The sequence below is a fragment of the Roseateles sp. Mitsp63 genome (genome assembly GCF_059491535.1).
The window spans coordinates 3375704-3837076 of record NZ_CP168509.1; the positions used below are offsets into that span (position 1 = coordinate 3375704).

At 70.0% G+C, this 461373-nt stretch carries 362 protein-coding genes and 1 pseudogene (1 of these 363 running past the window's edge); 177 read left to right on the forward strand and 186 right to left on the reverse strand.

Annotated elements, in window-relative coordinates; translation table 11 throughout:
• The first annotated feature begins 69 nt into the window (after positions 1–69).
• The gene (locus tag ACEN96_RS14980) at positions 70–993 is read left to right on the forward strand and encodes a LysR family transcriptional regulator (RefSeq protein WP_495583887.1); all 924 of its coding nucleotides are present in this window, start codon (positions 70–72) and stop codon (positions 991–993) included.
• Between the two features lie 41 nt (positions 994–1034).
• Positions 1035–1649 carry an HD domain-containing protein gene (locus ACEN96_RS14985; protein ID WP_495583888.1) on the forward strand — a complete coding sequence of 205 codons (615 nt, stop codon included), beginning with the start codon at positions 1035–1037 and terminating at the stop codon, positions 1647–1649.
• A 19-nt stretch (positions 1650–1668) separates the two neighbouring features.
• On the opposite strand, the gene ACEN96_RS14990 is transcribed toward ACEN96_RS14985, so the two are convergent.
• Positions 1669–2844 (reverse strand): ROK family protein, encoded by a 1176-nt coding sequence (locus ACEN96_RS14990; RefSeq protein ID WP_495583889.1) that lies wholly within the window; start codon positions 2842–2844, stop codon positions 1669–1671.
• A 146-nt stretch (positions 2845–2990) separates the two neighbouring features.
• Here ACEN96_RS14990 and ACEN96_RS14995 point away from each other — a divergent pair, with 146 nt between their 5' ends.
• The 8 genes from ACEN96_RS14995 (at position 2991) to ACEN96_RS15030 (ending at position 12739) form a co-directional block, all read left to right on the forward strand.
• Positions 2991–5657: a TonB-dependent receptor gene (locus tag ACEN96_RS14995; RefSeq protein ID WP_495583890.1), complete on the forward strand. Its 2667-nt coding sequence runs from the start codon at positions 2991–2993 to the stop codon at positions 5655–5657.
• Positions 5658–5671: 14 nt separating this feature from the next.
• A complete protein-coding gene (locus tag ACEN96_RS15000; protein ID WP_495583891.1) occupies positions 5672–6508 on the forward strand; it encodes a DUF1868 domain-containing protein in 837 nt (278 codons plus the stop codon).
• A 5-nt stretch (positions 6509–6513) separates the two neighbouring features.
• On the forward strand, positions 6514–7779 hold the full coding sequence (locus ACEN96_RS15005; RefSeq protein WP_495583892.1) for an extracellular solute-binding protein: 1266 nt from the start codon (positions 6514–6516) through the stop codon (positions 7777–7779).
• The gene (locus ACEN96_RS15010) at positions 7779–8852 is read left to right on the forward strand and encodes an ABC transporter ATP-binding protein (RefSeq protein WP_495583893.1); all 1074 of its coding nucleotides are present in this window, start codon (positions 7779–7781) and stop codon (positions 8850–8852) included. Before ACEN96_RS15005 ends, ACEN96_RS15010 begins: the two co-directional genes overlap by 1 nt.
• Positions 8849–9724, forward strand: a complete 876-nt coding sequence (locus ACEN96_RS15015; RefSeq protein ID WP_495583894.1) for an ABC transporter permease — start codon at positions 8849–8851, stop codon at positions 9722–9724. The genes ACEN96_RS15010 and ACEN96_RS15015 overlap by 4 nt, the downstream gene beginning before the upstream one ends.
• Positions 9721–10611, forward strand: coding sequence for an ABC transporter permease (locus ACEN96_RS15020; protein ID WP_495583895.1), 891 nt, complete (start codon positions 9721–9723; stop codon positions 10609–10611). The genes ACEN96_RS15015 and ACEN96_RS15020 overlap by 4 nt, the downstream gene beginning before the upstream one ends.
• Positions 10612–10681: 70 nt before the next feature.
• Positions 10682–11551: a glycerophosphodiester phosphodiesterase family protein gene (locus ACEN96_RS15025; RefSeq protein ID WP_495583896.1), complete on the forward strand. Its 870-nt coding sequence runs from the start codon at positions 10682–10684 to the stop codon at positions 11549–11551.
• 99 nt (positions 11552–11650) lie between these two features.
• Entirely contained in the window at positions 11651–12739 is a 1089-nt protein-coding gene (locus ACEN96_RS15030; protein WP_495583897.1) for a DUF4126 family protein, read from the forward strand.
• On the opposite strand, the gene ACEN96_RS15035 is transcribed toward ACEN96_RS15030, so the two are convergent.
• From ACEN96_RS15035 to ACEN96_RS15070, 8 genes are all read right to left on the reverse strand, one after another.
• The gene (locus ACEN96_RS15035) at positions 12688–13830 is read right to left on the reverse strand and encodes a sterol desaturase family protein (RefSeq protein ID WP_495583898.1); all 1143 of its coding nucleotides are present in this window, start codon (positions 13828–13830) and stop codon (positions 12688–12690) included. The genes ACEN96_RS15030 and ACEN96_RS15035 overlap by 52 nt on opposite strands.
• Positions 13831–13839: 9 nt before the next feature.
• Positions 13840–14694 (reverse strand): MipA/OmpV family protein, encoded by an 855-nt coding sequence (locus ACEN96_RS15040; RefSeq protein ID WP_495583899.1) that lies wholly within the window; start codon positions 14692–14694, stop codon positions 13840–13842.
• An 88-nt stretch (positions 14695–14782) separates the two neighbouring features.
• A complete protein-coding gene (locus tag ACEN96_RS15045) occupies positions 14783–17350 on the reverse strand; it encodes a beta-L-arabinofuranosidase domain-containing protein (protein WP_495583900.1) in 2568 nt (855 codons plus the stop codon).
• On the reverse strand, positions 17350–18882 hold the full coding sequence (locus tag ACEN96_RS15050; RefSeq protein ID WP_495583901.1) for a glycoside hydrolase family 43 protein: 1533 nt from the start codon (positions 18880–18882) through the stop codon (positions 17350–17352). Before ACEN96_RS15050 ends, ACEN96_RS15045 begins: the two co-directional genes overlap by 1 nt.
• Positions 18883–18884: 2 nt before the next feature.
• On the reverse strand, positions 18885–20438 hold the full coding sequence (locus ACEN96_RS15055; RefSeq protein WP_495583902.1) for an alpha-N-arabinofuranosidase: 1554 nt from the start codon (positions 20436–20438) through the stop codon (positions 18885–18887).
• Between the two features lie 95 nt (positions 20439–20533).
• On the reverse strand, positions 20534–22282 hold the full coding sequence (locus ACEN96_RS15060) for an IlvD/Edd family dehydratase (protein WP_495583903.1): 1749 nt from the start codon (positions 22280–22282) through the stop codon (positions 20534–20536).
• A gap of 95 nt (positions 22283–22377) precedes the next feature.
• Positions 22378–23361, reverse strand: a complete 984-nt coding sequence (locus ACEN96_RS15065) for a glycoside hydrolase family 43 protein (RefSeq protein WP_495583904.1) — start codon at positions 23359–23361, stop codon at positions 22378–22380.
• A gap of 4 nt (positions 23362–23365) precedes the next feature.
• The gene (locus ACEN96_RS15070) at positions 23366–25978 is read right to left on the reverse strand and encodes a TonB-dependent receptor (protein WP_495583905.1); all 2613 of its coding nucleotides are present in this window, start codon (positions 25976–25978) and stop codon (positions 23366–23368) included.
• Between the two features lie 477 nt (positions 25979–26455).
• Here ACEN96_RS15070 and ACEN96_RS15075 point away from each other — a divergent pair, with 477 nt between their 5' ends.
• The 3 genes from ACEN96_RS15075 to ACEN96_RS15085 all read left to right on the forward strand — a co-directional run bounded on the left by ACEN96_RS15075 (position 26456) and on the right by ACEN96_RS15085 (position 30501).
• On the forward strand, positions 26456–27088 hold the full coding sequence (locus ACEN96_RS15075; RefSeq protein ID WP_495583906.1) for a response regulator: 633 nt from the start codon (positions 26456–26458) through the stop codon (positions 27086–27088).
• Between the two features lie 4 nt (positions 27089–27092).
• The gene (locus ACEN96_RS15080) at positions 27093–29210 is read left to right on the forward strand and encodes an ATP-binding response regulator (RefSeq protein WP_495583907.1); all 2118 of its coding nucleotides are present in this window, start codon (positions 27093–27095) and stop codon (positions 29208–29210) included.
• Between the two features lie 91 nt (positions 29211–29301).
• Entirely contained in the window at positions 29302–30501 is a 1200-nt protein-coding gene (locus tag ACEN96_RS15085) for an MFS transporter (RefSeq protein ID WP_495583908.1), read from the forward strand.
• Positions 30502–30775: 274 nt separating this feature from the next.
• On the opposite strand, the gene ACEN96_RS15090 is transcribed toward ACEN96_RS15085, so the two are convergent.
• Together ACEN96_RS15090 and ACEN96_RS15095 are read right to left on the reverse strand one after the other, a co-directional pair.
• Entirely contained in the window at positions 30776–32314 is a 1539-nt protein-coding gene (locus ACEN96_RS15090; protein WP_495583909.1) for an HD domain-containing phosphohydrolase, read from the reverse strand.
• 67 nt (positions 32315–32381) lie between these two features.
• Complete coding sequence (locus ACEN96_RS15095) at positions 32382–33161, reverse strand: alpha/beta hydrolase (protein WP_495583910.1); 780 nt, start codon at positions 33159–33161, stop codon at positions 32382–32384.
• A 438-nt stretch (positions 33162–33599) separates the two neighbouring features.
• Between ACEN96_RS15095 and ACEN96_RS15100 the strand changes: the two genes are divergently transcribed.
• The 5 genes and pseudogenes from ACEN96_RS15100 to ACEN96_RS15120 form a co-directional block, all read left to right on the forward strand.
• A complete protein-coding gene (locus ACEN96_RS15100) occupies positions 33600–34241 on the forward strand; it encodes a choice-of-anchor J domain-containing protein (RefSeq protein WP_495583911.1) in 642 nt (213 codons plus the stop codon).
• Positions 34242–34290: 49 nt separating this feature from the next.
• Positions 34291–34734 carry a post-PEP-CTERM-1 domain-containing protein gene (locus tag ACEN96_RS15105; protein ID WP_495583912.1) on the forward strand — a complete coding sequence of 148 codons (444 nt, stop codon included), beginning with the start codon at positions 34291–34293 and terminating at the stop codon, positions 34732–34734.
• A 3-nt stretch (positions 34735–34737) separates the two neighbouring features.
• A complete protein-coding gene (locus ACEN96_RS15110) occupies positions 34738–36222 on the forward strand; it encodes a PA domain-containing protein (protein WP_495583913.1) in 1485 nt (494 codons plus the stop codon).
• A gap of 231 nt (positions 36223–36453) precedes the next feature.
• Positions 36454–36636 (forward strand): hypothetical protein, encoded by a 183-nt coding sequence (locus ACEN96_RS15115; protein ID WP_495588695.1) that lies wholly within the window; start codon positions 36454–36456, stop codon positions 36634–36636.
• Positions 36606–37016: pseudogene (locus ACEN96_RS15120) on the forward strand (ABC transporter permease subunit); the annotation flags it as partial. The gene ACEN96_RS15115 and the pseudogene ACEN96_RS15120, both read left to right, overlap by 31 nt.
• On the opposite strand, the gene ACEN96_RS15125 reads toward ACEN96_RS15120, so the two are convergent.
• Genes ACEN96_RS15125 through ACEN96_RS15155 form a run of 7 tightly spaced genes read right to left on the reverse strand, consistent with a single transcriptional unit; the run spans position 36967 to position 47231 of the window.
• Entirely contained in the window at positions 36967–37794 is an 828-nt protein-coding gene (locus tag ACEN96_RS15125) for an HpcH/HpaI aldolase family protein (protein WP_495583914.1), read from the reverse strand. The pseudogene ACEN96_RS15120 and the gene ACEN96_RS15125 sit on opposite strands and share 50 nt — an antisense overlap.
• Positions 37778–39004, reverse strand: a complete 1227-nt coding sequence (locus ACEN96_RS15130) for a type III PLP-dependent enzyme (protein WP_495583915.1) — start codon at positions 39002–39004, stop codon at positions 37778–37780. Before ACEN96_RS15130 ends, ACEN96_RS15125 begins: the two co-directional genes overlap by 17 nt.
• 15 nt (positions 39005–39019) lie before the next feature.
• The gene (locus tag ACEN96_RS15135; RefSeq protein WP_495583916.1) at positions 39020–40831 is read right to left on the reverse strand and encodes an IucA/IucC family protein; all 1812 of its coding nucleotides are present in this window, start codon (positions 40829–40831) and stop codon (positions 39020–39022) included.
• On the reverse strand, positions 40798–42036 hold the full coding sequence (locus ACEN96_RS15140) for an MFS transporter (RefSeq protein WP_495583917.1): 1239 nt from the start codon (positions 42034–42036) through the stop codon (positions 40798–40800). Before ACEN96_RS15140 ends, ACEN96_RS15135 begins: the two co-directional genes overlap by 34 nt.
• Complete coding sequence (locus ACEN96_RS15145) at positions 42033–43847, reverse strand: IucA/IucC family protein (RefSeq protein ID WP_495583918.1); 1815 nt, start codon at positions 43845–43847, stop codon at positions 42033–42035. The genes ACEN96_RS15140 and ACEN96_RS15145 overlap by 4 nt, the downstream gene beginning before the upstream one ends.
• Positions 43844–45049, reverse strand: a complete 1206-nt coding sequence (locus ACEN96_RS15150; RefSeq protein ID WP_495583919.1) for an ATP-grasp domain-containing protein — start codon at positions 45047–45049, stop codon at positions 43844–43846. Before ACEN96_RS15150 ends, ACEN96_RS15145 begins: the two co-directional genes overlap by 4 nt.
• 40 nt (positions 45050–45089) lie before the next feature.
• Positions 45090–47231 carry a TonB-dependent receptor family protein gene (locus tag ACEN96_RS15155; RefSeq protein ID WP_495583920.1) on the reverse strand — a complete coding sequence of 714 codons (2142 nt, stop codon included), beginning with the start codon at positions 47229–47231 and terminating at the stop codon, positions 45090–45092.
• 246 nt (positions 47232–47477) lie between these two features.
• Between ACEN96_RS15155 and ACEN96_RS15160 the strand changes: the two genes are divergently transcribed.
• Together ACEN96_RS15160 and ACEN96_RS15165 are read left to right on the forward strand one after the other, a co-directional pair.
• Positions 47478–50405 (forward strand): diguanylate cyclase, encoded by a 2928-nt coding sequence (locus tag ACEN96_RS15160; RefSeq protein ID WP_495583921.1) that lies wholly within the window; start codon positions 47478–47480, stop codon positions 50403–50405.
• A 183-nt stretch (positions 50406–50588) separates the two neighbouring features.
• Positions 50589–52814 carry a LamG-like jellyroll fold domain-containing protein gene (locus ACEN96_RS15165; protein WP_495583922.1) on the forward strand — a complete coding sequence of 742 codons (2226 nt, stop codon included), beginning with the start codon at positions 50589–50591 and terminating at the stop codon, positions 52812–52814.
• Here the strand turns inward: ACEN96_RS15165 and pdxR are convergent.
• Positions 52805–54241 (reverse strand): MocR-like pyridoxine biosynthesis transcription factor PdxR, encoded by a 1437-nt coding sequence (gene pdxR / locus ACEN96_RS15170; protein WP_495583923.1) that lies wholly within the window; start codon positions 54239–54241, stop codon positions 52805–52807. The two genes, ACEN96_RS15165 and pdxR, sit on opposite strands and share 10 nt — an antisense overlap.
• Positions 54242–54306: 65 nt before the next feature.
• Between pdxR and ACEN96_RS15175 the strand changes: the two genes are divergently transcribed.
• Complete coding sequence (locus ACEN96_RS15175) at positions 54307–55299, forward strand: hypothetical protein (protein WP_495583924.1); 993 nt, start codon at positions 54307–54309, stop codon at positions 55297–55299.
• A gap of 33 nt (positions 55300–55332) precedes the next feature.
• Here ACEN96_RS15175 and ACEN96_RS15180 read toward each other — a convergent pair whose 3' ends face one another.
• Together ACEN96_RS15180 and ACEN96_RS15185 are read right to left on the reverse strand one after the other, a co-directional pair.
• Complete coding sequence (locus ACEN96_RS15180) at positions 55333–56124, reverse strand: NPP1 family protein (RefSeq protein WP_495583925.1); 792 nt, start codon at positions 56122–56124, stop codon at positions 55333–55335.
• Positions 56125–56138: 14 nt separating this feature from the next.
• Positions 56139–58112, reverse strand: a complete 1974-nt coding sequence (locus ACEN96_RS15185) for a phosphatase PAP2 family protein (RefSeq protein WP_495583926.1) — start codon at positions 58110–58112, stop codon at positions 56139–56141.
• A gap of 192 nt (positions 58113–58304) precedes the next feature.
• Between ACEN96_RS15185 and ACEN96_RS15190 the strand changes: the two genes are divergently transcribed.
• Positions 58305–59339, forward strand: coding sequence for an expansin EXLX1 family cellulose-binding protein (locus ACEN96_RS15190; protein ID WP_495583927.1), 1035 nt, complete (start codon positions 58305–58307; stop codon positions 59337–59339).
• A 45-nt stretch (positions 59340–59384) separates the two neighbouring features.
• Here ACEN96_RS15190 and ACEN96_RS15195 read toward each other — a convergent pair whose 3' ends face one another.
• The gene (locus tag ACEN96_RS15195; RefSeq protein WP_495583928.1) at positions 59385–60929 is read right to left on the reverse strand and encodes a methyl-accepting chemotaxis protein; all 1545 of its coding nucleotides are present in this window, start codon (positions 60927–60929) and stop codon (positions 59385–59387) included.
• A 216-nt stretch (positions 60930–61145) separates the two neighbouring features.
• Between ACEN96_RS15195 and ACEN96_RS15200 the strand changes: the two genes are divergently transcribed.
• On the forward strand, positions 61146–64112 hold the full coding sequence (locus ACEN96_RS15200; RefSeq protein ID WP_495583929.1) for a ligand-binding sensor domain-containing diguanylate cyclase: 2967 nt from the start codon (positions 61146–61148) through the stop codon (positions 64110–64112).
• On the opposite strand, the gene ACEN96_RS15205 is transcribed toward ACEN96_RS15200, so the two are convergent.
• From ACEN96_RS15205 to yqhD, 3 genes are all read right to left on the reverse strand, one after another.
• A complete protein-coding gene (locus ACEN96_RS15205) occupies positions 64109–64888 on the reverse strand; it encodes a polysaccharide deacetylase family protein (protein WP_495583930.1) in 780 nt (259 codons plus the stop codon). The genes ACEN96_RS15200 and ACEN96_RS15205 overlap by 4 nt on opposite strands.
• Before the next feature lie 51 nt (positions 64889–64939).
• A complete protein-coding gene (locus ACEN96_RS15210) occupies positions 64940–65845 on the reverse strand; it encodes an AraC family transcriptional regulator (RefSeq protein WP_495583931.1) in 906 nt (301 codons plus the stop codon).
• Between the two features lie 73 nt (positions 65846–65918).
• Positions 65919–67082 (reverse strand): alcohol dehydrogenase, encoded by a 1164-nt coding sequence (gene yqhD, locus ACEN96_RS15215; RefSeq protein ID WP_495583932.1) that lies wholly within the window; start codon positions 67080–67082, stop codon positions 65919–65921.
• Between the two features lie 253 nt (positions 67083–67335).
• Between yqhD and ACEN96_RS15220 the strand changes: the two genes are divergently transcribed.
• Entirely contained in the window at positions 67336–68736 is a 1401-nt protein-coding gene (locus tag ACEN96_RS15220) for a peptide MFS transporter (RefSeq protein ID WP_495583933.1), read from the forward strand.
• 283 nt (positions 68737–69019) lie between these two features.
• Here ACEN96_RS15220 and ACEN96_RS15225 read toward each other — a convergent pair whose 3' ends face one another.
• Entirely contained in the window at positions 69020–70039 is a 1020-nt protein-coding gene (locus tag ACEN96_RS15225) for a hypothetical protein (protein WP_495583934.1), read from the reverse strand.
• Positions 70040–70836: 797 nt separating this feature from the next.
• Between ACEN96_RS15225 and ACEN96_RS15230 the strand changes: the two genes are divergently transcribed.
• A complete protein-coding gene (locus ACEN96_RS15230) occupies positions 70837–72435 on the forward strand; it encodes a methyl-accepting chemotaxis protein (RefSeq protein WP_495583935.1) in 1599 nt (532 codons plus the stop codon).
• Positions 72436–72473: 38 nt separating this feature from the next.
• On the opposite strand, the gene ACEN96_RS15235 is transcribed toward ACEN96_RS15230, so the two are convergent.
• The 7 genes from ACEN96_RS15235 to ACEN96_RS15265 all read right to left on the reverse strand — a co-directional run bounded on the left by ACEN96_RS15235 (position 72474) and on the right by ACEN96_RS15265 (position 86710).
• Entirely contained in the window at positions 72474–74186 is a 1713-nt protein-coding gene (locus ACEN96_RS15235) for a jacalin-like lectin (RefSeq protein ID WP_495583936.1), read from the reverse strand.
• 131 nt (positions 74187–74317) lie between these two features.
• A complete protein-coding gene (locus ACEN96_RS15240) occupies positions 74318–75265 on the reverse strand; it encodes a hypothetical protein (RefSeq protein ID WP_495583937.1) in 948 nt (315 codons plus the stop codon).
• Positions 75266–75267: 2 nt separating this feature from the next.
• Positions 75268–77523, reverse strand: a complete 2256-nt coding sequence (locus ACEN96_RS15245; protein ID WP_495583938.1) for a glycoside hydrolase family 3 C-terminal domain-containing protein — start codon at positions 77521–77523, stop codon at positions 75268–75270.
• Positions 77524–77538: 15 nt separating this feature from the next.
• On the reverse strand, positions 77539–80421 hold the full coding sequence (gene galA, locus ACEN96_RS15250; protein ID WP_495583939.1) for a beta-galactosidase GalA: 2883 nt from the start codon (positions 80419–80421) through the stop codon (positions 77539–77541).
• A gap of 15 nt (positions 80422–80436) precedes the next feature.
• A complete protein-coding gene (locus ACEN96_RS15255) occupies positions 80437–83070 on the reverse strand; it encodes a glycoside hydrolase family 2 protein (RefSeq protein WP_495583940.1) in 2634 nt (877 codons plus the stop codon).
• A gap of 14 nt (positions 83071–83084) precedes the next feature.
• On the reverse strand, positions 83085–85130 hold the full coding sequence (locus tag ACEN96_RS15260) for a beta-galactosidase (protein WP_495583941.1): 2046 nt from the start codon (positions 85128–85130) through the stop codon (positions 83085–83087).
• A gap of 74 nt (positions 85131–85204) precedes the next feature.
• Positions 85205–86710 carry a tryptophan halogenase family protein gene (locus tag ACEN96_RS15265; protein WP_495583942.1) on the reverse strand — a complete coding sequence of 502 codons (1506 nt, stop codon included), beginning with the start codon at positions 86708–86710 and terminating at the stop codon, positions 85205–85207.
• Positions 86711–86865: 155 nt separating this feature from the next.
• On the opposite strand from ACEN96_RS15265, the gene ACEN96_RS15270 reads away from it, so the two are divergent.
• Positions 86866–87567 carry a FadR/GntR family transcriptional regulator gene (locus tag ACEN96_RS15270; RefSeq protein WP_495583943.1) on the forward strand — a complete coding sequence of 234 codons (702 nt, stop codon included), beginning with the start codon at positions 86866–86868 and terminating at the stop codon, positions 87565–87567.
• A 14-nt stretch (positions 87568–87581) separates the two neighbouring features.
• Here the strand turns inward: ACEN96_RS15270 and ACEN96_RS15275 are convergent, their stop codons facing one another.
• From ACEN96_RS15275 to ACEN96_RS15285, 3 genes are all read right to left on the reverse strand, one after another.
• On the reverse strand, positions 87582–89276 hold the full coding sequence (locus ACEN96_RS15275; protein ID WP_495583944.1) for an alpha-L-fucosidase: 1695 nt from the start codon (positions 89274–89276) through the stop codon (positions 87582–87584).
• A 100-nt stretch (positions 89277–89376) separates the two neighbouring features.
• A complete protein-coding gene (locus ACEN96_RS15280) occupies positions 89377–90915 on the reverse strand; it encodes an alpha-N-arabinofuranosidase (protein ID WP_495583945.1) in 1539 nt (512 codons plus the stop codon).
• Between the two features lie 38 nt (positions 90916–90953).
• The gene (locus ACEN96_RS15285) at positions 90954–94070 is read right to left on the reverse strand and encodes a TonB-dependent receptor (RefSeq protein ID WP_495583946.1); all 3117 of its coding nucleotides are present in this window, start codon (positions 94068–94070) and stop codon (positions 90954–90956) included.
• Between the two features lie 362 nt (positions 94071–94432).
• Here ACEN96_RS15285 and ACEN96_RS15290 point away from each other — a divergent pair, with 362 nt between their 5' ends.
• Positions 94433–95158 carry a FadR/GntR family transcriptional regulator gene (locus ACEN96_RS15290; protein WP_495583947.1) on the forward strand — a complete coding sequence of 242 codons (726 nt, stop codon included), beginning with the start codon at positions 94433–94435 and terminating at the stop codon, positions 95156–95158.
• A 28-nt stretch (positions 95159–95186) separates the two neighbouring features.
• Here the strand turns inward: ACEN96_RS15290 and ACEN96_RS15295 are convergent, their stop codons facing one another.
• The 13 genes from ACEN96_RS15295 to ACEN96_RS15355 form a co-directional block, all read right to left on the reverse strand.
• Complete coding sequence (locus ACEN96_RS15295; RefSeq protein WP_495583948.1) at positions 95187–96737, reverse strand: UxaA family hydrolase; 1551 nt, start codon at positions 96735–96737, stop codon at positions 95187–95189.
• Positions 96727–97056 (reverse strand): L-rhamnose mutarotase, encoded by a 330-nt coding sequence (locus ACEN96_RS15300; protein ID WP_495583949.1) that lies wholly within the window; start codon positions 97054–97056, stop codon positions 96727–96729. Before ACEN96_RS15300 ends, ACEN96_RS15295 begins: the two co-directional genes overlap by 11 nt.
• Positions 97057–97070: 14 nt before the next feature.
• Positions 97071–98264, reverse strand: a complete 1194-nt coding sequence (locus tag ACEN96_RS15305; protein ID WP_495583950.1) for a mannitol dehydrogenase family protein — start codon at positions 98262–98264, stop codon at positions 97071–97073.
• Complete coding sequence (locus ACEN96_RS15310; RefSeq protein WP_495583951.1) at positions 98258–99268, reverse strand: zinc-binding alcohol dehydrogenase family protein; 1011 nt, start codon at positions 99266–99268, stop codon at positions 98258–98260. Before ACEN96_RS15310 ends, ACEN96_RS15305 begins: the two co-directional genes overlap by 7 nt.
• Entirely contained in the window at positions 99262–100107 is an 846-nt protein-coding gene (locus ACEN96_RS15315; protein WP_495583952.1) for an amidohydrolase family protein, read from the reverse strand. Before ACEN96_RS15315 ends, ACEN96_RS15310 begins: the two co-directional genes overlap by 7 nt.
• Positions 100104–101123 carry an aldo/keto reductase gene (locus ACEN96_RS15320; RefSeq protein ID WP_495583953.1) on the reverse strand — a complete coding sequence of 340 codons (1020 nt, stop codon included), beginning with the start codon at positions 101121–101123 and terminating at the stop codon, positions 100104–100106. Before ACEN96_RS15320 ends, ACEN96_RS15315 begins: the two co-directional genes overlap by 4 nt.
• A gap of 57 nt (positions 101124–101180) precedes the next feature.
• On the reverse strand, positions 101181–102122 hold the full coding sequence (locus ACEN96_RS15325) for an ABC transporter substrate-binding protein (RefSeq protein WP_495588616.1): 942 nt from the start codon (positions 102120–102122) through the stop codon (positions 101181–101183).
• Between the two features lie 62 nt (positions 102123–102184).
• Positions 102185–103168 carry an ABC transporter permease gene (locus tag ACEN96_RS15330; RefSeq protein ID WP_495583954.1) on the reverse strand — a complete coding sequence of 328 codons (984 nt, stop codon included), beginning with the start codon at positions 103166–103168 and terminating at the stop codon, positions 102185–102187.
• Positions 103165–104748, reverse strand: coding sequence for a sugar ABC transporter ATP-binding protein (locus ACEN96_RS15335; protein ID WP_495583955.1), 1584 nt, complete (start codon positions 104746–104748; stop codon positions 103165–103167). The genes ACEN96_RS15330 and ACEN96_RS15335 overlap by 4 nt, the downstream gene beginning before the upstream one ends.
• A gap of 15 nt (positions 104749–104763) precedes the next feature.
• A complete protein-coding gene (gene galA, locus ACEN96_RS15340; protein ID WP_495583956.1) occupies positions 104764–107634 on the reverse strand; it encodes a beta-galactosidase GalA in 2871 nt (956 codons plus the stop codon).
• Between the two features lie 134 nt (positions 107635–107768).
• Positions 107769–109046 carry an L-fuconate dehydratase gene (locus ACEN96_RS15345; RefSeq protein ID WP_495583957.1) on the reverse strand — a complete coding sequence of 426 codons (1278 nt, stop codon included), beginning with the start codon at positions 109044–109046 and terminating at the stop codon, positions 107769–107771.
• A gap of 20 nt (positions 109047–109066) precedes the next feature.
• A complete protein-coding gene (locus ACEN96_RS15350) occupies positions 109067–109921 on the reverse strand; it encodes an ureidoglycolate lyase (RefSeq protein WP_495583958.1) in 855 nt (284 codons plus the stop codon).
• A gap of 49 nt (positions 109922–109970) precedes the next feature.
• Positions 109971–110759, reverse strand: coding sequence for an SDR family oxidoreductase (locus tag ACEN96_RS15355; protein ID WP_495588617.1), 789 nt, complete (start codon positions 110757–110759; stop codon positions 109971–109973).
• A gap of 215 nt (positions 110760–110974) precedes the next feature.
• Here ACEN96_RS15355 and ACEN96_RS15360 point away from each other — a divergent pair, with 215 nt between their 5' ends.
• Together ACEN96_RS15360 and ACEN96_RS15365 are read left to right on the forward strand one after the other, a co-directional pair.
• On the forward strand, positions 110975–111898 hold the full coding sequence (locus ACEN96_RS15360; RefSeq protein ID WP_495583959.1) for an alpha/beta hydrolase: 924 nt from the start codon (positions 110975–110977) through the stop codon (positions 111896–111898).
• Positions 111895–114069, forward strand: a complete 2175-nt coding sequence (locus ACEN96_RS15365) for a glycoside hydrolase family 2 TIM barrel-domain containing protein (protein ID WP_495583960.1) — start codon at positions 111895–111897, stop codon at positions 114067–114069. The genes ACEN96_RS15360 and ACEN96_RS15365 overlap by 4 nt, the downstream gene beginning before the upstream one ends.
• Here the strand turns inward: ACEN96_RS15365 and ACEN96_RS15370 are convergent.
• From ACEN96_RS15370 to ACEN96_RS15380, 3 genes are all read right to left on the reverse strand, one after another.
• Positions 114018–114479, reverse strand: coding sequence for a winged helix-turn-helix domain-containing protein (locus tag ACEN96_RS15370; RefSeq protein WP_495583961.1), 462 nt, complete (start codon positions 114477–114479; stop codon positions 114018–114020). The two genes, ACEN96_RS15365 and ACEN96_RS15370, sit on opposite strands and share 52 nt — an antisense overlap.
• Before the next feature lie 142 nt (positions 114480–114621).
• Positions 114622–115764, reverse strand: a complete 1143-nt coding sequence (locus tag ACEN96_RS15375; protein ID WP_495583962.1) for an ABC transporter substrate-binding protein — start codon at positions 115762–115764, stop codon at positions 114622–114624.
• Between the two features lie 28 nt (positions 115765–115792).
• A complete protein-coding gene (locus tag ACEN96_RS15380) occupies positions 115793–116155 on the reverse strand; it encodes a hypothetical protein (RefSeq protein WP_495588618.1) in 363 nt (120 codons plus the stop codon).
• A 740-nt stretch (positions 116156–116895) separates the two neighbouring features.
• Here ACEN96_RS15380 and ACEN96_RS15385 point away from each other — a divergent pair.
• Complete coding sequence (locus tag ACEN96_RS15385) at positions 116896–119871, forward strand: ligand-binding sensor domain-containing diguanylate cyclase (RefSeq protein WP_495583963.1); 2976 nt, start codon at positions 116896–116898, stop codon at positions 119869–119871.
• Here ACEN96_RS15385 and ACEN96_RS15390 read toward each other — a convergent pair.
• The 6 genes from ACEN96_RS15390 to ACEN96_RS15415 form a co-directional block, all read right to left on the reverse strand.
• The gene (locus ACEN96_RS15390; RefSeq protein WP_495583964.1) at positions 119814–122981 is read right to left on the reverse strand and encodes a sensor histidine kinase; all 3168 of its coding nucleotides are present in this window, start codon (positions 122979–122981) and stop codon (positions 119814–119816) included. The genes ACEN96_RS15385 and ACEN96_RS15390 overlap by 58 nt on opposite strands.
• Positions 122965–123606, reverse strand: coding sequence for a response regulator (locus tag ACEN96_RS15395; protein ID WP_495588619.1), 642 nt, complete (start codon positions 123604–123606; stop codon positions 122965–122967). Before ACEN96_RS15395 ends, ACEN96_RS15390 begins: the two co-directional genes overlap by 17 nt.
• 161 nt (positions 123607–123767) lie before the next feature.
• Positions 123768–125582, reverse strand: a complete 1815-nt coding sequence (locus tag ACEN96_RS15400; RefSeq protein ID WP_495583965.1) for a response regulator — start codon at positions 125580–125582, stop codon at positions 123768–123770.
• The gene (locus tag ACEN96_RS15405; RefSeq protein WP_495583966.1) at positions 125579–128722 is read right to left on the reverse strand and encodes a sensor histidine kinase; all 3144 of its coding nucleotides are present in this window, start codon (positions 128720–128722) and stop codon (positions 125579–125581) included. Before ACEN96_RS15405 ends, ACEN96_RS15400 begins: the two co-directional genes overlap by 4 nt.
• 102 nt (positions 128723–128824) lie before the next feature.
• Positions 128825–129946 carry an SLC13 family permease gene (locus tag ACEN96_RS15410; protein ID WP_495583967.1) on the reverse strand — a complete coding sequence of 374 codons (1122 nt, stop codon included), beginning with the start codon at positions 129944–129946 and terminating at the stop codon, positions 128825–128827.
• A gap of 72 nt (positions 129947–130018) precedes the next feature.
• Positions 130019–130264, reverse strand: coding sequence for a hypothetical protein (locus ACEN96_RS15415; protein ID WP_495583968.1), 246 nt, complete (start codon positions 130262–130264; stop codon positions 130019–130021).
• A gap of 186 nt (positions 130265–130450) precedes the next feature.
• Here ACEN96_RS15415 and ACEN96_RS15420 point away from each other — a divergent pair, with 186 nt between their 5' ends.
• From ACEN96_RS15420 to ACEN96_RS15430, 3 genes are read left to right on the forward strand one after another with little or no spacing between them, the layout of a single operon-like run.
• Entirely contained in the window at positions 130451–131908 is a 1458-nt protein-coding gene (locus ACEN96_RS15420) for a sensor histidine kinase (protein ID WP_495583969.1), read from the forward strand.
• On the forward strand, positions 131893–133266 hold the full coding sequence (locus ACEN96_RS15425) for a sigma-54-dependent transcriptional regulator (protein WP_495583970.1): 1374 nt from the start codon (positions 131893–131895) through the stop codon (positions 133264–133266). Before ACEN96_RS15420 ends, ACEN96_RS15425 begins: the two co-directional genes overlap by 16 nt.
• Positions 133267–133313: 47 nt before the next feature.
• Positions 133314–134114, forward strand: a complete 801-nt coding sequence (locus tag ACEN96_RS15430; RefSeq protein ID WP_495583971.1) for a substrate-binding periplasmic protein — start codon at positions 133314–133316, stop codon at positions 134112–134114.
• A gap of 40 nt (positions 134115–134154) precedes the next feature.
• On the opposite strand, the gene ACEN96_RS15435 is transcribed toward ACEN96_RS15430, so the two are convergent.
• The 8 genes from ACEN96_RS15435 to ACEN96_RS15470 form a co-directional block, all read right to left on the reverse strand.
• Positions 134155–136575: a LamG-like jellyroll fold domain-containing protein gene (locus tag ACEN96_RS15435; protein ID WP_495583972.1), complete on the reverse strand. Its 2421-nt coding sequence runs from the start codon at positions 136573–136575 to the stop codon at positions 134155–134157.
• Positions 136576–136646: 71 nt separating this feature from the next.
• Entirely contained in the window at positions 136647–137864 is a 1218-nt protein-coding gene (locus ACEN96_RS15440; RefSeq protein WP_495583973.1) for a glycoside hydrolase family 27 protein, read from the reverse strand.
• A 42-nt stretch (positions 137865–137906) separates the two neighbouring features.
• On the reverse strand, positions 137907–139859 hold the full coding sequence (locus ACEN96_RS15445; RefSeq protein ID WP_495583974.1) for a sialate O-acetylesterase: 1953 nt from the start codon (positions 139857–139859) through the stop codon (positions 137907–137909).
• Entirely contained in the window at positions 139856–142822 is a 2967-nt protein-coding gene (locus tag ACEN96_RS15450) for a glycoside hydrolase family 31 protein (protein WP_495583975.1), read from the reverse strand. The genes ACEN96_RS15445 and ACEN96_RS15450 overlap by 4 nt, the downstream gene beginning before the upstream one ends.
• A gap of 44 nt (positions 142823–142866) precedes the next feature.
• The gene (locus ACEN96_RS15455) at positions 142867–144801 is read right to left on the reverse strand and encodes a glycoside hydrolase family 97 protein (RefSeq protein WP_495583976.1); all 1935 of its coding nucleotides are present in this window, start codon (positions 144799–144801) and stop codon (positions 142867–142869) included.
• 37 nt (positions 144802–144838) lie between these two features.
• Positions 144839–147379, reverse strand: a complete 2541-nt coding sequence (locus tag ACEN96_RS15460; RefSeq protein WP_495583977.1) for a WD40/YVTN/BNR-like repeat-containing protein — start codon at positions 147377–147379, stop codon at positions 144839–144841.
• 214 nt (positions 147380–147593) lie between these two features.
• On the reverse strand, positions 147594–148730 hold the full coding sequence (locus ACEN96_RS15465) for a LacI family DNA-binding transcriptional regulator (protein ID WP_495583978.1): 1137 nt from the start codon (positions 148728–148730) through the stop codon (positions 147594–147596).
• 47 nt (positions 148731–148777) lie between these two features.
• On the reverse strand, positions 148778–149824 hold the full coding sequence (locus ACEN96_RS15470; RefSeq protein WP_495583979.1) for a LacI family DNA-binding transcriptional regulator: 1047 nt from the start codon (positions 149822–149824) through the stop codon (positions 148778–148780).
• A gap of 238 nt (positions 149825–150062) precedes the next feature.
• Here ACEN96_RS15470 and ACEN96_RS15475 point away from each other — a divergent pair, with 238 nt between their 5' ends.
• From ACEN96_RS15475 to ACEN96_RS15505, 7 genes are all read left to right on the forward strand, one after another.
• Positions 150063–151319 carry an ABC transporter substrate-binding protein gene (locus tag ACEN96_RS15475; protein WP_495583980.1) on the forward strand — a complete coding sequence of 419 codons (1257 nt, stop codon included), beginning with the start codon at positions 150063–150065 and terminating at the stop codon, positions 151317–151319.
• 23 nt (positions 151320–151342) lie between these two features.
• Positions 151343–152281 carry a carbohydrate ABC transporter permease gene (locus ACEN96_RS15480; RefSeq protein ID WP_495583981.1) on the forward strand — a complete coding sequence of 313 codons (939 nt, stop codon included), beginning with the start codon at positions 151343–151345 and terminating at the stop codon, positions 152279–152281.
• A gap of 19 nt (positions 152282–152300) precedes the next feature.
• Positions 152301–153200 carry a carbohydrate ABC transporter permease gene (locus ACEN96_RS15485; RefSeq protein ID WP_495583982.1) on the forward strand — a complete coding sequence of 300 codons (900 nt, stop codon included), beginning with the start codon at positions 152301–152303 and terminating at the stop codon, positions 153198–153200.
• Positions 153201–153288: 88 nt separating this feature from the next.
• Positions 153289–154668, forward strand: coding sequence for a GH1 family beta-glucosidase (locus ACEN96_RS15490; RefSeq protein WP_495583983.1), 1380 nt, complete (start codon positions 153289–153291; stop codon positions 154666–154668).
• Positions 154661–155734: an ABC transporter ATP-binding protein gene (locus tag ACEN96_RS15495; protein WP_495583984.1), complete on the forward strand. Its 1074-nt coding sequence runs from the start codon at positions 154661–154663 to the stop codon at positions 155732–155734. Before ACEN96_RS15490 ends, ACEN96_RS15495 begins: the two co-directional genes overlap by 8 nt.
• A gap of 113 nt (positions 155735–155847) precedes the next feature.
• On the forward strand, positions 155848–158580 hold the full coding sequence (locus ACEN96_RS15500) for a TonB-dependent receptor (RefSeq protein WP_495583985.1): 2733 nt from the start codon (positions 155848–155850) through the stop codon (positions 158578–158580).
• Between the two features lie 26 nt (positions 158581–158606).
• On the forward strand, positions 158607–159329 hold the full coding sequence (locus ACEN96_RS15505; protein ID WP_495583986.1) for a family 16 glycosylhydrolase: 723 nt from the start codon (positions 158607–158609) through the stop codon (positions 159327–159329).
• Here ACEN96_RS15505 and ACEN96_RS15510 read toward each other — a convergent pair.
• Positions 159316–162321 (reverse strand): sensor histidine kinase, encoded by a 3006-nt coding sequence (locus tag ACEN96_RS15510; RefSeq protein WP_495583987.1) that lies wholly within the window; start codon positions 162319–162321, stop codon positions 159316–159318. The genes ACEN96_RS15505 and ACEN96_RS15510 overlap by 14 nt on opposite strands.
• A 125-nt stretch (positions 162322–162446) precedes the next feature.
• On the opposite strand from ACEN96_RS15510, the gene ACEN96_RS15515 reads away from it, so the two are divergent.
• Positions 162447–163220, forward strand: coding sequence for a DUF72 domain-containing protein (locus tag ACEN96_RS15515; RefSeq protein ID WP_495583988.1), 774 nt, complete (start codon positions 162447–162449; stop codon positions 163218–163220).
• A 12-nt stretch (positions 163221–163232) separates the two neighbouring features.
• Here ACEN96_RS15515 and ACEN96_RS15520 read toward each other — a convergent pair whose 3' ends face one another.
• Together ACEN96_RS15520 and ACEN96_RS15525 are read right to left on the reverse strand one after the other, a co-directional pair.
• Positions 163233–163868: a hypothetical protein gene (locus ACEN96_RS15520; RefSeq protein WP_495583989.1), complete on the reverse strand. Its 636-nt coding sequence runs from the start codon at positions 163866–163868 to the stop codon at positions 163233–163235.
• Positions 163865–164476 (reverse strand): hypothetical protein, encoded by a 612-nt coding sequence (locus ACEN96_RS15525; RefSeq protein ID WP_495583990.1) that lies wholly within the window; start codon positions 164474–164476, stop codon positions 163865–163867. Before ACEN96_RS15525 ends, ACEN96_RS15520 begins: the two co-directional genes overlap by 4 nt.
• Before the next feature lie 222 nt (positions 164477–164698).
• On the opposite strand from ACEN96_RS15525, the gene ACEN96_RS15530 reads away from it, so the two are divergent.
• Positions 164699–166000 carry a right-handed parallel beta-helix repeat-containing protein gene (locus tag ACEN96_RS15530; protein ID WP_495583991.1) on the forward strand — a complete coding sequence of 434 codons (1302 nt, stop codon included), beginning with the start codon at positions 164699–164701 and terminating at the stop codon, positions 165998–166000.
• Positions 166001–166003: 3 nt separating this feature from the next.
• On the opposite strand, the gene ACEN96_RS15535 is transcribed toward ACEN96_RS15530, so the two are convergent.
• The 3 genes from ACEN96_RS15535 to ACEN96_RS15545 are packed head-to-tail and all read right to left on the reverse strand — an operon-like array spanning position 166004 to position 168326.
• Positions 166004–167008 (reverse strand): alpha/beta hydrolase, encoded by a 1005-nt coding sequence (locus ACEN96_RS15535; protein WP_495583992.1) that lies wholly within the window; start codon positions 167006–167008, stop codon positions 166004–166006.
• A gap of 11 nt (positions 167009–167019) precedes the next feature.
• Positions 167020–167811: a hypothetical protein gene (locus ACEN96_RS15540; RefSeq protein ID WP_495583993.1), complete on the reverse strand. Its 792-nt coding sequence runs from the start codon at positions 167809–167811 to the stop codon at positions 167020–167022.
• A gap of 17 nt (positions 167812–167828) precedes the next feature.
• Positions 167829–168326: an RNA polymerase sigma factor gene (locus tag ACEN96_RS15545; RefSeq protein WP_495583994.1), complete on the reverse strand. Its 498-nt coding sequence runs from the start codon at positions 168324–168326 to the stop codon at positions 167829–167831.
• Positions 168327–168397: 71 nt separating this feature from the next.
• On the opposite strand from ACEN96_RS15545, the gene ACEN96_RS15550 reads away from it, so the two are divergent.
• From ACEN96_RS15550 to ACEN96_RS15570, 5 genes are all read left to right on the forward strand, one after another.
• Positions 168398–169801: a S8 family serine peptidase gene (locus ACEN96_RS15550; protein WP_495583995.1), complete on the forward strand. Its 1404-nt coding sequence runs from the start codon at positions 168398–168400 to the stop codon at positions 169799–169801.
• A gap of 103 nt (positions 169802–169904) precedes the next feature.
• Positions 169905–170576: a hypothetical protein gene (locus ACEN96_RS15555; RefSeq protein ID WP_495583996.1), complete on the forward strand. Its 672-nt coding sequence runs from the start codon at positions 169905–169907 to the stop codon at positions 170574–170576.
• 198 nt (positions 170577–170774) lie between these two features.
• Positions 170775–172253 (forward strand): CapA family protein, encoded by a 1479-nt coding sequence (locus ACEN96_RS15560; RefSeq protein WP_495583997.1) that lies wholly within the window; start codon positions 170775–170777, stop codon positions 172251–172253.
• Between the two features lie 33 nt (positions 172254–172286).
• Positions 172287–172943, forward strand: coding sequence for a response regulator (locus ACEN96_RS15565; protein WP_495583998.1), 657 nt, complete (start codon positions 172287–172289; stop codon positions 172941–172943).
• A 74-nt stretch (positions 172944–173017) separates the two neighbouring features.
• A complete protein-coding gene (locus tag ACEN96_RS15570) occupies positions 173018–174901 on the forward strand; it encodes a sensor histidine kinase (RefSeq protein WP_495583999.1) in 1884 nt (627 codons plus the stop codon).
• Positions 174902–174906: 5 nt separating this feature from the next.
• Here the strand turns inward: ACEN96_RS15570 and ACEN96_RS15575 are convergent, their stop codons facing one another.
• Positions 174907–175788 (reverse strand): AraC family transcriptional regulator, encoded by an 882-nt coding sequence (locus ACEN96_RS15575; protein WP_495584000.1) that lies wholly within the window; start codon positions 175786–175788, stop codon positions 174907–174909.
• A 209-nt stretch (positions 175789–175997) separates the two neighbouring features.
• On the opposite strand from ACEN96_RS15575, the gene ACEN96_RS15580 reads away from it, so the two are divergent.
• From ACEN96_RS15580 to ACEN96_RS15605, 6 genes are all read left to right on the forward strand, one after another.
• Positions 175998–176765, forward strand: coding sequence for a nuclear transport factor 2 family protein (locus ACEN96_RS15580; RefSeq protein WP_495584001.1), 768 nt, complete (start codon positions 175998–176000; stop codon positions 176763–176765).
• A gap of 19 nt (positions 176766–176784) precedes the next feature.
• Positions 176785–177150 carry an antibiotic biosynthesis monooxygenase family protein gene (locus ACEN96_RS15585; protein WP_495584002.1) on the forward strand — a complete coding sequence of 122 codons (366 nt, stop codon included), beginning with the start codon at positions 176785–176787 and terminating at the stop codon, positions 177148–177150.
• The gene (locus ACEN96_RS15590) at positions 177151–179496 is read left to right on the forward strand and encodes a LamG-like jellyroll fold domain-containing protein (RefSeq protein WP_495584003.1); all 2346 of its coding nucleotides are present in this window, start codon (positions 177151–177153) and stop codon (positions 179494–179496) included.
• A gap of 68 nt (positions 179497–179564) precedes the next feature.
• Positions 179565–180122, forward strand: a complete 558-nt coding sequence (locus ACEN96_RS15595) for an ester cyclase (RefSeq protein WP_495584004.1) — start codon at positions 179565–179567, stop codon at positions 180120–180122.
• A gap of 261 nt (positions 180123–180383) precedes the next feature.
• Positions 180384–182909 carry a glycoside hydrolase family 31 protein gene (locus tag ACEN96_RS15600; protein WP_495584005.1) on the forward strand — a complete coding sequence of 842 codons (2526 nt, stop codon included), beginning with the start codon at positions 180384–180386 and terminating at the stop codon, positions 182907–182909.
• Between the two features lie 360 nt (positions 182910–183269).
• On the forward strand, positions 183270–184472 hold the full coding sequence (locus ACEN96_RS15605) for a hypothetical protein (RefSeq protein ID WP_495584006.1): 1203 nt from the start codon (positions 183270–183272) through the stop codon (positions 184470–184472).
• A gap of 91 nt (positions 184473–184563) precedes the next feature.
• Here ACEN96_RS15605 and ACEN96_RS15610 read toward each other — a convergent pair whose 3' ends face one another.
• From ACEN96_RS15610 to ACEN96_RS15620, 3 genes are all read right to left on the reverse strand, one after another.
• Entirely contained in the window at positions 184564–185085 is a 522-nt protein-coding gene (locus ACEN96_RS15610; protein ID WP_495584007.1) for a hypothetical protein, read from the reverse strand.
• 159 nt (positions 185086–185244) lie between these two features.
• The gene (locus ACEN96_RS15615; protein WP_495584008.1) at positions 185245–187881 is read right to left on the reverse strand and encodes a calcium-binding protein; all 2637 of its coding nucleotides are present in this window, start codon (positions 187879–187881) and stop codon (positions 185245–185247) included.
• Positions 187878–188213 (reverse strand): hypothetical protein, encoded by a 336-nt coding sequence (locus ACEN96_RS15620; protein WP_495584009.1) that lies wholly within the window; start codon positions 188211–188213, stop codon positions 187878–187880. Before ACEN96_RS15620 ends, ACEN96_RS15615 begins: the two co-directional genes overlap by 4 nt.
• A 490-nt stretch (positions 188214–188703) precedes the next feature.
• On the opposite strand from ACEN96_RS15620, the gene ACEN96_RS15625 reads away from it, so the two are divergent.
• The 6 genes from ACEN96_RS15625 (at position 188704) to ACEN96_RS15650 (ending at position 195474) form a co-directional block, all read left to right on the forward strand.
• Complete coding sequence (locus tag ACEN96_RS15625; protein ID WP_495584010.1) at positions 188704–188916, forward strand: hypothetical protein; 213 nt, start codon at positions 188704–188706, stop codon at positions 188914–188916.
• A complete protein-coding gene (locus tag ACEN96_RS15630) occupies positions 188903–189574 on the forward strand; it encodes an HAD domain-containing protein (protein WP_495584011.1) in 672 nt (223 codons plus the stop codon). Before ACEN96_RS15625 ends, ACEN96_RS15630 begins: the two co-directional genes overlap by 14 nt.
• Positions 189575–189637: 63 nt before the next feature.
• The gene (locus tag ACEN96_RS15635; RefSeq protein WP_495584012.1) at positions 189638–191476 is read left to right on the forward strand and encodes a hypothetical protein; all 1839 of its coding nucleotides are present in this window, start codon (positions 189638–189640) and stop codon (positions 191474–191476) included.
• Positions 191473–193050 carry an argonaute/piwi family protein gene (locus ACEN96_RS15640; protein ID WP_495584013.1) on the forward strand — a complete coding sequence of 526 codons (1578 nt, stop codon included), beginning with the start codon at positions 191473–191475 and terminating at the stop codon, positions 193048–193050. Before ACEN96_RS15635 ends, ACEN96_RS15640 begins: the two co-directional genes overlap by 4 nt.
• Positions 193051–193074: 24 nt before the next feature.
• Entirely contained in the window at positions 193075–193521 is a 447-nt protein-coding gene (locus tag ACEN96_RS15645; RefSeq protein WP_495584014.1) for a hypothetical protein, read from the forward strand.
• A 75-nt stretch (positions 193522–193596) separates the two neighbouring features.
• Positions 193597–195474 (forward strand): protein kinase domain-containing protein, encoded by a 1878-nt coding sequence (locus ACEN96_RS15650; protein ID WP_495584015.1) that lies wholly within the window; start codon positions 193597–193599, stop codon positions 195472–195474.
• Positions 195475–195636: 162 nt separating this feature from the next.
• On the opposite strand, the gene ACEN96_RS15655 is transcribed toward ACEN96_RS15650, so the two are convergent.
• From ACEN96_RS15655 to ACEN96_RS15665, 3 genes are read right to left on the reverse strand one after another with little or no spacing between them, the layout of a single operon-like run.
• Positions 195637–196842: a phospholipase D-like domain-containing protein gene (locus tag ACEN96_RS15655; protein WP_495584016.1), complete on the reverse strand. Its 1206-nt coding sequence runs from the start codon at positions 196840–196842 to the stop codon at positions 195637–195639.
• Between the two features lie 35 nt (positions 196843–196877).
• Entirely contained in the window at positions 196878–197537 is a 660-nt protein-coding gene (locus ACEN96_RS15660; RefSeq protein ID WP_495584017.1) for a hypothetical protein, read from the reverse strand.
• Between the two features lie 8 nt (positions 197538–197545).
• Positions 197546–198427 (reverse strand): hypothetical protein, encoded by an 882-nt coding sequence (locus ACEN96_RS15665; RefSeq protein WP_495584018.1) that lies wholly within the window; start codon positions 198425–198427, stop codon positions 197546–197548.
• 239 nt (positions 198428–198666) lie between these two features.
• Between ACEN96_RS15665 and ACEN96_RS15670 the strand changes: the two genes are divergently transcribed.
• The 4 genes from ACEN96_RS15670 (at position 198667) to ACEN96_RS15685 (ending at position 202785) form a co-directional block, all read left to right on the forward strand.
• A complete protein-coding gene (locus ACEN96_RS15670; RefSeq protein ID WP_495584019.1) occupies positions 198667–200337 on the forward strand; it encodes a hypothetical protein in 1671 nt (556 codons plus the stop codon).
• Positions 200334–201278, forward strand: a complete 945-nt coding sequence (locus tag ACEN96_RS15675) for a DUF2726 domain-containing protein (protein WP_495584020.1) — start codon at positions 200334–200336, stop codon at positions 201276–201278. The genes ACEN96_RS15670 and ACEN96_RS15675 overlap by 4 nt, the downstream gene beginning before the upstream one ends.
• Before the next feature lie 69 nt (positions 201279–201347).
• Positions 201348–202226, forward strand: coding sequence for an SMODS domain-containing nucleotidyltransferase (locus tag ACEN96_RS15680; RefSeq protein WP_495584021.1), 879 nt, complete (start codon positions 201348–201350; stop codon positions 202224–202226).
• Positions 202204–202785 (forward strand): SLATT domain-containing protein, encoded by a 582-nt coding sequence (locus ACEN96_RS15685; protein ID WP_495584022.1) that lies wholly within the window; start codon positions 202204–202206, stop codon positions 202783–202785. The genes ACEN96_RS15680 and ACEN96_RS15685 overlap by 23 nt, the downstream gene beginning before the upstream one ends.
• Before the next feature lie 12 nt (positions 202786–202797).
• Here ACEN96_RS15685 and ACEN96_RS15690 read toward each other — a convergent pair whose 3' ends face one another.
• Positions 202798–203205: a hypothetical protein gene (locus ACEN96_RS15690; RefSeq protein ID WP_495584023.1), complete on the reverse strand. Its 408-nt coding sequence runs from the start codon at positions 203203–203205 to the stop codon at positions 202798–202800.
• A 589-nt stretch (positions 203206–203794) separates the two neighbouring features.
• Between ACEN96_RS15690 and ACEN96_RS15695 the strand changes: the two genes are divergently transcribed.
• The gene (locus ACEN96_RS15695) at positions 203795–204811 is read left to right on the forward strand and encodes a hypothetical protein (RefSeq protein WP_495584024.1); all 1017 of its coding nucleotides are present in this window, start codon (positions 203795–203797) and stop codon (positions 204809–204811) included.
• Positions 204812–204834: 23 nt separating this feature from the next.
• Here the strand turns inward: ACEN96_RS15695 and ACEN96_RS15700 are convergent, their stop codons facing one another.
• On the reverse strand, positions 204835–205179 hold the full coding sequence (locus ACEN96_RS15700; protein WP_495584025.1) for a hypothetical protein: 345 nt from the start codon (positions 205177–205179) through the stop codon (positions 204835–204837).
• 133 nt (positions 205180–205312) lie between these two features.
• On the opposite strand from ACEN96_RS15700, the gene ACEN96_RS15705 reads away from it, so the two are divergent.
• The 13 genes from ACEN96_RS15705 to ACEN96_RS15765 all read left to right on the forward strand — a co-directional run bounded on the left by ACEN96_RS15705 (position 205313) and on the right by ACEN96_RS15765 (position 220485).
• Positions 205313–205801, forward strand: a complete 489-nt coding sequence (locus ACEN96_RS15705; protein WP_495584026.1) for a hypothetical protein — start codon at positions 205313–205315, stop codon at positions 205799–205801.
• A 732-nt stretch (positions 205802–206533) separates the two neighbouring features.
• Positions 206534–207139, forward strand: a complete 606-nt coding sequence (locus ACEN96_RS15710; RefSeq protein WP_495584027.1) for a LexA family protein — start codon at positions 206534–206536, stop codon at positions 207137–207139.
• A gap of 301 nt (positions 207140–207440) precedes the next feature.
• Complete coding sequence (locus ACEN96_RS15715) at positions 207441–207989, forward strand: hypothetical protein (protein WP_495584028.1); 549 nt, start codon at positions 207441–207443, stop codon at positions 207987–207989.
• Positions 207976–210168, forward strand: a complete 2193-nt coding sequence (locus ACEN96_RS15720; protein WP_495584029.1) for a hypothetical protein — start codon at positions 207976–207978, stop codon at positions 210166–210168. Before ACEN96_RS15715 ends, ACEN96_RS15720 begins: the two co-directional genes overlap by 14 nt.
• Entirely contained in the window at positions 210165–211142 is a 978-nt protein-coding gene (locus ACEN96_RS15725) for an AAA family ATPase (protein WP_495584030.1), read from the forward strand. Before ACEN96_RS15720 ends, ACEN96_RS15725 begins: the two co-directional genes overlap by 4 nt.
• Positions 211143–211642: 500 nt before the next feature.
• Positions 211643–212257, forward strand: a complete 615-nt coding sequence (locus ACEN96_RS15730; protein ID WP_495584031.1) for a hypothetical protein — start codon at positions 211643–211645, stop codon at positions 212255–212257.
• A gap of 287 nt (positions 212258–212544) precedes the next feature.
• Positions 212545–213993 (forward strand): IS1182 family transposase, encoded by a 1449-nt coding sequence (locus ACEN96_RS15735; protein WP_495588560.1) that lies wholly within the window; start codon positions 212545–212547, stop codon positions 213991–213993.
• 508 nt (positions 213994–214501) lie between these two features.
• Entirely contained in the window at positions 214502–216226 is a 1725-nt protein-coding gene (locus ACEN96_RS15740) for a glycosyltransferase family 39 protein (RefSeq protein ID WP_495584032.1), read from the forward strand.
• Positions 216223–216594 (forward strand): EamA family transporter, encoded by a 372-nt coding sequence (locus ACEN96_RS15745; RefSeq protein WP_495584033.1) that lies wholly within the window; start codon positions 216223–216225, stop codon positions 216592–216594. Before ACEN96_RS15740 ends, ACEN96_RS15745 begins: the two co-directional genes overlap by 4 nt.
• A gap of 7 nt (positions 216595–216601) precedes the next feature.
• Positions 216602–217594: a glycosyltransferase gene (locus ACEN96_RS15750; protein WP_495584034.1), complete on the forward strand. Its 993-nt coding sequence runs from the start codon at positions 216602–216604 to the stop codon at positions 217592–217594.
• Positions 217591–218502, forward strand: coding sequence for a formyltransferase (locus ACEN96_RS15755; protein ID WP_495584035.1), 912 nt, complete (start codon positions 217591–217593; stop codon positions 218500–218502). Before ACEN96_RS15750 ends, ACEN96_RS15755 begins: the two co-directional genes overlap by 4 nt.
• Entirely contained in the window at positions 218499–219551 is a 1053-nt protein-coding gene (locus tag ACEN96_RS15760; protein ID WP_495584036.1) for a bifunctional UDP-4-keto-pentose/UDP-xylose synthase, read from the forward strand. The genes ACEN96_RS15755 and ACEN96_RS15760 overlap by 4 nt, the downstream gene beginning before the upstream one ends.
• 16 nt (positions 219552–219567) lie before the next feature.
• On the forward strand, positions 219568–220485 hold the full coding sequence (locus tag ACEN96_RS15765; RefSeq protein ID WP_495584037.1) for a polysaccharide deacetylase family protein: 918 nt from the start codon (positions 219568–219570) through the stop codon (positions 220483–220485).
• A gap of 241 nt (positions 220486–220726) precedes the next feature.
• Here ACEN96_RS15765 and ACEN96_RS15770 read toward each other — a convergent pair whose 3' ends face one another.
• Positions 220727–221476: a TetR/AcrR family transcriptional regulator gene (locus ACEN96_RS15770; protein ID WP_495584038.1), complete on the reverse strand. Its 750-nt coding sequence runs from the start codon at positions 221474–221476 to the stop codon at positions 220727–220729.
• Between the two features lie 192 nt (positions 221477–221668).
• Here ACEN96_RS15770 and ACEN96_RS15775 point away from each other — a divergent pair, with 192 nt between their 5' ends.
• Complete coding sequence (locus ACEN96_RS15775) at positions 221669–224968, forward strand: di-heme oxidoredictase family protein (protein ID WP_495584039.1); 3300 nt, start codon at positions 221669–221671, stop codon at positions 224966–224968.
• Positions 224969–225133: 165 nt separating this feature from the next.
• Here ACEN96_RS15775 and ACEN96_RS15780 read toward each other — a convergent pair whose 3' ends face one another.
• The 4 genes from ACEN96_RS15780 to ACEN96_RS15795 form a co-directional block, all read right to left on the reverse strand.
• Positions 225134–225949, reverse strand: a complete 816-nt coding sequence (locus tag ACEN96_RS15780; RefSeq protein ID WP_495584040.1) for a hypothetical protein — start codon at positions 225947–225949, stop codon at positions 225134–225136.
• A 32-nt stretch (positions 225950–225981) separates the two neighbouring features.
• On the reverse strand, positions 225982–226263 hold the full coding sequence (locus tag ACEN96_RS15785; RefSeq protein WP_495584041.1) for a hypothetical protein: 282 nt from the start codon (positions 226261–226263) through the stop codon (positions 225982–225984).
• A gap of 14 nt (positions 226264–226277) precedes the next feature.
• Positions 226278–226634 carry a peptidoglycan-binding domain-containing protein gene (locus tag ACEN96_RS15790; RefSeq protein WP_495584042.1) on the reverse strand — a complete coding sequence of 119 codons (357 nt, stop codon included), beginning with the start codon at positions 226632–226634 and terminating at the stop codon, positions 226278–226280.
• A gap of 82 nt (positions 226635–226716) precedes the next feature.
• The gene (locus ACEN96_RS15795) at positions 226717–228216 is read right to left on the reverse strand and encodes a hypothetical protein (protein ID WP_495584043.1); all 1500 of its coding nucleotides are present in this window, start codon (positions 228214–228216) and stop codon (positions 226717–226719) included.
• A 227-nt stretch (positions 228217–228443) separates the two neighbouring features.
• Between ACEN96_RS15795 and ACEN96_RS15800 the strand changes: the two genes are divergently transcribed.
• Positions 228444–229310 (forward strand): hypothetical protein, encoded by an 867-nt coding sequence (locus ACEN96_RS15800; protein WP_495584044.1) that lies wholly within the window; start codon positions 228444–228446, stop codon positions 229308–229310.
• Between the two features lie 26 nt (positions 229311–229336).
• Here ACEN96_RS15800 and ACEN96_RS15805 read toward each other — a convergent pair whose 3' ends face one another.
• Together ACEN96_RS15805 and norR are read right to left on the reverse strand one after the other, a co-directional pair.
• Positions 229337–230467 (reverse strand): PAS domain-containing sensor histidine kinase, encoded by a 1131-nt coding sequence (locus tag ACEN96_RS15805; RefSeq protein ID WP_495584045.1) that lies wholly within the window; start codon positions 230465–230467, stop codon positions 229337–229339.
• A gap of 112 nt (positions 230468–230579) precedes the next feature.
• Complete coding sequence (gene norR / locus ACEN96_RS15810) at positions 230580–232154, reverse strand: nitric oxide reductase transcriptional regulator NorR (RefSeq protein ID WP_495588620.1); 1575 nt, start codon at positions 232152–232154, stop codon at positions 230580–230582.
• Positions 232155–232315: 161 nt separating this feature from the next.
• On the opposite strand from norR, the gene hmpA reads away from it, so the two are divergent.
• Together hmpA and ACEN96_RS15820 are read left to right on the forward strand one after the other, a co-directional pair.
• The gene (gene hmpA, locus ACEN96_RS15815; protein WP_495584046.1) at positions 232316–233503 is read left to right on the forward strand and encodes an NO-inducible flavohemoprotein; all 1188 of its coding nucleotides are present in this window, start codon (positions 232316–232318) and stop codon (positions 233501–233503) included.
• A gap of 144 nt (positions 233504–233647) precedes the next feature.
• On the forward strand, positions 233648–234481 hold the full coding sequence (locus ACEN96_RS15820; RefSeq protein WP_495584047.1) for an enoyl-CoA hydratase-related protein: 834 nt from the start codon (positions 233648–233650) through the stop codon (positions 234479–234481).
• A 23-nt stretch (positions 234482–234504) separates the two neighbouring features.
• Here ACEN96_RS15820 and ACEN96_RS15825 read toward each other — a convergent pair whose 3' ends face one another.
• Genes ACEN96_RS15825 through ACEN96_RS15835 form a run of 3 tightly spaced genes read right to left on the reverse strand, consistent with a single transcriptional unit; the run spans position 234505 to position 243351 of the window.
• The gene (locus ACEN96_RS15825) at positions 234505–235134 is read right to left on the reverse strand and encodes a DUF4304 domain-containing protein (protein WP_495584048.1); all 630 of its coding nucleotides are present in this window, start codon (positions 235132–235134) and stop codon (positions 234505–234507) included.
• Between the two features lie 6 nt (positions 235135–235140).
• Positions 235141–238551: an RHS repeat domain-containing protein gene (locus tag ACEN96_RS15830; protein ID WP_495584049.1), complete on the reverse strand. Its 3411-nt coding sequence runs from the start codon at positions 238549–238551 to the stop codon at positions 235141–235143.
• Between the two features lie 42 nt (positions 238552–238593).
• On the reverse strand, positions 238594–243351 hold the full coding sequence (locus tag ACEN96_RS15835; protein ID WP_495584050.1) for an FG-GAP-like repeat-containing protein: 4758 nt from the start codon (positions 243349–243351) through the stop codon (positions 238594–238596).
• 577 nt (positions 243352–243928) lie between these two features.
• Between ACEN96_RS15835 and ACEN96_RS15840 the strand changes: the two genes are divergently transcribed.
• The 11 genes from ACEN96_RS15840 to ACEN96_RS15890 are packed head-to-tail and all read left to right on the forward strand — an operon-like array spanning position 243929 to position 253742.
• The gene (locus ACEN96_RS15840; protein WP_495584051.1) at positions 243929–244603 is read left to right on the forward strand and encodes a hypothetical protein; all 675 of its coding nucleotides are present in this window, start codon (positions 243929–243931) and stop codon (positions 244601–244603) included.
• A 10-nt stretch (positions 244604–244613) separates the two neighbouring features.
• Complete coding sequence (locus ACEN96_RS15845; protein WP_495584052.1) at positions 244614–245216, forward strand: hypothetical protein; 603 nt, start codon at positions 244614–244616, stop codon at positions 245214–245216.
• A 13-nt stretch (positions 245217–245229) separates the two neighbouring features.
• Entirely contained in the window at positions 245230–247575 is a 2346-nt protein-coding gene (locus ACEN96_RS15850) for a secretin GspD/PilQ domain-containing protein (RefSeq protein ID WP_495584053.1), read from the forward strand.
• 2 nt (positions 247576–247577) lie between these two features.
• The gene (locus ACEN96_RS15855) at positions 247578–248105 is read left to right on the forward strand and encodes a type II secretion system protein (RefSeq protein ID WP_495584054.1); all 528 of its coding nucleotides are present in this window, start codon (positions 247578–247580) and stop codon (positions 248103–248105) included.
• Positions 248106–248113: 8 nt separating this feature from the next.
• On the forward strand, positions 248114–248521 hold the full coding sequence (locus ACEN96_RS15860) for a type IV pilin protein (RefSeq protein ID WP_495584055.1): 408 nt from the start codon (positions 248114–248116) through the stop codon (positions 248519–248521).
• On the forward strand, positions 248508–248996 hold the full coding sequence (locus tag ACEN96_RS15865) for a type II secretion system protein (RefSeq protein WP_495584056.1): 489 nt from the start codon (positions 248508–248510) through the stop codon (positions 248994–248996). Before ACEN96_RS15860 ends, ACEN96_RS15865 begins: the two co-directional genes overlap by 14 nt.
• 14 nt (positions 248997–249010) lie before the next feature.
• Positions 249011–249487, forward strand: a complete 477-nt coding sequence (gene gspG, locus ACEN96_RS15870) for a type II secretion system major pseudopilin GspG (protein ID WP_495584057.1) — start codon at positions 249011–249013, stop codon at positions 249485–249487.
• A gap of 45 nt (positions 249488–249532) precedes the next feature.
• A complete protein-coding gene (locus tag ACEN96_RS15875) occupies positions 249533–250771 on the forward strand; it encodes a type II secretion system F family protein (RefSeq protein WP_495584058.1) in 1239 nt (412 codons plus the stop codon).
• 40 nt (positions 250772–250811) lie between these two features.
• Positions 250812–252434 carry a GspE/PulE family protein gene (locus ACEN96_RS15880; RefSeq protein ID WP_495584059.1) on the forward strand — a complete coding sequence of 541 codons (1623 nt, stop codon included), beginning with the start codon at positions 250812–250814 and terminating at the stop codon, positions 252432–252434.
• Positions 252435–252480: 46 nt separating this feature from the next.
• Positions 252481–253224, forward strand: coding sequence for a hypothetical protein (locus ACEN96_RS15885; RefSeq protein WP_495584060.1), 744 nt, complete (start codon positions 252481–252483; stop codon positions 253222–253224).
• Positions 253221–253742, forward strand: coding sequence for a hypothetical protein (locus tag ACEN96_RS15890; protein ID WP_495584061.1), 522 nt, complete (start codon positions 253221–253223; stop codon positions 253740–253742). Before ACEN96_RS15885 ends, ACEN96_RS15890 begins: the two co-directional genes overlap by 4 nt.
• Before the next feature lie 64 nt (positions 253743–253806).
• Here the strand turns inward: ACEN96_RS15890 and ACEN96_RS15895 are convergent, their stop codons facing one another.
• Complete coding sequence (locus tag ACEN96_RS15895; protein WP_495584062.1) at positions 253807–254082, reverse strand: HU family DNA-binding protein; 276 nt, start codon at positions 254080–254082, stop codon at positions 253807–253809.
• 215 nt (positions 254083–254297) lie between these two features.
• Positions 254298–254753: a CBS domain-containing protein gene (locus ACEN96_RS15900; RefSeq protein WP_495584063.1), complete on the reverse strand. Its 456-nt coding sequence runs from the start codon at positions 254751–254753 to the stop codon at positions 254298–254300.
• 88 nt (positions 254754–254841) lie between these two features.
• Between ACEN96_RS15900 and ACEN96_RS15905 the strand changes: the two genes are divergently transcribed.
• The 3 genes from ACEN96_RS15905 to ACEN96_RS15915 are packed head-to-tail and all read left to right on the forward strand — an operon-like array spanning position 254842 to position 257399.
• A complete protein-coding gene (locus ACEN96_RS15905; RefSeq protein WP_495584064.1) occupies positions 254842–256155 on the forward strand; it encodes an O-acetylhomoserine aminocarboxypropyltransferase in 1314 nt (437 codons plus the stop codon).
• A 5-nt stretch (positions 256156–256160) separates the two neighbouring features.
• Complete coding sequence (locus ACEN96_RS15910; RefSeq protein WP_495588621.1) at positions 256161–256985, forward strand: alpha/beta fold hydrolase; 825 nt, start codon at positions 256161–256163, stop codon at positions 256983–256985.
• Positions 256986–257039: 54 nt separating this feature from the next.
• Complete coding sequence (locus ACEN96_RS15915; RefSeq protein ID WP_495584065.1) at positions 257040–257399, forward strand: Mpo1-like protein; 360 nt, start codon at positions 257040–257042, stop codon at positions 257397–257399.
• A gap of 39 nt (positions 257400–257438) precedes the next feature.
• On the opposite strand, the gene ACEN96_RS15920 is transcribed toward ACEN96_RS15915, so the two are convergent.
• The 4 genes from ACEN96_RS15920 to ACEN96_RS15935 all read right to left on the reverse strand — a co-directional run bounded on the left by ACEN96_RS15920 (position 257439) and on the right by ACEN96_RS15935 (position 260770).
• A complete protein-coding gene (locus ACEN96_RS15920; protein ID WP_495584066.1) occupies positions 257439–258023 on the reverse strand; it encodes a hypothetical protein in 585 nt (194 codons plus the stop codon).
• 180 nt (positions 258024–258203) lie between these two features.
• Entirely contained in the window at positions 258204–258455 is a 252-nt protein-coding gene (locus ACEN96_RS15925; protein ID WP_495584067.1) for a hypothetical protein, read from the reverse strand.
• Positions 258443–259984: a S8 family serine peptidase gene (locus tag ACEN96_RS15930; RefSeq protein WP_495584068.1), complete on the reverse strand. Its 1542-nt coding sequence runs from the start codon at positions 259982–259984 to the stop codon at positions 258443–258445. Before ACEN96_RS15930 ends, ACEN96_RS15925 begins: the two co-directional genes overlap by 13 nt.
• A 105-nt stretch (positions 259985–260089) precedes the next feature.
• Positions 260090–260770 carry a hypothetical protein gene (locus tag ACEN96_RS15935; protein ID WP_495584069.1) on the reverse strand — a complete coding sequence of 227 codons (681 nt, stop codon included), beginning with the start codon at positions 260768–260770 and terminating at the stop codon, positions 260090–260092.
• A gap of 559 nt (positions 260771–261329) precedes the next feature.
• Between ACEN96_RS15935 and ACEN96_RS15940 the strand changes: the two genes are divergently transcribed.
• Entirely contained in the window at positions 261330–264683 is a 3354-nt protein-coding gene (locus ACEN96_RS15940; protein ID WP_495584070.1) for a hypothetical protein, read from the forward strand.
• Positions 264684–265162: 479 nt separating this feature from the next.
• Here the strand turns inward: ACEN96_RS15940 and ACEN96_RS15945 are convergent, their stop codons facing one another.
• The gene (locus ACEN96_RS15945) at positions 265163–265864 is read right to left on the reverse strand and encodes a glutathione S-transferase N-terminal domain-containing protein (protein WP_495584071.1); all 702 of its coding nucleotides are present in this window, start codon (positions 265862–265864) and stop codon (positions 265163–265165) included.
• A gap of 19 nt (positions 265865–265883) precedes the next feature.
• Positions 265884–266366: a GreA/GreB family elongation factor gene (locus tag ACEN96_RS15950; protein WP_495584072.1), complete on the reverse strand. Its 483-nt coding sequence runs from the start codon at positions 266364–266366 to the stop codon at positions 265884–265886.
• 88 nt (positions 266367–266454) lie between these two features.
• Between ACEN96_RS15950 and ACEN96_RS15955 the strand changes: the two genes are divergently transcribed.
• The 3 genes from ACEN96_RS15955 (at position 266455) to ACEN96_RS15965 (ending at position 268010) form a co-directional block, all read left to right on the forward strand.
• Complete coding sequence (locus ACEN96_RS15955; RefSeq protein WP_495584073.1) at positions 266455–266859, forward strand: GFA family protein; 405 nt, start codon at positions 266455–266457, stop codon at positions 266857–266859.
• Positions 266860–266880: 21 nt separating this feature from the next.
• Positions 266881–267315 carry a hypothetical protein gene (locus tag ACEN96_RS15960; RefSeq protein ID WP_495584074.1) on the forward strand — a complete coding sequence of 145 codons (435 nt, stop codon included), beginning with the start codon at positions 266881–266883 and terminating at the stop codon, positions 267313–267315.
• 242 nt (positions 267316–267557) lie between these two features.
• The gene (locus ACEN96_RS15965; protein WP_495584075.1) at positions 267558–268010 is read left to right on the forward strand and encodes a hypothetical protein; all 453 of its coding nucleotides are present in this window, start codon (positions 267558–267560) and stop codon (positions 268008–268010) included.
• 232 nt (positions 268011–268242) lie between these two features.
• Here ACEN96_RS15965 and ACEN96_RS15970 read toward each other — a convergent pair whose 3' ends face one another.
• Both ACEN96_RS15970 and kbl read right to left on the reverse strand, forming a co-directional pair.
• The gene (locus ACEN96_RS15970) at positions 268243–269196 is read right to left on the reverse strand and encodes an NAD-dependent epimerase/dehydratase family protein (RefSeq protein ID WP_495584076.1); all 954 of its coding nucleotides are present in this window, start codon (positions 269194–269196) and stop codon (positions 268243–268245) included.
• Positions 269197–269217: 21 nt separating this feature from the next.
• Positions 269218–270444, reverse strand: a complete 1227-nt coding sequence (gene kbl, locus ACEN96_RS15975) for a glycine C-acetyltransferase (protein WP_495584077.1) — start codon at positions 270442–270444, stop codon at positions 269218–269220.
• A 110-nt stretch (positions 270445–270554) separates the two neighbouring features.
• Between kbl and ACEN96_RS15980 the strand changes: the two genes are divergently transcribed.
• Entirely contained in the window at positions 270555–271166 is a 612-nt protein-coding gene (locus ACEN96_RS15980; RefSeq protein WP_495584078.1) for a helix-turn-helix domain-containing protein, read from the forward strand.
• A 36-nt stretch (positions 271167–271202) separates the two neighbouring features.
• Here ACEN96_RS15980 and ACEN96_RS15985 read toward each other — a convergent pair whose 3' ends face one another.
• A complete protein-coding gene (locus ACEN96_RS15985) occupies positions 271203–271631 on the reverse strand; it encodes a type II toxin-antitoxin system VapC family toxin (RefSeq protein ID WP_495584079.1) in 429 nt (142 codons plus the stop codon).
• Positions 271628–271861 (reverse strand): FitA-like ribbon-helix-helix domain-containing protein, encoded by a 234-nt coding sequence (locus ACEN96_RS15990; protein WP_495584080.1) that lies wholly within the window; start codon positions 271859–271861, stop codon positions 271628–271630. Before ACEN96_RS15990 ends, ACEN96_RS15985 begins: the two co-directional genes overlap by 4 nt.
• A 206-nt stretch (positions 271862–272067) precedes the next feature.
• Here ACEN96_RS15990 and ACEN96_RS15995 point away from each other — a divergent pair, with 206 nt between their 5' ends.
• Positions 272068–272391, forward strand: a complete 324-nt coding sequence (locus ACEN96_RS15995; protein WP_495584081.1) for a hypothetical protein — start codon at positions 272068–272070, stop codon at positions 272389–272391.
• On the opposite strand, the gene ACEN96_RS16000 is transcribed toward ACEN96_RS15995, so the two are convergent.
• The gene (locus tag ACEN96_RS16000) at positions 272375–273640 is read right to left on the reverse strand and encodes a YihY family inner membrane protein (protein ID WP_495584082.1); all 1266 of its coding nucleotides are present in this window, start codon (positions 273638–273640) and stop codon (positions 272375–272377) included. The two genes, ACEN96_RS15995 and ACEN96_RS16000, sit on opposite strands and share 17 nt — an antisense overlap.
• 19 nt (positions 273641–273659) lie before the next feature.
• Here ACEN96_RS16000 and ACEN96_RS16005 point away from each other — a divergent pair, with 19 nt between their 5' ends.
• The 3 genes from ACEN96_RS16005 (at position 273660) to ACEN96_RS16015 (ending at position 278698) form a co-directional block, all read left to right on the forward strand.
• Positions 273660–274085, forward strand: a complete 426-nt coding sequence (locus ACEN96_RS16005; RefSeq protein WP_495584083.1) for a DUF2069 domain-containing protein — start codon at positions 273660–273662, stop codon at positions 274083–274085.
• Positions 274086–275498: an FAD-binding oxidoreductase gene (locus tag ACEN96_RS16010; protein ID WP_495584084.1), complete on the forward strand. Its 1413-nt coding sequence runs from the start codon at positions 274086–274088 to the stop codon at positions 275496–275498.
• A 236-nt stretch (positions 275499–275734) separates the two neighbouring features.
• On the forward strand, positions 275735–278698 hold the full coding sequence (locus ACEN96_RS16015) for a sensor histidine kinase (protein WP_495584085.1): 2964 nt from the start codon (positions 275735–275737) through the stop codon (positions 278696–278698).
• Positions 278699–278767: 69 nt separating this feature from the next.
• Here ACEN96_RS16015 and ACEN96_RS16020 read toward each other — a convergent pair whose 3' ends face one another.
• The 4 genes from ACEN96_RS16020 to ACEN96_RS16035 all read right to left on the reverse strand — a co-directional run bounded on the left by ACEN96_RS16020 (position 278768) and on the right by ACEN96_RS16035 (position 284059).
• The gene (locus tag ACEN96_RS16020; protein WP_495584086.1) at positions 278768–279103 is read right to left on the reverse strand and encodes a helix-turn-helix domain-containing protein; all 336 of its coding nucleotides are present in this window, start codon (positions 279101–279103) and stop codon (positions 278768–278770) included.
• Positions 279084–279464, reverse strand: a complete 381-nt coding sequence (locus ACEN96_RS16025) for a type II toxin-antitoxin system RelE/ParE family toxin (protein WP_495584087.1) — start codon at positions 279462–279464, stop codon at positions 279084–279086. The genes ACEN96_RS16020 and ACEN96_RS16025 overlap by 20 nt, the downstream gene beginning before the upstream one ends.
• A 123-nt stretch (positions 279465–279587) precedes the next feature.
• The gene (locus tag ACEN96_RS16030; protein WP_495584088.1) at positions 279588–282815 is read right to left on the reverse strand and encodes an efflux RND transporter permease subunit; all 3228 of its coding nucleotides are present in this window, start codon (positions 282813–282815) and stop codon (positions 279588–279590) included.
• Between the two features lie 20 nt (positions 282816–282835).
• Positions 282836–284059: an efflux RND transporter periplasmic adaptor subunit gene (locus ACEN96_RS16035; RefSeq protein WP_495584089.1), complete on the reverse strand. Its 1224-nt coding sequence runs from the start codon at positions 284057–284059 to the stop codon at positions 282836–282838.
• A gap of 429 nt (positions 284060–284488) precedes the next feature.
• Here ACEN96_RS16035 and ACEN96_RS16040 point away from each other — a divergent pair, with 429 nt between their 5' ends.
• Entirely contained in the window at positions 284489–285538 is a 1050-nt protein-coding gene (locus ACEN96_RS16040; RefSeq protein ID WP_495584090.1) for a glycosyltransferase, read from the forward strand.
• Complete coding sequence (locus ACEN96_RS16045; RefSeq protein ID WP_495584091.1) at positions 285531–286457, forward strand: glucosamine inositolphosphorylceramide transferase family protein; 927 nt, start codon at positions 285531–285533, stop codon at positions 286455–286457. Before ACEN96_RS16040 ends, ACEN96_RS16045 begins: the two co-directional genes overlap by 8 nt.
• Positions 286458–286741: 284 nt before the next feature.
• Here the strand turns inward: ACEN96_RS16045 and ACEN96_RS16050 are convergent, their stop codons facing one another.
• The 3 genes from ACEN96_RS16050 to ACEN96_RS16060 all read right to left on the reverse strand — a co-directional run bounded on the left by ACEN96_RS16050 (position 286742) and on the right by ACEN96_RS16060 (position 289513).
• The gene (locus ACEN96_RS16050) at positions 286742–288160 is read right to left on the reverse strand and encodes an MFS transporter (RefSeq protein ID WP_495584092.1); all 1419 of its coding nucleotides are present in this window, start codon (positions 288158–288160) and stop codon (positions 286742–286744) included.
• A gap of 75 nt (positions 288161–288235) precedes the next feature.
• Complete coding sequence (locus ACEN96_RS16055; RefSeq protein WP_495584093.1) at positions 288236–288679, reverse strand: GFA family protein; 444 nt, start codon at positions 288677–288679, stop codon at positions 288236–288238.
• A gap of 15 nt (positions 288680–288694) precedes the next feature.
• Positions 288695–289513: an inositol monophosphatase family protein gene (locus ACEN96_RS16060; RefSeq protein ID WP_495584094.1), complete on the reverse strand. Its 819-nt coding sequence runs from the start codon at positions 289511–289513 to the stop codon at positions 288695–288697.
• Positions 289514–289694: 181 nt separating this feature from the next.
• Here ACEN96_RS16060 and ACEN96_RS16065 point away from each other — a divergent pair, with 181 nt between their 5' ends.
• Genes ACEN96_RS16065 through ACEN96_RS16145 form a run of 17 tightly spaced genes read left to right on the forward strand, consistent with a single transcriptional unit; the run spans position 289695 to position 312911 of the window.
• A complete protein-coding gene (locus tag ACEN96_RS16065) occupies positions 289695–290273 on the forward strand; it encodes a Pvc16 family protein (RefSeq protein ID WP_495584095.1) in 579 nt (192 codons plus the stop codon).
• Positions 290274–290293: 20 nt separating this feature from the next.
• Complete coding sequence (locus ACEN96_RS16070; protein WP_495584096.1) at positions 290294–291025, forward strand: hypothetical protein; 732 nt, start codon at positions 290294–290296, stop codon at positions 291023–291025.
• A gap of 18 nt (positions 291026–291043) precedes the next feature.
• Positions 291044–292675, forward strand: a complete 1632-nt coding sequence (locus ACEN96_RS16075) for a phage tail sheath family protein (protein ID WP_495584097.1) — start codon at positions 291044–291046, stop codon at positions 292673–292675.
• 55 nt (positions 292676–292730) lie between these two features.
• Positions 292731–293189, forward strand: a complete 459-nt coding sequence (locus tag ACEN96_RS16080; RefSeq protein ID WP_495584098.1) for a phage tail protein — start codon at positions 292731–292733, stop codon at positions 293187–293189.
• Positions 293190–293199: 10 nt separating this feature from the next.
• A complete protein-coding gene (locus tag ACEN96_RS16085) occupies positions 293200–293709 on the forward strand; it encodes a phage tail protein (protein WP_495584099.1) in 510 nt (169 codons plus the stop codon).
• Positions 293706–293936 carry a DUF5908 family protein gene (locus ACEN96_RS16090; protein ID WP_495584100.1) on the forward strand — a complete coding sequence of 77 codons (231 nt, stop codon included), beginning with the start codon at positions 293706–293708 and terminating at the stop codon, positions 293934–293936. The genes ACEN96_RS16085 and ACEN96_RS16090 overlap by 4 nt, the downstream gene beginning before the upstream one ends.
• 3 nt (positions 293937–293939) lie before the next feature.
• On the forward strand, positions 293940–294644 hold the full coding sequence (locus ACEN96_RS16095; protein WP_495584101.1) for a CIS tube protein: 705 nt from the start codon (positions 293940–293942) through the stop codon (positions 294642–294644).
• A gap of 10 nt (positions 294645–294654) precedes the next feature.
• Positions 294655–296451 (forward strand): type VI secretion system tip protein VgrG, encoded by a 1797-nt coding sequence (vgrG, locus tag ACEN96_RS16100; RefSeq protein ID WP_495584102.1) that lies wholly within the window; start codon positions 294655–294657, stop codon positions 296449–296451.
• Positions 296452–296462: 11 nt separating this feature from the next.
• Positions 296463–296762, forward strand: coding sequence for a PAAR domain-containing protein (locus ACEN96_RS16105; RefSeq protein ID WP_495584103.1), 300 nt, complete (start codon positions 296463–296465; stop codon positions 296760–296762).
• Between the two features lies 1 nt (position 296763).
• Positions 296764–297171: a GPW/gp25 family protein gene (locus ACEN96_RS16110; protein WP_495584104.1), complete on the forward strand. Its 408-nt coding sequence runs from the start codon at positions 296764–296766 to the stop codon at positions 297169–297171.
• Between the two features lie 21 nt (positions 297172–297192).
• Positions 297193–301080, forward strand: coding sequence for a baseplate J/gp47 family protein (locus ACEN96_RS16115; protein WP_495584105.1), 3888 nt, complete (start codon positions 297193–297195; stop codon positions 301078–301080).
• Positions 301077–301952, forward strand: coding sequence for a hypothetical protein (locus ACEN96_RS16120; RefSeq protein ID WP_495584106.1), 876 nt, complete (start codon positions 301077–301079; stop codon positions 301950–301952). Before ACEN96_RS16115 ends, ACEN96_RS16120 begins: the two co-directional genes overlap by 4 nt.
• Positions 301949–304687: a hypothetical protein gene (locus ACEN96_RS16125; RefSeq protein ID WP_495584107.1), complete on the forward strand. Its 2739-nt coding sequence runs from the start codon at positions 301949–301951 to the stop codon at positions 304685–304687. The genes ACEN96_RS16120 and ACEN96_RS16125 overlap by 4 nt, the downstream gene beginning before the upstream one ends.
• Complete coding sequence (locus ACEN96_RS16130; protein WP_495584108.1) at positions 304684–307323, forward strand: contractile injection system tape measure protein; 2640 nt, start codon at positions 304684–304686, stop codon at positions 307321–307323. Before ACEN96_RS16125 ends, ACEN96_RS16130 begins: the two co-directional genes overlap by 4 nt.
• Positions 307307–308743 (forward strand): ATP-binding protein, encoded by a 1437-nt coding sequence (locus ACEN96_RS16135; RefSeq protein ID WP_495584109.1) that lies wholly within the window; start codon positions 307307–307309, stop codon positions 308741–308743. Before ACEN96_RS16130 ends, ACEN96_RS16135 begins: the two co-directional genes overlap by 17 nt.
• On the forward strand, positions 308740–311343 hold the full coding sequence (locus tag ACEN96_RS16140; RefSeq protein WP_495584110.1) for an Ig domain-containing protein: 2604 nt from the start codon (positions 308740–308742) through the stop codon (positions 311341–311343). Before ACEN96_RS16135 ends, ACEN96_RS16140 begins: the two co-directional genes overlap by 4 nt.
• Positions 311340–312911 (forward strand): eCIS core domain-containing protein, encoded by a 1572-nt coding sequence (locus ACEN96_RS16145; RefSeq protein ID WP_495584111.1) that lies wholly within the window; start codon positions 311340–311342, stop codon positions 312909–312911. The genes ACEN96_RS16140 and ACEN96_RS16145 overlap by 4 nt, the downstream gene beginning before the upstream one ends.
• Positions 312912–312942: 31 nt before the next feature.
• On the opposite strand, the gene ACEN96_RS16150 is transcribed toward ACEN96_RS16145, so the two are convergent.
• The 4 genes from ACEN96_RS16150 to ACEN96_RS16165 form a co-directional block, all read right to left on the reverse strand.
• On the reverse strand, positions 312943–314208 hold the full coding sequence (locus tag ACEN96_RS16150; RefSeq protein ID WP_495584112.1) for an ABC transporter substrate-binding protein: 1266 nt from the start codon (positions 314206–314208) through the stop codon (positions 312943–312945).
• Between the two features lie 181 nt (positions 314209–314389).
• Positions 314390–315808: an efflux transporter outer membrane subunit gene (locus ACEN96_RS16155; RefSeq protein ID WP_495584113.1), complete on the reverse strand. Its 1419-nt coding sequence runs from the start codon at positions 315806–315808 to the stop codon at positions 314390–314392.
• On the reverse strand, positions 315805–318957 hold the full coding sequence (locus ACEN96_RS16160) for a multidrug efflux RND transporter permease subunit (RefSeq protein ID WP_495584114.1): 3153 nt from the start codon (positions 318955–318957) through the stop codon (positions 315805–315807). Before ACEN96_RS16160 ends, ACEN96_RS16155 begins: the two co-directional genes overlap by 4 nt.
• A 15-nt stretch (positions 318958–318972) precedes the next feature.
• The gene (locus ACEN96_RS16165; RefSeq protein WP_495584115.1) at positions 318973–320178 is read right to left on the reverse strand and encodes an efflux RND transporter periplasmic adaptor subunit; all 1206 of its coding nucleotides are present in this window, start codon (positions 320176–320178) and stop codon (positions 318973–318975) included.
• 147 nt (positions 320179–320325) lie between these two features.
• Between ACEN96_RS16165 and ACEN96_RS16170 the strand changes: the two genes are divergently transcribed.
• The gene (locus tag ACEN96_RS16170; protein WP_495584116.1) at positions 320326–321036 is read left to right on the forward strand and encodes a response regulator; all 711 of its coding nucleotides are present in this window, start codon (positions 320326–320328) and stop codon (positions 321034–321036) included.
• 101 nt (positions 321037–321137) lie between these two features.
• The gene (locus ACEN96_RS16175) at positions 321138–322190 is read left to right on the forward strand and encodes an ATP-binding protein (RefSeq protein ID WP_495588622.1); all 1053 of its coding nucleotides are present in this window, start codon (positions 321138–321140) and stop codon (positions 322188–322190) included.
• Here ACEN96_RS16175 and ACEN96_RS16180 read toward each other — a convergent pair.
• The 3 genes from ACEN96_RS16180 to ACEN96_RS16190 form a co-directional block, all read right to left on the reverse strand.
• Positions 322181–323269: a glycosyltransferase gene (locus ACEN96_RS16180; RefSeq protein WP_495584117.1), complete on the reverse strand. Its 1089-nt coding sequence runs from the start codon at positions 323267–323269 to the stop codon at positions 322181–322183. The two genes, ACEN96_RS16175 and ACEN96_RS16180, sit on opposite strands and share 10 nt — an antisense overlap.
• Before the next feature lie 185 nt (positions 323270–323454).
• Positions 323455–324624, reverse strand: coding sequence for a zinc-dependent alcohol dehydrogenase (locus tag ACEN96_RS16185; protein WP_495584118.1), 1170 nt, complete (start codon positions 324622–324624; stop codon positions 323455–323457).
• A 156-nt stretch (positions 324625–324780) separates the two neighbouring features.
• Entirely contained in the window at positions 324781–325299 is a 519-nt protein-coding gene (locus tag ACEN96_RS16190; protein WP_495584119.1) for a hemerythrin domain-containing protein, read from the reverse strand.
• A 172-nt stretch (positions 325300–325471) separates the two neighbouring features.
• Between ACEN96_RS16190 and ACEN96_RS16195 the strand changes: the two genes are divergently transcribed.
• The 7 genes from ACEN96_RS16195 (at position 325472) to ACEN96_RS16225 (ending at position 330826) form a co-directional block, all read left to right on the forward strand.
• Entirely contained in the window at positions 325472–325933 is a 462-nt protein-coding gene (locus tag ACEN96_RS16195; RefSeq protein ID WP_495584120.1) for a hypothetical protein, read from the forward strand.
• A gap of 73 nt (positions 325934–326006) precedes the next feature.
• Positions 326007–326816: an SDR family oxidoreductase gene (locus tag ACEN96_RS16200; protein ID WP_495584121.1), complete on the forward strand. Its 810-nt coding sequence runs from the start codon at positions 326007–326009 to the stop codon at positions 326814–326816.
• Positions 326813–327514: a D-glycero-alpha-D-manno-heptose-1,7-bisphosphate 7-phosphatase gene (locus ACEN96_RS16205; RefSeq protein WP_495584122.1), complete on the forward strand. Its 702-nt coding sequence runs from the start codon at positions 326813–326815 to the stop codon at positions 327512–327514. Before ACEN96_RS16200 ends, ACEN96_RS16205 begins: the two co-directional genes overlap by 4 nt.
• Before the next feature lie 51 nt (positions 327515–327565).
• Positions 327566–328057 carry an adenylyltransferase/cytidyltransferase family protein gene (locus ACEN96_RS16210; RefSeq protein WP_495584123.1) on the forward strand — a complete coding sequence of 164 codons (492 nt, stop codon included), beginning with the start codon at positions 327566–327568 and terminating at the stop codon, positions 328055–328057.
• Positions 328054–328995 (forward strand): D-glycero-beta-D-manno-heptose-7-phosphate kinase, encoded by a 942-nt coding sequence (gene rfaE1, locus ACEN96_RS16215; protein WP_495584124.1) that lies wholly within the window; start codon positions 328054–328056, stop codon positions 328993–328995. Before ACEN96_RS16210 ends, rfaE1 begins: the two co-directional genes overlap by 4 nt.
• Complete coding sequence (locus tag ACEN96_RS16220; protein WP_495584125.1) at positions 328992–329594, forward strand: D-sedoheptulose 7-phosphate isomerase; 603 nt, start codon at positions 328992–328994, stop codon at positions 329592–329594. The genes rfaE1 and ACEN96_RS16220 overlap by 4 nt, the downstream gene beginning before the upstream one ends.
• Positions 329591–330826 carry a beta-glucosidase gene (locus ACEN96_RS16225; protein WP_495584126.1) on the forward strand — a complete coding sequence of 412 codons (1236 nt, stop codon included), beginning with the start codon at positions 329591–329593 and terminating at the stop codon, positions 330824–330826. The genes ACEN96_RS16220 and ACEN96_RS16225 overlap by 4 nt, the downstream gene beginning before the upstream one ends.
• 241 nt (positions 330827–331067) lie before the next feature.
• On the opposite strand, the gene ACEN96_RS16230 is transcribed toward ACEN96_RS16225, so the two are convergent.
• The 9 genes from ACEN96_RS16230 to ACEN96_RS16270 all read right to left on the reverse strand — a co-directional run bounded on the left by ACEN96_RS16230 (position 331068) and on the right by ACEN96_RS16270 (position 341407).
• On the reverse strand, positions 331068–332060 hold the full coding sequence (locus tag ACEN96_RS16230) for a UDP-glucuronic acid decarboxylase family protein (protein WP_495584127.1): 993 nt from the start codon (positions 332058–332060) through the stop codon (positions 331068–331070).
• On the reverse strand, positions 332057–333007 hold the full coding sequence (locus tag ACEN96_RS16235; protein WP_495584128.1) for a glycosyltransferase family 4 protein: 951 nt from the start codon (positions 333005–333007) through the stop codon (positions 332057–332059). Before ACEN96_RS16235 ends, ACEN96_RS16230 begins: the two co-directional genes overlap by 4 nt.
• A complete protein-coding gene (locus ACEN96_RS16240; protein ID WP_495584129.1) occupies positions 332931–334166 on the reverse strand; it encodes a glycosyltransferase family 9 protein in 1236 nt (411 codons plus the stop codon). The genes ACEN96_RS16235 and ACEN96_RS16240 overlap by 77 nt, the downstream gene beginning before the upstream one ends.
• A gap of 7 nt (positions 334167–334173) precedes the next feature.
• Complete coding sequence (locus ACEN96_RS16245) at positions 334174–335184, reverse strand: glycosyltransferase family 2 protein (RefSeq protein WP_495584130.1); 1011 nt, start codon at positions 335182–335184, stop codon at positions 334174–334176.
• Positions 335181–336410: a glycosyltransferase family 9 protein gene (locus ACEN96_RS16250; RefSeq protein ID WP_495584131.1), complete on the reverse strand. Its 1230-nt coding sequence runs from the start codon at positions 336408–336410 to the stop codon at positions 335181–335183. The genes ACEN96_RS16245 and ACEN96_RS16250 overlap by 4 nt, the downstream gene beginning before the upstream one ends.
• Positions 336407–337834 (reverse strand): glycosyltransferase family 4 protein, encoded by a 1428-nt coding sequence (locus tag ACEN96_RS16255; protein WP_495584132.1) that lies wholly within the window; start codon positions 337832–337834, stop codon positions 336407–336409. Before ACEN96_RS16255 ends, ACEN96_RS16250 begins: the two co-directional genes overlap by 4 nt.
• A 121-nt stretch (positions 337835–337955) precedes the next feature.
• Entirely contained in the window at positions 337956–339191 is a 1236-nt protein-coding gene (locus ACEN96_RS16260; protein ID WP_495584133.1) for a glycosyltransferase, read from the reverse strand.
• Positions 339192–339252: 61 nt separating this feature from the next.
• Positions 339253–340206 (reverse strand): amidohydrolase family protein, encoded by a 954-nt coding sequence (locus tag ACEN96_RS16265; RefSeq protein WP_495584134.1) that lies wholly within the window; start codon positions 340204–340206, stop codon positions 339253–339255.
• 13 nt (positions 340207–340219) lie between these two features.
• Positions 340220–341407 (reverse strand): glycosyltransferase, encoded by a 1188-nt coding sequence (locus tag ACEN96_RS16270; RefSeq protein WP_495584135.1) that lies wholly within the window; start codon positions 341405–341407, stop codon positions 340220–340222.
• Between the two features lie 305 nt (positions 341408–341712).
• On the opposite strand from ACEN96_RS16270, the gene ACEN96_RS16275 reads away from it, so the two are divergent.
• Together ACEN96_RS16275 and ACEN96_RS16280 are read left to right on the forward strand one after the other, a co-directional pair.
• Positions 341713–344484 (forward strand): ATP-binding cassette domain-containing protein, encoded by a 2772-nt coding sequence (locus ACEN96_RS16275; protein ID WP_495584136.1) that lies wholly within the window; start codon positions 341713–341715, stop codon positions 344482–344484.
• Positions 344485–344567: 83 nt separating this feature from the next.
• Positions 344568–346385, forward strand: a complete 1818-nt coding sequence (locus ACEN96_RS16280) for a carbamoyltransferase family protein (protein WP_495584137.1) — start codon at positions 344568–344570, stop codon at positions 346383–346385.
• Positions 346386–346408: 23 nt separating this feature from the next.
• Here ACEN96_RS16280 and ACEN96_RS16285 read toward each other — a convergent pair whose 3' ends face one another.
• On the reverse strand, positions 346409–347368 hold the full coding sequence (locus ACEN96_RS16285; protein WP_495584138.1) for a c-type cytochrome: 960 nt from the start codon (positions 347366–347368) through the stop codon (positions 346409–346411).
• Positions 347369–347437: 69 nt separating this feature from the next.
• Between ACEN96_RS16285 and ACEN96_RS16290 the strand changes: the two genes are divergently transcribed.
• The 5 genes from ACEN96_RS16290 to ACEN96_RS16310 all read left to right on the forward strand — a co-directional run bounded on the left by ACEN96_RS16290 (position 347438) and on the right by ACEN96_RS16310 (position 352471).
• Positions 347438–347860 (forward strand): c-type cytochrome, encoded by a 423-nt coding sequence (locus ACEN96_RS16290; protein WP_495584139.1) that lies wholly within the window; start codon positions 347438–347440, stop codon positions 347858–347860.
• A 10-nt stretch (positions 347861–347870) separates the two neighbouring features.
• Entirely contained in the window at positions 347871–348893 is a 1023-nt protein-coding gene (gene coxB / locus ACEN96_RS16295) for a cytochrome c oxidase subunit II (protein WP_495584140.1), read from the forward strand.
• Positions 348890–351403, forward strand: a complete 2514-nt coding sequence (locus ACEN96_RS16300; protein WP_495584141.1) for a cbb3-type cytochrome c oxidase subunit I — start codon at positions 348890–348892, stop codon at positions 351401–351403. Before coxB ends, ACEN96_RS16300 begins: the two co-directional genes overlap by 4 nt.
• A 173-nt stretch (positions 351404–351576) precedes the next feature.
• On the forward strand, positions 351577–352077 hold the full coding sequence (locus ACEN96_RS16305; RefSeq protein WP_495584142.1) for a hypothetical protein: 501 nt from the start codon (positions 351577–351579) through the stop codon (positions 352075–352077).
• Between the two features lie 4 nt (positions 352078–352081).
• Positions 352082–352471, forward strand: a complete 390-nt coding sequence (locus ACEN96_RS16310; protein WP_495584143.1) for a hypothetical protein — start codon at positions 352082–352084, stop codon at positions 352469–352471.
• Between the two features lie 80 nt (positions 352472–352551).
• Here ACEN96_RS16310 and ACEN96_RS16315 read toward each other — a convergent pair whose 3' ends face one another.
• Entirely contained in the window at positions 352552–354000 is a 1449-nt protein-coding gene (locus ACEN96_RS16315; protein ID WP_495584144.1) for an NAD-dependent succinate-semialdehyde dehydrogenase, read from the reverse strand.
• Between the two features lie 229 nt (positions 354001–354229).
• On the opposite strand from ACEN96_RS16315, the gene ACEN96_RS16320 reads away from it, so the two are divergent.
• Positions 354230–356665, forward strand: a complete 2436-nt coding sequence (locus ACEN96_RS16320) for a DUF3772 domain-containing protein (RefSeq protein WP_495584145.1) — start codon at positions 354230–354232, stop codon at positions 356663–356665.
• A 43-nt stretch (positions 356666–356708) separates the two neighbouring features.
• On the opposite strand, the gene ACEN96_RS16325 is transcribed toward ACEN96_RS16320, so the two are convergent.
• The 6 genes from ACEN96_RS16325 to ACEN96_RS16350 all read right to left on the reverse strand — a co-directional run bounded on the left by ACEN96_RS16325 (position 356709) and on the right by ACEN96_RS16350 (position 362276).
• A complete protein-coding gene (locus ACEN96_RS16325) occupies positions 356709–357887 on the reverse strand; it encodes a porin (RefSeq protein WP_495584146.1) in 1179 nt (392 codons plus the stop codon).
• 55 nt (positions 357888–357942) lie between these two features.
• Entirely contained in the window at positions 357943–358974 is a 1032-nt protein-coding gene (locus ACEN96_RS16330; protein ID WP_495588623.1) for a Bug family tripartite tricarboxylate transporter substrate binding protein, read from the reverse strand.
• 134 nt (positions 358975–359108) lie between these two features.
• Positions 359109–360479, reverse strand: a complete 1371-nt coding sequence (locus tag ACEN96_RS16335; RefSeq protein WP_495584147.1) for a sensor histidine kinase — start codon at positions 360477–360479, stop codon at positions 359109–359111.
• Positions 360480–360703: 224 nt separating this feature from the next.
• A complete protein-coding gene (locus tag ACEN96_RS16340) occupies positions 360704–361369 on the reverse strand; it encodes a response regulator (protein WP_495584148.1) in 666 nt (221 codons plus the stop codon).
• Positions 361370–361452: 83 nt separating this feature from the next.
• A complete protein-coding gene (locus tag ACEN96_RS16345; RefSeq protein ID WP_495584149.1) occupies positions 361453–361608 on the reverse strand; it encodes a hypothetical protein in 156 nt (51 codons plus the stop codon).
• A 335-nt stretch (positions 361609–361943) separates the two neighbouring features.
• Positions 361944–362276, reverse strand: coding sequence for a hypothetical protein (locus ACEN96_RS16350; RefSeq protein ID WP_495584150.1), 333 nt, complete (start codon positions 362274–362276; stop codon positions 361944–361946).
• A gap of 385 nt (positions 362277–362661) precedes the next feature.
• Between ACEN96_RS16350 and nosR the strand changes: the two genes are divergently transcribed.
• The 6 genes from nosR to ACEN96_RS16380 all read left to right on the forward strand — a co-directional run bounded on the left by nosR (position 362662) and on the right by ACEN96_RS16380 (position 368328).
• On the forward strand, positions 362662–364020 hold the full coding sequence (nosR, locus tag ACEN96_RS16355) for a response regulator c-di-GMP phosphodiesterase, NosR family (RefSeq protein WP_495584151.1): 1359 nt from the start codon (positions 362662–362664) through the stop codon (positions 364018–364020).
• Positions 364013–364576, forward strand: coding sequence for a response regulator (locus ACEN96_RS16360; protein ID WP_495584152.1), 564 nt, complete (start codon positions 364013–364015; stop codon positions 364574–364576). Before nosR ends, ACEN96_RS16360 begins: the two co-directional genes overlap by 8 nt.
• Positions 364573–366696 (forward strand): ATP-binding protein, encoded by a 2124-nt coding sequence (locus ACEN96_RS16365; protein ID WP_495584153.1) that lies wholly within the window; start codon positions 364573–364575, stop codon positions 366694–366696. Before ACEN96_RS16360 ends, ACEN96_RS16365 begins: the two co-directional genes overlap by 4 nt.
• Positions 366697–366845: 149 nt before the next feature.
• Positions 366846–367274, forward strand: coding sequence for an organic hydroperoxide resistance protein (locus ACEN96_RS16370; RefSeq protein WP_495584154.1), 429 nt, complete (start codon positions 366846–366848; stop codon positions 367272–367274).
• A 26-nt stretch (positions 367275–367300) separates the two neighbouring features.
• Positions 367301–367432, forward strand: a complete 132-nt coding sequence (locus tag ACEN96_RS16375; RefSeq protein ID WP_495584155.1) for a hypothetical protein — start codon at positions 367301–367303, stop codon at positions 367430–367432.
• 11 nt (positions 367433–367443) lie between these two features.
• Entirely contained in the window at positions 367444–368328 is an 885-nt protein-coding gene (locus ACEN96_RS16380) for an MBL fold metallo-hydrolase (protein ID WP_495584156.1), read from the forward strand.
• Between the two features lie 10 nt (positions 368329–368338).
• Here the strand turns inward: ACEN96_RS16380 and ACEN96_RS16385 are convergent, their stop codons facing one another.
• The 6 genes from ACEN96_RS16385 to ACEN96_RS16410 form a co-directional block, all read right to left on the reverse strand.
• Entirely contained in the window at positions 368339–369628 is a 1290-nt protein-coding gene (locus ACEN96_RS16385; RefSeq protein WP_495584157.1) for a hypothetical protein, read from the reverse strand.
• A gap of 206 nt (positions 369629–369834) precedes the next feature.
• A complete protein-coding gene (locus ACEN96_RS16390; RefSeq protein ID WP_495584158.1) occupies positions 369835–369984 on the reverse strand; it encodes a hypothetical protein in 150 nt (49 codons plus the stop codon).
• A gap of 101 nt (positions 369985–370085) precedes the next feature.
• Positions 370086–372278 carry a peptidase domain-containing ABC transporter gene (locus tag ACEN96_RS16395; protein WP_495584159.1) on the reverse strand — a complete coding sequence of 731 codons (2193 nt, stop codon included), beginning with the start codon at positions 372276–372278 and terminating at the stop codon, positions 370086–370088.
• The gene (locus ACEN96_RS16400; RefSeq protein ID WP_495584160.1) at positions 372275–373570 is read right to left on the reverse strand and encodes an HlyD family secretion protein; all 1296 of its coding nucleotides are present in this window, start codon (positions 373568–373570) and stop codon (positions 372275–372277) included. The genes ACEN96_RS16395 and ACEN96_RS16400 overlap by 4 nt, the downstream gene beginning before the upstream one ends.
• 213 nt (positions 373571–373783) lie before the next feature.
• Positions 373784–373999, reverse strand: a complete 216-nt coding sequence (locus ACEN96_RS16405) for a hypothetical protein (protein WP_495584161.1) — start codon at positions 373997–373999, stop codon at positions 373784–373786.
• Positions 374000–374178: 179 nt separating this feature from the next.
• Positions 374179–375588 (reverse strand): MFS transporter, encoded by a 1410-nt coding sequence (locus tag ACEN96_RS16410; protein WP_495584162.1) that lies wholly within the window; start codon positions 375586–375588, stop codon positions 374179–374181.
• A gap of 286 nt (positions 375589–375874) precedes the next feature.
• Here ACEN96_RS16410 and ACEN96_RS16415 point away from each other — a divergent pair, with 286 nt between their 5' ends.
• From ACEN96_RS16415 to ACEN96_RS16445, 7 genes are all read left to right on the forward strand, one after another.
• Positions 375875–377440, forward strand: coding sequence for a methyl-accepting chemotaxis protein (locus tag ACEN96_RS16415; protein WP_495584163.1), 1566 nt, complete (start codon positions 375875–375877; stop codon positions 377438–377440).
• Positions 377441–377500: 60 nt separating this feature from the next.
• Positions 377501–378052 carry a type VI secretion system lipoprotein TssJ gene (gene tssJ / locus ACEN96_RS16420; RefSeq protein ID WP_495584164.1) on the forward strand — a complete coding sequence of 184 codons (552 nt, stop codon included), beginning with the start codon at positions 377501–377503 and terminating at the stop codon, positions 378050–378052.
• A complete protein-coding gene (gene tssK / locus ACEN96_RS16425; protein WP_495584165.1) occupies positions 378049–379401 on the forward strand; it encodes a type VI secretion system baseplate subunit TssK in 1353 nt (450 codons plus the stop codon). Before tssJ ends, tssK begins: the two co-directional genes overlap by 4 nt.
• 72 nt (positions 379402–379473) lie before the next feature.
• On the forward strand, positions 379474–380796 hold the full coding sequence (locus ACEN96_RS16430) for a DotU family type VI secretion system protein (RefSeq protein WP_495584166.1): 1323 nt from the start codon (positions 379474–379476) through the stop codon (positions 380794–380796).
• Positions 380793–384371: a type VI secretion system membrane subunit TssM gene (gene tssM / locus ACEN96_RS16435; RefSeq protein WP_495584167.1), complete on the forward strand. Its 3579-nt coding sequence runs from the start codon at positions 380793–380795 to the stop codon at positions 384369–384371. Before ACEN96_RS16430 ends, tssM begins: the two co-directional genes overlap by 4 nt.
• A 19-nt stretch (positions 384372–384390) precedes the next feature.
• Positions 384391–385101 (forward strand): type VI secretion system-associated protein TagF, encoded by a 711-nt coding sequence (gene tagF, locus ACEN96_RS16440; RefSeq protein WP_495584168.1) that lies wholly within the window; start codon positions 384391–384393, stop codon positions 385099–385101.
• 49 nt (positions 385102–385150) lie between these two features.
• Complete coding sequence (locus ACEN96_RS16445; protein WP_495584169.1) at positions 385151–386665, forward strand: methyl-accepting chemotaxis protein; 1515 nt, start codon at positions 385151–385153, stop codon at positions 386663–386665.
• A gap of 15 nt (positions 386666–386680) precedes the next feature.
• On the opposite strand, the gene ACEN96_RS16450 is transcribed toward ACEN96_RS16445, so the two are convergent.
• Both ACEN96_RS16450 and tagH read right to left on the reverse strand, forming a co-directional pair.
• Positions 386681–387550 carry a PP2C family protein-serine/threonine phosphatase gene (locus ACEN96_RS16450; RefSeq protein ID WP_495584170.1) on the reverse strand — a complete coding sequence of 290 codons (870 nt, stop codon included), beginning with the start codon at positions 387548–387550 and terminating at the stop codon, positions 386681–386683.
• A 33-nt stretch (positions 387551–387583) separates the two neighbouring features.
• Positions 387584–389479 carry a type VI secretion system-associated FHA domain protein TagH gene (tagH, locus tag ACEN96_RS16455; RefSeq protein ID WP_495584171.1) on the reverse strand — a complete coding sequence of 632 codons (1896 nt, stop codon included), beginning with the start codon at positions 389477–389479 and terminating at the stop codon, positions 387584–387586.
• A 132-nt stretch (positions 389480–389611) separates the two neighbouring features.
• On the opposite strand from tagH, the gene ACEN96_RS16460 reads away from it, so the two are divergent.
• The 4 genes from ACEN96_RS16460 to ACEN96_RS16475 all read left to right on the forward strand — a co-directional run bounded on the left by ACEN96_RS16460 (position 389612) and on the right by ACEN96_RS16475 (position 393285).
• Positions 389612–390628: a LysM peptidoglycan-binding domain-containing protein gene (locus ACEN96_RS16460; RefSeq protein ID WP_495584172.1), complete on the forward strand. Its 1017-nt coding sequence runs from the start codon at positions 389612–389614 to the stop codon at positions 390626–390628.
• A gap of 209 nt (positions 390629–390837) precedes the next feature.
• Positions 390838–391995 carry an acyltransferase family protein gene (locus ACEN96_RS16465; RefSeq protein WP_495584173.1) on the forward strand — a complete coding sequence of 386 codons (1158 nt, stop codon included), beginning with the start codon at positions 390838–390840 and terminating at the stop codon, positions 391993–391995.
• 96 nt (positions 391996–392091) lie between these two features.
• Complete coding sequence (locus ACEN96_RS16470; protein ID WP_495584174.1) at positions 392092–392520, forward strand: VOC family protein; 429 nt, start codon at positions 392092–392094, stop codon at positions 392518–392520.
• Positions 392521–392583: 63 nt separating this feature from the next.
• Complete coding sequence (locus ACEN96_RS16475) at positions 392584–393285, forward strand: SDR family oxidoreductase (protein ID WP_495584175.1); 702 nt, start codon at positions 392584–392586, stop codon at positions 393283–393285.
• A gap of 16 nt (positions 393286–393301) precedes the next feature.
• Here the strand turns inward: ACEN96_RS16475 and ACEN96_RS16480 are convergent, their stop codons facing one another.
• The 30 genes from ACEN96_RS16480 to tssA all read right to left on the reverse strand — a co-directional run bounded on the left by ACEN96_RS16480 (position 393302) and on the right by tssA (position 427236).
• Complete coding sequence (locus ACEN96_RS16480; RefSeq protein ID WP_495584176.1) at positions 393302–394228, reverse strand: tetratricopeptide repeat protein; 927 nt, start codon at positions 394226–394228, stop codon at positions 393302–393304.
• Positions 394225–395295: a polysaccharide deacetylase family protein gene (locus ACEN96_RS16485; protein ID WP_495584177.1), complete on the reverse strand. Its 1071-nt coding sequence runs from the start codon at positions 395293–395295 to the stop codon at positions 394225–394227. Before ACEN96_RS16485 ends, ACEN96_RS16480 begins: the two co-directional genes overlap by 4 nt.
• Positions 395296–395318: 23 nt before the next feature.
• A complete protein-coding gene (locus tag ACEN96_RS16490) occupies positions 395319–397871 on the reverse strand; it encodes a protein kinase domain-containing protein (RefSeq protein ID WP_495584178.1) in 2553 nt (850 codons plus the stop codon).
• Between the two features lie 145 nt (positions 397872–398016).
• A complete protein-coding gene (locus ACEN96_RS16495; RefSeq protein ID WP_495584179.1) occupies positions 398017–398865 on the reverse strand; it encodes a type VI immunity family protein in 849 nt (282 codons plus the stop codon).
• A 7-nt stretch (positions 398866–398872) separates the two neighbouring features.
• Complete coding sequence (locus ACEN96_RS16500; protein WP_495584180.1) at positions 398873–399847, reverse strand: beta propeller repeat protein; 975 nt, start codon at positions 399845–399847, stop codon at positions 398873–398875.
• 37 nt (positions 399848–399884) lie between these two features.
• Complete coding sequence (locus tag ACEN96_RS16505) at positions 399885–400457, reverse strand: hypothetical protein (protein WP_495584181.1); 573 nt, start codon at positions 400455–400457, stop codon at positions 399885–399887.
• 75 nt (positions 400458–400532) lie between these two features.
• Complete coding sequence (locus ACEN96_RS16510) at positions 400533–400904, reverse strand: PAAR-like domain-containing protein (RefSeq protein ID WP_495584182.1); 372 nt, start codon at positions 400902–400904, stop codon at positions 400533–400535.
• The gene (locus tag ACEN96_RS16515; protein WP_495584183.1) at positions 400901–401989 is read right to left on the reverse strand and encodes a hypothetical protein; all 1089 of its coding nucleotides are present in this window, start codon (positions 401987–401989) and stop codon (positions 400901–400903) included. The genes ACEN96_RS16510 and ACEN96_RS16515 overlap by 4 nt, the downstream gene beginning before the upstream one ends.
• On the reverse strand, positions 401986–403005 hold the full coding sequence (locus tag ACEN96_RS16520) for a DUF2169 family type VI secretion system accessory protein (RefSeq protein WP_495584184.1): 1020 nt from the start codon (positions 403003–403005) through the stop codon (positions 401986–401988). Before ACEN96_RS16520 ends, ACEN96_RS16515 begins: the two co-directional genes overlap by 4 nt.
• 7 nt (positions 403006–403012) lie before the next feature.
• The gene (locus tag ACEN96_RS16525) at positions 403013–404104 is read right to left on the reverse strand and encodes a hypothetical protein (RefSeq protein ID WP_495584185.1); all 1092 of its coding nucleotides are present in this window, start codon (positions 404102–404104) and stop codon (positions 403013–403015) included.
• Positions 404105–404187: 83 nt separating this feature from the next.
• Positions 404188–404640: a hypothetical protein gene (locus ACEN96_RS16530; protein ID WP_495584186.1), complete on the reverse strand. Its 453-nt coding sequence runs from the start codon at positions 404638–404640 to the stop codon at positions 404188–404190.
• A 10-nt stretch (positions 404641–404650) separates the two neighbouring features.
• Positions 404651–406927, reverse strand: coding sequence for a type VI secretion system Vgr family protein (locus ACEN96_RS16535; protein WP_495584187.1), 2277 nt, complete (start codon positions 406925–406927; stop codon positions 404651–404653).
• Between the two features lie 186 nt (positions 406928–407113).
• Entirely contained in the window at positions 407114–407632 is a 519-nt protein-coding gene (locus ACEN96_RS16540; RefSeq protein WP_495584188.1) for a hypothetical protein, read from the reverse strand.
• 28 nt (positions 407633–407660) lie between these two features.
• Positions 407661–408620 carry a DUF3667 domain-containing protein gene (locus ACEN96_RS16545; protein WP_495584189.1) on the reverse strand — a complete coding sequence of 320 codons (960 nt, stop codon included), beginning with the start codon at positions 408618–408620 and terminating at the stop codon, positions 407661–407663.
• A gap of 119 nt (positions 408621–408739) precedes the next feature.
• Entirely contained in the window at positions 408740–409756 is a 1017-nt protein-coding gene (locus ACEN96_RS16550; RefSeq protein WP_495584190.1) for a hypothetical protein, read from the reverse strand.
• Positions 409753–410244 carry a hypothetical protein gene (locus ACEN96_RS16555; RefSeq protein WP_495584191.1) on the reverse strand — a complete coding sequence of 164 codons (492 nt, stop codon included), beginning with the start codon at positions 410242–410244 and terminating at the stop codon, positions 409753–409755. Before ACEN96_RS16555 ends, ACEN96_RS16550 begins: the two co-directional genes overlap by 4 nt.
• Before the next feature lie 12 nt (positions 410245–410256).
• The gene (locus ACEN96_RS16560; protein WP_495584192.1) at positions 410257–411216 is read right to left on the reverse strand and encodes a hypothetical protein; all 960 of its coding nucleotides are present in this window, start codon (positions 411214–411216) and stop codon (positions 410257–410259) included.
• Between the two features lie 4 nt (positions 411217–411220).
• Positions 411221–411577 carry a DUF4150 domain-containing protein gene (locus ACEN96_RS16565; protein WP_495584193.1) on the reverse strand — a complete coding sequence of 119 codons (357 nt, stop codon included), beginning with the start codon at positions 411575–411577 and terminating at the stop codon, positions 411221–411223.
• On the reverse strand, positions 411567–412964 hold the full coding sequence (locus tag ACEN96_RS16570) for a DUF2169 family type VI secretion system accessory protein (RefSeq protein WP_495584194.1): 1398 nt from the start codon (positions 412962–412964) through the stop codon (positions 411567–411569). Before ACEN96_RS16570 ends, ACEN96_RS16565 begins: the two co-directional genes overlap by 11 nt.
• A gap of 14 nt (positions 412965–412978) precedes the next feature.
• Positions 412979–415066, reverse strand: coding sequence for a type VI secretion system Vgr family protein (locus ACEN96_RS16575; RefSeq protein WP_495584195.1), 2088 nt, complete (start codon positions 415064–415066; stop codon positions 412979–412981).
• A gap of 454 nt (positions 415067–415520) precedes the next feature.
• A complete protein-coding gene (tssH, locus tag ACEN96_RS16580; RefSeq protein ID WP_495584196.1) occupies positions 415521–418172 on the reverse strand; it encodes a type VI secretion system ATPase TssH in 2652 nt (883 codons plus the stop codon).
• Entirely contained in the window at positions 418169–419398 is a 1230-nt protein-coding gene (gene tssG / locus ACEN96_RS16585; protein WP_495584197.1) for a type VI secretion system baseplate subunit TssG, read from the reverse strand. Before tssG ends, tssH begins: the two co-directional genes overlap by 4 nt.
• Positions 419395–421299 carry a type VI secretion system baseplate subunit TssF gene (gene tssF / locus ACEN96_RS16590; protein ID WP_495584198.1) on the reverse strand — a complete coding sequence of 635 codons (1905 nt, stop codon included), beginning with the start codon at positions 421297–421299 and terminating at the stop codon, positions 419395–419397. Before tssF ends, tssG begins: the two co-directional genes overlap by 4 nt.
• 8 nt (positions 421300–421307) lie before the next feature.
• Positions 421308–421802 carry a type VI secretion system baseplate subunit TssE gene (tssE, locus tag ACEN96_RS16595; protein ID WP_495584199.1) on the reverse strand — a complete coding sequence of 165 codons (495 nt, stop codon included), beginning with the start codon at positions 421800–421802 and terminating at the stop codon, positions 421308–421310.
• A 64-nt stretch (positions 421803–421866) separates the two neighbouring features.
• Positions 421867–422679, reverse strand: a complete 813-nt coding sequence (locus ACEN96_RS16600) for a type VI secretion system accessory protein TagJ (RefSeq protein ID WP_495584200.1) — start codon at positions 422677–422679, stop codon at positions 421867–421869.
• A gap of 38 nt (positions 422680–422717) precedes the next feature.
• Positions 422718–423215, reverse strand: coding sequence for an Hcp family type VI secretion system effector (locus ACEN96_RS16605; protein WP_343637061.1), 498 nt, complete (start codon positions 423213–423215; stop codon positions 422718–422720).
• A 179-nt stretch (positions 423216–423394) separates the two neighbouring features.
• A complete protein-coding gene (locus ACEN96_RS16610; protein WP_279759420.1) occupies positions 423395–423874 on the reverse strand; it encodes an Hcp family type VI secretion system effector in 480 nt (159 codons plus the stop codon).
• A 205-nt stretch (positions 423875–424079) separates the two neighbouring features.
• The gene (gene tssC / locus ACEN96_RS16615; protein WP_495584201.1) at positions 424080–425579 is read right to left on the reverse strand and encodes a type VI secretion system contractile sheath large subunit; all 1500 of its coding nucleotides are present in this window, start codon (positions 425577–425579) and stop codon (positions 424080–424082) included.
• A 54-nt stretch (positions 425580–425633) separates the two neighbouring features.
• The gene (tssB, locus tag ACEN96_RS16620; protein ID WP_343637067.1) at positions 425634–426143 is read right to left on the reverse strand and encodes a type VI secretion system contractile sheath small subunit; all 510 of its coding nucleotides are present in this window, start codon (positions 426141–426143) and stop codon (positions 425634–425636) included.
• Between the two features lie 67 nt (positions 426144–426210).
• Complete coding sequence (gene tssA, locus ACEN96_RS16625) at positions 426211–427236, reverse strand: type VI secretion system protein TssA (protein ID WP_495584202.1); 1026 nt, start codon at positions 427234–427236, stop codon at positions 426211–426213.
• A 182-nt stretch (positions 427237–427418) separates the two neighbouring features.
• Between tssA and ACEN96_RS16630 the strand changes: the two genes are divergently transcribed.
• The gene (locus ACEN96_RS16630; RefSeq protein WP_495584203.1) at positions 427419–428363 is read left to right on the forward strand and encodes a glycosyl hydrolase; all 945 of its coding nucleotides are present in this window, start codon (positions 427419–427421) and stop codon (positions 428361–428363) included.
• A gap of 68 nt (positions 428364–428431) precedes the next feature.
• The gene (locus tag ACEN96_RS16635; protein WP_495584204.1) at positions 428432–429025 is read left to right on the forward strand and encodes a DUF4142 domain-containing protein; all 594 of its coding nucleotides are present in this window, start codon (positions 428432–428434) and stop codon (positions 429023–429025) included.
• Positions 429026–429058: 33 nt separating this feature from the next.
• Here ACEN96_RS16635 and ACEN96_RS16640 read toward each other — a convergent pair whose 3' ends face one another.
• Positions 429059–429466, reverse strand: a complete 408-nt coding sequence (locus ACEN96_RS16640; RefSeq protein WP_495584205.1) for a hypothetical protein — start codon at positions 429464–429466, stop codon at positions 429059–429061.
• A gap of 299 nt (positions 429467–429765) precedes the next feature.
• On the opposite strand from ACEN96_RS16640, the gene ACEN96_RS16645 reads away from it, so the two are divergent.
• Entirely contained in the window at positions 429766–430686 is a 921-nt protein-coding gene (locus ACEN96_RS16645; protein WP_495584206.1) for a Crp/Fnr family transcriptional regulator, read from the forward strand.
• A gap of 7 nt (positions 430687–430693) precedes the next feature.
• Here the strand turns inward: ACEN96_RS16645 and ACEN96_RS16650 are convergent, their stop codons facing one another.
• The 4 genes from ACEN96_RS16650 to ACEN96_RS16665 all read right to left on the reverse strand — a co-directional run bounded on the left by ACEN96_RS16650 (position 430694) and on the right by ACEN96_RS16665 (position 435980).
• Positions 430694–432796, reverse strand: a complete 2103-nt coding sequence (locus ACEN96_RS16650; RefSeq protein WP_495584207.1) for a GAF domain-containing protein — start codon at positions 432794–432796, stop codon at positions 430694–430696.
• A gap of 8 nt (positions 432797–432804) precedes the next feature.
• Positions 432805–433587 (reverse strand): response regulator, encoded by a 783-nt coding sequence (locus ACEN96_RS16655; RefSeq protein ID WP_495588624.1) that lies wholly within the window; start codon positions 433585–433587, stop codon positions 432805–432807.
• Positions 433588–433707: 120 nt separating this feature from the next.
• Positions 433708–435312 carry a hybrid sensor histidine kinase/response regulator gene (locus ACEN96_RS16660; RefSeq protein ID WP_495584208.1) on the reverse strand — a complete coding sequence of 535 codons (1605 nt, stop codon included), beginning with the start codon at positions 435310–435312 and terminating at the stop codon, positions 433708–433710.
• A gap of 5 nt (positions 435313–435317) precedes the next feature.
• Positions 435318–435980 carry an MEDS domain-containing protein gene (locus ACEN96_RS16665; RefSeq protein ID WP_495584209.1) on the reverse strand — a complete coding sequence of 221 codons (663 nt, stop codon included), beginning with the start codon at positions 435978–435980 and terminating at the stop codon, positions 435318–435320.
• 224 nt (positions 435981–436204) lie between these two features.
• Between ACEN96_RS16665 and ACEN96_RS16670 the strand changes: the two genes are divergently transcribed.
• A complete protein-coding gene (locus ACEN96_RS16670) occupies positions 436205–436435 on the forward strand; it encodes a DUF2789 domain-containing protein (RefSeq protein WP_495584210.1) in 231 nt (76 codons plus the stop codon).
• A 188-nt stretch (positions 436436–436623) separates the two neighbouring features.
• On the opposite strand, the gene ACEN96_RS16675 is transcribed toward ACEN96_RS16670, so the two are convergent.
• On the reverse strand, positions 436624–436974 hold the full coding sequence (locus tag ACEN96_RS16675; protein WP_495584211.1) for a four-helix bundle copper-binding protein: 351 nt from the start codon (positions 436972–436974) through the stop codon (positions 436624–436626).
• A gap of 395 nt (positions 436975–437369) precedes the next feature.
• Here ACEN96_RS16675 and ACEN96_RS16680 point away from each other — a divergent pair, with 395 nt between their 5' ends.
• The 4 genes from ACEN96_RS16680 (at position 437370) to ACEN96_RS16695 (ending at position 442737) form a co-directional block, all read left to right on the forward strand.
• On the forward strand, positions 437370–438506 hold the full coding sequence (locus ACEN96_RS16680; RefSeq protein ID WP_495584212.1) for a TolC family protein: 1137 nt from the start codon (positions 437370–437372) through the stop codon (positions 438504–438506).
• Between the two features lie 68 nt (positions 438507–438574).
• Positions 438575–440767, forward strand: a complete 2193-nt coding sequence (locus ACEN96_RS16685) for an ATP-binding cassette domain-containing protein (RefSeq protein WP_495584213.1) — start codon at positions 438575–438577, stop codon at positions 440765–440767.
• 43 nt (positions 440768–440810) lie between these two features.
• Positions 440811–441965: a beta-barrel domain-containing protein gene (locus ACEN96_RS16690; protein ID WP_495584214.1), complete on the forward strand. Its 1155-nt coding sequence runs from the start codon at positions 440811–440813 to the stop codon at positions 441963–441965.
• A gap of 106 nt (positions 441966–442071) precedes the next feature.
• Complete coding sequence (locus tag ACEN96_RS16695) at positions 442072–442737, forward strand: response regulator (RefSeq protein ID WP_343637095.1); 666 nt, start codon at positions 442072–442074, stop codon at positions 442735–442737.
• A 49-nt stretch (positions 442738–442786) separates the two neighbouring features.
• Here the strand turns inward: ACEN96_RS16695 and ACEN96_RS16700 are convergent, their stop codons facing one another.
• Complete coding sequence (locus ACEN96_RS16700) at positions 442787–443950, reverse strand: EAL and HDOD domain-containing protein (RefSeq protein ID WP_495584215.1); 1164 nt, start codon at positions 443948–443950, stop codon at positions 442787–442789.
• 288 nt (positions 443951–444238) lie between these two features.
• Between ACEN96_RS16700 and ACEN96_RS16705 the strand changes: the two genes are divergently transcribed.
• Positions 444239–444898, forward strand: a complete 660-nt coding sequence (locus ACEN96_RS16705; protein WP_495588625.1) for a YiaD family glycine zipper/OmpA-like lipoprotein — start codon at positions 444239–444241, stop codon at positions 444896–444898.
• A 133-nt stretch (positions 444899–445031) separates the two neighbouring features.
• Here ACEN96_RS16705 and ACEN96_RS16710 read toward each other — a convergent pair whose 3' ends face one another.
• Both ACEN96_RS16710 and ACEN96_RS16715 read right to left on the reverse strand, forming a co-directional pair.
• Positions 445032–445238, reverse strand: a complete 207-nt coding sequence (locus tag ACEN96_RS16710) for a hypothetical protein (protein WP_495584216.1) — start codon at positions 445236–445238, stop codon at positions 445032–445034.
• Between the two features lie 19 nt (positions 445239–445257).
• Positions 445258–445773 carry a hypothetical protein gene (locus ACEN96_RS16715; RefSeq protein WP_495584217.1) on the reverse strand — a complete coding sequence of 172 codons (516 nt, stop codon included), beginning with the start codon at positions 445771–445773 and terminating at the stop codon, positions 445258–445260.
• Positions 445774–446111: 338 nt separating this feature from the next.
• Between ACEN96_RS16715 and ACEN96_RS16720 the strand changes: the two genes are divergently transcribed.
• From ACEN96_RS16720 to ACEN96_RS16740, 5 genes are read left to right on the forward strand one after another with little or no spacing between them, the layout of a single operon-like run.
• Positions 446112–446288, forward strand: coding sequence for a DUF1328 domain-containing protein (locus tag ACEN96_RS16720; RefSeq protein WP_343637105.1), 177 nt, complete (start codon positions 446112–446114; stop codon positions 446286–446288).
• A 45-nt stretch (positions 446289–446333) separates the two neighbouring features.
• Complete coding sequence (locus tag ACEN96_RS16725) at positions 446334–446870, forward strand: ferritin-like domain-containing protein (RefSeq protein ID WP_495584218.1); 537 nt, start codon at positions 446334–446336, stop codon at positions 446868–446870.
• A gap of 3 nt (positions 446871–446873) precedes the next feature.
• Entirely contained in the window at positions 446874–448358 is a 1485-nt protein-coding gene (locus tag ACEN96_RS16730) for a phospholipase D-like domain-containing protein (RefSeq protein ID WP_495584219.1), read from the forward strand.
• Positions 448349–450601 (forward strand): AsmA family protein, encoded by a 2253-nt coding sequence (locus ACEN96_RS16735; protein WP_495584220.1) that lies wholly within the window; start codon positions 448349–448351, stop codon positions 450599–450601. Before ACEN96_RS16730 ends, ACEN96_RS16735 begins: the two co-directional genes overlap by 10 nt.
• Before the next feature lie 40 nt (positions 450602–450641).
• Complete coding sequence (locus tag ACEN96_RS16740; protein ID WP_495584221.1) at positions 450642–451055, forward strand: response regulator; 414 nt, start codon at positions 450642–450644, stop codon at positions 451053–451055.
• 196 nt (positions 451056–451251) lie between these two features.
• Here ACEN96_RS16740 and ACEN96_RS16745 read toward each other — a convergent pair whose 3' ends face one another.
• The 4 genes from ACEN96_RS16745 to ACEN96_RS16760 form a co-directional block, all read right to left on the reverse strand.
• Positions 451252–452850 carry a DHA2 family efflux MFS transporter permease subunit gene (locus ACEN96_RS16745; protein ID WP_495584222.1) on the reverse strand — a complete coding sequence of 533 codons (1599 nt, stop codon included), beginning with the start codon at positions 452848–452850 and terminating at the stop codon, positions 451252–451254.
• Complete coding sequence (locus ACEN96_RS16750; RefSeq protein WP_495584223.1) at positions 452847–454103, reverse strand: HlyD family secretion protein; 1257 nt, start codon at positions 454101–454103, stop codon at positions 452847–452849. Before ACEN96_RS16750 ends, ACEN96_RS16745 begins: the two co-directional genes overlap by 4 nt.
• A gap of 108 nt (positions 454104–454211) precedes the next feature.
• Positions 454212–455684 carry an efflux transporter outer membrane subunit gene (locus ACEN96_RS16755; RefSeq protein ID WP_495584224.1) on the reverse strand — a complete coding sequence of 491 codons (1473 nt, stop codon included), beginning with the start codon at positions 455682–455684 and terminating at the stop codon, positions 454212–454214.
• Positions 455685–455755: 71 nt separating this feature from the next.
• Positions 455756–456280, reverse strand: coding sequence for a MarR family winged helix-turn-helix transcriptional regulator (locus ACEN96_RS16760; RefSeq protein ID WP_495584225.1), 525 nt, complete (start codon positions 456278–456280; stop codon positions 455756–455758).
• Positions 456281–456424: 144 nt separating this feature from the next.
• On the opposite strand from ACEN96_RS16760, the gene ACEN96_RS16765 reads away from it, so the two are divergent.
• The 6 genes from ACEN96_RS16765 to ACEN96_RS16790 form a co-directional block, all read left to right on the forward strand.
• Complete coding sequence (locus ACEN96_RS16765) at positions 456425–458266, forward strand: ABC transporter transmembrane domain-containing protein (protein WP_495584226.1); 1842 nt, start codon at positions 456425–456427, stop codon at positions 458264–458266.
• Positions 458267–458478: 212 nt separating this feature from the next.
• Positions 458479–459306, forward strand: a complete 828-nt coding sequence (locus ACEN96_RS16770; protein WP_495584227.1) for a thymidylate synthase — start codon at positions 458479–458481, stop codon at positions 459304–459306.
• A gap of 41 nt (positions 459307–459347) precedes the next feature.
• Positions 459348–459608, forward strand: coding sequence for a hypothetical protein (locus ACEN96_RS16775; RefSeq protein WP_343637125.1), 261 nt, complete (start codon positions 459348–459350; stop codon positions 459606–459608).
• A complete protein-coding gene (locus ACEN96_RS16780; RefSeq protein ID WP_495584228.1) occupies positions 459586–460368 on the forward strand; it encodes an ATPase in 783 nt (260 codons plus the stop codon). The genes ACEN96_RS16775 and ACEN96_RS16780 overlap by 23 nt, the downstream gene beginning before the upstream one ends.
• 110 nt (positions 460369–460478) lie before the next feature.
• Entirely contained in the window at positions 460479–461180 is a 702-nt protein-coding gene (locus ACEN96_RS16785; RefSeq protein WP_495584229.1) for an aspartate/glutamate racemase family protein, read from the forward strand.
• Positions 461181–461342: 162 nt separating this feature from the next.
• Positions 461343–461373: the beginning of a response regulator gene (locus ACEN96_RS16790; RefSeq protein WP_495588626.1), read on the forward strand. 404 nt of this gene lie beyond the right edge of the window; the window shows 31 of its 435 coding nt (coding positions 1–31); its start codon is at positions 461343–461345; its stop codon lies off the right edge, out of view.

Below are 461373 nucleotides of genomic sequence, written 5' to 3' on the forward strand. Positions count from 1 at the left end.
CCGAACAATGCGCCAGAATCGCCCCTCGCGAGTCCGCCCTCTGGCGGCCTTCCAAGGAGGGGTCGGAACATGCTCAAGCTCGATGGGATCACCAGCTTCGTGGCGATTGCGGAAGCCGGTTCAATCAGCGGCGCGGCGCGGCGGATGTCGATGTCGAAATCGGTGGTCAGCGAGCGGCTGGCGGAACTCGAGCAGGGGCTTGGCGCGCCGCTGTTCCACCGCACGACACGCAAGCTGAGCCTGACCGAGGACGGTCAGGCCTTCCTCGACCGAGCGCTGCGCATCGTGCGGGAAGTGGAAGAGGCCGCCGCCGAGGTCAGCGAGCGCCGCGGTCAACTGACCGGCCCGATGCGGCTCTCGGCGCCGGTGACTTTCGGGCGCATGCACCTGGGACCGGCGCTGTATCCGTTCCTGAGCCGGCATCCCGGCATCTCGATGACGTTGGAGCTCGACGATCGCCGTGTCGACGCGCAGGCCGATGGTTATGACGCGGTGCTGCGTCACGGCGCGATCGCGGACTCCCGGCTGGTCGCGTGGGTGCTGGCGCCGAGCCGGCGTTTTCTGGTGGCCTCGCCGGGCTATCTGAAGCGGCATGGCCGGCCGCGCCACCCCGCCGACTTCGCGGACCATCGCGCGATCCGCTACAGCAACCGCGGCATCGCCGACTGGCGCTTCCTGGAGGCCAAGGCGGACGACTTCGCGCGGCCGCATGTGGTCCTGCGCGTCAACAACGGCGACATGATGCGCGAGGCCGCGATGGCCGGGCTCGGCCTGGCGCTGCTGCCGACCTTCATCATCGGCGAGCAGTTGCGCTCGGGCGAGCTGGAGATCGTCGACGTCGGCCGATCGCCCGAGACGGAGTTCCTCTACATCGCGCACGCGGAGGGGCGCCGCGCGTCGACGAAGCTGAGGGCGCTTGCCGATGCGCTCAAGGAGGCGTTCGGGGAGCCGCCGTATTGGGACAGGGACGTGCCGGCGGCGTCAGACCGGTAAGCGAGAGGGATTCGCCTGAGCCGCTACCATCCGCGCCCAACATGACCGCTCTCCTCGAACGCTCCTGGCACCGCGCCTGGTCCGCCCTGGCCGGTGAGCGCGATGGCGACGCGCTGCGCGATGAGCTGCTCGCGCGCTACGCCGAGCCGCAGCGCAAGTACCACACGCGTCAGCACCTCGAGGAATGCCTCGCGCTGTTCGAAGAGGTCAGCGCGCTCGCCCCGCGTCCCGCGGAGGTCGAGATGGCGCTGTGGTTCCACGACGCCATCTACGACGTCAAGGGCAGCGGCAACGAGGAGCGCAGCGCCGACTGGGCCCGTCGCGCGCTGGTCGATGCCGGCGTCAACGCCGCGAGCGCTGATCGCGTGCGCCAGCTCGTGCTGGTGACGAAGCACGACGGTGTGCCTTCCAGCCTCGATGAACAGGTCCTCGTCGACATCGACCTCGCGATCCTTGGCGCCGAGCGCCCGCGCTTCGACGAGTACGAGCGCCAGATCCGCGAGGAATACGGTTTCGTCCCCGGCTTCCTGTTCCGCCGCAAGCGCAAGCAGATCCTCAAGACCTTCCTCGACCGGCCGGTGCTCTACAGCACGCCGGCATTGCACGAGCGGCTCGACACCCGCGCCCGCGAGAACCTGCGGCGCGCGATCGGCTGATCGCCGCCTCCGCCGCCCTTCACGCGAAGAAATGCTGCTTCAGCGGCAAAGCCGCGGCGCCGACCATCGCCGGCGACCGCGTCACTTCGGCGATCACGAGTTCCGGGTTCGGTGACGGCGTGCCGCGCCGCGGCGCCTGCTCGAACGCCACCTGGCTCATCAGCCGCCGTGCCAGATCCTCCGGCAGCCGTGCGCCGAAAACGATCGCCTGCGGATCCACCAGCGCCATCGACGCCGCCACCGCCACGACGATGCTCGGCCGGACTTCCTCGATCCACTCGGCGATCTGCGGCCATGCCGGGTCGTAGCGATCCAGCATCGTGTGCAGGTCGGGCAGGTCGTGACCCGCGTCGCTCAAGCGCCGGCGCAAGGACTCCAGCGTCGGCCGCGGCAGACCGGTCAGCGCGAAGATCCGCCCCATCTCGCCCGCATTGCCGTGGGCGCCTCGCAGCATCGCGCCGCCGCTGACCAGCCCCGCCGCGAAGCCGTCCGTGAAGTGCAGATAGACGAAGTCCGCGCAGCGCCGGCCAACGCCGAACAGGCATTCCGCCAGCGCCGCGCAGTTGGCGTCGTTGTCCATCCAGACCGGCTGGCCCAGCCGCTCGGCCAGCACCCGGTCCAGTTCTGCCTCGGCCCACTCCGCGCCCAGCGACAGCGGCGGATTGACCCGCGAGCCCTGACCCGTGCGCGGGCCCGTCATGCTCACGCCGATGCCGAAGACGCGCTCGCGCGCGACGCCGTGCCGCCGCAGCAGCCGCGTGATCTGGCGGCCGGCCTCGGCCATTGCCTCCTCCAGATGCAAGGGGAACGCCGGTACCGCGCAGTGGCCGACCACCTGGCCCGACAGATCCATCAACGCGAGCTCGAAGCCGTCCACCATGATCGACAGCCCCAGGCTGTACGCGAAGTCGGCGACCAGCGACACGGTGGCGCTCGGCTGACCTCGCCCGCGCATGGCCGGCGGCCCCAGCCGCAGCAGCCCACGATCGACGAGTCCGTCGATCAGGCCCTTGGCGCCCGGCACGCTCAGTCCGCTGGCGCGCGTCAGGTCGGCGCGCGACATCACACCGGCGCGCCGCACCAGCTCCAGCATCCAGCGCTCGCTGTCGCTCGCCACCGGTCCGTCGTCGTGGCGCAGGAACCGGCGCCCGATCGGGACCGAGGCCAGGGGCGGGGTGGGGAAGGGGCTGCTCATGGTCGGCGCGCAGTCTACACAGGCCACCCGCGCCTCCGTGAGGCAGGCCGGTGAGGGTTCCGTGACATGCGTCGTGTCATATTAAATTAACGACGCTAATTTAATGTTCGACCTGTTCCCAGCGACATCCAGAACAGGAGAGCGGCATGTCTTCCCCCCGATTCCATCGATGGCCAGGCCAGTGGCGCGGCCGCGGCGCCCGCCGTCATCCCGCCCTGAGCGCGATCGGCTGCGCCGTGCTGGCCGCCTGCGGTCCGGCGATCGCGCAGTCCGAAGCGCCTTCGGCCAATGCATCGGGGGAGGGCGCCCAGGCGCTGGAGACGGTGCAGGTCTCCGGCTTCCGCACGCAGAACACCCGCAGCATCGCGACCAAGTCCTCGGCGGTGCAGACCGTCGACACGGTGGCGGCGGACGAGGTCGGCCGCCTGCCCGACTTCAACGTCGGCGACGCGCTCAAGCGCGTGACCGGCGTCAGCACGCTCGAGTACCAGGGCGAGCCGCGCTACGTGATCGTCCGCGGCCTCAACGGCAACTACAACACGACCTTGATCGACGGCTTCGCCTTCGCGACGACCGACATCGGCAGCCGCCAGATCCTGATGGAGGTGCTGCCGTCCAACTTCGTGCAGCGCATCGACGTCACCAAGACCTTCCTGCCCGCGAGCGATGGCGGATCGATCGGCGGCACGGCCAACCTGGTCACCGCCAGCGGCTTCGACCATCCGGACGGCGCGCTGGCGCTGCAGGCCAAGGGCGGTGCCAGCCTGATGGACCCCGCCTTCGGCGGCGCCGAGCCGGCCGGCGAGGCCTCGGCCAAGTGGGGACGGCGTTTCGGCCCGGCCAGCCAGTTCGCCTTCCTCGGTTCGGCCAGCTACTGGACGCGCCACATCCATGTGCCTCAGGTCGAAAGCGGCGGCAGCCTCAACTGGTACAACGCCGACGGCACCCGCAACGGCACGCCGTATGGCGGCACCGGCTTCGCGGTGCCGGCGGAGCGCCGTTGGTACAACTACGACAACGACCGCGATCGCGGCGGCCTCACGGCCCGGCTGGACTGGCAGCCCGAGGGCGCGCTCAGCGGACATCTCGCCGGCTACTACTTCAAGCAGCGCGAGCGCTCCGACCGCGCGACGCAGAACGCGCAGGTCGCGGCCACCGCCACCGTGAGCGGGCAGACGCCCACGTCCGGCACGCTGAGCAACGTCAGCCAGTACGTCGAGATGGGCCGGCTGCGCTGGGACCGCGCGCTGTACGGCGTCAACGGCGAGCTCAAGGCGGAGCTCGCGCCGCAATGGCAGGCCGACCTCCGCGGCAGCGTGTCGCGCGCGACCGTCGACAACCCTCAGAGCTGGGACCATTTCACGCAGAACGGCCTGGCCTACCGCTACGACTGGAGCGCACCGACGCCGGTCTTCACGCCGGTGAACGCCGCCAACGCCAGCAATCCGGCGCGCTACGGCAATGGCTACCACCAGGAAGAGAACACCAGTTACGCCCAGCGCGTGACTGACCTGCAGGCCAACCTGCGGCACAACATGGAGGACGACAGCCGCGGCCTGGGCGCGGCCACCGGCGCGCGCCTGGTGCGCACGCGCATGGACACGGCGTTCTCGCGCCAGACCTGGAACGCGATGCCCTACACGCTGGCCGACGTGCTGGGGGGCACGACCTGCGGCTTCAACTGCAGCTCGCCGCTGTTCCTGATCGACACCGGCAAGGCCGGCGATGCCTGGAACGCCAGCCGCGCCGGCGTGACGCCGGTGACGGACGTCGCCGCGCAGAACAACGCGACCTACACCGTCGACGAGGACATCCAGGCCGCCTATGCCCAGCTGCAATGGCGCGCCGAAGCATGGCTGGTGGCCGGCGGCCTGCGCCATGAGCACACCCGTTTCGGCAGCACCGGCTGGCAGCTGTCCAACGGCACGGCGTGGACCCCCGTCGGCGCGGAGCGCAAGTACGGCGACTGGCTGCCGTCGCTGGCCGGCTTCTATGCCACGGGGCCGGCGAGCAAGCTGCGCTTCGGCCTGTCGCGCACGATCGGCCGCCCGCGGCCCGACCAGATGGCGCTCAAGGGCGGCACGCTCAACACCGCGGCCACGCCGGACACGCTGACCCAGAGCAACCCCGGGCTGAAGCCCCGCCGCAGCGACAACGTCGACCTCGGCCATGACTGGGTGATCGACGGCGGCCGCGGTCTGCTGTCGGTGGCGCTGTTCCACAAGCGCATCAGCGACGAGATCTTCCGCTACGGCGCGATGCAGACCATCGATGGCGTGGACACGCTGGTCACCCAGCCGCGCAATGCCTCGGGCCGGGTCCGGCTCACCGGCATCGAGATCGGCGCGATCAAGGAGCTCGGCTCGCTGCACCCCACGCTGAAGGGCTTCACCGTCAGCATCAACGCGATGTCGATGAAGGTGCGCTACCCCGTCACGCTGGGCGACGGCACCTCCACCACGCTGAGCATCCTGCCGCAGCAGCCCAAGTCGCTCTGGAACGCCGCGCTCACCTACGAGGAAGGCCCCTGGCATGCCAAGGCCGCGTGGAATCACACCGGCGCGCTGTGGGACGACCGCTTCCCCAACTACGACAGCCTGCCGCAGTTCTATCGCAACCGCTTCCAGCAGCCGACGGACAAGCTCGATGTACAGCTCGCCTACGATGTCTCGCGCCGCCTGTCGCTGACCTTCGATGCGCTCAACGTCACCGGCCAGGGCTTCCAGTACAACTACGGCCGATCGCAGGAACTGGTGCAGTCGGCCTGGAAGGTCGCGCCGATCGTGATGGTCGGGCTCAACGTGAAGCTGTGAGGATCCCGCCCGCCATGACCCCCGACACGACTTCCCCGGCTGTCCCGCGGCCGACACGCCGCCGCCTGCTGGCCGCCGCGGTTGGATTGCCGTCCCTGCTGACCGCCACGGCGCACGCGGCGGCCGATCCCGATGCCGACGCCGACGCTCAGGGCAGGACGCCGCGGGCGCGCGACGTCGGCCGCAAGTTCAACGCGGACGGCAGCCCCATGACCTTCGAGGGCAACACCATCGTCGGCCACCTGCGCCCGCAAGGCGCGGACTACGAGACCTTCGATGCCTGGCTGGACATCGCGCGCGAACTGCCGCGTCACGGCTTCGCCCGCAAGCTGACGCAGACGCCGACGTCGAGCTGGCATGTGACGCTGTTTGGCGGCGTCAACGACGTCGACCGCGGCACGCCGGCCTGGCCCCGCGGCCTCGCGCGCGACCTGCCGATCGACGAGGTCAACCGCCTCATGTTGCAACGCCTGGAGCGGCTGGGCCGGCCGGAGACCGGCCCGTGCGCCTTCGCCGTCGATCCGCGGACCCCGGCCACGCTGCGCCGCGATGGCACGCTGGGCATGCCGCTGCGGCCGGCCGACGCCGCCACCGAGCGGCGCCTGGGCGAGGCGCGCGAGGCGTATGCGGACCTGTTCCAGCTGCGGCGGCCGGACCATGACGCGTATCACTATCACGTGACCATCGGCTACTTCGTCCGAGTCCTCGACGAGGCGGAGGCGATCGCGCTGCGCGATGCCACCGCGGACTGGTGCCGCCGGCTGGCCGAGCGCGGACCGCTGGTGATCCCGGCCTTCCACTACTGCACGTTGCGCGACATGTTCGCGTTCCGCGAGCTGCGTCCGGCATGAGGGGCGTGGGCCAGCGACCTTCCCGGGGCCGGCGGATCCGCGAGCGCGCCGCGCTGCTCCTGGTCACGGTGATGGTCACGGTCATGGCCGGCGCGGCGCGGGCCCAGGAGCCCGCGGCCGCGTTCGACGCCGGCCGCCTGACGCCGGAGAACTTCCATCAGGTGCTGGACCCGATCGCGCGCCGCGAGGGCCGGCTGGTGTTCTACAACTTCGCCGGCAATTTCGACCCGGTCTGGAAGGACGGGCTGATCCCGCGCTTCGAGGCCCGCTTCGGCGTCAAGGTCGAGTACCACAACGTCCGCAAGGACCAGGCCAATCAGCAACTGCTGGCGGTGCGGCGCGCGGGCGGGGCGTCGCCGGTGGATGTGTACTTCGCCGGCGGCCCGGACAACTTCGCGACGATGGCGTCCGTGGTGGCGCCTTATCCGCTGACCCGCCTGCTGCCCAACCTGCGCGGACTGGCGCCGGTGTATGGCGATCACCCGCTGGGCGTGGACACCGGCGGCCGCTGGCCGATCGTTCATCTGAGCCAGTCGGTGCTGGCCTATGACGGCGCGCGGCTGCCCGAGGCGCAGGTGCCGCGCGGCTTCGAGTCGCTGCTCGCCTGGGCGCAGGCGCATCCGGGCCAGTTCGCCTTCACGTCGCCGGCCAAGGGCGGATCCGGCGGCGCCTTCGTCTATTCGGCCGCGCTGCATCTGGTGAAGGACCCGGCCTGCCGCGTCACGCTGGCCGATGGCTCGCTGTCGCCGGACCGCGCGCAGGACTGGGCGATGCAGGCGCGATGCCTCGATCCGCTGTGGGACTACCTGGCCCGGCTGCTGAAGGTCGCCGAGCTGACCAACGGCAATGCCGACACGCTGAACCTGATGAACAACGGCCGCGCGCTGATCGGCACCGCCTGGGAGGATCACGCGCTGACCTTCGTGCGCGCGGGGCTGCTGCCGCCGAGCCTGCGGGTCACCTCGCTCGAGCCGGGGCTCGCGGCGGGTGGCGACGGCCTCATCGTCGCCGCCGGCGCGCGCAGTCCCGCCGCGGCGCTGCTGTTCATCGACATGGCGTTCTCGCGCGAGTTCCAGGCCTGGAAGCTGGACCATTACGCGTCGCGCTCGCCGCGCGACGACGTGGACCCGGGCGGCGTCGGCGCCGGCACGGCGCTCTATCTCGTGCCGCCGGCGCAAGCGCGGCAATGGTCGGTGCCGGTCAATTGGTCGATCGCGCGCGGCCTGTCGCGGGCGCTGGAAGAGAAGGTATTGAGGCGATGGTGGTGGTGATGACGAAGTCTGAACACGGCGAGGGCCCGGTGGAAGAGGCGCTCCTGCGCGTGGAGGGCCTCACGAAGCGCTATGGCGCGAGCGTGGCCTTGCATTCTGCGGACCTGTCGGTGGCGCCTGGCGAGTTCGTCACCGTGCTCGGCCCGTCGGGCTGCGGCAAGAGCACGCTGCTGCGCCTGCTGTGCGGCGTGACCGAGGCCAGCGGCGGCGCGATCACGCTCGCCGGACAGCGCATCGAGGCGCTGCCGCCGGAGCGGCGCGACATCGCGATGGTGTTCCAGTCGCACGCGCTGTTCCCGCACATGAGCGTGCGCGCCAATCTGGGTTTCGGACTCCGGATGAAGCGGGTCGCCGCGGCGGAGCAGTCGCGCCGCATCGCCCATGCGGTGGAGATCTGCAACCTCGGCGGCCTGCTCGATCGCATGCCGGCGCAGCTCTCCGGCGGCCAGCAGCAGCGCGTCGCGCTGGCGCGCGCCGTCGTGATGCAGCCGGCGCTGATGCTGTTCGACGAACCCTTGTCCAGCCTCGACGCCAAGCTGCGCGAGGGCCTGCGCGACGAGCTGGTGCGGCTGCACCGCGCCACCGGCGCGACCAGCCTGCATGTGACGCACGACCAGGCGGAGGCGATGGCGATGTCGGACCGGATCGTGGTCATGAACGGCGGGCGCATCGTCGAGGCCGGCACGCCGGTGGACCTCTACCGCCGGCCGCGCCACGTGTTCACGGCCGGCTTCCTGGGGCATGCCAATTTGCTGGAGGTGCCGGTCGAGCAGGGCGAGGCGACGCTGCCCTGGGGGCAGCGCGGGCCTGTCGCCGGCGCGGTGGGCGGCGCGCGCGGCGCCCTGGTGTCGCTGCGCCCGGAAGACATCGCCTTGACGGCGGTGGAGGCGGGCGCCGGCCGCGTCACGGCGAGCTGCTTCACCGGCGCGTCGGTCCAGTACACCGTGCAGGTCGGCCAGCGCGCACTGCGGGCGACGCTGGGCGGCGCCGCGCCGCTGCTGGACGTGGGCCAGGCCGTGTCGCTGAAGACCCTCGCCTGGCCGCTGCATGCGCTCGAGGGGGACCGCCCATGACCGGACAGGAGCGCGCCCGCCGCCGCGGGACCTGGATGCTGGTGCTGCCCGGGCTCGGATTCCTGGTGCTGCTGTTCGCCGCGCCGCTGCTCATGGGGTTGCTGGGCAGCGTCGGCATCGGCGCCGGACAGGACGGCCCGACCCTCGATCACTACGCGCAGTTCCTGCATCGCCGGACGCTGCAGGTCGGCCTGCTGATGTCGATCTATTACGGCCTGGCGCCGCTGCCGGTCACGCTGGTGCTGGCGATCGGACTGGCGCTGCTGATGCGCCGGCCGTTCCGGGGCAGCACGCTCTTCAGTGGCCTGTACAAGCTGCCGATGGCCGTGCCCGGCCTGATCGTGGCGCTGATCGTCATGACGCTGGCCGAGCGGGGCGGGCTGCTGGACCGCCTGGCCGAGCCGCTCGGCCTGGCGCTGCCGCGCCTGGTGCGGGATCCGTGGGGCGTGGGCGTCATCATGGCCACGGTCTGGAAGCAGCTGCCGTTCATGACGCTGGTGATCACCGGCGCGTTCGCCTCGATCCCGCAGGACGTGATCGATGCGTCGCGCAGCCTCGGCGCGGGCCGCTGGTCGACGCTGCTGCGCGTGGAGCTGCCGCTGGCGATGCCCGGCATCTCGGCCGCGGTGCTGCTGACCTTCATCGGGACCATGGGCGCCTATGCGATCCCGGACCTGCTCGGGCCGGCCATTCCGCGTCCGCTGGCGGTGCACATGCTGAGCGAGTTCGGTGACGGCCATCCGGGCCTGATGAACGCGATCGGCGTGGTGCTCAGCGTCTTCGCGATGGCGGTGCTGCTGGGTTACCAGTCGCTGGCCGGCAGGGCTCGCCGGCTGCTGGGCGGCGCGCCGGACGGAAAGGACATGCCATGAACGGGGCATCCAACATGGCCCCGGGCGGCTCGATGCCGGCGCCCGATCACGTGGCCGCGCGCCGTCGCCGATTCGGCGCGGACGACCGCCTGTGGGTCTCGGCCGGCCTGTTCACCGCGCTGGCGTTGACGGTCGGCGTGCCGCTGGTCGTGCTGCTGCTGTGGAGCGTCGCGGCGCGGTGGCCGGCGCCGGACCTGCTGCCGCGCGCCTATGCCGCCGACACCTGGCGCGCCGTGCTCGGCGATCGGGACCTGCTGGCGGCCACCGTCAACAGCACCTGGATCGCGATCGCCGTGACGCTGCTCACGACGGCGCTGGCCGCGCCGACGGCCTGGGCGCTGACGCGCTTTCCGCCGCGCTGGCGCCGCGCGGTGGAGCTCTTCGTGCTGGCGCCGGTGATCGTGCCCGGCATCGTGGTGGCGACCGGCGTGGGCCTGGTGTTCCAGGTGCTGGGGCTCTCGTACACCGTGACCGGCGTGGTGCTGGTGCAGACGGTGGGAACGCTGCCGCTGGCGGTGCGCCTGCTGACGGCCAGCTTCGAGGCGCTGCCCGACGAGCTGCTCCACGCGGCGCGCTCGCTGGGCGCGGGTCCGGCCGCCGTCGCCTGGCATGTGGTGCTGCCGCTGTCCTGGCATGGGCTGGCCGCCAGCGCGCTGCTGTCCTTCGTCGGCAGCTTCGAGGAGTTCGACAAGACCTTCATCGTCGGCGCGCCGGTCGTGCAGACGCTGCCGGTGCTGCTGTACCACCACCTGGACCCGTACTCGCTGCAGTTCCCGCTGGCGGCGGCCACGGCGCTCGTGCTGCTGGTGCCGGTGCTGGTCGTCTTCGTGCTGTCGGGACGCCTGCTGCGCGACGACCTGATGGCCTCCGGCATGGGCCGGCTGTGAGGATGCCCGCCCGCCCGCCGACCTTTCCGGTTCGTCTCCGTTTCTCTGATTTCCGTCGCTTGCCTGCTCGATGACCTCGTCTGCCCTGAACACGCGATCCGCCTTCATGCCGCTGTCGCGCCTGCTGAATCCGTCGAATCCCCGAGTGCTCGTGGCCGCTCATCGCGGCGCCTGGCACCGGGCGCCCGAGAACTCCCTGGCCGCGATCGACGATGCCATCGGCCTGGGCGCCGACATCGTCGAATGCGATGTCCGTGCCACGCGCGACGGCGTGCTCGTGCTGATGCACGACGACACGGCCGACCGGATGACGACCGCCCGCGGCGCGATCGCCGGGCTGGACTGGGCCGAACTCGGCGCGAGCTGGCTGCGCGCCGGCGCGGGCGGCGCCGAGGCGGCCGTCACCGGCGAGCGGCCGGCCACGCTCGCCGATGCGCTGGTCCGCGCGCGGGATCGGGTGATCCTGAACATCGACACCAAGGTCCAGGCGCTCGCCGGCCAGGTGGCCGAGGCGGTGATCGATGCGGGCATGGCGGACCAGGTCTTCGTGAAGGCCTTCGTCGACACGGAGGAGGACATCGAGGCGGCGCGGTCCAGTCCGTTCTTCGGCCGGGTGCCGTTCGTGCCGATGCTGCGGCCGCCCAGCGGCCAGTTGACGGCCGAGCTGCGCCGCCTGGCGCCGCTGCGCTGTCCGATGGCCGAGGTGGCGTTCACGGCCTTGGAGGAACTCGAGGCGGCCCGGGCGGAGCTGGCGCGGCTGCAGGCGCGCCTGTGGGTGAACACGATCCAGGTCTCGCACAGCCTGGACCTGAACGACGCGCGCGCGCTGGCCGATCCGGACGCGGTCTGGGGCCGGCTGCTGTCGGCGGGCGCCGGAGCGATCCAGACCGACGAGACCGGCGCGCTCGTCGCCTACCTGGAGGCTCGCGGACGGCGTTGAGCAGGGACGCCAGCCGCGGAGCCCGTCAGCGGTGCGGCAAGCGGCGGGGCACGGCCCTTGCCACCTTCGCGGTTTCGATCCACTTCGACGGGAACGCGCATGAACACGCCTCACGACAGGACGGCCGACCTCGGCCTGGGCATCACCTCCGGCTTGCTGGGCGGACTGACGGGTTCCGCGGCGATGAGCGCCTTCCAGGCCGCGCTGGGGCGCGTGGGCATCACCTCGGGCGTGAAAGGCTGGCCGTCGACCGAGCGCGCCGCCGATCGCCTCGCGCGGCTGGGCGGGCACCGGCTCCGGTCGAGGGACCGCCCCGCGGCGGGCGAGGCCGTCCATTACGTCATCGGCTCCGTGGTCGGCGGCGTCTATGGCGCCGCGGCGGAGGTCGACCCGCGCGTGACCCGCGGCTCGGGCCTGGCCTTTGGCGTCGTGTCATCGGCCCTGGTCGACGAGACGCTGGTCCCGGCCCTGCGGCTGGGCGACCCGGTCACGCGCGCGCCGTTGCGGTCGCATCCGTACTCGCTGATCTCGCACCTGGTCTACGGCGCCTTCACCGAGGCGGCGCGCAGGATGTTCCGCAGCTTCTTCCGCGACGTGCGCGATGGCGCCGACGTGGTCCGGCAGGCGAAGGAGGAGGGCGCCGCCGTTCCCGCGCGCCCGTTGCCCGATTCCCGGCGGACGTTGACGATGGCCTTCCTGCTCGGCGCCATGGCGGGGCCGCGCACGAGCGCGCCGCTCGCGGTCGCGAGCTGGGCCGCCCGCTGCGGATGGATCGATACGAAGGAATCGCCGCTCTCGTTCCTGGCCTCGAAGACGGCCGTCGCGGCGACCACCTCGATGGCCATCGGCGAACTGATCGTCGACAAGCTGCCTTCCACGCCGGATCGCACGGAGCCCGCCGGGCTCGCGGCCCGCGCCGTCAGCGGCGCGATCTCGGGGGCCGCGCTCGCCGGCGGACGCTCATGGCCGGCGGCGCTCGCCGGGACGATGGGCGCCGTGCTCTCGACCTATGCGGCGCATGCCTTGCGCGGCAGGCTGTCCAACGCGCTCGGGCGCGACGTGCCGGTGGCCGCGGTCGAGGATCTCATCGCCTTTGGCGGCGCGACGATGGTGTGCCTCGCCAGCTTGGCGCCGAGTCAGACCAGCGCGGCGATCAACGCCACGCACAGCGCCATCGACGCGCCGTAGAGGCCCCATCCGTTCCATCGTCCGCGGCCTTCGGGCCGGATGCCTCGTGACATGAACGCGCCAGCCCCGTACAGCCCCGCGGCGATCACCGCGGCCGCGGCGAGGTTGAGCGTCTCGCCCATGTCGTCGCTGACGTCGAGCCACACCGCCGTCGCCACGCCCGTGACCAGGAACAGGCTCAGCGCCCGCCAGCGGTCCAGCCCGCCGACCGGCGGATCGAAGCGCGGCTGCTTGAGCCGCTCGCCATCGGGCACCGCCGTCACGCTGACGCCCGGCGGCATCCAGCCCGGCGACTTGAACAGCACCCGCGCGCGGTCGCTCCACCGCGGCGTGGCCCGCGCGCGCTCGAACAGCTCGCCATAGAACTGCCCCACCGCCTTGAGCGGATTCCAGCTGTGCAGCGCCTTCACCGTCCCATAGACGCAGGGCTCGCGCTCCTCCGCGAAAGTGCCGAACATCCGGTCCCAGATCACCAGCACCGCGCCGTAGTTCTTGTCCAGATAGCCCGGATTCACCGCGTGATGCACCCGGTGGTTCGATGGCGTCGAGAACACGCGGTCCAGCCAGCCGAGCCGGCCGATGTGCTCGGTGTGGATCCAGAACTGGTACAGCAGCACGAACAGCCCCGCGCCGATGTACTGCTCCAGCGGAATGCCCATCAGCGCCATCGGCACGAAGAACGGCAGGCCCATCACCGCGTAGAAGCTCTCCTGCCGCAGCGCCGTCGTCAGGTTGAAATGCTCGCTCTGGTGATGCACGGTGTGCGCCGCCCAGAAGATCGCGCTCTCATGGCTGACGCGATGCAGCCAGTAGTCGCAGAAGTCGTACATCACGATCGCGACGACCCAGCCCCACCACCCGTTCCACGCGGACGCCGGCACCAGGCCGAGATGCGGCTGCAGCCACGCATACAGCCCGCCCTGGAACAGCGGCGTCACCGCCGCGACCGCCAGGCTCATCAGGCCCTGGCTGAGGCTGCTGATCGAATCGGCGAAGCCGTATCCGCCGCGGCCGGCGCGCCGGTCCCACCACCATTCGAGCCCGATGCACAGCACGAAGAGCGGCACGGCGATGAGCAGGACGAGGTGCATGGCGCGCGCTCAGAAGTGGTACCAGAGGCTGACGCTGACCGTCTGCTGCAGCTTCGAGCGCGTCAGCGGCGAATGCGCCGCATCGCCGACCAGCCAGGCGTTCTGCCATTCGCCGCTGATCGACCAGCGCTCGGAGAACTTGTGCTCGCCGGTGAGCGTGAGGCTCCAGTCCATCAATCCGGCGCGCGGGTGCCATTCCGGCAGGCCGCTGGCGCGGGCCTCGCCGGCGCCGATGCCATAGCCGCCGCGCAGATGCGCGCCATTGGCCCAGGTCGCGCCCAGGGTCAGGCCCAGGAAGTCCTCGCCGATGGGGATGCCGGTGGTGGCGCCCAGCTCCAGTTCGACGCCATCGTGCCTGCGGCCGCTGCCCCACGACAGGCCCGATTGCAGCAGCAGGAAGCCGGTCGCCTGCACGTTGGCGAAGGCCTCGGTCGTCAGGCGCGAGCCCAGCCGGTCGATGCCCTTGGGCGTGAAGCGGCTCGGCCGGCCGAATTGCGGCCACAGCCGCGCGCCCGCCTGCCAGGTCTTGGCGGTCTCGGCGCTGGCCAGCAGCGGCACGAGGTTCCAGCCAACGCCCAGGTCGGTTGAGACGAAGGCCCCCTTGGGCGAGAGGTATTCGAAGGCCGGCAGCACGTTGTCGCTGTGCGCGCTGCTGCCGGGCGCGGACGGCCAGCTGTGCAGCGAGATGCCGCCGGACCAGCTCGGCTCCGCCGGCGGCGCATCCATCAGCACCAGGCTGCCGGACGCCCACGCGGGCGCGGCGCCCGCCATCAGGGCGGCGCACAGCGCGGGGAGGGGAGACCACGGCAGGAAACGGTCAGCGGCAGGGCCGCGCGTGGAACGGGGCAGGACGGATCGGCGCAAGGCTGAAAGCGGATCGCGAAACGGATCGCGGGATTCTAGGCAGCGAGCTCCGCCTCAACCTTGCGCTTGTCTGTCAGCCCCCGGGCGCTCAGGGGCGAAGCAGCCGCAGATCGTAGATTCCGCCCGCGATCGACCCGGGCTCGGCCACCAGGCGCACCCGCAGCGCGCCGTCCGCCGGACGCGGCCAGTCCTCGGGCAGCGGGAAGTCGCGGCTGTAGATCTCGGCGCCGGCGGCGCGTCCAGGCACGCCGTCCGCGCGCAGCGTGAGGTCCGCCAGCCGCCGGTCGTTGACCCAGATCGAGAAGCGCCGTCCGTCGTCCAGCGACGAGAAGGCGAGCCGCAGCACGCGCGCCTCGCGCTTCGGATCGTTCAGGCGATAGCTGAGCCATGCCGTCGCATGGCGCCAGCGGCGTCCCTTGTTGAGTCCGGTCTCGACGCCTTCGCCGGTGAAGCCGTGATCGCTTTCGGGCTGTTGCTCGCCTGGCGCGACCGCGTCGACCGTGCGCGCCTGCAGCGCCAGGCGCTCGCGTTCCTCGCGGGCCAGTTGCTCGCGGCGGGCCTGGGCGTCGGCCGGTGTGCTGTACGGCCAGTACACGACGTAGCGCGAGTCATGCACGCGGAAGAAGGGCTCGAGCAGCAGGTCCCGGACCGGCGCGCCATCGGCGCCCTGCAGCAGCGGGCCTGCGCTGAAGGTCAGCGAGCGGCCCGCCACCGGCGCGAGTCGCCCGCCGAAGTCCGCCTTCGCGCTGACGAAGAGCGGCGACTGCGCGAGCGGCACGAGGGCGCCGTGCGCGACGTGGTCCATGCGGGCCTCGCCGGCACGGAATTCGAGCCGCTCGCCAGCGATCGGCGCGGTCCTCGCGGCCAGCACGATCGGGCCATGCAACACCGCGACGAAGTCGGTGCGCGTGGGCATGGGCTCGAGCGTCGTGCGCATCGGCAGGCGGACCTCGACGACATCCCCCGCGCGCCATTCGCGCGTCAAGGCGACGTAGCCGCCTGGCGCGGCCTCGGCGGCGCTCAAGCCCACGGCCTGGCCGTTGACCTTCACCCGCAAGGCGCCCGGAGCGAGCCATCCGGGATGCCGCACCTTCAGCGTGAATCGTGATCCGCGCGGCGCTTCATCGACGACGATCCGCGTCGCCGCCTCATCGGGGAAGCGCGTGTGCTGCGTCAGGCGCAGGCCGCGCTCGCGCCAGTCGAGCGAGGACGCGACGAACAGGTTGACGAACAGCACCGGCGCGCCTTGCCCGTCCCCGCCCTCATCGCGCGAGTAGATGAACTGCCCATGCCGCGCATGGCTCTCCAGCCCGGACCCCACGCAGCACCACATGCCCAGGTCCACCTGCGAATACACGCGGTAGTGGTTCGGCCGCATCGGCGTGAAGTACACGAAGCCGCCCGCCGGATGCTGCGAGGCCAGCACATGGTTGAACAGCGCGCGCTCGTGGTAATCGGCCAGGGCGGCCCGCTCGGCGTCATCGGCCGCATGCGCATGCAGCAGCTCGGTGAGCTTGAGCATGTTGTAGGTGTTGCAGGTCTCCGGGCCTTCCACCTCGTCCAGCATCGGCTGGAAGTCGGTCAGCGGGTGGAAATGCTCCCTGACGCTGTTGCCGCCGATGGCCACGCTGCGGCGCTCGCGCACCGTGCGCCAGAAGAAGCGCGCCGGCGCGAGCCAGTCCTCGTCCGCGGCGCCGTGCCCGCGTTCCTCGGCGATGCGCGCGAAGCCGATCACCTTCGGGATCTGCGTGTTGGCATGCAGGCCGGTGAGCGCGTCGCGCCGCTCGCGCAGCGGGTCCAGGATCGCCCGGTGCGAGAAGCGCTCGGCCAGCCGCAGGTAGCGGGCGCCGCCGCTCATCGCGGCGATGTCGGCGAAGAGCTCGTTCATGCCGCCATGCTCGGCGCGCATCATGTCCTGCAGCTGCGCGTCGCTCAGCGGCTCGAGCAGCGCCAGCGCCCAGGCGCCGAGGTCGATCAGCATCTCGCGCGCGAGCGGCTCGCGCGTCAGCTGCCAGGCATCGCGCAGACCGGCGAAGGTCTTGTGCAGGTTGTACCAAGGCACCCAGCGGCCGTTGACGGAGAAGCTGTCGACCTTGAGCTCGCCGCGCGCGACCTCGCGCCACGCCGCCTTGCCATCGGGAATGCCGCCGAGGTAGCCATCGCCATTGGCGAGCTGGCACAGGCGCAGCGCCCTCAGCACCGCCACGAGGCGGCGATGGACACGCTCGTCGCCGGTGGACGCGGCCATCATCGCCAGCGCCGACAGGTAGTGCCCGCCCATGTGGCCGTCCAGGCCGCTGCTTTCCCAGTTGCCATAGGACGGCTTGGGCAAGGGCAGGCCGGCTTCGCGGCGGAAGGGCGCGAGCAGCCGGTCCGCGTCCAGCGCCATCAGGTAGCGCAGATCGACGTCCTGCGCCGCCTTCAGCGGTCCATCGAGCAGGCGCACCCGCGCGAGCGGGAAGCGGCTGGCCGCGGCGGTGCCAGGCCTTGCCGGCCTCTCATCGGCAGCCATGTCCGCCGCGTCGGTCGCGCCGGTCGCGCCGTCCGCCGCGACCAGCGCGCCGAACGCGGGCCCGCAGACCGCGCTGGCCGACGCGGTCGCGGTGCCGCACAGGCATCCTCGAAGGAAGCCGCGCCGTCCGAGGTCGCGCCGCATCAGCTGCCCGTGCGCGCGGCCCAGATCGACACGCCGCCGCTCGATTGAGCCGTCAGCGTCACGACGAAGGCGCCCGCGTTGGTGTTCCACTGCCGCGACAGAACGCCGGAGAAGGTGCCGCCCGCCGTGCCGCTGCCGGTCAACGTGAGCGCGACGCGGTTGCTGCCTTGATGCGTCCAGCTGCCGCTGGCGCCGCCGCTGACCGTGCCGTCGGCCGCGAGCGTCACCGCCACCGAGGTCTTGGCCGTGGCCGTGATGTCCAGTCCGTGGTTGATCAGCTTGTAGCGGCCGGCGGTCTCGGCCGCGCTCACGGCGGCCGGCGCCGCCGGAACCGCCAGCGACAGCGGCGCGTAGCGGAAGGGCGCCGCGACCAGCCAGTCGTCGGCGTTGAGGAACATCTCGTGCACGCGGACCTGGTGGAGCTCGCCGGTGCCCGGGAAGCGGGTGTGGAAGATCAGGAAGTACTGGCCCGTCGCCGGGTCGTGGTACGCCGAGTTGTGCCCCGGCGAGACATAGCCCAGCGGCGTGCCGGTCTCTCCCGCGGCCAGCGCCCATTGGTGGCCGCCCATCAGCTTCTGGCCGTGCGGCGTGATGCTGGCGTCGTCGAACAGCGTGCCCGCGGCGCCCTTGACGGTCGCCATGTCGGTGCCGCGGCCGTCGACATACGGGCCATCGGGATTGCGCGAGCGCGACACGCGCAGGTTGTAGCCGCCGTTGGCGTCCAGGCCGCCGAAGCTGCAGAACAGGTAGTAGTACTGCGACACCGGGCTGTAGAGCACGTACGCGCCCTCGATGCGCGCGTGGTTGCCGCCCATCAGGTGCCTGCCGTAGCCCTGGTTCGGCAAGGGCAGGCCGGTCGCCTTGTCGAGCGCCATGATGAAGAGCCCGCCCGAGTACGAGCCGTAGACCATCCAGGGCTGTCCGCCCGCATCCTTGAAGACCTGCGGGTCGACGACGTTGGGATGCACCGTCGCGTCGTAGATCGTGCCGTCCTCGCTGGGCAGGCCCCACTGGCCGGACTTCAGCAGGATCTGCTGGTTCACGTAGGGACCGGTGACCGCGTCCGCGATCGCCACGCCCAGCGCCGAGCGCGGCGAGTCGCCCTTGCACGCGCAGTAGTACATGCGGAACCTGCCGTCGTCGAGCCGCGCGACATCCGGTGCCCACAGGTCGGTGACCTGCGCCCAGGCGAAGGTGTCGGCCAGCTCGGCCGTGACCTTGTTGAACAGCGGATTGGCGTCGTTGACGCCGTCAGCGACCGGCGTCCAGTTCATCAGGTCGGCCGTCTTCGCCGCCGCGAGGTGCGAGCCGAAGACATGGAAGGTGCCGTCGACACGGATCACCGAGGGATCGTGCACCGAGACATCGGCGAAGGTCACCGGCGTCTGCGCGGGGGCGGGCGCGGGGGCCGGCGAGGGCGCGGCCGCGGCGGCGTCCGCGCCGGATGAACCGCCTCCGCCGCCGCAGCCGGTCAGGACGAGCGCCGCCGCGCCGCCCTGCGCGAGCAGGGTGCGCCGCTTGATCGTGCGCATGCTCAGCCCTCCAGCGCGACGACGACGATGGACTTGGGCGGCAGCGGCAGGCTCAGCGCGCCGTCCTTCGCCTGCGCCTCGTAGGCCTTGGGCTTCACGGCGTCCGGCTTGGCGAAGGTGTTCTCGCTGTCCATCGCGTCGGCGCTCAGCACCTGGCCGACCGCGCGCGTCGCCGCCGCGCCCTGCAGGGCCAGCTTCACCGTCTGCGCCTCACGCGGATGGACGTTGACCAGCGCCAGGTACAGCTTGCCGTCCTTGCCGCGCGCCGCCGAGGCGCTCACCGCCGGCAGCGACTTGCCGGCCAGCGCGTACTCGGGATTGCCGCTCAGCGCCGCCGGCAGCGAGGTCGCGTCCTGGAACGGCGTGTACAGCGCGAAGGCGTGGTACGTCGGCGTCAGCACCATGCGGGTCTTGTCCGTGTGGATCATGGCCTGCAGCACGTTGACCATCTGCGCGATGTTGGTCATGTGCACGCGGTCCGCGTGCGCATGGAACATGTGGAAGTGCAGGGCGGCCAGCACCGCGTCGCGCAGCGTGTTGCGCTGGACCAGGAAGCCCGGGTTGGTGCCCGGCTCCGGGTCGTACCAGCTGCCCCATTCGTCCAGGTAGAGCCCGATGCGCTTCTGCGGATCGTTCTTGTCCAGGATCGCGATGTTGGCGGCGACCGTCTTCTCGAAGTCCTGCGTCGCGGACAGCAGCGAGATCCACTCGTCTTCCTTGAAGCCGGCGGCGGCGCCCTTGCCCTCCCACTTGCCGCTGGGGAACACGTAGTAGTGATGCCCGATCGCGTCGAAGTTGAACTTGATGTTCTGCGTCGACAGCACCTCGGTCCAGCGCGTGTCGTTGGCATTGCCGCCGCTGGCGATGAACTTCGGCCGGTTGTTCTCCGGCGTCTTCAGGAAGGTCGCGACCTGGCGGTACTGGTTGACGTAGTACTCCGGCGTCATGTTGCCGCCGCAGCCCCAGGCCTCGTTGCCGACCGCGAAGTAGCTGACCTTGAAGGGCTTGTCGCGGCCATTCCTGCGGCGCAGCTGCGCCAGCGTGGAGTCGCCCTCGGCCGTCATGTACTCCAGCCATTCGGCCATCTCCTGCGCGCTGCCGGTGCCCAGGTTGCCGTTGACATAGGCTTCGGCGCCGAGCTGCTCGACCAGGTCGAAGAACTCGTGCGTGCCGACGGCGTTGTTCTCCGCCACGCCGCCCCAGTGCGTGTTGACCTTCACCGGCCGCTTGCCGCGCGGGCCGATGCCCTCGCGCCAGTGGTACTCGTCGGCGAAGCAGCCGCCAGGCCAGCGCACCAGCGGCACGTGCAGCGCCTTGAGCGCGCCCACCACGTCCTTGCGCCAGCCGCGCACGTTGGGGATCTTCGAGTCGGGTCCGACCCACATCCCTTCGTAGATGCCGGTGCCCAGATGCTCGGCGAACTGGCCGTACACGTTGCGATGGATCACGGGTCCGGGCTTGCCGGCGTCGATGCTGAGCTGGATGTCGGCCGCGTGCGCGCTCCATGCGAGCAGGGCGCCCGTGGCCAGGCCCATGGCCGTTCTGTTGAGGGTCATGCTTGTCTCCTGTTGTCGTTGTGGACGTCCGGGCTCCTGGGCACCGAAACGACGAAGGACCGTCTCCGGTCCTTCGCTTTCATGTCATCGCGCGCTCAGTGCGAGTGCCTGGGCACCGCCGAGCCGCGGCAGCCGCGCAGGAAGTCGAAGTCGCAGCCTTCGTCGGCCTGCAGCACGTGCTGGACGTAGAGCTTGCGGTAGCCGCTCTGGTCCGCGGGATCGGGCTGCTGCTTCGCGGCCCACTCGGCCAGGCGCGCCTGCAGCTCCTCATCGGCGATGTCCAGGTGCAGCCGGTTGGCCGCGCAGTCGAGCTCGATCCAGTCGCCCTCGCGCACCACCGCCAGCGGGCCGCCGGCCTTGGCCTCCGGCGCCACGTGCAGCACGACGGTGCCGTAGGCGGTGCCGCTCATGCGGGCGTCGGAGATCCGGACCATGTCCTTGATGCCCTGGGCCAGCAGCTTGGGCGGCAGGCCCATGTTGCCGACCTCGGCCATGCCGGGGTAGCCCCGGGGGCCGCAGTTCTTCATCACGAGGATGGAATCGGCGTCGACCTCCAGGTTCGGATCCATGATCCGCGCCTTGTAGTCGTCGAAGTCCTCGAACACCACGGCCCGGCCGCGATGCTGCATCAGCGCCGGCGTCGCCGCCGACGGCTTGAGCACCGCGCCGCGCGGCGCGAGGTTGCCGCGCAGCACGCAGATGCCGCCGTCCTCGATCAGCGGCTTGGCGATCGGGCGGATCACTTCCTCGTCATAGATCGGCGCGTCGTGGCAGTTCTGCCAGAGCGTCCTGCCGTTGACGGTCAGCGCGTCCTTGTGCGGCAGCAGGCCGTGCTCGCCCAGGCGGCGCAGCACGCCCGGCAGGCCGCCGGCGTAATAGAACTCTTCCATCAGGAAGCGGCCCGAGGGCAGCAGGTCGACCAGCGTCGGCGTGCCGCGGCCGATGCGGGTCCAGTCCTCGAGCTCCAGCGGCACGCCGATGCGGCCGGCGATCGCCTTCAGGTGGATGACCGCGTTGGTCGAGCCGCCGATCGCGGCGTTGGTCCGGATCGCGTTCTCGAAGGCCTCGCGGGTCAGGATCCTGGAGAGCTTCAGGTCCTCCCAGACCATCTCGACGATGCGCATGCCGGAGAGGTGCGCCAGCACGTAGCGGCGCGCGTCGACGGCCGGGATCGCGGCGTTGTGCGGCAGCGAGGTGCCCAGCGACTCCGCCATGCAGGCCATCGTCGAGGCCGTGCCCATCGTGTTGCAGGTGCCCGCCGAGCGCGAATGGCCGGCCTCGGCGGCGATGAAGTCGTGCATCGAGATCTCGCCGGCCTTGACCTGCTCATGCAGCTGCCAGACGGCGGTGCCCGAGCCGATGTTCTTGCCGCCCAGCTTGCCGTTGAGCATCGGCCCGCCGGTGACGACGATGGTGGGCAGGTCCACGCTGGCCGCGCCCATCAGCAGCGCCGGCGTGGTCTTGTCGCAGCCCACCAGCAGCACGACGGCATCCATCGGATTGCCGCGGATCGATTCCTCGACGTCCATGCTGGCCAGGTTGCGCGTCAGCATCGCGGTCGGGCGCAGGTTGGACTCGCCGTTGGAGAACACCGGGAACTCCACCGGATAGCCGCCGGCCTCCAGGATGCCGCGCTTGACGTGCTCGGCCAGCTTGCGGAAGTGCGCGTTGCACGGCGTCAGCTCGGACCAGGTGTTGCAGATGCCGATGATCGGCTTGCCTTCGAACTCATGGTCCGGAATGCCCTGGTTCTTCATCCAGGACCGGTACATGAATCCGTTCTTGTCCTGCGTTCCGAACCACTCGGCGGAACGCAGCTTGATCTTCTTCTTGGCCTCGGTCATTGCAGATGTTCTGTGATGTCTCCGTGAAGGATGCTAGGGAGACGGGTGATTCGGATCCAATCAAAACTTCTCGGGTTTCGATATCGGATCGGATATCAGGAGAGTCCGGCGTCGCCGAAGTCCGGCATGCCGTCCGGCGTCCAGCGCAGGCGCTTGATGAAGGTGTGGCGGTCCGGGTTCCAGAGCGGGTCGCCGACGATCTCGGTGTAGGTGCGGGCGTGATAGACCAGCAGCACCGTCTCGCCGTCCTCGTCCAGCGCGAAGCTGTTGTGCCCCGGGCCGAAGACCGGCCGCGTCGGGCTGGTCGTCAGCACCGGCGCGGGGGACTTGGTCCAGCTCGCCGGATCGAGCGGATCGGCGGACTCGTCCATCCACAGCAGGCCCATCGCGTAGTTCTGGTCGGTCGCGCTGGCCGAGTAGCTGATGAACACCCGCCCGTGGCGATGCAGGACGGAGGGGCCCTCGTTGACGAGGAAGCCGCGGCATTCCCACTCGAACTCCGGCCTGCTCAGCAGCACCGGCGCGCCGTCGAGCAGCCAGGGCGTGCGCATCGGCGCGATGTAGAGGTTGGAGTTGCCGGGGATCGCGGTGTCCTTCTGCGCCCAGAGGTAGTACAGCCGCCCGTGGTGCTCGAAGGTGGTCGCGTCCAGGCAGAAGGTGTCCAGTCCGCTGTCGACCTGGCCCAGGAATTCCCAGGTGCCGGTCATCGGATCGGGCGCGGTGTTCCGCAGCGCATACATGCGGTGCTGGAACAGGCCGCCGACGATCTCGCGGCTCGGCGCCGCGGCGAAGTACACGTACCAGGCGCCCTGGCGCCAGTGCAGCTCCGGCGCCCAGATCAGCTCCGACCAGCGCCCGGCGTCCGGCTTGCGCCAGATCACGCGGGGCTCGGCCGCCGCGAGTCCGTCCCACCGGTCGGCGGCGCGGAGCTCGATGCGGTCGTACTCCGGCACCGAGGCGGTGAAGAAGTAGCGCGCCCGGCCCGCGCCGTCGACATGGCGCGTGAGGTGCGGATCGGCCCGCTGCAGGATCAGCGGGGCCAGCTCGTGCGCCTCGGGCGCCAAGGTCGGAGCGGTCATCGGATCAAAGCTTCCAGCGCAGGCCCAGCGCGACGGTGCGGTCGTAGTAGCGGACATCGCGCACCCGCGACGGATCCTGGTCGAAGTAGTCGTGGTACGCCTGGTTCAGCAGGTTGGTCACGTCCAGCGACACCGTCATCTTCGGTGTGACCTCATAGCCCAGCGACAGGTCCAGTGTCTTGAGCGGCGCGACGTAGAGCTTGCTCTGCGTGCTGCGGTACGGCGCCTCGGCCAGGAACTTGTCGCGCCAGTTGTAGGCCAGGCGCGCATAGATGCCGTTGCGCTCGTACATGCCGACGACGTTGAAGGCGTTCTTCGACTGTCCCAGGAACGGTCCATCGCCCTGCTTGCCGGTCATGAAGGTGTAGTTGACCTCCATCCCGAATCCGCCCAGCCAGCCCGGCAGGAAGTCGTAGAACTGGCGGTAGCCCAGTTCGTAGCCATGCAGGTCGGCGGTGGCGACGTTGATCGGCCGCGTCACGTTGTAGGGGACGCCGTTGATCGTCGTCTGGATCGTCTCGGTCGCGACGCGGTTCTTGAACTTGTGCTGGAACACGGTGCCGGTCAGCGAGCCCGTGCGTGCGAAGTACCACTCCAGCGCGACGTCGGTGTTGTTGGACTCGGTCGGCTTGAGTTCCGGATTGCCACCCGAGAGCGTGCCGAAGATCGTGCCGCCGCCCGGAGGGCTGTTCGTCTGGCCGGGGTTGTACTGGTCGAAGGCCGGCCGCTCGATCGTCTTGCCCCAGACCAGGCGGCCCACGAGACGCGGCGTCAGTTCGGCGCGTAGCGAGAGCGAGGGCAGGGCGTCGGTGCGGGCCGTGTCCACCAGCACCGGCGTGATGTCGTTGGTGGCGGCGTCCTTGGAGTTGCCGCGCAGCGTCTGCTGCGTGCGCACCCAGCGCACGCCGGCGACGCCGGAGACCGGCACGCCCAGCGCATCGAAGCCGAACTTCAGCCGGCCATAGATCGAGCTGGTCTTCTCCGTGTCGTTGAACAGCGTCATCGGGTCGTAGGGCGTCAGCGCGGTGTTGCCCGTCAGCATCTGGCGGAAGGCCTCGCCGTTGTCGAGCAGCCAGTCCCGCGACGCGAAGACATATCGCTTGACGCCGAAGTCGCCGGAAGTGGGTTGCGCCACCTCATAGAGGCCGGGGAAATTGGTCAGCGTCTGACCCGCCGCCGGGAAGGTGGTCGTCCACGGCATGCTGGTGGCGATCGACATCGCGTCGCGCTTGGCCAGCCGCACGCCGGTGCTGAACTCCTTGAAGAAGCCATCGCCCAGGTCGTAGTCGGCGTCGCCGCGCCAGTCGGTGGCGCGGCCTTCGCGGCGGCCGCGCACGTCGACGCCGCCATTGATGTGGAAGTTCGCCGCGTCGGTCAGGTCCAGGTTGGGGTAGTCGATGAAGCCACCGCCGTCGCGCACCGCCGCCACGGTACTGGTGGGGTTGTAGCCCGTGTCCAGGATGCGGTTGACCCAGTCGATCTGGCTGCGGGTGCGGACCAGCTCGGTGCTGAGCTTGAGGCGCTCATTGACGCGCCAGTTGCCGCCCAGCGCCAACTGGTTGTTGCTGGCCTCGTCATGCTTGGCCTGGGTCGAGGTGAAGCCCCAGCCCGGATAGTTGGTATTGACCGCGGTGTCCAGGTTGTCGGTGCCAGGACGGGTGGTGATCACCGTGCCGGGCGCGGGGCGCCAGACGCCGGCGTCATTGATCATGCCGATGCCGCCGACGAGGAAGGACTGCTGGTAGCGATGGTCGATCCGGGTGCCGAAGCCCTCGAGGTAGACCTCCGACTCCTTGCTGGGCTTCCACTGCAGCGCGAAGTTCCCCGCCAGACGCTTGCGGTCGCCGAGGTCGAGCACGCGGCCCATCGCGTCGGTGCCCTTGACCGGGTCGGCGCGGCCGTCGACGACGATGGACTGCGGATCGCCGACAAAGGCGCGCTCATCGTGGTACTTGCCGCGCTGGTAGGACAGCCCGATCAGCGCGCCCATCTCGCCCAGGTCGGTCTTCCAGCGGTTGGAGGCCATGCCGGAGATGTCCGGGTTGTTGGACTTGGCCTTGTCGCGGTGTTCCTCGCGCGCCGACACGACCAACTGCGCGTCCTTGAAGTCGAAGGGGCGGTTGGTGCGCACGTCGATGACGCCGGCCGTGCCGCCCTCGGGCAGCGCGGCCTCCTGCGTCTTGTATACGTCGATGCGCTTGAGCATCGTCGCCGGCACGTCCGCCAGGTACAGGCTGCGGCCGGAGTCCGAGAAGAACTCGCGTCCGTTGAGCAGCGTCACCACGCCCCCCAGGCCGCGGATGATCACCGTGCCGGCCTCGCCGTTGCCGCGCTGGATCTGCACGCCGGTGACGCGGCCCAGGATCTCGGCCACGTTCTTGTCGGGGAACTTGCCGATGTCCTCGGCGACGATGGAATCGACCACCTGGTCCGAGTTCTGCTTGATCGTCTGCGCCGACTCGGCCGAGCGCCGCATGCCGGTCACGACCACCGTCTCGAGCTGGCTGTCGTCCTTCTTCTTTTCCTCGGGGGCCTGCTGGGCCTGGGCGCCGGTGATCAGGCCCAGGACGGTGGCGGCAGCCGCGGTGCCGCGCAACGCGAATGGAATGTGGCTCATGTTGTCTCCGTCGTTTTTCTGCTGGTCGATCCGGCTGGACCCGGATGACGCCCACAACACCCGCAGGGTTGTTTGTCGAGCGGAGCTGATGCTAGGAATTCGACCGATTCGAGGCCAATCACATTTTCCGGATGTGCAATGCCAAATCCGGAATCAGGGCAGGCCCGCATTTTCTTTTTTATCGTGTTTCACGCGGTTTCAATGACGGAACTGGGGAAGGACCTCCGCGCCCCGTTTACCCACAATCAGGCTAGCAACATGTAGTCACAAGTGTTTCTAACGGCGCCCCTCCGGCTTCCCCCTGAAGAGGGGGCGACGCAAGTGACCATCGGCCTATCATGCGAGCCTTCTCCGGCGGTTAGCGAAGGGTGATGACAGCCGAGCCGGAGAGCATCGGCTAGTCAAAAGAAGGGAGGCCCTATGGAAGCAGTGTCCGTTATCCGTACTTTCGAGTCGGTCGGGAATGGTGGCTATGCGATGCCGGCAGTCAAGCGCCGGGTGTTGCTGGTGGATGACCATGAGCTGGTGCGCGCGGGGATCCGCACGCTGTACCAGTCCCTGGACGAGATCGACATCGAATGGGTGGAAGCCTCCTCGCTGCAGGAGGGCCTGCAGGCCTACAGCCATGGGGGCGCGGTCGACGCGGTGCTGCTGGACCTGAACCTGGGCGACTGCAAGGGCCTGCAGGGGCTGCGGCACTTCATGGAAACCTTCCCCGAGGCGCGCGTGGTCGTCTTCAGCGGCACGCAGGATGAATTCGTCGTCCGCCAGGCGCGGGCGCTGGGCGCGGTGGGCTACCTGCCCAAGGGCGCGCTGATGGCCGAGATGCGCAGCACGCTGCGCGCGCTGCTGGCCGAGGGGCCGCGCCATCGCGCGGCGCAGGCGGGCTCGCTGTTCCCGCGCTTCCCGTCGTCGGCGATGTACGACCGCGTGGCCGAATTGGGGCCGCGCCACCTGGAGATCCTGGAGCTGGTCCTGTCCGGCTGCAGCAACCAGGAGATCAGCACCTCCACGCAGCTGTCGCTGGGCACGGTGAAGAACTACGTGTCGTCGCTGCTGCTGGCGCTGGACGTCAAGTCGCGCTCGCACATGATCAGCCTGTTCCGCTGACGGAGTGGCCACGGTTCACCGCGGCGGCGGCCGCGGGGCGACGGGGCCGGCGGCCCCCGACACCACCTTCCCGCCGACCGAGATCCTGATCGACTCGCCGGACGTCCCAGACGTGCCGGCGAGTGCCATTTCGGGCACCGCTCACGCCGCCGCGCGTGCCGCCCCGGCACGTCCGGCCACCGCCGGCGCCGCGGCGCCGAGGCAGGAAGCGGGACTGCTCAGCGACGCGCCCGCCGCCGCGCCCCACGGCGACGGCGCGCCGTCTCCCAACGCCGCGCCGCGCCCGCGTCGAGCCAAGCGCCCGCCGCGTTCGGGCCTGTTCGTCGCGGTGGCCGGCGCCACGCCGGACACCGACGAGGCGATGCAGGAGGGCCAGCGCCGCGAGCGCCGCGCGATCGCGCGCCGCCTGCAGGACGCCGGTTTCGAAGAGGCCTGGAGCCACTGGCCCTGGCTGCTCGTGGCCGTCGCCGCGCCGCTGGTCTCGGCGCTGCTGCGTGGGGCGCCGACCCCGGGGCTGATGGCCTGGATCGTCGGCGTCATCGCGCTGGCGGCGGGCTGCGTCTTCACCGCGCGCTCCCTGTCGCACCGGGCCGCGCCGCGCGGCCATGACCATCGCGGGCCGGCGCTGTTCAGCGACCGCGAGGGGCGCCGCCTGCTCTATCTCCAGGCCGCGGGTTGCCTGGGCCTGCTGTGCCTGCACCCCTGGCTCGCGGAGTCGCCGGGCTCGCGCGGCCTGCTCACCGGACCGCTGCTCGCCGCCGCCGCCGCGGTGATCGGCGTGCTGCTCGCGCCGATGGGACGCTGGGCGGCGGTCATCGCGCTGCTGCCGGCCTCCGAAGGCCTGGCGCGCCTGTTCGATCCCGCCGCCCGGCCCGGCGCAGGGCCGGTCTGGTTCCTGGCCGCGGCGGTCATCGGCGGGCTCGCGCTGCTCGAGCACCACCGCTGGCAGCGCGCCAAGCGCCTGCTGATGGAGCAGGACCTGCACGTCAGCACGCTGGAGCACGACCGCGACGGCGCGATCCGCGCGGACCAGGAGAAGAGCCGCTTCCTGGCCATCGCCAGCCATGACCTGCGCCAGCCGGTGCATGCGCTGGGCCTGTTCGCCGCCAGCCTGGAGCGGCGCCTGCAAGGCACCGAGGAAGAGCCGCTGATCCGCAACGTCATGCGCTCGATCGAGGGCCTGGAGCGCTCCTTCAACGCGATGCTGGACATCTCGCGGCTGGACGCGGGCACGGTCGATCCGAACCTGCAGCACTTCCCGCTGCGCGACCTGTTCCGGCGCCTGCACATGCACTACGCCGGCCAGGCGGAGGCGTCCGGGCTGGGGCTGCGCTTCTCGCCGGGCGGCAAGTCGGTCACCAGCGATCCGCAACTGCTCGAGCGCATCCTGGGCAACCTGATCCAGAACGCGCTCAAGTACACGGAGGAGGGCGGCGTGGTGGTGGTGGCGCGCTCCACCGCGACGCATCTGAACCTGGAGGTCTGGGACACCGGCATCGGCATCAAGGCCACCGACCTGCCGCGGGTCTTCGCGGAGTTCTATCAGGTCGGGCAGAGCGAGCGCAGCCGCACGCAGGGCCTGGGCATGGGGCTGGCGATCGTCAAGCGGCTGGCGCACCTGCTGGGCTACCGCCTGATGGTCGCGTCGCGGCCGGGCAAGGGGACGATGTTCCGGCTGAGCATCCCGCTGGGCGGCCTGCCCGAGATCCCGGAGTTCACGACCGCCGCCGACACCGTGCCGATGCCGGTGATGGAGCCGCGCTCGGTGCTCGTGATCGACGACGAGGAGTCGATCCGCATCGGCCTGAAGCTGCTGCTGGAGGAGTGGGGCTACGAGGCCATCGTGGCGGCCACGGCGGTCGACGCGGCCGATGCGGTCCGGGCGCGGGTGCTGCCGCCGGACCTGATCCTGTCCGACCTGCACCTGGGCGACGGCCCGGACGGCATCGCCGCGATCCGCGCGGTGCGGGCCTTCTGCGGCACCGACGTGCCGGCGATCCTGGTCACCGGCGATACCAGCCGCGAGGAACTGCGCCGCGCGACCGAAAGCGGCCACACGGTGCTCTTCAAGCCGCTGCAGCCGCGCAAGCTGTTCAACGCGCTGCGCGGCATGGTGTCCTGAGCGGCGGGCGAGCACCGCGCGATCCGCGCGCGGGTCGTGCCCGGGCACGCCGGTGGCCCCTATATTCACGGGTTCTTCACGCCGCTCCGAGATGTCCTCGACCGCCCACTTCGCTCCCCCGTCCCCGCGCCGCCTGCAGGCCGCCGCATGGGCCCTGCGCATCCAGTTCTTCGTCTCCGGCGCGCTGTTCGCGACCTGGGGCGTGCACGTTCCCACGGTGAAGGCGCATTACGGCCTGGGCGAGCAGTCGCTGGCGATCGCGATGCTGGCCTCGGGCGTGGGCGCGTTGCTGGCGCTGACGCAGGCCGGCCGCGTGGTGGCGCGCTTCGGGCCGCGCGGCGTGGCGGGACTCATGGGCGTGCTCTGCGCCAGCGGCGTCTCGCTGCTGATCGCGGCGGACGCGTACCTCGGCCTGGTCGGCCTGCTGATGCTGTTCGGCGCCACGGCCAGTCTGTTCGACGTGGCCATCAACGCCGAGGCGACCGAGATCGAGCGGCTCGCCGCCCGCCCGCTGATGAGCGGCTTCCACGCGATGTTCAGCCTGGGCGGCATGGTCGGCGCGGGCGTCGGCAGCCTGCTGCCCAGGCTGGGCTGGACGCCGCAGACCCATCTCTTCGCGGCCTGCGGCGTGGGCATCGCGCTGATCCTGGGCGCCTGCGCGGCGATGCTGAAGATGCGCACCGAGGCCGGTGAGAAGCAGCCGATGAGCCTGCCGCGCGGCGTGCTCGCGCTGATCGGCGCGCTGGCCGCGCTGGGCCTGATCGCCGAGGGCGCGATGTACGACTGGAGCGTGCTGTTCATGAAGCAGGAGCGCGCCAGCGATGCCAGCGTCGCGGCGCTGGGCTACGCCAGCTTCAGCCTGGCGATGGCGCTGGGCCGCTTCGGCGGCGACTGGGTGCGGGCGCGTGTCGCGCCGGTGCCGCTGATGGCCGCCAGCGGCCTGCTCGCCGCGGCCGGCATGGCCGCCGCGCTGCTGGTGCCGGTGGCCGGCGCGGGGCTGCTCGGCTTCGCGCTGGTGGGGCTGGGGCTCTCCAACGTGGTGCCGGTGCTGTTCTCGGCGGCCTCGAAGGTGCCCGGCGTCAGCGCGGCGCACGGCATCGCGGCGGTGTCGTCGCTGGGCTACCTCGGCATGATGGCCGGGCCGCCGCTGATCGGCATGATCGCCGAGCATTCGTCGCTGACGGCGGGCCTGGCCTGCGTGGTCGTCTTCGCGCTGGTGATGGCGATGAGCGCGCAGCGCGCGCTCGGCGTCACGCAGCCGCGCGGCGCCGAGCCGGCCTCCGCGGACTGATCACCCGCGCGGCACCGGTGGGGCGCCGGTGGGGCGCGCGACGGCGAGCCTGTAGGCGATCGACCGACACGCGCATCGGGCGATGACTGCCGCCGGCTTGCGCCATCGGCCTCGTGTCAGGCCGGGCGGCCTTCACTACAGTTGATCCTGACAACGGAATTCGAGCTTCCGTTGTTCATGCTTCTCTCTCGCATGGTCCGTCTTTTCCCTCTGCAGACGGACGAACTTTCGGCCCTGGTCTCACGACCAGGGCCTTTTCTTTTTCCTCGCCGGTTCAGACCGGCAGCAGCCCCATCGTCATCGCCTTCAGCGTCGCCGCGGCGCGGGTGCTGCACTCGAGCTTGCGGAACGCGCTCTCCAGATGCGTGCGCACCGTGGCGGGACTGATGCCCAGCACCTTCGCCGCCTCCTTGTTGCTGTCGCCGACGGCGATGCGCGCCAGCACTTCCGTCTCGCGCGCCGAGAGCGACACCGCGGACGCGCCGGCCGGCGTGGCGGGCCGAGCCGGCCGGCCCGTGGCGCCGCAGACGGCCGCCATGGCCTGCGCGTCCAGCCGGCCCGCGTCGACCTCGGCGCGCAGCGCCTCGCGCGCCGCCTCCTTGTCGAGCGCCGCCACGCCCGGCCGCGCGGTGCGCACGGTGACCCAGCGGGACGCCGCGGCCAGCACGCGCGCCGGCATCGGAATGGCCGCGCCAGCCACGCCCCGGAACGCGCCCGAGCCATCCATCCGTTCATCGACGTAGGACGCGAGCTCCGCCTCCTCTTGCAGGGCCATCAGCCGCCGCGCGGCGCGGCCGGTCCAGTAGGGCATCAGCCGCAGGCGCTCGCGGTCGGCCTCGCCGAGCCGGCGGCCGTCCTGCCAGAGCGCGTTGGGCACCGAGGCCCGCCCGATGCCATGCAGCAGGCCGGCGCGATGCAGCCGTTCCTGCTCGGCCGGGTCGAGTCCGAGCGCGATGGCCGCATCACGCGCCGCCTCGGCGACGCGGCGCGAGAGGCCGGTCATCCACGGGATCTTCAGGTCGATGACATCGGCGACCAGCTCGAGCGGCGTCTCGAGCGTCGCCAGTCCGCCGCCGAGGCCGGCATCGAATCCGCCGGCGCCGTCCTCGCGTTCATGCGCGCCGTCGTCGAGCGCGGCCATCCATCCGGCGGCCTCCCGCGCGACGGCATCGACCAGCGCCCTCGGGTACTTCCCATCGGCGCGCTCCGCGATGTACCGCAGCGCGGCCGGCAGGCCGTGCACGCGCGAGAAGATCTCCAGATCACCCGCCAGCGCGACGTGGAAGACGACGGCCGGCACCGCGTCGCCGCTCAGGCCCGCCGGCTTGCCGCCGCCATCCCAGGTCTCGAAGAGGCAGCGCATCGCCTGCTCGATGTCGGCCGGCAGGCCGAGCAGGCGCGCGATCTCGCCGGCGACCTCGCAATGGATCAGCGCGGCATCGCCGAAGGTGCCCGCCAGCGCGGTGGCCTCCGAGGCCGACGCCATCGACAGCATCGCGTCCCGTCCCCTCACGTCGTCGCCCATCAGCACCGAGAACTCCGGCGCGTTGGCCGTGCAGCCGGACCAGCGCAGCAGCGCGACGCAGGCCGCGTGACCGGCCGGTCCCGGCGCGCCGATGCCGGCCGCGCGCGCGGCCTGCGCGATGCGCGTGGCGAGCCACGCGGCGCGGGTCGAGTGATCGACCGGCTGCCCCATGCTGAGGTCGCCGACGAACGCGAGCGCGCGCACGGCGTCAAGCACCGGCACGCGCGAACCCGGCGGCGCCGGGGCGAGGGAAGGGGAGTCGGGGTGGGGGGCGGTGGAACGGGTCACGGCGGGGTCAGGCGTCGATGGCCGCGGGCGCGCCCGGGGAGCGGGGCGCCCGCGGCCGGCGCGGACCTTACCGGGATTGGCGCACGGCGTCCAGGATCACCTTCGCGACCGCTTCCGGCTGCGATTGCTGCGGCACGTGGCTGCTGTCCACCTTGGTCACGCGCGAGCCCGCGCGCTGCGCCATCGCGGCCTGCGCCTCGGGCGCGATCATGCGGTCGGAGGTCGCCAGCAGATACCAGGACGGCTTGGTCTTCCAGGCCGGCGTGCCCACCGTCTGCTCGAAGGCCTTGGCCTGGATCGGACCCTGCGTGGCGGTCATCACGGCGGTGGCCGAGGCCGGCAGGTCCTGCGCGAAGTGGTGGCTCATGCCTTCGGCGCTCAGGCTCAGCCAGCCCTGCGCGTCAGCCTTGAAGTGGGCCGAGCCGGACGGCACCGGGAAGCCCTTGCCCTGCTCGGCGGTGTTCTGGCCGGCGTCCGGCGCGAACGCGGCGACGTAGACCAGCGAGGCGACCTTGGGCGAGTTACCGGCCTCGGTGATCACCGTGCCGCCCCAGGAATGGCCCACCAGCACGACCTTGCCCGGCTGCGCGTCGATGGCGCGGCGCGCGGCGGCGACGTCGTCGGCGAGCGAGCTCAGCGGGTTCTGCACGGCGGTGACCTGCACGCCCTCGCGCTGCAGCAACGGGATGACCTTGGCCCAGTCGGAGCCGTCGGCGAAGGCGCCGTGGACGATGACGACGGAGGGCTGGGCAGCCGGCGTGGCGGCCAGGGCGGCGCCGGAGAAGCCGGCGGCGGCGAGGGCGGTGGCGGCGGCAGCGGCGGCGAGGAGTCGGCGGGACAGGTTCATGGTGGGCTCCGGTGAAGGGTGTGGGGTGTTGGAACAGGACTCGACTGTCCGGGAAAGGGGCCCGCGCCGGTATCGGACGAATGTCCGAGGCCGGTCCGGCGGCGCCATGGCCGAGCGGTGATTGCCCATCGGTGTTTCCCCCGAGGCCGCCACACTCGCGCGGCGGCCGTCCCCCGCCGGGCAAGCCCTGACCCCGGCTTGTCCCCGGCCTGATCGGGCCCTGCCCGATACAGGGTAGGGAAACAACTCCCCCTTCTCCAAGGGGGAACCGGGTCATGCCCCTCTCCTGGGGGACGTGACATGCGTCACAGAATCGACACGCCCGAAGGCCGCCCCTCCCGCCGGCCCTCAGCAGTCACGGCGGCGCTCCGCATCACGGAGCGCCGCTGTCCAAGTCCAGGTGGACATCCCACCTTCCTTTCGAAGAAGGACGCAGCAATGTTCAAGAAAACCTGTCTGGCCCTGGCGCTTCTCGGCGCCGCGGCCGCGGCCCAGGCGGGCCCGACACTCATCAACGAGGGATTCGACAACGTCGACACGCTGGCCGGCGCCGGCTGGATCCGCTCCAACCAGGGCAGCGGCGATGGGCTGACCGTGCCCTGGTATCAGGGCGATCAGTCGTTCTTCACCGCGCTCAGCGGCGCGCCCAATGCCTACATCGCCAGTAACTTCAACAACGTGCCCGCGGGCGGCACGTTGTCGAGCTGGCTGATCAGCCCGGTGTTCTCGACCGCCGAGAACCTCGAGGTCTCCTTCTGGGCGCGTGGCGACATCGTTCCGGGCTACATCGACCAGCTGGCCTACGGCCTCGTCGACGCGGCCGGCATCTTCAGCAGCTTCGTGCCGCAGGCCACGATCACCGCGCAGGGCGACTGGACCCGCTACAGCTTCCTGCTGGGCGGCCAGGGCGCCGGCGCCACCGCGCGCTTCGCGATCCAGTACATCGGCAGCGCGGACCAGGCGAACTACGTCGGCGTGGACAACGTCGCCGTCAATGTGCCGGAGCCGTCGAGCTGGGCGCTGGCCGGCATCAGCCTGCTGGGCCTGGCGGCCGCCCGCCGCCGCCGCGCGCAGCGCTGAGCCTTCGAGTCATCGACGCATCCGAGTCATCTCCGCAAGGACCACGACCATGATCACCCGCATTTCCCTGGGCCTGGCGATCGCCGCGGCCCTGCCGCTGGCGGCGCAGGCTCACGAAGCCGCCGCTCCGGCGACCCCGGACACCGCCGCCGCCGCGCCCGCCGCGCCCCAGGAGTCGCTCGTCATCGTGCGCGACGCCGACACCGGCAAGCTGCGCCCGGCCACCGCCGAGGAGCATGCCGCGCTGAAGGCGCTGCCCGCGTCGGGCAAGGCCCGCGTGGCGTTCCGCGCCATGGCCATCGGCCCGCAGCTCAAGCGCCACAGCAGCGGCGCGGTGGGCATCCGCGTCACCGACGACATGGCCAGCCAGTCGGTCGTCGTGCGCGGCGCCGACGGCAAGCTCATCGAAGCCTGCTTCGCCAGCAAGGAAGAAGCCGAGCACTTCATGAAGTCCGGCGCCACCGCCGCCAAGACGGCCCTGCCCACGGAGTAAGCCATGCAGAAGACCTTCAAGAAAACCCTGCTGCGCTCGGCCGTGCTGGCCGCGCTGTGCGGCGCCGGCCTGGCGCAGGCCGCCACCATCGTGATCCAGAGCCGCGACCCGGCGGGCGTGGGCTTCAACGACCCGACGCCGGTGGCGCCGGTGGGCGGCAACCCGGGCACCACGCTCGGCGAGCAGCGCATGTACGTCTACCGCTACGTCGCCGACGTGTGGGAGAAGGCGCTGGACAGCAACGTCACGATCACCGTGAACGCCGGCTGGCAGGCGCTGAGCTGCACCTCGTCGTCGGCCACGCTGGGCAGCGCCAGCCCCTGGAACCTGTGGCACGACTTCGCCGGCGGCGACGCGGGCACCTGGTATCCGCAGGCGCTGGCCAACAAGCTGTCCGGCGTCAACCTCAGCGAGGGCATGCCCGATGACGGCACCGGCTACGCCGGCGTCGACATCAAGACCCAGTTCAACGTCAACCTGGGCCAGCCGGGCTGCCTGGACGGCTCGCCGTTCTACCTCGGCCTGGACGGCAACTTCGGCACCGGCGTGAACTTCGTCGAGACGCTGCTGCATGAACTGGGCCATGGCCTGGGCTTCACCGTGCTGTCGGTGCAGACCTCCACCGGCAAGCGCATCAGCGCCGACGGCAGCGTGTACGCCGACGACGGCCTGCCCAGCATCTGGGAGCGCTACATGTTCGACAACACGGCCGGCAAGTCGTGGTTGAACATGACCAGCGCGGAGCGCAAGGCCTCGGCGATCAACCCGCTGGGCCTGGCCTGGACCGGCCCGAACGTGGTGGCCGGCGCCGGCATGCTGTCGGCCACGCCGGTGCTCAAGGTGGCGAGCTCCGCGCCCGGCGCCTCGGGCCAGTACCCCTATGGCACCGCGTCCTTCGGACCGGCGGTGAGCAGCGGCCAGGGCCTGGGCGCGCTGGCGACGATCGCCGCCCCAGCCGCCGGCCAGGGCCAGGGCTGCACCGCGTTCAGCGCGGCGGACATGGCGGCCGTGACCGGCAAGGTGGCGGTCATCGATCGCGGCATCTGCGGCTTCGCGGTCAAGGCGAAGAACGCGCAGAACGCGGGCGCGGTCGGCGTGATCATCGCCAACAACGTCGCGGGCGCCGCGCCCGGCCTGGGCGGCTCCGATCCGACCATCACCATCCCGACGGTGAGCGTGTCGCAGGCGGACGGCGTCAAGCTGCGCTCGGCCATCACGGCGTCCATCCCCTACGGCACGCGCAGCAAGCCGGGCGTGGCGACGGGCTCGCTGACCAGCGACCCGAGCCGCCGCGCCGGCGCCGACGCGCTGGGCCGTCCGCTGCTGTACACGCCGAACCCGCTGGTGCCGGGCTCGTCCGTGTCGCACTGGGACGTGTCGGCCTCGCCCAACCTGCTGATGGAGCCCAACATCTCCCCGGACCTGGGTCTGGTGCTGGTGCCGCCGAAGGACCTGACCAAGCCGCTGCTGAAGGACCTGGGCTGGTGATTCCGGCTCCAACCGCGCGACGGACGCGGTGAGCCCCGAAGCCCGGTGCGCGAGCACCGGGCTTTTTCGTCTTCCTTGCCCGGTGCGAGCGCACCGGGCTTTTTCGTTTGCCGTGCCGCCGCGCGCATATCGATTCGCCATTTCCTTCGTGGCCGCGGCACGCATCGCTTCCTACAGTCGCCCGCAGGGCCCGATGGCGAGCCCGTGAAACAGCGAACTGAAAGGGCGGCGATGAATCGAACCTGGATCCGATGGCTGGCGGGCGCGCTGATGCTGGGCGCCGGCGTGCTGGGCGCGAGCGCGTCCTCCGCGCAGACCCGCGAGGTGACCTTCGCCTACCAGGACATGCTGGTGCCGCTGCGCACGCTGATCGAGTCCGGCGAGGCATCGACGAAGCGCCCAAGGTGCTGCTGATCTACCTGTCGTGCTTCGCGCCGCTCGCGCTGGCGGCCCGCTCGGGCATGCGCGCCGCGTCGCCGGAGCAGCTGCAGGCGGCGCTCTCGATGGGCGCGAGCCGATGGCAGCTGCTGCGCCACGTCGCGCTGCCGGCGGCGCTGCCGGAGATCCTCGTGGGCATGCGCATCGCGGTGGGCTTCGGCTGGACCACGCTCGTCGCGGCGGAGATGGTCGCGGCCTCGTCCGGCCTGGGTCAGATGGTGCTCAACGCGTCCAACTTCCTGCGCACCGACATCGTCCTGATGGGGATCCTGGTCATCGGCGGCGTGGCCTGGGCGATCGATCTGCTCATGCGCCACGCGGAGCGCCGGCTGGTGCCGTGGCGCGGCCGGGGCTGAGCCCGGCGGTGACCCCGGCAGTGACCCCCGCCAGATGCGCCCGCAGCGCCTTCGCGGCGATGCCCCGGTCGTCGCCATGCAGGAAGGCGCTGACGCCGGCTTCGCACCAGGCCTCGTACTGGCCGCCGGCGCGCGGGATCGCGCAGAAGGGCACGCCGCGCGCGCGGCAGGCCGCGGCGACGCGATGGATCGCGTCCTGCACCGACGGATGCTGCGCCTGGCCCGGCACGCCCAGCGACTGGGACAGATCGATCGCGCCTTCCAGCACCATGTCGATGCCGGGCACCGCCGCGATGGCATCGATGTGCTCGACGCCCAGCGCGTCCTCGATCATCGCCACCACCATCACCTCCCGGTTGGCCATGGCCATGTAGTCGATCAGCGGCAGCGTGCCGAAGCCGGTGGTGCGGCCGCCGCTGATGCCGCGCTCGCCCAGCGGGTGGTAGCGCGCCGCGCGCACCGCCTGCCGGGCCTGCGCGGCATCCTGCACCCGCGGCACCACGATGCCCATCGCGCCGGCATCGAGCGCGCGCAGGATGGGCCCGGGCTCGACGCCGGGCACGCGCACCAGCGGCGTCAGGCCGCAGCACTCGGCGGCGCGGATCAGGTCCTCCAGCGTCTGCGGATTCACGCCGACATGCTCCAGGTCCAGGATCACGAAATCGAAGCCGGCGTAGCCGATCATCTCGACCAGCAGCGGCGCCGGGATCGAGTTGATCAGCCCATGCACGCGCCGCCCGGCGGCCAGCCGGGCGCGGAGTTCATTCGGCCGCAGCATGGGCGTCCTCCACGGGCAGGAACTCCTGACGCGGCGCCGGATGGCGCAGGAAGCCGTGGTGCGAGATGTGCCACGCGTAGGCGCCCGCGAAGGGGAACACCACGAGGTCGCCGGCGCGCACCCGCGCCACCGGCGCGTCGAAGGCCAGCACGTCCTTGGGCGTGCACAGCTGGCCCACGACATTGACCGTCGCGTCGCGCAGCGCGGGCCGCTCCCAGGGATAGGGCCAGTGCTCGACCGGCAGCACCGTGAACGGATGGCTGTGCCCCTGCGCCGGCGGCGTGCGGAAGTGATGCGTGCCGCCGCGCGCGACGACGTAGTCGCGGCCGAAGGCGTGCTTCAGGTCGATGACCTGCATCGCGTAGTAGCCGCATGCGGCGGTGATGTAGCGGCCGCATTCGAAGCGCAGGCGCGGCAGCGACGGATCGCGCTCGCACAGGCGCCGCAGGCCCTCCGAGAACGCGGCCAGGTCGAACTGGCGCGCGGGCTCGCGATAGTTCACGCCGATGCCGCCGCCGACGTTGATGTGATCGATGGACAGGCCGTGCACGCCGCACCAGTCGCGCACCTGCGCCGCGTAGCCGGCGATCAGTTCGACATGGGCCGCCGCGTCGAGCTGATGCGACAGCAGGTGGAAGTGGAAGCCGCGCAGGCGCAGCGATGGCGAATCACGCAGCAGATGCAGCGCCTGCGGCAACTGATCGGCCGGGATGCCGAAGGGCGTCGGCTTGCCGCCCATCATCAGCGTCGTGGCGGCCAGCCCGGGCAGCGACAGATTCATCCGCAGCAGCACCGGCGCCTGCCGGCCCTGCGCGGCGGCCAGCCAGGCCAGGCGCCGCAGTTCGTTCAGGCTCTCCACGTGGATCGCCTCGACCTCGGACTGGATCGCGAGCCGCAGCTCCTCATCGGTCTTGCCCGGGCCGCTGAAGATCACCGGCGTGTCGGAGAAATGCTCGCGCACCCAGGCCAGCTCGCCGCCGGATGAGACCTCGAAGCCGGCCACCAGCGGCGCCAGCGTGCGCAGCACCGGCAGGTCGGAGTTGGCCTTGATCGCGTAGAAGAGCTCGCAGCGCGGCGGCAGCGCCGCGACGACCGCCGCCGCGTGGCGGCGCAGCGCCTCGAGGTCATAGACATAGGCGCAGAGCGGTTCGGACGTCTCGTCCAGCAGCTCGCGCAGGCGGCGCTCGACCGCCTCCATTCGCAGTTCCATCGGGATCCTCCGCGTTCAGCCGGCCAGCGCGATCGGATTGCCCACCGGCACGTAGCCCGCGTTGCGATCCGGCCGTTGCAGGAAGCGGTTGCTCAGGTTGGTCTTGCCCGGGAAGGGCTCGCCCGCCAGCACCGCGTTGATGCGGCGCGCCGACGCGGGATTGCCCCAGCGCGCCTGATAGCGCTGCAGCTGCTGGCGCACGACGGCCCACAGCCGCAGTTGCATCGCCGTGTCGTCGGCCGCCAGCTGCGCGATCGCCTCGGCGAAGTTGTTGACGAACAGGCAGTAGGCGATGCGCTTCCAGCCTTGCTCCTCGCCGTACCAGAGCGCCTCGCGCGCCCGCGCGCTGACACCCTCCAGCGTGTGCTGCGGATGGAAGGCGGGAACCAGCTTCACGCCCTCGAAGTCGCGCAGGAAGAGCTGCCGCGGCCAGCCATCCTGCAGGCCCAGCAGCACGTTCTGCAGGTGCGGCTCGAAGATCACCCCATGCGCGAAGGCGCAATGCAGCACCGGCGGCATCAGCAGCTCGACGTAGGCCGAGAACCAGCGCTCGAGCACGGCCGCGCGCGGACTACCTTCGCGCGCGGCGAGCGCGTCCAGCAGCGCGCCCATGCGCTGCTCGCCGTAGACGTGATTGCCGAACAGCGAGCCCGCCAGCAGCGCCGTCGCGCCCGGATGCAGCCGCGGCTCGACGCTGCGGCGCAGGATCATGCCGAAGGCCTCGACCACCTCGCGGTTGCGCGCCTCGTCGGCGTCGCGCAGGTCGACCGACAGGAAGGCCGGTTCCTCCAGCACTTCCAGGCCGGGGAATTCGCGCTGCAGGCCGGGCAGCAGGCCGCGCAGGATGCGGCTGACCTGGGTCGCGCCTTCGAGCTCGTACCAGGCGTTCTTGCGGACGCAGTTGGTCAGCCGCACATGCAGCGAGAACTTGTAGAAGAACGGATTGCCCGGTTGGTAGAGCGTGCGCACCGACGAGGTCGCATGGAAGGGCTCGCCGTGCTCGCCGAGGTGGCGCAGCCGGCCATCGGCGATGGCCTCGCGCACCAGCGGCAGACGCAGCAGGTGGGCGGCTTCCCACGGATGCACCGGCACGGCCACGTAGCCCGGGTCCACCGCCAGCGCGCCGGTGGCGACGAGTTCCTCGCAGCGTTGCGGCAGCAGCGATTGCTGGATGACGAACTCCTCGCGCACCGCGAACCAGTGCAGCGCGAAGCGCGCGCCCAGCTCCGGCGAATAGCGGCGCAGGTCCGGCGCGGAGAAGCCCTGGCGGCTCTTCGGCGCCGGATGGAAGGGATGGCCGAAGACCAGCGATTGCTCCGACTCGATGAAGGCCTCGACGGGATCGGAAGGGATCGTGGCGGCGGGCGGCGTGCGCAGCGCCAGGGTGGCCATCGCGACGCTGTCGCGCACCTGCGTCATCAGCTCGATGTTGGACGGCACGTCGTGCCGCAGTGCCATCTCGCGCAGCAGCGCGGCGGCCTGGCTCTGCCAGTCCAGCAGCGTCCAGGGTTTGCCCGGCGCCTTGTGGAAGACCGGCGAGCGGTAGCGGAAGCTGCCCGTCAGCGCCGGGCCGGCGACCACCACGAGCAGACGCTCGCCGCTGTGAGGCAGCTGCACGTGCAGCACCTGGCCGCCTTCGCGCTGCAGCGTCAGCTGGATCGCGGTGGGCCAGTCGTTCTGCCAGAACATCGGGCCCACGCTCATCTCGCCGGCGGGGCCGGCGACCTCGCGGCAGTAGCAGTTGAGCAGCGACTCCTGGCTGCGCTGGCCCGCCGCGCTGGCGGCGAGGTCGGTCAGCGCATCAGGCCGGACTTGGGTCTCTTGCATGCGGATACTCCCAGGGATTCATTCAGGAAAAAGCCGGCCTGGGCCCTGCGCCTGAGCGCGAGCACGGCCAGCCCGATCAGCGCCGGCAGCAGCGCGGCGGCTGCCAGCAGGAAGGGCGAGCGCAGTCCGAAGGCCTGGGCGACGACGCCCGCGGCCAGGCCGGCGGCGACACCGCCCCATTTGGAACTGCTCTCGAACCAGCCGAAGCTGCGGCCCGCGTTGCCGGCATGGACGGTGGCGGCGATGAGCCCGTGCAGCGCGATGAAGCCCAGCGTCATCGCCACGCCCATCAGCAGGCGGCAGGCGATCAGCAGCAGCGTCGAATCGGCCGCCGCCTGGCCCAGCAGCGAGACCAGCAGCGCGGTGAAGGACACGGCGAGCCAGGCGCTGCGCCGGCCCCTGGCGCTCCAGCGCGTCAGCGGCCAGGCGGCGACCAGGTAGACCGCGTGCGGCAGGCCGAAGAGCAGGCCGGCCGCGGCCGTCGACAGGCCGGCGAAGTGCTGCTGCACGTGCGGCGCGAAGTACGGGAAGGTCGACACCGTGCCGAACACGAAGACGAACTGCAGCAGATAGACGCCGCGCGCGGACAGCTCCGGCGCGGCCGCCGGCGGCGCCTTTCCCGGCGCGCGATGGACCGCGCCGCTGGCGGGCAGGAAGGCGGCCAGGCCAGCGGCCGCCAAGGGCAGCAGCGCCATCCAGCGGTAGACCTCGATCGGCGAGCCGCCGCCGGCCTGCAGCACCAGCCCCAGCGCCGCCGGCGCGGCCACCAGCGCCGCGCGCGCCGACCACTGCATCGCGGTCAGGCTGCGCGCCAGCGCGGGGCCGCTGGCGACGGTCGCGAGGTAGGCGTTGGACGCGGCGAAGGTTCCGCCCAGCAGGCCCTGCAGCGCGAGCGCCGCGGCGAAGGTCCAGGTGCTGGTGGCGAAGCCGGCCAGCAGGAAGCTGGCGGCCAGCCCGAGCTGCGCGCGGATCAGCAGACGCTTCTTGCCGTAGCGGTCGGCGAGCCGTCCCCACCACGGGCTGCTGAGCGCCGCCAGCAGCGTCGGCAGCACGTAGAGCCAGCCCGCGAGGAATCGGGCGTCGTTGTGCAGCGACTGCTCCAGCACCAGCCCGAAGAAGGGCGGCATCCCCAGCGCCGCGAACGAGGCCACGAAGTGGCCGGCCATCACCGCCGGAACGACGATGCGCGATCCTGCGGCGCTCACGCGGGGAACTTCAGGAAGTTGGGCGCGGTCTTGCCGTAGAACTTGTTGACGTCGGCGGCGCCGGTGGTCGCTTTGTCCAGCAGCGTGGCGGCGGTCAACAGGTACTTCAGGCAGAGCTGGTCGTCGCGCAGCAGCGTCTGACGGGCGAGCTCGACATCGCCGCCGGCCGCGGCCAGCTCGTCGAGGATCGCCGCGACGCGGTCGCGCACCGCCGCGTAGGCGCGCGCCCGGTCGAAGCCCGGCACCTTCGCCGCCAGGCCCTCGACCAGCACCGCGATGTTGAGCTGCAGCGTGATCGTCGTGAACATCTGCGCCAGCGGCAGCTCGTCCGGCACCAGCAGCCGCGGGTCCTCGAGCGCGTCCAGCCGCGCGGCGAGCGGCGGCGAGACCTCGTTCAGCTTCGCGCGGTGCAGGCGCGCGGCGTCGTTGTCCTTGAGCAGCAGGCGCAGGCGCGGTGCGGCCTCCGACAGCACGACGACGGAGTTCTGCTGGTTGGACTCCAGCGCGATGCCGTAGCGCACCCACAGCGTCAGGTGCAGGCGCAGCGTGAGGTCGAGGTACTCGTCGAAGAATTCCGCGAGGTCGCCGCCATGGAAGCGGTCCGCCAGGAACTGGCTGACGCAGCGGCCGTCGGCCGTGCCGGCCAGCAGGCCGGCCACGGGCACCGGCGTGCTGCCGCGCAGGGCCTGCGCGGGATAGCGGCGCACGATCATGCCGAGGAAGTTGTGGCCGCCGACATGCGCGCCGGTGTCCTCGCGGGTGAGCAGCACGCGCTCGCGCAGCGCCGGCTCGGCGGCCAGCACCGCGGCAAGCAGGTCCTGCACGCGCTGGCCATCGCCGATCGTGCTGGGCTTGATCGTGCGGATGTTCTTCGCGCCGAGCGTGCGGATCGTCAGCGGCAGCTTGATGTGCCACTCCGGCGCGTCCAGCACCACCAGCGAGCGCACCGACAGCGTCGGCGTCACGCGCAGATGGGTCCGGGGCGCGCGCCTCACGCGGCCGGCGAGCCCGGCGCCCTCGAGCATCGCGTCGAGCCCGTTGCGCCACAGGAAGGGATGCACTGGCATGAGGGCGTGGTCCGCCTCGAGCGCGGCGGGCAGGCCCACGTCCGCGAAGCCCGGCCAGCCCGGCGGCAGGCCGTCGCCGCGCGGGTGATGCAGCGCGCGCGGCACCGCCAGCCAGTTCAGCTCGAACGAGGGCGCGAACTCCGGCGCGTAGCGGCGCAGGTGCTCGACCTCGAAGCCGAGCTTGGCGCGCGCGGTCGGATACAGCGGATGGTCGAGGTAGGACGCGAGGCGGTCGTGATGCTGCATGCGCGCATGCCACTCGCCCGCCTCGGCCTCGGCCGCCGCCTGGGGCGACGAGGCAAACCAGTCGCGGCGGGCCGACTCGGCGGCGCGCCGGTGCGCGAGCGCGACCTCGCTTTCGACGGCGAAATCGGCGAAGCGCGCGGCGGTCTCGGCATCGCAGCCGTCGGCGAAGCGGGCGAGGATCTCGCCGATGCCGAACAGCGCCTCGACCCGGCCCTCGCGCTCGGACAGCAGCGGCAGCCGCGACAGGCGCCAGGTCTGCATGAAGCGCTCTGGCGCCACCGGGATCCAGAGACGTCCCGGGCCCAGATGCTCGATGGCGAGCCAGGCGTGGCCGCCGGGCAGCGTCATGCCGGCGGCGATGGCCGCTTCCTGGATCATCCGGCCCTGGCTGACGCAGCCGCGCACGTCCTCGCGCAGCAGCGCGTCGATCACGCGCGTGGCGATATGGACGGCGTCCGGATCGGCCAGCGCCGGGCCTTGCGGGTCGTGGCGGTTCATGCCCGGATCTCCCAGGTCAGGCGGCGCGACACCTGGTCCATCGCGGCGGCGAGCCGGCCCGCATCGGGACCACAGCCGCGCAGCACGCCGAGGTAGTCCTTGTTCGAATGGGTCAGCGAGAAGCTGTCGCCGGTCGTGCGCAGCGGCTGGAAGGACAGGCGGGCATGCTCGCCGTCCTCGGAGAAGGCGATGGGCGCGCTCGCGACCGCGCCGGCCTGCGCCGCGACGAAGTAGCGGATGCGCGCGGCATGGTCGGCCAGGCGCAGCGACGGCAGCGGCTCGCCCAGGTACAGGCGCAGCACGGTCTCGAACAGCGGGATGCCCAGCGTGTCCTGCAGCAGGAACTCGCGGTAGTCGCCGATGTTGCGGTAGTTGATCTCGATGAGACGCGGGCCGCGCTCGGTCATCACGTACTCGGTGTGGCAGGCGCCGAAGCCGACGCCGAAGGCGCGGATGATTTCCAGCACCCGGGCCGCCGGGCCTTGCGGCGCGCCGCTCTGCCACACGGCCTCGTGCTCGACGAAGTGCGGCGGCGGCGAGAGCTTGACGCGGAAGCCGCCCAGCACCGCCATGTCGCGGCCATCGCCCAGCGTCTCGAGCGTGTGCAGCGGGCCGTCGATGTACTCCTCGATCAGCATCGGGCGGCCGGGATGCCCGGCCCAGACGCGCGCGCACTGCTCGCGCAGCTCGGCGGCGTCGCGCGCCAGGCTCACCTGCAGGCTGGCCACGCCCTCGCGCGGCTTGACCACGACGGGGAAGGGCGGCGACGCCACCGCGTCCAGCATGTCCGGATCGCAGACCGTGGCATGCCACAGCGTGTCGATGCCCAGCGCCGCGAGGCGGCGGCGCATCTCGGCCTTGTTCTTCGCGCGGTAGGCGGTGTGCCAGTCCTTGCGCGGCAGGCCGAGGAAGTCCGCCACGGCCGCGGTGCTCGTCTGCAGGTGGTCGCTGTTGGAGAACACCGCCGCCGGCCGGCCGGCGCGATGCGACAGCAGGTCCAGCACGGCGATCGGATTGAAGACGTCGCAGCTCAGGATCTCGTCCGGATACGCCGCCAGGTCCGGCCTGGCGAAGTGCGCGCGATGCGCCTCCGCGCAATCGGTCACCAGCGTGACGGCCAGGCCCAGCCGCCGCGCGGCGGGCAGGAATCCTTCGTTGACGGCATCGGTGGGCACGTGCGCCAGCACCACGAGTTCTTTCATTGGCTTTCTCCCTGGATCGGTGACGGGGGTCAGAGGTTCATCAGATGTCCACTTGGAGGCGGGCCATCACGGCCCGGCCGGGCTGGGGCATGCGGCCCTGGCTGTAGTCGACGCCGCGGAAGTAGTAGTCGCGGTCGAAGAGGTTGTTGACGCCCAGGCCCAGCGTCATGCGGGTGCCGGCCCAGGTGAAGCCGCGGCTCACATGCGCGTTCATCAGCCAGTAGCCCGGGATGCGGCCCGCGGAGCCAGTGGCCGTTTCCGCGACGGTGTTGGCGCCGTCGCTGAACATCGCGCTCTGGTACTGGCCGTTGAGGTTCCAGCTCCAGTTGTCGACGCGGTAGCGGACGTCCAGCGCCAGCTGGTGATGCGGCGCGTAGGGCAGGTCGTTGCCGAGGAAGGCGCCGGAGCGCTGCTCGGTGTCCACGCGCGTATAAGCGGCGCCCAGCTCGAGGCCGCGCAGCATCGCCGGGCGCCACTTGGCCTCGAGTTCCGCGCCCTGGTGGCGGGCGCGGCCCAGGTTGCGGTAGCCGGCGGTGGCGCTGATGAACTCGAGCTTGTTGTCGAAGTCGAAGCGGAAGGCCGTGGCGGTGAGGTCCAGCGAGGACGTCGCGGCCCAGCGCGCGCCGGCCTCGTAGTTCTTCGCGCGCTCGGCGGCCAGGTCGCCGCCGAAGGTGATCTGCGTGAACTGCACCGGCCGCAGCGAGCGGTGCGCGTTGGCGAAGAGGAAGACATCGGCGCTCGCCTGGTAGCCGACGTCCAGGCCGGGCAGCCAGTCCTTGGTCGGGTTGTCGGTCTGCGCCTGCGTGGCGTTGTTGCGGTAGCGCAGGCGCAGGTCCTCGTGGCGCACGCCCGGCGTCACCTTGAGCTGGCCGTCCAGCAGCGAGAAGGTGTCGCTCAGGTAGGCGGCGTAGGCGTCGCTCTCGAAGCGCCAGTCGCGCGTCACGCTGTAGGCGCCGGTGGCGAGCACGCGGCTGTCGACCTTGTAGTCGACCTCCTCGCGCATCAGACGGGCGCCGACCAGGATCTTCTGCGGCACGGGACCGCGCAGGTCGATGCTCAGGCTCGGCTCGGTGCCGTAGACGCGGAACTCGCGCGGCGAGGTCTGGCGCAGCGTCGAGAGCGTGTCGGCGTTGGTCGCGTTGCCGAACTCGAACACGCGCGTGCTGCGGTGGCCGAAGGTCTTCCACGTGAGCTGCGTGCCGGTGCCGAAGTCGTGGCTGAGGATCAGCGAGCCGCGCGTGGTGTCGCCGTCGAAGCGGTCCAGCGGCCGCGTCGACTGGTGGCGGTCCTGCTCGTAGGCGGCCGGCGTCAGCGCGCCGGGCAGTTCGTTGCGCGTCAGGTAGCGCTGCAGGCTGGCGCGGACCTCGGTGCGGTCGGTGACCAGCCATTCGGCATCCAGCGTCACGTTCTTCACCGAGGTGTCGGAATGGGCGCGTTCGCCCTCGCCATCGATGACGTTGGCCTGCAGCTGCACGCCGAGGTGGTCGTTCAGGAAGCCGCCGGCGCGCACGTAGCTGTCGGTCAGCACGCGGCCGGAGCGGCCGATGGTGAGGGATTCGCTCGCCGTGAAGGTGGTCTTGGACGGGATCCGCTTGGTGACGAAGTTGATGACGCCGCCGACGTTGTTGGGCCCGTAATGGACGGCGACGCCGCCGCGCACCACATCGATCGCCTCCACCGACTGCATCGTCAGCGGGAACAGCGAGGCGCCGGTCTGGCCGTACGGGGCCAGCGTCATCGGCATGCCGTCCTGCAGCAGCAGGACCTGCTCGCTGCGCAGCGGGTTGAGACCGCGCACGCCGATGTTGGGCAGCGTGCCGGAGCCGTTCTCGTCGACCACCGTGATGCCCGGGACCTGGCGCAGGGCGTCGTCGACGCTGCGGGCGCCGCTGTCGAGCAGATCCTTCGCGTCGATCGCCGTGCGGGCGCCCGGATGCTTGCGGGCGCTCGCGGCGGTGGGCGACCCCAGCCAGCCGCCGCTCACGGTGACGGTGTCGAGCCGCGAGGGCGGCGCCGCGGCGGCCTGGGACGCGGCGGCCTGGGACGCGGCGGCGTCGGCAGCGGCCGGGGCGGCTTCCTGGGCCTGGGCTTGGGCCGCCGCGCAGGCCGCGGCGGCGATCATCAGTCGCGCCGCGAGCGTGACGGGGGAGGGGATCGGACGGTGGACGGGTTCTCCGCGCATGGCTTCTCGATTTCTGGTTGTCCGGCGTTGCGCCTGTGGATCGGTGTCAGATGCAAATGCGAACGATTTGCATCGGCGGCCATCCTACACAGGTTTTCCCTGATCGGCGTGAATGTCCCCGTGAGCAAAAGTGAACGCGCCGAGGAGCGCATCCGGGCGCGACGCCGCGGAGAAGCGAGGCATAGTCCGGACGCATGGTGAGCCCCGGGCCAGGAGACCAGCGTTGAGCAGGACAAGGACCCCCGCATGCTGAAGCGGCTGCGCCGCTTCTTCCGATCCATCGCCGGCGGCGTGGCCGCCGCGGGGCTCGCGACCGGCGCGCTCGCGCAGGGTCTCGCGCTCACCCATCACACCCAGTCGGACGGCCTGTCCAATCTGGCGGTGACCGCGCTGATGCAGATGCCTGATGGCCGCCTGCTGATCGGCACGGAGAACGGCCTGTACCGCCACGACGGCGCCCGGATCTCCCGCGTGGACGAGCGGGACGCGCCGATCGGCAACCGGCTCGTGAGCGGCATGGCGCCCGACGGCCGGGGCGGCTTCTGGGTCGCGATGATCAACGGCGTCTTCCATCTGGACGAGCGCGGACTGGAGCCCGTCGACATGGGGCAGCCCAAGGTCGTCGTGCGCCAGGGGCAGCGCGCGATCGCCGCCACCGCGGATGGCGGTGCGCTCGTGGCCGCGTTCGATGGCCTCTATGCGGTGCGGCGCGATCCCGCCGACGGGCGCCTGCGCGCCTCACTGGCCTTCCCGCAAGAACTGCGCGACGGAGAGCCGTCGCTGACGGCGATTCATGCCGTGCTGGCGGAGCCGGGCGGCGGCTGGTGGATGGGCTGCGGCCAGGCGCTGTGCCACTGGCAGGGCGGGACGCTGCGGCGCTTCGGCGAGCGCGACGGCGTGAAGCCCGCGCGCTGGGCCAACCTGCTGCGCGCGCGCGATGGCGCGCTGTGGGCGCGCAGCCAGGAGCAGGTGCTGCGCGCGGCGCCGGGCGAACCGCGCTTCGAGGACCTCACCCCGAAGCACCTGAGCCAAGGCACCGTGCTGCTGCACCAGCCGCTGGTGGAGGACCGCCAGGGCCGCATCCTGACGTCCAGCGACGCCGGCCTGCTGCGCTGGGAATCGGGCCGCTGGACGCGCTTCGGCGAGGCGCAGGAGCTGGAGCCCGGCGGCATCCACGCGATCCTGCAGGATCGCGATCGCGACCTGTGGATCGGCACGGCCGGGCACGGGCTGGTGCACTGGCGCGGCTATGAACACTGGCGCCACTGGACGCGCCGTCAGGGCGTGGGCAGCGACGATGTCTGGTCATTCCTGGACGATTCGCACGGCCGGCTGTGGCTGGGCACCGGCCGCGGCGTGACCCTGATCGACACCGCGGGCGCGGGCGCGTCGCCGGTCACGCTGCCGCGGCGCGGCACGTCCGACCAGGTCGGCGGACTCGCGCGGGATGCGTCGGGCCAGGTGTGGATGGCCACGTACGCGGGCGAGCTGCTCCGCCTGCGCGGCGACGCATGGCAGCGCGTGGCCGCAGGCCTGCCGCTGGTGCTGATGCTGCACGCCACCCCCGATGGCGGTGTGTGGGTCGGGGCGGACAAGGGGCTGTATGCGGTGCCCCCTTCGGAGACCGGCGCCGCGCATCCGAAGCTGCTTCCCGCGCCGGGCATGGACCCGCGGCGCGCACTGTCGATGACGGTCTTCGCCGCCTGCACGACACCGCCGCGCAGAACCTGGTTCGCCACGTCGGCGGGGCTGATGGCCCATGACGCGGCGTCCGGCATCACGCAACCCAAGGTCGCCAACCTGCCAACCGGCCTGGCGGTCGAGCAGATCGCCTGCGGCCGCGACGGCACGGTCTGGGCGGGCACGCGCGACGGGCGCCTGTGGCGGATCTCCGGCAGCGGCGGGACCTGGCGCGCCCAGGCGCTGCCGAGTGAAACGGCGCTGGGGCGGCGCTCGGTGATGGCCCTGCTGTCCGACCGCCGCGGCTGGCTGTGGGCGACGACCGACGACGGCGTGCTCGTCTGGAACGGCAGCGCGTGGCGGCGCTTCGATGAGAGCAATGGCCTGGGCTGGAACGACTGCAACCAGGGCGCGCTCCATGAGGATGCGTCCGGCGGCATCTGGATCGGCACCAGCCGCGGCGCGACGCAGGTGATGGCGCCCGAGCGGTTGCTCGACCCCGTGCGGGTCGACCTGCATTTCACGCAGGTGGCGCGCGATGGCCGGTCCATGCCGCGCGACCGCGCCTGGACCGCGGACTGGTCGGCCGGCGCGCTGCAGATCGCCTGGGCCGCGCCGGCCTTCATGAACCGGCCGGCGCAACAGGTGCGCTACCGGCTGCGCGGGCTGAGCGAGGAATGGAGCACGACGCGGCATGACGACGTCAGCTTTCCCGCGCTGGCCGGCGGACGCTACGTCTTCGAGGCCCAGGTGGAGAACCCGGACCTGGGCGTGGTCTCCGGCATCGCGTCGCTGTCCTTCGAGATCCGTCCGCCCTGGTGGCGCAGCGCCTGGGCCTGGGCCGCCTATGCCGCGATGGCGGCGGCGCTGGTGGCGCTGGTCTATCGCTGGCGGATGCGCGCCTGGGTGCGCCGGCAGCGCGAGCTCGAGGCCCTCGTGGGACTGCGCACGGCGGAGCTCAAGGATTCCTACGAGCAGATGCGCACGCTCGCGCTGACCGACGGATTGACCGGCGCGATGAACCGGCGCGCGATCGCCGACATGGCGGCACGGGAGCTGGCGCGGGTGCGGCGCGGCGAGGCGGCAATGACCTTGATGCTGATCGACGTCGATCACTTCAAGCGCATCAACGACACGCACGGCCATCCGGCCGGCGACGCGGTGCTGGTGCAGCTGGTGCAACGGCTGCGCCTGGCGATGCGCGACTACGACGCGATCGGCCGTTGGGGCGGCGAGGAGTTCCTGCTGTTGCTGCCGGGGATGTCGCTGGCGCAGGAGGACGGCCGGCGGCGGGTCGAGCACCTGCAGCGCAGCGTGGGCGCGCAGCCTTTCGACATCGGCGCCGGCGGGCCGCTGACCGCGACCTGCAGCGCCGGCGCGATCGGCGTGGAAGCGGGCGGCGATGCGTCGCTCGAGGCGTTGATCGAGGGCGTCGACGCGGCGCTCTACGACGCCAAGCATGGCGGTCGGAACCGGTCCGTGATCGCGTCGTGATTCTTTGGTGAGAAGTCGGGGGCAGGCCTTGCCGGATGTTGTGCGACTCCGACGGCAAGCGGTCACAGAGTGAAACAGCAGGCGGCCTGACAACGATGTCGGAACAAGATGCGCGGCGCGCTCGCGCCTGCGAGCCGGGCGTCGCGCTTTCTCTCTCCCTTGGACTGAGGCATTCCGATCGTGATGGACTTCGACTTCGACGCGTGGCTCGCATCCACCAGCAACCGCCGCCAGTGGCTGCGTCAGACCCTCGTCACCGGTGGTGCCGCCTTCGGCCTGGCGGCTTGCGGCTCGAGCGGGTCGGATGGGGCCGCGGCGGCGGGCGGTCCGGCGGGCGTCGACGGGAGCGGCACGAGCGGCACCAGTGGTACCGCCGGCGGCACGGCGGCCAGCGGCGCCACACCCGGCGCCCGCGTCTTCAAGCACCCGGGCCTGCTGCACACCGAAGCCGACTTCACCCGCATGCGCGCGCAGCTCGCGGCCGGACGCGAGCCCTGGGTCTCCGGGCTGCGGGCGTTGACCTCGAGCGGCCGTGCGCAGCTCGGCCGCGATCCGCAGCCGGTGGTGACGGCCATCCGCGGCGGCGACGGCGAGAACTTCCGCGCGATGGTCGAGGACGTGCAGCGCGCCTATCAGCTGGCGCTGCGCTGGAAGGTGACCAACGACGTCACCTACGCCGACCAGGCGGTGCGCTACGTCAATGCCTGGGTGACGACGATGACGACGCTCACCGGCAATGGCGACCGCTTCCTCGCCGCGGGCATCTACGGCTACCAATGGGCCAACGCGGCCGAGATCCTGCGCACCCACGCCGGCTGGAGCGCCGCCGACCAGGCCGCGTGCAAGCAGTGGCTGCTGACGCATTTCTATCCGCTGCAGAGCAGCTTCCTGAAGGACCACAACAGCACCAACATCACCAACCAGTGGGCCAACTGGGACCTGGTGAGCCTGGCGGGGATGCTGGCCATCGGCGTCTTCGCCGACCGGGCCGATGTCTACCAGGAGGCGCTGGACTACTTCAACCGCGGCCGCGGCAACGGCGCGTCGCAGCACATGGTCTACGCGCGCCATCCCGGCCACATGGGCCAATGGCAGGAGAGCGGCCGCGACCAGGGCCATTCGACGCTGAGCCTGGGCATGGCCGGCTACCTGTGCGAGATGGCCTGGAACCAGGGCGACGATCTCTACGGCATGGACGACAACCGGCTGCTCGCCGGCGCCGAGTACGTCGCCAAGTCCAACCTGAAGGATGCGGCGGGCGCGTTCTACACGCTGCCGTTCTACGTCTACAGCAACCGGCAGGGCACCTTCACGGCCGTGTCCGATGGCGGGCGCCCGAACGGACGTCCGTGCTGGGAGCCGATCTACAACCATTACGTGAAGCGCAAGGGCCTGGCGGCGCCGTGGGTGAGCGCGCTGGCGGCGCAACTGCGGCCGGAGGGCAACACCTGGCTCGGGGACGACCTGAGCTTCGGCACGCTGACCTTCTCGCGCGACGCGGACGTGTCGCGCGTGGCGCCGGCCGGGCTCCAGGCGATCGTGCGCGGCGGCGCGGCGCAGCTGTCCTGGTGGGGCAGCGCGGATGCCGCGGCGCATGCGGTCATGCGCGCGCCGGCGGGCTCGAGCGCCTACACCGAGCTAGGCCGCATCCAGGCCGGTGAGCTCAACACCTGGACCGACACCGCGGTCAGCCAGGGCCGGTGGCAGTACCAGATCCGCGCGCTCGACGGCGCGGGCGCGACGCTGGCGACCTCGGCCACGTCCACGGTGGACCTGGGCGCGCCCGTGCTGCTGAGCCTGCCGCTGGACGACGGACAGGGCACGACGGCGCGCGATGTCGGCGGCCGCGGCCTCGCGGGCACGCTCAATGGCGGCGCCTCCTGGGGCGATGGCCGCAAGGCCGGCACCAAGGCGCTCGCGCTCGACGGCGCGAGCGGCTATCTCTCGCTGCCGGAAGGCGTGCTGGCCGGCGTCGGCGACGTCACGATCTCGGGCTGGGTCTGGTGGAACGGCGTGGGCAAGGGCAGCGCGCGCGTCTTCGACTTCGGCTCGAGCGACATCACCTATCTGACGCTGCTGGTGAGCCCGGACACGATGCGGGTGAGCGTGACCAACACCACCTACTTCGGCGAGCAGACGGTGTCGACCGGACCGCTGGCCAAGGGCCGCTGGGTGCATCTGGCGATGACGCTCAAGGACAGGACCTGCACGCTCTACGTCGACGGCGCGGCGGCGGCCTCGATCGCGACGATGGACCTGGCGCCGTATCAACTGGGCCGCACCGGGCAGAACTGGCTGGGGCGAGCGCAGTACGGGCAGGACCCGTACTTCAATGGCCGGCTGCAGGATTTCCGCATCCATGGGGGCGCGCTGTCCGCGGCGCAGATCCAGGCGCTGGCTCAGGCCTGAGTGCCATCCAGGGCGGCGCGCAAGCGCCGCGCGACCTCGTCCGCCTGATCGGGCCGGACGTTGGTGAAGGCCATCAACAGCCCCTGGCTCGGGTCCATCGCGACCCCGTGCGCGGAGAGCGCCGCGGGCGCCAGTCCGTTGGCGCGGGCCCGCCGCACAAGTTCGGCATCGGCCTCGCGACCCGGGAAGCGCGCGAGCAACGTGAGCCCGCCTTCGGGCGCGGCCAGCTCGATGCCTGATCCAAAGGCGCGCCGCAGCGCTTCGGTGAGCGCGATGCTGCGCTCCGCGTAACGCAGCCGCATGCGTCTCAGATGCCGGGCGTAATGGCCTTCGGTCATGAAGGCGGCCAGCGTGGCCTGCTCCAGCGGCGCATGCCCGCGGGTCGACAGCTCGCACGCGGCGATGGCGGCCTCGACCTGCGCGGCGGGCACGACCAGGCAACCCAGCCGGAGACCGGGGAACAGCGTCTTGCTGAAGCTCCCCGCATGGAACACGCGGTCGCCCCGATCGATGCCCTTCAGCGCCGGCGGCTTGCGGCCGGCGTAGTGGAATTCGCTGTCGTAGTCGTCCTCGAGCACCCAGCCGCCAGTGGCGTCCGCCCAATCGAGCAGCGCCTGCCGGCGGGGCGCCGACAGCGTCACGCCCATCGGACTCTGATGCCCTGGCGTCACGACGGCCAGCCGCGCTGACGGGTGACGGCGCGTGGCATGGCCGACGTCCATGCCGGCCGCGTCCACCGGGATTGGAGCCAGGCGCAGGCCCGCCGCTTCCAGCGCCCGGCGCGCGAAGCGATAGCCGGGATCCTCGAACCACACCTCGCTGCCAGGTCGCAGGCCGATGAGGCCGATCACGAGCTGAAGCGCCGCCTGATAGCCGGCCGTGACGAAGATCTGATCCGCGCCGCACGCGATGCCGCGCGACACCTGCAGGTAGGCCGCGATGGCGGCGCGCAACCCGGGCAGTCCGCGTGGATCGGGATAGCAGAAGCGGGCTTCGTCGAGCTGCCGCGCCGCCTTGGCCGCGAGACCCGACCACAGCTTGCGCGGAAAGAGATCGACGGCCGGCACGCCACCCCGCAGCGGCCAGAGGTAGTCGTCGGGAGGCGTGAACGCGGGCAGCGCCGAGGCGGTGGGCGGCGTCGATCCCGGAGCCGCGCGCTCCGCCCCGAAGCCCGGCGCCACGATCGTGCCCGCCGCGCCGCGCCCGACGATGCAACCTTCGCCGGCCAGCCGCCCATAGGCGGCGTCCACGGTGCCGCGCGACACGTTGAGCTGCGCCGCGAGGCTTCTGGTCGAAGGCAAGCGCTCGCCGGGCGCCAGACGGCCTTCGGCGATCGCCTCACGCAGGCGCAGATAGACCTGCTCCTGGAGCGGCTGGTCCGATGCGGACACCAGTGGAGGCATCGCGGGTGGGGTCGGCGGGATCATGGCTCAGTCGGATCGCGAGGAAATGGCCCTGTGTCGGCGGGCCATTCTCCAGGAGAGTGCGGGTCATGCGACATGTCCCGACCTTCCTGCCCGCCTTGACGGCGATGGCCTATCCGTTCTGGCTGCAGGCCTTCCATGCGGCATTCAGCCGAGCGGTCCCGTGGCCGCTTGCCGCGCTGCTCCTGCTTGGTGCCTTCGCGATGCCGCTGGCATCCGCGGCGCTGTGGCTCCGCGCGGCGGGAAGGGCGCCTGAATCGGTGCTTGAGCACCGTGCGCGCACGCTGGCCTTGCTCGCCGCCGCGGCGCCTCCGATGTTCGTGTTCATCGCCTTCCTGCTCGGCGTGCTGGGCCGCCCGGTGCCGGAGACCGTGGCCTGGGTGATCGCGTGGCTGCTGGCCGGTGTCTGGACGATCACGGGCTCACGGACGGCAGCGCCGCCCGCCATGTCCGTCCCCGCCGCCGCGGCGCGGGTCGCGCATGGCGTGCTCGCGGCGCTGATCCTCGTGTTCATCGGCTTCCACCTGTCGAATCACCTGGCCGGGTGGCTCGGGCCGGACATGCACCGGGCCGTCATGCAATGGGGCCGCCAGCTCTATCGGCTGCCCGCCGTGGAGGCCTTGCTGGTGCTTGCGCTGTTGTCGCAGCTGGCGCTGGGAGCCTGGCTGGCGCGCCGCTGGAGCCGGCGCGCCATCGACGGCTTTCGCGCCGTGCAGGTGGCGACCGGCGTGTACATCGGCGTCTTCGCGCTGACGCACATGAACTCGGCGCTGGTGTCGGCCCGCTGGCTGCATGGCACCGAGACCGATTGGCGCTGGGCGTCCGGCGCGCCCGAGGGCTTGTTGCCCGACGCCTGGAACATCCGCCTCGTGCCGCATTACGCGCTGGGCGTGTTCTGCGTGCTGGCGCACCTGGCCTGTGGCCTGCGCGCGGTGCTGCTGGCGCATGGCGCGCGGGAGCGGCTCGTCGATCGCGCCTGGGCTGGGGGCCTGCTCGCGTCGGCGACGGGCGCGGCGCTGATCCTCGCCGGCCTGTGTGGCGCGCGGATCGCCGCCGCCTGAGATGGCGGACCACCTCGGGCGGCGGCTCCGGACTCAGCGCGCCGCGTCCAGACTAGCCGGCGTGAACTCCGGATAGCCGGCGGGCCGGCCGTTGTTGAGGTTGCCCAGGAAGTTGCTGTCCTTGACCGGCACGTTGCCCGAGCCGTAGTCGTAGCTGTTGAACAGCCCGCGCAGCGTCGCGTTGCTGACGCCGTCGCCGGTCATCGTGGTCCAGCTGATGATCGCCGGCGTCACCCACTGGCCATACGGGTTCTCGGCGGCCAGCTCGCCGGTGCCGGCGAAGCGCATCGCGTGCGTCAGCGCGCCGTCCTTGTGATAGACGAAGCGCACATGCCCGTTCTGCACGGCCAGCGTGTTCACCTCCGCGTTGGACAGCTTGCCGTGCGCGCTGTAGCCCGCATGCGTGACCACGCCGTTCACGGTCCAGATGGCCGCGTGCTCCCAGTCGTGGCGATGGCCGCCGCCAAACGGCGTCACCTGGTCCTTCAGGAAGTACAGCGCGTAGAAGTGGCCGCAGTACACGTTGCCGCCGCTGCTCACGCAGGCATGGCGGTGCAGCGTGTTCGAGTAGTCCAGGAAGTCCGAGCGGCGGCAGCCGGCGGTGATGCCGCCGGAGGTCTTGAGGCCGCCGTTCTGCTGGCCGCCGCGGCTGATGCCGGCGCTCGGCAGGCAGCCGTCGGTGTCGAAGTCGAACAGCGGGTAGTTGGCCGCGATCGGCACGTTGGCCGGCCAGGCGGCCGACAGCGCGGGGAAGTCGTCGGCGTGCGCGGCCGTGGCGGCCAGCGCGGCCAGCAGCGTCAGAGACGCGAGTCGGAAGCGATGCATGCAGCGGGTCCTCGTCAGTTGATGCGGATCTGGAGACCGGTGGCGGTGTAGTTCGCCGTGACCGTGTAGCCGTCGGCGACGACCTTGTCGAACACGCCCTTCAGCGACGCGGCCTGGATCAGGGTGACGGTGTCGCCGCTGCGCGGCGTGAAGCCGGGCTGGAACTTCAGCGTCAGCGTGCCGCCGGCGATGACCACGTTGCCTTGCGCCGCGAGGCTGCCCGCGCCCGAGGCGCCGACATGCAGCTCCAGCGTGCCGCCGGCCAGCTGCGTGTAGTTGGTGACGGCCACCGGCGTGGCGGCCTGCGTCATCAGCGTGCCGGTGTCGACATACACGTCGCCCGCGCCGAGCGCCTTGGCGCTGTCGGCGCGCAGCACGCCGGCCGAGACCTGCGTGCCGCCGCTGAAGCTGTTGCCGCCGGCCAGCACCAGCGTGCCGCTGCCGAGCTTGGTCAGCTTGCCCGCGCCGCGGATGTCGTTGCGCCAGGTGTCCAGCGCCTGGAAGCCGCCCTGGGCCGCGTCCATCGTGACGCTGACGTCGCCATCGAAGGCGCCGTAGCCGTCCGCCGCGGCGAAGAGGTTCAGGCGGCCCCAGCCTTCGGCGTCGTCCATCACCGGCGAGCCGGAGGGCAGGGCGGTCGTCTTCAGCACCACGCGGCGCTGGTCGGCGCTCAGGTAGGGCAGGCGGGTCTCGAGCAGCACTTCCGCGCCCTTGGGCACGACGGCGGCCTTGGTGGTCGCGCCGATGGGCGCCAGGCCGAAGGTCATCAGGCGCTGCACCGTCGCCTTGTTGGTGGCGTAGTCCGCGTAGGCATCCTGCGAGGCCGGCAGCGAGTGCGCGTAGGCCTGCAGCGCCGCGCCGTCCTTCGCGCCGACGGCCGCCATCAGCGCGGTGTGGGCCTGGGCGTAGGCGGCCTGGCGGCCGGACTTGTTGGGATCGGTGGCCAGGTTGGCCGCCGCCGCGGCGACGCCCTGGATGCGGCCGCCGACCACGTCCAGCGGCGAATGCATGCCCGCGAGGATGCGGTTCTCGCCCAGCACGAGCGCGCGGGTCACCATCTCCTGATAGCGCTCGGGCACGAGGTAGGCCATCGCCAGCGCCTTGCGGACGCCTTCCGCGGTGTGGCCGCTGATGAAGCCGCCGTCGGTCGTGGGCGTGCCGCTCTTGGCGGGCTCCAGGGCCGGCACCACCTTGACGCTGGCGCTCCAGCGCCAGGGCCGCGCGTACTTGTAGAAGCGCTTGGCTGGCTCGGTCGAGGCGTTGTTGCCGATGTTGCCCACCAGGTCGATCGCCGCGCCGAAGCCATGGCTGTTGGCGGCGCCGGCGTTGCCGATGTCGTTGCCCTTGTCGTTGTAGAGCACCGTGGTCGCGTCCGGGGCGATGTCGGTGATGGTGGTCGTCTGCTCGCTGAGCGTGCGCCAGGCCGCCGTCAGCGGCCCCATGCCGTCGCCGATGCTGTAGCCCTTGTTGCGGCGGTCGTCGAGGTAGGCGGCGACTTCCTGCGCCGGCGTGCGGCGCGCGGTCGCGTCCACGACGTACTGCACGTTGGCGGCATGCACGGCGGCGTTGAGCACCTTGCCGTCGGTCGCGTCGCCGGGGATGCCGGACCACGCGGACGTCGCCACGGCCGCGAAGCCGTCGCGCGCCGGCGCGGTCACGCCGGCATCGACCAGCAGCGTGCTCGGTTGCCAGATGTCGAGGAAGCCCGCGACCACGCGCACGCCGGCGTTGGTCTGCAGCGTCGCGTAGCGGGCATCGCCGCGCTGGTTGCTCGCGATGTTGTCGATGAAGGGCGGAACCTGGGTCTCGTCCTGCACCGTGGCGGTGTCGACCGTGCCCAGGCCCTTGGGCGCGGCGGGAACGACCAGCGGCGCGTCCTGGTTGTCGTCATCGGAGGAGCAGGCGCCCAGCAGCAGCGCGGGCACGAGGACGGGGAGGAGGGCGAGCCACAGCGCGTTGCGCTTGGGTTGGAAATTGGTGCTGGACATGCGAGGAAGAAAGGGGAGGCTGAGAACGGGTGCGCACTCTAGGCAGCCTGCATGTCCTGGCGATGACAACGCAGTCATATGGCGTTACCCAATCTCACCAGGGCTTGCGAGGGAAGTCCGGACACTCGCGCTGCTTGACGCTTTCAACCGTGTTCATCGAGGTTCGACGAGGTTCAACGAAGGGAGATCACCATGACTTCACCACATGCGGCCCATCGCCGCGCGCTTGTGCCGCTGCTCGCGGGCGGCCTGTTGTCGGCGGGCTTGCCGCTCATCGCCACGGCCCAGGGCAACTACCAGCAGACCCACACCGGGCAGGGCACCTTCTATGGGTATGGCGGGGGCGGCAACTGCTCGCTGCCCAAGCCCACCGAGCTGCTGACCGTGGCGATGAACACGGCCGACTACAACACCGCGCAGGCCTGCGGCGCCTGCATCGAAGTCACCAACCTCAACACCCAGCAGTCGGTGACGGCCCGCGTCGACGACCGCTGCCCGGAGTGCGCGCCCGGCGACGTGGACCTGTCGCAGGAGGCCTTCGCGAAGATCTCGCCGATCGAGGCGGGCCGCATCCCGATCAGCTGGCGCTATGTGTCGTGCCCGGCCCGCTCGGCCAAGCTCTTCTTCAAGGAAGGGTCCAGCCAGTGGTGGACCGGCGTGCAGGTGCGCGACCAGAGCAGCCCGGTGGCGACGCTCGAGTACCGGCCCAGCAGCGGCGGTGCATTCATGACGCTGGGCCGCGAGATGTACAACTACTTCATCGCGCCGAGCGGCATGGGACCGGGGCCTTATGACATCCGGATCACCGATGTCTTCGGTCAGCAATTGCTGGCGTCAGGTGTTGCGCTGGCGGTGACGACGGAGATCGACCTCGGCCAGCAGTTCCCCGCGGTGCTGCCCAAGCCTGGATCGGGCAGTGGCGGCGGTGGAGGCGGCAACTCGCCGACGCCGCCGACGCCGCCGGCGACTCCGCCGCAGCCCGCCACCGTCACCGTGAGCGTGGCCAACGACTGGGGCCAGGGCTACTGCAGCAATGTCACCGTGACCAACCCGAATGCGACGCCGCTGAACTGGACGGTGTCGTTCCCGGTGACCGGCTCGGTCTACACGGCCTGGAACGCCACGGTCACGCAGAGCGGCGCGACGGCCAGCGCCCTGGGCGTGTCCTGGAACCAGACGCTGCAGGCCGGCGCGAACACCAGCTTCGGGTTCTGCGCGAACCGCTGAGCACGGACGCGGAGCCTCGGGCCGCGCGCCCGGCGGCCCCGTCCGTCACAGCTTGAAGGCGCCCACCACCTCGGTCAGCCGGCGGGCCTGCTGACTCAGGCTGTCCGCGGCGGCGGCGGACTCCTCCACCAGCGCGGCGTTCTGCTGGGTCACCTGGTCCAGCACCTGCACCGCCTTGCTGACCTCGCCGATGCCCAGGCTCTGCTGGTCGGTGGCGGTGCCGATCTCGGCGATCAGCTGCGCCACCTGCTGGATCTGCCGCACGATCTCGTCCATCGTGCTGCCGGCGCCCTCGACCAGGCGCGAGCCCGCCTCGACGCGGCTGACGTTCTCGCCGATCAGCGCGCGGATCTCCTTGGCCGCGGTGCCCGCGCGCTGCGCCAGCGTGCGGACCTCGCCGGCCACCACCGCGAAGCCGCGGCCCTGTTCCCCCGCGCGCGCCGCCTCCACGGCCGCGTTCAGCGCCAGGATGTTGGTCTGGAACGCGATGCCGTCGATGACGCCGGTGATGTCGGCGATCTTGCTGGAACTCGCGCTGATGTCGCGCATCGTCGAGACGATCTCGGCCACGGCATTGCCGCCGCGCGTCGCGGTCGCGCTGGCCGTCGTGGCCAGCGACGAGGCGTCGCGCGCGGAATCGGCGCTGCGCAGCGCGGTCGCCGCGACCTGCTCCATCGCGGACGCCGTCTGCTCGAGACTGGAGGCCTGTTCCTCGGTCCGCTGCGACAGATCCATGCTGCCGGTGGCGATCTGATGGGAGCCCGTGGCGATCGAGTCGCTGGTCAGGCGCACCTGGCCGACGATGCGCACCAGGTTCTCGTTCATCGCGCTCAACGCGGTCAGCAACTGCCCGGTCTCGTCGCGGGCGCGGGTGTCGATCCGCGAGGTGAGGTCGCCCGCCGCCACCGTCTGGGCGACGTGGACCGCCGCGGCGATCGGGCGCGTAATCGAGCGCGTCAGCAGCAGCGCGATGCCGACCGCGAGCAGCACGGCGATCACCGACAGCATGATCATCAGCGTCTTGGCGCCATGCGCCAGCGCGGCGGCTTGCGCGCCGAACTCCTCCATGCCGTCGGCCTGCGACACCCCGAACTCCTCGACCGCGGCGAGGTAGACGGTCTGCGCCGGCAGGATCTCCGACACCAGGTAGATCCGGCCCTCGTCGATCTTGCCGGCCTTGGCCATCTCGAGCAGGCGGCCCTCCTTCTCGCGGAAGCGCGAGCGGCTCTCGATCAGCTTGTTCAGGGCCGCCTTGCCGCGCTCGCTGTGGACGGTCGCGGACAACTGGTCGATCGCCTTGGCGACCACGGGGAGCGAGGCCTCGAGCTTGCCGAGCTCGCCGTCGACGACCGCGCGGTCGGAGGCGATCAGCGCGGTGCGGATCGCGCGGAGCTGCTTGTTGACTTCGTTCTCGATGGACTGGGCCAGTTTCACCTTGACGAAGCGGTCATGGAGGATGACCTCGGTGTTGGTCTCGACCGCCGCGATCTTGCTGACGCCGATCACCGCCAGCAGCGTGAGCAGCGCGATCACCGCGGCGAATCCCAGGGCCAGACGCATGCCGATCTTCAGGTTGGCGAATGTGGTCAAGATGGTCTCCGATGGAAGGGGACGTGCCCGCGCACGTGGATCTCCGCGACATTGAACCGCAGCCTCGTAGCGCATGCCCCATGGAAAGTCCTATCCGATGAGGCATTGGCGCCACGATCGCCATGGCGTGAGTTTCCACCTGCCGGCCACTTGCCGGCTATGGGAATATTGCCGCTTGTCCCGCATTGGAAGGAGCGGCGCGGCGAGATGCGTGTCATGTGCTGGCCCTGGATCGAGCGCGTGCTGTCCGCGCGCCTGTGGCGGTTGTCGTTGCGGCTGACGCTGCGGCTGCTGGCCGCCGCCGCCCTGTGGGGATGCGCGGCGCTGGCCGCCGCGCAGACGCCGGCGCTGCGCTTCCTGCAGAACAAGGATGGCCTGACCAACATGGCCGTCACCGCGCTGGCCCACGATCGCGATCACCGGCTGTGGATAGGCACCGAGAACGGCCTGTACCGTTACGCCGGCGAGCGCGTGGAGCCCATGGACGTGGTGGCCGAGCCCTTGCAGGACACCATCGTGGCCGCGCTCGCGGCCGATGCCCGCGGCCGGCTGTGGATCGGGATGCGGCAGCAGCTGTTCGTGCTCGACCCAGGCGAGACCCACGCCACGCGCGTCGGCGAGTCGGTGCCGGTGGACACCGGCGCGACGCTGGCGACGGCGCCCGATGGCGTGTGGGTGCTCAGCCAGCGCCGGCTGCTGCGCGTGACGCAGCAGCCCGGCGCCCCGGCCCAGGTGCGCGTGGCGCTGGACGAGCATCGCGCCGGTCCGCTGCGCTCGCTGCTGGCGGTCGGCGACAACGAACTCTGGCTGGGCTGCGGGCGGACGCTGTGCCATTGGAACGGCCGTGAACTGGAACGCCTCGGGCCCGCGCAGGGCGTGCCGCCGGGATGCTGGGGCAGCGCGCTGCTGGCGAGCGACGGCGCGCTCTGGGCACGCAGCGGCAATCGGATCCTGCGCCGGCTGGCCGGCGCCGGGCGCTTCGTCGACGCCACGCCGCCGGGCTCGCCCCCGGTGGTCGACAACGTCGTCGGCGACTGCCGCACGCCCCCGATCGCCGAGGACCGGGAAGGCCGCGTGCTGGTGTTCTCCAACGAGGGCCTGCGCCGCTGGTCCGGCGGCCAATGGCAGCTGATGCGCTCGGCCTCGTGGGCCGGCGCCGACGCGATGTCGATGAACATCGATCGCGACGGCGACCTGTGGCTCGGCACGACGGGCTGGGGCGTCGCCCAGTGGCGCGGCTATCGCCACTGGCGCAACTGGACGACCGAGCTGGGCAGCGCCTGGGGCGACACCTGGGGCTTCGCCGGCGGCGACCCGGGCAGCCTGTGGATGGCCAGCAACCGCGGCGCGCTGCTCTTCGACGCGCGGGCCGGCCGCCTGCTGCCCGCGCCGCGGGACGAGCAGGCCGTGTCGAGCTTCGCGCGCGACGGGGCGGGGCGGCTGTGGTCCGGCACCTTCGAGGGCACGCTCCGGCGTCTGGACGGTCCGCGCGGCTGGCGGGCGGTCGCGCGCGGCCTGCCGGAGATCCGCGCGCTGCTGCTGGACACCCCGGGCGCGCTGATGATCGGGACGCAGGGCGGCGTGTACTCGATCGATCCGCAGGCGCCGGATGCGCAGCCGATACGCTGGGACGGGCTGGCGGACGAGCGGCGTTCGGGCAATGGCGTCTACCGCCTTTGCCGGAGCGCCGGCCAGCTCTGGGTCTCGGCGCACGAGGGCGTGTTCTGGACGGCGCCGGGCAGGCGGCTGGTGCCGGCGGACGTCGATGACCTCCCGAAGGGACGGGCCACCAGCCTGGCCTGCGGGACGGACGAGGTCTGGGTGGTGATGGAGCCGGGACAGCTGTGGCACATCGCGCGGTCCGGTGGCGGCCGCTGGACCGCCCGGCGCCTGACGCCCGACGTGCTGACGCGCCGCGGCATCGTGTCGCTGATGCAGGACAGCCGGGGCTGGCTCTGGGTCGGCACGGACAGCGGCCTGGTGCTGCGCACGCCGGCGGGTTGGCGCCGCTTCGACGAGTCCGCGGGCCTGGTGTGGCCCGACGCGAACCTGAGCGCCTTGCACGAGGACGTGGCCGGTGCCATCTGGGTCGGCACCAGCCGCGGCGTGAGCCAGATCGTCCATCCGGAGGCGCTGGTGGTGCCGGCGACGCTGGAGGTGGTGGTCGACACGGTGCGGACCGGCGCGCGGTCCTGGCCGGCGCAGGCCACGAAGATCACCGCCGCTTCGCGCGATCCGGTGCTGGTGGACTGGCATGTGCTGAGCCCGCTCAACCGCGATTCGCTGCGCACGAGCTACCGGCTGCTCGGCAGCGACGATGGCGAGGACCTGCCCTGGACGGAGGCCGGCCGCGGCGGCATCCGTTTCGACGGCCTCGCGCCCGGGGCGCACCGGCTGCAGATCATGGCCGCCAATCCCGACCTCGACACGCAATCGCCGATCGTCGCGCTGGAGATCGAGGTCCAGCCCCCTTGGTGGCGCTCCACGGCGGCGATCGCGGCGGCCTGCGCCGCGCTGGCGCTGCTGTCCTATGGCAGCTACCGGTGGCGCGTGAGGGCGCTGCTGCGCAACGAGCGCACCTTGCAGCGGCTGGTGGGCGAGCGCACGCGGGAGCTGGAGACCTCGCGCGAACAGCTGCGCGAGCAGGCGCTGCGCGATCCGCTGACCGGCGTGTGGAACCGGCGCGCGCTGATGGAGATCCTGGCCCGCGAGGTCTCGCGCGCCGCGCGCGAGCGGGAACCGTTGACGGTCGCGCTGGCCGACATCGACCACTTCAAGCGCGTGAACGACACCCACGGCCATCCGGCCGGCGATGCGGTGCTGAAGGAGTTCGCGCGGCGCCTGGACGCCTCGGTGCGGCCCTACGACGCCGTGGGCCGCTATGGCGGCGAGGAGTTCCTGCTGGTGCTGCCCGGCCTGGACTTGCGCATCGCGGGGGACCGCGCGCGGCTGGAGGCGCTGCATGTCGGCGTCACCGCGCCGCCGATGGCGGTGGTGGGACAGGTGACCTGCTCGATCGGCGCGTCGGCCTTTGACCGCGACGCGCTCGCGGACGCGGAGGCGCTGATCGCGGCCGCGGATGCCGCGCTGTATCAGGCCAAGGCGGCGGGGCGGAACCGGGTGATGCTGGCGCCGCCGGCCGGCGAGGCGGTGGCCGGTGCCACGCCGCGCGACCCGTCCTAGCTGCCGCCCGGTTTCAGGCCGGCCGCGGGCGGTTCATCGGCCCATTGCAGGTGCACCACGCGGTAGCCGTGAGTCTTGATCGTGCGCAGCAGCAGCGGCAAGGCCGCCGCGGTGCGGTCCTGCGCATCGTGCAGCAGCACGATGCCGCCGCCCGAGTCGGCCAGGCGCTGCGCCAGCTTGTCGGCCATCTGCCGCGCGGTCTGGGGCTCCCAGTCCTCCACGCCCAGATCCACGGACATCAGCGTGGTGCGCGATGCCGCGAGCGCAGCGCGCAGGACCGGCGTCTCCTCGAGGAACGGAAAGCGATAGGCGGCCGCGGTGCCGCCCAGGACCTCGCGATAGGCGGCCTCGAGCGCGCGCAGGTCGGCGAGCTGCTGCGTCTCGGTCAAGGCCGCGAAGTGCTCATGACGCCAGCCGTGAACGCCGACGCTGTGGCCCTGCGCCTTCACCTCGCGGGCCAGCGCCGCGTGCGCGCGCATCGGCTCGCCGACCATGAAGAAGGTGGCGCGCACGCATTCGGCCTGCAGCGCCTTGAGCACCAGCGGCGTGGATTCCGGGTGAGGCCCGTCATCGAAGGTGATCACCACCTCGCCCGGCGCCAGCGGCAGCGGCGCATGCTGCGCGCGGCCATAGGCCGCCGCTTCGCGCGGGAGCGTCAACACGCGCGCGGTGCCCAGCGCGTCCTCGCCGCAGGCGGCGGCCGCGCCCAAGGCGCTGCCCATCAGCAGGCCCGCCGCGGTCATGCGCAACAGCCTCAGGTTAGCTCCAGCTTTCATCCTGTCTCCTTCATGTCGTTTCTTGCATGCATGGACGCGCGGCCGGCCCGCCTAGCGCGGCGCCCTCAGCCGCGCCACCTCGTCCAGCGGCGTGGCGCCGAAGTAGCGCTTGAACTCGCGGCTGAACTGGGACGGGCTCTCGTAGCCCACGCGGGTGGCCGCGACCCCGGCCTTCACGCCTTCGTTGAGCATGATCAGCCGCGCCTTGTGCAGCTTGTAGCTCTTCACGTACTGCAACGGCGAGGTGTTCGTGACCGCCTTGAAATTGTGATGGAAGGCCGACACGCTCATGTTCACCAGCCTGGCGAGCTGCTCGACGTTCAGTGGCTTGGCGTAGTTCGACTCGATGTGCTGCAGCGCCTTCGTCACCTGCGCGAAGTGCGTGTGGCGATGGGCCAGCGCCTGCAGCGCCGCGCCGCTGTCGCCGCACAGCACGTGGTAGATGATCTCCTTGATGATCAGCCGGCCCAGCACCTTGGCGTCGCGCGGATGGTTCATCGCGTCGACCAGCCGCTCGAGCGCGCACAGCACCTCCTCGGTGAAGCGCGCGCTGTTGACGCCGGGGCAGTCCAGCGTGGCCGGGCGGTCGAAGTCCTCGTCCTCGAGGTCGATCAGCAGCTCCTGCAGCATCGCGGTGTCGATGTCGATCGACACGCCGACGAAGGGCTCCTTGCGGCTCGCGATCGTCTGGCACTCGAAGGGGAGCGGGACGGTCAGCAGCAGGTAGTTGTCGGCGTCGTAGCGGAAGCTCCGGTCGCCGACATGCCCCACCTTCGCGCCCTGCGCGACGATGACGATGGAGGGCTCGTAGAGCACCGGCGTGCGGGGGTGCGGCGTCTCGGTGTAGAGGACGCGCACGCCCGCCACCGGCGAGGGCGTCGAGAAGGATCCCGTCGAGAAGCGGGTCGCGGCCTCGATGATCCGCCGGCGGATGCTGTCGTTGAGGGTGGTCGCCATGGGGCCTCGAAGGACATCGGGCGCGAGCGGCCCTGGGACCGCCCGCGCCGCGGGAGGAGGGGGAGGGGCCGGATCAGCGGGCCGCTTCGAGGATGCGCTGGCTGTCCTCGGGCCGGATGTCCTGGTGCTCGCCCAGCGCCGTGCCGCCGTGCTCCTTCAGCTTGGCGATGATCGCCGGGATGGTGCTGCCATCCAGCCCGTAGGCCGACAGGCGCGTGCCGACGCCGAGCTGCTCGAAGAACGCGCGCGTCGCCGCGATCGCGCCGTCGATGCGCTGGTCCTCGCTGCCGTCGCGCAGGCCCCAGACGCGGTCCGCGTACTGCAGCAGCTTGGCGCGCTTCTGTTCCTTCTTGTAGGCCAGCAGCGAAGGCAGCACGATCGCCAGCGTCTGCGCGTGGTCGAGCCCATGCATCGCGGTCAGCTCGTGACCGATCATGTGCGTGGCCCAGTCCTGCGGCACGCCCGCGCCGATCAGGCCGTTGAGCGCCTGCGTCGCGCTCCACATCACGTTGGCGCGGACGTCGTAGTTCTCGGGCTCGGCCAGCGCGCGCGGGCCTTCCTCGATCAGCGTCAGCAGGATGCCCTCGGAGAAGCGGTCCTGGATGCGGCCTTCGGCCGGGTAGGTCAGGTACTGCTCGACGGTGTGGACGAACGCGTCCACCACGCCGTTGGCCACCTGGCGGGCGGGCAGGGAGTAGGTGGTCACCGGGTCGAGGACCGCGAACACCGGGTAGGTGAAGGGCGAGAAGAACGCCAGCTTGTCGCCGGTGGCCTGGCGGCTGATGACGGCGCCGTTGTTGGACTCCGAGCCGGTGGCCGGCAGCGTCAGCACGACGCCCATCTTCACGGCGCCGGCGACCTTCGCGCCGTGGGTCGGCAGGATCTCCCACGGGTCCTGCGAGGCCTCGTAGCGCGCCGCGGCGGCGATGAACTTGGTGCCGTCGGCGACCGAGCCGCCGCCCACGGCGAGCAGGAAGTCGATCTTCTCCGCCTTGACGACCTCGACGGCCTTCATCAGCGTCTCGTAGGTCGGGTTGGGCTCGATGCCGGAGAACTCCAGCACGGCGCGGCCGGCCAGCGCGGCGCGGACCTGGTCGAGCACGCCGTTCTTCTTGATGCTGCCGCCGCCGTAGGTGATGAGGATGCGGGCGTCGGCGGGGATCTCCTGGCCGAGCTGGGCGATCTGGCCCTTCCCGAACAGGATCTTGGTGGGGGTGTTGAGGCTGAAGTTGTTCATGGCTGTCGGCTCCGTGACGGTGATCGGGGAAGATTCGATGCGATGGGGCGGATTGTTCGCGGTCGCCCAGGTCCGGGCAAGGCATGAAGCTGCTTTCGTCTTGCCCATTCCTGCTCTGGAGGGGATGAATGGGCAAGAGCGTCCCGCCCCTGCCGCGGACCCATGACCCTCGTCACACGCGGGCGAGTGCGCATTGCCGGCCGGCGCCGGTTGAGGGACAGTCGCGCCGTTTCCGGACTTCACAGGACTCGTCTTGACCACCGTCCCCTTGACCGCGGCAGCCGGCGCCACGAGCGACGCGCCCGCCCGCCATGACCGATCCTTCCTGGGCCATCCCGCCGGCCTGGGCTGGCTGGCCTTCTGCGAGCTGTGGGAGCGCTTCTCCTACTACGGCATGCAGGCGCTGCTGGTGCTGTACCTCAGCAACTACCTGTTCATGCCCGAGACCATCGGCGTGGTGGCCGGCATGGACACGCTGCGGGCGATGATCGAAAGCGTCACCGGCGCGCGCTCGACGCAGCAGCTGGCCTCGGTGGTGTTCGGGCTCTACACCGGTTTCGTCTATCTCACGCCCATCTTCGGCGGCCTGCTGGCCGACCGCGTGCTGGGCCGCACCCGGACCGTCGTCGTCGGTGCGCTGCTGATGGCGCTGGGCCATTTCCTGATGGCGATCGAAGCGGCGCTGCTGCCGGCGCTGGGCTGCCTGCTGCTGGGGGTGGGCTGCTTCAAGGGCAACATCGCGGCGCAGGTGGGCGACCTCTACGGGCCGGAGGACAAGCGGCGCGCGAGCGCGTTCCAGATCTTCATGCTGGCGGTGCAGATCGCCGTGATCGCCGCGCCCATCGTCTGCGGGACGCTGGGCGAGCGCGTGGGGTGGCATTGGGGATTCGGCGCGGCCGGCGTGGGCATGCTGATCGGGCTGTCCGTGTACCTGGCCGGGCGCCGCTTCCTGCCGCCTGAACCGGCGCGCAAGGCGGCGGCGCGCGCGCCGAGTCCGCCCATCGGGCGCCGCGGCGTGATGCAGGTGATCCTGCTGGTGGCCATCCTGCCGCTGCTGATGCTGTCGATCGTGGGCAACCAGCAGTTCTACAACGCCTATCCGCTGTGGTCGCAGAAGTACATGGACATGGCCGTGGGGAGCTTCCTCGTGCCGGTGACCTGGCTGCAGTCGGTGGATGCGACGGTGAGCTTCCTGACCATGCTGGGCTCCATCGCGTTCTGGCGCTGGTGGGGCGCCCGGCGCCGCGAGCCGGACGAAATCACCAAGATCGCGCTGGGATGCTTCGTGGCGGCCGGCGCGCCGGCGCTGCTGCTGATTCCGGCGATGTCCCTGGAGGCGGGAGGCGCCAAGATCAGCATCCTGTGGACCTTCGCCTACACGCTGGTCAACGACATCGGCTTCGCCAACATCATGCCGGTGGGACTGGCGCTGTACTCGCGCGCGGCGCCGCGCGGGCTGCAGGGCGTCATGATCGGCATCTACTACCTGCATCTGTTCTTCGGCAACACGTTCGTCGGCTGGCTGGCCGGGTTGCTGGACGTGCTGCCGGGATCGCAGTTCTGGGCGCTGCACGCGGCACTGGTGGGCAGCGCGGGCGTGGCGCTGCTGATGGTGAAGCTGCTGTTCGGGCGGCTGCTGGCACCGCAGGAGTGAAGGACTGCGGCGGCCGCTGGCCCTCAGCCCGCCCTCTCCGGCAAGCGGGCGAGGGAGTAAGAGCCGGACGTCGTCGTAAACCCCCTCGCCCCCGCGGGGAGAGGGAGGGGAGAGGGGGCTCGTGCCCCAGCGCTGCTGCCCTTCGAAGCACCCCCTCTCCCCCGCCCTCTCCCCCCTCGCGGGGGGCGAGGGAGTTCTTGCGCGGGCAGCCCGGTATTGCCCCCTCGCCCGCTCGCGGGAGAGGGCGGGGTGAGGGCCAGCGGCGCCGCGAAGTGCGGGAGCCTCAGCGCGTGAACGGCGCGGGATTCGCCAGATAGGCCTTGAACAGCCGCGCGAACTGCCCGCCGTCGGTCGTGATGTTGACCGAGCCGCTGCCACCGCCGCTGAACACGATCGCGAACACGCCGCTGGCCGTGTACTCGCTCGCGTGGGTCAGCATGTACTGGACATGGTTGTCCCGGTAGTGCCCCGGCGTGCCGCCCGGCGTCGACGAGGGCACGCCCATCGGCGTCTGCCAGAACAGGATCGGCAGGTTCCCGAGCGCGCTTCGCACCGCTGCCCACTGCGCGAGGTCCTGATGGAAGTTGGGCGTCGCCACGTTGTTCACGTCCCAGTAGAACGGACCGTTGCCACGCCCCGCGCATTCGGCCGGCGGCGGGGAGACCTCGAAGCAGCCGGCGTCCCGGTCGCTGGTCTGACCCACGACGAAGTCGGCCTTGTCCGCGCCCAGCTTCCGCATGAAGGCGCCGACCGTGGCGGCATCGCGGCCCCAGAAGGACGGCGGGAAGCCGATCCTGGCCTTGGGCGCGTAGGTCCGTCCGAGCGCGAGCAGGCAGCCCGCCATGCCGACGGCGTTGTCCGGCTGGTTCGCGCATTCCGCCACCTGGCTCACGCGTGCCGGCAGCTGCGCCGGATCGCCGTTCGGCGCGCCCGCGAGCACGAAGCCCCAGTAGTCCGGCTCCAGGTTGACCAGCGTGGGCAGGCCGGTCGCGCCGATCTTCTGGTACATCAGCTTGACCTGCGCCCAGTAGCTGGCCATGAAGGACGCGTCATTGATCACAGCCAGGTTCCCTTCGCCCCGGGCCGTCATCTGGTACAGCGTGAACATCGGCACCGCGCCAGCGGCCGAGACATTGGCCGAGACATAGGTGACGTAGGCGCCGTTGGGACTGTTCCAGGTCAACCAGGAACCGTCACCGACGCCCACCAGGTAGGTGTCGATGATGTCCGGGCGGATCTGCTGCGCCGTCATCTCCGCGATCGGGTTGCCAGCGCCCAGGCCACCCAGCATCCGGTTGGGCACGCCCAGGGCCGTCGTGATCGACGGCGCGGGAGCCGGCGCGGGAGCCGGCGCAGGTGCAGGTGCAGGCGAGGGTGCAGGCGAGGGTGCAGGCGAGGGTGCAGGCGAGGGTGCAGGCGAGGGTGCAGGCGAGGGTGCAGGCGAGGGCGCAGGCGAGGGTGCAGGCGAGGGCGCAGGCGAGGGCGCAGGCGAGGGCGCAGGTGAGGGCGAAGGCGAGGGCGCAGGTGAGGGCGAAGGCGAGGGCGAAGGCGAAGGCGAGGGCGAAGGCGAGGGCGAAGGCGCCGCTCCGAGCGGTGGTGCCGTCGCCTCGGTACCTGGCGAGGTCGTCGATCCGCCCCCGCCGCAGGAGGCGAGGCCGGCCATCAGGAGGGCGAGCGCGAGCCGCTGGACCGCGGGCGTGGCGTTCGGAGTGGACGACATGGTTTCCTTTCGAATGATGTGAAGCGTCATGCACGCGAGGCGGTGATGTTTCCGTGATGCGGATGCACCGCGCTGACGAAATTTGTCAACGTTGTCATCCATCGCAGCCAAGGAATGTCAGAGAGGGGAGGAGGAACCCGGCTCGCATGTCGTGCGCGCGGAGCAATGCAATTCGCGGGCCAGCGGAAGGCCTGGCGCGAAAGGCCGTCATGCCCCCGGGCGCCGGGACGCCGGGCCATCGGATTGGGGGGGGCTGCAGGCCGCCGATGATGACTTGCAGTGGGTCGGACCCTAAGCTGCATGAAGTCGTTGGGACGACCGATCGCGCAGGAACGGTTCATGCGCGACTCGCTCACGCCTCCCGCAAGAAGGAGCTTCGAATGAACGCTCTCGCCCGCCTCACCGTCGCCCGGCGGCTGACCTTCGGCTTCGGGCTGGTCTCCGCCCTGATCCTCGCCTTCGCGGCCATGGCCTGGATCCAGCTGCAGGAAATCAATGCGGCCGTCTCGCGCGTGGTCGACGACCGCTATCCCACGATCGATGTGTCGCGCGACATCTACGACGCCGTGAACGTGCAGGCGCGCATGCTGGGCAGCGCCATCGTGGCCGCCAGCCTGGGGCGGCCGTCCGAGGTCAACGGCCAGCTGGACAAGCTGGACACCGCGGTCTCCGGCAACGAGGCGCGGTTCGACAAGCTCAGGGCCTTGATCGGCATGGACAAGGGCAACGAGCTCTTCAAGGCCATGGTGGAACTGCACGCCGACTACGCCCGAGCACGCGCGGACCAGGCGCGTCTGCTGCGGGAAGGCAAGTGGGAGGACGCCGCCAGGCTCTCCCTGGGCGAGGCGCGCGCCAAGCAGGAACTGTTCTTCGCCAAGGTCGAGGAGATGGTCGTGTTCCAGGAGGACCAGATGCGCACCGGCGGCGCCGATGCGGAGAAGCGCATCGCACACACCATCGCCTCCACGCTGGGCGTCGCCAGCGCCGTCCTGGTCCTGTCGCTGCTGATGGCCTGGGCCATCACCCGCTCCGTGCTGACGGAGCTCGGCGGCGAACCCGCGGCCGCCCGCGACGAGGCCCAGCGCATCGCCCGGGGCGACCTGACCCGCTCGATCACCGTCGCGCCGCGGGACACGGCCTCGCTGTATGCCGCGCTGGGGCTGATGCACGGCGCGCTGGTCCAGACCGTCGCGAGCGTCCGCCTGGGCAGCGAGTCGGTGGCCTCGGCCTCGGCGCAGATCGCGCAGGGCAACCTGGACCTGTCCAGCCGGACCGAGGAGCAGGCCAGCGCGCTGGAGCAGACCGCCGCGACGATGGAGCAGCTCAACGCCACGGCACGCAACAACACCGACGCCGCCAAGCAGGCCAGCCAGCTGGCCAAGGGCGCCTCCACGATCGCCATGCAGGGCGGCGAGGTCGTCGGCCGGGTGGTGACGACCATGCAGGGCATCAGCGACAGCAGCCGCAAGATCGGCAACATCATCGGCGTCATCGACGGCATCGCCTTCCAGACCAACATCCTGGCGCTGAATGCCGCGGTCGAGGCGGCCCGCGCCGGCGAGCAGGGCCGCGGCTTCGCGGTCGTGGCGTCGGAAGTGCGCAGCCTCGCGCAGCGCAGCGCCGAAGCGGCCAAGGAGATCAAGACGCTGATCGGCAACAGCGTCCAGCAGGTCGAGCAAGGGACCGGGCTGGTGGACCAGGCCGGCAAGACCATGGACGAGATCGTCGCCGCGATCCAGCGCGTCAGCGACATCGTGGCCGAGATCGCCTCGGCCAGTGTCGAGCAATGCTCCGGCATCTCGCAGGTGAGCGACGCCGTCAGCCAGATGGACCTGGTGACGCAGAAGAACGCGGCCCTCGTCGAGGAAAGCGCCGCCGCAGCCGAGAGCCTGAAGACCCAGGCGCAACAGCTGCTGCAGGCGGTGTCGCTGTTCAAGCTCGCCAATGGCGCGGGCGCCGGGCACGGACCGCGCCACTAGGACACCCGCGCCCGCGCGAGCTCGAGCGCCTCAGGCGCTCAGGGCTGCTGCTTCCAGAGCTGACCGCGGGTGCCCTGGTAGCGGCCGGTCTTCAGCGCGCCGCCCGCCTGGGCGCCGCCGCCATCCACCGCCTGATCGGGAGCGGTGCGCAGCGTGAAGCGGCCGCTCGCGGCATCGAAGCTGAAGCGCTGGTTGGCGCTGCCGGTGCACTGCGCCACCACGAGGGCGGCGCCGTCGGCGTAACCGCCGCCGTTGTCCAGGCAGTAGTGCGGGTCGAGCATGCTGCGCACGAGGCCCGTGGCGGCGTCGTAGTTCCAGGTCTGGCTGGCGCTGCCGCCGTTGCAGCTGGCCTGCAGCACGGCGTTGCCCTGCGCGGCCCGCGACTGGTTCAGGTCCATGCACAGGCCCGACCCGACGTTCACCAGGCGCGTGGCCGCGGCCTTGGCGCCGGTGTTCGAGGCCACCGGCGCGTACACCACGCCGAGCTTGTCCACCTCATCCCCGTCGCGGCCATGGAAGCCGACGATGGCCCAGCCCGACGGCGCGGTGAAGGTCGTGCAGCTGCCGCTCGTGCTGCCACCGGCCAGCGTGCGATGCGCGCTGGTGGTGATGGCGGCCGAGAAGATGCGGGTCTGTCCCTTGTACTGGTCGGCGCACAGGCTCGCCGAGGTCAGCACCTCGCCATCGGCCAGCGTGAGGGCCTGCTCGTTGCCGCCGGTGCCGCCGTGTCCGAGCGGGAAGCCATTGGACAGCACGACCTCGACGCGATCGACGCGGCTGCCGCTGCGGATCTTGAGCTGGCGCACCGCCGGGCTGGCGGGCAGCAGGTTCACTTCGTTGAAGCTGGTGCCGTGCGGGCCGCCGACGGTGTCGCTCAGGCGGCGGTTGTCGGCGGTGCTCCACTTCCACTGCGTGGAGACGGGACGGTGGTCCGACAGCTCGGTGCCGCTCGCGTCCGTGGCATCGGTGCGCACCGCGTAGCCGGACGGCGTGAGCGTGATCTGGCCATTGCCGCGGAACAGCACCTTGTCCACGATCTCGCAGTTGGCGCTGGTGAACGCCGGCTCGCACAGGAGCGGGTCGCCCACCGGCGGCACGCTGCCGCCGCGCACGCCCTGGATCCAGGCGTCGGTGAAGCCGTGGCGCAGGAACTGGCCCATGTTGTCGCCACCGCGCGTGTAGCGGGTGTTGGTGTCGCCGAACACGATCACCGCGTTGCCGGCCGACTCGGACTCGATGTACGCGAGCATCTGCTCGACGTTCTTGCGGCGCGCGGCCAGGTCCGCGGTCTCCACCTGGGCCTGCGCGTGCAGGTTGTAGATGTCGACATAGACGCCTTCGGCCAGGCGCGTGCGCGCCATCGTGAAGCCCTTGGGCGTGAGGCAGTCCACGCCGTTGCAGTCGCTCCAGCGCACGCGCGCCAGGTCGTCGAACGGGAAGCGGCTCATCGTGTTGAGGCCGCTGCCGATGCCGGCGCCGCCGCTGGTCGGGGTGCGGAAGGCGTGGTCGTCGCAGGCGTCGTACAGGTCGGCGTGGTAGTTGAAATCCTCTTCCACGTTGACGATGTCGAAGGCCTTGACGTAGCAGCTGATCTTCCGGGTCGCGGTGGAACGGTCGCCCGCCGCGCTGGAGGCGCCCTGGGGCAGGCCCGCGACGTTGTAGGCGAGGGTGCTGAAGCTGCCGCTGGCGGCGAAGGCGCCACCGCTGGCGAGCAGCGAGGCGAGGGCGAGGGGAAGCAGACGAAGGTGCATCGGGGGTCCTTGGTGGATGCTTGATGGATGCTCGGAAAGCGGTCGCATCTTCTTCACCCAAGGTGACGCCCCGGTGGCGGAAATCTCTCCAGGAAATCACGAGGCGCGGGAGACCCCGGCCCGCCGCGTGCTCAGCCGTGCTTGCCTTGACGCTTGCGCCACGCCTCGATCACCTGTGCGGCCAGCGCGTCGGCCTGGCGCTGCTGATCCGCGTCCAAGGCCGGGGGCGCCGCGCCCCACTGGCCCATCAGCTTTTCCATGTCGGCCATCGAGACGCGGCTGGCCCGTTCCATCTCCGCGCCGGCCATCAGCCCCTGGATGCGGAGCCACGCTTCCTTGTAGGCCTGCCGCTGGACTTCGTTGATGCCCAGCGTGCTCGCATTGAAGCCGAAGCTGTAGCTCGTGAGCGCCGTCAGGTCGCCGGCCTCGGCGGTCTCGCGCGCCTCGCGCTGCAGCCGTCCGCGGAGCTGGGGATCGATCGGCTGCGCGCTGGCGGCCAGCCACTGCAGGTAGGGCAGCGCCGCATCCTTGACGCCGCCGTCGTAGGCGCGCTTGAGCAGTTCGCCCCGTCGCGCGATCGTGGCCGCGTCGAAGACCTGGCAGCGGCGCTGGAAATCCTGCTGCTGCCGGATCTGTTCCTGGCTGGACATGCCGGTGACGCGCTGGAGCTGCTGGCCGGCCGCGGACGGCTGGTCGCGCTCCCGGTACATGTGTTCCACCGCCATGTCGGCGCCCTGGCAGGCCGAGAGCATCGTGGCCGCGTCCAGCATGTCCTTCGGCGTGCCGCCACCGTCCAAGGCCAGCTGCACCAGGCGCAGCGCTTCCGCCGGCGAGAGCAGCGCGGGAGGCTTCGAGGCGGCCGGCTCCGGCGCGGACGACACCGCGGGCGAGGCGCCGGAGGCCGCATGGAACGCGGGCGCGGGACTCGGCGATGGCGGCGCGTCCGTCGTCGAGGACGCCGTCGCTGCTCCGCTGGGCGCCGCATCCTCCGAACGGCTCAACAGCCAGCTCCCCGCGGCCAGCGCCACCCCGACGGCGATCACGGCCCACGCCGCGCCCGATGCTTGTTTCGATGTCATGTTCAGAATTCCTGCAACCGCGCGCGTCCGGTGACCTGCAGCGTCAGGGCCTGACCCGGCGCGCGCGCGCCGGTGATCGCGGCCACCGGCTGTCCGCCGCCGATCCACAGCGTGACGGGGCCGGGCTCGACCACGCGCCGTCCATCGGCCTGCACGACGCTCATCGCCTTCGCGTCCAGCTCGACCGTGAGCCGGCGCGACTCGCCGGCGCCGAGCACGACCCGCTGGAAGGCCACCAGCGTGCGCTCCGGCGCCATGTCACCGGCGCGCCGCGCATAGACCTGCACCACCTCGGCCGCCTCGCGGCCGCTCTCGTTCCTCAACAGCACCGACAGCCGCGTGCCTTGCCCCGCCGTGACGCGGGTCTTGGCCAGCTTCGCCTGCGCGTAGCTGAAGCGCGCGTAGCCCAGCCCGTGGCCGAACGGGAACAGCGGCTCGCCCTTGAACCAGCGGTAGGTGCGGCCCTGCATGCCGTAGTCCTTGAACGGCGGCAACTGCCCGGCCGACTGGTAGAAGGTGACCGGGAGACGGCCCGACGGGCTGAAGTCGCCAGCGATCAGCTCCGCCACCGCCTGGCCGCCTTCGCCGCCCGGGTACCAGGCCTGCACGATGGCCGAGGCCTGCCGCGTGGCGGCGCCGAAGGCCATGGCGCTGCCGCTGAAGTTCACCAGCACCAGCGGGCGCCCCAGACCGGTCAGGCGATCGAGCAGCTGCTGCTGCGGCTCGGGCAGATCGATCGAGGTGCGATCGCCGCCAGCGAAGCCCGGCGCCACCACCGGCATTTCCTCGCCTTCCAGCTCCGAGTTCAGGCCGCTGGCGAAGACCACCAGATCCGCCTCGCGCGCGGCCGCCAGCGCGGCCTGCGCATCGGGACGGGGCTTGCCTTGCCCTTCCGGCAGCGCCACCCTGGCGGCGCCCTCGACGACATCGATGCGGGCCTGCGGGAAGCGCGCCTTCAGTCCGGCCAGCAGCGTGACCGGCCGGGACGGCGTGCCGTTGTAGTTGCCCACCAGCGCGTCCACGCTGTCCGCGTTCGGGCCGATCAGGGCGATGCGCAGCGGCGGCGTCTTCAGCGGCAGCAGGCCATCGTTCTTGAGCAGCACCAGCGAGCGACGGGCCGCTTCGAGGTTGAGCGCGCGATGCGCCGGCGTATCGAAGTCGCGCGCGGTGATGCCGGCGAAGGGCCGCTGCCCGGGCGGGTCGAGCAGACCCAGGCGCAGCCGCACGTCGAAGAGGCGATGCAGCGCCCGGTCGAGCTCGGCCTCGCTGAGCAGCCCCTGCCGCACGGCCGCCACGGTGGTGGCGGGGGCGGCGGTGCTGTTGACGCTGAAGTCGCAGATCAGGTCGGTGCCGGCGCGCACGGCCAGGGCCACTGCCGCTTCAGGCGTCTTCACATGGTGGTGGGCCCCGTCCATGTGGATGTCGGCCACCGCGCCGCAATCGGACACCACGTGGCCCTGGAACTTCCACTCGCCGCGCAGGTAGTGCTGCAGCAGGTGCTCGTTGGCGCAGGCCGGAACGCCATCGACGGCGTTGTAGGCGCACATGACGGATTCCGCGCGGCCCTGCGTGACTGCCGCATGGAAGGCCGGCAGGTAGGTGTCCACCAGGTCGCGCGGCGAGACCCGCACGTCCTCCTTGTGGCGGTCGGCCTCGGGGCCGCTGTGCACGGCGAAGTGCTTCACCGCGGCCGACACGCGCGGCCGCCGCGGGTCGGGGCCCTGCAGTCCCTGGATGAAGGCCACCCCCATGCGCGAGGTCAGGAAGGGGTCCTCGCCGTAGGTCTCCTGGCCACGGCCCCAGCGTGGATCGCGAAAGATGTTCACGTTCGGCGACCACACCGTCAGGCCGCGGTACAGGACCGAGGCGCCGTCGGCGCCCACGGTGTTCAGGAACTTGGCGCGGAACTCGATGCCGGTGACCTCGCCGACGCGCCGCACGAGCGGCGTGTCCCAGGTCGCCGCCAGGCCGATGGCCTGCGGGAAAACCGTGGCGATATCGGCGCGCGCCACGCCGTGCAGGCCTTCGCTCCACCAGTTGTAGGCCGGGATGCCCAGGCGCGGAATGGCTGGCGATTCGTGCTGGATCTGGCTGGCCTTTTCGTCCAGCGTCATCCGGGCCACCAGCGCGCGGGCCCTGTCCATCGAGGAATCCGGCGACGCGGCCATCACCGGCAGACTGCCGGTGGCCATCGACAGGGTCAGCAGCAGGGCCGCGGCGGTCGCCGCGCGTGGGGTCAGGAAGGAAGTACGGGTCATCTCGTGCATGGCGGTTCAGAACGCTTCGATCGTCAAGGCCGTCGCCGGCAGACCGTCGCCGCGGGCGCGCAGCGTGGCGGGCCCGCGCGCGCCGGTGGACTGCAGGATCACCTGCGCCTGACCGTTGAAGACGCGGCGCTCCCAGGGCGCGGCCGGCGTGGTCACGCGCAGGGTGACCCAGCGCTTGCCGCCTTGGGCGTTGTCGGTCATCGCGCGCAGGCCCCCGGCGGGGGTGGGGAAGACCAGGGTCAGCGTGTTGCGATCGCTCAGCCGCGCCGGGTCCAGGTCCACCACGCCGAGGCCCTGGTCGAGCCGCGGCGTGACCGCCTGGCCGTTCACGTAGAGCTGCTGGCCGGGGCCCAGATCGCCGATGAACAGCGTCGACCGCTCGCCGGCCGCCGCCGTCGGCCGCGGGAAGCTGGCGCGCACGACATTCCAGGCGCTGTCGGCGGGCTGCTGCTCGGGCGGCACCCATCCGAAGGGCTCGCGCCAGGCTGGCGCGCCGGCGTCCGCGATCAGCGCGCCGGCGTCCGCGATCAGCGCGGCGGCGTCCTCGGGCCGCGCGATGCCGCGATGCCCCCATTCGCTGAGCGGCACGAAGCGGTGGCGCTCGGCCGGCTTGTCGGCTTCGTGCGAGCCCGGGTCGCCGTTGCCCATGCCGATCAGCCGCGCGGCGCCTTCGACCTCGAAGCCGATGCGCTGCCCCGCCGTGAGCACGACCCGGCCCTCGCTGTCCACCACGTTGACGGTGACGACCGCCACGTCGGTGCCATCGGCGCGGATCTTCGCGCGGTCGGCCGTCAGCCGCACCGCGGCCCCGTCGCCGGTGGTGGCCACGGTGTCCGAGGCCACCCATTCGCCGCCCTTGTAGCCGCGCGCCGTCAGCGTGCCCGGCGCATAGGGCACGGTCCACTGCAGGTGGCCGTAGCGCTGCAGCGCCTGGCGGCCCAGCGAACGGCCGTTGAGCAGCAGCTCGACCTCGTCGGTGTTGGCATACACGCGCACGTCCACCGGCTGGCCTTCGCGGCCGGACCAGTTCCAGTGCGGCAGCAGATGGACCATCGGCTCGGTGGTCCACGCGGCCTTCAGGTAGTAGCCGCTGTCCTTCAGCGCGCCGGTCGTGTCCATCATCCCGAACTGCGAGGACACGGCCGGCCAGCCGAAGGGCGTGGTCTCGCCGCGGTAGTCGAAGCCGGTCCAGACGAACATGCCGCCCAGGAAGGGCCGTTCGGCGTTGAAGCGCCAGGCCTCCTCGATCGTCGACGTCGACGCGCCGCCCGAACGCCGGTCGTAGGCGGCCACCTGCACCCGTGCGGGGTCGTCGGCATAGACGCCGCGCGTGGCGTAGGTCAGCCCTTCCTCGGTCACCACCATCGGCCGATCGGGGAAGCGGCGGTGCATCGCGTCGATGTCGTGCTGGCCCTTGTAGTTGAAGCCGATCACCTGCGACCCGACCGAGGTGCCTTCCGCCTGGCCCGAGCTGGACGCCGCGAGCGTCGCCGGCCGGGTGGGATCCATGCGCGCCACGATGGCCTGCATCGCGCGCGCGAGCCGCGTGCCGATCTCGGTGTTCTCGATCGCCCATTCCTCGTTGCCCACCGACCACAGGATGACGGACGGGTGATTGCGGTCGCGCCGCACCATGCGCTCGAGCTCGTCGCGGATCTGCGGCGCGGTGCCCATCATGCGGTGCTCGTCGATGACCAGCACGCCGAGGCGGTCGCAGGCGTCGAGCAGCTCGGGCGTGGCCGGATGGTGGGCCGAGCGGATCGCGTTGACGCCCATGGCCTTGAGCATCTTCAGCCGCGCGTCGTGCATGGCGTCCGGCAGCGCGATGCCGATGCCGGCATGGTCCTGGTGGTTGTTGGTGCCGTGCAGCTTGACCGGGCGGCCGTTGAGGAAAAAGCCGTTGTCGGCATCGAAGCGCAGGGTGCGGATGCCGAAGGGCGTGTCGTAGCGATCGACGACCTGGCCGCCGCGGCGCACGCGCGTGGTCATCGTGTAGCGCTGCGGCGTTTCCAGCGACCACAGCCGCGGCTGCGTGACCCGCAGCGTCGCGGAGGCCGTGGCGCTGGCGTCGGCGGCGACCTGGCGCGCCGCGGTGCGGGCCCGCGCGACGACGCGGCCGTCGGGATCGCGCAGTTCGTGCTCCAGCGTGAAGGAGGCCGCGGTCCCGGCCTCGTTGCGGACGGTGGCGTCGATGGCGACCTCGGCCTGCTGGCCGCTGACGGTCGCGCGCACGAAGGTGCCCCACTGGTCCACGTGCAGCGGATCGGTCCGCGTCAGCCACACATGGCGGTAGATGCCGGCGCCCTCGTACCACCAGCCTTCCTGCGTCGTGGCATCCACGCGCACGGCGACGACGTTGCGGCCGCCGTAGTTCAGGTAGTCGGTCAGGTCCACCCGGAAGCTTGAGTAGCCGCTGGCCTCGCGCCGCAGGTAATGCCCATTGATCCAGACGACGCTGTCGCGGAAGACGCCATCGAACTCCAGCGCGATGCGCTGGCCGCGCGCCGCGGCTGGAATGACCAGCTCGCGCCGGTACCAGCCGATGCTGTTCTCCGGGAACGCGCGGCCGATCGCCTTGGAGCCGTGCGGCGAGCTGCCGCGCCCGCTGAACGGCAGCTCCACCGCCCAGTCGTGCGGCAGGTCGACGCGGCGCCACGCCCGGTCGTCGAAGTCCGCCGCGGCCGGACCGTCGCCGAAGCCGGCCTTGGCGAAGAAGAAGGCGCGCGTGCCGTGGTCGAAGTCTTGCGCCGGGTCCCAGGCGTGGCCCAGCGCGAAGCGCCAGCCGTCGTCGATGCGGGTGCGTTGGCGGACGTCCTGGGCCGCGGCGTGGCCGGCGGCGATGAGCATCGCCAGGGCCATCAGCCAGGCGGTGATCAGGTTCTTTCTCATGGGCGAAGGCGTTGGTCAGTTGGCCGGCTTGCCGATCACCCGCACTTCGCTGAGCGCGGCGGGATGGTCGGGGCTGACGGCGGGGAAGCGGATGCGCACGAAGCGGGCGGAAACCACCGGATCGAACAGCGCGAACTCGTAGCTCTTGCGCCCGGGCTTGGTCTCGCCGACCTGGCGCCAGTCGCTCGCGTTGTTGCTGATCTCGACCACGAAGGCCGGGGCCTGGTCATCGGGCAGGATCACCGACAGCCAGTGCAGCGTGTACAGGTTCTCCAGGTCCACGGCCCAGAACGCCTGGCCTTCCCGCGCGGAGGCGCGCCACTCGGTCTGCGGCTGGTCGTCGTTGGCCAGCGGGGCATCGTGGCCGGGCAGCGAGCCGCTGGTGGACGTGGGCCGGCTGATGGTCACGTTGATCGGATCGCCCTCGAAGGCCTTGCGGGTCACCGGCGGATAGGCGACGACCGGCTGGTCCGGCGCCAGCGGCGAGCGTCCGGGGATGAAGCGGTCCGGCCCGGTGGTCGTGATCTCCAGCCGCGCCGGCTTGAGGCCGGGCGAGCTCGCCTCGATGACGGTCCGGCCCGCGAAGTAGGAGCGCAAGCTGATCGCCGCCTGGCCGTCGCGGATGGCCACCAGCGACTTGTTGCTGAAGCGGATGCTGCGCCCGGTGGGGAACTTGCCCGGTCCGCTGACGATGGTCAGCGTCACGTCGGGCGAGTTGCTCAGCGCGCGGCCCGCCTCGTCGCGCACCGTCACCACCAGCTGCGCGTCGTCCAGCCCCTGCGTGCCGCGGATGACGGTCTGGCTGGCGGTGAGGCTCAGTTGCGCGGGGGTGCCCGTCACGGGCCAGGCGGGCGGCGGCACGCCGGCGTAGACCTGGCGGTACCAGTGGTACTGGCGCTTGGGCAGGCGGAAGTAGTCGATGAAGCCCATCGAGCCGAACTCGATGGAGGCGATGGAGCCGTGGTCGAAGCCGGCCCACAGCGCTTCGCCCGAACGCCAGGGATAGCGCCACGAGTAGGCGGGCGCCGAAGCGGCCGCGCCGCTGGCGGCCGCCGCCTGGGCCATGGCCTTCTGGTCCGGCGTGTCGGGCAACAGGCCGAAGCCGGGCTCGTATTCGCCGGGCCGGTCGGTCATCGTGGAGCCGTACTCCGACACCACGGAGGGCACGCCCGGGTCGAGGAACAGCGTCGCCCCGTCGCCGTTGTAGCCGGCCACGTCGCCGAGCCGGTCGATCTCGCCGCGCTGCGCGCCGCCGATGGCCACGGGCCGGGTGGGATCGATGCGATGGAAGAAGTCGACCTCGCGGCGGAGGAAGTCGCGCATCGCCGGCATCGCCTCGCCCTTGGTGAAGAAGGGCTCGTTGCTGGCGCTCCAGACGAAGACCGAGGGCCGGTTGCGATGGATGCGCACCATCTCCTCGACCTGCTGCAGCACGCTGGCCTCGAAGGCGGGGCGGTCGGCCGGATCCGGCGGGTAGGCGCTGGAGAGCCAGTTGCCATCGGCGCCGAAGCCGCCGATGCCCCAGAAGGGCGCCTCGGACCAGAACAGCAGGCCGAGCTCGTCCGTCGCCTTCGTGAAGGCCGGCGAGTGCGGGTAATGCGAGCCGCGGATGAAGTTGAAGCCGGCGTCCTTGATCATCTGGACGTCGCGGCGCGCGGCGCCATCGGTCACGCCATCGCCCCAGCCCGCCTGGTCCTGATGCACGTTGGCGCCGATCAGGTACAGGTGCTTGCCGTTGAGGAAGAAGCCGCGGTCGGCCGTGAACTTCACGGTGCGGATGCCGAAGGGCGTCTCGTAGCGATCGACCGGGCGGCCGTCGACGTACAGGCGGCTCACCATCCGGTAGAGATGCGGCTGATCGGGCGACCACAGCCGCGGCGATGCGATCGCGGGCAGCGTCTGGTCGTAGGTGACGGTGCTGGCGGCGGGCACGGCGCGCTCGCTGCGCTGCATGGCGACGCGCCGGCCGGCCGCGTCCAGCACCTCGGAGACGAGCGCGATCCGGGCCGCGGCGCCGGGCCGGTCGTTGCGCACCTCCGTCTGCACGCGCACCGTGGCGCGATCCTCGGTGACCTGCGGCGTGGTCACGAAGGTGCCGTACCACGCGACATGCACCGGGCCGGTGATCACCAGCCGGACGTTGCGATAGATGCCGCCGGAGAACACGTGCTCGCCGGCGCGCGGCGCCACGCGCGCGTTCCACTCGTTGTTCACGCGCACGGCGATCAGGTTGGCGCCAGGCTTGGCCAGCGGCGTGATGTCGATGCTGAAGCCGGTGTAGCCGCCGACGTGGCGGCCGGCGCGGCGGCCGTTGACGAAGACCTCGGCGTCCTGGAAGACGCCGTCGAACTCCAGCGAGACCCGCCGGCCGGCGAGGGCCGCGGGCAGCGCCAGCTGCTTGCGGTACCAGCCGTGGCCGACGTAGAAGCCGGTGCCCAGGAAGTAGGGCTCGGAGAACGAGTGCGGCAGGTCGACACGGCGCCAGTCCGCCGTGTCGCGATCGACGGCCTGGCCATCGGCCGGATCGCCGGGCGTGAAGGACCAGTCGCGGTTGATGACCTCGCTGCTGCGCTCGGACGCCGAGGCGGGCACGCAGGCAATGAACAGGGCGACGCAGAGCGCGATCGCCAGGGCGGGAAACTTGCGCATGACCGGGCCTCGAGTCAGGGCTGACGCTGCAGCAGCTCCACGCCGCGCGGCTCCAGCCGCAGCGTGCCGTGCCAGCGCTTGCCGCCGAGCACGCCGTCCATGTCGCCCTCGATGGGCAGGTCCACCGGCGCGTGGTTCGTATTGACGTAGAGCACGCGGCCGTCGACCGCGCGCGCGAAGACGCCGTCGGGCGTCTTCGGCCCGGGCTCGATGCCGGCCTCCGCGTAGAGCTGGCGCAGCAGCGGCCGCATGATCTGCGGCTGGGCCGGCGTGGCGACGTAGTAGGCCTTGCCCTTGCCGAAGCGGTTGACGGTGATCGCGGGCGGCGTGCCCTCCAGGTTGGTGAAGCGCGCCAGCACCTGCGCGCTGGACGGCTCCAGCACCTCGTAATGCTCGATCGTGCCCTTGATCTCCTCGCCGCCCAGCGTCAGCGTGCCGGCCGCGTCGTAGAACTCGTTGGTGCGCAGGCCGAAGACGTCGGTCAGCCCGCCCGGCAGCGGCGTGGCATGCCATTGGTTGTTGTCGTTCACCTTGGCGGATTGCGCGGTCATCACGGCCGTGCCGCCATTGGCGACGAACTGGCGCACCGCCGCGGTCGAGGCCTGGTCCAGCAGGTACATGCCCGGCAGGATGATGAGCCGGTAGCGGCTCAGGTCCTCGTAGGACAGCTTGATGATGACGACGTCGACGTTGTCCTTGAGCAGCGGCTCGAACGCGCCTTGCGCCTGCTTCAGGTAGGGCGTCTTGAGGTATTGGCGCGCCGTGTTCGACGGGCCGTTGGGGCTGGTGGCGTGCACGTTCTCGAACGAGTACGCGATGGCCACCTTGGGCTCGACGCGGCGTGGAAAGCCCAGCTTCTCGAGCACGGCGTACTCGCGGGCGATGGTGGCCCATTCGCCGAGCTTCCAGGACGGGCGGTCGTCGTGGTCGATCAGGCCCATCAGCGCCTGCTCCTCGCCGCCGAGGTGGCTGTTGAAGGTCCAGGCCAGCGCGGCCTGGCCGCCCATCAGCAGCACGAAGTGCGCCCACATGCGCGACCAGCCCTTGCTGCCATACGAGCCGCCGCCCCCGGCGGCGAACTCGTTGAACCAGGTCGGCGTGCTCATGCCGCCCTTGATCATCGTGGCCTCCCAGCCGCCATTGAGCGCATCGCCGGCGTAGAAGCCCATCGCGCCATAGGTGGTGTGGCGGCGGTAGCTGCCGAGGAAGTCGAAGCCCTTGCGGCCCGACCAGTCCCAGTAGTTGGACAGCACCGGCTTGTCGGGCACGTTTTTCCGGCGCACCGCCTCCAGGTCGTCGAGCGTGGCGATGGTCACGTCGGACCAGAAGCGCCGCAGGTCGAGGTAGCGCTCGGCCGGACCGGGGCCGTCGGCGTAGGGCAGGCGCACCTCGTCCCAGTTGCCGATGCGGCGCGACCAGCGCTGCGTCGCCCAGGCCTTGTTGAGCGCGTCGATGCCGCCGTAGCGCTTCTTGAGCCACTCGACGAAGCGCTGGCGGTCGGCCTCGGAATACGACATGAAGCCGTTGCCGATCTCGTTGTCGTAGCCGACGGCGAGCAGCGCGGGGTGCTTCGCGTAGCGCCGGGTGAGCGTGTCGGCCATGCGGCGGGCCAGCCGCCGGTAGTCCGGATCGCCGATGTTGTCCATGTAGCGCTCGGCCGGCGCCAGCCGCGTGCCGGCCTGGTTGACGATGTCGGCGCCGGGGTAGCGGTGATGCAGCCACATCGGCGCGGGCAAGCCGGGGATGTCCAGGACGACCTGGATGCCGGCGGCCTTCATCTCGTCCATCACCGCGTCGAAGTGGCGGAAATCGAAGCGGCCCTCGGCCGGCTCGAAGTAGTCCCACGACAGGTCGCCCATGCGCACGACCTTGAAGCCGGCCTGCTTCATCAGCGCCACGTCGCGCTTGACCTGCTCCAGGCTGCGGTCGACGGGCTGGTAGTTGACGCCGGCGAAGAGCTGGCCGGGACCGGGCCAGTCCGGGTGTCCCTCGGCGCTCTGGGCGAGCGCCGGTTGCAGTGCGGCCAGGGCCAGCGCGCAGGCGGCGAGGAGGCTTCTCAAGGGCATCCGCCCGGCGAGGGGACTCGAAGCGCCGGAAGCGGCGGAAGCGAGGGAGGAGACATGCGGGATTGCGTTCATCGGGGATGTTGTTCGGCGCCACGCGCCAGGTTCATCAACGGGGCCAGATAGCCGTGGTGCGGCGGCAGCGGCGCCACCGATCGGGCGATCGCGTCGCGCCGCTTCTGGAGGAGCTCGCGCGCCTGGTCCAGCGGCAGCTCGTCCAGGACCGGGTCGGCGCGGCGCGGCCAGTGGCGCATGCCGGCATGGATCGCGAGCCAGCTGGTTTCATCGAAGCCTTCGTCGCGCTGCTGATGCAGCACGCCGTGATCGCGCCAGAGCTCGATCTTGTAGGCCAGTGTGTCGGGCAAGGCCATCGCCGCCATGTCGCGCCACAGCGCGCTGTCGCGGCGGGCGGTCAGGCAGTAGTGCAGGATGATGAAGTCGCGGATGCGGCGGAACTCGCGCGTGCCGCGCGCGTTGAAATCGTCCGCGGCGGCCGCGTCGAGGGGCGCCTGGCCTTCGAGCAGCATCATCAGATGGGCGAGGTTGCTCTGGATGAGGAAGATGCTGGTCGACTCCAGCGGTTCCAGGAAGCCCGACGACAGCCCGAGCGCCACCACGTTGCGGACCCAGAAGCGCTCGCGGTGGCCGGTGGTGAAACGCAGCAGCCGGGGCTCGGCCAGCGGCTTGCCGTCGAGCCGCGCCATCAGCTGATCGCGCGCCGCCTCGGGATCGACATGGCGGCTGCTGAAGACATGGCCATGGCCGGTGCGGCTCTGCAGCGGAATGCGCCAGGCCCAGCCGCCCTCGAGCGCCGTGGCCCGGGTGTAAGGCGTCAGCGCGTCGCCGGTGCGCTCGCAGGGACAGGCCCAGGCGCCATCCACCGGCAGCCAGCGGCTGAAGTCGACGAAGGGCTCCTGGAGCGCGCGGCCCAGCAGCAGCGAGGCGAAGCCGGAACAGTCGATGAACAGGTCGCCCTCGATCTCGCGGCCATCGGCCAGCCGCAGGCGCTCGACATCGCCCTGCGCGCCGCGCAGCACCTCGACGATGCGGCCCTCGATGCGCCGCGCGCCCCGGCGCATCGAGAAATCCCGCAGGAAGGCCGCGTAGAGCGTCGCGTCGAAGTGGTAGGCGTACTTGAAGGGCGCGCCGTTCTCCTCGTCGGGCCGCACGAAGCGGCCCTGCATCGCCATGACCGTGGGCAGGCATTGCTCGCCGAACTCGCCCAGCGACGGATCGGCCACGCGCCGGTACTGGCCCCACAGCATGTAGGGGCCCAGCAGGCTGCCGAAGTTGCCGAAGGTGTGGAAGTAGCGCTCGCCGACGGTGTGCCAGTCGCGGAACTCGATGCCCAGCTTGTAGGTGCCCTGGGTGGCGCGCAGGAACTCCACCTCGTCGATGCCCATCCGTTCGTTGAAGGCGCGGATCGACGGGAAGGTCGCTTCGCCGACGCCGATGATGCCGATCTCCTCGGACTCGACCAGCTCCACCGTGCAGCGGCCGCGCAGGCTCGTCGCCATGGCGGCGGCGGTCATCCATCCGGCGGCTCCGCCGCCGACGATCACGATGCGCTGGATCATCTGCTGCTCCTCGACGCCGGTGGACCCGGTCGATTGTTTGGTCTTACCAATTTGCCACGCTGTTTTGTTGGTCAGACCGGTAGATACCCTGTTCCTCGGGCCCCGGGGCCACGCCTATAAACAGAGACAGAACACGAGACAGCGCGCAGGGAGCCATGGCACCACATCCGTTCAGCGGCGACGTCCGCCGGCAATACCAGGTCGTGGCCGACCGGATCCGCGTGCTCATCCGGGACGGGGGTTTCGCCGCCGGCGCGCGGCTGCCCGCGGAGCGCGAACTGGCGCAACAGCTCGGCGTGTCGCGCCCATCGCTGCGGGAAGCGCTGATCGCGCTGGAGATCGAAGGCCGCATCGAGATCCGCGGCGGGTCCGGCGTCTATGTCTGCGCGGCCACGCCGGCGGACCTCGGCGTGACGCCGACGCTCGGCGAGAGCCCCGCCGAACTGATGCACGCGCGCGTGGTCGTGGAAGGCGCGGTGGCCACGCTGGCCGCCGCGCGGGTCGACAAGGCCTCGCTGGACCGCGTGCGCGAGGCGCTCGAGGCGATGCGCGCGGACGTCGCGGCGGGGCGCAAGCCGGTCGAGGCGGACCGGCGCTTCCACCTGAGCATTGCCGAGATGAGCGGCAACACGGTGCTGGCCGGCGTCGTGGGCACGCTTTTCGACGGACGCCATGGCGCGATCTCCACGCGCATGAGCGGCCGCGTCGAATCGGTGTCGCCGCCGTGGATGGATGCGCTGGGCGAGCACGAGGCCATCCTGCGCGCGCTCGAGTCGCGCGACCCGCAGGCCGCGGCCGCGGCGATGTGCCGCCACCTGCTGGCGGCGCACGCGCGCTGGGCCGGCCTCCCGGACTGAGCCGCGCGCCACGTTCACGCCGCCGGGGCGGACGTCACCAGCCCGTTCCCGCGGATCTTCAAGGCCACGGCCGGCGCGCCCGCCAGGCCTTCGGGCAGGCGCAGCTCCAGGCCCTTGCGCGTGCGGGTGAAGGGCACGCTGCCCGGCGCGCCGACCAGCTCGACGCGCTCGATCACACCGGGGGCCAGCGCCGAATCCTGGGCCAGCGCGGCGATGCGCAGCGTGCCGGTCCGGGGCCAGCCGAGTGCGATCGCGTAGAGCGCGCCATCCTTGGTCGTGAAGCGGATGTCCTCGGCGGACAGCGGCTGCGAGGTGCCTTCGCTGAACATGCCGCCCGCCACGCGCGTGGGGCCTTCGCCGTAGACGCGCCATGGGCGGGTGCCGTGGATCGCTTCGCCATTGCGGCCCATCCACGCGGCGATGTCCTCGAGGATCTTGCGCTCGTCCGAGTCGATGGTGCCGTCGCCGCGCAGCGGCACCGAGAGCAGCAGGTTGCCGTTCTTCGAGACGATGTCGCACAGCCGGTGGATCACCGTGGCGGCGGGCTTGTAGCCGTGGTTGTCGAACAGGCCGCGGTTGTAGTGCCAGTCGCCCAGGCAGGTGTCGGTCTGCCAGGGCATCGGCTCGATGTTCTCGCGGAAGCCGCGCTCGACGTCCTCGACCACGCCGGCGCGGCGCTCCGGCGGCAGCACCTTGGCGTTGATGACGGCCTCGAGCTTGCCGCCGTGCCACGCCATGCTGGCGTTGTAGTAATGCGCGGCGATGTCCAGCCCCGCCTGGCCCAGCGGCAGGCCGGAGTTGTCGAAGTAGACGAGGTCCGGCCGGTAGCTGTCGATCAGGTCGCGGCAGCGCAGGAACCACTGGCGCGTGAACGCGGGGTTCTGCAGCGGCGCCTTCTCGTCCCAGTAGCGGGTGTTCTCGTCATGCCAGGCATTGGCGGCGCGCGCCGTGCGGAAGCCGTCGGGCATGACGATGTTGCGGCCGGTGTAGAGGTCCTGCGGATCCAGGCCTTCCCACCAGGTGCCGCGGCCATCGGCCTTGGTCAGGCGGAAGGCGTCGTAGCGCTGGCCGGCCAGCGGGCCCTCGGCGTCGTAGCCGTAGGCGGTCTGGAACCAGTGCCAGGCGTGGGCCGAATGGTTGCTGACGCCGAAGCGCAGGCCGCGCGCGCGGGCCGCCTTGGACCAGGCCCCGATCAGGTCGCGCTTGGGGCCGACGCGCACGCTGTTCCACGCGTGGTACTTCGAGTCGTAGTTGTCGAAGTTGTCGTGATGGTTGGCCAGCGCGACGAAGTACTTCGCGCCCGCCTTCACATAGAGGTCCAGCAGCGCGTCCGGATCCCACTGATCGGCCTTCCAGCGGTTCTGCATCTCCATGAAGCCCACCTTGGACGGATGGCCGTAGGTCTTCAGGTGGTGGTCGTACTGCCAGTTGCCCTGGATGTACATGTGGCGCGCGTACCAGTCGCCCATCTCGGGCACGCATTGCGCGCTCCAGTGGGCCCAGATGCCGAACTTGGCATCGCGGAACCAGTCCGGCGTCTGGTAGCCGTCGACCAGCGAGTCCCAGCTTGGCGCGAAGGGCGCCGCGCCGGCGGCCGCAGGGGCGGGCGCGAGCGCCGCGGCACCCGCGCCGGCGGCGGCGGCCTGCAGGAAGGAGCGGCGCGACCAGGGGGCGGATGTCCCCGGATGACGTTTGAACAGGTCTTGCATGAGTGCAGTGGCAGCTGTCGAGAAGAAAAACCCGGCACGACGACGGTCGCCGTCGTGCCGGCCAAAGGTCGGCGAGTCCGGAACGGCTCGCCTGACCGCCTTACCGGTTGGGCGGGGACGCGGGTCCCAGGGTGACGACGGCGATCGAGGCCGGCGGCAGGGTCAGCGTGAGGCCGTCCTTGCCGGGCCGCGCGTCGAAGGGAACGGGCACCACCGCGCGCGGCTGCGCCGCGGTGTTGTGGGCGTCGATCGCGGCCGCGGTCAGCAGCCGGCCGCTCGCGGCGCGCTGCAGGCCGGTGGCGAGCCGCGCCGGCTGCTTCGGATCCAGGTTGACCAGCGCCAGCACCAGTTGGCCATCCGGCGTGCGGGCCGCGCTGACGTCCACCGACGGCAGTTCGACATCGCCGATCCGCAAGCTTGGCGTCTGCAGCGTGGCGCGCAGCGGCGTGGCGCCGCGGAAGGGCCGGTACAGGTCGAAGGCGTGGTAGGTCGGCGTCAGCACCATGGATGGCCCGTCCGTCAGCACCAGGGCCTGCAGCACGTTGACCATCTGCGCGATGTTGGCCATCCGGACGCGGTCGGTGTGGCGGTGGAAGACATTGAAGGTCAGCGCCGCGAGCAGCGCGTCGCGCAGCGAGTTCTGCTGATGCAGCGCCGGCGCGCCGGCCGGCGTGTCGTACCAGCTGCCCCATTCGTCGACATACAGGCCGACGCGGCGCTTCGGATCGTGCTTGTCCATGACGCGGGACACCGCGGCGATGCGGCCCTCGATGCCCATGGCGGACTTCAGCGTGCGCGCCCAGGCGGTGGCGTCGAAGCCGGTCGCGGCACCCTTGGCCGACCAGTCGCCCGGCATCGTGTAGTAGTGCAGCGTGAGCGCGTCCATGTGCTTGCCCGAGCGCGCCATCAGCACGTCGATCAACTGGTCGTTGCCCTCGCCATCGCCGGAGGCGACGCGCACCACCTGGTTCAGGAAGGTGGCGTAGCGGTTGTGCAGGTCGGACTGGTACTCGCCGCGCATGTTGCCGCCGCAGCCCCAGCTCTCGTTGCCGATGCCCACGTACTTGACCTTCCAGGGCTGGTCGCGGCCATTGCGGCGGCGCTCCTGGGCCAGCGTGGAGCCGCCGTCGGCCGTCATGTACTCCAGCCATTGGCTCAGCGCGCGCGGCGGCATCGATCCCATGTTGCCGGCCAGGTAGACCTCGCTGCCGAGCTGCTCGGCCAGGTCCATGAACTCGTGCGTGCCGACGCGGTTGCTTTCCGTGCCGCCCCACCAGCGGTTGACCCGGACCGGGCGCGAGGCCGGATCGCCGATGCCGTCGCGCCAGTCGTAGTCATCGGCGAAGCACCCGCCGGGCCAGCGCATCACCGGGATGCCGACCTGGCGCAGCGCCTGCACGACGTCGTCGCGCCAGCCTCGCGTGTTGGGGATGGGCGACTCCGGACCGACCCAGAGTCCGCCGTAGACGCCGGCGCCCAGGTGCTCGACGAAATGGCCGTAGATCGCGGGCTCGATGGCCGGGCCCGCGGCGTCCTGGCCGAGTTCAAGGCGCGCTTGCACCGTCTGCGGCGTCTGTGCCGAGGCCGCGCCGGCCAGCAGCGCGCAGGTGAGGGTGGCGAAGGAAAGCAGCTGCTTCATGCGAAGGGAAAGAAAGGGAACAAGTGAGGAGCCGGGGATCAGAACGCGTAACGCATCTGCAGCGTGTAGCGGCGTCCGGTCGAGAAGAGCGCGCGCTCCTTCAATCCGATGCCTTGCTGCATGTACTGCTTGTAGATGGCGTTGTTGAGGTTCTGGGCCTCGAAGCCGATGCTCATCGCCTCGCTGACGCGGTAATGGATGCCCAGGTCCACCTGACCGTAATCGCCGCCCCAGGTCGGCAGCGCGTAGTTCACCGAATAGGACTGGCCGAAGTTCGGGCTCGCCGGGTTCTGGTCGATGCCGCTGCCGTCGGCGGTGCCGTAGGCGTTGACCGCCTGCAGGTACTTCGAGCGCCAGCTGTAGGCCAGCCGCGCCGAGACCGGGCCATGGTCGTACAGCAGCGCGATGTTGTAGGAGTTGCGCGACATGCCGGTCATCGGCAGTCCGCCCAGCACACGGCCGTCGGTGTCGCAGCCCATCAGGTCGCGCGCGAGGTTGGCGTCCACCGTGTCCTTGGGCGTGCACCACTGGGCGTTCACCGACTGGTTCATCTTCAGCCGGCTGTCGATGTAGGTGTAGTTCCCCGACACGCCCAGGCCCGCGAGCCAGCCCGGCAGGCCGTCGAAGTACTGCTGGTAGCCGAGCTCGATGCCGCGCGCGCGGCCCCGGGCGCCGTTCACCGGCGAGGTGATCATGAAGTCGTGCGGCTGGCCGTCCGTGTCGTTCAGGCGGTAGAGCGAGGTGCGCCCGATGACGATGTCCTTGAGCTGCTTGTTGAACGCCGAGACCGTGAACGAGCTCGAGCGGCCGAAGTAGTACTCGCCCGTCAGGTCCAGGTTGCTGGACTGGGTGGGCTTGAGCATCGGGTTGCCCCGCGCGGAGCCGGTGTAGCTCACCGAGTCGAGCACGGTCTGGCCGTTCTCCTGATGCGTCTTGGGCGTCTGGCTCAGCGTGGTGTAGGCCTGCATCTGCCAGAACTCGGGCCGCGTCATGCCCTTGGAATACGCGAAGCGGAACTGCAGCTCGTTGCTGGTCTTCATCCGCAGGTTCAGGCTGGGCAGGACGTTGGTGTAGCTGTTGTTGAAGGACTGCCGGTCCGACTGCTGCGGGATCGCCGGCAGCCCGGGCATCGGCTGCGGCGGCGTGAACAGCGTGTAGCCGGTGGCGTCGGACTTGGTATGCACCACGCGCACGCCGACGTTGCCGTCGACCGGGTAGGGCAGGTCCTCGAAGCCGAAGCGCAGCTGCGTGTAGGCGGCCTGGGTGCGCTCGCCCTGCTCGTTGATGCCCTTGTCGTCGCCGTAGGGCGCCGGATTCCAGGGCACCCAGGACGGGCAGGGGTCGATGCACACCGCCGTGGCGTAGTCGTGCAGCTTGCGGAAGCTGGCCGGGAAGCCGTTCACCAGCGACATGTCCGGCACCACGACCGTCGGGGGCACGGACACGCGTCCGTCGAAGAACCTGTTGAAGTGGAACAGCGTGTTGTCCCCGGAGAAGCGCGGATCGCTCATCCAGGACAGCTGCTTCAACGGCTGCCAGGCGTTGGTGGAGCCCGCCGGGATCACGGCCCAGGGCGCGGTGATCTGCGCCCATTCGCTGTCGTGCGTCGAGCGCGTGGAGCCGTTGCGATCGGTCAGCCGCACGCCGAAGCGCAGGTCGTTCAGCACCGGGTGGTCGAAGGTGTACTTCGCGTCGCCGCGCCAGGCCGTCTCGCTGGCGACCGCCCGGTCGCGGTGCTCCTGCGCGAAGCCCCAGTAGTAGTTGGCCGGGTCGGTCAGGAAGGCCCGGTCCGTGTCGTCGAAGCTGAAGACCGGCAGCGAGCCGCGCAGGTCCACGGTCTGCTTGGGCGTCCAGCCGCCGGTGCCCACCGTGTAGTCGTAGCCGTCGGTCTTGGCCTTCACATGTTGCAGGTCCGAGCGCAGCTCCCAGCGGTCCGAGGCCTTCCAGGCCAGGTTCCAGGAGATGTCGCGCGTGTCGGCCTTGCGGCCGGCCACGCGGGTGTCCGTGCCGAAGCCGATGCCGCGCACGCCGGGCTGGTCCGGCGCGCCATCCGTGGGCGCGCGCAGCGTGCCGGCCAGCAGCGCGCCGCTGGCGTCGAAGACCGCGTCGGCGTCCACCTGCAGCTTGGTCGGGTCGGTGGCCAGGAAGAACGCGTGCTCGGTCGTGCTCATCTTGTACTTCGACCGGAAGAAGGTCAGCGACGAGCTCAGGCTGTCCTTGCGCCACTGCAGCGCGCCATAGAGGCCGTCGCGCGTGCGGTCGAAGTCGTTGGAGGTCCACGAACCGCCGGGCGTGATCCAGCGCTGCGTGCCGCTGGTGTCGCCGCTCACCGCGTTGCTGCGCGGGTAGTACGGGGAGATCGACAGGCCGTCGCTGTGCGTGGCGATCCGCGAGTGGGCCAGGTCGAGCAGGGCGCCGAACTGCCCGAGGTCGGTGTTCCAGCGGTTGGACACCATGCCGGAGAACGAGGGCTCGGTCTTGCCGCGCAGCGGCGCGCGCGAGACCTCCGCCGAGAAGGCGGCCTTGAAGCCCGGGAAGTCGAACGGCATGGCCGTGCGCAGGTTCACCAGGCCGCCGACCGCGCCCTCGATCTGCTCGGCCGACGGGTTCTTGTAGACGTCGACGCCGGCCATCAGTTCCGGCGGCACGTCCTCGAAGCTCAGCGAGCGGCCGCCATTGGCGGAGAAGGAATCCCGGCCGTTGAGCTCGGACCGCACGTAGCTCAGGCCACGGATCATCACGCCGGTGCCTTCGGCGGCGAAGTGGGCGATGCCGTCGCCCACGCCCTGCTGCGGATCGGAGCGGTTGAGGGTGCGGTCGATGCTGACGCCCGCGATGCGCTGCAGCACTTCGGTGATCGATTTGTCGGGCAGCTTGCCGATGTCGTCCGCGACGACGGAGTCGACGATCTCATCGGCGTTCTGCTTGATCCGCTGCGCCGATTGCAGCGCCGCGCGCTGGCCGGAGACGACGACGGTCTCGATCTTGCGCGCGGGCTTGTCCTTGTCCGCCTTGTCCGCTTTCTCGTCCTTGGCCGCCTCGCTGGCGGCCGAGGCGGGCGGAGCCGGTGGCGTCTGCGCGGCGGCCAGGCTGCTGCAGACCAGCGCCGCGTGCGCGGCGGCCAGCGAAACGGCGGTGCGCCGAAGGTGGTTCATATGTCTCCTCTCATGGCGCCTGGACGCCTGGGAAGTTTTTGGGTCTTGCTGCCGGCTCGGCGGCGCCTGCGCGGGATGCGGGGCCAGGGTCGGAACTCCGGGGGGTGCGGAGTCGCTGGCAACGTTGTCATCCAGGGGCGGCAGGCGAGACGTGGTCGGTCAAACCGCTTTGGTCATGCCACTTTGCCATCGATAAATGTTGGTCTGACCAGTGGATACCCCTAATCGCACATTTTGTGACTACAACGGTCGGATCACGAACTTGCGACCGATGTTCAACCAGACTGCCACCGCGCCGCCGCCGGCTGCAAGCCGGGAGCGGTACCATTGGTCAGTCCACTTTCAGGAGCTCGGGGGAGCGCATGGCCATCCAACAACGCGGCGAAGCACGCCGGCAATACCAACTGGTCGCCGACCGCATCCGGTCCTTGATCGACGCCGGGGGCTTCTCCGCCGGCGCCCGGTTGCCCGCCGAGCGGGAACTGGCGCTGCAACTGGGCGTCTCGCGGCCCTCGCTGCGCGAGGCGCTGATCGCGCTGGAGATCGAAGGCCGGATCGAGATCCGCGGCGGGTCCGGCGTCTATGTGACCAGCCTGGCGCCGCAGGAGGACGCCGGCACGCCGTCGCTGGGCGAAAGCCCGGCTGAATTGATGCATGCGCGGCTGGTGCTGGAGAGCGCCGTGATCACGCTGGCCGCGGCGCGCGTGACCAAGGCCGGGCTGCAGCGCGTGCAGGAGGCGCTGGAGGCGATGCGCGCCGAGCTGGCCGACGGGCTCAAGCCGGTCGAGGCGGACCGCCGCTTCCACCTGAGCATCGCCGAGATGAGCGGCAATTCGGTGCTGGTGGGCATGGTGGGCTCGCTCTTCGATGGGCGCCACAGCCCGCTGTCGCTGCGCATGTGCGGCCAGGTCGAGTCGGCCCTGACGTGGAAGGACGCGCTGGCCGAGCATGAGGCCATCCTGCAGGCGCTGGAGGCCAGGGATCCGCAGGCCGCCTCGGCGGCGGTGTGCCGCCACCTGATCGCCTCGCATGCGCGATGGATCGGCGATGGCGCGGAGATCCCGGCCCGCGGCGCGCTGACGCTCTGAGCCGCGCCCCGCGCCGGCGCCGGACCGCTCACATCACCGCGCCCAGCTGCCAGGGCACGAACTCGTTGTCGCCCAGGCCGTGCTCCTCGCTGAGCGTGCGGCGGCCCGAGGCGGCCTCGCGGATCAGCGCGAAGAGCGCCTCGCCGGCCTGCGCCACGGTCTGCGTGCCGTCGACGATGCCGCCGGCGTTGAAGTCCATGTCCAGGCGCATGCGCTCGAAGAGCGCGGTGGTGGTGGCCAGCTTCAGCGTCGGCACCGGCTTGCAGCCATAGGTCGAGCCGCGGCCGGTCGTGAAGCAGATCAGCGTGGCGCCGCCCGCGACCTGGCCGGTGGCCGACACCGGGTCGTAGCCGGGCGTGTCCATGAAGACCAGGCCGCGCGCGCGGACCGGCTCGGCGTACTCGATCACCTCGTTCAAAGGGCTGCTGCCGCCCTTGGCGACCGCGCCCAGCGACTTCTCCAGGATGGTCGTGATGCCGCCGGCCTTGTTGCCGGGCGACGGGTTGTTGTTCAGCTGCGCGCCATGGCTCGCGGCATAGCGCTCCCACCAGTGCAGGCGCGCCATCAGCCGCCGCGCGACCTCGGGTGACGCGGCCCGCGCGGTCAGCAGGTGCTCGGCGCCGTGGATCTCCGGCGTCTCCGACAGGATGGCCGAGCCGCCATGGCGCACCAGCAGGTCGACCGCGGCGCCGAGCGCGGGATTGGCGCTGATGCCCGAGTAGCCATCCGAGCCGCCGCACTGCAACCCGACCACCAGGGCCGACATCGGCGCCGTGCTGCGCCGGGCCAGCGCCGCCTGCTCCGCCAGCTCGCGCACCAGCGCCTGTCCCTGCTCGACGGCCTCGCGGGTGCCGCCGGCGTCCTGGATGGTCAGCGTGCGCAGGCGCTCGCGCGTCGCGCCCGGCAGGGCCTCGATGAGAGGCTCGATCTGGTTGACCTCGCAGCCCAGCCCGACCAGCAGCACGGCGGCGAAGTTGGGATGCGACGCATAGCCGCGCAGCGTCCGCTGCAGCAGCACGAAGCCTTCGCCGTCCGCGCTCATGCCGCAGCCGCTGCCATGGGTGATCGCGACCACGCCGTCCACGCCCGCGGGCAGACCCGGCCCCTGGAAGACCTGGGCGATCGCCTTGCAGACGGTCGCGGAGCAGTTCACGGACGCGATGACCCCGATGTAGTTGCGCGTGCCGACGCGGCCGTCGGCGCGGCGGTAGCCCTCGAAGGTCGCCGCCGCCCCGGCCGGCAGCAACGGGAGGGCGGTCCGCCCGGCGGCGGCGCGAGCGGGCATCGCGTCGCCCATCTCCAGGTTGTGCACGTGCACGTGGGCACCGGCCTCGATCGGCGCGCTGGCCAGGCCGATCGGCTGGCCGTACTTGAACACGGGCTCGCCGCGCCCGATCGGGCGCAGCGCGACCTTGTGTCCCGCGTCGATCGGCGCCGCGATCCGCAGCGCCGTCCCGTCCGGCCGCGCGATGCCATCGCCGGCACCGAGCGCGATCCGCGCGACCGCGACGTTGTCGCCGGGGTGCAGCACGATCAGCGCGGATGGGGTGGCGGCTTCGCCCGCGCCGTCAGTCGACATGGAACACCTGCTCCATCGCGGCCCAGTGCTCGCCGCCGGCGCGGCTCTCCAGTGGCCGCTGGCACGGGCCGCAGAAGGTCCACCAGCGCTGCGTCTCGGGATCGGCGGCGATGGCGGCCATGTCGGCCGCGTAGTCGCTGCCGTGGTACTCCCAGTAGCCGAACAGCAGGTTCTCCGGCTCGCGCAGGAAGATGCTGTAGTTGCGCACGTTGGACGCCGCCAGCCGTGCCAGCACGGCGGGCCAGACGGCCGCGTGCAGGCGCTTGTATTCGGCGATGTGCTCCGGCGCGATGCCGATCACCATGCCCATCCGTTCCATGTCCTGCTCCTTGATCACGGGGTCCTGAGCGCGGCGCGCAGCCGCGGCTGGGCCAGGCCCGGCACGTGGCGCCGCGCCAGTTCCACCACGGGCTGCAGCCGCCGCGCCTTCTTGCGCGCGTGGTGCTGCGCGATGTCGGCGAGCCGGTGCTCGAGAAAGGGGTTCAGCAGCCGGTCGCGCAGCGCGGCCAGGTAGACCAGCGCCTCGTCGCCTTGCCCCAGCGCGTCGAGCACGGGCAGCACCTCGTCCAGCCAGGTGCGCTCGAGCGGCTCCCGCAGCGCGCCGTCCTCCATGGCCTGCCGGACCGTCATGCCGGCCGGGCGTTCGAAGAGGCGCCAGAGTTCCGCCAGCATCGTGTGGCCCAGGTTCAGCAGGAAGAGCTTGAGCCGCTCATGGCGCGCGAGGTCGTCGGTGACGACGATGGCCGGATGGCGGCAGGGCAGCTGCAGCCGGGGCTGCGCCTGGATGGCCCACAGCGCGTAGGGCTCGGCCACCGCGCCGACCGGCTCCAGCGCCTGGGCCACGATGCGGTCGACCAGCGAGTTGGCCCACACCACCTGCGACAGCAGCCAGTCGATGAAGGGCGCGGGGCACTGCCACGCGCGCGCCTGCCCCACGACCAGGTCGCCCAGCACCGAGCCATTGCGCGACACCAGCTCGCAGGGCAGCACCGTGAGGCCGGCCTCCGGCGCCGCCTGCCAGCGGTCGTGCAGCAGCACCAGCAGCCGGGCGGGGAAGGACCGCGGCGCCGGCGCCGCGCTGGCCAGCAGCGCCGGGCCGTCGCTCAGGGACAGCGCCCAGCCGTCGTCGCCGGTGTTGGAGACGATCACGCGCACCGGGCCGCGCACGCGCTCGCGCACGGCGTGCCAGTCGCTCGCGGCATGCAGGATCTCGCGCACGGAGCGGCTGATGCGGCGCGTCTCCACCGGCACGCCGGCCACCAGGCCGCGCAGCACGATGGGCACGCCTTCGTCGCGGGCCAGCGCCTGCGCGCGGCGCGTGCTGGCCGGATCGTCGGTGCTCTGGACCACGGTGATCCCGCCCAGGGCCTCGCCGGTTTCCGCCGCCTCGCTGACGAACAGGCCCACGTGCGCCTGCAGGAACCGGCCGGTGCCGAACTGCAGGATGGGGGAGTCGCCGTTCGGCCGGACGCTTGGCCGGACGCTCGACGGGGCGGCCGCGGGCGTGCTCATGAGGGCGCTCAGCATTCGACCAGCGCCTTGATGACGCCCTGGCGCGGATCGAGCAGCGACGGGAAGCTCCGGGGCAGGTCGTCCAGGGCCAGGCGATGCGTGGCCAGCGCCTCGTGGGGCACCTGGCCCTGGCGCATCGCGGCGATCACGGTGCCGAAATCCTCCGCCGTGGCGTTGCGGCTGCTCAGCAGCGTGGCCTCGCGCTTGTGGAACTCCGGATCGGAGAAGCGGATGTCGCCCTGCACGATGGACACCAGCACGTAGCGGCCGCCATGCGCGATGAAGCGGAAGCCGCGCTCCATCGCCGCGGGATTGCCGGTGGCGTCGAACACCACGTCGAAGAACTCGCCATCGGTGATGCGGGCGAGCTCGTCCTCATCGCCGTCGCCCAGCGGCACCGCGGCCGCGATGCCGGTGTGCCGCAGCGCGAAGTCGAGCCGGTCCTCGCGGCTGTCCAGCGCCGCGACGGCGGCGCCGCGCAGCGCCGAGAAGATCATCACGCCCAGGCCGATCGGTCCCGCGCCGACCACCAGCACGCGCTGGCCGTTGCCGACCTCGCCGCGGCGCACCGCATGCGCGCCCACGGCCAGGAATTCCAGCATCGCCGCCTGGTCCAGCGTGAGGCCGTCGGCCTTGCCGACGAAACGCCGGGGCAGGCTGAGGTACTCGGTGAAGGCGCCGTCGCGATGCACGCCCAGCACCTGCATGTGCACGCAGCAGTTGGTCTTGCCCTGGCGGCAGGCGACGCAGTCGCCGCAGGACAGGTAGGGCATCGCATAGATCGCGTCGCCGGGCTGCAGGCCGCTGTCGGGGTCCGCCTCCTCGACCACGCCGGAGAGCTCGTGACCCATGACCCGCGGGTAGGCGAGGTAGGGCTGATGCCCGGTGAAGATGTGCATGTCGGTCCCGCACACGCCGACGCGGCGCACGCGCAGCAGCACCTCGCCGGGACGGCGTTCCGGCTTGGGACGTTGATGGACGGCGAGCAGGCCCGGGGATTCGCAGAGGACGGTCAGCATGGCGGGAGTCGGTAGAGGGCGGCGGCATTGCCGCCAAACAGGGCATCGAGGTCGGCGGGCGCCGGCGCGGGAACGAGCTGCTGCGCCAGGCGCCGCGCCTGGGTCCACCAGTGCGCGTAATCGGCGGCCAGGCGCAGCACCGGCCAGTCGCTGCCCCACAGCAGCCGCCGCGGGCCGAAGAGCGTCCACAGCGCCTGGACGTAGGGATGCAGCGCCGCGTCGCCGCGCCGGTCTCCCGCCTCGGTCAGCAGGCCGGAGAGCTTGCAATGGACGCGGGGCAGGGCGGCCAGCGCCGCGAGATCGCCGCGCCAGGGCGTCATCTCGCCGCGCGCGATCAGCGGCTTGGCGGCGTGGTCGATGACGATGGCCAGATCGGGATGGCGCGCGGCGAAGCGGTGCAGCGCCGGCAACTGCCGCGGCAGCACCAGCGCGTCGAAGACCAGGCCCAGGCGCGTCATCGCCGCGGCCGCGGGATCGCAGGCGGGGTCGGCGATCCAGTCGTCCTCGGGCAGGTCCTGCAGCATCGGCCGCAGGCCCTTGAGCAGCGGATCGCGGGCCAGCGCCTCGATGCGCGCCGGCGCGTCGGGGGCCTTGAAGTCGACCCAGCCCACCACGCCCCGGACCCACGGCGTCGCCGCGGCGACCGACAGCATCCAGCGCGTGTCCTCGGCGCTGGGCAGCGATTGCACCAGCACCGTCGCGTCGATGCCGCAGGCGCGCAGCTCGGGCTCGAGATCGGCCGGGCCGAAGTCCCGATGGATGGCCGCCAGCGAGGGCGGCGGCCATTGGCCCTCCCGCTGCGCGAGGCGCCAGAAATGCTGGTGCGCGTCGACCTTCATGCGGACTCCGCCGGATCGCGCGGCAGCGGCGCGCCCGCGTGGATCAGGCCGCGATCGCGCAGCGCGCGCCACAGCGCGCCCGGGATCGCCTGCCGCATCCATGCCACGTTGTCCTGGACCTGCTGCGGCGCGCGCATGCCCGACAGCACGCTGACCACCGCCGGATGGGCGAGCGGAAACTGCAGCGCCGCCGCCGGCAGCGGCACCTGCCATTCGGCGCAGAGGGCGGCGAGCGCGTCGGCGCGCTCGCGCACGGCGGCTGGCACGCCGCCGTAGTCGTACCTGGCCTGGCCGGCCAGCAGGCCGGAGTTGAACGGCCCGCCGACGACGACGCCCACGCCGTCCACCGCGCAACGGTCCAGGAAGCCCAGCGCGCCCTGTTCCAGCAGCGTGTAGCGGCCGGCCAGCAGCACGCAGTCGATCGGGGCGGCCGACAACGCGTCCCAGGCCACCTCCCATTCATTGACGCCCAGTCCGATGGCCTGCACCGCTCCCTGGCTCCGCAGCGACTCCAGCGCGCGGAAGCCGCCGCCCTGCGTCAGCGCGCGCCAATGGCGGGTGTGCTGGGCGCCGTGCGTGGCGCGGCCGATGTCGTGCACCAGCAGCAGGTCGATGCGCGCGCCGCCCAGGCGCCGCTGGCTGTCCTCGAACGAGCGCATCACGCCGTCATGGCTGTAGTCGAAGACCGGGCGGAAGGGCAGCGGATCGGCCCAGCCATCGCTGCCGGGCCGCGCCGGCAGGTCCGGCTCCATGAGCCGGCCCACCTTGGTCGACAGCACCAGCCCGTCGCGCGGCCGCCCGGCCAGGAAGGCGCCGACGCGGCGCTCGCTGCGCGTGTAGCCGTAGAACGGGGCCGTGTCGAAGTAGCGCAGGCCCGCGTCCCAGGCCGCCCGCAGCGTCGCGGCGGCGGTGTCCTCGTCCACCGCGTCGTAGAGCCCGGCGAGCGCGGCGGCGCCCAGTCCGAGCGCGCTCAGGCGCAGGCCGCCGCGGGGCAGCACGCGATCGGCGGGGGCCATGGCAGAGAGCGGGGCGGCGGGCATCAGGAGCTCGGTCATCGGATCGGCGGTCACGGATCAGTAGAGGACGGCCCGGGCCTCGGGCGACTGCAGGTTGGCCTTGTTGACCCAGACCACGCCGGTGTCGCGGAACTTGGGCACCGGCTTGCGTTGCAGCAGCTCCTCGATGGTCTTCACGCCCAGATAGCCCATGCGGAAGGAGCTCTGCACCGCGATGCCCTCCAGCGTGCCGTCCTGGACGAACTTCTGCAGGTCCTGGTTGCCGTCGAAGCCGATCGCCACCACCTGGCCGGCGCGGCCGCTCTGCAGCAGCGCGCGTCCCATGCCCACGGCGGTGGGCTCGTTGGCGCCGAACAGGCCCTTGAGGTCGCGATGCGCGGCCAGCACGTCGGTGGTCTGGTTCATCGCCGTGGCCATCTGGGACTGCGAGTAGTACGGCCCGACGATCTCCAGCTTGGAGTGCGCCTGCAGGTAGCGCTTGAAGCCGCCGACGCGATCCGCCTCCGAGCCGGCGCCGGCGACGTAGGACATCAGCGCCACCTTGCCGGTGGTGCCGATGCGGGCGATCAGGGCCTTGGCGCAGAGCTCGCCCGCGGCGCTGTTGTCGGTGGCCAGGAAGGACTGGTAGTAGGTCTTGCCGGCGTCCGAGAGCCGGGAGTCGATCAGCACCACGGGGATGCGGGCCTCCCAGGCGCGCTTGATGGCCGGCACCAGCGCGTCGGGATCGGAGGGCGCGAGCACGATGCCCGCGACGCGGCGGTTGACGGCGTTCTCCACCAGGTTGACCTGGTCGGCGACCGCCGATTCCGAGGCCGGGCCGGAGAAGGTCAGCGTGTGGCCGGCGGTCTCCTTGATCGCGGCGTCCGCGCCCTTGTTGACGTTCTGCCAGAAGCTGGAGTTGGTGGTCTTGACGATGACGGCGATCTCGCCGGCCTGGGCCGCCGCGCCCAGCAGCGCCAGGCTGGCGCCGAGCAGCGTGCGCCGCAGCGCGCGGGCCATGAACGGGAAGGCGGATGACGGGGTGCGGGGCATGCGGGTCTCCTGGAGGGATGGGCCGGTCTTCAGCGCCGGTTGCGGAGCTGGTCGATCCACACGGTGACGAGGATGACCAGGCCGATGATGATCTGCTGCGAGAACGCCGACACGCCGTTCATGTTCAGGCCGTTGCGCAGGATGCCGATGACGAAGGCGCCGATGACGGTGCCCGAGACGCTGCCCACGCCGCCGCTGAGCGAGGTGCCGCCGATGACCGCGGCGGCGATGGCGTCGAGCTCGTACATCACGCCCTCGTTGGGCTGCGCGGTCACCAGGCGCGACATCAGCACGCAGCCGGCCAGGCCGGCGAGCGCGCCGGAGCAGACGTAGGCGAACATCGCGACGCCCCCCACGTTGACGCCGGACAGGCGCGCCGCCTCCGTGTTGGAGCCCACCGCGTGCAGATGCCGGCCCAGCAGCGTGCGGCGCAGCAGCAGGCCCACGATCACCGCCAGCGCCACCATCAGCAGCACCGGATAGGGGATGCCCGGGAAGAGGACGTTCGGGAAGCCCTGCGCATCGATCTCCTCGACGCGCCACAGCGCCCCGTTGCCCAGCACGCCGAAGGCTTCGCCCAGGCCCGAGATCGCGCGCGCGTCGGTCAGCTGCAGCGCCAGGCCGCGGGCCACCAGCATCATCCCCAGCGTCGCGATGAAGGGCGGCAGCCGCAGCCGCGTCACGCACAGGCCGTTGACGGCGCCGCACAGCCCGCCGACCACGACGCCGGCCGCCATCGCGGGCGCCACCGGCAGTCCCTGCTTGACCAGCATCCCGGCCACGACGCCGGACAGCGCCAGCACCGAGCCCACCGACAGGTCGATGCCGCCGGTCAGGATCACCAGCGTGGCGCCCAGACCCAGGTAGACGATGGTGGTCACCTGCAGCGACACCGTCATCGCGTTGCCCACGCTGAAGAAGGCGCCGCTGGTCAGCGAGAACACCAGCACGAGCGCCAGCAGGCCGGCCAGCGCGGCGAACTTCTGGAGCAGGTCTTTCTGTCGTTCGTTCATGGAGACACCGGGTCGGGCGCCGCGTGCGGCGCGAGGGAAGGGGAGGCCGGGCCGACCGAGGCCAGGCGCATCACGTCCTGCTGGCTGGCGCGGCGCGTGTCCAGCACGCCGGCGATGCGGCCCTGGCGGAACACCGCGATGCGGTCGGTCAGGCCGAAGATCTCGGGCAGGTCGGAGCTGATGAGCACGACGCCGACGCCCTGCGCCGCAAGCTGGTCCATCAGCGCGTAGATGGCGTACTTGGCGCCCACGTCGATGCCGCGGGTGGGCTCGTCGAAGACGATCACCCGCGCCTGGCGGAACAGCCACTTGGCGATGACCACCTTCTGCTGGTTGCCGCCGGAGAGCAGCCGCGCGATCTGGTCCGGCGACGGCGTGCGGATCTGCAGCTGCTCGATGAAGCGCTCGGCGGTCTGCCGCTCGCGCGCCGCGTCGATGATGCCGGGCCCGCGGGTCAGCGCCGGCAGGTTGGCCATCGTGATGTTGTGGGCGACGCTCATCGTCACCGCCAGGCCGTGGGCCTTGCGGTCCTCGGAGACGTAGGCGATGCCGGCCTCGATCGCGTCGCGCGGGCAGCGGATGTCGAGCGGGCGGCCGCCGAGCGCGACCTCGCCGCCATCCAGCGGATCGGCGCCGAAGAGCGCGCGCGCGGTCTCGGTGCGGCCGGCGCCGACCAGCCCGGCGAAGCCGAGGATCTCGCCGCGCCGCAGCTCGAAGTCCAGCGGCCCGAGGACGCCGCGGCGCCGCAGGCCGCGCACCCGCAGCAGCACCTCGCCGCCGGGACGGCGCGTGGCCGGCGGGAACTGCTGGTCGAGGTCGCGGCCCACCATCAGGCTGACGATCTCGTCGATCGAGGTCTCCTCCCAGCGCCGGGTCGCGATGTGGCGGCCATCGCGCAGCACGGTGACGCGATCGGCGATCGCGCCGAGTTCATCGAGCCGGTGCGAGATGTAGAGGATGGCGACGCCCTCGCGCCGCAGTTCGCGCACCACCTGCAGCAGGCGCGCCGCGTCGGCCTCGCCGAGCGAGGAGGTCGGCTCGTCCATGATCAGCAGCCGCGCCTGGAGCGACAGCGCCTTGGCGATCTCCACCAGCTGCCGCTGCGCGATCGGCAGCGTCGTGACCAGGGCGTCCGGGTCGATGGCGGCGCCCAGGCGCGCCAGGCAGGCGCGCGCGCCGTCGCGCTGGCGGTCGCGATCGACGAACCAGCCGCGCCGCGGCTCGCGGCCCAGCCAGATGTTCTCGGCCACCGTGAGGTGCGGCACCAGGTTCAGCTCCTGATGGATCATCACGATGCCCTGCGCCTGCGCGCGCGCCAGGCTGTCGATGCGGGCCGGCTGGCCGTCGATGTGGATCTCGCCGTCGTCGGGCGCCTGCACGCCGCTGAGGATCTTCATCAGCGTCGACTTGCCGGCCCCGTTCTCGCCGCAGATCGCATGGACCTCGCCGCGATGCACGTCCAGCGCCACGTCCGCCAGCGCGACGACGTTGTGGAACCGCTTGCACACGCCGCGCATGCCCAGCAGCGCAGGCTCGGGCCTGGGCGCGGGCGCGGGGGATGGGGACGGCAGCGCGTTCATCGGGGCCTTCTCGCGTCAGGGGGCGGATGCCGCCGCGCCGCGTTCGAGCGACACGGGACCGATGAGGCCCGAGGGCTCGCCCGCCTGCGCGCGCACCAGCACGGTCATCGTGCGCCAGCCCGGCCCCTGGGCGATCGGCAGGCTCAGCGGTCCCGGCGCCGGCGACGTCTTCTCGCCGATCTTGACGCCGTCGACCCACACCTCGGCCTGACCCGCGATCTCCTGGAACTGCAGCCGGCCGCGGCCATCGTTGCGGTCCGCGCGCAGCCGCAGCGAGGCGCGATAGGCGCGCCAGACGCCGCCCTCGACCACCTGCCGGATCGGCGGCTCGCCCCAGCCCCAGCTGTTCATGTCGTTCTCGGCCAGCACCTGGTTGGGATCGGGGCGCGCGGCCTGCGGCGGCGAGATGCGCCAGCCCCCCACGCGGCTGATCGCCTCGGCGCCCGGCACCGACGCGATGCGGGCCGCGCGCACGTCGAGCACGGCTTCGGCGCTCTCCAGTCCGTCGGCGGTGGCGCGCAGGCGCAGCGGGCCCTGGCCGTCGCGGTCCGTCTGCAGGATCACCTGCGCCAGGCCGTTGAAGAGCGAGCGCTCCGGCGCCTTGGATGATTCGTGCGAGTTGGGATCGCCGTTGCCGACACCGATGAGGCGGCCAGCGCCGGAGACCTCGAAGCGCACCTTCAGATTGGCGGTGGGCACCGCGCGGCCTTGCGCGTCGACCGCGCCGACGGTCACGGGCACGGCATCGCGGCCGTCGCCGGCCAGCGCGGCGCGGTCGGGCGTGAGCACCAGGCGCGCCGGAGCGCCGCTGGTTTCCACCGCGTCGCGGGCCAGTTCGCGCGAGCCCTGCAGCGCGACCGCCTCGAGCCGGCCCGGCGCATAAGGCACATCGACGCTGACGATGCCGTCGCGGTCCGGCGCCTGCTCGGCGACCGGCTGGCCATTGAGCAGCAGCCGCACACGCGGCGCATTGGTGGCGACCATCACCTTCACCGGCCGGCCCTCGCTGCCGGACCAGTTCCAGTGCGGCAGCACCTTGACCACGGTCCGGTCCTTCACCCATTGCGCCTGGTGGATGTAGAACGCCGCCTTCGGGAAGCCGCACAGGTCCAGCGCGCCGAAGAAGGTGGAGGCGCTGGGCCATTGGAAGGGCGTGGGCTCGCCGTGGTAGTCGATGCCGCTCCACACGAAGCTGCCCGCCATGAACGGCCGCTCGGCGATGTGCCGCCACGCGTCGCGATGGGTCTGTCCCCACGAGGCGGGCTCGTCGTCGCTGCTGCCCATCACCTGCGCCTGCCGGTCGCTGCGCCAGGCGCCGCGCGTCATGTAGGCCGAGGTGTCCTCGGTGCTGGTCATCGGCTGGCCGGGATGCTCGCGATGGAAGCGGTCGTAGGCGTAGACCTGGTAGTTGATGCCGGCCACGTCCAGCACCTGCGAGGCGTTGCGCTCGGCGAAGAGGCCGTCGTGCATGCCCGCGGTGACGGGGCGGCTTGGGTCCAGCCGCTTGATCGCGGCGACCAGGCGGCGGGCCATCTCGCGGCCCTGCGCGGTGCCCTGCAGCGGCTCCTCGTTGAAGATGGACCAGAGGATCACGCTGGGACGGTTGCGGTCACGCCGCACCAGCCACTCCAGCTGCGCCATCGTGTCAGGGCTCGGATTGAAGTTGCGGTTCTCGTCCATCACCAGCAGGCCCAGGCGGTCCGCCAGGTCCATGACCTCCGGCGCCACCGCGTTGTGGGCGAAACGGACCGCGTTCACGCCCATCTCCTGCAGGCGCCGCAGGCGGAACTCCCAGATCGCCTCGGGCACCGCGACGCCGACGCCGGCATGGTCCTGATGGATGCACACGCCCTGCAGCTTGAGCGGCTCGCCATTGAGGAAGAAGCCCCGCGCGGCATCGAAGCGCAGCGTGCGGAAACCGGTGTGCAGCTCGGTGCTGTCGATCTCGCGCAGCGGGCCGGCGCCGGGCTGGCGCAGCACCGCGCGCACGCGGTACAGCTGCGGCGAGCGCGGCGACCACAGCCGCGGCCGCGGGACCTGGAGCGTCATGCGGGCCGTGGCGGATCCCAGCGCGGCCACGCTGACACGGGTGTCCCCTTGCGCGATGACCTGGCCGTCGGGGCCGGTCACCTGCAGCGCGACGATCGCGGCGCGGGCCGCCTCGCCGGTGTTGTCCACCTGCACCTCGACGGGCAGCGTCCAGCGGCCGCCGCGCTCCACCGGGTTGGCGTAGAGGCCGTCGGTGGCGATGTGCAGCGGGTCGCGCTTGACCAGCCAGGCATGGCGGTAGATGCCGGCGCCCTCGTACCACCAGCCTTCCTGGGCCTCGGCGTCGACGCGCACCGCGATGCTGTTGATGTCGTCCCCGAAGCGCAGGTAGGGCGTGATGTCGATGGCGCGGCCGTTGTAGCCGGACCAGTTGCGATTCACCACGATGCCGTTGACCCACACCGTGCTGTGCGTGGCGACGCCGTCGAACTGGAGCTCAATGTGGCGGCCCCGGTCGGAGGCCGGCAGTTGCAGGTAGCGCCGGTACCAGCCGATGCCCCGGGCGCGGTAGCCCTGCGAGGCGTTCTCCTCCGGGTCGAAGGCGTTCTCGATGGCCCAGTCGTGCGGCAGGTCCAGCCGCCGCCAGCCGGAATCGTCGAACTCGGCGCCGCCGGCCCCCACGACACCGCCCGCCTTGGCCTGGTGATAGCTGGCGCCGTGCCCCTTGACGGGCGGTGGCGGCACTTCGCCGCGATGGAACAGCCAGCCGGCGTCCAGCGACAGACGCTCGCCCGGCGCCTGCGCGTTCGCGGCGGCGGGCATCAGGGCCGTGACCGTCATCCAGGCGATCGTCAGCCCACGGATCAGCGACGCAGGCCGCAGCAGGATCTTCAGCATCTAGTCTCCATGGCGAGGACCGCGCCGCCGTAGCGGCGATGGGCCCGTCGAGGCTCTGAGGGCCTCTAATTTGGTCTTACCAGTTTCTCAGAAACGATTTCTGGTCTTACCGGTGTAAACACCGAGCCGCCGGCTCATCCCCGGAAGCGATGCCGCTCCAGCGACTCGGGCTTCATCGTGATGGAGAAGCCCGGCGCGGTCGGCAGCAGGTAGGCGGCGCCGCGCACGACGCAGGGATCGACGAAGTGCTCGTGCAGATGGTCGACGTACTCGATCACCCGGTCCTCGCGGGTCGCGGAAACGCATAGGAAATCGATGATCGACAAATGCTGCACGTACTCGCACAGGCCGACGCCGCCGGCGTGCGGGCACACCGGCAGGCCGTGCCTGGCCGCCATCAGCAGCACCGCCAGCACCTCGTTGACGCCGCCCAGGCGGCAGCTGTCGATCTGCACCACGTCGATGGCGCCGCGCATGATGAACTGCTTGAACAGGATGCGGTTCTGGCACATCTCGCCGGTGGCGACCCGCATCGGCGCGACCGCCTCGCGGATGGCGCGGTGGCCCTCGACGTCGTCGGGGCTGGTGGGTTCCTCGATGAACCACGGGTGCGCGAAGGCCAGGTCCTTCAGCCAGTCGATCGCGACCGGCACGTCCCAGACCTGGTTGGCGTCGATCATCAGGCGGCGGTCCGGGCCCAGCACCTCGCGGGCGATGCGCAGGCGGCGGATGTCGTCCTCGCGGTCGCGGCCGACCTTGAGCTTCACATGGCTGAAGCCGGCGTCCACCGCCTCCTGGCAGAGCCGGCGCAGCTTGTCGTCCGGGTAGCCGAGCCAGCCGGCCGAGGTCGTGTAGCAGGGGTAGCCCTCGCGCTCGAGCAGGGCCAGGCGCTCGGCCTTGCCCTCGGCGGCGCGGGTGAGCAGCGTCAGCGCCTCGTCCGGCGTGATGCAGTCGGTGAGGTAGCGGAAGTCGATGCAGCGCACCAGCTCCTCGGGACTCATGTCGGCGACCAGGCGCCACAGCGGCTTGCCCTCGGCCTTCGCCCAGAGGTCCCAGACCGCGTTGACGACGGCGCCGGTGGCCAGGTGGATCGCGCCCTTGTCGGGACCGATCCAGCGCAGTTGGCTGTCCGAGGTCACGTGCCGCCAGAAGCGCCCCATGTCCGCGGCGATCCAGTCCAGGTCCAGACCGACCACCAGGTGCCGCATCGCCTCGATGGCGCGGCAGCACAGGTCGTTGCCGCGGCCGATGGTGAAGGTCAGGCCGTGGCCCTCCAGGCCAGGCTGGTCGGTGGTCAGGATGATGTAGGCGGCCGAGTAGTCCGGATCCGGGTTCATCGCGTCCGACCCGTCCAGATGGGCGGACGTGGGGAAGCGCGCGTCGATGGTGCGCAGATCGGTGATGCGGGTCATGGCGTGGCGGCGGGCGGGGATCAGGCGGCGACGGTGCGCTGGGTCTGCACGCCGAGTCCGGCGATGCCCAGGCGCACGGTCTGGCCGGGCTTGAGGAAGACCGGCGGCTTCTGCCCCAGGCCGACGCCGGGCGGCGTGCCGGTGGAGATCACGTCCCCCGGCTGCAGGCTCATGAAGCGGCTCAGGTAGCTGACGATCTGCGCCACGCTGAACACCATCGTGCGGGTGTTGCCGTCCTGGTAGCGGTGGCCGTCGACCTCCAGCCACAGGCCCAGTTGCTGCGGGTCCGGGATCTCGTCCGCGGTGACCAGCCAGGGGCCGATCGGGCCGAAGGTGTCGCAGCCCTTGCCCTTGTCCCACTGCGTGCCGCGTTCGAGCTGCCATTCGCGCTCGGACACGTCGTTGACGACGCAGTAGCCGGCGACATGCTTCATGGCGTCGGCCTCGTCGATGTAGGCACCGCCCTCGCCGATGACGACGCCGAGCTCGACCTCCCAGTCGGTCTTGACCGAGCCGCGCGGGATGCGGATCGGGTCATCGGGCCCACAGATCGCGCTGGTCCATTTGGCGAAGACCACCGGCTCCTGCGGCACCGGCAGGCCGGACTCCGCGGCATGGTCGGCGTAGTTCAGGCCGATGCAGACGAACTTGCCGACCTGGCCGACGCAGGGGCCGAGCCGCAGGTCCTGCTGCGGGATGCCCGGCACGCGGGGGAGGGCGCCGGGATCGAGCTTGCGCAGCAGCGACAGGCCGGCCTCGGTCAGCACGTCGCCGGCCAGGTCGTCGACATGGCCGGAGAGATCGCGGACATGACCGTCGGCGTCCAGCAGGCCGGGGCGTTCGTGGCCGGGCGGGCCGTAGCGGAGCAGTTTCATGGGAGTCCTGGCGGGAAGGGATCGGAGAGACCGGAGGCGGCGCTGGCGTTCAGATCGTGACGCCGCCGTCGACGCTGACGGCCTGGCCCGTGATGAAGCGGGACGCGTCGCTGAGCAGGAACACCACCAGCGGCGCGATGTCGTCCACCGTGGCGAGGCGCCCCATCGGCTGGCGCGCGATGAAGTCGCGCTCGGCCTGGGCCGGATCGGCGGCCGCGGCGATGCGCCCGCGCAGCGAGGGCGTGTCCACCGTACCGGGGCACAGCGCATTGCAGCGCAGGCCCTGCTTGACGAAGTCCGCGGCGACCGACTTGGTCAGGCCGATCACCGCCGCCTTGCTGACGCCATAGACGCAGCGGTTGGGGAAGCCCTTCACCGACGAGGCCATCGAGGCCATGTTCAGCACCGAGGCGGACCCGCCGGCGCGCGCGGCCTCGGCCAGCATGCCGGGGAGAAAGGCGCGCAGCGTGCGCCACATGCTCTTGACGTTGAGGTCCATGCTGAAGTCCCAGGCCGATTCGTCGCAGTCGAGGACGGAGCCGTGATGCACGAAGCCGGCGCAGTTGAAGAGCCCCTGCAGCGGCGGCAACTGGCCGGCGAGGGACTGGATGGCGCCGTCGTCGCGCACGTCCAGCGGCGCGGTCCGCAGCCGCGCCGCGGGCCCGGCTTCCTCCCGCAGGCTGTCCAGGCCGGCGGGGGCGAGGTCGGTCGCGATCACCTGGGCGCCGGCGGCAAGGCAGGCCAGCGCGCTGGCGCGGCCGATGCCCTGGCCGGCGGCGGTGATCAGAATGGTCTTGCCGGCCAGGGCGCCAGCGGCGGAAGGGGGCGTGAGGGGCATGTCCACGGTGGCTCGGCCGGCAAAGAGGTCTGACCAGTTTAGGCCAGGGTGTGCATTCGTCCCCAGTAGGGGACTTCCCTTGATTCGATTCGTTTCAAATTGGTCCGACCAAAATCCGGGGACTTTCGCGTTGGGCGCCTTCAGTGTTTTCACCGGTAAGACCGGAATCCGCCATGGGGATACTGGTCTGGCCACATGCCTTTGGACGCTTATCGATGACACGCCGTTCCTTCACCACGCGGGCTTGCGCCGCTGTGCTGCTGCTCTCCGCCGTCGCGCACGCGCGGCAGGCCGATCCCGTCAGTCCGGAGTCGGCCCGGGCCAACTTCGGCCGGGCCATCGTGCTGGCGGCCGACGATGTCCGGGTGACGCCCGAGCCGCCGCGAGGCTTCGATACGGCGCGTCCCGGCGTGGCCCAGGGCCAGGTGGAGGAGTTCAGCTACCTGTCCGGCGTCACCGGCGGGCGGCGCAAGGCGCTGGTCTATCTCCCCGCGGGCTACTCGCGCGATCGGACCTATCCGGTGCTCTACCTGCTGCACGGCATCGGCGGCAACCAGCACGAATGGACCGGCTACGTGCGCGCCAATGCCGTGCTGGACAACCTGATCGCCGATGGCCGGGCGGTCCCGATGATCGTGGTGATGCCCAATGGCCGCGCGCTGCAGGACGACAGCGTGCCGCCGCCCGACCAGGTGTTCACCGAAGCCAACGCGGCGGGCTTCGCGAAGTTCGAGCGCGACCTGCTGGACTTCCTCATCCCGGCGGTCCAGACCGCCTACCCGGTCCAGGCGGATGCGAGGCATCGCGCGCTCGCCGGCCTGTCGATGGGCGGCGGGCAGGCGCTCAACATCGGCCTGTCCCATCCGGAGACCTTCGCGTGGATCGGCGGCTTTTCCTCCGCGCCCAACACGCGGCCCACCGCCGAGTTGACGCCCGATCCCGGCGCGCTGCGCAAGCAGCTGGCGCTGCTGTACCTGTCGTGCGGCAACCGCGACGGGCTGATCAGCGTCTCGCAGCGGGTGCACCGGGACCTGCTCGGGCAAGGGATCCGTCATGTCTGGAATGTCGATGCGAGCGGGCATGACCGCGAGAGCTGGAGCGACAACCTGTACCAGTTCTCGCAGCGTCTCTTCCGATGAATCGCCTCTTCATGCCGCCGCGGCGTGCGGGCGCCGCGGAGGGGACGCGGGCGGTGCCGTTGCTGTTGCTGTTGCTGCTGTTGCTGCTGTCGCTCTGCGGCGCGGCCCGCGCGCAACGAACCTCCACGCCGCTGGTCGACGGATGGGCCTTCGCCACGGGGGACGCCGCGGCGGCCGCCGATCCCGCCTTCGACGACGGCGCCTGGCCACGGGTGACGCTGCCCCACACCTGGAACGGCGTGGATGGCGAGCGCGGCGGCGCCTATCGACGCGGGGCGTCGTGGTACCGGCGGATCGTCGATCTGCCGGCGGCCGGGCCGCAGGCGCGGCGCCGCTTCCTCGAATTCGACGCCGCCACGCTCGCGGCCGATGTCTGGATCAATGGCCGGCATGCCGGGCGCCATGAAGGCGGCTACGCGCGGTTCCGCCTGGACATCACGGCGTTCCTCCAGCCCGGACCGAATCTGGTCGCGGTGCGGGTGGACAACGGCGAACTGCCCGAGGTCGCCCCGCTGGGCGGCGACTTCACCATCTACGGCGGATTGATCCGCCCGGTGCGCCTGATCGAGACGGCGCCGCTGCACATCGAGCTGCTGGATCACGGCGGACCCGGCGTGGCGGTGGACACCGAAGCCCTGGATGCGCGCGAAGCGCGCCTGCGCGTCCGCGTGCAGCTGCGCAACGATGCGGGCGCGGCGCGGGCCGGGAACGTGCTCGTCACGCTGCGCGACGCGCGAGGCCGCGTGGTGCAGCGCGCGCGTCAGGACTTGCGTCTCGAGGGCGGGAGCGGGCGCGTGTCGGAGGCCGTGATGCGCGTGCCGGCGCCGCATCGCTGGCAGGGCGTGGAGGATCCGTATCTGTACCGTCTCAGCGTGGAACTGCGGCGCGGCGCGGCCGTGGTCGACGCGGTCCAGCTCCCGGTGGGCCTGCGCCACATCGCCGTGGATCCCGGCCGCGGCCTGCTGCTCAACGGCAGACCGTACCCGCTGCGCGGCGTCAACTACTTCCATCCCGGACGCCCCGGCCGCGGCGTGGCGGTCGGCGACGCGGAGATCGACCAGGACCTGCGCCTGCTCATGGATCTGGGCGTCACGGGCCTGCGGCTGGTGCACTACCAGCACCCGCCGCGGGTCTACGAGCGCGCCGACGAGCTCGGCCTGCTGCTCTGGACCGAGATCCCGTTCAACGCGGCGATGAAGGAGACGCCATCCTTCCGCGACCAGCTCGACGAACAGCTGCGCGAGCTCGTGCGGCAGACCCGGCAGCATCCGTCGGTGGCCGTCTGGGGCATCGGCAACGAGGTCTACCGCAGCGACGAGCCGGTCCGCGCCTTGCTCGCCCATCTGCACGGCCTGGCCCATCGCGAGGATCCATCGCGCCCGACCAGCTACGCCCACTGCTGCGCCGCGGACGACCATCCGATGGCGCTGCAGACGGATCTGGCCGCCTACAACCGCTATTGGGGCTGGTACGACGGCGGGCTCGACGACATCGGCCCGTGGCTCGATCAACTGCATCGGCGGCTGCCCGGCAAGCCGATCGCGCTGAGCGAGTTCGGCGCTGGCGGCAGCGTGCTGCAGCAGGAGGATCCGCCGCGGCGCCCGCAGCCCGGCGGCCGCTGGCACCCGGAGCAGTACCAGGCGCTCTTCCACGAGGCCTATGCGCGGCAGCTCGCCGCCCGGCCCTTCGTGTGGGCCCAGTTCGTATGGCTCGGCTTCGATCACGCTTCCGCCGGGCGCAACGAAGGCGACGCGCCCGGCCTCAATGACAAGGGATTGATCACCTACGACAGGCGCTATCTGAAGGACGCGTATCACCTGTGGCGTGCCTGGTGGCAGCGCGCGCCGGTGCTGCACCTGGCGAATCGCCGGGCCAGCCCGCGGCCCGCCGGGACGGTGGCCGTGAAGGCCTATGGCAATGGCACGCGGGCGACGCTGCAGGTCGACGGCCGTGATGCGGGCACGGTGCCGGTGATCGATCGCGTCGCCACCTGGTCCGTCGCGCTCAAGCCCGGCCGCGTCACGCTGCGCGTGCAGGACGATCGCGGCAGCGCCGATCGCGTCGAATGGGACGTGACCGCCCCATCCTGCGCCGCGCCTGACGCGCCCTGCGCGGCGCTTCAGCCGGCGGCGGCGATGACGTCGCCCTCGATGGGCGCGACGAAGCGGTAGCCGATCCGGTGATAAGTGCGGATGGCTTCGCCTCGGCCGTCCATCGCGTCCTGCAGCACCGCGCGCACGCGGGCGATCGCCATGCTCAGCGCGCCGGGCTGGACTTCCTGCTCGCCCCAGACGGCGTCGAGCAGTTCATCGGCGGTGACCACGCGGTCGCGGCACTCGATCAGATGCACCAGCAGGTCGAAGGGACGCGGTTGCAGGTAGCGGAACTCGCCACCGACGACCACCTCCCGGCAGGCCGGACGGACCGAGCAGGACCCGAAGCGCCAGCAGGATTCGCCTTGCGGCTGCTCTGTCCACGAGGCCTGGACCGCCGCAGTGGCAGGGGCGCGCGTGAGGTCGAGTTCGATATCGACTTCGGTCGGCCGGCTCTGGGCGGAAATGGGGGAATTCGCGAGAAACATCGGCCCTCCTGTAGGGTTACAACGACAACGTAGGTGAAACTCTACAAGACACCGGGGTGTGGCGCTGTGAATTTGTCCACGATTTGCGCGGGCGTTGTCACCGAATCCCTACAAGATGTAAACCGCTGCGCCGATCGCGGCATCAGTGCACGAAGCGGCCGCCGGGGCCGATCATCGTCATCTCGACGCGATGCGTGCCGCTGTGGTCGGTGGGCGAGTACGAGATCCGGAACCCGCCGGCATCCCAGCCCTGCATCGATTCCAGCGCGGTGACGAACCGGGTGTGGGTGGGGTCGCGGCCGGCGCGGCGCAGGCCTTCCGCGAAGACCTTGGCCGCCAGGTAGCCCTCCATCGAGCCGAAGCTGCGATGCGGCACGCCGGCGCGCTGCATGGCCTGGTTGTACTCGCGCTGCAGCGGCGTGCCGTCGCTCCAGGGGAAGGGCACCACCTCGGACATCCACAGGCCGCTGCCCTCGTTGCCGAGTTCGTCGGCCAGCGGCTTGCCGCCGACGTAGGAAGTCGCGACGAACTGGCCCGCGTAGCCCAGCTTGCGCATCGCCTTCACCAGCGCGGCGCTGGACGTGTAGGAGGCGACGAGCACCACGGCCTGCGGCTTGGCGGCGGCCAGCGCGTGGGCGGCCGCGGCCACGTCGGTGGCATCGCGCTCGACCGATGCGATGGCCGTCATCTTGAAGCCGCGTTTTTCCTGCGCCTTGGTCACCGTCTCCAGCCCCGCCTTGCCGTAGGCATCGCGTTGATGGAACACCGCGATCTGGCGCAGGCTGCTGACGGCCAACTGCTCGACGATGTAGTCCGCCTCTTCGTGATCGCCCGCGCGGATGTGGAACACCAGCCGGTTGAAGGGCGAGCGCAGGGACTCGGCCCCGGTCGACGGCGCGAAGAGCGGCACGCCCTCGGCCGCCGCGACCGGCATGGCGGCCAGCGTGGTGCTGGCGCCGACGGTGCCGAACAGCGCGAAGACGCCGTCCTGCGTGATCAGCTCCTTGGCGAGCCGCGCGGTCTCGGCGGGGTCGTAGCGGTCGTCGCGCGTGCGCAGCTCGATGCGCTGGCCGTTGATGCCGCCGTGTTCATTGAGCGCCTGGAAGAAGATGCGGGCGCCGAGGTTGTAGTCCTCGGCCAGCCGCGCCGAGGGGCCGCTGAAGGGCGCGACCTGTCCGAGCAGGAGGGTGCCGGTGGCCGCTGGCTCGGCCGCGAACGCGGTGCCGAAGGTCGCGGCCGCTGCCGCGGTGAGGGCGGCGGCCAGCAGATGGTGGATCGATCGCATGGGGATGCTCCTGGCGGGGGATCGGCGCTCAGACCTTGAGGCCGCGTTCGATCTCGGTCAGCTTGTAGCGTGCCAGCGCGAGGTTGCCCTTGCTGCGGTCCAGCACCAGGTAGAGGAACAGGCCGGCGTTGTTGGGCACCAGCCGGATCAGGTGGTACTGGTCCGAGAGCGTGATGAGGATGTCCTCGATCCCGCCCTTGCGCAGGCCCAGCGACTCCATGGTCTGCAGTTTGGCCCGCACCACCTGCGTATTGCCGGCCGCGGCCAGGTCCAGGTTGAGGCCGGTGCCGGCCTGGGCCAGGCACATGCCGCTGCGGAAATCCACCAGGGCGGCCGCCAGGGCGCCGTCGATCGTCATGGCGGTCGTCATCGACTGTTGCAGGTTGCTCATGGGTTCTTTCTTGAGGTCAGGGGGAGGGAAGGACGTCAGGCCCAGCGGGCCTGACAGGCGGTTGCTCTCGTCGATCAGGACGAACCACAGCGTCTCCGGGCTGCTGTCGGGCAGGCGGTGGAGATGGTGGAGACGGGTGGCGCCGTCATCGCGGCTCAGCATCGACTGCAGCGCCGTTTCCTCGACGAGGGCGTTGGGCGCCAGTAGCGCGCGTATCCACCGCACGCCCGCGTCGATGGCGCGCCGCAGGGCCTGCGTGGCGGCGCGGACCGAGCCGGGCCCCACGAGGAGGAAGAGTCCATCCGGACGGTCGCCGGGGGACAGGCCGTCGAGGTGGCCGGGCGGCTTGACCCATTCGAGCGCCGGTCCGTGCGGCATGGTCCCGGGCCGGACCAGGCGCAGCCCCGTGCTGTCCGGCGAGGTGCTCGTGCATTGGGCCAGCGCCGCGTCGCCAAGGCGCGTCGTCAAGTCAACGACGCGGATCGCTGGTCGGGTCATCTCGTCTCTACTGCGGTCGAATCCAGAAGCTGAGGGCGCATCGCCAGTGCGGATGCGCTGGCGGCATTCTCCTGAGCGAGGCGCGGCATGCCTTCACTGACACCTCACCGTCGCCGAACCCCGGAAACGGACGCGCGCTTCGAGGCATTTCTTCACTCGCGCGAGCGGCGCGGCCGTGCCTCGGGCGCGCACGCGGGCATCGTCTCGCTAAGCTCGCCGCCAAGGATGACCGCGGAGACGACATGAGGAACGCGTGGGCCCGCGCGATCGCGCGCGCCGCATGGCTGCTGGCATTGATTGCCGGATCGCCGGCCGGCCGCTGCGAGCAGATGAACCTGCAGGAGTTCGGGCAGCCGGACGGCCTGGGCAATCTGGCGCTCAACGCACTGCAACAGGATGCGCAAGGCTTCCTGTGGATCGGCACGGACAACGGCCTGTACCGCCACGACGGGCAGCGCATCGAGCGCGTCGCCACGCAGGAGCTGCGGCGGGTGATCGCGATGGCCAGCGCCGGCGGACACCTGTGGGTGCTGTCCGAGTCGGGCGCGTGGTGGTGGCATGACGGTCGGCTCGAGCGCGTGCTGGCCCCGGACGTGCAGGTGGCGGGCGACTCGCCCATGGCGATCGCCGCGCGCGGCGATGAGGCCTGGTTCGTCACCAGGACCGGGATCCAGCACGTCAGCGTCGACCGGCAGGCCGGCACCTGGTCCTCGGACGCCGTGCTGACGCCCGCGCAACTGGCCAGCCATCCCGAGATGGGGCGGCCCGTGGGCGTGATGCTGGCGCGGGACGGTGCGCTGTGGGCGGGCTGCGGCGATGCCATCTGCCGCTGGCATCGGGGCGAACTCAAGCGATGGGACGCGCGTGGCGGCGTGCCGCGCCAGGAGTGGCATGCGCTGCTCGAGGCCAGCGACGGCAGCATCTGGGCGCGCTCGACGCAGGCGACGCTGCAACTGGCCGGCCGCGCCGAGGTCTTCATCGACCGCACCGCCCCCAGCGATCGCGGCGATCCGATGCACCGCTATCCGCTGGTCGAGGATGCGTCGCATCGCATCCTCACCGCGTCGCAGCACGGCGTGCTGCGCTGGCAGGGCCAGGGCTGGGAGTTCTTCGGCAAGCGGCAGGGCCTGCCGGGCGATGGCCGTGTCCATGCGCTGCTCAGCGATCGCGACGGGGGACTGTGGCTCGGACTGCGCGGGACCGGACTGCTGCAATGGCGCGGATACGGGCGCTGGGAGACCTGGACGGACGCGGACGGCCTGCCGAGCAGCGTGGTCTGGACGATGCAGCGCGCCGGAAACGGAAACGGAAACAGCAACGGCAACGGAAGCGGCCCGCTGCATGTCGGCACCGGGCGCGGGCTGGCGGTGCTGGACGCGGCGCGCGGCAGCTTCCGGAGCCTGCCCATCCCGCATGCCGGCGACGTCCTTCAACTGACGCCGGATGGCCTGGGCGGGCTGTGGGCGGTGACGGATGTCGCGGCGCTTCATCGCGTGCGCGACGCGCGCGTGCTGCCGGGCGCGCTCGTGACGCCCGGCGGGACCGAGGATGGATTCAACCGGGCGCTGACGGCGCGGGACGGCGCGCTGTGGGTGCTGACGCCGGGCAAGCTGCAGCGCTGGGCGGTGCCGGGGCAGGGCCAGGCGCAGCGCGTGCCGGGGCCGCCCGGCGACGAGCAGGAAGGCTTCACCGATCTCTGCGAGACGCCCGATGGCACCTTGTGGTTCGCGGGCCATCGCGCGCTGGCCCGGCATCGCGGCGGCCACTGGCTGCCGTCCGTGCCGGTCGATGGCGGCGCCGAGTTCGTCGCCTGCGGCGCGGACGGTTCCGTCGTCGCGGCCAGCGAGGGCGGCAGGACCTGGCGTGTCCGCGCGCCCGGCGGCGCCCAGCCCTCGCTCCAGGCGCTGGAAGGACCGCCCCTGCAGGGACGGCTGATCATGTCGCTGCTCATCGACAGCCGGGGCTGGCTCTGGTTCGGCACGGATGCCGGCCTGGTGGCGCACGACGGCACGCATTGGAAACTGCTCGACCGCTCGCAGGGCCTGGCCTGGAACGACACCTCCGGCTACGCGCTGTACGAGGACGGCGACCGCTCGCTGTGGATCGGCACCAGCCGCGGCCTGTCACGGCTGATCGATCCCGCCGCGGTCTTCGCGACGGACCTGCCGCGTCCGGTGCTGATGGCCGCGACGCGCGGCGCCGCCCGGGTGCCCGTGCGCGACGGCGAGACGCTGGCCTGGACGCGCGACCGCATCCAACTCCGCATGGCGTCCTTGCAGTTCAGCGATCGCCGCCTGCGCATCGAGCACCGCGTGGCGGGGCGCGACGAGGGCTGGATCGCGTCCGCGAGCCCCGAGATCGAGCTGTCCGGCCTGGAGCCCGGGGCCTATCGGATCGAGCTCCGGCTCGCCGATCCGGAGACCGGCCGGCACTCCGCGCCGGCGGCCTTCGGCTTCGCGCTGGAGCCGCCCTGGTGGCACCGGGCCTGGGCGAGGGCGCTCGGCCTGTGCGCGCTGGTGGCGCTGTCGCTCGGCGGATACCTGTGGCGGCGCCATCAATGGCGCAAGCGGCAGCTTCGTCTGGAGCAACTGGTGCGCGAGCGCACGCGCGAACTGGAAGCCTCGCGCGCGCAGCTCGAGGAGCTCGCCAGCCGCGACGCGCTGACCGGCCTCTGGAACCGCCGCGCGCTTGCGGACATCCTGCGGCGCGAGGTCGTCCGCGCCCGCCGCGAGCGCACGCCGCTGACGCTGGCGATCGTCGACATCGACCATTTCAAGCAGGTCAACGACACCCACGGCCATCCGGCCGGCGACGCCGTGCTGAAGGACTTCGCGGGCCGGCTCGCCGGGGCGGTGCGGCCCTACGACGCGGTGGGCCGGCTGGGCGGCGAGGAGTTCTGCCTCGTGCTCCCCGGCCTGGACCTGGGGCAGACGGACGATCGTGAGCGGCTGCGCCGCATGCAGGTCGAGGTCAGCCGCGCGCCGACCGTGATCGGCGTGGTGACGAGTTCATTCGGCGCCGCGATGCTGGGCGCGGACACCCTCGACGACGAGCGTCTGCTGGAGGCCGCGGACCAGGCGCTGTATCGCGCCAAGCGCGGCGGACGCAACCAGGTCGCCTTCCATGACGCCGGCGTCGCCGCGCCGCCCGCGGCGCGAGATCACGGCGGCGAGGACGGCGCGCCCGGCACGACCCTCAGCTCGATCGTCGTGCCCTGACCGGGGGCCGAGGTGATGTGCAGCGTGCCGCCCATCAGGCGGGCGCGCTCCTGCATGCCCAGCAGGCCGTGGCCCGCCGAGCGGCTGCCAGGATCGAAGCCGCGGCCGTCGTCCCGGACGGTGAGCGTCCATGCCCCCTCGTAGCCGGTCAGCCGCAGGTCCACGTGCGAGGCCCCCGCGTGACGGCGCACGTTGTTGAGGGACTCCTGGACGATCCGGAACATCAGCGTGCCGACCTCGGCGTTCAGCTGATTGGCCTCCGCCGGGATCGACATGGCGCAGGGCGCGCCGGTGGCGCGGCTGAACTCCGAGCCCAGCCAGCGCAGCGCGGCGCTCAGGCCGCCGTCGAGCGCGGGCGGACGCAGTTGCGAGACCACGCTGCGCATCGTGGCGATCAGGCCGTCGACCCGCTCGTGCAGCAGGTCCAGCTGCGCGGTCCCCGGCGGCGAGGCCTTGGCCGCCCGTGAGCGCAGCACCGAGATCTCCAGCCGCAGCGCGGCCAGCTGCTGGCCGAGCTCGTCGTGCAGCTCGCGCGACACCCGCTTGCGCTCCTCCTCGAGCGCCATCGCGTTGTGCGCGCTCAGCCGGTGCAGCGCCGCCTGCGAGGCCTCCAGCTCCTCGGTCCGCGCCGCGATGGCGCGTTCCAGCTCGCGCCGCCGCAGCCGGGCGCGGCGCTGCGTCCACACCGTCTGCGTCCAGTACAGCGCCGCGAGCGCGGCCAGCACGCCCAGCTTCGCGCCCGCGGAATTCCACCAGGGCGGCGCGATCACGAAGGGCAGGCGCAGCACCTCGCCGGGCGGTTCGAGCGGCACCCGCGCGGCGGCGCGCACCTCCAGCAGATGCGATCCGGCGTCCAGCATGCCGATGTCGATGATGGCGCCTTCGCTGGCGCGCCAGGCGGCCTCCGGCGACAGGCGGTACTCGATGCGCAGCGAGCGCGCCGCCGCGAACGCCGGCGTGCCCAGCGTCACGCGCAGCTGCCGCGCGTGCCAGGGCACCGGATCCCGGGGCGGCGCGTCGAAGCGCAGCGGTCCGAACTCGAGCAGGTCGGCCCGCAGCCTGGCCGGCGCCGGCGCCGCCTGACCGCTCGCCAGGACACGGGTGAGTCCGGCGCTGGTGCCGATCCAGGCGTCGCCGGCGTCATCGATCAGGAAGCTGTCGCTGTTGGTGTCGTTCCAGACCAGGCCGGAGGTGCGATCGAGCAGGCCCTGCCAGCCCGCCTCGCCGTCCAGCCGGAAGACGCCCCGGTCCGTGCCCAGCCACAGTCCGCCCGCGGGCCCGGGCTTGAGCCACATCAGGTCGGCGCCGCCGAAGGCCGCGCGCGACAGGCGCCGCAGCAGATGCGCCCGATCGCCGGCCAGCGCGTACACGGCCATGCCCTCGCGGTCGATCACCCACAGGCGCCCTTCGGCGACGACCGGCGAGGAGCCTTGCACCCGCCCGCCGCGGTCGTCCAGCAGCGGCAGCCATCGGCCGCCTTCGGCGCGATGGATGTGCCAGCCGGTGTCGACGAACCAGTCCGTCGTCCCGTCGCTGAAGACCTCGACCGGCGTCAGGCCGTCCGGCAGGCCATCGGCGATCGGCGTGCGGTCCGGCGCGCGTCCGGCGGCGGCGAGCCGCTCCACGCGGTCCGCGGTGGCCAGGTACAGCGCGCCGTCATGCCCGCCCATCAGCGTGAGCAGCGCCTTGTCGCGCAGCACCTCGCGGGCCGCCGTGCTGCCCGCCTTGATGGTCATCAGGTTGCCGTTGTTCAGCCACCAGAGGTTTCCCGCGGCGTCCACCGCGGCGCCATCGAGCGCGCTGGGGCCGGCCAGCGTCGGGCCCACCGGCACGAACCGGCGCTTCCCGGGATCGAACCAGGCCAGGCCCCGGCGCGTGAACGCCCACAGCCGGCGGCTGCCGTCCTCCAGGATCCGGAACACGACGCCGGAGGGCAGCCCCGACTCGCGGGTCCAGTGGTCGACCTGGTCATAGCCGATCCAGCGGTGCACGCCCTGACCGGACGCGCCCAGCCAGAGCGAGCCCGAGGCGTCGCTGAGCAGCACGCGCACGGCCGCGTCGGGCAGGCCTTCCTCGCGCGACCATTCCCGCCAGGCGCGGCCGTCCCAGCGCGCGAAGCCGTGCTCCGTGGAGAGCAGCAGCCGCCCCCGCGCGTCCTCGACCATCGGGCTCGACGCCTCCCAGGTCCGGTTCGGCGGCGGCGCCGCCATCACCTCGAAGCGCTGCGCCCCGGGCGCGAGCCGCGCCACACGGGTGCGCCCGCGCGCCCAGAGACTGCCGTCGCGGCCGACGTGCAGCGTTGCCCAGTTGTCTTCCGGCAGGCCCTGCGGGCCCGCCCAGCGGGTCACTTCCGGCTGCTGCCGGTCCCATGAGCAGAGCCCGCCGCCGCAGCCGAACCACAGGCGGCCGCCGAGCAGCCGCAGCGGCCTCGAATCGACGAACGGCGTGCCGGGCGACCGCGCATGGGCGGGGACCGCCAACGCGCGGGCCGCCACGGCGCCGGTCGCGCGCAGGCCGACGGTGGCGGTCCAGTAGCGGTGGTCGCGGTCATAGGCCACCATCTCGCCCCGCTCGTCGACGTCGAACTGCTGGGCATGGAACACATCCAGCGGCGCGCCGTCCGGACGCGACACCGTCACCCAGTCCGCCGGTTCCAGCACGTCGTGACGGTCGGGCGCGGGCATCGCGGGCTGCCGCACGAACAAGCCCCGGTCGGTCGTCAGCCACAGGCGGCCCGACGGATCCATGCGGCCGCCCCACAGCGCCGAGCCCAGCGCGGCGGGCAGCGGCTCGGGCCGGACGCGGAAACCGTCGAAGCGGAACAGGCCGTTCTCGGTGCAGATCCAGACCGTCGATTGACGGTCCTGCAGCAGGCAGGTCGGCGTCAGGCTCAGGAGGCCTTCGCGCTCCTGGTACGACGCGAGCACGATGTGCTCGGCCGCGTGCGCGGTCCCCGCCGCGGCGAGGACCAGCGGCAGCAGCATCGCCAGCCCGGCCAGCGCGCCGCGGCCCGCGCGCGCGGCCCATGCGGCCCATGCGATCGCGAGGCGCTGGACACCCGGGCGGGCAGGGACGCGGCGGCCGCTCGTCGACTCAGTCGACGAGGCCATGTCGCATGGCATAGCGGACGAGATCGCTCAGCGAGGCCTGGTTCAGCTTGTCCATCAGGCGCGTCTTGTAGGTGCTGACGGTGTTGGGCGCCACGTCGAGTTCCGCGGCCGTCTCCACCAGCGACTTGCCGCGCACCAGCGCCACCAGCACCTGCCGCTCCCGGGGCGAGAGCGACTCCAGCGGCTCCGGCGCCTTGGCGCGCGGCCGGATCAGCTCGGCGCTCAGCGACGGGTCCACGTAGGTGCGGCCGGCCGCGACCTGATGCACGGCATCGATCAGCAGGTCGGTGGAGATGTCCTTGGTCAGGTAGCCGCGCGCGCCGGCCTCCATGGCCCGGCTCGCGATGTGCGGATCGGCGTGCATGGTCAGCACCAGCACCGGCAGGTCGGGATGGGCCTGATGGATGCGCTCGATCAGGTCGACGTCCTTGGCGCCCGGCATCAGCAGGTCCAGCAGGACCAGGTCGACGCCGCCTTCGGCGAGCCGCTCCAGCACCTGGGGCGCCGAAGCCGCCTCGCCCGCCAGCGCGATGCCTTCCTCGAGCTCGAGCGCCTTGCGCAGGCCCTCGCGCACCAGCGCGTGATCGTCGGCGATGAGCACCCGGACGGCGCCGTCCGCCGTCATCGCGGCCACCCCTGTTCGGTGGCGGTGGCGGCCGGCGCGGCGCGGCCGCGCGGCGGGACGGGAAGAGGGACGCCGCGCGACGGGCGGCGGGAGGGAGGCTGGATCATGGTGGATGCGGTATCTCGGGCGAAGCCCGGCATTGTCCTCGGAAGCTGCGCCGGTCAGCCGTGGCCGGACGGCGGGTCCAGCCACTGGAGCCCCAGCTGCTCGCCGATGTGCGTCTGCAGCGCGCCCAGCGACACCGGCTTGGTCAGGAACACGTTCACGCCGGCCCGCAGGCAGGCGGCGCGGTGCTCGGCCGTGGCGGTCGCAGAGATGGCGATCACCGGCACCGTCGCCATCTCGGCGTTGCGGCGCAGCTGCCGCGTCGCCTCGATGCCATCCATCGCCGGCATCATGCTGTCCATCAGGATCAGGTCCGGGCGGAACCGGCTCACGGCCGCCGCGAGCTCGGCGCCGTCACCCGCCTGGTCCACCTGGAAGCCGGCGTCGGACAGGAAGTCGCACAGCAGCGCGCGGTTGGCCGGCACGTCGTCGACGACCAGCACCCGCCGCGGCGCGCCGAGGTAGCGCGGCACGCCGGCCGCCGCGCGCGGCGTGGCGCCGGTCTCGGCGTCGGTGGGCGTCAGCGGCAGGTCCAGATGGAAGCGGGTGCCGGCGCCCAGCGCGCTGCTCACCGTCACCCGGCCGCCCATGTCGTTCACCAGCGCGCGGGTGATCGCCAGGCCCAGGCCGGTGCCGCCGGCGCGCCGCTGCGAGCTGCCGACCTGCACGAAGGGCTCGAAGATGCGGTCCAGGTCCTCCGGCCGCATGCCGATGCCGGTGTCCTCGATGTCCAGGCGCAGCGGCACCTGTCCGCCGTCGAGCGGACCCGCGCCGGCGCGCAGCGTGACGGTGCCGGTGTCGGTGAACTTGATGGCGTTGCCCAGCAGGTTCAGCAGCACCTGGCGCAGCCGGCGCGCGTCCGTCAGCACGGCCGGCGGCAGCGCGCCGGCGGCGTCGAACACGAAGGCCAGCCGCTTCTCCTCCGCCTTGACGCGCATGAGGTTCACGACCGATCGCAGCAGTTCCGGCAGGTCCACCGGCGCGAGCGTCAGGTCGGTGCGGCCGGCCTCGATGCGGGCCAGGTCCAGGATGTCGTTGATCAGCGCCAGCAGGTGGAGCCCGCTCTGCTGGATGGTCTCCAGGCCGCGCGCCTGGCGGGCGCTCAGCCCGCCTTCCATGGTCAGCAGCTGCGCGTAGCCGAGCACGCCGTTGAGCGGCGTGCGCAGCTCGTGGCTCATGCCGGCGAGGAACTCGCTCTTGGCCCGATTGGCCGCCTCGGCCGCATGGCGCGCGGCGCGCTCGGTCTCGAGCAGGCCCTGGTGGTGGTCGGGCGCCGCCTCGCGCGTGCGCTCCTGCGCATCCAGCTTGGACAGGATGCCCCGCACCTGGCCTTCGACCACCGTCGTGCCCAGGCCGAGCACCTTGGAGATCTCGTCGTACGCGTTGCCCTGGGCGATGAAGCGCAGCAGGCCGATCTCCGCGGGCGTGAGGGTGTCCACGGCGATCTGCTCGGCCAGCTCGTAGGAGGTCTCGGAGGGCAGCGCGACGCGGCCGGCATGCACGGCGCGGATGGCGTCCAGCAGCTCCTTGTGCAGCGCGTTCTTCAGCAGGTAGCCCAGCGCGCCGGCCCGCAGCGCCTGTTGCGCCTGGACGTCGTCGACATAGGTGGTGAGGACGATGATGCGCGCGTCCGGGAACTCGGCGCGGATCGCCGCGATCGCGTCGAGCCCGCCCAGGCCCGGCATCTGCAGGTCCATCAGCGTGACGTCGGGGCGGTGGGCGCGGAACTGCTCGATCGCCTCGCGGCCGTTGGAGGCCTCGGCGACCAGCGCCATGTCGGGCTCCACCGACAGCAGGGTCGCGATCCCCTGGCGCACGATGGGATGGTCATCGACGCAGAGCACCTGGATGCGGGTTGGATCTTCAATCATTGGACGATCTCCCGGGTGGCGGGACTCTTGAACGGAAACCATGACCGGGCCTGCGGAAAGGGACTATAAGCCCGCGCCGCCGGCACGCTGAGTTCCACCTCCGTGCCCGCGCCCGCGCCGCTGCGGACCGTGAGCCGGCCGCCGAGGAGCTCGGCCCGCTCCCGCATCCCGCTGAGCCCGAAATGTCCCTCCTTGCCCGCCTGCAGGATCGCCGGATCGATGCCCTGGCCGTCGTCCCGCACCCGCACCCGCAGCTGCCGCGGGTCATGGCGGATCTCCACGTCGACCTGCGCCGCCCCGGCGTGATGGAAGGCGTTGCGCAGCGCCTCGCCGGCGATGAAGAAGGCCTCGTCGCGCACGCCCGGGTCCAGCATCCGGGGCGCCCCCTGGACCTCGACGTGCGCTGAAGCGGCCCGCCCGCATTCCCGCGCGAGCGTCGCCGCGAACTCGCGCAGCGCCTGCGCGAGGTCGTTCGCCGCGCTGGCCGCGGAGCGCAGGCCCTGCACCGTGTCGCGTCCCTCGGTGATGGCCTCGGCGACCTGGTCGATGGCCACGCTCAGGACCTGCCGGGACTCGCGCGGCCGGTCGGGCAGCAGGTTGCAGGCGGCCTGGAACTGCAGCAGCACCCCGTTGAAGCGCTGCAGCAGCGTGTCGTGCAGATCGCGGGCGATGCGCGTGCGTTCGGCCACGCGCGCCTCGAGCGTCGCCTCGAACTGCCGGCGCTCGCGGCGGATGCGCAGGCGCATCCAGAGCTGGAAGGCGCTCCAGGCCAGCGCGAGCAGCAGCGCCAGCGCCAGCAGCCGGAACCAGGCGGTCTGGTGGAAGGCCGGTTCGATCGAGAACGCGAGCTGCGCGCCGTCCTCGTTCCAGATCCCGCTGTTGTTGGCCGCCTTCACGCGGAAGCGGTAGGCGCCGGGCGGCAGGTTGGTGTAGCTCGCCTGGCGCCGGTCGACGACCGCCTGCCAGTCGGTGTCGTGACCGTCCAGCCGGTAGCGGAAGCGCGTGTTCTTCGGATCGACCAGGCTCAGGGCGGCGAACTCGATGGTCAGGTCGCGCACCTGCGGCGGCAGGCGCAGGCCGGGCGCGACGGCGTAGGACTTGTGGTCGGCCACCAGCGATTCGATGCGGACCGGCGGCGGCAGCGGGTTGAAGGGCAGGTGCGCCGGGTCCAGCAGCTGGATGTCGGTGCCCGAGGCCAGCCAGAGCCGGCCGTCGCGCGCCTTGGCCACGGGCGGATTGAAGTAGGCGGCCGTCAGCGCCAGCAGCGGCACGCCGTCCGAGCCGCCCCAGGCCTTGGGCGTGACGCGGTGCCGCGGGTCGGTCTCCCACGCGGCCAGGTCGTCGCGCTGGATCCGGATCAGCCCGCAGGCCGTGTACAGCCACATCGCCCCGTCGTCATCGACGATGGACCAGTGGATGGTGTTGCAGGGCAGGCCCTCGCCCGTGGTGAGCGTGCTGACGCGGCCGTCCTTGATCCGGCTCAGTCCGCCTTCCTCGGTGGCGGCCCAGACCGTGCCGTCCGCATCCACGCGCAGGCCCGCGACATGGCCGCTGCCCAGTCCGTCCGCGACGCCGTAGGCGGCCAGGATCTTGCCGTCCTTGACGCGCATCACCCCGCCGTCCTGCCAGAAGGCCATCCACAGGCCGCCCCGGTCGGCGGCGATGACCTTGGCCTGCTGCCGGCGGCCGAAGGCGGACCAGGGCAGGGTCTCGACGAAGCGCCCCTGGCGCAGCCGGATCAGGCCTTCGTTGCCCGACAGCCAGAGATTGCCCGCGTCGTCCCCCGTCATCGAGTAGATCTCCTTGGCCGGCACGCCGTCGACGCGGGAGAAGCGGTCGGCCGGCGGGCGCGCGGACGGGGGCGAGGACGCGCGCGATGCCGGCGGGGGCGCCAGGTAGGCCAGTCCGCGCGCCGTGCTCGCCCAGAGCACGCCCTCGTGGTCCTCGTACAGCGACTGCACGCGCAGGTCCGGCAGGCCCTGCGCCTCCTTGTAGACGGCCACGCCGCCATCCTTCCAGCGGGCCAGGCCGTCGTCGGTGGCCACCCAGACGCTGCCGTCCCGCGTGGCCAGCACGGACCGCGTCGCCTCATGGGGCAGGCCCTGCGCCTTGGACAGCGAGGTCACGGGCAGCTTGCGGAAGCGGTCCACGCCCTTGTCGCTGCCGAACCAGATGTTCCCCTCGCGATCCTCGAAAAGACTGCACGCGATGTTGCCCGACAGGCCGTCGGCACGGGTGAACGCGTCGGTCCGGCCGTCGCGCATGTGCAGCAGCCCCTGGCCTTCGGTGCCGATCCACAGGCCGCCGTCGCGGTCCCGCAGCAGCTTGTTGGACTTGATGTCGTGATCGGACAGGAGCGCCGCGGCGCCCGTGGCGCTTCGCAGCGGGTAGGGCACGAGGCGGTCCCCGGCCGGGCGCCTGAGCCCCGCGCCGCGGATGCCGGCCAGCAGCTCGCCGTCGGGAGTCAGGCTCAGGTCGCCCAGGCGCGCGCCGGGCGTGTCGATGCGCCGCGGCGTGCCGGGCCGCCATTGCCAGAGGCCGGATTCGGCGCCGGCCCACAAGGTCCCCGACCGGTCCTGCGCCAGGCTCCACACGAACAGGCCGAAGCCGCCGTGCGCGTCCTCGCAGCGCGCCCGTCCGCCCCGGATGGCGCACAGCTGGCCGGGGGTGGAGAACAGGCCGGCCCAGACCGTGCCCTCGCTGTCCTCCATCAAGGACGTGATGAGCCAGCCATCGGTCTCCGGGTAGCGGGTCAGCTGGCTGCCGTTCCAGCTGACCAGGCCGTTGAAGGTGCCGATCCAGAGCGTGCCGTCGCGCGAGACCAGCAGGGAGTAGGGATTGCTCGGCAGCGCGGGGCCCTTAGGGGGCTGCCAGGGCACGAACCGGAGACCGTCGAAGCGGAACAGCCCGTAGGAGCCGCCCACCCACAGGTAGCCGTCATGCGTCTGCGCGAAGGCGAAGACCAGGCCGAGTTGCGCGCCGTCCCGTGCGGTCCACGAGGCATGGGCGTACTGGCTGATCTGGGGAGCGGTCTGCGGCGGCGCCTCGGGGGCCGGGGCCGGCCAGCCCAGGCGCCATGTCCCGCCCAGGAGCAGGCACAGGATCAGCAGCTTGGCGCACCAGCCGGGCAGGCGACTCACGGGCACTCCTTCGCCGCTCTTGGGCGTTGGCGGCATGCCGCGAATATCTCATTGACGCCGCACCAAGTCGTCACCGCGAATGGGCGGACGGCAGGAAGCCCCTCACAACACCAGCCAGGCCACCAGGGGTGCGCACACGGCCAGGAAGGGCAGGCTGATGCGATGGAAGGTCCCCAGCGCGCCCGGCACGCGCGCCAGCCGCAGCGCGATGAGGTTGGCCATCGAGCCCGCCACGAAGCCGAAACCGCCGACGTTCACCGCGACCGCGAGCACGGCGGCGTTGGGGACCGCGTCGGCCAGCACCAGCGTGGCCGGCACGTTGCTGATCACCTGGGACGCGCCGATGGCGGTCAGGTAGGCGGTGAGCGGCTGGTCCAGCGGCAGCGCGCGCAGCAGCCCGGCCACCTGCGGCAGGGCCGCGAGCTGGTGCAGGACCACGAACATCAGCGCGAAGGTCGCCAGCAGCGCCCAGTCCAGCTTCAGCAGCACCTGGCGGTGCCACAGCGCGTAGATCGCCAGGACCACCGCCAGCGCCGGCGCCCAGTGGTGCAGCTCGAGCGCCAGCACGAAGCCGACGAACAGCGCGCCGGACAGCGCGAGCAGCCCGGGCCGGGTCGGCGACCGGTGCGTGTCCGCCGCGAGCGTGATCGGCGCGCGCGGCATCGTGATCAGGATGGTGGCCAGCAGCAGCGCCAGCATCACGCCCACCGAGGGCGCCATCATCGCGATGAAGCCGCCGAAGGATTCGCCGGACTTGTGCCAGAGGTACAGGTTCTGCGGATTGCCGATCGGCGTCAGCGACGATCCGGCATTGACCGCCAGCGCTTCCAGCGCGACGAGGCGGGCCAGCGGCAGATGCGCCTGCGCGGCCAGCTCGCGGGTCAGCGGCACCAGCAGGAACAGGCTGACGTCGTTGGTGACCAGCGCGGCCAGCGCCGCGGCGACGGCGCACAGCAGCAGGGCGAGCTGGCGGGCGCTGCCGGTGCGCGCCAGCAGCGCCCGCGCGGCGGACTGCAGCACGCCGCTGCGTTCCACGCCCTGGGTGATGGCCAGCAGGCCGGTCAACGCCCCCATCGTCTGCCAGTCGATCAGGCCCAGCCACTCGCGCGGCGGCATCGGCCGCAGCACCGCGAAGACGGCGGCCGCGAACAGCAGGAACCACAGCAGCTTGTTGCCGCCGGGGCCCAGGTCATGGTCGCCCGGCGCGCCGGCCGGGGAGGACACGGAGGTCGAAGGGGAAGCCGGGGAAGATGGGGAAGACGGGGGCGTTGACATCGTCATGAATCGTCGCAGGGATCAGAGAGGAGGGCGGCGGGGCACGGCAAGCAGGGTACCGGGTCGCCACTGCGCCGCCAGCGCGGCGCCGACATGTGGCGGGAAGCGGACGATTGTCCGGTCTGACAGCAGCAGGCCATGCAGGTCGCCGCGATCGTTGAACAGCAGCCGCTCGATGCGGCCGCTCGCCGTCAGCTCGCCCAGCGCGCGAGGGGGGCGGCGCGCCGGGCCGGCGCCGGGCTGCGGCGGCCGGTCCGTCCTTCTCAAGACCCGTGCCAGCGCGAGCGCCCAATGAAATCAACGGCTTGCGATCTCCGGCTGGGGCTCCGGCGGATGAAACGCGGACAGCGGGTGTCCGGATCGGAGACAGATCCGGCGCCGCGCGGCGGCAGGTGCGGCCGGGCTGACTATCATCCCGCTCCTCGTCTCCCACCACGCGCTGCGCGGCGCCCGATGACCTCCCTGCGAAGCCAGCTGACGCTGTTCTGGATCCTGCTTCTGGCGACCTGTGGCGCGCTCGCGGTGGCGATGACCGTGCTGTACCGGTCGAGCGCCGGCGCGCAGATCGCCGCCAGCCAGGCCGCGACCGAAGCGGCCTGCGAGTCGCTGGCCGAGCGCTACCGGCGATCGGTGAGCACCGATGCGGCGGCGGCCGGCCGGGTGGACCTGTTGCAGGTGCTGCTCCACCTGGTGCTGGTCGAGGCGCCACAGCTGGAAGGCGGCGTCTGGCGCGTGGGCGAGGGCAATCTGGCCTACGCCTATCCCACCTACGAGGGCAGCGGCGAGAAGCGCGACCTGCCCGCCGCCGAGCAGCCGCTGATCGCCGAGATGAGCGCGCAGGCGGCCCGGGCGGGCCAGCTCAAGACCGACGTGGTGCGCGGCCGCCGCGAGGCCATCGTGATCACCGCCTGCCCGCTGGCGGCGCAAGGCGCGCCGCTCGCCGCCTGGACGATGACGCGCGCCAGCGGCAACGCGCTGGCCGCGCAGGGGTCGCTGCGGGCCGGCCTGGGGGTGCTGCTGGCGCTGGTGCTCGGATCCGCCGCCTGGCTCGGCTGGCTGCTGCGGCGGGGACTCACGCAGGTCGGGGCGCTGCAGGCGCGGCTCGGCCAGGCGGAGGTGGCGGACGCGGAGATGCCGGAACTGGCGCGCACCGGCGTGCGCGAGCTGGACCGCGTGGTCGACGGCTTCAACCGCTTCCGGATCCGGTTCGGCCAGGCCCAGGCCCGCATCCGCGAGTCCGAACTGCAGCGCGGGCGCGACCAGCGCCTGGCGACGCTGGGGCGGATGTCCGGCGCGATCGCGCATGAGATCCGTCATCCGATCGCGGCGATGCGGCTCAAGGCGGAGAACGCGCTGGCCGGGCCGCCCGAGCGGCAGGCCGATGCCCTGCGCGCCATCGTCGGCCAGGTGGACCGGCTGGAGGGCCTGGTCAGAAGCCTGCTCGGCCTGGTGCAGCCCATCACGGTGCAATGGCAGCCGGTGCCGCTCAGGGCCTGGCTGGAGCAGCGCCTGGCCGCCGCGCCGCGCGTCGATGGCGAGCCGCCCCGGCTGTCCCTGGCGGTCGAGGCGCCGGACGCGGCCTGCTTCGATCCGGTCCATCTGGCCCGCGCCGTCGACAACCTGATCGACAACGCCATGCGGCACGCCGCGCCCGGGGGACAGGTCGTGCTGCGCGCCGCCGCCAGCGCGGGCGGCCCCTTGCTGCTGCAGGTGGACGATGACGGCGACGGCGTGCCGCCGGCGCTGCGTCCAGCGCTGTTCGAGCCCTTCGCGAGCGGCCGCGCCGATGGCACCGGGCTGGGCCTGGCGCTGGCGCGGGAAGTGGCCTTCGCGCACGGCGGCGACCTGCGTCACGTGCCCTTGCCGCGAGGCACCCGCTTCGAGCTGGAGATCCCGTGGCGCGCGTCCTGATCGTCGACGATGACGTGGCCTTCCGCGAAGCGCTCGCGGAGACGGTGGCCTCGCTCGGCCACGAGCCCGAGGAGGTGTCCCGCGGCGCGCAGGCGGTGACGCTGCTCGAGCGCGAGCATTACGACGTCGTGCTGCTCGACCAGCGCATGCCCGGCATGGATGGGCTGGGCGTCCTGCAGGCGCTGCAGGCGCAGGGACCGGGCGGGCCGCCCGTGGTCATGCTCACCGCGCATGCGAGCCCCGGCAACACCATCGAGGCGATGCGCCTGGGCGCCTTCGATCACCTGCCCAAGCCGATCACGCGCGACGCGGTCCGTGAGGTGCTCGAGCGGGCCTTGCTCGCCGCGGCGCCGGCGTCGGGGGACAGTCCCGCGTCCAGGGCCGGCAGTGCCGGCAGTGCCGACACCGCGGTGGGCTTCGTCGGCGACAGCCCCGCGATGCGCGACGTGCACAAGCGCATCGGCCTGGCCGCCGCGAGCGCGATGCCGGTGCTCGTGCTGGGCGAGACCGGCACCGGCAAGGAGATGGTGGCGCGCGCGCTGCACCGGCATTCCAGCCGGGCGCACAAGCCCTTCGTGGCCGTGAACTGCGCGGCGATCCCGTCGGAGCTGCTGGAGAGCGAGCTGTTCGGGCATGTGCGCGGCGCCTTCACCGGCGCGGCCACGGACCGCCCCGGCTGCTTCCGCGCGGCGGACGGCGGCGTGCTGCTGCTCGACGAGATCGGCGACATGGCGATGGAGACCCAGGCCAAGATCCTGCGGGCGCTGCAGGAGGGCGAGGTGACACCGGTCGGCGCGGCGCGGCCGCTGCGCGTGGATGTGCGGGTGGTCGCCGCGACGCACAAGGACCTGGCGGAGGCGGTGCGCGACGGCTGCTTCCGCGAGGACCTGCGCTACCGGCTCGACGTGCTGCCGATCCGCATCCCGCCGCTGCGCGAGCGGGTCGAGGACATCCTGCCGCTGGCCGCGCACTTCCTGCGCGCGGCGGCGGGGCCAGCGCCGGCCAAAGTCCTGTCGTCCGGGGCCGGGCAGGCGCTGCTGGCCCATCGCTGGCCGGGCAACGTGCGCGAGCTGCGCAACGCGATGGAGCGCTGCCATGCGCTCGGCCGCCAGCAAGTGCTGTCGGCGCGGGACATCGAGGCGCACCTGGAAGCCGGGCCGCCGGCGACGGACGCGCCGGACGCCGCGCCGCAGGCCTGGCTCGATGGCGAGCTGCCCGCCGCGGTCGAGCAACTGGAGCGCGTGATGATCCGGCGCGCGCTGGACCAGTCGCGCGGGAACCGGGCGGAGGCCGCGCGGCGGCTGGGCATTCATCGGCAGCTGCTGTATCGCAAGCTGCGGCAGTACGGGTTGGAGTAGCAGGGGAGGCAATGAATCCAGGGGTTCAACAGGAGGAGGCCGCGGCCATGGGGTCGGTCAATGGGTCGGTCAATGGGTCGGCCACCGGGACGGCCATGGGGCCGGGGGTGACGCGGCGGCGGTTCTGCGGTCTGGCGGCGGCGATGTCGCCCATCGCGGCATGGCCGCAGGGGCGGGCCGCGGCGGCGGACGAGGTCCCGCTGCAGATTCCGCTGGCGCTGTCGGAGGCGTTGGATCCGCAATTCGTGACGCCGCTGCTGCGGCTCATCGAACAGCCGGCCCGCGTCCGCTGGACGCTCCTGCCAGTGCCGTTCAGCCGCTTGCTGATGATGGTCGAGCAGGGCGAGGCCATGGGTTTCGGCGCCAGTCCGACCGACGCGCGCGCGGCGCGCTGGCGCTTCTCGACGCAGGTGTTCCGCGGCGCGGTCTGGGCGGTGAGCCGGCGCGGGCACGCGATCGACGCGCGCCGGCTGGAGGACCTGCGCGGGCTGTCGGTGTGCACGTCCCGCCAGGCCAGCTACGGCGCGGAGCTGGACGACGCGGCGGGCCGTCCCTTCCGCACCGAGTACGTGGCCGGCGGGCTCGCCCAGCGGCTGCGCACCTTCCAGGCCGGCCGCTGCGACGTGCTGCTGGTGACCGGCCGCAATGCCTCGGCCGCCGCGATGCGCGACCGCCTGCGCGCGGCGGGCGCCGACGCGCAGGCGCTGGTCATCGGCGAGCGGCCGCTGGTGGAGGAAGGCGTGCACTTCGCCGTCGCGAAGGACAGCCGCTTCGCCGGCGTGATGCCGCGCCTGGACGCGGCCATCGAGGCGCGGCGGGTGCGCATCGGCCAGATGGCCCGCGAGTAGCGCGGCGAATGGCCCGGCGAGTAGCGCGGGCCATCGCCCGTCAGCGCGCCAGCTCGGCGATGGCGGCCGGCGTCAGCGCCCCGCTGTAGATCCGCAGGTCCTGCATGCGCCCCTTGAAGAACGGGTCGCCCCCGTACTGCGAGCGGCCCAGCCAGGTCTGCGTCGTCTGGCCGAACTGGTTCGGCGCCATCCAGATGCCGTCATGGCTGCCGGCCGGCGCGCCGTCGACGTAGATCGTGCCGACGGTGCCCGCCAGCGTCACGGCCACATGCACCCAGCGGCCGGCGGGCAGGGCGGGCGCGGCCAGCGGCTGCTCGGTCCAGAACTGGTTGCGCGAGGCCAGCACGCGCATCTGGTTCGGCGTGCCGCCGTCGCGCGGGGTCAGGGCAAGGTAGGCCACGTCGTTCGAGCCGAAATCGAAGATCCGCGTGTTGACCGCGCTGGTCTCCCAGTACACCCACACGGCGAGCGTGAAGTCGCCGAGCGTCGAGACGGCGCCATCGGGCAGGCGCACGTGCCCATCGCGGCCGTCGAGCGCCACGGCGTTGCCGCCATTGCGCCCCGTCCCCCAACTTGCGCCGCCCACCAGTTGGCCGTGAAGTCCCCGGCCGCTCACGTCGTTGACATTGCCGTTGAGCGGCAGGTGCAGCCACAGCTCGCCCGGCACGGCCACGCGGGCGGTCTCCGCGCCAACGCGCTCACCGAGCGGCGTGACGGCACTGATGCGGTAGAACCAGGTGCCCTGCCCAGGGGCGTCCGTGTACGTGCGGGGATCCACGACCGTGGCCACCGTCGTGAACAGGCCGTTGGCGGCATTCGACCGCTGGACCAGGTATTGCGTGGCGTCGGCGCAGCCCCACCACGAGAGCTGCACCTTGGCATCGCTGAGGTGGGCGCTCAGGCCGGAAGGCCGGGCGGGGGCCGCGGGGGCCCGAACGAAGAACAGCGTGCCCAGGCCCACGCAGTCACCGCCATCGCTTCGCTCCGGCCGGACCTGGTCGACCATCGCCTGGGTCCAGGGCGCCGACAGCCCCTTGCGGCCGACGTAGTGGTTGAGGATCAGCTCCCAGCACGGGCGCCGGCTGCCGCTGCCGGCCGCCGCGGTGCCCACGCCCCAGACCCCGTTGTAGGGCGCGAACGGCATCACGTAAGGCGTGCCGTTGGCGTCGCTGAGGTTGGTCTTGGCGACGTACTCCGCCCCCGCCAGCAGCCGGTTGTTCCAAAGGCCGTAGAGGTCCTCGCCCTGGTTCCAGGCCATCTCGCAAAGCATGCCCGCCAGCGCGATCCCGAGGGTCGAGTGCCCCTGATCCCGGTGGCTTTCCTGCCACTGGCCCAGGTAGCCGGGATGCAGGTAGTAGACGCTGTTGCTGATCGCGCCGTTGCCGCGGCCCGTCTTGTAGTAACGCACGGCTTCCGCGGCGATGTCGGGACGCTCGCAGGCCACGCCGATGGCATACATGCCACACAGGTTGGCCAAGTCCCAGTTGGCCCAGTAATGGGTGACCTTTCGCCGCTCGGTCCCGTTGTGGTTGGTCAGGAAATCATGGCAGCGCGAGTAGAAGACCTTGAGCAGCATGTCCTGGAACCGTGCGACGTCGTCCTTCGCCCAGCCCTCGTAGCTGCGCATGATCTCCGCCGCGTTGGCCCACTGGTTGCCATACAGCCCCGAGGCCAGGAACAGGTTGGAGTTGCCGCCGAGGTCCTTCAGCGTGACCGCCCAGGCGTTGAGGAACTTCACGGCGTCGTTGGCGTAGGCCGTGTCTCCAGTGATCTTCCAACGAACCGCCAGGTGATAGGCGCGCATCATGTCGACGATCATGGCGCCGTAGTTCTCGCCGTCGCCCCCCCGGATGACGAGCGGGAGCGGTTTCGGCGTGGCGCCCAGATCGGATCTGCGCGCGCCCAGGAACTGGTTCCACCCGCCCAGCCATGGCTGCAGCCCCGCGGCGACCTTGTCGTGCATCCGCTGGAAATCGGCCTTGGTGTGCAGTAGCGCGGGCGCAAGCGCTGGCGCCGGTGCGGGCGCCGGTGCGGGTGCCGGTGCGGGTGCCGGCGTGGGTGCCGGTGTGGGTGCCGGCGTGGGTGCCGGCGTGGGTGCCGGCGTGGGTGCCGGCGTGGGTGCCGGCGTGGGTGCCGGCGTGGGTGCCGGCGTGGGCGCCGGCGTGGGCGCCGGCGTGGGCGCCGTAGGCGGCACGGGCGCTGGCGCTGGGACGGGTGCAGGCGGCGCACCCGGAGGCGCGGCCGGCGGATCGGCTTCTGGCGGCGATGGGATGACGAATTCCGGCTCGCCCTTGCCTGAGGCGGTGCCCACCACGGGCGTGCCGGCTTCGCTGTTGGGGCCGCCGCCGCATCCCGGGATCAGCGGCAGCACGGGCAGCAGGCCCGCGCCGAAGGTCAACAGGCGGCGCCGGGGATCGGGCGCTCCGTCGATCGTTGCCGATTCAACCGCGGGCTTCGTCATCTTGACTGCTTCAACCATCACACTGCTCCAACGACTTCAATTACTTCAACTACTTCAACTGCTTGACTGCTTCAACGCGCCGGCGTGAGCCGCACCATGATCACGCCGTGCGGCGCGACGGTGCCGCCGTAGCCCTTGCTTACGCCCTTGGCGACGCGCTTGCTCCACAGGTCCGTCACGTCGGCCTTGCGATCGGCGGGCCACTGGAGCAGGCTCCAGTCCACGCGCATGTCGGCCGGCGCGCGGCCGCGGTTGAAGAGCACCACGGCGTGATCGCCGTCCTTGAGCGGGCGGGCCCAGATCTCGAGCTCGCCCTGCTTCCACAGGCGCTGTCCCTGCCGGCCCAGCGGATCCTGGTCGACGGCGATGACGTCGGCGTTGGTCAGGATGCGGCGCGTGTCCGCGTCCATCTTCGACAGGTCGTTGCCGGCGATCAGCGGCGCGGCCAGCATGGCCCACAGCGAGAAGTGCGACTCGTACTCGGTGGTGCTCATGCCGCCGTTGCCGACCTCCAGCATGTCGGGGTCGTTCCAGCCGTTGGGGCCGGCGTGCGGCGCGCGTTCGACCTGCATGTCGAGGATGTCGGTCATGCCGTGCGACCAGTCCTTCTTGCCCTCCCAGGCGTCGAAGATGTCGCCCGTGGTGCGCCACAGATGGCCCACCACCGGGCCCCAGCGTTCGGGATGGTCGGTACCCCATTCGCAGATGGACAGCACGATGTCGCGGCCCGACTCGCGCAGCGCCTTGGCCATGATGGTGTAGGCCGCCTCGGCGTTGCGGGGGCCGGTGTGGCACCAGTCGTACTTCAGATAGTCGACGCCCCAGCGGGCGTACTGGCGCGCGTCCTGGAACTCGTGGCCGGCGCTGCCGGGACGTCCGCCGCAGGTCAGCGAGCCGGCGTCGGAATAGAGGCCGAACTTGAGGCCCTTGCCGTGGACGTAGTCGGCCAGCGCCTTGATGCCCGACGGGAAGCGGTCGGGATCGGCCTGGATGTTGCCGTCGGCGTCACGGCTCTTCTGCCAGCAGTCGTCGATGACGATGTAGCGGTAGCCGGCGTCCTTCATGCCGGAGGCCGCCATCGCGTCGGCCTGCTGGCGGATCAACTGCTCGCTGACGTTGCAACCGAACTTGTTCCAGGAGTTCCAGCCCATCGGCGGTGTCGGTGCGATGGCGGGCTTGGGCGCGTCGAGCTTCAGGGTCTCGTGGGCCTGCGCGGGGGCCATGGCCGCGCCAGCGAGCAGCGCGATCAGGGCCAGGGCCGGCACGGCGCGTCGGAGGAGGGAATGCATCAGGAAGGTCCTTGAGTGGATTCAGGAAAGAGAGCGGGGTCTTCAGCGTCCGTAGCGGCGGCCCGCCGAGGCAAGCGGCCAGTCGTCGGTGCGCAGCGGCGGCAGCGGCAGGCCGTCGCCGCCGACGATGTTGGCTTCGCTCGGGTTGTCGACCCAGGCATAGCGCGCCGCCACCGGCGCGGCGACCGCGCTGCTGCCCAGCACGATGCGATCGCCGTCGAAGCGGGCCTGCGCGGGCGCCCAGCGGCGGTCGGCGCCGGCCACGTAGAAGCCGCGCAGCGGCTCGCCGGCGCGCGCGGTGCGCAGGCCACCCTCGGTGCGGTCGAAGCGCAGCTCGAACTCCGCGCTGCGGGCCTGGCTGCCGGTCAGGCGCGGGCCCGAGGCCGGCGCGGCGCGCAGGCCCAGCTCATGCATCGCGACGGCGGCCAGGCGCTCGCCGACGGTGCGCTTGTTGCGCGGATGGATGTCGACCGCGTCGCCGACGTCGATCGCCGTCGCCATGCCGGTATGCGGCAGCACGAGCGCGGCCGCCTGGCTGGCGCGCAGTTCAGCCCAGCCGTTGCCGTCGGGGCGGTTGTCGGCCAGCGGCCGCCACGCGGCCAGTTGCACGAACAGGAAGGGCAGGTCGGCGTCGCCGAACTGCTGGCGCCAGTCCTGGATGAGGCGCTTGAAGCCGTCGGCATAGGCCGCCGCGCGGCCGGAGTTCTCCTCGCCCTGGTACCAGAGGACGCCCCGCACCGACAGGCCTTGGAGCGGCGCGATCAGGCCGTTGTGGCCCAGCGCCGGCGCGTTGTTGGCGACCGGGCCGGCCGCCGGCGCGAGCTTCTCGACGCGGGCGCGCCAGGCGCCGGCCAGCGTCACGGCGCCGGCCGCCGTGTCCAGGCGCAGGTCGGCGGCATCGCCGTGGATGCCGCCCCCGCCGCCGGTGTCGGTCACGCGCACGGCGATCCAGTTGGCGCCCGCGCGCAGCGTGCCGGCGGGCACGGCATAGCGGCGGGACAGTTCCCAGCCGCATTGGCCGCCGACGCGCTGGCCGTTGATCCAGACCTCGTCGCAGTCGTCGACCTTGGCCAGATGCAGCTCGGCCGCGCCGGCCGCCTGCGCCGCGGTCAGCTCGACGCGCTTGCGCATCCACACGATGCCGTCGACGTCGGCCAGCCCCTGGCCTTCCCACAGGCCGGGCGCCTGCAGCGTGGGCCACTTCAGGTCGAGGTCGGCGGCGGCGCTCCAGCCGGAGGCGTCCACGCGCTCCAGCGGCAGGCCCGGCTGCCAGGCCGCCACGCGCCGCTGCAGGCGCTGGCCGAGCGCGGCGCTGAAGGCGGCGTTGTCCTCGGGCAGCGCCCGCACGGCGGGCGCGAGGTCCGCGTCGCGCAGGGCGGCGGCGCGGCTCATCCAGGTCTCCAGCATGGAGCCGCCCCAGGCCGTGTCGATCAGGCCGATGGGGATGCCCTGCACCGCCTGCATGCGGCGCGCGAAGTGATAGCCGACGGCGCTGAACCCGCCCACGCCGCCGGGCTCGGCGACGACCCAGGGCGCCGGCGCGATCTCCGCCTCCGGCCGCACGCTGGCCCGCTGCGGCACGCGCAGGTGGCGCAGCCGCGCGTCCTGCGGCGAGGCCACCTCCTGCGGCCCGGTGTCGGTCTGCGCCAGCGGCCACTCCATGTTGGACTGCCCGCCCAGCAGCCAGACGTCGCCGATCAGGACGTCCTCCAGCGTGACCGTCTGGTCGCCGGTCACCTGCAGCCGGTGCGGGCCGCCGGCCGGCAACGGGTCCATCTGCACGCGCCAGCGGCCGTCCGCGCCGGCGCGGGTGGAGGCCTGGCGGCCGCCCAGCGTCACGGTCAGCGACTGGCCCGGCGTGGCCTGGCCCCAGACCCGCAAGGGGCGGTCGCGCTGCAGCACCATGTGCTCGCCGAAAACCTCGGACAGGCGCACGTCGGCCTGGGCGGTCGCGGCCACCAGGGCCAGCATCAGGGGAAGAGCGGTTTTCTTCATGGAGGAAGGGCAGGGGAATCGACAGGCACTGCCAGGGCCTGGCCCTGGTAGCGCACGGTGCGGGTCTGCTCGACCCGGTCGGGGGTGGCCATCAGGCGCACGCGCAGCTCGCGACGCGCGACCAGGCCGGGGAAGCGTCCCTGGCGGGCGCCGATGTGCAGCGTGCGGCGGGCATCGTCCCAGCGCAGCGCGACGGTGGCGCGCTCGCCGCGCTCGTAGCGGTAGGTCTCGCCGTCGTCCTCGTACAGGACGAAGCGGCCGTCGGCGCCGGGGTAGACGCGGATCTCCCACGGCGCGCCGGCGTCCTGGCCGGTGTGCTCGACGACGGGCCCCATCGGCACGATGGCGCCGCCACGCACGAACAGCGGGAACTCGTCCAGCGCGTAGGCGCGCGCGACACGGCCACCGCCCGCGTGGCGCTGACCGGTCCAGAAGTCGAACCAGTCGCAGCCGGCGGGCAGCAGCGTTTCCTGGTTGCGATCCAGCCGGCCTTGCAGCTCGGCCAGCTCGCGCGCCTGGCCCGGCGTGCGCCACGCCAGCCGCAGCAGCCGGCCGCGTGTCTCCTGGAAATAGTCGATGCGCAGCTTCAGGCGCTGCCCCGCGCGCAGCGTCAGGCGATAGCCCTTGAAGCGCGGCGGGCCCAGGTTCCAGTCGTCCACGACGAGCTCGTCCTCCAGCCACAGCCGGAAGCCGTCGTCGCCCTCGAGGCCGATCTCATGCTCGCCGCTCTCGGCGGCGATGAGCTCGCCGGTCCAGCGCGCCGAGAAGCGCATCAGCCCGTTCAGTCCCGGCGGCACGCTGCCCAGCGGCGGATCGGGCCAGCGATGCTCGATCACCGTGTCGACGGTGCGGCTCGCGGGCTTCTCGAAGTTCATGCCGTCGAAGTACTCGAGCAGCAGGCCGCCCTGGCCGTCCGGCGTGCGCAACTGCGCCGGCGGCACGGTCGCGGGCGGCGGCAGCACGGCATGGAACATCGGCCGCGTGATCGGCTGCACCAGGAAGGCCGGCCCGAACATGTAGGTGTCGTCGACCTTGCGCAGCGCGGTCTGGTCCGGGAAGTCCATCGCCAGGCCGCGCATCATCAGATAGCCCTCCTGCGTGGCGCGCCAGGCGAGGCTGTAGAGGTAGGGGAGCAGCTGGTAGCGCAGCTCGGCGGCGCGGCGCAGCGAGGCGTACAGCGCCGGATCCAGCGTCTTGAACAGATAGGGCTCGCGCTCGACCGAGGTGCCGTGGATGCGGTAGATCGGATTGAAGATGCCGAACTGGTTCCAGCGCGCGTAGAGCTCGCGCCAGGCCGGGTTGCGCTCCCCGCCGGCGAAGTTCACGAAGAAGCCGCCGGTGTCCTGCGACCAGTAGGGCAGTCCGGCCATCGCGACGTTCAACCCGCCGGCGATCTGCGCGCGCAGCGAGGCCCAGCTGGATTCCGTGTCGCCGGACCAGGGCAGGGCGGCGTAGCGCTGCTGGCCGGCCCAGGCCGAGCGCGTCAGCGTGAACACGCGCCGGCCCGACGGCCCCGCGGCGCGCTGCCCTTCGTAGACGCCGCGCGTCGTCAGCAGGCTGTAGACGTTCAGGTAGCGCGTGAAGTCGCCCATCGCGTTGCGGCCCAGGCGCTTGATGTCGGCCTCGACCTCGGCCGGATCGTGCGCCGCGCCGCCGACCTCGACCTCGGTGCCATCCATCCACAGCGCGTCCACGCCGGCGTCCAGCAGGCCTTGCTTCACGTGCTTGAAGTAGATGCGGCGTCCGGTGGCGCTGAACGCGTCGTAGATGCGCGCGCGCTTGGAGATCCAGTGCAGCGGCTCGAAGCGCAGGCGCTGCGTGTCGAGCTCGCGCGCCAGCGCCGTGTCGTTGCCCACCGAGGGCCAGATCGACACCATCAGCCGCGTGTGCAGCGGCCCGTGCAGCTCGCGCGTCATGGCGGCCGGATCGGGGAAGCGCTCCCTGTCCCAGACCATGCCGCTCCATTTGCCGTCCCAGACGCCGTCCTGCTCGCCGCCCCAGTACTGCCAGTCCTGCACGATGTAGTCGAGCGGGAAGCCGTCGGCGCGGAAGTGCCGCGCCACGTCCAGCAACTGCTGCTGGGTCTGGTAGCGCTCCTTGCTCATGAACAGCCCGAACGCGGCCTTGGGGAACATCGGCGCGGCGCCGGTCAACTGCCGGTAGCCGGCGATCACGCCGTCCATGTCGCCGCCGGCGACGACGTAGTAGTCGGCCCCGGCAGGCGCGCTCTCGGCGCGGAAGGTGGCGCCGTCCGGCCCGTCGCGGAAGTGCATCTTCGAGTAGACGTCCCACAGCAGGCCCCAGCGGCGCGTCGACACCATGAACGGCACGACGATGCCGATGTTGGTCTGCACCATCAGGACCTCGCGGCCGCGGTAGTCCATGTAGGGCTCGTTGTACTGGCCCAGGCCGTACAGCGACTCGTCCGGCGTGAGGCTGAAATGCTGCGCGAGCGCGTAGCTGGGAACGCCGGCGATCTCGACCTGCGCCAGCTCCGTGGGCGCGTCGCCGCGCTCGCGCGTCAGCAGCCGGCCGTCGCCGTCCAGGAAGCTCAGCGCGCCGCTGCGCTTGTCGACGCGGACCTGCATCCCCGGGCCGATGAGGATGAGGCTGTCCGCCTGATCGCGCACCTCCACGGCGACCGGCCGGGGCCTGGCCACGACCACCAGGCTGGGCTGCGCCGTGTGCGCCACGCCCAGGTGGGCGGCGATGCGCACCAGGCCCGGACCGTAGAACAGGACGGCCTTGGTCAGGCCGTCGAGGCGGAACTGCACGCCCTCGGCGACACGCCGCCAGCGGAAGCCGTCCTGCGGGCCGTCCAGCGGCAGCGCGCTCAGTTGCCCGGCCGCGTCGAGCGCGGAAGGCAGCGGCGCGGTGCCCGCCGTGCCCGCGGCGCTCGAGGCCGCGGCCAGGGGGCCGGCCGCGGTCAGCGCCATCAGCCCGAACACATCACGGCGTCTCATCTCAGCGCATCCTCCCGTTCATCGGCCGCGGCGGGCGCCGGCCCTCAAGGCGCCGGTTCCAGCATCACGGCGGCCCCGCCCGCGGCGGCCAGCGCCAGGGTCAACGCATCCGCGTTCGTCACGTCCCGCACGCTGCGCCGGACCTCGCGCACGACCTCGCCGTCCTGCCAGATCGTCGCGCGCCAGCGCCCCGGCGGCAGGAAGCCGAGCTTGACCGTCTCGACGCGCGCGCGGTCGGCCGTCATCGCGCCGATGAACCAGGTCTTGCCGCTGCGCCGCGCCAGCACGATGTCCTGACCGGGCTCGCCATCGATGAAGCGCGTCTCGTCCCAGGCCGTGGGCACGCGGCGCACGAAGTCGAAACCCGGCTCGCCGCGGTAGTTGGACGGATCGTCGGAGACCATCTGCAGCGGGCTGTCGTAGACCACGTACATGGCCAGCGCCTGGCCGCGCGTGGTCTGCGTCTGCGGCATCACGGCGTGCACCTCGAAGGACTGCGGCGTGGCGTTGCGGAAGCCGCCCGGCGTGTAGTCCATCGGCCCGGCCAGCATGCGGGTGTAGGGCAGCGTCAGGTTGTGCTGGGGCGTGATGCGCCGGTCCATCTTGTTCCACTCGGCGCCCAGCACGCCTTCCTGCGTGATGAAGTTGGGATGGCTGCGCTGCAGGCCGGCGGGCACGTAGGCGCCGTGCAGGTCCAGCAGCAGGTGGCGCCTGGCGGTGGCCTCGGCCAGGCGCTGGTAGAAGGCCACCATGTCCTGGTCGTCGCGGTTCATGAAGTCGACCTTGATGCCCTTGATGCCCCAGCGCGCGTAGGTGTCGAGCACCTCGTCCATGCGCGGCGCCAGGTGCTCCCAGTGCACCCACAGCAGCAGCCCGACGCCCTTGCCGGCGGCGTAGCGCACCAGGGCCGGCATGTCGATGCCGTCGGCCGCCCGCGTGATGTCGGTGCCGGGCAGCGCGTCGCAGCACGCGCCAGTGCCGAAGGCCCAGCCGGCGTCCATCAGGTGGTAGGGGAAGCCCGATTCCGCCGCGAAGTCGATGAAGCGCTTGTACGCGGCCAGGTCGGGCTTCACGCCCTCGAGCGGGCCCGACCACCAGTCCCACGAGACCTTGCCCGGCTTGACCCAGCTGAAGTCGCCGCGCGGCGCCGGGTTGAGGTTGCCCACCAGGTGCGACTCGATCAGCTGGCCGGCGCGGTCCGCCATCATGACGGCGCGCCAGGCGGTCGTCAGGCCGGCCGCCGAGACGTAGGCGGCGCCTTCGCGCTTGGGCACGGCGGACAGGCGGACCTGCAGCGCCGCGCCGTCACGCCACAGCGAGGCGCCGGTGTAGCCCTCCAGGTGGGCCTGCGTGATGGCGTAGTGCGTGCGGCCCGACGGCGTGGCGCAGACCACCGGCACGTCGTAGCCCTCGTCGCGCTTGAGCTGCGAGATCCGCAGCCGCTCGAACGGCCGTTCATGCGCGCCTTCCACCGGGGTGACGAGGCAGGCCGGATCGCCCGCCGGCACGAAGGCCGTGCGCTCGGCGCGCACGCGCACCGGGTCCTTGCCCTCGAGCCGGTAGCGGAAGGCCACCCCGTCGTCATAGGCGCGCGCATCGATGAAGAGCCGCCGGCCGCTGCCCGCCTCGCGGAAGGCCAGGGTCGCGCCGAGGTAGTGATCGCGCGCCGTGGCCGCCTTGGTGGCCACGAGCGGGATGACGCGGTCTTCCCGCGTGTCCTGGCGCGATTCCAGCGTCAGCGCGCCCAGCGGCGGCTGGCCGTCCAGCTCCAGCCCCAGCGCCGAGTCGGCGATGACCGTCTCGCCATGGCGGCTGATGCTGAAGCGGCTGGCGTCGTCGGCGACGCGCAGCGTGATGCGCCCGTCGGGCGAGGAGAGCAGGGCGTCCGCCGCCTGGGCGCCGGAGGCGGCCAGCGCCAGGACGGCCACGCCGATGCGAGTGACGCGGGTGATGCGGCTGATGCGAGTGATGGTCTTCATGCGGAGAAAGAGGAGGGCCCGTCGCCGGGCCCCGTGGTCAGTTGCTGTACACCACGCCGCGGCAGGTGCCGCCGGCGTAGACCCGTCCGAAGAGGCCCTGGTCGGCGGCCACCACGCCCACGCCGGCGTACTGGTGCGCGTCGTCGTTGTGGCGGACCCAGGTGGCGCCGCCGTCGTCGGAGCGCCAGACCGCCCAGAGCCCGTTGATCACGCCCACCACGTAGACCGCGGCCGAGTAGGACGAACCCGGCTTGGCCTTGCCCAGCGCGACGATGCTGGCGCCCGCCACTTCAGGCCCGAGCCAGTCCTGGCGGCCGCCCCAGATCGGCGCGAACGCGTTGATCCGGGTCCAGCTCGCGCCCGAGTCCACCGAGTGATACACGGCCAGGCCGTCGGCCACCCAGAGGTCGCCCTCGGCGTTCGGGTTCACCGCCATCGACGACGATCCCCAGGGCGCGAAGCGCATGTTGGCCGACACCGATCCCTGGCTCAGCGCGAAGTTGTGGCCGCCATCCGTCGAGACATAGACCTTGGCCTGGGTGTAGGTCCACCAGGCGCCGCCCGAGTCGTAGGCATAGACCTTGTTCGCGTTCCTGCGGTCCGGGACCAGGCGGTAGCTGCGCGGCACCCCGCCGACGACCGCCAGCCCCGGCAGATTGGTGGCGGTCCAGCTGTTGCCGTTGTCGGTGGTGTAGGACGGCACCGAATCGGCCGGCGCCCACACCACCCGGTTGCGGGCGGTGACGGCGAGGTTGGAGGCCTGGTTCGGGTGGTCCGCCACGCCGGCCGGCAGCCGCGCGAAGGAGGCCCAGGTCCGGCCGCCGTCGCCGGACCAGTAGCCCGCGCCGGACTGGGAGCCGGACGGGTTGTTCACGGCGACGCCCGCGGCGATGTAGTTCGGATCGGACCACGCCATGTCGCTCGAGTTGCCGTTGCTCCATCCCTTGAACGGACTCAGCGTCGGCGCCTGCGTGAGGTCGGTGTGGATCCAGGTGCCGACGTCGCCCGAGCTGTTCAGCAGCGTGTAGGGCGCGCCCGCCGGCGGCGTGTTCAGGGCCAGCGTGCAGGTCTCTTCCAGCCCGTTGACCGCGAAGTTCCAGCTCGGCGTCGACGACGAGGCGTTGCGCGTCTCCCAGATGCCGCCGCCGAAGACATGCAGCACGCGGTCGCGGTTGAAGGGATCGATCTCGACATCGTCGATCCAGCCGGAGAAGCCGTCGCTGGCCGGCGTGTGCGGCATCGTGGCGGCGATCTCGCGCCAGTTGCGGCCGCCGTCGTCGGACAGCTGCACGACCTGCTGGCCGCTGTAGTTGCCCCAGGTGCCGCTCACGCCCAGCGCGATGCGCGCGGTGGCGCCGGTGCCCAGCACCGACAGGCCGCCGTAGCCGGCGCCATCGTTGCTGTTGAGCAGGGTCCAGGTGTTGCCGTTGCTGCCATCGAACCGGTACAGCCGCGCGGGGCCGGCGTCGCCCGGGCCCGCGCCCTTGGTGAACAGCATGTAAAGCGCGCCGTCGGCCGTGCGCACGATGTGCGGGATGTGGAAGCCCGACACCGGCGTCGAGACCGGCGTCCAGGTGGCGCCGCCGTTGACCGACTTGTAGAGGTTGGAGCTCAGGCCCGCCGCGTTGACGTAGTCCGGCGCGATGGCGGCCCACAGGATCCAGGTCGGCGATCCGGAGCCCTTGGTCGAGGTGTCGAACACCAGGTGCTCGACGCCCATGACCTGGCCGCCCAGGTTGTTGATCTGGTCGGCGGTCAGCTTCGTCGACGACAGCCCGGTCGCCTGGGCCCAGGTGCGGCCCGAATCGGCGCTCCTCCACAGCCCGGCCGTGCGCGAGGCGTAGAACAGGATCGCCGGGTTGTTGGGGTCGACCGACAGGCGCTCGCCGATGGCGCGGCCGTTGTTGTTGCCGCCGGCGGAGAAGGGCAGGTTGACGGAGGTCCAGCTGCCGCCGCGATTGCCGGAGATGTACAGCCGGGCCGTGGCATCCGCCGACGCGGACATGCCGGTGACCATGTAGACGCGCTGGTCGTTGGTGGGATCCAGGGCGATGCTCTCGACGCCGTGATGGAAGCCCTCGGCCGCGGTGAAGCCGTCGTTGATCGGCACCCAGGACGAGGCGCTCGCGTTCCAGCGGTAGGCGCCGCCGACGTCGGTGCGCGCGTACAGCAGGTCCTTGGTGGCCGGATGGAAGACCAGGCCGGTCACGTAGCCGCCGCCGCCGAACTTCACGCTGGCCCAGGTGCCGGTGTTGATCGAGAAGGCCTGCTGGCTCTTGGCGCCGCACGCATTGGTGTAGGTGGCCGTGGCGGTGCAGGACGCGGCGGGCTGCACGGTCTGCTCGCGCGACGCGCCGACGGTGCCGCAGCCGCTCCAGCTCCAGGTGCCGCCGGAGATCGGCTGCGGCCCCAGGATGGCCGAGCCGCCGGTCTTGAGCGTGGCCGAGGCTGTCGGCGACCAGGTGCCGCCGACATTCACATAGGGTTGGATGGGCGTCGGGGTGCAGGTCTGGGCCGCGGCGGAGGACATGCCAGCGGCCGCCAGGGCCAGCAACAGGGTCGATGACTGCAGGGTCATGGGTCTACCTTTCAACGACGGGCCCGGCCGGGCTGTCTCCTCCGGGCGCGAGCGTGATGGAACGGATGGGCGCCCGATGAGGGCGCGTGATATTCCGCTATATCAAGCTGGCGTGATGTTAATTTGTGTGTTGAATGAACTATCTAGGGGAAAGACCTCACCGGAACGGTGCGGCGCACGGGAGCGGTGCGCGCAGGCGCTGATCAGGCGCCGGTCAGGTGATGGTCAGCCGCGCCGCTCGCGGCGGCCCCAGCGTGACGCCGGGGATGATCGCCGTCGGCAGCACCAGGTTGCCGGCGGCGGGCAGGGGCTGTTGGCGCCGCATGGCCTCGATGCGCTCGAGCAGCATCTCGACCGCGCGGCGGCCCATGTCATGCAGCGGCTGGCGCATCGTGGCCATCTGCACCGACCGCGCCATCAGCGTGTGGTCGTAGCCCACGACCGACACGTCCTCCGGGATGCGCAGGCCCCGGGCGCGGAGCGCCTCGATGGCGCCGAACGCGATGGCGTCGTTGCCGCCGAAGACCGCGTCGGGCAGTTGCCGTCCGCGCTGGTGCCCCAGCCAGGCCGCCATGGCTTCGCGGCCGCCCTCGATGCTGAGCGGGGCCCGGATCACGTGGCCCGCGGCCGGCTTGACACCCGCCTCGGCATGGGCGCGCAGATAGCCGTCGACGCGGTGGTTCGATCCGGCGTAGGCCTCGGGCCCGCCGATGTGAAGGATGCGGCGATGGCCGCGCGCGAGCAGCTCGCGCACCATGTCGTGCGCGCCGGCCTCGTCGTCCGTCTCCAGGTTGGCGACGCCGGCCAATGGACGGTCGGAGTGGACCGAGACCATCGGCGTGTGCTGCGGGAGCCAGGTGGCGCCGTCGTCCGGCAGGCGAGGCGCGAGCAGGACCAGTCCGTCGACGCGCCCGTCGCACAGGGCCGGGAGGCGGACCCGCGCCTCCTGCCAGTCGCTCAGCGTGAAGACGACGGGGGTCTGTCCGGCCGCGGTCGCGCCCTGGATGACGCCGCTGAAGACCTCCAGGACATACAGGTTGGGCTCATCGCCCTGAAAGTTGGCGACGAAGCCGATCGCATTCGTGCGCTGGCTGGCCAGCGCGCGCGCCGTGGCGTTGGGCCGGTACTGGAGCCGCTCGGCCGCGGCCAGGACGCGTTCGCGCGTCTCGGCCGACACGCGCGCCGATCCGCGGCGTCCGCCGTTCAGCGCGGAGGAGGCGGCCATGTCCGAGACCCCGGCGGCGCGGGCAACGTCGGCGAGCGTCGGCGCGTCGCTGCGGCGGCGCGTCGATCGGGGCGGGGAGTCGGACGGAGGTTTGGGCGGCGAGGCGGGCACGGCGGCTCGAGTCATGGCAGCGCAAGGCGGCGGACTGTAGCACCGCGGCGGCCGCGGCCGGATCAGGCCGGCGCGTGCCAGGGCCCGGTGGTCTCGCGCACCTCGAGCAGGATGTCCGGCACCGTCGGCGCGGGCGCCTCCATCTCCCGGCCCAGCGCGTGCAGCATGGCCCAGGCCGCGGCCTGTCCCATCGCGAAGGTGTGCTGGCGCACCGCGGTGACCGGCGGCGTCATGTACTTCGACTGCGGCAGATCGTCGAAGCCGACGAGCGAGAGGTCCTGCGGGACGCGCAGGCCGCGGCGATGCAGCACCAGCTTCGCGCCCCACAGCGACTGGTCGTTGGCGCAGAACACCGCGGAGAACGCAGGTCCGCCGGCCAGCAGCGATTCCATCGCGGCGATGCCGCCGCCTTCCATGAAGTCGCCTTCGACGATCAATGCGGGATCGACGCTCAGTCCGGCCTGGCGATGGGCCAGCATGAAGCCCTCCTTGCGCTCCTGGCCGTCGATCTGCGCCGACGGGCCGGCGATGTGGGCGATGCGCCGGTGGCCCAGGCCGATCAGGTGCGCGGTGGCGAGCCGCGCCCCTTCGACCTGGTCCTGATAGAACGACAGCACGCCGGCCGCCTCGCAGCGCCGGCCGATGATCGCCACCGGCAGCTGCTGCGCGAGTTCCGCGAGCCGGGCCTCGCCCAGGCGTCCGCCCAGCACGATCAGCGCGTCGACCTTGCGCGCCGTCAGCAGCGCGACCCGTTCCGACTCCTCGTCGGGATTCCAGTGACCCGGCACGACGATGGGCGTGTAGCCGCTCCCGGTCAGGCCCTCGTCGACGCCCTTGACCGCATTGGCGAAGTAGGGGCTCTCGAGCTCCTGCGTCAGCACGCCGATGGTGTGGGTGGACCCGCTGCGCAGCCCGCGCGCCGAGAGGTTGGGACGGAACTTCAGCTTCTGGATCGCCGCCTCGACGGCGCGCCGCTTGTCCTCGGCCACGCGGGCCGAGCCCGTGAGGATGCGCGACACCGTTGCGGCCGAGACGCCGGCCAGCCGGGCGACGTCCTGCACCGTCGCCGGCTCGGACTTCGGGCGTGGGAGAGAGGGGCTGGAATCCATGGAGAAGGCGGCGCGACGGCGCCAGGGGAGACCGGAGCTCCGCATGATAACGATTTCGCGGCTGGGGTGAGACACCGGGCTTCCCGTGCGCTAGGGGACTTCCCCAAGAGAGGCGGATTCCTGCGATGACAACGTTGACAACGCAATTCCTGTGCATGCAGACTTCGTGAATTCGATTTCAAAACAACGAGACAAGGCGGCGTTTCCGGTTCACGGGACGCCGGCGAGAAGCATGAACATGAGATCGCTCAGGCGACGCGACGCCCTGGTGCTGCTGAGCTGCGCCGCCGCTGGCGGCGTGAGCGCCGCGCCCGCGCGCATCACCGTGGCCAGCTATCCCGACCTCGACCAAGCGCTGAAGCTGGCGCTGCCGGCCTTCGCGCGGCGGCATCCCGGCGTCGAGGTCAACGTGGTGACGCTCTCGCACAAGGACCACCACACGGCCATGACGACGGCACTGGCCGCGGGCGCCGCGCTCCCTGACCTGATCGCCCTTGATATGGATTTCATGGGCAAGTTCGTCGACTCCGCCGGACTGGAGGACCTCGCGCAGCCGCCGTATCTGGGGCGGGCCGTGGAGTCGAGATTCCCCGCCTACGCCTGGCAGGCCGCGGTGAACCGGCGCGGCGAGCTCAAGGCGCTGCCGGTGGACACAGGCCCCGGCGCGCTGTTCTACCGGCGCGACCTGCTGGCGCGCGCGGGGCTGCAGGAAACCGATCTCACGCGCTCCTGGACAGGCTTCGTCGACGCCGGCCGCGCGCTCAAGGCCAAGACCGGCGCCTACCTCGTCGCCCACGCGCAGGACCTGAAGGACATCCGCATCCGGGCCGGCCTGGCCGATGGGGAAGGGGTGTTCTTCGACCGGCAGGGCCGCACCCAGGTGCACACCGAGCGCTTCCGCCGCGCCTTCGAGCTGGCGCTGCGGGCGCGGGACGGCGGCATCGATGCCGGCGTGCGGGCCTGGAGCAATGAATGGTCGGAAGGCTTCCGCCGCGGCGCGATCGCGACGCAGATGATGGGTTGCTGGCTCGGCGGCCACCTGAAGCGCTGGATCGCGCCCGGCACGGCCGGCCTGTGGCGGTCGGCGCCGCTGCCCGAGGGCGTGGCGGCGGCCTGGGGCGGTTCGTTCTATGCGATCCCCGTGCACTCGCGCCAGAAGGCGCTGGCCTGGGACCTGCTGCAGCTGCTGGCGCTGGACCGCGATCAGCAGGTGGCGGCCTTCCGCGCGCTCGATGCCTTTCCGGTGCTGCTGCCGGCGCAGGAGGACGGCTTCCTGTCGGAGCCCATCGACTTCCTGGGCGGCCAGCCGGCGCGCCTGCAATGGCGCGACGCGGCCCGCCGCATCCCGGCGCTGGCCATCGACCGCTACGACCCGGTGGCCGATGAAGTCGTGCGCGCCGAACTCGACCAGGTGCTCCTGCGGCGCAAGAGCATCGACCAGGCCCTGGCCGACGCGCGCGCGACCGTCGAGCGCCGCGTGCGCCGCCGCGCCTGATGCCTTCGCAGGGAACCCCGCTCATGACCCGTCGCCTCACCTGGCCCCAACGCTGGCGGATTCCGCGCCGCTGGATGCCCTACCTCTTCATCAGCCCGTTCTTCGTGCTGTTCGCGGCCTTCGGCCTGTTCCCGCTGTTGTTCTCCATCGTGCTGTCGCTGCACAACTGGGACGCGTCGGCGGGCCTGGGCGCGATGCAGTGGGCCGGCCTGGACAACTACATCTATGCGCTGACGCGCGACGACGGCCTGCGCGCCGCGCTCTTCAACACGCTGTGGCTGGCGCTGGCGGGCTGCGTGCCGCAGCACCTGGTGGCGCTGCCGCTGGCCTACTACCTGCACACCGCGTTCCGGCGCTGGCGCAACGGCGTGGTGGGGCTGTACTTCCTGCCCTTCATCACCTCGACGGTGGCCGTGTCGCTGGTGTTCTCGGCGTTGTTCTCCAAGGACTTCGGCGCCATCAACGCGGCGCTGCGCGGGCTGCATGAGCTGCCGCTCCTGGGCGCGCTGTTCCCCTCCACGCCGATCGACTGGGACCAGGCGGAGAACACGCGCTGGATGATCTCGATCGTCGTGTTCTGGCGCTACGTCGGCTGGAACACGGTGCTCTACCTCTCGGCGATCCAGACGCTGCCGCGCGACCTCTTCGAGGCCGCCCGCGTCGACGGCGTCAGCGAGCGCCAGACCTTCCTGCACATCGTGCTGCCGCAGCTGCGGCCGATGATCTTCTTCGCGGTGACGCTCGCGATCATCGGCAGCCTGCAGCTGTTCGAGGAGCCCTTCATCCTGACCAGCGGCACCGGCGGCTCGGGCCAGGCGGGCAAGACCGTGGCGATGCACCTGTACACGGTGGCCTTCACCGACGGCGACTTCGGCACCGCCTCCGCGATCGCGTGGCTGCTCTTCCTGCTGATCGCCGCCGCCACCTGGCTCAACAACCGGCTGCTCGGCCGCCAGCGCTGAAGCCGCGAGGACCTTCCCCATGTCGACGCCCCTTCCCACCCAGGCCGGCCCCGAGCGGGCCGTCCCAGTCCCCGTCGCCATCGCCGGCTGGCGGCGGCGCTGGCCGCTGCCGCGCGTGATCGGCCATGCCATCGTGATCGCGGGCGCGCTGCTGATGTTCGCGCCGTTCTACCTGATGATGGTCTTCGCGACCCACACCAACGCGGAGATCCTCTCGGTGCCGCCGCCGCTGTGGTTCGGCGATGCCTTGCGCGACAACCTGGCGCTGCTGCTCGAGCGGCTGCCCTTCTTCTGGCGCAACCTGGGCTGGAGCTTCTACGTGGCCGGCGCGGTCACGGTGCTGAACCTGCTGCTGTGCTCGCTGGCGGGCCATGCCTTCGCGCTGCTGGACTTCCCGGGGCGCGACCGCCTCTTCGGCGTGGTGCTGGCCACGATGCTGCTGCCCGGCTTCCTCGGCATGGTGCCGACGGTGCTGACCATGGCCTGGCTGGGCTGGCTCAACGAGCACAAGGCGCTGATCGTGCCGGGCGCCTGCGGCGCGCTGGGCATCTTCATGATGCGCCAGTACATCGGCAGCGCGGTGCCGCGCGAGCTGGTGGATGCCGCCCGGCTGGACGGCTGCGGCGAGTTCGGCATCTTCTGGCGCATCGTGCTGCCGCTGACGCTGCCGGCGCTGGGCACGCTCGGGCTGATCACCTTCATCGGTTCCTGGAACAACTTCATGGGGCCGCTCGTGGTGATCCGCGACATGGACCTCTACACCGTGCCGCTGGCGCTGCGCGCGCTGCAGGGCAGCGGCCAGACGCCCTGGGGCGCGCTGTGCGCCGGCGCCGCGATCGCGGTGCTGCCGTTGCTGCTGTTGTTCGTCGTCGCGTCGCGGCGCCTGATCGACGGCCTCACCGCCGGCGCGGTCAAGTAGCCGCACCGGAAGCCTCATTCCTTCCACCTCCGACCACCTCCTTCCACCGCTTTCAAGCCCGCCATCCCTCATGAGCCCGACGCCTTCCATGACCGCCGCCTCCACCTCCGCCGATCGCCTGTCCCCCGCCGCGCTGCGGCAGTTGGGCGACTCCTTCACCTGGGGCGTCGCGACCAGCGCCTATCAGATCGAGGGCGCCGTCGACGTCGACGGGCGCGGCCCATCGATCTGGGACACCTTCGCGAGCCAGCCGGGCCGCACCGTCAATGGCGAGAGCGGCGCCGTCGCCTGCGACCACTACCGCCGCTGGAAGGACGACGTCGCGATGATCTCGGACCTGGGCGTCGACGCCTACCGCTTCTCCATCGCCTGGCCGCGCGTGCAGCCGCTGGGGCAGGGGCCGTTCAACGAGCGTGGTCTGGCCTTCTACGACCGCCTGGTCGATGCGCTGCTCGAGCGCGGCATCGCGCCGCACGCGACGCTGTACCACTGGGATCTGCCGCAGCACCTGCAGGACCGGGGAGGGTGGGGCAACCGCGACACCGCCTTCCATTTCGCGATCTATGCCGACGCGATCGCGCGCCGGCTGGGCGACCGGCTGGCCTCGCTGGCGACCCACAACGAGCCCTGGTGCACCGCGGTGCTGGGCCACGAGATCGGCAAGTTCGCCCCGGGCGCCAGCGATCCGCAGCTGGCCGCGCAGGTGTCGCACCACCTGCTGCTCTCGCACGGCCTGGCGATGAGCGCGATGCGGGCCAGCGGCACCACGTGCCCGCTGGGCATCGTGCTGAACCAGTCCAGCGTGACCGCGGCGACCGCGAGCGCGGCCGACCAGGCGGCGGCCGCCACCGAGTACGCGCGCTTCGTGCGCTGGTACATGGATCCGCTGTTCCACGGCCACTATCCGCAGGATGCCGGCATCGCCCATTACCCGCGGGTCCAGGACGGCGACATGGCGCTGATCCAGGCGCCGCTGGACTTCCTCGGCGTCAACTACTACGCCCGCATCTGGGCCAGCCGCGGCGAGCCGCAGGTGCCGCCGCCGATGGCGCTGGGCGCGACCGACATGGGCTGGGAGATCCACCCCGACGGCCTGCGCGAGCTGCTCGTCGGCCTCAAGGCGCAGTACCCCGGCCTGCCGCCGATCTTCATCACCGAGAACGGCATGGCCAACGCCGACGCGCTGGACCACGGCCGCGTGCCCGATCGCGCGCGCATCGACTACGTGCGCCGCCACCTCGAGTCGCTGGCCGAGGCCAAGGCCGCGGGCGTCGACATCCGCGGCTACTTCTACTGGAGTCTGATGGACAACTACGAGTGGGACTCGGGCTATGCCAAGCGCTTCGGGCTGGTGCACGTGGACTACGCGACGCAGCAGCGCACGCTGAAGGACAGCGCGCACTGGTACAGCGCCACGATCGCCGAGGCGCGCCGGCGCGCCGCCGCGCAGGAGCCCGTGCATGGCTGACGTGCAACTGCGCGGCCTGCGCAAGCGCTACAGCGGCGGCGTCGAGGTGCTCAAGGGCATCGACCTGGACATCGCCGACGGCGAGTTCACCGTGTTCGTCGGCCCGTCCGGCTGCGGCAAGTCGACGCTGCTGCGCATGATCGCGGGGCTCGAGGACATCGATGCCGGCGACGTGCGCATCGGCGGTCGCAGCGTGGCCGCGCTGGATGCGTCGCAGCGCGGCGTGGCGATGGTGTTCCAGAGCTACGCGCTGTACCCGCACATGACCGTGGAGCAGAACATGGGCTTCGCGCTCAAGATGGCCGGCCTGCCGCGCGCCCAGGTGCGCGAGCGCGTCGGCCAGGTCGCGGAGATCCTGCAGATCGGCCCGCTGCTGCAGCGCCGTCCGCGCGAGCTCTCCGGCGGTCAGCGCCAGCGCGTGGCCATCGGCCGCGCGATCGTGCGCCGGCCCTCGGTCTTCCTGTTCGACGAGCCGCTGTCCAACCTTGACGCCGCGCTGCGCGTGCAGATGCGCCTGGAGCTGGCGCGCCTGCATCGCGAGCTCGGCACGACCATGGTCTACGTGACCCACGACCAGGTCGAGGCGATGACGCTGGGCCATCGCATCGCGCTCTTCAACGCGGGCCGGGTCGAGCAGGTGGGCACGCCGCTGTCGCTGTTCGATCAGCCGGCCAGCCGCTTCGTCGCCGGCTTCCTCGGCACGCCCACGATGAACTTCCTGGCGGTGCCCGATGCGGCCCATGGCCCCGGCGAGCGCCTGCTGCGCGCCGGCGTGCGGCTGCCCGCGGGCGGCGCCTCGGCCCGGACACCGCTGACGCTGGGCGTGCGCGCCAATGACATCGCGCTGAGCGCGCCTGAGCAGGGCCTGCCCGCGGCCATCGAGGTCATCGAGCACCTGGGCGACACCGTGATCGCGCATGCGCGCTGGGCGCCGGACCAGCCGCTGATCGCGGTGCGCCTGACGCCGGACGTGCCACCCCCTCGCCCCGGCGACGCCGTCGGCCTGCGCATCCGGACCGAGCGCGCGCACTTCTTCGATGCCGAGGGCCGCGCGATTGCTGCTTGATCCGCGCCCCGGCCGAGTTCCTTCCGATTCCTTTCCGCCAACGCAGTTCCACCAGCGCCAGGGCCCGAGGGCCGCGCTGACCCGCCACCCCTGACTCCCGCCAGAGGACAACAATGACAAAGAGACAAGCCCCCCGCCAGACCACGCCGCCGACGCCCTCGAAGCCATCCGCGCCGGCCCACCCGTTCGCCATCCCCCTCGTGATGGCCGCCGCGCTGGCCGTGTGCCACGGCCATGCGATGGCGCAGGCCGCGCCCGACGCCCCGCGCGCGGATGAGCAGCCCGCCGCGAAGGACAAGCAGCCCGCCACCGATTCCAGCCGCCTCGAGACGGTCACCGTCACCTCCAACCGGCGCCTGGAGACCGCGCAGAAGGTCTCCGGCGTCGTGCAGTCCGTCAGCGGCGAGCAGCTGCGCAAGGACGGCATCACCGAGGTGCGCCAGCTCCAGGCCGCGGTGCCGGGCCTGAGCATCGCCAACCAGGAAGGCAACGTCGAGATCTTCATCCGCGGCGTCGGCTCGGCCAACAACACCGAGCTGGGCGATCCGGGCGCGGCGCCGCATCTGAACGGCGTCTACATCCCGCGCCCGCGCGGCCTGGGGCTGATGTTCTACGACCTCGAGCGCGTCGAGGTGAACAAGGGCCCGCAGGGCACGCTGTATGGCCGCAACGCGCTGGCCGGCACGCTGAACATCATCACCGCGCAGCCGCGCCTGAACCAGTTCTCCGGCTACGCGCAGGCCGAGGTCTCCAACCGCAGCGGCCATGGCGCCGAGGCGGCGGTCAACGTGCCCATCGGCTCGGACGCCGCGATCCGCATCGCCGGCTACCAGAGCACCAAGGACTACGGCTTCACGAGCGTGTCGACCGATCCCGTGGCCAGCCAGCTCAAGCCGGCCGGGCAGGAGAACAACCGCGCGCTGCGGCTGTCGGCGCGCTGGGAGCCGATGGAGACGCTGCGCTTCAGCGTCGTGGCCGACACGGGCCGCGAGCGCGGCACCGGCTATCCCGGCGCCAACATCTTCAGCGCGGTCAGCGCCAGCGGCCTGCGCGCCGAGGACCTGGACCTGCGCCACGTCGTGTATCGCGGCGCGCAGGGCGACATGCGCAACGACCTGTGGGGCCTGCTCGGCAAGGTCGAGGCCGACCTCGGCCCGGTCAGCGCCGAGTTCAACGCCAGCCGCCGCTCGGTGGACTTCTGGCAGCGCAACGGCCAGTCCGACGGCATCGACTGGCCGGGCCGCGACCTGTCCGCGGTCAACTACGACAACTACTCGACGCAGTACTGGCAGACGCTGTCCAAGAGCAACGTCTACGAGCTGGTGCTGCGCTCCAACGACAGCCAATCGCCGCTGCAATGGACCACCGGGCTCTTCCACTTCAAGGAGAAGCAGGGCGTGGGCTACCTGTCGCTGGCCGATGGCGGCTGCTGCTACTGGGGCAGCGAGTTCACCATGCCCGACGTGCGCGGCAAGTCCACCGCCGCCTACCTCGACGCGACCTACAAGGTGACGCCGGACTGGCGCGCGCTCGCCGGCTTCCGGCGGACCAAGGAGAGCAAGTCGCGCTACGGCATCGGCGGCAACCTGGGCGTGGTGCTGGGCGGCGAGAACTACGACTGCTGCTACGCCACGCGCTGGGGCACGGACGGCTTCCAGCCCGCGCTGCTGTCGCGTCCCAACTTCGACATGAGCAAGATCACGACCGATGCGCAGCGGGCCCAGTTCATCCTCCAGACCTTCCTGATGCCGGGACGCCGCGACCTGGTGGGCCAGCAGCTGGGGCCGGTGGCCGACGGCTCCAACCCCAACGGCGCCTGCATCGACCGGCCCGACGTCAACGGCAATGGCCGCCTGTCCTGCCCGCGCACCAATCCGGCGACGACGAACGGCGGCTTCTCCTACGTGAACTCCTGGGACCTGCCGACCCAGCAGTACGGCACCAGCAGCGCGCAGTACAACGACTTCCGCGTGGGCGTGGAGCACGACCTCGGCCGCGATGCGATGGTCTACGCGAAGTTCTCGACCGGCCACAAGGCCGGCGGCTTCAACGACACCTTCGCCACCTCGCCGATCCCCGAGGTGTATGGCCCGGAGAAGCTCAGCGTGCTGGAGCTCGGCTCGCGCAACGTGATCGAGCTGATGGGGCGCCGCTCGGTGGTCAATCTCTCGGGCTTCTATTACGACTACAAGAACCAGGTCTTCCAGGACCTGAGCTGCATCAAGGTCAACACGCAGGTCACGCCCAACACCTGCAACGGCTACTCGCTGGTGAACCGCAACATCGGCGCCTCGCGGCTGTACGGGCTGGAAGGGGAACTGCGCATGCCGCTGCCGGCCGGCTTCGCGCTGGACCTGAACGCGGTGCTGCTGCAGACCCGGATCCGCAGCGCGGTGGTGGCCGACGCGCGGGCCATCGACTACGGCCAGGGCGGCAAGGCGCCGCAGATCAGCCTGGCCGGCAACCAGCTGCCGCTGGCCTCCAAGGTCAGCGTGTCGGCGCGGCTGCAGCAGGCCTTCGCGCTGGGCTCGGGACGCTTCGACTGGCAGGCGCTGCTGAGTTATCGCTCGTCCTACTACCTGACCCAGTACAACGAGCTGGACGTGGTGACCCTCGCCGGCGCCCGCACCAGCGCGCTGGCGGCGGGCTTCCCGGATCGCCAGAAGGGCTTCGCGACCCTGAACCTGGGCGTGGGCTACACGCTGAACCGCTATCGCATCGAGGCCTTCGCGGCCAACGTGACGAATGAGCAGGCCTCGACCAAGGCACTGGTGGGCTCCAGCCTCAATGTGCGCTTCCTCAACGACGCGCGCAGCTACGGCCTGCGGGTGCGCGCGGACTTCTGAGCACCCCAAGAACCAAGGAGACAACGATGACATTCGATCTCAAGCGCGCGCGGCGCGCGGCCTGGCTCGCCGGCATGATCGGCGCCCTGGTCGGCGCCCTGGTCGGCGCCGCGGGCACCGCCCAGGCGGCCAGCTTCTTCGACGGCTTCGATGGCACCGGCGGCGCCGGCTCCGCGTGGGAGACGGCCACCTGGCACAACGGCGCGCCCTTCGGCTGCGGCTTCGCCTACAGCGAGGTGTGGAAGGACGCCGGCACCCTGGTGCTGAACGTCAACGCGGGCACCGGGCGCTGCGGCGAGATCCGCACGCTGCAGAGCTTCACCTACGGCAAGTTCACGACGCGCCTGAAGGCGAGCACCTTCGCCGGCGGCAACACCTCGTTCTTCCTCTACACCGGCACGGCGGGCACGCCCAGCCACTTCGAGATCGACATCGAGCTGATCAAGGGCGGCACGGTGCTGCACACGAATGTGTGGAAGGCCGGCGTGCAGAACTACAAGCAGTTCCCGATCGCGACCGGCTGGCAGACGCTGGGCTTCGAATGGCGTGAGAACTTCGTGCGCTGGTTCACCGTCAACGCGCAGGGCGGCGAGACGACGATCCGTCATCAGATCGTGTCGGTCTCCGCGCCGATGCGGCTGATGCTGAACCACTGGCGCGGCGACAACAGCCCCGATGCGATCGGCTTCCTCGGGCAGTGGAACGGCGGCGGCGGGCCGGCCCAGTACGACTGGGTCAAGGTCGAGTAAGGGCAGGGGGGCGATGCAGCGGGGCGGTGAATTCCACCACCGTGCCGCCGCCCTCGGGGGTGCGCACCGCGAGCTGCCCGCCCACGACCCCGGCGCGCTCGCGCATGCCGCCCAAGCCGAAGTGGCCCTCGCGCTCGCCCCTTCGCAGCACCTCGGGATCGATCCCCTTGCCGTCGTCCCGCACCCGCAGGCACAGCTGCCGCGGGTCGTAACGGATCTCGACATCGATCCGCGCCGCCTCGGCATGGCGGAAGGCGTTGCGCAGCGCCTCGCCGGCGATGCGCACCGTCTCGTCGCGGAGCAGCGGGTGCAGCTCCTGGGGCTGGCCTTGCACGTCGACGTTCACCGGCATCGCGCGGCCGCTTTCGCTGGCGAGTTCGCGCGCGAGCGTCCGCACGGCTTCCGCCAGGCTGTTCGTCTCCAGCGTCGATGCCCGCAAGCCCTGCACGGTGTCGCGTCCCTCGGTGATCGCGCCGGCCACCTGGTCGATGGCGGTGTCCAGCACCCGCTTCGATTCGCGCGGGCGATCGGGCAGCAGGTTGGACGCGGCCTGGAACTGCAGCAGCAGGCCGTTGAAGCGCTGCAGCAGCGTGTCATGCAGATCGCGGGCGATGCGCGTGCGTTCGGCGACGCGCCCCTCCAGCGTCGCCTCGAACTCCCGCTGCAGCCGCCGCACGCGCAGGCGCAGCGCGAGCTGGAAGCCGGCCCAGCCCAGCACGGCCAGCACGGCCAGGCTGCCCAGCCGGAACCAGGCGGTCTGGTGGAAGGCGGGGAGGATCGTGAACTCGAGCTGCGCGCCGGCCTCGTTCCAGACGCCGCTGTTGTTGGCGGCCTTCACCTGGAATCGATAGCGGCCCGGCGGCAGGTTGGTGTAGCTGGCCTGGCGCCGGTCCACGGCTTCGCGCCAGTCGCTGTCGTGGCCTTCGAGCCGGTAGCGGAAGCGCGTGTGCAACGGATCCGCCAGGCTCAGCGCGACGAACTCGATCGTCATGTCCCGGATCCGTGGCGGCAGGCGAAGGCCCTGCTCGATCGGATAGGACCGGTGGTCGGCGGTCAGGCCTTCGATGTGGACGGGCGGCGGCACCGCGTTGGACGGCATGTGCGCGGGATCCGCCCAGAGCAGCTCCGCGCCCGCGACGAACCAGAGCTTGCCATCGGGCTGCCTGGCCACCGGCGGATTGAAATAGGCCGCCGGCGTGACCAGGAGCGGCACGCCATCGGTCACGCCCCACGAGGCCGGCGTGACGCGGTGGGCCGGGTCGGCGATCCAGGCCGCCAGATCGTCGCGGCCGACCCGCACCAGCCCGCAGGCCGCGTAGATCCACAGGGCGCCGTCCTGGTCCAGGGTCGACCAGTGGATCGTCTCGCAGGGCAGGCCGTTGGCCGGCGCGAGCGTCGTGACGCGGCCATCCTTGATCCGCTTGAGGCCGGCGGACCCGGTGGCCACCCACAGCGCCCCCTGGTCATCCACGCGCAGGCCCGTGACCTGGCCATGGCCCGGCACCTGCGCGAAGGCGTAGTTCGCCTGAACCTTGCCGTCCTTGACATACGACACGCCGCTGCCATCCCAGAAGGACAGCCAGAGGCCGCCGCGATCGGCCACCACCAGCTGGGCCTGCTGCCCATGCCCCAGCGCCGCCCAGGGAATGTTCTCCGCGAAGCGGCCTTGGCGCAGCCGCGCGAGCCCCTTGTTGCCGGACAGCCAGAGGTTGCCCGCCGCGTCCCCGGTCATGGCGTAGATCTCGCTGCTGGGCCCGCCGTCGACGGCGACGAAGCGCTCGCCGTCGAAGTAGGCCAGGCCCGCGGCGGTGCTCACCCACAGCCGCCCCTGCGCGTCCTGGTACTGGGCATGCGCCTGCGCGGAGGGCAGTCCCTGGCGCTCCTTGAAGATGGACAGGCGCGCGTCCTTCCACCGCGCCAGGCCGTCGTTCGTGGCCACCCACAGGGCGCCATCGGCCGCGGCCAGCACGGATTTCGTGACGTCGTCGGGCAGGCCCTGCCGCTTTGACAGCGTGGTGACGGGGAGCTTGCGGAAGCGGTCCACGCCCCGTTCGCTGCCGTACCAGATGTTGCCCTCGTGATCCTCGAACAGGCTGCACGCGATGTTCCCGGAGAGCCCCTCCGTTCGCGTGAAGCTGTCCGCCTGGCCGTCCTTGACGTGGATCAGGCCCAGCCCTTCGGTGCCGATCCACAGCCCGCCGTCGCGATCGCGCAGCAGCTTGTTGGACTTGATCTCGCGGTCGGCCATCCACTCGTCGGGCGCGGAAACGCTGCGGAATCGATGGGGCACCCATTGGTCGCCGGCCCGTTCCCAAAGTCCCTTGGACGCGATGCCGGCCAGGACCTGCCCGTCGGCGGTCGTGGTGAGGTCGCCCACGCGCGCGCCGGGGATCGGATGGCGCTGGGGCGTGCCGGGACTCCAGCGCCAGATGCCGGAGTCCGCTCCCACCCACAGCTGGCCGGCGCGATCCTGCGCGATGCTCCAGACGAAGGTGCCGAATCCCTCCTGCGGCGCGTCGCACTGGATCCGCTTCCCGCGGATGCTGCACAGACGTCCGGTCCCGCCGTGCAGACCGGCCCAGGCCGTGCCTTCCCGGTCCTCGTAGAGCGAGGCGACGAAGGCGTGGCCGACCTCCGGATGCCGTGCGACGAACTCGCGCCCATCCCAGCTCGACAGCCCGCTGAAGGTGCCGATCCACAGCGTGCCGTCCCGCGACGCCAGCAGGCTGTAGGGGCCGCTGGGCAGTTCCTGGCCGTCGGGCGGCTGCCACTGGGTGAACTGATGTCCGTCGAAGCGGAACAGGCCGAGCGATCCGGCGATCCAGAGGTAGCCGTCGGGGGTCTGCGCCATCGCGAAGACCAGGCCCAGCGCGGCGCCGTCCCGCGCGGTCCACGAGGTATGCGCGTACTGGGCGATCTGCAGCGGCGGATCGGCCGCGAGGGCCGGGGGCGCGAAGAAAAACGCGGCCAACGCCAGGAGCAGTCCGGGCAAGGAGCCTCGTGGAGGTTGGCTGTCCAGTGCGTTCACGCCGAGTCCTTTGCCGCTTGCGACGCGCTGGCAGCGTAGCGCGAAACGGCCGCGGCGGGGCAGGGCATGGCCCTTGCCGCTGGCGCTGCATGCCGAAGCGAGATCGCGCCGTCCTCATCGGTACCGCCGCCTGGAGCCTGCCCAGCGCCACCCGCGAGGCCTTCCCCGAGGGCGGCAGCCTGCTGGTCCGCTATGCCGGGGTGTTTCCATGCACCGAGGTCAACTCGACCTTCAGCAAGACCCATCGGCCGGAGACCTTCGCACGCTGGGCGGCCCAGACGCCGCCGGCGTTCCGTTTCGCGGTCAAGCTGCCCAAGGCGATGACGCACGACTCCCGGTTGAAGGTGCCGTCCCGCGAGGTCGGCGCCTTCGTGGCCTCGCTGCAGGGACTGGGCGATCGGCTGGGGGTGCTGCTCGTGCAGCTGCCGCCGTCGCTCGCGCTGGAGCCGCGCGTCGCGCGGGCGTTCTTCCGGGCGTTGCGCAAGGCCTTCGATGGGCCGGTCGTGTGCGAGCCGCGTCATGCGAGCTGGTTCACCGAGGCGGGCGACCGGCTGCTGGTCGAGGAACGCGTGGGCCGGGTCGCCGCGGATCCGGCCAAGCCGGCCGGCGCGGGCGAGCCGGGCGGCTGGCTTGGCGAGCACGGCGATGGCCGGGGCGCGGTCGTGTACTACCGGTGGCACGGCGCGCCGCGCATGTACTGGTCGGCGTATGCGCAGGAGTGGCTGCGAGCGAAGGTGCCCGTCCTGCGGGAGTGGCCGGCGGGAACGCAGGTCTGGTGCGTCTTCGACAACACCGCGTCCGGCGCGGCCACGGCCGACGCGCTCGTGATGAGGACGCTCCTGGGGCAGGACGGGGCCGTCTGAGGGCAACGGCGCCTACCAGACGTGATACATGGCGAAGCGGCGTTCCTCCACGTTGGCGCTCCAGCTGCCGTAACGGGCATTGCCGTCCCACCAGTAGCGATTGCCCGCCACGGCGCCGGCGCCTCGGACGCCGTTGTCGATCCAGCATCCGCCGCCGTGGACCCGCCACCAGCCGCCCTGGAAGTCGCCCGATTTCCACCGCCGCACGACGATCTGCAGGGGCCGGGCGTGTTGCCCGGGCTTGATCTGCTGCGACCAGCCGAAGGTCTCGGTATAGGAATCCGAATGCTGGTATTGCCCGCCGATATTGAACATGTTCAGGGCGCTGCCGATGACGGGCAGATTGTCGAGTTTCATGTCGACGCCGACGGACCAGTCATAGCCGGCGCTGCGGCCTTGCGCCGTCGAATAGCCGCAATCCCCGGCGGCGGAGCTGCAATGAAACTCCGCGCCGCGCCAGATCCAGTCCTCCCAGTTGCGGTGGGCCTGCTTCCTGGCGATTCCCCAGGAGGTGCGGTCGCCGAGAAAGTCCGAGTAGTTGTTGCTCTGCTCCTTCGAGAAGCAGGCGTCCTCCGCGGTCGCGGCCTGCACCGAAGACAGGGCGGCCGCGATCACGAACGCCGGGCGGACGAGGCGGGCCGGCCTCATTTGGCGAACTCCGTATCGGGTATGCCGAAGACGCTCTGGAGCGAGTTGCTGTTCGGGGTTTCGCCGCGCAGGGCGGAGGCCTGGAATTTCGCCGCCGCGACGGCCGGGGGATCGATGGGGGTGATGTAGTAGCCGACGTCGGCTTTCTGCACGCGGACGGCGGCGGCATCGATGCGGGTGCCGGCGAGTTCGCGCAGGATCGCGCCGTGCGTCGAGCGGCCGGAGCCATCGCTGGCGGCGTCGAAGACGACTTGCTTGCCCGCGGCGAGCGCGCTCTGGATGAGGGACAGGGCGGCATCGCTGCTCTGGTCGGCATCGCCGATGACGAGCAGGTCATAGTCGTCCTCGGTGCCGGCCGGCATCGCGGCGCTGAGCGCCGAGGCGACGAATCCCTTCGCCGGGCCCACGACCAGCACCTTCTGGCGCACGTCCCCGTCGGCCGGCACGATGGCGCCGTCGTTGGAGGCCGACGCGGCGGTCGCGGTGGCTGCCTGGTCCATGACGGGATCCGCGGCGCCACAGGCGTGCAGCAGGGCCAGCGCGCATGCGCCAGCCAGCGCGGTGCCGATACGGAATCGTCCGGCGTGCTTGCTCGATGCGTTGTTCATCTGGGAATCGAATGAACCGGAGCTCGGTGGACTGAGCTCGTGAAAGCCGCGGCTGATTGATGGAACGGCATACGCCCGCCCCAGTCGCGGACGCAGTGTAGGAAGCAGGCGGAAATAGGTCCTCACCAAACGGTGACCGAATCTTCTCCCGGCCATCACGTCCTGGTGAGGACCGCTGGCGGGTGTTCCTGTTTAATGGGCGCTCCGCACTGATCTGTCGATATGAAATACAACAGAATCTTCACGCTGCTGGGGCTGAGTGCCGCCACGGCCGCCGCCTTTGGTAATACCTATTATGTCGCGCCCAATGGAAACGATACCGCCCCGGGATCGCTGCATGCGCCATGGGCTTCGATCGCTCACGCGCAGGACGTGGTCCAGCCCGGCGACACCGTTTATTTTCGCGGTGGCATCTATGCCTATCACAAGGGCACCACCTCGTGCCAAGACGCGCACGACACGGTGAGCGGGATCGATCTGAATAAGAATGGCGCCCCGCAGCAACCCATTCGGTACTGGGCCTACCCCGGAGAAACTCCGGTCTTCGATTTTGATGGCATCCGGGACAATTGCCGGGTCAAGGGTTTCAACGTGACGGCCGACTGGGTTCACCTGAAAGGGCTTGAAATCACGCATGTCCGGCAGAACAACAACCTGAATCATGAGTCCTGGGGGATCTGGATCCATGGCAGCCACAACATCTTCGAGCGGCTCGACACCCATCACAACATGGGCCCGGGCCTCTTCATCAAGGATGGCGGTGACAACCTGGTCCTGAATACCGACTCCCATCACAACTACGATCCGCTCACCTCCAATGGGGCGGGCCAAAGCGCGGACGGCTTCGGCGCCCACATTTCCGCCAATCACCCTGGGAATATCTTCCGAGGCTGCCGTGCCTGGTTGAATTCGGACGATGGTTTCGACCTCATCAACGCTTATTCATCGGTGACGATCGAGAATTCCTGGGCCTGGCTGCAGGGCTATGTGCCGGATACCATGAAGCCGGCTCCCTACGGAAACGGCAATGGTTTCAAGGCCGGAGGATATGGGGGCGTCTATGTGCCCAACGCGGTGAAACACACCGTCCGTTTCTCGGTCGCCTTCAACAACCGGGCCTCGGGCTTCTACGCCAACCACCATCCGGTGGCCAACGACTTCTTCAACAACACGAGTTACGGCAACTACGCCGACTTCAATATGTTGGGGATCGATGCCAGCGGTGCGGCGATCAACCTCGGGAACCTGCGCAACAACATCGCCTATACGGGCACGCTGGTGTCGAATGTGTCGGGCGCCAATGACGCCCACAACTCCTGGAACCTGCGCGAAATCATGTCGGACGCCCAGTTCGAGGATGTTTCAACCACGGGATGGGATGCGCCTCGACAAGCCGACGGCAGCCTGCCGCGGCTGAATCACCTGCATCTGACATCGCACAGCACCTTGATCAACAAGGGTACGGACGTCGGCCTGCCGTACAAGGGGACCGCGCCCGACCTTGGCGCGTTCGAGCGCCACTGACCGTCACGACAACGCGTTCACGAGGATCGGCAGACTGACGTCCATGCGGTAGTCGACGGCCGTGTGGTCGTCGGGGAACTCCTCGTAGACGTGCTTGACGCCCATCTCGTTCAAGCGCTTGTGAATGCGTCGGGCGCCGTAGACCAGGCTGTACTGGTCGACGTCGCCGCAGTCGATGTAGAGCGCCTTGAGCGCGGACAGGCCGCGGCCATGCGACTCGACCAGCGTCAGCGGGTCCCAGGCCAGCCAGTTGGCCCAACGCTCCGGGATCAGCTCGCAGGTGTCGAGCGTCACGGGCAGCCGCACGCCGTAGGGCGCCGCCGGATCGGGGTCGAAGCTCGCGGCCTGGGCCAGCATCATCAGGATGTGGACGTCACTGTCCTTGGGTTTCTTCGCGGCCCAGAAGGCGTCCACCCATCGGCCGATGTCCGGTTCCTTGGCCAGCGCGCGCAGTACCGGCACGAACTCGTGCCGATAGATCAGCTCGAAGCCCACGTCGCCGGAATGCACGGCCGCGGCCGACCAGAAGTCGGGATGAAGCAGCGCATGAACCATCGCGCCGTATCCGCCGCTGGACTTGCCGAACAGGCCGCGACGTCCGGAGCCGCCGCAGGCGAAGTGTTCCTCGACGAGCGGCACGACCTCGTCGCGCAGGAAGTCGTCCCATCGGCCCATGGCGGCCGAGTTGACGTACTGGTTGCCGCCGAGCTTGGTGAAGCAGTCCGGGAAGGCGACGACGACCGGCGGCAACTCGCCGGCAGCGATCAGGCGATCCAGCCGCTCGGGCACGTTTTCGCCGAAGTTCTTCCAGTTCGTGTGCACGGGACCGCCGGCGGTGAAGCCGACGATGTCGACCAGCAGCGGCAGGCCCCGGCCGTCATGGCCATGAGGGACGTAGACATCGACGCGGCGGCGCGACGGAGCGCCGACCAGGTTGCCGGCGAGGACCTTGCTGTCGAGCGTCAGGCGATGGACCGTGCCGGCGGGGGTGTGGGGATCTCGGTGCATGGGGCTCCAAATCAGCGCGACCAGCCGCGCGAAATCGCGACCCGTTCCGCGTCGGGAGATAGCGTATCGCCGTCGCGCAGGTCGTCAATGTCGTCGAGCAGCGCCTCCGGCCAGGGCGAGGCCGCGGTGCGGAACGCGCCGGACGCCGCCGCCGAAGGCGAGCGCGACGCCACCGCCACGATCTGCCGCACGCGCCACGCATCGCCGCCGCGGCAGGCCAGCCCGGCGCTGCCGGTGCTGGAGGCGCTGGCATCGACGAGGAACGCGCGGCAGTACCGGCCGTCGCGCGACAGGAAACTCATGCCCACCCGCGTGGCGCCAGGCGTGACGGCGGCGCCGGAGACCTGCTCGTCGAGCGCCCGCGCGAGGCTGCCTCGTGCGACCCAGGCACCGTCCGCGGCTCGTTCCAAATCACCGCCAGGCGCGAGGCCCTTCGCGCCGATCAACACGCCCAGCGCAAGGCCGGCGGCCATGCCGCCCCAGGCCATCCAGCCGCCGCGGCGGCGACGCCGTTCAGCGTCGAGGTCGACAGGGGCAGCGGGAATGTTGGGAAAGCCGGCCGGGGCGGCGGCGGAGGGAGAGGGGGAGGGCGCGGCCTCCGGGGCCACTGCTGGGGCCGTGGCGTTGGCGGCGCGAGCCGCGTGCGCGTCGAACAGCGCGCTCAGCCGCTCGGGCACGGGTTCGTCGAGCACGGGGTCGTAGGTCTGCGCGAGCATCGCGCGCAGGCGGCGATCGCCGTCGCGCTCGTGATCGGGCGGGAGATCGGGTCGCGAGTCGTCGCGGGAATCGATGGGGCCGTTCATGTCCTGTCCTTCGCCGCTCAGGCGTCGATGTCGCCGTCGCCCAGCAGCTGCTGCAGCGTGTCCTTGGCCCGCGCGAGCCGGCTGGTGACGGTGCCGATGGGCAGCTCCAGCACCTGCGCCGCTTCCTTGTACGGCAGCCCCTCCACCAGCACGAGGGCCACCACCAGCCGCTGCTCCCCGGGCAGCCGGGCCATGGCCGCCTCGACCGAGAGCCGCGCGATATGCCGGCCCGTCTCGGACACGCCGACATGCTCGCCCGCCTCCTCGGGCGCGAGCACCTCGGCGCGGCGGCCGCGCGCGCGTTGTTCATCGATCCAGGCGTTCTGCATGATCCGGAACATCCAGCTGTCCAGGCGGGTGCCGGGCTCGTACTGATCGAGCGCCCGCAACGCGCGTTCCACCGCCACCTGCACGAGGTCGTCCGCGTCCTCGCGGTGATGCGTCAGGCTGCGGGCGAAGCGCCGCAACCGGGGCAGCAGCGCGGCCAGGGCGGATTGCAACTCCAATATGCTCATGCGATGGGATGCCTGATGAGTAGAACGACGGCGGCGCGGATTTTCTTCCGTGTCCCGGACGTTATCCGCCCATGAGCCTGAAATTTCTCCTGATCGCCGGCCTGAGCGCGACCTTGCACGCGGCGACGCCGGCCTGGGCGCAGATTCGTTTGCCCAGCCTGCCGAACCTGCCGGGTGGCGCGCAGCTGCCGGGTGGCGACTTGCTGCGCCGCAACGAGAGCCTGCTCACGTCCACCAGCCAACTGCTGGTGCCGGCGGATCCGCTGCGCTGGCGCGAGCGTCTGGGCGATCAGCTGCTGAGGCGCTTTCCCGATCAACTGCAGCGCAGCGCGGCCGAGGAGCTCGTGTTCAGCGGCGAGGTGCTGGCGCTGCCGTCGTCCGACGCGGCGCGGCGGCGCCTGTTGGAGGACGACGGACTGAGGCTCGTCGAGGAATCCACGCTCGAAGGCTTGGATGTGGCCTGGCTGCGCCTGCGCGCGACGTCGAGGACGACGCCGGCCGCGCTCGCGGCGCTGATCGCGCGCCTCAAGGCCCAGGACCCGGACGGCGCCTACGACTATCACCACATCTATCTGGACGCTGGCGACGTGGGCTCGGGCGTCGTCGGCGCGGCCGCCGCGACCAGCGCGCCCGGCTCGTCAGGCGTGATCGGAACGATGGCGAGCGCGACCGCGAGCGCGGGGGGCACCGATGTCGCCGCCGCGGGTGGTCCCCGACTCGGCATGATCGACAGCGGCGTCGACACCGCGCATCCCGCCTTGCAGCGGTCGACGGTGACGCGGCGCGGTTGCGCGGGGCAGGCCAGGCCCGCCGCGCACGGCACGGCGGTGGCGTCGCTGCTGGTGGGCGACTCGGACGTCGGCTTCCACGGCGCGCTGCCGCGGGCGCGGCTCTTCGCGATGGACGTCTATTGCGAAGGCGGCGCGCAGGCGGGCGGCGGTGTGGCAGCCATCGCCGAGGGCCTCGCCTGGCTCGCGCGCGAGCGGGTGGGCGTGGTCAACATCAGTCTGGTCGGACCGCCCAACGCCTTGTTGCGGCGCGTGGTCGAAGCCGCGCAGGCGCAGGGGCTGCTGATCGTCGCGCCGGTGGGCAACGACGGGCCGGCCGCGCCACCGTTGTATCCGGCCGCGTGGCCCGGCGTCATCGGCGTGACCGCGGTCGACGCGCGCCGGCGGGTCCTCGTGGAGGCGGGGCGTGGCGCGCAGGTCGCCCTGGCGGCGCCGGGCGCGGACATGGTCGCCGCGCAAGCCGGCTCGCGGATGTATGCGCCCGTGCGCGGCACTTCTTTCGCGTCGCCGTTGGTGGCGGGGCTGCTCGCCGCGCGCCTGCCGTCGCCCGATCGGGCAGCGGCCTCGTCGGCGTTCAATGCGCTCGCGCGCGAGGCGATCGATCTGGGCGCGCCGGGGCGCGACGAGGTCTACGGCATCGGCCTCGTGGGCGCGTCGTTGCGCGTGAGCGCGAGCGATCTGCGCTGATAACCATTCGTTGCAATCGGCATGGAAGAAGGGCCGGGGCCATGACGTTGTCCCTTTGCAGGCCACGGAACGGTTCCGGTGGCTCTCAAACCAGGAGATCGACATGAACGCAACTTCCAAGCACTCGCAACGTCTGTGGCCCGTGGTGGCGGGCACGCTGGTGGCGGTGCTCGCCGCGATGGCCCAGCCGGCGCACGCCGGCCTGCTGGGTGGTGGTGGCGGGCTGTCCGGCGGCGCGAGCGGCCACGCGGGCGGCGCCTTGGGCGGCAACCTGGGTGGACTGGGTCAGCGTCCTGACCTGAGCCGCGGCCGCGACGCGCTGGAGGGCACGCGCGATCGCGCGGACCAGGCCGCCGGCAAGGTCGGCGATCGCGCGCAGCAGGCGGGCGGCAAGCTCAAGGACCGGGCGGATCAAGCGGCCGGTCAGGTCACGGACCGCGCTCACGACGCGAGTGGTCAACTGGATCAGACGACGCATCAAGCGGGTGCGCTGAGCGCCGAAGGCTCCGGCGCCGCGAATGGCGCGGGCCAGCTTACCGCGTCGCGCGTCAAGCCGTCGACGAGCGGTGATGCGGCCACGCCGGCGACGCCCGCCAGCCCCTCGACGGGTTCGACAACGCCGTCGCAAGCGGCGCCGTCCAAGAGCGCGCAGGGCAGCGGCAGCGTGAACGCCACGGGTTCGTCGCAGGCCCAACGCGACACGCGCGGCGTGAGCGCGCAGGGTGGGGTGAGCGTGGAGGCCAAGGGCCAGGCATCCAAGCAGCCGGGTCAGTGAGCCACGCATCGCCATCGGCCATGACATCGTGACGCTGGGCAAGCCTCAGGCGGCGACAAGGGGAGGGAAGCAAGGGGAGGGGACGCGCACGAATACCGCCTACGCGGTATTCACGGCGATCGCCGTGCTGCGGAACATGTGGTCCATGCCGATGCCGCGTCACCGCGCGCTGTCGGGGCCCCGCATTCCCATCACCTCGTGCAAGCGCCTCCCATCCCCTCCGTTTCGTCACTGAAGCCGCCACGCCACGCCACCGTCACCGCCTTGTTGCTGGGCCTGGCCGGGGGCGTCGCATTCGCCGCGCCGGTCGAGCCGACCGAGCTGCTCTGCGGCATGCGCACCGGCGGCACCACGTCGACATTGCGCGTGGCCGCGGGTGGCGACGCGCTGATGCCAGCCATCGCCAAGGTCGGCGAGAGCTACGAGCTGCGGGCCGTGGCCCTCAGCGATCCGGCCGATCGGGACCGCATCGGCCAGGTTGTCGTCACGGTGCTGGACCTGGAAGGCGCCGCGCGGCCGTCCGTCCTCACCCAGAGCCGCTGGTCCGCGGCCGGCCATGAGGTCCTCGACGGGCGGGCATCGTGGCGGCCGACCCTGTCGGGCTGGGAGCGCGCCTACTCGCCCAAGCTGGGCCGTGAACTGGCCTGGGGCTGTGCGTTGGTGCGAAAGGGCACGTCGCCCGAGGGCTGGGACCGCGTGGACGCGACCGGCGAGGGCGCAGCTGCATCGCCACGCCGGGCAGACCCCGCCGACGCTGGCGCGAGCGCTGCCGCGGTCAAGCTGGCGTGGATGGGCGACGTCATGCTGGACGACGGGCCGGGGCGCGTCATCTCGCGCGGGCAAGACCCCTTCATGGCCGTCATGCCAAGCCTGAAGGAGGCGGACCTGCGCATCGCCAACCTCGAATGCGTCATCGCCACCGGCGGCCGGCGCGACGTCAAGCCCTGGACCTTTCGCGCGCATCCCCGCGTGCTGCAGGTGCTGCGCCGCCATGTCGATGCGGTCTCGCTGGCCAACAACCACTCGGGCGATTTCGGCCCCGAGGCCTTCGCGCAGATGCTGGGCCGCCTGCGGCAGGCGGGCGTGCCCTTCTTCGGCGGCGGTGCCGATCTGCGGGAGGCCCACCAGCCCGCCATCATCGAGCGCAACGGGCTGCGCATCGCGCTGCTGGGCTACGACGAGATGTTCCCGCGCCGGTTCGAAGCCGGCCCCGGCAGCTCGGGCATCGCCTGGGCCGATGAGGAGCAGGTCGTGGCCGACATCCACGCCGCCCGGGCACGCGCCGACATCGTCATCCCTTACATGCATTGGGGCCAGGAGCACAGCGACATCTCCCACGCTCGCCAGCGCGCGCTGGCCCGGCTGATGATCCGCGCCGGCGCGGACGCGGTGGTCGGCACCCATCCGCATGTGCGCCAGGACACCGAGCTCATCGACGGCAAGCCCGTCATCTACAGCCTGGGCAACTTCGTCTTCGATGGCTTCAACGATGTGGACAACAATACCGGCTCCATCCTGTGGATGACCGTCACCGCGACGGGTGTCAGGGACTGGCATCTGCAACCGGTCCGCATCGACGTCTCGGGCACGCCGCGCCCGGTGTCCGGCGCGGACGTGCTCAGCCGGGCAGGGCGGAGCGGCGCCGGCTCGATGCGGCCTCATCCACCAAACCCATAGCGCGGGCGGGCCGCCAGACCGATCGGAACCAGCATGGTGACCCAGGTGTTGATCGTCGAAGACGAGCCCGAATTCCTGCTGCGCTTCTCCGAGGCCGTCAGCGCCACGGACTCGTTCACGCTGCTCGGCGCGGTGGCAACCGGCGCCGCGGCGCTCGCGCTGCTGGACACGCATCCCCCCGACGTGATGCTGCTGGACCTGGGCCTGCCCGACATGGACGGCGTGCAGGTCATCCGCCACGCGGCCCTGCGGCATCCGCAGTGCGAGGTGCTGGTGGTCACGATGTTCGAGGACGACCAGCATGTGTTGCCCTGCATCGAAGCCGGCGCCACCGGCTATCTGCTCAAGGACGCCAGCGCCGAGCGCATCATCGCGGCCATCCATGAGCTGCTCGCCGGCGGCTCGCCCATCAGCCCGAGCATCGCGCGGCGCGTGCTGGCGTCGTTCCGCATCGGCGCCGGCCGCTCCGGCGCGGCGGCGGAGCCGTCGGCCGATTCGCCGCTGTCCGAGCGCGAGACCGAGATCCTGCGCATGGTGGCCAAGGGGCTGAGCTTCGACGCCATCGGCAACGTGCTCAGCATTTCCCCCCACACCGTGGTGACCCACGTCAAGAAGATCTACCGCAAGCTCGCCGTCCATTCCCGCGGCGAGGCGGTCTACGAAGCCAGCCAGCTCGGGTTGTTGCGATGAACGGCGCGCGGCCGGCAAGGCGGCAGGGGAGTCGGTCGCTCCGGGTCTTGCTGGGCGGGCCACCGACCTCGTTCTTGCTGCTGGCGCTCGTGCTGCTCGCGCTGGGCGGCTTGCCGGTGCTGCTGCTCCAGCCCTCGCGGGTGTCGGCGCTCGGGCCCTCGGGTGAGGCGGCCACCCTGTCGGTCTCGTATGCCCTGTCGGCTTCCGCCACGCCGCCATTGGATGCCGAGGGCTGGCGGCGCGTGAAGCTGCCGCACTACCGGCTGCTGGACCGCCGTGCGGAAGCGGCGTCGTGGTACCGCATCGCGTTCGACAGCACCGCGTCCGACGCCGATCCCTGGGCGGTCTATCTGCCCTATCTCTACAACGGCGGCACGCTCTGGCTGAACGGCACGCCGATCGCCACCGTGCTGTCGGCGCAGCCGGACCTGCACGTGCGCTGGGCGCGGCCTTTCCTCGTGGCGCTGCCCAACGGGCTGCTGAAGGCGCAGGGCAACGAGCTGGTGCTGCGGCTGCCGCCCGCATCGTCCACGTCCGTGCTGCGCATGCCCAAGCTCGTGGTGGCGCCGCTGCGGCTGGTGATGCCCGTCTACGACCGCCGCCTGTTCTGGGTACGCACCATGCCGCAGATCACGGTGGCCGTGGGCACGCTGCTGCCGTGCTTCGTGCTGTTCATCTGGTGGCGGCAGCGCAGCGAGGTGCTGTATGGCCTGTTCGGCATCGCGGTGCTGCTGTGGGCGGTGCGCACGCTGACCTTCGTGGTGGAGGTGATCCCGCAGCATGAATTCAGCTGGTGGCGGATCAGCTACCACGCGGCCACCGGCGGGTTCGTGGTCGTGATGGCCCTGTTTGCGCTGCGCTTCGCGCGGTTGAGCCATCCGCTGCTCGACCGGGCGCTGGTCGTCTATGCGCTGCTGGGACCGCTGTGGCTGCTGATCCAGGGACCTGACGCGGACGTGCTGGTGGGCTACGCCTGGGGCGGCGGCCTGATCGCGGTGGGCGTGAGCGCCGTGCTGGTCACCGCCTGGGCGGCCGTCAGGCGGCGCGAACGGACGGCCGGCCTGCTGCTGATCGCGCTGACCGTGGCCGCCAGCGCGGGCGTGCACGACTACCTGATGACCTACGACGCCGCGGCGCTGTCGCGCTGGCTGCCGGAGTGGGCGCAGCAGCGCTTCTTCCTGCTACACCATGCGGCCAACCTGCTGCTGGTGGTGATGGGAGGTCTGCTGGCGCAGCGCTTCATCGAGGCGCTGACCAGCATCCAGACACTGAACCGCACGTTGGAAGAACGCGTGGCCGCGCGTGAGGCGGAACTGGCCGACAGCTACGGCCGCATGGCCGTGATGCAGCAGGAGCAAGCGGCCGCGGAGGAGCGCCGGCGCATCATGCGTGACCTGCACGACGGGCTGGGCTCGCAGCTGTTCATCCTGTTGTCGCGCGTGGAGCGCGGCGCGGTGCAGGCACGGGAGGTGTCGCAGTCGCTGCGCGCCTGCATCGCCGACATGCGCTTGTCGCTGGACGCGTCGGCCGCTCAGGACGCGGGCCTGGAAAGCGCCCTGGCGGACTTTCTCTACCGCTGGCGGCCGCTGCTGCACGAGGCCGGCGTGCAACCGGCCTGGCGCATCGACCTCGCCGAGCCCGTGGCCTGGATCTCGGCTCATGCCACGCTGCAGTTGCTGCGGCTGCTGCAGGAGGCTTTCACCAACGTCGTCAAGCATGCCGGCGCGAGCGAGATGCGTGTCGAGGTCGTTTCCACGCGGGACCTGCTGGCTGTCGCGGTCATCGACGACGGCCACGGCTTTCCGGCGGACTCTGCCGGTGCGGGCCGCGGCATCGCCAACATGCGTGCGCGCGCCGCGGCGCTGAATGCGCGGCTGACGATCGAGTCGAGCGACGGCGGCACCCATCTGCGCTTGGCGCTGCCTCGCGTGGCCAATGCCCGGCATCCGTCCGGCTAGGAGCGCTACAGCCGGTGCGCCTGCCGGAACGCCTCTGGCGTCGTGCCGACGCGCCGCCGGAAGAACTTGACGAAGTTCGTCGGCTCGCTGAAGCCGAGCAGCTCGCCGATGGCGACCGACGTCGACGTGCAATGGACGAGCAGGCGCTGCGCTTCCAGCGCCACGCGCCGGTCCACCGCCTCCTTGGCCGAATGGCCCAGCACGTCGTTGCAGACCCGCGTCAACGTGCTCGTGGAGACGCCCAATCTCTCGGCGAGCAAGGCGACGGATGGCCGGTTGTAGACCCGTCCATCCAGTTCGCGCCGGAAGCGCCGGACCAACGAAGCCTGCGCCGTCGAGGCCGTCGAATGTTCCATGGCTGGCCGGCTGATGCCGAGCAGCAGACAGACGAGCAGCTCCCGCGCCATGGCGGCGGACAGCTCGTCCAACGACGGCCGGCCGAGTTCCCGGCACAGCTCCGCGGCCAGCGCGCGCCAGGCAGCCAACCTGTCGGCGTCCATCCTGAAGCGGGTCGCCCAGTCCTCCAGGCGCAGCAGCGCCATCGCGTCAGCTCCGGGCGCCGACGCCACGGGTTTCACGACGGAGGGATCGATCAGCAGCAGATCAGCCTGCAGACCGCCGGTCGGCTGCCACTGCTGCGCCTGCCCGGGGCGCACGAAGACCACATCGTCGGCGCGCAGCGCAAAGCGCTCGAAGTCGACCACATGCGCTCCATGCCCTCCCGTCACCACGAGCACCATGAAGAACGCGACGCGCTCGGGCTCGTACAACTGCCCGGGCGGCACGCGGGCGCGCAGCTGCGCCAAGGTCATCAACTCCACGCCGACCGAGTTCAGCCGCTTGTTCGCGAAGCGTGTCTCGCGCAGGGCTTTGCGGATTTCAGGCACATGCACTCCGTACTGTGCGCCGGACGGCGCGGATGCGCGATTTCTACCATCACTTGCGCCGCCATGACCTTGGTGCCAGGACAGGCCGTGGGCAAAGTCAGGCGATGAACTTCCTGCCCATCCACTCCCGGCGAGTCTTCGCGCTGGCCCTTCTCGCGGCTGTTGCCGGCTGCGCAATTCACCCCCCAACGTCCACGGAAGGACCTCACATGTCTACCGATCGCAAGGCGCAGGTCGTCGCGCTGCTCAAGTCCATCGAAACCGGCGAGTCGGCCCCGGTGGCCGTCGTCAATCCGACCAAGTACATCCAGCACAACCTCGCCGTCGGGGACGGCCTGGCCGGTTTCGGCGCGCTGCTGCAGTCGCTGCCCAAGGGGTCGGCCCGGGTGAACACAGTGCGGGTGTTCCAGGACGGCGATGTCGTCTTCGCCCACACCGAGTACGACTTCTTCGGTCCGAAGATCGGCTTCGACATCTTCCGTTTCGAGGACGGCAAGATCGTCGAGCACTGGGACAACCTGCAGGAAACGCCCGCCAAGCCGAACCCGAGCGGGCGCACGATGATCGACGGGCCGACCACCGCGGCGGACCTGGACAAGACGGCGGCCAACAAGCAGTTGGTGGCGGCGTTCGTGGACGACATCCTTGTGAACGGCCGCATGGACCGGCTGGCGGGCTACTACGACGGCGACCGCTACCACCAGCACAACCCGCAGATCGCCGACGGCCTGTCCGGCCTCGGCGCCGCGCTGCAGGCCATGGCCAAGGCGGGCGTGACCATGAAGTACCACCGTGTCCACAAAGTCCTGGGGGAGGGCAGCTTCGTGCTCGTCGTCAGCGAGGGCGAGTTCGCAGGCAAGCTGAGCGCGTTCTATGACCTCTTCCGGGTCGAGAACGGCAAGATCGCCGAGCACTGGGACACGATCGAGACCATCCCGGCGCGGTCGGATTGGAAGAACGCCAACGGCAAGTTCTGAAGCAGGAAGGAGCGAACCCATGACTCTGTTGAAGTTCCTGCTCGGTGGAGCGTTGTCAGCCATGTGCGTCGTTCAGCCGGCCCTGGCTGCCGGAGGCGGCAAGATCATCGAAGTCGTCACGTTCAAGCTCAAGGCAGGAGTCTCTGCAGCTGAGTTCGCGCCGATCGATAAAGCGGTGGAGCATGAGCACGTCTCGAAGCAGCCGGGCTTCGTGTCGCGGGAGAGCGCGCACGGCGCAGATGGCGAGTGGCTGGTGATCGTCCATTGGCGGTCGACGAAGGACGCCGACGCATCGATGGCCTCGTTCGAGAAGGCTCCCGCCGCCGCGACGTTCATGTCGAAGATCGAGGCCTCGACGATGAGCATGAAGCGCTTCGAGCTGTAAGTGCGCGTGTCTTTGCCGTTGTTTGGTTATGACTTCGGCGATTTGGCAGAGCTACCGTGCGGCGATCAAAACTCGGAGTCACGTGAAGTGAACGAATCAAAGAAATTCAAATTCGCACAAGCCACCAGTCCGGACCAGGGGGCCGACCAGATGCTCGATCAGGCACGGCGCTCGCTCTCCCTGGGCCTGGCGCTGTTGCCGATGTTCTCGATGCTGCCGGGATGCGGTGCGGGCGCTGTCTCGGACGAGGCTGACCCGACCGCTGGCACTGACGCGGGCGCCAACAACGGCCGCACGGCTGCTACGGAGGCCTTGACGGTGCCGGACCGATTCGTCCATCCCGGCTTGCTGCACAGCCAGGCCGACCTGGATCGCATGAAGGCGAAGGTTGCGGCCCAGGCGTCGCCGTGGATCGACGGCTGGAAGCAATTGCAGGCGAGCGGATTTGCCGACCCGGACTGGAAGCCGAATCCCAAGCCGATCGTGTACGCCCATCAGCCGGGCTTCCCGGACAACGCGCAGTTCCTGCAATGGGACATCACTGTGGCCTACCAGAACGCATTGATCTGGAAGATCACGGGCAACAAGGCCGCGGCGGACTGTGCAGTGCGTGTCATGAATGCCTGGTCATCCACGCTCACCGAAATCGCCGTCCAGAACGGCGCCTACGACGGGTACCTCGTCGCGGGCCTTCAAGGCTATCAGTTCGCCAACGTGGGAGAACTGATGCGCGACTACGCCGGCCTGGGCGCTGCGAACCTGGCTGCCTTCCAGGCCATGATGCTCAAGGTTTTCCAGCCCATGAACGGCGGCGGCGTCGGCGATACGCCCTGGGCGATCAACAACTCGCTGTCGGTTTTTTCCAATTGGGGCCTGTGCGCCATGGCGGCATCGTTCGCCACCGGGGTGCTTTGCGACAACCAGAAGATCGTCAATGCCGTGATCGACTATTTCAAGTCCGGCATGGGCAATGGCGCCATCAACATGATGACCTACTACCTGCATCCGGGCTTCATGGGCCAGACGCAGGAGTCGGGACGCGACCAGGGCCACAACTCGCTCAGCGTCGCGCTGGTGAGCCTGCTGAGCGAAATGGCCTGGAACCAGGGCATCGACCTCTACGGGTATGACAACAACCGCGTGCTGTCGGCGTGCGAGTACGTGGCCAGGGCCAATCTCATCGAGAGCGGATCCAGCTACTACGCGGTACCGTACGTCCCGTGCGGTGACGCGGCCGTGTTCGCGACCGGCGGCCAGGGAGCGACCCGCGCCGCGTGGGCGCAGATCGTCAACCACTATGTGAACAGGCGCGGGATTGCCGCGCCGTTTTCGGAGATGTTCGCCAAGAAGGTCGCCCCCGAACCCGGCCCCCCCATGTGGTCAGGCGGGGGCGCCATGGATCAGCAGGGTCTCGGCACGCTGACCTTCAGCCGCGACCCGATCGCCGCCGGCTCGCCACCGAGCGGCGTGGTGGCGCTGACCAGGGGGCGCGACATCGTGCTGTCCTGGTGGGGGACCGCCTATGCCAGCAGCTACACGGTCAAGCGCGCGACCCAAGCGGGCGGCCCATACGCCGTCGTGGCAACCGGTATCACCGAACCGCGCACCTGGACGGATGCCGGCCCGGCCCCGGGCATCTACTACTACGTGGTGACCGCGCAGACACCCTCCGGCGAGTCGGCCCCGTCGAACCAGGCCATGGGTACGTCGGTCACCTTCGTGAGGGCTCGTTGGGCCTTCGACGACGGCCAGGGTACGTCGGCTCGCGACAGCAACAGCAACGGGGCCCCGGTCCAGTTGATCGGCGGCGCCACCTGGGGCAAGGGTCGCTCGGGAGGGAGCGCATTGCAGCTGGGTGGAGGGGGCGCCTGTGCTGCGCTGCCGGCCGACCTTCTGGTCAACGTTGGCGACTTCAGCATCACGGCCTGGGTCAACTGGAATGGCGGCCAGACGTGGGCGCGCATCTTCGACATCGGCTCCGACGGCAACCACTACATGTTTCTCACGCCTCACGCAGGCAACGGTGTCGTCCGCTTCGAGTGCACGCTCACCCAGAACGGCCCGTTCCTGCGCGTGGACGGCGGTCAAGAGCTTCCCAGCCGCCAATGGACGCATGTCGCCGTCACGCTGTCCGGGACGACGCTCACGCTCTTCGTCAACGGCGTTGCGGTGGGCAGCAACGGCAATGTGTTCATCAATCCATTCCAGCTGCGCCACACGACGCAGAGCTGGATCGGGAAGTCGCAGTGGCCGAACGATCCCACGTTCAACGGGCTCATCCAGGACTTCAGGATCTATCGCGGCGCGCTGACGGCGCCGCAGGTGGCCGCCATGGCAACCTCCTGACCGCCACGAACCCGGCCTGCCGAGCCCCCGCGCCTGGCCCGATTCCACTCAATCACTGAAAGCGTGCAATGAGAACCCTGCACTCCGCACTTGTCATCGCAACCGTCACCCTGGCCGGCTGCGCGTCGCCTTCCTCATCAAGCTCAGAGGTCGAGGTGTTGAAACAGCAGATCGCCGCCGTGGCCAAGACCCGTGCTTCGGAGCAAGCCAATCTCACCAACTTCGACGACCTCGACTTCAACGTCTACAGCGGCCAGAGGTGGGAGCTGCTGGGCAAGAGCCACGGCAAGGACATCGTCGTGCACTATCCCGATGGGCACACGACGAAGGGATTGGATGCGCACATCGAAGAGCTGAAGCCGCAGTTCACCTTCGCGCCCGACACGTCGATCAAGCAGCATCCGATTCGCATTGCATCCGGCGAATGGACCGCTGTCACGGGCGTCCTGGCGGGAACGTTCACGAAGCCGATGGACATCGGTGGCGGCAAGGCCATCGCTCCGACCGGCAAGGCCTTCCGGCTGGAGATGGTCACGATCGGGCATTGGAAAGACGGCGTCATGGACGAGGAATGGCTGTTCTGGGACAACGCCTCCTTCATGAAGCAGATCGGACTTGCGCCATGAACTGAAAGCGGATGTCGACAAGGCGATCGAGCGCGAACCACGGCCGCCATAGTTGGTAAGACCAAACGAAATTAATCGATAAACTGGTCAGACCATTTGCGAACCATGAACGCCATGAGCGAAACGTCCCTGTCTCGACGCAAGGCCCTTCAGGCGGCGCTGGCCGGAGCTGCCGCGCCACTCGCAGCTGTAGGCGCAACCGGCACCCCCGGCGCAGCGGCGCAACCGGCGACCTCCCAGCCCTCGCAGAGGGCCGACTGGGTGCTGACCACGCCTCAGGGCACGCTGAGGATCAGCCCGCTCAGCGACCGCGCCCTGCGCGTGCGCTTCCTGCCCCCACCGGCTGCGACGCAGGAGGCGCCACCGAGCCTCACGCTGCTGCCCGGCCGCACGCCGCCGCGCCTGAAGCAGACACCGGGCGCGACCACGACGAGCCTGGCGCTGCCGGCCATCCGCTGCGAGGTGGACGAAGCGACCGGCGCGCTGCGCTTCTTCGACCGCAGGGGAGCGCTGCTGCTCAGCGAGTCGCCGGGCAGCCGGCGCCTCACACCGTCCAAGCTCGGCGACGAGCCGGTCTTCATCGCCGAGCAAGCCTTCGAGTCGCCCGCCGGCGAACACCTCTACGGCACCGGCTGCTTCCAGGACGGCGCCATGGACCTGCGCGGCTTGCCGCGACGCCTGACGCAGGTGAACACGCAGATCAGCCTGCCCTTCATGCTGTCCAGCCGCGGGTATGGCCTGCTCTGGCACAACAACGGCATGGCCGAGCTGAACACGCCCGAGCAGCAGGTGGCGCTCACCCGTGCCGGCGCCGACGGCAAGACTGAGCGGGTGGACGTGACGACCACGACCGGCAACGCCCAGGTCGAGCGCAAGGGCGTGCGCTTCGAAGGCACGTTCCGCACCGAGGCGGCCGGCCGCTACGCCTTCCTGCTGGACGTGGGCCGCGGCATGGGCTCGCGCCACTCGGTGGAGATCGACGGCAAGTCCTGCGTCGAGATGGCCAACCTGTGGCTGCCGCCGACGGTCGGCTTTGTCGTCGAGCTGCCGGCGGGCGAGCACCGCGTGCGCGTGAACGCCGAAGAGCAGGACAAGCCGTCGCTGCACTTCGGCCCCTTGCAGGCCCGCACGACTTGGCGTTCGCCGGTGGCCGAGGCCATCGACTACGTCGTCATCGCCGGACCGAGCGCCGACGAGGTGTTCGAGGGCTACCGCGAGATCGCCGGCGCCACGCCGATGATGCCGCGTTGGGCTTATGGCTACATCCACTGCCGCGAGCGCTTCCATTCCTCCGAGGAGATCGTCGACACGCTGCGCGAGTTCCGCCGCCGCAAGCTGCCGGTCGACGTGATCGTGCAGGATTGGCAGTACTGGGGCCGCCACGGCTGGAACGCGATGCGCTTCGACGAGGCCCACTACCCCGACCCCGCCGTGCTGACGCGCGACGTGCACGGCATGAACGGGCGACTCATGCTGTCGGTGTGGGCCAGGATCGCCCGCGACACCGAGCTGGGCCGCGCCACCGCGGCCGCGGACCACTACATAGCCGGGACCGACTGGATCGACTTCTTCGACCCCAAGGCGGCCGCCTTCTACTGGAACAACCAGCGCGAGCGTCTGCTCAAGCTGGGCATCGACGCCTGGTGGCAGGACGCGACCGAGCCCGAGAACGACGACCTCGTCGGCCGGCGCACGGCTGCCGGCCGCGGCGAGCGCGTGCGCCTGGCCTACCCATTCCACGTCACCCGCACCGTCTACGAAGGCCAGCGGCAGGCCTTGCCGAACCAGCGGGTCATGATCCTCACGCGCTCGGCCTTCCCTGGCCAGCACCGCCATGCCTCGGCCACCTGGTCGGGCGACATCGGCAACGACTGGGACACGCTGAAGCGCCAGATCCCCGCCGGCCTCAACATGGCCGCCGCCGGATATGCGTATTGGACGGTGGACGCCGGTGGCTTCTTCCGCCCGGGCGATGGCCAGTACACCGACAAGGCCTACCACCAGCGCTTTCTGCGCTGGTTCCAGTACGCGACCTTCTTGCCGCTGCAGCGCGTGCACGGCTACATGACCGATACCGAGTTCTGGCGTTATGGCGAGCAGGTGGAGGCCGTGTCGCGCCAGTACCTGGAGCTGCGCTATCGGCTGCTGCCCTATCTGTACAGCGTTGCCCACGACGTGCACGCCAAGGGCGGGCCCATCATGCGACCGCTGGTATTCGACTTCCCGGACGACCCGCACGCGCTGGACCAGGCGCACAGCTATCTCTTCGGCCGCGCGCTGCACGTGGCGCCGGTCCTGGCGCCCGACGTGTCGAACTGGCCGGTCTATCTGCCGGAGTCAGCGGGCGGCTGGGTCGACTTCTGGACCGGCGAGCGGCGCGCCGGCGGCCGCACGCATGACGTGCCGTCGCCGCTGGAGCGCATCCCGCTGCATCTGCGCGCCGGCAGCATCCTGCCGCTCGGGCCGGTGCTGCAGTCCACCGCCGAAGCCACCGGCGAGGTCATTGACCTGGTCATCGTGCCGGGCCGCGACGGCGCCTTCGACCTCTACGAGGACGACGGCCTGGGCTACGCCTACGAGAAGGGCGGGGCCAGCGTGATACGCCTGACCTGGGACGACAAGCGCGGCGTGCTTCGCCTGGCGGCGCGCCGCGGGCGCTTCGACGGCATGTTGACGACGCGACGCTTCAGGCTGCACCGCGCCGGCCCCGGCCAGCCGCCGCTGCAATCGGCATCGCTGCAGGAACTGGTCTACACCGGCCGCGGCATCGAGGTGCGGTTGGTCTGACGTGGCCACGGCCAAAGTGGTGAAGGAAGGTGTTCGGCAACGCTGGACGGTAGCTTGAAGAACGAACGCTAAACCCTTGCCAGGCCGAATGTTTGTTCGGCTGGCCAAAATTCCTGCATCGAACTGGGTGGAGCCTTCTGAGCCCGCCCACGGGCCTGTTCCGCACCAAAGCAACGGCTCGGCCGCTTGCGCAACCCACTCGGCGTTCATCCGGGAGTCGCCACCCAGTTCGGTTCATCCGGGGTTCGCGCGCCACCCACACCGCGTTCATCCGGAGGTCATTCCGCGGCGGAGGGCCGAACTGGCGTCGGCCGCTGAGGTTTTCTTCAATGGAAGGCTCACTTTCAGGTCGAGCCCGCCATGCCTCCTAAGCTTCCTGTTGGCCCGCCGGGCTTCGAGCCTGAGTCCCGGCGTGCCCGGAGCATCCAGAAAGACTGGCCGAAGGGCACAGGCTTCCATGAGGAGAGCGACCCGCGGCCCGACCCCGGTCATTTCCGAGTGGTCGCTCAACGCGTCGCCGAACAGGTCGCCTTCGGCGAGCGGCCGGTGTACGTGAAGGCCGTGGCCCGGGAGGCAACCAAGCGGCTCCTGCGCCTTCACCTCTTCGAGCAGCCAAACCGTGCGCTGTTGGTGGACTACCGGCATGAGCATGCGCATAACTACACCGACGTGCTGACCCACGTGCGGAATCTTCACCAGGAGATGGCCTGGGAGCGCGAGAAGTGGTCAGTGCAATGGAACACCTTTCGTTGGCGGCGCTTCGCCAATGAGCCAGAGTTTGCGCGCTGGCTGCAGTTCGTCCCGGCGGTGGACCTTCGTCGTTGGGGCAATGCATACCTGCCAGAGAACCAGCGGACCTTGACATGGGTTAGGAAGAACCTAGCCCACCTCGCGCCGATGCCGTCGGAGATTCACAAGGCGTACTTCCGGGCCACCGCCACAGACCGCCAGCTACTCACCCTGGCTGGCGTTGAGGTGGCACTTGAACCGCTGACAGAGCATCACGTTTGCCTGGTGTGCCAGCGGCTGCTGGCGTATCACACGGTGAAGAACGCCCGGCACGGGCCTGCTCACCTGGACCACATGACCACGATGCTCGAGCGATTCATCGCGTTCAAACGCCAGCCCTGGTGGCAAGCGCAAGAACTGCTCAACAGCATCCACAAGGGAGGCATCTTCTCGCAGGGCCGGGTCTCAAAGGAGGAGGCTGATGCAACGATGCTGCGCGTCCAGGCGGCTTTGACGCGAGCTCAAGCTGTGCTCGAGGGCACAAGCGACCTGCACGCCGAGTTGGCCGCGCTGCGACCAACCCATCTTGAGCTGGAGGAACCTTGCGAGGCTTGCGTCGGGTCGAAGCATGCCAGGGTGGTTGCGCCGGAAGAAGCCCAGCTGCCGCCGTTCCATCCTCAGTGCCAGTGCTTTCGCCTTGCTTGGCGTCACAGCGAGATGCCCGACCTCGAGCGGAGGGTGATGCTGTGGGCCTTTGAGTGCGCGCTAGGACACGACAAGACGCCTCGATTCCCGTTTGACGAGTTCATCGAGGCGTGTGAGCGGTTGCGGTGACAACTTCAGAAGTTACCGTTGCTTTGCCAAGACGAACGAAGAGCGCTGTGCAGCGCTCTTCAAGTGGGGCAGACCGACGTCACTAGTTCGCTCAGAAGTGGAGCTTCGGGTCTGTATCAGCCCAATTCGATAGGCCTTGAATGGATAGCTCGCCAGCACGAAGAGCACACCAAGCTTTGGCGTGGGCGATGGCGCGCTGCTTTCGTGTTGGCAAGGTGGCGATTGCCTCCAGCACCAGATGTCGCGAGCCTTGAAGCTTTTCCGGATGCGAGGCTGCGTGCTGCTCCTTTTTGCGTAGCGATGCTTCGGATTTGTCCCAGTGGGTCTCGGAAGCCCACACTGCGATTTGAAGGTCAATCGCACCTGCGAGAGCTCCGATGCAGTGAGCTGCTACGTGAGTACCGTTTTGCCGTTGGGCCAGTATGTACTCTTCCAATTCGTTGACGGCCTCACTCGACGCAATGTAGTTGCCCTGCGTTACTTGCGAACCTCGCAGGACAGGAAACGCAGCTAGGGCAATGATTTCCCTTTCTGGCTCGTTCAGCGCCTGAAACCATGAAAGAAGTTGGTCGATTGGGTTGCTTGTCTTTGAAGGAATTGGATGATGCTGCATCTATGCTCCTGTTGTATTGGGGCCGCTAGTGGATAGCTAGCGCCGTGGGCCAAAAACGGCGCAGCGTCTAGCGCAGTGCTTTATATTTTTGACAGCTCCAATGGAAGTGGCCCTCACGGACCACTTTGTTCTCGCGTATGCGCCGGAGCGCGGACCTGGTCACATCGCGAACGATTCCTGCATCAAACCGGCGATTCCAACCAACCCGATGACAGGCGCGTCCACCAGGCCCATCCCGTCAGGGAGGTAGTGGCCGCTGTTCGCTTGGACCTTCTGAGTTTGTGCATCCCAGATAGCCAGTGTGTCGTCGCCAAACATATTCGCCAGCAGCTGAGCCATCTCGGGCGAGTCGACGGAGCTGAGCTGCGGAACGCTGGCGCTTGTAGCGGCAAACGATGTCAGTTCCGAGGACATCATCGACATGCTCGACGCATGCCCCGGATTGCTGCCCAGCACTACATGGTCCACCGGCGGCGCTGTCAGGGTCACTTCGCGTTCGCTGTAGTCGTAGACCGGGACGTACTGGAAGACCTGGCTGTGCTGGGTCCAGTTGGGCTCATCGACAGTAGGAGGCTCCATCCAGGTCCCTTGGGTCAGGACGTAGTTGCTGACGTGTGTCAGCGCCACGTATGTCTGGCCAGACTCATCCGTCCAGCGGTCCCAACTCATGTCGACCGAGCCTCGTACACCGTAGTAGCCATTGAAGGTGCCGTGGTCTGTCTGGAACGAGAACGGGGTTGTCGTGCCGCCGCTGTAGGTGAAGCTGTTGGTGCAGGTCGTGTACCAGAGACCCGACTCGTCAACTCGTTGGCCGCCGCTGGTCTGCGACACGAAGAGAGCTAAGTTGTCTGCGCGGGTGTCATTGTCCCAGCGACCATCGCCAGGAAGGGCGAGGTCCTGTGTCGGACGGCAGTAGCTCATGAACAAGTCGAAGGCATCTTCGATACGGACGACCGGCCCGTGTGTGTAGGTGACGCTGTAGGTCGCGGGCTTGAACTGTGCAAGGATGTCTTCGGACGTCCATACGGAGCCATCGGGCGTTTGGACGTTGACCTGGTTGGCACCGTAGCCCCAGTAGTCGACGGTCACGCTGCCGCCACTTGACGCCTGTAGCACCAGCCCCTGGTCACCATTGAGGTACGCAGTGATTGTGTAAGGCGCCACTGCTGGCGCGAATTGGACGGTCGTGCTGAGGCCTGCCTGCACCACGTGGTCAGCACCGTCGCCTTGCGCCCACTTGATGGTCGCTCCGCCGGCGTAGTCGAAGATGGTGTCGTTGTCTTGACCACCTTCTAGCGTGCTTCCTGTCCCGTAGTTGCTGATGACGTCATTGCCGCTGCCACCCAGGGCGCTGTTATTGGCGTTGAAGACCTGAATGCGGTCATTTCCACTATCGCCGTAGCCGATGGCGTCAACGCCCTGCAGCCAAATGCTGTCGTTGTCGGCACCACCGTGCAACCGATTGGACGTTCCTGAGTCCCACAGCGTGTCGATGCCAGTTTCACCGTCCAACTCAGCGTGCTCGCCTGCGGTGGCCAATATGTCGTTGTCCGCGCCGCCTTTGATGACGTCTGCACCCGTGCCGCCGTCGATGTAGTCATCGCCTGCATCGCCGTACAAGAAGTCGTTGGAACTCCCTGCGTAGATGGTGTCGCCGCCATCGCCGCCGTGCACCTCGTCCGAGGCACTTACTGTCGACACCTGCGATACGTCGATGTAGTCGCCGCCTCCGTTGCCATTGATGCTGTCAGAGAACCCGCCCAAGCCCGTGATGTAGTCGTAGTCGTCCGAGCCATCAATGTGCAGAGCTTCGCTCGTGATGGCATTTCGAACGTAGATGTGGTCGCCCGTCACCACTGAGTCGAGCATGTGGTCTGTCGTATCGGGCGTGAACCAGCTTTTCACGCGGATTGTCTCGAAGCCGTCCGGCGACGAGCCTACGCAGACTAGTAGGTCTTTTCCACTTCGTGCGAAGACGACAGGAAGCGCTCCCGAAATTTGGAGCTGGTCAGCGCCTCCGCGGGTATCAATGACGTCGTTTCCATCGCCAGACCGCCAGATGAAGGTGTCGTTTTGCACCCCGCCGTGTAGCGTGTCGTTGCCCAAGCCACCCTCGAAGATGTCGGCACCGCCATTTCCAGTCAGCTCATCGCTGCCTTCAAAGCCGTACAGGTGTTCGGCGGCAGAAGTCCCAGTCAAAGTGTCCGCGTCCGGACTGCCAAATATGGCTTCTGTGCTTGGGGTTCCCATGATGAAGTCGAACGCTGTGACTACGGCGTTCTTCCATTCGATATATGCGTCCTTCCCAAAATCCGTGATGAGCTTGACACCAGCGTAGAAGTAGCTGGTCGAAGCTTGGCGATGATTGGGGTCGGACAAGCTGGTAATCAGCTCATCGTTCTGCAGGGACAGCTTCACTTGTTCTAGAAGCGTTGCAGCCGAAACAGTGACGTCATAGCCACTGCCAATTCGCCGCCCCACGGCGTTGTTGAACAAGTCCATGTTCAGCTCTAGTGCGGGGTCTCCTTCCCAGGAGAGGACCTCTGTCTTGACTTCGTTCAGGTCACCTAACGCCTCCGTGATGTCAGCGCCAAGTTGGGTTGTCAATCGGGCGCTAACGTAGGCGTGTCTAAAGGCGTCTTGGAAATCATTGTGGCCGCCCCCCGCAGGGAACATCTCCGGGTGCTCCGCGACATAGGCTTCAAATTCATTGCGAGCCTGAGAGGTGAGAGTCAATCCAGTCGTAAGAATGTTGGGTGTCAGCACCGGGAGATGCAGAAAGATTGATGCGCTCATTTGGCTCCTTCGATGAGGTGAAGACGCCAGTCGCCATGTGCAACCTCAGTGGGAACTAACAGCGCATTAGCGCGGCCAACGCATTGGCTATGGTCAGGGTGATTACCCGACTGTGCATTTCGGCTCGCGACTGCACGAACGTCCTTCTGGGAGAAGGTCAATGCGTCGCTTCGCGACTCGCCATCCCAGAACACAAGCCACCACGTTTTCATGCTGCCGTCCAACAGGAAGTAATACTGGTCGTAGAACACCCGACCTACGGCGTTTTGGCTCAGGTTCTTTGGGTTATCAGTGAGGCAGACCTTCGTCCAAGGCTGATTCGTGAGATTCAAGGCCTGCACCTGTGAAGGGCGGGAGCCGTCCTCGGCATCAAGCAGGGCTCGCACCTCATCCGGATTGGCATTCCGAGGGGGAAGGTAGTGGAGGGCGAAAAGGGGTCCCGCCACCGCAAGAATGGGAAGCAGGAGTCGACGTAGTGTTGGCATAGGTTCGATGGGTGAGTCGTTCTTGTTGTTGAATTCATAAGGCCGCGAACACTCCTCGTCCTCATGTGGCCTGGTATAGGCAACGGTGGCTGTGCGCCGGGTCGGCAGGCACCCTCCGACCAACCTTGGCAGCAAGGCCCGCCTTGCACAAAAGGCTGTATGGGCATACAGTACTACTCTCGACGGAGGCTTCCTATGCACCCATCAGCCCAATACCGCTATCGACCCAAGGCAGACCGGACGCCGGACTGGCTGCGCCGCATCTGGGCTTGGCTCTGACGTCCCCCAATCCGTTGTCGTAGCCGACCGTTGCGAGCCGGCCGCGGCCGAGCTCGCCATGAACGCACCTCTTCTCCTCACCGAAGTTCTCACGCGCCGAGAAGGCACACCGCAGTCCGACCTGCCGCTGGCTACCGAGGGTGTGCTGCGCTACGTGTGGGAGGGCAAGTTCGGTTCGATGCTCATCGAGGTGCGCGACGGGCGTACGTATGTCAACGGCCAGCTCGTCGAGCAGGCCGTTCTAGGGGAGGGTCGTCATGCTGACCATTGAAGCCACGCCTGTGCGTGACCTCGTCACTGCCTCATCTGGCCAAGGCGAGACACTTCTGCCCGAGGAGGAGCGTCCGAGACAGCCCATGCTGGTCCCGGTGGCCAACGACGAACCCCTGCAGGTCGTGTACCTCGGGGTCTCAGGGGTGTTGCATCCCAGCGCGACGCTCTACCAGCTCGTGCACGGGAGTTCGCCGTGGGCGGACGGGCATCACAAGTACGAAGCGGCGTCCTTTCTCGAACTGGCGCTGGCGCCGTGGCCTGACGCTCGAATCGTGCTGACCAGCACGCAGCCTTGGTCCAAGGGGCTCGACCAGGTGCTCGAGCGGCTCGGGCCGGGTCTCGCCGCGCGCGTCATCGGCTTCACGTTCGAAGACCTGACCCGGCATGCAGCGGTCCCGCCGCGGCACAAGCCCATCGACAGCGACGACTACTGGCGCCTGATGAAGTGCGACATCGTTCGGCGGCACCTGGCGTGGCTACGGCCGGCAGCCTGGATTGCCATCGACGATGAATCGTCGCTCTGGAATGCCGACGAGCGCCGCGGCCACCTGGTCACGACGAATGGCTGCCTCGGCCTCATGGAACCGGCAGCGCAGGACCGCCTAGTGACCGTCCTGTTAGGCAATTTCGGCCTGGGGCAGGGCGCGCAAGACTGAGCCATGTGCGCCCTGGGAGCTAACCGCATGTCTGCAGCTTCTCGCTGCCGGTATGCTTTGTGAATGTCTGCTGACCGAATCGTCTACTGCCTTGAACGCGTTTCTGACTACAGGGACTTTGAGCGCCTCTGTTCAGCGCTCCTAGCCGGGACCGACTATCCCGGTATCGACCCGCTTGGAGGCACGGGCGACGAGGGGCGCGACGCCATCATCCGCACGGACGCCTCCGGCCGGCGCATCGTCTTCGCGTACACCGTCCGCGGGGACTGGTTGACGAAGCTCAAGAGCGATTGCAATCGGGTCCAGGAGCGGGCCCACAACCCCAGCGTCTTCGTTTTCGTCTGCACGGAGGCCTTGAGTGCCGCAGACAAGGACCGCGCACACGACCTGGTCGCCAAGAACTATGGTTGGACCCTCGACCTGTACGACCTCGAACGGCTGCGCGTGCAGTTCGTCGGGCCGCAGCGGCACCTCGTCGCGCAGCATCCGAGCATCTTCACGCCACCGTTCTTTCCTCAGTCCGGCGGCCAGTCGTTGGCCGAGAGCCGGGACACGCTGCTCATCGACCACGTTGATGCCGACCACGCGTTGGCAACCTGGCTGTCGCGCCGGTTGACGTTGGCGGGCTACCGGACCTGGTGTCGAGGCACGGCACCGATGGCCGGCGAGAACCCCGACGACAGCGTCCGCAAGCTCATTGACCTGCGAGGTTCTCAGTACCTGCCCGTACTGTCTGAAGCAAGCCTCTCCGACGCGCTGTTACTCGAGCGCTGCGGCCTCGCTGCCGCCAAAGACTCGTTCGTGTTGCCGTGCAGCTGTGCGCCGGGGCAGGAGTCACGCCTTCCGTCAAGGATGCGGTCCGTGGCTGCGGCGAACTTCGCAGGCTCCTGGAACGAGGGTCTCGCCCAGGTCCTGGCGAGGCTCGCTACGCTTGGCATCCGGCCGAGCTTGGAAGGTGACCTTGGGAAGCAGATTGCGTTGCGGGACTACCTGCCCAGTCGAGTCACGGTCGCCAAGCCTGAACCGGTCTTTGCCAACATGTTTGCGCTGCACCTTCCGGCGGCGATGCTCATTCACGACCTGTCACGCGCCCTCAAGGAGGATGAGAAGGAGGAGCTGCGCGCCCGGTGGGCGTTCGCTGAACTGAGTTCTGACCTCCTGGTGTCCTTCAGCCCGCACCCGGCTGGCAGCCTCCCGTTAAGGAGCCACAACCAGCACACGGAGTTCTCGTGGGCGGACGTCCCCTTCCGCGAGGGCAAGAAGACTGAAGACCTGGCCAAGGAGCTTGCGTCCCGCAGTCTCGAGCTGGTCTGCAGGCAGAAAGGGCTGAAGTACTGCCCAGACCGGAAGGTCTTCTACTTCCCCGAGCGTGAGGATGGCGAATGGAACCAGCCTTTCCGGCACGTCGATGGACGCACGACGAGGGTTCAGCTGACGGGTGAACGTACCAGGACCCGAGGCGACGACGTGCAGACCTCTCTGTACCAGCTGGCGCCAAAGTTCCGTCCGCAGCATGAGTTCGACGGCTCCTGGAACGTGGTGCTCAACATCTACATCCGAGTGACCGACGTCAATGGCAAGCCGTACGAGTTCAAGGAAATTGCTCGGCGCCGCAAGGCTGTCACCAAGGGTTGGTGGAACAACCACTTCCTGGCGCGCATGTTGGGGGTCATCCAGGCGCTCGAAACCAGCGAGGGGCGCATCGAAGTGGGGGAGGGCAAGCGCGCGGTGACGGTAGATACCGCTCCCCTGAGCTGGCAGTGCCCGGTGGGCCTGGACGTGGCCGCTCTGTCCGGCCAAGCAGACCTGGGCGAGGAGCTTGCTGCGTATCGAACTCGCGACGACGAAGAGACTGACGATGCCGACGCGACGTCGGTCGCCACCGAAGGTCCCGCCGCATGACGAACACATTCCACTTCCTTGGCGAGCCGCTGCTCGAGTTCGGGCATGGCCAGACAGCGGAGGACCCTCACGACGGCCTGGCACTGTTTGGACCGGCGGAGCCTTGCAGCCAGCTTCCCAGCAACATCGTCATCGGCACGGAGCGCGGTGTCGAGGCGTGGAAGCAGTGGTGTGCCGCGTTGAACGCGCCGGCAGCGTGTATTGACCCCAGCCGTCATCGTGCCTGGCCACCGTTTCCTGGTTTCGACGTCGCGTTTGGCGCCAAGTGGCCCTTGCCGGTGCGCAGCTACGTGGTGGACGCCAGCAAGCTGTCCGAGGCATCGCGCAAGACCGACAAGCACGACCGCGCCTTCGAGGTGGCCAACCTCTACATGGAACAGGTTGACCGCCTCGGCAAGCTCGATGCGCGTCCGGCGCTCGCCATCTGCATCGTTCCGGACGAGGTGTTCGACAACTGCCGGCCCAACTCCACGGTCTCCCGAGCCAACCGAAGTGATACCGGCCGAAGTAGGGACGAAGTGGCGTTCCTGAAGCAGACGATTGCCAACCGCGACCAAGGGCAGGGCGGCCTGTTCGAGGCGGAAGACCCGGCCATCGCGTCGCTGCTGGACGGCATGGACGCGTTCGAGGAGGCGCGAGGCTACTCCCCTGACTTCAGGCGGCAGCTCAAGGGCCGGATGATGGGACACGAGCTGCCCGTCCAAATCATCAAGGAATCGACCCTGCTCATCACCGCGCAGGTTCGCAACGGTGAGAAGGGCACCAATCCGCTGTCCGACCGGTTGTGGAACTTCGGCACCGCCATCTTCTACAAGTGCGGTTCGAAGCCTTGGAAGACGCCGTGGGCCCGCGAGGGCGTCTGCTACGTCGGCCTGGCCTACAAATTGTCCGAAGACCAGCGCACGGCGTGCTGCGCGGCGCAGATGTTCCTCGACAGTGGTGACGGCATCGTCTTCGTCGGCGAGTTCGGCCCGTGGTACTCATCGAAGGAGGGCGAGTTCCATCTGCCGCCCGACAAGGCGGAGGCCTTGCTTCGCGGAACCATCGCTACCTACAAAGAACAGGATGGCCGACCGCTGAAGGAAATCTTCTTGCACGCGCACTCCGGCATCAACGCGGAGGAGTACCGCGGGTTTCAGAAGGCCCTGCCGGAAGGAGTCAAGCTGGTGGCCATCCGGGTGCGCCAGGACAGGGGAGGGATGCGCCTCTACCGCCATGACGAGCACCCCGAGCCGGGACAACGGGGCAAGCATCCGGTTCAGCGCGGCGTCTTCTGGCAGCGCACTGCCCGTCATGGACTCCTGTTCACGAACGGCTTCAAGCCGCGCATCGCGACGTATGACGGCTTCGAGGTTCCCGTCCCGCTGTCCATCTCCATCCAGCATGGCGACGGAGACATCGTGCAGGTGGCCAAGGACATCCTGGGGCTGACCAAGCTCAACTACAACTCGTGCCAGCTGGGCGAGGGGCGGCCCATCACCATCAAGTACTCTGACCGCGTCGGCGAAATCCTGTTAGCCAACCCTGGTCTCACTTCGGACAAGTGGCGGCACAACTTCAAGTACTACGCTTGACTCCAGCAAGGCCTCAGCACGTGCATGACCACTCCGGATAAGCAGACGTTGGAACGCTTCGCGGAGGCATGTCGTCGAGAGCTAGAGACGCTGGCAGTCAAGCAGGGGTCGATGTTCCAGGGCTTTCCGAAGGGCGCGTGTGGCCCGGCCGCAGAGCTCATTGGCCGATTGCTCCAGGAGCGGCTTGGCCTCCACGGCACCTACGTGCGTGGCAGTGACCATCAAGGCCTGGCTTCAACTAACCAGTCGCATGCCTGGGTGGAAGTCACCGACTGCATCATCGACATCACGCACGACCAGTTCGGCCGAACCGGCGTTGACGGCTGGGTTGTTCCCTTGACTAGTGCTTGGCATGGACGGTTTCGAAGCATCGACCGTCGCAAGGGCTTCTGCATGCCCAGTGGCTGGCCTATGTACCCGCACGACGGCTACGCGGCGATGAAGCGTGCCCTTGAACTGACGGCCAAGTAGCCGCACAGACACTGGTCCCGGTCGCTCTATACGGGACATCGGACCCTTGCGGCCCTCATCTCTCTCGCATATTCCATGGCTCTGGTCAGCAAAACAAAAAGGGAACTCGCCACCGAATGCTCGGCTGTAAAGCTGAGAGGTACGCTCGGCCAAGGTGGCAACGGGACTGTTTACGCGGCGACGCATGCAGTGCATGGCAAGGTTGCTATCAAGTTTTTCTTGAACACTGAAGTTCGCCGGCGAGTTCGGTTCGATGATGAGGTCAAGGTAGTCACCGAGCGGCTGAAGGGGTCTCCGCGGGTTCTTCCCATCTTGGAGTTCAGCCTCCCTGACGCGGCAACCGGCGGAGTGCCTTGGTACGTCATGCCGACAGCGGAGAAGATTCAAGCGGCCCTCGCCACGGCCGACTGGCGGGGGATGTTGCCGGCGTTCATCGAGCTCGCTGATGGCTTGGCGGAATTGCATCAGCTTGGGGTGGCGCATCGTGACGTAAAGCCTGAGAACATGTTCCAGTTCGCAGGGTCTTACCGGTTCGGCGACTTCGGCATTGCGTCGTTTCCTGAACGCACGGGCGTCACGCGGATGGATGAGCCCATGGGGCCGGCTACCTTCATGGCCCCTGAGATGGAGTCGAATACAAGCACAGCCGACCCGTACCTGGCAGATGTCTACAGCCTCGCCAAGTCGATTTGGGCGCTGATGGCAGGCAAGGATTTCGCATTCCCGGGTCAGTACGTTCCCAATGGCAAGGAGGCGCTGTCACTCTGCGACGGTTCAAAGCAGTTGTTCCTGGACCCCTTGGAGACGCTTCTCATAGATGCCACGAGTTCCCGCCCAGAAGACCGTCCAACCGCGGCGCAATTTTCCGCGCGTCTCAAGGAGGTGGCAGCGCTCCAGTACGACTTCGACAAGAGCAACCCATTGCAGTGGGAGTTTGCGAACTCTGCTGCACTGAAAAGTCGAGGTGTGACCCGAGCGGAGTGGACAAGGGTGACGGATATCGTTGAGGTGGTGAATCTGCTTTCGCGGCACCACGGGATGAACCATTGCTTCTATCCAGAATTCGGCGGCTCGCACATCAGCGGCGCGTCGACCCACGAAGGCGGGCGACTTCTCATGCTGCACATTCCTGAAGGCGGGCCCGACTACATAGTTCATCCTTTGAAGCTCACTCTGGAACGCTTTCCAGACCATCCAGAACTTGGGTATGCCGTGCTACAAGTGGGCAACGTTGACCGGCTAACCCAAGGCAATCGCTTTCTCGACGGCCCAACAGAACGGCTGCGATGGCTCAATGACTATGACTATGTCGTAGATGATTCCGATGAAGACGAGCCTAGCTATCGTGGGGTCGGGCACGTGTGTTCGCGCCGCTTCAAGGACGGGCTGTTTGTTATCGCCCCTACCCGGGGCGTCTACAACAAGATGGACGACTACATGGGCACTGCACAGCGCCTTGGCGTGGAGGGGCTGCGAGAGCAGTTTGAGTCCATGTTGGAGGCGGGCACGCACAAGGCTCCGGCCCGTTCCCTCATCCCGGTTGTGCGCCTACAGGCCGAGCCGTTGAAGCGAGTTCCCTTCTCCCTTGAGCACTTGACCGCAGACATGTTGTGGCAGTTGCTCGACTTGGACGATGCGGTGCTCAAGCAACGGGCAGAGACGGGCGGTGGCGGTATCGAGTACGGCAAAGACATCGCCAAACGCATACGGGAGACAGCAGCGGACCCGTTGCGAGCAGAGGTGCGACAACTACTCGATGCGTTCACCGATGCCCAACGCGGCGAATACCTAGCACTCACGGAAGTCGCCTTGGGCATCGCTACTCCCGAGGAATTTCACAACCGGGCAACGAGTCATGGTCGGTCGAAGCTCGAATCGCACTACCTGGCGGGGAAGGTCGGCACGGGGTACGTACGCAAAGCGCTGGCTAAGTTCGGGCTGAAGGTTGCGTAGGGCTGCAGTGCTGGGCGCTGCTCCTTGATGGCAACCCATGCGGCGGCGAGACAGCCAGTGGCTTGCTGTGGAAGGCCGCGTGGTGCGCGGCAGTACCAAGAATTACGGTCGGGTCCCGTAATTTTGTGAAGAGCCTCCTCGTCGTGACGCAGACGCGCAGGGTTACCCCTGCCCCTCGTAGTAGAGCGAGTCGAGCATCGCGGCCCGGCAGTCCCACAGTCGGGCCTCAAGCCGACCCTTCGGCCGCCCCGCGAGCCACCACGGGCTCATGCGTATGGGTTCAACGATTCGCTCCCAGAAGTTGTCCAGGTCGAGCGTGGAGTGCGCAACCACAAGAGCCTTGCAGAGACCCTCCCGGTTCCGCGAGTTGACCGCAACGAAAACATCCGGTCGCTTCATGGCCAGCAGCCTCGAAGCCACGGCATAGCCGCCATGGTGCGCCTTGCCTGTGAAGGCAGTCCGGAACTCCGTGACGAATGCTTCGTACTGGGCCTGGGTGATTTCGCCAACCAGCGGGATGTGGTCAAGGGCCGCGGACAGCCCGTCAGCTGAGTTGTTCACCAGACTCTTGAAGTCGCCTTGAGGGAACATCGTTCCGAACCAAGCCCACTCGATGCCATCAAGTTGCGGCTCCCGTGAGCCATACGTGCCGGCAATTGCTTTTCGCTCGTCGCGCTCCATCCGCGAGAACGACAGGCGTGTGGCGAACAGCACTCGCGCTCGTTCCAAGAGTTCCAGGCGCTTCTCGAAGTCATGGCGGTCATCCGTCTTGACGCGACGAACGAAGTCTTGCCAACTGATGTCGAGCGGGGAGGGCTGCTTTGAGCTCTTGGCAGGCCTCCGTATGCGGTGGAATTTCCGAAGCGCCTGTTGATGCGGGCGCATCGCCTCGTACTGTCTCTCGTAGGCGAACAGGAAGTCGTCGTCGATGCTCTCCGCCGCTCGCCAGTTGGTCGCAATAAACTGGCTCAGTTCTTGGAGAAGGTCGTCACCGTCCTCGCCTTCAACGAGCACGCTTGCCTCGATGTTCGAGTCGAAGGCGCTGGACGTGAGATTGTGGCTGCCGACGACAGCAGTGGTTGTGGTGCCGTTCTTGAAGAGATAGACCTTCGGGTGGAACAGCCTAGGCTTGTCGGGTGCGACGACGCGCGCCGCAGGCAAGTCTGCGAACCTTCGAAGCGTCGCCGGCGCCGTGATGTACATGTGCGTCCCAATCACAGCGCGCGAAACCTTCCCCGATTGGAGGATGGCGTCCGTCACGTCGCCCTCCGTCGCCCAAGCGACCGCAAGCGAGATGTCCTGTGAATGCTTGGCCAGCCTGAGCATTTCCTTCGCGGCTTGGCTATCCGTCAGCATCCTTGCTGCCATTGCGTTCCTCCCTCTTTGTTCGAGCGGCGACGTCCTCAGGCGTCCTCTGCCTTGGGGTCGATGCGAACAAGTTCGATGAACTTGTCGCGGTTGTATCCCGCTTCGGCTATGGCGCTGAACAGTCCTTTGGCATCAGCATCCCACTGTCCGTGCGACTGCTTCTCCAGGCGGTAATCAAAGAATCGTTGGAAGATGAATGGCAACACGTCGCGGTCCCAGGTCAGCTGGAGCACCTGTGGGAGCTCCCTTCGTAGGGTCCCGTTCGGCTGCTTTCCGAACAGCACCCAACGAACTGAGACGCCGGCTCCATCGGTCCAGATGCCGTCCTTGTAGAGGCCGGCAGCGGCTGCTTCCACGTGCTCAGGCGGCAGCACACCGACGGCCGTCAACACCTTCTGCATGTTCTCGTTGGCCGGGTCACGCCAAGAGGGATTCAGCGTGCAGCGTGTCGACTTGGTCTCGGCAAGCACCAGCTGCAACCGCCCATCGCCATGGAAGAGGTCGTGGTCGCGCATTGGGTTGACGCGGTTCTCCCGTCGATGCGGGAAGCGGACGCCGATGACATCCACCTCCGTTTGCTGGTTGTAGTGCCCGTACTGGTCCGCGCCTTCAGGGTGCACGACGAAGTTGTACTGCGTCAGGAACCCGTTGAGGCGCAGGAACCAGTACGCGAGCCGCTCGGAAGAGATGTCCACTGTGGCTCCTAGGCCGCGAGCGACTTGTTGTGGAAGGCAGCGTAGTCACCCCGCCGCAGGCCTTCGGCCAGCCAGAACTTGCCGTCACGCAGTTCAGCCAGGCGGCGGTCAAGCAGGCGATGGAGGTCCGTCCGGATGCCGTCTTCGGCCTGGTTGTCGGTCCGCCAGTTCTTGCCGGGAAGGTGAGCGGCGTCGAGCACGTCCTTTATGGCTGTGCCCGTGACAACACAGCGCCAGCCGCACCGAGCTCCGACGCGCAAGCGGAATGCTTGCTGGCGCATGCGCACCTCCAGCTCGGCGTTCACCTTCTTGACGTCGACGGTGCCCTTAGGGCTCGCGGTGATGCCGCAGATGGTCGACAGGGGCAGCTCCAGGTCCGTGACCGCGGTCGCAGCATCTGAGTCTGGGTTGCCGCGGGAATCTTCGAACCACAGCGTGGGCGTCTTCGTGTTCCTGGCCCGTTTCGGCCAGTGCGCAATCTGCCGACGGTAGGCCTCGGCCACGTCGTCGATTTCCAGCGCCACATAGTTGACGATGTCGCCATCGTTCATGTGAACAAGAAGGGCGTGGGTCGCACCCTTGGCCTTGGCGCTGGCCACTCGCGCTTCCACGAATTCGATGAAGTGCGAGTCTGGGAAGGCCGCTGCACCGGGCTCCTTGAACAACGCGAACTGGATGGCTGAGTAGTTCCGCTCGTCCGTCCACCCCTGCTTGAGCCAGAACCGAACGTCGGAGCCGTCAGCCGCCTTCGCGTCGACGAACTTCATGGCCTGCTCGCGCTTGGTGGCCACCGCCGAGAACCCGTGCTGTTCGAGCAGCGACGGCATCAGCGCCAGGACCAGGGCCTCGTTTTCGTACGACTCGGGTTTCCGGGCAATCTCCTTCGACATCGGACCTCCTCGCGGCGATTTCTTGCGGTAGTTGACAGCGTTAGCTGCTTTTGCTTACGATTCTCGCGCGGTTCAAGCCGAATCGCGGGCAAGTTGGCGCCCGTCAGTGCACGCACCGGACCCTGTCCGGCACGGCAAAGCCAGTTCGTATGCGAGACCTCTTTCCCCCGGCTCGATGACCTCCACTTGGAGAGCCGGACAACGCGTGCCGTCCCTCGATGCTCTCTAGGAGTTCATCCATGGCAGCCACTGCTGCGCCGACGGCGCAATCCACTTCCCCTCAAGACCTGCAGGCCACGGCCGCAGCCCTCTGGACCTTCGTCCATCTCAAGGTCCCACGCTTCACCTCCGAGGCGGCCCTCCAGGTCGTCGAAGGTCTGCACGCGCAGCCCGACGAGGACCCCAAGGTCCTGGCCAAGCGCCTGCGCAAGGCGTTGAGCGACGCCGGCGTCTCGCTCAAGCACACGGCGGCGCTAGACGCTGCTTCCCGCATCCTCGGTCGCTCCAGCTGGCACGCCCTCAACCGTGAGCCGGCCTCGCCGAAGCTCAAGCTCACCGTGGTCGCCCAGGCCCCGGAGGAACAGTTCTCGAGCTGGCACGAGCTCGCGCCAAGACTGGCCGAGTGGCTCGATGCCTGGCATCAGGTCAAGCCCACCAGGGTGTTCGAGGTCCGGTTCGGCAGCGACTTCATCCTGGTCTGTGTCCCAGAACCGAAGAAGGACAGTCCGGCCGGCGAGACCGACATGATGCCGGCGCTGGCCATCAACCCGATTGGCGACGTCAAGGGCTGGCTGACCGAGGCACCGGCAGCTTTCGAGATGGTGCGCCGGCGGCTGGAGGAAACCGACAAGGCCATCCTGGACGGGGTGGCCACGCTCCAGGTCTGCGGTCGCAACGGACCCGACGTTCTGGCGAAGCTGCCGGCCATCCCGCAGCCTGTCACGTCCGACGACGCCTGCAACTCCGAGCTGGTTCTCCTGCGGGAGGACGACATGCCAGGAGAGGGCTTTGAAATCGCCCGCGGCGACGAGATGTCGTGCTGGTCCCAGCTCGAACTGGCCGTGAAAGACGAGGCGAAGGGCCAGCCGCTGGAGATTTCTCTGGACGAGGAGGGCGCTTGGCGCGTCGGCAAGGGTCGCTACGTGTGGCAGATGACGACCCTGCACCCCGAGGACTATGTTCCCGGCCAGGTGCACACCGTGCTCACCGAGGCCGAGGCCGAGAAGCTTCTGCGGCGCTACCGCCTGGCCAAGCGCATCCTCGGTGGAAAGGTGAAGCACCACCACGTCACGAAGCAGCTGAAGTACCTGAGCGGCCCTGACGACACCTACCGCGTTGACCTGCACCGGGTCTTCCACGCTCTGAACGACGCCGGCCACGACTGGGACTCGTTCTGCGCCGAGACGGGCATCCAGCAGGACAAGGTTCCTGAGGTCAAGGTCGGCTTCGTCATGACGCTGGCCGAGCACCTCAAGCTCAAGGACCCCAACAAGCTCTTCGCCTCGCCGCCTCGGACGAAGCTGGCCAAGGCTGTTGACGACACCCTCATCCGCTCGTTGATGCCGCGCGTGGATTTCGTCCGCTACCGGACACCGCGTGACCTGACCCCCGACCAGGTCGAGGGCATTCGCGACGCCATCGAGGACTTCAGCGCCTCCATCCGCATCCAGAGAATGCAGCAGTTGGGACAGTTCACCAACCCCGATGACCCGTTGCCGTACCTCTGCTACGCGGGCGACGGCGAAGAGCTGCGGTTGAAGCTCGAAGAGCTGGGCCTGGAGATGTACGTCGGCGTGATGCCGCACCTCATCTCCACCGAAGGCGTCGTCGAGAAGTTGCCCAACATGTGGTCGTACGCCTTCGGGCACGCCATCTACCTGGACATCGACCGCATCGAGGAGGGGGCATGAGCACGACCAACATCCAAGACCTTCGCACCCACCTCGAAGCACGTGACCTGTCCGCGTTCCTGGTGGAGTTCGAGCAGCTCGGTGGTGCAGGCTCCATCGAGCTGACCACGGTGACACAGCGCATCCTGCCCGGCGTGCTCCTCGAGCTCTTCATGGCCGACCGGGTGGACCATGCGCAGACGCTGGCGCTCTGGAAGCTGGCACGCACCGGCCGCTTGCTTCTCGTCGACAACACTCTCATTGAGGCCGTCAACCAGCGGTTGGACGCTGCCTGGGCGGCTGTGCATGGCCCCGACGCGAAGGCACCGGAGAAGCTGCTGGTGCTGGACCCCGAGCAGCCCGCGCAACTTCGGCGCCCCTCCGCGTCCAGCGACTCGCCCCCTGCTGTGCCCATGCAGCGTGTCGTGGTGTCGAGCACGTTCTGCATCGGACCGGTGCGCATGAGCGACAGCACGTCGTTCAAGAGGAACTTGTGCCTCAGCTCCCAAGAGAGGGAGTTCCTCAAGGCCGTGCGGCAATACTTTCCCTCGCTCTGGGCGTACCCCAACGTGCCCTTGCGGAACTTCATCGACGTGGAGAGCTTCGTCGGCCGCCTGTCCGAGCGGCATCGGACGTTCTCTTGGTCGGCGCAAGTGGACGTATTGCTCTGCACTGACGACGAAGACCCGGTGGCAGCCTTCGAGTTGGACTCGGTTCATCACGACACGGAAGACGCTGCAGAACGGGACCGGCTGAAGGACGAACTGCTGGGCCTCGCGGGCCTGCCATTGGTTCGAATTCGGCCGACCGATACGCGCAATGTCAGGGCTGAAGACTTCTTCGACTTGCTGTGTGCCCAGCAGCACGAGCTCGACAAGCTTCGACCTCGGCGCCTGAGGCCGCGTCGCGTGCACGACATGCTCGTGCCGGCTGAAGCGCAGTTCGCCAGGTCGGCGGCGTAGGGGAGGGCATGACGGAACAAGCGTTGTGCAGGCCTTGGGCCTTTATCTTGAACAAGAGGGGAGGATGTTGTGGGTGTTGGTGACTGGTTCCAAACCTTCTGCGGGAACATCCGCATCGGCACGGAGAAGCGCGGCTCTATCGGCTATCGAACCGGGCGCATCGCCGGCCAGCTGAACGCCGACTTGCGCGGCCTCGACTCGAAGACGAGTTATCGCTTCTATGTTGGGTCCTACGGGCGCTCGACGGCCATCCCGAGCGTGAGCGACGTCGACTTGCTGTACGAGCTGCCCAACGAGCTCTACACACGCTTCAACGGCCACGCCGGCAACGGGCAGTCGGCCTTGTTGGCCCACGTGCGCGCGTCCATCCAGAAGACCTACTCCGTGACCGAAATCGGCGGGGACGGACAGGTCGTCGTCCTGCGGTTTGATGATGGTGTGAGGTTCGAGGTGCTGCCGGCCTTCTTGAACACCGAGGGCGGCTACACGTTTGCGGACACCAACAACGGCGGTACCTGGCGCGCCTGCAAGCCCAAGCAGGAGATGACCGCCTTCAGCACTCGCAATACCGCGTGCAACGGCAACTTGGTCGAGCTGGCGCGCATGGCTCGTGCGTGGCGTGACCAGAACAACGTCTCCATGAGCGGGATGCTCATCGACACCTTGGCCTATCAGTTCATCGACGGCTGGGCGTACAAGGACAAGTCCTACGTCTACTACGACTGGATGACCCGGGACTTCTTCGCCTTCCTGGCGGCCCAAGACTCCGGCAAGACGTATTGGACGGCGCCGGGCAGCGGCTCCTGGGTCTATGGCAGTGGCTTCCAGTACAAGGCACGGCAGGCCGAGCTGCGCACCATAGAAGCCATCGACAACCAGCAGCACAACTATGACTACACCGCAAAGCAACTCTACAGGGGCATCTATGGCACCGACTTCCCCAGCTAACCCGACCTCCGCGCTGGAAGGGCAGCTGCGCGAGATGTACGGCCGCGCCGCGTACACGCACAAGACCCACCAGAAGATGGCAGACCAGTACGTGGCGCGCTACAAGCGCATCAAGGTCGCCGAAATCGTCTTGTCTGCAGCGACCGCGAGCAGCTTGCTGTTGGCCATCTTTGGGGACAAGCCGATTGGCACCATCATCGGCGCCGTCCTGTCGGCCATCCTGCTGGGCTTCACGCTGTACTTCAAGGAGGCCTCGCTCGGCGAGCAGGCCCAACTGCATACCGAGGTTGGCGCCAAGCTGTGGGGTGCCCGCGAGGCGCTCCTCAGCCTCCTGGTCGACTTGCAAGACGGCCGGGCGGTGGACGAAGTTCGCCAGGAGCGCGACCGCCTGAACGCTGCCTTGGAAGACATCTACAAGGCGGCACCTCGAACGAACAATAAGGCCTACGCCGCCGCGCAGAAGGCCCTAAAGGAAGCGGAAGAGCTGTTCTTCACCGACGAGGAGTTGAACAAGATGCTGCCGAAGCAGCTGCGATTTGCTTCGGCAAAGAATCCATAGGCGAGGCCGGTGTTACGTGGCTGTGGTGCCCGGCTGCATCTGCTTTTGCGCTCCCGCTGCGGGCTTGAGCCGCCAGGTCTCCATGTCTACTTGGTTCGCGGAGTAGCCATAGGCCTTGTAGACCGCAAGCATTGCGTTCTTCAGCGCCCGCAAATCTTTCTTGGCTTCAGCCAAGTCCGAGCGATTTTCTCCCATCCCGAAGTCTGCAATGCTTGCAATTCCAGCCGCCGAACTCGCAAAGTCGCCCATTAGTGCGTTAGACGCTTCCTCAACCTTTTCCACAAGCGTCGGGTCCAGCTCTTCGTCAGCCGAGAGCCGATTTGTGATTGCCCAGACCTCGTCTTGGCGCTTCTGCATCATTTCAATCAAGGTGTGGGCGAATTTTCGTGCGCTCGCAATTTCATTGGCGCGAAGGTCCATTTGTACCTTCCCAACTCCCATGTCATGAAAGGCTGAGGCCAGTTCAATGAACCCTTTTAGGGTGCCGAACGTCTCTTGCGCATTTGCAAGCTTCTCCTCAGGCGTTTTGAGGGCGGAGATGACAGGAGGAGCGGGTGTTTGCTCGGCTTGGGCGGGGCTAGGGGGTGCGGGCTGCGCGTCGGCTTGCGCCGAGCTAGTAGTAGGGCTCAGCGTCTCGGGTTCAGGGGAGTGGCCCATGAAGAAGTAGAGTGCTAGTGCTCCGAACGCCAGGCCTAGGAGGACAAGGCCCCGACGAGAAAAGCTATTTTTGGATGGTCCTTCTGACACGGCGACTCCCTGAAAAATAATGTCCGCCGTATAGCCACTCTTCCGTCTTCGACCCCACAGGGCCCTGCCTGCCGTTGACTGATGAGAGCGAGAGAGAGCACAGGTAGTCACTCTGTTGTGGACCAGAGGAGGCTAAACAGGCGCACTACACAATAGCCACGAAATCAGCCGAATCAGACGCATGCATGCTCTCCGCTTCGAACAGCACGATGGCCACGTTGTCGACGTGCGCCCACAGGGTGAGCGACTAGAGTTTAGGCCCATGGGGCTCGCCGCATACCGCAAGTGCTATGTTGGAGAAGGAGCCGTCGATTTTTCAATCCAGAACGCAAGAGTGAACATTGCGGGTCCCGAACACAACGACGTTGACGTTTCAGCTGCCGTCAACTTCAGCATGACCCGAAGCGGGTCGGGCCTCGAATACGCTGCGCTGGTTCCTGGAGGCTGGCTTCCTGCGAATATTGCTCAAGTCGAGGTCTTTCTTCCGGACTCAAACATCGCAGGTAACCTGGGTGGCTTTAAAGAGGCGCTTGGGTCGCGAAAAGTTCATCAATCGGACGCACTCCACATGGGCGCTCAGCGACTGAACCCCATGCTGCCTGCTATCGAGGGGAACAATAGACGGTTCCCCTCGTTGGTTGAAATCGAAGCTCGTGCCATTGAGGTCTGCAAGAAGTTCGAGAGACGATTTCCTGGTCGAGCATTACCGCTGTCGCAGGCTCAGGTCCTAGCGGCTTACGGTTTAGTTTCTGAGCACATCGAACGATGGCCGCGTGAACGGGACTTCCTTCGTAAGGTGTGGCCGCTCTTCAAGACCATGGCGTCAAGGGCGCCGGACCATTGCGCGGTGCTACGAGCCGTTCAAGAGGAGCGAGAACGGTCTGGTCTACCCCAGCTCTCCTTTCTGTACTTGCTTGTTGTTGACGCTCTCTTTGCGCCCAAGCAGCGCCCAAAGCATTGGTGTCCTGGCGCTGCGGTCGTGAAGCCACATCTGCCACCTACCGATGAAAATCTATACAACGTTTGCTCTGACGTGTGGTTGCTAGAAATGGCAATGAAGGCGTATTCGGTTTTGGGCGAAAGCAAGGTTGCGATTTGTACGCAGGACCGTGGGCTTGTTGGTGCATGGGCGATGCTGGCACCGCGTAGCTTTCAAAGCGAAAGCAGTGGACTGAACCAGCACTCTTTGAAGTGCTCAATCTCTCTGCCCGATGAACTGGCGGAAGGTTTGCCCCTGGACCTACGAAGGGACCTTTGGAAAGAGCTCGGCGTGAACTGAGCTTGGCACCTTCGAGTAATGCGTTAGGTCCAAGGTCCGAGCAGCACAATTCGCGCTAACTCCTTCCCATGAAAGATTGCAATAGGTTCCCAGTCGCTGTCGTTGGGAAGGTTCCAGGGAGCAGTGAACGACTCTTCATCGAGGTTCGGCACAAGTACTTGGCACTCTTGCAAGACCTGGACCGTCGGCGCACTCGACCCCTTCGTTGGCGGAACCTCGCTAAGACAAACCTGCACCCGTGCTTTGGGCCCTTTGACGAACATGGCGAGAGCATCCACGTCGACAGCAGAAGTGATGCCAGGTTGATGCAGAAGTTCTTGGTTTGCGGTTTTGTGAAGCGTAAGGAGATATTGTTGCTTGGCGTTCATGGCGGGCTCACAAGGGAATAGGTGTCTTGCATAGCCGCCGATGTTTATATGGCCCCCTCGAAAAGTTCAGGGGCTTCGTCGAAGGCGAACAAACGTTCGACTACGCGCTCGGCGAGGCGGTATCCTCCCAGACATGCCCCGTCCGTCCCGCATCGACGAAGCCAAGGAAAAGCTCCGCGAGCACTACGCCACCCATGGCGGCATGCCGTCCATCCAAGCGTTCGCCGAGTTGATGGGCTATGCCTCGCCCTCGTCGGCACACGATGTGACCAATGCCCTGGTTAGGCAAGGCTACTTGGCCAAGGACGAGCGCGCCGGCCGCCTCCTGCCAGGCCCGCTGTTCGACGGCAGTCGCAAGCGCACCCCGAGCATCCCGCCCGAGCTGCTGGAAGCGCTACCCAAGGGCATTGAGCTCAACGTGCTTCAGGTTCCCAGAGGCTCACCACTGGTGACGGATGGTGTGCTCGCCGGCGACTACCTCGTTCTCGCGCCCGCAAGCCGAAGCGACTTGTCCGGCACTTTCCTGCTGACGCAGGGCCGAAGGCGAGTCTTGGCGTCAGCCCCTGCCGATGGCTGGAAGGTGGCTGCGGTCGTAGTCGCGCAGTTTCGGTCATACCGATAAAGCAAGCCGGGCCGTGCAGCGACCCAGCGAAATAGGTCAGTCACCGTAAAGCTGCCGCTCGACCTCCATCACTCCTGCCCAGAGCTGATGGTCATTGCCGCCCGAATTGGCAGCCAAGCGAACTAGTTGCATAAGCGCTGCCGCAGCCCGGGCTTGTGCCGCTTGCGATGCCTTACGGGCTAGCAATGAATAGGCGTGCCGACCTAGCCGGGTTATCGTCGAAGTGTATGGGTCCGCCGATACCAGTGCACTAGCCAATAGGTAGTTCCAGCCACCGGTTACTTCCGCGGCAAAGGCGCCAACGATAGTCTCATGCACTTGGGCGTGCTCCGTTAGAAGCCAGTTGCAGAGCCGTTGACGACTCTCGTCATTGAGGAATAGGCCAGCTTCGCGGAAGTGCTCCGCTTGGCCAAGCAATATTCCAAAACAGAAGTCGCTATAGACGCTTCTTACGTGTGGTGGGCTAAGCACGAATGGGTACTGCTGGCAAAAAGCCCTTGCCTGCGCAGTCAGCTCGGCTAGCGATTCACGAACGAACAAGCGATGGGCGTTCTCTGGACTAGGCGGGGAGCTTGCGAAGAAGTCTCTGATTAGCGACATGGGGTACTCCTATGCGGTTTCGGGATTCGTATAGCCACCCAGCCGGTCCAGCCCGAGGGAGGGGCCGCTGGGACTTGACAGCCCGTCGTAACCGAATGAACATACGGCTACGACACTGTATGAACATCCAGCATGAGCCTTCTCTCCACCCCGCAGCGCGCCCTGGGAGCCCTTCAGGACTACTACGCCACGAACCGCGCAATGCCGTCGTTCGGTGCGCTGGCCAAGCTGACCAGGGTCTCGGTCTCAACCGTTGCTGACGCCGTCAACAAGCTCAAGTCGACCGGGTATCTGCGCGCAAGCGATACCGGCCGTCTGCAGCCCGGCAAGAGGTTCTTCGAGCGCCAGGTTCTCGGCCCCGTCCAAGCCGGGTTGCCAGCGCCAGCCGCGGACCTCGAATCCGAAGGCATGCTCATCGACGAATACCTGGTCGACCAGCCCACTCGGACGTTTCTGTTGACCGTTCGGGGTGAGTCCATGCGCGACGCCGGCCTATTGCCTGGCGACACCGTGGTGGTGAAGCGCGGAGCTATTCCCACGCTCGGCGACATCGTCGTGGCCATGCTTCGCGGCGAATACACCGTCAAGCGACTGGCGCAGGAGGAGGGCGGGGCGCCCTACCTCAAGGCGTGCAACCCCGAGTTCTCCGACATCTATCCCGCCGAGGACTGCGAGGTGGTCGGCGTCGTCATCGGTCAGTTCCGCCGGTATGCATGCACCCGCAAATTGCTCGTCTGACATTAAGGTGCCGCAATTCAAATTGCGGTTTCGAATACTTAGCGCAGCAGGCGTATTTGTTTCCAGCGAGTTGATATTAGATTAGCAATGTGGCATCAATAAATTTGCATGGCGCTCAATCTAAAACTTCGACACAAACTCAAAAATATGATTCAGAATTGTTTTCCTCACTCTGATTACTGCGCCCCTGTAAATAACTCCAGGCGCATTTTTGATATTGAGGTGTCCCATGGCACGTAGTTACGCCAACTACGGCATACCCCTGCCCGAAACTCCCGGGTACCGGCATGCCCATACTTGGATGACCGCACGTTTGTTCGAGCTGGCCTGGATGTCGCAGGGCTGCGTCGACGCGGTCACCGGTGGACCAGAGTGGCTGTTCCACCGCAACGGCGAGGAAGCGCGGACCAAGCCAGGCCTGACATTGACGCTGTCGGATGGGGGCACGGCCTATTGGAGCGCCATGGACGCGCACTACGCCGGCGAGCTGCCGGATTGGGCCAAGGTGCAGCAGTTCCATGCCGAGCGGCTTGGTGCCAGCAGCTGGGTGCTGACCGACGAATTCATCCAGCACAGCCGCGTCGAGTTCACCAACCGCACCGACGCCTACTACTTCCTGGCGCATGCGCGCGACTGGGACAGCTCCGACATCGAGCGGGACCTGCTCATGGCAGTGCACCGTTCACCGCGAACCATCGCGCAGCTGGCCAGCCAGCTCCACCGACCCGAGAGTCACGTCCAGGCCGCGGCGCTGCGGTTGTGGCGCCGTCGACTGGTCGACCTGCCGATGTCCTCGGTGCGCATGAGCGAGCAATGGCTCGTGCAAGGAGCTACCCATGGCCTCCGGTAGTCCCGACCCAGTTCAGCTGCGGTGCACGCGTCAGGAACTGGTCGATGGGATGCCCACAAGGGCGAACTGGCCTCGCCCGGACCGCGGCAGCTACTTCGCGAAGGACCGGGAGGGCAGGGAGCTCGAAGACCGGTATCTGGCCACGTGGGGCGCACTCGACGACTACGTTGACGGCAAGAAGGAACTCGACATCGTCAACGCGCGGCCGCTCGCCAGGCTAACCAGGGGGCAGCTCTATCGCCTGCTGCGGCGGGCTCTGGAACACAACCCGCGTACCGGCGCGATAAACGGCTACTGGGCCTGTGTGCCCGGCTGGTCGGCCAAGGTGCCGCCCGACGACCCTGCCGCATCGCCGTACGGCAAGGAGCTTCGCAAGTTCTTCGACCAGCACCCCGACATCGAAGCCGACCTCTGCATCTTTTGCTTCCCTGATGGCAAGAAGTCGGAGGTGCCTTTGAAGCACCTGACGCCCCGCAAGGTCCACGACCACTTCACCATGCTCTGCAGGGCTCGGGGGCTGCACGAAGCTTCTCCCAAGCAGTGGCCCTACGTTCGACAAGAGGTCGACAAAGAAACCGGCGTTCGGAGGACGGTCGACACGACCACGGTCGGCAACGAGGCCGTTCGTAGATGGTGGAAGAAGCAATGTTTCCTGCGCCCAGCAGAGGCTGCATACCGCGTCATGCCTCCCGACAAGGCGGCGCTCTTCAAGCGAGACCATGCACGACTGAACGAAGGCCAGGCTGTCCGTCCGCGCGGCTACGACTTGTTCGAACGCTGGGAGCTCGATGAGAACAAGCTGAATGCCCATTGGACCATGCTGTTGCCGATGCTCAACGGCAAGTTCCAGGAGGTAATGACGAGGCGCTTGTGGGGGCTGAGTGTCGTGGACTGCTCCGTGTTCTTGCGCATGGCTTCTTGCGTGAGCCACTCACCGAGATATCGGACTCAGGACATCAAGCGGCTGTTGTACCGCGCCGCATTCCCGCCGGCGCGACCAAAGCTCACGCTGGAGCATGCCGAGTATCGGTACCACGAGGGCGCCGCATATGGCCTGGAGCCCTCCGTCTTTAGCGGCTCGATGTGCAAGACCTTGTGCCTGGACAACGACTCGACGCACTTGGCGGAGGACACGCTCGAGAGCATCCGAGACACGTTTCGCTGCAGCATCGTGAACGGCCGCGTGGGCGTGCCGGAAAAGCATGCATTCGTTGAGCATCTATTTGTGGCGTGGTCAACGGCCATGTCGATGCTGCCATCTGCCACCGGCACCGGCATCGACGACCCAGCCAGGCAGCCCGACGCTCAAGAGGCAGCCGTTCGATATCGCATCACATGGTGGCTTGCCGAAGAAATCCTCGACGTGCTGTGCCGCAACTGGAACGTGACGCCGATGCTGGCACTCGGCGGCGTCTCGCCGCTGCATGCCGCCGAAGACATGTGGCGCAAGGGCAGGGTGTTCCGTAGTGGCTTCGGTCAGTTCACCCCACCCAGCTTGTTCCGCTTCCTGCCGAAGAACCCAGGCAAGCGGTCGCCAGCGCTTGGCCACCTTCGCAACGGGAACTCGCTCAGCCCTCTTGTGGTTCGGCACGGCGACGCCGTCTACACCAGCGCTGCGTTGAACTTGCATCGAGACCTGTACCACGTCGCGAATCGGGAGGTCGACATCTACGTTCAAGAGGATGCTCGATTTGCCATCGTCGTCCCGCATGCCTTCCCTGACCGGGCCTATCCGGTCGCGATTGCTGGACGGTACGCGGAGACGCCGCACACCATCGAGATGCGCCTGCTGACCAATCGGTACGCCAAGCGCGTGACCACGCAGCATCGCGCATCTGTGGCCAACACCATGGCGGGAGTTGTGGGTGCGCTGGCCAGCCAGAAGACAAACGACAAGGCATTCCAGCACTTCATGGGCGGGCTGCTGAGCTTCATGGGACGCGCGGGCACGGGCAATCTGACCTACATCGACCTGAGCGAGGAAGACCGCGAGCGGCTTCTACTGGAAGCCAAGGACATCATGAAGGGGGAGGGCTACGACCCGGACGAGGACGAGCCCACCATCGAGGTCGCACCGGCGTCTGCGCTAGACCAGCTCTCGGCGGCAGGAACTGATGGGGCCTCGCCTGGCATGACATCGGACGAGTTCGGCATCATCAATCGGCAGCGGTACAAATGAACTCGCTGCACCCCTTGTTGCTCGACCACGGATGGGTTGCGAGCACGGGGCCCATCAGTGCTTTCAATACAGCGGCGACGAACGCGTTGCAGCTCAGCTTGCCGTCGCTGGTGGTGATGGGGCCGCCGGGAGTTGGCAAGACAACCGCCGCCTACGACCTATTTGACTTCCTCGCTGGAGACAACAAGGTTGTTCCTTGGTGGGCGTCGGCCATTGGCGTCCACTCCCGCGGTGACATTCCCAAGTTCTACCGCTCTTTCCAGCGTGCTAAGACGGCAAAGGGTCCGAGCTCGAGGCGGCTGCCGGTTCACAGCGACTATGAGAATGCAGTCAACGCTATCGCGCTCTCTTGTGACGAAGCTCAAACGCAGCGTGCTGCGCTGCTTATCGACGAAGCACACCAGTTGGGGCCCGCCGTTCTCGAATCGCTGAAGGCGGCTTTGGAGGACCTGGCGCGTAAGCGTATTCAGTTGCTCGTTCTTCTGCTCGCAGAGCCGGACTACCGGAGCAAGGCGGTTGACCTCTTCAGCATTCCTGCGGGTCGCTCGCTCGCTGAGCGCTTCTTTGCGTCGTCAATACATGAGTTTCACGGACTGAAGGCTTCGGACCTGGTCCTGCTGATGAAGCACGTTGACCATGCCCGCTGGCCGGAGAACGGCGGGCCAACGTACACCGAACACTTCGTGCCGAAGTTGTTTCGCGCAGGGTGGCGGCTGGAGACCCAGGCTTCCCTGCTGTGGGATGAATTCCGAGAGCAAGCAAGGGCCATGGGGCTGGAAACCGCTGAGCTTGAGGTAACGCCGCGCTTTGCCGTCCGCTCCATCCGATTCATCCTCTTGCGGCTACAGCAGGATGCCAGCCTGGCTGGAGATATGCGGCGTCTCGTGGCCGACGCTGTGCGCGATTCAGGTATGGCGGTGGCACAAGAACTTCGCACGGAACACACCAAGAAGAGCAAGGGGAGCCGGCGGTGATTCCGTTGCCGTGGTCGACGCGGTGGTATGTCGAGGGCATCTCGCTGTGGACGCTCGCGGCCCGCATTGCTTTCGTCAGCACGGCCACCATCCTCACAGTGCTTGAATACCTGGTCGGTGTGTCGCAGACCCACCGTGCGCTGCTGTGGTTTGGGTCTCGGAGCTCCATCGCAAGGGTAGGGGAGCAGCTTCATCTTCCGCCGCAATGGAGCGCCGCCAGCTTCTGCTCGGAGGCGCCACTTCCATTGCATGAGCGAGAGCACTATCGGCTAGCGCTGCGCTGGTGCCCACAATGCTTGGCGAGCTGGTACCACTCACCGCTGTTCCAGGATGCGCGCATTGCCGAGTGCCCTGTCCACCAGGTTCCACTTCTGGAACGATGCCAGCACTGCAGCCGCGTTGTGGACCCGCTGCTAGTGACTCCGTGGAACTGTCCGGAGTGTCGGCAGCCTTTAGCCTACGCGCCGGACGACTGGCGAGCGGGGTTCACGGCGGATTGCATGCACGTCAGGACCGCTGAGCGTCGACAGCTTCCATGGCAGCGAGCGGATGACGGCGCATCAGTATGGGTCGCGGCAGAGAGCGCAAAGTTCTTCAGCGACGACCGGTACGAGGTCGACGTGTGGCTCTTCGACCAGCTCTGTGCCCTTTGGGACTGCATCGCCGGCGACCATCGGCAGTGCGCACAAGGAGAGGCTGTATCTTCGATGGGGCAGTACCGCGGTGCGCGTGCCTTCACGTGTCCTGTGGCTTCGGCATTTCTCCAAGCCGGACTTGCCATGGGCATTGAGCCCGAGCCGCTGGCCAAGTGGCCATCGTTCCGTGGCAGCACCCCGTTGTGGGCGGCCGACCGTTCGGTGCCGGCCTTGGCGCAGCCGCTGGTCGCCCGAGAGCAGCTGCGGCTCTTCATCGTGGACGCGTTGGAACATCTTGGCTCGGTGTCCAAGCATGGCTGGTCCGAGGCATTCTGGAATTTTGAAGATGCGCGACGCGCGAAGGTCATCACGACCTCCAAGGGTTTGTTCATTGCCGACGGGATGTCGGACGATGAGTTACTGCGCGCCTGTCGAGCCGCCGCCGAGTCTTGCAGAAGACCTCTGCCGGTGGCCGGCTAAAACTTCCCCAGTTCGTCTGAAAACGGAATGACCGCGCCAGTCGCGGTTTACGACTCCATCCGCCAGCGGCCGACGGCCACGTAGGCCCGCCAGGCCAGGGGTCTCTCCACCCACAAGAATTCATCCGGGGGTCGCCACCCAGTTCGGTTCATCCGGGGGTCGTCGCCACCCACGTCGCGTTCATCCGGGGATGGCGCCTTTAGACCGAGGCTGTGTGAAAACCCTCCTGGTGATCTGATCGACGCTGCCTAGATTCATCGTGTCGATGCGACATGGTGGAGGTGACGATGGCGCGATTCGTCGAAGGTCAGGGGCGGCATCAAGTGACGCTGCTGCCAGAGTGCCTGGATGACTTCATCGCTGAAGACAATCCTGTCCGCGTCATCGATGCCTACGTTGAAGAGCTTGATCTCGAAGCGCTTGGCTTCGCTGGCGCCACGCCAGCGGCGACGGGCCGCCCGGCCTACCACCCGGCGGTCTTGCTCAAGATCTACATCTACGGCTACCTCAACCGTGTCCAGTCAAGCCGGAGGCTTGAGCGCGAAGCACAGCGCAATATCGAGCTGATGTGGCTGACTGAGCGGCTGGCTCCGGACTTCAAGACCATCGCCGATTTCCGCCGTGACAACGGACAGGGCATCCGCAGCGTCTGCCGTCGCTTCGTCGAGCTGTGCCGGCAGCTGAAGCTGCTGAGCGGTGACGGCGTGGCGGTCGACGGCAGCAAGTTCAAGGCAGTCAATAGCCGCGACCAGAACTTCACCGCCACCAAGATCGAAAAGCGGCGCCAACAGATCGAGGAGAGCATCCAGCGCTACCTCGCGGCGCTCGACACCGCGGACAGGACGTTGCCGCTCATGGAGTTCGGCCCAAGGTATGCCCAACTCAGCCACAAGCTGGATGGTCTGCGTGAGCAGATGCAGCGGCTAGACGAGATGGAGCAGCACCTCCTGAAGCAGCCAGACAAGCAGGTATCTCTCACGGATCCGGACGCGCGTGCGATGGCGACCCAGGCCGCGGGCAGCGGCGTCGTGGGCTACAACGTGCAGGCAGCGGTCGACACCAAGCACCACCTGGTCGTCGCGCACGAGGTCACCAACATCGGCAGCGACAGAGCACAGCTCAGCGGCATGGCGCTCGCGGCGCAGGAGGCGATGGGTAAGCCCAATCTGAAGGTCTACGCCGACCGGGGCTACTTCAACGCCCCGCAGATCAAGCGTTGCGCGGACAACGGCATGAGGCCCTTCGTGCCCAGGCCGATGACGTCAAGCGCGAAGGCCGAGGGTCGCTTCGACAAGACTGACTTCATCTACATCGCCAAGGACGACGAGTACCGATGTCCAGCAGGCGAGCGGGCCACCTATCGCTTCACGCGCGATGAGCACGGGCTGCAGATCCGCCGCTATTGGAGCAGCGCGTGCCCCGCATGTCCGATGAAGACGCAGTGCACGCCATCCAAGCACCGCCGCATCTCGCGATGGGAACACCAGGGCGTGCTCGATGCCATGCAGCTGCGATTGGATCGAAACACGGATGCCATGATGATCCGACGTCGGACGGTAGAGCATGTCTTCGGCACGCTCAAACACTGGATGGGCAGCACGCATTTCCTGACGCGCAGGCTCGGCAACGTCAGCACCGAGATGAGCTTGCAGGTCCTGGCCTACAACCTCAAACGGGTGATGCAGATCTTGGGCATCAAGAAGGCAGCGCAGGCGATGAGGCTGGTGGGCGCATGAGCGCCCTTTAAACATCGCATCGCAGCTCGGATGCCCTGAGCACTCCTCAAGCTCAGACGAGCCCTCGGAGAGCCCGTGGGCGCTTCGCTGGGGACGTGCTTGGCCTAAGCTCGTGGCGGGCCGCAGTCAAACCGCGTTTCCACACGGCCTCGGCCCAACGAAGAATCAACGGGTTAGGGCCGGTTCCTCAGACGTGCAACCCAGTCTGACGCATCTCGTGGGTTGCCGAACAGAAGGTGAGCCGGAAAGGTGTCCACCTACAATCACATAATGCACATTGTCAGATTCATTGATGTCCGGCGGGGCCAGGCCTTGCCAGCGCGGCCCGGGTGTTCGCCTACCTCGACCAGCGCATGTCACGAAGCTGACCGCATTGCGTGTGCACAGTCCACCGAACCGAAGGCCGCGCGCGCTCACTGCGGTCGATCTCTTAAATCGACGTTAAGTCAGCTCGCCGCACGATGCCGCGCATCACTCCGTCCGAACCCGGCCGCGCCGGGACTTCGCCGTGACCCTGCACGCAAGCGCCCATTCCCGATCGCCGGCCCACGCGGCTGGCCACCGGTCCGCCTGGCTCTGGCTCGCCGCCGCGTCCGTGCTGCTGCTGTGGTTCGGGACGCTGGATGCCCGCCATCTGCTGCCCAGCGACGAAGGCCGCTACGCCGAGATCGCCCGTGAAATGTGGACCAGCGGCGACTGGCTCACGCCGCGCTATCACGAGCTGCTGTACTTCGAGAAGCCGCCGCTGCACCTCTGGTTCACCGCCTTGTCATACCAGCTCTTCGGGCTTGGCGAATGGCAGACGCGCTTCTTCGGCGCGGTCTGGGGCTTGGCCGGCATCGCCGCGACGGCCCTTGCCGCGGCCCGCTGGTGGGGCGATCGCGCCGCGCTCTGGACCGCCGGCGTCCTGCTGACGTCGCCGAGCTGGTACATCGCCTCCCACTTCAATTCGCTGGACATCACCGTCTCGGCCGCGCTGGCGGTCGTGCTGGCCGCGACATTGATCGCGCAGCATCCCGAAGCGGCCGCCGCGCAGCGGCGCCGATGGATGCTCGCGGCCTGGTCCGCGATGGCGATGGCGGTGCTCGCCAAGGGCCTGATCGGCATCGTCCTGCCGGGACTGGTGCTCGTCGTCTACAGCCTCGTCACGCGCGATCTCGCGCTCTGGCGCCGGCTGCACGTCGCGGCGGGCGGGCTGGTCTTCCTCGGGCTGGTGCTGCCCTGGTTCATCGCGATCAGCCTGCGTCATCCCGACTTCCCGCGCTTCTTCTTCATCCACGAGCACTTCCAGCGTTTCACCTCGGAAGTCCATCGCCGCGATGGCCCCTTCTGGTTCTTCGTGCCGCAACTGGTACTCGGCTTCCTGCCGTGGCTGGGGCTCGCCGCGGCGATGGCGCGCGCCGTCAAGGGCGAGACAGCCCCCTCCTCCGGCCCCGCGGCGCGTCCGCTGCGGCCCGCGTTGCTGGCCGCCATCTGGGCCGCGGCGATCTTCGTGTTCTTCAGCGCATCGTCCTCGAAGCTGCCGGGCTACATCGTCCCCGTCTTCCCCGCCCTCGCCCTGCTCTGCGGCGCCTCGCTCGAACGCTTGAGCGCGGCAACGTGGCGCCGCTGGATGTGGACGATGCTGATCGGCTTCGCGTTACTCGCCGTCGCGGCGATCGCCGCGCCTTCGTTCATCGAGGCCGGATCCAAGCGCGGCGAGGCCGAGCTTTTCCTCGCCTATGGCCGCTGGGTCTGCGCGGCGAGCGTGGCCTTCGCGGCCGGTGCCGCCGCGGCGCTGCGTCTGCAACGCGGTGGCCGGCACACCGCGAGCCGCGCGGCCTACGTGCTCGGCCTCTATCTCGGCCTGACGCTGGCGCTGCTGGGGCATGAGACCTTCGGACGGTCCGCCTCCGGCGTGGACCTGGTGCCCGCCATCCAGCGCGAGCTGCGCGCCGGCATGCCGCTCTACGGCGTGCGCAAGCTCGACCACACGCTGCCCTTTTACCTGCGGCGCACGCTCGTGATGGTCGAGGAGCCGGACGAGCTCGCCTACGGCGTCAGCCAGGCGCCCGAACGCTGGCTGCCGACGCTCGCCGCCTTCAGGCAGCGCTGGGCCCACGGCCCGCAGGCGCTCGCGCTGATGGCGCCCGAGACCTTCCGCGACCTGCAGTCGCAAGGCCTGCCGATGCGCGTCGTCGCGCGGGACGCGCGGCGGGTCGTCGTCGCCAACTTCACGGCGCCACCGCCATGACCCCAGCCACCTTCGCCCTGATCCTCACCGGCGTGCTCCTGAACGCCGGCGCGCAGCTGCTGCTCAAGGCCGGCGTCACTCCGCTGGGCAGCCTGAGCCTGGACCCCGCGCAGCTGCCGGGCACGATCCTGCGCGTGCTCGCGCAGTGGCCGATCCTCGCCGGCCTGGGCTGCTACGTCGTCAGTGTCGGCGTGTGGATCGTCGGGTTGTCGCGCGTTGACGTGTCGCTCGCCTATCCGATGCTGTCGCTGGGCTACGTCGTCAACGCGCTGGCCGCGTCGGCGCTGCTGGGCGAGACCGTCAGCCCGATGCGCTGGACCGGCATGGCGCTGATCCTCGCCGGCGTCGCCGTGATGTACCGCAGTTGAGACCCGCATGAGCGACATCGCCCACCCGTGCGGCTCCGATCCCGCCATGCCGTCCGCCATCGCGGTCTCGGTGGTCATCCCGGTCTACAACGAGGAGCGCGTGCTGGGCGCGCTGTTCGAGCGCCTCTACCCGGCGCTGGACGCGCTGGCGGAACCCTACGAGCTCATCTTCGTCAACGACGGCAGCCGCGACCGCTCGGTGGCGTTGCTGCGCGAGCAGTTCCAGCGCCGCCCCGACGTGACGCGGGTGGTGCTGTTCAATGGCAACTTCGGCCAGCACATGGCGATCATGGCCGGTTTCGCGCAGGTGCGCGGCCGCATCGCGATCACGCTGGACGCCGACCTGCAGAACCCGCCCGAGGAGATCCCGCGCCTGATCGCCGCCGTGCGCGCGGGCCACGACTATGTCGGCACGGTGCGCCGGCAGCGGCTGGACAACGCCTTCCGGCGCGTCGCCTCGCGGCTGATGAACGGCCTGCGCGAGCGCATCACGCGCATCGAGATGACCGACCAGGGCTGCATGCTGCGCGCCTACGACCGGCCGCTGGTCGCCACGCTCAATGCCTGCCAGGAGGTCAACACCTTCGTCCCCGCGCTGGCCTACACCTTCGCCGCCACGCCCACCGAGATCGAGGTCGCGCACGAGGAACGCCACGCCGGCGAGTCCAAGTACTCGCTCTACCAGCTGCTGCGGCTGAACTTCGACCTGATGACCGGCTTCTCCATCGTGCCGCTGCAGTGGTTCTCGCTGCTTGGCATGGGACTCTCGATCGGCGCCGGACTGCTGTTCCTGCTGCTGGTCGCGCGGCGCTTCCTGCTCGGGTCGGAGGTCGAGGGCGTGTTCACGCTCTTCGCGCTGCTGTTCTTCTTCGTGGGCATCGTGCTTTTCGGCATCGGCCTGATGGGCGAGTACGTCGGCCGCATCCAGCAGGAGGTTCGGCGCCGGCCGCGCTACCGCATCGCGGCGGTGCTGGAGAAGGACTCGGAGGAAGCGACATGAGGGCCGTGGTCTTCGCCTATTCCAACGTCGGCGATCGCTGCCTGCGCGTGCTGCGGGCCGGCGGCGTCGAGGTGCCGCTGGTGGTCACGCACCGTGACCATCCCGGCGAGACACTCTGGGTCCGGCGCGTGGCCGACACCGCCGAGGAACTCGGCCTGCCGTGGATCCACGGGGACGACGTCGCGGATCCCGCGCTCGCGCGGGCGGTTGCCGACGCGGCGCCCGACCTGATCTTCTCGTTCTACTTCCGGGCGATGCTGCCGGAATCGCTGCTCGCGCTGGCGCCGCGGGGCGCATTCAACATGCATGGCTCGCTGCTGCCGAAGTTCCGGGGCCGCGCGCCGACCAACTGGGCCGTGCTGCACGGCGCGGCCGAGACCGGCGCGACGCTGCACGAGATGGTCGCCAAGCCCGATGCCGGCGCGATCGTCGACCAGCAGGCCGTGCCCATCCTGCCCTGGGACGACGCGCGCCAGGTCTTCGACAAGGTCACCGTCGCCGCTGAGCAGGTGCTGTGGCGCAGCCTGCCGGCGCTGCTGGCGGGCACGGCGCCGCGGCGCGTCAACGATCTGGCCGCGGGCAGCTACTTCGGCGGCCGCAAGCCCGAGGACGGCCGCATCGACTGGTCGCGGCCCGCGGCCGCCGTCGATCGCCTGATCCGCGCGGTCGCCCCGCCCTACCCTGGCGCCTTCGTCGAGCACGGCGGCCGGCGCCTGGTCATCGCCCGCGCGCGTCCCTGGCCCGAGGCCGGCACGGTCGCGGCGCCGCCCGGGCCTCGCGTCATCGGCGGCCAGCCGGCCGCGGTCTGCGGCGACGGGGGCGTGCTGCGCCTCATCGAAGTCCTGGACGGCGGGCGAGCGCTCGACGCCGTCGCCTTGTTGTCCTTCGCGGAAAGCAGTTCCCCATGAAGAAAGTCCTGATCCTCGGCGTCAACGGCTTCATCGGCCATCACCTGACGCGGCGCCTGCTGGAGACCACGCCGTGGGAGGTCTACGGCATGGACATGTCCAGCAGCCGGCTCGGCGCGATGGTGGACCACCCGCGCATGCACTTCTTCGAGGGCGACATCACCATCAACCGCGAGTGGATCGAGTACCACATCCGCAAGTGCGACGTGATCCTGCCGCTGGTCGCGATCGCGACCCCGGCGACCTACGTGCGCGAGCCGCTGCGGGTGTTCGAGCTGGACTTCGAGGCCAACCTGCCGATCGTGCGGTCGGCGGTGAAGTACCGCAAGCACCTGGTGTTCCCGTCGACCTCGGAGGTCTACGGCATGTGCGCCGATGGCGAGTTCGATCCGGAGCATTCGCCGCTGATCTACGGGCCGATCAACAAGCCGCGCTGGATCTACGCCTGCAGCAAGCAGCTGATGGACCGCGTGATCCATGCGTACGGCCAGGAGCAGCAGCTGAACTACACGCTGTTCCGGCCCTTCAACTGGATCGGCCCGGGGCTGGACTCGATCTTCGACACGAAGGAAGGCAGCTCGCGGGTGGTGACGCAGTTCCTGGGACAGATCGTGCGTGGCGAGCCGATCCAGCTCGTCGACGGCGGTCAGCAGCGGCGCGCCTTCGCCGACATCGAGGATGGCGTGGACGCGCTGGTGCGGATCATCGGCAATGAGGGCGGCGCGGCGAGCGGGCGCATCTTCAACGTGGGGAATCCGGACAACGTGATGTCGGTGCGGCAGCTCGCCGAGCGCATGCTGGCGATCGCCGCCGAGTTTCCCGAGTACGCGCCGCAGGCAAGCCGCGTGCGGCTGCTGGAGACGAGCTCGGACAGCTTCTATGGCGCGGGGTATCAGGACGTGCAGGCGCGCCGGCCCAACATCGACGAGACGCGGCGACGGCTGGGCTGGGCGCCGGCGATCAATCTGGACACCTCGCTGCGGCGGATCTTCGAGTCGTATCGCGGCATCGTCGAGCAGGCGCGCGGGCTGGTCGCGGCGGCGCACTGACGCGCCGCAGGCCGGCATGGCCCGCATCGCGCTCAAGGTGGACGTCGACACGCTGCGCGGCACGGTCGAAGGCGTGCCGCGGCTGCTGGCGGTGCTGCGGCGGCATCGCGCGCGGGCGACCTTCCTCTTCAGCCTGGGGCCGGATCACACCGGATGGGCGCTCAAGCGGGTATTCCGGCCGGGCTTCCTGACGAAGGTCTCGCGGACCTCGGTCGTGCGGCACTACGGGCTGAAGACGCTGTCCTATGGCGTGCTGCTGCCCGCGCCGGACATTGGCCGCCGGGCGGCGGCGCCGATGCGCGAATGCGCGTGGGACGGCCATGAATGCGGGCTGCATGCCTGGGACCATGTCGTGTGGCACGACCATGTGCGGCATCGCGACGAGCGCTGGACCCGCGCGCAGATGGCGCGGGGGTATGCGCGCTTTCAGGAGATCTTTGGCGCCGCGCCATCGACGCATGGGGCGGCGGGCTGGCAGAGCAACGGATTCGCGCTGAGGCAGATCGATGAATGGGGAATGGCTTATGCGTCCGATGGGCGCGGCGATGGGCCCTATCGGCCGGTGGTGGGAGGAACGCGGCTCGAGCACCTGCAGATGCCGACGACGCTGCCGACCTTCGATGAGCTGATCGGGCTTGATGGCGTGATGGAAGCGTCGGTGGATCAGGCGTTGCTTCGGCTGACGGAGGGAGACGCCGATCACGTGTTCACGCTGCATGCGGAGCTTGAAGGCGGCGCGCTGGCGCCGGTCTTCGATCGGCTGCTCGCCGGCTGGCGGGCTCAGGGACATACGCTCTGCGCGCTGCAGGACCTGCATGGAGCCATCGCTGGCAGGCGATTTCCAGACTCGCCGCTCGAATGGGGCACGGTGCCGGGACGCAGCGGCGAGTTGATGATCAGCGGCGCCCCGACGGCGCCCTCACCCGCTTGCTAGGGGAGATGAAAGCAAGACCTTCGCACTGCCACCGCCGCTGGCCCTCACCCCTCCCTCTCCCGCAAGCGGGCGAGGGGGTAAGAAGAGCCGGGCGGCGCAGTAAACCCCCTCGCCCCAGCGGGGAGAGGGAGGGGAGAGGGGGCTCGTGCCACAGCGCTGCTGCCCTTCGAAGCACCCCCTCTCCCCTGCCCTCTCCCCCCTCGCGGGGGGCGAGGGAGTTCTTGCGCAAGGGCTCTTGCTCTTACACCCTCGCCCGCTTGCGGGAGAGGGAGGGGTGAGGGCCAGCATCCGCCGCAGTGCAACCAGCTTCATCCCCCCTCACCCGCTTGCCTGCGGCAGAGGCAGCGCCAGCCTTGAACACCAGCGCGTCCACGACCTTCAGGAACTCCTTCATCGTCTTGGGGTCCGAGGCCGCCTGGCCGGTGGTGGCCTCGATGTCCGCCCCCATCATGGCCAGCGTATTGGCCAGCGAGATCACCGCGTAGTACAGCAGCGCCGGATCCCCCTTGGGCAGGTCTCCTGCCTTCTGCGCCGCCTTGATCAGCGGCTTCGCTCCCTCGAAGTGCGGCCGCAGGAACTGCTGCGCCAGCCAATCCTGGCGATCCTCGCACTGGCTGCCCTCGCGCCGCTGCAGCATGAAGCGGTGCAGATGCGGCTGCGCCATCGAAAACTGGAAGTACGCGACGAACTCCTGCCGCAGCTGATCGATCGCCCGCTCCGGCCGGCCCTGCGCCAGCAGCGCCTCGCGCCCGCGCGCGAGTTCCTCGTACACCAGCGCCGCCACCGCCTGCCACAGCACCTCCTTGGACTGGAAGTGATAGCAGATCAGCTGATGCGTCAGGCCGCTCTGCTCGGCAATCGCCCGCATGCTGGCGGCCTCGAAACCGCGCTCGGCGAATTCCTTCAGCGCGGTCCGCAGGATCGCCTGCTTCGTGTCGACCGAGCGCTGCTGCTCGCGCCGCCGGGGTGGAGAGGGATCCGAAGTGCTCATGCCCGCCATCATGCCGCTGTCACGACCCGCCGATCGGCCGGCTCTTCCAGGGCCCGGTTAAGGTTTGGTGAGCATTTGGACACACATTAAAACTTGCCGGGCGGCAAATCCGGCGAGGACACTCCGCGCCGCATGCCCCCTTCATGGGGGACAAACCAGATCGCACCGGCACAGGCACGGGAGGGAATCACCATGGCATTCAAGAGAATCGGAACGACGATGGGCAGGGCCATCGTCCCCGCGTTGCTGGGCAGCGCGCTGCTGGCCGCCTGCGGCGGAGGTGGCAGCGCGCAGCAGGACCCCGCGGCGCAGATCGCGTCGCAGGACGGCGGCAGCGCCGACGCGGCCGCCCGCGCCAAGGCGCAGGCCGGCGACAACGGCAGCGAGACGGCGCTGACGCCGGTCGCGGCCACCGGCAGTTCGATGGAGCGCGGCGACCTGAGCGCCGACAAGGCCATCGACCACGACGACAACAGCCGCTGGGGCTCGGCCTTCAGCGACAACGAATGGCTCACGCTGGACTACGGCAGCAGCGTCGCCATCAGCCGCGTGCGCATCCAGTGGGAGAACGCCCACGCCACGCGCTACGCGCTGCAGACGTCCGAGGACAACAAGACCTGGACCACGATCAAGACCATCGAGAACAGCGCCGGCGGCACCGAGGACCTGACCGGCCTCGCGGGCCAGGGCCGCTACCTGCGCGTGCAGGGCCTGGCGCGCTCGACGGGCTATGGCTACTCCATCTTCGAGATCCAGGCCTTCACCGGCACGCCGGTCCCGCCGACGGATCCCACCACGCCGACCAACCCCACGACGCCTCCCGACACGCAGCCGGGTGATGTCAGCAAGCCCGGCGTCGCCATCAAGCCGGTGGCGGTGCTGGCCTCCAGCGCCGAGAACGGCGGCCTGGCCGCGGGCAACACCATCGACGGCAACCTGTCCTCGCGCTGGGCGAGCAAGGCCGAGGATGGCGCGTGGATCCAGTACGACTTCGGCACGGCGCAGCCGCTGGGCTACATGAAGCTGGTCTGGGAGAACGCCTACGGCAAGGCCTACGCGATCCAGGTCTCCAGCGACGGCAAGGCCTGGACGCAGTTGCGCGAGCAGCGCAGCGGCAAGGGCGGCACCGAGGAGTACTTCAACCTCGGCGTCACCACGCGCTTCGTCCGCATGCAGGGCATCGCCCGCGCGACGCAGTACGGCTACTCGCTGTTCGAGGTCGAGTTCAAGACCACCGGCAGCGACAACAGCATCCCCGCGGCGACCACCACGCCCTTCCCCTCCCCGGCGAGCGGCGCCAACCTCGCGGCGCTGTTCCAGCCGCAGGCGCCGATCGAGACGATCCAGTTCACGCTGCCCGACGGCACCCTGGTCACGCGCTTCGGCCAGCGCGGCGTGGGCCGTCACGGCCGCGAGCGCGGCGAGGCCTGGAACGAGATCGGCTTCGGTCCCAACGAGACCGTCGACGCGCAGGGCAACCCGGTCGACAAGGGCCCGGGCAACTACATGAACTTCGTCGCCAACTACTTCAGGAACCGCACCTGGGGCGTGGAGTTCATCGACAACAGCCGCGTGGCCGGCGTCACCAAGCCGCGCCTGATCGTCAACCAGTACTTCCCGCAGGCGCAGCGCGGCGGCGGCCATTCCTTCTTCCGCCGCATCGATGATCCCAACGTCACCGGCTACGGCTGGATGTCGCCGGGCCAACTGCTGGACCCGACCACCTACACCGACGGCTTCAAGGACCTGACCTCCTGCCCGGTCGTGCCCAAGCCGCCGCAGAACGCCCTGCTCAAGCCCACCACCGGCTTCAAGGGCGTCATCGGCGCCAATGACGGCTGCTCGGTCGTGCTGGACAACATGCCGGGTCATTCCGACCTGGCGCCCAACGCCGACGGCGTGCTGGTGCCCAACGGCGTCAACATCCCGTCGCGCGCGCTCAAGCTGGGCGAGGCGATCGAGTTCACCGGCTCCTTCTTCTCGAGCCGCGCCGCGATGGACGCGATCGGGGACAAGGGCGACTTCCGCTACTACACCTCCGAGGTGATCTACGTGATGGGCAGCGGCCTGCAGCCCTGGTACGGCGTGCAGCCGCGCCTGAACAGCGTGCCGCTGCCGGAGTCGACCTGGTCGGGTGGCCTGGGCTCCGTCTCGTACAACTATTCGGATGAAGGCTTCCGGATGTTCCAGCAGCCCTTCAACAACATCGGCATGCAGAACCTGCAGCGATTCGTCGAAGGCCGCCGCACGGTGCACAGCAGCTTCATCACCGGTGCCCATGCGGAGGCGGGCAACGACCCGATGACCTCGATCCAGAACCTGGCGGGGCCGCGTTTCAGCGCCACGGCCTGCGTGCAGTGCCACACCAACAACGGCCGCAGCCCGGCGCCGTTCGCGGTGGACCAGCGCATGGACCGCATGTCCTTCCACGTCGCGGTGCGCGGCGCCGATGGCGCGGTGCGTCCGGACCCGCGCTACGGCTCGGCGATCCAGATGAACGCGCTCTCCGCCAGCGGCGTGCCGCAGGACTGGGGCAACGGCGTGCGGGTGGTCGGTTTCGAGACGCGCAGCGTCACGCTGGCCGATGGCACCAAGGTCGAGCTGCGCAAGCCCACGTTCGGTTTCGACGGCCCGGTGCCGCAGCTGTGGTCGGCGCGCGCGGCGCAGCCGATGATCGGTGTCGGCCTGCTCGAGGCGGTGCCCGAGGCCGACATCCTGGCCCGCGTGCGCAACCAGCCGGATGTCGATGGCGTGCTGGGCAAGGCGAACTTCGTCTTCGATCCCGAGACTGGCGCGACGCGCCTGGGCCGTTTCGGCTGGAAGGCCTACAAGGCGAGCGTGCGTCACCAGGCGGCCGCGGCGCTGCTGAACGACATGTCGGTGACCTCGCCGGTGTTCCCGAACCGCAGCTGCGCGACGGACCCGGCGGGCTGCCGCACGGCGCCGGCGCAGAAGGGCATCCAGGAGGCGGACCTGACCGCGCTGACGCAGTACATGCAGCTGCTGGCGGTGCCGGCGCAGCGCAGCCTGGCGAGCGGTTTCCCCAAGGGCGTGATGCCGACGGACGAGCACCGTGTCGATGCGGTGCAGGTGCAGGCGGGCCGCAAGGTCTTCGACGCGCTGCGCTGCGCGGCCTGCCACACGGCCGAGATGAAGACGGGCAAGAACCATCCGTTCGCGGAGCTGCGTGACCAGACCATCCGTCCCTTCACCGACCTGCTGCTGCACGACATGGGTCCGGCGCTGGCGGACAGCCTGCCGGAGGGTCAGGCGCAGGGCGCGATGTGGCGCACCTCGCCGCTGTGGGGCATTGGGTACACGGACAAGGTGCAGGCCTCGACGCCGGTTGGTTATCTGCATGACGGCCGCGCCCGCACGCTGACCGAGGCCATCCTGTGGCACGGCGGCGAGGCTGAGAAGTCGCGCCAGCGCTTCGAGCAGTTGCCCAAGTCCGACCGCGACGCCCTGCTCGCCTGGTTGCGCTCGCTGTAATCGCACGCGAAGCGCTGACCGGCGCCAGCTGAACCAACTGGAGGCCGTGGCTCGACGCCACGGCCTCTTTGCATTCAGGGGGAGACGGCCAACCAGCAGCGCTGCGCGGATGAGCGACTGGCACGGCGCAGGGGGGTCGATCGGCAATGCCAACAACTCCGGGCATCAGGGTGCCCCCGGCGGCAACAGGCGGGTCCACTCCTGTGGCACCGCGAAGTTGCGTTGCAGCAGCTGATCGAAAGGCAGGTTGACGAGCCGCAACCGCTCCGCACTGTCGACGCCAACCGCTGGATTCCGCAAGCCCCCAGCCCAGTTCTCCCACATCCCGCCGGCCTGGTTGATCCATTCCCAGCGGTCAGCCGCCACGATCACGTCCTTGGTCACCGTGGTTGGGAAGGATTCGATGAAACTGCGATGGTAGGGATGGACATTCTCAGCCGCCGTACGGGTCAAGGAGAACGAGAATGCGCTTCCTATGGCGTCGTAACGGGGCTGCACGATGGAGAACTGCTCGATCTCGAGCAAGAGCTTGTTGCCGGCAACGATCTGAGCCGCATCGCCGCTGTTCAGAGCGGCTAGCGCGTCGGCGTAGGACCTTTGCGCCGGGCTTTGCGCATCGTGCTCACGGGCAAGGTCGACTGCCCCTTCGGGGTCGTCCAGCCAAGCTTCATGAAGCCAGGCCAAGTCGTCGAAGATGGCTCGTCCGGTCGCGACCAGTCCCGCTTGAATCGGACCAGCGTCCCCCTGTGTCGACACCAGGAAGTCCAAGCCCGCGACGACTTCGGCGCCGGCCATGCGCCCAAGCCCCGCCCAGAGCAGAACCTCTGGCGATCTGTTGTAGACATCCCGGTAATAGTCATACAGACGGATCATGCGGGGCCGGTTGGCGCCGAAGCCCCGGTCCGGCAACCAGTCCTCGCCACGATCACCGAACGCGTTGGCGTACGCACGTGCGACGTACTCATCCTTTGAAAGAGCCATAGCCACCTCTGTTCACGCCTCAGTTCGGGAAGTCAGCGGGAACCGACCTGCCGCTTCATGCGGTCAACTTCCTGCTCCAGTTGCTGGAGCCGCCTGCGCAGGGAGGCGGCGTCTTCCTGACGCCCGCTTGCGTCATAGCAATCTGCCAGTCTCCGGATCGCCAACATGGCGCCCACCCAGCTCAGCCACATCTTTGCCAGCAGCAAAGGTTCCAGCGGCGGAGCCAGCAGCTCACCGGCCCCAGCGGGCGGCGTGCTTACAAACGCGTTGCCGAATGCCACCAGCGCCAATGCAAGTTCAAGGTCACAACTCATTTCCTGCTCCCGGTTCAGCCAATGTTTTCCGCGCTGACGTAGCCATCGACGTCGCTGTTCGCCGCGTATGCGAGCAGCTGCGATAGGGCCGGATAGTCCTGAAGATTGACGACAGGCATGTCCGCGGACGGAGTCGGCCCGATGGCGGCAAATAGGGCCATCCAGGTGTCTGCGTCAACGGTGCCGTCGTCCGGCAGTCCTTGGGAGTTCTTGAACGCCGCGACCTGTTCAGACGTCGTGTCGCTGAATGTGCCATCGGGCTCGACGTCTCCAGGCGCGAAGCTAAGCGCGACGAGAAACCGTTGGAGCAGCTCGACATCCTCGCCGGCCGAGCCGGTCGTCAAGGTGCTGGGAATGGTCGAATCTGGCATGCATCCTCCTTGTTGAATGAAAGGAACCAGCGCGGTTCGCCGCGAAGAGATCTGTGGCGGGACTGTCCATGCCCCATGGAACTCATTGCATGACAAGCGGCGCCCACGTGACGCCGAGATGCACGAGGTCAGCATCTGCCATGGCCTGCAGGTTGGGCGTGGCGATGTTCGTGTGGTTGTGGTTCTCGATGATCAAAGTGGCGCGCTGCTCGTCCACCGTCATCGTCTTCATGTCCTCAGGCCGCCGAACCTTGGCGCGAATGAGGAAGATGATGATTGCCGCCTTCGCGATCAGGGCGTCGTTGTCGAAGCCCTGGAGAAAGTACGGATTGGGCACGCGGGTCAACTTCGTCGCCTCGCTGATGATGGCGTTGCGTTTATCGTCCAGCGACGCGTTGGCAAGCTCCTCGGGGGTGTGCCACCCGCCCCACAGGAGGATGCCGTCCAGCGTCAGGTTGAGCGTGCTGCCAAGGGCAGGAGCCGCCCCTGCTTTCGACAGCGGCATGGGAGTGGGCAGGATGGCCTTTGGAAAGACGCCGCCTGCGGCCTTCGCGAATTCAACCGGCATCGCGGCATCGCGCGGATGGTTGATAGCGGCGCTGGCGCAGTCGGCGATCAGCTCAATATCCAGTTGCGTATCGGCCAGCGCCTCTTGCACCGCTTCCATCTTTGCGCCGTTGGAAAAATCGAAGCGCGCTGCGTTGTCGACGACGTACTGGAGGCCGTTCAACTGGTCGAGAAGCGCAGAGCGGCGCTTGGCACAGAACGCCAGTACGTCTTGCGCATGCTCGATGTCTTGTGCATTGAGGGTCAGTGGGCCGCGAGCGATGGAGATCGGCGCCAGGGTCACCTCATACGGAACCGCGACCTCGCCGGGTCTGTCCTGGAAGGACTGGAGGAAGGCGTTGGCGTTGGCGAGCAGTTCGGCGGGATCGGTAGGGTCGTTTATCTTGAGGTTGGTGGGGCCACCCTCGTGATGCATCTGCACGAAAGACGATGCCCGATACGTCTCCTGCACCTTCTGGAACTTCGCCTTCGCTTCGGCTGAGAACAGCCCGTAGGAGCCCCTCAGCTCGGTGGCGAGGCTCTCGGAGTCCTGTTGGCTTTGGGTATCGACACGAAGCACGCCGACGAACAGACCGCCTCGAGAGATACCGCGCACGAAGACATTGCCGAAGCGCTGTTCGAAGATGTCGGGTCGGTCGATGAGCGAGGCGGCATCTGCCGTCATCGCAGGATCATCAATGGACAGGTACTCCAGGCTGATTCGCGCCGTGATCGCCATGAAGAGAGAGGCTGTCTGGACGCCGACGCTCTTGGCGAACTGAAACCGTGCATCCACACCGGCGCCGAACGCGGCGGACCCATAGCTTGCGCTGGCATCGATGCCAAGCGACTGTTCAAGGTCGCTGGTGGTGCGAATGCGTTGGACTTGGAATTCCACGGTGGCGCCGGCGGCCAGAGCCACGCCGACATGGATGTCGTTCACGACACGCGCCATCGGGCTGGTGGATACGAGGTCTACGCCGATCCCGAAGTTGTAGTCCCTTTGCCACGGAACAATGACTTGGCGAATTGCCATTTCCTAATCTCCCATTCGACAGGTTGCAGCGAAGTCCGGTTTGGCTTGGCTCGGCCGATATCCTCGGCGGCAGCCCAAGCCGGCGGCAATACCGTCTCTGCGGTATTCGGAGTGCTGCTGGCGCGAGAAAATCAGCCTGCGTCGTCGCTGATCTCAGCAATCCGCCGATGCCTTCGGCCACCGCGGCCTGCTAGCGTCCATGAAGGCCGCAGTGAGGAGCCCTGCCGATGAGATTCCGCCAGCCTGCATCGCAGGAGCCGCAGCGCCAACCAGCGGCGGAGCAAGCGTCCTGTCAATCAGCGCGAGACGCCGCGCCATCGCGCGATGGCGGCAGGAGCGCCCTCCAGCACGCCATCGATGAATCGCCGCGCATGGTCGCCCAGCGCAAGGCCATGCAGGTGTTGCAAGGGACGATGCCCGCGCAGTTGGGCCGCAAGAAGCAATCGCCCGTCAAAGCCAAGACGCGGCGCACGATCAGCGGGCACGGTGATATCAGCCGAACGCAGTCGGGGAAGATCGAGAAGTTCAAGATACCGAAGACTTCCAGCGTCATCCGCCCCGCGCCGTTGGGTGCGACGCTGGGAGACATCTCAGAGCTCCTGAATCAAGTGGACGATCCTGATCCGGATGCGCTCCGCAAGCTCGTCAAGGTCAACACGACGCCGGAGATCTGGAACAACACGGCCATGATCGAGCGATTCCGGAACGAGCCCTCCATCCCGAAAACGGACCGGCAAAACCTGATCATCAAAAGGCTGCTCACGGCCGCCAAGCGCGGGAAAGCGCCTAACTACAAGCGGGGCGACAAGCAGTCGCTGGCGGCTCTCGAGCGGTCCAAGGCGTTCGAGAGCTATCTCCAGAACCTCGTACAGCCATTGACCTTCGAGGAGTTGCAGGGAGGCACCTTGATCGAAGACATGGACCTGACGCCATTCGAGAACGCGCTGAGAAGCAACAACAGCAGCCAGCAGAACGAGTACGTCAGCCAGCCGACGCGGCTCTCGGCGGTGCTCGGAGACCATCAGCGGGCACTCGTGAATGCGTGCTCCTATCACCCCAACCTGGACTTCACGGGGGTCCAGATCGACAGGTGAAGTCTTCGCAGGCCGTTGGCATGACGTCAGGCCCGTAGCGGCAGCCGCACCGTGACAGCCGATCCCTGCCCCAGCCCGCCGCTGCTTGCGCTGGCGCGTCCGCCATGCAGTTCGGCGATGGAGCGCACCAGCGCCAGCCCGAGTCCGAGTCCGCCGCCTGCGCTGCGTGCCTGCTCGGCGCCTTGCGAGAACGGCTCGAAGGCGCGTTCCAGCGTTTCCGCGGTCATGCCCGCGCCGTTGTCGGTCACCGTGAGCACGGCGTCCTCGCCATCCCGCCGCAGGTCGACGCTGATGGTCCCGCCGGCTGGCGTGAACTTGATGGCGTTGTTCAGCAGGTTCGACACCAGCTGGATCAGCCGGGTGCGATCGCCGGTGAGGCGCAGCGCCTCCTCGGGCAGATGCGCGCTCAGCAGCTGATCGCGCTCGTCGGCCGCGGGCCGCATGCCTTCGACCGCGTCGCGCACGACCGCGCCGAGTTCCAGTGGCGCCACCGACAGCCGCACCTTGCCGGTCGTGACGCGGCTGACGTCGAGCAGGTCCTCCACCAGCCGGTTGATTTGGCGCACCTGCTTGCTGGCGACTTCCACGCACCACTCGCCGCGCGGGCTCAGGCTCTCGCGGCCGAGCAGCGCCAGCACGTTCATGATCGGCGCCAGCGGATTGCGGATCTCATGCGAGAGCATCGCGATGAACTCGGTCATGCGGCGGCTCTCCTCGACGAGCTCGGCCATGCGCCGCTGCTCGCGTTCCCGTTCCATGCGGGCCGTCAGGTCACGGGTGACCTTGGCGTAGCCCAGCAGGTTGCCGTCGGAATGGAAGATCGCCGTGATCACGACATTGGCCCAGAAGGTCGTGCCGTCCTTGCGCACGCGCCAGCCTTCGTCCTCGAAGCGGCCGTCGCGTCGGGCCAGGCGCAGTTCCTCGTCGGGCCAGCCGCGGTCGATGTCCGGCGGCGTGTAGAAGATCGAGAAATGGCGGCCGATCACCTCCTCGGCCTCGTAACCCTTGATGCGCTGGGCGCCGGCGTTCCAGGTCGCGATGCGGCCAGCCGGCGTCAACAGGAAGATGGCGTAATCCAGCACGCCTTCGACCAGGCGGCGGTATACCGCGTCGCCGGCCTGGTGCAGACGTCGCACGTCGTCGTCTTCGATTCCCAATGCGGGTTCTCCAATCGCATCCTCGACCGCGGGCTCTATGGCCCGTCAGCCGATCATCCCTGTCAATTCTTCCATCGCTGGGCCCCGGTCGAGTGTCGGGCACCTCAGGCTGTCAGGTCTTCACGCCCAGCCGTTTCGCCAGGCGTTGAAAGTTGCTCCGGTCCATGCCTGCCTCCCGCGCCGCGGCGGCCATCGCGCCGCCGTGCCGTTTCAAGGCCTGCTCGATCCATTGGCGCTGGAAGCGCTCGGTCGCCTCGCGCAGGCCAAGTCCTGCCGGCAGGGCCGGATGTTGATCCGGGGGCATTCGGGGTGCCATGGCTGTCCCGTCCGACAAGGACGGCGTTCGCACAGGCGAGTGGATGGCTGGGCTGGCGGCCGGGATCAGGGAGAACCCGAGGTGCTCCGGCTCGATCGCGATCCAGCGCCCTCCCCGGCCCGCGGCGGCGAGCGCGCGCAGCGCCGCGCGGCTGATGAGGTGCTCGAGCTCGCGCACGTTGCCGGGCCAGTCGTGGGCGAGCAGCGCCTGCGACGCCGCCGGCGACAGCCGCAGGTTGCGCGCGCCCAGGCGATGCTGGTTCTCCTCCAGGAAGCCGCCCGCGAGCGTCAGCACGTCGCGGCCGCGCTCGCGCAGCGGCGGCACGCGCAGCGGGTAGACGGAGAGCCGGTGGTACAGGTCGGCGCGGAAGCGGCCGCGGGCGACCTCCTCGCGCAGGTCGCGGTTGGTGGCGGCGAGCACGCGCACGTCGACGCGCTGCACGCGATCGCTGCCGGGCCGCTGCACGTCGCCGCTCTGCAGCACGCGCAGCAGCTTGGCCTGAACGGGGAGCGGCAGTTCGCCGACCTCGTCGAGCAACAGCGTGCCGCCATCGGCCAGCTCGAACTTGCCGGCGCGATCCGCGACCGCGCCGGTGAAGGCGCCGCGCTTGTGGCCGAAGAGCTCGCTGTCGGCCAGCGTCTCGGGCAACGCGGCGCAGTTGATCTGCACCAGCGGCCGGTCGCGGCGCGCCGAGCGCGCATGCAGCCGCTCGGCCACGAGTTCCTTGCCGACACCGGTCTCGCCGAGGATCAGCACGGTGAGGTCGGAGCCGGCGACGGTGTCGATCTCCTGGCGCAGCCGGACCATCGCGGCGCTGCGGCCGAGCAGTTCTCGCGAGCCGGCCCGCTGGCTGGCGCGCGCGAGCGCCTGTTCCTGATCGGCGCGGCGGGCCATCGCGGCGATGGTTTCCTCGGCGGCGATGCCGGCCTCGAGCATCCGCACCACGCCCGCGAGGCGCTGCGGGTCGACGTCGTCGAACGCGTTGGGGTCGAGCGCGTCCAGCGTCACGAGCCCCCAGAGGCGCCCGTCGATGCGCAGCGGCGCACCCATGCAGTCGTGGACGGCCTCGAGCTCCTGCTGGTGCTCGAGCAGTCCGTCATAGGGATCCGGAAGGCCGGCATCGGAGGAGAAGCGCAAGCCGTTGCCGCTCTCCAGCAGGCGCGCCAGCCGCGGATGCGCCGAGGCCGGAAAGCGCCGCCCGAGCGCCTCTTCCGCAAGGCCATCCACGGCGACCGGCTGCAGCACCGGCATGCCTTCGTCAGGCAGCAGGCGCAGCAGCGCGGCGGCGTCGCAGCGCACCAGGCCGCGCACGGCGGCGAGCAGTTGGCGGTAGCGGGAATCCATGGTCAATTGAACCTGAATGCAGTCAATTCAACATCGGTGGAGTTTCGGTCATTCTGACCCCTCCTGAGCCGGCAAGATCCGCGAGTCCTTGACGATCAACGGGTTACGGAGGGCGGCCGCCTCTCGCGGCGCTGGCACGGTTCGTGAGTGGAAGGGGTCATCCCAACGAGACCGGAGTTCCAGATCTCATGTTTTCGCCTCAGACCATTGCCCTGATCCAGGCCACGGTGCCGCTGCTGCGGTCACGCGGCGAGGAGATTACGCGTCATTTCTACCGCGTGATGCTGTCCGAGCACCCCGAGCTGAATGCCTTCTTCAACCAGGCGCACCAGGCCGAAGGTTCCCAGGCCCGCGCGCTGGCCGGCGCGGTGCTCGCGTACGCGAGCCACATCGATCGGGTCCATGAACTCGCCCCTGCCCTGCCCCGCATCGTCCAGAAGCACGTCGCGCTCGGCGTGCAGCCGGCGCATTACCCCATCGTCGGCCAATGCCTGCTGCGCGCGATCCGCGAGGTGCTGGGCGCCGACGTCGCGACCGACGAGATCCTCGGCGCCTGGTCCGAGGCCTATGGCGCGCTGGCCCAGCTGCTGATCGACGCCGAGGAGCAGGTCTATGCCGCGACCGCGGCGCTGCCGGGCGGCTGGCGCGGTCAGCGCGAGATGGTGGTGACGCGCAAGGAGCGCGAGAGCGAGCTGATCACTTCGTTCTATCTGGAGCCCAAGGATGGCCAGCCACTGCCGGTGTTTCAGCCAGGGCAATACCTGACGCTGGTGCTGGACATCGAGGGACGGACGGTGCGCCGGAACTACTCGCTGTCGGATGCGCCGGGCAAGCCCTGGTACCGCGTCAGCATCAAGCGCGAGGCCGGCGGGCTGGTGTCGAGCTGGATGCACGACCGCATCGAGGTTGGCGCGACGATCCAGGTGCAGGCGCCCGCGGGCGAGTTCACGCTGGATGGATCGGCGAAGCGGCCGCTGGTGCTGGTGACGGGCGGCGTAGGCATCACGCCGGCGATGTCGATGCTGGAATCGGCGGCGGCCAGCGGGCGGCCGATCCGCTTCATCCACGCGGCGCGCCATGGCGGCGTGCATGCGTTCCGGGAGCGCGTCGATGTCCTGGCCGCGGCGCACGGCAACGTCGAGGCGATGTACGTCTACGACTCGCCGCGCGACGGCGATGAGCCGCATGAGATCGGCCTCGTGACCGATGCGCTGCTGGCGCGGCATCTGCCGGAGGATCGCGATGTCGATCTCTACCTGCTCGGTCCGAAGCCTTTCATGAAGGCCGTGTACCAGGCGGGCCGCAAGCTCGGCGTGCCGGCGGCGCAGCTGCGCTATGAGTTCTTCGGCCCGGCCGAGGAGCTGGTGGGCGCGTGAGCGCGGCGCTCGAGGACCCGCGCGGGATGCCGGGTTCGAGAGCGCTCTCCAATCGGAAGCGGGCGTCGCGCCGATGACGCGGCGCTCCGGGGTCTCCCGCTAGCATGGTCCGTTCCCCATTCATGACGACCCAAGGAGACCCGCATGGAATGCCTTGCCCTGACCGAAGAGAACGGCGTCGGCCACCTGGTGCTGAACCGCCCGGAGGCGATGAACACGATGTCGCCGCAGCTGTGGCGCGAGCTCGAGTCGGTGCTCGATCAGTTGCATCGCAGCGCGACGCTGCGGGCGCTGGTGATCTCGTCGACGGGGAAGCATTTCTCGGCGGGGATGTCGCTGGACGTGTTCCAGAGCGGAGGGATCCAGCTCGATGACCGCAGCGCGGAGGGCCGCGCGGCGATCGTGGACCTGCTCGCGGACATGCAGCAGGCGTTCAACAAGCTCGACGACCTGCGCGTGCCGACGATCGCGGCGATCCAGGGCGGCTGCATCGGCGGCGCGGTGGACCTGGTCGCGGCTTGCGACATCCGGTATGCGGAGACGGGCGCGTTCTTCTGCATCCAGGAGATCAACATCGGCATGGCGGCGGACCTCGGGACGCTGCAGCGGCTGCCGAAGCTGATGCCGCTGGGGGTGGTGAAGGAGCTCGCGTATACGGGGCGGAGGATGCCGGCGGCGCGGGCGCAGGCGGTGGGACTGGTGAACGAGGTGTTTGGCAGCCAGGCCGAGGCGGTGGAAGCGGCGCTGCAATGCGCCAGGGAGATCGCGCAGAGGCCGCCGGTGGCGGTGTGGGGCAGCAAGCAGGCGATTCACTACGCAAGGGATCACGGGGTGAAGGACAGCCTGCAGCAGATGGGATGGCTGCAGGCGGCGATCTGGCAGAACCGGAATCTGATGGAGGCGTTCGCGGCGGCGCAGGCGAAACGGCCGACGGCGTTTCCGGATCTGGCGGGGTTGAGGTATTTCAGGGAGGGGTGATTTCCATCTCCGCAAGATTGGAATTAAGCGGCGTTTTCAAGCCGCGCGATGAGAGCCTTCGCTTCGTATCGAGCCGACACTTCCCAGGACTTTCCGGTGGATGCTTCCTCCAACACCTGGATAGCCGTTCGAGCCTCTTCTTTGCGTCCGGAAGCGATGAGCAATCTTGCAAGGTTGAGTCGACGCTCGTATTCCGTCAACCCCTGCCCACGCCCATCCAACCATTCCTTAATCAGCGCCTCGGATGAAGTGAGTGGCTCAATCTTCGGCAGGGCGCTGCCCACAATCTCCGTCGCAATTTCTTCGGAAACTCGCTGCGCCTCATGGCCTTCGCCGACCACCCACCATAAGTCACTCTGCGCGGAAGTCAGGCGTCCAAGACGTGCTCTCCAATGACATCTCTCTGTCGAAGGGATTGACGCCGAGGACGTTTCCTCATCAGCGATTCCCAACGCCATTGCAAAGAGGCCGACATTAATGGTGAACCGAATCTCGCTTTTAGTGCTGTGCTTTCGGTCTCTTTGAATCTCCAGCACTACCAAGACATCGCGCACCCTGCGACAGAGGAGATCACCTGAGGCTCGAAATTCACTGGGCGCCAGACACTTAGCTAAGGCAATCTTGAAGTCTGAGTAGATCTTTGCTGCTGTCATTACCCTTCACCTCTGTCGAACAACATTAACTGGATATCCATTCTGCCTCAACCATTCATCCTTTGATCTCTGATCTGACCGATAACGACTGCCACCTGCTTTCACTTCCACCCCTCCAAGAACATTCCCGTCCTTGTCCTTCACCTCCAGATCAACCGTTCTGGATCCAAAGGGGGTGTCTTTTCGAACTTGCCTATCCACCTGTCTACCACTGGCCTCGAGATCTGCGGCGATCTCTTCTTCATAATCTTTCCCCTTGCGATTATTTTCGCGTACGTTTGATGGCTCATCTGATCCGTCGCCGTTAGCAGAATCCGACTTATATACATCCCACACCGAGGTCATTTTGACCCGATCACTCCAACGGCAGAGCGATCCAGTCTGGCAAGGATCATTCTGCCCTGCGTTGGCAGGAATGACCATCAAGATTACGAATTGGCCTGGCGGGGTTGTGAATAACCATTCTGCGACCGGAATGATCGCGCCCGCAATGCGTGATATGACACGAGTCCCAAATACCTTCGTCGTTGGCAACGTGGCGTTCGGCAGCGGAATGGCCAAAGACATCGACAAGTAGCTGAACCCTGTACTGATCGGCTGAGGTGTCGAGGTTCCATAGATGCTGACCTGTCCCAGAAATATCGGCTCTTGCTTCTCCAGGTTCTGCAGCCTTCCCACATCCGCATAGCTGATGCCGTTGGCAAATCCCCCTTCGTTCGAATAGCGAGGCTGCGGATCGGCGCTGCTGAATCCGCTCGGATCGACGTAAGCCAACCCGTTGTTCAGAACATAGGTATAGCGGTTGTAGTGCTGACCATCGTCGGTGTCCGGCACCGTCGGATCGGCACTGATCATCCGACCAATGATCGGGTCATACACGCGACCATTCAGGTGTACCAGAGCCAGTTGGTCCAACTGTTCTTGCCCCGTGAAACCCGAATGGTCCTGGGTATTGTTGATCGATCCGAAGCTACTTGCCCCGGCCGGATCGTCTTCGCCATGCTGACCGCGCCGACGTCCCCACGGGTCGTAGCTAAGGCGGTTGAGCAGAGCGCCCGCCTCTTCGGCGACGGAAAGCACGCTGCCTAAGTGATCGTTCAGGAAATAGCGCTGCGCCCGCCCCGCCTGGTCGCTGGGAGCGACCGATACACCTGTTAGGCGCTCCTCGAGGTAACCGAGACCCTCAGGCATGTACGTGCGGATGGTCGTCGAATTCCCTGCGACGTCGATTTCCTTCTCCATCGCGCCCGCGTAGTAGATGGTCCTCGTCGGCGCTCCAGGCACGCCTGCAGACATCGGGCTGATGGTTTGCCGTACCCGTAGCCGGTCAGGGCCGAAGGCGAATGCGGTCCGCTGCACGGCCGCGCTTCCAGAAAGCGCATCAATCGTCACCGGCTGATCGAAGGAGGTCCACGCATATCTGCGCCCAAGTCCTTCCAGCAGATTGCCGTTGCTGTCGTACGAGAAGCCGGGATTGGAAATGCCGGCAATCGGCGTCGCCGCCTGAATCGAACTCACCGCGTGCGGGCGCACGCTGTTCGAGCCGGAAGTCGGATAGACGTAGTCGCCGGTGCCCGTCTTGCTGACCAGATTTCCGATCGCGTCATAGGAATAGCTCTTGAATGCCTCCCCGGCGACCTGGGAACTGGTCAAGCGATTCAATCCGTCGTAGGAGAAAACCTCGGTAAACCGGGGGCCGTCGCTCCACATCGACTGGGTACGAACCGTCAGATTGCCAAGCGCGTCGTACTCATAGGAATCGTTCTGTCTGTTTGCGTCTGCGCCGCCAACTCCGACCGTCAGTCCTTCAAGCCGCCCGGTGTAGGGGTTCGTCGCTCGGCGACGCACCATGCCGTTACCCAGTTGTTCTTCAGTGATGACCCCATCAGCGCTCATGGCCTTGCTCGTCAGCAACGTGCCGCTGCCCTGATCCGAAGTCCAGTTGATGCCGGCGACGTAGCCATACGCGTTGAACTGGATCGAGAAACCGTTGCCGACGGTACTGGAGGAGCCGATGGCGCCACGCCGGTATTGCGTGCCCGATGCGCGGCCAAGCCCGTCGTAGCTGTTCTCAGCCACGTAGGCCCAGTCCATCATGGTCGTCGTGCGCAGCGGCCTGCCTGCGACGTCGTATTCGAAGACCTGCCGATAGTCCTTGCCCACGCCCGTCCACGTGGAAGCCTCTGCGATCTTTCCAACTCCAGTCGTCGCCGTGTCGTAATCCCAGCGGGCGTCCTGGTCCGGTGCCAGCCGCCGGGTCATTCGGCCTAGCACGTCGAACTCCATGGTCGTGACCTGCCCCTTCGCGTCCGTCTGCCGATAGACCTGGCCGATGGGGTTGATCGCATACGTCCGCGTCCCCAGATCCGGGTCGGTCAGCTTGGTGCGACGGCCCAGGACATCGCGCTCGATCTGGATCTCGTTGCCCTTGGCGTCGACCACCCTTGCGAGTCCATTGAAGCCGTCATGCACGAAGGTGGTCGTGAAGCCGTCGTTGTCGCGCACGGAGCGAAGCATTCCCAGGCCGCTGCGGACCTCCACTCGGCGTTGGCCCTTTGCATTGACGCGAGTCAGCATCGGACCGGAGAAGGTCTGGGTGCTCACGTCCGTGCCGCCAGCGCTTGTTGGCGTGCGGACCTCGACCACTCGGCCCAAATCGTCGTACGTGAAGCCAGTGAAGACCTGATTCGCTCCCGCAAATCTGGGCCGCGAGACGCGATCCAGTCGTCCCTTCGCGTCGAAGATCCTGTCGGTCAGGATCTGTTCTCCATTGAAGCCCCACGTCCGCGTCTGAACGCGCCGATCAAGGGCATCAAAGAATTCTTCTCGCGGCACCGCACGTTGCGAGGCCCCGAACCACGACTGCGTGATCAGCACGCGCGAGGCCCCATTGGCGCAGGCGTCCACGCAATTGCGATAGGCGAAGGTCAGACTCGTGCCGTCCGGGCGGTCCTCCCGGACCTTGCGCCCCCACGAATCGAACACAAAAGACGTGGTCAGGTTGTTGGGACCTGTGAGGGCGACCAGGGCGCCGCTGCCCTCGTCGTACGCCTTCGTTTCCTTGTGCGACTTCGCGTTGAGCGTCTGAACGACATAGCGGAAACGGGCGTCGTACGAATAGGTTTCCACGTCCCGCACGACATCGCTGGCCGCTTGCGGATCGCGATAGAGCCATTGCCGCTTGGTCGGCATGCCCGTACCTGGATCGCGAAGAATCACTTCCGCGCTTCGGACGGTGCTGATGTCGCCTTCGGGCTCCGTGATCTGCTTGGTCAGTTGACCAAAGGCGTCGTATTCAAAGGCCGTGGTTCGCGTCACCTGCGCCGCGGCGGGCTGGGCCAGCGACGCTCCGGCGAGCGCGACAACGGCAGACGCCATTGCCCGTGCAAGGACAGTCGATTGCTGTCTCGTGTACATGGAAACTCCCTCTTGTGGGTCTACGCCAGTGTTGTTCTCAGATCAAGGACACACTTGATTGGACGGCGGACTGGTGGACCTCATGTTCATGGTCATATCGATGCTGGCAGTGCGCCCCAACGAGTCGGTCACCACCACGCGATACACCGCCCCACCCGATTCGCACGACACCGTTGAATGGGTCGACAGGGACGCGGTCGCCGATGTGCCATTGGTGATCTGCGCCGAAGTGTTCCAGTTGCTGACCACCGACCATTGATAACTGAATGGAGCCAGGCCATTCGTCACATTGGCCGTCACATTGACGTTGTACGTCGGCAGTCCCCGACCGCTGAATGAAAGCGGGAAGCCCGGAGTCGTCGACACTGCTGGAGGCGGCGGATATACCTGCAGATTCACCGGCGCAGAGGCGGAGATTCCGCTTGTCGGCGACGCGATCAGCGTCCCCGTGTAGATCCCTGCCGCGGTCCCACTGCTGAGCGTGACCGTGCCGCATTGAGCACCAGCGCCGCATGCACCGATCGGCCCGGCCACCGTCATGCCGCTTGGCGCGGCATAGCCGATCGCACTCGTGGCGGTCTGGCCCACGTTGGTCAGCGTGCACGTCATGGTCGCCGCGGTCGGTGTCGTCGTCGGCGAAGTCGACGAGCAGTTACCGAGGACCAGTTGCGGCTGAGTCAGCACACGCAGGTCGACCGGCATGGTGGCGCTTCCTCCGGCATTCGGCGATACCAGGAGCGTTCCCGCATACGTGCCGGCGTCGCCGCTGGTGGTGACAGTCATGGTGCCGCAGGTCGAACCGCCCGCGCATGCGCCGATAGGGCCGGTCACAGAGGTGCCCGAGATCGTGCGATACCCGATCGCTGAAGCTCCTGCCTCGCCGGTATTGCTGACGGTGCAGCTGATCGAGGCGGGAGATGGCGTCGTCGTCGGTGAATTGACGGTGCAGCCAGTCAGCGCAATCTGCGGCGGACTCTGCACCATCAAGTTGACGGTGACCTGCGCGGCACCTCCGGTATTCGGCGTGGCGGTGAGGGTTCCCACATAGGTCCAGGCACCGGTGCTGCTCGTCACCGTGACCGTCCCGCACTGAGCGCCCGCCGCGCAGGGACCCGTCGGTCCCGCGACGCTGACCATGTTGGGCACGCTGTAAGCGACGCTGGCGATCGCGGTCTGCCCCGTGTTGGTCAACGTGCAGCTCATCGACGCTGCCGACGGAGCCACGGTCGGCGAGTTCACCGAGCAGTTTCCGAAGGCTAGCTGTCCTGGCGTGTAGACCCAGAGATTCACGGCGGCGCTGCCAGCAACACCGGCATCCGGCGTGGCCGTCAACGTGCCAACGTAGTTGCCGGCGCCCGTTGCGGTGGTGACGGCGACCGTGCCGCAAACCGCCCCGGCCTCGCAACGCCCCACGGGGCCGGAAACCGTTGAGTTCGCAACACCGCCGTACGCGATCGACTGTGCGGCGACCTGTCCGGCGTTCCGGACTCGGCAACTGAAGCTTGCCGGCGTCGGAGTGATCGTGCCGGAGTTCGCGGAGCAGCTGTCCAGGATCAGCGTGGCCGGGCTCAGCACCGAAAGACTGACATTGGCAGTCGCGGGCGTGCCGGACGAGGGGGCTGCAGAGATCGCGCCGGCGTACTGCCCAGCTGCAGCATTGCTCTGAATGGTGACGGTGCCGCACTGACTTGTGCCGGCACTGCAACTGGCAGGCCCTGAGATCGTGATCCCCGACGGCGCGGAGTAGACGATTCCCGCTGCCGCCACTTGGCCAGCATTGCCCAGCTTGCAAGTGGCCGAGTCCCGATTCGGCTCTACTGCCCCGAGTCCGGCTGAGCAATTAAGCGTGAGTGAGGGCGGGGCGATGCCGCTGGCCGCCACGGGCGCAGTCTTCGTGACCTGCTGCCGCGTCCTCAATCCAAGGAGCCAGTCCTGGACGCGGTTGTCGTATTGCACTGCGGTACGCGTTTGCCAAACCTCACCGCTAGACTCGGTGATGGTTTCCGTGGCGTTGGTGACGTTGCCGTAGGCATCGATGCCGGCGTCGTCCACACCCTGAACGACCGTCGGGAGCGGCGTGCCATCCAGATCCCGCTCCGCGAGGCTGACGGTCTTCACATACGGATAGAAGGTGCCAGATCCCGTGCTGAGCGTCGCCAGCTGAGAGGTCGACTGGGATAGCACCACGCCGTTCGCGTGCGTGCTTGTGCGTGATGTCGACATGCCGACGTAGGGGAACACCTGAGACATCGCGGTCACGGTCGTGACATTGCGAACCCGGTCGATCTCCGTCACCCGCGCGAAGCCCAACAGGCCTCGACCCCGCAGGTCGTTCTTGGCGCCTTCGTAGCGATAGTCCTTGCTCAACCAGCCGCCGTTGCCATTGCTCGTCTCCATGCGAGAGACCACCGAGAGGCCGACGGTCATCCGACGCGTCGGGTATGGCACGAGAGGACCTGGATCGTGGACCGTCGGGTCGTCGAGTCCGGCATAGCTGAAACGCACCGCGCGTCCGCCGCCTTCATCCACCCGCTCCAGCAGATCCACATAGCCGCCGGTGCCAGTAAGGCGGACATACCACCGACCCGGCGCACCGCCGCTGCCCGCGTCATAGAGCGCCTTGTCAGGAATGCCGTCGCCGTTGAAATCGGCGATCAATGTCGGGGCTGCCGGACCAGGCGCATCGGAAGATGGCATTGCCACACATGGCGTGACCGCCGTATCGGAGATCTGGCACAGGTGACCAAAGCCGAAGCCGTCGATCTTTCCGTCGCGGTCCACGTCGGCCATCGTCTCAAATGGCATCTGCGTGCTTGGCGAATAGGGCCTCGTGGAGCAGACCAACGAACGCCCCGTGGACTTGCAGACCTCCATCACCGGCAGATTGGGATCCTGTGTCCCCACCACGGCGGCCGTATCGCCGTACTCGCCATAGGCATCGGTGTTGTAGTCCGCCACCAGGGACTGACCCGGTTGCAGTGCCCCCAGGGCGATACCGGCGCTTGGCACCGAGGGCCAAGCGATGAATCCCGTATCTCCGGCGACATACGCCGTCCAGTTGCCGAAGGGGTTGAGCGAACTCCCCATGTTGAACTTGATGACATCCGGACGGCCGTCACCGTTCAAATCGCCCATCCGCTGCACGACCTTCATTCGAAGCTCGGGGTCGCTTCCTGAAGTGAGGGCTGCGGCCAAGTTGTCATACGGGGTGCAGGGATCAAAACCCGCGCCATTGGAGCGACAGAGGTATCCGCCGGAGAAATCGAGCACGAGCAGGTCGTCCCGCCCATCACCATCGATGTCGGCGACCAGATACCGTTGCGCGCCCTGGCCAGCCGCTCTTGCGGACCATGCCTGACATGAGAACCCGCTGCCGGTCGACAAGCAAACGGTGTAGTTGGCCGTCGTGTTGAAGGCCGCAGGCAGGAGAGCGATGTCAGTGAGTCCGTCGCCGTTGAAATCGCCCGTCACCGCCTCTTCGGAACGTCCCGCGACGGCCGTCCACGTTTGACAGTTGAAGGTCGTTTTCGCGGCAAGGCAAACCTTCCAGTTGTTGCCACCATCCGCGTACAGCAAGTCCGTGGCACCGTCGCCATTGAAATCGCCAGCGACGGTTTTCGCCTTGATCTGCTCCGACGGAATGGGCTGCTTCGATGTCGATTCAATATTGATCGACGGCCCGCCCCAGACGCCGCTCCCGGGCGCATTCGCGGTGTTCGCCGCCGGGTCGCGCATGGTCCAGGAGAAATTGGTTGCAGGGAGGCAGGCGCCGGCTCCATCGCAGTCCGTGACGCTGCTGACGAGCGACCTTCCCGAGTTCGGGCTGGCCGCATAAGCGACTCGATAGTCGCGGACCACGCTGCCGCCTTCACCGTTTCCGTCGGTGTTCTTGACGGTCCGGATCGCCACCAGCCGCCGATTGCGCTGCATGACGGACCCCATCACATATCCGCTCCACGGATCCGGACGGGTCTCGTAAATGAAGCGAACAGCGTTATAGGTTGGCTGTGCCGTGCGCAAATTGCCTGTGTAGCGAATACGCACCGGGTAGAGCTCGCCCGTGGCTTCGTTCTGGTCGTAGTCGATGTCGTAGTAGTTCCCTCGCCGATCTTCCACACGGGACAGCGCCCAGATCAGCAATGCGGATGTACCTTGTGCCCGAAGGCGAGAGCCGGTTGTGCCACCGAAGGTGTGGATGAATCCATCCTTGGAACGTACAACGAAGCTCTCAAGCAGTCCGACGGCGTCTCGACCAGTTTCAACTCGACTGAACTGATCCAATTCGGTGCGGTACACCCCGTCCACGCCATGGGTTCCAGACTGCAATATCAAGCGCTGCCCATCGAGGCAGAACTGATCGGAAATGCTCAGGTCAACACCGCGTCGGATCCCGTCCTGCGCGATCGTCTTCCCACAACGCGTGATCTTTGACAGCCCGGCGATGCTCCAGCCACGCCCGAGAAGCCCCTCCTCGGCACGACTGACGTACGTGAAAGCCAGTGCAGGCGCGACTCCAGCCGTTCCAGGTGGTACCTCTAGGGGAATCGAGTACGACGCTCCGCCATCCGGCAACACAAGCTCATTGCCTTTGATGCCGCCGGTCATGCCACCGGAAAGATTTGGCGGTGTCACATTGACGGCTTGAGCGAACGCTGCCCCTACCAAGCCGGTCGTCGCAAGTATTGCGGCGACCGCATTCCCTCGGAGCAGGGTCAGCACTCGGCGCGCCCTGAATGTGTTCGATTGTTTTCCCCGAATGCGCGACAACGCCGCACCGAGGCCGCCACGGCCCAGTTGCATGATTCCTCCCTGCATACCTCGTTTTCGCCCGATTAGACGGGACTGACGCGAGGTAAGCGATGACGCGAAACCCTTAATGGCAACCGCTGTTGCAGCTGCTGTTCTGGTAAGGCACTCCCGCTCGCATGCGCGCGCATACGCGTATACGTATACGTTTACTACGCTCGTGTGTCCCAACCAAACTCCCCCCGATGGGTGAGCGACAGTCGCATCGATAGCTGAGGACGTCGGTCCCCTGAGAAGTCGCCGCCGTTGCAGTTCTTCGTCATGCCGGGATTTCTCTACCCACTTTTGGCGAGTCGGGAGGGGATTCCACGGATCAACGCGATACAGTCGCGCCCTGGCCGCAAAGAAGATCAAGGCCACGCGGCGCGCGCACGCGCCGCCAAGACGGGAGGGCTCCATGAACATTTCCATCCACCGCGCATCGGGCGCACTGTCGCGCGTCACGCGAGGCGCAGCCTCGCGCCGCGCCGCGTCCGCTCCCGCGCGCTGAGCCGCCTGCTCCCATGCATTCGGCAGCAGTCCCGGCCGGATCGCCGCATCGCGTCCTCCGTGCCCTCGTCCCCGTCCCGTCATGCGCCTGAACTCGCTCAACTGGCGCGCATTGACCGACGTCGCCACGCTCAAGCAACGCGCCGCGCGCGCGCCGACGCCCGTGTGGATCGGCCTCGCGCTGGTGCCGCCGCTGCTTGCCGGCGCCGTGCTCTTCGCCACCCGTCAAGCTGAGCGCCTCGCCATCGCACAGGACAAGGCCTTGCACGCCGAGCTCCTCGACCTCCGCGCGAAAGCCGCCGCCGCGCCGCCCGCCGACCAGGCCCCGTTCGCCACCCGCCTGCCGCTGACGCAGTCTTCCGCGCGCGCCGTGACCCATCTGCGCGAAGCCGCCGAGTCGCAGTCCGTGCTCGTCACCACGATCTCGGCCACGCAGCAGGCGCCAACCGCCAACACCCTCGGCCGCTTGAACCTGGACGTCAACCTGCGCGGCAGCTACGCCGCGATCAAGACCGTGCTCGCCGAGGTCCTCGGCCGTGACGCGCAGCAGGCCGTGCTTCAACAGCTGTCCCTTCGCCGAGCGAGCGCCGCCGCGCCCGGTGCCGCCATCGCAAGCCCGGCTGGCGGCGAGCTGGAAGCGCGCGTCGTCGCCACGTGGTTGAGCCGCCCCTTGGCCGAGCCGGCTTCAGTCTCGACCGCGGCCTCCTCGCCCGCATCCCCGTCGTCATCGGCCTCCGCGCCGTCGACCCGCCGTTGAAAGCGCCTCGATGTTCAAGCGCTCGACCCCCACCCACGCGACCGCGGACGCTCCCTCGCCCGGCCTGCGTCCTGGCCTGCGCTGGGCGCTCGGCCTGAGCGCGGCCGCCAGCGCCTGGGCCTTGCTTTCTCCCGCGGATCCTCCGCTCGTCGCCGCGACTGCACCGGCTCCAGCCGGACAGAGCCTGCCGACCACTCCCGCTCCGCGTCCCCCGGTGGCGGCCCTCATCTCGCGTCCCGGCGCCCCCGCGCCGCTTCCCCCTGTCCCGTCCGACCTGCCCGAGCACCCGCTCGAGCCCGCCGACCGCGACCCGTTCTCGATCCCGCAACCCCCGGCCCCGCCGCCACCGCCGCCCCCTCCTCCGCCACCGCCGCCTCCCCCGCCCCAGGCGCCGCCGCTGAACTACCGTTACCTCGGCCAGCTCATCGACCCTCAAGGCCTGCGCAAGGTCTACCTCGCCCGCGCCGACAAGGACCTGCTCGTCGAGGCCGGCACCCGCCTCGACGAGGGCTACCGCGTCGAATCGATCACTGACGACGAGGTCCGCCTCGTCTACGAACCCCTGCAGCAGCGCGCCGTCATCCGCATTCCGCCGGCCGCGCCCGCGCCCTGATCCGCCCGCTCCGATGTCCTCACGCCCCGTCCGCCTCCGCTCCTCCCGGCATCCGGCCGCCTGCACCGCCGCCGCGCTCGCGGTGCTGCTGCTCCTGGCCGGCTGCGCCGAGACCCGCATCCGCGACGAGTCCCGCAAGGCCATGGCCGACGGCCAGTACCAGCAGGCGATGTCCACGCTCGAGAACGGCCTCAAGGAATTTCCCGACAGCACCCCGCTGCGCACCGCGCTGCTGCGCGCCCGCGCCGACACGCAGACCCGCCTGACCTCGCAGGCGCTCGCGCAGCGCGCCGCCGGCCAGTTCGACGAGGCCGCCGCCACGCTGCGCCAGGCGCTCGCACTCGATCCCGCCAACGTGCGCGTGCAATCGCTGCTCGCCGACATGGAGCTCGAACGCAAGGGCGCCGCCGACCTCGCCGTCGCCCAGCAGTGGGCCGAGGCGCGCCAGCCCGACCGCGCGCTGCGCGTGCTCGAGCAGGCGCTCAAGGACAACCCCCGCCACGGCGGCCTGCAGGACCTGCAGCGCCGGCTGCTCGGCGAGCAGCGCGCCGCCCAGGTCCAGGCGCTGAACGGCGTGCTGACCGAGTCCCGCCCGATCTCGCTCGACTTCCGCGACGCCAGCCTGCGCACCGTGCTCGACGTCGTCACCCGCCACAGCGGCATCAACTTCGTGCTCGACCGCGACGTGCGCGCCGACGTGCGCGTCACCGTGCTGCTGCGCCAGGCCAAGGTCGAGGACGCGCTGGACCTGATCACCTCCAGCAACCAGCTGGCCAAGAAGGTCATCGACGCCCGCACCGTCGTCATCTATCCCAACACCGCCGAGAAACATCGCGAGTACCAGGAGCAGCTGGTGCGCGTGTTCAACCTCGCCAACAGCGATCCCAAGGGCGCCGCCGCCTTCCTCAAGGCGATGCTCAAGATCCGCGAGCCCTTCGTCGACGAGCGCAGCAACCTGCTCGCGCTGCGCGACTCGCCCGAGAACATCCAGCTCGCCGAACGCCTGCTCGCCGTCTTCGACAGCGCCGAGCCCGAGGTGCTGCTCGAGGTCGAGGTGCTCGAGGTCAGCGCCTCGCGGCTGAATGAACTCGGCGTCAAGCTGCCGTCCTCGTTCTCGCTCACGCCGCTGGCGCCCTCGGGCGACCAGCTGACGCTCGGCAATCTCCAGAACATCAACCGCGACCGCATCGGCGTCGGCCTCTCGCCTGGCAGCCTGACCGTCAACCTGCGCCGCGAGGTCGGCGACACCTCCACCCTCGCCAATCCCAAGCTGCGCGTGCGCAACCGCGAGAAGGCCAAGGTCATGATCGGCGACAAGATCCCCATCGTGTCGACCACCACCGGCACCGGCGGCTTCGTGTCCGAGAACATCAGCTACCTGGACGTCGGCCTCAAGCTCGAGGTCGAGCCCACCGTCTACGCCGACGACGAGGTCGCCATCAAGATCGGCCTGGAGGTCAGCTCGCTCGGCACCCCGACCAAGACCTCCGCCGGCTCGATCGCGTACCAGATCGGCACGCGCAACGCCAACACGCTGCTGCGCCTGCGCGATGGCGAGACGCAGCTGCTCGCCGGCCTCATCAGCCGCGACGAACGCTCCACCTCCACCCGCGTGCCCGGTCTCGGCGACGTGCCGGTGCTGGGCCGCCTGTTCTCCAGCCAGCTCGACGACGGCAAACGCTCCGAGCTGCTGCTCGCCATCACGCCGCGCGTGCTGCGCAACGTCAAGCGCCTGAACGCCAGCGAATCCGAGATGTGGGTCGGCACCGAGGCCTCGCCCAAGCTGCGCCAGGTCGGCGGCCTGCAGTTCAATACGCCGCAGCCCGAGACCAAGCCGCCAGCACCCGCCGCGAGCGGCGCTCCAGGCGCGCCGCCAGCGGCGGCGCCGGGCGGTGGCGCCCTTGCGCCGCAGGGAACGCCCGCGGGCCCGCCCGCGCTGCCCGTCCGCAAGACGCCGACGATGACACTCGCCGCGCCAGCTCAGGCCAAGGCCGGCGAGACCGTCGAGGTCCGCGTCGACCTGCGCGATGCCTCGCTGCGCGGGCTCATGGCGGAAGTCCAGTACAGCGCCGACAAACTCACGCTGATCGACGCCGAGGAGGACGGCTACTTCCGCAGCGGTGGCGCGGTGACCAGCTTCAGCAAGCGGGCCGAGGCCGGCCGCGTCAACCTCAGCGTGCTGCGCAACCAGGCCACGGCCACGGCCGGCGAAGCGTCCGGCGGCGTGTTCAAGCTGCGCTTCAAGGCCACCGCGGCGGGACGCGCCGAGGTGCGCGTGGGCACCGCGCAGCCCGTCTCGCTCGAGCCGGGCAGCGGCCAGCCGGTGCTGCCGATGCCCGCCGTCATCGAGGTGAAGTGACCATGGCACCGCGCCGCGCGTCCGCCCACGTCCGCCGCCGCGATGGCCGCGCGGCGGGCCTGCGCGCGCGCGGCTTCACGCTGATCGAGCTGCTGGTGTGCCTGGCGATCCTGGGCTTCCTGGCCTCGCTCGCGCTGCCGATGGCCGAGATGACGGTGCAGCGCGAGAAGGAGCGCGAGCTCAAGCGCGCGCTCTGGGAGATCCGCGACGCGCTCGATGCCTACCGCGTCGCGCGCGAGGCCGGTGCCGTGCTGGGTCCCGGTGACCGCCCGCCGTATCCCGCCACGCTGCACGAGCTGACCGTGGAAGTGCCCGACGCGCGCGCCGACCGCCAGGGCCAGACGATGCGCTTCCTGCGCCGCGTGCCGCGCGACCCCTTCGCCGAACCCGGCGTGCCGGCCGAGCAGAGCTGGGGCCTGCGCGGCTACCAGTCCGACGCCGACAACCCGCAGCCCGGCCCCGAGGTCTATGACGTCCATTCGATGTCCCCTGCCGTCGGCCTCAACGGCGTGCCGCTGAAGCAATGGTGAGGCCCGCGATGACCGCCCCCATCCGCCGCGCGGCGCGCGGCTTCACCGTCATCGAGCTGCTGGTGGTGCTGGCCGCGCTCGCGCTGCTGCTGAGCGTCGCGGCGCCGCGCTACGTGCAGCACGTGGACCGCGCGCGCGATACCGCGCTGCGTCACAACCTGCAGGCGATGCGCGACGCGATCGACAAGTTCTACGGCGACCAGGGCCGCTATCCAAAGGAACTGCCCGAGCTGGTCGAGCGCCGCTACCTGCGCGCGATCCCGCTCGACCCGGTGACGCAGCGCGCGGACAGCTGGGTCGCCGTGCCTCCGCGCGCCGGCGATGCCAGTGGCGCGGGCGATGGCGAAGGCATCGCCGACGTGCGCAGCGGCGCGCGCGGCATCGCGCCCGACGGGAGCAGCTATGCGTCGTGGTGAGCGCGCGGCCGCGACGCGGTCAAGGACCCGGGGCTATGGCCTTGTCGCCGTGCTCGTGCTGCTGGCGCTGGCCTCGCTCGCGCTGTCGGTGGCGGCGCAGTCCTGGTCCGCCGACGTCCGCCGCGACAAGGAACAGCAACTGCTGCGCATCGGCACGCTCTACGTGCAGGCGCTCGAGCGCTATCGCCGCAGCTCGCCGGGCACCGACAAGCGCCTGCCGCGGGAGCTCGCGGAACTGCAGCGCGACGAGCGCTTCGTCGGCACCGTGCGCCATCTGCGCCAGCTCTACCCGGACCCGGTCGGCGCCACCGGCCAGTGGGGCATCGTGCGCGGCGACGACGGCCGCGTCCGCGGGGTCTACAGCCTCAGCGAGGCCGAGCCCTTGATCAGCGGCCCGGTGCGCCGCCCCGGCGTGCGGCTTCCCGCGGCGCGCCGCTATTCGGATTGGAAGTTCGTCGTGGACTCCGAGCAATGAAGGACCAGAACCCCATGCATCCCATCGAGCCCCAAGCTCCCCAGGCGCCGCTGGCCACCGCGCGCCGGCGGCCAGCCGCCCTCCACCGCGCCCGCGGCTTCACGCTGCTCGAGCTGCTGGTGGTGATCCTGATCATCGGCCTGCTGACCGGCATCGTCGGTCCGCGCTTCCTGAGCCAGATCTCGCGCTCCGAGGTCACGACGGCGAAGGCGCAGCTGGATGCCATCGACAAGGCGCTGCAGGCCTACCGCATCGACATGGGCCGCTACCCCGAGTCCGGCGAGGGCCTGGCCGCGCTGGTGCGCAGCGACGCCAACGATCCGCGCTGGCGCGGCCCCTATCTGAAGGGCGAGTTGCCCAACGACCCGTGGGGCATGCCTTATCAGTACCGCATTCCGTCGCAGCAGCCGGGGAAGGACTACGAGCTGTTCAGCTTCGGCCGTGACCGCGTCGCGGGCGGCACCGGCGACGATGCCGACATCCAGCTCTGAAGCCCCGGCTCCGCCACCGCGCCCTGCCCCCTTTTCCCGTCTCGCATGAAGCTCCGCGTCCGCCTGCTCGACCCCGTGCGCCTGTCCGTCAGCGAGGAGCTGATGGAGGCGCCGTCGCGTGAAGCGCTCGGCGATCGCCTGCCCGATGGCCGCAAGGTGCTGGGCGCCGAGCCGGTGCGCGATGCCGCTCGCCCGCGCGCGGCCGCCCTGGCGTCCGGTCCGGCCGGGACCGCTGGAGCGGCCGGCCTGCGCGCGAACGCGCTCGACATCGCCTGGTGGTGCCAGGAGTTGCGCACGCTGCTGGTGGCCGGCATGACGGTGGTCGAGGCGATCGAGACGCTGCAGGCGCAGTCCGGCTCGGACCCGGCGCGCGCCGCGCTGCAGACGGCCTTGCTGGAACAGCTGCACCGTGGCAAGCCGCTGTCGGTGGCGATGGAATCGCTGGAGCGCTTCCCGATGGTGCTGGTGGCCAGCGTGCGCGCCAGCGAGCGCAGCAGCTCGCTGGCCGAGGCGCTGTCCGAGTACCTGCGCTATCACGAGATGGTGGAGGCGCTGCGCAAGAAGGTCGTCAGCGCCGCGATCTATCCCAGCCTCGTGCTGGGCCTGGGCCTGCTGGTGAGCGGCTTCCTGATCGTCGTCGTGCTGCCGCGCTTCGCGTCGATGTACGCCGACCTGCATGGCGAGATGAGCTGGTCGACCCATCTGCTGACGCTCGCCAGCGTGTTCGTGCGCGAGCACCGCCTCGCGATCCTGGCCGCGGCCGCCACGCTTGTAGCCCTGGCCGTGATGGCTTGGCGCCAGGGCGCGATCCAGCGCCTGGCGATGCGCGCGGCCAACGCCTTCCCGCCGGTGCGGCGCGCGCTGCGCGAGTTCCGCCTGGCCAAGCTGTACCACTCGATGACGGTGATGTTCCGCGGCGGCTACACGCTCGACGAAACCCTGCTGCGCTGCGAGGGCCTCGCGCTCGGCGAGCGCATGGACGCCTCGATGCGCGAGGCGCGCCTGGCGCTGACGCGCGGCGTGCGCGTGTCAGCGGCCCTCTCCGAGTCCGGTCTGACGGACACGGTGACGCAGCGCCTGCTCGCCGTCGGCGAGCGCTCGGGCAACTTCGAGCGCGTGCTGCAGACCATCGCCGAGCGCCATGCCGGCGCCTTCGCCGCCTTCATGGACCGCGCCACGCGCATCGTCGAGCCGCTGATGCTGCTGCTGGTGTCGCTGCTCGTGGGCAGCATCGTGGTGCTGATGTATCTGCCGATCTTCGACATCGCGAGCAGCATCCGCTGAGCGCCGGCCTTCCCAGATTTCCGATGAGAGACCGCCACCGATGAACGCCGATCCCCGCCCGGATCCCCGCGCCGACTTCCGCGCCTCGCTGCAGGCCGCGCGGCGCCAGGCCGCGCAGGCCGGCACCGGCAGCGTCCTCGATCACCTGCTGCGCGATGCCGCCTGGCGCGACCAGTTGCCGGCGCTGCTGCGCGAGACCGGCGGCATGGAGATGCTGGATGGCGAGACGCGCGCGCTGCCGGACCTGTCGCTGTTCGGCGCGGCGGGTGCCGGCCTGGCGCGGCAGCTGCGCGCGGTGCCGGTCCGTCTGGACGGCGAAGCCGACCGGCTGCGGCTCGCGATGGCCGATCCCTGGGACGAGGCCGCGCTGCGCCGCGCCGCGCAGGCGATGGGACGCCGCGTGCCGCCGATCGCGGCCACCGGCGCGCGGATCGACGCCTGGTGCGGCGCTCAACCCAGCGCCAGCGCCGCCGCGGCCGAATCGCCGGATGGCCCGGTGGTGGCCTTCGTCGACCAGGCGCTGCGCCGCGCCTACGAGGTCGGCGCCAGCGACATCCACTTCGAATGCGACCGCCACGGCGTGACCGTGCGGCTGCGGCGCGACGGCGTGCTGATGCCGCATGCGCGGCTGGACGGCGCGCGCCAGGCCGAGGAGGCGATCTCCCGCATCAAGGTGCTGGCGCAGCTCGACATCACCGAGCGGCGCCTGCCGCAGGACGGCCGCTTCCGCGTGGCGCTGGGCGGCGGCGAGCTGGACCTGCGCGTGTCCGTGATCCCGAGCGTGTTCGGTGAGGACGCGGTGCTGCGCCTGCTGGACAAGGCGCAGCTGCGCGATCCGGCCGACCAGGTGTCGCTGGACCTGCTGGGCTTCGACGCGGCCGGCGCCGCGATGATCCGCGAGCTCGCCGGCCTGCCGCACGGCATGCTGCTGGTGACCGGGCCGACCGGCAGCGGCAAGACGACCACCGTCTACGCGGCGCTGTCCGAGGTCAACAACGGCATCGAGAAGATCATCACCATCGAGGACCCGGTCGAGTACGAGCTCGCCGGCGTGCTGCAGGTGCCGGTCAACGAGCGCAAGGGCCTGACCTTCGCGAAGGGGCTGCGCTCGATCCTGCGCCACGACCCGGACCGCATCCTGGTCGGCGAGATCCGCGACGCGGAGACCGCGGAGATCGCGGTGCAGTCGGCCCTCACCGGCCACCAGGTGCTGACGACGGTGCACGCGAACAGCGTGTTCGACGTCACCGGGCGCTTCAAGCACTTCGACCTCGACATGTTCGGCTTCATGGCGGCGCTCAACGGCGTGATCGTTCAGCGCCTGGTGCGCTGCCTGTGCCCGCATTGCGCCGGCGAGCGCCCCGCGACGCCGCGCGAGCAGCAGTGGTTCCTCGACATGGGGCTGCCAAGGCCCGCGGCGATGCCGCGCGCGCAAGGCTGCGAGCGCTGCGCCGGCACGGGCTACAAGGGGCGCCGCGTGATCGCGGAGGTCCACACGATCGATGACGGCTTCCGCGACCTGGTGACGACCGGGGCGCCGGTGTCCGCGCTGCGCGAGCACGTGCTGCGGCAGGGCGTGAGGAGCCTCTCGCAATTGGGAGCCGACATGGTGAGCCGGCGCGAATCGAGCGCGGAGGAGATCAAGCGTGTGGTGGGTTGGTAAGCGCAAGGCGCCCGCCGGGCGCGCGGCGTCCTCGACGGCATCCCGGATGACGTCACGGACGGCGATCGCCTATGCGAGCGACAGCGCCGTGCGGCTGGCGCTGGGCGGGGTGATGCAGCTCGCGTCGGCGGTGGACGGACGCGAGGCGGCCCTGGCCGCCTTGGCCGCTGCCGTGCGGGACCTGCCCCGCGGCACGCGGCTGCGCATCGCGGTGGGCGGCGCGGCCTGCCGGCCCTTCCTGCTGCCGGAGATCGCTGGCGCCACCGGCGAGGCCGAATGGTCGGCCATCGCGGCGGCCATGGTCGAGGAGGCCACGGGCCTGCCCGCGGGCAGCGCGGTGTGGCTCGATGGCGGCCAGATCTCGCCGCGGCTCGCGGTGGCGATCGACGCCGCGTGGCTGCGCGGGCTCCAGGCGCTGGGCGGACGCGCGCTCGACAGCCTCCGCCCCTGGTGGGCGCTGGCGATCGACGGCGAGGCGGTTTCACCCTTCTCCGCCGGCCTGCACGGCCTGGCCGTCGCCGACAGCGAGATGCTCGTGCTCCTGCTCGCCGATGGCGAGATCTATCGCGTCGCACAGACCTATCCGCTCGAGGGCGAGTCCCCGCGGGCCGTGCTCAGCCGCGCGCTGGTGACCCATGACTGGCCGGCCGAGGCGGTGCGGCTGGTCGAGTTCGACGGTGGCGCTCAGCCGGGACAGGCGGTCGGCGACCCGCTGCCCTTCGGCAAGACCATCAGCACGACCATCGGCAAGGTCGTCGACCAGGCGCCGAGCAAGGAGCTCGCGACATGAGGTCCCTGAAGGTGGAGTTCGCGCCAGCCCGGCGCCCGGTCGTCGCGCTGGCGCTCTGGGGCGCGGCGTGCACGCTGGCGGCGCTCGCGCTTGGCATTGCCGCTTGGCAGTCGTGGGAGCATCGCCAGGCCGTCGCAGCTCGCACCGCGAGCGACACGCAGGAAGCGACGCGGTTGCGCGCCGTGCTGCGCGAGCGCGCCGACCGCGCCGCGGCCTCGGCCGCCGCGCCGGCCTATGCCCGCGACGCGCTCGTGGTGGCGAAGGCCGCCGCCTTCCCGATGCAGCCGGTGCTGCGCTCGCTCGAGACGGTCGCCGTCGACGGCGTGCGCGTCACCGCCATCGAACTGAACGCCGCGCGCGGCGGCGCCGACGTGACGCTGGAGTTCGACGACTACAAGGCGTTGCTGGCCTACCTCGAACTGCTGAACGAAGGCGAGCCGGCGCCGCGCTGGGCCCTGGTGCGGGCCGAGGCCTCCGGCGCCCGGCGGCAGGCGGTGATCCGCTCGGCCTGGTCCTGAAACAACAACGCCCGCCGGTGCTCTCGCACCGCGGGCGTCGTTCCGGTGAAGGAAGCCGGGAGGCTTACTTGTTCACCGCATCCTTCAGCGCCTTGCCGGCGGTGAACTTGGCCACCTTCGAGGCCGGGATTTCCAGCGCTTCGCCCGTGGCGGGGTTCTTGCCGGTGCGGGCGGCGCGCTCGCTCACCTTGAAGGTGCCGAAGCCCACCAGGGCGATCTGGTCGCCAGCGGCCAGCGCTTCGGTGATGGTTTCCAGGGTCGCGTCCAGCGCGGTCGCGGCCACGGCACGGGTCACGCCAGCCTTGGTGGCGATGCCTTCGATCAGTTCACTCTTGTTCATCAATGCTTCCAGTAAAAAACCAGGATCCGGCTAGCCGGGGGCCGCGATTATCAGTCAGTCCTGACCACTCGCCTGTTTGAAGACGCAACCACGGGCCTTCCACCGGCGTCGTTCGTCCGAATGGCGGACTTTGGTGAGCCCAAAACGGCGCGGCTCCCCCATGAAAAACGCCCCGGGGTTGCCGGGGCGTCGTCCAGGGGTGTGGGAACCGGGGTTCAGGAGGCCTTGGCGCCGTCCTCGGAGGGCCAGTCGCGGATGTAGGCCTTGAGCATGCGGTTCTCGAAGTCCTGCGCGTCGACCACGGTCTTGGCCACGTCGTAGAACGAGATCACGCCCATCAGCTGCTTGCCGTTGAGCACCGGCATGTAGCGCGCGTGGCGGCCCAGCATCATGCGGCGCACTTCGTCGATCTCGGTCTCGGGGGTGCAGGTCAGCGGGGCGTCGTCCATCACGCTGCGCACCAGCCGCGTCCCGACGCTGCCGCCGTTGGCGACCACGGCCTGGATCACCTCGCGGAAGGTCAGCATCCCGACCAGGTCGCCGAACTCCATGACGACGAGCGAGCCGATGTCGCGTTCGGCCATGGTCTCGGCGGCGTGGGCCAGGGGTTGGTCCGGGGAGACGGTGAAGAGCGTGTTGCCCTTGACGCGCAGGATGTCTGAGACTTTCATGGCCGCAGGAGAAAAAGTTGGCTGCCAACATAGCACACAATGCCCGGCGCCAGACCTCAGCGGTCATCACAACAAGCAGGAGACCCCCATGTCAGGTCCATCCGACCCGGGCTTTGATACCTTGGCGCTACACGCCGGCGCCGCGCCGGACCCCACCACCGGCGCCCGCGCGGTGCCGCTGCACCTGACGACCTCGTTCGTGTTCGAGAGCGCCGAGCAGGCCGCGGGCCTGTTCAACATGGAGCGCAGCGGCCACGTCTACTCGCGGCTGTCGAACCCGACCACGGCGGTCCTGGAGGAGCGCATCGCTGCGCTGGACGGCGGCGCCGGCGCGATCGCCACGGCCAGCGGCCAGGCGGCGCTGCACCTGGCCATCGCGACGATCGCGGGCGCCGGCGACCACATCGTGGCCTCGAGCGCGCTGTACGGCGGCTCGCACAACCTGCTGCACTACACGCTCAAGCGCTTCGGCATCGAGACCACCTTCGTGCGGCCCGGCGACCTGGACGGCTGGCGCGCGGCGATCCGGCCGCGGACCAAGCTGCTGCTCGGCGAGAGCCTGGGCAATCCGGGGCTGGACGTGCTGGACATCCCGTCGATCGCGCAGATCGCCCATGAGGCGCACCGGCCGCTGCTGGTCGACGCGACCTTTGCGACGCCCTATCTGCAGCAGCCGATCGCGCTCGGCGCGGACCTGGTCCATCACTCGGCGACCAAGTTCCTGTGCGGACACGGGACGGTGGTGGGCGGGCTGCTGGTCGACGGCGGCCGTTTCGACTGGGAGCGCGCCCATGCCGCGAGCGGCGGGGAGCGGCGCTTCGCGGAGCTCTGCGAGCCCTACGAGGGCTTCCACGGCATGGTGTTCAGCGAGGAAAGCACCATCGGCGCCTTCCTGCTGCGCGCGCGACGTGAGGGCCTGCGCGACTTCGGCGCCTGCATGAGCCCGCACACGGCCTGGCTGATGCTGCAGGGCATCGAGACGCTGCCGCTGCGGATGCAGCGCCATGTGAGCAACGCGCAGAAGGTCGCCGAGTTCCTGGAGGCGCAGGACCTCGTCGAGCGCGTGAACTATCCGGGGCTGGCCTCGCATCGCGACCATGCGCTCGCCAGCCGGCTGCTGCCCAAGGGCAGCGGCGCGGTGTTCAGCTTCGATCTGAAGGGCGGCCGCGAGCCGGGCCGGCGCTTCATCGAATCGCTGCGGCTGTTCTCGCATCTCGCGAACGTGGGCGATGCGCGCTCGCTGGTGATCCATCCGGCGTCGACGACGCATTTCCGGATGGACGACGCGGCGCTGGCGGCGTCGGGCATCGGCGCGGGGACGATCCGGCTGTCGATCGGCCTGGAGGATCCCGACGACCTGATCGCCGACCTGAAGACCGCATTGAAGGTGGCCGCGAAATGAGCGCGATCAGACTCGACATCCAGGGCCGCCAGGCCTATGCCTACACCGGCGGCAAGCGCTTCGACGCGATGCTGCCCTGCGTGGTGTTCATCCACGGCGCCTTGCACGACCACAGCGTCTGGACGCTGCTGGCGCGGCACTTCGCGCATCACGGGCGCAGCGTGCTGGCGGTGGACCTGCCGGGGCATGGCCGCAGCGCGGGACCGGCGCTGGCCGACGTGGCCTCGCTCGGCGGCTGGATCAACGACCTGCTCGATGCGGCCGGCGTGACGGCGGCGGGCGCGGTGTCGCTGGTCGGGCATTCGATGGGATCGCTGATCGCGCTCGAGGCGGCGGCGCAGGCGCCGGCGCGCGTGGCGCGGCTGGTGATGGTCGGCACGGCCTGGCCGATGAAGGTGTCCGACGCCTTGCTGAACACGAGCCGCGAGCGCCCGAAGGCCGCGATGGCGATGGTCAACGCGTTCTCGCACTCGACGACCGCGGGCAAGCCGTCCTACCCGGGCCCGGGCGCATGGCTGCATGGCGGCAACCTCGCGCTGATGGAACGGATGCAGGACGGGTATGCCGAGCTCGGCAATCTGTTCGAGCACGACTTCCTGGTCTGCGATCGCTACCAGGGCGCGCCGCAAGCCGCCGCGACGGTGGCCGCGGCCGGCCACGTGCGCGCGCACATGGTGCTGGGCGCGAAGGACGCGATGACGCCCCCGAAGGCGGCGAAGCAACTGACGGAGATGCTGGGCGCGCGGGTGCAGACGCTGCCCGCCGGGCATTCACTGATGTCCGAGGCGCCGGAAGGGATGTTGAATGCGCTGAAGGCGGCGCTGGACTGAGCGCCGTTCAATCAGCGAGCGGGCCCCGACAGAGGGCCTCGCCAGGAGACCGCCATGAGCACCAGCCCCCTGCCCCACGCGCCGCATGACTCGGAGACGACGGCGGACCGCGTGAAGGCGATGCGCAGCTTCGCGGAGTTCTATCCGTTCTATCTCGGGGAGCATCGCAACACGACCTGCCGGCGGCTGCACTTCGCCGGGTCGACGCTGGGGCTGGCGTGCCTGGCCTATGCGCTGGTGACGCAGCGATGGGGTTTCGTGCTGGTGGGGCTGCTGTGCGGCTACGCGTTCGCGTGGATCGGCCACTTCGGCTTCGAGAAGAACAAGCCGGCCTCGTTCAAGCGCCCGCTCTACAGCTTCATGGGCGACTGGGTCATGTACAAGGACATCTGGACCGGGAAGATCCCGTTCTGACCCGGCGAGGCCGGCGGGGTCGGGCGCGTTCGGTCCCGATCAGTTGGCGCCGGCGTCCCGTTCGTGATGGATGCGGGCGCTCTGATGGTTCTCCGCGTGTTGGACCCGCAGTTGCTCGGAGCGCGAGATGTGTCCGTTGTGAGCGGACGCCGCTTCCTTGTGGGTGACCTGGGCCTGCCCGCGCTCGAGACCGCCCACTTCGCGCCGGGACAGCGAGCCATCCTGCAGGCCGGCTTCGATGCGGCGCCGCTGATTGGCGTTGCGCTCGACGTCCGCTTCCATCCGCTTGGCGGAGCGCGAGTTCGGTGACGCCACCTGGCCGTTGTTCTCGAGCTTCGTGATGTCGGCGCTCGCGCGGTTCTGCGCGGCGCGCAGGCGCTCGCGTTCGGCGGCGGACAGGTGGCCGTCCTTGAGGTCCTGGGACTGGAGCTTGTCGATGTGGCTCTCTTCGCGCTCGAGCTTCCCCGCTTCCTTGACCGTGAGTTGGCCGCTCTTCAGGCCTTCGTCGATGCGGCGCTGTTGGTTGACATCGCGTTGGACGGTCGTGGCCGTGGACTGCGCGAAGCTCGCGGCGCAAGCAGTCATCAGAACGGTGGCCGTCAGCAGTCGAGCGTTGAACTTCATATCGATCTTTCCTTTCGTGGGAGATGCAGGCTGCCCTGCGACGACACAACGCCTCGGAATTCGAAGCAGTCGACACGAGTGGCCGGCGTGAACGGCAATGAAAGGTAAAGAAGCGCGAACGGCTTGGCGAGACGAGGGCGGCCCATGGTCCTCGCGAGCCTTTGGCTGTCCGGAGTCGAGTCAGCGTCGACGATGCGGCTGAGGCGACAAGCGAACCTCAGCCGAGAACGCCCAGCGCTCATTTCGTTGGACGGCTGCGGCGACCGTCGCCTCCACGCCCTCGACCAGCAAGAGACCGGGCATGCGATCGACCACCGTCGTTGAACCCAGCGCGGACAACAGCGCCTGCTCCTCGTCGCTCGACGGGGAATGCCTTCCGCGGTAGGTGATGACAAAGCGCGCCATGAGTGCGCGGCATGCTACTTCAAACATCCCGCCCCCTCATAGTTGGCCCCAAATCCCATCGTCTCAGCGCCGAGGGAAAGCCGAGCGATCAGGTCGGCGCGATCGCGCGTGCGATCCATCGAGAGGATCTCTGGACGGCGGCTCAACAGTCGCGCCATTGCTCCGGTCGCCACAGGGCAAGCCATGGACGTGCCGTCCATGACGGCATAGCCGCCTGGGCTCGTCGAGACGACACCCAAGCCAGGCGCGGTCAGTTGGATCTCGCGTCCCACGTTGCTGAACGCCGCGATGAAGTCTTTTGCATCGTGACCGCGAGGGTCTGAATCCTCCAGCGACTGGGCCGCGCCTTCCGGCCACGTGCCCTGCCTTCCGAAGGCACTGACGGCGATGGTGGCTGGATAGCGCGCTGGGTAGCACACCGGCTGCCGATAGTCGTTGCCCGCCGCAGCAAGGCAGACGACACCCTGGTCGCGCGCCAGTTCGATTTCACGGTGAATGTCCGGCACGTCGACAGCGCCTCCGAGCGACAGGTTGATCAGATCGCACCTGTCGGCCACGGCTTGCCGGATTCCCTTCGCGACGTCAAAGGAGAGCGAGGTCGCCTCCCCTCGGCCGAACACGCGGTAAACCAGCAGATCCGCGGCCGGCGCGACGCCGCGCATCCCTCGGCCGCGAGCGCCGCGTCCCGCGATCACGCCGGCGACGTGGGTTCCATGACCCAGCGCATCGGCGATGTCCATCTCCGGCTCGCCCTTCACCAGATTCCGGCTGCCTTCGGCGATGCACAAATCGGGATGGCAGTCGCAGCCGGTATCAATGACCGCGACCCGGACACCACGGCCATCTTCATCGCAGCCTTCAAGATCGAAATGCCGACGAACATCGGCGACGGCCGGATCGACAGGCATGCAGGCAATGAGACATCGTCCGCCGTTGGACGATCGAACGGTGCTCCAGGATGGCCAATGCCCGATCCTGGGATACGCCTCGATGGACCGGATGGCGCTCCGCGGGAACGCCAGGTGCAAGGCGGCCAGACCGCGCCGGTCCGTCATGGCGCTCGCGCCAGTACGCGCCTCGCGATCCGTCAGCACCATGACATCGACACCCGAAAGCGGCTTTCGGGTCTTCGCATCGACCACCTGAACTTCCAGGAACGACGTTGAACCGGCCACTCCTGACCGATCGGGGCAGACCCTCGCGCGATGCAGCCACATCGGCTCCAGAAACTCCGCTGACACGAGCCTCACCGCGGGCAGCGCCTGAAGCAATGACGCTCGCTCGCCAGCATTCAACGCCACCAGCGTCGCGTCGCCAGGGCCCAGTTGGTCCATCACCGACACTTCGAGGTCGAGCAGCACCTGCGTCAAAGGCGCCATCGGCATGGAGCGGCGTCCAGCATTGAGCGATGACGTCACGCCCATTGCATTCACAGCGAGGCGATTCAGTCGCCTCGGCGGCTCTGGCGGCAACAGGACGAACAAGGCGCGTCCAGCCTGCAGTTCAACGTTCATTTCCAGCACCCCATGCTCAATCGCAGGATCGAAGGGACGCAACTCTTGCACTCGCGGAAGCGCTTGTCATTGACTGGAAATGAGCAGACTTCACTCGAATCAGTGGGAAGGCGCGGCTCTCCTTACATGGCACCCACAAAGGGTGGATCAGCGCAGCAAGGCCTTCGCTGCCTCGATCCTCGACGCGATCGGCACGGATGCATCGTTCATCACGTGCAGCAGGAAGGCGCGGGGGTCGCTGAACGCCGTGGCCGGCGCCAGTGCCGGCGGTGATTCCGGCGTGGAGGAGAGCGAAGGGGCCGCTGCCGGGGCCGGGTCTTGCCTCCCCTCTCGACTCAATTGCGACAGCGCCGTCTCCCACTCTTGAGGGGTGATGCTCTTCAGCGCCTTGAGCAGGTCCGCCTGCCCTTCCACCCCAGGAGGGATATCCAGCCAGGTCGCCTCGACGAAGACGGGCGCGAGATCCGGCGCGACGAACGCTGACCATTGCCCTTCCTTGATCTCGGACGGAATGGGCGGCGGCGCTGTCAGGCAACGGACGCGCGACGCGGCAACGCCGCTCAGGTACTTCGTCTGAAGGCCATCGAAGAATGCCTTCGCCGCCTCCGGGGAAACGCCTCGCGTCAGCGAGAACCACAGCTGATAGCTGTTCTCCCCCGCGATGGCGATTCCGGGCGCCGGCAGCGACAGATCGAGCTGCACGCCGCGCCAGATGGCGCTCATCAGTTCCCAGTCCGATGGACGCCCGACATCGAGCACGAGCGCGCGCACCGATCCGTCGGGACCGGCGGCGTAAAGACGTTGGATTTCAGTGGCGAGTCGGGACACGGCAGGCGAAGCGTTTCGAAGCGAAGCGTTGAACTCTACGCCAGGTGAGAGGGGCGGCTCTGCAGCGTTCTCGGTCGGTCGGCGCTCCCCGTCGCGCGACCGATTCTCAGCGCGCTCCGGTCGTCCAGACGCAGGCCGCGTCACCCCCCAACCGACCGGCCTGATGGTTAGACCGGCCGTTAAATGATGCCGAAGCGCTCGCAACGGCTGAGTCACCGCCACACGGGCGTACGACCATCTCAGATCGCCCCACCGCCACCGGCCCGTGGCACGACTGATGGCTGCGGTGCAGTGGGTGGAGTTCATCGCTGTCGGCAGGCAGCGTCACGGCAACTGCTCCGAAGCGACCATCGGCGCACCGAACACTGTCCCAACGGCGGCGGCCCTTGTCAGCAGCGAAGCGGGCATCAAGCCGTGAGCTGCTCCAAGCAGATAAGCTGCAAGGCGATCGCCTTGCATCAAAATCCATACACAAACGGCAACCGGCCGACGCCAGTCTTGAACTTCGAGTGCGTCTTCATCAAGAAGTGACTATGGTCTGCTCGGCTGACATTCCCGCATGCTGGCCAACCTGATTTCACTGCTGCCTGGATCCGCGTCGTGGCGTGCGCGCTCGGCGCACAAAGCATCTCTGCGCGGAAACCGCACGCATGGCGCCTACAAGCCGGGCTGGATTCGGAGCTTCATGTACTGGGCTGCGCGTCACCCAGTCCTCTTTGCGCTATCCGCCGGTGCGCTGTGCGCAGCAACGGGCATTTGGGGTTGGCTGTGGCTGGAGAAATTGATGGGGAGCTGGGCTCCACATCTGCCGGCAATGCCGAAGAAGTGGCTGGATGCCGACGTCGATGTCGGTGCGTTCGTCGGCGTGCCTTGGGGTGTGCAGGCGACTCTGGTAGCGCTGGTCTTCCCGTTGGTGCTGTCCTTCGTGACCTCGTTTTTACAGGGGCGCGGCAAGGCCGAAGCCATGCTCAGGGTTTATGTGCTCGACAGCGGCATCATCCCGGCCGGCGCCAGTTCGCTAGCGTTGTTGGCGGTCCTGACAGCCGGGTACTTCGCTACGCCACTGCTATTGGCCGAGTGGCCAACTCTGTTCCGGCCGTTGCTGACTGCCGTCGGTCTCTGGTTCGCGCTGAACATCGTGCTGACGACCTGGTTTCTCGCGCGGACGCTGAAGTTCATGCAGTTCGACGAGCAACAGGAAGCGCTCTGGGCCGCGGCCATCGGCGTATTTTTCCAGGACGAGATCCACGGCGGTATCAAGCAGGGACTGGTGAACCAGGAACTGATGGCCTTGAACGGGCCCAATGCGCGGCCGGAGCGCCGACTTTCTGCAATCAGACCACTTTGGTCCAGTAGCGAGGGCATCTCATCGGTCAAGCGCGATGTCGCAAATGGATCGGTGTTGGCTGAGCTGTACATGCCTTTCCTGACTCTTGCCGCGCGCTCATGGCTGCGTCGAGCGAAGCGACGACCGGACTTCAACAAAGCTGCGCTCAACATCGGCGCCACGATGGGCCGAACCGATGGCGTGCAGCGGCTCGCCGTCGTCGAAGGCGGACCGCCGCTGCTGCTATGGGAACGTCTGTTGGTCCGCTTGGCGTTCATTTACACGCGCCGCCCCAGCCTCATCGTCAGTGTCCCCACGTCGAAGTTGATGTCCGAGCTGGCGTCGGCCAGCATCAGCACCGCAGACGGCGGTAACTTCGCTGAAGCAGCCGAGTCCGTCCGCGATATGCGCCAGCTCATCACCGAACTCATCGATGCGGGGCGCTTCGTAAATGGGGCAGGCGAGGAAGACAACATGGCGCTGCTTCCGGAGCCAAAGTATTTTTGGATGGCGCGCCCCATCGTATGGACGTGGCTTGATGCCTTCCGTGAGATCTCCCGCAAGGCCGTCGAGACCACCCAGCACTCGACCGACTTCTTCCGCGCTGTCGCCCACGCCACGCAGAGTCTCTTGATAGGGCTGAGCTCACCGAACCTTCAAATTGCCCAGCCGGCGATGGGCGTCTTCGGCATGTTGGATCACCACCTGTCGGAATGGTGGGAACGCCAAGTTCATGTTGACGAGACGGATCCCTCGGCCTTACCCGTGCTTCCCGAGGCCAGTCGTGCCCTCTATGCAGAGTTGTTGGCCGTCATGGTGGGTGCGTGGACGGAGGCACGCGGAAGCAGCAGGCTCCCAGCAACGGCCGCTGAGCAGGCGGTCTGGCGCGAAGAGGCCACCGGAGCCCGGGTGCTGGTCGTTCATCTCAACGAATCCGCGACCCTACTCACTCGCGCGATCGCCCGGTTGGATCAGCTGGCAGCGACCCGGTATTGCGATTTCTTTCTGAAGTGGGTCAATTTCCAACAGGGCATTCGGGAGGCAGGTTACCTGGAATACCACCCTGATTTCCTCAAAGTGGGACTCAGCCTCTTACGCGAGGACTGGACCACCGCGCGGATGACGTTGGTCAGCTCGAACCAGCCTGCCACCATCAACGTGGCAAAGCAAGCCATCGACCTGGCGCTGAGGCGCTACTACGAAGCCAGGCGTCTGCACCTTGTTCTTGGTTTGCTTGAAGCAGTGCAGTCATCGGGAGACGCATTCGGGGCGCGGGCGACGCTGTCCATGCGAATGGCGATAGCCTTGATTGAGGGCAAGCCGCTGCATCGAGGTGGCGACGTAACCGTCGCGTCGTTCTCGACGCTTGACGAAGTGTTTGAGCGCCTTGTCCACGGTGCATTCGTGGACACCGCAACTTGGGGCGAGCTCGAACATGTCTCGAGACAGGCCCATCACGACCGAGACGCACCTGACGTCAGTGGCTGGCCATTTGGCGGCTTCCTGCCCAGGTTCGGCATCACGGAACCTATCGTTGGCTGGGCCCGCCTATTGGCCATACTCGTCACAGCGGGCCGCGGCGTGGTCAGCACGGCCACCGCGCAGGCTTCGCAGATGCTCGCAAGAGCCTGGCGATCGCCGCTAGCGCTACAGAACGCGGCCGAGTTCTTTGAACGGTTGTCCTCCGAGCTTTCCAAGGGCGGGTTTGCCGTTGGTGCCGCAGAGCGCAACGTAGTTGATCAACTGCGGTCGCGGCTGGGCAAAGGCCCAGTCACGGATGAGGAGCTCGAGGCCATTCGCAAGGTCTGCGCGGACCTTGCCGAGCAAGCTGCCTGGTACCGGAATATGTCGATCCGGATTCCGGTGCTGACGGACGCACTCAAGGCAGCGTACCTGTCTGGATTCGCCCAAGGCGCATTCGTCCCCAAGGCCAACGAATCGAGGTCGGCGGTACCTGTCATCAAGGGCGAGGTCGAAGGGTTGCTGGTCAACCTGCAGCTGAAACATGATCGCGAGGACCTCATCAGGAACGAGGCGTCCGCCGAGGCTGCTGGCCGTGACGACGGGCGCCATTGCCGCGCCTGGATAGACGCGCGGGCCTTGCACTTGGTCATCGAACGCAATGGTGCGTCGGAGATCGTCGAACCCCAATGGACCAACGATGTCTGGGACGAAGGTCAGGCCGCTGAATTCATTGACCGCGTGGGCGATGCTGTTGACGCAATGCGGTCAGTGGGGCGAGAACCCGCGGTTGTGTTGTGGGCGGGCCGCGGCTCGATCGCACTGCGACCCGACACCTACCGGGCAATGGCTGGCCGCCAGCCGATGCCCTCCAGGCACCAGGTCGTGCGCTCAGGTATTGATGGCGACGAACGTCTGCACATCAATGGCGCTCCAATCCTGCAGCGACACACCGGCGGTCCCTGCTATGTGTTGCCCATGGATGAAGTCGAGGCGCTGGTTGTGAAACCTGGCCCGTATTCTGGATTTCACCTGGAGGCGCAGTGGCAGGACGCTGCTGATAGGTCAGCGGTCGTCGAGATTCAAGTGACAGTGCATGCACGACCGCCGTCGGTGATGCGATGAGCCGCGTAGCCGAGCTTGCCGATCGGTTCGTAGTCGACGGCGTGAATCTGGTAGCGTCGGTTGGCCGGGGCTTGTCGCGAAATCCCGAGCAGGTCAGGACGGCTTTCGAATAGGCTGCAAAAACAACAATGGACTGCCACCTTGCGCAGCTGTCGACGCCCAAGCAGGTCAACGAACTCGTGGGCAGAATGTATGCGCCGCCGTTGAGCAGGCTTAGCGAAAGCGTGGGTACGTTGGCCGCCCCGTTACGAGTGCTCATGCTGGTGACAGTCGCGGGCCTTGGAAGCGGTTAACCCGAAAGCCCAATTGCCAAAGCGAGCGTCGAACGGCCGGCTCCGGGGGGCAAGCTGCCGGTGAGGCTGCCGCGGGTCAGTTGACCGCTTCTGGCAAAGCAGTCGCTTGGGCCTCCATCGGCGAACGACCGAGATCAACCTGAAGCGGAAGTCAACTCCAGCCCGGTGCCGACACCCAAGCAAAAGTCAGAGCGTGGGAAATCGATTCGCACCTTCCGCTGGCAGCTTGTACATGCAAGCCGTGAAGAGCGGCCTGACAAGCCAGCCGTTCAACCACGACCGCACCGACGGCAAGTCCAGCGTTGCAAACCATCCCGGCTCCACCGCGCCGAATTGGCGGACGAAGGGCAACACGGCGAGATCAGTGGCGCAGGGGTTGGCGCCCCCCAGGAACGGTGCGTCAAGCAGCCGTGCTTCCAGCCGTCGCAGCAGCACATCCACCGCCCTGTCGCGGTGCGCGTCCGGCGCGAGGGTCTCACTCGCGTAGCGCTGCGGATACTTCCAGCGGTCCAGGTGATGCTTGAAGTCGCCGTCGTTTCGCCGCACCAGATCGAGGTTCTCAGGCGACTGCGCCCTCGCCCACCAGCCCTGCGCATCGGACGTGGCCAGTGCCCATCGCATGATGTCCCAACTCTCATCGATGACGCTGCCGTCGAGCAGCTGCAGTACCGGCACCGTCGCCTTGGGAGACAAAGCCAACAAGCTGGCCGGCTTGTCGCGCAAGCTGACCTCCACAGCCTCGAAGGCCCGCCCGGCTTGCAACAGGGCCATCCGCGCGCGCATCGCGTAGGGGCATCGGCGAAAGGTGTAGAGCCGCGGCAACTGGGCATCCGCTGGCGAAAGGGGCCCCGGAGGCGTCAGCGTCGATGCTTGCGGGGGTCGGGTCATTGCGGCGACTGCTGGCGGCTCATTGAACCCACAGCACCTCGAATTGCCGCCGGATGGCAGCGACCTGGATCGATACCTCATCGCCCTCACATTTGCCCAGCATGGCTCGGGCCAACGGGGCTTCGGTGCTGAGGACCTGAACGAGCTGAGCGTCGCTCATCAACGTCATGCTGCCCCCATCGGGGCCGAGAAAGAGATGTTGCCGCTGGTCGCTGGAATCGACCAGGCAGACCAGCGCGCCGAGCTGTATGCCTCTCGCAGCGTCGTAGGCGCCGGGACGGAACTGCCGCCAATTGGCCATCGCCTGGCGGATGGCTTCGGCGCGGCGAGCTTGGCCGGTGGCCAGGTAGGCGGCTTCGAGACCTAAGGTGTCGTACTTGTTCTCGGCGATGTTCTCTTCGTGAGTCGCCGTTTCATGCGCCGCGCGCGCCGCCTGTTCGACGTGCTGCAGGTCTTCGGCGAGCCGTTCCAGCACTTGCTGCTGCAGCAAGAATTTATCCATGGGAGCTATAGTGAGTTTTCCTTCTCAGGACTGCGGTCAACTCGATTCCGCAGCTCGTTTGGCCAAGCATCGTCATAAAGGATTCGGCATGCTCAAGGAAGTCGGGGGAGTTGCCATACTCCCGAAGCATCGGGCGACCTGTCATTGTGGTGCTGTCGAACTGGAACTGACCCTTCCCAATGGCATCGAGAAACCCCGTCGTTGCGACTGCTCCATCTGCCGGCGAAAGGGCGCCGTGGTGGCATCCGTGGCCCTGTCAGGACTGCGCATTGTCAAGGGTGAAGAGCATTTGAAGCTGTACCAGTTCAACACGCACACGGCCCGGCACTACTTCTGCGAGATCTGCGGCATCTATACGCACCACCAGCGCAGGTCCAACCCGGAGCAGTACGGCTTCAACGTCGGCTGTCTGGAAGGTGTCAATCCGTTTGCCATCCCGGACGTCCCCGTGGAAGACGGCGTCAATCATCCGGCCGATCGCAATCGCGCATAACCGCGCATTGGCTGACTCGCCATGAACATCGACATCGGTGCCAAGCGCCCCATCGACGCAAACCAGATCTTCCTGATCGGCCGCTGCTTTTCGCGCGCCGAGCCGCCGTTCGTTCTGTTGTACGACGAACTCAAGAAGAAGGAGTCCAAGCGAAACCTTCGGACGATCGCTCCCGAAGAGCTGGCGACAGAACTTGATGCGACGGGACGGTTCGTCGCGATTGACGCTCCCCAGTGGGGGACGGTCTGGTTTCGCGTGACCAAGATCCGTGAGGTCGTCGAGATGACCTCAAACCATCTCCGCTTGAACAGCAGCGCAACTTTCGGGGCCCGTGTGCTGTTCGATCACGATCCTGAACCCATCGACGGGTCCTTTGTTCCAAACCTGGGCTTCTCGCTCTACGGCCTCACGGCCGAGCAGGTTTCGACATCGTTGGATCGGCCCGTTCGGTCCTGATCCGCGGAAACCGTGACGGACCAGACAGCAGATCGCCATGCGCCCACGTATCCGCCGCGAAGCCGCGCGAGATCGGGCGCCTGACCGGCCCCCCAGTTCACTCACATGCCATCCGCAAGTCTGTCGCTATCCTCATGCGGCCAATATCCGAGGTATGGAGGAAATCGCCGCTTGCGTAGCGCGTCATCGGCTACTGGGATCTCCTGAAGCCAACTCTTCCGTCAAACTCTGGAGCGCAGCCCATGCCCCCCACCATCACCACCCGCAAGCCGGTCGACGAAATCACCGCGGTGGACCTCGAGGCGTTTCCCGTCTGGGAGTTCGCCATCGATGAGGAGGACGCTGGAGAAGAGCGGGACGAAACTTGGGTGAAACCTGTGCCGACGAGCAACGTGCCGGCGAACAGCTCGTCGCTCAGTATCGCTGCGGCAGTCAGGCTGGCCAGTGGGCAGGTCTACCCCGCTGTGATGTTCTGCGACACCCATGGCGGATTCGACGTCGCAGCGATCGCGCTTCTCACGACTGAGGGTCGGGTCCTGTTTTCGCAAGGCGATTCGGCCGCCGAGACCCGGCACAACCTGAAACGGCTTGGACTGTCCCATCAAAACGTCTTTCCACTGGACTATTGCACCCGTGTGCCATCGGCGCTCACCGGCACCCTGGAGCGTGGCACGTTCAATGTGCCGCACGCGTAATGTCCAGTCACACCGACATCGGGCCCCGTTGCCCTTCGAGAACGAAGCGGCGTACGCGGCCCGGCGGGTGCGCGACCGCATCCAGCGAGAGTCCTTGCTCGGCTACGTGGAGTCCTGGGGCGCCCCGCTCGGCAACCCCGAGTTCTGATCGAGCCGCCAGGAAGCCATGACGCTTTTGCGCTAGGCGCGGAGCTTCGCTCACCTCAATCGCCAGAGCGCGAACTGCGTCGGACTAGCCGCCTGCCCCGGCCTGCGCCTTCAGCGAGGCCAGCATGTCGTCCACCATCGCGTCCAGGTCGTAACCCAGCTTCCAGCCCCAGTCGCGTTGCGCAACCGTGTCGTCGATCGACTGCGGCCAGCTCGCCGCGATGTTCTGACGGAAGTCCGGCTCGTAGCCGATCTCGAAACCCGCGACGCGGCGGCGGATCGACGCCGCGATCTGCTCCGGCGTGAAACTCACGCCCGCCAGGTTGTAGCTGCCCCACTCCGTGATCCGCTCCGCCGGCGCTTCCATCAGCTCGATCGTCGCGCGCAGCGCATCGGGCATGTACATCATCGGCAGCGCCTGGTCTTCCTTCAGGAAGCAGGTGTAGCGGCCGTGCTTGAGCGCCTCGTGGAAGATCTCGACCGCGTAGTCGGTGGTGCCGCCGCCGGGCGGCGTCTTCCAGCTGATCAGCCCCGGATAGCGCAGGCTGCGCACGTCCACGCCGTGGTTGGCGTGGTACCAGCGGCACCAGCCCTCGCCCGCCAGCTTGGAGATGCCGTAGATCGTCGTCGGATCCATCACCGTCGTCTGCGGCGTGCCCTGCTTGGGCGTGCACGGACCGAAGGCCGCGATCGAGCTCGGCCAGAACACGCGCTCCAGCTTCACCGTGCGCGCCAGCTCCAGCACGTTCAGCAGGCCCTTCATGTTCAGGTCCCAGGCCCACATCGGATGCTTCTCGCCGGTGGCCGACAGCGCCGCCGCCAGGTGATAGACCTGCGTGATGCCATGGCGCTTGACCACCGACGCCAGCGCCGCCGCGTCCGTCACGTCCAGCATCTCGTGCGTCAGCTGCGGCACGCGGCCCTGCGGCGCGACGTCGCTCGTGACCACGTTGGCGTTGCCGTGCCGGCGCGCCAGCTCCACCGCCAGTTCCGAACCGATCTGGCCGTTCGCGCCGATCAAGAGGATCTTCGTCGTCATGGGAATCTTCTTCTCAGCGCCTTACTTCACCAGTCCCAGCTCGCGGCCCGCCTGCGCGAACGCGGCGACCGCCTTTTCCAGATGCTCGCGCTCATGGACCGCCGAGATCTGCACCCGTACCCGCGCCTGCTCCTTCGGCACGACCGGGTAGAAGAAGCCGACCGCGTACACGCCCAGCTCCAGCAGCCGCGCGCTCAGCTGCTGCGCCTTGACGGCGTCGAACAGCATCACCGGCACGATCGGATGCGTGCCCGGCTTGATCTGGAAACCGGCCTGCTGGATGGCCTCGCGGAAGTAGGTGGTGTTGGCCTCGAGCTTGTCGCGCAGCGCGGTGCTGCCTTCGAGCAGGTCCAGCACGGCGATCGACGCGCCGACGATGCTCGGCGCCACGGTGTTGGAGAACAGGTAGGGACGCGAGCGCTGGCGCAGCAGCTCGATCACTTCCTTGCGGCCGGTCGTGAAGCCGCCCGACGCGCCGCCCAGCGCCTTGCCCAGCGTGCCGGTGATGATGTCGACCTTGCCGAACACGCTGCGGTGCTCGTGCGTGCCGCGGCCGGTCTTGCCCATGAAGCCGCTGGCATGGCATTCATCGATGCCCAGCAGCGCGCCGTGGCGGTCGGTGATCTCGCGGATCCTGTCGAGCTGCGCGATCGTGCCGTCCATCGAGAACACGCCGTCGGTGAACACCATCACGTGGCGCACGCCGGCCGCGCGGGCCGCCACGAGCTGCGCCTCCAGGTCGGCCATGTCGTTGTGCTTGTAGCGGTAGCGCTTGGCCTTGCACAGGCGGATGCCGTCGATGATGGACGCGTGGTTCAGCTCGTCGCTGATGATCGCGTCCTGCTCGCCCAGCAGCGGCTCGAACAGCCCGCCATTGGCGTCGAAGGCGGCCGCGTAGAGGATGGTGTCCTCGGTGCCCAGGAAGCGCGCCAGGCGCTGCTCCAGCTCCTTGTGGATGTCCTGCGTGCCGCAGATGAAGCGCACCGAGGACAGGCCGTAGCCATGCGTGCGCAGCGCCTCGTGGGCGGCCTCCAGCACCCGCGGATGGGCCGACAGGCCCAGGTAGTTGTTGGCGCACAGGTTGATGACCTCGCGGCCGTCCTTGGTGCGGACGATCGCGCCCTGCGGGCTGGTGATGATGCGTTCGCTCTTGAACAGGCCGGCGTCGCGGATGCCCTGCAGCTCGCTTTGCAGGTGACGGTAGAAGTCGTCGGTGGACGGCGTCGTCGGGATGGCGGTGTTGGTCATGCGGTGCTCCTGCGGCACAATCCGTTAAATCGAACGCGTTCGCTATATCGAACAGCCGTGCAGTATCAAGGAAGTGTTCCAGCCGGTCAAGGCGGGCTTTCCGAAGCTGGATGGCCTCGCCCACGCCCCTGCCCCGCCTCGCGATGTCCGTCAATCCTTCCGAAAAGCTAGAACCTCCGCGCGTCGGCGCGACGCTGCAGGCGTTGCGGCAAGCGCAGGGCCTGTCGCTGGATGAGCTGTCGCGGCGGGCGGGCGTGTCGAAGTCGATGCTCTCGCAGATCGAACGGAATCAGGCCAATCCCACGGTGGCGGTGGTGTGGCGGCTTGCCAATGCGCTGCGGGTGGAGTTGTCGGAGCTGCTCGGTGGCGAGCGGCCGGCCGCGCCGCCGATCGAGGTGGTCGCGGCGCACGCGACGCCGGGGCTGTCCAGCCCCGATGGGCTGTGCCGGTTGCGCATCCTGGGGCCGATCGACCTGGCGGGCAATTTCGAGTGGTACGAGTTGACCGTGCAGCCGGGCGGCGCGCTGGAATCCGAGGCGCATGAGCCGGGCTCGAAGGAACACCTGAGCGTGCTCAGCGGGGAACTCGAAGTCACCGCCGGCGGGAGCCGGCAGGTGGTGAAGCCGGGCGAGACCGCCCGCTACGCAGTCGACGGCGCGCATGCGATCCGCAATCTGTCGAAGAAGGCCGCGACCGCGCTGCTGGTGGTGCTGCACGCCTGAACAAGGCCGCTGCGCTGGAGCGAAGCGGTTGTCGCCTTATCGAGGCGTCCATTCCCAGGGATTCACGAATGCAACCCCGGTCGGCTCGAAGTGCTTGACGTTGCGGGTCGCCACTTTCATCCGATGGGCCTTGGCGATCGCAGCGATGGCGCCGTCGTCGAATTTGACTGGACGCCCCTTTGCCTTGCTGAACGCAAAGATCTTCGCGAACTCGCGCGCCGCGTCTTCATCGAAATACAGAACCCGCCCCTCGAACAACGGGAGCAGATCGCGCTCAATCAGGCGATGCAGACCCGTACGGCGGTTTCCCTTCTGCATGACCTCGACACCGGCGAAAACTTCAGCGACCGTGATCGTCGAGATATGCAGATCCATGGGATCCTGCGCATTCAACCAACCGAGGACAGCTGCGCTGGGCCGCGGCTTGAGCGGCTCCGACAGCACGTTGGTGTCCAGCAGGATCATTCGAATTCCGCTGGCGAGACCTTCGTCGTCCGGCGTGGCAGCTTCAGTCCACTCCCACTCAATCGCTCGCCGATCCGGGCGAGCGCCGTACCCATGCCTTCCGATGGACGGATCGCATCCTCCAGGATCTGGCGGATCTCTGCTTCCGTGCTGCGCCCATGCCGAGCGGCGCGGCGCTTCAGCGCCTCGTGCGTGAGGTCCGAGAGGTTCCGAACGGTGACTGCCGCCATTGATATCGCTCCACCAAGGAAATGCCTTCCAGTCTATCGCCGCTTCGGTCAGCCGAATTCGAGCCGCCGGGCCGCTCGACCGCGTCGGGCCGCCTTGCCTGAACCTCCTGTTACGCACGTTGCCCTTGACCCTCGCGGCCCCGTGTCGACAATCGCCCGATTCGCGGAGGCGAGGGAGCGTTCCAGGCATTACAGGCAGTACACCCATGCAGCAACGCTCGTTTTCAGAGAAGCACCCCCACATCCCCACACCGACCCAGCCGGCGACCATCGACAGCGAAACCCAGGCGAAGCAGCTCCAGTTGCTCGAGGGCACCGCGCGCCTGCGCGCCGCCGAGCAGCGCGCGCGCGATCACCGCTCGACGCCGCTGATCGACAAGGCCGCCCTGCCCTTGGGCGCGCCGCCCAAGTACGGCATGAAACCCACCGGCGCGACGCGGCCCAAGCCGCCGTACCGGCGTGCCCTCTATTCGGTGGTGGCGCTGCTGGCCGTGATCGGCGGCGCGGCGGCCGTCACTTTCCTGAGATAGCCGCCGGCGCGGCGCGATCGATCAGCATCCCCAGCGTCGTCTGCTGCCAGCCGGCCTTCTCCCACAGCGCCGACAGCCCCTGCTGGCGCTCGGCCAGCAGCGCGCGGATCAAGGGCTCGGCGATGGTGGACGATGGATCGCACAGCAGCACCAGCCGCTGCGCGCCCGCCTCCTCCAGCCGCCCGACCCAGTCCAGCTTCTGCAGTTGCTGGATCACCGGCTCGAGCTGCAATGGATCGACGCAGGCCCGCTGCGACAGCGCGAGCATCGACAGCCCCGACTCCCCGCCCACGCGGGCCTTGTCGAGTTCGCCGATCACGTCCAGCGCCAGCGCCATCGGCATGCCCGGCTTGTTGCGCCGCACCGAGACGCCGCCGGCCAGCGCCGGCGCGTTGGCGGCCAGGATCGCGCCCAGCAGCACGATCGACCAGCCGACGTAGATCCAGATCAGGAAGATGGGCACCGCCGCGAACGCGCCGTAGAGCGTCGAATAGGTCGGCACCTGCTTCACGTACCAGGCCAGCACCTGCTTGGCCAGATGGAAGACCACCGCGACGAAGGCCGCGCCGGTCAATGCGTGGCGCCAGCGCACGTCGGTGTTGGGCACATAGTGGAAGAGCGCCCCGATCGCGCCCCACAGCACCAGCAGGTCCACCGAGTTCAGCAGCACGACCAGCCCGCGCGGCATGTTGTCGACCAGGTCGCGGCCGGCGGTGATCAGGACGCTGGTGACGGTCAGGCTGCCGCCCAGCAGCAGCGGCCCGAGCGTCATCGCGGCCCAGTACACCAGCACGCGCTGCGCGATCGGCCGCGGCCGCTGCACGCGCCAGATCTGGTTGAGCGTGCGGTCGATGGTCAGCATCAGCGACAGCGCCGTCACCGCCAGCACGATCAGGCCGACCGTGCCCAGCCGGTTCGCCTTGGCCGCGAACTGCGTCAGCGACATCAGCACCGGGCGCGCGATGTTGTCCGGGATCAGCGACTTCAGGAAGTACTTCTCCAGCGCCGACTGGAAGCTCGAGAACATCGGGAAGGCGGTGAACAGCGCCAGCGCCACCGTCAGCAGCGGCACCAGCGAGATCAGCGTCGTGAAGGTCAGACTGCCGGCCGTCAGGCCCAGGCGCTCCTCCCGGAAGCGCTGCACGAACAGGCGCAGCGTGCGCGCGTACGGCCACGTCAGCAGCTCGCGCCCGAGCTCCCTCAACCCCTCCCGCCAGCGCTGCGTCCGGCCCTCTACTCGACTGATCATGCTGGCTATGATGCCAGCCATGTCAACCCTCGACGCCGCCCCCGCGATGCCGACTTCGCGCACCGAGCCGACCGTTCGCGAACGCGGCAGCCGCCAGCTCGCCTTCTTCGCGACGCTGGCGCTGGCGCTGGTCTGCCTCGCCTGGGAGCTGTGGCTGGCGCCGACCGGGCGCGGCACGCTCGCGATCAAGGCGCTGCCGCTGCTGCTGCCGCTGGCCGGCCTTTGGCGCTACCGCATGTACACCTACCGCTGGCTCAGCCTGATGATCTGGCTCTACGTCACCGAGGGCCTGGTGCGCGGCACGTCCGAGCGCGGCATCGGCATGGCGCTGGCGTGGATCGAGGTGGCGCTGTCGGTGACGATCTTCATCGCCTGCGCGGCGCAGATCCGGCTGAGACTGGCCGAAGCCCGCCTCGCGGAGACCGCCGCGGCGAAGGACGCCTGAATGAGCACCGCCTTGATCGACGCGCTGCGCGCGCAACTGGGCCAGGCCCACGTGCTGCTGCCGGGCGGCCATGACCTTTCCGGCTATGAACGCGATTGGCGCAAGCGCTATGCGGGCCGCGCGCTCGCGGTGGTCCGGCCGGCCGACACGGCCCAGGTCGCGGCGGTGGTGGCGCTCGCCCGCGAGCACGGCGTGGCGCTGGTGCCCCAAGGCGGCAACACCGGCCTGGTCGGCGGCGGCGTGCCGGACGGCTCGGGCACGCAGCTGCTGCTGAGCCTGCAGCGGCTGAACCGCGTGCGCCAGATCGATCCGTCCAACCTCACGATGACCGTCGAAGCCGGTTGCGTGCTGCAGGGCGTGCAGCAGGCGGCGCGCGACGCGGACCTGCTGTTTCCGCTGAGCCTCGCCGCGGAAGGCAGCTGCACGATCGGCGGCAACCTGGCCACGAACGCCGGCGGCACACAGGTGCTGCGCTACGGGAATGCGCGCGAACTGTGCCTGGGCCTGGAGGTCGTGACGGCGGACGGCGAGGTCTGGGATGGCCTCTCCGGCCTGCGCAAGGACAACACCGGCTACGACCTGCGCGACCTGTTCATCGGCTCCGAAGGCACGCTCGGCGTCATCACCGCCGCGACGCTGAAGCTGCACCCCTTGCCGCGGGCGCGCATGACCGCGCTGGCGGCCTGCGACACGCTGCGCGACGCGGTGACGCTGCTGGGTCTGGCGCAGGCGCGCTGCGGCGCGGCGCTGACCGGCTTCGAGGTGATGAACGCGCTGTCGCTGGCGCTGGTCCGCAAGCACTTCCCGCAACTGGCGCAGCCGCTCGGTCCGCGGCCCTGGACGGTGCTGCTGGAACTCTCCGACAGCGAAGGCGAGGAACACGCCCGCACGCAGTTCGAGTCGCTGCTCGAGGACGCGCTGGAGCGCGGCGCGATCGACGACGCCGCGGTCGCCGAGACCCTGTCGCAGAGTCACGCGATGTGGCACCTGCGCGAATCGATCCCGCTGGCGCAGAGCGAGGAAGGCCTGAACATCAAGCACGACATCGCGCTGCCGGTGTCGCGGATCCCGCATTTCGTCGAGCGCTGCGACGCGCTGCTGGCCGAGCGCTTTCCCGGCTCGCGCCTGGTGGACTTCGGCCACCTGGGCGACGGCAACCTGCATTACAACGTCCAGGCGCCCGAAGGCATCGCGGCGGCGGACTTCCTGCGCGAGCACGAGGCGGCGGTCAACGCGATCGTCTACGACGAGGTCTCGGCGCATGGCGGCTCGATCTCGGCCGAGCACGGCATCGGCCAGCTCAAGCGCGAGGAGCTCGTGCAGCGCAAGAACCCGGTGGCGCTGCGGCTGATGCGTCAGATCAAGCACGCGCTCGATCCGCGCGGGCTGATGAATCCCGGCCGGGTGATCTGAGTTTGATGAATTTCCTGACGTCTTCCACGCGACCGCTGCTTCCGCCCCTCACCCTCCGCGGACTCTCGACGCTCCTAGCCGCGCTCTTACCCACGCTCTTACCCTCGCTCCTACCCGCGCTCTTCCTCGCGTTCCTCTCCGCGCTTTCTCCGCTGCCGGCCCGCGCGCAATCCGCGACGCCGTCCGAGCAGCCCCTCGCGCACCTGCAGCACACGAGCTGGTCGCTCAAGGACGGCATGCCCGGCCCGGTGATGGCGATCGCGCAGACCACCGATGGCTACCTCTGGCTCGGCACGGGCTCGGGGCTGTATCGATTCGATGGCCTGCGCTTCGAGCGCTTCGAGACCCTTGCCGGCGAGCAACTGCCCAGCCGGCAGGTGATGTCGCTGTTCGCGACGCCGGACAACGGCTTGTGGGTCGGTCTGCTGGAGGGCGGCGCCGCGTTCGTGCGCCGGGGAAAGATCCTGCATCTGGACCCGGCCGGCGGCAACTTCGCGACCTCCACGCGCGCCTTCGCCACGCAGCGCGACGGCACGCTATGGACCGCCACGGGCCGCGCGCTGCTCAAGCGCCAGGGCGGCGCCTGGATCGCCATCGGGACGGAGTCCGGCTACGACGATGGCGAAGGCCACGTGCCGCCGACGCTCAACGTCGCCGTCGACGGCCAGGACAACGTCTGGGCCGTCACCGACCGCACCGTCTTCATGAAGCCGGCCGGCAGCGCGCGCTTCACCGCGACGCAGACGCCCGCGCTGGGCCTTACGCAGCTCTTCATCGGCGGCGACGGCCGCGCCTGGGGCAACGACATGTCGCCCGAGGTCCGCGGACTGCAGCGCCTGCCGCTTCCCGGCGAGAGCGCCGCGTCCGCCGCCGCATCGCCGTACGCGGTGCCCAAGAGCTTCTTCATGCCCGCCGTCGACCGCGCCGGCCAGCTCTGGTATGGCGCGAAGGACGGGCTCAATCGCCTGGACCTGCGCGCCGCGCCCGCGGCCGCCGCGGCGACGCATCAGTTCCTCGGTACCGACAAGGGCCTGTCCGGCGAGCTGGTGATCCGCGTCTTCCAGGACCGCGACGGCGCGATCTGGGTCGGCACGAATGCCGGGCTCGACCGCTTCCGCGGTGCCGCCGCCGATCGCATCGACCTGCCCGACCGCAGCGCCAGCATCGCGATGACGGCGGATGACCAGGGCCATCTCTGGCTCGCTTCCGGCAGCACGCTGCAGCGCATCGACCCGGGCCGCACGACACCCGAGAAGGTGCCCACCGACCCGGGCATGGAAACCTTCACCGCCGTCTTCCGTGACCGGCATGGACGGCTCTGGGTGGGAGGACGCACGGGTCTGTGGCGCCAGGAGGGCGACGGCTTCGTCCAGCTGCCGACGCCGGACGGCCTGCCGTGGCGCGCCGCGGTCTTCGAGATCACCGAGGACGCCAGCGGCGCGATCTGGTTCAACGCGCACCGCTTCGGACTGATGCGTTATGCGGACGGCCGGCTCACTCGCCTGTCCGGACGCGATGGCTACCCGTTCACGGGGCCCGACGCCATCGGCGCGGACGGCCATGGGCGCGTCTGGATCGGCTATGGCGACGGGTCGCTGCTGCGGCACGACGGGGACAACACCGCCAAGCTGACGCCGGCCGACGGCCTCAAGGTCGGCGCCATCAGGGTCATCACGCGCCAGGGCACGCGTCTGTGGATCGGCGGTGAGCGCGGCGTCCAGCTGGTCTCCGAGCCCGGCATGCCGCTGCTGCGGCTGGCGCAGGCGGATGCGCTCGAAGGCGTGACCGGCATCGTCGAGACGCCCGAGGGCGAGCTCTGGCTCAACGGCGCGAATGGCATCACGCGGCTCAGCGCCGACGAGGTGCGGCGCGCGCTCGCCGAGAAGCCGGAAGGCGGACGCCGGCCGATGGGCCGCCGCTTCGACCTGAGCGACGGGCTCACCGGCCGCGCCGAGCAGTCGTGGCCGCTGCGCACGGCGGCGCGGACGCCGGATGGCCTGCTGTGGTTCACGCTCAGCAACGGCGTGGTGCGCATCGATCCGGCGCGGCTGCCCAAGGGCGAGCCGGCGCCGCCACGGGTCGAGGTGCAGCAGTTGCTCATCCATGGCGAGCCGGCCGGAACCGCGGCGGCGCCCGATGGCCCGCTTCAACTGGCCGCTGGCACGCGCGACCTGGAGATCGCCTACACCGCGATCAGCCTGGCGCAGCCGGAGCGCACGCGCTTCCGCTATCGGCTCGTCGGCCAGGACCGCGACTGGCAGGAGGCGGGCGCGCGGCGCCGCGCGTTCTATACGAACCTCGGACCCGGCGCTTACGAGTTCCGCGTCGAGGCCGCGCAGGACGGCGGCCCCTGGAGCGCGGAGGCCGCGGCGATGCGTTTCGAGATCGCGCCGACGCTGACGCAGAACGCCTGGTTCCGCGCGGCGGCCGTCGTCGCCGGACTGGCCGCGCTCGCCGGCGTGGCGGCGCTGCGCGCGCGCCAGCGCCGCGCGCATGAGCAGGACCGTCTCGCGGCTCGCGTCCAGGAGCGGGAGCGCATCGCGCGCGACCTGCACGACACGCTGCTGCAAGGCGTGTATGGATTGATCCTGCGCTTCGAGGCCATCGCGCGGCGCCTGCCCGGCACGGAGCGCGCGGCGATGGAGCGGGTGCTGGTCGACGCCGACGCGCTGCTGATCGAAGGCCGCGACCGGGTCACCGACCTGCGCCTGCCGCCGCCCGATCTCAACCGGCTGGAGCAGACGCTGGAGGCGCTGGGCCGGGAGCTGTCGCACACGCACGGCGCGGCCTTCGCGCTGCAGGTCGAAGGCGCGCCGCGCCCGCTGGCGACGGCGCTGTCGGCCTCGCTGTGCCTGATCGCCCGCGAGGCCATCTTCAACGCGTTCCAGCACGCGCAGGCCGCGCGCATCGAGGTGACGCTGACGTACGGGGTGGCAGGTTTCTCGCTGTTCGTGCGCGACGACGGCATCGGCGTGCCGGCGGACGTGCAGGCGCGAGGCGGCCGGCCGGGTCACTGGGGCCTGTCCGGCATGCGCGAGCGGGCCGAACTGGCCGGCATCGCCTACCGGCTCGCGTCGCGCGAGGGCCAGGGCACCGAGGTCGAACTCTCCGTTCCCGCCGGCCGCGCCTACGACGAACCGGACGCCGAGCCGGCCGGCGCGCGCGGCGCCTCCTGGTGGGGGCGCCTGCGGCGCGGCTGAGCGCCACGGTCCGGTCAATGAAAAGGGCGCCTCATCGAGGCGCCCTCGTGCATTCAGCCGCTGGCGAGGTCAGGCGAACGCGAGCACGAGATGCCCGACGGGCTCCCGCGTCGGCGTGACTTTGATCTCGATGTCGTAGCCCAGGCGATTCAAGCAATCCATCAGTTTCCGCTCAGAAAGATTGGTGAAATCTCCCCTGAGCATCCCTGACACCTTTGGCTGGGGAATGCCCATTCGCTTGGCGGCCTCCATCTGCGTGAGCCCGAGGCGGCGCATCGCACGCGTGATCTCCAGCACCAGGCCGGACTTGATCTTGAGCTTGTCGGCATCGGGGAGCTCCAGGTCGGCAAAGACGTTGCCGGAGCCCATCTCCACGTCCAGCGGTTCAGGCTTTCTTGCTGCCATGTCGCATCTCCTTCACATACGCTTCGGCGATCTTCAGTCGATCGCGAATGAGGTCCATGTCTTCTCTTGGCGTGGCAATGCCGCTCTTGCTCTTCTTCTGGAAACAATGAAGGACGAAGACGGCTTCCGCGAATCGAACGGTGTAGACCGCCCGATAGGTGCCTCCGAGGTCGTCCTCAATGATCTCGAGCACGCCCGCGCCTCCAAAGCCCTTGAGCACTTTCGCTGCGTCGTGCTGCTCGCCTCGCTGAGCGAAGTCGAGTGCATGTCCAAAGAACTTTCGCACATCGAGCGGTAGGGCCATCAAGTCCCTTTTGCTGCTGCCCACGAAAGCCAGCGCCTTTTCGCTCTTGCCCACCATCCTTGAATTTATACCACAACAGGTATAAATCGAAACGGCTCTTGATGAGCAACTTCCAGACGCGACAAGGGGCGCACGAGGCGCCCCTTGTCTGGTTCAAGCAGGTAGTTGCTGCTGGGAAGCTCAATCGTCTCCCGTGCCCTGCGCCGCCACCTTGCCACTGCGGCGGCGGGTGACCAGGCGCCAGCCGCTCATCACCGAGCGGAAGACGAAGCGGATCAGCGTCAGGAACAGCACCACCTCCACCAGCCCCATCACCACCGCTCCCGCCGTCGACCAGCGCGCCTCGCGGCGATGGAACTTCTCCATGAAGCTGTCGCGCTTGATCTCGATGCTGTCGTAGAAGCTCGGCACCATCAGCAGCGTCAGGAAGGTCGAGGTGATCGTGCCGCCGATGATCGCCACCGCCATCGGCCGGTAGAACTCGCCGCCCTCGCCCACCCCGATCGCCACCGGCAGCATGCCGGCGATCAGCGCGAAGGTCGTCATCAGGATCGGCCGGAAGCGCTTGCGCCCCGCGTGCATCAGCGCCTCCTCGCGCGGCACGCCGGCCGCCTCCTCCTGGCGCGCCGCGTCCAGCAGCAGGATCGCGTTCTTCGCCACCAGGCCGGCCAGCATGATGATCCCGATGAAGCTCATCAGGTTCAGCGTGCCCTTGGTCAGCAGCAGCGCCACCACCACGCCGATCAGCGACAGCGGCAACGACAGCATCACCCCCAGCGGCGCCGTGAAGCTGCCGAACTGCATCACCAGGATCAGGTACATCAGGCCGATGCCCGAGATCAGCGCCACGAACATCGCGCTGAACACTTCCTGCTGATCCTTGGCCGCCCCCGCCAGTTCGATGCCGTAGCCCGGCGGGAAGTTGATCGACTTGGCCAGCTTCAGCGCATCGCCGGTGACCTCGCCCGGCGAGCGCCCATGCGCGTTGGCCGACACCGCGATCATCCGCTTGCCGTCCGCGTGCTGGATCTTGGCCGGACCCTTGCCCATCGTCACCGTCGCGATCTGCTCCAGCGGCACCATCATCCCGGCACCGCTGACCGCGATCGGCAGGCGCTCGATGTTGCTCGCGTCGACGCGGTCCTCCGGCGCCAGCCGCACCGCGACATCGCGTGTCTCGCCGCTTGGATCGATCCAGTCGCCGACCTCCACGCCGGCGAAGGCCACCCGCAGCGCGCTCGCCGCGTCCCCCACCGAGATGCCCAGCGTGTTGGCCAGGCCGCGGTTCAGCTCGATCTGCAGCTCGTTCTGCGGATCCTGCTCCGACAGCCCCACGTCCACCGCGCCCGGCACGCGGCGCAGCTTCTCCATGTAGTCGGTCGTGATCTCCATCAGCTTGCGCGAGTCCGCGCCCGAGAAGCGGATCTGCACCGGCTTCTGCGCGCCGTTGTTCAGGTCGTCCAGCACCACGTACTCCGCGCCGACCAGCCGCGCCACCCGCGTGCGCAGGTCCGCCGCGATCTCGGACGCGCTGCGCTTGCGCTTGGAACTCTTGCCCACGTCCACGTAGATGCGGCCGCCGCTGGCGTTGACGCTCTCATTGGTCGCCTCCACCTCGGGGATCTCGTGCGCCAGCGCCGCCGCCGCGCCCATCTTCAGCCGCGCGTACTCGAGGCTGGACGAGGCCGGCGTGCGCACCTCGATGGCGATGGTCCCGTAGTCCGACGCCGGCAGGAAACTCGTGCCGCCGAAGGTCGACTGCAACGCGATCGCGCCGACGAAGCTCAGGATCGCGAACACCGCCATCCATTTGCGGTGATGCAGCGCCCAGGCGATCACCTGACCGTAGCGATCGGCCTGACGGTCGAACCACTCGTTGAACGCATGCAGCCGCCTGGAGACGAAGTTGGTCTTGGGCGCCGCGTGATGTCCCGGCGGGTCGCCCCAGAAGGCCGACAGCATCGGGTCCAGCGTGAACGAGATGAACAGCGACACCAGCACCGAGGCCACCACCGTCAGGCCGAAGGGCCGGAACCATTCGCCCGACACGCCCGGCATGAAGGCCACCGGAATGAACACCGCCACGATGGAGAACGTCGTCGCCGCGACGGCCAGGCCGATCTCGGCCGTGCCCTTGAGCGCCGCGGTGCGGCGGTCGGCGCCGCGCTCCATGTGGCGCACGATGTTCTCGCGCACCACGATCGCGTCGTCGATCAGCACCCCGATCGCCAGCGACAGGCCCAGCAGGCTCATGAAGTTCAGCGTGAAGCCGCACAGCCAGACCGCGATGAAGGCCGCGATCACCGAGGTCGGCAGCGACAGCGCCGTGATCATGGTCGAGCGCCACGAGTTCAGGAACACGTAGACCACGAAGATCGTCAGCCCCGCGCCGAACACCAGCGCGTGGATCACGTTGTTGAGGCTGTCCTGCGCGTCGCGCCCGCCGTCCTGCACCACCTCGAGCCTGGTGCCCTTGGGCAGCGACGCGTTGATCTCATCGACCAGGTGGCGCACTTCCTTGGCCACGCTGACCGTCGACGCATCGCGCGAGCGCGTGACCATGATCCCGACGTTCGGGTGGCTGTTGCGCACCGACAGGCCGGTCTGCTCCGCGAAGCCGTCCTGCACCGTCGCCACCTGGCCGAGCCGGATCAGCTCGGTGCCCGCGCGCTTGACCACGATCTGGTTGAAGTCGGCCGGCGACTCGATGCGGCCCAGCAGCCGGATGCTCTGGTCCTCGAGCTGCCCGCGCACCTTGCCCACCGGCGCCGTGGTGTTCTGCATCCGCAGCGCGTTGACGACCTCGGTGACCGAGACGTTGAACTCGCGCAGCTTCTGCGCGTTCAGCAGCACCGACAGCTCGCGCTTGAGCGAGCCGTTGACCGTCACCGTCGCCGCGCCCGGAATGGCCCGGAAGCGGTCGGCGAACTGGTCCTCCGCCATGCGCGAGATCTCGGCGTGCGACTGGCTGCTGGACGACAGCGCCAGCTGCATGATCGGCTGCGCCGACGGGTCGACGCGCTGCAGCACCGGCTCGCGCATCTCGGTGGGCAGCTTGTGCCGGACCGCGGCGATCGCGTTGCGGACCTCGTCGGCCGCCTCGATCATGTTCTTGTCGAAGTTGAAGAACAGCAGCAGCTGCGCCGAGCCCTCGCTCGAGGTCGAGCGCACCTCGTTCACGCCGGAGATGCTCTGCAGCGACTTCTCGATGCGGTTGACGATCTCGCGCTCGGAGGTCTCCGGCGACGCGCCGGGATAGCTGATGCTGACCACCAGCAGCGGCAGGTCCACGTCGGGCCGCTCGTTGACGCGCAGCTTGGACAGGGCCAGCAGGCCCAGGGCCATCAAGCCGATGATGATCACGATCATCGCGATCGGCTTCTTGACCGAGAAATTGGACAGGAACATGGCTCAGGCTCCTTCGCGCGTCACTGGGCCGAGGCGGCCGAGGCCAGCGGCGCCGGCACCGGCGCGGCCACCGGCACGGCCGTCTTGCCACCGGACGGCGCGCCGCTGGCCACCGTCATGCCGGTCCCGCCGGCGGCCACGGCCGCCTTGCTCAGCTCGACCCGCTGGCCGTTGATCAGCGTGCTGGTCGGGTTGCGCAGGATGCGGTCGCCCTGCTTCACGCCGCCGGTCACGACATACAGGCCCTGGCGGTCGTCGCGCGCGCCCAGGTTGACCGGGGACTTGGCGACCTTGCCGCCGTCGATGCGCCAGACATAGGCCTTGTCGCCCTCGCGCACCAGCGCGCCGTCGGCCACCATCAGCGCCGAGACGCTGTTGGTCTGCACCCGGCCCTCGGCGTACAGGCCGGCCACGCCGGGCTGCTGCGCGCCGGCGAAGTCCACCAGCACCTCGACCTGGCGGGTGCTCGCGTTGGCGGCCTGGGCGATGCGGCGCACCTTGCCCTGGAAGTCCACCTGCGGATAGCCGTTGACGCGGAAGTACACGGTCTGGCCGAGCTTGATCTCGGACATGCGGTCGGCGGAGACCAGGCCCTCGAAGCGCATCGAGGCCGGGTCCATCACCTTGATCAGCTCCTTGCCCAGCTGCGCCGAATCGCCCGGCGACACCTTGCGGTCGCTGACGACGCCGTCGAACGGCGCGCGCACTTCCGTGCGCTGCTGCTGCTGGCGCGCGGTGGCGACCCGGGCGCGCGCGGCGACCAGGTCGCTCTGCGCGTTGTTGCGGCGGATCTCGGCGTCCTCCATCGCCTGGATGGAACTCATGCCCTGCGCCTGCAGCGTCTTCAGGCGCTGGTACTGGCGCTCGGCCTGCTCGAAGCTCTGCGCGGCGGCCCGCGCGGACTCGTCGGCGGACTGGACGGTGTCGCGGATGGCGGTGTCGTCCAGCCGGACCAGCAGGTCGCCGCGCTTCACGCGCTCGCCGTTCTCCTTGTGGACCTGCAGCACGATCGCCTGCAGCTCGGCGCGCAGGTCGGCGCGGCGTTCCGGCTGGATGGATCCGGTGATCACCGGGCCGCTGGCGTACTCGCTCACGCCCAGCGTCTGCACGTCCTCGGCGGCCACCAGCAGGCTGGGCGCGCTGGCCGCCTCCGCGGCGGGCGATGCCTTCTTGTCGGGAGACGGTTTGCCGCAACCGGCAAGCAGCGAGGCGACGACAAGGGCAAGCAACGACAAACGCAACATGAAGCGGGCTCCGGGGAACGTGGCGGTAGCGTAAAAAGATGTTCTTCGTGCGCAAGGCGCAAAAAGGCGCGCTAGCTTAACTTCAATGCCCTTGCATGCAGGTGGTCACGGCTGCGTTTCATCCTCGTGAATCTGCGCTTCGTCGCGCCACCGGAGCCGGCGCAAAAGGCCCGCTCGGGTTACTACCGATCCCTGCCCCACTCACCGCTTACGCGGGTGAGGCCATGGCCGGACTTGTTCCTCCCGCGTCAACGCGGGACGGGAATTGCGCACACGCAATAGCTTTCATTGGTGGGAGCCCCCGCGACTACGGGGAAAATCCGCCCAACATTGCTGAATGTTAAGAAATAGACTCCAGACGTTTTTTAGCCTTTGGCCTATCCTTTTTGCCGTTTTGACGTCATGCGCGCACTTTCAATAGCTCATGTGGTGTTTTCCTCTCGCATCGCCGGTGGCGAGCACCATTGCATCGACCTGGCCAACGCCCAGGCGGCGCTTGGCCACACGGTCCACGTGATCGGGCCGGCGGGCTCCGCGATCGAGCACGCGCTCGACGCCCGCGTGCGCTATCACGGCCTGCGGCTGCCGCTGCTGCGCGGCCTGCGGGTCAAGCGCCTGACGGCCAGGCTGGGCGCGGAGATCGTCCATGGCCATCTCGGCCCCGCCTGCAAGGCGACCGCCGCGGCGACCGGCCGGGCGCGCGTGGGCACCCTGCATGTCGGCTACAAGGCGCATCACCATGCGAGGATGGACGCGCTGGTGTGCGTCAATTCGGCGCAGGTCGGTCACCTGAAGGACTTCGACGGCATGCATCGCGTCATCTACAACTGGGCGCCGGAGCGCAGCTCCGCCGCCTGCGCCGCCAAGGCGGGCGCCCGCGCGCTGCGGGCCGAGCTGGGCATCCCCGCTTCCGCGCTGGTGATCGGCTGCGTCGGCCGGCTGCACGCGGCCAAGGGCATGCACACGCTGATCGAGGCCTTCCACCGCCACGCGCCGGCCGAGGCGCATCTGGTGCTGATCGGCGAGGGACCGCAGCGCGCCGAGCTCGAGGCGCTGCGCAAGGAGGATCCGCGCATCCACCTGCTGGGATTCCGCTGGAACGTCGACGAGCTGCTGGGCGAGATGGACCTGTACGTGTCCTCGTCGCGCGAGGAGCAGTTCCCGCTGGCCATCCTGGAAGCGATGCGCGCGCGGCTGCCGATCGTGGCCACCGCCACGCTGGGCGCGCGCGAGATGCTGGACCCGGCCCGCTCGGCCATCGTGCCGGTCGACGACGCGGCCGCGATGGGCCGGGCGATCGCCATGGCGCTCGAGGCGCGCGTGCGCGGCAACCGCCTTCCGGTGGATTACGACATGGACCGCTATGACCGCGCCGGCGCGGTGCGGGCCACGCTGGGGCTGTACCACGACGTGCTCGCGCGCCAAGGCGTGGAGGTGCACGACCTGGCCGGACTGAGCGTGGAAGACGTGCGTGGTTAAGCGGCCGAAGTCGGACTTCTGGACCGTCGGCATCGTCCCCGAGCGTCTCGATCGCCTCACCCCCCAGCGCCTGCGCGAGCTGCGCGAGCGCATCATCTGGATGCCGCCGGCCGGCGATTGGTGCTACTACGCCGACCCCTTCGCGATGCGCGACGGCGACGAGCTGCATGTCTTCGTCGAACACTTCGATTACCGGACCAAGCGCGCCGACCTGCAGCGCCTGACGCTGGATCTGCGCGATGGCCGCTGGGGCGCGCCCCAGCCGGTGCTGCGGCAACCCTTCCATCTCTCCTATCCGTTCGTCTTCGAGGATGAGGGTCAGGTCTGGATGGTTCCCGAATCGAGCCAGGCCGAGGAAGTCGCGCTGTACCGCGCGGTGGATGGCCATGCGCGCTCGGCGCGATGGGAGCGGGTCTGCGCGCTGCTGCCGATGCGCGCGGTCGATGCCTCGCTGTTGAAGCACGATGGCCGCTGGTGGATGTTCTACGCGGTCATCGGCCCGGACAAGCGCGACCAGCGCGAGCTGCATGTCGCGTTCGCGGACACGCTGCAGGGCCCGTGGACGCCGCATGCCGCCAACCCGGTCCGCTCGGCGCAGGACGGGGCGCGTCCGGCGGGGACGCCCTTCATCGATGCGCAAGGCCACGTGACGCTGCCGGTGCAGGACAGCCGCGCCAGCTACGGCGGCGCGGCGCGCTGGGTGCGCTTCGACCGGCTGACGCCGGATTCAGTCGAGGTCCGGGCGCTGCCCGAGACCTTCACCGGAGACCTGGCTCATGACGGTTTCGCCAGCGGACTGCACACGATGTCCGCCTGCGGCGAGCTCACGCTGATCGACGTGAAGCGGATCGACCGATCGCGCCACCGCCAGTGGCTGGACTGGAAGCGCCGCGTGCGGCGCTGGCTGGGCAAGGCCTGACGCCATACCCCTCGCGCGCAAGCGGGCGAGGGGCAATACCGGCGGCACTTGCCCCTTCTTCCCCCCTCGCCCCAGCGGGGAGAGGGAGGGGAGAGGGGGCTGGTGGCACAGCGCTGCTGCCCTTCGAAGCACCCCCTCTCCCCTGCCCTCTCCCCCCACGCGGGGGGCGAGGGAGTTCTTGCGCAAGGTAAGTGCGGGCAGCGCTCCTTCTACACCCTCTCCCGCGAAGTGGGAGAGGGAGGGGTGAGGGCCAGCGGCCGTCGCAGTGCGGCATGCCGCCGCCGTCAACGGTGATCCATCGACGGCGCAATCTCTTCCAGCGGCTTGCACTCCGCATCGACCCCGAACCGCAGCGCGAGCAGCCCCGCCACGATCACCAGCGCCGCGCCGATGCCGTAGCCGATCGCGACGTTGCCGCGCTGGGCGCTCTCCACCAGCCAGCCGAACAGCAGCGGTGCCGCGAAGCCGCCTGCCCCCGTGCCCACCGCATAGAAGATCGCGATCGCCATCGCCCGCATCTCGAGCGGAAAGACTTCGCTGACGGTCAGATAGGCCGAGCTCGCCGCCGCCGACGCGAAGAAGAACACCGCCGACCAGCACAGCGCCTGCGAGCGCGCGTCCAGCACGCCCGCGACGAAGGCCACGCCCGTCGCCGCCAGGCCCACGCCGGCCAGCCCATAGGTGAGCGCGATCATCCGGCGCCGGCCAACCCGATCGAACAACGGCCCGAGCAGCAACGGCCCCAGCACGTTGCCCAGCGCGAACGGAAAGATGTAGAGCGCCACGCGATGGTCCGGCACGCCATAGAAGCGCGTCAGCACCAGCGCGTAGCTGAAGAAGATCGCGTTGTAGAAGAAGGCCTGCGCCAGCATCAGCGACAGCGCCACGCCGCTGCGCATGCGGTAGCGGCGCAGCAGCACATGCAGCACCTCGCGCATCGCCGGCACGGCGCGGCGATGCTCGCGCGCGCTCGAGGCCTCGACCGGCGGCAACGGGCCGTGCTGGGCGGCGACCTCGGCCTCGATGTCCGCCAGGATGCGCTGCGCCTCCTCCGCCCGGCCATGGCGCAGCAGCCAGCGCGGGCTCTCCGGCACATGGCGCCGCACCAGCACCATGGCGACCGCCAGGATCGCCCCCATCGCGAACCCGACGCGCCAGCCGCGCACCGGCCCCAGCACGTCGGGATGCAGCAGCACCAGGCTGGACGCGGCTCCGAGCGCGGCACCGATCCAGAAGCTGCCGTTGATCGCGAGGTTCACGCGTCCGCGCACGCGCGCGGGCACCAGTTCGTCGATGGCGGAGTTGATCGCCGCGTACTCGCCGCCGATGCCCAGCCCGGTCACGAAGCGGCAGAGCGCGAAGAAGGCGAAGTCGGTCGAGAACGCCGTGGCCAGCGTCGCGGCCGCATACACGGCCAGCGTCGCCAGGAACAGCCGCTTGCGACCGAGCCGGTCGGACATCCGCCCGAACACCAGCGCCCCGACGATGGCCCCGGCCAGGTACAGCGAGCCCGACCAGCCAACCTGCACGGCGCTGAGCCCGAGCGTGTCGTGCCGCTCCAGCACCGCGCCGACCGAGCCCACCAGCGTGACCTCCAGGCCGTCGAGCACCCAGGCCACGCCGAGTGCGAGCACCACGCGCCAGTGCCAGCGCGACCACGGCAGGCGATCGAGCCTGCGGGCGATATCGAGGGAGGCCGTCATCGACGGCCGGAGCGGCAAGAAGCGTTCCGCCCCGCCTTACCGCTGCACCTTACCGCCGCGCCTTGCCGCCCGCGTTCACTCGTCGATGAAGGTCCAGCTGTCCGCGCCGTCGAAGCGCCGGATGCGCACGCGCTCGAGCAGCTCGCGCGGGAACATCTTCAGGTTGACGCCATGCCGGTCGCCCGCCTTCGGCTCGATCGGCTCCCAATGCGTCACGCAGCCACAGTGCCCGCAGCGCATCGTGCGCAGCGACCGGTCGCCCCAGACGTAGTCGGTCAGCGCCCCGCCGGCGTCCTCGATGCGGACCTCGCCCCAGCCGTAGTAGCCCCACACGCCGCCGAGCCGGTGGCACAGCGAGCAGTTGCAGCTCGTCGCCTTGTCCGGCATCGCCGGCAGCGTCAGCCGCACCGCGCCGCAGTGGCAGGCGCCGTGGAGCAGCCGGTCCGTGTCCGGCGCCAGGTCCGGAGCCATATCCGGAGCCGTGCCCGGCGAGGTCGTGTCCGCATCGTTCGCGCTCATGATCAGCGTCCTTTCTCAGCGCCAGGCCGCGGCCGCCTCGTCCCACACCTCGCGGCTGCGCGCGACCAGCAGTCCCGGCTGCCGGTCGCCGGCCCGGTACGGCGTGCCGTCCAGGCGCGCCGCATGGCCGCCCGCCTCGGTGATGAACAGCGTCCCCGGCGCGTGATCCCAGGCCAGCTTGCGCCAGTACAGCGTCGCGTCGAAGTCGCCCGCGGCCAGCGCCGGGTATTCGGCGCCGGCGCAATTCAGCCCCGGCAGCAACTCGACGCCCGGCCAGGTCGCGACGCGCGCCTGATGTTCCTGCGGCAGGAAGCGGGTCTTGACCACCGCCCGCTTCAGGCCCGGCCCCTGCGCCGAGCGGATCCGCTCGCCCTCGCGCCAGGCGCCGTGGCCGCGCCGGGCGTGATGCAGCACGCCCGAGATCGGGTCCAGCATCCACGCGCCGACCGTCACGCCGTCCTCGAGCAGCGCCACCATCGACGACAGCGGCTCCCGCCCCGAGATGAAGTTGAAGGTGCCGTCCAGCGGATCGACCAGCCACACCACGCCCTCGTCGAGCTGGTCCAGCAGCTCCGGCGTCTCGGCGCACTGCTCCTCGCCGACCACGCGCGAGCCCGGCGCGATCGCGCGCAGCTCCGGCGTCAGGAAGGCCTCGACCTCGCGATCCGCCGTCGTCACCCACTCGCCGGGCGCCTTCTGCATCACCTCGTCGTCGGCCAGGCGGCGGAAGCGCGGCGCGATCCACGTCGCGGCGGCATGCCGCAACAGCGCGGCGACGGGGTCAGGGCTTGCGGGCGCGGATGAGGCGGAGATCGGGATCGGCGTCGAGTTCATCCGGACATGCTACCCGCAGCGGCATGCCCCTTGCGGCGACTCCCGCGACAACCGGAGGCCCCGGCTCAGCACTTCCGCCGCGCCGAATCAGCCGTTTGCCGATGGGCCCGCGGCGGCCCCCGCCCTACCCTTGCGTCACTCGAACGGACCTCCGGGTCCTGCCCCCTCACAAGGCTTCCGCATGATCGACGCCGCCCTGAAGCAGGTCGCCCAGCAGCTGAACCAGCACTTCCGTCACCGCTTCGGCGGCGACGAGGACCTGGTCGTGCTGAGCAACCTGCTCGAGCAGAACGGCGGCCCGGTACCGCTGGCGCAGAACAAGCTGGTGCTGTTCCTGGCCGGCATCGAGCGCGACGTCATCGCCCATCGCGCCCAGCCGCCCGGCGGCCTGCAGCCGCGCATGCTGACGCCTGAGCCGGTCTACCTGAACCTGCTGGTGATGTGCGCCGCCAACTTCAGCGGCACCAACTACGCCGAGGCGCTCAAGTGCCTGTCCGCCACCATCGCGTTCTTCCAGGCGCGGCCGGTGCTCGACCACCAGAACTGCCCCGGCATGGACAGCGCGCTGGAGCGCCTGATGCTGAACATCGAGAACCTCAGCAGCGCCGAGATGCACAGCCTCTGGTCCATCCACAGCGGCCGCTACCTGCCGTCGGTGATGTACCGGGTGCGGCTGGTCAGCGTCGATGGCCAGTGGGCGCGCGGGCGCGACATCCTCGTCGGCCAGGCGGGACAGGACGTGCGGGGCTCGCTGTCGTGAGCGCCACCATGAGCGCCACCATGAGCCCCACCACGGGCGCCACGGCCGCGCCGCTGCGCTTCGTCGAGCTGCTGCGCCTGCGCGTGGAGCACGAGTACTTCGACGGCGGCCTCGCGCGCGGACTGTGCTTCGAGCCCGAGCCGGCCTGCGCCGCCTGGCTCGGCCGCCACGGGCTGATCACGCGCCAGCGCGACGGCGCGCTGCTGCTGGCCGCCGCCGAGCCGCAGCTGCCCATGCTCCATCAGGAGCTGCGCGACGCCGCCACGCGCGGCCAGGACCTGCTGGCCTGGCGGCTGCGCGCCGCCGATCCGGCGCACGCGATGTACACCGACCGCCGCGCGCCGCATCGCGTGGCGGCCGGCATCGGCGACCTGCCCGGCCTGGCCGCCTGGACCGCCGCGCTGCCGCTGCGCACGACGCTGCGCCTGCGCAGCCGGCTCAGCACCTGGAAGTACCTGCTGCTCGGCGACTGGCCGGACCAGCCGATCGAGCTGGTCGAGCGCGATGGCCGCGCCCGGTTCCGCCGCGACGCGCCCGAGACGCTGGACGACGGCCGTGTCGCCGCCGTGTTCCGCTCCACGCGTCGGCTGCCGCTGCGCGAGCGCGGCGCGCTGCGCCTGGAGCTGCGCGAGGCCGGCGGCGCGGCGCGCCGGCTCCTGTCCCCCGTTCCACTGGCCGCGCCCGCCGGCCTGACCTGCGAGCACCGCAACGGCCGCCGCCGGCCGGTCCACGAAATCTTCCTCAACCGCTGAATGCCGAAGGAGCCAGCCATGGCCGTGATGAAAACGCCTGGTGTCTACATCGTCGAGAAGAACGCCTTCCCCAACTCGGTGGTGGAAGTCGCCACCGCCGTGCCGGCGTTCATCGGCCACACCGAATACGCCGACAACCGCAACGTGCCGCTGGCGATGAAGCCCTGGCGCATCAGCTCGATGGCCGAGTACCACCAGTTCTTCGGCGGCCCGCCCCGGCCGGTGTTCAAGATCGCCGCCGCGGACAAGGACAACCCCGCCGAGTTCCAGGCCGCGCCCGCGCCCGACCAGGACGCGGCCGGCTTCGTCATGCGCCAGGCCGACGGCGCCGAAGGCGGCCAGTACGCGCTCTACCAGGCGCTGCGCCACTTCTATCAGAACGGCGGCGGCCCCTGCTACATCGTCTCGGTGGGCACCTACAAGGACGAGCTGGACAAGGCGCTCATGGTCAAGGGCATCGACGAGCTGCTCAAGGAGCAGGAGCCCACCATGGTGCTGGTGCCCGAGGCCGTGCGCCTGAAGACGATCGACGACTGCACGGACGTGCAGCAGGCCATGCTGGCGCATTGCGGCGGCAAGATGCGCAGCCGCATCGCCATCCTGGACATCTACGGCGGCGACAAGGCGCTCAACGACAACTCGGCGCCGGTGGACACCTTCCGCGACAAGCTGGGCATCAACTACCTGGACTTCGCGGCCGCTTACTACCCGTGGCTCAACACCTCGATCGTGGGCGAGAAGGACCTCAGCTTCGAGAACATCCACAAGGACAGCGTCGCCCAGCTCAAGACGCTGATGCTCGCCGAGCTGCGCCTGCCCGATCCGCTGCCGCCGGACGCCTCGGCCCGCGACAAGGCCATGGCCGAGGCCATCGGCAGCATCGACGCGGACTTCGAGGCCCAGGTCAAGGCCGCCTTCGACGACCAGAAGAAGGCCGACCCCACGGCCAAGGACCCCACGCCCGACCAGATCAAGGCCGGCGTGCTGGCGCGCAAGTCGCTGCTCAACAAGACGCTGAGCACCGCCAGCGGCGTCTTCAACACCGTGCTGGCCGAGGCGCGCCGCCATCTCAACGTGATGCCGCCCGGACCCGCCATGGCCGGCATCTACACGATGGTCGACAACAGCCGCGGCGTCTGGAAGGCGCCGGCCAACGTCAGCCTGGCCGGCGTCATCTCGCCCACGGTCAGCATCTCCGCCGAGCAGCAGGAGGACCTCAACGTCACCGCGCAGGGCAAGTCCATCAACGCGATCCGCAGCTTCATCGGCGAGGGCGTGCTGGTGTGGGGCGCGCGCACGCTGGACGGCAACAGCCTGGACTGGCGCTACATCAACGTGCGCCGCACGATGATCATGCTCGAGGAGTCCTGCCGCCTCGCGGCCAAGGCGCTGGTGTTCGAGCCCAACACGGCCAACACCTGGGTGACGATCAAAAGCATGATCGCCAACTTCCTCACCGGCATCTGGAAGCGCGGCGGCCTGATGGGCGCGGTGCCGGAGGACGCGTTCAGCGTCCACGTCGGCCTGGGCGAGACCATGACCCCCGACGACGTCCTCGAAGGGATCCTGCGCGTGACCGTGCTCGTGGCCATGGTGCGGCCGGCCGAGTTCATCGAGATCACCTTCCAGCAGCAGATGCCCAAGTCCTGAGCCGCGCGCCCAGGCCTGAATCCCCGCATCCATCGACCCTCACGGAGCAACCGAAATGGCTGATGACGGTTCCAAGCAATCCACCAGTGTCTGGCCCCTGCCCAAGTTCTACTTCCAGGTGAAGTGGGACTCCGCCGTGCTGTCCTTCGAGGAAGTCTCGGGGCTGGACGTCGAGGCCCAGCCCATCGAGTACCGGCACGGCGACAGCCCGGTGTTCGCGCCCATCAAGATGCCGGGCCTCAAGAAGTACGGCAACGTCACGATGAAGAAGGGCGTGTTCAAGTCGGACAACAAGTTCTGGGACTGGTTCAACCAGATCAAGATGAACACGATCAAGCGGCTGCCGGTGACGATCAGCCTGCTCGACGAGGAAGGCAAGCCCACCATGGTGTGGACGCTGACCAATGCCTGGCCGACCAAGATCACCGGCACCGATCTGAAGGCCGAGGGCAACGAGGTCGCCGTCGAGACGATCGAGCTCGTCCACGAGGGCCTGACCATCGCCAACGCCTGACGGCCGCGCCATGCCCGGCCCGACCGACTTCCTCCAGATCGTCAGCGGCGAGAACGTGCCCCGGCGCGACGACCCGCCGCCGGCCTTCGCCTTCCAGGTCGAGTTCTTCAACGGCCGCCGCTTCCCGGCGCCGCTGGTCTGCTCCTTCCAGGAGGTCTCGGGCCTGGCGCTGGAACTGGAGACCGAGGAACTGCCCGAGGGCGGCGAGAACGCCTTCGTGCACCAGCTGCCGTCGCGCGCGAAGGCGCGGCGCCTGACGCTCAAGCGCGGCCTGGTGCAGCGCAACTCGGCCTTCGTCGACTGGGTGCGGCTGAGCCTGCAGGGCGGGCTGGAAGTCCCGCTGCAGCCGGCCGACGTCAAGGTGCAGCTGCTGGACGAGCGGCTCGCGCCGCGGCTGGGCTGGGTGTGCCAGGGCGCCTACCCGGTGCGCTGGACGATGGACCCGTTCGAATCGACCCGCAACGAGGCGGCGATCGAGGAGATCGAGCTGGCCTACCGCGAATGCCTGAGCCTGCCATGACGCTGGAAGTCCGCCAACTGGTGCTGCGCGCGCAGGTGCGCGACGACGACGATGAGGACGAGGACGGCGGCCCGGACGGCCCGCGCCCGGCCGGCAAGGCGCGCGCCGGCGGCTGCGGCGGCGCCGGCGGCGATCCTTGCGAGGACAAGGAGACGCTGAAGGAGGAGATCCTGGCCGCCTGCCAGGTGTGGCTGCGCGAACAGCTGCGACGGCTCGACGAGCGCTGAGCCATGGCCAAGCAAGCCCTGACCCTGACCGCGCTGGACGTGGACGTGGACCCGCCCAAGCCCACCGGCGCGCCCTACCGGCTGATGGTCAACCCGGCCGAGTTCTCGCACTCGCGCAGCATTTGCTACAACACCCGCAAGACGCTGGGTCAGACCAGCAACCCGGCGCGCTTCTCGGCGATGAACCCGGACCAGATCTCGTTCAGCGTCGTCTTCGACGGCACCGGCGTGATCCCGTCGCGGCCGGACCAGCCCGACGATGTCGCCGGCCAGATCGACGCGATGTGCAAGGTCATCTACGACTACAGCAGCGCGGACCATGAGCCCAATCACCTGCGCGTGGCCTGGGGCAAGCTCAGCTTCGACTGCCGGCTCACCAGCTTCGACACCACGTACACGCTGTTCAAGTCCAGCGGCGCGCCGCTGCGCGCCCGGGTCGAGCTGGCGCTGACCGGCTTCGCGACGCCGCAGGACGCGATGCTCGCCGCCAACCCGTCGTCGCCGGACCTCAGCCACAGCGTGCTGGTCGTCGATGGCGACACGCTGCCGCTGCTGTGCCTGCGCGTCTACGGCGACGCGCGCTACTACCCCGAGGTCGCGGCCTTCAACGGCCTGGCCGGCTTCCGGCGCCTGCAGCCGGGTCAGCGGCTGCACTTTCCGCCACTGGCACCGCCGCTGACACCGCCGCTGACCCCGCCACCGGCCTGAGGAGCCCCCGATGCCCGCCGCCCCGCCCAGTCCCGCCCAGTCCGACGCCGGCCCGCTGCGCGTGACCGTCTCCTGCAATGGCCAAGCCAAGCCCGGCCTGCCGATCGTGTCGGTGACCGTGCGCCATGAGCTCAGCCTGATCTCCTCGGCACTGATCGTCATCGCCGATGGCGACATGCCCGCCCACCAGGTGCCGATCGGCGGCGGGCCGCTGTTCCGCCCGGGCACGCCGATCACCATCCAGGCCGGCTACGGCGACGACGAGACCGAGATCTTCCGCGGCGAGGTCGTGCGCCTGGGCTTCAAGGTCGGCGGCAACAACTACAGCCGCATCGAGATCGATTGCCGCCACGCCGCGTACCACGCCACGCTGGGCCGGCGCAGCGCCCACTACATCGACCAGACCGACAGCGCGATCATCGAGTCGCTGCTGGGCCGCCACGGCGTGCCGGGCCAGGTCACCTCGACCGCGGTGCGGCATCCCGAGCTCGCCCAGCACTACTGCAGCGACTGGGACTTCCTGGTCGCGCGCGCCGACGCGATGGGCATGGTGGCCCACATGGCGGGCGACACGCTGGTCGTCGAACCGCCGGCCTTCACGGGCGAGCCGGTGCTCGGCGTGACCTGGGGGCTGGACCTGATGGAGTTCAACGTCGACATCGACGCCCGCACGCAATGGGCCTCGGTGCAGGCGGCCAGCTGGGACCCGTCGCAGCAGGACCTGATGCAGGGCGAGTCCAAGGCGCCGGTGGATCCGCCCGAGCCCGGCGACCTGCCGGGCGCGGACCTGGCGGCGATCGGCGCGGTCGATCCGCTGTCGCTGCAGAGCTGCGCGCCGCTGGCCAAGGACGCGCTCGACGCCTGGGCCGCCGCGGCGCAGATGCGGGCCACGCTGGCGCGCCGGCGCGGACGGCTGGCCTTCCAGGGCAGCGCGCTGGCGGTGCCGGGCGCGGTGATGCAGCTCTCGGGCGTCGGGCCGCGCTTCGGCGGCCGCGTCTACCTCAGCGCCGTGCGCCATGAGCTGACCGACGGCAACTGGATCACGCATGCCGAGTTCGGCCGCCCCGCCGACTGGCACGTCGAGCGCCGCGACGTGGTCGCGCCGCTCAACGGCGGGCTGCTGCCCGGCATCGGCGGCCTGCACGCCGGCGTGGTGATGAAGCTGGACGCGGACCCGCTCGGCGAGCTGCGCATCCAGGTCAGGCTGCCCGCGCTGCAGGTCGAGACGCCCGGCATCTGGGCGCGCCTGGCGCAGGGGCACGCGTCGTCAGGCTTCGGCCACTTCTTCGTGCCGGAGATCGGCGACGAGGTGCTGGTGGGCTTCCTCAACGACGACCCGTCCTATCCGGTGGTGCTGGGCTCGCTCTACAGCAGCAGCCGCGCGATGCCCTACGCGCTGGACGCGAAGAACGACATCAAGGCCATCGTCACCCGCTGCCTGCACCGCATCGAGTTCAACGAGGCGGACCAGGTGATCACCATCGTCACGCCGGCGAAGAACACCGTGGTGCTGGACGACAAGAACAAGCGCATCCGGCTCGAGGACCAGAACGGCAACAGCGTCGAGCTGGCGCCGGACGGCATCGCGCTGGACAGCCCCAAGGCGATCACGCTGACCGCCGGCACGGCGATGACGCTCAAGGCCAAGACCGGCATGACGCTGAGCTGCGAGGCAGACATCGACGCCAGCGGCGCCAACATCAAGGCCGAGGCCAGGATCGGCTTCACCGGCAAGGGCTCGGCCACGGCGGAGCTGTCCGCGGCCGGGCAGACCACCGTCAAGGGCGGCATGGTCATGATCAATTGAGGAGCGCCGCCATGCCCCCCGCCGCCCGCATCACCGACCTGCACACCTGCCCGATGCAGACGCCCGGCCTGCCGCCGGTCCCGCACGTCGGCGGGCCGGTGGTCGGGCCCTGCGTGCCCACCGTGCTGGTGGGCAAGCTGCCGGCGGCGGTGGTGGGCGACAGCGCGGTCTGCGTCGGCCCGCCCGACAGCATCGTGCAGGGCTCGGCCACCGTGATGATCGGCGGCAAGCCGGCGGCGCGCATGGGCGACACCACGGCGCACGGCGGCAAGATCGCGCTGGGCCTGTTCACCGTCCTCATCGGAGGCTGACATGAACTTCCTGGGCCGCGGCTGGAGCTTCCCGCCCCGATTCGACACCGACCGCCGCGCGGTCATGGTGTCCGGCATCGAGGACATCGAGGAGAGCCTGCGCATCCTGTTCAGGACGCGGCGCGGCGAACGCGTGATGCAGCACGCCTACGGCACGCTGCTGCACCAGATGGTCTTCGAGGAGATCACAGACCAGACGCTGACCGAGCTGCGGGTGATGCTGGAGAAGGCCGTGCTGTATTTCGAGCCGCGCATCGCGCTGGAGCGGCTGGACGTCCGCGTCTCGCCGGACGACCTGGGCACGCTGCTGCTGCAGCTCGAGTACCGCGTGCGCACGACCAACACGCGGCACAACATGGTCTATCCGCTGTACCTGGACCAGGCCACCCATCCGGTGATCTCCGGCTGAACGCCAGCACGCGAGGACGCGATGCATCCAGGCGCTCAACAGGACCAACGGCTGCCGCCGGCGCTGGCGCCGGGCTACGCGCGGCCCGACGAGCAGGACGTGGCCGCGCGGCTCGCGCGCACGCTGGCGATGGCGCGCCAGCTGCGCTTCGTCGACGCGCAGGGACGGCCCGCCGGCCGCTGGGGCGACACCCTGGCCGGCGACGGCGCCCTGCTGCTGGCCGAGCTGGCGACGCTGCCGGTGGCGCAATGGCAGGAACGGCTGCGCGGCGACGGACCCTGGCTCGACGAGGCGCTGCGCGGAGCCTGCCTGGGCCTGGCGCAGCGGCTGGACCGCTGGTACGCCGCGCTGCGGGACGCCGCCGAGGCGGCGGCCGCGGACGACACGCTGTTCCGCCCGCTGGCGGCCTGGCTGCGCGAGGTGCTGCGGACCCAGCTCGGCCCGCGCCTGCGCCCGCTGATCGCCGATCCGCGCGCCTGGCATGCCGACTGGCTGGCCACCTCGGCCTCCACCGCCGATCCCGGGCGCCCCGCACCGGGTCCCGCCGACATCCGGCTGCTGTGGCTGGCGCTGTGCCGGGTGCTGCAGCGGCTGCGCGAATCCGCCGCGATCCGCATCGAACCGGCGCTGGCCGGCGGCCGCCACGATCCGGCGGCCGGCCTGCTGCTCGCCTGGACCCAGCTGCTGCAGGCCAGCCGCGCGCCGCTGAACGCCTTCGACGAGCGGCTGGTCGACCACTACTACGCCGAGCGGCTCGCGCTGCCGCGGCTGCCAGCCGGCGCGCAGCGCGTCTGGCTGGTGCTGGACGCCGCGCCACTGCTCGCCGAGCCCATGCCGCTGGACCCCTCGCAGCGCTTCGTGGCCGCGCTGCCGCGCGGCGGCCGCAGCTTCGCCGTCGAGCAGGCGCCCGCGCTGCAGCCCTCGCGCGTGGCGCGCCTGCTGACGCTGCGGCAGCTCCGCGATCCGCTGATCTCACCGCAGCGCGAGTACGGCTATGCCAGCGCCATCGTCGCCGCCGGCATCGATCCGCCGACGCCGGAAGCCGCGGCCGAGCCGCGCTCGCCGGCCTGGTCACCGCTCGGCGGCGGGCCGGGGGCTCATGCGGCCCGGATCGGCCTGGCGATCGCATCCGCGCTCCTGCTGCTGCGCGAAGGGACGCGGCGCATTCAACTGAACCTGGAGATCGCCGGTCCGGCGCTGCCGGCCGGCGGCATGGAGGATCGCTTCGCCGAAGTCGCGCGTTTCGAGGCGATGGCGCAGGAGGCCTCGGAACAGGCGGAACCAGGACCGCGCGAAAGCGCGGACCGTCTGCTGACGCGCGTGCGCCGTCTCTGCCCCTCGTTGGCGGACCGGCCGTGGCTGGCCTATCTCTGGGCGCGCTGCCTGGCGAGCGCCGATCCCGCCGCGCTGCCCAGGCGGCTCGGCCGGCTGCTGGCGGTCTGGCTGTGCGCGACCTCCGAGGCCTTCGACGAGCGCGCGCTCGCGCTGCTGCGCCGGCATGCGCGCCGCGTGCTCGAGCGCGGTGGCCTGCGGGCCCCGCCGGTGGACGTCGACGACCCGCTGGCGATGCTCTACAGCGATCAGCCGCTGGAGCGCTCGCTGATCTTCAACCGCGTCTTCCACGACGCCTGGCGCGTCCGCGCCAGCAGCGACACCGGCTGGCTGGAACTGGGCGCGGCCCTGGTGGCCTGGCCCACCGACGGACCGCGAGGCCTGCAACTGCGGCTGCAGCTCGGGGCCGACCTGCCCGCCATCGGCGTCGCGAAGCCCGATGTCCACGGGCCCGGCTGGCCGGAGCAGCCGGTGCTGCAGCTGGTGCTCGAGGGCCGCAGCCGACTGTTCCCCGCCAGCCTGCTGCAGCAGCTGACGCTGGCCGCGGTGCGCGTCCAGGTCGAGGTGCAGGGACTGCGCTCGGTGCAGCTCTACAACCAGCTCGGGCAGCTCGATCCCAGCAAGCCCTTCATGCCCTTCGGCCCGCTGCCCGACACCAGCGCCTACCTGCAGTTCAGCCATGTCGAGCTGATGCGCAAGCCGCTGACGCGCCTGCGCGCGCGGCTGCGCTTCGCGGGACTGCCGGCGATCGCCTTCGCCGAGCAGTACGCCGGCTACCCGGACGATCCGTGGACGCCCGAGGCCTTCCGCGTCCGCGCCGAACTGCTGCGCGATGGCCGCTGGCAGGACGCCGGCCAGCCGCCGATGGCGCTGTTCCCCGCCGCCGGCGGCGGCCAGCCGCCAGCGGACCAGGCGCTGGACCTGTCCTCGCCCGCCTGGCTGAGCCTGCATGCGCCGCAGCCCGAGGCCACGAGCGCCGACTACTCGCTGCGCAGCCGGCAGGGCTTCTTCCGCCTGAAGCTCGACGGTCCCGCCGATGCCTTCGGCCATGCGCTCTATCCGCGCGTGCTCGGCGAGCGCCTGACGCAGAACAGCCGCCGCAAGGAGCCGCTCCCGCTGCCCCTGCCGCCCTACACGCCGGTGCTGGAGTTCCTGCGCATCGACTACGCCGCGCAGGAGCGCATCACCGCGCGGCCGCTCGGCGCCGACCTGCCCGGCGCGGCCGCCGATCCCGCGCAGAGCCGCCTCTTCCATCTGGCGCCCTTCGGTGTTCAGCCGCTGCGCTCGCTGCCGCGGCGGCATCCGGTCTCCGTGCTGCCGGCCGAGCCGGCCGATGGCCAGTTGCTGATCGGCCTGGCGGGCCAGGCGCCGTCGGGCACGCTGAGCCTGCTGTTCCTGCTGCGCGCGGAGTCGGCGCTCGAGGCGCTCGGCCGGCCCGCGCCCGCGCTGCGCTGGGAGACCTGGTGCGGCGGCGACTGGCGCGCGCTGGAGCCGCATCGCGTGCTGCTCGACGCGACCGACGGCCTGCTGCGCAGCGGGCTGGTGCTGCTCGACCTGCCCGATGGCCTGAGCGCCGACTGCCCTTCGCTGCCGCCGGGCCTGTTCTGGCTGCGGCTGCTCGGCGATGGCCAGCTCGACCTGCTGGCCGCCGCCCGTGGCGTGTGGGTCAACGGCGTGGCGGTGCGGCTGGAAGGGCCGCCGCGCGACGAGGTGCTGCCGCCCGGCAGCATCCGCGCGGCGCAGACGCCGGTGCCGGGGCTGGCCGGCATCCATCAGCCCTGGCCCTCGCTGCCGCAGCGCATGGCGGAGGACCGGCCGGCCTGGAAGCAGCGCGTGGCCGAGCGGATGCGTCATCGCGACCGCGCCGTCACGCCGGGCGACGTCGAGCGCCTGGTGCTGGAGGCCTTCCCGCAGGTGTTCAAGGTCAAGTGCCTGCCGCTGTCCGCCGCGCATGGCCAGGGGGCCGGGCCGCGCGATCCGTCCGGGGACCGCGTCATCGTCGTCGTGGTGCCCGCGCTGCCGCCGGGCCATGAGGTCGACGGCACCGAGGGACCGCGGCTGGACGCCGCCACGCTGCTGCGCGTGCGGCGCTTCCTGCTGCCGCGCATCGCGCCCGGCCATCGCCTGCTGGTCCGCAACGCCACCTACGACCGCATCCAGGTCCGCTGCGCGCTGCGCCTGAGTCCCGGCGAACCCGCCGGCCGCCGGCTGCGCGAACTCAACCAGGCCTTGCGCGATTTCTTCTCGCCCTGGCGCCCGGGCGGCCTGACCGCGCGCTTCGACTGGCGCGTGCGCGCCGAGGAGATCGAGGCCTTCCTGCGCGCGCAGCCCGGCGTCGAGGCGGTGGGCGGGGCCTCGCTGCTGCACGTCACGCGCGACGACACGGGGATGTTCCGCCTGGGCGACTCCGCGCGCGGCGACCGCGCGCTGCGCCCGCGCGCGCCCTGGAGCCTGGCGCTGCCCACGCGCGGCCATCTGCTCGAACTCACCGGCGACCCCGGCGAGCAACCGGCCGTCAGCGGCCTGGCGCAGCTGAGCGTCGGCGGCAGCTTCATCATCGGGCGGGCCGTGGCATGAAGACCGTCAACCGCGAAACCCTCAAGAACTATTTCCGCGACGGCCAGATGCCGTCGCAGCGGCATTTCGAGGCGCTCATCGATTCCATGCTCAACATGAACGACGAGGGCTTCCGCAAGACCGTCGAACATGGCGAGCAGCTCTACGCCCCGATCGGCCACGACGCGCTGATCAGCTTCTACCGCGACCAGCAGCCCGACGATCCGCTGTGGCAGGTGCGGCTGGGGCAGGTCAACAACCAGCTGCAGTTCCACGCGGTGGCGAGGACCGAGCCCGGCGCCGCCGCGGCCGCAGGGGCCGCGGCGGCCGCCTCGCCCGACACGCCGCCGCCGCCGGCGATGACGCTGGATGCGCGGCAGCGGGTCGGCCTGGGCACCGAGGATCCTTGCGCGCGGCTGGACGTGCGCGGCGTGGCGGCCGCCGAGGGCCGCCTGGGCCATCTGCCGATTCCGCAGAAGCTGCGCGACGAGCTCAAGGCCGACGGCCGGTGGCATGACCTGACGCCGCCGCTGCAGGGCTGCCAGGGCTTCGAGGTGATGGCCGGCGCGGGGCTGAAGCACAGCGGCCATTTCGGCCTGGTGCACGCGGTCGCGCTGAGCACCTACAACCCGACGCCGAGCTGGTTCCCCAGCCGGGGCAGCCGCCGCGGCATCCGGCAGACGCAGGCCTGGTGGGGCCGGCGCTGCGACCGCATCGAGCTGCGCTGGCTCGGCAGCCAGGGCCGCGACGCCAGCTACCGGCTGCAGATCCGCAGCGGCTGCCGCTTCGGCGACGACGTCCCGCTGCGCGTGCAGCTCACGCAGCTCTGGTTCTGGCCGGAGATGCACCAGTCCGACGCGGCGTCCGATCCCTTCCGGGCCCTCGATCGATGAATGCGCCGTTCACCTCGCCGCCGCCGCGCACGATCACGCGGCGCACCGAGCCCGATCCGCTCGGCTTCGACGCGCTGCGCGCGCTGGCCATCGAGCGGGCCCAGGCCGCCAGCGGCGAGCTCTGGACCGACTACAACCTCCATGACCCCGGCGTCAGCCTGCTGGAGGCGCTGTGCTTCGCGCTCACCGAGGACGTGTTCGCCGCGCGGCGGCCGGTGCCGGCGCTGCTGGGCCTGGGCGAGCGCGACGGGTTGCCGGCCTGGGAGCGGCTCGGCCTGCACGACCGCGACGCGCTGCTGCCCTGCCGGCCGGTCAGCGAAGCCGACTGGCGGCTGTGGCTGCTGCGGGCGCTGCCGGGCTCGCGGCAACTGGCGATGAACGCGCTGCGCGACTGGCGCGGGCGGCCGCTCGGGCTGTGGCGGCTGACGCTGCAGGCCAGCGCGGAACAGCCCGACGCGGACCGCCTGCTGCGCGAGCGCGCGCTGCGGGCTTTCCGCGCGGCGCGTTCGCTCGGCGAGGACCTGGCCGAGGCGCCGCGGCTGCTGCGGCCGCGGTGGGTGCGGCTGGAGATCCAGCTCAGCATCACCGGGGAGCGCGAGCCGGGCGACCTGCTCGCCGAAGTGCTGCGGCGCTGCGACGCCGGCGTGTCGCGCCAGTTGCAGACGCCGGTCGACGGTCAGGACGATCCCGAGGCGCCCGCGCCCCTGGAGGACGATCCGGATCTTCCGGCGGGTCCGATGGGCCGGCCGACGACGCGCGCCGAGCGCCAATGGCTCGCCGAGGACGACGACTTCCTCTATGCGAGCGACCTGGCCCGGCTGCTGCAGGCGGTGCCCGGCGTGGCAAGCGTGGACGGCCTGCGGCTGCGCGGGCTCGATGCCGGCGACGACCGGCCCGAGGATGCAGCCGCGCCGCCCGGCAGCGTCGCCCGGCGCGGCAAGGACTGGGCGCTGCGGCTGCGCTGGCCGGCCACGCCGGACGATCTGCGCGGCTGGGTGGTGCGGCGCGACGGCCTGCGCGTGCAGCTGCCCGAGGAGGCGCTGCTGGCCCAGTTGGCGCTGCAGCGCCGCGTCGATCACGCGCGCGACATGGCGGCGCGGCGCGGCGGCATGGGCGCCGCCGCGGGCGGCCGCGGCGAAGCGGGCCCGTGGGGCACGCTGGGATCGAGCGAGCTCCTGCCCGTGCCGCCCGATCCGCCGCCGCCGCTGCCCGCGCGCCGAGACGGTCATCTCGCCGCCACCAGCGCGCTGCCGCCGCTCTACCACGAGGCCCTGCGCCTGCGCGACGCGGCGCAGCCCGGCCTGCATGCGCAATGGACCGGCTACGCCGCGCTGCTGGAACTCGGACTGAACCAGGTCCAGCAGCAGCGCGAGCAGCTGCCGCGCCTGTTCGCCCTCGACGATCCCGACCCGCGCAGCTATTGGCATGAATGGCCGGGCGACGCGCAGTTGCCCGGTGTCGAGGCGCTCCATCTGCGCGATCGGCGTCAGGCGCAGGACGATCCCGCGCTGGACGCCGAGCGGCTGGACCGGCGCCATCGCTTCCTCGACTTCCAGCTGGCGCTGCATGGCGAGGCGCTCGATGTCTCGGTGCTGGACGGACTGCCCTGCTACTTCACGCCGGAGGCCTGGCCGCTGCACCTGCTGGCGCTGAAGCGGCAGTTCATGCGGCGCGTGATCCGCCTGGGCCGCGATCGCGGCGCGGGCGCGGACTACAGCCAGCCCCTGCTCGGCAGCGCCGGCAACACGCCGCCCCTCCAGGAGCGCCTGGGGCTGCTGCTGGGTCTGGCGAAGACGGAAAGCCGGCCGCTGACGCGCGTGCTCGCGCGTCTGGCCTCGGCTGGACTTCAGCTCGGTCGCGACGGCCCGCGATCGCGGCGCCGTGAAGGCACGGTCCGTCGCGACGACGCGCGGACGATCGTCGACCCGCGCCGCGATGCCGCGCGGCCCAGCCTCGCGCGGACATCGCGTACCGACGCCGCGCAGGCCCTGCTCGATCCCCGCGTGCCCCGGCTGCCGGCGGGCGACGTGGACTGGACACGGCTCGCGGGCCGGTTGATCGCATGGACGCGGCGACACGGGCTGGCCCGCTTCCCGCTGCGCGTGCTGCGCGCGGCGGTCGATCCCTCGCGCTTCCGTCATGACGCGCGGGCGCGGTCCCTGCGCCTGGCCACGGACGACACGGATCGGGATTGGGTGATCGCCGACGACGTCGAAGCGGCCGAGGCGGTGGCCTTCGCGCGCGAGCTGCATGCCGCGGCCTGTCTGCTGCAGGCGGACGGCGAAGGCCTGCACCTGGTCGAGCATCTGCTGCTGCGGCCGCTCGCGGCGCCGCTGCCAGAAGGGTCCGATCTGCCCGATGTCACCGATGCCGACCAGCGCGTGAGCATCGTCCTCAGCGGCTGGACCGCGCGCGGCGCCGATGCCCGTTTTCGCATGCTCGCCGCCCAGGCCGTGGAGCGCGAAGCGCCCATCCACCTGCATTGCGAGCTGCTGTGGCTGGACGCGCTGGACATGCTGGCCTTCGAGCCGCTGTGGCGCGCGTGGCTGCAGCGGCGCCAGGCGCATGAGCAGGCGCGGCTCGACGGCGATCCGGAGCCCGCCGCGCTCGCCGAGCTCGACAACGCGGCCTTGGCGCTGAGCCGGTGGCTGGAGGGCTGGCATCGGCGTCAGCGGCGCCGCCATGCGGCGGGACGGCCCGCGCCGGATGCCGCCACGGCGAGGGACCGCCGATGAGCACGCATCGCATCGAGACCCTGCGCGTGGAGCTCGCCCATCGCAGCGCGCGCTCGGCCAGCGGCGGACAGGAGCTGCATCGCCGCCTGATGAGCTTCCTGCGCCGCGAAGGTTTCGCGGCCATCGAGGCCTGCTTCGAGGACGCCTGCCCGGCCGGCGAGGTGTGGGTGCTGCCCCGGCTCACGCTGGACCTCGGCGCGCTGGACCGCCATCAAGGCGAGGCGCAGTGGCGGGAACGGCTCACCGCGTCGCTGCGAGGAGAGCTCGCGCGTGCCGCGCGCAGTGGAGCGGGCAGCGCTGGCGGCGCTGGCGGCGCTGGCGGCGCTGGCGGCGCTGGCGGCGCTGGCGGCGCTGGCGGCGCTGGCGGCGCCGAAGGTGGCGGCCTGGGCGAGGACGGCGACGTCCACCCCGCGCTCGCGATCCGGCGCGAGGGCGCGGACCGGCATGAGATCGGACAGTTCCTGCATTACCTGCGCCACGGCCAATTGCCCTGGGGCCTGAACCTGCATGGCCGGCGCGCGCTGTCGGGCTGGCTCGCGGGCTTGGCGGTTCGCCATGGCGCGGCGCTGTGGCGCGCGCTGCAGCAGGATCCGGCGCGGGACCGGCTGCTCGCGCGGCTGTCGGCGATCAGCCCGCATGACGGGCTGCACGCGCTGATCGCGCAGCGGGACGAGCGGCTCGCGGGGACGCTGGCGCGCATGGACGACGAGGTGCTGCTGCCGTTGCAGGGACGCGGGCGCCTGAGCGCCTACCAGCGCGCGCGCCTGCAACAGGCCCTGCGCGCGGCGGCCCTGACGCAGCTGTGGGATGCGCGCGGCGCGGGGCTCGGCGGCCGCGGACGGCGCGCGCTGCTGGCGGCCTGGCGCGCGCTGATCGCCGGGGCGCTCGGCGGTGGATGGCGGGAGGCGATCGGCGGACTAGCCAGCGCCGCCCCGCCCCACGCCACCGGCACCGTCGAGGACGCGGTGCATGCCGTGCGTTCCGGCGGCATCGCCGCGCTGCTGGCGGGCGGCGACACGAACACGCCGATCGATCGCGAGCCGGAGGGCGATGCCGCCCTGTCACCGGGGCGCACCTGGGAACAGGCGCTGCTGCGGCTGCAGGCCCTGCTGCGCCAGCGACGCCCCGGACAGGAAGAGCGCCTGCGGCATCTGCTGACGCAGCTCGCGGCCTCGCATCCGCTGCAGCTCAGACGCCGCCTGCGCGGCTGGGCGCTGCAGCGGCGCGAGCGCCGCGCCTGGTCGCTGGCGCTCGCGCCCGCCGGCATGGCGCTCGTGCTCACGGCGATGAGCCCGCGGCCAGCGCCCGGACTGAGCGGCTCGGCGCGCCTGCATTGGGCGGAGTCGCTGCGCCAGGCCGCCTTGCGCCTGCAGGCGGAGGCGCCGGCGAGCCGGCGTCCCGGCCTGGGCCGGTTGCAGGCGCTGCTGATGCAGGCGAGCCTGCGTCATCTGGTCGAGGGCCACCGGTTGCCGGATCAGCACTCCGGCTGGCTGTCGCTGTGGCGCCGCGCCTGGCTCGACTGGGAGCGCGGCGAGTTCGACCCGGCGCCCCAGGCCGAGGCCATCGACCGGCCGCGGCCCGCCGAACCGGCGGCCACGCGCGGCGAAGCGGCCCCGCCGTCCCGCCGGCGTGGTGCCGATGTCGGCGCGGATGTCGGCGCGGATGTCGGCACGGAGGGCGGCGCCGGCACTGCCACGGACGCGACCAGCCGCGCCCTGCTCCACCTCGAGCGCGACTGCCGCGCGGGCCGCTGGCACTGGCCGCAGCGGCTGCGCCTGGCCCGGCTGCTGGAGACGCCACTGGGCTGCGAGCGCTGGCTGCGGCTGTTCACCGAGGAGCGCCGCTGGCACCTGCTGCAGGCGCAGTTCGGCGCGCTGACGGCGCCGCTGCGGCAGCGCGCCGGGCGGCTCGCGAGCTGGCTGCGCGGACTGGTGCGCGAGCCCGCCGCCGCGCTGGCCGAGCACTGGCGGCGGCTGTGCCATCACCTGTTCATCCGCGGCCTGAGCCCGGACGCGGCCTCGCTGCGGCGGCACTACCAGGACGAATTGCCGCCCGAGCCCGCGGTGCTGGCGGTCGCGCCAGCCTCCGCGCCGGCGCGCGCCACCGAGCGCCAGCCCGTCTGGGTCGACGATGCCGGCCAGGTGCTGCTCGCCGCCTACGCGGAGCGCCTCTTCAAGCACCTGCGCCTGGTCGACAACGGCCGCTTCGTCGACGACAGCGCGCGCGCCGTCGGCGTGCAATGCCTGCAGGCGCTGTGCCACGGCCCCGAGCCGGCGCCGCCGGACGAGTCCTGCACCGCGCTGTCGCGCCTGCTGTGCGGCGTGTCCCCGCACGAGGTGCTGCCGGTCCCCGAGCCGCTGGGCGGCGAGCGTCTGACCTTGCTCGAACAGCTGCTGGGCGCCGTGATCGCGCACTGGTCGGCGGTGGGCCGCACCTCGGTCGCGGGGCTGCGCGAGAGCTTCCTCCAGCGCCAGGGCCGGCTGTGGGAAGAGCCGCCGCGCGGCGGCGATCCGGCGCGCTGGCGGCTGCGCGTGCAGACACGCGGCTTCGACGTGCTGCTGGACCGGCTGCCGTGGAGCTTCCACACGATTCGCCTGCCCTGGATGCAAGGAGCGCTGCATGTGGAATGGCGCTGACACGCCGCACGCGCGCGCGCTGCGGGCCGAGCTGGACTGGCTGTCCCATGCGCTGGACCGGCGCCTGGCGCGGCACTTCCGGCATGGCAGGCCGGCACGCGCGGACGAGGACGGCGATGACGACGACGAGAGCGACGAGACCGCCGGCGGTCTTCCCCGCCACGAGGTCTTCGAGGCCGCGGGGACTTTTCTCGCCGAGCTCGACCCGCCGCCCGCGCTGCCCGAAGGCAGCGAGCTCGGCCGCTGGGTCGAGGCCTTCGCGCTGACGCCGCCGCAGCGGCTGGTGCTGGCGCTCGCGCTGGCCCCGCATCTGCGGCCCGCCGCGCTGGATCTGCTGTTCATGCGCAACCAGAACCTGGATCGCGGCTTCACCGAGTTCGGCGGCATCCGCGCGCAGGCGCATGGCGGCTTCCTGCCCACGGGCGAGACGGCGGCCTTCCTGGTCGCCGGCGACGAACTGCCGGCGCGCTTCGCGCTGATGGCCTGGCTCGACGGCCCGCATCCGGTGACGGACGCGGGCTACCTGCGGCTGGACAGCGCGCCGCCAGGCGAGCCGCGCCTGGCGGGCCTGCTGCTGATCAGCGGCGAGGCGCTGCAGCGCCTGTGCTCCGGCGATGCCGACAAGCCCGACCAGAGCCTGCAGTTCCCGGCACGCCGCATCACCAGCGCGCTGCACTGGGACGACCTGGTGCTGGCGCCCGAGGTGATGGACGAGGTCGGCCAGATCCGCGCCTGGATGAGCGAGGGCGCCACGCTGATGCGCGACTGGCAGCTGGCGCGCGCGCTGAAGCCCGGCTATCGCGCGCTGTTCCACGGGCCGCCGGGCACCGGCAAGACGCTGACCGCGACCCTGATCGGGCAGTCGGCCGGCGCGGACGTGTACCGCATCGATCTGTCGATGGTGGTCTCCAAGTACATCGGCGAGACCGAGAAGAACCTGGCCCGTGTCTTCGACCAGGCGCAGAACCGGCGCTGGGTGCTGTTCTTCGACGAGGCCGACGCGCTGTTCGGCAAGCGCGGCGCGGCGCAGAACGCCAACGACCACCACGCCAACCAGGAGATCGCCTACCTGCTGCAGCGCGTCGAGGACTTCCCCGGCGTCGTGATCCTGGCGAGCAACCTGCGCGGCAATCTGGACGAGGCGTTCTCGCGGCGCTTCCAGTCGATGGTGTATTTCCCGCTGCCCGATGCCGGCCAGCGGCTGCGCTTGTGGCGGGGCATGCTGCCGGCCCGCCATTGGGCCGCGGACGTCGACCTGGATGGCGTGGCGCAGCGCTATGAGCTGTCGGGCGGCGCCATCGCCAACGTGATCCGCCATGCCGCGCTGGCGAGCCGGCGCCGCGGCGGCGACCAGATCTCGCCGTCGGAGCTGCGCGCCGGCATCGCGCGCGAGCTGCGCAAGGAAGGGAGGACGCTGTGAGCAGGCATGAGCACGGGGGACGGACCGGCGCGGCCGGGCGGCGTGGACGCGCCTGGGTGATCGGCGGGATGGCGCTGCTCTGGGCTGGCCTCGCCGGGCAGGCGGGGGGCGCATCGCCGCCGGCGGCCGCGGCGGCACCGGCCTCCGCCATGGCCTCCGCGCCGGCGTCCGCCCCGGCGCCAGCGCCGGTGACAGTGCCTGCGCTGCCCGCCGCCGCGGCGTCCGCCGCCTGCGCCTTGCCGAAGGAGACCTCCCTGCTGCCCGGCGGGTCGGCCGAGGCCTGCGGCTCCGCCTGCTGCGGCGCGGGCGAACCGTTGCGCCTTGCCCGCCCGCCGGAATCGCTGCCCGCCGCCACGCAGGGCCGCGAGTACACCCAGGCCATCGCCGCCGAAGGCGGGCGGCCACCCTACAAGTTCACGCTGGTGGACGGCGCCCTGCCGCAAGGCCTGACCCTGGGCTCGCGCGGGATGATCGCCGGCACGCCCGAGCGGCCGCAGGTCGCGCGCTTTGTCGTGTCGGTGCAGGATCGCGGCGGCGCCGCGCTGCAGCAGGCCTTCGACCTGCAGGTCCGCGCGGCCGCCGCGCGCAAGCCAGCCGCCGCGGCGCCGGCGCCGTCCGCGCCCGCCAGCGACGCCGTGCCCTTCGATCCCCGGACCGGCCTGCAGGCGCCCAGCGTGCCGACCGCGCTGATCTACCGGCTCTCCAGCAACGCCTTCGATGCGCTGAAGGATCACATCGCGGCCACCGCCGCGGCGGCCGCTGCCACCGGCGCGAGCGACAGCGCCGGCGCCGGCCCGATGGAGCCCGTGGCGGCGGTGGAACCGCCCGCACCGCCCGCCCCCGCCGAGCCGGCCTCGGCGCCGGGACGGCCAGCGCCGCCACCGCCGGCCGTGCCGCCGCAGCTGAAATGGACGGACACGCAGCAGGCCCAGCTCGAAGCCATCCTGGCGCCGATGCTGGAGCAGGACTATCTCTCGGCCCAGTTGTTCGAACGGGCGGTGCGGGTGCGGGTCTGCCGGCACGTGGCGCAGCTGCTCGTGAACGACGCCCGGCGGCGCAACGCGCAACTGCCCGATGTCGACGAGCGCGTGGCCGCCTGCCTCAAGGAAGCGGAGGAAAGCGCCGAGGCGCATGAGAAGACGCTGGCCGCCGCGGCGAAGGGCGAGCTCAAGCCGGCGCAGATGCGGGGCTGGCTGCTGCCGCCGGGTCTGACGGCGTGGCTCGTCGGCGCCGCCCGGCGCGAGGAGCCGCTGGTGCCCCCGGAGAAGATGCTCTGGCAGGACGAGGCCGGCTGCAGCTGCGCCGCGCCGCGCGGCGACAACCCGCTGTATGCCTTCCTGCCGTTCTGGAAGGACGCGGACACCGCGCAGCCGATCGATTTCGCCTTCGTGAACCGGCTCAACGTCTTCGCGCTGCCGCTGGCCGGCGACCTGATCCTGCCCAAGCGGTGGGAGAGCGATCCCGACACCACCGCCCTGCTGCGCGCCGCCCGCAGCCACGGGACGCAGCTCGACCTGACGCTCTATGCCAGGAACTGGCGCTTCATCACGGCGCCTTCGCCGGACGAGTGGAAGCTGGCGCGGCAGCAGATCCCGCGCCAGCTCGCCGAGCGGGCCTGGGGAATCATCGACACGCCGCTGCCGGGATGGTGGCAGACGGTCAAGGCGTGGATGCCGTTCTTCGCCGAGCGGCAGTACGTGGGCGACGGCATCACGCTCGTGGTCGACGAGCTGCCCACGGACGCCAGGGAACTCGCGCGCTTCGAGGAGTTCTATCCCGCCTACGTCCGTGCCCTGGCCGAGGTGATGGCACGCCATCCCGGGCGCAGCTACACGATCAACCTCGTGGTGCCCCTGCCGGCGATGGTGGCGCCCAAGGACGGCGGCCTGGCGGCCTTCCAGGTCCCGGCGCTGTATGAGCTGCTCGCCGCGGTGGAGCAGCCGGAGCTGCACAACGGCCGCGTGGTCGCGGACCTGTCCGACTATCGCCGCCGCAGCAATGTCGAGCTGCGCTTCCTGGTCCCGCTGCCGGAGCCGACCTCCGACACCAAGCGGCAGTTGCGGCGCATCGTCGAGGACAGCGCGGTGCTGCACGGCACGACGCGCCGCGCCTTCCTGCGCAGCATCGTGCCGGTGCTGCAATTCCCGGCCGTGGACCAGCAACAGCTGGGCGACGACCTGGTCTACGCGCAGGACAACTTCGGCGGCGTCGCCTTCTGGCCCACGCCCGCGGCCGGCCGCGAGACCTTCCAGGCGCTGCGCGCCACCTTCGGGCCCGCGCCGTCGCCCGCGCCGATGACGCTGCTCTGCGACTGGGTGTGCCCGCATCGCTGGGCGGTGCGGCTCGCGCTGGAGCTGCTGGTGCTGGCGGGGCTGGTCATCTGGATCGCGCTGCAGCTCAATTGCGAATGGCGGCGCCGTTACGGCCGCGTCGCGCTGCTGGCGGGGCTGCCGCCGGCGCTGGTGGCCTTCGCCCTGGCGGCCTGCGATCCGGCGATGGCCTTCCTGCGCAACGGCACGGCGCTGCTCGGCGCGCTGGTGGTGGCGCTGGCCGTGTTCCTGGTGACGGCCTTGTTGAAACGCACGGTGGAGAAGCCATGAAGGACCACGACACCCAGGCGGCGAAAACGTCCGCGCGACAGCCTGCCGCCGCCGATCAGGTCGACGGCCCGAGCGCGCCGGCGGACAGCGCGCGCATCGCCGGCCAGGCGGCCCAGCTCGCGCGGCTGCGCCAGGGCGAGGCGCGGCCGGCCGCCGCGGGCGCGGAGACCGTGCAGCGACAGTCCGCGCCCGATCCCGGCAGAGGCGGCCTGCCCGCGCCGCTGCGCGCGGGCATGGAGGCGCTCTCCGGCATGAGCCTGGGCGACGTGCGCGTGCATTACGGCTCGTCCAAGCCGGCCCAGCTCGAGGCCCATGCCTACGCGCAGGGCCGCGACATCCACCTCGCGCCGGGTCAGGAGAAGCACCTGCCGCACGAGGCCTGGCACGTGGTCCAGCAGGCCCAGGGGCGCGTGAAGCCGACGCTGACGATGGGGGGCGGCGTGCCGGTCAATGACCACGAGCACCTGGAACGCGAGGCGGATGCGATGGGCGCGAAGGCGATGACAGGGACGGCGGCGCAGCGCGCGGCCGTCGAGCCCGCGCGCGGGCCTGCCGCACCCACGGCGGGAACGGTGCAGCGCAAGGGGCGGATCGACCTCGACCATCGCCACGTCACGCGGATGAGCCAGGTCGAGCGCGACGAGCTGTCGACCATGCTGGCGGAGATCAAGCAGAGGAAGAAGGACAGCAAGCAGGTCGCGACCGCGAGCTGGGCGCAGAACGCGGCCGGCGTGACCGATCCCGCTTCGGACGACTCCTACAACGCGGCGATCGCCTTGGCCCGCAAGACCTATGAGCAGGAAGTGCGGGGGCTGGCCCGCAGTTTCGGCGTGTCGGAAGCGCTCGTGACCGGTGACGCGTACTACGGGGCCTCGGCCGGCGGCAACGTGTTCAAGCGCACGGACAACGGCAAGGAATACGTGAAGGACACCCGGGGCACCTTCATTCCCCGCTATGTCCGGCGGGAACTCAATGACGAAGACGAGCCGGACGGCGGCATGCAGCCCACCGGCGCCAGCACCGACACCGCCGCGGTGAACGAAAAGAACGTGGACCTGAAAAGGACCCGCACCCCGCTGACCTGGGGCCAGCGGGAGTTCCTGCAGCAGAGCGTTGGAGGCGGGGGGCACCAGTTCGCTTTCAGCCACACGTCGACGAAGCGGCCCATCCTCAGCAACAAGCACTACAGCTTCGGCGCGCTGTCCAAGGGCGCGATCCTGACGGACCTGTCCAAGGTCGACCAGACCCAGCTCGGCGCGCAATGGCGTCTCGCGCCCGAGTCAGAGGGCGGACACAAGATCCCGCTCGCCAAGGGCTCGCTGACGTCGATCGGCCTGAAGGCGAGCCGGGCCGGCGGCACCTTCAAGCCCAAGGTGTCGGCCTCCAAGCGCGAGAACACCGTGATCCGCAGCGGCTATCGCAACATGGAGATCGTCACCGGCGACGTGCCCAAGGAGGCGGTCGCCGAGCAATGGGCCGGCAGCGAGGGACCGCAGACGGACTATCACGCCGGCAAGTCCAAGCGAGGCGACTTGATGGTCACCAAGCGGGACGAGCTGCAGAACTGAGGCCGGCGAGCCCTCCCGGCCGCTTCGACGGTCACTGCGTCTTCGAGGCCGCCACCAGCCGGTCCATCGCCTGGGCGGGCGTGATGGCCGGGGTGTTCCAGAACTGGCTGACCACGTCCTTGATCGCGCCTTCGGCGGCCGCCTTGACCGCCATGCCGTGCGCGATCGAGGGCAGCAGCGTGCCGGCCTTGCCCGCCTCGGCGAAGTCCGCCGCCGAGGTCTTGGCGCAGTCGTCGTACCTGGACAGGTTGACGCCCTTGCGCACCGGGATCGAGCCCTTCTCCAGGTTGAAGGACTCCTGCACCGCCGGCGACAGGATGGCCGAAGCCATGTCGCGCTGCGCCTGCTGGTTGGCCTCGCCCTTGACCTTGAACATCGCGAACGAGTCGACGTTGAACGTATAGCCCTTGGCCGTGCCGGGCGCCGGCACGCACAGGAAGTCCTTGCCCGCGACCTTGCCCGCCGCCAGGAACTCGCCCTTGGCCCAGTCGCCCATGATCTGCATCGCGGCATCGCCCTTCATCACCATCGCCGTGGCGAGGTTCCAGTCACGGCCCGGCGCGTTGCGGTCGGTGTAGGCCTTCAGGCGCCGGAAGGTCGTCAGCGACTTCTCCATCGTCGGGCTCTTCAGGCTCGCCGGATCGAGCTGCACCAGCGCCTTGCGATAGAACTCCGGCCCGCCCGTGCCCAGCACGACCGTCTCGAAGGTGGTGAAGTCCTGCCAGGACTGCCCGCCATGCGCCAGCGGCGTCACGCCCGCCTTCTTCAGCGCGTCGGCGGCGGTGAAGAACTCGTCCCAGGTCGTCGGCGGCTTCACGCCGGCCTTCTTCATCACCTCGGGGTTGATCCACAGCCAGTTGACCCGGTGCACGTTGACCGGCACCGCGATGTAGTGGCCCTGGTACTTCACGATGTTGCTGATCACCGGCAGCAGCAGCTCGTCCCAGCGCTCGGCCTTGGCCACGTCGTCGATGTTGGCGAGCATGCCCTCGGCCGCCCAGTCCTGCAGCAGCGGGCCCTTGATCTGCGCGGCCGTGGGCGCGTTGCCCGAGATCGCGCGCGACTTCAGCACCGTCATCGCCGCGTCGCCCGCCCCGCCGGCGACGGCGAAGTCCTTCCAGTGATGGCCCTTGGCCTGCAGCACGTCCTTCAGGCCGGAGATGGCCTTGGCCTCGCCGCCGCTGGTCCACCAGTGCAGCACCTCCAGGTCGCCGGCCCGCGCCGGCGCGGCCATCGCGCCCAGCGTCGCGACCGCCGCCGCGATCAAGCCGCGGCGGGTCCAGATGTTCGTCTTCATGCGTTGTCTCCTCTTGTGTCCACGTGGGTGGTGGGGGGAGATTCTTGGAGCCTCCTTGCCAGGGGTCAACCGGGTCGCGGGACTTTTCCGGTTGTTTAGGCGGGCCCGGTAAACAGGCGTCCGCCACGCCCCGCGCAGTGTGGCCGAGCGCACCGAGGCGCTCGGCCGTGGCCTCGCCGCCTCAGCCGCCGCGCTCCTCGAGCCCGCCTCCCAGCGCCTTGTAGAGCGCGATCGCATGGGCGATCTCCTCCTTGCGCAGGTCCAGCACCGCCTGACGCGCCGCGTACAGCTGGCGCTGCGCGTCGAGCACTTCCAGGCGGCTGTCGACGCCCGCGCGGTAGCGCAGTTCCGCCAGCGCCGCGCGGCGGTCCGCGGCCTGCACCGCGCGCTGCTGCGCCTGGGCCTGGCGCGCGTAGCGCTCCTGGCCGGTCAGCCCGTCGGAGACCTCGCGGAAGGCCGTCTGCACCGCGCGTTCGTACTCCAGCACCGCGCCGGTCTTGCGCAGTTCCGCGAGCCGCAGCTCCGCCTTCAGGTCGCCGTTCGGGAACAGCGGCTGCGTCAATTGCGGCGCGAAGGACCAGACGCCGGACCCGCCCTTGAACAGCCCCTTCAGGCCGGGACTCGCCGTGCCCACCGAGGCCGTGAGCGCGATGCGCGGGAAGAAGGCCGCGCGGGCGACGCCGATCTCGGCATTCGCCGCGACCAGCCCCAGCTCCGCCTGGCGAAGATCCGGCCGGCGCGCCAGCAGCTGCGACGGCAGCCCCGCCGGCAGCCGCGTGATGACCGAATCGGCCATCAGCGACGCGCCCTCGGGCAGATCGCCGGGCAGCTCCTGGCCGATCAGCAGCGCGAGCGCATGGGCGCGGTTCTCCGCCTCGCGCTGGCGCGCCTCGCGGTCGGCCTCGGAGGTCGCGACCTGCGCCTCGGCCTGCGCCAGTTCCAGCGCGCCGGTCTGGTTGGCGGCCTTGAGCTGGCGCACCAGCTGCAGCGAGCCGCGCCAGTCCTCGACGGTCCGGGCGGACAGCTCGAGCTGCGCCTGCGCCAGGCGCTCCGCGAAGTAGGCCTCGGCCACCGCGCCGACCAGCGAGATCTGGGCCGCATGACGGCCCTGCTCCGACGCGAGGTAGCGCGCCAGCGCCGCCTCGGACTGCGCGCGCACGCGTCCGAACAGATCCAGCTCGAAGGCCGTGATGCCGACGCTGACGCCTGCCTGGGTCTGCGTGAGCGCCGTGCCGCCCGTGTTGGCGCGCTCGCGGGTCACGTTCGCGGCCGCGCCGAGCTGCGGCAGCTCCGCCGCCTTGCGGATGTCGTACTGCGCGCGGACCATCTCCACGTTCAGCGCGGCCAGGCGCAGGTCGCGGTTGTTCTTCAGCGCGATCTCGATCAGCCGCTGCAGCCGCGCGTCGTTGAACATCGATCGCCAGCCGATGTCGGCGGCCATCGAGTCGGTCACCGCATGCTCGTGGGGCGGGTACTGCGATGGAATCGGGCTCTCGGGCCGCGTCAGTGGCGGCGTCATCGAGCAGCCGGCCAGCAGCGCGGCCAGCGCCGCGGCCACCAGCGCGAGCGCCGGCAGGCTTGGAACGGTCAGCCGCTTCATGCGTGCTCCCGGGCGTTGGCGGAAGTCTCGTGACCCGCGCTGCCGGCGCGGCGGCCGCGCCAGGCGGCGACGCGCTCGGTCAGGCGCATCACGAAGACGAAGAAGACCGGGACGAAGAGGATGGCGAGCACGGTCGCGCTCAGCATGCCGCCGAGCACGCCGGTGCCGATCGCGTGCTGGGTCTCGGCGCTCGCGCCCGAGGCCATCACCAGCGGCACCACGCCCAGCACGAAAGCCAGCGAGGTCATCAGGATCGGACGCAGCCGCAGCCGCGCGGCCGTGACCACCGCCTCCACCAGACCCTTGCCCTCCTCGCGCAGCTGCTTGGCGAACTCGACGATCAGGATCGCGTTCTTCGCCGACAGGCCGATGACGGTGATCATCCCGACCTTGAAGAACACGTCGTTCGGCAGCCCGCGCAGGAACACCGCGGCGACCGCGCCGATCAGGCCCAGCGGCACGACCAGCATCACCGACACCGGGATGGACCAGCTCTCGTAGAGCGCGGCCAGCACCAGGAAGACCACCAGCATCGACAGCGCCAGCAGCATCGGCGCCTCGGCGGCGGACTCGCGCTCCTGCAGCGACTGGCCGGTCCACGCGACCGCGAAGCCCGGCGGCAGCTGCGCCACGAGGCGCTCCATCTCGGCCATCGCCTCGCCGCTGGAGGCCGGATAGTTGGCGCTGCCCGAGATCCGCGCGGCCAGGTAGCCCTGGTAGCGGACCAGCTGCAGCGGCGTCTCGCGCCACTCGGGCGTCACCACCTCGGACAGCCGCACCAGGCCGCCGGCGCCGTTGCGCACCGTCAGCTTGAGCAGGTCCTCGAGCTGCATGCGCGAGGACGCGTCGGCCTGCACGATCACCTGCTGCATGCGGCCGCGGTTGGGAAAGTCGTTGACGTACTGCGAGCCCATCGCGGTCGAGATGGTGTCGCTGATGTCGTTGAACTCGACGCCCAGCGCCTGCGCCTTCTGGCGATCGATCGACAGCTTCACGCTGCGCCCCGGCGGCAGGCCGTCGGGGTAGACGCCGGCGACCAGCCGGCTCTGCGCCGCCAGCTCCAGCAGCCGGGCCTGCGCCGCCTGCAGCGCCTCCACGCCCTGGTTGGCCTGGTCGACCAGCCGCATCGTGAAGCCGTAGGAATTGCCGAGTTCCTCGATCGCCGGCGGCATCAGGCTCATCGACAGGCCCTCGGTGCCGGCCATCGCGGCCTGCGCGCGGGCGGCCTCGTCGGCGGTGGTGGCGCCGCCGCGGTCCTTCCAGGGCTTCATCATCGTGAAGGCCATGGCCGCGTTCGGCCCATTGCCCGAGAAGCCGTAACCCACCACCGACATGTTGGAGGCGATGCCCGGCCGCGTCGCCAGGTGGCGGTCGTAGGCGTGGATGGACGCCATCGTGCGCTCGATCGTCGCGTCCGGCGGCAGCTGGAACATCGTCATGAAGTAGCCCTGGTCCTCCTCCGGCAGGAAGGACGACGGCAGCAGGCGCAGCGCGCCGGCCAGCGCGGCCGACAGCGCGACGAAGACCAGCATCATCCGGCCGCTGCGCGCGACCAGCTTGCCCACGCCCGATTCATAGCGGCGCGTCAGCCGGTCGAAGCGGCGGTTGAACCAGCCGAAGAAGCCGCGCCTGTCGTGGTGGCCGGCCGGGATCGGCTTGAGCAGCGTGGCGCACAGCGCCGGCGTCAGGCTCAGCGCCAGGAAGGCGGAGAACAGGATGGACACCGCCATCGACAGCGTGAACTGCTTGTAGATCACGCCGACCGAGCCGCTGGAGAAGGCCATCGGCAGGAACACCGCCGTCAGCACCAGCGTGATGCCGATGACGGCGCCGGTGATCTCCTTCATCGCCTTGATCGTGGCCTCGCGCGGCCCCAGGCCCTCCTCGGCCATCAGGCGCTCGACGTTCTCGACCACCACGATGGCGTCGTCCACGATGATGCCGATCGCCAGCACCATGCCGAACATCGTCAGCACGTTGATCGAGAAGCCCGCCACCAGCATCACCGCCATCGTCCCGAGCAGCGCGATCGGCGCCACGATGGCCGGGATCAGCGTGTAGCGCACGTTCTGCAGGAACAGGTACATGACCAGGAAGACCAGCACCATCGCCTCGAGCAGCGTGTGCACGACCTTCTCGATCGAGATCTTGACGAAGGGCGCGGTCTCGAACGGCACCGAGTAGCTCAGCCCGCGCGGCAGCGAGGGCTTGAGCTGCTCGAGCCGGTCCAGCACCGCCTGCGCGGTCTTGACCGCGTTGCCGCCGGGCGCGAGCTGGATGCCCATCGCGGAGGCGGTCTTGCCGTCCTCGGTGCTCATGAAGTTGTAGGACTGCGAGCCGATCTCGACCTTGGCGACATCGCGCAGCAGCAGCTTGGAGCCGTCCGGATTGGCGCGCAGCACCAGCGCCGCGAACTGCTCGGGCGATTCCAGCTGGCCCTGCACGGTCAGCGGCACGGTGACGCGCTGGCCGGCGACGGCGGGCGCGTCGCCCAGGCGTCCCGGCGCGATCTGCACGTTCTGGCGCGCGATGGCGGCGTTGACGTCGGCCATCGACAGGCCGTAGCCGATCAGCCGGGACGGGTCGACCCAGACGCGCAGCGCCTGCTCGGCGCCGAACAGCTGCACGCGGCCCACGCCCTCGATGCGGCGCAGTTCCTCGACGGTGTTGCGCGCCAGGTAGTCGCTCAGCGCGGTCTCGCCGACGCGGCCGTCGTCCGAGCGCAGGCCGATGATCATCAGGAAGCCGGACGAGGACGATTCGATGTTCAGGCCGTTCTGGCGCACCGACTGCGGCAGCCGCGCCTCCACGGCCTTGATCTTGTTCTGCACGTCGACCTGCGCCATCTCCGGATCGGTGCCCGGCTTGAAGGTCGCGGTGATGCTGGCCTCGCCGGAGGAATCGGCGGAGGACTCGAAGTACAGCAGGTGCTTGACGCTGGACAGCTCGCGCTCGATGAGCCCGATGACGCCATCGTTCATCGCCTGCGGCGTGGCGCCGGGATAGGAGGCGGAGATCGTCACCGACGGCGGCGCGACGGACGGATAGCGCGCGATCGGCAGCTGCGGGATCGCGATCAGGCCGAACAGCACGATGAACAGCGCGATGACCCACGCGAAGATGGGCCGCTGGATGAAGAACTGGGGCATGTTGGCGCTCCGTCCTCAGCGCACGGCGGCGGCCGGCGCAGCGGCGACCGGCGTGCCGGCCGCGCTCGCGGCGCTGGCGGCGCTGGCCACGCTGGCGGTCGCCACGTCCACCTTCACGCCCGCGCTCAGGCGGTCCATGCCGGTGACCACGACGCGATCGCCCGCGCGCAGGCCGCCGGCGATGCGGTAGTGGTGATCGGTCAGCTCGCCGAGCGTGACGTCCACCAGGCGGGCCTCGTTGGCGGGCGTCAGCACCCAGACCTGCGCGCCGGCCGGGCCGCGCAGCACGGACTGCTGCGGCACGCGCAGCGCGGCGTCGTAGCGGGCCATCGGCAGGCGCGCCCGCACGAACATGCCGGGCAGCAGCTCGCGCTTCGGGTTCTCGACCAGCACGCGCAGCAGCACGTCGCCGGTGCCCATGTCCACGGACATGCCGGAGAACAGCACGCGCGCCTTCAGGTCCATCGGCTCGCCGCCGGACCTCAGCACGGTGACGGGCACCGCCGCCGCCGCGCGGCCCCTGGCGCCGCCGGCCTCGAGCTGCTGGCGGATCGCGCCGAGCGCGGAGGCGGGCTGGCGCACGTCGACATAGACCTGGTCGATCTGCACGATGCGCGCCATCGGCGTGCTGTCGCCGGCCGCCACCAGGGCGCCCTCGGTCTGCATCGCCTGGTCGATGCGGCCGGAGATCGGCGCGTCGACGGTGGAGAACGCGACGTCGAGCTTGCGCCGCTCGTGCGTGGCGCGGGCCTGCGCGACATCGGCGGCCGCCAGGTCGCGCCCGGTGAGCGCGTCGTCGTAGGACTGGCGGCTCACGGCCTCGGCCCTGGCCAGCGGCGCGAGGCGGTCGACCTGCTGCTGCGCGCGGGCCAGCGCGGCCTCGGCGCGCTCGAGCGCGGCGGCGGCGACCCTGGCCTCGGCCTTGAACGGCGCGGCGTTGATCGCGAACAGCGGCTGCCCGGCGCGCACCTCGGCGCCCTGCTCGAACAGGCGGCGCTGCACGATGCCGCTGACCTGCGGGCGGATCTCGGCCACGCGCAGCGCGGCGACGCGGCCGGGGAACACCTCGGTCACCGCGATCGTCTCCGGCTGGACCGTGGTGATGGTCACTGCCGGCGGCACCGCCGCCGGCATCTCGGCGGCTTCCATGCCGCAGGCGCTCAGCAGGCTCAGTCCCAGCGCGCCCGTGCCGCGCCGGATCCATGGCGATCGATGATTCATGTGATTCACTGCTTTCAGACTTCTGGAAGATCGTGGCGACCGGTCATGTCGCCGCAGCCGTGGAGTCTGGAAGGCCTGGATGGAGGGCCGGCTGAGGAAGGATGGAGATTCGGTGGATCGCCGCCGCCGGAGTGAGAATCCGGCTCCATGACGGATACCCTGAACAGTTCGCTGGTGCTGATCGTCGAGGACGAGCCCGAGATCGCCGACATCCTGCAGGCCTACCTCGAGCGCGAGGGCCTGCGCACCGTGCGCGCCACCGATGGCCGGCGCGGCCTCGAATCCCACCAGGCGCTCAAGCCCGACCTCGTGCTGCTGGACGTGCAGATGCCGCTGCTGGATGGCTGGCAGGTGCTGGCCGCGATCCGCCAGCGCGGCGACACGCCGGTGATCATGCTGACCGCGCTGGACCAGGACGTCGACAAGCTGACCGGGTTGCGCATCGGCGCCGACGACTATGTCGTCAAGCCCTTCAACCCCGCCGAGGTGGTGGCCCGCGTGCACGCGGTGCTGCGCCGCGCGGGCCGGCCCAGCCGCCCGCCGGGCCAGGTGCTGCGCGTCGCGCCATTCGAGATCGATCTCGAGAACCACGTCGCCACCGTCGATGTCGAGGGCCAGGCGCAGCCGCTCACGCTGACGCTGACGGAGTTCCGGCTGCTGGCCGAGATGGCGCGCCATCCCAAGCGCGCCTACAGCCGCGCCGAGCTGCTCGAGGCCTGCCTGCCCGAGGGTGACGCGCTGGAGCGCACCGTCGACAGCCACATCAGCAAGCTGCGCAAGAAGCTCGAGGACCTGGGCATCGATGGCGTCCCCGCCAGCGTGCGCGGCGTCGGCTACCGCTTCCGGGGCGTCGAATGAACGTCGAGAGCCGGACCGCCGACGGCCGCCGCCTCGAGGCCAGGCCCGACGGCGCGAGCGCGGCGCGCGCCGGCGGCCTCAGCCGCGAGCTCGTGCGCGCGATGACGACCGTCGCGTTCTGGGTGACGCTGATGGTGATCGGCACCTCGTTCGCGTTCTATTACGTGCTGGCGCAAGTGCGGCCGGAGCTGATGGAGACGGACAACTGGGAGCTCTCCTCGCCGGAGATCGTGTGGATGATCGCGACCACGGTGGCCGCGATGACCGGCGCGGGCTGGGTCGCGTCGCGGCTGGCGCGGCGCATCCTGGTGCCCTTGAACTCGGTGGCCGACTGCATCCGGCGCGTCGCGGCGGGCGACCTGAGCGCGCGGGCCGTCGGCGGCGACCTGTCGCTGGGCGAGGCCTCGCGGCTGGCCGAGGACTTCAACTCGATGGCCGACCAGCTCGAGCGCATCACGCACGAGAAGGCGCAGTGGAACGCCGCCATCGCGCATGAGCTGCGCACCCCGGTGACCATCCTGCGCGGCCGGCTGCAAGGGCTGGCCGATGGCGTCTTCACGCCGTCGCAGGAGCAGTTCAGCAAGCTGCTTGCGCAGGTCGAGGGGCTGACGCGGCTGATCGAGGACCTGCGCACGCTGGGGCTGTCGGAGAGCGGCCACCTGCATCTGCAGATCGTCGAGACCGACCTTGGCGAGGAGGTCCGCAAGGTGGTCGACGTGTACGAGCACGCGATGGCCGCCTCGGGCCAGCGCATCGAGCTGGACCTGCCGCCGACCCGGGCGCATTGCGATCCGGTGCGGCTGCGGCAGGTGTTGCTGGCGCTGCTGGAGAACGCCAAGAAGTACGCGGTGCCGGGCGTGGTGCGCGTGCACGCGGGCGTGTCGGGCGGCAGCTGCGTGCTGCGCGTCGAGGACGAGGGACCGGGCGTGCCGGCCGCGGTCGCGCAGCGGGTCTTCGAGGCCTTCTGGCGCGCGGACAGCTCGCGTTCGCGCGACAGCGGTGGCAGCGGCCTGGGCCTGGCGGTGGTGGGCGCGATCGCCCGCGGGCACCGCGGGCATGCGGTCTGCGTGCCCTCGCCGCTCGGCGGCACCGCGATCGAGCTGACCTGGCCCGACGCGCCGGCGCCGGAGCAGCCGACCGCCGCTCAGGCGTAGGAGCCGTCGAGCGAGGGCCCTGGGCGGCGCGTCTGGCCCTCCACCGGCAGCAGCGATCGGTAGAAGGAGTCGATGCGGGCGATCGCGCTGTCGCGGTCGTAGAGGCCCATGTCGTACATGACGCGCACGCGGGAGATCTGATGCGTGTGGCCGGGCAGGCGCAGGCCGCGGATGCGGGCCTGCAGCGCGGTGCCGAGCGCGGTGACGTCGCCCACCGGCACCAACGTGGCGGGGGCCTCGGCCAGCAGCTGCTGCAGGCCTTCGGTGCGCGTGGCGAGGATGGGCAGGCCGGCGCGCATGGCCTCGAGCACCGCCAGCGGGAGCGCCTCCTCGCGCGATGGGGACACGAACAGGTCCATGTCCGCGAGGGCGGCGTCGACGTCCTCGCGGAAGCCGAGGAAGTGGATGCGCGGGTGGCCGCCCGCCAGGCGCTTGAGCTCGCGCTCCTGCGGCCCTTCGCCGAGGATGGCCAGCGCCGCGTGGCTGGGCGCGTACTGGGCGAAGGCGCGGATCAGCAGGTCGACGCCCTTGCTCCGGTGCAGGCGCGCCACGGTGCCGACGAGGACCTGATCGCCGCCGAGCTGGAGTTGCTCGCGCAGACCAGGTCCGCGCGGGCCGGTCATCGGCTGAGGCGGCCAGTTGTAGACGACGCGCGCGGCGCCCAGGTAGGCGCCGAGCGTGGCCCACTGGTCGCGATTGACGCAGATCAGGCCGTCCAGCCGTTCATGCTGATGCGGCTTGTAGCCCACGTGCAGCGTGCCGATGCGGATCGTGTCGGCGCAGCGCGCCACCGCCTTGCAGGCGGGGCCGAGGTGGCCGTGGCAGATGTCCGCGCCCAGCCGCCGGACCAGCGCCGCCAGGCGTGCCCCGCGCAGCAGCGGGAGCGGCAGGGCGTGATGCGTCACGCCTTGCGGCGTCACCCGCCGCAACCGGGGGCTGCCGCCGCTCACCACGTGGACGTGATGGCCGGCGGCCGCCTGGGCGGCGGCCAGATCGAACGCATGACGCTCGGCGCCGGCCAGCCGGGACGAGAAGACGACGTGGACGATCGTCAACGGAGGGAGCGTGGGGGAGGACATGGCGGCCAGTCTGGGCCGCCGGTGTGGATCGTCCGTGGACGGAATATGGAGGGCAGATGGAGAAGGCGGCGCTCGGGGTCATCCCCCGAAGGGAGGCCCACCTCGATCCCCCCGCCGGGAACTAGTCGCTCGGCGGACGGCCCTCCGCCATCTCGTGCAGGGGTCTGTCGGCGGGGATCAGCGGGTCATCCCGGAGACAGCACCACCTTGCGACAGTCCTCTTCCTTCTTGTTGAAGATCTCGTAGCCGCGAGCCGCCTCGACCAGCGGCAGGCGGTGGCTGATGATCACGTCCGGCTTCAGCGTGCCTCGCGCGATGGCGCCGAGCAGCTCCGGCATGAAGCGCTGCGCGTGCGTCTGCCCGCTGGCGAAGCTCAGGCCCTTCTCGAAGGCGTCGCCGAACAGGAAGCCGTGAATGAAGCCGGCATACACGCCGGGCACGCTGACGGTCCCGCCGCGACGCGTCGCCGCGATCGCCCAGCGCAGCGAGGTCCCGCTCGATCCCTCCAACTTCAGCGTCGAGAGCACCGTCTCCACGGTGCTGCCCTTGGCCTCGAAACCGACCGCGTCGATCGATGCATCCACGCCGCGATGGTCGGTCTGCTCGATGATGACCTGCGCCGGATCGTCGATCTGATCGAAGTCGATCGGCAGCACGCCGTAGGTCTCCTTCGCGAACGCCAGCCGGTAGGGATGGTGGTCGATCATGAAGATCCGTTCCGCGCCCATCATCCGCGCGCAGGCCGCCGCCATCATGCCGACCGGCCCCGCCCCGAAGATCGCCAGCGACGAACCCGGCGTCACCTGCGCGTTCAGCGCCGCCTGATAGCCCGTGGGCAGGATGTCCGAGAGGAACAGCACCTGTTCATCGGTCAGCGAACCATCCGGGATGACCAGCGGTCCGACATTGGCCTTGGGCACTCGAACGTACTGCGCCTGCCCGCCCGGATATCCCCCGTAGAGGTGGCTGTAGCCGAACAGCCCCGCGCCGGAACGGACGTCCTTCTTGTTGAGGATCGCGCCGCGGCCCGGATTGGTCGTCTCGCACGCCGCGAAGAGCTTGCGCCCGCAGAAGAAGCAGTCCCCGCAGGAGATCGTGAACGGCACGACGACGCGATCGCCGCGCTTGATGTTGACGACGCCGCGTCCCACCTCCTCCACCACGCCCATGAACTCATGGCCGAGGATGTCCCCGTCCTTCATGTCGGGGATCTTCCCGCGGTAGATGTGGAGGTCGGAGCCGCAGATCGCCGTCGCGGTCACGCGCAGCAGGAGGTCGTCCTCCGCGGCGAGCACGGGATCGGGCACGGTCTCGACGCGCACGTCGTGCGCGCCGTGGTAGGTCAGAGCCAGCATGGAGAGCCTTTCAACAGGGGAATGGCGAGGTGTCGCGTTGAACAGGCAACTGCAACGCCCGGTCCCTGCTCCCCCGCACGGCCGCTCCGGCATCCGCTGCCGACGGCTTGACGGCAAGGAATCGCGCTTGTGCGCCGTGCGGGCGCGGGGACGTCGTCAGTGCTTCATCTGCTGCTCGGCCATCAACTCCTCCTTGCGCTGCTGCAGCCGCTCGCCGAGTTCGGCCAGATCCAGCCCCGCCTTCTTCGCCTTGGGGAACATCTCGTTCTGCTCCTCCTTGACGTGGTGCTTGACCCACTCGCCCATGACGGTGACCTTGGCGTCGTAGTCCTCGCCATCGGGCGCCACGCCTTCGACGGCGGCGATCAGGTCCTTGATACTCTGGTGCTCGACCTTGGCCTCGGGCACCAGCTCCTTGTCCTTCAACGCGGCCTGCACTTCGGGGTAGAAGATTTCTTCCTCGATCTGCGCATGGACGGTCAGGGCCATGCAGATCTGCTCGACCAGCTGCTGCTTCTTGGCGGTCGAGCGCGTCTTTCCGAACTGCTCGAACAGCGCGCTGACCTCCTTGTGGTCCGCGCGCAGCAGGCTGATGGCATCGGGCGTCTTGCTCTTGGCCGCGGTGCGGCGCGTCGTCGTTTTCCGGCTCGCGGTCCCGGTGGAAGAAGAAGGCATGAGAGGTCTCCTGGCGTTGATGGATGCTGGGATGCGCGCCCTCGCGGCGCGCCGGAAGCCAGGCTCTGGCAAGGCCTATGCCCACCCCAAGGCCCCGTACCGGCGCGGGTACGCGCCTTGCTGGATGAGTCGCCTCAGCGCTTCTCCCCTTCCCCTCATCAGGACCCGTTCAATGAGCAGTCGTTTCGTTACCGAAGACCTGGCGCGCGCCGCGTTCGACGCGCTCACGCCGGCCATCGCCGCGCAGCTCGCGTCGCCCGACATCAGCGGGCTCGGCGTGCTGCACCTGGTCGTGCTCGATCCCTCGGTGCCCTGCCTCGACGGCGCCTCGCAGCCGAAGGTGCTGGCCGAGCACTCGGTCGGCGACCGCGCCCGCTGGGACGTCGACTACGCCGACTACGCGCGCCGCAAGGCGTTGCTGTCGTGGCGCCACCGCATGGACAGCCGCCGCCTGCAGCTGCTGGAGCCGCATCGCCTCACCGGCGACGACAGCCTGCTGTGGGGTGGTGTCTGGCTCGACGGCCTCGTCGTCGCCGCCAGCGGCGCCTTCCCGATCTGGGACGAGTGCTTCTCGATGATGGTCGCCGTGCAGCTGCGCGCCCGCGCCTGCGCCGCCGCCGAGCGCGCGCGCTGACCGCGCGACGACACGCGCGTCCCCGCTTTCCGCTTCCTTCCCCTCTCTTCATCCCACCTGCCGGAGCCCCGACATGATCGACAGTCCCTCGACGACCGCCACGGCCGCGTCGTCCGCCACGCCCTCCTCCCGCGCCGAGACCCTGGCGGCCGACGCGCCGTCGCTCAATGGCCAGGTCGCGCTGATCACCGGCGGCAGCCGCGGCCTGGGCGCCGCGATCGCGCAGGTGCTGGGCGAGTCCGGCATGCGCGTGCTGCTGGCCGACATCGACCTGGACCGCGCCAAGGATCGCGCCGCCCTGCTCGGCGAGCGCGACATCGAGGCCGTCCCGATCTCGCTGGACGTCTCCGATCCGCGCCAGTGCGAGGAGGTCATCGCCGCCGCCGTGCGCGATTTCGGCCGCCTCGACGTGCTGGTCAACAACGCGGCGGTCGACGTCACGGCGCCCCTGACCGAGCTCGCCGTCGAGGACTGGCAGCGCGTGCTCAACACCAACCTGTCGGGCCCGCTGCTGATGACGAAGTACGCCTCGGCGCGGATGCTGACGCAGCCGCGCGGCGGGCACATCGTCAACATCGCGTCGACGGCATCCAAGCGCGCCTGGCCCAACGCCAGCGCGTACCACGCCACCAAGTGGGGGCTGCTGGGCCTGTCGCACGCGCTGCACGCGGAGCTGCGCGCGCAGAACGTGCGCGTCTCGGCGATCGTCGCCGGGGGCATGAAGACGCCCTTCCTGCTCGACCGCTTCCCGGGCATCGACGAGACCAAGCTGCAGGACCCGATGAACGTGGCCCGCGCGGTGCGCTGGGTGCTGCAGCAGCCCGAGGGCACGGTGATCCCCGAGCTCACCGTGCTGCCCACCCAAGAGACCTCCTGGCCGTGAGCACGCCCGTCGATCCCGTCAGCATGCTGCCGGTGCAGGACCTGGACCTGTCGGCGGCGCCCGGCGAGCGCCTGCCCGCCGGGCCGCTGCGGCCCTGCCTGTTCATCGACAAGGACGGCACGCTGATCGAGAACGTGCCCTACAACGTCGACCCGGCGAAGCTGCGCTTCATGCCCGGCGCGGGCGAGGCGCTGGCGCGGCTGGCGCGCGCCGGCCTGGCGCTGGTGATCGTCACCAACCAGAGCGGCCTGGCGCGCGGCTATTTCACCCGCGCCCAGTTCGCGCAGCTGCAGGACGCGCTGCTGAAGCGCTTGCGCGACGAGGCCGGCGTCGTCATCGACGACGTCATGCTGTGCCCGCACGAGCCCGATGCCCAGGGCCGTCCCGCCTGCCTGTGCCGCAAGCCGGCGCCCGGCATGCTGATCAGCGCCGCGCGCCGCCATGGTCTGGACCTGACGCGGTCGTGGATGGTGGGCGACACGCTGGACGACGTCGAGGCCGGCCGCCGCGCCGGCGCCCGCGGCCTGCTGTTCGACAGCGGCGGCGAGACGGTGTGGCGGCGCTCGCCGCTGCGCGCGCCCGATGCGGTGTTCACCGACTGGACCGCGCTAGCGGCGCATGTGCTGGCCGGCCTCGCGCTGCAGGACGCGGCCGCCGCGCGGCACTCGGGAACGCCGGCTGCTCCGGCATCGGCATGAAGCCCCCCGCCCTTGCCTTCGCCGCCTCGGCCACGCCTGCTGGAGACCGTCATGCTGGATAAATGGGACAGCTCGCTGAAATGCCTGCCACCCGAGCGGCTGCAGGAGATGGTGCCGCGCCTGGCGCGGCCGCTGGTCGTGACCAACGGCGTCTTCGACATCCTGCATGCCGGCCACGTCCGCAGCCTGGAGGCGGCCAGCGCGCAGGGCAGCAGCCTGGTGGTCGCGCTGAACACCGACCGCTCCGCCCGCGGCCTGGGCAAGCGCGGCGACCGGCCGTATCACCCGCTGGAGGATCGCGCCCGCGTCGTCGCCGCGCTGGCCTGCGTGTCCTGGGTAACCTGGTTCGACGACCCGACGCCCGAGGCGCTGCTGAGCGCGCTGCGGCCGGACGTGTACGTCAAGGGCGGCGACTACCGCATCGAGGACCTGCCCGAGACGCCGCTGGTGCGCAGCTGGGGCGGCCGGGTGTCGATCGGGCCCTATCTGCCAGGCCATTCCAGCACGCAGCTGATCGAGCACCTGAGGGCTCCCGCGCCATGAACGACGCCCTGCCGCCCGAACTCGCGCCGCCGCAGGTGCTCATCGTCGGCGACTGCATGCTGGACGTGTACCTCGAAGGGGCGGTGCATCGCATCTCGCCCGAGGCGCCGGTGCCCATCCTGCGGCTGCACCGCCAGTCGCAGCGCGCCGGCGGCGCGGCGAACGTGGCGCTCAACCTCGCGCGGCTGCGCTGCCCGTGCACGGTCAGCGGGCTCGTCGGCACCGACACCGCCGGCGCCTGCCTCGCGGCGCTGCTGGACCAGCCGGGCATCACGCAGCATTTCGTGCGCGGCCCCGACATCGACACCATCCAGAAGATCCGGATGGTCAGCCAGCGCCAGCAGCTGCTGCGCATGGACGTCGAGTCCGAGCCGCCGCAGCGTCGCATCGACGAGCTCACCGCGCTCGCGGGCGATCTGGCGGCCCGTCACCAGTGGATCCTCGTCTCCGACTACGCCAAGGGCGCGCTGCGGGAGGTCCGCACGCTGCTCGAGCGCAGCCGCGGCCTGCCCTGCCGCGTGCTGGTCGATCCCAAGCGCAAGGACCTCGAGGCCTACCGCGGCGCCTGGCTGATCAAGCCCAACCTGGCCGAGCTGCGCGAGGCCGTCGGCGACTGGCGCACCGAGGACGAGCTCTGCGACCGGCTGGCCGCGCTGCAGCAGCGGCTGGACATCGATCACGTGCTGCTGACGCGCGGCGAGCAGGGCATGAGCCTGTACTCGCGCGGCGGCGCCTGCCTGCACATCCCCACCGAGGCGCGCGAGGTCTATGACGTCAGCGGCGCCGGCGACACCGTGCTGGCCGCGCTGACCTGCTTCCTGGCCCGCGGCGCGGCGCTCGAGGAGGCAGTGCGCGCGGCCAACCGCGCGGCCGGCCTGGTCGTCGGCAAGTTCGGCACGGCCTCGGTCACGCTTGAAGAACTGGGAGTTCCCGCATGAGTGCCCTGCCCCTTTTCCCGCCCGAGGCGGAGTCGCCGTTCGAGGATGGCCTGCGCGAGCATCGCGCGCTGTTCGACCGGCTCGACGCGATGGGTCCCGAGATCCTGCGCGCGGCGACCTTCATGGCCGACACGCTGCGCGCCGGCCGCAAGCTGATGCTGATGGGCAATGGCGGCTCGGCCGCCGACTGCCAGCATCTGGCGGCCGAGTTCACCGGCCGCTTCAAGCAGGAGCGCGCGCCGCTGGCGGCGGTGGCGCTGACGACGGACAGCTCGGCGCTCACCTGCATCGGCAACGATTACGGCTTCGAGCAGGTCTTCGCGCGCCAGGTGGCCGGCATCGGCGCGCCTGGGGATTGCGTGATCGGGATCTCGACCTCGGGACGCTCGCCCAACGTGCTGCGCGGGCTGGTGCAGGCGCGCCAGCTCGGCATGACGACGATCGGTCTGTCGGGCCGCGATGGCGGCGAGCTGCGTGAGCTGTGCGATGTCTGCCTCGTCGTGCCGCATGCGGACACGGCCCGCATCCAGGAAGCGCATATCTTCATCGGCCACACCTGGTGCGCGCTGGTGGAGCAGATGCTCATCGCGCAGCCGTGAGCGCGGGGCCGACCGAGCCCTCGCCATTCCGCTCGTTCTGGATGGGCGGCTACGAGGGCGCCGATCACGTCAATGGACGCGGCGACGCGCTGGACATGGTTCGCGCGACGGGCCATGACCGATTCCTCGAGGCGGACTACCGCGCGGCGCGCCGCCATGGGCTGCGATGCGTGCGGGAGAGCGTCGGCTGGCGGCTGACGGAGCGTGGACCGGCGCACTGGGACTTCAGCCGCGCGGAGCGGGTGGCCCGGACCGCGCGGCGTCATGGGCTGCAGGTGCTGTGGACGCTGATGCATTACGGCGTGCCGCCGGACCTGAGCCTGCTCGACGACGCGTTGATCCCGCGCTTCGCGCGCTTCGCGGCGGAGGCGGCGCGCGCGTTGAAGCCGCTGTCGCCGGGGCCGCGCGTGTACACGCCGATCAACGAGATCAGCTTCCTCGCCTGGGCCGCCTCGTCGACGAACGCGATGGGACCGGCGGGCGCGCATCCGGAGGACGCCGGGAAGGAGGACTCGCGCATCAGCGGCTATGAGATCAAACGGCGGCTCGTGCGCGCGGCGCTGGCGGGGATAGCGGCGATCCGCGATGTCGATCCGCAGGCGCGTTTCCTCCACATCGATCCGGTGATCCACGTGGTGCCATCGGATGAAGCGCCCGAGCATCGCGAGCTGGCCACGCGCATCGCGTCGTACCAGTGGCAGGCCTTCGACATGCTGGCGGGGATGCAGGAGCCGGAGCTCGGGGGATCGATGGCGGCGCTGGACTGGGTCGGACTCAATCACTATCACAGCAGCCAGTGGGAGGTGCCGAGTGAGAAGCGGCTGGCTTGGCACCTCGGGGATCCGAGGCGGGCACCGCTGTCGGAGCTGCTGGGGTTGGTGTGGGAGCGATATCGGCGGCCGCTGATCGTCGCGGAAACCGGGCACATCGGCCGTGGACGCGCGGACTGGCTGAACGACATCGCCGGCGAGGCGCGTCGAGCGATCGAGCAAGGCGTCCCGCTCGCGGGGGTGTGCCTTTATCCGATGCTCGACCGGCCGGATTGGCATGAGCCCGAGCGCTGGCATCGCAGCGGGCTCTGGCATGTGCCTCGCGATGCGCATGGGCGGCCGGTCGGGCGACGACTCGTTCGGCCCTATGCGCGGGCGCTCGCGGCCTGGTCGCGAGCCTTCCATCTGCGCAGGCCGCTGGCCCTCACCCCCACCCTCTCCCGCAAGCGGGCGAGGGGGTAAGAGCCGGACGTCGTCGTAGTAAACCCCCTCGCCCCAGCGGGGAGAGGGAGGGGAGAGGGGGCTCGTGCCACAGCGCTGCTGCCCTTCGAAGCACCCCCTCTCCCCTGCCCTCTCCCCCCTCGCGGGGGGCGAGGGAGTTCTTGCGCAAGGCAAGTGCGGGCAGCCCCGTCTTACCCCTTCGCCCGCTTGCGGGAGAGGAAGGGGTGAGGGCCAGCGGCGGTGGCACGCCGCAGTCCTCCTGCTAAGCGACCGTCACGCTGCGCTCGCCCAGCACGCCGCGGAAGTGCTCGATGGTGCGGCGCAGCCCATCCTCGAGGTCCACATCCGGCGTCCAGTTCAGCAGCGTCTTCGCGCGCGTGATGTCCGGGCAGCGACGCCTCGGATCATCCTGCGGCAGCGGCCGGAACACGATCCTCGACCGGCTGCCGGTCATCGCCAGGATCCTCTCCGCCAGCTCCAGCATCGTGTGCTCGCCCGGATTCCCGACATTGATCGGACCGATGTGTTCCCCTTCCATCAACAGCATCAACGCCCGCACCGTGTCATCCACATAGCAGAAGCTGCGCGTCTGCGTCCCATCCCCATAGACCGTCAGGTCCTCCCCCTGAAGCGCCTGCACGATGAAGTTGCTCACCACCCGCCCGTCCCCAGGCCGCAGCCTCGGTCCGTAGGTATTGAAGATCCTCGCCACCCGCACATCGACGCCCCGCTCCTGGTGGTACGCCATCAGCATCGCTTCCGCGCAGCGCTTGCCCTCGTCGTAGCAGGACCGGGCGCCATTCGGATTGACGTGTCCCCAGTAGTCCTCATGCTGCGGATGACAGTCCGGATCCCCGTACACCTCGCTCGTCGACGTATGCAACAACCTCGCCCCGCTGTGCTGCGCCAGCTCCAGCAGCCGCCACACGCCCAGCACGCTGCTGAGCACCGTATCCACCGGCGCCGTCTGGTAATACGCCGGACTCGCCGGGCATGCCAGGTTGAAGATGCGATCGGCCTGCGCCATCTCCGGCGTCGGCTCCAGGCAGACATCGCGGCGATGGAAGGTGAACCCCTTGTGCCCCAGCAGCCGGTCGAGGTGATCAATATCGCCGGTGCTGAGGTTGTCGACGGCCATCACCCGATGACCGCGCGCCAGCAGCGCCTCGCACAGATGACTGCCGACGAAGCCGGCGGCGCCGGTGACCAGCACCGTGCGCGGCGCCTCATGGATCGAGTCGTGAGCTTGGTTCATGTCGTGACCTCGTGAAGGACCTGCATCCAGTCGGCGACGAAGCGGTCGACGTTGAAGCGCTCCCGCGCCAGCTGCCGTCCGCGCTCGCCCCATTCGCGCGCCAGCCCCGGGTCGCGCAGCAGCCTGCCCATCGTGTCGGCGAGCGCCGCCGGCCGGTTGTCGATAAAGCCGTTCTCGCCACTGCGGATCACCGTCGCCAGCTCCGTCGTGGCCAGGCCGACGACCGGCTGCCCGATCAGCATCGCCTCGATCAGCGCGAGCCCCAGGCTCGTGTACCGCACCGGATGCAGGAAGAACCGGTGCGACGCCATGTGTTTCGGCAACTCCTGCTGCGAGGCCTCGCCCCAGCCGCCGGGCATCGTCTCGCTGCCCATGCCCACCAGCGTCAGCGGCACGCGCTCGATGAGCTGCTGGTACAGGTCGGCGCCGAGCCGCCTTCCGCGCCGCTGCAGATGATTGACGACGACCAGCCCGCGCTCCACGTCGCCGCGGTACACGTCCTGCGTCAGCGGCCGCACGCCATGCTCCACGACGCGCGACGGCGTCACGCCGGCGTTCCACATCAGCGCGTTGAAATGCGTGCAATGCACCAGCAGCGCGCCGGGATCCTGCACCCAGTGCAGCGTCTCGGTCGGATGCTGCTGCGGCGGGTCGTGCTCCAGGTAGATCCTCGGCAGCCGGCGCTGGGCCTCGGACAGCCAGCGCGGCCGGTCCTCGTCCCACCCGGCGCGATGCTGGTAGAGCACGACATCGAACGGCAACTTCGCGATCTCCTCGACCGGCGCCTCGTGCACGTTGTCGCCCCACGGCAGCGCGCCCACGCGGCCCACCCGGCCCGGCGTGCGCGCCGGATCGGTCACCAGGTGGAAGTCATGCGGTACCTGCGTGAGGTTGTAGAGATAGTTGCCGTGGACGTGCCAGGTCAGGATGCGCAGTCGGCGGGGCATGGGCGCCCTCCTTCGGAATCGATGAGGAATCGGATGACGGCCCGCCGGCGCCCGGCGCCGCGAGCGGCTGCCGGAGCACCTCCTCCAGCGCCTGCAGCACGTCGAAGACGGACAGCGCATGCGCGCAGGCATGGCCGTTGGGACATTCCGGATAGGCGCAGGGCCGGCACGGGGCGGGCTTGGCCAGCACGCGGTGGCGCGCCCGGTCCGGCGGCGCCCAGCGCATCGGCTCGCTGCCGCAGGACAGCACCACGCTCGGCACGCGCAGCGCCGCCGCGATGTGCGAGACGCCGGTGTCGTTGCACACCAGCACCCGCGCGCCGCGCAGCAGCGCGCCCAGCGTCCAGAGCGTGGTCTCCCCCGCGAGGTCGACGCAAGGCACGTCGAGCGCGGCCAGCATCGCGGCCAGCTCGGTGGTCAACGCGCGCTCGCCCGCGGTGCCCGTGAGCACCACCGTGTGGCCGCCGTCATGCAGCGCCTGCGCCACCGCCGCGAAGCGGCGCAGCGGCCACCGGCGCGAGGGCAGCTGCGCGCCCACATGCAGGCAGGCATAGGCGCCCGCGCCGGCGCGGCCGGGCCAGGCGCGCAGCAACTCGTCGTCATCGGCCTCGCGCAGGGGGAACTCCAGGTGCTCGTCCTCGACCGGCAGGCCGAGATGCCGGCACAGCGACAGCAGCCGCTGCGTTTCGTGACCGAGCAGCGGCCACGGCGCGAAGCGCTCCGCGTCCGCGGGCGGCGCCCACGCCGCCGTGCCCCGGAATCCCGCGTTCCAGCGCGCGCCCAGCAACGCCACGAAGGGGTTGGTCGACTCGCCGCTGCCATGCAGCTGGATCGCGAGATCCCAGTCGCTGGCATGCATGGCCGACAGGAAGGCGGGCAGCTCCCGCACGTCGACGCCGCGCTCGGGCAGCCCCGGCCAGCCGGGGAACGGCCGCCATTCATCGACGCAATCCAGGCGCGACAGGTACTCGCGCGCCACCGGCATCCCCATCAGCGCGATGTGCGCCTGCGGCCAGGCGCGCCGGATCGCACGCAGCGCCGGCACGGCGCAGATCGTGTCGCCCAGCATCAGCGCCCGCAGCACCACGATGCGGCGGACCGCGCCGTCGATGAAGGCCGGCGGCGGCGATGGCCGCGTGGGCGTGGGCAACGGATTCATGACGGCCTCACAGGAAAGGCGTCCGGAAATGCCACGCGCCGCGCAGCCGCCAGTACACCGAGAGGAAAGGAATCGCCGCCGAGGTGCAGAGCATCTCCCACACATGCGACGGCGCGAGCGAGGTCCGGCGCAGCCGCTTCACGGCGATGCGCAGCACCAGCAACAGCGCGACGGCCAGCATCAACGCCGCGGCGCGCGGCTCGCGCTGCATCTCGGCGAACGGGGCGCCGACGGTCAACGCGACGATGGCGTAGTAGTCCCACGGCGGCACGGGCCGCACGCGCGAGCGGTAGATCGCCGGATGCTTGCGGTACAGCAGCGCATCGAAGAAGACATTGCGCTGCTGCCGCAGCGATACGCCCCAGCGCTCCGGCCGGACCGGATGCCACACCAGTGCCTCCTCGATCCGGCCCACCGGCCCCTGCGCCTGCAGCCGGAACTGCAGGTCGGAATCCTCGCGCCAGGCGCGCAGGAAGCGCTCGTCGAAGCCCTCGATCGCCACCAGCACGTGCCGGCGGACGAAGGCGTTGGCGGTGACGAACTCCGCGGTCTCGAGGCCGCGCGTCATCAGCTCATGGTCGGTCGGCCGCTCCGGCCGCTGCGCCCCGCCCAGCTCCAGCGGCGCAGGCACGCGCACCCGCCCGGCGGCGGCGACCCATTGCGGATTCGCCCGCATCGCCGCCAGGCCGCGCGCCAGCCAATCCGGATCCGGCATGGTGTCGTCGTCCGTGAAGGCGATCAGCGGCGCCCGCGCGGCGCGCCAGCCGGCATTGCGCGCCACCGCCGGACCGCGGCCGACGGCGGGACGCCGGTAGACGATGGCCGGCTGCCGGGTCATCGCGGCGATCCGCTCGACCTGCTCGCGGCAGCGATCCTCCTTGCCATCGTCGACGACCACGATCTCGAAGCGCTGCGGCGCCAGCGTCTGCGCCAGCAGCGCCTTCAGGCAGCGCTCCAGCAGGTCCGGCCGCCTGTAGGTCGGCATGACGACGGTGATCTCGGGCGCCGGCTCGCTCATGCCGCGGCCCCCAGCGCCTGCTCGGTGATGGCCGGTTCACGCGCGCGCCGCGGCATCAGGGTGATCGCCGCATCGGCCACCTCGCCCGGACTCACGCCGCTCAGGCAGCCGTGATGGCCCTCGGGGCAGACGCTCTTCTGGCAGAAGCGGCACGGCACGTCGCGGAACAGCACGCGCGACGGCACCTGCCACGGCGTGTGCTGCGGATTGGTCAGCGCGTACAGGTCCACGACCGGCGTGCCCACCGCCGCGGCCAGGTGCACCGGACCGCTGTTGTTGGCGATCAGCAGGCTGGCGGCCTCGATGAGCGCGGCCAGCTCGCCCAGCCTGGCCGGTGGCGGCGGCAGCAGCGCATCCCCGCCGAGCGCGTCGAGGGCCTCGCGCACCAACGGCTCCTCACCAGGGCCGGCGCAGAGCACGATCGCGGGCGGCAATCGTCCACTCAGGCCCGGCTCCGCCGCCAGCGCCTGGCGCAGCAGGCGGGCCGACTCGCCCAGGCGATCGGCCGGATAGCGCCGCGAGGGCGCGCTCGCGCCCGGATGCAGCAGCACGAAGGGCTGATTCGGGCGCAGCCCCGCGGCTTGCAATCCCCGCCGCACGGCGGCGCGGTCGTGATCGAGCACGCGAAAGCGCAGCCGCTCGTCCTGTGTCCTGAAGCCCGCGGCGGCGACCAGATCGAGTTGCCGCCTCACCTCATGCCGCATGCCCTCGCCGACCACGTCGCGGTCCGGGATCTCGTCGCTGAGCAGGCCATAGGCGCGCTCGCGCGCATGACCCAGCACGTTGGGGATGCCGGCGAGCCGGCACAAGGTGGCCGCCGGAAAGACGCTCTGGGTGCAGACGGTGAAGACGATGGCCGCGTCATGGCCCTCCATCGCCAGGCGGGCCAGCAGGCGCCGCTCGTGCCCGCCGCGCGACCCGACCTCCGGGTCCAGCCCCGCTGCGGCGCCGGCTTCGATGGCATCGAGCGCCGTGGCGCCCGCCTTCATCCAGGGCGCATGGAAGCCGACGATCTCGTCGAGCTGCGGCAGATGCGGCGCGAGCCCCTTCATCGCGGGCGCCGCCAGCAGCGTCAGGTGCGCGTCGGGCAAGGACTCGCGCACCGCCGCGATGGCGGGCGTCGTCATCAACACGTCGCCCAGGTTGTCGAGCCGGATCAGCAGCACGCGCCGCGCCGTGCTCCAGCGCCGGATGCGATCCAGATCGATGGCCGCCTCGCCGCTCATCCCTGCGCCCCCGAGGTCTGCAACGGCATCGGCACGACATCGGCGCGGCCGCCGTCGACGGCCTCGCCCACGGTCGCGAGATGCGGCCGCGACAGGTGGCGCAGCGGCATCGCGTCGGCAGCCTCGGCCACGTCGAGGTCGGGCTCGAGCAGCCGGATCGGCTGCGCGCCCAGCATCGCCCGCCGAGCCGCGACCCGCGCGTAAATGCCGGCCAGGCGGAAGGCAACACTGTCCCAGGTGAACTCGCGCTGCACGCGCAGCAGGCCGGCGCGCCCCATCAGGCGGCCGATCTCGGGATGGCGCCGCAGATCGTCGAGTCGCAGCGCGAGCGTCTCCGGATCCTCCGGCGGCACCAGATAGCCGGTCAGTCCGTCCACCACCGTGTGCTGGATCCCGCCGACCGCCGCGCCGATCACCGGCGTGGCGCAGGCCATCGCCTCCAGCGGCGTGATGCCGAAGGGCTCGTACCAGGGCGTCGTCACGAACACGTCCGCCGCGCGGTAGTAGTCGCGCAGCTGGTCGCGATCACGGCGGCCCACGAAGGTCACCCGCGCCTGCACGCCAGCCTCCTGCGCGATGCGGCGCAGCCGGCCGATCTCCGGCGTGCGCGTCTCGTCGGGCACCGTTGACTCGCCGCCGACGATCAGCAGCCGGAACGCGCGGCGCTCCGGCATCCGCTGCATCGCCGCGACCGCGCGGATCACGTTGTCCACGCCCTTGCGCGGGACCAGCCGCCCCAGCTGCAGCACGATGAACTCGTCCTCCGGCAGATGCAGCTTGCGCCGCGCCTGCAGCTTGTCGCCGGGACCGAACTCGTCGAGATCGACGCCGCAGGGCACCTGCGCGATGCGCTCCGGCGAGGCGCCGCAGTGCTCGATCAGGTCGGCCGCGTCCTGCGGGCACTCGGCGACGACGCAGTCGGCCTCGCGCGCGATGCGGCTCTCAAGCTCGATGCGCTCGGGCGGGAAGCGGTCCGCCTCCTTCTGATGCAGGCGCCGCACGGCGCCCAGCGCATGGAAGGTCTGCACCAGCGGCAGGTTCAGTTGCCGCTGAAGCCGCAGACCGACCAGCCCCGACATGAAGAAATTGGCGTGCACCGCGTCATGGCGCAGGCTGCGCCGCATCAGCCGGAGCGCTGCCGTGCCGAACGCGCGCATGTGCGGCAGCAGCTGCTCCTTGGGCACGAACTCCGGCGGACCGGCATCGATGTGCAGGACGCGCACGCCGGGACGCATGTCCACCGCGGTGGGCAGCGCGCGGCTGTCGCGGCGCGTGAGCACGTCCACGTGATGGCCGCGCCGCGCGAGCGCCGCCGCCACATGGGCCACGTAGACGTTCTGGCCGCCGGCATCGACGCCGCCCTGCTGGGCCAGCGGGGAGGCGTGTTCGCTGATCAGCGCGACTCTCAAGGGGGCTTCGATCATGACTGCTCCATCTGCCCCGGACCAGTGCCGGGATCAAGCTTGAAAGGCAAATGACATGCCGCTTCGCGACGAGTCGGCGCGCGGGTGGCGATGGCCGCCCCGTCGCCGCGGTTCCACGTGTTCATCGGGCCTTCCGGCCGCCGGCGTGCGAGGCGCCGGCGGCCACGCGCGGAACGCGTGCCACGGCAAGGGTCGAGGCGGCGGCGCCCGCCGGCCGCGCGAGCGCGCGCATCCGGTCCGCGACCCGCTCCAGCGCGCGGTCCAGCCGGTGATGCCGCTCCATCCGGGCCCGGGCCGCCGCACCCATGTGGCGGCGAAGCTCATGCAGCGTCAGCATCTGATGCATGCGGCCGGCGAGGTCCTCGTAGTCGCGCGGCGCGACCAGCCAGCCGGTGCCGCCGTGCTCGACGATCTCCGGCACGCCGCCCACGCGCGTGGCGACCACCGGCAGGCCGCTGGCCATGCCTTCCATCAGCGCGAGCGGCATCGCCTCCGAGTTGGAGCTCGACACCAGCAGGTCCAGGTCGTGGAAGACCGGCCGCACGTCGGCGACGCCCCCGCGCAGATGGAGGCGCGACGCCAGGCCCATGCGTTCCACCGTCTCGCGCAGCTGCGTCTTCATCGGCCCTTCGCCGATCAGCACGAAATGCACATCCGGCAGCCGTTGCAGCAACAGTGCCGCGGCGCGGACGAAAACCTCCGGCGCCTTCTCCGGCGACAGGCGGCCGACGAAGCCGGTCAGCAACGTATCGTCCGCGAGGCCCAGCGCGGCACGCAGGCCCTGCGCCGGCCGCGGACCGGGGCGGAACTCGTCGACGTCGACGCCGTTGGGCTCCAGGCTCACGCGCTCGCGGTCCACGCCAAGGCCCAGCGCGTGGTAGTAGCTCTGCCGGCACACGACGCTGAGATGACTGCCGACCATCCGGTGGACCTCGAGGTCCGGCAGGAGCACCTGGCGGCCATGGATCGTCGTCATCGCGGAAACGCCGGCCAGCCGCGCGGCCAGGCCCGCCAGCAGATGCGCATTGGGCAGATGCGCGTGGACCAGGTCCACGCGTTCCGCCGCAATCAGCGACGCGACCATCTGGATCGACGCCCACGGCGGATCCTCCGGCATGGCGACGACGCCGATCTCCCCGCCCGCGGCCCGGATGCGTTCGGCGAAGTCGCCTTCCGACGGACACAGCACGGTGAAGCGGAAGGCGCCGGTGCGGCCCAGGCCGGCCACCAGGCGCTCGACGCAGCGTTCCATGCCGCCAACGATGCCGTTGCCGACGACCTGCAGCACGTGCAGCGGCGCGGGGGATTGAGGAGAAGGCGGCACCGAGCGCAGCGGGCTGTCGGAGGCGATGTCCATGGTGGAGGCGGGTTCGTGGATGGGCGCTGCGCGAGATCGAAGGCGCGGCGGACGATGCGGATCAGCAGCAGATGGGACGCCAGGGCCGCGGCGCGTAATCGCCGCCGCTGCCCGACAGCGAGGCGCCGGCGAGCAGGCCGGCATGCGGGCGATCGGCCGCGGCCCGGTCGCCATGGGGCGTCGGCTGCGAGCGGTCAAGAGGGGCTTTGTCCTCGATGCCCAGCCAGGCCGCGGCGGTGCCGCTCCACAGGCGCTGGCGCGTGTCGGCGCCCAGGTCGAGCTCGTCCATCAGGTCGACGACCCACTGCTTGCGTTCAAGGACATGGGCGCCGGAGCACGGCAGGAAACAGTCGCTGCCGAACTGCAGCGAGCCCGCACCCAGCACGTCCAGCATCCGCGCCAGCACCTCGCGCCGGTACGGCGGCGGCGGGCCGAACGAGATGTCGAGCCGGAACTGCGCCTTGTCGTGCGGCACGCCGTGGATGCGGTCGATCAGCGCGACGGCGAGCGCCTCGTCGGTCCAGGGCCAGCCCATGTGCGCCAGCGCGACCCGCGTGCGGGGGTGGTCGCGCAATGCCTCGAAGTAGGTGGGCCGGCAGAAGCGCCCCGAGCGGCCGTCGATGAAGATGCCGCTGTGGAAGAGCAGCGGCAGCGCGTGCTCGTTGGCGACGGCGAAGACCGGCTGCACGCGCTCTTCATAGGGATACCAGCCGGTGGGCACCATCTTGCAGCCGCGCAGGCCGAGCTCCTCGATCGCGTGGCGCAGATCGTCGGGCGCGTCGGCATGGCGCGGGTCGACGACGGCGAAGCCGATGAGGCGGTCCGGGTGATGGCGCACCAGCGCCGCCAGGTGCGCGTTGCCGCGTCGCAGCGAGGCGGCGTCGTCGAGCGAGTAGCCGTCGCCGAGGAACGGCGCCAGCAGCACGCCGACGTCGATGCCGGCCTCGTCCAGCGTGCGCAGTACGTCGTCGGCCGTCTCGCGGCCGGTGCAATGAAGGTGGGCGTCGATGATCATGACAAGGACGCCGTCAGGCCGCGCGCAGCGAGTGGCCGATGACCGGCGCGTCCGGCTGCGCGGGACGCGCCACCTCGTCCAGCCACGCGCGCACGCGTTGCGCGCCCGCGTCCCAGGAACTGGCCTGCACCACGGCCGCGGCGCTGCCATGCCAGTACTCGCGCGAGGCGGCATCCTCGTCCAGCACCTCCTCGCAGGCGGCCACGAAGGACGCGGCGTCGGCGCCGATGCGGACCACGTCGCCATAGAGCCCGACCACGTCCCGGATCGGCGTGCTGACCACCGGCTTGCCGCCGGCCAGGTATTCCAGCGTCTTGGTCGGGCTGATGAAGCGCGTCGAGTCGTTCATCGCGAAGGGCATCAGGCACAGGTCCCAGCCCGCCAGCAGGTGCGGCAGCAGCTCGTAGCGCTGCATGCCCAGCCAATGGATGTTGGGATGGCGCGGCAGGTCCTGCTCCGAGATCTTCACGACCGGGCCGACCATGACCAGCTGCCAGTCCGGCCGCGCCTGGGCGATGGCCGCGACCAGCGCGAGGTCCATGCGCTCGTCGATGACGCCGAAGAAGCCCAGCCGCGGATGCGGAATGTGCCCTTGCAGCTCCCGCGACCGCCATGCCAGCGGATGGTCGCGACCGGTCGTCGGCGGCGCGAAATGCGCGGCGTCGACGGCGCTCGGCAGGCAGTGCAGATGCGGATGCTGGCCCCGGCGCGCTTCATAGAGCGCCGGGCCGCCGCAGAGCACCAGGTCGGCCGTGCTCATCAGCGCGTTCTCCCGCTGCCGCAGTTGCGCCGGCGCGTTCTTGAAGGCGGACAGCTCGTCCATGCAGTCGTAGACCAGCGCGCGCGGGTGCATGCCGGCGATCAGCGGCAACGCCATCGGCGTGTAGAGCCAGACCAGGTAATCGCGGACCTCGCGCTGCGCGAGCTCGCGTTCGAGCAGCGGCAGCAGCAACGGCAGCTGCGCGTCGTCGAAGCCGGGCGCGGCCACCGGCGTGAACGGGACCATCACCTCGATCTCGCCCGCGGGGCCGCCGACGCGGCGCGTCTCGATGCGCGCCGCGCCGGCGGGATCGTGCACCGGTTCCTCGATGAAGAGCACGCGATAGCCGGCCGCCAGCCGGGACATCAGGTGCTGGGGACGCTGGAACACGAAGTCCCAGCGCAGATGCGAGAACACGAGGAGGTAAGGCTGCTGTGGCATGGAGGGTCTCTTCGGATGTGCGTGACGACCGGTTCGGCAAGACCGAATCCCGAGGTGTTGCCGTACAGCGCTCTCGATCGCATCGGCTCGCACTCGTCGCCCATTCACGGGACGGTCATGCGCTTGTGTGCGACGGAGCACACCGCTTCGCATCACGTTTGCCAGAGCGCCGCTTTTGCCGAAGCGCTTGCGGATCGTGATCGACGCGGATTACCGATGAACACGGGGTTCTTCGGCGATCTCGTACGGATGGCGTGTCCCTTTCCTCACGCTTTCCAGGCATCCCGCTTGCGAAGGGGACACCGATGGACGCCCCCGCCGCCGCTTCTCCCCCTGCCCTTCCCGCCCGCGGTTCCCCGCGCCAGGTCTTCGCCGGTCTGGCGCGGGCGCTGTGGCGCTGGCGCGCGCGCACGCTGCTCGCGATGCTGCTGCTGATCCTCTCCAAGCTCGCGGCGGTCGGCGTGCCGGCGGTGCTCAAGGCGATCGTCGACCACCTGACCCCGGCGCAGCCCGCGGCCGCGACGGCCTCCGCGGCGAGCGCGCTGGCCGTGGGCCTGTCCGTCCCGGTGTGGCTGTTGATCGGCTACGCGCTGCTGCGCTACGCGAGCACCCTTTTCACCGAGCTGCGCGACCTGGCCTTCGCGCGCGTCGGCAAGCAGGTCGTCAGCAGCTTCTCGGAGCGCGCCTTCGCGCAACTGCTGGCCATGAGCCCGCGCTTCCACGCGCAGCGCAACACCGGCTCGCTGGTGCGCGAGGTCGAGCGCGGCACCGATGGCCTGGGCTATCTGCTCGGGGCCGGCGTCTTCACCGTCGTGCCCACCGCGGTGGAGTTCGGCGCCGTGCTGGTGATCATCCTCAGCGGCTACGGCGCCAAGTTCGTCCTCGTCATCGCGGGCGCGATGGCGGCGTACAGCGTCTGGACCGGCTGGATGACGCGCAGCCGCGTCGAGAAGCAGCGCGCGATGAACGAGTACGACTCGCGCGCGCACGGGCTGCTGGTCGACACGCTGCTGAACTACGAGGCCGTCAAGACGCATGGCCGCGAGGACAGCGAGCGCGAACGCTACGGGGGCGTGCTGGCGCGGTGGGTCGAGGGCAGCGTCAGCAGCCAGCGGACGCTGTCCATGCTCCATCTGGGCCAGGCCGCGATCATCGCCGTCGGCGTCGGCTGGGTGATGCTGCTGGCGGGCTTCGACACGGTGGCCGGCCGGATGAGCATCGGCGACCTGGTCATGGTCAACGCCTACCTGATCCAGGTCTTCCTGCCGCTGAACACGCTGGGCTTCGTCTTCCGCGAGACGCGCGACGCGCTGCTCAACACCGAGATGCTCTTCAACCTGCTCGCGCGCGCGCCCGACATCCAGGACGCGCCGGGCGCGCGGGCGCTGCCGCCGGGCGACACGACCGTGCGCTTCGACGACATCCGCTTCGGCTACGAGCGCGAGCGGCAGATCCTCAAGGGCCTGACGCTGGAGATCCCGCATGGCCAGACCTTCGCGGTGGTGGGCAGCAGCGGCTCGGGCAAGTCGACGCTGGCGCGGCTGCTGATGCGCATGTACGACCCCGATGGCGGCGAGGTCAGCATCGGCGGCCTGCCGCTGAAGGCGCTCACGCAGCAGAGCCTGCGCCAGGCGATCGGCGTGGTGCCGCAGGATCCGGTGCTCTTCAACGACACCATCGCCTACAACATCGGCTATGGCCGGCCCGAGGCGGGGCGCGAGGCCATCGTCGCGGCGGCCCGCGCGGCCCAGGCCGACGAGTTCATCAGCCTGCTGCCCGACGGCTACGAGACACGGGTCGGCGAGCGCGGCGCGCGGCTGTCCGGCGGCGAGAAGCAGCGCATCGCCATCGCGCGCGCGTTCCTGAAGAACCCGCCGATCGTGGTGCTGGACGAGGCGACCTCGGCCCTGGACACCAAGGCCGAGCGCGCGATCCAGGGCGCGCTCGACGAGGTCGCGCGCGACCGGACCTCGCTGATCATCGCCCACCGCCTGTCGACGGTGGTCGACGCCGACCAGATCATCGTGATGGACCGCGGCGAGATCGTCGAGCGCGGCCGGCATGACGAGCTGCTCGAGCGGCGCGGACTGTACGCGCAGCTCTGGGAACTGCAGCGCCAGCAGCAGCAGACCGAGTCGCTGGAGCGCCGCATCACGCAGCATCCGGTCAACGTCGCCGGGCTGCTGGTGCTCAGCCTGGACGGGCTGCGCGACACGCTGGCCGACGCCGACATCGACCTCTACACCGACATCGACCTGAACGTGGCCAGCATCCACGGCGACGCCAGCCGCATCGCGCGCATCGTCCAGCTGGTCTGCCTGCTGGCGCTGCGCGGCGCGAGCCACGGGCGCATGGAGGGCCGGCTGCAGCGCGTGGACCGCACCAGCCAGCTGACGGTCGGCTTCCATGGCCGCCTGGATCCCGGCACCGGAGCGCCGGACACGCTGGAGCTGCGCACGCTGGTCAACGAGGCGGGCGGCCATCTCGGCATCGAGCGCGATCCGGACGCGGGCCTGCAGCAGTACATCGTCGACTTCCCGCTGCCGGCGCTGGCCGAGGCGCCGCTGTCCGAGGACGAGCTGCGGGCCGCGCCGCCGGAGCTGGCCCAGGCGGCGATCGAGCAGCGCGAGACCGCGCTGGAGACGGTCTTCGGGCTCGACCCGCATCCGCTGTCGGGCCTCAACGTCATGTGCGTCGACGACGACGAGGACGCGCTGGAGTCGCTGGGGCTGCTGCTCGAGCACGACGGCGCGCGCACCGAGCGCGTCACCTCCGGCCGCGAGGCGCTGCGGCGCCTGGCCGAGCGCGAACCGGCCGCCTGGCCCAACGTCTTCGTCTGCGACATCGCGCTCGGTCCCGAGGACGGCCACGCCGTGGTCCGCGGGCTGCGCGCGCTGGAGGCGCAGCGGCAGGTCCCGCTCGGACGGCGTCTTCCGGCGATCGCGCTGACCGGCATGGCCCAGCCCGAGGACCGGCTGCGCGCGCTGGTGGCCGGCTTCCAGCGCCACATGGCCAAGCCGGTCGTGCCCGAGGACCTGATCCGGACGCTGCACGACCTCGCGCACGTGCCGGCCTGAACGGCGTCGCCATCGGTCGATCTTTCCGGACACCGGCACGAACTTCAAATTTGCAGAAGCTTCTTCACCCCCTTGGAGCCCTCATGAACCCGACATCACCTCGCCCCTTGCTGACGCTGGGCATCAACGCGAGCTTCCACGACTCCGCGGCGGCGCTGATGCGCGACGGCGAGGTCGTGGCGGCCGCCGAGGAGGAGCGCTTCACCCGCATCAAGCACGGCAAGCGGCCCGTGCCCTTCACCGCCTGGGAGCTGCCGTACCACGCGATCGACTACTGCCTGAAGGAGGCCGGCGCGACGCTGGCGGACGTGGGGCATGTCGCGTACAGCTTCGACCCGGCGCGATTCCTCGGCGACCGGGTGCCGGACGGCCGCTTCACGCTGCCGCTCAAGCCCTCGGACTTCGACGCCGGTCCCTGGGAGAACCCGTGGGATCCGCTGTTCGCGGCCTACGTGCTGAATGCGCCGCGGATGCTCACCGACGCCGTCCCGCATCACCTGCGCAAGCGTTTCGGCGGCGTGAAGCACGCAAGCGCGCCGTACCGCTGGCATTTCGTGCCGCACCATCTCTGCCATCAGGCGAGCGCCTTCCTCGCGGCGCCGTTCGACCGCTGCGCGGTCATGACCATCGACGGCCGCGGCGAGCAGGCCAGCACCTGCTACGGCCGCTACCGCGACAACCGCTATGAGCCGCTCGGCGAGGTCCACGTGCCGCATTCGCTGGGCCTGCTCTACGAGCGGGTCACCGCCTACCTCGGCTTCCTGCATTCGAGCGACGAGTACAAGGTGATGGCGCTGGCCGCGCTGGGCACGCCCCGGCATGCCGGCGTGCTGCGCGAGCATCTGGCCGTCGACGCGGACGGGCAGTACCGCAACCTGCCGCTGGACCTGATCGAGCGCTTCGGCCCCGCGCGCGTGCCGGGCGCCACGATGACGCAGACCTACCTGGACCTGGCCGCCTCGCTGCAGGACGTGCTCGAGGAATCCGTGCTGCAACTGGGCGTGTGGCTGCGCGAGCGCAGCGGCGAGGATCAGCTCGCGATGGCGGGCGGCGTGGCGCTGAACTGCGTCATGAACTCGCGCCTGCGCGACGCGGGCATCTTCCGGCGCGTCTGGGTGCAGCCGGCGGCGGGCGACGCCGGCACGGCGCTGGGCGCGGCGCTGTGGGTCGACGCGCGAGAACGCGCCGGGCAGCCCGCCGGACAGCCCGCCGGACAGCCCACCGAAGTGGCCGAGGACCAGCCGCTGCAACTGGCCGAGCGCCGCTGGCGGATGGGACACGCCTACCTGGGTCCCGCCTTCGACGACGGCGAGATCGAGGCGCTGCTCCAGTGGGCGCAGCTGCGCTACCGCAAGGTCGAGGACGTGGCGCGGGAGACGGCGACCCTGCTGGCGCAGAACAAGATCATCGGCTGGTTCCAGGGCCGGATGGAGTTCGGGCCGCGCGCGCTGGGCGCGCGATCGCTGCTGGCGTCGCCGGTCGATCCGCAGATGCAGGCGCGCCTGAACGAGCTCAAGGACCGCGAGGATTTCCGGCCGGTCGCCCCGGCGGTGAACCGCGAGGACATGGCGGACTGGTTCGAGCCGGCCGATGCCAACGAGGGCGAATCGCCCTTCATGCTCTTCGTCTACCGCGTGAAGCCGGGCCAGTCCGAGCGCATTCCCTCGGCGCTGCACAGCGACCGCACCGCGCGGGTGCAGACGGTGGATGCCGCGACCAACCCGCTGTTCCACGACCTGCTGAAGGCGGTCGGCGAGAAGACCGGCGTGCCCGTGCTGGTGAACACCTCGTTCAACGTGCGCGGCGAGCCCATCGTCGGCACGCCGAAGGCGGCGATCGAGGCCTTCTTCAGCACGCCGCTGGATGCGCTGGTCATCGGCTCCTTCATCCTGGAGAAGTAGAGGACGCGGCGCGGCCGGCCCGGTCAATGCGCCAGCAGATAGCGCGCCATCAACCGCGCCTGGGTGTCGCTGATCCCCAGCGTCGGCATCGCGGAATGGGCATCGATCGCCTGGGGATCCCGGATCCAGGCGGCGATGCCGTCCTCGGTGGGGAAGGCCTTGCCGCCGATGCGGTCGCGGCCGGCGAGCCCGCTCAGGCGCGGCCCGTTCGAGGTGTCGGGGCCGACGACGCCAGGAATGACGTGGCAGGCCGTGCAGCCGTGCTGGCGGAAGGCGCGCTGCGCGAGCTCGGCTGTCGCCAGCGGCGGATCGAGCGGCGCGGGCGCGTCCACGACGCCGTCGCAACGCGGCACCGGCGCCGGCATCGGCGCCGGCATCCGGGACGATGACCGGGTCACGGCCGCGCCCGCGGCCGGCGCGGCCGGCCCGGCCGTGAGCGCCCGGTACTGATCGGGCGTCATCAGCGGCAGCGCGTCGAGAAAGGCGACGACGGACCAGAGCTCGCGCTCGTCCAGCCGGTACTCCCACGCCGGCATGCCGCTCATCTTGATCCCGTTGCGCGTGATCCAGTACAGGTCCTGGCGGCGCCAATGGCGGGTCGCCTCGATCAGCGAGGTCGGCACCGGCTGCATGCCGAGCGAGAACCGTTCGGGCGCCACGCCGGGCGCGCCATGACAGGTCACGCAGCGGTCGCGGAAGCAGGCCGCGCCCTGCATCACGCGGGCCGGCGTGAGCAGGTCGGCGGGGGGCTGATGGGCATCGGCGCGGCGCTGGACGGCGCGCTTGAGGGCGAACTCCAGCAGCGAATGCACCGGCTGCAGGTGCGGTCCGGTCGCCGACACGTCATACGCCCCGAACCAGACGAACGCCGCCGCGCCGGCCGCGCCCAGCACGCCCGCGGCCGCGAGGGCCGCGATCGCGGCCTTGGCCGCGCGTGGCGCGGGCGGGCTCGCGCCATCCGGGGGGCGTCGTGGATCGCTCATGGCCGCAGCAAGGCAAGCGCGATGCCGGACCGCTGCCAGGGCAGGCACTTCGTGTGCCGGGGAGCGCGCATGACGCCCCCGGACCGCCCTCCCCGCCAGCCCCTCGCCCGCTCGCCGGTGGCGGTCCTCGCCGCGGCCGCGCTGCTGCTCGGTGTCGCGCTTGCCGCCTGCGGCCCCGCGCCGGACGAACCGATGCAGCGCTGGCAGGTGGAGACCGCGGACCTCGCGCGCGGCCGCCAGCTGATGGCGCATTACCAGTGCGGCTCGTGCCACGCCGCGCCTGGCGTGCCGGGAAACGGCCAGCGGGCGCCGGAGCTGTACCGCTTCGGCCGGCGCAGCTACATCGCCGGCCAGGTGCCCAACACGCCGGAATCGCTGCAGCGCTGGCTGCAGGACCCGCCCGCGCTGGTGCCCGGAACGACGATGCCCCGGCTCGGCGTGTCGGAGCGCGACGCGCGGGACATTGCCGGCTATCTGATGTCGCTGCAATGAAGGCCCGGCCATGAACGGCGGCGTGCTCCGTCCGGCGGGTCCCGAGGCCCAGGCGCTCGCGGGCGTCATGAACACGACGCTGGCCGTCTGCGCCCTCGCCTTCGTTGTCGCCATGGCCTGCCTCGCGGCGGCGCTGTGGTGGAAGCGGCGGCGGCCGGTTCCAGCGGCGCTCTGGCTCTGGGCCGGCGGCCTGGTGCTGCCGGTGCTGGTCTTCGGCGGGCTGCTGCTGCACGGTGAGCGCGCGGCGGAGGGGCTCGACGCGCCGGCCCCGCCTGGCGCGCTGCGCGTCGCCGTCACGGGCCATCTGTGGTGGTGGTCGCTGCGCTACGAGGCCGATGGCGACGCCGCCGCCTTCGCGACCGCCAATGAACTGCGCGTGCCGGTGGGACGTCCCGTGACGCTGACGCTGGCGTCGGAAGACGTGATCCACAGCTACTGGGTGCCGGAACTCGGCGGCAAGGTCGATCTGGTGCCCGGGCGCCTGAACCGCCTGACCTTCACGGCGGCCAGGCCCGGCACGTTCCGCGGACCGTGTTCGGAGTACTGCGGCACCCAGCACGCGGCGATGGTGCTGCAGGTGGTGGCGATGGCGCCGGAGGAGTTCGCGCGCTGGCGCCGCGCGCAGGCCGGCGACGCGCCGGAGCCGGTCTCCCGCCAGGCCTTGCGCGGAGCGGCGCTCTTCCGCGAGCACGGCTGCGTCGCCTGCCACGCGGTGCGCGGCCTGGATCGGGCCCCGGCGGCGGACGGGGCGCCCGACCGGCCGCCGCTCGTGCCACTCGGCCCTGATCTCACGCATGTGGCGGATCGGCTCTGGCTGGGCGCGGGCGCGCTGCGCAACCGCGATCCGCTGGGCGACCCGAGGACGGCGCTGCGGCAATGGATCTCCGACGCGCAGCAGGCCAAGCCCGGCGCGCGGATGCCTTCCTACAAGCAGATCCCGGCGGACGAGATCGACGCGCTGACCGAGTTCCTCGCGGGCCCGCCGCCCGCGGGCAGCGGAACGGAGCGGCCCCTGGTCGCCGCGGCGCCATGAGCGCGCCGGTCCCCGCCCGCCCGGTCAACCGGCTGCCGCGGCCCGGCGGCGAGCTCGAGCGCCTGCGTGCCGCCTGGGCGCCGCCAGCGGGCTGGCGCCGCATCGGCAGCGTCAACAACGTCTTCATCGGCAAGCTCTACATCGCGACGGCCTTCCTCTTCCTGCTGCTGGGCGGCGTGCTGGCGCTGCTGATGCGGGCGCAGCTGGCGGCACCGTCGCAGACGCTGATCGGCGCGCCGGCGTTCCAGCAGCTGTTCACCATGCACGGCACGGTGATGATGTTCCTGTTCGCCGTGCCGATGGTCGAGGCCATCGCGGTCTACCTGCTGCCCAACATGCTGGGCGCGCGCGACCTGCCCTTCCCGCGGCTGTCCGCCTACTCGTTCTGGATGTATGCCATCGGCGGCCTGGCCTTCTACGCGACCCTGTTCTGGGGGCTGGCGCCGGACTCGGGCTGGTTCATGTATCCGCCGCTGAGCAGCGCGAAGTACTCGCCGGGGCTGAACGCGGACTTCTGGCTGCTGGGCATCGGCTTCATCGAGATCTCCGCGATCGCCGGCGCCATCGAGCTGATCACCGGCACGCTGATGACGCGGGCGCCGGGCATGACGCTGGGCCGCATGCCGGTCTACGCGTGGTCGATGCTGGTGGTGGGCGGGATGATCGTGCTCGCCTTCCCGGCGGTGATCGCCGGCACGGCGCTGCTGGAGATCGAGCGCGCCTTCGACTGGCCGGTCTTCGATGCCACGCGGGGCGGCGATCCGCTGCTGTGGCAGCACCTGTTCTGGTTCTTCGGCCACCCGGAGGTCTACATCATCTTCCTGCCGGCGGCGGGGCTGGTCTCGACGATGGTGCCGGCGCTGGCCAGGACCTCGCTGATCGGCCGGCATGCGGTGGTGGCGGCGCTGATCGCGATCGGGGTGGTCAGCTTCCTGCTGTGGCTGCATCACATGTTCACGGCGGGACTGGGCGGGCTGGGAATGAGCGTCGTGTCCATCCTGAGCGTCGCGATCGCGATCCCGGGCGCGCTGCAGGTCTTCGCGTGGATCGGCACCTTGTGGCGCGGCCGGCTGCAATGGACCACGGCGACGCTCTTCATGGTCGGCTTCGTCGTCACCTTCGTGCTGGGGGGGCTGACCGGCGTGATGCTGGCGCTGCTGCCCATCGACTGGCAGGTGCACGACAGCTACTTCGTCGTCGCGCATTTCCACTACGTGCTCATCGGCGGCATGGTGCTGCCGATGTTCGCGGCGATCTATCACTGGCTGCCGCTGTGGAAGGGCCGCGCGCTCTCGGAGCGCGCCGGGCGCTGGGTCTTCGGGCTGGTCTTCGGCGGCTTCCACCTGACCTTCTTCCCGATGCACGTGGCCGGCCTGCTGGGCATGCCGCGGCGCGTGCACACCTATCCGGCCGGACTGGGGCTGGAGTGGCCGAACCTGCTGTCGTCGCTCGGTGCCGCCGTGATCGCGGCGGGCGTGCTGCTGTTCGTCATCGACTTCGTGCGCAGCCAGCGCGGACCGGCGCGGAAGCATCACGATCCGTGGACCTCGTCGACGCTGGAATGGCTGCCATCGGAGCTCTACGGCACGCGCAGCATCCCGCAGGTCGAGCATCACGAGCCGCTGTGGCACCGGCCCGAGCTGCATGAGGAGGTCGAGGCCGGCGCGCATTGGCTCCCGGGCACGATCAGCGGCGGACGGGAGACGCTGCTCACCAGTCCAGCGAGGGCGCATCCCCTGCGGGTGGTGATGCTGGCGGGGGACAGCCTGTGGCCTTTCCTCGCGGCGGTGGGCACGGCCGCGTTCTTCCTGCTGATGACGGTGAAGTCGGTGGCGGGAACGGCGGCGGGGGGCGTGCTGGCAATCGTTGCGCTGTGGGCCTGGTTGTGGCAGACGGACCGCGCGCCGCCCTTCGAGGACGCGGAAGCGGCGGATGGCGTGCTGCTGCCGATGGGCGCGTCGGGACGGCAGTCGCCGTCGTTCTGGGGCGTCGTGATCCTCGTCGTGGTCGAGGCGACGATCTTCGCGTCGATGGCGTTCGCGCATCTGCATGTCGCGATGAGGCTGGACGTGTGTCCGCCGCAGGGCGTGGGCCTCGCGGACAAGGGCATGCTGGCGATGCAGACGCTGGGCTATGGGCTGAGCCTGGCCTTCGCCGCGTGGGCGGGCGCCGGCGCCTGGCGCGCGCCGGTGCCCAGATGGCGCGGGCTGCTGATGGTGCCGGCGTTCGCGATGGCGGCGCTGGCCTTCCACGACGGATTGAGGACGGCATGGCCGGCGGAGCGGCCGCCGACGCTGGATGCCTGGACGGGCACGCTGGCGGCGCTGCACGGGCTTCAGGGGCTGCAGCTCGCGGTCGCCGCGATGCTGGCGCTCTACTACGGCGCGCGTCTGGCGAGCGGGCTGATCCGGCCGAGGCAGCACGCGACGCGGGAGGCGGTCGTGCTGCTGTGGGGATGGATCTGCGTGCAGGGCGTGGTCACGATCTGGTGGCCGCGTCTGGTGGCCTGATCGACATCGCCGCGGGGGTCAAGCCCTGACCGTCTGTTGACTTACCCCACCAACGGGGGCCCTCTCCATTCCCCCCGTCGGGAACTACTTTGAGTCATGGCAAGACGCTGCTCGATTTCGAGAATGGGCACCTTCCATCGACGTGGGGTCGATGACGGCGAAAGGCAGTAGCGATGTTGAATCAAGTCGAATGCACGGCGGCAGCTCAACCGGCGGCGCACGCGCCGCCAGCGAGCGCAAAGACGGTCTGGGTATACAGCAAGGCACAGGCGCCCTACGAGTTCCGGATGTGGATGGACCCATGCTCGCCGCACGAGTGGCCCTATAACCTCCAAGGCATGCGTGGTACCGAGGACTACGACGACATCGTTGCGTGGTACCTCAGCAGGCATCCGGACATCTCCCCGACCGATCTGGACTTGCTTCTGGAGGTCCTCGTCCAATGCGTCGGAGAACGACAGATCAGCGTCTCGGTCTACCACGACATCGACACCGGGAGCCGGCACCTGTGGTTCACGGTGTGGGAGCTCACCTGGCAGGAAGCGTCCGCCCGGATGGACAGGTTTCAAGACCTGCACCTGTCGATGCCCGCCTTGACCCACATGCTCTGCAAGGTGGGCTTCTCCACGCGCAGCGGTCGGTTCGAGCATCGGCATCTCACGATCAGGGAGTGAGCTCATGCAGACGCTTGTGTTCGATCCGGAAAGCGTGCTCGACGTTGCTGAACGGCTCTCCTCGGTGGGGGACGAAGCGAGCGATCGAAGCGCGATCTCCCGTGCCTACTACGGAGCATTCCTGTTTGCCCGCGAAGTCGCAGAGATCAAGGACGAGACCTCCCGGGCCCACTTCAAGACGTGGAAGCATTACGTCGACAGCGGAGAAAGGCAAGTGGCGAAGGATCTTTGGGATCTCCGCAGCGCCAGGAACATGGCGGATTACAGGACCGATCTCAATGTCCCACGTCGAATCTGCGACGAATCGCTCAAGACTTCTCGCCGAGTCCGTTCTGCACTGAAGCGAATCTCCGGCCGTGCTGGCTACCAAGCGCTTTCAACCACCGGTGTGTAGGGGCTTCTCCGGCGTGCAACAAAAGGCGAAGGGCGCCGAGGCGCCCTTCGTCCAATGGTCAGTGGCCCTGCGGCGTGCGCTCAAACCCCGAGGATCGACACCGCCTTGGTGTTCAGATAGGCCTCGAGCGCCTCGGGCCCGCCTTCGGAGCCGTAGCCCGAGTCCTTGACCCCGCCGAACGGCATTTCCGCCGAGGGCGTGGCCGGCTGGTTGATCCAGAGCATGCCGACCTCGACGCGTTGCGCGAGCAGATGGGCGTTCTTGATCGACTTCGTGAACGCATACCCCGCCAGCCCGAACGGCAGCCGATTGGCTTCCGCGATGGCGTCTTCCAGCGAGTCGAAGCCCCGGATGGCGGCGATCGGGCCGAAGGGTTCGTCGTTGAAGACCGACGCATCGAGCGGCACGTCGGCCAGGATGGTGGGCGCGAAGAAGTTGCCCGCATTGCCGACGCGCTCGCCGCCGGTGGCAATCTTGGCGCCGCGCTCACGGGCCTCGGCGACGATCCTGGACATCGCGACCACGCGGCGCTCATTCGCGAGCGGGCCCAGCGTCGTGCCTTCGGCCAGGCCGTCGCCCAGCTTCAGCCCTTGCGCGTGCTTGACCATCGCGGCGGTGAATTCGTCCTTCAGGCTGTTGTGGACCAGGAAGCGCGTCGGCGAGATGCAGACCTGCCCCGCGTTGCGGAACTTCGCGCCGCCGGCCGCCTTGACCGCGAGGGCGACATCGGCGTCCTCCGCCACGATCACCGGGGCGTGACCGCCGAGTTCCATCGTCACGCGCTTCATGTGCGCGCCGGCCAGCGCGGCGAGCTGCTTGCCCACGGGCGTCGAGCCGGTGAAGGTGACCTTGCGGATGACCGGATGAGGAATCAGATAGCTGGAGATTTCCGCCGGATCGCCGAAGACGAGTCCGACGGTGCCAGGGGGCACGCCCGCGTCGACGAAGGTCTGGAGCAGCGCGGCCGGCGAGGCCGGCGTCTCCTCTGGCGCCTTCACCAGGAAGGAGCAGCCGGTGGCCAGCGCCGCGCCGAGCTTGCGCACGATCTGGTTGACCGGGAAGTTCCACGGCGTGAAGGCGGCCACCGGGCCGACGGGCTCCTTGAGCACGAGCTGCTGCGCCGCCAGGTTGCGCGACGGCACGATGCGGCCGTAGACGCGGCGGCCTTCATCGGCGAACCACTCGATGATGTCGGCGCCGGCCAGCACTTCGACCTTCGCCTCCGCGACGGGCTTGCCCTGCTCCTGGGTCAGCAGCCGGGCGATCTCGGGCGCGCGTTCGCGCAGCAGCGCGGCGGCGCGGCGCATCGTCGCGGCGCGCTCATGGGCGGAGATGTTGCGCCAGGCTTCGAAGCCCTTCTGCGCGGCCTCGAGCGCGCGGTCCAGGTCGGCCGTGCTGGCATGGGCCACCTTGCCGATGACGGCGCCGGTCGCCGGATTGCGCACGGCGATCGTGCGGCCGCCGGCGGCCTCGACCCATTCATTGGCGATCAGCAGACGGGTGTCGGGATAGGAAGCGGAAGTGGTCATCGCGAGGTCCTCGAAGCCGAAGGAAAAACTGGCGACGACTCTACCCGCTCCCTGGTACCGCCCGCATCACGCGCGGCGATACCTGACGCGGCGCGGGCACATTGGTCGCAGGCCGCCCGCCGGGAAGCCACGGGGCTCATCCGTGGCCAAGCGTCTCGCGATGTAGCGATTCGTGTCGCCGGGCCCGCGGCTTGCCCGCCTGGCGGCACCCCCGCTTTCCGACGAGAGGATGACCCATCAGCCCCTGCCGCGGCAGCCCTGGCACTGCATGAAGTGGTTCCTGGTCGCGTTGATGCTGGCCGTCGCGGCCTTGGCGCTACCCGCGCTGGCTCAGGATGCGCCGGTCGAGCCGCCCGATCCCGACAAGCTGCTCGACGGCGCGCGCAAGGACATGGCGGCGATCCGCAAGCAGCTCGACGACGCGCTGGACGACACGGAGCTGCAGGACTTCCGCAAGACGGCGCAGTCGGTGCAGTCGCGCGCCGAGGAAGCCGCTTCGGCGCTGGCGCCGCGGCTGACCGACGCGCAGGCGCGGCTCGCGCAGCTGGGCACGCCGCAGGCGGGCGTGAAGGAGGCCGCTGAACTGGCGTCCCAGCGCTCGCAGCTGACGCGCGAGGTCTCCGCCATCGACGCCCAGATCAAGCTGGCCAAGGTCACCGCCGTCGAGGCCGAGCAGGCCATCGCCACCGCGCAGGCGAACCGCCGGATGCAGCTGGGCGCGCGGCTCGGCGAGCGGATGCCGTCGGTCGTGCAGTCCGCGTTCTGGGATTCGCTCGCGCGCGAGCGAATCCCGGACCTGAACCGGACGCGCGACTTCGCCGATCAGCTGGGCTCGGTCTGGCGCGCGGTGCCGACGGGTGATTGGCTCACGCTCGCCGGCGCGGTGGCGGTGATCCTCCTCGTCGCCCATGCCTTGCGGCGCCTGATCGCGCACCTGTGCGCGACGCGCGTGCCGGCCGGACGCCTGCGCCGCTCGCTCTACGCGGTGAGCGTCGTCGTGCTGCGCACGCTGCGTCCCGGCCTGATCGCCCATGGCGTGGTGCTGACGCTCACGGCCAGCGCGCCGGCCAACCCGGCATTCGTGGGCTGGCTGGAGACGGTCGAGGCGATCGTCTGGTTCGGCGGCTTCGTGGCGGGGCTGGGAACGGCCTCGCTGATGCCGCGCAAGCCGTCGTGGCGGCTGCTGCCGCTGCCCGACGAGACCGCCGCGCGGCTGGCCTGGTTCCCGCACACGCTGGCGGCGGTGGTGATGCTGGGCTGGCTGTCGTCGCGCACGGCGGCCACGCTAGAGATCAGCCTGCCCTGGAATGGCGCCGTGCACGCGCTGGCCGCGCTGACCTTCATCGCGGTACTGTCCTTCGCGACGGTGCAGCTGCAAGGGCGGAGCCGGGACGCCAGGCCCGGCGCCGGCGGTGGCGCCGACGGCGGCGATCGCGGCGGCAGCCACCCCGCCTTCGAGATCCGTCCGCTGTGGCTGTCGGTGCTGCGCGCCGCGGCCTGGCTGGTCTTCGCCGGTTCCGGCGTGGCCTTGCTGACGGGCTTCGTCTCGCTGGCCATGTTCGCGATGAACCAGTTCGTCTGGGGCCTGATCGTGCTGGGCGGCGCCTACCTGCTGAGCGTGCTGGTCGACGACCTCTTCATGACGCTGCTGGTGCCCGCGCCGGGCGCGGCCGATCACGCCGCCCCGCCCGCGCCCGCCGCGGGGTCCGCCACGGGTTCCGACGCCGCGCCCGCCCCGCCCCGCACGCGCGAGCAGACCGCCCTGCTCCTGTCCGGCCTGTGCCGCGTGTCCATCGGCTTCTTCGCGCTGCTGTTGCTGATCGCGCCGTATGGCGAGGGGCCGCTGGACCTGTTCCGCCGCGCGGGCCGTTTCGAGCAGGGCCTGTCGATCGGCGAGCTGAGCCTGCGTCCGATGGCGCTGCTGCAGGGCGTGCTGGTGCTGGTGGCCGGCCTGGTGGCGGTGCGGCTGCTCAAGGGCTGGCTGTCGCAGCGCTACATGCCGACGACGCGGATGGACAGCGGCATGCGCTCGTCGACGACGACGCTGTTCGGCTACGTGGGCACGGTCGCGGTGATCGCCGCGGCGCTCTCGGCCGTCGGCTTCAGCCTGCAGAGCGTGGCCTGGGTCGCGAGCGCCCTGTCGGTGGGCATCGGCTTCGGGCTGCAGTCGGTGGTGCAGAACTTCGTCTCCGGCCTGATCCTGCTGGCGGAGCGGCCGGTGAAGGTGGGCGACTGGGTCTCGCTGTCCGGGGTCGAGGGCGACATCCGCCGCATCAGCGTGCGCGCCACCGAGATCCAGATGGGTGACCGCTCCACGGTCATCGTGCCGAACTCGGAGTTCATCACCAAGATCGTGCGCAACGTCACCTACGGCGAATCGCTCGGCATGGTGCAGTTCAAGCTGCCGATGCCGCTGGCAACCGACACCGAGCGCGTGAAGGCCGTGGTGCTGGCCTCGTTCCAGGCGCATCCCGGCGTGCTGACGGCACCCGCGCCCAACGTGCAGCTGGACGGCATCGACGGCGACAAGCTGGTGCTCAATGCGTCGGGCTTCGTCAGCTCGCCGCGGGCGGCCTACGGGATCAAGAGCGACCTGCTCCTGGACGTGCTGACCCGGCTGCGCGCCGAAGGGCTGCTGCCGGGCCAGGCCGCGCCCCCGGCGTGAACCGGGGCGAACGCCCCGATTCCATGCCCATCGGGGCGGCCGGTCAGAAGCGGTGCTGGATGCCCAGGCCCAGGCTGGACTGGCTGTCGGCGAAGCCGTTGTCGTCGCGCGAGACGCTGACCACGCCCTTGTCGCCGGATTTGGCGGTCGAGGCCACCGCGTACAGGCTGGTCCGCTTGGACAGCTCGTACTTGGCGCGCAGCGCGAAGAGCTTGGGATCGTCGGTGCCGCTGGCGCCGCTGGAGATGTCCTGGAAGTAGATCGCCGGCGTGATGCTCAGCGCCGGGGTCGCCTGCCAGGTCGCGCCCAGCCAGGTCATGGTGCTCTTGGCGCTGGCGCCGCCGGCCGCGAAGGTCTTCTTGTAGACGCGCTGCGCCAGGAACAGCTTCACCGGCTTGAGGTCATAGGACAGGCCCCAGTGCAGCGCCTTCTCCTTGTCGTAGCGGCCGTTGGCGCCCAGCGTCGATCCATTGCGCTGATCCACCACCAGCGTCGCCGCGAAGGGGCCGCTGCCGTAGGTGCCGGCCAGCGAGATGAAGCGGCCCGCCGCGTTGGAGCCGGTCACCTCGCCCAGCGCGTAGCTCGCGCCGAGCTTGACCGGGCCGAAGCTGCCCTGGTACTTCAGGAGGTTGGAGACGCCGGTGACCATGCCGTCCTTGCGCGGCAGCGTCGCGATCTGGCCGCCCGAGGTGGCCCAGGAATAGAACGGCGCGTAACCCATCGGATCGAAGGGCAGCATGAAGTCGTAGGTCGTCGAGTACGAGCGGCCCACGATCACGCGGCCGAAATCACCCTCCAGGCCGACGTTGGCCTGGCGGCCCCAGTAGGACGAGCCGGCCGCGCCGGTGTCGAAGCCGACCTCCGCCTCGAGCTGGAACACCGCCTTCAGGCCGCCGCCCAGGTCCTCGGCGCCGCGCAGGCCCCAGCGCGAGGTGTTCATGCCGCCCGAGGTCACGCCGAAGCGGTGATCGCCATTGGCGTTCATGTGGTCGCGGTACTCGACCAGCATGTCGGCGATGCCGTAGATGGTGACGCTGCTCTGCGCGAAGGCGGACGGCGCGGCGCACAGCGCGAGCAGGCCGGCGGCGCACGGCGCGCTGAAGCCGCTGAAGCCGCTGAAGCCGCTCGAGCGCGGACGGCGGGCCGGTCGGGCCGATTGGGCCGACTGGGCCGATGGGGCCGGTCGGGTCGATGGGGCGGCCATGTGGTGGACGTGGTTCAAAGGTGTCTCCTCGTTGTCGTTGATGGGGATTCGGAATCGATGGGGGCCCAGGCGCTCAGCGCCTCAGGCCGAAGCGGATGGCCAGTTCGGCGTACTCCCGGTTTTGCCGGTCGATGAACGCGCGCAGCGCCGGGCCGGTGAGCGCCAGCGGGAACAGGCCATGGCGCGCGCGGATCTCGTCGAAGGCGGGCGCGGCCATCAGGTGATCGAAGGTGGCGGTCCAGGCGGCATAGGCCGCGTCCGGGACCTTGGGGCCGACGTAGAAACCGCGGATCGCGGGCCAGACGATGTCCACGCCCTGCTCCCGCGCGGTCGGCACGCCGGCCAGCGGTCCGGGCAGGCGCTTGTCGGCGAGCACCGCCAGCGCGCGGAACGGCCCCGAGGGCGAGAGCTTGTCGAAGACCTCGGAGGCGTCGCCCATGTAGACCTGGACATGGCCGCCCTTGAGCGCGGCCATCGCCTCGCCGCCGCCCTCGAAGGCGACGAAGCGCATCGACTTGTGGTCCACGCCGCCGGCCCCGGCGACCAGCGCCGACTTGACCCAGTCCTGGCTGCCAATGGTGCCGCCGGCCGCGAAGCTGATGTGACCCGGATCGGCCTTGAGCGCGGCGAGCAGCTCGGGCAGCGTCTTCCAGGGCGCCTGCCGGCCGACCAGCACGACGCCATAGTCGATGCCCACGGCGGCGACCCAGCGCACGTCGTCGACGCTGCGCTTGCCGAAGCGGCCGTGCGACAGGTTCAGCAGCGAGCCGCTGGAGAAGGCCACCAGCGTCTGCGGCTCGGCGGGCCGGCGGGTGACGATCTGATCGAAGGCGATCGCGCCGACGCCCCCCGGCATGTAGCTGATGCGCATCGGCGTCCGGGTCAGACCGGCCTGCTGGAAGGCGGCCTGCGCGAGCTTGCAGCTCTGGTCGAAGCCGCCGCCGGGCTTGGCGGGGGCGATGCATTCCGGCGCGGCGTCGCCGATGGGCCATGGCGCGGCGGACGCCGCGCGGCCGGGCTGGGCCATGACGCCCCAGGGCGCCGCCATCCAGGCGGCGGCGAGCAGCGCGGCCGCCCAACGCCGGCCCGCCCGCAATGTCGGGATCGATCGCATCTTGTCTCCTCGCGGTGGTCTGGGTCGCCGCCGTCCGCCGCCGCCCGCGAATGCTCGCGACACGGCGGCAGGCCCGCGCGGTCGCCCGCCACCTGCTTGTTGCGGACTCTAGGAAAACGGCGCTTTCAGCCGGCTTTCAGCGTGAAAGGAAAAACCGCCGGCGCCTGCAGCGCAAGCCGCAGCGTCACCGCGGTGCCGCGTTCCAGCCCATCGGCATCCAGGCGCGCGGCCGCGACTTCCATGTCGCCGAAGTGGCGGCGCGCGATCGAGCGCACGATCGCCAGCCCCAGCCCCGAGCCCGGCAGGTCGACGTTGGAGCCGCGGAAGAAGCGCTCGCCCGCGCGCGGCCGCTCGTCGGCCGGAATGCCAGGGCCGTCGTCGACGACGCGGATCAGCGCCGCCGGTCCGTCGACCCCGATCTGCAGCGTCACGCGGCCGCCGCGCGGCGTGTAGCGCAGCGCGTTGTGCAGCAGGTTCAGCAAGGCCTCGCGCAACTGCCCTTCATGGCCGAGCACGACGATGTCGCCGGGCTCGCGCTCGACGCCCAGGTCGATGCCCTGCTCGCGCGCCAGCGGCCAGCACTCGCGCGCGCAGCGCTCGGCCAGCCGGTCCAGCGCGAGTGGCGCCATCTCGACCCGAGCCGTGTCGGCGCGCGCGAGCGCCAGCATCTGGTTGGTGCGGCGCACCGTGTCGTCGATCTGGACCTTGAGCGCCTCGAGGGCCTCGGCCAGCCGCTCGGGATCGCGCTCGCGGCGCGCATAGCCCACCATCGTCGCGAGCGTCGCCAGCGGCGTGCGCAGTTGATGCGACGCGTCGTCGACGAACCGCCGCCGGCCGTCGATCAGTTCGCGCTGCCGCGCCAGGTGGTGGTTGATCGCGCGCACCAGCGGCGCCGCGTCGGCGGGGACCTCGGACTCGTCGACCGGCGAGAGGTCGTCGTCGGCGCGGGCCTCGACCTCGCGCCGCAGCCGGTCCAGCGGCCGCAGCGCCCAGCCGATCACCAGCGCCAGCGTGCCGGCCACGATGGTCACGGTCAGCAGGTCGCGCCACATCGCCTGGATGAGCAGCGCGCGCGAGAAGGCGTTGCGGGAGTTGGTGCTTTCGGCGACCTGGATGATCAGGCGCCGGCCGGGACGCTCGGGGTCGAGCTCGCGTGCCCAGGCGCCGACGCGCACCGGCGCGCCGAAGTATTCGGCATCGATGAAGCGCGGCACGCCGGTCTTGAGCGGCTGCGCGGGCAGCGGCAGGCCGGCGTTGCCGATCTCGACCAGGCCGTCCTCGGTGCTGACGCGGAAGTAGACCTGGCCGCTGGCGGTCAGCTCGAAGAACTCGAGCAGCCGGTACGGCATCTCGACGGACAGGCCGCCGGTCTCGGTGGAGACGTTGTTCTCGATGGCCTTGATCGCGCCGAGCAGCGAGCGGTCGTAGGCCGAGTTGGCGGCCTGCAGCGCGGTGCCCCAGGTCAGCGCGAGCTCCAGCCCGACGGCGGCCAGCATCACCGGCAGCACCAGCGTGAGCAGCGTGCGGCGGACGCTGAAGCGATGCCAGCGCGCGGGGAGCGACGGACGCCAGGACCAGCGCCGGTCCCCTTTCCGGTCCGTTTGCCGTCCCTCCAGCCCTCCCTCTTGCCGCCCCTCTCGCCGCCCCTCTCGCCGCCCCTCTCGCCGCCCCTCTCGCCGCCCCTCTCGCCGGCGCGAGTCCGCGTCCGGCGGCGTCAGCCTCATGCCGCTTCCAGCACGTAGCCCAGGCCGCGCAGCGTCGTGATGCGGACCTTGCCCGATTCGATGCGGCGCCGCAGCCGGTGGACCAGCACCTCGACGGCTTCGGGGCGGACGTCCTGCTCGTCGGAGAACAGGCGCTCGAGGATTTCCTGCTTGGACATCGGCTCGCCGCTGTGCTGGATCAGCGTGCGCAGCACCGCGTGCTCGCGCGGCGACAAGGCCAGCGGTTCCCGGTCCAGCGTGAAGAGCTTGGAGGCGGCGTCATAGACCAGCGGGCCACAGGCGAAACGCGGCTGGTCGCGGCCGCGGGAGCGGCGGATCAACGCGACCAGGCGGGCTTCGAGTTCCTGGAGCTCGAAGGGTTTGGCGAGGAAGTCGTCGGCGCCTTCGTGAAGCGTGCTGACGCGTTCCATCAGCGAGTCGCGGGCGGTCAGCACCAGGACGGGGACACGGGAATCGGCATCGCGCAGCCTGGCCAGGATTTCATGGCCGCCCAGTCCGGGCAGGCCGAGGTCCAGGATCATCGCGTCGTAGCGGGTCGTGACGAGCTGGTTCAGCACGAGGCGGCCGTCGTCGACCCAGTCGACGACAAAGTCGTTCTGGCCGAGCGCCTTCACCAGCCAGTCGGCCAGGGGCTTTTCATCTTCGACGAGGAGGATCCGCATGGCGCGCGATGCTAGCGCGCCACTTTGCGGGGTCAGCTAGGTTCTTTCCACATGGCGCTTCCTCGCCGGCCGGCGCCAGTGCTTCATTCCTTGGACCGCGCATTCTTTTCGGGATCGTCGCCAAATTGATTGGGGTCTCCGAAAACCCCCTTCTTGTAGGCGATGTAATTGGCCACCCCAAAGAACACGGCAAAGAAGACGCCCGCAGCTGCGCAATTGAGCAAATATTCAATCAGCATGAAACCCCCTTATGAACAGAAAGTAATGCCCTTCCGGATCAAAGGCGGACATGTGCCGGCCAGCCAAAATGCCGTTGTTTCCGGTGCCACTGCAACTCCTGAGGTCCGTTGAAGACAACGATCCTAGGGTCACTGGAATCACCGCCAAATCACCCATCCCCGCCTTTTGCGAGTTTCTTGCTATCAAAACCACGCAAGAAAGTAGGCGGAGGGGATATCGCGACAAACTGGGGTCAGCGAATCGCGCCGAACGGGGCGCAGGGATGAAGGACGCGGACGCGGCGGGTTCAGCGGCCGTCTCCCGACGGCACCGGCGCCCGCCGCGCGGTCAGCGCTCAGGCCAGGTCGCGCCGGGCGGCATCGATCGTCGCGATGGCCTGGACGGTGTCGCCATGGCGGACCAGCCAGCTCACCTTCTCGAGCTGGCGCAGGTCGCCAGCGTTGTCCGGATCGCGCTGCGCCATCAACTGGCGCCGGACATCGCGCAGCAGATGCATCGCGTTGTCCTGGTGGTCGCAATAGAGCTCGACCTGCACCGCGCGCAGTTGCTGGTGAACGATCGCGCGGCGCTCCGATCGCCGCGCCAGGTCGTCGGTGTTCGTCGAGGCCTGGGCCGACGCCGCCGCGAAGGCGGCGACCATGGCGAGGATCGGGGTGGACTTGCTCATGTGCATCTCCTGGGTCCGGCAGGCACCGCGCCGGTGGCGTCTCAAGGAAGGCGTCGCCGTGGGCCGCGGGGCCGGTCGGGCCGATTGCGTCAAAAACTGTGTGCCCTGGACGTAAGGTGCGCCTGTCGAATTAGAGAGACCTTAAGCAGAGGCCCTCCGGCGCGATTCCAGGCACGACCTGGCGCTCCGCGCACGGGGAATTACGCAGCGGCAACGCCGGCGTCACCGATCGTCACGCACCGTCACCGGCCATGCACGCCGCGGCGCCGCGCCCCCGGCATCGCCCTTGCCCGTTTCAAGGCGCCGGGCGCGGGCTTGGCGTCCGGCCCGCGTCGCTCCTACACTCGGACCGCGTTCGCCAGCAGGTCGCCCAGGGAGACAACAGATGACCGAAGAGACTGCGGCGCCCGTCGTCCTGTTCGTGGACGACGAGCCTTCCATCCTCAGCGCGCTGCGCCGGCTGGTCCGGCCCCAGGGCTATCGCGTGCTGCTCGCGTCCGGAGGCGCCGCCGGGCTTGAACTGCTGGCGCAGGAGCCGGTCGATGTCGTGGTCTCCGACATGCGCATGCCGGAGATGGATGGCGCCGTGTTCCTGGAGCAGGTCCGCGAACGCTGGCCCGCGGTGGGCCGCATCCTGCTGACCGGCTATGCCGACATCCAGGCCACCGTGGCGGCCGTCAACCGCGGCCAGATCCAGCGCCACATCGCCAAGCCCTGGGACGATCGCGAGCTGCTGATGGCCATCGACGACGCGCTGTCGCGGCGCCGGCTCGAGGTCGAGAATCGCGCGCTGCTGCAGCTCACCAAGAGCCAGAACGCGGAGCTGCAATCGCTCAATGCCGACCTCTCGCAGCGCGTGCGCGCCCGCACGATGGAGCTCGAGCAGGTCAACGCGATGCTGGAGAAATCCTTCGAGCAGGTGAAGGAGACCTTCCTGCTGTCCATCCAGGTGTTCTCCGGCCTGATGGAGCTGCGCGAAGGCGGCCTGGCGGGCTACTCGCGGCAGGTCGCGGACCTGGCGCGGCGCACCGCGCGCCGCATGGGCCTGGGTCCGCGCGTCGAGGAGGACGTCCACAGCGCCGGCCTGCTGCACGAGATCGGCAAGCTCGGCTTCCCCGACGCGCTGCTGCGCAAGCCGGTGTCGACGATGAACGCCGAGGAGATGGCCCGCTACCGGCGCCACACCCTCAACGCCGAGGCGGCGCTGCTGCCGCTGGGCCAGCTGCAGCACGTGGCGCGGCTGGTGCGCTCGCAGCACGAGCGCATCGACGGCAAGGGCTTTCCCGACGGGCTCTCGGGCGACGCCGTGCCGCTGGCGGCGCAGGCGCTCGGCATCGCCAGCGACTATCTCGCCGCGCTGTCGGGCCGCATGGCCGAGCAGCGCTTCACGCCGGCGCAGGCGCTGCAGCTGGCGCGCGGCGGCGCCGGCACGCGCTATGAGCCGGAGATCGTCGAGGCCTTCGAGCTCGCCCTCACCGACGAGCCCGAGGACGTGCCGCGCGACCGCCAGATCAGCCCGCAGGACATCGAGCCCGGCATGGTGCTGGCGCGCGACCTGCTCACGCCCAAGGGGACCCTGCTGCTCGCGGCGGGGCACGTCTTCGACGCGCGGCTGGTGCGCCAGATCCGCGAGTTCGCCGGCCGCGAGGGCGTGAAGCTGGCGCTCTTCGTCCAGCCGCCCGACGGGGACACCGCGCCCGCGCCGCACCGCGCCGCCGCGCCGCAAGGAGCCGCCCATGGCTGAACGCCTGCTGATCGTGGACGACGAGCCCGGCATCCTGCATGCGCTGCAGCGGCTGCTGCGCCACGGCCTCACCGCCGCCGACGGCAGCCGCTACGTCGTCGACGAATGCGCCGACGGCGCGCAGGCGCTGGAGCGCGCCCGCAGCCATCACTACGCGCTGGCGATCTCGGACTACCGCATGCCCGAGATGAATGGCGTCGACTTCCTGACGGCGCTGCGCGCGCTGCAGCCGGACTGCCAGCGCATCATCCTGTCGGGCTACGCCGACCTGAACGCGCTGGTGCGCGCGGTCAACGAGGCCGCGATCGCGCGCTTCATCGCCAAGCCCTGGGCCGACTACGACCTGCTGAGCGCCGTGCGCCAGGTGCTGCAGGTGCGCGAGCTGCAGCTGGAGAACCGGCGGCTCGCCGACCTCGTGCGCGCGCAGCAGGGACAGATCAGCGCGCAGGAGGCCGAGCTGCGGCGCCTGGAGCGCCTGGAGCCCGGCATCACCCAGGTCCAGTGGGCCGATGACGGATCCTTCATCCTGGAAGACCCGGGCGACGTGAAGCTATGAACGCGCCGGACACCGCCTCGATCGCGTCCGCGGGCGCGCCGCCCATCCACCTGGTGGCCGCCTGGGAGGCCGTCACGACGCCGCTGCTCGTCCATGACGAGGAGCGCATCGTCCACGCCAACGCCGCGATGCTGCGGCTGCTGGGCTACGAGTCCGGCGCGCTGCTCGCGCTGCCCTTCGACGCCTGGGCGGTGCCGGCGCAGCGCGGGTCGCTGCGCAGCTACGGCCTGCAGGCGATCGCGCAGGACGCGCTGCCGCCCGCGATCGAGATCGACGCGGAGACCGCCAGCGGCTCGGTGCGCTCGCTGGAGCTGAGCGCGCGCCCGTACACGCTGCAGGGCCGCCGGCTGAACGTGCTGACGGTGCAGGACCTCAGCGACATGCGGCACGTGCAGACCAGCCTGCTGGACGTCGGCCGCGTGCTGCACCAGATCATCGAGAACAGCCCCGTGGCGAGCTTCGTGCTCGATGCCGAGCACCGCGTGACGCACTGGAACATGGCCTGCAGCAAGCTCACGGGCATCGACCGCTTCGACATGCTGGGGCGCCGCGACGCCTGGACCGCCTTCTATCCCGAGGCCCGGCCGCTGCTGGCCGACCTGATCATCGACGGCACCATCGAGGCGCAGAACGGCCCGCTGTACGAGGGCCGCTGCCGGCGCTCGGAGACCATCGACGACGCCTACGAGGTCGAGGCCTTCTTCCCGAAGATGGACGACGGCGGCCGGTGGCTGTTCTTCACCGCCGCGCCGCTGCTCGACGCGCAAGGCGCCGTCGTCGGCGCCATCGAGACGCTGCAGGACGTCACCCAGCGCCGCCGCGCCGAGGAGGAGCTGCGCCGCCATCGCGCCGAACTCGAGGAGCTGGTGACCGAGCGCACGGCCGAGCTGCTGCTGACGCACCATGAGCTCGAGGCCTTCCTGGAGAACGCCTCGGTGGGCATCGTGACCACGCTGAACCAGCGGCTGGTGCGCGGCAATCGCAAGTTCGCGGAGATGTTCGAGCTCGGCGAGGAGTCGCCCAGCGGCATCCCGACCCGCAGCTTCTTCGCCAGCGACGAGGACTTCCAGACGCTGGCCGCGGTGGCCTATCCGGTGCTCTCGCGCGGCGAGTCGCTGCAGCACGAGATGGAGATGCAGTCCCTGAGCGGCCGCCGCCTGTGGATCCAGATGATCGCGTACGTCGCCAACCCGCACGACCGGCTGGCCCAGACCTGGTGGCTGCTGCAGGACCGCACCGAGGAGCGCCGCGTCCAGCAGGCGCTGGCCGAGAACTACCAGCGCATCAAGCTCACCAACACGCGGCTCGAGGAGGCGCAGAACCAGCTGCTGCAATCCGAGAAGATGGCCTCGATCGGCCAGCTCGCCGCCGGCGTGGCGCATGAGATCAACAACCCGATCGGCTTCGTCACCTCCAACCTGGGCACGCTGCGGGGCTATGTCGAGCCGATGTTCGGGCTGCTGGACGCGATGCAGTCGGCCGTCGGCGAACTGCCCGAGGCCGTGCGGGCGGCGCTGAAGGAGCTCGACCGCCGCATCGACCTGTCCTTCGTCAAGGAGGACCTGCCGCAGCTGCTCGACGAGAGCGAGGACGGCCTGGTGCGGGTCAAGAAGATCGTCCAGGATCTGAAGGACTTCTCGCGCGTGGACCACGCCGAGTGGCAGGACGCCGACCTCAACGCCGGCCTGGACTCGACGCTCAACGTCGTCATGAACGAGGTCAAGTACAAGGCCGAGGTGCGCAAGGACTACGGCCCGCTGCCGCCGGTGCGCTGCATCGCGGCGCAGTTGAACCAGGTCTTCATGAACCTGATCGTCAATGCCGCGCATGCGATCCCGCAGCGCGGCGAGATCCGCCTGACGACGCGCGCCGAGGGCGACTGGGTCTGGGTCCAGGTGGAGGACACCGGCTCGGGCATGAGCGAGGAGGTCCGGCGCCGCATCTTCGAGCCCTTCTTCACCACCAAGCCGGTGGGCAAGGGCACGGGACTGGGGCTGTCGCTGTCCTACTCGATCGTGCAGAAGCATGCCGGGCGCATCGAGGTCGAGAGCACGCCCGGCGAGGGCACGCGCTTCCGGGTGTGGATCCCGGTCCAGCCGCCCGCGGCGCCGCCGGACTGAGCTTTCCCGGCCTTTTGTATGCCAGTGTGTCCGGCGGGGACCCGGACACGCGGCGCGCCAATTCGCCGCGGCGTCCACACACCGTCGATACATGCGGCCGATGAAATACGGGTCACGCAGCGGATGTCGCTGCATCCACGGAGCCCACCATGACTGTCACCACCCCCGACCGCGTTCAAGTCCTCTACACCGCCCGCACCCGCACCACCGGCGGCCGCGAGGGCCGCGGCCAGTCCGACGACGGACGCCTCGATGTCCAGCTGGGCTCGCCCGGCTCCTCGCGCCCGGGGACGAATCCGGAGCAGCTGTTCGCGGTCGGCTGGTCGGCCTGCTTCATCGGCGCCATGGGCCTGGCGGCCCAGGACATCGGCGTGAAGCTGCCCGCCGACGCGGACGTCGAGGCGGCCGTCGACCTCAACAAGGGCAGCGAGGGCTACTCGCTCAGCGCCCGGCTGCGCGTCAGCCTGCCCGGCCTGCCGCGCGACACCGCCTACGAGCTGATCAAGCGCGCCCACGCCACCTGCCCCTACTCGAAGATGACGCGCGGCAACATCGACGTCGGGCTGGAGCTGGCCTGAGGCCGGCCGGGCCTGGAGGAGCCGCCATGAAGCGCCTGCTGTTCGCGCTGCTCTTCCTGCTCGGCGGCGTGGCGCATGAGGTGCGCCATCCGTTGCAGTGCACGGCCATCGCCAGCGGCGGGGAGCGGCGCCGGCGCGGCCCGCCGCCGTCGGTATAGTCCCCGGCATCATGAGCGATGCCACCCCTGCCCTGGCCATCCGGCCCTTCCACGACGAACGCACCGGCACGGTCACCTACGTGCTGTCCGATCCGGCGGCGCGGCAGGCCGCGGTGGTCGATCCGGTGCTCGATTTCGACCTGAAGTCCGGCCGCACCTCGACGGCGCAGGCCGATCGCGTGCTGGCCTACCTCACGGAGGCCGGCCTGCAGGTGCAGTGGATCCTGGAGACCCACGCCCATGCCGACCACCTGTCCGCGGCGCGCTACCTGCAGGAACGCGTCGGCGGGCGCATCGCCATCGGCGAGCACATCCGCGAGGTGCAGGCGGTGTTCCGCAAGCTCTTCAACCTGGAGCGCGGCTTCCTGCCCGACGGGCGGCAGTTCGACCACCTGTTCGCCGACGGCGAGACCTTCCGCATCGGCGGCATCGAGGCGCAGGCGGTGCTGGTGCCGGGCCATACGCCGGCCTGCCTGGCCTACCGGATCGGGGATGCCGTCTTCGTCGGCGACACGCTGTTCATGCCGGACGTCGGCACGGCGCGCGCCGATTTCCCCGGCGGCGACGCGGCGACGCTGTACCGCTCGATCCGGCGCCTGCTGGCGCTGCCGCCGGCGACGCGGCTCTTCGTCTGCCACGACTACCCGCCCGAGGGCCGCGCGCCGGCCTGGGAAACGACGGTCGCGGAGCAGCGCGAGCGCAACATCCATGTCCACGATGGCGTGACCGAGGCCGAGTTCGTCGCGCTGCGCACCGGGCGCGATGCGCGGCTCGACGTGCCGGCGCTGATCCTGCCCTCGATCCAGGTCAACATCCGCGCCGGCCACCTGCCGCCCGCGGAGGACAACGGCGTCAGCTATCTGAAGATCCCGTTGAACACGCTGGGCCGGCAGTGACCACGATCACTCACTGGAATTGCGATCTTGGCTGCCTGACTTCGAAGATCGTGATGCCCACCTCGGGATTGGCGCTGAGCGATTGGATTTCAATTCCCTGCCAGAAACGAGGCAGCTTGCGGTGGTTGTGTCCGAAGCCGAGGCCAGACATCCATTTCACCGCGCCATCCGGATCCCGAGACATCCTTGCCATCCCGATCCCCTTCGGCGAAGTGATGTCAAAAGAGACCTCCGGCGGCTCATAACCCATGGTACCCAGCTTCAGCGATAGCTGGACAGGATGCTCCGACGCATTGTCGAACCCAAAGGCGAGTTGGTTATCCCCAAAATATTTGGCGACGCTGGCCCTTAAATTGGCCGAGTCAAGGTCAATCTTGTGCTCCTCGACAATCTCAAAGGACTGGCACCAACCGTTGCCTAGCGTTTGTTGGATTTTCGGGTCTGCGCAAAACGCATACGTGAGATTGGCATTCTCGTCCTCGTGCCTCGGGTCATCAGCATGCAGGCACGATTTTCCATCGGCACTGACGCACATCATCCGGCCATCCTGATTCGGCGCCATCACGAACGGAAGCCCGAGCGGCGCGTAGTTTTTCCAATGCGCGAACGTATTGGCGAAGGCAGTGTTGCACCAATGCGCGGGATCATCGTATTCCGACTTCTTGTCGCATTTGCGCGGCTGCACGTCGCGCGCGCCCAGTGTCGGCTCCCCGGGCGTGCAGGACTTCCCATCCTCGCTGTAGCAGCTGAAATACCCGTCGCGCTCGATGCGATAGTACTGATCCCCGTCCTTCATCCATCCGGTCCGCGGAAGGAGCGGGCCTGCGCTGTATGCCGGATACCCGTTGGCGTCGACCGGCGGATCATCCCAGGCGACTCGCGCATAAGCCAGAGTTCTCCACGATCCACCGCCGGCCGATTGCGCGTCTAGCCCCGCGGCGACGGGATGAATGCTCCGGTTGCACCAATGGCCCGGCGTTTCATAGCCAGTTCTCGCGAGACGCGCGTCCAGGAGGACGGTGCAACTGACAGGCTTCCAGATGGAAACATCGCCATTTGGAACCCCTGGCTTGCATGTTTCTCCGTCTTCGCTGTAGCACTGGAACTCACCTTGTTCATCGAAGCGAAAACGTTGCCCCACCGAACCATCGTGAGAATAAATGCGCACGGGGTCAACCTCCCAAGTCGAGGCGATGTGGGGATTTGCCATCGACACCTCGGGCGCGCCCATTGTGATTACTGCAGCGAAGAGCACATGCGGGACCGCCGTACGCAGGCCGGAAAGCAGATTGAAGCTCATGCGAAAACCCATGATTGACAGAGGAATACCTCAGTAGCGTCGTCGCAAAAAGAATCCAACAATCCAGCCACTCGAAAACCAATCAAAGTCCTCAGAAAACTACACGTCCTGAGCAGGAAAAAAGAAAGACCGCCGATCAGCTCGGCGGTCTCCGGGGGTGGCGGGTCAAAGACTAAAGCGCGCTCAAGTCTTCCCCGATCGATTCGTCAGCGAGCTGGATCGATGGTTTTTTTAGCCTGCTCCACCACCTCAGCGGTCCGCACCGTTCTTGAGCCAAACTTGATATCCACGGAATAACGGATCTTGCGCCGACCGCCGCCGACAAGGGCGGTTTCCCGCGTGTTCAGAACTCGCATGCAAATACTCCTTCGATCCCAGATGAAACGCAGCCCGCACCGGGATCACGATGACAGAGCCGGGGCTGCGATTGCCAACCCGCCGCTTGAGTAACCATTCCTCACTCCGCGCACGCCGGCAAATTCGATGGGTCGCCATGGCCGGACCGCATCGAGCCGCCGCCGCGTGCCGTATCGGACGCGACGCGCCCCTGGTCGATGACGATGACACGGTCCGCCATCGCGATCGTTTCCGTGCGGTGGGCCACGATGAGGCGCATCGCGCCGAGCGCGGCGACGCTGGCATTGACGCGGCGCTCCGCGGCGACGTCGAGGTGGCTGGTGGCCTCATCCAGCACCAGGATCCGCGGCCGCTTGTAGATGGCACGCGCCAGCAGCAGGCGTTGCCGCTGGCCGCCCGACAGACCGGTGCCGATGTCGCCGATCTGGGTCCGGTAACCCATGGGCAGCGCGGCGATTTCCTCGTGCACCGCCGCCTGACGCGCGCAGTCCGCCACGCGTTCCAGGTCGGGCGCGGGGTCGAAGAAGCTGATGTTCTCCTCGATGCTGCCGGCGAAGAGCAGATCGTCCTGCATCACCGTGCCGACGATGCGGCGGTAGGCATCCAGTCCCAGACGTTTCACCGGATGGCCTCCCACGAGCATCTCGCCTCGCGTGGGGACCAGCAGACCCAGCATCAGCTTCACCAGCGTCGTCTTGCCGCTGCCCGAGGCGCCGGTCACCGCGACGCACTCGCCGGGCTCGATCCGCAGGTCGATGCCTGACAGCACCTCGGGCTCGCCGTCGCCATAGCGGAAGGCCACGCCGCGCAGTTCGATCGACGCCGGCAGGCGGCTCAGGTCCAGCGGCGCCGATGCGCCGGTCTCCTCGACCGGCGCCGCCAGGATGTCGGACAGCCGCTCGCCATGCAGCCGCAGCATGCGCAGTTCGAAGAGCTTGTCGATCAGCGCGCCCATCCGGTCGCTGAACTGGTCCTTGTAGCTGAGGAAGGCCAGCAGCATGCCGGCGCTCATGCGGGTGTCGAGCACGGCCAGCGCGGCCAGCCAGATCACGGCGATGCGCTCGATGCCGAAGATCAGGCCGCGCGCGGTCTCGTAGCCGACCGACCAGCGCGCCAGGCGCAGTTCGGCGTTGAACTCGTCGGCCAGCAGGTTCATCCAGCCGACGCGGCGCAACTCGCCCCGGCCGAACAGGCGCACCGCCTGGGCGCCGCGCACCGATTCGAGGAAATGGGTCTGCTGCAGCGCGCCGCACCGGATCCTGTCGGCGCTGGCGCTGCGCAGCGCGCGGAAGACGCTCCAGCGCAGCAGGCCGTAGAGCAGCACGGCGCCCAGCACCACCGCCGTCAGCGGCCCGCTGTACATCAGCATGACGGCGAGCGTGACCAGCGCCAGCAGGCCATCGATGACGCCCTCGATGAACTGCGTGGTGAGCGTGTGCTGGATGGTCTCGATCGAGCCGAAGCGCGAGACGATGTCGCCGAGATGGCGCTTCTCGAACCACGCCAGCGGCAGGCGCATCAGATGGCCGAAGGCGCGCCCCTGCCACTGGAACGCCAGGCTGGTGGAGAGCACCGTCGTCATCCACGAGCGCACGGCGCCGAGCGCGACGCGGATCACCGCCAGCAGCAGGAAGCCCAGGCCGAGCACGATCACCAGATCGTGGTCGCCGGTACCCAGCGCGTGGTCGGTGAGCCACTGCAGATGGAACGGCGCCACCAAGGCCAGCGCCTGCAGCGCGATGCCGAGCACGAGCACCTGCGCGGCCGAGCGCTTCAGGCCGACGACAGGCCCGAGCAGCGCGCGCCAGCGCGGCGGCTGGACCTCGGCGGGCGGCGGGGTCCCGCCATCGGTCGCGTCGAAGTCCTCGTCGGGCGCGAGCTCGAGCGCGATCCCGGTGAAGCGCCGCGACACCTCCGCCAGGGGCACGCGACGCCGCCCGCAGGCGGGATCGATGATGGTCACGCCATGGCGCGCCACGCGCTCCAGCACGACGAAGTGCTCCATGTCCCAGTGGAGGACGCAGGGCAGCGACAGCGCCTTGAGTTCGTCCAGATCGAGCTGCAGCGGACGGCTGCGCAGGCGCAGCGCGTCCGCCATGTCGATCAGGCTGGCGAGCGTGGCGCCGTGGACCGAGATCGAGAAGCGGCGCCGCATCGCCGGGAGATCCATGCGCAGGCCCCAGTGGCTGGCGATCATCGCGAGGCAGGCGGCGCCGCATTCGGCGGCCTCGTCCTGGCGCAGCTCGGGCGTGCGCCGGCGGGACCGGAACGACAGATCGGGAACGGCCCTCATCGCGCGCCCCCGGCGGCATCGGATGGCGCACGCACCGTCGCGCCGCCCAGGCGCCGCAGGGGATCGATGACCCATTCGTAGAGGCGGCGGCGTTCGAGCGGCACGATGGCCTCGAGCGTCATACCCGGCCGCAGCGCCTGCCCGGCGCCGCGCGCGGACAGCGACTGCCGGGGCAGACGCACCCGCACGCGGTAGGCGGAGGGCCCGCCAGCGGCCGCCGGATCCGACGCAAGCAGGTCGACGCCGCGCACGCGGCCCTCGATCGCGCCGAATTTCTGATGGGGGTAGGCGTCGAGATGCAGCCGCACCGCCATGCCGGGCGCGAGGAACGCCGCCGCGTGCGAGGGCGCGCGCACGTCGGCCTCGAGTTCGTCGCCCGCGGGCCAGAGTTGCGCGAGCACCTCGCCCGCGGCGACGCTCTGCCCCGGCTCGCCCCGGAGCGCGGAAACGACCCCGGCGCGGGGCGCGCGGATCAGGGTCTCGCGCCGCCCTTCGTGTTCGGCGAGTTCCTGCTCGAGCGCGGCCAGCGCACCGGCGGCGGCTTCGTCATCGCGGCGCAGTTGAAGTTCGAGGTCGCGCGAGTCCTGCTGCGCCGCCGCGCGATCGCGCCGCGCCGAGGCGCTGGCGCGCGCCTGCTGCGACAGGCGTTGACGGGCGTCGATCAACGCGGCCTCGCGCTCCTGGACGGCGGTGGCGGTGCTCATGCCATGGGCCTGCAGCGCGCGCTGGCGATCGAGTGCCGCGCGATCGAGTTCGACGCGGCGATGCGACAAGCGGAGTTCGTCATCCAGCCGGTGCAGATCGCCGTCGAGCGCGGCGATCCGGTCGCGCCATGCCGCCAGGCGCTGGCGTGCCTGCGCCTGGCGATGGCTGGTCTCGGCGGTCAGACTGTCGCGGCGCTGCGCGATCAGCCGCGACACGGCGGCGTCGACGATGCCGCCTCGCGCGTCGCTCCGCTCGCTCCCCAGCAGGAAGAGGCCTTCGCCCGCGCGCACGGATTGACCGTCCGTGACGCGCCGCTCGATGACGCGGCCGGGCCGGTCCGCGACGACACGCAGCACGCCGCCAGCCGGCGTGAGAACGCCGGACAGCCGCGCGGTGGCGCTCGTCGAGAAGCACAGGAAGAACGCCAGCAGCGACGCCACGATCGCGGCGGCAAGCCCGGTCAGCAACGCGAAGCTCGCGGGCCGCGCCAGCAGGATCGCGCCGTGGAGCGCATTGCCCTCGCGCTGGGCCTCGGCGCGGAAAAGCGCCGAGGGCGCGTCAGGCGGCGGTGGGTCGGAAGACGTCAAAAGCCGCAATCGCCGGGGGTCAGTTCCGGCAATCTCCGTTCGTCCTGAGGATCAACCGGAGCAACCCCCAGGACATCGGAGCGACCGCCGCAGGCGCCTCGTCGACGCCCGCAGCGCTAGTGGATCAGCGCGCCTGGACCGGGAGATGGCTATTGCGAATGCCAACTCCCGTTCGACCGTGCCGCGCCTCGGCGAGAGGCGTCCGTCAAGGGACTACTTCGGCGCGGCCGGCGAAGGCAACCCGAACACGATCGCCAGCGCGCCAGGTACCGCGCCCGTCTGCCCGCCGGCCGGCTTGGGCGCGGGCGTCAGTTCCTTCGCGATCGCGACGGACAGCAGCGGCGGGCACAGCGCCCCGAGAAACCATTCCCACCAGGCCGCGCCGCCGCCGTGAACGCAGGCCGCTTCTTGCTCATTCAAGGTTTGCATCGCCATGCTTCCTTCCGTCGAAACATCCGGTCCTGACCAGGACGCGGCGGAGACGCCAGGACCAGCACATCACCGCCGCGGGGCGTCCGTTCAACACCCACGGCGCTAGTGCGCCGCCCCGCTCCCGCGCGCCTTCGGCGGCGCGGAAGGTGGCCATCCCGTTTCGCCGGGTTCAGCCGTCAATGCCCCGCGTGCGCGGGCCCATCGCCGTCCCGCGCGGTGTCGACGGGAAACGGCGCGAACCACGCCAGCACGATCGGTGGCAGCGAGAACACCAGCACCCAGCCGAAGAAGCTGGCGTAATGCTCGCCCACGCCCGAGAACAGCCAGCCGCTGACGCTGCCCGTGGCCCACTTGGTCATCGCCATGACGCCCGTGGCCATCGCGTAATGCGTCATCTTGAAGGGCCCCGGCGCGATCTGCTGCATCATGTACAGCATGTGCCCGACCGAGCCCATGCCGAAGCCGAACTTCTCCACGGCGACGATGGCGCCGATCCACCACAGGTCCGCCGGCAGCGCGTGGCTCAGGTAGTAGTAGGTCAGGTGCGGCAGGTTGAGGGCGATCGCCAGCAGCAGGAACGAGCGCCGCAGCGTCATCTTCGCGGCGATGAAGCCGCCCAGGAACGCGCCCGCGATGAAGGCCACCGTGCCCGCCGTCCCGTAGATGTGCCCCAGCGCCGCGTTGTCCAGCCCCAGCCCGCCCACCGAGCGCGGATCGAGCAGGAACAGCGGCCCGAACTTCTCGATGAAGCCCTCGCCGAAGCGGTAGAAGAACACCACCGCCAGCATCATCCAGATCGACGGCTTCTGGAACAGCGTCGCCCAGGACTCGCGCAGCGAGACCATCGCCGTGCGCAGGTCCTGGCCATGCACCGCCGCCGGCGCGCCCGGCGGCAGCACTCGCAGGTGCCACAGGCCGAAGCCGCCCATCATCGCCGCCGCGCCCAGCATCACCGCCATCCAGCACTGCACCCAGGTCCAGGCCAGCGCGTCGTGCAGCCACCCGGTCAGCGACACCAGCAACCCCGACGCGACCACGGCGCCCAGGTTCCAGCACATGCCCTGCAGGCCGGCGTAGCTCGCCTGCTCGCGCGGCGGCATCGTCGTCATGAACACGCCGTCGGCCACGATGTCCTGCGTCGCCGACGCGAAACCGGTGATCCAGAAGAAGGCCAGCGACGCGCGCAGGAAGCCCTCCAGCGGCAGGCAGAACGCGATCGCGCCGATCGACGCCATCATCACGAACTGCATCGCGATCACCCACCAGCGCTTGGTCTTGTAAGGCTCCAGCAGCGGCGACCACAGCGGCTTGAGCACCCACGGCAGGTACATCTGCGAGGTGTACAGCGCGATGTCCGCGTTGGACACGCCCATGTTCTTGTAAAGGATCGCGGCCACCGCGCCCACCAGCACGTTGGGCAGGCCCATCGCGAGGTAGAGCGTTGGCACCCAGCTCAGCGGGTGGTGACCCGGCTTGCCCGGGCCGGATCCGGCTTCGGCGGCCGGCGCGGCGCCCTCTTCCAGCCCCGCTGCTGCCCGCGACGGCTGCGCGCCATCGCCCGGCAGCCGGGAAAGATCTGCACTCATCGTTGTCTCCTGTTTGGCGCGCAGCATAGAACACCATGACAACGCTGTCAGCCTCGGGAATCGCCTTAGCGGCACCATTGGACTGCGAAGGCCCCTCTCCCCTGCCCTCTCCCCGCAAGGCGGGGCGAGGGAGTTGCAGCGTGAACAACATCCCGGGATTGCGCTTGGAGGTGCCAAGGAAGCGTGAAGACGTGGCGACGGATTCATGACGGCAAGGTTTCCGACGGGTTCAGCGCGCACGCTTGCGAAACCTCCCGTAACACCCGCTTCGCCAGGGGTTCACAACATGTCCCTCCTCCGCAACTTCCGCATCGGCAAGCGCCTCGGACTTGCCTTCGCCGCCGTGCTGCTCCTGCTGTGCTTCATCGCCGGCTTCGGCATCCAGCAGATGGCGCACATCAACGCCAACGTGCAGGACCTCAACGAGAACTGGCTGCCCAGCGTCGCCAAGCTTGCCGACATGCAGGACGCCGCCAACCTGGCGCGCCGCCTGTCGCTGCGATCCGTGCTCGAGAACGACGAGACCCGCCGGACCAAGATCGTCCAGGACCACGACGCCGCGATGCGTGAGTTCGAGAAGGCGGCAAAGATCTACGAGGCGTCCATCACGCCGGGCCGCGAGCAGGAGCTCTACACCCGCATCCGCGAGACCTGGAAGGCCTACCAGGACGCCGACGCCGAGCTGGCGAAGGTGGTCGCCGGCGGCGAGGCCCAGCATGAGGCCGCCCGCAAGCTGTCCGCCGGCGCCTCGTCGGCCATCTTCAGCGACCTGGCCCAGGCGATCGACGTCGACGTCAACTTCAATCGCGACGGCGGCGGCGCCGCCGCCAAGGACGCCGCCGTGTCCTACGCCGACGGCCTGCGCGTGACCCTCATTGCCGTGGCCGTCGCGCTGGCCATCGGCATCTGGCTGGCCTGGCAGGTGACGCGGTCCATCACCGCGCCGATCGCGCAAGCCGTCCGGGCCTCCGAGGACGTGGCCGGCGGCGACCTGACCATCGCCCTGCGCGCCGAGGAGCGCGACGAGCCCGCCGACCTGCTGCGCGCCATGGGCCGCATGGTCGACCAGCTCGGCCGCCTGGTCGGCCAGGTGCGAGACAGCAGCGAGAGCATCGCCACCGGCTCCCAGGAGATCGCCCAGGGCAACGCGGACCTGAGCTCCCGCACCGAGAGCCAGGCCAGCAGCCTGCAGCAGACCGCCGCGTCGATGGAGCAGCTGACCAGCTCGGTGGCCCAGAACGCCGCCTCGGCCAGCCAGGCCAGCCGCATGGCGGCCGAGGCCTCCGGCGCCGCCGGCGAAGGCGGCCAGGCCGTCGGCGACCTGGTCCAGACCATGCAGGGCATCAGCGACGCCTCGCGCCGCATCGAGGACATCATCGGCGTCATCGACGCGATCGCCTTCCAGACCAACATCCTGGCGCTGAACGCCGCCGTCGAGGCCGCCCGCGCCGGCGAGCAGGGCCGCGGCTTCGCCGTCGTCGCCTCCGAGGTGCGGGCGCTGGCGCAGCGCTCGGCCGGCGCCGCCAAGGAGATCAAGGACCTGATCCAGGCCAGCACGCAGCGCGTGGACACCGGCGCCCGCCAGGCCGCCAGCGCCGGCGAGGTCATGCAGCGCGTCGTGGCCCAGGTGGGCCAGGTCGACACGCTGATCCGCGAGATCTCCGCCGCCACCCAGGAGCAGAACGGCGGCATCCAGCAGGTCGGCGACGCCGTCACCCACCTGGACCAGGTCACCCAGCAGAACGCCGCCCTGGTGGAGGAAAGCGCCGCCGCGGCCGAGAGCCTCAACGGCCAGGCCCAGCAACTGGCCCGGCTGGTGAGCCAGTTCCGGCTGCGGGCGGCGATTACCTAAGTCACGAGGCCGGGAGCCCCCCGCTGGCTATCCTTTCCTCCGGTCAAGAAGGACAGCCAGATGCTCACGCCGCGTTCGGGAAACCAGGGATCCAAGCACCTCACTCGCAGGGCCGCCGCCGCGGCCCCCGCCGCGCTCGCGGCGGTCATCGCCCTCGGGGCGCTGGGCGGGTGCTCGTCCATGTCCAGCCTCAACCCCTTCGGCCCGGGTGCGCCCAAGCCGACCGAGGTGCGCGGCAGCATCCAGGCCTCGGCCCAGCTCAATCCCAGCGTCACCAAGCGCCCTTCCCCGCTGCTGGTGCGCGTCTATGAGCTGAAATCGGCCAACGCCTTCAACTCGGCCGACTTCATCAGCCTGTACCAGAAGGACCAGGCCGAGCTCGGCACCGAGATGGTCGCCCGCGAGGAAATGACCCTCCAGCCGGGCGAATCGCGCCCGATCAACAAGAAGACGCTGTCGCCGGAAACGCGCTTCATCGCCGTCTTCGGCGCCTACCGCGACCTGGAGCACGCGCGCTGGCGCGCGGTGGTCCCGGTGATCGCCGGCAAGAAGCAGGAAGTCCTCATCCAGGCTGACGAGCTGTCGGTCAGCGCCTCGGTCAAGCAGCCGTGAGCTGGCACAGCAAGGTCATCTGGACGCAGGGCATGTTCCTGCTGCCCCACCATTTCCAGCAGGAAACCCGTTACCTCGAGCACCTGGTCGACAGCCGCGCCCGCGCGCTGGCGCCGCATGGCTGGGGCTTCACCGAACTGGTGCTGGACGAGGCGCTGCTGAGCGTCGGCCGCCTGGGCATCGTGCGCGCCAGCGGCATCCTGCCCGACGGCACGCCCTTCCAGATCCCGCAGGCGGACGCCGCGATGGCGCCGCTGGAGGTTCCCGCCGACCTCAAGGGCGACATGGTCGTGCTGGCCGCGCCGATCGCGCGCCCGGGCACGGACCAGGTCGCCTTCAACGGTAACAACGGTCACAGCGGCCATGACGGTGGCGAACTCCACCGCTACCACGTCATCGACCAGGACCTGCGCGACCAGACCAGCGCCGGCGACGAGCCCGAGCCCGTCCAGACCGGCGCGCTGACGCTGCGCCTGCTGCCGGCGCGCGAGCTCAACGACGCCTACGCGGCGCTGGGCGTGGCCCGCATCGCCGAGCGCCGCGCCGACCAGCAGTTGGTGCTGGACCGCAGCTACATCCCGCCGCAGACCCGCATCGACGCCAGCGGCCACCTCTCGGCGATGGCCTCGCTGCTGCACGGCCTGGTGCGCCAGCGCGCGCAGCTGCTGTCCTCGCGCATGGGGCAACTGGGCAACGGCGTGTCCGAACTGGCCGACTTCCTGATGCTGCAGGCGCTGAACCGCGCCGATCCGCTGTTCCGCCAGCACGCGGCCTCGCCGCACGTGCATCCGGAGACGCTGCACCGCGACTGCCTGCAACTGGCCGGCGACATGGCGACCTTCGTCAGCGACACCCGCCTGGCCTCCGAGTACCCGCTGTACCGCCACGACGACCTGCGCGGCAGCTTCGCGCCGCTGCTCGAGGACCTGCGCCGCATGCTCAGCGTCGTGCTGGAACGCAACGCGCTTCAGATCGACCTGACCGAGCGCACCCACGGCGTGCGCACCGCCGTCGTGCCCGACGCCGACCTGCTGCGCAGCGCGAGCTTCGTCATCGCCGTCAACGCGCAGGTCGCGGCGGAGCAACTGCGCCAGCGCTTCCCGGCGCAATCCAAGCTGGGTCCGGTGGACCGCATCCGCGACCTGGTGAACCTGCAGCTGCCCGGCATCGGCCTGCGCGCGCTGCCGGTCGCGCCGCGCCAGCTGCCTTTCCACGCGGGCTTCCATTACTTCGAGCTGGACCGCGGCGGCGAGCTGTGGAAGCAGCTCGAGCGCAGCGGCAGCCTGGCGCTGCACGTCGCCGGCGACTTCCCCGGACTGGAGCTGGAGCTCTGGGCCATCCGGCAGTAAGCGCCGTCCGCGGCGCCGCGCCGGGCCCCTCCGCCCTTCCACCGATCAAGACAAGCAACCCCGGGAGCCGGCATGGACCCCTCCGCGCTCAACGATCCGTTCGCAGGCTTCGACGATCAGCGCACCTTCATCAAGCCCCGTCCGGGCGGCGCCCAGGCGCCGCGCGGCGCGCCGCCGTCCCCGGATCCGGCGCAGCCCGACGCCGCGCCCCCGGCCGCCGGCCTCAACCCGCTGCTGACGCTGGCCAACCCGCTGCTGCTGCTGGTGCCGCAATTGCGCGCGACCCGCAGGGTCGACGACGTGGGCTCGCTGCGCAACAACCTGGCGCAGGGCATCCGCGACTTCGCCAGCCGCGCCGCGGCCGCCGGCATCCCGCCGGAGCGCGTCATGGCCACGCGCTACGTGCTCTGCACCATGATCGACGAGGCCTGCGCCGACACGCCCTGGGGCGGCTCCGGCGTCTGGGCGCGGCACAGCCTGCTGTCGATGTTCCACAACGAGACCTGGGGCGGCGAGAAGGTCTTCCAGCTGATGGCCCGCCTGGCCGAAAAGCCGGACGCCAACCGCGACCTGCTCGAGCTGATCTACGCCGCGCTGACCTTGGGCTTCGCCGGACGCTACCGCGTCATCGACAACGGCCCCGCGCAGCTGGAGGCGGTGCGTGACCGCCTCGCGCAGATCCTGAAGCAGCAGCGCGGCGACTACCCCGCCGCGCTGGCGCAGCACTGGCAGGTCGAGGCCATCGTCCAGCGCCGCCACATCGGCTGGCTGCCGCTGGCCGCCACCGCCGCGCTGACGGCGCTGCTGCTGGTGGGCGTGTACCTGTCGCTGACGCTGTCGCTGGCGGAGCGCTCCGATCCGGTGTTCGGGCAGATCCAGTCGCTGCGCCTGTCGCCGCCGGTGGTCGCGCCCCCGCCGCCGCCGGCCAAGCCGCGGCTGGCGCAGTTCCTGCAATCGGACATCAAGGCCGGCCTGGTCGCCGTGCGCGACGAGGTCGACCGCAGCGTCGTGACAATCCGCGGCGACGGTCTGTTCGCGCCGGCCAGCGCCACCATCGTGCCGGAACGCGAGGCGCTGATGACGCGCATCGCCGACGCGCTGACGCAGGTGCAGGGCACGGTGCTGGTGACCGGCCACAGCGACGGCACGCCGATCCGCACGCCGCGCTTCCCGTCCAACTGGCACCTGTCCGAGGAACGCGCCAACACCGTGCGCGAGCTGCTGGTGGCGCGCCGCGTCGCGCCCGAGCGCATCCGCGCCGAGGGCCGCGCCGACGCCGAGCCGGTCGCGCCCAACGACACGCCCGCCAACCGCGCGCTGAACCGGCGCGTGGAAATCAGTCTGATGGTCAATGGCCGGGCGCCCGATGCGCCGGCGCGCGGAGCTTCGCGATGAAACGCGTCCTGGGATGGATCTTCAACCGCTGGGTCCTGCTGGCAGTGCTGGTGCTGGCGGTCGCGCTGCTGATCTGGATCGTCGGCCCGCTGGTCGCGATCGGCGAGTCGCGCCCGCTGGACACCGAACGCTCGCGCTGGATCACGATCGGCGTGCTGGTGCTGGTGGTGGCGCTGTGCATCGCGTGGTCGCGCTGGCGCGCCAGGCGCGGCAACACGGCGGTCGTGAACCAGCTGCTGCAGCAGCCCGCCGGCGAGACGCCCGAACGCGAGAGCGCCGACATGGTGGCCGTGCGCGAGCGCTTCCGCCAGGCGCTGCAGATGCTGCAGCGCTCGCGCTTCGGCGCCGAGGGGTCGGCCGGCTTCGCGTCCAAGCTGCGCTCGCGCTTCGGCGGCCGCTATCTCTACGAGCTGCCCTGGTACCTGATCATCGGCGCGCCCGGTTCCGGCAAGACGACCGCGCTGCGCCACAGCGGGCTGAACTTCCCGCTCGCCGAGCAGATGGGCGACCACGCGATCCGCGGCGTCGGCGGCACGCGCCACTGCGACTGGTGGTTCACCGACCAGGCGGTGCTGATCGATACCGCCGGCCGCTTCACGACGCAGGACAGCGACCCGGACAACGACAAGGCGACCTGGAGCGGCTTCCTGCAGATGCTGCGCCGCTCGCGGCCGCGCCAGCCGATCAACGGCGCGCTGGTGACGGTGTCGGTGACGGACCTGCTCTCGCGCAGCCCGTCCGAGCGCGCCCAGCACGCCGCCACCGTGCGCGCCCGCGTGCAGGAGCTGCAGAAGGACCTGGACATCCGCTTCCCGGTCTACCTGCTGGTCACCAAGGCCGACCTGCTGTCGGGCTTCATGGACTACTTCGCGACGCTGGACAAGGACCAGCGCGCCGCGCCGTGGGGCTTCACCTTCCCGCGGAGCAGCGCCTCGCCGCTGGCCGGCTTCGGCGCCGAGTTCGACGCGCTCGAGCAGCGCCTGCAGAACGGCCTGATCGACCGCCTCCAGGCCGAGCGCGATCCGCAGCGCCGCGCCCGCATCTACGGCTTCCCGGCGCAGTTCGCGAGCCTGCGCGCGCTGCTGGCCGAGTTCGCCGAGGGCGTCTTCGCGCCCACGCCTTACGAAGCGCAGCCGCAATTGCGCGGCGTCTACTTCGTCAGCGGCACGCAGGAAGGCACGCCGATCGACCGGGTGCTGGGCTCGGTGGCGCGCAGCTATCAGATCGAGCACGCGGTGCTGGCGCCCAACCAGGCCAGCGGCCGCAGCTACTTCCTGAACCGGCTGCTGGGCGAGGTGGTGTTCGCCGAGGCCGGCCTGGGCGGCACGCACCGCGGCTGGGAACGCCGCCGCAATGCGCTGGCGCTGGCGGGCTACGCCGTCGTGGCGATCGCCGGCATCGGCCTGATCACCGCCTGGACCGTCAGCTACTTCAACAACCGCAAGTACCTGGAGGACACCTCGGCCCGCGCCGACCAGGTGCGCGAGCTGCTGCAGTCCACACCCAACCGCGCCACCGCGGACCTGCTGCCCATCCTGCCGGCGCTGCAGGCCACGCGCGCGCTCGCGGCGCTCGACGACCAGGTGCCGCTGTCGATGCGCATGGGCCTGTTCCAGGGCCGCAAGCTCGACAGCGCGGCGCGCGCGTCCTACCAGCGCATGCTGGGCGACGCGGTGCTGCCGCGGCTGGTGCTGCGCATCGAGGAGCAGCTGCGCCAGGGCGCCGCGACGCCGGTCACGCTCTACGAGGCGCTCAAGGCCTACGTGATGCTGCATGACCCGCAGCACTTCGACGCCCGGGCGCTCAAGCAGCACATCGAAAGCGACTGGGAGACCACGCGCCGCGAGCTGACGCCGGACCAGCGCGAGCAGCTCGGCGCCCACCTGGACGCGCTGCTGTCGCAGGGCGGCATCGCCTCGCCGCTGCCGGAGGACGCCTCGCTGCTGACGGCCGTGCGCACCCAGCTCGCGACGCAGCCGCTGCCGCAGCGCATCTACAACCGGCTGCGCGCGCAGGGGCTGGGCAACGAGTATCCGGAGTTCACCGTCTCGCGCGCGGGCGGCCACAACGCGCCGCTGCTGTTCACGCGCACCAACGGCGCGCCGCTGTCGCAGGGCGTGCCGGGCTTCTTCACCCGCGACGCCTACCTGCGCGGCTTCCAGCCCCGGGTGGGCCAGGTCGCCGACGAGCTGTCGGCCGAGGAGCCCTGGGTGCTGGGCGTCGCCGCCGCGCCCAAGGACGCGCAGGCCATCGTGCGCGCCAACGCGCCACTGGTGGACGACGTGCGCCGGCTCTACCTGAACGACTACGCCGCGGCCTGGGAGGCCTTCCTCAACAGCGTCAAGCTGCTGCCGATGGCGACGGTGCCGCAGTCGGTGGAGCGCTCGCGCATGCTGTCCGCGCCGGACAGCCCGCTGGGCCCGTTCCTGCGGGCGGCCTCGCGCGAGACGACGCTGACGCAGCCCGGCAACGCGATCGAGAACGCCGAGCGCCGCGCCGCCGACCTGGTCCAGCAGACCCGCGAGCGCGTGGCCGGCATGTTCGGCAAGCCCGGCCAGCCCGGCGCCCAGCCGGATCCGAACGCGCCGCGCATCGAGAGCATCGTCGACGACCGCTTCACCGCGCTGCGCAGCATGGTCACCGCGCCGGCGGGCGGCGGCAAGGCGCCGCTGGACGAGACCGTCGGCCTGATCGCCGAGGCCAACATCATGCTGACGGCCGCCGATTCGGCGCTCAAGGGCGGCAGCGCGCCGCCGCCGTCGCCGGTGCCCACGCGGCTGAAGGCCGCCGCGGCGATGAGCCCCGAGCCGCTGCGCACCATGCTCGACGACCTGGGCAGCAGCAGCGCCCGCGTGTCGCAAGGCGCGATGCGGCAGAACCTGGCGATGGAGGTGCGCTCGCAGGTCGGCGAGTTCTGCAACCAGGCCGTCGCCGGGCGCTATCCGCTGGACCGCAACTCGGCGCGCGACGCCACGCAGGCCGACTTCGCAATGCTGTTCGGCCCGGGCGGCAAGATCGACCAGCTGTTCCAGCAGAAGCTCGCGCCCTATGTCGACACGACGACGCGGCCGTGGAAGTTCCGCGCCGTCGAGGGCACGCCGCTGGGCGGGGACAGCGGCACGCTGCCGCAGTTCCAGCGCGCGCAGGCGATCAAGGAGACCTTCTTCCCCGGCAGCGCCACGCCCTCGCTGCGGCTGGACTTCAAGCCGGTCGAGATGGACACCACGATCCAGCAGTTCATCCTGGACGTCGACGGCCAGATCGTGCGCTACAGCCACGGCCCGCAGATCCCGACCTCGGTGCAATGGCCGGGCCCGCGCGGCAGCTCGCAGGTGCGCGTGCAGATCAGTCCGGCCAGCGCCAGCGGCTCGTCCGGCATGGTCAACGACGGTCCCTGGGCGCTGTTCCGGATGTTCGACCGCGTGAAGATCGAGAAGACCAACGCCCCGGAGCGCTTCCGGGCGACCTTCGACGTGGACGGCCGCAAGGCGGTCTTTGAAATCACCGCGAGCAGCGTCCGCAACCCCTTCCGGCTGCCGGAGCTCAACGAGTTCCGCTGCCCGAGCGGCCTGTGATGACCAGGAGAGTCCGACGATGAGCGCGCTGCCCGAAGCCCTGAACCCCTCCGGCGAGACCGCGCCCGGCTGGTACGGCAAGGTCGCCGCGCTGGGCGATTTCGCGCAGCGCCGGCTGCCGCAGCACTTCGTGCGCCACTGCGATGCCTGGCTGTCCGGCGTGATGCAGGACCTGCCCAAGGTGCTGGGGCCGCGCTGGCTGGACACCTACCTGACCGCGCCGGTGCTGCGCTTCGCCTGGGCGCCGGGCGTGGTCGACATGAAATGGTGGTTCGGCGTGCTGATGGCCAGTTGCGACAACGTCGGGCGCTACTTCCCGCTGGTGATCGCGCAGCCCCGGACCCAGCCGCCGGTGGACCGCGCCGGGCTGGATCACCTGGACCGCTGGTACGCGGTGCTGGCCAACGCGGCGATGCGCACGCTGGAGGACACCGCGACGGTGGACTCGCTGGAGGCGGCGCTGGCCTCGGCCCCGCCCTGGCCGCCCAGCCATGCGGCGACGCTGCCCGCGCCCGAGAACGCGGTGCAATGGGTCACGTACACCGCGCCGGCGGGCCTGCTCACCTCGGCGGTGCCGATGCTGGCCGCGGGCGAGTTGATGGAGCGCCTGGCCGGCTGCACGGTGTGGTCGCCCAACCCGGAGCCGGGCCAGCAGGTCCACATGCGCTGGGGGCCGGGACTGCCGTACGTCGAAGCCTTCACCGCGATGCTGACCAAGCAGGCGGCTTGACGGCGCCAGGCGCCGCCGTGTGAGACAGTCGGCGCCAGGGAGAGCCAACATGACGACATTCGGACGCCGCCTGGCACTGGGATTCCTGCTCGCGGTCGCGGTGCTCGGCATCGTCGGCGCGGTGGCCCTGCGGAGCGCCTTCCTGATGGAGGACGCCGCCGAGGGCGTGACGCGCAGCCACCAGGGCCTGCGCCTGCTCGCCGACCTGCTCAACGAGGTCACGGAAGCCGAGGCCGCGCAGCGCGCCTTCATGCTGACCAAGGACGAGGCCTACGTGACCGCGCTCGACAAGTCCACCGGCGAGGTCAGGGAGAGCCTCCTCGCGATGCGCGCGGCGCCGGCCTGGGCCTCCCACGGCAAGGACCTGGACGACACGCAGCGCGACATCACCGCCCTCTTCCAGCTCTTCCGCGAACGGATCGCCGAGCGCCGCTCGATCTCGATGGAAGAGGTCACGCGCTCGCCCAAGGTGGCGCTGGTGCGCCAGCGCATGGAACAGCTGCGCGCCCGCTTCGAGCGCATGGAGACCGATGAGGTCGCGCACCTGGAGGCCCGCACCGGCGCGATGAGCGAGACCACGCGCCTGGTCAAGTGGGTCGGCCTGGGCGGCTCGGTGCTGGGCCTGCTGATCGTGGCGGTGACTGGGGTCGCGCTGCAGCGCCTGCTGGCCGAGATGGTCGGCGCGGCGGCCGCCGACGTCGCCCGCCAGGCGCGCGAACTCGAGGCCTCGTCGCTGCAGCAGGCCGCCGCGGCCAAGCAGACGGCGTCGGCCGCGGTCGAGCTGACCGCCACGATGCACGAGGTGCAGGCCGCCGCGCACCAGATCGCGCAGCGCTCCACGGAGGTCGAGGAGATGGCCTCCGCCAGTACTCAGGCGGCGCACTCCGGCGGCGTGGCGATGGGCCAGGCACGCGAGGCCACCGCGACGATGCAGCGGCAGGTCGACCAGGTGGTCACGCAGATGACGACGCTGGGCAAGGAGGTCCAGGGCGCGTCGGTGGTGCTGGGTGCCATCGAGGACCTGGCGGAGCGCACCAACATCCTGGCGATCAACGCGACCATCGAGGCCTACAGCGCCGGCGAGGCCGGCGAGCGCTTCCGGGTGGTGGCCGACGAGATCCGCCGCCTGGCCGAGAAGGTCCGCGCGGACGCCTTCGACATCCGCAACCAGCTCGAGTCGATCCGCAACGTCTCCAACGCCACGATCATGTCCACCGAAGCCGGGGCCAAGGCGGTGACCGCCAGCGCCACGCTGTTCTCGGACGTGACGTCGATGCTCGCGCTGATCTCGGAGCGCGTCGGCGCCTCGGAACTGGCGAGCAAGGAGATCAAGATGGCGACGCACCAGCAGTCCAGCGCCGGACGGCAGCTCGAGACCGCGCTGGCGGACGTGGGCCGCGCGACCAGCGACGCCGAGGACGTCGCGCAGCGCAACCTGCGGACCGCCGAAGCCCTGTCGCGGACCGCGCAGCGCCTGAGCGCCTTCGTCGCGTCGCCGACCGTGCGGCGGCGGCCCCTGCCAGCCGCGAACCCGGCCGCGGACACGGCCCCCAAGGGCGCCTGACCCCCCGACCCAGCTTCACAGCGGCATCCGGCGCGTCGACTCGTCCTCGTCCTCCGCTTCCAGCGGGATCGGGCCCGACTCGACGGCCGGTTCGCCGGCGGCCTCGCCGGCCTCGCCGGCCGGCGCCTGGGCGGCTTCGTTCAAGGCCGGCTCGCCCACCCACAGCGCGATCGCGCTGAAGTTGTCCTGGTCCGGCAGGCCGCGCTCCTCGATGGCGGCGCGCATCGCGGCCAGCCAGTCGTCGGGCGAGGCGGAATGCTTCAGCGTGGCATCGATCAGCGCGTCGCCCGCGCTGCCCCACCAGCCGTCGCTGCACAGCAGGAAGACATCGCCCTCCTGCAGCGGCTGCGGCGAGGTCGTGTGCGGATGCAGGTCGTCCTCGATGCCCAGCGCGGCCACCAGGTGGTTCTTGTGCGGATGGTCCTCGGCCTGCTCGGGCGTCAGCAGGCCGGCCTCGATCAGCATCTGCACGACGCTGTCGTCCTGCGTGATGGTGTCGATGCGGCCGCCGCGGATGCGGTACAGGCGCGAGTCGCCCACATGCGTCCACAGCGCGAAGCCGCGCTGCGCGTCGACGCACAGCGCCACCACGGTGGTGTGCATGCGGTCGCGGCCGGTGCCTTCCACGCCGCGACGCACGTCGTCGTGCGCGTCCAGCACCGCGCCGGTGAGCAGTTCGGGGCGCCACGGCAGCGTGGCGTCGCCCAGGCTGGTCTGCATGCGATGCACGGCGCGGCGCGCCGCCTCCGCGCCATTGCGGTGGCCGCCGGCCCCGTCGGCCAGCACGGCATACCAGCCGGGGCCGTTCTCATGGGCCACGACGGCATCCTCGTTGTTGGCGCGCGCGCCTTGTTCGCTGCAGGCGGCGACCCGGATCTTGAGCATGGTGATAACGACGTGTAGGACGGATGGCGGGGCTCAAGCCTCGCTCTGTTGTGGTTGCGGGGACGGCGACGGACCCGGCCCGTTCTGGCTCAGGCGTTCGAGCTGGTCCTCGTAGGCCTCCAGGAAGGCCTTGCCGAAGAGGGTGTGGAAGTCCTCCTGCGCCTCGTCGCGGATGGACTCGAAATGCTGCAGGTAGAGCTCCCAGAGCTTGGCCTTGCGGTTCATCGCCAGCACGCTGTCGAGCACCGAGCGGCTGGTCAGCTTGGCCTCCAGCGCCGAGGGCTGGAAGCGCGTCAGCACGCCCTCCAGCGCGGCGCGGGTGCCGGCCATCGTGCCGATGGTGTGGCCCACCAGGTCGCGCATCGCGTCCTGCATCGCCGCGGGACCGGGCAGGAAGCCGCGCACCGGCGGCTGCAGCAGCTGCTCCAGCGCGGACTGCGGATCGGGCGAGAACTTGAGCGGGTTGTTGTCGCGCGAGCGGATCACGGTGACCTGCGCGCGCAGCTCGTGCTTGGTGGCGGCGCGCACGGCCATCATGCGCAGCGCGCCGTCGACGCAGGAATTCAGCAACTGGCCGATGACGCGCATCAGGTCCGGGTTCAGGCCTTGCGGCGGCGCGGCCATGCGCACGCCGGCGCCTTCGCAGAAGGCGTTCCACAGGGCGGCGGTGTCGGCGCCCGGGCCGGAGGCGGCCGGCATCGCGGGAGCGGGCGCAGGCGCTCGCGCCGCGGCGGGCGGCATGACGGGCGGCGGCGCCACGGGAGGCATCACCGGGGGCATCACCGGCGGCATGGCCGGGGCCGCCATCACTGGGGCCGCCATCACCGGGGCCGCCACGGGCGGGACCGGCGCGAACGGTGCGGGAGGGGGCGCCAAAGGCGGCGCCGGGACGCGCACTTCCGGCGGACGGAACGCCGAATTCAACGCGGGCGTGTGATCCGGCAGCGCGGGCGTCTGGGGTTCGGAGTGGGTGGCCGGGGCCGCGGCGCCGAAGAGCGCCAGCGGATCGGACGACAGGCCGTCGCGCGCGCCGGATTCGGCGGTCGCGCCGGCGCCGGCCATGAAACCGGCCAGCGGATCGGACGCGCCGGGCTTCAGGCCGAAGAGGTCGTCGAGCGAGCGGTTGCCGTCGCCCGGCACCAGGTCGGAGAAGGCGCCGCCAAAGCCCAGGTCACCGAGGTCGCCGAGCCCGTTGGCCGGCGGCGGCGGCGCGGCGTGCGGCGGCGCGCCCGGCAGGTCGAGCCCGCCGAACGGGTCGAAGGCGGCGGCCTTGGACCCGGCGGCCGGGGCCGGTGGCGCCGGGGGCGGCGCGAATGGATCGAAGTCGTCGGGCAGCAGCACCGGGCCGGACGGCGCGGGCGCCGGGGCCTGCACCGGCGGCGCGGCGAACGGTGACAGCGGCGCCGGCGCGGCGGGCGTCGCGCTGAAGACGTCGGCCGACGGCGGCAGGCCGCCGAGCAGGTCGGCGAACGGGTTGGAGTTCGACAGCGCGGCCGGCGCCGGCGCCGCGAACGGCGGCGGCGTGTGGACCGGCACCGGAGCCGGACCTTGCGTGATGGGGCGCGCCAGGTCCGGCGCGCGGCGGATCACGGTGGCGCCGCTGTCGTCGATGAGGTCGCTCTGCACCTCCAGCAGATAGCCGCCGATGCGGATCTGGTCCTGATGGCGCAATGGCACGGCCTGGCCCTGGGCCACGGCCTGGCCGGAGACGGTGATCGGGTTGGCGCTGCCGACGTTGCAGATCACGAAGCTGCCGGCTTCGGCGCGGATCTCGGCCTGCTGGCGGGAGATGTGGCGTTCCGGGTCGGGCAGCGCCATCGTGTTGTGGTCGGCGCGGCCGATGGTCCCCCCGGTGGCGTCGAAGCGCGCGGTGATGGGCTGCGTCAGGGGCAGGTCGTTGAGCGACACCGCGCGCAGGGTGAGGGTCATGGGGGCTGCCTTTGGGACCACGGGAAACTGACAGGGATGTTTCCGTGTCAGAGCGCACGCTTCAATGAACGAAAGTCACCTGCAGGGGGCTTATCGCTGTTTCATACTCCACCCCGCTCGAATCCCGACGTGATGCCGATGTCGACCTTCTTCCGTCCCGATGCCCCGAACTCCCTGACCCCGGCCGCCCTGGCGGCGCGGGGTCGCGGCCTGACCGCCGGCTCCGCGCTGCTGCTCAGCGCGCTGCTGCTGGCCGGCTGCCAGACGCCGGCCCCGCCGCCCCCGCCTCCCGCCGAACCGGCGGTGACCGCGCCGCCGCCCGCCCCGCCGCCCGAGCCCGTGCCGCCGACGCCGGCCGAGCAGGCGCTGGCGCAGAAGACGGCGATGCAGTCGATCGAACTGCTCGAGACCGGCCAGGAGGAACAGGCCCGCGCCGAGCTGCACCGCGCGCTGCAGCTGGATCCGAACAACAAGCTCGCCGTGAGCCTGATGAAGCAGATCACCGCCGATCCGGTGGCGCTGCTGGGCCGCGAGTCCTTCGCCTACACGGTGCAGTCCAGCGACACGCTGTCGCGGATCGCGGGCCGCTTCATGGGCGACATCTACTCGTTCTACATCCTGGCCCGCTACAACGACATCCGCGTGCCGCGCCAGGTGTCGGGCGGCCAGGTGCTGCGCATCCCCGGCAAGCCGCCGGCGGGTCCGCTGTATCCGCGCCCCGGCAAGTCGGAACCCAAGGTGTCGCCGGCCGCTGCGGCCGCGGCCGCGGCAGCCGCTGCCCAGGCGCCGGCCGCCGCTCCCGCCGCGCCGCCGGCCCCGCCGCCCGCGCCCGAGATCCCGGCCGGCGAGAAGGCGATGCGCGCTGGCGAAGCGCATGAGCGCGGTGGCCGTCTGGACAAGGCGCTGGAGGAATACCGCCGCGCCGAGGCCGCCGACCAGCCGGGCGCTTCGGCCAAGGTCGAGGCCGTGCGCAAGAAGCAGATCGCCCGCGCGACGCTGGCGGCCCGCACCGCCTTCGCCAAGCAGGACCTGGCCGGTGCGATCAAGGGCTGGGACACCGTGCTGCAGCTCGATCCGGAGAACGAGCTGGCCAAGCTGGAGCGCCAGAAGGCCGTCACGCTGAAGGCCAAGGCCGATCAGCTGAAGTGATCCCGGTGCCGCTCGCAAGCGGCGATGGACGACGAAAGAGGCGCCGCGTGCGCCTCTTTCTCATGGCGCCGGTGCGCGCCGCGTTGATGCACGGTGATGGATGACGCCATCGGTTGGATTTCCGTGCGAGCAACGCGCGCACGCGCACCAACGTGCGCCGGGCAACAAATCTGACGTTACGATCCGCAGCCTCTTTACGTTGCAGCAACATGGATAGCCGCTCTCCGCGCAACTTCGCCATCGACTGCCTGCGCGGCGTCGCGATCCTGCTGGTGGTGATCCACCATCTGGCCCTGCCCTTCCGTCTGCCGTTGGCGCCCAGCCTGATCGGCGAGTGGATGCCCAAGCGCCTGATCGACGCGATCAGCTTCAACGGCTACGAAGCGGTGTTCATGTTCTTCGTGATCTCCGGCTTCCTGATCGCGACGCGCATCCTCGAGCGCGACGGCGATCTGCGCCGCGTCGAGCTGCGGCCGTTCTACCTGGCGCGCGCGCGGCGCATCCTGCCGCTGCTGTTCATCGTGCTGGCGGTGCTGACGCTGCTGGCGCTGCTCGGCGTCGAGGGCTTCACGCCCTCCGGCGAGCAGAGCGTGCCGGGGCTGCTCGGCTCGGCGCTGAGCTTCACCTTCAACTGGTATGAGGGCCGCACCGGCTGGGCGCCGGCGGCCTGGGACGTGCTGTGGTCGCTGTCGATCGAGGAAGTCTTCTATGTCGGCTTCCCGCTGATGTGCATGGTGTTCCCGCGGCCGCTGCTGGTGGTCTCGCTCGCGGCGCTGGCGGTGAGCCTGGTGCCGCTGCGTGCGCTGGTCCCGGTCGGCAACGACGTCTGGTGGGAGAAGGCCTACCTGCCCGGCATGGCCGCGATCGCATGGGGCGTGCTGGCCGCCCTGGCCGCGCGGCACTGGCGCCCGGGGCCGCGCGAGGCGCGCGCGCTCGCGCTGTTCGGCGCCTTCTGCGTGCTGCTGGTGATGGGCTGGGGCGACCTGGTGCATCGCCATCTGCTGAAGTCCGGCATGTACGGCCTGTGCCTGGGCACCGCGCTGATGCTGATCGCGTTCCGCGCCCAGCCGGCGGCGCCGCGGCGCGGGCTACGGGGGCTCGCGCGCATGGGCCGGCTGAGCTACGAGCTCTATCTGTCCCACATGTTCGTCGTGCTCGGCACCGTCGCGCTGTATCGCGGCGTGCTGGGCTCGTCGCAGGCCTGGACCTTCGCCGTCTACCTGCCGGCCGTGGCGCTGTGCGTGCTGCTGGCCCTGATCCTCGAACGCCTGGTCGCCGGAGTGCCGATCGGCGCGGCGCCGGCGAAGGGCAAGGCCGCGCCCGCCGTTTCCGAGGCGAGGGAAATCGGCGCCGCGGACCGGGCGTAGCCGGCCGGGTGAGAACGCGGATTGCTCCTGTCCCTCGCGTGTCCTCGACGGACCCGGCGTTCTTCCTTTCTCCACCACCGATCACAAGGAGTTCTCATGGAAGCCCAGCAACTGCATCGCGGCCGCCTCATCGATCACCTGCAATTGGTGGTCCGCGACCTGCCCGCGAGCCGCAAGTTCTACGGCGCGATCCTGCCGCTGCTCGGCGTGCCGATCGGCGGCGAGGGTCCCGACTACTTCTGGGCGGATGAGCTGTTCGTCTCGACCGCCGACAGCAAGGCCGCGCAAGGCCATCTCACCGGCCGGCACCACCTGGCCTTCCAGGCCAAGGACCGGGCGGCGGTGGACGCCTTCCACAAGCTCGCGCTGCAGAGCGGCGGCCGCGACAACGGCGGGCCCGGCGAGCGGCCGTATCACCCGGGCTACTACGCCGCCTTCGTGCTGGACCCGGACGGCAACAACATCGAGGCCGTCTTCCACGGCGAAGCGCAGCGCAGCGCGCCGTCGGTCACAGTGACCTTCTGACGGACGGGCCTTGGGGCGGCGAAGAGAATGACCGCTTCGCCGACTTCCACAGGACCTTTCGACATGACACAACGCGTAGCCCTGATCACCGCCGGCGGGAGCGGCATGGGTGCCGCCGCGGCACGGCGCCTGGCGGCGGATGGCTTCCAGGTGGGCGTGCTGTCCGCCTCCGGCAAGGGCGAAGCGCTCGCCGGGGAGCTCGGCGGCGTCGGCGTCACCGGCTCGAACCAGTCGGCCGAGTCGCTCCAGCAGCTCGTCGACCTCGCGATGGCGCGCTGGGGCCGCGTCGACGTGCTGGTCAACAGCGCCGGCCATGGGCCGCGCGCGCCGCTCCTCGAGATCACCGACGAGGACTGGCATCGCGGCATGGACACCTACCTGATGAACGTGATCCGCCCGACGCGGCTGGTCGCGCCGATCATGAAGGCGCAGCGCGGCGGCGCGATCATCAACATCTCGACCGCCTGGGTCTTCGAGCCCAGCGAACTGTTTCCGACCTCGGCGGTCTTCCGCGCCGGCCTGGCGGCCTTCACGAAGATCTTCAGCGACACGCATGCCGCCTTCAACGTCCGCATGAACAACGTGCTGCCCGGCTGGATCGACAGCCTGCCCGCGACCGAGGCGCGCCGTGAGTCGGTACCGATGCAGCGCTATGGCACCAGCGAGGAGATCGCCGCGACGATCGCCTTCCTCGCCTCGGAAGGCGCGGGCTACATCACCGGACAGAGCCTGCGCGTCGACGGCGGGCTGACCCGCTCGGTCTGAGCGCCGGCGGGCAGGCTCAGCGCCGCTCGGCCTTGTTGCTCGAGGTCGAGCCGGAGCCCGGCGCCTTGGCGGCCGACTCGTCGATGAGCTGGCGCATCAGCGCCGTCGCGCGCGCGTTCTTCGGATCCACGCGCAGGCATTTCTGCAGCAGCATCACCGCGCCGGACTTGTCGATCGCCGCGACCTTCTCGGCCTTGCGGACGTAGAGGTCGGCCAGCAGGCGCTTGGCCGACGGATCGTTGCGATCCTGCGGCGCGCGCCGCTCCAGCAGCCGGATCGGCTCGTCGAGCTCGCCCTGCGCGGCCAGCATCGCGATGTGCTCGAGCTCGTTGCGGTCCTGGCCCGGCGGCGTGGCCGCGGCCTGGACCGTGTCCTTCCCGTTGCCGGCGTCCTTCGCGTCCTTGCCGTCCTTCGATGCCGCCGCCTGCGCCTTGCCCTTGGGGGCCGGCTTGGCGGCCGCCACCGGCGGCGGCGGCGCGCCCTTGCGCAGCGTCAGGCGCGCGGGCTTGCCCAGGTAGCTCTTCTGGTTGCGTTCCTTCTCGATCGCGCGCAGCGCGTCGGCGGCCTCCGCGTTGTCCGGCTGCAGCGCCAGCGCGCCCAGGAACTGCGTGCTCGCGCCATCCAGGTCGCCACGCTTCTGAGCCGCCCTGGCCTTCTCCAGGCGCTCGGCGACGCCGCTGTCGATCAGCTGCCGCGTCGCGGCCAGGCTGTCGCGATAGCCGGCGTTGTCGGGGCGCAGGACCGTCAGCGCCTCCCAGGTCCAGGCGGCGTCGGCGAGCTGGCCTTCCTTCACCTGTTCCTGCGCGCGCTGGACCTGCGCCAGCTCGAAGCCCGAAGGCGCGCCGCCCGTCGCATCGGGGCCGCGCAGCACGCCGCCCGTGCCGCCGGTACAGGCCGCCAGCGCCAGCGCCGCCAGCGCGGCCAGGAGTGCGCCGGCCCTCATGGCGTCTGCCCCATGCGCCGGCTGGTCTGCAGCCGCGCCTTGAAGGCCTCGAGATCGTGGTCGCCGAAGATCATCGTGCGGCGCAGCATGAAGGGCTGCGCGAAGAAGGCGTTGCCGCCCGGGTTGACGGTCACCGCGAGCGTGTACTTCTGGCGCGTCAGCGCGTCCAGCACCTGCTCGTTGGCGTCCCCGAAGGGATAGGCGTAATGGCGCACCTGGCCGGCGGTGTTGAGCTTCTGCTCGATCAGGTCGCGCGGGCCCGCGGTCTCGGTGTCGAGGTTGCGCTTGTAGCGCTCCTCGTTCTCGCCGGCGGTGCGCTCGATCAGGTTGCGGTGGGACTTGGAATGGGACTGGATGTCCATCAGGCCCGAGGCCTGCATCTCGGCGAGCTGCGACCAGTTCACCGCGTCGCCGCCCGCGCCGACGAAATCGGTGTAGACGAACATCGTCGCCGGCAGGCCCAGCTTGCGCAGCACCGGGAAGGCGAACTTGTAGACGGACTCGTAGCCATCGTCGAAGGTGACCACCACCGACTTGGGCGGCAGCGGCTCCTTGCCTTCCAGGTAGCCGCTGATCTGCGACAGCTTGATCACGCGGTAGTCGTTCTTCGCGAGCCACTCCATCTGCGCCGCGAAGTTGGCCGGGGAGACCGCCATCTTCCCGCCGGTCGTGCCCAGGCGGTGGTAGCAGAGGATGGGCACCGTCTGGTAGCTGCCGGCGTGCACGCCCAGCGGATTCATCGGCTTGAGCGGGACGATCAGCGGCTGGCCCGGATCGGCTTTCGTGGTGCCGGCGTTGGCTTCGCTGATCTGCCAGTCGCGGTCCTCGCTGCCCAGCAGCCGGCCGGCGATGCCGCGCAGCGAGTCGCCGGCCACCGGGACGTAGATCAGCAGGCGGTCGCTGCGGGCAATGATCTCGCCGGTCGCGGAGGGTTTCGCGGGCGCGGCCACTGGCGGCTCGTTCAGCGGCGGCGTGGCGGTCGGCGTCGTGACGCAGCCGGTCAGCGCGAGCACCGCAAGGGCGGCGGCCAGCAACGGCCGCTGGCCCGCGAGGGGAAGGCCAAGCATCGGTGGAAGTCCTTTCACGGGCATCAGGCCGCCCCTGGGCCGGCGGGCGGCTCCGCGGGCGCGGGCTGCGTCTGCTCGCCGGACGGCGCCGCCTGTGGCGGCACGGGCGCGGCGGGCACCGCCGCCGGCGGCGTGAGCGCCGCGCGGGCGCCCGAGCGCCGGCCGATCGTCGTCGGCGCCTCGGCCTTCGCGGCCGACGCGGCCAGCGCCTGCCGGTCCTGCAGCGCCTGCGCCATGCGGTCGAACGCGGCGTAGAGCAGACCGAATTCATCCTTGCGCTGCTCGCGGATCCGGAAGTCGACGCGTCCGCGGCCCACCTCCTCCAGCGCCTCCACGACCAGCTTGATCGGCCGGGAGAACCAGTTGGCGACGAAGAACATCGCGATCCCGACCGCCAGCACGGTGGTCACCGCGAGCACCCCCATCAGCGTGCGCGACAGCCGCGCCACGCTCTCCAGCGGCAGCTCCGGCAGCCCCAGCGCCACGCGCCCCACGGTCTTGTCCTGGAAGGTGATCGGCGAGTCGAAGCCGAGGACCGCCGCGCCATTGGCCGCGTGGTACCGCGTGCGCTTGACCCCGCCCTGCTCGCCCAGCGTCTCGCCCGCGGGCGGCTGGTAGGGCTTGCCGACGGTGTCGGGCAGGCTGGACGCGGCCACCACGCCGGCGCGGTCGATCACGGTGACGCTCTCGAAGTCGCGCGTCTTCATGATCTCCTGCAGCGACACGTCCACCGAGACCCAGTCCTCGCCCAGCGCCGAGGTCGCGTTCTGCGCCGCGATGAAGCGCGACAGCGCCGTGCCGTAGTCGGCCACCTGCTGCATCAGCGCGGCGTTCTGGCGCTGGCTGATGATGGAGCCGCTGACCGCCATCACGATGGCGACGATGCCGGCCATCATCGCGGCCCACTTCACGCGCAGCGGGATCAGCTTGGAGCGGCCCTTGTTGCGGGCTTCCTCGTCGATGTCGTGCAAGACCTTGACCAGCGCGTCGGCGAGCTCGGCGCCGGTCTGGAAGCGGTTGTCCGGCGCCTTGGCCAGGCAGCGGTCGACCACGCGGCGCAGCGACGCGGGAATCTCTGGCCGCAGCTTGTTCAGCGGCGTCGGATCGTCCTTGGCGATCTTGAGCGCCAGGTTCACCACGCTGTCGCCGGTGAAGGGGCGCACGCCGGTGAGCATCTGGTACAGCACGATGCCGACCGAGAACAGGTCCGAGCGGCCGTCGATCTTCTGCCCGTTCATCTGCTCGGGGGCCATGTACTGCGGCGTGCCGAGCACGTCGCCGGCGCGGGTGCGCTGCTCGCCCTTGGTCGACTCCATGTGGGCGATGCCGAAGTCCATCACCTTGATGTCGAGCGTGCCGCGCACGCGGGCGATGTTGCCCGGCTTGATGTCGCGGTGGACGATGCCGCGCTTGTGCGCGTAGTCCAGCGCGCGGGCGAGCTGGACGGCCATCACGACGGTGTCGCGGATGGGCAGCGGCTGGCCGGGCTCGAGCAGGTCGGCCAGCGGCTCGCCGTCGAGCAGTTCCATGGCCATGTAGGGGCGGCCGTCGACCTCGCCCACGTCGTGCACGGTGACGATGTTGGGATGCGACAGGCCGCCGGAGGCGCGCGCCTCGCGCAGGAAGCGGGCGCGGTATTCCTCGTCCTCGCACAGCGAGGCGTGCAGGAACTTGATGGCGACGTCGCGGCCGATGCCGGGATCGTGCGCCTTGAAGACGCTGGCCATGCCGCCGCGGCCGATGCGGTCGAGCACCTGGAAGCGGCCGACCTGACGCACCGGCGCGTCGGCGCTGGCCTTCGCGGCGGCCAGCGCGCCGCCGGGCAGCGTGCCGGTGGAGGGACGGCCCACCGGCGTGGGCTCGGGCGGCAGGGCCCGCATCGCCGCCACGGCGGCGACGGCGTCGGGATCGAGCACGGTCTCGGCGAATTCGGAGGCGTGGAACCCGGAGTCGCCCGCGTCGGCGGCGGGTGCGGCGACAGGAGCGGCAACGGGGGCCGTCACGGGCGGAGCGGTGGGAGCCGGCGCGGCCACCTGCGCGGCCACCTCGGCGGCCGGCGGCGCCACGGGCGGCTTCGCCGCCGGCGGCATCACGGCGGGGGCGATGACGGTCTCGTTGCCGGTTGGTGAGAACTCGGCAGCGGGCGTGGCGGCGGGCGCCGGCGCGGCGGGCTCGGCCGGCGGGGCCGCGGTGTCCGGGGCGCGCGGCGTCAGCAGCGCGGCGGGCGCGATGACGGTGTGGTCGTTGTCGAGCGGGATGTCGGTGGGCTTGCGGCCGGAGCGCATGGAGAAGGTGTCGGGGAACGAGGGATCGATGAAGCTCACCTCGCGCTCGTGCTGGACGGTCTCGGGACCGTCGTCGTGCGGGGGGTCGGTGGCGGGGGGCGCGGCCTGGGATGTCGCAGCAGGCGGCGCGGAGCGGTTGGCGGCGGTGTCCGGCGGCATGTGGTCCAGCGGCGCGGCGCCGGAGGACGCGGGCACGATGCGTGTCGCGTCGGGGTCGAACCCGGAATCGCCGGCCTCGGCCGGCGCGTTGCCCGGCTTGGCCGGACGGGAATTGCCTTCAGGTCGTGACATCGAACGCCTCGCCGCGGCGAGGATCGCCGCCAAGCGCGCATTGTCGTGTCACGCACAGAGGGGGCAATGAACGAAAGTCATCCGGACGCCCGCCACGGCGCAGCGTGGCCCGATCGCCGTCGGATCGAGCCGCGAAGCGCGCCGCCTAGACGTCCAGGTCGACGTTCAACCACGCGTCCGGCTCGAGGAAGCGTCTCATCCAGGCATCGATGACACCGGCGTCCCCGAAGGGTCCGGCAAGCGGCGTATGGGTGTCCGGCAGGCAGCCGGACAGCGCGCGGCCGATGAGGACATAGGGCGTCAGATCCTCTCCGGCGTTCACATCCCCGTAGATCGGCCGGGAGCCCGCGGCGATGGACAGCGTGTCGTCTTCCCGGCGCAGGTGCACCCCCTGGACCTGCGACGCCCGCAGCAGGTCCCCCAGCGCCTCCAGCGAGGTGCCACGCGTCTGGGCGAAGGCGCGGCCGATCACGGTCAGCCAGCCCGGTCCCGGGAGGCCCTCCAGGGCGTCCCACTGCAAGGTGGATAGATCCTGGATCTGGATGCCCCAGAAGCGCCGCGCCCAGACCGCCATGCGCGCATGCGCGGTGGCGCGGCCATGCCGTTCGTGGTCGAACACGAACCCCGCGGTGCCCCACCACACGGGGATGCGGCGCTGCAACCAACGCAGCACCGCCACGAGCGTGGAGGACTCGACATGACGCGGGAACATCACCCGGACGTGGCTGGCTCTCTCCAGGCCCTGCGCGCAGGGCCGGTCCGCCACCTCGATCCGGTACTCGCGTCCGCCGGCGCCGCCGGCCGCCGGGCTGAGCGCCGGCAGTACCGAGGCGAACTCGGCCGCGAGGCCGTCCGGCTTGGGCAAGGGCCCCTTCACAAACACCGTCACGGCGGCGAACACGGCCATGTCCGTGCTCGGAGGATCGATCTCCAGCTCCCCCTCGAGCTCCCGCTCAAGGTCCAGCAACAACGCCCGATCGACCGCGTCGCTCATGCGCCCCTCAGAAGTCCACGCCCCACCAGGCGTCGTCGCCCTTGGTGGGGTCGTACTCGATGAACCCGGGGAACTCGGGCGCGGGCTCGAAGAAGAACATCCGGCCCTCGCCCGCGCTCATGGTCGCCGTCTCGAAGGTGTCCCGGATCATCTTGACCTTGCGCCCCACCAGTTCCGCCACGCCATTGCCTGTCGCGAACAGGATGCGATCGCCCAGCGGCGCCATGTCGATCAGCTCGATCGGATATCGCCCGAACTCGGTCAAGGCCTTCGCGGTGCCCGACAACAGGCGCCCCTCGTCGCCCGATCCGGCGATCAACACCTCGCCGTTGGCGCGGCGCACCAGGCCCGTGAAGGTCTCGTGGCCGTTGGGCTTGCCCGGCGCGGTCAGCCGCGTCCAGGAACTGCCGTCGAAGTGCAGCAGGGTCGAACCGCTGCCCAGCGCGTACACGTCGCCCGGCGCGCCGCCAAAGGCGCGGATCCCGGGTTTGCCCAGATCCACGCCCCGCTGGGCCTGCGTCCAGGCCTGGCCGTCCCAGCGATAGATGTCACCGATGTCCGTCCCGGCGTACACGTCGTCGTCGCCCGTTCCCCACAGCGCCGTGACGTTGGGCGGCAGCCGATCGGACTCCGACGGGGGCAGCGCCGTCACCGACCACTTGGGCGTGCGGCCGACGGCGCGGTATTCGGTGCCATCTGCCGGCGCCTGCCAGGAGACCTTCGCTGTGGTACCGACGTTCCCGTCCGCGCTCGCCACCCAGAGCGCGCCGGACGGAGAGGCCCAGAGCACGCGCAGCGTGTCGTTGCTGGCCAGCACCTGCACTGGGACCTCGCCGTCCTTGCGGGTGTCCTTCATCCTGAACACGTGTCCCGGCGCGTCCGCGTCATCGCCCTCCTCCGGGTCGATGCGCAGGAAATAGACCGCACCGCCGGTCTCCACCGCGTGCAGGATCTCGGGAACCTCGTCGTCCATGTCGCTCATCGGATGTCCTCTTGCTGGAATTCAGTGTTCGTTGCGCTCAGCGGCGGCGTCCGCGGGCAGCGCGGCTCGCGGCCGCCTGGGCGGCCGCCCGCTGGTCCTTGGTCGCCTTCCACGGGTTGCGCAGCGGCGTGGAGGCTTTCACCGGCGGCCGCATCCGCGCGAAGGCGCGAGCCGCGGCCGCGCGGATGCATTTTGCGGCGGCCTTGATCAGTTTGTCGGGATCGACCTTGTCGTTGGTGATCTTGCGCTTGGGCTTGGCGTTCTTGAGCGCGTCCTCGGCACCCTCCTGGTACTTGTCGAGCCACTCGCTCAACGGGGCCTGGCGGCCGCCGGCGAGGTCGTTGGCCTGCGAGAACTTGCGCATCGCGTTGGTCAGCAGCTTGTGTTCCTGCGAAGCCTTCTGGCGGTCACGCACCATCCAGGTCAGGGCCTTGGGGGTCGAGTAGCCCTCCGCGCCCTTGATGCGGGGGCCCTTGCGCCCCTTCTTGTGCAGCGCCGAGGTTGGGATGATGTGCTCCGACTGGTAGTTCGCCTTGCTGCCTTGCATCTTCGAGTGCTCGCCGAACTTGATGGGCGGATCAAAGCTGGCCAGTACCGTGGCGCAACTCATGCGCCCGGTCCCGCCCGCGCCTCCCGCGCGAACGACCCGGGCTTGTACGGATGCTGCGGTTCTCGGCATGCCGGGTCACATCTGGTTGCCCATGCCGGCGCTGCCCGTGTACACCACGGCCTTGCCCTCGACCATGACGTTGGGGCTGCCGTCGATGATGAACGCGCTGGAGCTGGTCTTGTGGCTGACCACCTCCTTCTGGGCGCCGGGCTCGTTGCCGACACAGCTGTGCACCGCCGAATCCACGTGGAAGACCGGCTTGCCGCCCAGCTTGACCTTGCGGGTGTCGTCATCCAATGAGCCCGATCCGCTGGGCGTCACGATCGGATACGGGATGGGGACGGGGCTCGGCGCCGCCGGCGTCAAACAGACGCTGGGGTTCATGTACACGATCTGATGGCCGGTGGATTCGCCGGCGACCTCACGGTGATTGGCGATGACGCTCATCGAGCCTCTCCCTGCGGCGCGCCGTGCGCGCCAGGTGTTTCAAGCAACAGCGCGCCTCGCGCGCCATCCTCGGAGCCGGCGGCCAGCAGGGCGATATCGTCGCCCGCCGTGCCCTGCTCCCATGCGGCCAAGGCCAGCGCCGCCAGCAGCGGCAGCGAGGCCGCTCCCACGTCGCCCAGCTCCTTGAAGGGCATGCGCACATCGGCTGGGGTCCCGAGCACATCGCCGAAGCGCGCGAGCACCTGCTGCAGCTCGCGGGTCGCATGACGCTCATGCGAGGTATCCATCAGCCACAGGCCGCAGCGTTCTCCCGCGGATCGCAGCGGGGCCGTCGCGCCCGTTAGCGCCTGGGAGAAACCTTCCGACAGGCAGATGCCGCCGTGTCCTCCCGGATGGGGCTCGCGGCCCAGCCCCAGCCCCGCGACCCAGGCCTGACCGCGCGCGGCCGCCGTGATCCGGCTGAAGGCCGCCGCCTCGCCCGGGCGCAGGCCATCGACGTTCTCCATCGTCATGAGCCGGTCCTGCCGGACCAGCGGCTCCAGGCTGGGCCAATCCAGCAGACTGTCGACCCCGCCCCAGACCATGTCGCGACGAGACTCGGCCAGTTGCATGGCGCGGGCCATGGCCGTGGCGCCGGCGGCACGGCCAAGGGGAAAGGTCTCGATGTCGGCGCTCGCCCAGCCGGCGGGCAAGGCCGCGGTGAACTTCGCCAGGAAGTCACGCCCGGGCGCGTTCAATTCGAAGGGCCGCGCGGGCTCGGCGAATCTCTCCGGCAGGCACAGCAACAGGATGGGTGGCCGCCGGGTCGCGAGCGCATCGGCTCCGGCGCCGGGCGGCACGCGTCCCAGCACATGCGAGGCCAGCGCGACCATGCGCTCCGTCGCGCCCAGGTCCACGGGCAGGGCCGGGCTGGCGCAAGCCATCACGCGGCGGCCGTCGGCATCGATGAGATCCACCAGGCCGACGCCCGAGATGCCGGCGCGCAGCAGCAGCGAGGTCTCCGACAGGGTCTCGCCCAGACAGGTCGCCGCCTCGGCGTGGGAAAGCCCGACGCGCCAGCCGGCGGGAGACAGGCGCGCACTCATGTCAGCCACTCCTTGACCTCGACGGTGATGGCCGGGAAATGACCGCGCATCTTCCGGGGGCAGCGGAACACGGCCCGCCAGACCATCTCCACCGCGAGCGAATCGGTGTCGACCACCACCGTGTCCAGGTGCGGCGCCCGTTCGACCTTCCCGCCATCGATGCGGGCCTCGATCCGCACGCGCTGGCGGGGCAGGACGAAATCGAGCACCTGCTCATGCATGCCCACGATCCGGATCGCCTCTCCGCCCTGCAACGCGCTGTCGAAGACGAGCCCGGGCGCGGCGCAATGCTCGTGCGCCGCGTCGTAGTCCCCGGGGCGCCCGGGATAGGCGCCGGCCAGCCATGCCCCGTCATAGGTCCCCGTGCGCTGCCGCCGCGGAGAAAAGTGACGCCCGATCGGCGCGCATCCGGCGGGCACGATCCGCCCGCCGGCTCCGGTCACCGGCTCGGAGGGATCCTCGATCTGCGGAGCCGGCAGGCCGACGAGCAGATCGGGGCGGCGCGACACCCCGCTGCCCACGGGGTTCCGGGCTTCCTCCAGCGGACGGCGCGGGTCGCTGAAATCAGCGCCGCCATAGGCGCGCGACCAGGACAGCGGCGTGCGTTCGAGCGCTGAGGCGGGGCCAGGCACCACCGCGCCCAGCCGCCGGATCCAGGTCCGAGGCCCATGGACGCGCAATACCTTGACCCGGTCCGCGACGCGGATGCCGACGTCCATGCTGGACGCGGCATTGCCCGGCGGCGGCACCGCGTGACCGCTGACGACCACATCGGTGCCCGGTTTCTCGAGGCCATAGTCGGCTGGCAGGCGCAGGTCGGCGATCTCGGGCGCCCCCCAGGGCACATCGCCCAGGCGCAACTCCCGCGGCACCGGGATCGGACCCAGCCCACCGCCAGGAAGCACGGCAAGACTGGCCTTGACGATCACCAGACGCGCCTCGGCGCCCTCGCGGTCGAGCACCGGATAAACCTCGGCGACGTGGCCGCTGTGGTTGTAGAGGATCGGTTCGTCCATCAGTGACTCATCGAGGCGGTCGATGCGCTGGCGACCCCATGGCTGCCGCCGCGCCCGACAAGGTCGCGATGCGATCCAGGGCATGGCGTTGCGCGGCCACGAAATCGAAGGGGCTGAAGCGAGGCGCCCGGCCGTGCGTGGCCGCCAGCAACTCCAGATAAAGGTCCTGGCGCAGGGCGCGGTCCCCTGCGGGATCCTGCAGTCCGGCGATGAGCAACGCGATATCGCGGGGATGGGAAGTGCGGTGGTAAAGGGCTTGCGCCGCGCCCATGACATCGGCCCAGCGGGCATCGTCACCGGCGCGATGTTGAACCTGGTGGAGCAGCGCGCTCAAGCCCATGGACGCGCCCGCGCGCAACGCGCTGCCCACCAGGGGATCGAGACCACTGCGCAGCGCCTTCTGAAGGCCGCGCTCCACCCGCGCCGGGTCGTAGCGATGCACCGGCGCCGCTGTCGACGCGGCGACCACCGACGGATGCTCGTCCTGCGCCGCGAGGTCCCAATCCTCCTCGGCGAGTTCCCAACGGAAGGCGAGCACCCGTACAGCCGCGGCCCGCAGCGCAGGCCTTTCATGCCGGAGCCATCCCTTGGCGATCGCCGCCAGGTCGCTGCGCGGACTCAGGCACAGGGCCTCGACCGCGGCGGCACCCTCCTCCGGATGCCGGCTCACCGCCGTCTCGAAGATCCGCCGCAGCTCATTCCGCCATGCATCCTCGGCGATGCAACCCAGAACGAAGAGCGCGCCGAAGACCCGGCCGGGGTCCGGCACATCCGGATCGATCGCCAGCGCGGCCACATGATCGATGGCATCCGTCCCCAGTCCGACGATGGCATTGACCTGCGCCAGCAGGCGCTCCTCGGATCGCTCGGGGGCCATCCAGGGTTCCTCGGGTTCGGGCACGCGGTACTCGCGCAGCAGGCCAGCCAGGTCCAGGCACTCCTCGGCCGCGCGCCGGCGGAAAGCCGCCGTGCCACCCGCGGCGGGACCAGGTCCGGCCACGCCGAACGAAGCCCGCCATCCACCGGTCGCCACGATCCGCAGCGAGGGGGGTGGCGCGCCGAGCAACTCCACGGACAGGCAGGCCGGCAGGCGAGTCATCCACCGGCCATGCGCCTGCGGGCCTTGGATCCGCGACAGGCGCGGCTGCTCCGCCGGTCGTTCGCTCGCACCCATCGATGGCCTCAATTCAACTTGATCATGGGCGCCAGGAGCCGCAGCAGCCGGCGACTGCGCGCGGCGAAGCTGGCGCAGACGATCTCGACCTCCCCGTTCGCGCCCAGGCGGAGGCGGGCCTGGCCGTTGCGCAGCACAATGTCGCCCCGCGCCTCGAGCACCAGGTGCTCGGGCCGATCGGCCAGGGCACTCGCCTCCACGACGGCCTGCGGCCGGGTCGGCTGATGCCCGATGCGCCCCAACACCACGCCGCCACCGGCGCCGTCCTGCCATACCAGCACCGCGTCGCCGCTCGAGCACGCCACGCCCGGTGCGTCGGGTTGCAGCAATTCGCAGCGCAGCGTCGTTCCGCCGGCCAGCGCCACGCGCAGATAACCGTCCTCGTCGATGGCCGTGACCTGGCCGCGGCTCAAGGCCTGCGGTTGACCAATGAGCGGGGCGAGATCGAAGGGGTTGGACATCTCGGCGCCTTCAGCTGTTCTGGTTGATATTGGGTGAGCCCTTCAGGTCCAGGTTGCCGCCGGCCTTGATGCCGATCTTGCCGCTGCCCTGGATCGTGATGGTGGAGCCCTTGAGCGTGATCTCGCCGCTGCTCTTGAGAATGAGCTGGGCGGAGCCGCACTTGAGCACCAGCTCGGAGGCGGCTTCCACGGCGGCCTTCGCCTTGCTGTTGACGCTGTAGTCGCCCCCGGACTGGAAGCTCATCGTCGAACCCGACTGGGCCGCGTAGCTCGCCCCCGCCTTGTGGCTCATCTTGGCGCCGGCCTCGTGGTTCATGTTGGTGCCGGCGGAGACGGCCTTGCTCAAGCCGACCTCTTCCGAACTCAAGCCTCCCACCGCCACCACCTTCGCCGCGCCGACCTCCTGGATCAACGCCGCGCCCACCGCGTGATTCATCGCGGCCCCCACCGTCAGCGCGTACGCCGCGCCGATGGTCTCGGCCTTGAGCAGCGCGACGGTCACCGTCTGCGTGCTGCCGAAGCTCTGCGTGTCCGCCGCTCCCACGGTCAGCGTGCGGGTCGCGCCGATGCGCTCGACCTGGTTGGCGCCCACCGTCAACGTCTCGTTCGCGCCGATGGTCTTGCTGCGGTCCGCGCCTACGCTGATCGTCTGGTTGGTTCCGACGCTGATCGACTGGTTCACCCCGACCGTCTGCGTCTGGTTGTTGCCCACCGTCTCCGCGTCGTCGACGTCGACGGTGTCGGTGCGGTTGTTGTGGATGGTGGAGGTCTGGTCGTGCTCGATCGTCGTGGCCATGTCGTACTGGCCATGGATCGTGATCATTTCCTTGCCGGCGGTGTCGTCCATCGACAGCTCGTTGTAGCCGGCGCCCTTGTGCGTCTTGGACTTGATGCCGCTGATCACGGCGGCGGCCGGCAGCCCGTAGGGCGGCATCTGCTCGGCGTTGTAGACGCGGCCGGTGATGAGGGGCTGGTCGGGATCGCCCTCGACGAAGTCGACGACGACCTCCTGGCCGATGCGCGGGATCGACACGCCGCCCCAGCCCTTGCCGGCCCAGGGCTGCGACACGCGGATCCAGCACGAGCTGGTCTCGTTGCGCTGGCCGCGGCGGTCCCAGTGGAATTGCACCTTCACCCGGCCGTACTTGTCGGTGAAGATCTCCTCGCCCGAGGGGCCGGTGACGATGGCGGTCTGCGGCCCCGGGGCCATCGGCTTGGGCGTGCGGCGCTCGGGCCGGAACTGCTGGTCGGCCGGGATGGCGCCGAAGCGGCAGCGCAGCTCGGAGTCGCCGGAGGCCGACTCGTTGGCCGCCTGGCGCAGCTGGATGGTGGTGCCGGTGATCAGGTACTTGGCGTTCTGGTCGTCGCGCGGATGGCGCTCCAGGGACAGCAGATGGCCGGTGCGCACGCCTTGCGCGTTGGTGTCGCCGTCGTAGCGCGCGCAGGCGGTCTGGATCTCGTCGAGACGATCCTCGGCGTACTGCGTGCCGTCGGCGGTCTGCAGGTAGCCGCCGGGGTAGTCGAAGACCTCGCCGTCGGACAGGTCGTAGCCGCGGGCCCGATCCTGGTGCGTCTCCAGCGAGGCCGACGGGCGCTCGAAGTCGAAGTCGGTGATGACGACCTTGCCGGGCTTGAGGCCTTCCTGCGCGATCCAGGTGTCGATGTACTCGAGCACCGGCGGCGCGTTGCCGCCGCCGGCGTAGAACGGCAGCGACTCGCAGCCCGGCGCGCAGTCGTGGGCCGAGGCCGCATCGGTCAGCACGAGGGTGTGGCCGCCCTCGTCGTGGGTGAAGTACCAGTAGATGCCTTCGTTCTCGAGCAGCCGGGCGATGAAGTTGAAGTCGGTCTCGCGGTACTGGACGCAGTAGGTCCAGGGCCGGTAGGCGCGCATCAGCTTGAATTCGTGGCGGGCGACGGGGTGGTCGTCGAAGACCTGCTTGACGATGTCGGGGACCGTCATCTCCTGGAAGATGCGGCAGTCCGCCGTGCGGGTGAGCAGCCAGAGCCAGGGCCGCAGCGTCATCTGGTAGACGGTGTGCTTGCCCTCGAAGCCGGTCTGCGCGAAGCGGGTGACGTAGCCGCAGAGATGGCGCGGGCCGTCGTCGCGCAGGGCCATCGTCAGCGTGGCGGGCTTGCCGAGCAGCTCGGCGGCGCGGATGTCCTTGCGCTCGCTGAGCAGGGTGAGCGTGGTCTCGCCGAGCTCGCTCAGGGCCTCGCGCGAGGCGCAGGCATGCACGCGCAGCACATCGTCGGCAAGGGCGCACTGGAGGCGGAAAGGAGCGGCCATGAGCGGACCGGGAAGCCGGACCTGAGCGATCGGACCTTCACGGTAGGCCGGTGCGAGGATCGCCGGAAGCGACCAAAGTCATTCGCGCGCGGGCCCCTTGTAAAGGGGTGATGCGGCGGGCCACGGCCTGTCACCGGAGTGGGTGACGCCCGCACGGGAACGGTGCGGCAGGCCGCGTTCGGGCCGTTACATCGCCAGCGGCAGCGCGACGGTGAGGGTCAGGACGGCGCCGTCGTCGGCGTAGTCGGCGGTCAGCTCGCGGCCGTCGAGCTGCCACTGCTCCCACTCGACGACGCCCTCCTCCTCTTCGCCATCGGACGGGGCGCCATAGGCGGCGAGCGCCTGCTCGCGGGTCTGGACGGACGCCTCGGCGAAGGGGGCGTGGCCGGTGTAGGGCTCGACTTCCTCGCTGCCTTCGGGGTAGTAGAAGAGCGCGCTGAGCACATGCGTGCCGGCGCCGAGCGGCTCGCCGAAGTCGACGGCGTGGGTTTCGCGCGGGGTGAACGACATCACAACGCCGGCGTCCTTGAGCAGCACGAAGCCGGCGCGGATCTCCTTGCGGCGCTTCTGCGAGAGCTCGGTGGGGGCCGGGGCGCCCGCGGGCGTCGTGTGCGCGAGCAGCGCGGCGACCAGCGGGGGGTCGAGGTCGGTCAGGCCGAGCAGTTGATGGAGGTGGGACAGCGTCGGGGTCGGTGCGGTGGTCATGGGGTGGGACGATACCTCGGCGGCGGCGTCACATGGCGATGGCGATGACGATGAGCAGGTAGACGCTGATCGCCAGCAGGGCGTGGACGACGAGGATCGCGCTGCGCCAGAGCGCGCCCCAGCGGGTGAGCTGGTAGGCGCCGCGCAGCTGCATGAAGAACATGACGGGCGGGAGCAGCTTGAGCAGCTCGCCCAGGCCCAGGCCCAGGCCCAGGATGGTCAGGCCGAAGGCATCCAGCAGCGAGGCCAGGATCAGCAGCATGGCCATCGCGCACAGCGAGTAGAGGGAGAACACGACGTGGTCGAAGACCTGCACGTCGCGGCGGCGGATGAACATCAGCCACAGCAGGGGCAGCGTCAGCGGGACGAGCAGGATCGCGTACTTGGGCGCGGCGTTCTTGAACTTGTAGAGGGTCAGTTCGCGGTTGTTGGCGGCGTGCAGGATCTTGCGTTCGAGCGCGGGATGCGCGGCCCAGGGCACGTTCTCCATCAGCTCGCGATGCAGTTCCTCGGCGCCGACGGGCCGGATGCCCCGCGTGAGGGCGGGCAGCCAGTGGGCGTCCTTGCGCGGGGCGGTTTGCGGCGCGCTGGCTGCGGGCTGGGGCGTCGCGGCGGTGTCCTGCTCGCGCGGCGCGTCGGAGATGAGCGAGGTCGAGGTCAGGGAGAACGCCAAGAACAGCGCGAACATCATGAACAGGAACAACGGCAGCGGCGCCACGTAGCGGGCGCGGCGGCCGTGCGTGTACTCGCGGATCATCTCGCCGGGGCGCCAGACGAGCTCGACCAGGGTGCGCCAGGCGCGGGTTTCGAAATGGAGGATGCCGTGCAGCAGCTCCTCGACGAGATGGAGCAGCGAGCGGTGCACGTGGGCCGGTTGGCCGCAGGCGTGGCAGAAGGCGCCATGGAGCGCGGCGCCGCAGTTGGCGCAGGCGTGAGGCGAGGCGTCGGTGCCGTGCACCGCCATCGTGGGGCTCGTCGATTCGTTCATGCGCTGACCTCTGGGCCGGCTGGGGCGGGCGCAGTGTAAGACCTCGGGTCGGTCAGTCCTTGTACGGCGTCACGAGGTTGCGCCAGGCCTTGCCGCCGGAAGTGGGAATCGACGGCAGGTCAGTCGGCGTCCTTCGTCCGGCCAAGCAGCGTCAATCGACAGACACGGTCTTCGGCGAGGCTGTAGAGGATGTGCAGATCGAAAGCGCCAAAACGCCACCGATGATGGCCCTGCATCTCATCCATGTTCTGCCGGTCCGGAGCGCGCCCGACCTTGGCAACTACCGTGTCCGGTCCATCATCGAATGTGATGCCGAACAGAAGCGGGCCTTCCCATTGAACGCTCTTGAAATCGAGGTCGCATCGATAACGCGCCCCGGACAAGCACAGCGTTCCTGGGGACGCTTCCTTCGCGCGCTCCTGGAACAGGCACTCGGCTGGCGCGGCATAGAGTTCGAAACCATCAGTCCTGGAGAAATCCATTTCGCCGTAACTGCTGGCTTCAGGGAGCTTTCCGGCGTAGTCGACGGCACTGAACGCTGCCCTGACGGGGTCCGAAGATATCGGCGTCCCCAGCGCAGCCAAGATCCGATCCGGGCCAGGCAGGGTCAGCTGACGCTGTCGTGCCTCGGCGCGCATGGCCTGGGCTTCAGGCGCATACGGCAGCGTCAACGAAACCAGCTTGCATTCGCCCGATGGCGTGAAGCTGACATCCGCTTGCGCGCCATCGACGAGCCACCTCGCCTTCCGGATGACTCCGGCGACGTCGTGGATCCATTCGGGGCGGCCCAGCGCATCGGCCCAGACATCGAACCGAGCATCCATCGTCACATTGCCAGGAGCGGTTCCTCGATAGGCCGCCACGTGGGCGTGGTAGCTCCCGAAAAGGACCACCCGGCTGATGACGATCGGCCCCTCTCCTTTCGCGACCCCGAAGCGGGCCATGTACGAAGGCGCATCGGTGAAAAACAGGTAGATACCCTGTTCGAGATCGAAGAGCGAGAGCCTGCCGTCCACCACGGCCTTCTCGATCGACTCCTCATCGATGAAGGGACGATCCGGCCAAGTGGCGATCAGCCCCTGGAGCCCAGGGTCGAGCCAACCTCTGCCCAGGAGTTCCAGAGGCAAGACGCTCATTTCTTCTGCACCATCGGCACCGACACCGAGATGTTGTCGATCTGGACGCCATCGCTGTAGTTCGTTCGCACCTGGCGACCATCAAACATCCATTGGTCCCACTCGAAGACATCGTCGTCCTCCATCGAGCGTTGAGGCTCGCCGTAGACGCGCAGCGCATCTTCCCGCGTGGCGACTTGTGCTTGACCGAAGGGCGCAATACCTGAATACGCGTCCACGTCCTCAGCGCCTGCGGGATAGAAGAATGCGCCCGCGAAGATATAGGGACCGTCCCCGCGTGGTTCGCCACGCCTCATCTGAAAGGCCGCGCGAGGAACAAAGGTCAGACTCACGCCTTTCGCCTTCAGGTGAACAAAATCACTGCCTTCCGAGCTCAGCTTCTTCGGTGACAACGTGGATACCGATCCACCGTTCGCCTCGATGGCTTCGATGATCTGCGCATCCGTGTTGCTCAGGCCGAGAAGTTGGTGAATGTTTTCGATGTTCATATGGTTCCTTTGCTACTTCTTCTTTCGGGCCGCCTTCATGGTCTGGTCCAGCCACTTTTCCCACTCTTCGTTGGTGATGGCGGAGAACGTCTTGGCCGCCTTCTCGTAGGCGCCACGGCAACCCGGATCAAAATCGTCCACGTGCTTGAGGATGTTATCGGTGTTCTCCTTGGCGGCTTTCTGCAGATTGCCGGCGTCGCGCATGATCCGCTTCTGGCCCTCAACCGTCTGGTTCTGCCTGCCCCCGAAAGTTTCGCTGTGCTTGCGATGCAACTCCTCAGGAATCGCAATCGTGGGGGCGCCTTCGATGATGGCCAGTTTTTCTGCGGCGGTTAGCAGATCGCCCTTGATTTCTTCGGCCTTGACCAGCAGCGCGGCCTTCGACGGCACGTGGTCCCAGTTGAACCCTGCATTGTCGTGACTGTCACGATCCTTGTAAGGCCCCGTCTGACCGCACTTCGGCTTGGGCTTGGGCTTGCCCTTGAAGCCGTCATCGCCTTCGTCCTTGGCCTTCGGCGCTTCATCCGGCTTGGCCTTTGGCTTGGCTTCCCTTCCGGCCAATTCATCGATCTTGGCTTCCGCCTTCTCGATCGCATCGCGGAGCTTGCGCTGCACCCCTTCCGGCAGATGCGGCAGGATCTCGTCCGCGACCTTGCGCACGCCCGCGGCGTAGCGATCGGCGTTCTTTGCGATCTTGCCGGCGACGGCCGCTTCGCCGGCGATCGGCACCACACCGAGCAGGGACAGACCCGCACCCAGCCAGTCGCCGCGCGCCGCGCTGATGAGGCCGTTGAGAACGTCCGCCGGCGCGCCGAGACCAGGGATCAATCCCACCACGTCCAGCAGCATCTGCAGCGCGTCGAGCTTGGAGATCTCCATGGTCTCCACCTTGACCGCCGCGTTCGCGTCCTCCGCCTTCCCTGCGCTGGCGGCCGGCTTCTGCAGGACGCCCGTCGTGTTGTAGCTTCCCATGCGATCAGCCGCCGTTCATCCAGAACTTGTCGCCGTGGCGGACCATCCACTTCTTGCCGGCGCGCACCGTCGAGCTCTTGTCCAGCGGCTCGCACTTCTTGCCCACCGTGCCGCTCTTGATGCCGGTTCCGCTCCCGGGCGTGTCGCCGGCGCTGCTGGGCGTCTTGCTCTGATCGAAGACCACGACCGGATTGCCGTTGATCTTCACGCTCTTGACGACGCCCGTCGCATCGCTCAATTGCGACGTGATCGGATACGGCACCGGCACCATCGAACTGCCCATCGGCGTCTTGCAGACGTCCGGCGGCATGCTGTAGACGACCCAGCCGCTCTCCTTGCGGGCCCCCAGGTTATTGGCCATGAGCCGCCTCCTCCATCTTGAACAGCGGCGCCGACAGCTCGGTCTCGAAGCGCAGCTCGGCCGTCTTCACGTTCATCTCCGCCGACACGCTCGCGCGCCAGACGATTGCCAGCTCCATCGCGTCCGTGTCGACATGCAAGGTGTCGATCGCGCACACGCCGCCGAGCATCAGGCCGCTGGCCGTGTGAAACAGCACCGACACGCGATGGCCCGGCATCGCGATGAAGGCATGCCCGCTCGGGCAGAGCTTGGGATCGATCAGGTTGCCCAGCTCGATGTAGCAGTCCGGCCGCGGGAAAGCGATCTGCTGATCCTCCGGCGCGGCGTTCCAGTACGCCATGTCGAAGTTCTTCGGCAGGTTCGGCCATCGCTCCGCCAGCCACTGATCGTCATAGGATCCCGCGCGCTGGATGCGCGGCGTCCATGCGCGTCCGACCGGGCCGAAGCCCGCCGGCCGGTGCGCATAGGCCCTGGCCTGCTCCAGCATCTGCGGCGGCTGCTGACCTGCCGCCTGTGGCGTGATGTCCGGCCTATCGACCGGACGATCCGGTGACTCGATCTGCGGCGCGGGCCAACTCGACGGCAGCGGGATCCGTGCGTCCCGAGACGCGCGCTCCAGATCGGCGTGCATCCAGCCGCGGCCCAGCGGATTCAGGAAACAGACCTCGTTGAGCAGCAGCTCCGGAGCATCCTCGCGTCGACCGAATTCGGGATGAGGCACGCGGCTGCTGCCGCCATAGGCCAGCTCGTACAACAACGGAACGGCGCTGGCGAGCGCCGTCGTTCTGCGTGTCCATGCGCCCTTGGCGTCGCGCGAGAACTCGGCCGGCGCGCGCAGATGCAGCGCCTTGTCCAGCAGCATCTCGCGGCTACGGTCGCCGTTCGGGCCCGGCGCTCTCAGCCAGCCGTCGATGGCGATGCGCCGCTGTTCCTGCCACGCCACGCGATCGGCGAAGCTGGTATCGGGGTCCGTCAGCGGGGGCACGTAGCCGGCCGAGCGATCCGCCTGGGGATGACGCGAAGGCTGGCTGACGCGCAACCTGGCGAGCCAGCCTTCGCTGGCCTGCCCGCCGGGCGCGTGGCTGGTGCCGGTCACGATCACGTCGCACTTCGGCTTGAACGGCGCGAGGTCACTCTCCGCGCGCACGCTACTCGCGCCGATCTCGCCGACATATTGATCCTCGGTGACCAGCGGCGGCGCACCGTCGTCGATCACCTGCGGCACGAGGCGCATCGGACCGGCGGCGGTCGGTGCCGCGCCTTCCAGCTGCCAGGCCGGCACCAGCCTGTAGACGGTGCGCAGCGCGACGACCTCATGCTCGCGGTCCTGCGTGTCGATGCCGCGATAACCCGCCGCGCCAAAAGGCGTGAGGTTGACCAGTTCCATACGACGCTCCGACCTCAGTTGAGGTCGATGTCCTTGCCGTTGATCTGCACCGGACCCGACGCGTCGAACAGGAACTCCGAACCGACGATGGTCACCTTGCCGTCCTTGGTCATCGTCAGGCTGGCCTTGCCGACGACGAAGCGGATCGCATCGCCCGCGACCAGCTCGTAGGTCTTGCCCACGCGCGTGGTCTTGCTCAGCCCCACCTGTTCCGACTGCTGCAGACCGACCGTCGTGTTCATCAGGCCGCCGACGGTCGTCTGATAAGCCGCGCCGATGGTCAGGGCCTTGCCCAGCCCGATCGTCTCGGCCTTGGCCAGGGCGACGGTCTCCGTCTTCATGCCCCCAATCGTCACCGACCGGTTCGACCCGATGCTGATCGTCTCGTTGACGCCCACGTCCTCGGTCCGGTTCATCCCGATCGAGATCTTCTCGTCCAGGTCGACCCGCTCGGTCCGGTTCTGGTGGATCGTGATCGTCTCGTCCAGGTTCACCGTCTCGGTGCGGTTGCCCTTGACCAGCGTCGTCTCATGCCGGTCGATCGTCTTGGTCCGATCCCTACCGACCCAATGCGTCTCGTCGTTCTCGACCTCGATGTCCTGGTTCTTCTCCGCGTGGATCCACAGCTGCTCAGCGCCCTGCTTGTCCTCGAAGCGGATCGCGTTGGCGTTGCCGTAGCTGCCGCCCTTGCTCGAGCGCGTCAGGAAGCCGCTCTGCGTCGCGTTGGCCGGCAGGTCCCACGGCGGCAGGTTCTCGCCGTTGTACGTGCGCCCGATGATGATCGGCGAGTCCGGGTCCCCTTCGATGAACCCCACGATCACTTCCTGCCCGATGCGCGGAATGTGGATGCCGCCGAAGTTCGAGCCCGCCCACGGATGCGCCACGCTCACCCAGCACGAGCTGCGCTCGTCGCGCTTGCCGCGCCGGTCCCAGTGGAATTGCACCTTCACCCGGCCGTACTTGTCCGTGTGGATCTCCTCGCCCGCCGGACCCGTCACGATCGCCGTCTGCGGCCCCGGCACCAGCGGCTTGGGCGTGCGCCGCGCCGGCCGGTACTGCTGCCCCGACGGAATGCAGCTGAAGCTGCAGCGCAGCCCCGCATCCCCCGAGCCCGATTCATTGCCCGCCTGCTGCAGGCTCAGCACCGTGCCCGTGACCAGGTACTCGTCGTTCTCGATGTCCCGCGGATGCCGCGTCATCGACAGCAGATGCCCCGTGTGCACCCCCTGCGCGTTGGTCGTGCCGTCGTACACCTCGAAGGCCGTCTGCAGCTCGTCGAGCCGGTCCTCCACGTACTGCGCCCCATCGCCGTTCTGGATGTAGCCGCCCGGATAGTCGAACACCTCGCCATCGGACAGGTCGTAGTCGCGCTCCTGGCTCCGCGTGGCTTCCAGCGATGCCGACGGGCGCTGGAAGTCGTAGTCCGTGATCACCACCTTGCCGGGTTTGACGCACTGCACGCCGTTCCAGCTCTGGATGTACTCGAGCTGCGGCGCCGACTGCGCCCCCGAGCCATAGAACGGCAGCGACTCGCAGCCCGGCACCGCGTCATGCCCGCTGGCCGAGTCGCACAGGATCACCTTGTGGCCGTTCTCGTCGTGCTCCACGTACCAGTAGATGCCCTCGTTCTCCAGCAGCCGCGCCACGAAGTTGAAGTCCGTCTCGCGATACTGCACGCAGTAGTTCCAGGTCCGGTACGGGCGCAGCAGCTTGAACTCGTAGCGCGCCACCGGGTGGTCCTCGAACACCTGCTTGACGATGTCGGGCACCGACATCTCCTGGAAGATGCGGCAGTCCGAGGTGCGCGTGAGCAGCCACAGCCAGGGGCGGATCTGCATCTCGTAGACGCAGTGCTTGCCCTCGAAGCCGCGCTGCGCGAAGCGCGTCACGTAGCCGCTGATGTAGCGCGGCGCCTCGTCGCGCAGCGCCACGGTCAGCGTCGCGGGCTTGCCCAGCAGGTCATACGCCGACAGGTCGCGCTGCTCGCTCAGCAGCGTCAGCATGGTGTCGCCGGCTTCGCTCAGGCCCTCTCGCGACACGCATGAATGCACTCGCAGGGTTTCATCGGGCAAGGCGGTCTTGAGACGGAACGGTGAGGCCATGGCTCGCAGGTGCTGGGACGATGCCTCGCAGGCTAGGGAACAGCCATTGCCCGGGCAACTGTCGAAGGTCACTCCTGGCCATCAGGGCGATAAACGCCCGTCGAAAAGGGGCGGGTCATGCCAGCCGCGGGATGCGGCCTTTCAAGCAGGACGCGGCATTTCAAGCAGGACGCGGCCGTTCAAGCAGGACGCGGCGTTTCAAGCAGGACGCGGCATTTCGCGCAGGATGCGGCCGTTCAACTCCCTCGCCCCGCGAAGCGGGGAGAGGGCGGGGGAGAGGGGTCGGCGCAGTGCTCGGACTTGCTCAGCAGGCGAGACCCCTCTCCCCTTCCCTCTCCCCGCGCGCGGGGCGAGGGAGTTCATGCGGAAGGGTCCGCACTGGGCGAGAAAGTCATTCGGGGCGGCGGCCTGCTATCGGCTCGCCATCGGCCTGCCCTCGGCCCCCATCGACCATTCAATCGAACCCGTACTCGAAGTCCCCGTCCTTCACCTGCAGCTCGACCTTGGTGATCGTCTGACCATTGGTCAGGCGCGTCAGGTATTCCCGGCTGATACGCGGCAGCACCGTGTTCGTCAGGATCGCGTCCACCACCCGGCCGCCGCTCTCCACCTCGTTGCAGCGGCTGATGATCAGCTTCACCACGTCGTCGCCGAAGCTCAGCGGCACGCCCAGGTTCTCGCCCACCCGCTTCTGGATCCGGCCCAGCTGCAGACGCACGATCTGGCCCAGCATCTCCTCGCTCAGCGGGTAGTACGGGATCGTCACCAGCCGGCCCAGCAGCGCCGCCGGGAACACCTTCAGCAGCGGCTCGCGCAGCGCCTTGGCGATGCCCTCCGGCTCCGGCATCAGCTCCGGATCCGCGCACAGCTTCATGATCAGGTCGCTGCCCGCGTTGCTCGTCAGCAGGATGATCGTGTTCTTGAAGTCGATGTAGCGGCCCTCGCCGTCCTCCATCCAGCCCTTGTCGAAGACCTGGAAGAACAGCTCGTGCACGTCCGGATGGGCCTTCTCGACTTCATCGAGCAGCACCACGCTGTACGGCCGGCGGCGCACCGCCTCGGTCAGCACGCCGCCCTCGCCGTAGCCGACATACCCCGGCGGCGAACCCTTGAGCGTCGAGACGGTGTGCGCCTCCTGGAACTCGCTCATGTTGATGGTGATGACGTTCTGCTCGCCGCCATACAGCGCCTCGGCCAGCGCCAGCGCCGTCTCGGTCTTGCCCACGCCCGACGTGCCCGCCAGCAGGAACACGCCGATCGGCTTGCTCGGGTTGTCCAGCCCGGCGCGCGACACCTCGATGCGCTTGGCGATCATCTCCAGCGCATGCCGCTGGCCCACGACGCGCTGGTTCAGCGTGTCCGCCAGTTGCAGCACCGCCTGCAGCTCGTTGCGCACCATGCGGCCGACCGGAATGCCGGTCCAGTCCTGCACCACCGCAGCCACCGCCTGCTCATCCACCTGCGGCAGGATCAGCGGCGCATCGCCCTGCAACGCCGCCAGTTCGGCGCGCAGACCGTGCAGCTCGCTCAGCAGCGGGCCGCGCTCCTCGTCCGAGGGCGCGCCCTCGCCGTCCTTGCGCAGCAGCGCGTGCAGGTCCAGCACACGGTCGACCATGCCCTTCTCTTTCAGGTGGCGCGCCTCGAGCTCCGCCTTGCGCGTCTGCGACTCGTCCAGCGCCGCCGCCACGCGCTGCTGGCGCTCCGCGACGTCCATGCCGATCGCGCCTTCGCGCGCGATGATCTCGCGCTCGATCTCCAGCGCCTGGATGCGGCGCAGGCAGTCCTCCAGCTCGGCCGGCGTCGCGTGCTGGCTCACCGCCACGCGCGCGCAGGCCGTGTCCAGCAGGCTCACCGCCTTGTCCGGCAGCTGCCGCGCCGGGATGTAGCGGTGGCTCAGCCGCACCGCGGCCTCGATGCCCTCGTCCAGCAGCGCCACCCGGTGATGCTTCTCCAGGATGGACGCCACGCCGCGCAGCATCAGCACCGCCTTGTGCTCGTCCGGCTCGGGCACCTGCACGACCTGGAAGCGCCGCGTCAGCGCCGGGTCCTTCTCGATGTGCTTCTTGTACTCGGCCCAGGTGGTCGCCGCGATCGTGCGCAGCTTGCCGCGCGCCAGCGCCGGCTTGAGCAGGTTGGCCGCGTCGCCCGTGCCCGCCGCGCCGCCCGCGCCGATCAGCGTGTGCGCCTCGTCGATGAACAGGATGATCGGCTTGGGCGAGGCCTGCACCTCGTCGATGACCTGGCGCAGCCGGTTCTCGAATTCGCCCTTCATGCTCGCGCCCGCCTGCAGCAGGCCGATATCCAGCATGTACAGCGACACGTCCTTGAGCTGCGGCGGCATGTCGCCCTGCGCCAGGCGCAGCGCGAAGCCCTCCACCACCGCCGTCTTGCCCACGCCCGCCTCGCCGGTGAGGATGGGGTTGTTCTGGCGCCGGCGCATCAGGATGTCGACGATCTGGCGGATCTCCTCGTCGCGGCCGGCAATGGGATCGATCTCGCCATTGCGCGCGCGCTCGGTCAGGTCCACCGCGAAGCGCTTGAGCGCCTCCTGCTTGCCCATCGCCGCCGGCGCGATCGCGCCGCTCGCGTCACCCGGCGCCGCGCCCGGCTCGGCCGCGCGCATCGCGCGCTCCGGCGAGCCTTCCAGGATCTGGTTGAAGTGCTCGCTCAGGTCATCGACCGGGATCTTCTCGAACTGCCTGGACACCGACAGCAGCACGTTGCGCATCGAGGCCGTCTTCAGCAGCCCCAGCACCAGATGGCCGGTGCGCACCTGCTGGTCGCCGAACATCAGCGAGCCATAGACCCAGCCGCGCTCGACCGCGTTCTCCACCCAGCTCGACAGGTCGGTGACCGAGGTCGCGCCGCGCGGCAGCCGGTCCAGCGAGGCCATCAGATCGGCCGACAGCTGCGCCGCGTCCAGCCCGTAGTGCTTGACGATGCGATGCAGGTCGGAGTCCGGCGTGTTGAGGATCTGGTACAGCCAGTGCTGCAGCTCCACGTACGGATTGCCGCGCAGCTTGCAGAACACGGTGGCGCCTTCGATCGCCTTGTAGGCCAGCGGATTGAGCTTGCCGAAGAGGCTGGTGCGGGCGATTTCAGTCATGACGATGCTCCCTGTGATGCCGGCGGCGTCGCCCGCCCGCGGACCCGCTGTCGCGGATGCAGGTGCAGGTCGCCCCGGTCGTGACGATGCGGACGGCCGCCCGCGCGGCCGGTCCAGGATGTGAAGCCCAGCCGCGCCTGGCCGCTCAGCGCCGCGGCGGGCACCTCGTCGCGGCGCAGCACCGGCTGCAGCTCCCATTGCAGGTTGTGGCCGACGTACTGGCGGATCCAGTCGTTCAGCGGCCGCCACGCGTCGCCGTCGGGCAGGAAGCCCTCGTACTGGCGCAGCGTCAGCGGCCCCAGCACGACGCGGAAACGGTACTGCCGGTCCCAGGCCTTGTTGCCGGCCGTGGTGTTCTGGCCCAGGCGCGGCAGCTCGCGGCCGATGCGCTCGGGCCGCTGGCGCGCGAAGCCCAGCCGCGTGCGCTCGCCGTCCTCGACCGGCAGCCAGTGCGCGACATGCTGCTCGATGCGCACCGGCACGCCGAAGTGCAGCGACAGGATCTTCGCCAGGCCCTCCGGATGCTGCGCCCGGCCGCCATGCAGCCCGGCCTGGAACAGCCGCGCCGTCTGCGGCAGCGAGTCGCCCGGGCGCAGCGCGCCATCCAGGCCGGTGGCCGCGCCCAGCCAGGCCGCGTAGCGGTCCGAGGCGGGGCGGTCGTGCTGCACCGCCGGCTGGGACTGCGCCCAGGCCCGGTAGAAGTGCAGCAGCAGCCGGTGATGGAAGACGTCGAGGAAGCGGCTCAGCGTCGGATCGCCGCGCTGGTGCAGCCGCTCGCGCGTGTATTCGGTGAGGTGCAGCGGCATCGGCCCCTGCGGACCGAGCAGCCCGAAGAAGCGCACGCCCAGCCGCGGTGCCGGGCCTTGCCCGCGCGTCAGGCTGGCCAGCGCGGCCGGCGCGAAATCGAGCTCCGGCTCCTGGCCCAGGCGGATCGCCTCCTGCGACGGCCGCAGCCCGCGGCCCAGCCGCGGCACGTCCGGCGACAGACCTTCGATGCGGCGCAGCAGCGCGAAGAAGTCATGCGCCCACGGCGTCGACTCGACGTCCTCGAAGAGCGCGCGCAGCGCCTCATCCCGCTCGCCGCGCTCGCCGCGCTTCCCGGGCCGGCGCGCGAGCAGATGCTCCGGCGGCAGCTCCGGCGCCGCGGCGGCCGCCGGCGCGACGGCGTCGCCGCCGCTGGCGTCATGGGCGCCGTCGCTGGCCGAGCCGGCGTCGCGCACGTTCATGCGCGCTCTCCGCCACGCTCGTCGCGGCCCTCGGCATCGCCGCCGATGCGCGGCGCCCAGCGCTTGACCAGCCCGCGCTGCGGCGAACGCAGGCTCAGCTGCGTGAAGCTGTTGATCGCCGCGTGCCGCGTGAAGTAGCGCTCCAGCACGCTGGCGAAGAGGAAGGCGCTGTGCCCCTGGAACGCGAGTTCGTCGAGCTCCAGCTCGATCTCCGTCCCCGCGCCGTAGCTCAGCGGACCGCTGAACGGCAGCCGGCGCACGACCGGCCTGGCCTCGACGGCGCGCACGCCTTCGATCTGGCGCAGCCAGGCCGGATCGGCCGGCGGCCCGTACAGCGCCAGCAGGCGCCGCAGCGTCGCGGCCGCCTGCGCGGGCGGTTCGTCGGCCCAGGGCAGCTGCTGCTGCGTCAGCAGTCCGACCAGGTTCCAGCCCGCCTCGCCGGCCGGCTGGCGGCTCACCGGGCGCGTCGGCCCGTGCACCGCCTCGACCTTCAGCACCGGCCCGGCCGCGTCCAGGCGCCAGATGCCGGCGCCGTTGTGCGGCAGCAGCATCGGCAGGTCGCGGTTGGTCACCAGCGCCGACACCGACAGCTGGCGGATGTCCTCGCGATACGGCGCGTGGCGCGGATCGACCAGCGAGAGGAACACCTCGTCGCCGATGTAGCCGGTGCGCGGCCCGTGCTCCTTCTGACGCGTCGACATCAGCCGCGGCTCGCGCCGCGCGGTGTAGAAGCCCGGCGCGTCCGGACGCGCCTCGTGATAGGTCGCGTACAGCGGCTCGAAGCCCTGTTGCGCCAGCGCCCCCGCGCCATAGCCGGTGACCGACTGCAGGCTGTGGATCTCGTAGTCCATCGGCCGGGTGCGATCCGGCACGACGTGGTACTCCCAGCTGCCCGTGCCGAGCTGGATGCGGTCCAGCCGCTTCGGGAACAGGTTGATCGCCGGCGTGCAATGCAGCGAGACGCTGTCGGCATCGACCATCGCCTCGAGCCCGCCATCGCCGCGGCTGAAGAACAGCACGATCTCGAAGGTGTTGCCGTCGATGCGCGCGAGCCGGTCGGCCAGGTGGCCGATCTCGAGGAAGAGGAAGCGCCGCGGCATCGCGGCGAGTTCCTGCATCAGGCGGCTGCCGGAGAAGTTGCGATGCGTCTCGGGCAGCAGCGCCTCGTCGGCGCCGAAGCCCATCGGACGGATGCTGGCCGCCGGGCGCCATTGCGCGGACACCAGCGGCGCGTCGATGCCCTCGCCGTTCACGTAGGTGCCCAGCGGCGCGCCGAGCGCCAGCTCATGCAGCCGGTAGGCGACCTCGTCCGGCGCGCTCAGGTACAGCGCGAGCCGGTCCAGCCCGAGCTGCCGCACCGGCAGGCCGCCGCCGGTCCTGAACCTGAGCCGCAGCCCGCCGCGGCAGCCGGCCGCATCGGGCAGGCGCGACATCGGCAGGTCCGGCGCGTGGGTGAAGTACTGCGCGTCCTCCAGCGTCAGCGGCCACAGCGTGACCGGATGCGCGGTGCGGAACTCGCAGCGCGTGTCCTGCCCGCGCGGCACGCCGGCCTGCAGCACGCTGCCGCGCGGCACCGGGTGGCCCTTGGAGAGGTTGGGATCGGTCGGATCGACGCTCAGCCGCGCGATCATCATCGACGGCACCGGCGCCAGGAAGTTCGGATAGATCGACTCGAGCAGATGCGAGATCAGCCGCGGATGCTCCGCGTCCAGCTTCAGCTGCACGCGCGCCGACAGGAAGGCGAAGCCCTCCAGCAGCCGCTCGACATAGGGATCGGAGACCTCGGCCTCCTCCATGCCCAGGCGCGCCGCGATCTTGGGGAAGTCGCGCGCGAACTCGGCGCCGACCTCGCGCAGGTGGGCGAGCTCGTCGTTGTACAGGCGCAGCAGCCGGGGATCCATCGCCGTCCTCAGCCTTCGCGCACTTCGACCTGGCCGGCCTCGAGGTCCAGCTGCGTGCGCAGCAGGATCTCCAGCGGCACCGGCTGCGACCAGAGGTGGCCGCGGATGTCGAACTCGATCACGTTGTGGGTGTCCATGACGCTTTGCGTCTCCACCGCGCGCACCTGCAGCGAGTCGGGCAGGATGCGCGGCTCGAAGCGCAGGATGGCCTGGCGGATCTGCTTCTCCAGCAGGTGCACGTCCACGCGCGACGCGAGCTGGCCCGACAGCGCCGGCAGCCCGAAGTTCAGCACGCTGTCGCCGACGCGGGCGTAGGCCTCGGTCTCCTTGCCCAGCGGCTGGATCGCGTTGAACAGCCAGCCCAGGTCGCGCAGCACCGCCTGGCGCAGCTGCGACTTGGACATGACGCGCCGCTCCTCGGCCTCGACGCGGTGATAGGGGTCGTCGTCGGTCAGCCGGTCCAGCAGGGCCGGTTGCAGACGGTCGCGATGGATCTGGCTCATGGGCGGTGGGGGAGCGGCGGCGCGCCCCGGACGGCCTCGCGGCCACCGGTGCGCGGTGCCTGGATCATGGCTGGCGCAGCTCGATCAGCCGCGCGTCGAGCAGGCCGGTCTCGCCCTGCCCGGTCATCAGCACGCGCTGGCCGATGCCGGCATACTGGTCGTCTTGGTCGTCCTGCGAGCCCGGCAGCGGCTGCCATTCGGTGCGGCGCGCCAGCCAGACGCGCTCGTCGTCGAAGGCCACGCTGCGCGGATAGCGCGTCGGGATCAGCGCCACGGAGGCGCCGCCATTGGGGAACTCCAGGTGCGCCGCGGTCCAGACCAGGTCGCGCAGGTCGGTCGGCGGCTCGATGTGGATCTCCTTCAGCGCGGAGAACGGCACCCAGCAGTAGCGGCCGTTGATCACGGCCTCGAGCACCGGCCCCAGGCGCGAATCGGCGTCGCAGATCCATTCGAAGGCCGTGCCATCGAGCGTGCCCGCCGTCGCGGGCGCCGCCTCCAGCGCCTGCTGGCGCAGCTGCCGTGCGCCGGCCGCGTCGCCATCGGCCTCGACCTTCAGCGCGTGGACCAGGTTGGCGACCCACTCGGCCGGCTCGCCCATCACCATCGGCGTGGTGCGGCCCTCGAAGACGGCCTCGCGCACCAGCTCGCACTTGAGCGCCTCGCGGTAGGTGTTCACCATCGCCAGCGTGCCCGCGTCCAGCTCGCCGCAGACCTCCAGCTGCGCGGCCGCCCGCGCCCACTGGCCGGTCACCGCCAGCAGCTGGAACAGCATCGTGCGCAGCTTCGCGTCCTGCGGATGCTGACGCACCTGCGCCTGCGCCGCGGCCAGCGCCTCGGTCGGGCGGCCTGCCGCCAGCAGTTCCTGCACTGCGCTCATCGATCGCTCCCGGATGTTTTCAACGCTCGCGCCGACGCTCAGGTGAGGTCGTCGTCGAAGGTGTGCGAGCCGCCCATCTGGCCCTTGGCGCTCTGCGGCCGGTACTCGACCGAGACCTTCTGGAAGCTCATCGCGATGCGCTCCAGCGGCTCGCCGCGCTCGTCGGCCTCGATGTCGTAGGACGCGATGCGCGCCTTCTCCAGCGTCAGGCAGAAGTAGTCCTCCTGCGCGCCGCCCGCCTTGCGCAGGTAGAGCTTGGCGCTCTTGACCTCGTCGTTGGTCGCCACGGCGCTCATCAGCGCCGTGCTGCCGCTGTCCAGGTTCTTGGTGATGGTCAGCTGGCGGTAGCTGCGGCGGCCGGTCTGCTGGCCCGCCACGGCATCGCCGGCGGCGCCCACGCCCCAGCTGAAGCCGCGCACGACGAGGTCGTTGGCGTGGCCCGCCGCGGTGGACTCGCCCTTGACCTTGCCCGCCCGCTTGAGCGACAGATCGAGGTACATGTCGGCGCTGCTCGCGCCGCTGGTCAACGGATTCATCTTTCGCTCCGGCATGGACAACGGATGACGGCTTCCAGGCGCCGGCCGGCGCGTGGCGCCGTCATGCGTTGTCCGAGCGCGGCGCGCGGCCCGAAGGCCGCCGCGCCGCGGAGTTCCGCGGACCGGTGGCGCCGGCCAGGGCCGGCCGCCACGCGATCGCGCGGGGACTTGACGCGGGATCAGCGCGTCTCGGTCGTGGCCACGTTCCAGCCGAACTTGACCGCGCCGCCCAGGCCGCCCTTGGCGTCTTGGGCCTTGTACTCGAACTCGATGTCCGCGTACGACAGGGCCACGCTCTCGCTGATCTCGCCACCGGCGGAGGCCGACGGCGCGACGTTGGTCACCAGGACCTGCTTCAGCGTGACCTTCAGGAAGTCCTGCTGGCCTTCGCCGGCCTTGCGGCAGGTCAGGACGGCCTGGTCGAAGTGCTTGCCCGAGGCGCAGGCCTTGGCCAGCACCGGGGACGCCTTGTCGTAGTAGTGCGCGAACACGAACGAGCCCGGGATGCCCTTGCCCTTGCCGGAACCGGTGCCGGCGTTGGCGGTGCTTTCCTGGCGCACGTCCCACGACCAGGCCAGCAGGTCGATCTCGCCCTTGTGGTCCTTGTGGGTGGATTCGCCCTCGACTCCGGCGAACTTCAGATTGGCGTCGATCGTCATGATCGGTTTCTCCTTGATGGACTCTTGAAAACAGCTTCCGCCGGCCGGGAGGGCCTGCGGGAGCCGGGATATCGGACCGGACGGCCCGGATGGCTAAAGCCTCGACAACTCAGAACGGCGCCTGCGACAGCGCTCCCTTGGACGCGTCGCGCGTCGTCGCGCGCGATTTCTTCTTTCATTCCCCTCGGACGCGGCAGGCCGCGCCTTACTTGCCCTTCTGCGACGGCAGCGTCGACACGAGCCGCAGCGACACGGTCAGGCCCTCGAGCTGGTAATGCGGACGCAGGAAGAATTTCGACGAGTAGTAGCCCGGGTTGCCGGGGATCTCCTCGACCACGACCTCCGCGGCGGCCAGCGGCTTCTGCGACTTCGTGGTCTCCGACGAGTTGGCCGGATCGCCGTCGACGTAGTTCATGATCCACTTGTTCAGCCACTTCTCCATGTCGCCGCGCTCCTTGAAGGAGCCCACCTTGTCGCGCACGATGCACTTCAGGTAATGGGCGAAACGGTTGCAGGCGAACAGGTAGGGCAGCCGCGCGGCCAGGTTGGCGTTGGCGGTGGCGTCCGGATCGTCGTACTCGGCGGGCTTCTGCAGCGACTGGGCGCCGATGAACGCGGCGAAGTCCGAGTTCTTGCGGTGCACCAGCGGCATGAAGCCGTTCTTGGCCAGCTCGGCCTCGCGGCGGTCGCTGATGGCGATCTCGGTCGGGCACTTCATCGCCACGCCGCCCTCGTCGGTGGGGAAGGTGTGGGCCGGCAGGCCCTCGACCGCGCCGCCCGCCTCCACGCCACGGATGCGGGTGCACCAGCCGTAGTTCTTGAACGAGCGGTTGATGTTGGCCGCCATCGCGTAGGCCGAGTTGGCCCACGTGTACTTGGCATGCTCGCCGCCGCCGGTCTCTTCCTCGAAGTTGAACTCCTCGACCGGATTGGTCTTCGCGCCGTAGGGCAGGCGCGCCAGGAAGCGCGGCATGGCCAGGCCGATGTAGCGCGCGTCGTCGGACTCGCGCAGCGACTTCCAGGCCGCGTACTCCGGCGTGCTGAAGATCTTGGTCAGGTCGCGCGGGTTCGCGAGCTCCTGCCACGAGCCCATCTGCATCAGCGACGGATTCGCCGCCGCGATGAACGGCGAGTGGGCCGCGGCCGAGACCTTCGCGATCTCGCCCAGCAGCTCCACGTCCGGCGGGCTGTGGTCGAAGTAGTAGTCGCCGACGATGCAGCCGAAGGGCTCGCCGCCGAACTGACCGAATTCCTCTTCATAGACGCGCTTGAAGATCGGGCTCTGGTCCCAGGCCGTGCCCTTGTAGCGCTTGAGCGTCTTGCCCAGGTCGTTCTTCGAGATGCTCATCACGCGGATCTTGAGCTGCTCGTCGGTCTCGGTGTTGTTGACCAGGTAGTGCAGGCCGCGCCAAGCCGATTCCAGCTGCTGGAACTCGGCGTGGTGCAGGATCGCGTTGACCTGCTCCGACAGCTTCCTGTCGATCTCGGCGATCATGGCCTCGATCGAGACGATGACGTCGCTGCCGATCAGCTTGGTCTGCGACAGCGCCTGCTGCGCCAGCGTCAGCACCGCCTGCTCGACGGCGGACTTGGCCTCGTCGGTCTTGGGCTTGAATTCCTTGTTCAGCAGCGAGGCGAACTCGCCGCCTTCGTACTCGATGCCCTGTAGCGATGGCGAGGCTTGTGCGAGGGTCTCATCGGCCATGGTGCGTGCTCCGTGGGGTCCGGCTGGGGGTTCTGGAAAGGGTCCGGGCCGCGCTTACTGCGCGCCCTCGTCGGCGGGCTTCTGGGCCGAGGCCAGGGACTTGAGCAGCGCCTCGTCCTTGACCACCTTGGCGATCAGCTGTTCGGCGCCGGCCTTGCCGTCCATGTAGGTGATCAGGTTGGCCAGTTGCTGGCGCGCCTCGAGCAGCTGCTTCAGGCCGTCGACCTTGCGCGCCACCGCGGCGGGCGAGAAGTCGTCCATCGACTCGAAGGTCAGGTCCACCATCAGGTTGCCTTCGCCGGTCAGCGTGTTGGGCACGGCGAACGAGACGCGCGGCTTCATGGCCTTCATGCGGGCGTCGAAGTTGTCGACGTCGAAGTCCAGGAACTTGCGGTCCGACACCGGCGGCAGCGGATCGGCCGGCTTGCCCGACAGGTCCGACAGCACGCCCATCACGAAGGGCAGCTGGACCTTCTTCTCGGCGCCGTAGAGCTCGACGTCGTACTCGATCTGCACGCGCGGGGCGCGATTCCTGGCGATGAACTTCTGGCTGCTGGTGGCCATGGGGTGCTCCTTGAAGCGTGGATCGGGTGAAGGGTCGAAACCGTGAGTTGAAGGGAGTAGGCGCGGATCACTCGCTCGGCGTGCCGGCGAGCTTCTCGATCTCATGCACGCCGTCCGGGTTGAGGTCGCGCATGATTTCCAGGAAGGACTTGCTCATCAGCCGCTGCGCGCGGCGGATCAGCAGCGGCGCGGGATTGCTGGGCTCGTGACGCTCGATCCATTCGCACACGCGCTGCAGCGCGCGGACCGCGTCGTCGCGGCTGCCGATGGTGCCGGGCGCGGCCATGGCCACGGGCGCCACACCGGCGCCCTGCGGCGGCGTGGCGGCGGCGCCGTCGCCGGCGGGCATCGCGTCGGTGCCCTGCCCCGCCAGCTGGCCGGCCGCGGCCGCCAGCGGCTTGAACAGGCGCAGCAGCGTGGAGAAATCGGGGGCCTGGCCGGCGCCCAGGTGCGTCTCGATCGCCGCGACGATGCCCTGCACCGCCGGCAGCGCGTCGTGCATGCGGGCCGCGAAGGCAGGGTCGTTGGCCGCCTGCGCCGCCAGCCCGGCCATCAGACCCTCGGGCGACGGCACGGATTCATCGCCCATCGGATCGGCGTTGCCCAGCGCCAGCTCGAGGTCCCGCAGGCGCGGACCGCCGCGCTGGCCGGTCAGGCTCGCGGCGCGCAGGTCGGCGATCGCGGCCGTGCCGCTGGCCAGCGGCTGCAGCGCGTTCAGGCGCATCGTCGGATCGTCGTGATCGGAGGCATCCAGCTGCGGATGCACATGGGCCCAGTGCTGTTCCAGCAGCCCGCGGATCAGCGCCAGTCCCTGCAGCGCCGCGCCGAAACCCTGCAGCCGGGCGCCCGAGCGCAGCAGCCACACGGCCACGCGCAGGTCGCGGGTGCGCCGGGCCAGCGCCAGCGCCTGCTCGTGCACGGCGCCCCAGTCGGGTTCCTCGGCCGGGATGACGGTGTCGCCGTACTGCTGCTCGGGCTTGCCCGCGCCCGCGGCTTCCAGCGCGAGGAAGGCAGGGTCGTACTCCAGGTCGGCGCCACATGGGGCGTCGTCCTGCAGCGGGGCAAGCAGCGCGTCGAGGTCGAGGTCAGCCATCGCGTCGGAGGCAGCGGAACAATTGCATGCCACGCACTCTATTGACAGCTGTTACGGCGCACAGTGGTCGAAAGTCACTTTGATCCCCCCTGAACGTGGCCGTCAGAAACATTAACAACATGTTTCCGCGCGGGACAGGAACAACGGGCCGCCGCCATACTCCGCCCCCGCAAGACCTGACCATGAAGCCATTCCCGACCTCCGCGCCCCGCTCGCCCGACACCGGCCGGCGCCGCCTGCTGACCTTCGCCGGCGCCAGCGCGCTGACCGCCACGCTGCCCGCCTGCGGCGGCCGAGGCGGCGGCTCGGACGACTCGCCGGCCTCGCCGGTCGGGAATCCTCCCGCGACGGTCAGCGTCAAGCGCGGCATCGCCTACGACCTCAAGGACGCGGCGGACTTCAGCGCGCTCGCCGGCGGCAGCGTGGGCTGGTGGGTCAACTGGGCCTTGCAGCCGAACGCGGCCGTCACCGCGCAGCCCTCGATCGCCGGCGCGATGGAGCACGTGCCGATGCTGTGGAACTTCAACTTCGACACGGCGCAGACCGTCGCGGCGCTGAAGGCGCGTCCGTCGGTCAAGTTCCTGCTGGTGCTCAACGAGCCCAACCTGACCGACCAGGCCAACGTGACGCCGGCTCAGGCGGCCGCGCAGTGGCCCCGCTACGAGGACGTCGCGCGCCAGACCGGCGTGAAGCTGGTCGGCCCGGCGATCACCTGGGGCACGATGACCGGATTCGCCGATCCGGTGGCCTGGCTGGACGCCTTCCTCGCGGCCTACCGCGGCGCCAACGGCGGGCGCGACCCGCAGATCGACGCGCTCGCCTTCCACTGGTACGACTACGGCCTGGGCGGACAGCTGGACCGGCTCGCGAAGTACGGCAAGCCGTTCTGGGTCACCGAGATGGCCAACTGGCATTCGCGGAACGACGGGGCCCAGGTCGACAGCATCGCGAAGCAGAAGGCGCAGATGGCCGAGATGGTCCAGATCTGCGAGTCGCGCGCCGACGTCGTCCGCTATGCCTGGTTCACCGGGCGCTGGGCGCCGGACCCCCATTTCACGAGCCTGCTGGGCGCGCCGGGCGTGCTCACCGAGGTCGGCCAGCAGTACAAGGCGCTGCCCCGCTCCTGAGGCGCTCGCGGCGGCGGGAACCTCGATTGCTGGGCAGGGGGCATCCTCACTTCACGGAGAGCCCCCTCATGACTCGCCATGTTTCCCCGCGCCGCGGCGCGTTGCCCGTGTTCGCCGCGATCGCCGTCGCCTGTGGCGGCGCGCTGGCCGCTGGCGCCGCCTTCGCGCAATCCACGATGCCCGCGGCCACGCCGGCCTCCGGCGCCCGCACCGCGCATGCCGACAGCAGCTTCATGAAGGACGCCGCCGAGGCCAACAACGCGGAAATCAACGCCGCCAACCTCGCCCTTCAGAAGGGCACCAGCGCGGACGTGAAGAGCTTCGCCCAGAAGATGCTCGACGACCACAAGAAGGCCGATTCCGAGCTGCAGACGCTGGCCGCGTCCAAGGACGTGAAGCTGCCCGCGGATGCCTCGATGGTGCAGAAGGGCAAGGCCAAGATCCTGGAGCAGCGTGACGGCACCAGCTTCGACCACCATTACGCCGAGAACCAGGTCAGCGCCCACAAGGACGCGGTCAAGCTGTTCGAGAAGGCCTCCAAGAACGCCAAGGACGCCGACGTCAAGGCGTGGGCCGCCAAGATGCTGCCGACGTTGCAGCACCATTTGCAGGAGGCGCAGGCGCTCGAGAAGACCACCAAGGCGGCCGACAAGAAGAAGTGATGCCGTGATCGGCGGGCCGCGCTCGCGGCCCCGTCAGCGCAGCGCGGCGAGCACCGCCGCCTGCGCGGCCCGGCGGCGCCGCTCGGCGCCGCCCTCGTGTCCGCGCAGCAGCGCGAGCACCGTCTCCACCTCCACCACCGGGACCGCCGCGGCCCTCGCCAGGCGCTGCGTCAGCGTGCTCGGCAGGCCGTGGCAGGCGACGGCGCCATAGAGCCGGCCCAGCATCCGCGCCACCGGATCGAGGCCCGTGCCCTCGCCCAGCATCCGCGCCGGATCCAGCAGCGTCACCTGGGCGCCCAGCCCCTGCGCCGCGGCCTTGAACTGCGCGGCCAGTTCCGCCTCCGAATCCCCACAGACCAGTCCCACCCGCAGGCCTGTCAGCGGCAGGACGGGCATCGGCATCGACGGCGGCGGCGGCAACAGCGGATCGGAATGCGGCATGGTCGGACGCGCAGGGCGAGGAGGACGTGGGGGATGGGCAGTCAGGGGCGGCGAAGGCGCGCTGGACGCGCCGCGGGGCGAGTCGCGCAGCGTAGTCACCTGGCGGAAGGACGCGTTGATCGATGTCAACGCGGGCCTGGCGCGGGGCTGGGATCGCCGCGCGGCTGTCGGGCCTTGACCGCCCGTTACCGAACCGTCACCGAGGGTTCACCGACTGTTTCCGACCGATGTCAAGGATTGGCGCTCCCGTTTCGGCCGCTTCCTAGCATCCCTCCAACCTTTCAACCCGCGAGACCCTCATGCAAAGCGCCATCGACCTCGACCTCCCCAGCGAACTCTCCCGCGAGCGTCGGCGCGATGCCCCCGCTCCCCGCCCCCGGCCCGCCCCCGCCGCGACTGCCTCGATCCCGAGCCCCGCCCTGGCCACCTGCACCGTCCCCTCCGGCCTGATCGTCCCCGACCTCCGCCCCCTGACCCGCGTGCCGCTCCCGGCCGTGCCCACGGCGCCCCACCTCTCGCCCCGCGATCCGCAGCAGCGCATGCTCGAGGTCATGCGCATCATCCGGGACGTCGTCCAGCCGGCCGCCAAGGTCGTGCGCGCCGGCGACATGATCTTCCGCGCCGCCCAGCCCTTCTCCACCGTCTACCTGATCAACGCCGGCGCCTTCAAGCTGGTGAGCCGCAGCCTGGACGGCCGCGAGCAGATCGTGAGCCTGAAGTTCCGCGGCGACTGGCTCGGCTTCAGCGGCATCGCCCATGGCCGCCATCCCTGCGACGCCGTCGCGATGGACACGGGCAACATCTCGATCATTCCCTACGACACGCTCACGGCCGCCTGCGCCCGCCATCCGGAGATGATGGCCATCGTCCACGAGGCCATGAGCGCCGAGATCACGCACGAGCGGCAGTCGCTGATGTCGGTGTGCACGCTGGCCTCGCTGGCGCGGGTGGCGGAGTTCCTCTGCGCCTGGGCGCGCAGCATGCATCAGCGCGGCCTGCGCGCCGACGAGCTGACCCTGCGCATGACCCGCGCCGATCTGGGCAACTACCTGGGCATGACGCTGGAGACCGTGAGCCGCTGCCTGTCCAAGCTCAACCGCGAGAAGCTGATCCGCTTCGGCGAGCGCGGCCGCCGTCAGATCTCGATTCCCAGCCTGCAAAGCCTGGAGCAGTTCGTCATCGGCGGCTCCGTGGTCCGCGGCCAGTCACCGGTCCAGTGAGCCCGCGTCAGCGCGACATCACCTTCGCGATCGCCCGGGCCAGCGCCGCCCGGTCGTAGGGCTTGGACAGCAGCTCCCAGCCCAGTGCGCCCTCCGGCCCGGAGGTCAGCAATTCGGCGGAGAAGCCCGACACCAGCAGCACCGCGATGTCGGGCCACGCCCTCTGGACATGCGCCGCGAGTTCCGTGCCGCGCATCCCCGCGCCCAGCGCGATGTCGCTCAGCAGCAGTTGCGGCAGCTGCCGCGGGCCGCCCCCTTCTGAACGCTCCGGCAGCTCCTCGAGGTGCCGCAGGGCTTCCTCGCCACTGACACAGGCGACGACCTGGCAGCGCAGGTCGGCCAGGAAGCGCCGCGCGACCGCGCGCACCTCGGCGTCATCCTCGACCAGCAGCACGCGAAGCCCCTCGAGCACCTGTCCATCGGCCGCGCCCTCCCCGTCCGCCGAGGCGGCCGCGGCGACGGGCGGCTGCGGCAGCACCAGCGTCAGCGTCGTCCCCCGCCCCGGCGCGCTCTCGATGCCGATCGCCCCGCGCGACTGGCGCGCGAAGCCATACACCGTGCTCAGGCCTAGTCCCGTGCCGCGGCCGGCCTGCTTGGTCGTGAAGAAGGGCTCGAAGGCGCGCTCCTTGATCTCCTCCGGCATGCCCGATCCGCTGTCCGAAACGGCGATGCGCACGTACCGCGCGGGCGCCGGCCCGGGCTCATCGTCTTCCTCCAGACCGCGGCGCAGTTCAGGCGGCATCGCGGCCAGCGGCGCGGCCTCGAACACCAGCTCGCCGCCTTCCGGCATGGCATCTCGCGCGTTGATCGCGATGTTCAGCAGCGCCGACTCCAGTTGCGCCGGATCGGCCTGGACATCGGGGCAATCGGGCGCCACCTCGATGCGGATGCGGATGCGCTGGTCGAGCGTGCGGCGCAGCATGTCCGCCAGCGAACGCATCATCGCGGCCACGTCGACGCTGGCCGGCTGCAGCATCTGCCGTCTGGAGAACGCCAGCAGCTTCCCGGTCAGTTCCGCGCCGCGCCGTGAGGCGCGCGTCGCCGCCGCCACCAGTTGCGGCGCGAAGCCGTCCCCCGCCACCGCCGGCAGGTCCGCCAGCACCTGCAGGTTGCCCTGGATGACGGTCAGCAGGTTGTTGAAGTCATGCGCGATGCCGCCGGTCAACTGCCCGACCGCCTCGAGCCGCTGCGAGTGGTTGAGCGCTTCCTCGGTCTGGGCGCGCTGCAGGCAGGTGCCGAGCAGGTTGGCGACCGATTCCAGGAAACGCACCTCGGCCTCGCCAAAGCGCTTGGGCTGGCGCGAGCGCACCGCCAGCGTGCCCACCGGCCGCCCGCGATCGGACAGCGGCACGGCCAGCGACGACACCAGCCCCGCGTCGCGGTAGCTGTCCGGCACCTCGAAGCGGCGCTCCGCGGCGAAATCCTCCACCACCACCGGCCGCCCCTGCGCCAGGACATAGCCCTGCGGCGTCGCGGGACGGTTCGGGACGCTGGCGCCGGGCTGCTCGTCATCGAGCAATCCGACACCGCCCGCCACGCGCAGCAGCGTCCGCGACGGCTCGAGCAGGAACACCACCGCCATGTCGGCCTCCAGCGCCTGGGCGGCGATCGACGGCAGTTGCCGCAGCACCGCCTGCGGGTCCAGCGAGTCCACCGCGATGCGGCCCAACTGGGCCAGGTGCTCGCTGTAGCGGGCGCGCTGCAGCGCCTGGCGCACGCGCGGGTATTCGGCCACGCTGCGGATCGAGGCCATCGTGTACGGCAGTCCGAGCGGCTGCAGCGGGCTCAGCGCGATCTCGACCATCACCTCCGTGCCGTCGCGCCGCCGCGCGACCAGCTCGGTCGCGGTGCCGCCCATCGGCCGCGAGCGCGGCGCGTGCTCGTAGGCGTGGCGATAGGCCGCATGGCGCGGCCGGATGTTGTCGGGCACCAGCATCTCGACCGGCGAACCCACCATCTCGGCCAGCGAGTACCCGAGCAACTGCAGCGCCGTCGGATTCACCAGCTGGATCAGCCCCGCGTCATCGACCAGCACCAGCCCGTCCGGAGACGCGGCGAACAGCGCGCGGAACACCGCGTGCTCATCGATCCCGGGCGGCCAGTCCTTCATCGCGGGCCTCAGGGCGAGAGGCTGGCCGTCACGCGAGAGGCGAACAGATAGCCGGCGCCGCGCACGGACTTGATCCACAGGCCTTCGCCCGAGTCGGCGCCGAGCTTGCGGCGCAGCCGGCCCACCTGCACGTCGATCGTGCGATCGAAGGGGCCGGACTCGCGGCCGCGCGTGTGCTCCAGCAGGAAGTCTCTGGACAGCACCCGGCCGGGGTGCAGCAGGAAGACATGCAGCAGATCGAATTCCCCCGTGGTCAGCGCGACCTCCTCGCCGTCCGGATCCGTCACGCGCCGCGCGGCCACGTCGACGATCCAGCCTTCGAAGTGCAGGCGCTCGCGGCCCGCCGACAGATCGTGCGCCGCCTCGCCGGCGGACACCGGAACGGGCGCGGGCACGGAGGTGGCATCGGCCGCGGGCGCGGGCGCGAGACGGCGCAGCACCGCCTTCACCCGCGCGACCAGCTCGCGCAGGTCGAACGGCTTGGTCACGTAGTCGTCGGCGCCGACCTCGAGGCCGACGACCTTGTCCACGGCATCGCCGCGGCCGGTGACGATCACCAGGCCGCAGCGCCAGTGCTCGCGCAACTGCCGCGCGATCACGAAGCCGTCCTCGCCGGGCAGGCCCAGGTCCAGCAGCACCAGGTCCGGCGTATCGGCCGCCATCAGGTCCATCAGCGCGCGGCCGTCATGCAGCTGCGTCGTGCGGAAACCATGCGACGCCAGATAGCCCGCCAGCAGCTGGGTGATGTCCGGCTCGTCGTCGAGGATCGCCAAGTGGGCCGGCGCGGGCAGGCGGGCCGGGGCGGCCGAGGGAACGGCAGAGGAAGCGGGCGGGAAAGGTCCGGGCGTGGTCATTGGGGCCGCATTCTAGGAGGCCGCCCGCGGGGTCCGCGCGCGGCGTTCCCGGGGGTGTCACGCGGCATCGGCGCGGATCAGCCGCTCCAGCGTCCGGGTCAGGCGGTCCAGGTCGATCGGCTTGACCATGTGCTCGTCGAAGCCGCTGCCCAGCGCCTTGTCCCGGTCCGAGGCCTGGCCATACCCCGTCAGCGCGATCAGCCGCGGCGCGGCGTCGCCCAGTTCGCGGTGGATCAGCGCCGCGAGCTGGTAGCCGTCGATGACCGGCATGCCGATATCCAGCACCGCCGCGTCGAAATGCGACCCCTGCAGCCGGTCCAGCGCCTCCTGCGGCAAGGTGGTCGTGGCCACGTCGTAGCCCGCGTAGCGCAGCGCCATGCCCAGCGTCTCGGCAGCGTCGCGGTTGTCGTCCACCACCAGCACCCGGCCCTGCACCGGCGGGAGGGTGTCAAGCGCCTCGGCGGCCGGGCCGGGCTCGGGCGGCGCGGCGTGGATCTCGGCCGGCAGCGTCACCCGGAAGGTCGCCCCCAGGCCGGGGCCGGCGCTCTGCACCGCCACCTGGCCGTGATGCATCTCCACCAGTTGTTTGACGATCGCCAGGCCGATGCCCAGCCCGCCCTTGGAGCGGTCCAGCGTCGTCGACCCCTGCTCGAACAGCTCGAACACCCGCGGCAGCATCGCCGCGTCGATGCCCGCGCCGTTGTCCTGCACCTCGATCACCAGCGCGCCGCCCTCGGCGCGCGCGGCCACGCGGATCTCGCCGTTGGTCGGCGTGTACTTGGCGGCGTTGCTGAGCAGGTTCACCACCACCTGCCGCAGGCGCGCGCGATCGCCGACCAGCCGCAGCTCCGGCCCCACGTCGCAGCTCACGCGCAGCAGATGGTTGCGCTCCTCGAGCAGGGGGCTCACGCCTTCGATCGCGTCGGTCAGCAGGAACTGGACGTCGACCGGCTCGCGCGACAGCTCGATCTTGCCGCGCGTGATGCGGGTGATGTCGAGCAGGTCGTCGACCAGCTTGGACAGATGGCCGACCTGGCGCTCGATGATCTCGTGCTCGCGCGACAACTGGCCGGTCTGCAGCCGGATCAGGTGCAGCGCCGTCGAGATCGGGGCCAGCGGATTGCGCAGCTCATGACCCAGCATCGCCAGGAACTCGTCCTTGGCGCTGGCCGCTCTCTCCCGTTCGTGGTCCAGCCGCGCCGCGTGCAGCCCGGTCGAGGCCAGCGTCGCCGCCGCGCGCATGAACGCGCTCTGGTGCGCCGACGGGAAGTCGGGCCGCGAGGAGCCGAACCACAGGCTGCCCGCGCGTCCCGCCGGACCCAGGTAGAGCCGCACCACGCACAGCGTGCCGAGCGGCGATTCGAGCGCGGTCGCGGTTTCCGCCGTGTCGGGCATCTGGCGGCAGGCGTCGATGAAGTCGGTCCAGGCCTCATGCGACACGCGCACGCCGCCCAGCTGCAGCATCGTCGTGGGCGGCGCGTCGGGCACCAGCGGCGCATGCACCAGGCAGACCGCCGTGCCGACGATGCGGTTGACCGCCTCGGTCGTCAGCTGCAGCACGGTGGCGGCATCGCGCCCCACCCAGAGCGCCGGCAGCGCCAGCAGGCCCATCAGATCCCGCAGCGCCCGGTCGGCGGCGGAGGGTTCTCGTTCTCGGGACATCGTCGTCATTCGGCGCGCCGGCTCCTGGCCGGGACTGGAAGCGCCGCCGGTGCGGGCCGCCCCCGGCGCCGGCCGGTGGCGCGGCGCGCGGACAGCTCGCGCAACATCTCGGCCGGCGGCGTGAAGAAGGGATTCTCGCGCAGCACACCCCCGATCATGGTGAGCGGATGCGTCCGCAGCAGGTCCATCATCGTGGCGCCATCCAGCGGCGCCAGGTCGTAGACGCAGATCGCCGGACGGCGATTCGCGTCCAGCACCTCGTTCAGGCGCGCCTCGTATTCGAGCAGGTCCAGCCGGTCGCCGCCGTGCTGGACGGCCCAGCCCATCTGGCTCATCACGCGCAGGCCCTCGAACCCGTCGCGGCCGTCCGGCTCATGCCCGGCCCGGGCCGTCGCCTCGTCCATCGCCTGGAGCAGCCCGTCGACGTCGATGCCGCCCGGCGCGGGCGGCCACGCCCGCAAGGTCAGCTGGCCGCTGTGCTCGCAGCCGGCCACGTCGATGCCGGCCGACGTCAGGCAGGCGCGATGGGCGTCCAGCGCGTCCGATACCAGGTGGAGGTTGCGCTCGCCGCGCCGCTGCGCCTCCTGGTAGAAGGGCGCCAGCACCTGCGAGGCCTCCTCCCGGCTGTCGAAGAAGGCACAAATGTGGAAATGGGTTGTGATCGTCACTGCTCTCTCACAACATCCGCGGTCCTGCCTGCGGATGTCCTCCGACCCGAGTTGATTCGACCAGTGGCCTGGCTCTTATGGATTGACTCGTTGATGTTAGCCGTGAAGCGGGTGTACGTTATGCGACCGAATCACGCGCTCATCGCCCGGATCGCCGGGTGCGGCCGGCCGATTGCCTGGGCAAGGGCCTTCCCTTCCATTCCCCTTTTCCGAGGAGCACAGCCATGGAACCTGTCGTCCACCCGTTCTCGGCGCTGTTCGAGCAACTGGGCCTGCCCGCCAGCGAGGCGGACATCCGCGCTTTCATCGAGGATCACCGCCCCTTGCCCGGCGACGTGCGGGTGCAGGAGGCGCCGTTCTGGACGCCGGCGCAGGCCAAGGCGCTACGCGACATGCTGCTGGACGACGCTGACTGGGCCGAGGTGGTCGACCAGCTCAACCTGGCGCTGCATTGACCGGTTTCCGGAAATCAACGGTCCGGCTCCCCGGGATCGAGAAAATTCCGAGAGGCTCCGCATCTCCAATATCTTGAGATGCGGAGCCCGCTCGCCCATTCGCCCCCCCTCGCAATAGGGCCCAAATACCAGATATCTGGAATGGAACGCCCCATTCAAAGGGCCCGAAGGGGCCGCGCGCCGGGGAATCAGGACAGGGCGTGCCGTTCCGCCGCGTGAGGCGCACACGCGTCCGCGCAAGCCCGGCAGGCTTGAGCGCAACGCCGGCAATGGGCGTGCTGATGCTTTTCGCACTCCTGCGCGCAAGCGCGGCACACGTGCGCGCACAAGGCGCAGAAGTCGCCGTGATGCTCCGATTCCCGGGAGAGCGCGCTGATCGTCGCCTCGCAGATCGCGGCGCAATCGAGGTCCAGCAGCGCGCAGCGCTCCAGCAGCCGGTCTCCTGAACGGATGCACGCGTTGGCGCATTGGCGCGCGGCGAGCAGCGCCTCGGCGCAGGTCTTCATGCAGGGCTCGAGGTCTTCGGACGGGGTGGTCATGGCAGTTCCTGGTCAGAGTGACGACAAGCCCCGATCCGGCAACCGCCGTGCCCCGGACCCGAGGTTGACTGACACATCTTTGCTATACCGGCCACACAAATAAGTCATCGATCGCGGCCGACGCTGAATTGCTAGCAAATCTATGCTATTGCGAGCAAAAGAGGCACGAAACGAAACTGGGCGTCTTCGCAAAACAGCCCAGCGAGTTTCCCTTGTCAACCGCTTCCATCGATATTCACCCGCGCCGAGCGAATATCCGGGCGACCGCCCTCACCCAGTATTCAATTGCCCTGTTGGCGATTGTTTGCAAGCCCGCCTGGGCCGAATCCCCCCTTCCCCCGCCATCCGAGGCCCTGGCCGCTCCTGATGCGGTCCCCGGCCGCTGGGGCGCGGCGATGGACGGCTTCATCGCCACGGCGCTCGCGGAGGATCCGTCCATCGAACGCGCCCGCGCCGGCATCGCGGCGGCCGAGGACGGCATCACGGCGGCGAAATGGCAGTTCGGCCCCTCCCCCAGCGTCTCCCGGGAGCTCGCGAGCGGCACGAACCGCTACGTCAACGTCCTGCGCATCCAGCAGCCGCTTTACACCGGGGGATTGCTGTCCGCCAATCTGAACGCCGCGCGGACCACCCTGCGCAGCAGCCAGCAGGACCTGCTCGCCGTGCGGCTGCAGCTGAAGCTGAAGATCGTCCAGACCTGGGCCGACTGGGCCAAGGCGGGCGGGCGCGTCGACAGCCTCGAGGCGCTGCGCGATGCCCACCAGCAGTTGCTGGACATGATCCAGCGCCGCTACCAGGCCGGGGTCGCGACCCATGCCGACGCCGCGCTCGCCGCCTCCCGGCTCAGCGCCGTGCAGGCCGAAGTCGCGCAGGCGGGCCTGGAGGAGGCTCTCCAGCGCGATCGCCTTCAACGCCTGTCCCGCCGGCCGGTCGACGCCGGGCTGCGCGCGGTGCTCGATGGCGAGCTGCCGCGGCCGCCCGCGCTGGCCCAGGTGCTGGACCGGATCCAGCTCTCGCCGGAAATGACGATGGCCCGCGCCAATGTCGATCTCGCGCGCGACGAACTGGCCAAGGCCAAGGCCGGCCTCATGCCGACGGTCAGTCTCCGGCTTGACCACCAATCCGGCGCCTATCACGACCAGCGCATCGGCCTGGTCTTCCAGGCGGGCCTGCAAGGGGGGCTGGCCGGGCTCGCGGGCGTGAATGCCGCGCGTTCGCGCATCGCGGCCGCGGAGGCCGCCGTCGCCGCGACCGAGCAGGACCAGATCAGCAACTACCAGCTGGAGTACACGCGCTTCGCCGCCGCGGCCTCCTCGCTGCGCAACGCGGCGCTCACCGCCGCGACCAGCGACGAGGTGCTGGCCTCGTACCGCCGCCAGTTCGACGCCGGCAAGCGCCCCTGGCTCGACCTGCTGAACATGGTCCGCGAGGCCCATGCCACGCGTCAGTCGCAGCGCGACGCGGCCATCGACGAGCGCGCCGGCCTGTACCGGCTGAGCCTGCTGCTCGGCGGCGCGCCGTCCGGCGATTGAGCGTCAGCGCCGCTGCCCCGCCCTCGCCCACCCGATTCGCATCTTCCGCACCTTCCCACGAGGCCGTCATGTCCTGGAATCCCTTCAAGCCGCGCCCATCGAACGACGCCGGGCCACCGCACGAGGCGCTGGCCGCCTGCCTGACGCACTGGCTGCGTCTCAAGGGGCGCCCGGTGCCGCTCGATCTGGTGCGCCAGCGCCTGGTCATGCTGGCGCCGGCCGAAGACGACGCCGCGGCCGCGCGTGAGCTGGCCGCCGCCGTCGATGCGCGCTCCCGCTTCGTGCTGCTGCCCGCCCCGCAACTGGCCGCGCTGCCACTGCTGTGCCGGCACGGCGAGCATGGCTGGCAGATCGTCACCTCGCGCAGCGCCCAGGGCCTGTGGCACTGCACCGGCAGCGACGGTGTCAGGCGGGAGCTGGTCCTCGACGGCACGCCCTGCCTCCACGCGATCGCCGATGGCGAGGCCGATCCGGCCGCGACCCGCAGCGCGCAGGCGATGATGCTGTCGCAGGTGCGCGGCCAGTGGCCGATCTTCGTGGAGGCGGCCGGCCTGTCGCTGGTGCTCTCGGTCATCGGGATCGCGATCTCGTTCTTCTCGATGCAGGTCTACGACCGCGTCATCCCGAACCAGGGCCTGCAGACGCTGTGGGTGCTGACCGTGGGCGTCGGCCTGGCGGTGCTGATCGAATTCCTGCTCAAGCTCGCCCGCGCCTCGCTGCTCGAGCCCCGGCTGAAGGCGCTCGACGTCGGCATCTCCCAGGCGCTGATGGCGCGGCTGAACGCGGTGCGCCTGGACCAGCGGCCCGGCTCGGTCGGTACCCTGGCCTCGCAGGTGCAGAGCTTCGAATCGATCCGCGGGATCCTCTCGGCCAGCACGCTGTTCCTGCTGTTCGACATGCCGATGGCGCTCATCTTCGCGCTGGTGATCGCGATGATCGGCGGCCCCTGGATGGCGCTGCCGGCGGTGGTGCTGTTCGCCGTGACCGTGATGACCGGCCTGCTGCGCGCCCGGCGCATCGCCCGCCTGACCGCCAGCAACCAGTCGGGCGCCAACGCCAAGACCGGGCTGCTGGTCGAGACCATCGAGGGCAGCGAGGCCATCAAGGGTCTGGGCGCCGCCTGGCGCTTCGAGGCCCGCTGGTCCTCGCTGTGCGAGGTGAACGCCGCGCAGGGCCTGTCCCTCAAGCATGAGAGCGACACCACCTCCTACATCGCCGCCGCGCTGCAGCAGGCCAGCTACATCTCGCTGATCTGCATGGGCGCCGTGCTGGCCATCCAGGGCCAGCTGACGCAGGGCGCGATCGTCGCGTGCTCGATCCTCTCCGGCCGCGTCCTGTCGCCGCTGGCCTCGATCCCGCCGCTGCTGGTGCAATTGGGCAGCGCGCGCGCCGCGATGAAGGCGCTGGACGCCATCTTCAGGCTGGAGGTCGACAACGAGGCCATCGAGCGTCCCATCGTCCCCGAGACCCTGCGCGGGGAACTGCGCTTCGAGGAGGTCGAGTTCGCCTATCCCGGCCAGAAGGACGCGCTGCGCATCGGCAACCTGCGCGTGTCGCCCGGCGAGAAGGTGGCCATCCTGGGCACCATCGGCGCCGGCAAGACGACGCTGCTGTCGCTGGCCTGCGGGCTGTCCAAGCCGACCCGCGGCACGGTCTACCTCGATGGCGTCGACCAGCAGCAGCTCCATGCCGGATGGCGGGCGACGCAGATGGCCTACGGCCCGCAGCATGCCTGGCTGTTCTCCGGCACGCTGCGCGACAACCTGATGTTCGGGCTCCCCGAGGTCGGCGACGAGCAACTGGTCGCCGCCTGCCAGAAGACCGGTCTGTGGCCCATGGTGGCGCAGCATCCGCTGGGCCTGGACCGGCGGCTGTCCGAAGGAGGCCGCGGACTGTCCGGCGGTCAGCGCCAGCTCGTGGCCCTGACCCGCCTGGTGCTCGCCGACCGGCCGGTCTGGCTGCTCGACGAACCGACCTCGGGCATGGACGACGGCCTGGAACAGGCGACCGTGCGCCTGATGACGCAGCTGCTCAAGCCCGAGGCCACGCTGCTGCTGGTCACGCATCGGCTGTCGATGCTGCCGCTGGTCGAGCGGGTGATCGTGCTGTCCCCTCAAGGCGTCCTGGTCGACGGCCCGCGCGACGCCGTGCTCGCGCACCTGCAGGGGCGCAGCGCCGCGCAGCGTCCGCCACCGGTGGCCGCGATCGACGCCCGGCCGGCGCCCGGGGCCGTCGCCAATCCCGCCGCGACCGCCGCCTGAGCGCGGCCGCCGCCCCGATGACTTCCGACATCAGAAGACTCCCATGAAGAAGACGCACATCCCGAGCGACAGCCAGTCGCGCATCCGGTGGACCGTCATCGCGACGGTGGCGGCGCTGGGCGCCGGCCTGTGGTGGGCCTCCCAGGCCGAGATCGAGCAGGTCACTCGCGCGGGCGGCAAGGTCATGGCATCCTCCCGCACCCAAGTCATCCAGACGCCCGATGGAGGTGTGGTGGAGAAGCTGTTCGTGCAGGAAGGGGCCGCGGTCCGCAAGGGGGATCTGCTGGTCCAGCTCGACAACACCAAGGCCAGCGCGGCGCTGGCGGATTCCAGCGAGAAGGCGGCAGCGCTCAACGCGTCGCTCGCCCGGCTGCGCGCCGAGACGCTCGGCACGCCCTACCGTCCCACCGGCTCCGGCGCGTTCAGCGAATTGCAGCACCGGCTCTACGAGCGCCGGCAGACCGCGTTGAACGAAGAACTGTCGGTGCTGACCAAGTCCGCGGAGCTCGCCCGCCGCGAGGTCGAACTCAACGAACCGCTCCACCGGGCCGGCGACATCAGCGCGGCGGAGTTCCTGCGGCTGCAGCGCGTCGCGAATGAAACGGCCGGCCAGGTCACCCTGCGGCGCAACAAGTTCCTCCAGGACGCGCAGGCGGAACTCGCCAAGACCGAGGAGGACCTGGCCAGCGTCCAGCAGATGCTGAACGACCGCCGGGGCAGCCTCGAGCACACCCAGCTGCGCGCGCCGGTCGACGGCGTCGTCAACCTGATCACGCAGACCACGCAGGGCGCGGTGCTGCGCGCCGGCGACGAGATCATGCAACTGCTGCCCACCGGCGACGACCTCATCATCGAAGCCCGGCTGCGCGCGGCGGACATCGGCTTCGTGCGCCCCGGCATGCTGGCGGCGGTCAAGCTGGACGCGTTCGACTACAGCATCTATGGGGCGCTCGACGGCGTGGTGAGCTATGTCAGCTCCGACGCGCTGACCGAGCGGACGCCACAGGGTGAACAGCCCTACTACCGCACCCACATCCGCATCAGCGGCAAGCGCTTCAAGGGGGAGAAGGCGGACCAGATCGTGCTCCAGCCCGGCATGACCGCCACCGCCGAGATCATCACCGGCAGGCACACGGTGCTGGACTATCTGCTCAAGCCCGTCAGGAAGACCGTGTCGGAATCGCTGGGCGAGCGCTGATTTCCATACCGGCCGCACAAGGTCGACAGGATCGCCACTCACTTCTCGTCAAACCACTTTCTTCGGGCCTCACCGACAACAACTCGGAACCTCAGGGGAACACCACATGATCACCGTCACCATCATCGAAGACGACGCCACTGTCCTGCAGCGACTGATCGACGTCGTGTCCGCCAGCAGCGCCTGCCAGATCGTGGGCATCGGCCGCAATCGCGGCGAATCCGTCTCGGCGATCCTCGCCAACCGCGCCGACATCTACCTGGTCGATCTGGGCCTGCCCGATGTCGACGGCATCGACCTGATCAAGCTGATCAAGGAGAAATGCAGCGACGCCCACAGCATCGTGATCAGCACCTTCGGCGACGCCAAGCACGTGATGCGCAGCCTGCGCTCCGGCGCCTCCGGCTATCTGCTGAAGGAGGAGATCCAGCCCAGCCTGATCGACAAGATCATCGCCACCCACAACGGCCACGCGCCGCTCAGTCCGGCGGTGTCCCGGCTGGTGCTGGACAAGCTCGAGAGCCTGGAGACCGGCGTGAAGCCCAAGGTCGACAAGGCGCAGAAGCTCAAGGAGCTCGGCCTGGGGCAGCGGGAGTGGAGCGTGCTGAATCTCCTGATCGAAGGCCTGCCGATCGTGGACATCGGCAACCGGCTGTCGATCTCGCGCTTCACGGTGAATCAGCATCTGCGTTCGATCTACCGGAAGCTCAACGTCAACTCCCGCGCGATGGCGACCAGCGTCGCGCGCATGCACGGCCTGGTCGACGACTGACCGTCGCGGCCACCCTGGCGCGCCCCCGCGCCAGGGGTCCCGGCAGGCATCAGGCCAGGTGCGGCTCGGCATCGGCGATGGTCCTTCCCCGCGACCGGAAGCCGCTCTCCGGACGGGGCTGCAGGCGCATCCTCAACAGCTGCTTGCAGATGAGGAACGAGGCGCGCTCGAGGACCTCGGAGGACCGGATCCCGCCGTCCTGCTTCAAACGCGCGCGGCCATGGGCCAGTTCGCCGTGCAGCCACAGCGCCAGGTCCCGGTCGCGGCCGTGTGCCGCCGCGATGTTGAGCACCGCCAGCCAGGCGGTCAGGACCGCTCGGGGCAAGGACTCCAGCACGTCGGTCAGCGACTGTGCCGACGCCGCGAACTGCGGCGCATGAATCTCCTGCATGCGAAGCAGCCGGGCCACGACTGCCGGGTGCCGCCCCGCCACGAAGGCCAGCGAGGAGGCCCGCACACCGGCGCAGGCCAGCAGATAGAGCTGCCCCAGCACGCGCGCCTCGCAGCCTGGCAGGGCCGGCACGGCGAGCGTCATGGGCGCCGCGATGCCGAAGCCCTGGAAGTAGTCCGCGCCGTCGGCCCGGGCGCGCTCATGGGCGTGCGCGTCCTCGATCTTCTCGGCGATCACGGCCAGGCCGAGCCGGTGGGCCTTGCGGACCAGCCGCCGCAGTTGCGCCGGCGCGAGGCCGAGCATGTCGACCTTCGCGAACTGCACCCAGGGCGCCAGGGCCCAGCGCGGATCATCGATCCAGACCACGTCGTCGAGCGCGAACCGATAGCCCCGGCCGTGAAGATCCCGGATGCGTGCCGTGATGGCCTCGTCGACCTCGACCGTCTCCAGCAGTTCGATGACGCCGACGTCCGGGGTCAGCGCCTCGGCGATCGGGCCCATCAGCGTGGCGCCGTCGACATTGACCAGGAGATCACCGATCGGATGCTCCGCGGCCGGCGAACGGGTCAGTAATTCGCCATCGAGCAGGGCATTGGAGAGCACGGACGCGGTCGCGTAGGCGCCCAGGTGCGGTTCGACCAGGGCATCGCTCGCGTTCCATCGGAACAGCAGTTCGGAGGCGACGACGCGGCCCGCGCGATCAATGATCGGCTGCGAGGCGTATCGGACATGAGAGGTGAGATGTTCGTGCTGGAGAGCCAGCGTGGAGGGGAATGTCGCACCGCTGACGGGGGTGTGGCCGGGATCGGAAGAGCGGGTCATGAGGCGCTTCGCTGGGCGAGTGGAAAGCAGGGCTTCATGCTATGAATCGCCCTTGGCAAACGCGAATAGCAAACTCCTGTCATCCCCGAGGACCCGCTAACAGTTATTGGTCGGTTGCCCCCCATGGTGACGGAGCGGCGAAACGGGCCCCGCGCTTGCCCCGAGGCCTGCGTCGTCCGACGGGCGTGCGCGCCGGATCTCCGGCGCGGCGCGCGGGCAACCGATCCGCCGGCCTGGCAACGGACCGCCGGGTTTTCTTTCCCGAAGCACAAGGAGAAGCAAATGCAGATGCGACACACCCGACTGGCCGCCGCCGCGCTCGCGGCCGCCGTCCTGGCCGGCTGCGCGAACATGGATGAACGCCAGCGCGGCACCGCGGGAGGCGCCGCGATCGGCGCGGTGTCCGGCGCGGTGATCAGCTCCGCCACCGGCGGCAAGGCTGGCACCGGGGCGCTGATCGGCGGCGCGCTCGGCGCGGTGGCCGGCAACGTCTGGTCGCGCCACATGGAGGAAAAGCGCCGCGCGATGGAACAGGCCACGCAGGGCACCGGCGTGGAGGTCACCCGGACCGCCGACAACCAGCTCAAGCTGGACGTGCCGAGCGACATCTCGTTCGCGACCAACAGCGCGACGCTCGAGCCGCGGCTGCGCCCGGTGCTGGATGCGTTCGCGAACGGCCTGAACAGCAACCCGTCGCCGACGATGGTGCGGGTGGTCGGCCACACCGACAACACCGGCTCCGACGCGATCAACGATCCGCTGTCGCTGCGCCGCGCGGAGAGCGTGCGCGGCTACCTGGCCGACCGCGGCGTGAGCAGCGCCCGCATCGAGGTGGCGGGCCGCGGCTCGCGCGAACCGCTGGTGTCGAACGACACCGCCGAGAACCGCTCCAAGAACCGCCGCGTCGAGATCTTCCTGCGCGAACCGCAGCAGGGCAGCGGCGGCTGATTCCCGGCGGGCCATGAAGAATGGCCCGCCTTCGAATGCCGAAGGCGGGCCGCTGCGCGCCAGGGCCCGTTGGACTTCTCCGCGGCCCGTCGCGCAACACCTGGCACCGGCGCCGGCGAGGCGCCGCTGAATCTCAATACTGCGCCGGCTTGGCCGGCTCAGGCCCCATGTGCGGTCCCGTGCGATGCAGCGCGCCGCCCTCGCCTTCCCAGGTGGTCACCTCCTCGGGCTTGGCATGGGAGGTCTTGAGCCGCTGCGTGGTGCGGCGGGCCTGCCATTGCCACAGCGCATAACCGGCCAGGCTGGACAGGGCGATCGGAACAAGGCGTTTCATCAGCATGGTGGCGCTCCTGGGTCGGTCAGCGGGCCGGGGAACTCGCCTTGGGCTGGCGCGGCGGGGGCACGTCCGGACCCGGACGCATGGTGGCGCTCGGCGGCTGCGACGGCGCGCCGGCGGCGGTCGGGTTCTCCTGGACCATGCGGTCGATGCGCGTCAGGATGCCGCCGCTCTCGACGCTGCCATCCCGCGTGCCCTGCCCCATGACCATCATGCGGCAGTCCTCGCGGTCCTCTTCCTTGACGCGCTGGCAGCGCAGCATCGCGTTGTTCGCGAGTTCCTGCGTGCTGGCGGTCCTGAGGCGGCCGCGCAAGGCCTCCTGGCGTGCGGCGCCGGCTTCCTTCAGGCAGGTGGCACGGGCCTGTCCGGTATGGCCGGACAGGCAGTTCGCGCGCTCTTGCTCATAGGTGGACTGGATGTCGGACTTGGATGCGGCACCCGCGGCGAAAGCCGGCGCGGCCACCATCATGACGGCCGACAGCACGGCACCGGCGGCGATCAGTCCGGCCGCGGACGGCGAGCGAAGGGACTTGTTCATCGGGATCATCTGGGTTCCTTTCCGGCGCACACGGCGCAGAGGGCGGACATGGAAGGGAGGATGAGGCAAGCGTAGGCCGGCCGGCGGGGGCCGTCTGTCGTACCGCGCCGGGGCCGGCTGTAGGACGAGTCCGGCACCGGGCCGGCCCCTCTCCCCTGCCCTCTCCCCGCCAGCGGGGCGAGGGAGTTCGGTGGGCGGGGCTACTGTCATGGTCCTCGGAGCGCGCGGCGTCCTGTCCTACATGCGGACGTGGGCCCTGCTGATCCTTTGCGGCGGAGGACGCTTCTACAGTGGCTGCAAGCGCCGCGCCGCGGCCAACAGCAGGAAAGGACATCGTCATGTTGAAGTGGGCCCTGATCTTTGCCGTGATCTCGCTGGTGGCGGGTGTGCTCGGCTTCACCGGCGTCGCCGCCGGCGCGGCGGGCATCGCCAAGATCCTGTTCGGGATCTTCCTGGTCATCTGTCTGGTGCTGCTGGTGCTGGGCATCACCGGTGTCAACGCGTTGCGGAAGTGACCGCCACCGCCCCGCCCATCCCCGTCCATCCAGAGGAGCCAGCCCATGAACGCCCCTGAACACAAGCACCTGCAGCTCGACGAGCAGGCCTTGCAGCGCGCGCGCCAGCACCTCGACGAAGGTCCCGTCACCCCGAGCTACGGCCCGTGGCGGGACGACGTCGTGCGCCTGCTCAACGACGCGCTCGCGACCGAGCTGGTCTGCGTGCTGCGCTACAAGCGCCATTACTTCACCGCGCATGGCCTGGCCTCGCCGCGCATCGCCGAGGAATTCCTGGAGCACGCCAACCAGGAGGCCGTGCACGCGGACCGCATCGCCGAGCGCATCGTGCAGCTGGGCGCGGATCCGGACTTCAATCCGGACTCGCTGACCAAGCGCAGCCATGCCGAGTACGACGAGACCAAGGACCTCAAGTCCATGCTGCGCGCCAACCTGGTGGCCGAGCGCATCGCCGTGGAGGCCTATCGCCAGATGATCCAGTTGATCGGCGACAAGGACCCGACCACGCGCCGCATCCTCGAGGAGGTGCTCGCCGAGGAGGAAGAGCATGCCGACGACCTCGCCGACCTGCTGAGGGAGTGAGCGGTGCGCCGGCGCGTCGCGGCCCTGGTTCTCGCGCTCGGCGCGAGCGTCGGACTCGTCGCCTGCGGCACGCCGCGACCGCCGGTCAATGGACGCATCCCCGATCCACCCGCCTCGGCGCCCGCGCTGACGCGGGTGGCCGCGCAGGTGGACGTGGTCGGCTCGCGCGGCCCGATGAACCAGGCCAGCCGCGAGCAGGCCCTGCAGGCCGCCGCCGCGCAGGGCAAGGCGGAACTGCTGAAGCGGCAGCTGGCCGCGATGTCCGCGTTCGGCGACGTCGACCTGTACGCCGGCAACGACGCGAAGCTGCTGGTCGACGGCCCCGCGACCTTCGCCGCGATGTTCGCGGCGATCGAGAAGGCGCGCCGGCAGGTGGTGCTGGAGAGCTACATCATCGAGGACGCCGAGGTCTCGCGGCAGCTCGCCGACCTGCTGCTGCGCCGGCGCGCGGAAGGCCTGGAGGTGGCGGTCCTCTACGACGCAGTCGGCTCCTTCGGCACCCAGGACGACTACTTCGACCGGATGCGCCAGGGCGGCATCGCCGTCTGCGCGTTCAACCCGGTCAATCCGCTCAAGCGCGCCAGGTATCACAAGATCACCCACCGCGACCATCGCAAGATCCTGATCGTCGATGGCGAGACCGGCTTCACCGGCGGCATCAACATCAGCGCGGTCTATTCGTCGGGCTCGGGCGGCTTCGGCAGCCGCGGGCCGTCGAAGCCGGCGCGGCCACGGGCGGCCACGGCGCCGGCCTCGGCCGCCAGCGGGGCGCCGGACCCGTCCGGCCAGGCCGACGACAACGGCTGGCGCGACACCATGATCCAGGTGCGCGGCCCGGCGACGCAGGCGCTGCACCAGATGTTCCGCGAGGTCTGGTCCCAGCAGCATTGCGAGGGGACGGTCAGCGAGATCCAGCTCCCGCCGGGACCGCCGCCGGGCAAGCAGCTGATGCGCGTGATCCCCTCGACGCCGCAGGACACCGAGAACCGCATCTACACGCTGCTGCTGGGCAGCATCCGCGCGGCGCAGCGCAGCGTCTACCTGACGATGGCCTACTTCGCGCCGGGTCAGGACATGGTCGACGCGCTGTGCGAGGCGGCCGCGCGCGGCGTGGACGTGGAACTGATCCTGCCCTCGCGCAGCGACTTCTCGCCGGTGATGCACGCGGGGCGCAGCCATTACGAGCGCCTGCTCCAGGCCGGCGTGCGCATCCATGAACTGCAGGACGCGGTGCTGCATGCGAAGACGGCGGTGATCGACGGCGTCGTCTCGACGGTCGGTTCCAGCAACATGGACTGGCGCAGCTTCGTCCACAACAACGAGGTCAATGCCGTCGTGCTTGGCGAGGACTTCGGCGAGGCGATGACGCGGATGTTCGAGCGCGATCGCGCCGCGTCGCGCGCGATCGACTTGCGCCTCTGGCAGGACCGCGGCCTGTGGCAGCGCGGCAAGGAATTCTTCTCCAGGATGTTTGAACAATGGTGGTGAACGACAAGACCTCCACCGGGCCGGACGGCGCGCCCGCGCCGGGCCCGGGTCCCCGCCGGCGCCGCGTGCGGTCTGGCTGGGCGATGGGCCTGCTGACGCTGCTGGCGCTGCTGCTGATCGCGGTCGGTGTGTGCGAATGGCTGGGCTGGCCCTTCCTGCGGCGGCCGGCCGAGCAGTGGCTGAGCCAGAAGCTGGACCGGCAGGTCCGTTTCGACGGCACCGAGGGCGACAGCTGGCAGCTGCGGCTGATCGGCCATCCGCGGCTGCAGTCCCACAGCGTCACCATCGCCGGTCCGAGCTGGAGCACGCTGGGCGGCCCGACGCTGCAGGCGCAGGATGCCGAGTTGACGCTGCGCTACAGCGACCTGCTCGGGCTGCGGCACGAGGGTCAGGCCTTGCGCGTCAAGTCATTGCGGGCCGGCGAACTGGCGCTGCGCCTGGAGCGCGACATCGAGGGCCGCGCCAGCTGGCAGTTCGGCAAGCAGCCGTCCAGCGACACGCAGGTCCGCAAGCGGCCCGCGATCGACGGCGTCCGCTTCGACCTGTTGGAAGTGCGCGAGGGCACCGCGCTGGTCGACGACAAGATCCAGGCGCTGTCGCTGCTGGCGCGCTTCGCGCTGCGCGAGACCTGGGCGACGGCCGGCCAGGCCGCGTCGTCGGCGGTGCAGCCGGCGGCACGCGCGGCCAGCGCGGCCAGCTCGGCCAGCGCGCCCGGCGCGGCCGCTTCCGGGACACGGCTGGCGGTGGATTTCGGCGAGCGGGTCGCGGGCAAGCCCCAGGGCGCTTCCGGCCCCGCCGGCGAACCCGGCCCGGGCCAGGGCGGCCGCTTCGGCGTCACGGCGAGCGCCGAGGGCCATTACCGCGACCTGCCGCTCAAGGCGACGCTGGAGACCGGTTCCGCCCTGCCCTGGCTGTCCTCGGACCCGAATGCGCCGGCGGTGCCGGTGACCTTGCGCGGCAACATCGGCAAGGCGCAGCTGAGCTTCGACGGCACCGTCCGCGACCTGCTCGTGTCGCAGGCGCTGGCCGGCGACTACACGGTGAGCGGCCCGTCGCTCGCCGCGGTCGGCGAGCCGCTGGGCGTGACGCTGCCCTCCACGCCGGCGTTCTCGATGCGGGGCCGCCTCACGCGGGAGGGTCCGCGCTGGACCACGGCGGTGAGCCAGGCCACGATCGGCAAGAGCCGGCTGAGCGGCGACTTCGAATACCTGAGGCCCGAGAACGCCGTGCCCAAGCTGACCGGCCAGCTGCGCGGCCGCGAGCTGTGGCTGGCCGACCTGGGGCCGGCCGTCGGCGTGCCGGCGGATCCGCAGGCCCCCAAGTCCGGCCGCCCGGCGCGCGTGCTGCCGGACAAGCAGTACGACCTGCCCTCGCTGCGCGCGATGAACGCCAATGTCGACGTGAAGCTGGCGCGCTTCGAATCCGGCACCTCGATGCTGCAGGCCGCCGAGCCGCTGAACGCCCGCATCGTGCTGCAGGACGGCGTGCTCGAGCTGCGCGACATCGATGCCCGCGTCGCCCGCGGCCAGCTGGCGGGCCGCATGCTGCTCGACGGCCGCGAGCCGAAGGCGAAGTGGGAGGCGCGGCTGCGCGTCAGCGGCGTCCATCTGGAACAGTGGCTCAACCTGGAACGCAAGAACGGCCAGCGCTGGGTCACCGGCCTGATGGGCGGCCGGATCGCGCTGGACGGCACCGGACGCTCGACCGCCGAGCTGCTGGCCAGCGCCGACGGCCGCATGGTGCTGTACTGGACCGACGGCACGGTCTCGCACCTGCTCGTCGAGGCCGCCGGCATCGACATCGCCCAGGGCCTGGGCATGCTGGTGCGCGGCGACGACGCGCTGCAGGTGACCTGCGGCGTCGCCGACCTGCGGGTCAAGGACGGGACCGTGACGCCGCGGCCGATGGTCGTGGACACCAAGGACTCGATCGTGCTGGTCGACGGCGCCATGTCGCTGGCGACCGAGAAGCTCGCGCTGACGGCCAAGGTCGAGCCCAAGGACAAGAGTCCGCTCACCCTGCGCACACCGCTGGACATCCAGGGCACGCTCGGGAGCCCCCGGCTCAGCCTGCAGAAGGGGCCGCTGCTGCGCAAGCTGGTCCCGGCGACGGTGCTGGGACTGGCGGTGGCGCCGCTGGCGGCGGTGCTGCCGCTGGTGGACCTGGGCGAGGATCCGGATCCGGAGAGCCTGAAGGCGCTGTCGGAATGCAACGCCCGGCTGGGCCCGGTCTCGAAGCGGTGACGGGATCGTGATAATGGGCGCCTCGCTTTCACCCATGCCCATGTCCACCGTTCCCGTCACCGCATCGACGCCCGGCACGCTGACCTGCTTCCTGGTGGAAGACAGTCCGTTGATCCGCGAGAACCTCGTGGCGACGCTGCAGGAGATGCTGTCGCTGGAGGTGGTCGGCCAGGCCGACGACGAGGCCGCCGCGCTGCGCTGGCTGCATGACGAGGCGGTGCCCTGCGACCTGGTCATCGTGGACCTCTTCCTCAAGCGCGGGTCGGGGCTGTCGCTGCTGCCCAAGGCGCGGCTGCTGCAGCCCGAGGCCAAGCTGATCGTGCTGAGCAACTACGCCACCGCCGACATGCGCCGGCGCTGCGCGCAGCTCGGCGCGGACGGCGTCTTCGACAAGTCCAGCGAGCTCGACGAGCTCATCGCCTACTGCCTGGACCTCGCGTCGTCGAAGGCGTGAACGGCGGCTGAAGTCCGTCGGCGTGCGTGAGGCAAGTGCGTGAGGCAAACGCTGCTGCTTACCAACTCCCTCGCCCCCACAGGGGGAGAGGGGCTCGGCGCAGGGCCACACCGGCGTACTGGCACGCCCCCTCTCCCCTGCCCTCTCCCCGCAAGCGGGGCGAGGGAGTTCATGCCCGCGGCAGCGCTTGACAGGTTCAGTGCGCGCCGCCGGCATCCACCGGCGCGCCCAGCTTCGGCGGCCGTTTGGTCAGCCAGACGAAGGCGATCAGCACCAGGAACAGGATCGCCGAGGCCAGGAAGATGTCGTCCGCCGCCCGCGTGAAGGCCTGCTGGTCCACCAGCCGGTTCAGGTAGGCCAGCGCCTGGTCGTGGCTGAAGCCGGTGCGCTGCAGCGTGTCGATCGCCGCGGTCTCGGCCGGATCGCCCAGCGCCAGCCGCTCCGCCAGGTGATGGTGGTGCAGCGCCGCGCGGTTCTCCCACAGCGTCGTGGAGATCGACGTCCCCATCGCCCCCGCCGTGATCCGGACGAAGTTCGACAGCCCCGCCGCCGCCGCGATGCGCTCGGGCGGGATGCCCGACAGCGTCAGCGTCGTCAGCGGGATGAAGAAGAACGCGAGCGCCCCGCCCTGCAGGATGGTCGGGATCATGATGGTCCCCAGGTCCGTGTCGGTCGTGAACGCCGCGCGCATCCACAGCACGATCGCGAACATCACGAAGGCGAAGCTGGCCATCGCGCGCGGATCCCACACCGCCACCTTGCGGCCGACCACCGGCGACAGCAGGATCGCCAGCACCCCCACCGGCGCCAGCGCGAAGCCCGCGGCCGTGGCCGTGTAGCCCATGTGCTGCTGCAGCCACAGCGGCAGCAGCACCACGTTGCCGAAGAACAGCCCGTAGGCGATCGACAGCACCGACGCGCCGAACAGGAAGTTGCGCCGTCCGAAGAGCCGCAGGTCGACGACCGGGTGATCGTCGGTCAGCTCCCACACGATGAACACGGCCAGGCCCACCACCGCGATCACCGCCAGCGCGATGATCTGGTTGGACTCGAACCAGTCCAGCTCCTTGCCCTTGTCCAGCATCACCTGCAGCGAGCCCACCCACAGCACCAGCAGCGCCAGCCCGATGGTGTCGATCGGCAGCTTCTTGGTCGGGGTCTCGCGGGTGCGGTAGATGCTCCACGTCAGGCCGGCCGCGAACAGCCCCACCGGCACGTTGATGTAGAAGATCCACGGCCAGGTGACGTTGTCGGTGATCCAGCCGCCCAGCAGCGGCCCGACCACCGGCGCGACCAGCGTCGTCATCCCCCATAACGCGAGCGCCGTGCCCGCCTTGTGCTTGGGATAGCTCGACAGCAGCAGCGTCTGCGACAGCGGGATCATCGGTCCCGCCACCAGGCCCTGGAAGACGCGCGCGGCCACCAGCATCTCCAGCGAATGGGCGAAGCCGCACAGCCAGGACGCCAGCACGAACAGCAGCACGCTGGTGGTGAACAGCCGCACCGCGCCGAAGCGCTGCGTCAGCCAGCCGGTGAGTGGCACCGAGATCGCGTTGGCCACGCCGAAGCTCGTGATCACCCAGGTGCCCTGCACCGGGGAGACGCCGAGGTCGCCGGCGATGGCGGGCAGCGACACGTTCGCGATGGACGAGTCCAGCACGTTCATGAAGGTGGCCAGCGACAGCGAGATCGTGCCCAGCACCAGCGCGGTGCCGCTCAGCGGCGCGGGGCTCGCCGGAGGACCCGCGGGTGGAGCGGCCGGCGCCGCCGGGGCGGTCGGGGTGGCGCTGCTCATTGCACGCGGGCCGGGCTCGCCTTGGCGGCCTTGCCGAGGTTGGACGCGATGATCCGGCCCACCTGCTCGTCGGCGGCCTTCTCCTGCGCGTCGAAGATCGTGGTCTGCAGGCGCGGCGCGCTGGCGCCGGTCGCGGCGGCCAGCATCGGGCCGCCCTGGTCACGGATGTCCACCTGGACGTCCATCGACAGGCCCACGCGCAGCGGATGCTCCTGCACTTCCTTGGGGTCCAGCGCGATGCGCACCGGCACGCGCTGCACGACCTTGATCCAGTTGCCGGTGGCGTTCTGGGCCGGCAGCAGCGCGAACGCCGCGCCGGTGCCCGCGCCCAGGCCCTGCACCGTGCCGTGGTATTCGGTCTTCTTGCCGTAGACGTCGGCCTCCAGCGTGGCCGTCTGGCCGATGCGCAGCTTGGCCAGCTGGCTTTCCTTGAAGTTGGCGTCGACCCAGACCTGCTGCAGGCCGACCACCGCCATCAGCGGCGCGCCGGCGGCCACGCGCTGGCCCAGCTGCACCGAGCGGCGCGCGACCCAGCCGTCCACCGGCGCGATGAGCTCCGAGCGCTGCAGCGCCAGGTAGGTCTCGCGCAGGCGGGCCGAGGCGCGCAGCACGTTCGGGTGCTCCTCGACCTTGACGCCGTCGGTCAGCACCTGGTTCGAGGCCAGCTGGTCCTTGGCGGCCTGCAGCGCCGACTGCGCGGCGGCGGCCTGCGCGCGGGCGGCGGTCAGTTGCGACTGGGCGTGTTCCAGCTCTTCCTTGCCGACCGCGCCGGTGGCCACCAGCGGCTGGCGGCGGGTGACGTCGGCCTGCAGGCGGCTGAGCTCGGCGACGGTGCGCTGCAGGTCGGCCTCGCGGACCTTGACCTGCGCTTCCAGACCGCTGTTGTTGGCGTACAGCGTGCGGACCTCGCGGACCGTCTGCGCCAGCTGCGCCTGCGCCTGCTCGAGCGCGACGCGGGCATCGACCGGGTCCAGGCTGATCAGCTTCTGGCCCGCCTTCACGAAGTCGGTGTCGTCGGCGTAGACGGCGCGCACCGTGCCGCCGACCAGCGGCGTGATCTGCACGACGTTGGCCTGCACGTAGGCGTTGTCCGTGGTCTCGTAGCGGCTGCCGACGATCCACGAATAGCCGCCGTACACCAGGCCGGCGACGATGACCGCCGCGGCGATGACCGTCAGTCCCTTCTTGCGGGAACCGTTCTTGGCGCCGTTGGCGGCGGGAGCTTGGGGCTTGTTCTCGGGAGTAGCGCTCATGGTGGGCTCTGGGAGATGTTGTTCTGTCGGAGGCGCGGGGGACCGCGCGATTCGGTCACGCGGCGGCGCCCTCGCGCCGCCGCCATGGCAAGGTCGATCGGGACGGCGTCAGCCGCGCCCGGCGCCGCTGACGGGCCGGGACTGCGCCTCGGCGCGGCCGGGCTCGGCATAGCCACCGCCCAGCGCGCGCATCAGGTTGATCTGCGCATCGACGGTCAGCGCCTGCAGGTCGATCTGGCCGCGTTGCTGCAGCAGCTGGTTCTGATGGGCGCCCAGCACCGCGATGCGGCCGGTCAGGCCGGCGCGGTGGCGCTGCTCGGCCAGCGCGGTCTGGCTGTCGGCGTTGGCGACCAGCGCGTCCTGCTGCGTGCGCTGCTGGCGCAGCGATTCGAGCGTGCTGTACTGGTCGCTGGCGTCGCGCACCGCGTCCAGCACGGCGGCGTTGTAGGTCGCGATCGCGGCGTCCTGCTCGGCGGCGCTGCCGCGCAGGTTGGCGCGCAGCCGGCCGCTGTCGAACAGCGGCAGGTGCAGCGCCGGACCGGCGCCGTACTGGCGGCTACCGCTCTTGAACAGGTCGTCCAGGCCGATCGCGTTCAGGCCGACGAAGGCCGTCAGGCTCACGCTCGGATAGAACTGCGCGCGGGCGGCGCGGATGTCCTGGGCGGTGGCCTCGACGCGGGCACGGGCGGCGGCCAGGTCCGGACGGCGGCCCAGCAGGTCCAGGCGGGGTGCCTGCTGCCAGTCGAGCGCCACCGGCAGTGCCGCGTCCAGCGACTCGGTGGCCTTCGGCCCCTGGCCGGTCAGCGCGGCGATCTGGTGGCGCAACAGCTGCTGCTGCTCGCGCAGCACGACCTGCTGGCGCTGGATGTCGGGCAGCGGCGCCTCGGCCACGCGCAGGTCCTGGCCGTTGTCCAGGCCGGCGGCGCTGCGCTGGCGCACCAGGTCCAGGCTCTGGTCACGCAGCGTCTTCTGCTGCTCCAGCAACCGGCCCTGCGCCTGGCTGCGCGCCAGCGCGACATAGGCTTTCGCGACGGCGTTGGACACGCTCAGGCGGGCGGCGGCGGCATCGGCCTCGGCGGCGCGCTTCTGGCCCAGCGCGGCCTGCAGCGCCGCGTCATGCCGGCCGAAGAAGTCGAACTCGTAGCTCAGCCCGGCCTGGATGTTGGCCAGCGTCTGGACGCTGCCGGCCAGCGGCGGCGGATAGATGCCGTGCTCGCTGAAGCGCTGGCGGGTGGCATCGGCCTCGAGCTGCGCGGACGGCCGCTTGGCGGCCTCGGCGTTCTCGGTCATCGCCGCGGCGCGCGCGATGCGGGCGCGGGCCAGCGCCAGGTTCGGCGAGTTCGCGATCGCCTGCTCGACCAGCGCGTCCAGTTGCGGATCGCGGAAGGTCTTCCACCATGACGCATCGATCGCCTCGCCGGGGCCGGCGTCCAGCCCCAGCCGGGCGGCGGCCTCGGGGCCGTCGATCGGCTGGCCGGGCTCGGCGAGCTTGGGGATGGGCGCGCAGGCGGCAAGCACCATCAGCAGCGCGGCGCCCATGGCCAGGGCCAGCGTCGTGCGGTGAAGGGAATGGGAGCTCATCGGGGGTTCCTCGTGAATGTTGTTCTTGTGGAAGGTCTGAAAAGGGACGGCGCCACCGGCCGGCCGCGGGGTCACTCGCACTTGTCGTCCAGGGTCGAGCTCTCCGACGACAGGCCGGCGTCGCGGATCGCATGGCCGTTGGCGACGATGCGCTGCAGCAGGCCGATCAGCGTGCGGAACTCCTCGTCGGTGAAGCCCGCCAGGTGGTCGTTGAACACCTTGGACAGCACGCCCGGCGCGGCCGCCATCGCGTTCACGCCGACCTCGGTCAGCGAGACCATGACGACGCGGCGGTCCTCGACCGAGCGCTCGCGGCGCACCAGCGACTTGGCCTCCAGCCGGTCCAGCAGCCGCGTCATCGCGCCGCCGTCCATCGCCAGCTCGCGCGCCAGCGCGGCGCTGGACATCGGGCCGTTGAAGCGCAGGCGCAGCATCGGCGCCCACTGGGCATGGGTCAGGTCGTGCTCCCCCAGCATCTTGTCGGCCTGCAGCACCATCGACTGCTTGATCTGGCGCAGCAGCCAGCCCAGGCTGGGCTCCGACGTGAAGCTGTCGGCGCTGTAGAAATCGGCGGGCGGAGGCAAGGTGGCGGTCATGGCGGCGGCTTTCCGGGAGGGAGCTTCTGGAAAAAGCTGATGACAATTATTGCTTAGGCAATCATTGCCCTGCCAATCACTGCCTGGGATGGGCTTTCCGCCGATGGGGATATTCCAGCAACGGACGGCCCCTACACTGGTCTGATGTCCGCCCTGTCCCCTTCCTCGACGACGCCCCGATCCGATGCGCCAACCGGCTCGACCGGCACGGCAAACGCCGTGCGCACGCCGCCCCCGCTGAGGGCGATGTGGCCGGCGCTGTGGCCCTTCCTGCGGCCGTACCGGGGGCGGATCGCCGCGGCCATCGTGTTCCTGATGCTGGCGGCGGCGGCGACGCTGGTGTTCCCGCTCGCGCTGCGGCAATTGATCGACCAGGGCCTGGTGTCGGCCGATCCGGGCCAGCGCCTGATGGCGCTGCGGGAGCATTTCGTCTGGCTGTTCGCCACCGGCGCGGCGCTGGGGGTGTTCTCGGCGCTGCGCTTCTACGCGGTGACCTGGCTGGGCGAGCGCGTCAGCGCCGACCTGCGCACCGCCGTCTACAGCCACGTGCTGCGGCAGAGCCCGGAATTCTTCGAGACGACCCAGACAGGCGAGGTCATCAGCCGCATCACCACCGACACGACGGTGATCCAGAGCATCGTGGGCTCGAGTCTCTCGATGGGACTGCGCAACCTGATCATGGGCCTGGGCGCGGTGGCGCTGCTGATCGCCAGCAACCCGTGGGTGATGACGCAGGTGCTGGGCATCCTGGTGCTGGTGGTGGCGCCGGCGATGTTCTTCGGACGGCGCGTGCGGCGGCTGTCGCGCTCCAGCCAGGACCGCATCGCCGACACCAGCGCGATCGCGGCGGAGATGCTCAACGCGATCGCGGTCGTGCAGTCGCACGCGCAGGAGGTGCGCGAGGCCACGCGCTTCGACGCCGCCAGCGAGGCCGCCTTCGACACCGCGCGCAAGCGCACCAAGGTGCGCTCAATGCTGGTGGCCTTCGTGATCACGGCGACCTTCGGCGCGCTGCTGTGGGGCCTGTACCAGGGCACGCAGGCGGTGATGGCGGGGCGGATCACCGCGGGCCATCTGGGGCAGACGGTGGTGTACGTGATCCTGCTGGTGTCGTCGGTGGCGGTGCTGGCGGAGGTCTGGGGCGACCTGCTGCGCGCCGCCGGCGCGACCGAGCGGCTGATGGAGCTGCTCGCGGCGAGATCGCCGGTGGCGGATCCGGCCTCGCCGGCGGCGCTGCCGGCGTCGACCGGCCCGGCCCGGGTGGTTTTCGAGAATGTCCGCTTCCATTACCCGTCGCGGCCGGACCGCGCGGCGCTGGAGGACTTCACGCTGCGCATCGAGCCCGGAGAGACCGTGGCGCTGGTGGGGCCGAGCGGAGCCGGCAAGAGCACGGTGCTGCAACTGCTGCAGAGGTTCTACGACGTGCAGGCGGGCGAGCTGCGGATCGACGGCATGGCGGTCGACCGGGTGGCGCTGGCGGCGCTGCGCGGGCGCATGGCGCTGGTGCCGCAGCAGAGCGTGATCTTCTCGGCCAGCGCGCTGGACAACATCCGGTACGGGCGCCCGGACGCGAGCCGCGAGGCGGTGATCGCCGCGGCGCAGGCGGCGCATGCGGATGAGTTCATCCGGCAGCTGCCGCAGGGCTACGACAGCTTCCTGGGCGAGCGCGGGGTGCGGCTGTCGGGCGGTCAGCGGCAGCGGATCGCGATCGCGCGGGCGATGCTGCAGGACGCGCCGCTGCTGCTGCTCGACGAAGCGACCAGCGCGCTGGACGCGGAGAGCGAACGGCTGGTGCAGCAGGCGCTGGACGAGGCGATGCGGGACCGCACGACGCTGGTCATCGCGCACCGGCTGGCGACGGTGCAGCGCGCGGATCGCATCGTCGTGATGGACCATGGGCGCATCGTCGAGCAAGGCACGCATGCGGAACTCGTGGCGCGCGGCGGGCTCTACGCGCGCCTGGCGGCGCTGCAGTTCAATGCGTGAGGCCGCTGGCCCTCACCCCCATCCTCTCCCGCAAGCGGGCGAGGGAGCAAGAGCCGGACGTCGTAGTAATAAACCCCCTCGCCCCAGCGGGGAGAGGGAGTTCTTGCGCAAGGCAAGTGCGGGCAGCCCCGTCTTACCCCTTCGCCCGCTTGCGGGAGAGGAAGGGGTGAGGGCCAGCGTCCGTGGTCTGCCTCTCTATAAAATCCCGCTCCATGACCGCAGAAACCACCTCCGCACGCCCGGTGCGCAGCCAGTACGAAGACTTCATGCGCCATGTCTACGAGCATGGCGTCGCCAAGGGCGACCGGACCGGCACGGGCACGCGCAGCGTGTTCGGCCATCAGATGCGCTTTGACCTGAGCGAGGGCTTCCCGCTCGTGACCACCAAGAAGGTGCACCTGAAGTCCATCATCCTGGAGCTGCTGTGGTTCCTGCGCGGCGATTCCAACGTCAAGTGGCTGCAGGAGCGCGGCTGCACCATCTGGGACGAATGGGCCCGCGAGGACGGCGACCTGGGCCCGGTGTACGGCGTCCAGTGGCGCAGCTGGCCCAAGGCCGGCGGCGGCCACGTGGACCAGATCGCCGAGGTCGTGAAGCAGCTCAAGACCAATCCGGATTCGCGCCGGATCATCGTGTCGGCCTGGAACGTGGCCGAACTCGACCAGATGGCGCTGATGCCCTGCCACGCGTTCTTCCAGTTCTACGTGGCCGACGGCAAGCTGTCCTGCCAGCTGTACCAGCGCAGCGCGGACATCTTCCTGGGCGTGCCCTTCAACATCGCGAGCTACGCGCTGCTGACGCAGATGCTGGCGCAGCAATGCGGGCTGGGCCTGGGCGATTTCATCTGGACCGGCGGCGACTGCCACATCTACTCGAATCACTTCGAGCAGGTCCGGACGCAACTCTCCCGTACGCCGTTCCCTTATCCGACGATGCACATCAAGCGCAAGCCGGCATCGATCTTCGACTACGAGTTCGAGGATTTCGAACTGCGCGACTACCAGCACCACGCGGCGATCAAGGCGCCGGTGGCGGTGTAAGCGATAGACTCCGGCCTACGTCTCTTCGAAAGCACCCTGCCATGTCCCGCCGTCCCGAAGACCTCACCGAATCCGCGATGCGCGCCGCCGAGCGCCGCTTCCCGGAGCTGGCCGCCAAGGCCGGCCGGGAGGCCTACCGGCAGGCGCTGGCCGAGACCGGCGCCGTGATGGTCGCCACCAGCAAGGGCCAGTTGGTCCAGCGCAAGGCCGATGGCACGACGACGGTCCTGAAGACCCTGCCGCCGGACAAGCGCGTCAAGGTCGGCGTCGTGCTCCAGCGTGTCAAGCGCAAGGCCGCCTGAGTCCGGCAAGGCCTCGCAGCCGCGGCTGCGCGTGCTGGCCGGACCGAACGGGTCGGGCAAGAGCACGATCAAGCTCGAACTGAAGCCCCAATGGATCGGCGTGTTCATCAACGCCGACGAGATCGAGCGCACGCTGCGCGAATCCGAAGGACAGCTCGACCTGAAGGCGCTGGGGCTGTCCGGGACGCCGGCGCAGCTGCTGGCGGCGCTCGAGTCGCACATCCAGGGATCGGGTTTCGCGCGCAAGCTGGGGCTGCACAGCCTGCTCGGCAAGCTGGGCGTCGACGACGCGCTGCGCCTGCGGGTGCCGGGCCCGTATGACTCGTACCTGGCCTCCGTGCTCGCGGACGCCATCCGGCGGGAGCTGCTCGAGGAAGGCCAGACCTTCACCTTCGAGACCGTCATGTCCTCGCCCGACAAGATCGCCTTCATGCGCGAGGCGCGCGAGCGGGGCTATCGCGTCTACCTCTACTTCGTCGCGACCAAGGATCCCGCGATCAACGTGGACCGGGTGCGCAACCGCGTCAAGCGGGGCGGCCATCCGGTGCCGGTGGACAAGATCCGGGAGCGCTACGTGCGCTCGATAGCGCTGCTGACCGAGGCCGCCGACGCGGCCCATCGCGCCTACGTCTTCGACAACTCCGGCGCGAAGCACAAGCTGCTGGTGCAGGTGATCGACGGCCAGTCGATGGAGATCGAATCCGGCGCCATGCCGCGCTGGTTCGTCGAGACCGAGCTGTGGCGGGACTTCAACGGCTGAACGCGGGTCGAAACCGTCGGACGGCTTCATGGCGTCGGAGTATCCCCTTCGCGCGCGTCCGTGCCCGATGTGATCTGATCGCGCTTCCGTCCGGACTCCTCCACGACGACATGACCTCGACCGCCCCGCTCCACCTCGGCATCGTCGGCTGCTCCGCCGAAGGCGCCGCCCTGTGCTATCGCACGATCTGCGCGGAAGGCGCCGCGCGTCTCGGCCCGCACGCGCATCCCGAGATCAGCCTGCACACGCCGTCGTTGCACCGCTATGTCGAGGCGCTCGATCGCGGCGATCTCGAGGCGGTCGCCGCGTTGATGCTCGACTCGGCGCGCCGCCTCAAGGCGGCCGGCGCTCAACTGCTCCTCTGCCCCGACAACACCATTCATCAGGCTTTCGACCTCGTGGCGCCGCGGTCGCCGCTGCCCTGGCTGCATATCGCGCGCGTCGTGGCCGACGAGGCGCGTGATCGCGGCTTTCACCGCGTGGGGGTGCTCGGCACGAGCTGGCTGGTGCGCAGCGAGGTCTATCCGCAGGCGCTGAAGGCTGTCGGACTCGAGGCCGTGCGCCCGGCCGACGCATGGCGTGACGAACTCGGCGCGCTGATCATGGACGAGCTGGTGCCGGGCCGGATCCAGCCCGGCACGATCAGCCGATTCCAGCTGGCCATCGACGAGCTGCGCGAACGGGGCTGCGATGCCGTCGTGCTGGGCTGCACCGAGATCCCGCTGATCATCAGCGACGCGAACGCCTCGCTGCCGACGCTGGATTCGACGCGGCTGCTCGCGCGAGCCGCGCTGCGGGCCGCTTGCGCATGACCTGCCCCCATGAGGCACGAGGGACACGTCAACGTTCCGCAGCGGCTGAGGAGGGTCCACTGACATGGCGTGTACGAATGCTCGGCTGGCGCACCACCCGCCGCGACACGCGCCAAGGGTCGTCCCCTTCAGGCTACGATTCCGCGCTTGAAGGGGTTCCAGATGGTCACGACGATCAAGCGCGAAGAGTTCA

Excerpts from the sequence above, each read along its gene's own strand:
- ACEN96_RS14980 (WP_495583887.1), top strand. The coding sequence starts at position 70 with ATGCTCAAGCTCGATGGGATCACCAGCTTCGTGGCGATTGCGGAAGCC.
- ACEN96_RS14985 (WP_495583888.1), top strand. The coding sequence starts at position 1,035 with ATGACCGCTCTCCTCGAACGCTCCTGGCACCGCGCCTGGTCCGCCCTG.
- ACEN96_RS14990 (WP_495583889.1), bottom strand. The coding sequence starts at position 2,844 with ATGAGCAGCCCCTTCCCCACCCCGCCCCTGGCCTCGGTCCCGATCGGG.
- ACEN96_RS14995 (WP_495583890.1), top strand. The coding sequence starts at position 2,991 with ATGTCTTCCCCCCGATTCCATCGATGGCCAGGCCAGTGGCGCGGCCGC.
- ACEN96_RS15000 (WP_495583891.1), top strand. The coding sequence starts at position 5,672 with ATGACCCCCGACACGACTTCCCCGGCTGTCCCGCGGCCGACACGCCGC.
- ACEN96_RS15010 (WP_495583893.1), top strand. The coding sequence starts at position 7,779 with ATGACGAAGTCTGAACACGGCGAGGGCCCGGTGGAAGAGGCGCTCCTG.
- ACEN96_RS15015 (WP_495583894.1), top strand. The coding sequence starts at position 8,849 with ATGACCGGACAGGAGCGCGCCCGCCGCCGCGGGACCTGGATGCTGGTG.
- ACEN96_RS15020 (WP_495583895.1), top strand. The coding sequence starts at position 9,721 with ATGAACGGGGCATCCAACATGGCCCCGGGCGGCTCGATGCCGGCGCCC.
- ACEN96_RS15025 (WP_495583896.1), top strand. The coding sequence starts at position 10,682 with ATGACCTCGTCTGCCCTGAACACGCGATCCGCCTTCATGCCGCTGTCG.
- ACEN96_RS15030 (WP_495583897.1), top strand. The coding sequence starts at position 11,651 with ATGAACACGCCTCACGACAGGACGGCCGACCTCGGCCTGGGCATCACC.
- ACEN96_RS15035 (WP_495583898.1), bottom strand. The coding sequence starts at position 13,830 with ATGCACCTCGTCCTGCTCATCGCCGTGCCGCTCTTCGTGCTGTGCATC.
- ACEN96_RS15045 (WP_495583900.1), bottom strand. The coding sequence starts at position 17,350 with ATGCGGCGCGACCTCGGACGGCGCGGCTTCCTTCGAGGATGCCTGTGC.
- ACEN96_RS15050 (WP_495583901.1), bottom strand. The coding sequence starts at position 18,882 with ATGCGCACGATCAAGCGGCGCACCCTGCTCGCGCAGGGCGGCGCGGCG.
- ACEN96_RS15055 (WP_495583902.1), bottom strand. The coding sequence starts at position 20,438 with ATGACCCTCAACAGAACGGCCATGGGCCTGGCCACGGGCGCCCTGCTC.
- ACEN96_RS15060 (WP_495583903.1), bottom strand. The coding sequence starts at position 22,282 with ATGACCGAGGCCAAGAAGAAGATCAAGCTGCGTTCCGCCGAGTGGTTC.
- ACEN96_RS15065 (WP_495583904.1), bottom strand. The coding sequence starts at position 23,361 with ATGACCGCTCCGACCTTGGCGCCCGAGGCGCACGAGCTGGCCCCGCTG.
- ACEN96_RS15070 (WP_495583905.1), bottom strand. The coding sequence starts at position 25,978 with ATGAGCCACATTCCATTCGCGTTGCGCGGCACCGCGGCTGCCGCCACC.
- ACEN96_RS15075 (WP_495583906.1), top strand. The coding sequence starts at position 26,456 with ATGCCGGCAGTCAAGCGCCGGGTGTTGCTGGTGGATGACCATGAGCTG.
- ACEN96_RS15085 (WP_495583908.1), top strand. The coding sequence starts at position 29,302 with ATGTCCTCGACCGCCCACTTCGCTCCCCCGTCCCCGCGCCGCCTGCAG.
- ACEN96_RS15095 (WP_495583910.1), bottom strand. The coding sequence starts at position 33,161 with ATGAACCTGTCCCGCCGACTCCTCGCCGCCGCTGCCGCCGCCACCGCC.
- ACEN96_RS15100 (WP_495583911.1), top strand. The coding sequence starts at position 33,600 with ATGTTCAAGAAAACCTGTCTGGCCCTGGCGCTTCTCGGCGCCGCGGCC.
- ACEN96_RS15105 (WP_495583912.1), top strand. The coding sequence starts at position 34,291 with ATGATCACCCGCATTTCCCTGGGCCTGGCGATCGCCGCGGCCCTGCCG.
- ACEN96_RS15110 (WP_495583913.1), top strand. The coding sequence starts at position 34,738 with ATGCAGAAGACCTTCAAGAAAACCCTGCTGCGCTCGGCCGTGCTGGCC.
- ACEN96_RS15115 (WP_495588695.1), top strand. The coding sequence starts at position 36,454 with ATGAATCGAACCTGGATCCGATGGCTGGCGGGCGCGCTGATGCTGGGC.
- ACEN96_RS15125 (WP_495583914.1), bottom strand. The coding sequence starts at position 37,794 with ATGCTGCGGCCGAATGAACTCCGCGCCCGGCTGGCCGCCGGGCGGCGC.
- ACEN96_RS15130 (WP_495583915.1), bottom strand. The coding sequence starts at position 39,004 with ATGGAACTGCGAATGGAGGCGGTCGAGCGCCGCCTGCGCGAGCTGCTG.
- ACEN96_RS15135 (WP_495583916.1), bottom strand. The coding sequence starts at position 40,831 with ATGCAAGAGACCCAAGTCCGGCCTGATGCGCTGACCGACCTCGCCGCC.
- ACEN96_RS15145 (WP_495583918.1), bottom strand. The coding sequence starts at position 43,847 with ATGAACCGCCACGACCCGCAAGGCCCGGCGCTGGCCGATCCGGACGCC.
- ACEN96_RS15150 (WP_495583919.1), bottom strand. The coding sequence starts at position 45,049 with ATGAAAGAACTCGTGGTGCTGGCGCACGTGCCCACCGATGCCGTCAAC.
- ACEN96_RS15155 (WP_495583920.1), bottom strand. The coding sequence starts at position 47,231 with ATGCGCGGAGAACCCGTCCACCGTCCGATCCCCTCCCCCGTCACGCTC.
- ACEN96_RS15160 (WP_495583921.1), top strand. The coding sequence starts at position 47,478 with ATGCTGAAGCGGCTGCGCCGCTTCTTCCGATCCATCGCCGGCGGCGTG.
- ACEN96_RS15165 (WP_495583922.1), top strand. The coding sequence starts at position 50,589 with ATGGACTTCGACTTCGACGCGTGGCTCGCATCCACCAGCAACCGCCGC.
- pdxR (WP_495583923.1), bottom strand. The coding sequence starts at position 54,241 with ATGATCCCGCCGACCCCACCCGCGATGCCTCCACTGGTGTCCGCATCG.
- ACEN96_RS15175 (WP_495583924.1), top strand. The coding sequence starts at position 54,307 with ATGCGACATGTCCCGACCTTCCTGCCCGCCTTGACGGCGATGGCCTAT.
- ACEN96_RS15180 (WP_495583925.1), bottom strand. The coding sequence starts at position 56,124 with ATGCATCGCTTCCGACTCGCGTCTCTGACGCTGCTGGCCGCGCTGGCC.
- ACEN96_RS15185 (WP_495583926.1), bottom strand. The coding sequence starts at position 58,112 with ATGTCCAGCACCAATTTCCAACCCAAGCGCAACGCGCTGTGGCTCGCC.
- ACEN96_RS15190 (WP_495583927.1), top strand. The coding sequence starts at position 58,305 with ATGACTTCACCACATGCGGCCCATCGCCGCGCGCTTGTGCCGCTGCTC.
- ACEN96_RS15200 (WP_495583929.1), top strand. The coding sequence starts at position 61,146 with ATGTGCTGGCCCTGGATCGAGCGCGTGCTGTCCGCGCGCCTGTGGCGG.
- ACEN96_RS15205 (WP_495583930.1), bottom strand. The coding sequence starts at position 64,888 with ATGAAAGCTGGAGCTAACCTGAGGCTGTTGCGCATGACCGCGGCGGGC.
- ACEN96_RS15210 (WP_495583931.1), bottom strand. The coding sequence starts at position 65,845 with ATGGCGACCACCCTCAACGACAGCATCCGCCGGCGGATCATCGAGGCC.
- yqhD (WP_495583932.1), bottom strand. The coding sequence starts at position 67,082 with ATGAACAACTTCAGCCTCAACACCCCCACCAAGATCCTGTTCGGGAAG.
- ACEN96_RS15230 (WP_495583935.1), top strand. The coding sequence starts at position 70,837 with ATGAACGCTCTCGCCCGCCTCACCGTCGCCCGGCGGCTGACCTTCGGC.
- ACEN96_RS15235 (WP_495583936.1), bottom strand. The coding sequence starts at position 74,186 with ATGCACCTTCGTCTGCTTCCCCTCGCCCTCGCCTCGCTGCTCGCCAGC.
- ACEN96_RS15240 (WP_495583937.1), bottom strand. The coding sequence starts at position 75,265 with ATGACATCGAAACAAGCATCGGGCGCGGCGTGGGCCGTGATCGCCGTC.
- ACEN96_RS15245 (WP_495583938.1), bottom strand. The coding sequence starts at position 77,523 with ATGACCCGTACTTCCTTCCTGACCCCACGCGCGGCGACCGCCGCGGCC.
- galA (WP_495583939.1), bottom strand. The coding sequence starts at position 80,421 with ATGAGAAAGAACCTGATCACCGCCTGGCTGATGGCCCTGGCGATGCTC.
- ACEN96_RS15255 (WP_495583940.1), bottom strand. The coding sequence starts at position 83,070 with ATGCGCAAGTTTCCCGCCCTGGCGATCGCGCTCTGCGTCGCCCTGTTC.
- ACEN96_RS15265 (WP_495583942.1), bottom strand. The coding sequence starts at position 86,710 with ATGATCCAGCGCATCGTGATCGTCGGCGGCGGAGCCGCCGGATGGATG.
- ACEN96_RS15270 (WP_495583943.1), top strand. The coding sequence starts at position 86,866 with ATGGCACCACATCCGTTCAGCGGCGACGTCCGCCGGCAATACCAGGTC.
- ACEN96_RS15275 (WP_495583944.1), bottom strand. The coding sequence starts at position 89,276 with ATGCAAGACCTGTTCAAACGTCATCCGGGGACATCCGCCCCCTGGTCG.
- ACEN96_RS15280 (WP_495583945.1), bottom strand. The coding sequence starts at position 90,915 with ATGAAGCAGCTGCTTTCCTTCGCCACCCTCACCTGCGCGCTGCTGGCC.
- ACEN96_RS15285 (WP_495583946.1), bottom strand. The coding sequence starts at position 94,070 with ATGAACCACCTTCGGCGCACCGCCGTTTCGCTGGCCGCCGCGCACGCG.
- ACEN96_RS15290 (WP_495583947.1), top strand. The coding sequence starts at position 94,433 with ATGGCCATCCAACAACGCGGCGAAGCACGCCGGCAATACCAACTGGTC.
- ACEN96_RS15295 (WP_495583948.1), bottom strand. The coding sequence starts at position 96,737 with ATGTCGACTGACGGCGCGGGCGAAGCCGCCACCCCATCCGCGCTGATC.
- ACEN96_RS15300 (WP_495583949.1), bottom strand. The coding sequence starts at position 97,056 with ATGGAACGGATGGGCATGGTGATCGGCATCGCGCCGGAGCACATCGCC.
- ACEN96_RS15305 (WP_495583950.1), bottom strand. The coding sequence starts at position 98,264 with ATGCTGAGCGCCCTCATGAGCACGCCCGCGGCCGCCCCGTCGAGCGTC.
- ACEN96_RS15310 (WP_495583951.1), bottom strand. The coding sequence starts at position 99,268 with ATGCTGACCGTCCTCTGCGAATCCCCGGGCCTGCTCGCCGTCCATCAA.
- ACEN96_RS15315 (WP_495583952.1), bottom strand. The coding sequence starts at position 100,107 with ATGAAGGTCGACGCGCACCAGCATTTCTGGCGCCTCGCGCAGCGGGAG.
- ACEN96_RS15320 (WP_495583953.1), bottom strand. The coding sequence starts at position 101,123 with ATGGCCCCCGCCGATCGCGTGCTGCCCCGCGGCGGCCTGCGCCTGAGC.
- ACEN96_RS15325 (WP_495588616.1), bottom strand. The coding sequence starts at position 102,122 with ATGGCCCGCGCGCTGCGGCGCACGCTGCTCGGCGCCAGCCTGGCGCTG.
- ACEN96_RS15330 (WP_495583954.1), bottom strand. The coding sequence starts at position 103,168 with ATGAACGAACGACAGAAAGACCTGCTCCAGAAGTTCGCCGCGCTGGCC.
- ACEN96_RS15335 (WP_495583955.1), bottom strand. The coding sequence starts at position 104,748 with ATGAACGCGCTGCCGTCCCCATCCCCCGCGCCCGCGCCCAGGCCCGAG.
- galA (WP_495583956.1), bottom strand. The coding sequence starts at position 107,634 with ATGCTGAAGATCCTGCTGCGGCCTGCGTCGCTGATCCGTGGGCTGACG.
- ACEN96_RS15345 (WP_495583957.1), bottom strand. The coding sequence starts at position 109,046 with ATGACCCGCATCACCGATCTGCGCACCATCGACGCGCGCTTCCCCACG.
- ACEN96_RS15350 (WP_495583958.1), bottom strand. The coding sequence starts at position 109,921 with ATGAAACTGCTCCGCTACGGCCCGCCCGGCCACGAACGCCCCGGCCTG.
- ACEN96_RS15355 (WP_495588617.1), bottom strand. The coding sequence starts at position 110,759 with ATGCCCCTCACGCCCCCTTCCGCCGCTGGCGCCCTGGCCGGCAAGACC.
- ACEN96_RS15360 (WP_495583959.1), top strand. The coding sequence starts at position 110,975 with ATGACACGCCGTTCCTTCACCACGCGGGCTTGCGCCGCTGTGCTGCTG.
- ACEN96_RS15365 (WP_495583960.1), top strand. The coding sequence starts at position 111,895 with ATGAATCGCCTCTTCATGCCGCCGCGGCGTGCGGGCGCCGCGGAGGGG.
- ACEN96_RS15370 (WP_495583961.1), bottom strand. The coding sequence starts at position 114,479 with ATGTTTCTCGCGAATTCCCCCATTTCCGCCCAGAGCCGGCCGACCGAA.
- ACEN96_RS15375 (WP_495583962.1), bottom strand. The coding sequence starts at position 115,764 with ATGCGATCGATCCACCATCTGCTGGCCGCCGCCCTCACCGCGGCAGCG.
- ACEN96_RS15380 (WP_495588618.1), bottom strand. The coding sequence starts at position 116,155 with ATGAGCAACCTGCAACAGTCGATGACGACCGCCATGACGATCGACGGC.
- ACEN96_RS15385 (WP_495583963.1), top strand. The coding sequence starts at position 116,896 with ATGAGGAACGCGTGGGCCCGCGCGATCGCGCGCGCCGCATGGCTGCTG.
- ACEN96_RS15390 (WP_495583964.1), bottom strand. The coding sequence starts at position 122,981 with ATGGCCTCGTCGACTGAGTCGACGAGCGGCCGCCGCGTCCCTGCCCGC.
- ACEN96_RS15395 (WP_495588619.1), bottom strand. The coding sequence starts at position 123,606 with ATGACGGCGGACGGCGCCGTCCGGGTGCTCATCGCCGACGATCACGCG.
- ACEN96_RS15400 (WP_495583965.1), bottom strand. The coding sequence starts at position 125,582 with ATGATTGAAGATCCAACCCGCATCCAGGTGCTCTGCGTCGATGACCAT.
- ACEN96_RS15420 (WP_495583969.1), top strand. The coding sequence starts at position 130,451 with ATGACCTCCCTGCGAAGCCAGCTGACGCTGTTCTGGATCCTGCTTCTG.
- ACEN96_RS15430 (WP_495583971.1), top strand. The coding sequence starts at position 133,314 with ATGGGGTCGGTCAATGGGTCGGTCAATGGGTCGGCCACCGGGACGGCC.
- ACEN96_RS15435 (WP_495583972.1), bottom strand. The coding sequence starts at position 136,575 with ATGACGAAGCCCGCGGTTGAATCGGCAACGATCGACGGAGCGCCCGAT.
- ACEN96_RS15440 (WP_495583973.1), bottom strand. The coding sequence starts at position 137,864 with ATGCATTCCCTCCTCCGACGCGCCGTGCCGGCCCTGGCCCTGATCGCG.
- ACEN96_RS15445 (WP_495583974.1), bottom strand. The coding sequence starts at position 139,859 with ATGAAGAAAACCGCTCTTCCCCTGATGCTGGCCCTGGTGGCCGCGACC.
- ACEN96_RS15450 (WP_495583975.1), bottom strand. The coding sequence starts at position 142,822 with ATGAGACGCCGTGATGTGTTCGGGCTGATGGCGCTGACCGCGGCCGGC.
- ACEN96_RS15455 (WP_495583976.1), bottom strand. The coding sequence starts at position 144,801 with ATGAAGACCATCACTCGCATCAGCCGCATCACCCGCGTCACTCGCATC.
- ACEN96_RS15460 (WP_495583977.1), bottom strand. The coding sequence starts at position 147,379 with ATGACCCTGCAGTCATCGACCCTGTTGCTGGCCCTGGCGGCCGCTGGC.
- ACEN96_RS15465 (WP_495583978.1), bottom strand. The coding sequence starts at position 148,730 with ATGACTCGAGCCGCCGTGCCCGCCTCGCCGCCCAAACCTCCGTCCGAC.
- ACEN96_RS15470 (WP_495583979.1), bottom strand. The coding sequence starts at position 149,824 with ATGGATTCCAGCCCCTCTCTCCCACGCCCGAAGTCCGAGCCGGCGACG.
- ACEN96_RS15475 (WP_495583980.1), top strand. The coding sequence starts at position 150,063 with ATGAGATCGCTCAGGCGACGCGACGCCCTGGTGCTGCTGAGCTGCGCC.
- ACEN96_RS15480 (WP_495583981.1), top strand. The coding sequence starts at position 151,343 with ATGACCCGTCGCCTCACCTGGCCCCAACGCTGGCGGATTCCGCGCCGC.
- ACEN96_RS15485 (WP_495583982.1), top strand. The coding sequence starts at position 152,301 with ATGTCGACGCCCCTTCCCACCCAGGCCGGCCCCGAGCGGGCCGTCCCA.
- ACEN96_RS15490 (WP_495583983.1), top strand. The coding sequence starts at position 153,289 with ATGACCGCCGCCTCCACCTCCGCCGATCGCCTGTCCCCCGCCGCGCTG.
- ACEN96_RS15495 (WP_495583984.1), top strand. The coding sequence starts at position 154,661 with ATGGCTGACGTGCAACTGCGCGGCCTGCGCAAGCGCTACAGCGGCGGC.
- ACEN96_RS15500 (WP_495583985.1), top strand. The coding sequence starts at position 155,848 with ATGACAAAGAGACAAGCCCCCCGCCAGACCACGCCGCCGACGCCCTCG.
- ACEN96_RS15505 (WP_495583986.1), top strand. The coding sequence starts at position 158,607 with ATGACATTCGATCTCAAGCGCGCGCGGCGCGCGGCCTGGCTCGCCGGC.
- ACEN96_RS15515 (WP_495583988.1), top strand. The coding sequence starts at position 162,447 with ATGCCGAAGCGAGATCGCGCCGTCCTCATCGGTACCGCCGCCTGGAGC.
- ACEN96_RS15520 (WP_495583989.1), bottom strand. The coding sequence starts at position 163,868 with ATGAGGCCGGCCCGCCTCGTCCGCCCGGCGTTCGTGATCGCGGCCGCC.
- ACEN96_RS15525 (WP_495583990.1), bottom strand. The coding sequence starts at position 164,476 with ATGAACAACGCATCGAGCAAGCACGCCGGACGATTCCGTATCGGCACC.
- ACEN96_RS15530 (WP_495583991.1), top strand. The coding sequence starts at position 164,699 with ATGAAATACAACAGAATCTTCACGCTGCTGGGGCTGAGTGCCGCCACG.
- ACEN96_RS15535 (WP_495583992.1), bottom strand. The coding sequence starts at position 167,008 with ATGCACCGAGATCCCCACACCCCCGCCGGCACGGTCCATCGCCTGACG.
- ACEN96_RS15540 (WP_495583993.1), bottom strand. The coding sequence starts at position 167,811 with ATGAACGGCCCCATCGATTCCCGCGACGACTCGCGACCCGATCTCCCG.
- ACEN96_RS15545 (WP_495583994.1), bottom strand. The coding sequence starts at position 168,326 with ATGAGCATATTGGAGTTGCAATCCGCCCTGGCCGCGCTGCTGCCCCGG.
- ACEN96_RS15550 (WP_495583995.1), top strand. The coding sequence starts at position 168,398 with ATGAGCCTGAAATTTCTCCTGATCGCCGGCCTGAGCGCGACCTTGCAC.
- ACEN96_RS15555 (WP_495583996.1), top strand. The coding sequence starts at position 169,905 with ATGAACGCAACTTCCAAGCACTCGCAACGTCTGTGGCCCGTGGTGGCG.
- ACEN96_RS15565 (WP_495583998.1), top strand. The coding sequence starts at position 172,287 with ATGGTGACCCAGGTGTTGATCGTCGAAGACGAGCCCGAATTCCTGCTG.
- ACEN96_RS15580 (WP_495584001.1), top strand. The coding sequence starts at position 175,998 with ATGTCTACCGATCGCAAGGCGCAGGTCGTCGCGCTGCTCAAGTCCATC.
- ACEN96_RS15585 (WP_495584002.1), top strand. The coding sequence starts at position 176,785 with ATGACTCTGTTGAAGTTCCTGCTCGGTGGAGCGTTGTCAGCCATGTGC.
- ACEN96_RS15595 (WP_495584004.1), top strand. The coding sequence starts at position 179,565 with ATGAGAACCCTGCACTCCGCACTTGTCATCGCAACCGTCACCCTGGCC.
- ACEN96_RS15605 (WP_495584006.1), top strand. The coding sequence starts at position 183,270 with ATGCCTCCTAAGCTTCCTGTTGGCCCGCCGGGCTTCGAGCCTGAGTCC.
- ACEN96_RS15610 (WP_495584007.1), bottom strand. The coding sequence starts at position 185,085 with ATGCAGCATCATCCAATTCCTTCAAAGACAAGCAACCCAATCGACCAA.
- ACEN96_RS15615 (WP_495584008.1), bottom strand. The coding sequence starts at position 187,881 with ATGAGCGCATCAATCTTTCTGCATCTCCCGGTGCTGACACCCAACATT.
- ACEN96_RS15625 (WP_495584010.1), top strand. The coding sequence starts at position 188,704 with ATGAACGCACCTCTTCTCCTCACCGAAGTTCTCACGCGCCGAGAAGGC.
- ACEN96_RS15630 (WP_495584011.1), top strand. The coding sequence starts at position 188,903 with ATGCTGACCATTGAAGCCACGCCTGTGCGTGACCTCGTCACTGCCTCA.
- ACEN96_RS15635 (WP_495584012.1), top strand. The coding sequence starts at position 189,638 with ATGTCTGCTGACCGAATCGTCTACTGCCTTGAACGCGTTTCTGACTAC.
- ACEN96_RS15640 (WP_495584013.1), top strand. The coding sequence starts at position 191,473 with ATGACGAACACATTCCACTTCCTTGGCGAGCCGCTGCTCGAGTTCGGG.
- ACEN96_RS15645 (WP_495584014.1), top strand. The coding sequence starts at position 193,075 with ATGACCACTCCGGATAAGCAGACGTTGGAACGCTTCGCGGAGGCATGT.
- ACEN96_RS15650 (WP_495584015.1), top strand. The coding sequence starts at position 193,597 with ATGGCTCTGGTCAGCAAAACAAAAAGGGAACTCGCCACCGAATGCTCG.
- ACEN96_RS15655 (WP_495584016.1), bottom strand. The coding sequence starts at position 196,842 with ATGGCAGCAAGGATGCTGACGGATAGCCAAGCCGCGAAGGAAATGCTC.
- ACEN96_RS15665 (WP_495584018.1), bottom strand. The coding sequence starts at position 198,427 with ATGTCGAAGGAGATTGCCCGGAAACCCGAGTCGTACGAAAACGAGGCC.
- ACEN96_RS15670 (WP_495584019.1), top strand. The coding sequence starts at position 198,667 with ATGGCAGCCACTGCTGCGCCGACGGCGCAATCCACTTCCCCTCAAGAC.
- ACEN96_RS15675 (WP_495584020.1), top strand. The coding sequence starts at position 200,334 with ATGAGCACGACCAACATCCAAGACCTTCGCACCCACCTCGAAGCACGT.
- ACEN96_RS15685 (WP_495584022.1), top strand. The coding sequence starts at position 202,204 with ATGGCACCGACTTCCCCAGCTAACCCGACCTCCGCGCTGGAAGGGCAG.
- ACEN96_RS15690 (WP_495584023.1), bottom strand. The coding sequence starts at position 203,205 with ATGGACCTTCGCGCCAATGAAATTGCGAGCGCACGAAAATTCGCCCAC.
- ACEN96_RS15695 (WP_495584024.1), top strand. The coding sequence starts at position 203,795 with ATGGGGCTCGCCGCATACCGCAAGTGCTATGTTGGAGAAGGAGCCGTC.
- ACEN96_RS15700 (WP_495584025.1), bottom strand. The coding sequence starts at position 205,179 with ATGAACGCCAAGCAACAATATCTCCTTACGCTTCACAAAACCGCAAAC.
- ACEN96_RS15705 (WP_495584026.1), top strand. The coding sequence starts at position 205,313 with ATGCCCCGTCCGTCCCGCATCGACGAAGCCAAGGAAAAGCTCCGCGAG.
- ACEN96_RS15710 (WP_495584027.1), top strand. The coding sequence starts at position 206,534 with ATGAGCCTTCTCTCCACCCCGCAGCGCGCCCTGGGAGCCCTTCAGGAC.
- ACEN96_RS15715 (WP_495584028.1), top strand. The coding sequence starts at position 207,441 with ATGACCGCACGTTTGTTCGAGCTGGCCTGGATGTCGCAGGGCTGCGTC.
- ACEN96_RS15720 (WP_495584029.1), top strand. The coding sequence starts at position 207,976 with ATGGCCTCCGGTAGTCCCGACCCAGTTCAGCTGCGGTGCACGCGTCAG.
- ACEN96_RS15725 (WP_495584030.1), top strand. The coding sequence starts at position 210,165 with ATGAACTCGCTGCACCCCTTGTTGCTCGACCACGGATGGGTTGCGAGC.
- ACEN96_RS15730 (WP_495584031.1), top strand. The coding sequence starts at position 211,643 with ATGCACGTCAGGACCGCTGAGCGTCGACAGCTTCCATGGCAGCGAGCG.
- ACEN96_RS15735 (WP_495588560.1), top strand. The coding sequence starts at position 212,545 with ATGGCGCGATTCGTCGAAGGTCAGGGGCGGCATCAAGTGACGCTGCTG.
- ACEN96_RS15745 (WP_495584033.1), top strand. The coding sequence starts at position 216,223 with ATGACCCCAGCCACCTTCGCCCTGATCCTCACCGGCGTGCTCCTGAAC.
- ACEN96_RS15750 (WP_495584034.1), top strand. The coding sequence starts at position 216,602 with ATGAGCGACATCGCCCACCCGTGCGGCTCCGATCCCGCCATGCCGTCC.
- ACEN96_RS15755 (WP_495584035.1), top strand. The coding sequence starts at position 217,591 with ATGAGGGCCGTGGTCTTCGCCTATTCCAACGTCGGCGATCGCTGCCTG.
- ACEN96_RS15760 (WP_495584036.1), top strand. The coding sequence starts at position 218,499 with ATGAAGAAAGTCCTGATCCTCGGCGTCAACGGCTTCATCGGCCATCAC.
- ACEN96_RS15765 (WP_495584037.1), top strand. The coding sequence starts at position 219,568 with ATGGCCCGCATCGCGCTCAAGGTGGACGTCGACACGCTGCGCGGCACG.
- ACEN96_RS15770 (WP_495584038.1), bottom strand. The coding sequence starts at position 221,476 with ATGAGCACTTCGGATCCCTCTCCACCCCGGCGGCGCGAGCAGCAGCGC.
- ACEN96_RS15775 (WP_495584039.1), top strand. The coding sequence starts at position 221,669 with ATGGCATTCAAGAGAATCGGAACGACGATGGGCAGGGCCATCGTCCCC.
- ACEN96_RS15780 (WP_495584040.1), bottom strand. The coding sequence starts at position 225,949 with ATGGCTCTTTCAAAGGATGAGTACGTCGCACGTGCGTACGCCAACGCG.
- ACEN96_RS15785 (WP_495584041.1), bottom strand. The coding sequence starts at position 226,263 with ATGAGTTGTGACCTTGAACTTGCATTGGCGCTGGTGGCATTCGGCAAC.
- ACEN96_RS15790 (WP_495584042.1), bottom strand. The coding sequence starts at position 226,634 with ATGCCAGATTCGACCATTCCCAGCACCTTGACGACCGGCTCGGCCGGC.
- ACEN96_RS15795 (WP_495584043.1), bottom strand. The coding sequence starts at position 228,216 with ATGGCAATTCGCCAAGTCATTGTTCCGTGGCAAAGGGACTACAACTTC.
- ACEN96_RS15800 (WP_495584044.1), top strand. The coding sequence starts at position 228,444 with ATGAGATTCCGCCAGCCTGCATCGCAGGAGCCGCAGCGCCAACCAGCG.
- hmpA (WP_495584046.1), top strand. The coding sequence starts at position 232,316 with ATGTTTTCGCCTCAGACCATTGCCCTGATCCAGGCCACGGTGCCGCTG.
- ACEN96_RS15820 (WP_495584047.1), top strand. The coding sequence starts at position 233,648 with ATGGAATGCCTTGCCCTGACCGAAGAGAACGGCGTCGGCCACCTGGTG.
- ACEN96_RS15825 (WP_495584048.1), bottom strand. The coding sequence starts at position 235,134 with ATGACAGCAGCAAAGATCTACTCAGACTTCAAGATTGCCTTAGCTAAG.
- ACEN96_RS15830 (WP_495584049.1), bottom strand. The coding sequence starts at position 238,551 with ATGTACACGAGACAGCAATCGACTGTCCTTGCACGGGCAATGGCGTCT.
- ACEN96_RS15835 (WP_495584050.1), bottom strand. The coding sequence starts at position 243,351 with ATGCAACTGGGCCGTGGCGGCCTCGGTGCGGCGTTGTCGCGCATTCGG.
- ACEN96_RS15840 (WP_495584051.1), top strand. The coding sequence starts at position 243,929 with ATGCGCCTGAACTCGCTCAACTGGCGCGCATTGACCGACGTCGCCACG.
- ACEN96_RS15845 (WP_495584052.1), top strand. The coding sequence starts at position 244,614 with ATGTTCAAGCGCTCGACCCCCACCCACGCGACCGCGGACGCTCCCTCG.
- ACEN96_RS15850 (WP_495584053.1), top strand. The coding sequence starts at position 245,230 with ATGTCCTCACGCCCCGTCCGCCTCCGCTCCTCCCGGCATCCGGCCGCC.
- ACEN96_RS15855 (WP_495584054.1), top strand. The coding sequence starts at position 247,578 with ATGGCACCGCGCCGCGCGTCCGCCCACGTCCGCCGCCGCGATGGCCGC.
- ACEN96_RS15860 (WP_495584055.1), top strand. The coding sequence starts at position 248,114 with ATGACCGCCCCCATCCGCCGCGCGGCGCGCGGCTTCACCGTCATCGAG.
- ACEN96_RS15865 (WP_495584056.1), top strand. The coding sequence starts at position 248,508 with ATGCGTCGTGGTGAGCGCGCGGCCGCGACGCGGTCAAGGACCCGGGGC.
- gspG (WP_495584057.1), top strand. The coding sequence starts at position 249,011 with ATGCATCCCATCGAGCCCCAAGCTCCCCAGGCGCCGCTGGCCACCGCG.
- ACEN96_RS15875 (WP_495584058.1), top strand. The coding sequence starts at position 249,533 with ATGAAGCTCCGCGTCCGCCTGCTCGACCCCGTGCGCCTGTCCGTCAGC.
- ACEN96_RS15880 (WP_495584059.1), top strand. The coding sequence starts at position 250,812 with ATGAACGCCGATCCCCGCCCGGATCCCCGCGCCGACTTCCGCGCCTCG.
- ACEN96_RS15885 (WP_495584060.1), top strand. The coding sequence starts at position 252,481 with ATGACGTCACGGACGGCGATCGCCTATGCGAGCGACAGCGCCGTGCGG.
- ACEN96_RS15890 (WP_495584061.1), top strand. The coding sequence starts at position 253,221 with ATGAGGTCCCTGAAGGTGGAGTTCGCGCCAGCCCGGCGCCCGGTCGTC.
- ACEN96_RS15895 (WP_495584062.1), bottom strand. The coding sequence starts at position 254,082 with ATGAACAAGAGTGAACTGATCGAAGGCATCGCCACCAAGGCTGGCGTG.
- ACEN96_RS15900 (WP_495584063.1), bottom strand. The coding sequence starts at position 254,753 with ATGAAAGTCTCAGACATCCTGCGCGTCAAGGGCAACACGCTCTTCACC.
- ACEN96_RS15905 (WP_495584064.1), top strand. The coding sequence starts at position 254,842 with ATGTCAGGTCCATCCGACCCGGGCTTTGATACCTTGGCGCTACACGCC.
- ACEN96_RS15915 (WP_495584065.1), top strand. The coding sequence starts at position 257,040 with ATGAGCACCAGCCCCCTGCCCCACGCGCCGCATGACTCGGAGACGACG.
- ACEN96_RS15920 (WP_495584066.1), bottom strand. The coding sequence starts at position 258,023 with ATGAAGTTCAACGCTCGACTGCTGACGGCCACCGTTCTGATGACTGCT.
- ACEN96_RS15925 (WP_495584067.1), bottom strand. The coding sequence starts at position 258,455 with ATGTTTGAAGTAGCATGCCGCGCACTCATGGCGCGCTTTGTCATCACC.
- ACEN96_RS15940 (WP_495584070.1), top strand. The coding sequence starts at position 261,330 with ATGCTGGCCAACCTGATTTCACTGCTGCCTGGATCCGCGTCGTGGCGT.
- ACEN96_RS15945 (WP_495584071.1), bottom strand. The coding sequence starts at position 265,864 with ATGACCCGACCCCCGCAAGCATCGACGCTGACGCCTCCGGGGCCCCTT.
- ACEN96_RS15950 (WP_495584072.1), bottom strand. The coding sequence starts at position 266,366 with ATGGATAAATTCTTGCTGCAGCAGCAAGTGCTGGAACGGCTCGCCGAA.
- ACEN96_RS15955 (WP_495584073.1), top strand. The coding sequence starts at position 266,455 with ATGCTCAAGGAAGTCGGGGGAGTTGCCATACTCCCGAAGCATCGGGCG.
- ACEN96_RS15960 (WP_495584074.1), top strand. The coding sequence starts at position 266,881 with ATGAACATCGACATCGGTGCCAAGCGCCCCATCGACGCAAACCAGATC.
- ACEN96_RS15965 (WP_495584075.1), top strand. The coding sequence starts at position 267,558 with ATGCCCCCCACCATCACCACCCGCAAGCCGGTCGACGAAATCACCGCG.
- ACEN96_RS15970 (WP_495584076.1), bottom strand. The coding sequence starts at position 269,196 with ATGACGACGAAGATCCTCTTGATCGGCGCGAACGGCCAGATCGGTTCG.
- kbl (WP_495584077.1), bottom strand. The coding sequence starts at position 270,444 with ATGACCAACACCGCCATCCCGACGACGCCGTCCACCGACGACTTCTAC.
- ACEN96_RS15980 (WP_495584078.1), top strand. The coding sequence starts at position 270,555 with ATGGCCTCGCCCACGCCCCTGCCCCGCCTCGCGATGTCCGTCAATCCT.
- ACEN96_RS15985 (WP_495584079.1), bottom strand. The coding sequence starts at position 271,631 with ATGATCCTGCTGGACACCAACGTGCTGTCGGAGCCGCTCAAGCCGCGG.
- ACEN96_RS15990 (WP_495584080.1), bottom strand. The coding sequence starts at position 271,861 with ATGGCGGCAGTCACCGTTCGGAACCTCTCGGACCTCACGCACGAGGCG.
- ACEN96_RS15995 (WP_495584081.1), top strand. The coding sequence starts at position 272,068 with ATGCAGCAACGCTCGTTTTCAGAGAAGCACCCCCACATCCCCACACCG.
- ACEN96_RS16000 (WP_495584082.1), bottom strand. The coding sequence starts at position 273,640 with ATGATCAGTCGAGTAGAGGGCCGGACGCAGCGCTGGCGGGAGGGGTTG.
- ACEN96_RS16005 (WP_495584083.1), top strand. The coding sequence starts at position 273,660 with ATGTCAACCCTCGACGCCGCCCCCGCGATGCCGACTTCGCGCACCGAG.
- ACEN96_RS16010 (WP_495584084.1), top strand. The coding sequence starts at position 274,086 with ATGAGCACCGCCTTGATCGACGCGCTGCGCGCGCAACTGGGCCAGGCC.
- ACEN96_RS16015 (WP_495584085.1), top strand. The coding sequence starts at position 275,735 with ATGCCCGGCCCGGTGATGGCGATCGCGCAGACCACCGATGGCTACCTC.
- ACEN96_RS16020 (WP_495584086.1), bottom strand. The coding sequence starts at position 279,103 with ATGGCAGCAAGAAAGCCTGAACCGCTGGACGTGGAGATGGGCTCCGGC.
- ACEN96_RS16025 (WP_495584087.1), bottom strand. The coding sequence starts at position 279,464 with ATGGTGGGCAAGAGCGAAAAGGCGCTGGCTTTCGTGGGCAGCAGCAAA.
- ACEN96_RS16030 (WP_495584088.1), bottom strand. The coding sequence starts at position 282,815 with ATGTTCCTGTCCAATTTCTCGGTCAAGAAGCCGATCGCGATGATCGTG.
- ACEN96_RS16035 (WP_495584089.1), bottom strand. The coding sequence starts at position 284,059 with ATGTTGCGTTTGTCGTTGCTTGCCCTTGTCGTCGCCTCGCTGCTTGCC.
- ACEN96_RS16050 (WP_495584092.1), bottom strand. The coding sequence starts at position 288,160 with ATGACGGCCTCCCTCGATATCGCCCGCAGGCTCGATCGCCTGCCGTGG.
- ACEN96_RS16055 (WP_495584093.1), bottom strand. The coding sequence starts at position 288,679 with ATGAGCGCGAACGATGCGGACACGACCTCGCCGGGCACGGCTCCGGAT.
- ACEN96_RS16060 (WP_495584094.1), bottom strand. The coding sequence starts at position 289,513 with ATGAACTCGACGCCGATCCCGATCTCCGCCTCATCCGCGCCCGCAAGC.
- ACEN96_RS16065 (WP_495584095.1), top strand. The coding sequence starts at position 289,695 with ATGATCGACGCCGCCCTGAAGCAGGTCGCCCAGCAGCTGAACCAGCAC.
- ACEN96_RS16070 (WP_495584096.1), top strand. The coding sequence starts at position 290,294 with ATGAGCCCCACCACGGGCGCCACGGCCGCGCCGCTGCGCTTCGTCGAG.
- ACEN96_RS16075 (WP_495584097.1), top strand. The coding sequence starts at position 291,044 with ATGGCCGTGATGAAAACGCCTGGTGTCTACATCGTCGAGAAGAACGCC.
- ACEN96_RS16080 (WP_495584098.1), top strand. The coding sequence starts at position 292,731 with ATGGCTGATGACGGTTCCAAGCAATCCACCAGTGTCTGGCCCCTGCCC.
- ACEN96_RS16085 (WP_495584099.1), top strand. The coding sequence starts at position 293,200 with ATGCCCGGCCCGACCGACTTCCTCCAGATCGTCAGCGGCGAGAACGTG.
- ACEN96_RS16090 (WP_495584100.1), top strand. The coding sequence starts at position 293,706 with ATGACGCTGGAAGTCCGCCAACTGGTGCTGCGCGCGCAGGTGCGCGAC.
- ACEN96_RS16095 (WP_495584101.1), top strand. The coding sequence starts at position 293,940 with ATGGCCAAGCAAGCCCTGACCCTGACCGCGCTGGACGTGGACGTGGAC.
- vgrG (WP_495584102.1), top strand. The coding sequence starts at position 294,655 with ATGCCCGCCGCCCCGCCCAGTCCCGCCCAGTCCGACGCCGGCCCGCTG.
- ACEN96_RS16105 (WP_495584103.1), top strand. The coding sequence starts at position 296,463 with ATGCCCCCCGCCGCCCGCATCACCGACCTGCACACCTGCCCGATGCAG.
- ACEN96_RS16110 (WP_495584104.1), top strand. The coding sequence starts at position 296,764 with ATGAACTTCCTGGGCCGCGGCTGGAGCTTCCCGCCCCGATTCGACACC.
- ACEN96_RS16115 (WP_495584105.1), top strand. The coding sequence starts at position 297,193 with ATGCATCCAGGCGCTCAACAGGACCAACGGCTGCCGCCGGCGCTGGCG.
- ACEN96_RS16120 (WP_495584106.1), top strand. The coding sequence starts at position 301,077 with ATGAAGACCGTCAACCGCGAAACCCTCAAGAACTATTTCCGCGACGGC.
- ACEN96_RS16125 (WP_495584107.1), top strand. The coding sequence starts at position 301,949 with ATGAATGCGCCGTTCACCTCGCCGCCGCCGCGCACGATCACGCGGCGC.
- ACEN96_RS16130 (WP_495584108.1), top strand. The coding sequence starts at position 304,684 with ATGAGCACGCATCGCATCGAGACCCTGCGCGTGGAGCTCGCCCATCGC.
- ACEN96_RS16135 (WP_495584109.1), top strand. The coding sequence starts at position 307,307 with ATGTGGAATGGCGCTGACACGCCGCACGCGCGCGCGCTGCGGGCCGAG.
- ACEN96_RS16145 (WP_495584111.1), top strand. The coding sequence starts at position 311,340 with ATGAAGGACCACGACACCCAGGCGGCGAAAACGTCCGCGCGACAGCCT.
- ACEN96_RS16150 (WP_495584112.1), bottom strand. The coding sequence starts at position 314,208 with ATGAAGACGAACATCTGGACCCGCCGCGGCTTGATCGCGGCGGCGGTC.
- ACEN96_RS16155 (WP_495584113.1), bottom strand. The coding sequence starts at position 315,808 with ATGAAGCGGCTGACCGTTCCAAGCCTGCCGGCGCTCGCGCTGGTGGCC.
- ACEN96_RS16160 (WP_495584114.1), bottom strand. The coding sequence starts at position 318,957 with ATGCCCCAGTTCTTCATCCAGCGGCCCATCTTCGCGTGGGTCATCGCG.
- ACEN96_RS16165 (WP_495584115.1), bottom strand. The coding sequence starts at position 320,178 with ATGAATCATCGATCGCCATGGATCCGGCGCGGCACGGGCGCGCTGGGA.
- ACEN96_RS16170 (WP_495584116.1), top strand. The coding sequence starts at position 320,326 with ATGACGGATACCCTGAACAGTTCGCTGGTGCTGATCGTCGAGGACGAG.
- ACEN96_RS16175 (WP_495588622.1), top strand. The coding sequence starts at position 321,138 with ATGACGACCGTCGCGTTCTGGGTGACGCTGATGGTGATCGGCACCTCG.
- ACEN96_RS16180 (WP_495584117.1), bottom strand. The coding sequence starts at position 323,269 with ATGTCCTCCCCCACGCTCCCTCCGTTGACGATCGTCCACGTCGTCTTC.
- ACEN96_RS16185 (WP_495584118.1), bottom strand. The coding sequence starts at position 324,624 with ATGCTGGCTCTGACCTACCACGGCGCGCACGACGTGCGCGTCGAGACC.
- ACEN96_RS16190 (WP_495584119.1), bottom strand. The coding sequence starts at position 325,299 with ATGCCTTCTTCTTCCACCGGGACCGCGAGCCGGAAAACGACGACGCGC.
- ACEN96_RS16195 (WP_495584120.1), top strand. The coding sequence starts at position 325,472 with ATGAGCAGTCGTTTCGTTACCGAAGACCTGGCGCGCGCCGCGTTCGAC.
- ACEN96_RS16200 (WP_495584121.1), top strand. The coding sequence starts at position 326,007 with ATGATCGACAGTCCCTCGACGACCGCCACGGCCGCGTCGTCCGCCACG.
- ACEN96_RS16210 (WP_495584123.1), top strand. The coding sequence starts at position 327,566 with ATGCTGGATAAATGGGACAGCTCGCTGAAATGCCTGCCACCCGAGCGG.
- rfaE1 (WP_495584124.1), top strand. The coding sequence starts at position 328,054 with ATGAACGACGCCCTGCCGCCCGAACTCGCGCCGCCGCAGGTGCTCATC.
- ACEN96_RS16220 (WP_495584125.1), top strand. The coding sequence starts at position 328,992 with ATGAGTGCCCTGCCCCTTTTCCCGCCCGAGGCGGAGTCGCCGTTCGAG.
- ACEN96_RS16230 (WP_495584127.1), bottom strand. The coding sequence starts at position 332,060 with ATGAACCAAGCTCACGACTCGATCCATGAGGCGCCGCGCACGGTGCTG.
- ACEN96_RS16235 (WP_495584128.1), bottom strand. The coding sequence starts at position 333,007 with ATGCCCCGCCGACTGCGCATCCTGACCTGGCACGTCCACGGCAACTAT.
- ACEN96_RS16240 (WP_495584129.1), bottom strand. The coding sequence starts at position 334,166 with ATGAATCCGTTGCCCACGCCCACGCGGCCATCGCCGCCGCCGGCCTTC.
- ACEN96_RS16245 (WP_495584130.1), bottom strand. The coding sequence starts at position 335,184 with ATGAGCGAGCCGGCGCCCGAGATCACCGTCGTCATGCCGACCTACAGG.
- ACEN96_RS16250 (WP_495584131.1), bottom strand. The coding sequence starts at position 336,410 with ATGAGCGGCGAGGCGGCCATCGATCTGGATCGCATCCGGCGCTGGAGC.
- ACEN96_RS16255 (WP_495584132.1), bottom strand. The coding sequence starts at position 337,834 with ATGATCGAAGCCCCCTTGAGAGTCGCGCTGATCAGCGAACACGCCTCC.
- ACEN96_RS16260 (WP_495584133.1), bottom strand. The coding sequence starts at position 339,191 with ATGGACATCGCCTCCGACAGCCCGCTGCGCTCGGTGCCGCCTTCTCCT.
- ACEN96_RS16265 (WP_495584134.1), bottom strand. The coding sequence starts at position 340,206 with ATGATCATCGACGCCCACCTTCATTGCACCGGCCGCGAGACGGCCGAC.
- ACEN96_RS16270 (WP_495584135.1), bottom strand. The coding sequence starts at position 341,407 with ATGCCACAGCAGCCTTACCTCCTCGTGTTCTCGCATCTGCGCTGGGAC.
- ACEN96_RS16275 (WP_495584136.1), top strand. The coding sequence starts at position 341,713 with ATGGACGCCCCCGCCGCCGCTTCTCCCCCTGCCCTTCCCGCCCGCGGT.
- ACEN96_RS16280 (WP_495584137.1), top strand. The coding sequence starts at position 344,568 with ATGAACCCGACATCACCTCGCCCCTTGCTGACGCTGGGCATCAACGCG.
- ACEN96_RS16285 (WP_495584138.1), bottom strand. The coding sequence starts at position 347,368 with ATGAGCGATCCACGACGCCCCCCGGATGGCGCGAGCCCGCCCGCGCCA.
- ACEN96_RS16290 (WP_495584139.1), top strand. The coding sequence starts at position 347,438 with ATGACGCCCCCGGACCGCCCTCCCCGCCAGCCCCTCGCCCGCTCGCCG.
- coxB (WP_495584140.1), top strand. The coding sequence starts at position 347,871 with ATGAACGGCGGCGTGCTCCGTCCGGCGGGTCCCGAGGCCCAGGCGCTC.
- ACEN96_RS16300 (WP_495584141.1), top strand. The coding sequence starts at position 348,890 with ATGAGCGCGCCGGTCCCCGCCCGCCCGGTCAACCGGCTGCCGCGGCCC.
- ACEN96_RS16305 (WP_495584142.1), top strand. The coding sequence starts at position 351,577 with ATGTTGAATCAAGTCGAATGCACGGCGGCAGCTCAACCGGCGGCGCAC.
- ACEN96_RS16310 (WP_495584143.1), top strand. The coding sequence starts at position 352,082 with ATGCAGACGCTTGTGTTCGATCCGGAAAGCGTGCTCGACGTTGCTGAA.
- ACEN96_RS16315 (WP_495584144.1), bottom strand. The coding sequence starts at position 354,000 with ATGACCACTTCCGCTTCCTATCCCGACACCCGTCTGCTGATCGCCAAT.
- ACEN96_RS16320 (WP_495584145.1), top strand. The coding sequence starts at position 354,230 with ATGACCCATCAGCCCCTGCCGCGGCAGCCCTGGCACTGCATGAAGTGG.
- ACEN96_RS16335 (WP_495584147.1), bottom strand. The coding sequence starts at position 360,479 with ATGCTGGCCGCCGTCGGGCTGGAGCTCGCGCTGACCTGGGGCACCGCG.
- ACEN96_RS16340 (WP_495584148.1), bottom strand. The coding sequence starts at position 361,369 with ATGCGGATCCTCCTCGTCGAAGATGAAAAGCCCCTGGCCGACTGGCTG.
- ACEN96_RS16345 (WP_495584149.1), bottom strand. The coding sequence starts at position 361,608 with ATGCTGATTGAATATTTGCTCAATTGCGCAGCTGCGGGCGTCTTCTTT.
- ACEN96_RS16350 (WP_495584150.1), bottom strand. The coding sequence starts at position 362,276 with ATGAGCAAGTCCACCCCGATCCTCGCCATGGTCGCCGCCTTCGCGGCG.
- nosR (WP_495584151.1), top strand. The coding sequence starts at position 362,662 with ATGACCGAAGAGACTGCGGCGCCCGTCGTCCTGTTCGTGGACGACGAG.
- ACEN96_RS16360 (WP_495584152.1), top strand. The coding sequence starts at position 364,013 with ATGGCTGAACGCCTGCTGATCGTGGACGACGAGCCCGGCATCCTGCAT.
- ACEN96_RS16365 (WP_495584153.1), top strand. The coding sequence starts at position 364,573 with ATGAACGCGCCGGACACCGCCTCGATCGCGTCCGCGGGCGCGCCGCCC.
- ACEN96_RS16370 (WP_495584154.1), top strand. The coding sequence starts at position 366,846 with ATGACTGTCACCACCCCCGACCGCGTTCAAGTCCTCTACACCGCCCGC.
- ACEN96_RS16375 (WP_495584155.1), top strand. The coding sequence starts at position 367,301 with ATGAAGCGCCTGCTGTTCGCGCTGCTCTTCCTGCTCGGCGGCGTGGCG.
- ACEN96_RS16380 (WP_495584156.1), top strand. The coding sequence starts at position 367,444 with ATGAGCGATGCCACCCCTGCCCTGGCCATCCGGCCCTTCCACGACGAA.
- ACEN96_RS16385 (WP_495584157.1), bottom strand. The coding sequence starts at position 369,628 with ATGAGCTTCAATCTGCTTTCCGGCCTGCGTACGGCGGTCCCGCATGTG.
- ACEN96_RS16390 (WP_495584158.1), bottom strand. The coding sequence starts at position 369,984 with ATGCGAGTTCTGAACACGCGGGAAACCGCCCTTGTCGGCGGCGGTCGG.
- ACEN96_RS16395 (WP_495584159.1), bottom strand. The coding sequence starts at position 372,278 with ATGAGGGCCGTTCCCGATCTGTCGTTCCGGTCCCGCCGGCGCACGCCC.
- ACEN96_RS16405 (WP_495584161.1), bottom strand. The coding sequence starts at position 373,999 with ATGCAAACCTTGAATGAGCAAGAAGCGGCCTGCGTTCACGGCGGCGGC.
- ACEN96_RS16410 (WP_495584162.1), bottom strand. The coding sequence starts at position 375,588 with ATGAGTGCAGATCTTTCCCGGCTGCCGGGCGATGGCGCGCAGCCGTCG.
- ACEN96_RS16415 (WP_495584163.1), top strand. The coding sequence starts at position 375,875 with ATGTCCCTCCTCCGCAACTTCCGCATCGGCAAGCGCCTCGGACTTGCC.
- tssJ (WP_495584164.1), top strand. The coding sequence starts at position 377,501 with ATGCTCACGCCGCGTTCGGGAAACCAGGGATCCAAGCACCTCACTCGC.
- ACEN96_RS16430 (WP_495584166.1), top strand. The coding sequence starts at position 379,474 with ATGGACCCCTCCGCGCTCAACGATCCGTTCGCAGGCTTCGACGATCAG.
- tssM (WP_495584167.1), top strand. The coding sequence starts at position 380,793 with ATGAAACGCGTCCTGGGATGGATCTTCAACCGCTGGGTCCTGCTGGCA.
- tagF (WP_495584168.1), top strand. The coding sequence starts at position 384,391 with ATGAGCGCGCTGCCCGAAGCCCTGAACCCCTCCGGCGAGACCGCGCCC.
- ACEN96_RS16445 (WP_495584169.1), top strand. The coding sequence starts at position 385,151 with ATGACGACATTCGGACGCCGCCTGGCACTGGGATTCCTGCTCGCGGTC.
- ACEN96_RS16450 (WP_495584170.1), bottom strand. The coding sequence starts at position 387,550 with ATGCTCAAGATCCGGGTCGCCGCCTGCAGCGAACAAGGCGCGCGCGCC.
- tagH (WP_495584171.1), bottom strand. The coding sequence starts at position 389,479 with ATGACCCTCACCCTGCGCGCGGTGTCGCTCAACGACCTGCCCCTGACG.
- ACEN96_RS16460 (WP_495584172.1), top strand. The coding sequence starts at position 389,612 with ATGCCGATGTCGACCTTCTTCCGTCCCGATGCCCCGAACTCCCTGACC.
- ACEN96_RS16465 (WP_495584173.1), top strand. The coding sequence starts at position 390,838 with ATGGATAGCCGCTCTCCGCGCAACTTCGCCATCGACTGCCTGCGCGGC.
- ACEN96_RS16470 (WP_495584174.1), top strand. The coding sequence starts at position 392,092 with ATGGAAGCCCAGCAACTGCATCGCGGCCGCCTCATCGATCACCTGCAA.
- ACEN96_RS16475 (WP_495584175.1), top strand. The coding sequence starts at position 392,584 with ATGACACAACGCGTAGCCCTGATCACCGCCGGCGGGAGCGGCATGGGT.
- ACEN96_RS16480 (WP_495584176.1), bottom strand. The coding sequence starts at position 394,228 with ATGAGGGCCGGCGCACTCCTGGCCGCGCTGGCGGCGCTGGCGCTGGCG.
- ACEN96_RS16485 (WP_495584177.1), bottom strand. The coding sequence starts at position 395,295 with ATGCTTGGCCTTCCCCTCGCGGGCCAGCGGCCGTTGCTGGCCGCCGCC.
- ACEN96_RS16490 (WP_495584178.1), bottom strand. The coding sequence starts at position 397,871 with ATGTCACGACCTGAAGGCAATTCCCGTCCGGCCAAGCCGGGCAACGCG.
- ACEN96_RS16495 (WP_495584179.1), bottom strand. The coding sequence starts at position 398,865 with ATGAGCGACGCGGTCGATCGGGCGTTGTTGCTGGACCTTGAGCGGGAG.
- ACEN96_RS16500 (WP_495584180.1), bottom strand. The coding sequence starts at position 399,847 with ATGAGCGACATGGACGACGAGGTTCCCGAGATCCTGCACGCGGTGGAG.
- ACEN96_RS16505 (WP_495584181.1), bottom strand. The coding sequence starts at position 400,457 with ATGAGTTGCGCCACGGTACTGGCCAGCTTTGATCCGCCCATCAAGTTC.
- ACEN96_RS16510 (WP_495584182.1), bottom strand. The coding sequence starts at position 400,904 with ATGAGCGTCATCGCCAATCACCGTGAGGTCGCCGGCGAATCCACCGGC.
- ACEN96_RS16515 (WP_495584183.1), bottom strand. The coding sequence starts at position 401,989 with ATGAGTGCGCGCCTGTCTCCCGCCGGCTGGCGCGTCGGGCTTTCCCAC.
- ACEN96_RS16520 (WP_495584184.1), bottom strand. The coding sequence starts at position 403,005 with ATGGACGAACCGATCCTCTACAACCACAGCGGCCACGTCGCCGAGGTT.
- ACEN96_RS16525 (WP_495584185.1), bottom strand. The coding sequence starts at position 404,104 with ATGACTCGCCTGCCGGCCTGCCTGTCCGTGGAGTTGCTCGGCGCGCCA.
- ACEN96_RS16530 (WP_495584186.1), bottom strand. The coding sequence starts at position 404,640 with ATGTCCAACCCCTTCGATCTCGCCCCGCTCATTGGTCAACCGCAGGCC.
- ACEN96_RS16535 (WP_495584187.1), bottom strand. The coding sequence starts at position 406,927 with ATGGCCGCTCCTTTCCGCCTCCAGTGCGCCCTTGCCGACGATGTGCTG.
- ACEN96_RS16540 (WP_495584188.1), bottom strand. The coding sequence starts at position 407,632 with ATGACCACCGCACCGACCCCGACGCTGTCCCACCTCCATCAACTGCTC.
- ACEN96_RS16545 (WP_495584189.1), bottom strand. The coding sequence starts at position 408,620 with ATGAACGAATCGACGAGCCCCACGATGGCGGTGCACGGCACCGACGCC.
- ACEN96_RS16550 (WP_495584190.1), bottom strand. The coding sequence starts at position 409,756 with ATGAGCGTCTTGCCTCTGGAACTCCTGGGCAGAGGTTGGCTCGACCCT.
- ACEN96_RS16555 (WP_495584191.1), bottom strand. The coding sequence starts at position 410,244 with ATGAACATCGAAAACATTCACCAACTTCTCGGCCTGAGCAACACGGAT.
- ACEN96_RS16560 (WP_495584192.1), bottom strand. The coding sequence starts at position 411,216 with ATGGGAAGCTACAACACGACGGGCGTCCTGCAGAAGCCGGCCGCCAGC.
- ACEN96_RS16565 (WP_495584193.1), bottom strand. The coding sequence starts at position 411,577 with ATGGCCAATAACCTGGGGGCCCGCAAGGAGAGCGGCTGGGTCGTCTAC.
- ACEN96_RS16570 (WP_495584194.1), bottom strand. The coding sequence starts at position 412,964 with ATGGAACTGGTCAACCTCACGCCTTTTGGCGCGGCGGGTTATCGCGGC.
- ACEN96_RS16575 (WP_495584195.1), bottom strand. The coding sequence starts at position 415,066 with ATGGCCTCACCGTTCCGTCTCAAGACCGCCTTGCCCGATGAAACCCTG.
- tssH (WP_495584196.1), bottom strand. The coding sequence starts at position 418,172 with ATGACTGAAATCGCCCGCACCAGCCTCTTCGGCAAGCTCAATCCGCTG.
- tssG (WP_495584197.1), bottom strand. The coding sequence starts at position 419,398 with ATGAACGTGCGCGACGCCGGCTCGGCCAGCGACGGCGCCCATGACGCC.
- tssF (WP_495584198.1), bottom strand. The coding sequence starts at position 421,299 with ATGGATCCCCGGCTGCTGCGCCTGTACAACGACGAGCTCGCCCACCTG.
- tssE (WP_495584199.1), bottom strand. The coding sequence starts at position 421,802 with ATGAGCCAGATCCATCGCGACCGTCTGCAACCGGCCCTGCTGGACCGG.
- ACEN96_RS16600 (WP_495584200.1), bottom strand. The coding sequence starts at position 422,679 with ATGAGCGCAGTGCAGGAACTGCTGGCGGCAGGCCGCCCGACCGAGGCG.
- ACEN96_RS16605 (WP_343637061.1), bottom strand. The coding sequence starts at position 423,215 with ATGAATCCGTTGACCAGCGGCGCGAGCAGCGCCGACATGTACCTCGAT.
- ACEN96_RS16610 (WP_279759420.1), bottom strand. The coding sequence starts at position 423,874 with ATGACGATCGACGCCAATCTGAAGTTCGCCGGAGTCGAGGGCGAATCC.
- tssC (WP_495584201.1), bottom strand. The coding sequence starts at position 425,579 with ATGGCCGATGAGACCCTCGCACAAGCCTCGCCATCGCTACAGGGCATC.
- tssB (WP_343637067.1), bottom strand. The coding sequence starts at position 426,143 with ATGGCCACCAGCAGCCAGAAGTTCATCGCCAGGAATCGCGCCCCGCGC.
- tssA (WP_495584202.1), bottom strand. The coding sequence starts at position 427,236 with ATGGCTGACCTCGACCTCGACGCGCTGCTTGCCCCGCTGCAGGACGAC.
- ACEN96_RS16630 (WP_495584203.1), top strand. The coding sequence starts at position 427,419 with ATGAAGCCATTCCCGACCTCCGCGCCCCGCTCGCCCGACACCGGCCGG.
- ACEN96_RS16635 (WP_495584204.1), top strand. The coding sequence starts at position 428,432 with ATGACTCGCCATGTTTCCCCGCGCCGCGGCGCGTTGCCCGTGTTCGCC.
- ACEN96_RS16640 (WP_495584205.1), bottom strand. The coding sequence starts at position 429,466 with ATGCCGCATTCCGATCCGCTGTTGCCGCCGCCGCCGTCGATGCCGATG.
- ACEN96_RS16645 (WP_495584206.1), top strand. The coding sequence starts at position 429,766 with ATGCAAAGCGCCATCGACCTCGACCTCCCCAGCGAACTCTCCCGCGAG.
- ACEN96_RS16650 (WP_495584207.1), bottom strand. The coding sequence starts at position 432,796 with ATGAAGGACTGGCCGCCCGGGATCGATGAGCACGCGGTGTTCCGCGCG.
- ACEN96_RS16660 (WP_495584208.1), bottom strand. The coding sequence starts at position 435,312 with ATGTCCCGAGAACGAGAACCCTCCGCCGCCGACCGGGCGCTGCGGGAT.
- ACEN96_RS16670 (WP_495584210.1), top strand. The coding sequence starts at position 436,205 with ATGGAACCTGTCGTCCACCCGTTCTCGGCGCTGTTCGAGCAACTGGGC.
- ACEN96_RS16675 (WP_495584211.1), bottom strand. The coding sequence starts at position 436,974 with ATGACCACCCCGTCCGAAGACCTCGAGCCCTGCATGAAGACCTGCGCC.
- ACEN96_RS16680 (WP_495584212.1), top strand. The coding sequence starts at position 437,370 with ATGGACGGCTTCATCGCCACGGCGCTCGCGGAGGATCCGTCCATCGAA.
- ACEN96_RS16685 (WP_495584213.1), top strand. The coding sequence starts at position 438,575 with ATGTCCTGGAATCCCTTCAAGCCGCGCCCATCGAACGACGCCGGGCCA.
- ACEN96_RS16690 (WP_495584214.1), top strand. The coding sequence starts at position 440,811 with ATGAAGAAGACGCACATCCCGAGCGACAGCCAGTCGCGCATCCGGTGG.
- ACEN96_RS16695 (WP_343637095.1), top strand. The coding sequence starts at position 442,072 with ATGATCACCGTCACCATCATCGAAGACGACGCCACTGTCCTGCAGCGA.
- ACEN96_RS16700 (WP_495584215.1), bottom strand. The coding sequence starts at position 443,950 with ATGACCCGCTCTTCCGATCCCGGCCACACCCCCGTCAGCGGTGCGACA.
- ACEN96_RS16705 (WP_495588625.1), top strand. The coding sequence starts at position 444,239 with ATGCGACACACCCGACTGGCCGCCGCCGCGCTCGCGGCCGCCGTCCTG.
- ACEN96_RS16710 (WP_495584216.1), bottom strand. The coding sequence starts at position 445,238 with ATGCTGATGAAACGCCTTGTTCCGATCGCCCTGTCCAGCCTGGCCGGT.
- ACEN96_RS16715 (WP_495584217.1), bottom strand. The coding sequence starts at position 445,773 with ATGAACAAGTCCCTTCGCTCGCCGTCCGCGGCCGGACTGATCGCCGCC.
- ACEN96_RS16720 (WP_343637105.1), top strand. The coding sequence starts at position 446,112 with ATGTTGAAGTGGGCCCTGATCTTTGCCGTGATCTCGCTGGTGGCGGGT.
- ACEN96_RS16725 (WP_495584218.1), top strand. The coding sequence starts at position 446,334 with ATGAACGCCCCTGAACACAAGCACCTGCAGCTCGACGAGCAGGCCTTG.
- ACEN96_RS16735 (WP_495584220.1), top strand. The coding sequence starts at position 448,349 with ATGGTGGTGAACGACAAGACCTCCACCGGGCCGGACGGCGCGCCCGCG.
- ACEN96_RS16740 (WP_495584221.1), top strand. The coding sequence starts at position 450,642 with ATGTCCACCGTTCCCGTCACCGCATCGACGCCCGGCACGCTGACCTGC.
- ACEN96_RS16745 (WP_495584222.1), bottom strand. The coding sequence starts at position 452,850 with ATGAGCAGCGCCACCCCGACCGCCCCGGCGGCGCCGGCCGCTCCACCC.
- ACEN96_RS16750 (WP_495584223.1), bottom strand. The coding sequence starts at position 454,103 with ATGAGCGCTACTCCCGAGAACAAGCCCCAAGCTCCCGCCGCCAACGGC.
- ACEN96_RS16755 (WP_495584224.1), bottom strand. The coding sequence starts at position 455,684 with ATGAGCTCCCATTCCCTTCACCGCACGACGCTGGCCCTGGCCATGGGC.
- ACEN96_RS16760 (WP_495584225.1), bottom strand. The coding sequence starts at position 456,280 with ATGACCGCCACCTTGCCTCCGCCCGCCGATTTCTACAGCGCCGACAGC.
- ACEN96_RS16765 (WP_495584226.1), top strand. The coding sequence starts at position 456,425 with ATGTCCGCCCTGTCCCCTTCCTCGACGACGCCCCGATCCGATGCGCCA.
- ACEN96_RS16770 (WP_495584227.1), top strand. The coding sequence starts at position 458,479 with ATGACCGCAGAAACCACCTCCGCACGCCCGGTGCGCAGCCAGTACGAA.
- ACEN96_RS16775 (WP_343637125.1), top strand. The coding sequence starts at position 459,348 with ATGTCCCGCCGTCCCGAAGACCTCACCGAATCCGCGATGCGCGCCGCC.
- ACEN96_RS16785 (WP_495584229.1), top strand. The coding sequence starts at position 460,479 with ATGACCTCGACCGCCCCGCTCCACCTCGGCATCGTCGGCTGCTCCGCC.